The organism is Lentilactobacillus kosonis (assembly GCF_003864335.1).
Classification (GTDB): domain Bacteria; phylum Bacillota; class Bacilli; order Lactobacillales; family Lactobacillaceae; genus Lentilactobacillus; species Lentilactobacillus kosonis.
Genome location: NZ_BEXA01000001.1, coordinates 55,314 through 516,686 on the forward strand (window position 1 = coordinate 55,314; position 461,373 = coordinate 516,686).

General features: G+C 38.1%; 391 protein-coding genes, 1 tRNA gene, 103 pseudogenes, 2 riboswitches and 3 other annotated features (2 of these 500 running past the window's edge). Of the genes and pseudogenes, 169 read left to right on the top strand and 326 right to left on the bottom strand.

The window, feature by feature from the left end; translation table 11 throughout:
* The 10 genes and pseudogenes from NBRC111893_RS00325 to NBRC111893_RS00365 all read right to left on the bottom strand — a co-directional run.
* A pseudogene (locus NBRC111893_RS00325) lies at positions 1-602 on the bottom strand (NAD-dependent succinate-semialdehyde dehydrogenase); it reaches 822 nt to the left of the window's first position.
* Positions 583-1,545: an SDR family oxidoreductase gene (locus NBRC111893_RS00330; RefSeq protein ID WP_125007555.1), complete on the bottom strand. Its 963-nt coding sequence runs from the start codon at positions 1,543-1,545 to the stop codon at positions 583-585. Before NBRC111893_RS00330 ends, NBRC111893_RS00325 begins: the two are co-directional and overlap by 20 nt.
* Before the next feature lie 193 nt (positions 1,546-1,738).
* Positions 1,739-1,870: pseudogene (gene gpmA, locus NBRC111893_RS00335) on the bottom strand (2,3-diphosphoglycerate-dependent phosphoglycerate mutase); the annotation flags it as partial.
* A 12-nt stretch (positions 1,871-1,882) separates the two neighbouring features.
* Positions 1,883-2,056, bottom strand: a complete 174-nt coding sequence (locus NBRC111893_RS10610) for a hypothetical protein (protein ID WP_160114415.1) — start codon at positions 2,054-2,056, stop codon at positions 1,883-1,885.
* A gap of 443 nt (positions 2,057-2,499) precedes the next feature.
* Positions 2,500-2,727, bottom strand: coding sequence for a hypothetical protein (locus NBRC111893_RS00340; RefSeq protein WP_125007556.1), 228 nt, complete (start codon positions 2,725-2,727; stop codon positions 2,500-2,502).
* A 117-nt stretch (positions 2,728-2,844) separates the two neighbouring features.
* Positions 2,845-3,429 carry a zinc-binding dehydrogenase gene (locus tag NBRC111893_RS00345; RefSeq protein WP_125007557.1) on the bottom strand — a complete coding sequence of 195 codons (585 nt, stop codon included), beginning with the start codon at positions 3,427-3,429 and terminating at the stop codon, positions 2,845-2,847.
* Positions 3,408-3,752: an MDR/zinc-dependent alcohol dehydrogenase-like family protein gene (locus NBRC111893_RS00350; protein WP_125007558.1), complete on the bottom strand. Its 345-nt coding sequence runs from the start codon at positions 3,750-3,752 to the stop codon at positions 3,408-3,410. Before NBRC111893_RS00350 ends, NBRC111893_RS00345 begins: the two co-directional genes overlap by 22 nt.
* A 371-nt stretch (positions 3,753-4,123) precedes the next feature.
* Positions 4,124-4,516, bottom strand: coding sequence for a hypothetical protein (locus NBRC111893_RS00355; RefSeq protein WP_125007559.1), 393 nt, complete (start codon positions 4,514-4,516; stop codon positions 4,124-4,126).
* A gap of 4 nt (positions 4,517-4,520) precedes the next feature.
* The gene (locus tag NBRC111893_RS00360; RefSeq protein WP_125007560.1) at positions 4,521-4,997 is read right to left on the bottom strand and encodes a helix-turn-helix transcriptional regulator; all 477 of its coding nucleotides are present in this window, start codon (positions 4,995-4,997) and stop codon (positions 4,521-4,523) included.
* A gap of 530 nt (positions 4,998-5,527) precedes the next feature.
* The gene (locus NBRC111893_RS00365; RefSeq protein WP_125007561.1) at positions 5,528-5,887 is read right to left on the bottom strand and encodes a MerR family transcriptional regulator; all 360 of its coding nucleotides are present in this window, start codon (positions 5,885-5,887) and stop codon (positions 5,528-5,530) included.
* 204 nt (positions 5,888-6,091) lie between these two features.
* Here NBRC111893_RS00365 and NBRC111893_RS00370 point away from each other — a divergent pair, with 204 nt between their 5' ends.
* Positions 6,092-6,436 carry a carboxymuconolactone decarboxylase family protein gene (locus tag NBRC111893_RS00370; RefSeq protein WP_225417444.1) on the top strand — a complete coding sequence of 115 codons (345 nt, stop codon included), beginning with the start codon at positions 6,092-6,094 and terminating at the stop codon, positions 6,434-6,436.
* A 214-nt stretch (positions 6,437-6,650) separates the two neighbouring features.
* On the opposite strand, the gene NBRC111893_RS00375 is transcribed toward NBRC111893_RS00370, so the two are convergent.
* Positions 6,651-7,211, bottom strand: coding sequence for a TetR/AcrR family transcriptional regulator (locus NBRC111893_RS00375; RefSeq protein ID WP_125007563.1), 561 nt, complete (start codon positions 7,209-7,211; stop codon positions 6,651-6,653).
* Positions 7,212-7,325: 114 nt separating this feature from the next.
* Between NBRC111893_RS00375 and NBRC111893_RS00380 the strand changes: the two genes are divergently transcribed.
* Entirely contained in the window at positions 7,326-8,363 is a 1,038-nt protein-coding gene (locus NBRC111893_RS00380; RefSeq protein WP_125007564.1) for an SDR family oxidoreductase, read from the top strand.
* A 243-nt stretch (positions 8,364-8,606) separates the two neighbouring features.
* Here the strand turns inward: NBRC111893_RS00380 and gpmA (NBRC111893_RS00385) are convergent.
* Positions 8,607-8,807, bottom strand: a pseudogene (gpmA, locus tag NBRC111893_RS00385) (2,3-diphosphoglycerate-dependent phosphoglycerate mutase); the annotation flags it as partial.
* 140 nt (positions 8,808-8,947) lie between these two features.
* On the opposite strand from gpmA (NBRC111893_RS00385), the gene NBRC111893_RS00390 reads away from it, so the two are divergent.
* Positions 8,948-9,427, top strand: coding sequence for a TetR/AcrR family transcriptional regulator (locus NBRC111893_RS00390; RefSeq protein WP_125007565.1), 480 nt, complete (start codon positions 8,948-8,950; stop codon positions 9,425-9,427).
* Between the two features lie 136 nt (positions 9,428-9,563).
* Here the strand turns inward: NBRC111893_RS00390 and NBRC111893_RS00395 are convergent, their stop codons facing one another.
* The 13 genes and pseudogenes from NBRC111893_RS00395 to NBRC111893_RS00455 form a co-directional block, all read right to left on the bottom strand.
* On the bottom strand, positions 9,564-9,854 hold the full coding sequence (locus NBRC111893_RS00395) for a hypothetical protein (RefSeq protein ID WP_125007566.1): 291 nt from the start codon (positions 9,852-9,854) through the stop codon (positions 9,564-9,566).
* Positions 9,855-9,905: 51 nt separating this feature from the next.
* Positions 9,906-10,208, bottom strand: coding sequence for a hypothetical protein (locus tag NBRC111893_RS00400; RefSeq protein ID WP_125007567.1), 303 nt, complete (start codon positions 10,206-10,208; stop codon positions 9,906-9,908).
* A 567-nt stretch (positions 10,209-10,775) separates the two neighbouring features.
* Positions 10,776-10,985: pseudogene (locus tag NBRC111893_RS00405) on the bottom strand (2,3-bisphosphoglycerate-dependent phosphoglycerate mutase); the annotation flags it as partial.
* 236 nt (positions 10,986-11,221) lie between these two features.
* Positions 11,222-12,067: a DUF2971 domain-containing protein gene (locus tag NBRC111893_RS00410; protein WP_125007568.1), complete on the bottom strand. Its 846-nt coding sequence runs from the start codon at positions 12,065-12,067 to the stop codon at positions 11,222-11,224.
* A gap of 194 nt (positions 12,068-12,261) precedes the next feature.
* Entirely contained in the window at positions 12,262-13,158 is an 897-nt protein-coding gene (locus tag NBRC111893_RS00415) for a hypothetical protein (RefSeq protein WP_125007569.1), read from the bottom strand.
* A gap of 613 nt (positions 13,159-13,771) precedes the next feature.
* A complete protein-coding gene (locus NBRC111893_RS00420; protein ID WP_125007570.1) occupies positions 13,772-14,038 on the bottom strand; it encodes a hypothetical protein in 267 nt (88 codons plus the stop codon).
* A 333-nt stretch (positions 14,039-14,371) separates the two neighbouring features.
* Complete coding sequence (locus tag NBRC111893_RS00425) at positions 14,372-15,922, bottom strand: AAA family ATPase (protein WP_125007571.1); 1,551 nt, start codon at positions 15,920-15,922, stop codon at positions 14,372-14,374.
* Positions 15,923-16,530: 608 nt separating this feature from the next.
* Positions 16,531-17,481, bottom strand: a complete 951-nt coding sequence (locus tag NBRC111893_RS00430; RefSeq protein ID WP_125007572.1) for a hypothetical protein — start codon at positions 17,479-17,481, stop codon at positions 16,531-16,533.
* A gap of 26 nt (positions 17,482-17,507) precedes the next feature.
* On the bottom strand, positions 17,508-18,002 hold the full coding sequence (locus NBRC111893_RS00435; protein WP_125007573.1) for a hypothetical protein: 495 nt from the start codon (positions 18,000-18,002) through the stop codon (positions 17,508-17,510).
* A 116-nt stretch (positions 18,003-18,118) separates the two neighbouring features.
* Positions 18,119-18,436 (bottom strand): hypothetical protein, encoded by a 318-nt coding sequence (locus tag NBRC111893_RS00440; protein ID WP_125007574.1) that lies wholly within the window; start codon positions 18,434-18,436, stop codon positions 18,119-18,121.
* Between the two features lie 389 nt (positions 18,437-18,825).
* Positions 18,826-19,956, bottom strand: coding sequence for a site-specific integrase (locus NBRC111893_RS00445; protein WP_225417445.1), 1,131 nt, complete (start codon positions 19,954-19,956; stop codon positions 18,826-18,828).
* Position 19,957: 1 nt separating this feature from the next.
* Positions 19,958-20,206, bottom strand: a complete 249-nt coding sequence (locus NBRC111893_RS00450; RefSeq protein ID WP_125007575.1) for a hypothetical protein — start codon at positions 20,204-20,206, stop codon at positions 19,958-19,960.
* Between the two features lie 275 nt (positions 20,207-20,481).
* Positions 20,482-21,066: an HXXEE domain-containing protein gene (locus NBRC111893_RS00455; protein WP_125007576.1), complete on the bottom strand. Its 585-nt coding sequence runs from the start codon at positions 21,064-21,066 to the stop codon at positions 20,482-20,484.
* Between the two features lie 160 nt (positions 21,067-21,226).
* Here NBRC111893_RS00455 and NBRC111893_RS00460 point away from each other — a divergent pair, with 160 nt between their 5' ends.
* Genes NBRC111893_RS00460 through NBRC111893_RS12010 form a run of 3 tightly spaced genes read left to right on the top strand, consistent with a single transcriptional unit; the run spans position 21,227 to position 21,802 of the window.
* Positions 21,227-21,451 carry a TetR/AcrR family transcriptional regulator gene (locus NBRC111893_RS00460; protein WP_125007577.1) on the top strand — a complete coding sequence of 75 codons (225 nt, stop codon included), beginning with the start codon at positions 21,227-21,229 and terminating at the stop codon, positions 21,449-21,451.
* A complete protein-coding gene (locus NBRC111893_RS00465; protein WP_125007578.1) occupies positions 21,448-21,627 on the top strand; it encodes a hypothetical protein in 180 nt (59 codons plus the stop codon). The genes NBRC111893_RS00460 and NBRC111893_RS00465 overlap by 4 nt, the downstream gene beginning before the upstream one ends.
* Positions 21,596-21,802 (top strand): TetR-like C-terminal domain-containing protein, encoded by a 207-nt coding sequence (locus tag NBRC111893_RS12010; protein WP_160114416.1) that lies wholly within the window; start codon positions 21,596-21,598, stop codon positions 21,800-21,802. Before NBRC111893_RS00465 ends, NBRC111893_RS12010 begins: the two co-directional genes overlap by 32 nt.
* A gap of 321 nt (positions 21,803-22,123) precedes the next feature.
* Here the strand turns inward: NBRC111893_RS12010 and NBRC111893_RS00470 are convergent, their stop codons facing one another.
* A complete protein-coding gene (locus tag NBRC111893_RS00470) occupies positions 22,124-22,597 on the bottom strand; it encodes a TetR/AcrR family transcriptional regulator (protein WP_225417447.1) in 474 nt (157 codons plus the stop codon).
* Between the two features lie 231 nt (positions 22,598-22,828).
* Between NBRC111893_RS00470 and NBRC111893_RS00475 the strand changes: the two genes are divergently transcribed.
* Both NBRC111893_RS00475 and NBRC111893_RS00480 read left to right on the top strand, forming a co-directional pair.
* Positions 22,829-23,770, top strand: coding sequence for an ABC transporter ATP-binding protein (locus NBRC111893_RS00475; protein ID WP_125007579.1), 942 nt, complete (start codon positions 22,829-22,831; stop codon positions 23,768-23,770).
* The gene (locus tag NBRC111893_RS00480) at positions 23,751-24,461 is read left to right on the top strand and encodes an ABC transporter permease (protein ID WP_125007580.1); all 711 of its coding nucleotides are present in this window, start codon (positions 23,751-23,753) and stop codon (positions 24,459-24,461) included. Before NBRC111893_RS00475 ends, NBRC111893_RS00480 begins: the two co-directional genes overlap by 20 nt.
* Before the next feature lie 420 nt (positions 24,462-24,881).
* On the opposite strand, the gene NBRC111893_RS00485 is transcribed toward NBRC111893_RS00480, so the two are convergent.
* The 3 genes from NBRC111893_RS00485 to NBRC111893_RS00495 all read right to left on the bottom strand — a co-directional run bounded on the left by NBRC111893_RS00485 (position 24,882) and on the right by NBRC111893_RS00495 (position 27,655).
* Positions 24,882-25,571 carry a 2,3-diphosphoglycerate-dependent phosphoglycerate mutase gene (locus NBRC111893_RS00485; protein WP_125007581.1) on the bottom strand — a complete coding sequence of 230 codons (690 nt, stop codon included), beginning with the start codon at positions 25,569-25,571 and terminating at the stop codon, positions 24,882-24,884.
* A gap of 81 nt (positions 25,572-25,652) precedes the next feature.
* Entirely contained in the window at positions 25,653-26,693 is a 1,041-nt protein-coding gene (locus NBRC111893_RS00490) for an AI-2E family transporter (protein WP_225417512.1), read from the bottom strand.
* Between the two features lie 11 nt (positions 26,694-26,704).
* Positions 26,705-27,655, bottom strand: coding sequence for a hypothetical protein (locus NBRC111893_RS00495; protein WP_125007583.1), 951 nt, complete (start codon positions 27,653-27,655; stop codon positions 26,705-26,707).
* Between the two features lie 110 nt (positions 27,656-27,765).
* Here NBRC111893_RS00495 and NBRC111893_RS00500 point away from each other — a divergent pair, with 110 nt between their 5' ends.
* Positions 27,766-28,938 carry an SAM-dependent methyltransferase gene (locus NBRC111893_RS00500; RefSeq protein WP_125007584.1) on the top strand — a complete coding sequence of 391 codons (1,173 nt, stop codon included), beginning with the start codon at positions 27,766-27,768 and terminating at the stop codon, positions 28,936-28,938.
* Positions 28,939-29,047: 109 nt separating this feature from the next.
* Here NBRC111893_RS00500 and NBRC111893_RS00505 read toward each other — a convergent pair.
* From NBRC111893_RS00505 to NBRC111893_RS00625, 25 genes and pseudogenes are all read right to left on the bottom strand, one after another.
* A pseudogene (locus NBRC111893_RS00505) lies at positions 29,048-29,820 on the bottom strand ((S)-acetoin forming diacetyl reductase).
* A 193-nt stretch (positions 29,821-30,013) separates the two neighbouring features.
* Positions 30,014-30,346, bottom strand: a complete 333-nt coding sequence (locus NBRC111893_RS00510; protein ID WP_125007585.1) for an AzlD domain-containing protein — start codon at positions 30,344-30,346, stop codon at positions 30,014-30,016.
* Between the two features lie 11 nt (positions 30,347-30,357).
* Positions 30,358-31,125: an AzlC family ABC transporter permease gene (locus NBRC111893_RS00515; RefSeq protein ID WP_125007906.1), complete on the bottom strand. Its 768-nt coding sequence runs from the start codon at positions 31,123-31,125 to the stop codon at positions 30,358-30,360.
* Between the two features lie 125 nt (positions 31,126-31,250).
* The gene (locus tag NBRC111893_RS11550) at positions 31,251-31,610 is read right to left on the bottom strand and encodes a hypothetical protein (RefSeq protein WP_369689687.1); all 360 of its coding nucleotides are present in this window, start codon (positions 31,608-31,610) and stop codon (positions 31,251-31,253) included.
* 117 nt (positions 31,611-31,727) lie between these two features.
* Positions 31,728-32,449 (bottom strand): annotated as a pseudogene (locus tag NBRC111893_RS00525) (D-alanyl-D-alanine carboxypeptidase family protein); the annotation flags it as partial.
* 80 nt (positions 32,450-32,529) lie between these two features.
* A pseudogene (locus tag NBRC111893_RS00530) lies at positions 32,530-33,691 on the bottom strand (sensor histidine kinase).
* An 18-nt stretch (positions 33,692-33,709) separates the two neighbouring features.
* Positions 33,710-34,399: a response regulator transcription factor CroR gene (croR, locus tag NBRC111893_RS00535; protein WP_125007588.1), complete on the bottom strand. Its 690-nt coding sequence runs from the start codon at positions 34,397-34,399 to the stop codon at positions 33,710-33,712.
* 129 nt (positions 34,400-34,528) lie between these two features.
* On the bottom strand, positions 34,529-35,689 hold the full coding sequence (locus NBRC111893_RS00540; RefSeq protein ID WP_125007589.1) for a glycerate kinase: 1,161 nt from the start codon (positions 35,687-35,689) through the stop codon (positions 34,529-34,531).
* Positions 35,690-35,822: 133 nt separating this feature from the next.
* Positions 35,823-36,963, bottom strand: a pseudogene (guaB, locus tag NBRC111893_RS00545) (IMP dehydrogenase).
* Between the two features lie 155 nt (positions 36,964-37,118).
* Positions 37,119-37,826 (bottom strand): DUF1129 domain-containing protein, encoded by a 708-nt coding sequence (locus NBRC111893_RS00550; protein WP_125007590.1) that lies wholly within the window; start codon positions 37,824-37,826, stop codon positions 37,119-37,121.
* Between the two features lie 26 nt (positions 37,827-37,852).
* The gene (gene ychF / locus NBRC111893_RS00555; RefSeq protein WP_125007591.1) at positions 37,853-38,953 is read right to left on the bottom strand and encodes a redox-regulated ATPase YchF; all 1,101 of its coding nucleotides are present in this window, start codon (positions 38,951-38,953) and stop codon (positions 37,853-37,855) included.
* 25 nt (positions 38,954-38,978) lie between these two features.
* The gene (locus NBRC111893_RS00560) at positions 38,979-39,164 is read right to left on the bottom strand and encodes a DUF951 domain-containing protein (protein WP_125007592.1); all 186 of its coding nucleotides are present in this window, start codon (positions 39,162-39,164) and stop codon (positions 38,979-38,981) included.
* Positions 39,165-39,185: 21 nt separating this feature from the next.
* On the bottom strand, positions 39,186-40,070 hold the full coding sequence (locus tag NBRC111893_RS00565) for a ParB/RepB/Spo0J family partition protein (protein ID WP_125007593.1): 885 nt from the start codon (positions 40,068-40,070) through the stop codon (positions 39,186-39,188).
* Positions 40,060-40,825 (bottom strand): annotated as a pseudogene (locus NBRC111893_RS00570) (ParA family protein). Before NBRC111893_RS00570 ends, NBRC111893_RS00565 begins: the two are co-directional and overlap by 11 nt.
* Before the next feature lie 12 nt (positions 40,826-40,837).
* Positions 40,838-41,575 (bottom strand): 16S rRNA (guanine(527)-N(7))-methyltransferase RsmG, encoded by a 738-nt coding sequence (gene rsmG, locus NBRC111893_RS00575; RefSeq protein WP_125007594.1) that lies wholly within the window; start codon positions 41,573-41,575, stop codon positions 40,838-40,840.
* Positions 41,576-41,776: 201 nt separating this feature from the next.
* On the bottom strand, positions 41,777-43,048 hold the full coding sequence (gene pepT / locus NBRC111893_RS00580; protein WP_125007595.1) for a peptidase T: 1,272 nt from the start codon (positions 43,046-43,048) through the stop codon (positions 41,777-41,779).
* Positions 43,049-43,061: 13 nt separating this feature from the next.
* Positions 43,062-44,692 (bottom strand): annotated as a pseudogene (locus NBRC111893_RS00585) (peptide ABC transporter substrate-binding protein).
* A 54-nt stretch (positions 44,693-44,746) separates the two neighbouring features.
* Positions 44,747-44,969: a binding site (T-box leader), on the bottom strand.
* Between the two features lie 153 nt (positions 44,970-45,122).
* Complete coding sequence (rihC, locus tag NBRC111893_RS00590) at positions 45,123-46,037, bottom strand: ribonucleoside hydrolase RihC (protein ID WP_125007596.1); 915 nt, start codon at positions 46,035-46,037, stop codon at positions 45,123-45,125.
* A 46-nt stretch (positions 46,038-46,083) separates the two neighbouring features.
* A complete protein-coding gene (locus NBRC111893_RS00595) occupies positions 46,084-47,394 on the bottom strand; it encodes an NCS2 family permease (RefSeq protein WP_125007597.1) in 1,311 nt (436 codons plus the stop codon).
* Positions 47,395-47,425: 31 nt separating this feature from the next.
* Positions 47,426-48,670: a NupC/NupG family nucleoside CNT transporter gene (locus NBRC111893_RS00600; protein WP_125007598.1), complete on the bottom strand. Its 1,245-nt coding sequence runs from the start codon at positions 48,668-48,670 to the stop codon at positions 47,426-47,428.
* A 116-nt stretch (positions 48,671-48,786) separates the two neighbouring features.
* On the bottom strand, positions 48,787-49,623 hold the full coding sequence (locus tag NBRC111893_RS00605; protein WP_160114418.1) for an alkaline phosphatase family protein: 837 nt from the start codon (positions 49,621-49,623) through the stop codon (positions 48,787-48,789).
* 249 nt (positions 49,624-49,872) lie between these two features.
* Positions 49,873-50,225: pseudogene (locus NBRC111893_RS00610) on the bottom strand (hypothetical protein).
* A complete protein-coding gene (locus tag NBRC111893_RS00615; protein ID WP_125007600.1) occupies positions 50,225-50,857 on the bottom strand; it encodes a hydrolase in 633 nt (210 codons plus the stop codon). The pseudogene NBRC111893_RS00610 and the gene NBRC111893_RS00615 overlap by 1 nt, the downstream one beginning before the upstream one ends.
* Positions 50,858-51,536: 679 nt before the next feature.
* On the bottom strand, positions 51,537-51,731 hold the full coding sequence (locus tag NBRC111893_RS00620; protein ID WP_125007601.1) for a DUF3955 domain-containing protein: 195 nt from the start codon (positions 51,729-51,731) through the stop codon (positions 51,537-51,539).
* Between the two features lie 74 nt (positions 51,732-51,805).
* Positions 51,806-52,852 carry a hypothetical protein gene (locus tag NBRC111893_RS00625; RefSeq protein ID WP_125007602.1) on the bottom strand — a complete coding sequence of 349 codons (1,047 nt, stop codon included), beginning with the start codon at positions 52,850-52,852 and terminating at the stop codon, positions 51,806-51,808.
* A 163-nt stretch (positions 52,853-53,015) separates the two neighbouring features.
* Here NBRC111893_RS00625 and NBRC111893_RS00630 point away from each other — a divergent pair, with 163 nt between their 5' ends.
* Positions 53,016-54,239, top strand: coding sequence for an SGNH/GDSL hydrolase family protein (locus NBRC111893_RS00630; RefSeq protein ID WP_125007603.1), 1,224 nt, complete (start codon positions 53,016-53,018; stop codon positions 54,237-54,239).
* A gap of 101 nt (positions 54,240-54,340) precedes the next feature.
* Here NBRC111893_RS00630 and NBRC111893_RS00635 read toward each other — a convergent pair whose 3' ends face one another.
* The 8 genes from NBRC111893_RS00635 to NBRC111893_RS00670 form a co-directional block, all read right to left on the bottom strand.
* On the bottom strand, positions 54,341-54,676 hold the full coding sequence (locus NBRC111893_RS00635; protein WP_125007604.1) for a hypothetical protein: 336 nt from the start codon (positions 54,674-54,676) through the stop codon (positions 54,341-54,343).
* A 40-nt stretch (positions 54,677-54,716) separates the two neighbouring features.
* Positions 54,717-56,132 (bottom strand): hypothetical protein, encoded by a 1,416-nt coding sequence (locus NBRC111893_RS00640; RefSeq protein ID WP_125007605.1) that lies wholly within the window; start codon positions 56,130-56,132, stop codon positions 54,717-54,719.
* Between the two features lie 309 nt (positions 56,133-56,441).
* The gene (locus NBRC111893_RS00645; RefSeq protein WP_125007606.1) at positions 56,442-57,707 is read right to left on the bottom strand and encodes an S-layer protein; all 1,266 of its coding nucleotides are present in this window, start codon (positions 57,705-57,707) and stop codon (positions 56,442-56,444) included.
* Between the two features lie 504 nt (positions 57,708-58,211).
* A complete protein-coding gene (locus NBRC111893_RS00650; protein ID WP_125007607.1) occupies positions 58,212-59,237 on the bottom strand; it encodes a hypothetical protein in 1,026 nt (341 codons plus the stop codon).
* A gap of 155 nt (positions 59,238-59,392) precedes the next feature.
* The gene (locus tag NBRC111893_RS00655) at positions 59,393-60,304 is read right to left on the bottom strand and encodes a DMT family transporter (RefSeq protein WP_125007608.1); all 912 of its coding nucleotides are present in this window, start codon (positions 60,302-60,304) and stop codon (positions 59,393-59,395) included.
* A gap of 163 nt (positions 60,305-60,467) precedes the next feature.
* A complete protein-coding gene (locus tag NBRC111893_RS00660; RefSeq protein ID WP_191984806.1) occupies positions 60,468-61,838 on the bottom strand; it encodes an S-layer protein in 1,371 nt (456 codons plus the stop codon).
* 353 nt (positions 61,839-62,191) lie between these two features.
* On the bottom strand, positions 62,192-63,256 hold the full coding sequence (locus NBRC111893_RS00665) for a hypothetical protein (protein WP_125007609.1): 1,065 nt from the start codon (positions 63,254-63,256) through the stop codon (positions 62,192-62,194).
* Complete coding sequence (locus NBRC111893_RS00670) at positions 63,253-63,681, bottom strand: hypothetical protein (RefSeq protein ID WP_125007610.1); 429 nt, start codon at positions 63,679-63,681, stop codon at positions 63,253-63,255. The genes NBRC111893_RS00665 and NBRC111893_RS00670 overlap by 4 nt, the downstream gene beginning before the upstream one ends.
* A gap of 267 nt (positions 63,682-63,948) precedes the next feature.
* On the opposite strand from NBRC111893_RS00670, the pseudogene NBRC111893_RS00675 reads away from it, so the two are divergent.
* Together NBRC111893_RS00675 and NBRC111893_RS00680 are read left to right on the top strand one after the other, a co-directional pair.
* Positions 63,949-65,274 (top strand): annotated as a pseudogene (locus NBRC111893_RS00675) (dihydrolipoyl dehydrogenase family protein).
* Between the two features lie 242 nt (positions 65,275-65,516).
* Positions 65,517-65,951: a DUF2325 domain-containing protein gene (locus NBRC111893_RS00680; RefSeq protein ID WP_125007611.1), complete on the top strand. Its 435-nt coding sequence runs from the start codon at positions 65,517-65,519 to the stop codon at positions 65,949-65,951.
* A gap of 61 nt (positions 65,952-66,012) precedes the next feature.
* Here the strand turns inward: NBRC111893_RS00680 and NBRC111893_RS00685 are convergent, their stop codons facing one another.
* The 8 genes from NBRC111893_RS00685 to NBRC111893_RS00715 form a co-directional block, all read right to left on the bottom strand.
* A complete protein-coding gene (locus NBRC111893_RS00685) occupies positions 66,013-67,842 on the bottom strand; it encodes a lectin-like domain-containing protein (protein ID WP_125007612.1) in 1,830 nt (609 codons plus the stop codon).
* Positions 67,843-68,303: 461 nt separating this feature from the next.
* A complete protein-coding gene (locus NBRC111893_RS00690; protein ID WP_125007613.1) occupies positions 68,304-68,945 on the bottom strand; it encodes a DUF5776 domain-containing protein in 642 nt (213 codons plus the stop codon).
* The gene (locus tag NBRC111893_RS00695) at positions 68,923-69,246 is read right to left on the bottom strand and encodes a hypothetical protein (RefSeq protein WP_125007614.1); all 324 of its coding nucleotides are present in this window, start codon (positions 69,244-69,246) and stop codon (positions 68,923-68,925) included. The genes NBRC111893_RS00690 and NBRC111893_RS00695 overlap by 23 nt, the downstream gene beginning before the upstream one ends.
* Before the next feature lie 47 nt (positions 69,247-69,293).
* Positions 69,294-69,773, bottom strand: coding sequence for a glycosyltransferase (locus tag NBRC111893_RS00700; protein WP_160114419.1), 480 nt, complete (start codon positions 69,771-69,773; stop codon positions 69,294-69,296).
* The gene (locus NBRC111893_RS10620) at positions 69,733-69,942 is read right to left on the bottom strand and encodes a hypothetical protein (RefSeq protein WP_160114420.1); all 210 of its coding nucleotides are present in this window, start codon (positions 69,940-69,942) and stop codon (positions 69,733-69,735) included. The genes NBRC111893_RS00700 and NBRC111893_RS10620 overlap by 41 nt, the downstream gene beginning before the upstream one ends.
* A 144-nt stretch (positions 69,943-70,086) precedes the next feature.
* Positions 70,087-71,223, bottom strand: coding sequence for an RNA-guided endonuclease TnpB family protein (locus tag NBRC111893_RS00705; RefSeq protein ID WP_125007616.1), 1,137 nt, complete (start codon positions 71,221-71,223; stop codon positions 70,087-70,089).
* Positions 71,204-71,656, bottom strand: a complete 453-nt coding sequence (gene tnpA, locus NBRC111893_RS00710) for an IS200/IS605 family transposase (protein ID WP_125007617.1) — start codon at positions 71,654-71,656, stop codon at positions 71,204-71,206. Before tnpA ends, NBRC111893_RS00705 begins: the two co-directional genes overlap by 20 nt.
* A 260-nt stretch (positions 71,657-71,916) precedes the next feature.
* Positions 71,917-72,366 carry a zinc-ribbon domain-containing protein gene (locus NBRC111893_RS00715; RefSeq protein ID WP_125007618.1) on the bottom strand — a complete coding sequence of 150 codons (450 nt, stop codon included), beginning with the start codon at positions 72,364-72,366 and terminating at the stop codon, positions 71,917-71,919.
* A gap of 232 nt (positions 72,367-72,598) precedes the next feature.
* On the opposite strand from NBRC111893_RS00715, the gene NBRC111893_RS00720 reads away from it, so the two are divergent.
* The 4 genes from NBRC111893_RS00720 (at position 72,599) to NBRC111893_RS00730 (ending at position 75,443) form a co-directional block, all read left to right on the top strand.
* Positions 72,599-73,348 (top strand): competence protein ComK, encoded by a 750-nt coding sequence (locus NBRC111893_RS00720; protein WP_160114421.1) that lies wholly within the window; start codon positions 72,599-72,601, stop codon positions 73,346-73,348.
* A 554-nt stretch (positions 73,349-73,902) separates the two neighbouring features.
* Positions 73,903-74,727 carry a hypothetical protein gene (locus NBRC111893_RS00725; RefSeq protein WP_125007620.1) on the top strand — a complete coding sequence of 275 codons (825 nt, stop codon included), beginning with the start codon at positions 73,903-73,905 and terminating at the stop codon, positions 74,725-74,727.
* Complete coding sequence (locus NBRC111893_RS10625) at positions 74,711-74,857, top strand: hypothetical protein (protein WP_160114422.1); 147 nt, start codon at positions 74,711-74,713, stop codon at positions 74,855-74,857. The genes NBRC111893_RS00725 and NBRC111893_RS10625 overlap by 17 nt, the downstream gene beginning before the upstream one ends.
* Before the next feature lie 94 nt (positions 74,858-74,951).
* Complete coding sequence (locus NBRC111893_RS00730; protein WP_125007621.1) at positions 74,952-75,443, top strand: DUF5776 domain-containing protein; 492 nt, start codon at positions 74,952-74,954, stop codon at positions 75,441-75,443.
* A gap of 172 nt (positions 75,444-75,615) precedes the next feature.
* Here NBRC111893_RS00730 and NBRC111893_RS00735 read toward each other — a convergent pair whose 3' ends face one another.
* From NBRC111893_RS00735 to NBRC111893_RS00770, 8 genes are all read right to left on the bottom strand, one after another.
* Complete coding sequence (locus NBRC111893_RS00735; RefSeq protein WP_125007622.1) at positions 75,616-77,055, bottom strand: DUF5776 domain-containing protein; 1,440 nt, start codon at positions 77,053-77,055, stop codon at positions 75,616-75,618.
* Positions 77,007-77,768 (bottom strand): hypothetical protein, encoded by a 762-nt coding sequence (locus tag NBRC111893_RS00740; protein ID WP_125007623.1) that lies wholly within the window; start codon positions 77,766-77,768, stop codon positions 77,007-77,009. Before NBRC111893_RS00740 ends, NBRC111893_RS00735 begins: the two co-directional genes overlap by 49 nt.
* Before the next feature lie 277 nt (positions 77,769-78,045).
* Positions 78,046-79,674, bottom strand: coding sequence for a hypothetical protein (locus NBRC111893_RS10870; RefSeq protein WP_125007624.1), 1,629 nt, complete (start codon positions 79,672-79,674; stop codon positions 78,046-78,048).
* Between the two features lie 400 nt (positions 79,675-80,074).
* On the bottom strand, positions 80,075-81,511 hold the full coding sequence (locus tag NBRC111893_RS00750) for a hypothetical protein (RefSeq protein ID WP_125007625.1): 1,437 nt from the start codon (positions 81,509-81,511) through the stop codon (positions 80,075-80,077).
* A 638-nt stretch (positions 81,512-82,149) separates the two neighbouring features.
* Positions 82,150-83,676: an S-layer protein gene (locus NBRC111893_RS00755; RefSeq protein WP_125007626.1), complete on the bottom strand. Its 1,527-nt coding sequence runs from the start codon at positions 83,674-83,676 to the stop codon at positions 82,150-82,152.
* A 473-nt stretch (positions 83,677-84,149) separates the two neighbouring features.
* The gene (locus NBRC111893_RS00760) at positions 84,150-84,374 is read right to left on the bottom strand and encodes a DUF2922 domain-containing protein (protein ID WP_125007627.1); all 225 of its coding nucleotides are present in this window, start codon (positions 84,372-84,374) and stop codon (positions 84,150-84,152) included.
* Positions 84,375-84,394: 20 nt separating this feature from the next.
* On the bottom strand, positions 84,395-84,604 hold the full coding sequence (locus NBRC111893_RS00765) for a DUF1659 domain-containing protein (protein ID WP_225417449.1): 210 nt from the start codon (positions 84,602-84,604) through the stop codon (positions 84,395-84,397).
* 87 nt (positions 84,605-84,691) lie between these two features.
* Complete coding sequence (locus tag NBRC111893_RS00770) at positions 84,692-85,237, bottom strand: sigma-70 family RNA polymerase sigma factor (RefSeq protein ID WP_125007628.1); 546 nt, start codon at positions 85,235-85,237, stop codon at positions 84,692-84,694.
* Positions 85,238-85,500: 263 nt separating this feature from the next.
* Between NBRC111893_RS00770 and NBRC111893_RS00775 the strand changes: the two genes are divergently transcribed.
* Entirely contained in the window at positions 85,501-86,916 is a 1,416-nt protein-coding gene (locus NBRC111893_RS00775) for an MFS transporter (protein WP_125007629.1), read from the top strand.
* 146 nt (positions 86,917-87,062) lie between these two features.
* Here NBRC111893_RS00775 and NBRC111893_RS00780 read toward each other — a convergent pair whose 3' ends face one another.
* From NBRC111893_RS00780 to NBRC111893_RS00790, 3 genes are all read right to left on the bottom strand, one after another.
* A complete protein-coding gene (locus tag NBRC111893_RS00780) occupies positions 87,063-87,290 on the bottom strand; it encodes a hypothetical protein (protein ID WP_125007630.1) in 228 nt (75 codons plus the stop codon).
* A gap of 33 nt (positions 87,291-87,323) precedes the next feature.
* Positions 87,324-87,578 (bottom strand): GlsB/YeaQ/YmgE family stress response membrane protein, encoded by a 255-nt coding sequence (locus tag NBRC111893_RS00785; protein ID WP_125007631.1) that lies wholly within the window; start codon positions 87,576-87,578, stop codon positions 87,324-87,326.
* A 106-nt stretch (positions 87,579-87,684) separates the two neighbouring features.
* The gene (locus NBRC111893_RS00790) at positions 87,685-88,365 is read right to left on the bottom strand and encodes a beta/alpha barrel domain-containing protein (protein WP_125007632.1); all 681 of its coding nucleotides are present in this window, start codon (positions 88,363-88,365) and stop codon (positions 87,685-87,687) included.
* A 171-nt stretch (positions 88,366-88,536) separates the two neighbouring features.
* Here NBRC111893_RS00790 and NBRC111893_RS00795 point away from each other — a divergent pair, with 171 nt between their 5' ends.
* The 6 genes from NBRC111893_RS00795 to NBRC111893_RS00820 all read left to right on the top strand — a co-directional run bounded on the left by NBRC111893_RS00795 (position 88,537) and on the right by NBRC111893_RS00820 (position 91,146).
* Positions 88,537-88,992, top strand: a complete 456-nt coding sequence (locus tag NBRC111893_RS00795; protein ID WP_125007633.1) for a CinA family protein — start codon at positions 88,537-88,539, stop codon at positions 88,990-88,992.
* An 81-nt stretch (positions 88,993-89,073) separates the two neighbouring features.
* Complete coding sequence (locus NBRC111893_RS00800) at positions 89,074-89,457, top strand: hypothetical protein (RefSeq protein ID WP_125007634.1); 384 nt, start codon at positions 89,074-89,076, stop codon at positions 89,455-89,457.
* 24 nt (positions 89,458-89,481) lie between these two features.
* Complete coding sequence (locus tag NBRC111893_RS00805) at positions 89,482-89,886, top strand: hypothetical protein (protein WP_125007635.1); 405 nt, start codon at positions 89,482-89,484, stop codon at positions 89,884-89,886.
* 18 nt (positions 89,887-89,904) lie between these two features.
* Positions 89,905-90,123, top strand: a complete 219-nt coding sequence (locus NBRC111893_RS00810; protein ID WP_125007636.1) for a hypothetical protein — start codon at positions 89,905-89,907, stop codon at positions 90,121-90,123.
* Positions 90,124-90,325: 202 nt separating this feature from the next.
* Positions 90,326-90,730 carry a hypothetical protein gene (locus tag NBRC111893_RS00815; protein WP_125007637.1) on the top strand — a complete coding sequence of 135 codons (405 nt, stop codon included), beginning with the start codon at positions 90,326-90,328 and terminating at the stop codon, positions 90,728-90,730.
* Between the two features lie 20 nt (positions 90,731-90,750).
* Positions 90,751-91,146 carry a hypothetical protein gene (locus NBRC111893_RS00820; RefSeq protein WP_125007638.1) on the top strand — a complete coding sequence of 132 codons (396 nt, stop codon included), beginning with the start codon at positions 90,751-90,753 and terminating at the stop codon, positions 91,144-91,146.
* A 120-nt stretch (positions 91,147-91,266) separates the two neighbouring features.
* Here the strand turns inward: NBRC111893_RS00820 and NBRC111893_RS00825 are convergent, their stop codons facing one another.
* The 11 genes and pseudogenes from NBRC111893_RS00825 to NBRC111893_RS00865 all read right to left on the bottom strand — a co-directional run bounded on the left by NBRC111893_RS00825 (position 91,267) and on the right by NBRC111893_RS00865 (position 101,470).
* On the bottom strand, positions 91,267-93,267 hold the full coding sequence (locus NBRC111893_RS00825) for a cation:proton antiporter (RefSeq protein ID WP_125007639.1): 2,001 nt from the start codon (positions 93,265-93,267) through the stop codon (positions 91,267-91,269).
* 121 nt (positions 93,268-93,388) lie between these two features.
* Positions 93,389-93,574, bottom strand: coding sequence for a hypothetical protein (locus NBRC111893_RS00830; RefSeq protein WP_125007640.1), 186 nt, complete (start codon positions 93,572-93,574; stop codon positions 93,389-93,391).
* A gap of 96 nt (positions 93,575-93,670) precedes the next feature.
* Positions 93,671-94,681, bottom strand: coding sequence for a type I glyceraldehyde-3-phosphate dehydrogenase (gap, locus tag NBRC111893_RS00835; RefSeq protein WP_125007641.1), 1,011 nt, complete (start codon positions 94,679-94,681; stop codon positions 93,671-93,673).
* A 150-nt stretch (positions 94,682-94,831) separates the two neighbouring features.
* Positions 94,832-96,268, bottom strand: coding sequence for an MFS transporter (locus NBRC111893_RS00840; RefSeq protein WP_125007642.1), 1,437 nt, complete (start codon positions 96,266-96,268; stop codon positions 94,832-94,834).
* 132 nt (positions 96,269-96,400) lie between these two features.
* Positions 96,401-98,164: a pyruvate oxidase gene (gene spxB, locus NBRC111893_RS00845; RefSeq protein ID WP_125007643.1), complete on the bottom strand. Its 1,764-nt coding sequence runs from the start codon at positions 98,162-98,164 to the stop codon at positions 96,401-96,403.
* A 130-nt stretch (positions 98,165-98,294) separates the two neighbouring features.
* Positions 98,295-98,486 carry a hypothetical protein gene (locus NBRC111893_RS10875; RefSeq protein ID WP_225417450.1) on the bottom strand — a complete coding sequence of 64 codons (192 nt, stop codon included), beginning with the start codon at positions 98,484-98,486 and terminating at the stop codon, positions 98,295-98,297.
* Positions 98,477-99,025, bottom strand: a complete 549-nt coding sequence (locus tag NBRC111893_RS00850; RefSeq protein ID WP_225417451.1) for a glycosyltransferase family 2 protein — start codon at positions 99,023-99,025, stop codon at positions 98,477-98,479. Before NBRC111893_RS00850 ends, NBRC111893_RS10875 begins: the two co-directional genes overlap by 10 nt.
* A 65-nt stretch (positions 99,026-99,090) precedes the next feature.
* Positions 99,091-99,486, bottom strand: a complete 396-nt coding sequence (locus NBRC111893_RS00855) for a hypothetical protein (RefSeq protein ID WP_225417452.1) — start codon at positions 99,484-99,486, stop codon at positions 99,091-99,093.
* A gap of 12 nt (positions 99,487-99,498) precedes the next feature.
* Positions 99,499-99,594, bottom strand: a pseudogene (locus tag NBRC111893_RS12015) (TetR/AcrR family transcriptional regulator); the annotation flags it as partial.
* A 522-nt stretch (positions 99,595-100,116) separates the two neighbouring features.
* Entirely contained in the window at positions 100,117-100,710 is a 594-nt protein-coding gene (locus NBRC111893_RS00860) for a stage II sporulation protein M (protein ID WP_125007644.1), read from the bottom strand.
* A 52-nt stretch (positions 100,711-100,762) separates the two neighbouring features.
* Positions 100,763-101,470 carry a GTP pyrophosphokinase gene (locus NBRC111893_RS00865; RefSeq protein ID WP_125007645.1) on the bottom strand — a complete coding sequence of 236 codons (708 nt, stop codon included), beginning with the start codon at positions 101,468-101,470 and terminating at the stop codon, positions 100,763-100,765.
* Positions 101,471-101,567: 97 nt separating this feature from the next.
* On the opposite strand from NBRC111893_RS00865, the gene NBRC111893_RS00870 reads away from it, so the two are divergent.
* On the top strand, positions 101,568-102,734 hold the full coding sequence (locus NBRC111893_RS00870; RefSeq protein WP_125007646.1) for an MFS transporter: 1,167 nt from the start codon (positions 101,568-101,570) through the stop codon (positions 102,732-102,734).
* 44 nt (positions 102,735-102,778) lie between these two features.
* Here the strand turns inward: NBRC111893_RS00870 and NBRC111893_RS10885 are convergent, their stop codons facing one another.
* From NBRC111893_RS10885 to NBRC111893_RS00925, 11 genes and pseudogenes are all read right to left on the bottom strand, one after another.
* Positions 102,779-103,030: an Asp23/Gls24 family envelope stress response protein gene (locus NBRC111893_RS10885; protein ID WP_230402919.1), complete on the bottom strand. Its 252-nt coding sequence runs from the start codon at positions 103,028-103,030 to the stop codon at positions 102,779-102,781.
* 221 nt (positions 103,031-103,251) lie between these two features.
* On the bottom strand, positions 103,252-103,689 hold the full coding sequence (locus NBRC111893_RS00880) for an Asp23/Gls24 family envelope stress response protein (protein ID WP_125007647.1): 438 nt from the start codon (positions 103,687-103,689) through the stop codon (positions 103,252-103,254).
* A 22-nt stretch (positions 103,690-103,711) separates the two neighbouring features.
* Complete coding sequence (locus NBRC111893_RS00885; RefSeq protein WP_125007648.1) at positions 103,712-103,903, bottom strand: hypothetical protein; 192 nt, start codon at positions 103,901-103,903, stop codon at positions 103,712-103,714.
* Positions 103,904-103,915: 12 nt separating this feature from the next.
* Entirely contained in the window at positions 103,916-104,464 is a 549-nt protein-coding gene (gene amaP, locus NBRC111893_RS00890) for an alkaline shock response membrane anchor protein AmaP (RefSeq protein WP_125007649.1), read from the bottom strand.
* Between the two features lie 160 nt (positions 104,465-104,624).
* A pseudogene (locus NBRC111893_RS00895) lies at positions 104,625-105,528 on the bottom strand (EamA family transporter).
* Between the two features lie 173 nt (positions 105,529-105,701).
* Complete coding sequence (locus tag NBRC111893_RS00900; RefSeq protein ID WP_125007650.1) at positions 105,702-105,908, bottom strand: hypothetical protein; 207 nt, start codon at positions 105,906-105,908, stop codon at positions 105,702-105,704.
* A 288-nt stretch (positions 105,909-106,196) separates the two neighbouring features.
* Positions 106,197-107,768: a hypothetical protein gene (locus NBRC111893_RS00905; RefSeq protein ID WP_125007651.1), complete on the bottom strand. Its 1,572-nt coding sequence runs from the start codon at positions 107,766-107,768 to the stop codon at positions 106,197-106,199.
* A gap of 140 nt (positions 107,769-107,908) precedes the next feature.
* Positions 107,909-108,562 carry a thiamine phosphate synthase gene (thiE, locus tag NBRC111893_RS00910; RefSeq protein WP_125007652.1) on the bottom strand — a complete coding sequence of 218 codons (654 nt, stop codon included), beginning with the start codon at positions 108,560-108,562 and terminating at the stop codon, positions 107,909-107,911.
* Positions 108,546-109,373, bottom strand: coding sequence for a bifunctional hydroxymethylpyrimidine kinase/phosphomethylpyrimidine kinase (gene thiD, locus NBRC111893_RS00915; protein ID WP_125007653.1), 828 nt, complete (start codon positions 109,371-109,373; stop codon positions 108,546-108,548). Before thiD ends, thiE begins: the two co-directional genes overlap by 17 nt.
* A gap of 13 nt (positions 109,374-109,386) precedes the next feature.
* Positions 109,387-110,174: pseudogene (gene thiM / locus NBRC111893_RS00920) on the bottom strand (hydroxyethylthiazole kinase).
* 59 nt (positions 110,175-110,233) lie between these two features.
* Positions 110,234-110,340, bottom strand: a riboswitch (TPP riboswitch).
* A gap of 26 nt (positions 110,341-110,366) precedes the next feature.
* The gene (locus tag NBRC111893_RS00925; RefSeq protein WP_125007654.1) at positions 110,367-111,251 is read right to left on the bottom strand and encodes an oxidoreductase; all 885 of its coding nucleotides are present in this window, start codon (positions 111,249-111,251) and stop codon (positions 110,367-110,369) included.
* A gap of 145 nt (positions 111,252-111,396) precedes the next feature.
* On the opposite strand from NBRC111893_RS00925, the pseudogene NBRC111893_RS00930 reads away from it, so the two are divergent.
* From NBRC111893_RS00930 to NBRC111893_RS00940, 3 genes and pseudogenes are all read left to right on the top strand, one after another.
* Positions 111,397-112,244 (top strand): annotated as a pseudogene (locus NBRC111893_RS00930) (aldo/keto reductase).
* Positions 112,245-112,386: 142 nt separating this feature from the next.
* A complete protein-coding gene (gene rlmD / locus NBRC111893_RS00935; RefSeq protein ID WP_125007655.1) occupies positions 112,387-113,787 on the top strand; it encodes a 23S rRNA (uracil(1939)-C(5))-methyltransferase RlmD in 1,401 nt (466 codons plus the stop codon).
* Between the two features lie 12 nt (positions 113,788-113,799).
* Positions 113,800-114,213 (top strand): hypothetical protein, encoded by a 414-nt coding sequence (locus NBRC111893_RS00940; RefSeq protein ID WP_125007656.1) that lies wholly within the window; start codon positions 113,800-113,802, stop codon positions 114,211-114,213.
* Positions 114,214-114,273: 60 nt separating this feature from the next.
* Here the strand turns inward: NBRC111893_RS00940 and NBRC111893_RS00945 are convergent, their stop codons facing one another.
* The 5 genes from NBRC111893_RS00945 to sfsA form a co-directional block, all read right to left on the bottom strand.
* Positions 114,274-114,543 carry a peptidase S53 propeptide gene (locus tag NBRC111893_RS00945; RefSeq protein WP_225417456.1) on the bottom strand — a complete coding sequence of 90 codons (270 nt, stop codon included), beginning with the start codon at positions 114,541-114,543 and terminating at the stop codon, positions 114,274-114,276.
* The gene (locus tag NBRC111893_RS00950) at positions 114,536-115,027 is read right to left on the bottom strand and encodes a S8/S53 family peptidase (protein ID WP_125007658.1); all 492 of its coding nucleotides are present in this window, start codon (positions 115,025-115,027) and stop codon (positions 114,536-114,538) included. The genes NBRC111893_RS00945 and NBRC111893_RS00950 overlap by 8 nt, the downstream gene beginning before the upstream one ends.
* Positions 114,934-116,115 (bottom strand): protease pro-enzyme activation domain-containing protein, encoded by a 1,182-nt coding sequence (locus NBRC111893_RS00955; RefSeq protein ID WP_125007659.1) that lies wholly within the window; start codon positions 116,113-116,115, stop codon positions 114,934-114,936. Before NBRC111893_RS00955 ends, NBRC111893_RS00950 begins: the two co-directional genes overlap by 94 nt.
* A 53-nt stretch (positions 116,116-116,168) precedes the next feature.
* On the bottom strand, positions 116,169-116,663 hold the full coding sequence (locus tag NBRC111893_RS00960) for a flavodoxin (RefSeq protein ID WP_125007660.1): 495 nt from the start codon (positions 116,661-116,663) through the stop codon (positions 116,169-116,171).
* Positions 116,664-116,761: 98 nt separating this feature from the next.
* Positions 116,762-117,451 (bottom strand): DNA/RNA nuclease SfsA, encoded by a 690-nt coding sequence (sfsA, locus tag NBRC111893_RS00965; RefSeq protein ID WP_125007661.1) that lies wholly within the window; start codon positions 117,449-117,451, stop codon positions 116,762-116,764.
* A gap of 202 nt (positions 117,452-117,653) precedes the next feature.
* Between sfsA and NBRC111893_RS00970 the strand changes: the two genes are divergently transcribed.
* The 4 genes and pseudogenes from NBRC111893_RS00970 to NBRC111893_RS10900 all read left to right on the top strand — a co-directional run bounded on the left by NBRC111893_RS00970 (position 117,654) and on the right by NBRC111893_RS10900 (position 119,394).
* The gene (locus NBRC111893_RS00970) at positions 117,654-118,934 is read left to right on the top strand and encodes a PTS transporter subunit EIIC (protein WP_125007662.1); all 1,281 of its coding nucleotides are present in this window, start codon (positions 117,654-117,656) and stop codon (positions 118,932-118,934) included.
* Complete coding sequence (locus NBRC111893_RS10895; RefSeq protein WP_225417457.1) at positions 118,919-119,086, top strand: hypothetical protein; 168 nt, start codon at positions 118,919-118,921, stop codon at positions 119,084-119,086. Before NBRC111893_RS00970 ends, NBRC111893_RS10895 begins: the two co-directional genes overlap by 16 nt.
* Positions 119,087-119,097: 11 nt before the next feature.
* Positions 119,098-119,157 (top strand): annotated as a pseudogene (locus NBRC111893_RS11555) (MarR family winged helix-turn-helix transcriptional regulator); the annotation flags it as partial.
* A 30-nt stretch (positions 119,158-119,187) separates the two neighbouring features.
* The gene (locus NBRC111893_RS10900) at positions 119,188-119,394 is read left to right on the top strand and encodes a hypothetical protein (RefSeq protein WP_230402921.1); all 207 of its coding nucleotides are present in this window, start codon (positions 119,188-119,190) and stop codon (positions 119,392-119,394) included.
* 175 nt (positions 119,395-119,569) lie between these two features.
* Here NBRC111893_RS10900 and NBRC111893_RS00980 read toward each other — a convergent pair whose 3' ends face one another.
* The 9 genes and pseudogenes from NBRC111893_RS00980 to NBRC111893_RS01020 form a co-directional block, all read right to left on the bottom strand.
* On the bottom strand, positions 119,570-120,580 hold the full coding sequence (locus NBRC111893_RS00980; RefSeq protein WP_225417458.1) for an alpha/beta hydrolase family protein: 1,011 nt from the start codon (positions 120,578-120,580) through the stop codon (positions 119,570-119,572).
* A gap of 197 nt (positions 120,581-120,777) precedes the next feature.
* Positions 120,778-122,713: pseudogene (locus NBRC111893_RS00985) on the bottom strand (GTP-binding protein).
* A gap of 150 nt (positions 122,714-122,863) precedes the next feature.
* Complete coding sequence (locus NBRC111893_RS00990; RefSeq protein WP_125007663.1) at positions 122,864-123,637, bottom strand: ABC transporter permease; 774 nt, start codon at positions 123,635-123,637, stop codon at positions 122,864-122,866.
* Positions 123,637-124,512: pseudogene (locus tag NBRC111893_RS00995) on the bottom strand (ATP-binding cassette domain-containing protein). The gene NBRC111893_RS00990 and the pseudogene NBRC111893_RS00995 overlap by 1 nt, the downstream one beginning before the upstream one ends.
* Positions 124,509-124,878, bottom strand: a pseudogene (locus tag NBRC111893_RS01000) (GntR family transcriptional regulator). Before NBRC111893_RS01000 ends, NBRC111893_RS00995 begins: the two co-directional pseudogenes overlap by 4 nt.
* 13 nt (positions 124,879-124,891) lie before the next feature.
* Positions 124,892-126,721 carry an FtsX-like permease family protein gene (locus NBRC111893_RS01005; RefSeq protein ID WP_125007664.1) on the bottom strand — a complete coding sequence of 610 codons (1,830 nt, stop codon included), beginning with the start codon at positions 126,719-126,721 and terminating at the stop codon, positions 124,892-124,894.
* An 18-nt stretch (positions 126,722-126,739) separates the two neighbouring features.
* Positions 126,740-127,492, bottom strand: a complete 753-nt coding sequence (locus tag NBRC111893_RS01010; protein ID WP_125007665.1) for an ABC transporter ATP-binding protein — start codon at positions 127,490-127,492, stop codon at positions 126,740-126,742.
* A gap of 157 nt (positions 127,493-127,649) precedes the next feature.
* Positions 127,650-129,164 (bottom strand): glycerol kinase GlpK, encoded by a 1,515-nt coding sequence (gene glpK, locus NBRC111893_RS01015; RefSeq protein ID WP_125007666.1) that lies wholly within the window; start codon positions 129,162-129,164, stop codon positions 127,650-127,652.
* Positions 129,165-129,333: 169 nt separating this feature from the next.
* Positions 129,334-129,576: a hypothetical protein gene (locus NBRC111893_RS01020; protein ID WP_125007667.1), complete on the bottom strand. Its 243-nt coding sequence runs from the start codon at positions 129,574-129,576 to the stop codon at positions 129,334-129,336.
* A 156-nt stretch (positions 129,577-129,732) separates the two neighbouring features.
* Here NBRC111893_RS01020 and NBRC111893_RS01025 point away from each other — a divergent pair, with 156 nt between their 5' ends.
* Both NBRC111893_RS01025 and NBRC111893_RS01030 read left to right on the top strand, forming a co-directional pair.
* Complete coding sequence (locus NBRC111893_RS01025; RefSeq protein WP_125007668.1) at positions 129,733-129,924, top strand: hypothetical protein; 192 nt, start codon at positions 129,733-129,735, stop codon at positions 129,922-129,924.
* 49 nt (positions 129,925-129,973) lie between these two features.
* Positions 129,974-130,630: a DUF6198 family protein gene (locus NBRC111893_RS01030; protein WP_125007669.1), complete on the top strand. Its 657-nt coding sequence runs from the start codon at positions 129,974-129,976 to the stop codon at positions 130,628-130,630.
* 50 nt (positions 130,631-130,680) lie between these two features.
* Here the strand turns inward: NBRC111893_RS01030 and NBRC111893_RS01035 are convergent, their stop codons facing one another.
* Positions 130,681-131,526 (bottom strand): alpha/beta hydrolase, encoded by an 846-nt coding sequence (locus NBRC111893_RS01035; protein ID WP_125007670.1) that lies wholly within the window; start codon positions 131,524-131,526, stop codon positions 130,681-130,683.
* Positions 131,527-132,099: 573 nt separating this feature from the next.
* Positions 132,100-133,391, bottom strand: a pseudogene (purB, locus tag NBRC111893_RS01040) (adenylosuccinate lyase).
* Between the two features lie 232 nt (positions 133,392-133,623).
* Between purB and NBRC111893_RS01045 the strand changes: the two are divergent.
* The gene (locus tag NBRC111893_RS01045) at positions 133,624-134,907 is read left to right on the top strand and encodes an adenylosuccinate synthase (RefSeq protein WP_125007671.1); all 1,284 of its coding nucleotides are present in this window, start codon (positions 133,624-133,626) and stop codon (positions 134,905-134,907) included.
* A 24-nt stretch (positions 134,908-134,931) separates the two neighbouring features.
* Positions 134,932-135,903: a GMP reductase gene (locus tag NBRC111893_RS01050; RefSeq protein ID WP_125007672.1), complete on the top strand. Its 972-nt coding sequence runs from the start codon at positions 134,932-134,934 to the stop codon at positions 135,901-135,903.
* Positions 135,904-135,966: 63 nt separating this feature from the next.
* On the opposite strand, the gene NBRC111893_RS01055 is transcribed toward NBRC111893_RS01050, so the two are convergent.
* From NBRC111893_RS01055 to NBRC111893_RS01065, 3 genes are read right to left on the bottom strand one after another with little or no spacing between them, the layout of a single operon-like run.
* Positions 135,967-137,229 (bottom strand): YhgE/Pip domain-containing protein, encoded by a 1,263-nt coding sequence (locus tag NBRC111893_RS01055; protein ID WP_160114423.1) that lies wholly within the window; start codon positions 137,227-137,229, stop codon positions 135,967-135,969.
* Positions 137,226-138,119: a YhgE/Pip domain-containing protein gene (locus NBRC111893_RS01060; protein WP_125007674.1), complete on the bottom strand. Its 894-nt coding sequence runs from the start codon at positions 138,117-138,119 to the stop codon at positions 137,226-137,228. Before NBRC111893_RS01060 ends, NBRC111893_RS01055 begins: the two co-directional genes overlap by 4 nt.
* Positions 138,120-138,135: 16 nt before the next feature.
* On the bottom strand, positions 138,136-138,831 hold the full coding sequence (locus NBRC111893_RS01065) for a D-alanyl-D-alanine carboxypeptidase (protein ID WP_125007675.1): 696 nt from the start codon (positions 138,829-138,831) through the stop codon (positions 138,136-138,138).
* 141 nt (positions 138,832-138,972) lie between these two features.
* On the opposite strand from NBRC111893_RS01065, the gene NBRC111893_RS01070 reads away from it, so the two are divergent.
* Positions 138,973-139,449: a YhgE/Pip domain-containing protein gene (locus tag NBRC111893_RS01070; protein WP_125007676.1), complete on the top strand. Its 477-nt coding sequence runs from the start codon at positions 138,973-138,975 to the stop codon at positions 139,447-139,449.
* Entirely contained in the window at positions 139,410-141,131 is a 1,722-nt protein-coding gene (locus NBRC111893_RS01075; RefSeq protein ID WP_125007677.1) for a YhgE/Pip family protein, read from the top strand. The genes NBRC111893_RS01070 and NBRC111893_RS01075 overlap by 40 nt, the downstream gene beginning before the upstream one ends.
* A 104-nt stretch (positions 141,132-141,235) precedes the next feature.
* On the opposite strand, the gene apf is transcribed toward NBRC111893_RS01075, so the two are convergent.
* The 3 genes and pseudogenes from apf to NBRC111893_RS01090 form a co-directional block, all read right to left on the bottom strand.
* The gene (gene apf / locus NBRC111893_RS01080; protein WP_160114424.1) at positions 141,236-141,841 is read right to left on the bottom strand and encodes an aggregation-promoting factor; all 606 of its coding nucleotides are present in this window, start codon (positions 141,839-141,841) and stop codon (positions 141,236-141,238) included.
* Positions 141,842-142,033: 192 nt separating this feature from the next.
* Positions 142,034-143,427: pseudogene (gene nhaC, locus NBRC111893_RS01085) on the bottom strand (Na+/H+ antiporter NhaC).
* Positions 143,428-143,734: 307 nt separating this feature from the next.
* Complete coding sequence (locus NBRC111893_RS01090) at positions 143,735-144,295, bottom strand: GNAT family N-acetyltransferase (protein WP_225417459.1); 561 nt, start codon at positions 144,293-144,295, stop codon at positions 143,735-143,737.
* Between the two features lie 74 nt (positions 144,296-144,369).
* Between NBRC111893_RS01090 and NBRC111893_RS01095 the strand changes: the two genes are divergently transcribed.
* Positions 144,370-144,699 (top strand): hypothetical protein, encoded by a 330-nt coding sequence (locus tag NBRC111893_RS01095; protein ID WP_225417460.1) that lies wholly within the window; start codon positions 144,370-144,372, stop codon positions 144,697-144,699.
* A 102-nt stretch (positions 144,700-144,801) separates the two neighbouring features.
* Here the strand turns inward: NBRC111893_RS01095 and trxA are convergent, their stop codons facing one another.
* From trxA to NBRC111893_RS01110, 3 genes and pseudogenes are all read right to left on the bottom strand, one after another.
* On the bottom strand, positions 144,802-145,134 hold the full coding sequence (gene trxA / locus NBRC111893_RS01100) for a thioredoxin (RefSeq protein ID WP_125007679.1): 333 nt from the start codon (positions 145,132-145,134) through the stop codon (positions 144,802-144,804).
* Positions 145,109-145,862 (bottom strand): annotated as a pseudogene (locus NBRC111893_RS01105) (TerC family protein). Before NBRC111893_RS01105 ends, trxA begins: the two are co-directional and overlap by 26 nt.
* Positions 145,863-145,906: 44 nt before the next feature.
* A complete protein-coding gene (locus tag NBRC111893_RS01110; RefSeq protein ID WP_125007680.1) occupies positions 145,907-146,887 on the bottom strand; it encodes a choloylglycine hydrolase family protein in 981 nt (326 codons plus the stop codon).
* 142 nt (positions 146,888-147,029) lie between these two features.
* Between NBRC111893_RS01110 and NBRC111893_RS10905 the strand changes: the two genes are divergently transcribed.
* The 3 genes from NBRC111893_RS10905 to NBRC111893_RS01120 all read left to right on the top strand — a co-directional run bounded on the left by NBRC111893_RS10905 (position 147,030) and on the right by NBRC111893_RS01120 (position 150,460).
* Positions 147,030-148,505: an MMPL family transporter gene (locus NBRC111893_RS10905; protein WP_225417461.1), complete on the top strand. Its 1,476-nt coding sequence runs from the start codon at positions 147,030-147,032 to the stop codon at positions 148,503-148,505.
* 74 nt (positions 148,506-148,579) lie between these two features.
* Positions 148,580-149,740, top strand: a complete 1,161-nt coding sequence (locus NBRC111893_RS10910) for an MMPL family transporter (protein WP_225417462.1) — start codon at positions 148,580-148,582, stop codon at positions 149,738-149,740.
* Between the two features lie 228 nt (positions 149,741-149,968).
* The gene (locus NBRC111893_RS01120) at positions 149,969-150,460 is read left to right on the top strand and encodes a C40 family peptidase (protein ID WP_125007681.1); all 492 of its coding nucleotides are present in this window, start codon (positions 149,969-149,971) and stop codon (positions 150,458-150,460) included.
* A gap of 79 nt (positions 150,461-150,539) precedes the next feature.
* Here NBRC111893_RS01120 and NBRC111893_RS01125 read toward each other — a convergent pair whose 3' ends face one another.
* Together NBRC111893_RS01125 and NBRC111893_RS01130 are read right to left on the bottom strand one after the other, a co-directional pair.
* Positions 150,540-150,968 carry a GNAT family N-acetyltransferase gene (locus NBRC111893_RS01125; RefSeq protein ID WP_125007682.1) on the bottom strand — a complete coding sequence of 143 codons (429 nt, stop codon included), beginning with the start codon at positions 150,966-150,968 and terminating at the stop codon, positions 150,540-150,542.
* Between the two features lie 9 nt (positions 150,969-150,977).
* Positions 150,978-151,639 (bottom strand): annotated as a pseudogene (locus tag NBRC111893_RS01130) (histidine phosphatase family protein).
* A 160-nt stretch (positions 151,640-151,799) separates the two neighbouring features.
* On the opposite strand from NBRC111893_RS01130, the pseudogene NBRC111893_RS01135 reads away from it, so the two are divergent.
* A pseudogene (locus NBRC111893_RS01135) lies at positions 151,800-153,940 on the top strand (LTA synthase family protein).
* Positions 153,941-153,955: 15 nt separating this feature from the next.
* Entirely contained in the window at positions 153,956-154,732 is a 777-nt protein-coding gene (locus tag NBRC111893_RS01140) for a potassium channel family protein (RefSeq protein WP_125007683.1), read from the top strand.
* 73 nt (positions 154,733-154,805) lie between these two features.
* On the opposite strand, the gene NBRC111893_RS01145 is transcribed toward NBRC111893_RS01140, so the two are convergent.
* Genes NBRC111893_RS01145 through NBRC111893_RS10920 form a run of 3 tightly spaced genes read right to left on the bottom strand, consistent with a single transcriptional unit; the run spans position 154,806 to position 156,891 of the window.
* Positions 154,806-155,795 (bottom strand): NAD(P)/FAD-dependent oxidoreductase, encoded by a 990-nt coding sequence (locus NBRC111893_RS01145; protein WP_125007684.1) that lies wholly within the window; start codon positions 155,793-155,795, stop codon positions 154,806-154,808.
* Positions 155,796-155,809: 14 nt separating this feature from the next.
* Positions 155,810-156,214 (bottom strand): PrsW family intramembrane metalloprotease, encoded by a 405-nt coding sequence (locus NBRC111893_RS10915; protein WP_225417463.1) that lies wholly within the window; start codon positions 156,212-156,214, stop codon positions 155,810-155,812.
* Positions 156,190-156,891, bottom strand: coding sequence for a PrsW family glutamic-type intramembrane protease (locus NBRC111893_RS10920; protein WP_225417464.1), 702 nt, complete (start codon positions 156,889-156,891; stop codon positions 156,190-156,192). Before NBRC111893_RS10920 ends, NBRC111893_RS10915 begins: the two co-directional genes overlap by 25 nt.
* A 143-nt stretch (positions 156,892-157,034) precedes the next feature.
* Here NBRC111893_RS10920 and NBRC111893_RS01155 point away from each other — a divergent pair, with 143 nt between their 5' ends.
* Positions 157,035-157,994: a nucleoside hydrolase gene (locus NBRC111893_RS01155; protein ID WP_125007685.1), complete on the top strand. Its 960-nt coding sequence runs from the start codon at positions 157,035-157,037 to the stop codon at positions 157,992-157,994.
* A gap of 53 nt (positions 157,995-158,047) precedes the next feature.
* On the opposite strand, the pseudogene NBRC111893_RS01160 reads toward NBRC111893_RS01155, so the two are convergent.
* Both NBRC111893_RS01160 and spx read right to left on the bottom strand, forming a co-directional pair.
* Positions 158,048-158,859 (bottom strand): annotated as a pseudogene (locus tag NBRC111893_RS01160) (Cof-type HAD-IIB family hydrolase).
* Between the two features lie 151 nt (positions 158,860-159,010).
* Complete coding sequence (gene spx, locus NBRC111893_RS01165; protein ID WP_125007686.1) at positions 159,011-159,409, bottom strand: transcriptional regulator Spx; 399 nt, start codon at positions 159,407-159,409, stop codon at positions 159,011-159,013.
* A gap of 284 nt (positions 159,410-159,693) precedes the next feature.
* Here spx and NBRC111893_RS01170 point away from each other — a divergent pair, with 284 nt between their 5' ends.
* From NBRC111893_RS01170 to NBRC111893_RS12030, 4 genes are all read left to right on the top strand, one after another.
* Positions 159,694-161,664, top strand: coding sequence for a cation:proton antiporter (locus NBRC111893_RS01170; RefSeq protein ID WP_369689688.1), 1,971 nt, complete (start codon positions 159,694-159,696; stop codon positions 161,662-161,664).
* Between the two features lie 77 nt (positions 161,665-161,741).
* Positions 161,742-162,014: a hypothetical protein gene (locus NBRC111893_RS12020; RefSeq protein WP_369689679.1), complete on the top strand. Its 273-nt coding sequence runs from the start codon at positions 161,742-161,744 to the stop codon at positions 162,012-162,014.
* Between the two features lie 53 nt (positions 162,015-162,067).
* The gene (locus NBRC111893_RS12025) at positions 162,068-162,901 is read left to right on the top strand and encodes a bifunctional metallophosphatase/5'-nucleotidase (protein WP_369689680.1); all 834 of its coding nucleotides are present in this window, start codon (positions 162,068-162,070) and stop codon (positions 162,899-162,901) included.
* Between the two features lie 13 nt (positions 162,902-162,914).
* A complete protein-coding gene (locus NBRC111893_RS12030) occupies positions 162,915-163,295 on the top strand; it encodes a 5'-nucleotidase C-terminal domain-containing protein (protein ID WP_369689681.1) in 381 nt (126 codons plus the stop codon).
* 31 nt (positions 163,296-163,326) lie between these two features.
* Here NBRC111893_RS12030 and rny read toward each other — a convergent pair whose 3' ends face one another.
* Together rny and NBRC111893_RS01185 are read right to left on the bottom strand one after the other, a co-directional pair.
* On the bottom strand, positions 163,327-164,937 hold the full coding sequence (gene rny, locus NBRC111893_RS01180; RefSeq protein ID WP_125007687.1) for a ribonuclease Y: 1,611 nt from the start codon (positions 164,935-164,937) through the stop codon (positions 163,327-163,329).
* A 63-nt stretch (positions 164,938-165,000) separates the two neighbouring features.
* Positions 165,001-165,951 (bottom strand): annotated as a pseudogene (locus tag NBRC111893_RS01185) (alpha/beta hydrolase).
* Positions 165,952-166,078: 127 nt separating this feature from the next.
* Here NBRC111893_RS01185 and NBRC111893_RS01190 point away from each other — a divergent pair.
* Positions 166,079-166,503: pseudogene (locus NBRC111893_RS01190) on the top strand (helix-turn-helix domain-containing protein).
* 10 nt (positions 166,504-166,513) lie between these two features.
* Positions 166,514-167,369 (top strand): annotated as a pseudogene (locus NBRC111893_RS01195) (SAM-dependent methyltransferase).
* On the opposite strand, the gene NBRC111893_RS01200 reads toward NBRC111893_RS01195, so the two are convergent.
* The 10 genes and pseudogenes from NBRC111893_RS01200 to rpsN all read right to left on the bottom strand — a co-directional run bounded on the left by NBRC111893_RS01200 (position 167,341) and on the right by rpsN (position 177,352).
* Entirely contained in the window at positions 167,341-167,916 is a 576-nt protein-coding gene (locus NBRC111893_RS01200) for a methylated-DNA--[protein]-cysteine S-methyltransferase (RefSeq protein WP_125007688.1), read from the bottom strand. The pseudogene NBRC111893_RS01195 and the gene NBRC111893_RS01200 sit on opposite strands and share 29 nt — an antisense overlap.
* Positions 167,917-168,052: 136 nt before the next feature.
* Positions 168,053-169,483 carry an arginine-ornithine antiporter gene (arcD, locus tag NBRC111893_RS01205; RefSeq protein ID WP_125007689.1) on the bottom strand — a complete coding sequence of 477 codons (1,431 nt, stop codon included), beginning with the start codon at positions 169,481-169,483 and terminating at the stop codon, positions 168,053-168,055.
* 29 nt (positions 169,484-169,512) lie between these two features.
* Entirely contained in the window at positions 169,513-169,644 is a 132-nt protein-coding gene (locus NBRC111893_RS10925) for a hypothetical protein (protein ID WP_230402922.1), read from the bottom strand.
* An 11-nt stretch (positions 169,645-169,655) separates the two neighbouring features.
* A complete protein-coding gene (locus tag NBRC111893_RS01210; protein ID WP_225417466.1) occupies positions 169,656-170,195 on the bottom strand; it encodes a Crp/Fnr family transcriptional regulator in 540 nt (179 codons plus the stop codon).
* A 74-nt stretch (positions 170,196-170,269) separates the two neighbouring features.
* Positions 170,270-171,210: pseudogene (gene arcC / locus NBRC111893_RS01215) on the bottom strand (carbamate kinase).
* Positions 171,211-171,311: 101 nt separating this feature from the next.
* Positions 171,312-172,343 carry an ornithine carbamoyltransferase gene (argF, locus tag NBRC111893_RS01220; protein ID WP_125007910.1) on the bottom strand — a complete coding sequence of 344 codons (1,032 nt, stop codon included), beginning with the start codon at positions 172,341-172,343 and terminating at the stop codon, positions 171,312-171,314.
* A gap of 29 nt (positions 172,344-172,372) precedes the next feature.
* Positions 172,373-173,613: pseudogene (gene arcA / locus NBRC111893_RS01225) on the bottom strand (arginine deiminase).
* 414 nt (positions 173,614-174,027) lie between these two features.
* Positions 174,028-174,506: pseudogene (gene argR, locus NBRC111893_RS01230) on the bottom strand (arginine repressor).
* Between the two features lie 140 nt (positions 174,507-174,646).
* Complete coding sequence (locus NBRC111893_RS01235) at positions 174,647-176,944, bottom strand: glycoside hydrolase family 65 protein (RefSeq protein WP_125007690.1); 2,298 nt, start codon at positions 176,942-176,944, stop codon at positions 174,647-174,649.
* A gap of 138 nt (positions 176,945-177,082) precedes the next feature.
* Positions 177,083-177,352 carry a 30S ribosomal protein S14 gene (rpsN, locus tag NBRC111893_RS01240; RefSeq protein ID WP_125007911.1) on the bottom strand — a complete coding sequence of 90 codons (270 nt, stop codon included), beginning with the start codon at positions 177,350-177,352 and terminating at the stop codon, positions 177,083-177,085.
* A 265-nt stretch (positions 177,353-177,617) separates the two neighbouring features.
* Here rpsN and NBRC111893_RS01245 point away from each other — a divergent pair, with 265 nt between their 5' ends.
* Positions 177,618-178,541, top strand: coding sequence for a LysR family transcriptional regulator (locus NBRC111893_RS01245; RefSeq protein ID WP_125007691.1), 924 nt, complete (start codon positions 177,618-177,620; stop codon positions 178,539-178,541).
* Positions 178,542-178,608: 67 nt separating this feature from the next.
* Here the strand turns inward: NBRC111893_RS01245 and NBRC111893_RS01250 are convergent, their stop codons facing one another.
* Together NBRC111893_RS01250 and NBRC111893_RS01255 are read right to left on the bottom strand one after the other, a co-directional pair.
* A complete protein-coding gene (locus NBRC111893_RS01250) occupies positions 178,609-179,916 on the bottom strand; it encodes a nucleobase:cation symporter-2 family protein (RefSeq protein ID WP_125007692.1) in 1,308 nt (435 codons plus the stop codon).
* A gap of 233 nt (positions 179,917-180,149) precedes the next feature.
* Positions 180,150-180,500: an aggregation-promoting factor C-terminal-like domain-containing protein gene (locus tag NBRC111893_RS01255; RefSeq protein WP_125007693.1), complete on the bottom strand. Its 351-nt coding sequence runs from the start codon at positions 180,498-180,500 to the stop codon at positions 180,150-180,152.
* A 209-nt stretch (positions 180,501-180,709) separates the two neighbouring features.
* Between NBRC111893_RS01255 and greA the strand changes: the two genes are divergently transcribed.
* From greA to NBRC111893_RS10935, 3 genes are all read left to right on the top strand, one after another.
* Positions 180,710-181,177 (top strand): transcription elongation factor GreA, encoded by a 468-nt coding sequence (greA, locus tag NBRC111893_RS01260; protein WP_125007694.1) that lies wholly within the window; start codon positions 180,710-180,712, stop codon positions 181,175-181,177.
* Between the two features lie 12 nt (positions 181,178-181,189).
* Positions 181,190-181,807, top strand: a complete 618-nt coding sequence (locus tag NBRC111893_RS10930) for a VanZ family protein (RefSeq protein ID WP_225417467.1) — start codon at positions 181,190-181,192, stop codon at positions 181,805-181,807.
* A gap of 76 nt (positions 181,808-181,883) precedes the next feature.
* The gene (locus NBRC111893_RS10935; RefSeq protein WP_230402923.1) at positions 181,884-182,297 is read left to right on the top strand and encodes an RDD family protein; all 414 of its coding nucleotides are present in this window, start codon (positions 181,884-181,886) and stop codon (positions 182,295-182,297) included.
* A 59-nt stretch (positions 182,298-182,356) separates the two neighbouring features.
* On the opposite strand, the gene NBRC111893_RS01270 is transcribed toward NBRC111893_RS10935, so the two are convergent.
* Together NBRC111893_RS01270 and NBRC111893_RS01275 are read right to left on the bottom strand one after the other, a co-directional pair.
* Complete coding sequence (locus tag NBRC111893_RS01270; protein ID WP_125007695.1) at positions 182,357-185,137, bottom strand: cation-translocating P-type ATPase; 2,781 nt, start codon at positions 185,135-185,137, stop codon at positions 182,357-182,359.
* A 424-nt stretch (positions 185,138-185,561) separates the two neighbouring features.
* Complete coding sequence (locus NBRC111893_RS01275) at positions 185,562-186,179, bottom strand: DedA family protein (RefSeq protein ID WP_125007696.1); 618 nt, start codon at positions 186,177-186,179, stop codon at positions 185,562-185,564.
* A 118-nt stretch (positions 186,180-186,297) separates the two neighbouring features.
* Between NBRC111893_RS01275 and NBRC111893_RS01280 the strand changes: the two genes are divergently transcribed.
* Positions 186,298-187,251: an aldo/keto reductase gene (locus NBRC111893_RS01280; RefSeq protein WP_125007697.1), complete on the top strand. Its 954-nt coding sequence runs from the start codon at positions 186,298-186,300 to the stop codon at positions 187,249-187,251.
* A gap of 121 nt (positions 187,252-187,372) precedes the next feature.
* Complete coding sequence (locus tag NBRC111893_RS01285) at positions 187,373-188,176, top strand: DNA/RNA non-specific endonuclease (RefSeq protein ID WP_125007698.1); 804 nt, start codon at positions 187,373-187,375, stop codon at positions 188,174-188,176.
* A 61-nt stretch (positions 188,177-188,237) separates the two neighbouring features.
* Here the strand turns inward: NBRC111893_RS01285 and NBRC111893_RS01290 are convergent, their stop codons facing one another.
* Positions 188,238-188,984, bottom strand: a complete 747-nt coding sequence (locus tag NBRC111893_RS01290) for a glucose 1-dehydrogenase (RefSeq protein ID WP_125007699.1) — start codon at positions 188,982-188,984, stop codon at positions 188,238-188,240.
* Between the two features lie 147 nt (positions 188,985-189,131).
* On the opposite strand from NBRC111893_RS01290, the gene tenA reads away from it, so the two are divergent.
* Positions 189,132-189,800: a thiaminase II gene (gene tenA / locus NBRC111893_RS01295; protein ID WP_501184171.1), complete on the top strand. Its 669-nt coding sequence runs from the start codon at positions 189,132-189,134 to the stop codon at positions 189,798-189,800.
* Between the two features lie 41 nt (positions 189,801-189,841).
* On the opposite strand, the gene NBRC111893_RS01300 is transcribed toward tenA, so the two are convergent.
* Positions 189,842-190,261 carry an OsmC family protein gene (locus NBRC111893_RS01300; RefSeq protein WP_125007700.1) on the bottom strand — a complete coding sequence of 140 codons (420 nt, stop codon included), beginning with the start codon at positions 190,259-190,261 and terminating at the stop codon, positions 189,842-189,844.
* A 61-nt stretch (positions 190,262-190,322) separates the two neighbouring features.
* Entirely contained in the window at positions 190,323-191,834 is a 1,512-nt protein-coding gene (abc-f, locus tag NBRC111893_RS01305) for a ribosomal protection-like ABC-F family protein (protein ID WP_125007701.1), read from the bottom strand.
* Between the two features lie 380 nt (positions 191,835-192,214).
* Here abc-f and NBRC111893_RS01310 point away from each other — a divergent pair, with 380 nt between their 5' ends.
* Positions 192,215-192,397 carry a hypothetical protein gene (locus NBRC111893_RS01310; RefSeq protein ID WP_125007702.1) on the top strand — a complete coding sequence of 61 codons (183 nt, stop codon included), beginning with the start codon at positions 192,215-192,217 and terminating at the stop codon, positions 192,395-192,397.
* 127 nt (positions 192,398-192,524) lie between these two features.
* Positions 192,525-192,989: a GNAT family N-acetyltransferase gene (locus NBRC111893_RS01315; protein ID WP_225417469.1), complete on the top strand. Its 465-nt coding sequence runs from the start codon at positions 192,525-192,527 to the stop codon at positions 192,987-192,989.
* Positions 192,990-193,093: 104 nt separating this feature from the next.
* Here NBRC111893_RS01315 and NBRC111893_RS01320 read toward each other — a convergent pair whose 3' ends face one another.
* Entirely contained in the window at positions 193,094-193,606 is a 513-nt protein-coding gene (locus tag NBRC111893_RS01320; RefSeq protein ID WP_230402924.1) for a YoaK family protein, read from the bottom strand.
* Positions 193,607-193,611: 5 nt separating this feature from the next.
* Entirely contained in the window at positions 193,612-193,743 is a 132-nt protein-coding gene (locus NBRC111893_RS11750; protein ID WP_261341415.1) for a hypothetical protein, read from the bottom strand.
* A gap of 182 nt (positions 193,744-193,925) precedes the next feature.
* Here NBRC111893_RS11750 and NBRC111893_RS01325 point away from each other — a divergent pair, with 182 nt between their 5' ends.
* On the top strand, positions 193,926-194,612 hold the full coding sequence (locus NBRC111893_RS01325) for a response regulator transcription factor (protein ID WP_125007703.1): 687 nt from the start codon (positions 193,926-193,928) through the stop codon (positions 194,610-194,612).
* A gap of 123 nt (positions 194,613-194,735) precedes the next feature.
* Positions 194,736-195,947 (top strand): sensor histidine kinase, encoded by a 1,212-nt coding sequence (locus NBRC111893_RS01330; protein ID WP_225417471.1) that lies wholly within the window; start codon positions 194,736-194,738, stop codon positions 195,945-195,947.
* Positions 195,948-195,998: 51 nt separating this feature from the next.
* Here NBRC111893_RS01330 and NBRC111893_RS01335 read toward each other — a convergent pair whose 3' ends face one another.
* Complete coding sequence (locus tag NBRC111893_RS01335; RefSeq protein ID WP_125007704.1) at positions 195,999-196,679, bottom strand: hypothetical protein; 681 nt, start codon at positions 196,677-196,679, stop codon at positions 195,999-196,001.
* Positions 196,680-196,870: 191 nt separating this feature from the next.
* On the opposite strand from NBRC111893_RS01335, the gene NBRC111893_RS01340 reads away from it, so the two are divergent.
* Complete coding sequence (locus tag NBRC111893_RS01340; RefSeq protein WP_125007705.1) at positions 196,871-197,095, top strand: hypothetical protein; 225 nt, start codon at positions 196,871-196,873, stop codon at positions 197,093-197,095.
* A gap of 52 nt (positions 197,096-197,147) precedes the next feature.
* Here the strand turns inward: NBRC111893_RS01340 and NBRC111893_RS01345 are convergent, their stop codons facing one another.
* Positions 197,148-198,359 (bottom strand): MFS transporter, encoded by a 1,212-nt coding sequence (locus NBRC111893_RS01345; RefSeq protein ID WP_125007706.1) that lies wholly within the window; start codon positions 198,357-198,359, stop codon positions 197,148-197,150.
* Between the two features lie 156 nt (positions 198,360-198,515).
* Positions 198,516-198,764, bottom strand: a complete 249-nt coding sequence (locus tag NBRC111893_RS01350) for a GlsB/YeaQ/YmgE family stress response membrane protein (protein WP_125007707.1) — start codon at positions 198,762-198,764, stop codon at positions 198,516-198,518.
* Positions 198,765-198,948: 184 nt separating this feature from the next.
* On the opposite strand from NBRC111893_RS01350, the gene NBRC111893_RS01355 reads away from it, so the two are divergent.
* From NBRC111893_RS01355 to NBRC111893_RS01405, 11 genes and pseudogenes are all read left to right on the top strand, one after another.
* The gene (locus tag NBRC111893_RS01355; protein ID WP_125007708.1) at positions 198,949-199,428 is read left to right on the top strand and encodes a PH domain-containing protein; all 480 of its coding nucleotides are present in this window, start codon (positions 198,949-198,951) and stop codon (positions 199,426-199,428) included.
* The gene (locus NBRC111893_RS01360; RefSeq protein WP_125007709.1) at positions 199,418-199,735 is read left to right on the top strand and encodes a PH domain-containing protein; all 318 of its coding nucleotides are present in this window, start codon (positions 199,418-199,420) and stop codon (positions 199,733-199,735) included. Before NBRC111893_RS01355 ends, NBRC111893_RS01360 begins: the two co-directional genes overlap by 11 nt.
* Positions 199,736-199,809: 74 nt before the next feature.
* Positions 199,810-200,199: a hypothetical protein gene (locus tag NBRC111893_RS01365; RefSeq protein WP_125007710.1), complete on the top strand. Its 390-nt coding sequence runs from the start codon at positions 199,810-199,812 to the stop codon at positions 200,197-200,199.
* Positions 200,199-200,837: a PH domain-containing protein gene (locus NBRC111893_RS01370; protein WP_230402931.1), complete on the top strand. Its 639-nt coding sequence runs from the start codon at positions 200,199-200,201 to the stop codon at positions 200,835-200,837. The genes NBRC111893_RS01365 and NBRC111893_RS01370 overlap by 1 nt, the downstream gene beginning before the upstream one ends.
* Before the next feature lie 26 nt (positions 200,838-200,863).
* Positions 200,864-201,713, top strand: a pseudogene (locus NBRC111893_RS01375) (aldo/keto reductase).
* A gap of 561 nt (positions 201,714-202,274) precedes the next feature.
* Complete coding sequence (locus tag NBRC111893_RS01380) at positions 202,275-202,418, top strand: matrixin family metalloprotease (protein ID WP_230402932.1); 144 nt, start codon at positions 202,275-202,277, stop codon at positions 202,416-202,418.
* 165 nt (positions 202,419-202,583) lie between these two features.
* Positions 202,584-203,252 (top strand): YhgE/Pip domain-containing protein, encoded by a 669-nt coding sequence (locus NBRC111893_RS01385; RefSeq protein WP_125007713.1) that lies wholly within the window; start codon positions 202,584-202,586, stop codon positions 203,250-203,252.
* Complete coding sequence (locus NBRC111893_RS01390; protein ID WP_125007714.1) at positions 203,222-203,599, top strand: hypothetical protein; 378 nt, start codon at positions 203,222-203,224, stop codon at positions 203,597-203,599. The genes NBRC111893_RS01385 and NBRC111893_RS01390 overlap by 31 nt, the downstream gene beginning before the upstream one ends.
* An 8-nt stretch (positions 203,600-203,607) precedes the next feature.
* Complete coding sequence (locus NBRC111893_RS01395) at positions 203,608-203,913, top strand: ABC-2 transporter permease (protein ID WP_125007715.1); 306 nt, start codon at positions 203,608-203,610, stop codon at positions 203,911-203,913.
* Between the two features lie 43 nt (positions 203,914-203,956).
* Complete coding sequence (locus NBRC111893_RS01400; protein WP_125007716.1) at positions 203,957-204,265, top strand: TetR/AcrR family transcriptional regulator; 309 nt, start codon at positions 203,957-203,959, stop codon at positions 204,263-204,265.
* Positions 204,265-204,528: a hypothetical protein gene (locus tag NBRC111893_RS01405; protein WP_125007717.1), complete on the top strand. Its 264-nt coding sequence runs from the start codon at positions 204,265-204,267 to the stop codon at positions 204,526-204,528. The genes NBRC111893_RS01400 and NBRC111893_RS01405 overlap by 1 nt, the downstream gene beginning before the upstream one ends.
* 47 nt (positions 204,529-204,575) lie before the next feature.
* On the opposite strand, the gene NBRC111893_RS01410 is transcribed toward NBRC111893_RS01405, so the two are convergent.
* Positions 204,576-205,541, bottom strand: coding sequence for a beta-galactosidase small subunit (locus tag NBRC111893_RS01410; protein WP_125007718.1), 966 nt, complete (start codon positions 205,539-205,541; stop codon positions 204,576-204,578).
* Positions 205,522-207,415, bottom strand: a pseudogene (locus NBRC111893_RS01415) (glycoside hydrolase family 2 TIM barrel-domain containing protein). The gene NBRC111893_RS01410 and the pseudogene NBRC111893_RS01415 overlap by 20 nt, the downstream one beginning before the upstream one ends.
* A gap of 234 nt (positions 207,416-207,649) precedes the next feature.
* Here NBRC111893_RS01415 and NBRC111893_RS01420 point away from each other — a divergent pair.
* Positions 207,650-208,456 (top strand): AraC family transcriptional regulator, encoded by an 807-nt coding sequence (locus tag NBRC111893_RS01420; RefSeq protein ID WP_125007719.1) that lies wholly within the window; start codon positions 207,650-207,652, stop codon positions 208,454-208,456.
* A gap of 308 nt (positions 208,457-208,764) precedes the next feature.
* Here the strand turns inward: NBRC111893_RS01420 and NBRC111893_RS11755 are convergent, their stop codons facing one another.
* The 6 genes from NBRC111893_RS11755 to NBRC111893_RS01445 form a co-directional block, all read right to left on the bottom strand.
* The gene (locus NBRC111893_RS11755) at positions 208,765-209,082 is read right to left on the bottom strand and encodes a Rossmann-fold NAD(P)-binding domain-containing protein (RefSeq protein ID WP_261341422.1); all 318 of its coding nucleotides are present in this window, start codon (positions 209,080-209,082) and stop codon (positions 208,765-208,767) included.
* Positions 209,004-209,486 (bottom strand): SDR family NAD(P)-dependent oxidoreductase, encoded by a 483-nt coding sequence (locus NBRC111893_RS01425; protein ID WP_261341416.1) that lies wholly within the window; start codon positions 209,484-209,486, stop codon positions 209,004-209,006. The genes NBRC111893_RS11755 and NBRC111893_RS01425 overlap by 79 nt, the downstream gene beginning before the upstream one ends.
* A 1-nt stretch (position 209,487) precedes the next feature.
* Positions 209,488-209,799, bottom strand: a complete 312-nt coding sequence (locus tag NBRC111893_RS01430; RefSeq protein WP_125007720.1) for a DUF2316 family protein — start codon at positions 209,797-209,799, stop codon at positions 209,488-209,490.
* A 142-nt stretch (positions 209,800-209,941) separates the two neighbouring features.
* Complete coding sequence (locus NBRC111893_RS01435) at positions 209,942-210,220, bottom strand: MarR family winged helix-turn-helix transcriptional regulator (protein ID WP_125007721.1); 279 nt, start codon at positions 210,218-210,220, stop codon at positions 209,942-209,944.
* 721 nt (positions 210,221-210,941) lie between these two features.
* The gene (locus tag NBRC111893_RS01440; protein WP_125007722.1) at positions 210,942-211,574 is read right to left on the bottom strand and encodes a uracil-DNA glycosylase; all 633 of its coding nucleotides are present in this window, start codon (positions 211,572-211,574) and stop codon (positions 210,942-210,944) included.
* Positions 211,575-211,588: 14 nt separating this feature from the next.
* Positions 211,589-212,032: a MerR family transcriptional regulator gene (locus tag NBRC111893_RS01445; RefSeq protein ID WP_125007723.1), complete on the bottom strand. Its 444-nt coding sequence runs from the start codon at positions 212,030-212,032 to the stop codon at positions 211,589-211,591.
* Between the two features lie 116 nt (positions 212,033-212,148).
* Here NBRC111893_RS01445 and NBRC111893_RS01450 point away from each other — a divergent pair, with 116 nt between their 5' ends.
* Positions 212,149-213,177: an NAD-dependent epimerase/dehydratase family protein gene (locus NBRC111893_RS01450; protein ID WP_125007724.1), complete on the top strand. Its 1,029-nt coding sequence runs from the start codon at positions 212,149-212,151 to the stop codon at positions 213,175-213,177.
* A 170-nt stretch (positions 213,178-213,347) separates the two neighbouring features.
* Here NBRC111893_RS01450 and NBRC111893_RS01455 read toward each other — a convergent pair whose 3' ends face one another.
* The 9 genes and pseudogenes from NBRC111893_RS01455 to NBRC111893_RS01495 all read right to left on the bottom strand — a co-directional run bounded on the left by NBRC111893_RS01455 (position 213,348) and on the right by NBRC111893_RS01495 (position 220,615).
* Entirely contained in the window at positions 213,348-214,241 is an 894-nt protein-coding gene (locus NBRC111893_RS01455; RefSeq protein WP_225417472.1) for a LacI family DNA-binding transcriptional regulator, read from the bottom strand.
* 100 nt (positions 214,242-214,341) lie between these two features.
* Positions 214,342-214,884: a 6-phospho-3-hexuloisomerase gene (gene hxlB / locus NBRC111893_RS01460; protein WP_125007725.1), complete on the bottom strand. Its 543-nt coding sequence runs from the start codon at positions 214,882-214,884 to the stop codon at positions 214,342-214,344.
* Positions 214,884-215,507: pseudogene (locus tag NBRC111893_RS01465) on the bottom strand (orotidine 5'-phosphate decarboxylase / HUMPS family protein). Before NBRC111893_RS01465 ends, hxlB begins: the two are co-directional and overlap by 1 nt.
* A pseudogene (locus tag NBRC111893_RS01470) lies at positions 215,507-216,470 on the bottom strand (sugar kinase). Before NBRC111893_RS01470 ends, NBRC111893_RS01465 begins: the two co-directional pseudogenes overlap by 1 nt.
* 17 nt (positions 216,471-216,487) lie before the next feature.
* A pseudogene (locus tag NBRC111893_RS01475) lies at positions 216,488-217,783 on the bottom strand (gluconate:proton symporter).
* Positions 217,784-218,533 (bottom strand): sugar phosphate isomerase/epimerase family protein, encoded by a 750-nt coding sequence (locus tag NBRC111893_RS01480; RefSeq protein WP_125007726.1) that lies wholly within the window; start codon positions 218,531-218,533, stop codon positions 217,784-217,786.
* A gap of 350 nt (positions 218,534-218,883) precedes the next feature.
* Complete coding sequence (locus tag NBRC111893_RS01485) at positions 218,884-219,165, bottom strand: helix-turn-helix domain-containing protein (RefSeq protein ID WP_225417473.1); 282 nt, start codon at positions 219,163-219,165, stop codon at positions 218,884-218,886.
* 92 nt (positions 219,166-219,257) lie between these two features.
* Complete coding sequence (lepB, locus tag NBRC111893_RS01490) at positions 219,258-219,857, bottom strand: signal peptidase I (RefSeq protein ID WP_225417474.1); 600 nt, start codon at positions 219,855-219,857, stop codon at positions 219,258-219,260.
* Between the two features lie 164 nt (positions 219,858-220,021).
* Positions 220,022-220,615: a TMEM175 family protein gene (locus NBRC111893_RS01495; protein WP_125007727.1), complete on the bottom strand. Its 594-nt coding sequence runs from the start codon at positions 220,613-220,615 to the stop codon at positions 220,022-220,024.
* Between the two features lie 219 nt (positions 220,616-220,834).
* On the opposite strand from NBRC111893_RS01495, the pseudogene NBRC111893_RS01500 reads away from it, so the two are divergent.
* Positions 220,835-221,595, top strand: a pseudogene (locus NBRC111893_RS01500) (acetoin reductase).
* Positions 221,596-221,736: 141 nt separating this feature from the next.
* Here the strand turns inward: NBRC111893_RS01500 and NBRC111893_RS01505 are convergent.
* From NBRC111893_RS01505 to ptcA, 13 genes and pseudogenes are all read right to left on the bottom strand, one after another.
* The gene (locus NBRC111893_RS01505) at positions 221,737-223,203 is read right to left on the bottom strand and encodes an NADPH-dependent oxidoreductase (RefSeq protein WP_125007914.1); all 1,467 of its coding nucleotides are present in this window, start codon (positions 223,201-223,203) and stop codon (positions 221,737-221,739) included.
* A 14-nt stretch (positions 223,204-223,217) separates the two neighbouring features.
* Positions 223,218-223,844, bottom strand: a complete 627-nt coding sequence (locus tag NBRC111893_RS01510; protein ID WP_125007728.1) for an NADPH-dependent FMN reductase — start codon at positions 223,842-223,844, stop codon at positions 223,218-223,220.
* 42 nt (positions 223,845-223,886) lie between these two features.
* Positions 223,887-225,305, bottom strand: coding sequence for an anion permease (locus NBRC111893_RS01515; protein ID WP_125007729.1), 1,419 nt, complete (start codon positions 225,303-225,305; stop codon positions 223,887-223,889).
* A 28-nt stretch (positions 225,306-225,333) separates the two neighbouring features.
* On the bottom strand, positions 225,334-226,725 hold the full coding sequence (locus tag NBRC111893_RS01520; RefSeq protein WP_125007730.1) for a flavocytochrome c: 1,392 nt from the start codon (positions 226,723-226,725) through the stop codon (positions 225,334-225,336).
* A 33-nt stretch (positions 226,726-226,758) separates the two neighbouring features.
* Positions 226,759-228,141: a class II fumarate hydratase gene (locus tag NBRC111893_RS01525; protein ID WP_125007731.1), complete on the bottom strand. Its 1,383-nt coding sequence runs from the start codon at positions 228,139-228,141 to the stop codon at positions 226,759-226,761.
* 334 nt (positions 228,142-228,475) lie between these two features.
* Positions 228,476-229,720, bottom strand: a complete 1,245-nt coding sequence (locus NBRC111893_RS01530) for a chloride channel protein (RefSeq protein WP_125007732.1) — start codon at positions 229,718-229,720, stop codon at positions 228,476-228,478.
* A 195-nt stretch (positions 229,721-229,915) separates the two neighbouring features.
* Complete coding sequence (gene aroD, locus NBRC111893_RS01535; protein WP_125007733.1) at positions 229,916-230,677, bottom strand: type I 3-dehydroquinate dehydratase; 762 nt, start codon at positions 230,675-230,677, stop codon at positions 229,916-229,918.
* Between the two features lie 135 nt (positions 230,678-230,812).
* Positions 230,813-231,597, bottom strand: a pseudogene (locus NBRC111893_RS01540) (MurR/RpiR family transcriptional regulator).
* A gap of 10 nt (positions 231,598-231,607) precedes the next feature.
* Positions 231,608-232,695, bottom strand: a pseudogene (gene aguA / locus NBRC111893_RS01545) (agmatine deiminase).
* A gap of 127 nt (positions 232,696-232,822) precedes the next feature.
* Positions 232,823-233,760: pseudogene (gene arcC, locus NBRC111893_RS01550) on the bottom strand (carbamate kinase).
* Positions 233,761-233,773: 13 nt separating this feature from the next.
* Positions 233,774-234,869: pseudogene (aguA, locus tag NBRC111893_RS01555) on the bottom strand (agmatine deiminase).
* Between the two features lie 27 nt (positions 234,870-234,896).
* Complete coding sequence (locus NBRC111893_RS01560; RefSeq protein ID WP_125007734.1) at positions 234,897-236,285, bottom strand: APC family permease; 1,389 nt, start codon at positions 236,283-236,285, stop codon at positions 234,897-234,899.
* A 39-nt stretch (positions 236,286-236,324) separates the two neighbouring features.
* Positions 236,325-237,359: a putrescine carbamoyltransferase gene (gene ptcA / locus NBRC111893_RS01565; protein ID WP_125007735.1), complete on the bottom strand. Its 1,035-nt coding sequence runs from the start codon at positions 237,357-237,359 to the stop codon at positions 236,325-236,327.
* Positions 237,360-237,732: 373 nt separating this feature from the next.
* Between ptcA and NBRC111893_RS01570 the strand changes: the two genes are divergently transcribed.
* Positions 237,733-238,665, top strand: a complete 933-nt coding sequence (locus tag NBRC111893_RS01570; RefSeq protein WP_125007736.1) for a nucleoside hydrolase — start codon at positions 237,733-237,735, stop codon at positions 238,663-238,665.
* A 57-nt stretch (positions 238,666-238,722) separates the two neighbouring features.
* Here NBRC111893_RS01570 and NBRC111893_RS01575 read toward each other — a convergent pair whose 3' ends face one another.
* From NBRC111893_RS01575 to NBRC111893_RS01585, 4 genes are all read right to left on the bottom strand, one after another.
* Positions 238,723-240,318, bottom strand: a complete 1,596-nt coding sequence (locus NBRC111893_RS01575; RefSeq protein WP_369689689.1) for a DNA/RNA helicase domain-containing protein — start codon at positions 240,316-240,318, stop codon at positions 238,723-238,725.
* Positions 240,207-240,461 (bottom strand): hypothetical protein, encoded by a 255-nt coding sequence (locus tag NBRC111893_RS10940; RefSeq protein ID WP_225417476.1) that lies wholly within the window; start codon positions 240,459-240,461, stop codon positions 240,207-240,209. Before NBRC111893_RS10940 ends, NBRC111893_RS01575 begins: the two co-directional genes overlap by 112 nt.
* A gap of 34 nt (positions 240,462-240,495) precedes the next feature.
* Positions 240,496-240,747 carry a hypothetical protein gene (locus tag NBRC111893_RS01580; RefSeq protein ID WP_125007737.1) on the bottom strand — a complete coding sequence of 84 codons (252 nt, stop codon included), beginning with the start codon at positions 240,745-240,747 and terminating at the stop codon, positions 240,496-240,498.
* Positions 240,748-240,985: 238 nt separating this feature from the next.
* Positions 240,986-241,507, bottom strand: a complete 522-nt coding sequence (locus NBRC111893_RS01585) for a flavodoxin domain-containing protein (protein WP_160114425.1) — start codon at positions 241,505-241,507, stop codon at positions 240,986-240,988.
* Between the two features lie 178 nt (positions 241,508-241,685).
* Here NBRC111893_RS01585 and NBRC111893_RS01590 point away from each other — a divergent pair.
* Positions 241,686-243,054: pseudogene (locus NBRC111893_RS01590) on the top strand (MFS transporter).
* Positions 243,055-243,171: 117 nt separating this feature from the next.
* Here NBRC111893_RS01590 and NBRC111893_RS01595 read toward each other — a convergent pair.
* The 3 genes and pseudogenes from NBRC111893_RS01595 to NBRC111893_RS01605 all read right to left on the bottom strand — a co-directional run bounded on the left by NBRC111893_RS01595 (position 243,172) and on the right by NBRC111893_RS01605 (position 248,042).
* Positions 243,172-244,748, bottom strand: a pseudogene (locus NBRC111893_RS01595) (Nramp family divalent metal transporter).
* A 223-nt stretch (positions 244,749-244,971) separates the two neighbouring features.
* Positions 244,972-246,642: a glycoside hydrolase family 13 protein gene (locus NBRC111893_RS01600; RefSeq protein ID WP_125007739.1), complete on the bottom strand. Its 1,671-nt coding sequence runs from the start codon at positions 246,640-246,642 to the stop codon at positions 244,972-244,974.
* Position 246,643: 1 nt separating this feature from the next.
* Positions 246,644-248,042 (bottom strand): annotated as a pseudogene (locus tag NBRC111893_RS01605) (SLC45 family MFS transporter).
* Positions 248,043-248,209: 167 nt separating this feature from the next.
* On the opposite strand from NBRC111893_RS01605, the gene NBRC111893_RS01610 reads away from it, so the two are divergent.
* Complete coding sequence (locus NBRC111893_RS01610; RefSeq protein WP_125007740.1) at positions 248,210-249,205, top strand: LacI family DNA-binding transcriptional regulator; 996 nt, start codon at positions 248,210-248,212, stop codon at positions 249,203-249,205.
* 46 nt (positions 249,206-249,251) lie between these two features.
* On the opposite strand, the gene NBRC111893_RS01615 is transcribed toward NBRC111893_RS01610, so the two are convergent.
* Positions 249,252-249,893, bottom strand: coding sequence for an SDR family oxidoreductase (locus tag NBRC111893_RS01615; protein WP_125007741.1), 642 nt, complete (start codon positions 249,891-249,893; stop codon positions 249,252-249,254).
* 172 nt (positions 249,894-250,065) lie between these two features.
* Here NBRC111893_RS01615 and dhaS point away from each other — a divergent pair, with 172 nt between their 5' ends.
* Positions 250,066-250,629 (top strand): dihydroxyacetone kinase transcriptional activator DhaS, encoded by a 564-nt coding sequence (gene dhaS / locus NBRC111893_RS01620; protein WP_230402925.1) that lies wholly within the window; start codon positions 250,066-250,068, stop codon positions 250,627-250,629.
* 32 nt (positions 250,630-250,661) lie between these two features.
* On the opposite strand, the pseudogene NBRC111893_RS01625 reads toward dhaS, so the two are convergent.
* Together NBRC111893_RS01625 and NBRC111893_RS01630 are read right to left on the bottom strand one after the other, a co-directional pair.
* Positions 250,662-251,869: pseudogene (locus NBRC111893_RS01625) on the bottom strand (MFS transporter).
* 114 nt (positions 251,870-251,983) lie between these two features.
* Positions 251,984-253,066, bottom strand: a complete 1,083-nt coding sequence (locus NBRC111893_RS01630; RefSeq protein WP_125007742.1) for an SGNH/GDSL hydrolase family protein — start codon at positions 253,064-253,066, stop codon at positions 251,984-251,986.
* Positions 253,067-253,310: 244 nt separating this feature from the next.
* On the opposite strand from NBRC111893_RS01630, the gene NBRC111893_RS01635 reads away from it, so the two are divergent.
* A complete protein-coding gene (locus NBRC111893_RS01635) occupies positions 253,311-254,150 on the top strand; it encodes a transporter substrate-binding domain-containing protein (RefSeq protein WP_125007743.1) in 840 nt (279 codons plus the stop codon).
* A gap of 14 nt (positions 254,151-254,164) precedes the next feature.
* Positions 254,165-254,820: pseudogene (locus tag NBRC111893_RS01640) on the top strand (amino acid ABC transporter permease).
* A gap of 40 nt (positions 254,821-254,860) precedes the next feature.
* Here NBRC111893_RS01640 and NBRC111893_RS12035 read toward each other — a convergent pair.
* Both NBRC111893_RS12035 and NBRC111893_RS12040 read right to left on the bottom strand, forming a co-directional pair.
* Complete coding sequence (locus tag NBRC111893_RS12035; protein ID WP_369689682.1) at positions 254,861-255,514, bottom strand: FGGY-family carbohydrate kinase; 654 nt, start codon at positions 255,512-255,514, stop codon at positions 254,861-254,863.
* Positions 255,444-256,369 (bottom strand): annotated as a pseudogene (locus NBRC111893_RS12040) (FGGY family carbohydrate kinase). Before NBRC111893_RS12040 ends, NBRC111893_RS12035 begins: the two are co-directional and overlap by 71 nt.
* A 180-nt stretch (positions 256,370-256,549) precedes the next feature.
* Between NBRC111893_RS12040 and NBRC111893_RS01650 the strand changes: the two are divergent.
* The 4 genes and pseudogenes from NBRC111893_RS01650 (at position 256,550) to NBRC111893_RS01665 (ending at position 259,311) form a co-directional block, all read left to right on the top strand.
* Positions 256,550-257,730, top strand: a pseudogene (locus tag NBRC111893_RS01650) (MFS transporter).
* A 96-nt stretch (positions 257,731-257,826) separates the two neighbouring features.
* Complete coding sequence (locus NBRC111893_RS11760) at positions 257,827-258,150, top strand: FAD:protein FMN transferase (RefSeq protein WP_439957162.1); 324 nt, start codon at positions 257,827-257,829, stop codon at positions 258,148-258,150.
* Positions 258,151-258,161: 11 nt separating this feature from the next.
* Positions 258,162-258,701, top strand: coding sequence for an FAD:protein FMN transferase (locus NBRC111893_RS11765; protein WP_125007745.1), 540 nt, complete (start codon positions 258,162-258,164; stop codon positions 258,699-258,701).
* A gap of 13 nt (positions 258,702-258,714) precedes the next feature.
* Positions 258,715-259,311 carry a PAS domain-containing protein gene (locus NBRC111893_RS01665; RefSeq protein WP_160114426.1) on the top strand — a complete coding sequence of 199 codons (597 nt, stop codon included), beginning with the start codon at positions 258,715-258,717 and terminating at the stop codon, positions 259,309-259,311.
* A gap of 990 nt (positions 259,312-260,301) precedes the next feature.
* On the opposite strand, the gene NBRC111893_RS01670 is transcribed toward NBRC111893_RS01665, so the two are convergent.
* Positions 260,302-260,649: a hypothetical protein gene (locus tag NBRC111893_RS01670; protein WP_125007747.1), complete on the bottom strand. Its 348-nt coding sequence runs from the start codon at positions 260,647-260,649 to the stop codon at positions 260,302-260,304.
* Between the two features lie 222 nt (positions 260,650-260,871).
* On the opposite strand from NBRC111893_RS01670, the gene NBRC111893_RS01675 reads away from it, so the two are divergent.
* On the top strand, positions 260,872-261,090 hold the full coding sequence (locus tag NBRC111893_RS01675) for a hypothetical protein (RefSeq protein ID WP_125007748.1): 219 nt from the start codon (positions 260,872-260,874) through the stop codon (positions 261,088-261,090).
* A gap of 105 nt (positions 261,091-261,195) precedes the next feature.
* Here the strand turns inward: NBRC111893_RS01675 and NBRC111893_RS01680 are convergent, their stop codons facing one another.
* Positions 261,196-263,712, bottom strand: coding sequence for an excinuclease ABC subunit UvrA (locus NBRC111893_RS01680; protein WP_125007749.1), 2,517 nt, complete (start codon positions 263,710-263,712; stop codon positions 261,196-261,198).
* Positions 263,713-263,847: 135 nt separating this feature from the next.
* Between NBRC111893_RS01680 and NBRC111893_RS10950 the strand changes: the two genes are divergently transcribed.
* Entirely contained in the window at positions 263,848-264,147 is a 300-nt protein-coding gene (locus NBRC111893_RS10950) for a hypothetical protein (protein ID WP_225417478.1), read from the top strand.
* The gene (locus tag NBRC111893_RS01685; protein WP_225417479.1) at positions 264,132-264,737 is read left to right on the top strand and encodes an EamA family transporter; all 606 of its coding nucleotides are present in this window, start codon (positions 264,132-264,134) and stop codon (positions 264,735-264,737) included. The genes NBRC111893_RS10950 and NBRC111893_RS01685 overlap by 16 nt, the downstream gene beginning before the upstream one ends.
* 63 nt (positions 264,738-264,800) lie before the next feature.
* Here the strand turns inward: NBRC111893_RS01685 and NBRC111893_RS01690 are convergent.
* The 3 genes and pseudogenes from NBRC111893_RS01690 to pyrF all read right to left on the bottom strand — a co-directional run bounded on the left by NBRC111893_RS01690 (position 264,801) and on the right by pyrF (position 267,096).
* Positions 264,801-265,744 (bottom strand): annotated as a pseudogene (locus tag NBRC111893_RS01690) (dihydroorotate oxidase).
* On the bottom strand, positions 265,734-266,381 hold the full coding sequence (gene pyrE, locus NBRC111893_RS01695) for an orotate phosphoribosyltransferase (protein ID WP_125007750.1): 648 nt from the start codon (positions 266,379-266,381) through the stop codon (positions 265,734-265,736). Before pyrE ends, NBRC111893_RS01690 begins: the two are co-directional and overlap by 11 nt.
* A complete protein-coding gene (gene pyrF / locus NBRC111893_RS01700) occupies positions 266,368-267,096 on the bottom strand; it encodes an orotidine-5'-phosphate decarboxylase (RefSeq protein WP_125007751.1) in 729 nt (242 codons plus the stop codon). The genes pyrE and pyrF overlap by 14 nt, the downstream gene beginning before the upstream one ends.
* Positions 267,097-267,389: 293 nt before the next feature.
* Here pyrF and NBRC111893_RS01705 point away from each other — a divergent pair, with 293 nt between their 5' ends.
* From NBRC111893_RS01705 to NBRC111893_RS01720, 4 genes and pseudogenes are all read left to right on the top strand, one after another.
* Positions 267,390-268,628 (top strand): MFS transporter, encoded by a 1,239-nt coding sequence (locus NBRC111893_RS01705; RefSeq protein WP_125007752.1) that lies wholly within the window; start codon positions 267,390-267,392, stop codon positions 268,626-268,628.
* A 169-nt stretch (positions 268,629-268,797) separates the two neighbouring features.
* On the top strand, positions 268,798-269,307 hold the full coding sequence (locus NBRC111893_RS01710) for a helix-turn-helix domain-containing protein (protein WP_125007753.1): 510 nt from the start codon (positions 268,798-268,800) through the stop codon (positions 269,305-269,307).
* 184 nt (positions 269,308-269,491) lie between these two features.
* Positions 269,492-270,543, top strand: a pseudogene (locus NBRC111893_RS01715) (2,3-butanediol dehydrogenase).
* A gap of 167 nt (positions 270,544-270,710) precedes the next feature.
* Positions 270,711-271,552: pseudogene (locus NBRC111893_RS01720) on the top strand (aldo/keto reductase).
* Between the two features lie 89 nt (positions 271,553-271,641).
* Here the strand turns inward: NBRC111893_RS01720 and NBRC111893_RS10955 are convergent.
* The gene (locus NBRC111893_RS10955; RefSeq protein ID WP_225417480.1) at positions 271,642-271,887 is read right to left on the bottom strand and encodes a hypothetical protein; all 246 of its coding nucleotides are present in this window, start codon (positions 271,885-271,887) and stop codon (positions 271,642-271,644) included.
* A 20-nt stretch (positions 271,888-271,907) separates the two neighbouring features.
* Positions 271,908-272,372 carry a helix-turn-helix domain-containing protein gene (locus NBRC111893_RS10960; protein ID WP_225417481.1) on the bottom strand — a complete coding sequence of 155 codons (465 nt, stop codon included), beginning with the start codon at positions 272,370-272,372 and terminating at the stop codon, positions 271,908-271,910.
* Between the two features lie 263 nt (positions 272,373-272,635).
* On the opposite strand from NBRC111893_RS10960, the gene NBRC111893_RS10635 reads away from it, so the two are divergent.
* Positions 272,636-272,968 carry a hypothetical protein gene (locus tag NBRC111893_RS10635; protein ID WP_125007754.1) on the top strand — a complete coding sequence of 111 codons (333 nt, stop codon included), beginning with the start codon at positions 272,636-272,638 and terminating at the stop codon, positions 272,966-272,968.
* A gap of 60 nt (positions 272,969-273,028) precedes the next feature.
* Here the strand turns inward: NBRC111893_RS10635 and NBRC111893_RS01735 are convergent, their stop codons facing one another.
* Both NBRC111893_RS01735 and NBRC111893_RS01740 read right to left on the bottom strand, forming a co-directional pair.
* Complete coding sequence (locus tag NBRC111893_RS01735) at positions 273,029-273,367, bottom strand: hypothetical protein (protein ID WP_125007755.1); 339 nt, start codon at positions 273,365-273,367, stop codon at positions 273,029-273,031.
* Positions 273,368-273,844: 477 nt separating this feature from the next.
* Positions 273,845-274,417 (bottom strand): annotated as a pseudogene (locus NBRC111893_RS01740) (helix-turn-helix domain-containing protein); the annotation flags it as partial.
* A 151-nt stretch (positions 274,418-274,568) separates the two neighbouring features.
* Here NBRC111893_RS01740 and NBRC111893_RS01745 point away from each other — a divergent pair.
* On the top strand, positions 274,569-274,796 hold the full coding sequence (locus NBRC111893_RS01745; protein WP_125007756.1) for a hypothetical protein: 228 nt from the start codon (positions 274,569-274,571) through the stop codon (positions 274,794-274,796).
* An 87-nt stretch (positions 274,797-274,883) separates the two neighbouring features.
* A complete protein-coding gene (locus NBRC111893_RS01750; protein WP_125007757.1) occupies positions 274,884-275,486 on the top strand; it encodes a hypothetical protein in 603 nt (200 codons plus the stop codon).
* 56 nt (positions 275,487-275,542) lie between these two features.
* On the opposite strand, the gene NBRC111893_RS01755 is transcribed toward NBRC111893_RS01750, so the two are convergent.
* Positions 275,543-277,108 (bottom strand): FGGY-family carbohydrate kinase, encoded by a 1,566-nt coding sequence (locus NBRC111893_RS01755; protein ID WP_125007758.1) that lies wholly within the window; start codon positions 277,106-277,108, stop codon positions 275,543-275,545.
* Between the two features lie 86 nt (positions 277,109-277,194).
* Positions 277,195-277,971 carry an SDR family oxidoreductase gene (locus NBRC111893_RS01760; RefSeq protein WP_125007759.1) on the bottom strand — a complete coding sequence of 259 codons (777 nt, stop codon included), beginning with the start codon at positions 277,969-277,971 and terminating at the stop codon, positions 277,195-277,197.
* Positions 277,972-278,196: 225 nt separating this feature from the next.
* Between NBRC111893_RS01760 and NBRC111893_RS01765 the strand changes: the two genes are divergently transcribed.
* The 3 genes from NBRC111893_RS01765 (at position 278,197) to NBRC111893_RS01775 (ending at position 281,072) form a co-directional block, all read left to right on the top strand.
* The gene (locus NBRC111893_RS01765) at positions 278,197-279,081 is read left to right on the top strand and encodes an ROK family transcriptional regulator (protein ID WP_160114427.1); all 885 of its coding nucleotides are present in this window, start codon (positions 278,197-278,199) and stop codon (positions 279,079-279,081) included.
* A gap of 32 nt (positions 279,082-279,113) precedes the next feature.
* Positions 279,114-279,308 carry a hypothetical protein gene (locus NBRC111893_RS10640; protein WP_125007761.1) on the top strand — a complete coding sequence of 65 codons (195 nt, stop codon included), beginning with the start codon at positions 279,114-279,116 and terminating at the stop codon, positions 279,306-279,308.
* 273 nt (positions 279,309-279,581) lie between these two features.
* Entirely contained in the window at positions 279,582-281,072 is a 1,491-nt protein-coding gene (locus NBRC111893_RS01775; RefSeq protein WP_125007762.1) for a glycoside-pentoside-hexuronide (GPH):cation symporter, read from the top strand.
* 64 nt (positions 281,073-281,136) lie between these two features.
* On the opposite strand, the gene NBRC111893_RS01780 is transcribed toward NBRC111893_RS01775, so the two are convergent.
* Together NBRC111893_RS01780 and NBRC111893_RS01785 are read right to left on the bottom strand one after the other, a co-directional pair.
* Positions 281,137-281,880: a sulfite exporter TauE/SafE family protein gene (locus NBRC111893_RS01780; RefSeq protein WP_225417483.1), complete on the bottom strand. Its 744-nt coding sequence runs from the start codon at positions 281,878-281,880 to the stop codon at positions 281,137-281,139.
* Between the two features lie 139 nt (positions 281,881-282,019).
* The gene (locus NBRC111893_RS01785) at positions 282,020-283,396 is read right to left on the bottom strand and encodes an Nramp family divalent metal transporter (RefSeq protein WP_125007763.1); all 1,377 of its coding nucleotides are present in this window, start codon (positions 283,394-283,396) and stop codon (positions 282,020-282,022) included.
* A gap of 181 nt (positions 283,397-283,577) precedes the next feature.
* Between NBRC111893_RS01785 and NBRC111893_RS01790 the strand changes: the two genes are divergently transcribed.
* Positions 283,578-284,219 carry a TetR/AcrR family transcriptional regulator gene (locus NBRC111893_RS01790; protein WP_160114428.1) on the top strand — a complete coding sequence of 214 codons (642 nt, stop codon included), beginning with the start codon at positions 283,578-283,580 and terminating at the stop codon, positions 284,217-284,219.
* 74 nt (positions 284,220-284,293) lie between these two features.
* On the opposite strand, the gene ribB is transcribed toward NBRC111893_RS01790, so the two are convergent.
* From ribB to ribD, 5 genes are read right to left on the bottom strand one after another with little or no spacing between them, the layout of a single operon-like run.
* Positions 284,294-284,890 (bottom strand): 3,4-dihydroxy-2-butanone-4-phosphate synthase, encoded by a 597-nt coding sequence (gene ribB, locus NBRC111893_RS01795; protein ID WP_125007765.1) that lies wholly within the window; start codon positions 284,888-284,890, stop codon positions 284,294-284,296.
* A 39-nt stretch (positions 284,891-284,929) separates the two neighbouring features.
* Positions 284,930-285,379, bottom strand: a complete 450-nt coding sequence (ribH, locus tag NBRC111893_RS01800) for a 6,7-dimethyl-8-ribityllumazine synthase (RefSeq protein ID WP_125007766.1) — start codon at positions 285,377-285,379, stop codon at positions 284,930-284,932.
* Positions 285,380-285,982: a GTP cyclohydrolase II gene (ribA, locus tag NBRC111893_RS01805; RefSeq protein WP_125007767.1), complete on the bottom strand. Its 603-nt coding sequence runs from the start codon at positions 285,980-285,982 to the stop codon at positions 285,380-285,382. It lies immediately after the preceding gene.
* Complete coding sequence (locus tag NBRC111893_RS01810) at positions 285,979-286,572, bottom strand: riboflavin synthase (protein WP_125007768.1); 594 nt, start codon at positions 286,570-286,572, stop codon at positions 285,979-285,981. The genes ribA and NBRC111893_RS01810 overlap by 4 nt, the downstream gene beginning before the upstream one ends.
* Before the next feature lie 2 nt (positions 286,573-286,574).
* On the bottom strand, positions 286,575-287,615 hold the full coding sequence (ribD, locus tag NBRC111893_RS01815) for a bifunctional diaminohydroxyphosphoribosylaminopyrimidine deaminase/5-amino-6-(5-phosphoribosylamino)uracil reductase RibD (protein ID WP_225417517.1): 1,041 nt from the start codon (positions 287,613-287,615) through the stop codon (positions 286,575-286,577).
* 135 nt (positions 287,616-287,750) lie between these two features.
* Positions 287,751-287,887: riboswitch (FMN riboswitch) on the bottom strand.
* Between the two features lie 293 nt (positions 287,888-288,180).
* On the opposite strand from ribD, the pseudogene NBRC111893_RS01820 reads away from it, so the two are divergent.
* From NBRC111893_RS01820 to NBRC111893_RS01830, 3 genes and pseudogenes are all read left to right on the top strand, one after another.
* Positions 288,181-289,154: pseudogene (locus tag NBRC111893_RS01820) on the top strand (aldo/keto reductase).
* 104 nt (positions 289,155-289,258) lie between these two features.
* The gene (locus tag NBRC111893_RS01825; protein ID WP_125007770.1) at positions 289,259-289,897 is read left to right on the top strand and encodes an NAD(P)H-binding protein; all 639 of its coding nucleotides are present in this window, start codon (positions 289,259-289,261) and stop codon (positions 289,895-289,897) included.
* A 202-nt stretch (positions 289,898-290,099) separates the two neighbouring features.
* Entirely contained in the window at positions 290,100-291,428 is a 1,329-nt protein-coding gene (locus NBRC111893_RS01830) for an ammonium transporter (RefSeq protein ID WP_125007771.1), read from the top strand.
* Positions 291,429-291,482: 54 nt separating this feature from the next.
* On the opposite strand, the gene NBRC111893_RS01835 is transcribed toward NBRC111893_RS01830, so the two are convergent.
* From NBRC111893_RS01835 to NBRC111893_RS01850, 4 genes are all read right to left on the bottom strand, one after another.
* Positions 291,483-292,346 carry a metal ABC transporter solute-binding protein, Zn/Mn family gene (locus NBRC111893_RS01835; protein WP_125007772.1) on the bottom strand — a complete coding sequence of 288 codons (864 nt, stop codon included), beginning with the start codon at positions 292,344-292,346 and terminating at the stop codon, positions 291,483-291,485.
* Between the two features lie 187 nt (positions 292,347-292,533).
* Positions 292,534-293,961 (bottom strand): NAD-dependent succinate-semialdehyde dehydrogenase, encoded by a 1,428-nt coding sequence (locus NBRC111893_RS01840; protein WP_125007773.1) that lies wholly within the window; start codon positions 293,959-293,961, stop codon positions 292,534-292,536.
* Positions 293,962-294,166: 205 nt separating this feature from the next.
* On the bottom strand, positions 294,167-295,513 hold the full coding sequence (locus NBRC111893_RS01845) for an MFS transporter (RefSeq protein WP_125007774.1): 1,347 nt from the start codon (positions 295,511-295,513) through the stop codon (positions 294,167-294,169).
* Positions 295,514-295,614: 101 nt separating this feature from the next.
* On the bottom strand, positions 295,615-296,064 hold the full coding sequence (locus tag NBRC111893_RS01850; protein WP_125007775.1) for a universal stress protein: 450 nt from the start codon (positions 296,062-296,064) through the stop codon (positions 295,615-295,617).
* Between the two features lie 591 nt (positions 296,065-296,655).
* Here NBRC111893_RS01850 and NBRC111893_RS12250 point away from each other — a divergent pair.
* A pseudogene (locus NBRC111893_RS12250) lies at positions 296,656-298,638 on the top strand (ABC transporter ATP-binding protein/permease).
* 74 nt (positions 298,639-298,712) lie between these two features.
* Here NBRC111893_RS12250 and NBRC111893_RS01860 read toward each other — a convergent pair.
* Positions 298,713-300,069: pseudogene (locus NBRC111893_RS01860) on the bottom strand (cytosine permease).
* A 174-nt stretch (positions 300,070-300,243) separates the two neighbouring features.
* Positions 300,244-301,003 (bottom strand): annotated as a pseudogene (locus tag NBRC111893_RS01865) (NADP-dependent (R)-specific alcohol dehydrogenase).
* Between the two features lie 151 nt (positions 301,004-301,154).
* Here NBRC111893_RS01865 and NBRC111893_RS01870 point away from each other — a divergent pair.
* From NBRC111893_RS01870 to metF, 5 genes and pseudogenes are all read left to right on the top strand, one after another.
* Complete coding sequence (locus tag NBRC111893_RS01870; RefSeq protein WP_125007776.1) at positions 301,155-301,898, top strand: ABC transporter ATP-binding protein; 744 nt, start codon at positions 301,155-301,157, stop codon at positions 301,896-301,898.
* Positions 301,876-303,053, top strand: a pseudogene (locus NBRC111893_RS01875) (ABC transporter permease). Before NBRC111893_RS01870 ends, NBRC111893_RS01875 begins: the two are co-directional and overlap by 23 nt.
* Positions 303,054-303,483: 430 nt before the next feature.
* Positions 303,484-303,975: an S-ribosylhomocysteine lyase gene (locus NBRC111893_RS01880; RefSeq protein WP_125007917.1), complete on the top strand. Its 492-nt coding sequence runs from the start codon at positions 303,484-303,486 to the stop codon at positions 303,973-303,975.
* A 31-nt stretch (positions 303,976-304,006) separates the two neighbouring features.
* Positions 304,007-306,290, top strand: a pseudogene (gene metE / locus NBRC111893_RS01885) (5-methyltetrahydropteroyltriglutamate--homocysteine S-methyltransferase).
* Positions 306,268-307,146 (top strand): methylenetetrahydrofolate reductase [NAD(P)H], encoded by an 879-nt coding sequence (gene metF, locus NBRC111893_RS01890; RefSeq protein WP_125007777.1) that lies wholly within the window; start codon positions 306,268-306,270, stop codon positions 307,144-307,146. The pseudogene metE and the gene metF overlap by 23 nt, the downstream one beginning before the upstream one ends.
* Before the next feature lie 33 nt (positions 307,147-307,179).
* Here the strand turns inward: metF and NBRC111893_RS01895 are convergent, their stop codons facing one another.
* Together NBRC111893_RS01895 and NBRC111893_RS01900 are read right to left on the bottom strand one after the other, a co-directional pair.
* Positions 307,180-307,500, bottom strand: coding sequence for an AzlD domain-containing protein (locus tag NBRC111893_RS01895; protein WP_125007778.1), 321 nt, complete (start codon positions 307,498-307,500; stop codon positions 307,180-307,182).
* Entirely contained in the window at positions 307,497-308,198 is a 702-nt protein-coding gene (locus NBRC111893_RS01900; protein ID WP_125007779.1) for an AzlC family ABC transporter permease, read from the bottom strand. The genes NBRC111893_RS01895 and NBRC111893_RS01900 overlap by 4 nt, the downstream gene beginning before the upstream one ends.
* A 188-nt stretch (positions 308,199-308,386) precedes the next feature.
* On the opposite strand from NBRC111893_RS01900, the gene NBRC111893_RS01905 reads away from it, so the two are divergent.
* Both NBRC111893_RS01905 and NBRC111893_RS01910 read left to right on the top strand, forming a co-directional pair.
* A complete protein-coding gene (locus tag NBRC111893_RS01905) occupies positions 308,387-308,788 on the top strand; it encodes a Spx/MgsR family RNA polymerase-binding regulatory protein (RefSeq protein ID WP_125007780.1) in 402 nt (133 codons plus the stop codon).
* Positions 308,789-308,900: 112 nt separating this feature from the next.
* A pseudogene (locus tag NBRC111893_RS01910) lies at positions 308,901-310,675 on the top strand (heavy metal translocating P-type ATPase).
* Positions 310,676-310,719: 44 nt separating this feature from the next.
* On the opposite strand, the gene NBRC111893_RS12045 reads toward NBRC111893_RS01910, so the two are convergent.
* The 8 genes and pseudogenes from NBRC111893_RS12045 to NBRC111893_RS01955 form a co-directional block, all read right to left on the bottom strand.
* Positions 310,720-310,938 carry a VOC family protein gene (locus NBRC111893_RS12045; RefSeq protein ID WP_125007918.1) on the bottom strand — a complete coding sequence of 73 codons (219 nt, stop codon included), beginning with the start codon at positions 310,936-310,938 and terminating at the stop codon, positions 310,720-310,722.
* Positions 310,939-311,158: 220 nt separating this feature from the next.
* The gene (locus NBRC111893_RS01925; RefSeq protein WP_125007782.1) at positions 311,159-312,259 is read right to left on the bottom strand and encodes a M57 family metalloprotease; all 1,101 of its coding nucleotides are present in this window, start codon (positions 312,257-312,259) and stop codon (positions 311,159-311,161) included.
* Positions 312,260-312,341: 82 nt separating this feature from the next.
* Positions 312,342-313,328, bottom strand: coding sequence for a D-2-hydroxyacid dehydrogenase (locus tag NBRC111893_RS01930; RefSeq protein WP_125007783.1), 987 nt, complete (start codon positions 313,326-313,328; stop codon positions 312,342-312,344).
* 13 nt (positions 313,329-313,341) lie between these two features.
* Positions 313,342-314,513: pseudogene (locus tag NBRC111893_RS01935) on the bottom strand (aminotransferase class I/II-fold pyridoxal phosphate-dependent enzyme).
* Positions 314,514-314,751: 238 nt separating this feature from the next.
* Positions 314,752-315,675: an L-lactate dehydrogenase gene (locus tag NBRC111893_RS01940; protein ID WP_125007784.1), complete on the bottom strand. Its 924-nt coding sequence runs from the start codon at positions 315,673-315,675 to the stop codon at positions 314,752-314,754.
* Positions 315,676-315,776: 101 nt separating this feature from the next.
* Complete coding sequence (locus NBRC111893_RS01945; RefSeq protein ID WP_125007785.1) at positions 315,777-317,426, bottom strand: peptide ABC transporter substrate-binding protein; 1,650 nt, start codon at positions 317,424-317,426, stop codon at positions 315,777-315,779.
* 366 nt (positions 317,427-317,792) lie between these two features.
* Entirely contained in the window at positions 317,793-318,425 is a 633-nt protein-coding gene (locus NBRC111893_RS01950; protein ID WP_125007786.1) for a histidine phosphatase family protein, read from the bottom strand.
* Positions 318,426-318,497: 72 nt separating this feature from the next.
* Positions 318,498-319,885 (bottom strand): annotated as a pseudogene (locus NBRC111893_RS01955) (MFS transporter).
* A 341-nt stretch (positions 319,886-320,226) separates the two neighbouring features.
* Between NBRC111893_RS01955 and serC the strand changes: the two are divergent.
* A pseudogene (gene serC / locus NBRC111893_RS01960) lies at positions 320,227-321,314 on the top strand (3-phosphoserine/phosphohydroxythreonine transaminase).
* Between the two features lie 2 nt (positions 321,315-321,316).
* On the top strand, positions 321,317-322,483 hold the full coding sequence (locus tag NBRC111893_RS01965) for a phosphoglycerate dehydrogenase (RefSeq protein WP_125007787.1): 1,167 nt from the start codon (positions 321,317-321,319) through the stop codon (positions 322,481-322,483).
* Between the two features lie 38 nt (positions 322,484-322,521).
* Here the strand turns inward: NBRC111893_RS01965 and pyrC are convergent, their stop codons facing one another.
* Positions 322,522-323,790, bottom strand: coding sequence for a dihydroorotase (gene pyrC, locus NBRC111893_RS01970; protein ID WP_125007788.1), 1,269 nt, complete (start codon positions 323,788-323,790; stop codon positions 322,522-322,524).
* 5 nt (positions 323,791-323,795) lie between these two features.
* Positions 323,796-324,733: pseudogene (locus NBRC111893_RS01975) on the bottom strand (aspartate carbamoyltransferase catalytic subunit).
* A gap of 561 nt (positions 324,734-325,294) precedes the next feature.
* On the opposite strand from NBRC111893_RS01975, the gene NBRC111893_RS01980 reads away from it, so the two are divergent.
* The 5 genes and pseudogenes from NBRC111893_RS01980 (at position 325,295) to NBRC111893_RS02000 (ending at position 333,983) form a co-directional block, all read left to right on the top strand.
* Positions 325,295-326,347 carry a carbamoyl phosphate synthase small subunit gene (locus NBRC111893_RS01980; RefSeq protein ID WP_125007789.1) on the top strand — a complete coding sequence of 351 codons (1,053 nt, stop codon included), beginning with the start codon at positions 325,295-325,297 and terminating at the stop codon, positions 326,345-326,347.
* A pseudogene (gene carB, locus NBRC111893_RS01985) lies at positions 326,340-329,412 on the top strand (carbamoyl-phosphate synthase large subunit). Before NBRC111893_RS01980 ends, carB begins: the two are co-directional and overlap by 8 nt.
* Positions 329,413-329,663: 251 nt before the next feature.
* Complete coding sequence (locus NBRC111893_RS01990) at positions 329,664-330,713, top strand: SufD family Fe-S cluster assembly protein (protein WP_125007790.1); 1,050 nt, start codon at positions 329,664-329,666, stop codon at positions 330,711-330,713.
* Positions 330,714-331,070: 357 nt separating this feature from the next.
* Positions 331,071-331,930: pseudogene (locus NBRC111893_RS01995) on the top strand (DegV family protein).
* Between the two features lie 212 nt (positions 331,931-332,142).
* Positions 332,143-333,983 (top strand): annotated as a pseudogene (locus NBRC111893_RS02000) (hypothetical protein).
* A gap of 45 nt (positions 333,984-334,028) precedes the next feature.
* Here NBRC111893_RS02000 and NBRC111893_RS02005 read toward each other — a convergent pair.
* Together NBRC111893_RS02005 and NBRC111893_RS10980 are read right to left on the bottom strand one after the other, a co-directional pair.
* Entirely contained in the window at positions 334,029-335,534 is a 1,506-nt protein-coding gene (locus NBRC111893_RS02005) for an MFS transporter (protein WP_125007791.1), read from the bottom strand.
* Between the two features lie 129 nt (positions 335,535-335,663).
* Positions 335,664-337,051 (bottom strand): annotated as a pseudogene (locus tag NBRC111893_RS10980) (C69 family dipeptidase).
* Between the two features lie 242 nt (positions 337,052-337,293).
* On the opposite strand from NBRC111893_RS10980, the gene NBRC111893_RS02025 reads away from it, so the two are divergent.
* A complete protein-coding gene (locus tag NBRC111893_RS02025; RefSeq protein WP_125007795.1) occupies positions 337,294-338,319 on the top strand; it encodes a polysaccharide deacetylase family protein in 1,026 nt (341 codons plus the stop codon).
* A gap of 71 nt (positions 338,320-338,390) precedes the next feature.
* On the opposite strand, the gene NBRC111893_RS11565 is transcribed toward NBRC111893_RS02025, so the two are convergent.
* The 9 genes and pseudogenes from NBRC111893_RS11565 to NBRC111893_RS02065 form a co-directional block, all read right to left on the bottom strand.
* Complete coding sequence (locus NBRC111893_RS11565) at positions 338,391-338,804, bottom strand: GRP family sugar transporter (protein ID WP_230402926.1); 414 nt, start codon at positions 338,802-338,804, stop codon at positions 338,391-338,393.
* Positions 338,805-338,838: 34 nt separating this feature from the next.
* Positions 338,839-339,300: a GRP family sugar transporter gene (locus tag NBRC111893_RS11570; protein WP_230402927.1), complete on the bottom strand. Its 462-nt coding sequence runs from the start codon at positions 339,298-339,300 to the stop codon at positions 338,839-338,841.
* Between the two features lie 13 nt (positions 339,301-339,313).
* Positions 339,314-339,736, bottom strand: coding sequence for a D-ribose pyranase (gene rbsD, locus NBRC111893_RS02035; RefSeq protein WP_125007796.1), 423 nt, complete (start codon positions 339,734-339,736; stop codon positions 339,314-339,316).
* Positions 339,737-339,763: 27 nt separating this feature from the next.
* Positions 339,764-340,699 (bottom strand): ribokinase, encoded by a 936-nt coding sequence (rbsK, locus tag NBRC111893_RS02040; RefSeq protein WP_125007797.1) that lies wholly within the window; start codon positions 340,697-340,699, stop codon positions 339,764-339,766.
* A gap of 418 nt (positions 340,700-341,117) precedes the next feature.
* A pseudogene (locus NBRC111893_RS02045) lies at positions 341,118-341,974 on the bottom strand (transporter substrate-binding domain-containing protein).
* Positions 341,975-341,995: 21 nt separating this feature from the next.
* A pseudogene (locus tag NBRC111893_RS02050) lies at positions 341,996-342,665 on the bottom strand (amino acid ABC transporter ATP-binding protein).
* Positions 342,666-342,726: 61 nt separating this feature from the next.
* Positions 342,727-343,416 (bottom strand): amino acid ABC transporter permease, encoded by a 690-nt coding sequence (locus NBRC111893_RS02055; protein ID WP_125007798.1) that lies wholly within the window; start codon positions 343,414-343,416, stop codon positions 342,727-342,729.
* Positions 343,397-344,054 (bottom strand): annotated as a pseudogene (locus tag NBRC111893_RS02060) (amino acid ABC transporter permease). Before NBRC111893_RS02060 ends, NBRC111893_RS02055 begins: the two are co-directional and overlap by 20 nt.
* A gap of 321 nt (positions 344,055-344,375) precedes the next feature.
* Complete coding sequence (locus NBRC111893_RS02065; protein WP_125007799.1) at positions 344,376-345,140, bottom strand: nitroreductase family protein; 765 nt, start codon at positions 345,138-345,140, stop codon at positions 344,376-344,378.
* 164 nt (positions 345,141-345,304) lie between these two features.
* Here NBRC111893_RS02065 and NBRC111893_RS02070 point away from each other — a divergent pair, with 164 nt between their 5' ends.
* The 6 genes and pseudogenes from NBRC111893_RS02070 to NBRC111893_RS02095 all read left to right on the top strand — a co-directional run bounded on the left by NBRC111893_RS02070 (position 345,305) and on the right by NBRC111893_RS02095 (position 349,770).
* Positions 345,305-345,949, top strand: coding sequence for a VIT1/CCC1 transporter family protein (locus NBRC111893_RS02070; protein ID WP_225417489.1), 645 nt, complete (start codon positions 345,305-345,307; stop codon positions 345,947-345,949).
* 9 nt (positions 345,950-345,958) lie between these two features.
* Positions 345,959-346,658, top strand: a pseudogene (locus tag NBRC111893_RS02075) (VIT1/CCC1 transporter family protein).
* Positions 346,659-346,800: 142 nt separating this feature from the next.
* Positions 346,801-347,223 (top strand): helix-turn-helix transcriptional regulator, encoded by a 423-nt coding sequence (locus NBRC111893_RS02080; RefSeq protein ID WP_125007800.1) that lies wholly within the window; start codon positions 346,801-346,803, stop codon positions 347,221-347,223.
* A gap of 116 nt (positions 347,224-347,339) precedes the next feature.
* A pseudogene (locus tag NBRC111893_RS02085) lies at positions 347,340-348,073 on the top strand (gamma-glutamyl-gamma-aminobutyrate hydrolase family protein).
* Positions 348,074-348,154: 81 nt separating this feature from the next.
* Positions 348,155-348,508: a DUF1801 domain-containing protein gene (locus NBRC111893_RS02090; RefSeq protein WP_125007801.1), complete on the top strand. Its 354-nt coding sequence runs from the start codon at positions 348,155-348,157 to the stop codon at positions 348,506-348,508.
* 116 nt (positions 348,509-348,624) lie between these two features.
* Positions 348,625-349,770, top strand: a complete 1,146-nt coding sequence (locus tag NBRC111893_RS02095) for a GH25 family lysozyme (protein WP_125007920.1) — start codon at positions 348,625-348,627, stop codon at positions 349,768-349,770.
* Positions 349,771-349,833: 63 nt separating this feature from the next.
* On the opposite strand, the pseudogene brnQ (NBRC111893_RS02100) reads toward NBRC111893_RS02095, so the two are convergent.
* A pseudogene (brnQ, locus tag NBRC111893_RS02100) lies at positions 349,834-351,232 on the bottom strand (branched-chain amino acid transport system II carrier protein).
* A 532-nt stretch (positions 351,233-351,764) separates the two neighbouring features.
* On the opposite strand from brnQ (NBRC111893_RS02100), the gene NBRC111893_RS02105 reads away from it, so the two are divergent.
* Positions 351,765-352,721 (top strand): 2-hydroxyacid dehydrogenase family protein, encoded by a 957-nt coding sequence (locus tag NBRC111893_RS02105; RefSeq protein ID WP_125007802.1) that lies wholly within the window; start codon positions 351,765-351,767, stop codon positions 352,719-352,721.
* 46 nt (positions 352,722-352,767) lie between these two features.
* Here the strand turns inward: NBRC111893_RS02105 and NBRC111893_RS02110 are convergent, their stop codons facing one another.
* The 7 genes and pseudogenes from NBRC111893_RS02110 to NBRC111893_RS02140 all read right to left on the bottom strand — a co-directional run bounded on the left by NBRC111893_RS02110 (position 352,768) and on the right by NBRC111893_RS02140 (position 358,328).
* The gene (locus NBRC111893_RS02110) at positions 352,768-353,769 is read right to left on the bottom strand and encodes a M48 family metalloprotease (RefSeq protein ID WP_125007803.1); all 1,002 of its coding nucleotides are present in this window, start codon (positions 353,767-353,769) and stop codon (positions 352,768-352,770) included.
* A gap of 20 nt (positions 353,770-353,789) precedes the next feature.
* Positions 353,790-354,338, bottom strand: coding sequence for a LemA family protein (locus NBRC111893_RS02115; RefSeq protein ID WP_191984807.1), 549 nt, complete (start codon positions 354,336-354,338; stop codon positions 353,790-353,792).
* A gap of 119 nt (positions 354,339-354,457) precedes the next feature.
* Positions 354,458-355,090 carry a DUF421 domain-containing protein gene (locus NBRC111893_RS02120; RefSeq protein ID WP_125007804.1) on the bottom strand — a complete coding sequence of 211 codons (633 nt, stop codon included), beginning with the start codon at positions 355,088-355,090 and terminating at the stop codon, positions 354,458-354,460.
* A 5-nt stretch (positions 355,091-355,095) separates the two neighbouring features.
* A complete protein-coding gene (locus NBRC111893_RS02125; RefSeq protein WP_125007805.1) occupies positions 355,096-355,542 on the bottom strand; it encodes a DUF3290 domain-containing protein in 447 nt (148 codons plus the stop codon).
* Positions 355,543-355,606: 64 nt separating this feature from the next.
* Positions 355,607-356,450 (bottom strand): annotated as a pseudogene (locus NBRC111893_RS02130) (aldo/keto reductase).
* Between the two features lie 109 nt (positions 356,451-356,559).
* Positions 356,560-357,669, bottom strand: coding sequence for a lactate oxidase (locus tag NBRC111893_RS02135; RefSeq protein WP_125007806.1), 1,110 nt, complete (start codon positions 357,667-357,669; stop codon positions 356,560-356,562).
* A 221-nt stretch (positions 357,670-357,890) separates the two neighbouring features.
* Positions 357,891-358,328, bottom strand: a complete 438-nt coding sequence (locus NBRC111893_RS02140) for an Rrf2 family transcriptional regulator (RefSeq protein ID WP_125007807.1) — start codon at positions 358,326-358,328, stop codon at positions 357,891-357,893.
* A gap of 178 nt (positions 358,329-358,506) precedes the next feature.
* Here NBRC111893_RS02140 and NBRC111893_RS02145 point away from each other — a divergent pair, with 178 nt between their 5' ends.
* The gene (locus tag NBRC111893_RS02145) at positions 358,507-358,986 is read left to right on the top strand and encodes a Dps family protein (protein WP_125007808.1); all 480 of its coding nucleotides are present in this window, start codon (positions 358,507-358,509) and stop codon (positions 358,984-358,986) included.
* A gap of 53 nt (positions 358,987-359,039) precedes the next feature.
* On the opposite strand, the pseudogene NBRC111893_RS02150 reads toward NBRC111893_RS02145, so the two are convergent.
* The 3 genes and pseudogenes from NBRC111893_RS02150 to NBRC111893_RS02160 all read right to left on the bottom strand — a co-directional run bounded on the left by NBRC111893_RS02150 (position 359,040) and on the right by NBRC111893_RS02160 (position 363,286).
* A pseudogene (locus NBRC111893_RS02150) lies at positions 359,040-360,952 on the bottom strand (sugar MFS transporter).
* Between the two features lie 143 nt (positions 360,953-361,095).
* A complete protein-coding gene (locus NBRC111893_RS02155; protein ID WP_125007809.1) occupies positions 361,096-361,668 on the bottom strand; it encodes a TetR/AcrR family transcriptional regulator in 573 nt (190 codons plus the stop codon).
* A 43-nt stretch (positions 361,669-361,711) separates the two neighbouring features.
* Positions 361,712-363,286, bottom strand: coding sequence for a metallophosphoesterase family protein (locus NBRC111893_RS02160; protein ID WP_125007810.1), 1,575 nt, complete (start codon positions 363,284-363,286; stop codon positions 361,712-361,714).
* Between the two features lie 155 nt (positions 363,287-363,441).
* Between NBRC111893_RS02160 and NBRC111893_RS02165 the strand changes: the two are divergent.
* The 3 genes and pseudogenes from NBRC111893_RS02165 to NBRC111893_RS02175 all read left to right on the top strand — a co-directional run bounded on the left by NBRC111893_RS02165 (position 363,442) and on the right by NBRC111893_RS02175 (position 365,817).
* Positions 363,442-363,868: pseudogene (locus tag NBRC111893_RS02165) on the top strand (MarR family winged helix-turn-helix transcriptional regulator).
* A 20-nt stretch (positions 363,869-363,888) separates the two neighbouring features.
* A complete protein-coding gene (locus NBRC111893_RS02170; protein ID WP_125007811.1) occupies positions 363,889-364,608 on the top strand; it encodes a B3/B4 domain-containing protein in 720 nt (239 codons plus the stop codon).
* 93 nt (positions 364,609-364,701) lie between these two features.
* A pseudogene (locus NBRC111893_RS02175) lies at positions 364,702-365,817 on the top strand (aminotransferase).
* Positions 365,818-365,858: 41 nt separating this feature from the next.
* On the opposite strand, the gene NBRC111893_RS02180 reads toward NBRC111893_RS02175, so the two are convergent.
* Entirely contained in the window at positions 365,859-367,703 is a 1,845-nt protein-coding gene (locus tag NBRC111893_RS02180) for a bifunctional metallophosphatase/5'-nucleotidase (RefSeq protein WP_125007812.1), read from the bottom strand.
* Positions 367,704-367,875: 172 nt separating this feature from the next.
* On the opposite strand from NBRC111893_RS02180, the gene NBRC111893_RS02185 reads away from it, so the two are divergent.
* Positions 367,876-368,088, top strand: coding sequence for a hypothetical protein (locus NBRC111893_RS02185; protein ID WP_225417491.1), 213 nt, complete (start codon positions 367,876-367,878; stop codon positions 368,086-368,088).
* Between the two features lie 222 nt (positions 368,089-368,310).
* The gene (locus NBRC111893_RS10645) at positions 368,311-368,475 is read left to right on the top strand and encodes a hypothetical protein (protein ID WP_160114429.1); all 165 of its coding nucleotides are present in this window, start codon (positions 368,311-368,313) and stop codon (positions 368,473-368,475) included.
* A 6-nt stretch (positions 368,476-368,481) separates the two neighbouring features.
* Here the strand turns inward: NBRC111893_RS10645 and NBRC111893_RS02190 are convergent, their stop codons facing one another.
* The 3 genes from NBRC111893_RS02190 to NBRC111893_RS02200 form a co-directional block, all read right to left on the bottom strand.
* A complete protein-coding gene (locus NBRC111893_RS02190; protein WP_125007814.1) occupies positions 368,482-369,750 on the bottom strand; it encodes an ABC transporter permease in 1,269 nt (422 codons plus the stop codon).
* A 790-nt stretch (positions 369,751-370,540) separates the two neighbouring features.
* Entirely contained in the window at positions 370,541-371,161 is a 621-nt protein-coding gene (locus NBRC111893_RS02195; protein WP_125007815.1) for a helix-turn-helix transcriptional regulator, read from the bottom strand.
* Between the two features lie 148 nt (positions 371,162-371,309).
* A complete protein-coding gene (locus NBRC111893_RS02200; protein WP_125007816.1) occupies positions 371,310-371,900 on the bottom strand; it encodes a TetR/AcrR family transcriptional regulator in 591 nt (196 codons plus the stop codon).
* Positions 371,901-372,095: 195 nt separating this feature from the next.
* Between NBRC111893_RS02200 and NBRC111893_RS02205 the strand changes: the two genes are divergently transcribed.
* The 3 genes and pseudogenes from NBRC111893_RS02205 to NBRC111893_RS12255 all read left to right on the top strand — a co-directional run bounded on the left by NBRC111893_RS02205 (position 372,096) and on the right by NBRC111893_RS12255 (position 373,535).
* Positions 372,096-372,641: an alcohol dehydrogenase catalytic domain-containing protein gene (locus NBRC111893_RS02205; protein ID WP_125007817.1), complete on the top strand. Its 546-nt coding sequence runs from the start codon at positions 372,096-372,098 to the stop codon at positions 372,639-372,641.
* Between the two features lie 108 nt (positions 372,642-372,749).
* A complete protein-coding gene (locus tag NBRC111893_RS02210) occupies positions 372,750-372,998 on the top strand; it encodes a zinc-binding dehydrogenase (protein ID WP_160114430.1) in 249 nt (82 codons plus the stop codon).
* Positions 372,999-373,012: 14 nt separating this feature from the next.
* A pseudogene (locus NBRC111893_RS12255) lies at positions 373,013-373,535 on the top strand (serine O-acetyltransferase).
* Between the two features lie 44 nt (positions 373,536-373,579).
* On the opposite strand, the gene NBRC111893_RS02220 reads toward NBRC111893_RS12255, so the two are convergent.
* Entirely contained in the window at positions 373,580-374,416 is an 837-nt protein-coding gene (locus NBRC111893_RS02220; RefSeq protein ID WP_125007819.1) for an SDR family oxidoreductase, read from the bottom strand.
* A gap of 140 nt (positions 374,417-374,556) precedes the next feature.
* Here NBRC111893_RS02220 and NBRC111893_RS02225 point away from each other — a divergent pair, with 140 nt between their 5' ends.
* Positions 374,557-375,138, top strand: coding sequence for a TetR/AcrR family transcriptional regulator (locus NBRC111893_RS02225; RefSeq protein WP_125007820.1), 582 nt, complete (start codon positions 374,557-374,559; stop codon positions 375,136-375,138).
* A 55-nt stretch (positions 375,139-375,193) separates the two neighbouring features.
* On the opposite strand, the gene NBRC111893_RS02230 is transcribed toward NBRC111893_RS02225, so the two are convergent.
* Positions 375,194-375,616, bottom strand: coding sequence for a hypothetical protein (locus NBRC111893_RS02230; protein WP_125007821.1), 423 nt, complete (start codon positions 375,614-375,616; stop codon positions 375,194-375,196).
* 200 nt (positions 375,617-375,816) lie between these two features.
* Positions 375,817-377,244, bottom strand: a complete 1,428-nt coding sequence (locus NBRC111893_RS02235; protein ID WP_125007822.1) for an MDR family MFS transporter — start codon at positions 377,242-377,244, stop codon at positions 375,817-375,819.
* A 180-nt stretch (positions 377,245-377,424) separates the two neighbouring features.
* Between NBRC111893_RS02235 and NBRC111893_RS02240 the strand changes: the two genes are divergently transcribed.
* Positions 377,425-377,862 (top strand): MarR family winged helix-turn-helix transcriptional regulator, encoded by a 438-nt coding sequence (locus tag NBRC111893_RS02240; protein WP_125007823.1) that lies wholly within the window; start codon positions 377,425-377,427, stop codon positions 377,860-377,862.
* Positions 377,863-377,960: 98 nt separating this feature from the next.
* Positions 377,961-379,125 (top strand): annotated as a pseudogene (locus NBRC111893_RS02245) (DUF2075 domain-containing protein).
* A 77-nt stretch (positions 379,126-379,202) separates the two neighbouring features.
* Here NBRC111893_RS02245 and NBRC111893_RS02250 read toward each other — a convergent pair.
* The 8 genes and pseudogenes from NBRC111893_RS02250 to NBRC111893_RS11015 all read right to left on the bottom strand — a co-directional run bounded on the left by NBRC111893_RS02250 (position 379,203) and on the right by NBRC111893_RS11015 (position 383,184).
* Positions 379,203-379,532, bottom strand: coding sequence for a nuclear transport factor 2 family protein (locus tag NBRC111893_RS02250; protein ID WP_125007824.1), 330 nt, complete (start codon positions 379,530-379,532; stop codon positions 379,203-379,205).
* A gap of 84 nt (positions 379,533-379,616) precedes the next feature.
* Complete coding sequence (locus NBRC111893_RS02255) at positions 379,617-379,985, bottom strand: ArsR/SmtB family transcription factor (RefSeq protein ID WP_439957165.1); 369 nt, start codon at positions 379,983-379,985, stop codon at positions 379,617-379,619.
* 12 nt (positions 379,986-379,997) lie between these two features.
* Positions 379,998-380,605: pseudogene (locus NBRC111893_RS02260) on the bottom strand (cadmium resistance transporter).
* Between the two features lie 129 nt (positions 380,606-380,734).
* On the bottom strand, positions 380,735-381,148 hold the full coding sequence (gene arsC / locus NBRC111893_RS02265) for an arsenate reductase (thioredoxin) (RefSeq protein ID WP_125007826.1): 414 nt from the start codon (positions 381,146-381,148) through the stop codon (positions 380,735-380,737).
* Between the two features lie 232 nt (positions 381,149-381,380).
* Positions 381,381-381,530, bottom strand: coding sequence for a hypothetical protein (locus NBRC111893_RS11000; protein ID WP_225417494.1), 150 nt, complete (start codon positions 381,528-381,530; stop codon positions 381,381-381,383).
* Entirely contained in the window at positions 381,499-382,128 is a 630-nt protein-coding gene (locus NBRC111893_RS11005) for a glycerophosphodiester phosphodiesterase (protein WP_225417495.1), read from the bottom strand. Before NBRC111893_RS11005 ends, NBRC111893_RS11000 begins: the two co-directional genes overlap by 32 nt.
* Positions 382,082-382,411, bottom strand: coding sequence for a hypothetical protein (locus NBRC111893_RS11010; protein ID WP_225417496.1), 330 nt, complete (start codon positions 382,409-382,411; stop codon positions 382,082-382,084). The genes NBRC111893_RS11005 and NBRC111893_RS11010 overlap by 47 nt, the downstream gene beginning before the upstream one ends.
* Positions 382,412-382,440: 29 nt before the next feature.
* Entirely contained in the window at positions 382,441-383,184 is a 744-nt protein-coding gene (locus NBRC111893_RS11015; RefSeq protein WP_225417497.1) for a glycerophosphoryl diester phosphodiesterase membrane domain-containing protein, read from the bottom strand.
* A gap of 300 nt (positions 383,185-383,484) precedes the next feature.
* Between NBRC111893_RS11015 and NBRC111893_RS10650 the strand changes: the two genes are divergently transcribed.
* Positions 383,485-383,658, top strand: coding sequence for a hypothetical protein (locus NBRC111893_RS10650; RefSeq protein ID WP_160114432.1), 174 nt, complete (start codon positions 383,485-383,487; stop codon positions 383,656-383,658).
* Positions 383,659-383,753: 95 nt separating this feature from the next.
* Here NBRC111893_RS10650 and rlmH read toward each other — a convergent pair whose 3' ends face one another.
* From rlmH to yycF, 7 genes and pseudogenes are all read right to left on the bottom strand, one after another.
* Positions 383,754-384,233 (bottom strand): 23S rRNA (pseudouridine(1915)-N(3))-methyltransferase RlmH, encoded by a 480-nt coding sequence (rlmH, locus tag NBRC111893_RS02275; RefSeq protein ID WP_125007827.1) that lies wholly within the window; start codon positions 384,231-384,233, stop codon positions 383,754-383,756.
* A gap of 525 nt (positions 384,234-384,758) precedes the next feature.
* A pseudogene (locus NBRC111893_RS02280) lies at positions 384,759-385,996 on the bottom strand (S1C family serine protease).
* A gap of 78 nt (positions 385,997-386,074) precedes the next feature.
* A pseudogene (locus tag NBRC111893_RS02285) lies at positions 386,075-386,855 on the bottom strand (MBL fold metallo-hydrolase).
* A gap of 32 nt (positions 386,856-386,887) precedes the next feature.
* Positions 386,888-387,727: a two-component system regulatory protein YycI gene (locus NBRC111893_RS02290; protein ID WP_225417498.1), complete on the bottom strand. Its 840-nt coding sequence runs from the start codon at positions 387,725-387,727 to the stop codon at positions 386,888-386,890.
* 17 nt (positions 387,728-387,744) lie between these two features.
* Positions 387,745-389,040: a YycH family regulatory protein gene (locus NBRC111893_RS02295; protein ID WP_125007828.1), complete on the bottom strand. Its 1,296-nt coding sequence runs from the start codon at positions 389,038-389,040 to the stop codon at positions 387,745-387,747.
* A complete protein-coding gene (gene walK, locus NBRC111893_RS02300; RefSeq protein WP_125007829.1) occupies positions 389,030-390,883 on the bottom strand; it encodes a cell wall metabolism sensor histidine kinase WalK in 1,854 nt (617 codons plus the stop codon). The genes NBRC111893_RS02295 and walK overlap by 11 nt, the downstream gene beginning before the upstream one ends.
* A gap of 33 nt (positions 390,884-390,916) precedes the next feature.
* On the bottom strand, positions 390,917-391,630 hold the full coding sequence (gene yycF / locus NBRC111893_RS02305; RefSeq protein ID WP_125007830.1) for a response regulator YycF: 714 nt from the start codon (positions 391,628-391,630) through the stop codon (positions 390,917-390,919).
* 205 nt (positions 391,631-391,835) lie between these two features.
* On the opposite strand from yycF, the gene NBRC111893_RS02310 reads away from it, so the two are divergent.
* A tRNA-Lys gene (locus NBRC111893_RS02310) sits at positions 391,836-391,908 on the top strand.
* Positions 391,909-392,956: 1,048 nt separating this feature from the next.
* Here NBRC111893_RS02310 and NBRC111893_RS02320 read toward each other — a convergent pair.
* The 15 genes from NBRC111893_RS02320 to NBRC111893_RS02390 all read right to left on the bottom strand — a co-directional run bounded on the left by NBRC111893_RS02320 (position 392,957) and on the right by NBRC111893_RS02390 (position 401,862).
* Positions 392,957-393,298: an ArpU family phage packaging/lysis transcriptional regulator gene (locus NBRC111893_RS02320; RefSeq protein ID WP_125007831.1), complete on the bottom strand. Its 342-nt coding sequence runs from the start codon at positions 393,296-393,298 to the stop codon at positions 392,957-392,959.
* Entirely contained in the window at positions 393,295-393,495 is a 201-nt protein-coding gene (gene relB, locus NBRC111893_RS02325) for a type II toxin-antitoxin system RelB family antitoxin (RefSeq protein ID WP_125007832.1), read from the bottom strand. Before relB ends, NBRC111893_RS02320 begins: the two co-directional genes overlap by 4 nt.
* A gap of 951 nt (positions 393,496-394,446) precedes the next feature.
* Entirely contained in the window at positions 394,447-395,430 is a 984-nt protein-coding gene (locus NBRC111893_RS02330; protein WP_225417500.1) for a type II TA system antitoxin MqsA family protein, read from the bottom strand.
* 18 nt (positions 395,431-395,448) lie between these two features.
* Positions 395,449-395,772, bottom strand: coding sequence for a type II toxin-antitoxin system MqsR family toxin (locus tag NBRC111893_RS02335; RefSeq protein WP_160114433.1), 324 nt, complete (start codon positions 395,770-395,772; stop codon positions 395,449-395,451).
* A gap of 448 nt (positions 395,773-396,220) precedes the next feature.
* On the bottom strand, positions 396,221-396,688 hold the full coding sequence (locus NBRC111893_RS02340; protein ID WP_125007835.1) for a hypothetical protein: 468 nt from the start codon (positions 396,686-396,688) through the stop codon (positions 396,221-396,223).
* A gap of 244 nt (positions 396,689-396,932) precedes the next feature.
* Positions 396,933-398,063 carry a virulence-associated E family protein gene (locus NBRC111893_RS02345; protein ID WP_125007836.1) on the bottom strand — a complete coding sequence of 377 codons (1,131 nt, stop codon included), beginning with the start codon at positions 398,061-398,063 and terminating at the stop codon, positions 396,933-396,935.
* 41 nt (positions 398,064-398,104) lie between these two features.
* Complete coding sequence (locus NBRC111893_RS02350) at positions 398,105-398,350, bottom strand: hypothetical protein (protein ID WP_125007837.1); 246 nt, start codon at positions 398,348-398,350, stop codon at positions 398,105-398,107.
* On the bottom strand, positions 398,343-399,128 hold the full coding sequence (locus NBRC111893_RS02355; protein WP_125007838.1) for a bifunctional DNA primase/polymerase: 786 nt from the start codon (positions 399,126-399,128) through the stop codon (positions 398,343-398,345). The genes NBRC111893_RS02350 and NBRC111893_RS02355 overlap by 8 nt, the downstream gene beginning before the upstream one ends.
* Entirely contained in the window at positions 399,112-399,360 is a 249-nt protein-coding gene (locus tag NBRC111893_RS02360; protein WP_125007839.1) for a hypothetical protein, read from the bottom strand. Before NBRC111893_RS02360 ends, NBRC111893_RS02355 begins: the two co-directional genes overlap by 17 nt.
* A 6-nt stretch (positions 399,361-399,366) precedes the next feature.
* Positions 399,367-399,651, bottom strand: a complete 285-nt coding sequence (locus tag NBRC111893_RS02365) for a hypothetical protein (protein ID WP_125007840.1) — start codon at positions 399,649-399,651, stop codon at positions 399,367-399,369.
* A gap of 264 nt (positions 399,652-399,915) precedes the next feature.
* On the bottom strand, positions 399,916-400,254 hold the full coding sequence (locus tag NBRC111893_RS02370) for a hypothetical protein (protein ID WP_125007841.1): 339 nt from the start codon (positions 400,252-400,254) through the stop codon (positions 399,916-399,918).
* A 13-nt stretch (positions 400,255-400,267) separates the two neighbouring features.
* Positions 400,268-400,459, bottom strand: coding sequence for a hypothetical protein (locus NBRC111893_RS02375; RefSeq protein ID WP_125007842.1), 192 nt, complete (start codon positions 400,457-400,459; stop codon positions 400,268-400,270).
* Positions 400,460-400,475: 16 nt separating this feature from the next.
* Positions 400,476-401,159 carry a Rha family transcriptional regulator gene (locus tag NBRC111893_RS02380; RefSeq protein WP_125007843.1) on the bottom strand — a complete coding sequence of 228 codons (684 nt, stop codon included), beginning with the start codon at positions 401,157-401,159 and terminating at the stop codon, positions 400,476-400,478.
* Positions 401,160-401,321: 162 nt separating this feature from the next.
* Positions 401,322-401,666 carry a hypothetical protein gene (locus tag NBRC111893_RS02385; protein WP_125007844.1) on the bottom strand — a complete coding sequence of 115 codons (345 nt, stop codon included), beginning with the start codon at positions 401,664-401,666 and terminating at the stop codon, positions 401,322-401,324.
* A 4-nt stretch (positions 401,667-401,670) separates the two neighbouring features.
* A complete protein-coding gene (locus NBRC111893_RS02390) occupies positions 401,671-401,862 on the bottom strand; it encodes a helix-turn-helix domain-containing protein (RefSeq protein ID WP_369689691.1) in 192 nt (63 codons plus the stop codon).
* 270 nt (positions 401,863-402,132) lie between these two features.
* Between NBRC111893_RS02390 and NBRC111893_RS12050 the strand changes: the two genes are divergently transcribed.
* Genes NBRC111893_RS12050 through NBRC111893_RS02410 form a run of 4 tightly spaced genes read left to right on the top strand, consistent with a single transcriptional unit; the run spans position 402,133 to position 404,078 of the window.
* The gene (locus tag NBRC111893_RS12050; protein ID WP_369689692.1) at positions 402,133-402,273 is read left to right on the top strand and encodes a helix-turn-helix domain-containing protein; all 141 of its coding nucleotides are present in this window, start codon (positions 402,133-402,135) and stop codon (positions 402,271-402,273) included.
* The gene (locus NBRC111893_RS02400) at positions 402,216-402,425 is read left to right on the top strand and encodes a hypothetical protein (protein WP_125007846.1); all 210 of its coding nucleotides are present in this window, start codon (positions 402,216-402,218) and stop codon (positions 402,423-402,425) included. Before NBRC111893_RS12050 ends, NBRC111893_RS02400 begins: the two co-directional genes overlap by 58 nt.
* A complete protein-coding gene (locus NBRC111893_RS02405) occupies positions 402,425-402,877 on the top strand; it encodes a hypothetical protein (protein ID WP_125007847.1) in 453 nt (150 codons plus the stop codon). The genes NBRC111893_RS02400 and NBRC111893_RS02405 overlap by 1 nt, the downstream gene beginning before the upstream one ends.
* Positions 402,878-402,926: 49 nt before the next feature.
* On the top strand, positions 402,927-404,078 hold the full coding sequence (locus NBRC111893_RS02410) for a site-specific integrase (RefSeq protein ID WP_125007848.1): 1,152 nt from the start codon (positions 402,927-402,929) through the stop codon (positions 404,076-404,078).
* A 234-nt stretch (positions 404,079-404,312) separates the two neighbouring features.
* Here NBRC111893_RS02410 and dnaB read toward each other — a convergent pair.
* The 12 genes and pseudogenes from dnaB to dnaA form a co-directional block, all read right to left on the bottom strand.
* A pseudogene (dnaB, locus tag NBRC111893_RS02415) lies at positions 404,313-405,696 on the bottom strand (replicative DNA helicase).
* A gap of 153 nt (positions 405,697-405,849) precedes the next feature.
* Positions 405,850-406,303 (bottom strand): annotated as a pseudogene (rplI, locus tag NBRC111893_RS02420) (50S ribosomal protein L9).
* Between the two features lie 31 nt (positions 406,304-406,334).
* On the bottom strand, positions 406,335-408,347 hold the full coding sequence (locus NBRC111893_RS02425; protein ID WP_191984808.1) for a DHH family phosphoesterase: 2,013 nt from the start codon (positions 408,345-408,347) through the stop codon (positions 406,335-406,337).
* A 134-nt stretch (positions 408,348-408,481) separates the two neighbouring features.
* Positions 408,482-408,717 (bottom strand): annotated as a pseudogene (gene rpsR / locus NBRC111893_RS02430) (30S ribosomal protein S18).
* A gap of 35 nt (positions 408,718-408,752) precedes the next feature.
* Positions 408,753-409,243: pseudogene (gene ssb / locus NBRC111893_RS02435) on the bottom strand (single-stranded DNA-binding protein).
* Between the two features lie 35 nt (positions 409,244-409,278).
* A complete protein-coding gene (rpsF, locus tag NBRC111893_RS02440; protein ID WP_125007849.1) occupies positions 409,279-409,575 on the bottom strand; it encodes a 30S ribosomal protein S6 in 297 nt (98 codons plus the stop codon).
* 189 nt (positions 409,576-409,764) lie between these two features.
* Entirely contained in the window at positions 409,765-412,275 is a 2,511-nt protein-coding gene (gene gyrA / locus NBRC111893_RS02445) for a DNA gyrase subunit A (protein WP_125007850.1), read from the bottom strand.
* 50 nt (positions 412,276-412,325) lie between these two features.
* Positions 412,326-414,267, bottom strand: a pseudogene (gene gyrB, locus NBRC111893_RS02450) (DNA topoisomerase (ATP-hydrolyzing) subunit B).
* 16 nt (positions 414,268-414,283) lie between these two features.
* A pseudogene (recF, locus tag NBRC111893_RS02455) lies at positions 414,284-415,400 on the bottom strand (DNA replication/repair protein RecF).
* Positions 415,397-415,627 (bottom strand): S4 domain-containing protein YaaA, encoded by a 231-nt coding sequence (yaaA, locus tag NBRC111893_RS02460; protein WP_191984809.1) that lies wholly within the window; start codon positions 415,625-415,627, stop codon positions 415,397-415,399. Before yaaA ends, recF begins: the two are co-directional and overlap by 4 nt.
* A gap of 240 nt (positions 415,628-415,867) precedes the next feature.
* A pseudogene (gene dnaN / locus NBRC111893_RS02465) lies at positions 415,868-417,006 on the bottom strand (DNA polymerase III subunit beta).
* 194 nt (positions 417,007-417,200) lie between these two features.
* A pseudogene (gene dnaA, locus NBRC111893_RS02470) lies at positions 417,201-418,540 on the bottom strand (chromosomal replication initiator protein DnaA).
* Positions 418,541-419,046: 506 nt separating this feature from the next.
* Here dnaA and rpmH point away from each other — a divergent pair.
* The 6 genes and pseudogenes from rpmH (at position 419,047) to mnmG (ending at position 424,916) form a co-directional block, all read left to right on the top strand.
* Positions 419,047-419,181, top strand: a complete 135-nt coding sequence (gene rpmH / locus NBRC111893_RS02475; protein ID WP_035166548.1) for a 50S ribosomal protein L34 — start codon at positions 419,047-419,049, stop codon at positions 419,179-419,181.
* 52 nt (positions 419,182-419,233) lie between these two features.
* Positions 419,234-419,592, top strand: a pseudogene (gene rnpA, locus NBRC111893_RS02480) (ribonuclease P protein component).
* 2 nt (positions 419,593-419,594) lie between these two features.
* Entirely contained in the window at positions 419,595-420,431 is an 837-nt protein-coding gene (gene yidC / locus NBRC111893_RS02485) for a membrane protein insertase YidC (RefSeq protein ID WP_125007852.1), read from the top strand.
* A gap of 198 nt (positions 420,432-420,629) precedes the next feature.
* On the top strand, positions 420,630-421,382 hold the full coding sequence (jag, locus tag NBRC111893_RS02490; protein WP_125007853.1) for an RNA-binding cell elongation regulator Jag/EloR: 753 nt from the start codon (positions 420,630-420,632) through the stop codon (positions 421,380-421,382).
* A gap of 168 nt (positions 421,383-421,550) precedes the next feature.
* A pseudogene (mnmE, locus tag NBRC111893_RS02495) lies at positions 421,551-422,943 on the top strand (tRNA uridine-5-carboxymethylaminomethyl(34) synthesis GTPase MnmE).
* Between the two features lie 33 nt (positions 422,944-422,976).
* Positions 422,977-424,916: pseudogene (gene mnmG, locus NBRC111893_RS02500) on the top strand (tRNA uridine-5-carboxymethylaminomethyl(34) synthesis enzyme MnmG).
* Between the two features lie 63 nt (positions 424,917-424,979).
* Here mnmG and NBRC111893_RS02505 read toward each other — a convergent pair.
* A pseudogene (locus tag NBRC111893_RS02505) lies at positions 424,980-426,100 on the bottom strand (multidrug effflux MFS transporter).
* Positions 426,101-426,397: 297 nt separating this feature from the next.
* Here NBRC111893_RS02505 and lepB (NBRC111893_RS02510) point away from each other — a divergent pair.
* The 3 genes and pseudogenes from lepB (NBRC111893_RS02510) (at position 426,398) to NBRC111893_RS02515 (ending at position 427,664) form a co-directional block, all read left to right on the top strand.
* Positions 426,398-426,963, top strand: a pseudogene (gene lepB, locus NBRC111893_RS02510) (signal peptidase I).
* A gap of 72 nt (positions 426,964-427,035) precedes the next feature.
* Positions 427,036-427,173, top strand: coding sequence for a hypothetical protein (locus NBRC111893_RS12055; protein WP_369689683.1), 138 nt, complete (start codon positions 427,036-427,038; stop codon positions 427,171-427,173).
* Between the two features lie 2 nt (positions 427,174-427,175).
* Positions 427,176-427,664 (top strand): deoxyribonuclease I, encoded by a 489-nt coding sequence (locus NBRC111893_RS02515; protein WP_369689684.1) that lies wholly within the window; start codon positions 427,176-427,178, stop codon positions 427,662-427,664.
* Positions 427,665-427,797: 133 nt separating this feature from the next.
* Here NBRC111893_RS02515 and NBRC111893_RS02520 read toward each other — a convergent pair whose 3' ends face one another.
* The 5 genes and pseudogenes from NBRC111893_RS02520 to NBRC111893_RS12330 form a co-directional block, all read right to left on the bottom strand.
* The gene (locus NBRC111893_RS02520) at positions 427,798-428,376 is read right to left on the bottom strand and encodes a hypothetical protein (RefSeq protein ID WP_125007854.1); all 579 of its coding nucleotides are present in this window, start codon (positions 428,374-428,376) and stop codon (positions 427,798-427,800) included.
* A 44-nt stretch (positions 428,377-428,420) separates the two neighbouring features.
* Positions 428,421-428,738: a hypothetical protein gene (locus NBRC111893_RS02525; protein WP_125007855.1), complete on the bottom strand. Its 318-nt coding sequence runs from the start codon at positions 428,736-428,738 to the stop codon at positions 428,421-428,423.
* A gap of 180 nt (positions 428,739-428,918) precedes the next feature.
* On the bottom strand, positions 428,919-429,563 hold the full coding sequence (locus tag NBRC111893_RS02530) for a histidine phosphatase family protein (RefSeq protein WP_125007856.1): 645 nt from the start codon (positions 429,561-429,563) through the stop codon (positions 428,919-428,921).
* 59 nt (positions 429,564-429,622) lie between these two features.
* On the bottom strand, positions 429,623-430,219 hold the full coding sequence (locus tag NBRC111893_RS02535; protein WP_125007857.1) for an anthranilate synthase component II: 597 nt from the start codon (positions 430,217-430,219) through the stop codon (positions 429,623-429,625).
* Positions 430,203-431,677, bottom strand: a pseudogene (locus tag NBRC111893_RS12330) (anthranilate synthase component I family protein). The gene NBRC111893_RS02535 and the pseudogene NBRC111893_RS12330 overlap by 17 nt, the downstream one beginning before the upstream one ends.
* A 115-nt stretch (positions 431,678-431,792) precedes the next feature.
* Positions 431,793-432,042: a binding site (T-box leader), on the bottom strand.
* A gap of 397 nt (positions 432,043-432,439) precedes the next feature.
* On the opposite strand from NBRC111893_RS12330, the gene aroF reads away from it, so the two are divergent.
* From aroF to brnQ (NBRC111893_RS02555), 3 genes are all read left to right on the top strand, one after another.
* Positions 432,440-433,447 carry a 3-deoxy-7-phosphoheptulonate synthase gene (aroF, locus tag NBRC111893_RS02545; protein WP_125007858.1) on the top strand — a complete coding sequence of 336 codons (1,008 nt, stop codon included), beginning with the start codon at positions 432,440-432,442 and terminating at the stop codon, positions 433,445-433,447.
* A complete protein-coding gene (gene aroB / locus NBRC111893_RS02550; protein ID WP_125007859.1) occupies positions 433,447-434,517 on the top strand; it encodes a 3-dehydroquinate synthase in 1,071 nt (356 codons plus the stop codon). The genes aroF and aroB overlap by 1 nt, the downstream gene beginning before the upstream one ends.
* Positions 434,518-434,597: 80 nt before the next feature.
* Positions 434,598-434,851: a binding site (T-box leader), on the top strand.
* Between the two features lie 141 nt (positions 434,852-434,992).
* Positions 434,993-436,384: a branched-chain amino acid transport system II carrier protein gene (gene brnQ / locus NBRC111893_RS02555; protein ID WP_125007860.1), complete on the top strand. Its 1,392-nt coding sequence runs from the start codon at positions 434,993-434,995 to the stop codon at positions 436,382-436,384.
* A 206-nt stretch (positions 436,385-436,590) separates the two neighbouring features.
* On the opposite strand, the gene NBRC111893_RS02560 is transcribed toward brnQ (NBRC111893_RS02555), so the two are convergent.
* The 4 genes and pseudogenes from NBRC111893_RS02560 to NBRC111893_RS02575 form a co-directional block, all read right to left on the bottom strand.
* On the bottom strand, positions 436,591-437,064 hold the full coding sequence (locus NBRC111893_RS02560) for a nucleoside 2-deoxyribosyltransferase (protein ID WP_125007861.1): 474 nt from the start codon (positions 437,062-437,064) through the stop codon (positions 436,591-436,593).
* 79 nt (positions 437,065-437,143) lie between these two features.
* Positions 437,144-438,160: a zinc-binding alcohol dehydrogenase family protein gene (locus NBRC111893_RS02565; protein ID WP_125007862.1), complete on the bottom strand. Its 1,017-nt coding sequence runs from the start codon at positions 438,158-438,160 to the stop codon at positions 437,144-437,146.
* Between the two features lie 108 nt (positions 438,161-438,268).
* Positions 438,269-439,619, bottom strand: a pseudogene (locus NBRC111893_RS02570) (aspartate aminotransferase family protein).
* A 37-nt stretch (positions 439,620-439,656) separates the two neighbouring features.
* Positions 439,657-441,093: an APC family permease gene (locus tag NBRC111893_RS02575; protein WP_125007863.1), complete on the bottom strand. Its 1,437-nt coding sequence runs from the start codon at positions 441,091-441,093 to the stop codon at positions 439,657-439,659.
* A 266-nt stretch (positions 441,094-441,359) separates the two neighbouring features.
* Here NBRC111893_RS02575 and NBRC111893_RS02580 point away from each other — a divergent pair, with 266 nt between their 5' ends.
* Entirely contained in the window at positions 441,360-441,935 is a 576-nt protein-coding gene (locus NBRC111893_RS02580) for a DUF536 domain-containing protein (RefSeq protein WP_125007864.1), read from the top strand.
* A gap of 59 nt (positions 441,936-441,994) precedes the next feature.
* Here NBRC111893_RS02580 and NBRC111893_RS02585 read toward each other — a convergent pair whose 3' ends face one another.
* The 3 genes and pseudogenes from NBRC111893_RS02585 to thrC all read right to left on the bottom strand — a co-directional run bounded on the left by NBRC111893_RS02585 (position 441,995) and on the right by thrC (position 444,798).
* A complete protein-coding gene (locus tag NBRC111893_RS02585; protein WP_125007865.1) occupies positions 441,995-442,429 on the bottom strand; it encodes an ACT domain-containing protein in 435 nt (144 codons plus the stop codon).
* Positions 442,407-443,321: a homoserine kinase gene (thrB, locus tag NBRC111893_RS02590; protein ID WP_125007866.1), complete on the bottom strand. Its 915-nt coding sequence runs from the start codon at positions 443,319-443,321 to the stop codon at positions 442,407-442,409. Before thrB ends, NBRC111893_RS02585 begins: the two co-directional genes overlap by 23 nt.
* A pseudogene (gene thrC / locus NBRC111893_RS02595) lies at positions 443,318-444,798 on the bottom strand (threonine synthase). The gene thrB and the pseudogene thrC overlap by 4 nt, the downstream one beginning before the upstream one ends.
* Before the next feature lie 101 nt (positions 444,799-444,899).
* Here thrC and NBRC111893_RS02600 point away from each other — a divergent pair.
* From NBRC111893_RS02600 to NBRC111893_RS02620, 5 genes and pseudogenes are all read left to right on the top strand, one after another.
* Entirely contained in the window at positions 444,900-446,081 is a 1,182-nt protein-coding gene (locus NBRC111893_RS02600; RefSeq protein WP_125007867.1) for a homoserine dehydrogenase, read from the top strand.
* A gap of 469 nt (positions 446,082-446,550) precedes the next feature.
* Complete coding sequence (locus tag NBRC111893_RS02605; protein WP_125007868.1) at positions 446,551-447,558, top strand: ketopantoate reductase family protein; 1,008 nt, start codon at positions 446,551-446,553, stop codon at positions 447,556-447,558.
* A gap of 295 nt (positions 447,559-447,853) precedes the next feature.
* On the top strand, positions 447,854-448,552 hold the full coding sequence (locus NBRC111893_RS02610; RefSeq protein ID WP_125007869.1) for an amino acid ABC transporter permease: 699 nt from the start codon (positions 447,854-447,856) through the stop codon (positions 448,550-448,552).
* Positions 448,553-448,561: 9 nt separating this feature from the next.
* The gene (locus NBRC111893_RS02615; protein ID WP_125007870.1) at positions 448,562-449,305 is read left to right on the top strand and encodes an amino acid ABC transporter ATP-binding protein; all 744 of its coding nucleotides are present in this window, start codon (positions 448,562-448,564) and stop codon (positions 449,303-449,305) included.
* Between the two features lie 20 nt (positions 449,306-449,325).
* Positions 449,326-450,146: pseudogene (locus NBRC111893_RS02620) on the top strand (transporter substrate-binding domain-containing protein).
* A gap of 43 nt (positions 450,147-450,189) precedes the next feature.
* Here the strand turns inward: NBRC111893_RS02620 and NBRC111893_RS02625 are convergent.
* The 3 genes from NBRC111893_RS02625 to NBRC111893_RS02630 form a co-directional block, all read right to left on the bottom strand.
* Positions 450,190-450,516, bottom strand: a complete 327-nt coding sequence (locus NBRC111893_RS02625) for a MerR family transcriptional regulator (protein WP_225417502.1) — start codon at positions 450,514-450,516, stop codon at positions 450,190-450,192.
* The gene (locus tag NBRC111893_RS11030; RefSeq protein WP_225417503.1) at positions 450,498-450,614 is read right to left on the bottom strand and encodes a MerR family transcriptional regulator; all 117 of its coding nucleotides are present in this window, start codon (positions 450,612-450,614) and stop codon (positions 450,498-450,500) included. The genes NBRC111893_RS02625 and NBRC111893_RS11030 overlap by 19 nt, the downstream gene beginning before the upstream one ends.
* Before the next feature lie 87 nt (positions 450,615-450,701).
* Positions 450,702-451,607: a LysR family transcriptional regulator gene (locus NBRC111893_RS02630; RefSeq protein WP_125007871.1), complete on the bottom strand. Its 906-nt coding sequence runs from the start codon at positions 451,605-451,607 to the stop codon at positions 450,702-450,704.
* A gap of 112 nt (positions 451,608-451,719) precedes the next feature.
* Here NBRC111893_RS02630 and NBRC111893_RS02635 point away from each other — a divergent pair.
* Positions 451,720-452,931: pseudogene (locus NBRC111893_RS02635) on the top strand (aminotransferase-like domain-containing protein).
* Between the two features lie 64 nt (positions 452,932-452,995).
* Here the strand turns inward: NBRC111893_RS02635 and NBRC111893_RS02640 are convergent.
* Positions 452,996-454,173 (bottom strand): annotated as a pseudogene (locus tag NBRC111893_RS02640) (vitamin B12 independent methionine synthase).
* 1,077 nt (positions 454,174-455,250) lie between these two features.
* Here NBRC111893_RS02640 and NBRC111893_RS02645 point away from each other — a divergent pair.
* The 4 genes from NBRC111893_RS02645 to NBRC111893_RS02660 are packed head-to-tail and all read left to right on the top strand — an operon-like array spanning position 455,251 to position 458,442.
* Positions 455,251-456,021, top strand: coding sequence for a PfkB family carbohydrate kinase (locus NBRC111893_RS02645; protein WP_125007872.1), 771 nt, complete (start codon positions 455,251-455,253; stop codon positions 456,019-456,021).
* Complete coding sequence (locus NBRC111893_RS02650) at positions 456,011-456,577, top strand: TIGR01440 family protein (protein WP_125007873.1); 567 nt, start codon at positions 456,011-456,013, stop codon at positions 456,575-456,577. The genes NBRC111893_RS02645 and NBRC111893_RS02650 overlap by 11 nt, the downstream gene beginning before the upstream one ends.
* Positions 456,578-456,587: 10 nt before the next feature.
* Entirely contained in the window at positions 456,588-457,094 is a 507-nt protein-coding gene (locus NBRC111893_RS02655; RefSeq protein WP_125007874.1) for an ECF transporter S component, read from the top strand.
* Positions 457,095-457,116: 22 nt separating this feature from the next.
* Complete coding sequence (locus tag NBRC111893_RS02660) at positions 457,117-458,442, top strand: C1 family peptidase (RefSeq protein ID WP_125007875.1); 1,326 nt, start codon at positions 457,117-457,119, stop codon at positions 458,440-458,442.
* Positions 458,443-458,514: 72 nt separating this feature from the next.
* Here the strand turns inward: NBRC111893_RS02660 and NBRC111893_RS02665 are convergent, their stop codons facing one another.
* Positions 458,515-459,066, bottom strand: a complete 552-nt coding sequence (locus tag NBRC111893_RS02665) for a hypothetical protein (protein ID WP_191984810.1) — start codon at positions 459,064-459,066, stop codon at positions 458,515-458,517.
* A 128-nt stretch (positions 459,067-459,194) separates the two neighbouring features.
* On the opposite strand from NBRC111893_RS02665, the gene NBRC111893_RS02670 reads away from it, so the two are divergent.
* Together NBRC111893_RS02670 and NBRC111893_RS02675 are read left to right on the top strand one after the other, a co-directional pair.
* Positions 459,195-460,166, top strand: coding sequence for a LacI family DNA-binding transcriptional regulator (locus NBRC111893_RS02670; RefSeq protein WP_125007876.1), 972 nt, complete (start codon positions 459,195-459,197; stop codon positions 460,164-460,166).
* Between the two features lie 187 nt (positions 460,167-460,353).
* Positions 460,354-461,373, top strand: a pseudogene (locus NBRC111893_RS02675) (SLC45 family MFS transporter) (it continues 338 nt past the right edge of the window).

A 461,373-nucleotide genomic window follows, 5' to 3' on the forward strand; every position in this document is an offset into this window, starting at 1 on the left:
TTGAATTCGAGGATCGGCAATCACATCAGCGACTTGATCATAACTCATAAATAAGTTCGTTAAAGCACCTTTAGGGGCTCCCGCTTCTTGGACTGCATCAGCAAATGCTTGGGCAGACCAAGGAATATTGGCAGCATCTCTAAGAATCATTGGATTTCCTACCATAAAGTTAGGCGCGAAAACCCGCATAATTTGATAGTAAGGAAAGTTCCAAGGCTCAACGGCAAGAATAACGCCGGTTGAATGCTTATAAACTTTGGCTTTCCCATTTACTTGACTGTCTATCGGTGTGGGTTGCAAAGCTTTTCGCCTTGATCTGCGAAGTAATCAGCGATCATCGCACAAAGTTCAACTTCACCTTTTGATTCATTAATTAACTTACCCATTTCTTTGGTGGCAATTTCAGCCAACTCTTGGGCATTATCCCGCATCTTTTGGGCAATTTTATGCAACATTTCAGAACGTTCTTGAACTGGTTGATGCTTCATCTCTTGATAAAGCTTATCTGCATCGAAAATTGCATTATCAATATCTGTTTTGGTCGCATCGTCAAATGTTTTTAATACTTCATTAGTGAATGGATTAACTGTTTGTCTTGGCATACTCATTCTCCTTATATAGAAATTTCGTTATTTTTTTAAAATTTTCGACATTTTTTTCATCAGACAAGAAACTTGTCATGTCTGTAAGTAAGTCAGGATGGGTTGGCACCCAACCCAACTCATTTTGAGTTTTCTCGCTTGAGGTTGGATTATTAATTTGTAGTGTTGGTCCAAAGTACAAGCCGGCATAATCAACTGCTTTATCTGCAGACAACTCTTCTAACGGAATATTTAATTTAGTACTAATTGTTTCAGCGATTTCTTTGAACGGAATTGCTTCTTCTGCAGCAGCATTATAAACCGCTCCTGATTTTCCTTTTTCTAGGGTATCAACAAACAAATTTGCGGCGTCTAACCGATGAACGGATGGCCATGCATTAGTTCCACCGCTAAAGTAAGCTGACTTACCATTTTGAATCGCAATTTGAGCCGCGATTGTTCCGAATCCTTGCCGCGTTTCATCATGGACGGTTGGTGATAAACGGACCACCATTGCTCGAACTCCTTTATCAGCGTATCCCAGTGAGAACTTTTCTGATCTGGTCCGTAACTGTTTATCGTCACTAATATCATCCTCCGTCGCCTTACGGCCTTGATCTGCGACCATTAAGGTTCCCGATGTATTAACAAACGGCTTATTAGTTCCAGCAAGCTCATCAGCCATTGCCTTGATTGCGTTAACGTCAATCTCGACTGCCCCAGCCATGTCATCAAAATTATTGGTAAATCCCAGATGCAGGACTCCATCACTTTGCTTAGCGCCTGCTGCTAAAATATCGGTATCTTCCAAAGATCCGCGAAGTACTTCAACACCTCTAGCCGTTAATTTTTGTGCCGATTGCTCTGAACGAGCTAATCCAACCACATCATAATTTCGACGTAGTAATTCATCAACAACCGCCGACCCAATAAATCCAGTTGCGCCAGTAACAAAAATTTTCATAATTTGTATCTTCCTTAGTTAATTTTGATTTTAATTATTAAAGATACGGTTATCTTTAATGGAGATGATTATAAAAGATAGCACTATCTTTTGTCAACCGAATTGAGTAAATTATTTTAAATTATTTTTTCAAAAAATCCCTGACCTCAATTAAATGAGATCAGGGATTTTCTATCAGTTAAATCAGTTAAGATTAACCTAATTTGTTCTTGCTTTGTACTTCAAGCTTGTCATTGAAGTCATAGACAACTGGTTGACCAGTGGCCATTTCAAGGTTGATGATATCTTCAATGTACTTGCTCAATGCACGTAATGAGTTACCGTGGAAGTAAGTCATTTATTCCTTCATTGATTTTACGCCAAAGTATGCGGCTATCATCGCAACTACAAGAGTTACAATGTCCAAAATGATTGTGAACGAACTCGATAAATCAAGCAAAGACCAACTCCAAGCCAAAATTGCTACGATTACTACTAACGCGACAATAAGTAAAATCTTGTTTTTACTCATATCTATAACTCCCCCTATTTTATCGACAATGAATAATTAACCAGTTTACTACCAGACAAAAATTATAAATTCGGGGTAAGCATACGACTTGGCTAACGCACTGTCAACAATTCTATATACAGTGAAACTTATATAAAAATTGCTTAGCTATTGATGTAAATTGTAATTTTATGAAGAACTATGCCGATTTATAGCAAAAAAAGAACATACGACAAAGAAAATGTTTGAAGCCAAATAAGGATTGCTTATCAAGCTTCTTCTGTAATTAATGATAAGAAACATTCACATTATTAATTATTTGTAGCCTCACGTGTCGATTAAGCAATCCAAATTATCCAGATTATTATCCACAGCCAAAAACAACGCTTGTGATGATAGGTTATCCACAGGTGGATAACCTTCATGGTGTTTACTGGTATGGGAATTAGTTAATCAAAAATTATTTATTCGGGATTCTTTGTCAGCGGTACCCGATGACCATCCTTATCAAACAAAATAGTTTCTCCAGATAACCGGTTTGAATCACTTGAAGCCTCTGTCTTCTGGTTATTCCTCGCGCCATTCTTTGAGGAAACTGGCTTTTCATTAGATGTGTCATTGGGAATAACGAAAAATACCCCGGCACTCAAGAACAGCGTAATTAAAACTACGATAAGGCCTTTATTTTCCATACCTAACCTCCATACCCAACGTTGACTTTACAGGCTTACCATAAAGCGTTTCATCATGAAGTCAATGGCACTATTCTGCTTATTCAATAGCTGAAAATTCGAAGATATCAATTACCCTTAGTCATTAATCTTTAAAACAATTCTCCCTCGGGATGCTGTCTCATCTTCATAATGTTGAGCTAGCTTTACATCATTCATTTCAAACACCTTATTTATTTGTGCTTTGAGAGTTCCTTTTGATAGCATTTCTATAATCTTTTTATATTGTTTAGGGCTAATCGGTAGGTTATTAAATACACTATGGATATCCAAACGAAGTTTATGATATGTGGGTAAAGCGGAAGTAAACAAGGTTCCACCATCTAATAATTTACTTTCGGATTGATTAAGTAACGACTCATTGCCAGCCGTGTCTAGAACAAATTTTATGGACTTATTATCTACATCCTTAATTTTGGTAACGACTTTCGCATCAGGAAAAATCATTTGAGTATAATTCCGGCTTCGTTCTGAAGAAAGAATGATAACATTTGCCTCAAGAGATATTAACATCTGATACAAATAACTTCCGATGCCACCCGATGCTCCAATTAGTAATACATCATCATTTTTTTGTACTCCCACGCTTTTAACCATCATCATTGCTGTATCGGCCCCACCAAAAATTGTTGCACCAGCTTCTAGTGAAACATTGTCGGGCAAAGAAAAAATGTATGGGGGAATGGCGGCATTAACAACTTCCGCATACGTTCCATTGGGCGCAGCACCACAACCCGCGTTCCCTTTGACGGCCAAATAAGATTTTGATCATGAATAGTTCCAGAAAATCCATATCCCAGAATTCTTGGCAAAGGATCATTATGCATTTGAGTTAAAAGCCCTGCTTCATTTTTTATATCCCATGGTAAAACTGGAACGTATTTTACATCCACAAGTCTGCCAATAATATTGCCCTTGGGTTCTGGTAGATTAACGATTTGAATTGAATCAATACCATTGAAGTCTTTTTGAATTACTGCTCGCATAAATTCATCCTCCACTTTCTTAGTTATCGTAAGCTTACGGCGTACAAATATACTTATAAAATCAGAATACTAATTTTATAAATTCAATTTAATGATCGATACTAGGCGTATGGAGGCGATAATGATGCCAATAATCATCTTATTAATAGTCGTACTTGGAATTACAAAAGTATTCAGTCTGAGCTATGTTTTAACGCTTACCTGGACTGGCGGGATTCTTGTCTTACTAATAATCATAAAATTGATTCTTGTTCTATTACTACGTAAACGTATTATTAACAGGTAGTAATTTATAAATGGTTATTTAATATTAAAACTAAAAGAACCGTGTGAATATCAACTGTTTTAAAGTAAATATTCACACGATTCTTTTAGTTAATAGATCGATTAACATTTTGATTGAAGACTTTCGAAATCACTCGATAATTATTATCAGCCTCTTTAGCATGGACCTCATCGTTTATTGCGACATATTCATGAGCTAACATGAAGAAAAAATCTGCCAACATAAAATTAGAGTCATGGTCTGTTGCCCATTTCACCCCATTTTGTAAGACATTAATTGATTCATTAAGTTTCTTTTGATGTAATAATGCCATCCCATACTGATAAAATACAACGTTTAGATTCTTATCTGGCTGTATGATCCTATTCATCAAAACGGCATCCATGACCGTTTCAAAATTTTCTAAAAGCTTAGCTCTATTTGATTCAATCTCAATAAAATTAATAACTGATAAAATTAATGCTTCTATCCCAGTCAAACTTTCATTTTCGCCTTGAATAGGTGAATTTTAAGGCTGTGTTTAAGTATCTCAAAGCTGATATTGCATCTTTGGTGAGTTGATAAGTGCCACATCCGTAATAGTAGTAAAAGATTTGTAAATCTTCGTTTTGAGATAAATTAGCAATAACATTAGAAGAATCCATATAATCAATTAATTCTGCGTACTGATGATTATTGCACATCTGTTCCACATTCCGACTAAATTCTTTATCATCAGCAATTCCGTAATACGTACTTAATAACGATCTATCAACTGAAATTCCCAATCTTTGACAAATTTCAGATAATAAAATGGCATTAGGAACATAGTTTCCTTTTTCAATATTACTAATCATCGACTGCGAACAAATTCCAGAAGCTAACTGCTTTTGCGTTAGCTTAAGCTTTTTCCGTTCTGACGCAATATTTTTTCCTAATGATTGTGACATGACTTCAAATTTACTTAAACCAGCCTCCATTATGTTCACTCCTATCAGATAAAAAATACCTAAGTTGAGTTGATTGTATCATGGTAATGTAAAAAGGATACACAAGTTACACTCTAAAGAAGCTGACATGAGATGCAATACATATAAACCTCTTTATTAATTGGCAATTCAGAGCAAATTATTAATAATGGCTTAACAACGGACTTTGGAGCACTATAAATAAAAAATGAATTTTATAAAGAGTTTAATTGCCAATAAAGCCTTGAATTGTTCCGATCATAAAAGGAATTAATACAGCGATTCATGTCAATATAATACTTATTTTTTGAGTTATATTAAGAGTTTTGAAGTCTTTTCTAAAACTCAAAATAAGAAATATTACGCTAAATGTCGATAAAAAACTAAAAACAACGTATATCATAAGAATCCTCCTCCTTTTTTGAGTATTATTATACAATACCAATTTTTTAGTTGACATAATACATATTTATCAAAGCATATCACCTATTATAAGCGTAAGCTTTTATGATTAGAATTGAGCGAAGATAACTATATAATCTTTATTTATCATTCAATCCTAGATATGTTTTTATTTTTTGTTCCAAAAACTCAATATGGTCTTCAACTTGTTTTTGATTCTCATGCAAAACATCCAACTGATCAAATAGCAACACTAACCGGTCAGGGATTGTGGAATCACCTTCATAACGTAACTTGGCGTACTTCTGCATTTTTTTAATGCTCATACCAGTTTTCTTCAAACGAATAACAAATTCTATCCAAGCTGTATCTTTGTCTGTATAATATCTCTGATTATTCTCACTTCTGTTTGAAAAAACAATTCCTTGCTTTTCATAAAATCTTAGAGTATCGATTGTAAGCCCAGAAATTTTTGAAAATTCTCCGATAGAGTACTGCATAATTAATACCTCCATTATATTCTTTTGAAGACTACGCTTGCCACATCAGACTGTCAATAATTTAAAGTGAACTATTTACTTAATTTTATTGACATGGACCGTACTCCAGCATTTACTCTGATATCAATCACAGACATCATGTGAATAATTTAGGAGGAAAAATATTATGACAAATAATGTTAGATTTGATAACGGATTAAAAATTTGGATAAAGTTGATAGTCAGGCTGGAAAAAATGTAATTGATTCGCTTGGAGGATTATCCGAAGATATTGGTAAGTATATTATTGAATTTGCATTCGGTGATATCTATGAACGTGACATTTTAGATTTTAAACAACGAGAAATGATTACTATAACTAGTCTCCTGACACAAGGTGATACAGCACCTCAGCTACGAGTTCATATTAACGGCTCATTGAACGTTGGATTAAGTCGAGAACAAATCATCGAAACTTTCATTCAAGCAATCCCATATGTTGGATTTCCTAAGGTATTGAATGCTGTTACCATTGCAAAAGAAGTATTCAAAGCTCGCGACGACAAATAAATAAACTAAAGTTAAATTTCATCATTTAGTAATAGTGCCGTGCCAATAGTGCCGCAAGTGCCACAACTTCAGCTCAAAAACAATTCACGTTCTATCGCCCAATTAGTGACCACTAGTGACCGATTAATCATCAAAAATCGCCATATAGACAAAAAATCCCTGACATCATTTTCTTGGGGTCAGGGATTTTTCTAGTAACTTTCTTATGGTTGTTCTATCTTTCCAACATCGCATTAAAAGTCGTCGTTTGCAAAGTACCTAATAATTTATGAACATCATCCAGTGAATCACGCTTATCATTCAGAAACCATTCACGCCAAATGTTGTAGACTCCAGCACTCATAAACCCAATCCAATAACGACGATTGCTTTCAGGGATTTGATTAATATCATCTAAGCTCTGATAAAATCGTTGCATATTATTAAAGAATATTTGCCGAATAATATATTCAAAGTGTCGATCAATTGATAGCTTCATCGTGGAATCAAATTCAGTAAAGAAGTTACTAATCGCAAACATCTTTTGGTTCACCGGTGTTTTAAAAATGACATCATCGAATAACCGATTAATCTTAGGTTCGAAATAATCCTTTAAGACGTCACCCACAGTTTCAAAGTTTCGATAAAACGCCATCCGGCTGACGCCTGCACGCTCAACTAATTTTGAAATCTTGATATCCTCTAAATTAGTATTTTGTAACAACTCTAATAGTGCAGTTGCTAAAAACAGTCTTGAATCATTTTTAATCGATTGTGAGTATTTGGTTGCTGCCATTACAATTTCTCTCTTTCGTCACAGATGCCCTGTTACGGCTTGTTTTCTTACAGTTATAATTGTACGATGCTCTTGCATACGTTATAAGTGTAACACACAAGGAGGAAATATAATATGTCAAAAGAATTAGTAGTAGTTACCGGCGCAACAGGATTCATCGCAAGTCACACAATTGCCCAACTCTTACAACAAGGTTATCAAGTTCGGGCCACCGTTAGATCATTAAGCAAAGTAGATCTTGTTGAATCGATGTTGTCACAAGCGGGCGTTAAAGATTTTGATCAACTATCATTTGTAGAGGCTGATTTAACCAGCGATAAGAATTGGGATAAAGTGATGCAAAATGCGGATTACGTTATGAGCGTGGCTTCATCTACCCCAACGAACGAATTTACTGATCCTGATACAATGACAACTACGGCTATTAATGGAAATATTCGAGTATTAACTCATGCTCGTGATGCTGGTGTTAAACGTGTTGTCGTAACATCCGCTTATGGAGCCATTGGAATGGGTCATACAAATCGCACTACTCCATTTACCGAAAAAGATTGGACTAATTTAGACAATCCAAATCTTGATCCATATCAACGTTCTAAAACACTCGCCGAGAAAGCATCATGGAATTTTATCGAAACCGAAGGTAATGGAATGGAGATGGCTGCCATTAATCCTGTAGGAGTAATGGGTCCTATTCTATCCAGTGATTTCTCACACTCTAATCAACAAATCGTTCAACTATTAAGTGGTCAGGTTCCAGCAGTACCAAATATCAATTCTGGTTACATTGATGTCCGGGACGTTGCGAGTCTTCATATTCTAGCCATGACTAGTCAAAAAGCAAACGGTGGACGGTTCCTAGCAACTACTGGTGAAACACTATCAATGCTTGATGTTGCAAATATTCTCCGTGATGAATTCCCCGATTTTGCGGACAAATTACCAACTACAGTTATTCCTGATGATGTTTTAAAAGAACAAGCAAAGGAAAATCCAATGCTTAAAATGATGGCCACTCTCGTCGGTAATTTTGCTGATACCAGTAATGAAAAAGCCAAGACATTATTAGGATGGAATCCTAGGTCAGCTAAGGAAGCCATTATTGCCACGGCTCAATCTATGATTGATTTAGGTATCGTGAATTATAAATAGTGTAGAAAATGATGGCCAATCTAATGTATCTAGTCTTAACTAACCAGACTGTTAACTTATCATAAAAAATATCAGTACCAATAGTGCCGCAAGTGCCACAACTTCATCTCAAAAAATTCACGTTCTAGCGCCCAATTAGTGACCACTAGTGACCGTTTAATCATCATAAATCGCCACATAGACGAAAAATCCCTGACCTCAATTACTTGAGATCAGGTTTTCTATCAGTTATATCGATTAAGATTAACCTAATTTGTTTTTGCTTTGTACTTCAAGCTTATCATTGAAATCGTACACTACAGGTTGTCCAGTAGCCATTTCAAGGTTGATGATATCTTCATCAGAGATACCTTCAATGTACTTGCTCAATGCACGTAATGAGTTACCGTGGGCAGCAATGATAACATTCTTGCCATCTAGTAATTTAGGTGCGATTTCGTCTTCCTATGCTAAAATGTCACTAAAGAGGTGAGAACTACGCAAACTCCTAGTATTAAATTTGCTCGCTACCAACAACCTGACAAGCGCCTCCAAGCCACGCAAGACAAACTCTTCAACGCGCTGACACATTTTTTATTACCGAAGTGCGCTTTGATTCAATCACGGTAACCCAGTTATGTAAAGAAGCTGGAATTGTTCGCCAAACTTTTTATCGCCATTATAATAATCAGCTCGAGATCCTTGAAAATCATCTTGCTGGCATTGCAAATGATTTTTTGACGCTCATCGACAAGATGCCAGTCAGTGTCGTCAATCTACCACAGACAGTGGTTCAAGAGTTAAAGAATAATCAGACACTTTTTGAGATGATTTATTGGGCCCACGCTGAAGAAGCCGCTATTACCGTCCTGGCCAGCGATATGATGCGCGTCACATTCATTGATGACCGGCAGAACGATTTTCAAGGATTCGTTAATGAAATCGTCGCGCGCAATGTGTTTAACTTTAGTCGCGTGATGCTTAAATATCCCACGATAGACACCAAAATGTTAGTCAAACTCTACAGTTTAATGGTGCCAAATCCCCAGGATATCTTTCAACACTTATTTAGTAGCGAACATTAACTTACTGTAACAACACACTATGCTGGCCATCCTTCTCAATATTCTTAACTCACCCTATGTTATTCCTACTGCAATTAAAAAGCGAGCGTCCCGGGATCTTATGTTTCTGGGACGCTCGCTTTATTCTGTTTTGAATTTAAAAACTAATCATGTTGTTCATAAAACCAGTCGCTAGCATTTCGATAAACTTTTTCCACGGTTTCAGGCTGATCATCACCAGGTAAATCTTGTCGACTTTCAAGCCAGTACGACTGAGCACATAACACAGCCCTTGGTAGCTCTCCCGATAGGATGTGAGTTCTTTCAAATCAATATTAATGATGACACTTGGAATAACCGGGATAATCTCATCGCGTTCATAGATACAATCCGCATCGACAATCTTCCAGATCCCGCTCTTTTTTCTAACCTTGTAAAGATACGGCATACGAGTGGACCTCAACGGTCTGATTATCCAATTTTATCCGTGGTGACAGCATCATAACTGGCATCTCAGCAATCGCTTTATCGCCATTGATCCATACCTCCGTGTAAAAATCTTATGCTTAGCCCCACCACCATGGGCAGCAGCAACTTTTTCAAAGTAACCAGTGGCTGGACCGTCATACCAAGAAACGTGTATTAGTGCGTCATCACTGTAGCAATTAGCTTCTTGTTCATATAATCCACTATCACGTGTATAGCGTTCATATTCTAATAGCTCACGAATCTCCGCGCGATTTTGAAATGCCTGCTTATCTGTTTGATCCAATTGTTCATCGTAAAAATATGCTTGTGTCATTACTGTTCGACCTCCATCAAATTAACCAACAGCTAGTGCATTATCCATGATAGTAAATGGGCACTTAGCTCTGCGCTTCATAGCTCAATGTACTTCAAGCGTAATAAGTTTCATCGCTTGATGCATTCGTTAATCACCATTTCGTGATTACTTCTTAAGCTTACAATGTGTCTCAGGGTGAATCAATCGCGTTTGTGGACAAATTCGGTAATAGTGTCACATATGAGTTTGCCCAAAAAGGATAACTATCCCATGACGAATGGACCACAGAAACAGATGTAACTTTGCCATAAATCAAATCATCTAATTACTCAAAATATTTTACGACTAACAACTCAGCCAAGTAAATCAATTAGTAGAATCTAGTTGAGTAGTCTCTTATCTATACATAAAGTGACAATAGTGCCGCAAGTGCCACAACTTCAGCTTAAAAACAATTCACGTTCCAGGGTCCAATTAGTGACCGCTAGTGACCGATTAATCATCATAAATCGCCACATAGACGAAAAAATCCCTGATCTCGATTACTCGAGATCAGGGATTTTCTATCAGTTAAATCAGTTAAGATTAACCTAATTTGTTTTTGCTTTGTACTTCAAGCTTATCGTTGAAATCGTACACTACAGGTTGTCCTGTGGCCATTTCAAGGTTGATGATATCTTCATCAGAGATACCTTCAATGTACTTGCTCAATGCACGTAGTGAGTTACCATGGGCAGCAATGATAACATTCTTGCCGTCAAGTAATTTAGGTGCAATTTCGTCTTCCCAGAAAGGATTCAATATTAAACGAATAAAGTCGATAGTATCAATGCTTCAAGCGTTTTTATGAGCAAGTACTAGTGACGAGTAGTGACCGATTAGATTGCCTAAATATCAGAGTAGTTCTCAATAATCACCCAGCGAAGCTAGATTAAAATATTTTGAAAGTCTAACTTGATCAAGCCTCATCAATTCATCCACATTAATTTCGGTTTCCGCCTTATATTGAAAGTTACTTTCTTGGGGCTCCGCTATACATAAGGTAATCTCATTCTTTTTACCCATTTGCAAAATGGCATAAATATCTTATCTATTTCTTCCTGATCCAGCATTGTCGAACCTGTCCCACGCTTTTTTTTAAGCCAATGACCGATAAAATTTGGTCCTAAAATAATTCTTTTAATCTTCGGTGATACAAGTTTTATCCGTGGATGATCTTTGTAATAATTAGAAATGTTTCCAGGCCATACCACGCGCCATTCCTTTTCATAATCCCAAATTTTCGCCTTTGATAATGAACAGGTTATGCTTACCTTTGGCGCCAAGTCAGGCTTATACTTAGCAGGATCACCATATTTAGACCAATTAATGGTTTGCCTTGAATAAATTACTGGAAAAATTAAATTTTTTAATTTCGAAGAATTAAGGTCATATTCTACACATATCCCTGTGTTTGAATTTGCATAATGCCCCCATAAAGCATTATTGTCAAATTTTTCAGAAAAGGATACCACACGTAAAATTTGTCGGTTAACACCTTGATACGTAACAGAATTTTTTCTGTCACTTTTCTTAGTATCATCATTCAATCTTTCAATTTCCCTTTGACTAAGAAATTCTCCTGAAGCTTCCCATGTACCATTATTAATGTTTGTATATAAAATTGAATCATACACATCATTAAATAAAGCCGGCTTCGTTGCAGTGAGATTTCCATGAACCAAATCATCTAATGCATATTTATTAAGTGGAGAATATTTGTATAATTCATCTGGTACTTCTTCTTTTATTTTGTTGGCCGAAATTCCAAAATCTTGAAACAATTCAAGACTATCTTCTCGCGCCATTTGAGAGCTAAAATAAACAATATCATTCAAGTTAATTTCTCCTTATAGCCAGCACAATTTTATTAGCAATACCATCGCTTAACTCACACGTTCTTCTATCACAACTTATAAATGAACGTTTTTCATTAGCGATCCATATAAATTTAAAAAGAACATATTCTTCATTGAGAAACATATTTTGGATGGTCTTTTATTAATTTTTCCATGCATGTTTTTCAATATTTTCAAATCGAATAATCATCCCAAAAATGATGTTCAAGGTTTTGAAACAATTCATCTGAAGATATTTCACGAGTACCACTTAATTGCTTAACTTCCACCTCACTAAGATCACTAACTTGCGTAACCTTGCCTTGCAATGAATCAACTATTAAATTATTTTTACTATTCAACAAAGAACTATCTTCCAAAAAGAAACGGTACTCCGATTGGTCTTTATAGGCCAAACCTTTTACAAAAGGCACAACATTCATAGGAGAAACTTTATTCGAAAATATATCCATTTGTATACGAATTCCTATATTCTGATCACTACAGTAACAGATTGGTGCCCTAGCACATCCAATTCCAATCTTTCTTGCACGCAAAGAAATCATATTCCAAAGAAAATTTGGATCTAATATAACAAAAGGCACTTTTTCAGCAGGGGGAAATTGATTCTCCAACTTCTTGATAAATTCTGGCCTAATATGATATCCCCCATTGCCGTCATTGATCAGTTCGCACCTGTGCACTGCGGTAAAGCAAAAAGCTGAAGCATCAGGATGAACTACCGCCCTGAAGTTAAAAAACTCACCTTTTTTTAAGAAACTAACAGCTTCTTCAACTCCGCCACGATAAAAATGGATTTTACTATTCTCACCTCCAGACACAAGATGAACATCTTCATTAAGATCCCCGATAGAAGTATTTGCCGGACCAATTACACCCGGAAGAGCAGTATCTCTATATTCTTGCATTTTTCCAAAATGTAATTCTCCATTAAGAAAATTATAAGCGTACTTCTTGTCTACAAACTTAATATACAATGGCACCTCACATATTAATTCTTGGTTCACAAACATATCTCGATCTTCTTTCCTTTTTATTTTTGATAATGTTCGTTCACTTTTAGGATTCATACCTTTCCTACCATTCGATTAGATTTGACAGTTTCATTTTAATTATACATCGATAACAGGAAAGTTAACACATCGGAACACACTATATTGTGGAATTGTAAGGTGCACAATACATTATGTAGTATATAATTGACACTATTCGCAAAAAAAAGAAGGCTCTCAAACATCAAGCCTCCTTAATTAGCTAACTGCCAAGCACTCTAACAGCTTTTGCTTCTTCAATTTCTAGCTGCTCCGGTAGCAAGCCTATATAATACTTCTGAGTAATAGCCACACTAGCATATTCAGATACTTAAACATGAAGTCCTTAAAACATTTGAGTTACTATTAACATATCTAAACTTAAATTGCATTCCAAATTTCGTCGAAATTCTCTAAAAATCCTTTTCTAATAGCAATTTCGAAGTACTTAGTCTGGATAAGCAATTCTTTATTAGAACTATTGTTGATATACTCAATCTCATTTTTCACATCGTCCCTATTAAAATTATTCATTTTCTTATATTTAATATTTGAAATTAAGGGCGTTAATGTTGTTTGCCCAACAATAATGTAATCATTAAAAACCTTGCGGGCCTTAAATTGTCTCTCTAAATCATTTAATATTTTCTCTTCAAATTTTATTTTTTGCAGCATCTTTACTTATATAGAAAGCAAAAGTTCCATCAGGTCTTACATTACACTTAAGCCAATTTGCACTTCTCAGTACTTCAAAATATGGATAGACAAAGTTACCTCTTTTGGCAGAATTACAATTAGTACATACCGGTATCAAATTATCAGGAAATATAGCTAATTCCGGAAAAGAATTCTTATCAAAAAAATGATCTAAAGCATTAGAAGACTTAACATGACAGTACTGGCAATATGGTTCAGACAACATTAATTCTCCATATTTATTATAAGATTTGGATCTAAAATCATTATTAAACAAAGATATGCAAAACTTCTTAAAACTGTCAAAATCGCTTAATTCATTTGCATTATCATTATATATTTTATTTAGGTTAAGTCTCGAATTATACGGTAACCTATTATTTAAAGCTTTTAAACAACGTATCAGACATTTTTTGAATTTCGTTACCTGTGTATATACAGTTCAATCTAGTAACCGTCTTTGATTTTTTCCTGTGCTTTAATTTTTTTAATTTTACCAACAACGCTTGTAGCATTTTGTAAAATATCTGTCTGACTAACACATATATTCATATTTTTAGTCATTATCTACTTCCCGCTGATATAAGATGCTTGCAATCCTCATTCTTGATTCGTCCCCTAATTTATTATGGAACTTATCTAAAACCTCTTCTACAGTATTACTATTCTCAATAACTTGATTAATAACGTTCATATATCCTGACTTATCTACTTCCAGATCAAAAACATCATGCGTTATCGCTCCAACATTGGCACCAAAAGTCTTAATTGTAGGACGGTTAATGCTTATTGCATGTCCACTTCGATTAAGAATCCAAGTACTGTCTTCACTGCATTCCTGCACTACAACAGGTGAATGAGTTGCAACAATAGCCATTGCATTTCTTTTTTTTAGTACATTTAAAATTGCTTGAATAAATGAAGAAATCAATGGAGGATGCAAATTTTGCTCGGGCTCATCAACTAGAACAATTGAATTAGGTTCAACATTTATAATAATTTGAAATAAACTTAACAAAACTATTTTATGTCCTGAACTCAGCCTAGAATATGTCTTTCTAATATTCTCATTCTCAGTTGATGACAACCACGAATTCACATTCAATGCTTGAAATATTGGATCACTATCCAAGGTTTTAATACAACTATTCGCCAAATCCGAAAGAAATTTTTGACTACGTATATAAATCATGCTTTCCATGAATTCATCAACAATAAATTTGGATAGTTTATATTGTAGGTTTTGTTCCCCTACCATTCTTTTTTCTGAAAGTTCTATTTCACTAGATATATTGCTTTCCTGATTAAACCCAATAAATCTATATGGTATATCGCTAAAAATATTTTTATCTGGTAAGGTAGTATCAAAGACTGAATACGATAACGCTAGGACAGAAGATATATTTTCCTTACCTATAAACTCATCAACAATATTTGAACCAGATACATTCGAACCGGTTAATGTAGAAATTATACTAGTGAAGAAATTGGTTTTTCCAACTCCATTCCGCCCTATCAGGGCATGTATATTGCTTTGGGGTAATTCGTCCGGAGATACCTTAAAGGTCATTCTTTTGTCATTAATCTCATTCTTTAATTTCAATGTGAAATCATACGATGTCAAGTGTTCATCTCCAGTATTTAAGACCCTCGAATACACATCCTTAATCGTCTTTATGGAAGAGCTACGCATCAAAGAATTCTTCATGACATCTTCTTCTTTGTTATCAAAATAAAAATTTGTATCGTACACTATGTCATGAAGTGAATCTAATATATTCTCTTGCGCTTTTGTGTTTGTTAAGCTTAGGTTATAAAAATTCTTATAATACTCTGAGCTACCTCCAACTGAAAAATACTTATCATCAAGTTCTTCAAAGTCGCTTTCTAAAGGGGTTCTAATTGTATTGAGATAATCAAATGGCTTATCCATACCTTTTTTTCCTATTTTTACACTTCCAAGCTGATAAATATTACCTTCCTTTTCTGCACGATACTGTAAAGAAAATGTAGTAAGAAATCCCCAGTCATTCCAATTTTTTTTAGTAAGTATGCAATAAGGATATGAAACATTTTCATCCCTTGGTATGCTTGTATAAAATTTCACTTAATTCTCCTTGTACATCATGATTTAGTAATGCATTATCTGCACATAACTTTAAAATATGACTGATATTTTATAAATTTATTTCAAATATTTCTATAGGCCATAAGTATTCTCCATTCATTGTACATAAGTAGAAGACTTATTTTCAACACGACAAAATAAATTTTTATTGAATTATAAAATTGATAAATATATTAGAATTTATTAAGATTTTTAACATTACACCTTTAATGAATCCATCAAGCTTCACTTAATACGCTTTTTATGAACAAACACAATTTATAACGAACCAACAAAAAGCTCGGAACTTGATTGAATCAAGTTCCGAGCTTTTTGTTGCTAAATTAAGAAACAACTTGTATTATCCTATACCATAATTTTATCTTTAGTTAACTAAATGAACTAAAATTATTTATGCATATATCTTTTATACAACTTCACACCAAAATATATAATAAAATACACAATTAAGGCCAATAGTAAAAAGCTAATCACAGTAAATATAAAATCACCAACGTAAAATGCTAATAAGAAATTAAAAAAAATATCCATACTAATTGTCCCCCTAAGAAGTCTTCAAGAATCTAACCCTTCAAATATAACACATTTTAAATTTTAAATGACATACGAAGTGTAGTTGGTCTCGTATACTTAAGATCTGTACCAGCGACTGTAAGATAGTATATACGATTTCCTCTAAAATATGCCTCTCCTGACTTTCTATTTTTGTTTATCTTTGCCCATGCTTTATTTTGTTGCCATTCAATTGGCCAACTCATCCCTGTAGATTCCGACCAAACGCTTTTAACTTTTTGTATTTTATTACCCTTTGTCTTGAGTTTGACATTACCTTTGACTGACAAAACACCATTAAAATATATATTTTTAGAAATTTTCTTTGTACCGGTATTTCTCGTATGATCTAAAACTTGAACCTTTGCTTTACCAGATATTTTACCGTCGTACTTTCCAGATAAAACATCGTTTAGTTGTGATTTATCATTTATTGAAAGAGCTGTTACTTTTTTAGCGGCCTTCGAAGAAAGTTTTTGAACCTTAAGCCCTTTTTGTTTGGCCATGCTAATAGCGTCTTTGGAGGAAATTGTTTTAGAATTCGACTGCAATTTACTACCTGCTTTGCTTGTCTCATTACCTGGCATAGCAGTTATTACGTCTCCATTATTTTTTGATACATTGCTATTTTTTAAACTATTATCTATATTGCCATTAATATTTCTATTAATTGTACTGTTGTTGGAAGCAACTATATTATTAGTAGCTTGAACATTATTACCAGTGGATGCGGATCCAGAACCCAATGTAGTAGCACCATTTAACGAGCTTCCAGAATCAGATGGAGGAACAACTGTGCCACCCCCCGATATAGGTATACCTCCACCGTCTCCACCGTCATTTCCATCTTTATTATTTGAATTATTATTGTCCGAATAAGTACCATAGCGATCGTAATCAGCGTTTACATTCACGCCGCTACAAACTAAAAACAATAATGCACCTAATGATACTAAGATAAATTTATAACTTCTAATTAATTTCATAAATGCTATCCCCCATAACTTTAAAATTAGATAAGACTCTTAAGAGCCGAAGCAACACCAGTTATACTATTAACAATAGAAGTTGCTTGACCAACAACATTAGACACAGAAGCAGTTGTGTAATAAACCACTTGACCAACGTTAGCAGCAGTTGCGGTCCCTGTATACCACGGTTGCAATCTGATATTAGCATTCTGAGCTTCTTGATTTAGTTTTTGATCTTCGGCAGCCTTCTTTTCTGCATCTGTCATGGCTGAAACAACACCCGAATTATTAGTGTTACTTGAATTAGTGTTACTTGAATTAGTGTTACCATCATTACTAATACTTGTTGCTCCATTTTGTTCTGTCTTTGTCGTACTATCATCCTTTGCAGGTAGAGAATTAGTCGTCTCATTTTTAACAATCCTAGTCCTCTTTTTACTGTTCTTAATTTTACGTCCTATTTTTATTATTATTTTTAATAGCTTTTTTGGAAAAACTATCGAAAGAAATAACTTTTTTTCTTTTCTGTGATGCACTATTCATCTTCTTCGTCTTTGCAACTGGCTTTACCTTATTTGCTTTCGAAACCGGCTTTGCTTTATTTGCTTTCGAAACCGGCTTTGCTTTATTTGCTTTCGAAACCGGCTTTGCTTTATTTGCTTTTCGAAACCAGCTTTGCTTTATTTGCTTTCGAAGCCGGCTTTGCTTTATTCTCCTTGATGATTTTTACATTGCTATTTCCCGAGTAAACTGTGTAATTGTCCTCGGATGTTTGTGATTTTATTATCTTTAAATCACTACCTTCTTTACTATAATTTACTTTTTTATCATATAATTTCTTTGCAGATCCAGTGTTACTATGACTAATTGAATCAGTGCTTGCTGATACAGTCAAAACATCCCCCCCTGAAAGACCTGCTAACAATGAAACGAAAAGTGCTAAAGTCCAAACCAACTTGTTCTTTATCAAAATAACCCCTCCAGAATATAAATTTTATACTATATATATATAATTATACTATTATCATTTTTAGTCAATGAAATTTGTGCATTAATTAACAATATGTTGAATTATTTTTAAATAATACAAATATCAAACACCACAAATATCATAGTTACAGATTATTAAGGACATCTTGTGACCTTTATTTATGCAATATTTTTAAATTATAGAAATACTTTTTGTAAATATAAAATCGAGTTTGGCAATGGCATATAATCAGTAATATACAGCATCAAGTCGAAATACAGTATATTTTATTCCCCAAAAACAAGTTATACCTCACATAGTACTATTCAAATGAGAAAATAAGAGACAAAAAAAAGAGGCTCACACATATCAAGCCCCTCCTTAGTTATCTAACTGCCAAGCACTCTAACAGCTTTTGCTTCTTCAATTTCTCGTTGTTCTGGTAGCAAGCCAATATAATACTTTTGGGTAATAGCCACACTAGCATGACCTAAATATTTAGATACATAGTTAATTGAAACCTTTGAGTCACCTAACATCAGACTAGCAATAGTATGTCTAAATGTGTGAGTGCTGAACTTGGGTTTATAACCTAGTTTCTTCTGTAATTGATGATAAGAAGAGTTAATATTTCTACTTATTGGTAGCTTACCGTATTGATTCAACAAGAGAAATTGATCCGGATTAGTTATCCCCAACCTAAACAACACTTGGCGATGATAAGCTATCCACCTGTGGATAACGCTCATGGCTTTCGCGGGTACTGGAATAGTTCGTTTAGAATATTTTGTCTTAGGTTCTTTGATTTCGTTTTCGACTGAATCCCAAGATTCATCAATGCGAACTGTATTATGCTCAAAGTCAAAATCATCATATTTTAAAGCAATGCATTCACCAACTCTTAAAGCAGTTTGTGAGATAATCATGAGCGTCATCCAATTGATGTGTTGTAGGCTGTGAGGAAAGTTCAATAGGAAGTCACGAATGTGTTTATACTCATCAATTGTCATAAACTTCTTATCATCACTCTTCGTTAATTTAGGATCCGCAACAATGTGCAATCGCCCCTCGGCCGGGTTACGCGCAATTGTGCCATCTAACATTGCGTCTTTCATACAACTTCGCAAATGCATTAGATCTTTACGAGCAGTTTCATGGCTCAATCCCAACTCATTTAAGAATCGTTGAATTCTTGCTCGAGTCAATCTGCCGATACGCACTTCTCCAAGATGTTGTTGAAAATGACGATAACTAGTCACATAGCTTAACAACGTTGCTGATGAAACCACTGGTTGCTTATACGTTTCGACCCAGTGCCAATAATAGTCAACGAATAACCAATCGGAACGTTCAAAGTTAGTACCTTGATCAGCTTCCATAGATAACTGGTTTATCCACTTTTTAGCTGTTTCTTTATCGTCAAACGTATGAGTCTTACGTTTCCGTTGTTTACCCGAGCCAATACTAAACTCGGCTTTGTATCTTTTTCCTTTCATGGGATTCAAATAAATACGGCTCATCCTACTTCACCACCTTGTTAGTAATCCATGGTTGTAACTTCCAAGGACTATTTCGCAGTGATAATGGATGAGCCGCATTATTTTCTTCATTAACTAGTACGTGATACTTTTCTAAGTTGTCATCATCAGACTTGATTAGTTGTTTCAATTTGTCTAAACGTTCTTCTGCAACCTGTGACTTAGTCGTTAAACTCCCCGTTGCAATGATCACTTCATGAGCCTCATGGGCTACCGCAAATAGTTGTTCCAAGCCATCCTTAGGATATGCTTTGGATGTAATAATTCATCAACAAAGGTTGCTGTAAGTGACACAATTTCAGTTCAAACATAATTCACGTTTCAGAGTCCAATTAGTGACCACTAGCTACCGATTAATCATCACAAATCTTCAAATAGACGCAAAACAACCTGACCTCGATTTCTTAAGATCAGGTTGTTTTAGTTAGTTTAATACTTACGCTCTATTAAATTTTAGATTCAAGCAACCATTTTTCAAATACACATTGTATGTCTTCCAGAAATTATTTATTTTCTTCTACTAACTTTTGGTTTTAATATAACAAATCCATAGGCTGTCATTACTACTTGTACTAAAATCCCAAAGATCACTGAGATGACCCAGGTTTGGGTTGAAACTAACTGATTCTGAATGAAGTACCAGATTGCATAGCATCCTACAGGAATATTCAATAGAATACTAACCACCAATCCTGGGTTATATTTAAATTTGAACATCCAAACTACGTGGGCTGCAGCGTTAAGGACTGAAAATGCTGCTGTCCAAATTCCCCAACCTAGTCCATAATAATTTGCTAAAATTGCTGATAATGGCATTGCGATAAAAATCACAGGAACATTGATCCAAAATGAAACCTTATCATCTAATGGAAATGAAGGGTCCACGGAACCCATTATCTTGGTATTGAAGAATTTCTTGAAACCTCCCGGTAATATATATTCTTCAAATTCATGCATAAAGTAAACAGGTGTCTGTAACCAGATTAAAAATAGTGCAAAGTTCTGCTTTGAAACATACATAAATAACAAAATCGTCGTATAAATTGCTAAAAAGATCGTGGCGTTGTACCAATGTTTAAGTAACCAATTCATAATTATTTTCCTCTTTCATTCAACAGTTTTTTCGCTATAATAGACATTGTGTTCAACATCTATTTACGACTTGAAGTATAAAACAGTAATTTAACAAATACAATCTACAATCTTAGTTAATAGACAGATTACATAAATTGATTAGTTAGTGAGGCTTATTATGGTTAAAAACAAACAAGATCTCAGATTTATCAAGTCACAGCAACGACTCTATGCTGCTTTTGAAGAACTACTACACAAAAAAAGTTTTGATGCCATTTCCGTTCGCGATATCTGTAATCAGTCTAATACTAGCAGAAGTGGATTTTATCTTCATTTTGAAGACAAATATGATTTAGTGCAAAGTATCAGCGTGACTTCATTAATCATGGGATGGAAATCATGAACGAAAATGGGGCTTTGGGGCTTCAAGCAATTTTCGAAAATTTGTTGAACTATTTAAACACTGACGGTGAAGTATTATCAATTCTGTTATCCAATCGTGGATCACTTGAAATCCAATTTCAAATTAAAGATTATTTTCGAAATAATGCTAAGAAAAAATGTTTTTCCAAAATATAATCTCAAATCTGAATCTAGTATCGAAAAACAATATTTGACAGCAATGTTAAGTGGAGCTTTTTTTGGAATCCTAGGAGAATGGATTAATCAAGGAAAAAAAGAAAGCCCTGCGCAGTTAATTCAATTAATGTCGGAAAAAGTCATTCCGTCACTAAAAAATAGTCAATTACTATAAAAAATCCTAATCTCTATAAAGTTCCATAAGTGACCTAACTTCAGACAACCAGAATTTCTCAGCGCCCAATTAATGACCACTAGTGAATAATATTAATCGTCACAAAGCTTCAAACAGACGCAAAAGCATCTGACCTCGATTACTCGAGATCAGATGCTTTTTATCGGTTATAGCCGTTGACATTTATCTGAGGGATTACCGCTAGTTAGGCTCTCCATCAATGAAAATTGGAATTAATATTCCATCAATTAAAGTTTCGAATTTTTTCGATTGTAATTTCACCATTATAGATTAGCTGATTAATTAACAATAGTGCTGGCATCATAAGTTGATCATCATTAAGATTTCTTCTAACAGATTCACTTCGATCTCTTGCTTGTTGCAAATTTTTTTCACGACTTCAGTGATTCTGTTGTCTCCATTGATCGCTTCAATAATAGTCTCAGTCTGACCAGATTCACTTAAAATTGCCTCGGGTAACAATTTCTGCCAGGTTCCTTTTGGTGGAATATTAAATATGGGAACAAATTGACCAAGCAACTTCTCCAAATCAGTTCTCAATGACCCAGTATTAGGAATTTCATTATTTGGCTGAATTGAATTATGTTTTTGAATTGTGGCAAAAATAAGCTCCGGTTTATTAGCCCACCGGCGGTAAATTGTGTTCTTGTTTGTTTTGGCTCTTTTAGCTATGCCCCCAATCGTTAAATCTTGATACCCGCGTGTTTCTAGTTCATACCAGGCAGAATCTAAAATTGCGAGCTCTAGCTCTTTTCCCCATCTTCGCTCGGACATATTACCCTTCCTATTTTTATACTTACTATCAATAATCTATGCATCAATTACTGCATTATACACATAATATAACCTAATTTAGTTAGTACCTGCAAATTATAATCAAAGTCATATTTGTAATCATCTTAGCAATTAAGCCAGTATGGGAGCTTGACAAAGTAATAGATTGGCATTAAGGTACCATAGTACCTTGATGGTATCACATCTCTTTATGTTAAGTGAGGTCTTTTTATGTATGCAATCGAAACGAAACATCTGAACAAACAGTATGATAAATTTCAAGCTTTGAACGATGTAAATCTCCAAGTACCTAAAGGAAGTATTTACGGGTTCATTGGACTAAATGGTGCGGGTAAAACTACCACTATGAGAACACTGCTCAATATGATACGTCCTAGTAGTGGAACAGCAATGCTTCTTGGAGAAGACGTTAGAAAAGTTAGTTCAAACTTTTGGAATAAAGTCGGGTACTTAATTGAAACCCCTCAATCTTACTCAAGCTTAACCACTTATGAAAATCTTGAAATTTATGCCCAATTACGAGAGATTCCTAGACATGAACTAAAGCCCAGAATTGATCAGTTTTTGGAAGAACTTCAATTAACACCTTACAGAGACAAGCCAGTAAAAGAATTGTCTTTGGGTAATCGACAAAAAATTGGAATAGTAAAGGCGTTGATTCATCGTCCTGAAATATTATTACTGGACGAACCAACTAATGGACTGGATCCTCAAGGACTAAATCAGGTTCGTTTACTGTTACAAAGACTTGCCCACGATGAAGGCGCCACAATTCTTATTTCCAGTCATATTCTTGCTGAAATGGAGCAGATGCTAACGCATATTGGCGTACTAAGTCATGGCAAACTAATTGAGCAAGAAAGCTATTCAGATTTCACAAACCATATTGAACAACAAGTAGTTGCATCATTTCAAAATAATGAAGAACTGATTGCCGCACACGGCCTTCTAGATAATAATGGAATTATCAATTCGATTAATAATAATAACCTGGTTATTCCTGATATTAAAAACATTAGATCAACAATTTCCTTACTAACTAACCATTCAATAATACCAACCAGTTGGCATCCAAATTCCAATGGACTAGAAGAATATTTTCTAAATCTACTCGACGAGGAGGAGTCATCACATGAGTTTAAACTTAATTAACCAGGTTATAACAATAGTTAGAATTGAACTAAAAAAGATTTATCGGGCTAGGATAATTCCAATGGTTATTATGTCGTTCACATTGCTACTATTAATTAAGCGCGGGCCAGATTGGCAGCAGTACACAAGCAATGGATTAATGTTTTTAGTTGCATTAATTGGTCTTGTTGGTTTTGGGACCTTAAGTAGCTGGGTTTTCGCTAATGAATTTACTTCTCAAACATTTAAAGATTTGCTGGCGTTACCAATATCTAGAAAGACAATTGTTGGGGGTAAACTATTAGCAATTGAAATTGCCGAGTTAATAATCACAGCATGTGAACTACTGATAATGATATTATTTGGATTGATATACCTGCATTCACCGATTCCTCATCATACATTGGATAGCGTGATTAAAATTACATTAACAACATTCTCGTACAATGTATTGCTATCTTTTTTATGGCCATTAGTATCATCTATGACCAAGAGCTCATTAATACCAACTGCTTTATCGTTTGGCACACTAATTATTGCAGTTATGTTCTCGGGTCAACAAATTGGTCAGTACATTCCCTGGTCAATACCAGGTTACTTCATGGCTCACACCCAGCATCCTGGTGTCATTAGTAACGCGATCGTGACAATAGTCGGGATAATCGGAATTTACGGCACTATCTACTTATGGACTAAAAAAGATCAGCAGTAGGATGTCAATACTATAAATCATTCCTTATGGTCACTAATTAGTGACCCCTAATCATAATAATTTTAAAATAGAAACAACAATGCCTGTGACACCTAACCATGTTTGGTGGTAATTGAACAGCAGCTCCAACTTTAAAAGTTTGCATATTAACGTCCCCTTTTTTCAGTAAGTATAATTAATCAGTAATCATGTGTTAATTGTGATAACCAGTACGAAGTTAAGATCATTCTAAATAATTCAATAACAGTGCCAATAGTGCCGCAAGTGCCACAACTTCAGTTCAAACATAATTCCCCTTCCAGAGTCCAATTAGTGACCACTAGTGACCGTTTAATCATCACAAATCGCCACATAGACACAAAAACCCCTGATCTCGAGTAATCGAGATCAGGGATTTTCTATCAGTTAAATCAGTTAAGATTAACCTAATTTGTTTTTGCTTTGTACTTCAAGCTTATCGTTGAAATCGTACACTACAGGTTGTCCTGTGGCCATTTCAAGGTTGATGATATCTTCATCAGAGATACCTTCAATGTACTTGCTCAATGCACGTAATGAGTTACCGTGGGCAGCAATGATAACATTCTTGCCGTCAAGTAATTTAGGTGCGATTTCGTCTTCCCAGAAAGGCATAACTCTTTCAAGAGTTACCTTAAGGTTTTCACCACCAGGGATGATGTTAGGGTCAAGGTTAGCGTAACGACGATCGTTAGCAGCTGAACCTTCGTCGCTTGCATCCAAAAGTGGAGGCAAAACATCGTATGAACGACGCCAAATATGAACTTGGTCTTCACCAAATTTTTCAGCGGCTTCAGCTTTGTTTTGTCCTTGCAAAGCGCCATAATGACGTTCGTTTAAACGCCAAGTCTTAGTTTCTGGAATCCAGAGTTGGTCTGAATATTCCAATGCATAATGTAAAGTTTTGATGGCACGAGTCAATACTGAAGTGAAGGCATAGTCAAATTCGATACCTGCTTCTTTGATTAACTTACCAGCGTTTTGAGCTTGCTTAACACCTTCATCACTTAAATCAACGTCAACCCAACCAGTAAATTGGTTAGATAAGTTCCATTCACTTTGACCGTGACGGATCAATACAAGTTTAGCCAAAATAATTACCTCTTTCTTTATCTCTATCTCTGTAATTTTACACCAAATGCCCGCATTTATCGACCTTGAATTGTAATTATCCTACTGGAGTAATTTACCGTTCGGCTTAAATCCATGATGGTACTGAACCCCTAAGATATCCAAGAAGAACGTAAATACTGGCACCCCACAAATCAGGCCCCACACACCAAAGAAATGTTCACCAATCAATAACACCACAAAGGTATAAAAGATTGGTAAATTCGTGCGTGACGACATAAATTTAGGATTCAATACATAAGCTTCCAATGCGTGCACCACAATAATCGTTACAATCAGATAGGCCACATCGGTAATTCCCCCTACTGAATATCCAACTAAAGAAAGTGGAATCAGTGAGATAATCACCCCGGCAACTGGAATCAAACTCAATACAAACACCATCAATGACAACACCGCTAACTGTGGTAATCCCATCACAATCATGACAATCGTAGTCAATCCAGTGTTGACTAAAGCGATAAAGAATTGCGCCTCAATCACTACCCCAAAGGTAGCAATGAATTTTCTACCAAAGTATTCCAAATCTTCAAACAACCAGTTAACATAACTCTTTTTAAAAGACTGTGAAAACTGCAACATTTGTTTTTCTTCAATGGTAAAGAAGAAACTCAAGATAAGGGACATGAACAAGGTGACACCCATCGTAGTAACGGTTGTGATTGAATGCCAGATTAATCCCACTCCGTTCTTAACCGAACTCAAAATATGACTTTGTTGAATCATTTCATTAATCCAATGAAGTGTCTCGTCGTCAGGTAAGTTCTTCGGATTAGAATAAAAATTAATCATATCAGAAGTTGACCTAATGGTCTGATTTGCTAACTGTGGAACATACTTCGTAATGGCTGAAAACAAGCCTGCCACAACAATCAAATACACCACCGTTACAATTAATCCCGTTGGTAGCTTAACGTATTTTTGAATAAACTTAGTTAACTTAATAATCAACAAACTGAAAATAAACGTTAACAAGATAATATTCATCATGCTACTAAGAGCTATTAGAATAGCAATAACTGCTATCAGTACAACGACGCGCCTTAACGCGATATTCTCTACAAAACGTTTATACATATACAGTCAAGTTCTCCTTATTTAAGGGTTTGTTTAGCATAATCCGTTACTGATTGATTCTTTTCACTGGCACCCTTAATTAAATTCTTAACATCTTGATCGCTCATTGCGCCAGTATCAAAGCCACTTTGCTGTAAGTCTCTCCGAGCTGTATTTACTTGAGCGTTGGTAATTTCTTGGCCGTCAATTTCATTTTGACCAGGTTTAACCGTATATTCATTTGAACCTTTATAATTGTCAGCTTGTTTTTGCTCTTCTGGAGTCAAACTGGCGCTTGATGAATCCGGGTTAGTATTGGTATTACTTTGACTATTACTTGAGCTACTATCCGGATCAAGATTAGGACTAACCGCGGTACTACTAGAATCGTCATCGTTATCCACGGTACTTTGATCGTTTGGTTGACCATTAATAGCCTTGTTATTATCATCCCGCAACTTCTCAGCTTTTTTCAAGACATCCTTGTAATAAGTCTGGTGAATTGCTTTGTCATTGAAAATCTTATCCAAACTGGCGTTAGATTCCATATACTGGCCTTCACCAGCTTGATCTAATGCTTGGTTGTAAACTTTATTGTAGTTCTTAATATTAGCTTGAACTGTCTTAAGAGTGGCTAAGTTAGTCTTAGCACGGTCAATCAACTGTTCATTTCCTTGGTCAGTATTCTTAACATCGGTGAATTGTTGTTTAGATTCACTAAACTTACGGTCATTAAGTGCCTTTTGAGCTGACACAAAGGTCTGTGTTTGCTTAAGGAACGTTGTCGCCTTTTTATCATCTTGTTTCCGCTTCAAGGCATTCGTAAATGCGGTTTCTGCAGAAGAATACTTTTTACTAGCGATATAGGCATTCCCACGGGTCATTTGTTGATCATATAACCGATTATTCTGTGAATGACGGGCATACGCATACCCACCAATTGAACCAGCTACAATGATTGCTACTAAAATCCAAATCCATCTTTTCAAATCGATACCCTCCCATGTAAACCAATTTAGTTCATTATAACATTTTTACTTAAATCATTTGCCGAGAAGCGTATAATGTCTTTTGTATCAAAAAAGAAAGGAATAAGATCATGCTTGAAAAGAAATTTTACGAATCACTATTGAAGAACTCCTTCAATATCCCAGTTAAGATTACCTACTGGGACGGCTCTACAGAAACTTACGGAAACGGTGAACCGCAAGTAGCGATCAAATTTAATGAACCTATTCCAATAAGACAGGTCCTTAAAAATGCTTCAATCGCTCTTGGAGAAGGATATATGGATGGTAAGATCGAAATCGATGGTAGTATCGAAGATCTTATTACTTCCGCATATCAAAGCGCTGATAGCTTCTTAAAAAACAAGAAGTTCATTCGCTACTTACCTAAAGCATCCCATAATGAAGAAGCAAGTAAAAAAGATGTCCAAGACCATTACGACATTGGTAACAACTTCTATAAATTATGGCTTGATGACACGATGACTTATTCATGTGCCTACTTTGAGACTCCTGAGGACGACTTAAAGACCGCTCAAATGAATAAAGTTCACCATATTTTGAAGAAGCTTGATCCTAAACCTCGCCGGACCCTTCTTGATATCGGTTGTGGTTGGGGAACTTTAATGTTAACTGCCGCTCAAGAATACGACTTGCGGGTCGTTGGGGTAACTTTAAGTCAAGAACAATACGACTATGTTAACTCCGAAATCAAACGGTTAGGCCTTGAAGACGTTGCTGAAGTTAAGTTAACTGATTATCGTGAATTAGGCGATGCTAAGTTCGACTACATTACTTCAGTTGGAATGTTCGAACACGTTGGTAAGGAAAACCTTGGCGAATACTTCAAATGTGTTAACCACTACCTAACCGATGATGGTGTTGCCTTAATTCACGGCATTACCCGTCAACAAGGTGGCGCTTATAACGGTTGGATCAACAAATGGATTTTCCCTGGTGGCTACGTTCCTGGTTTGACTGAAAACATGGATCACATCATCGAAAATGGTCTTCAAATTTACGACATGGAATCACTTCGTCGTCACTACCAAAAGACGACTGAAATTTGGGACGAAAACTTCTTAGCAGTTAGACCTCAAGTTGCCGAAATGTTTGATGACAAATTTATTAGAATGTGGGATCTTTATCTCCAAGCATGTGCCGCTTCATTCAAATCTGGTAACATTGATGTTATCCAGTACTTGATTACTAAGGGTGCTTCTGGTCATGACTTACCAATGACTAGAGAATACATGTACAAGTAATATTTCACTATTTATATACGAAAGGGCGCTAGCTTAACTGCTAACGCCCTTTTTATTTTACCCAAAATAAAAACAACCTTGATATTAATCAAGGTTGCTTCAGTCAATCTTATTGGAATTGCATTCCACCATCAACGATTAATGTTTGACCAGTTACGTAGTTTGAATCTGGTCCAGCTAAGAAAGCAACTGCATTGGCAACATCTTCTGGTTCAGATAATTTACCAAGAGCAATACCATCTGAGAATGTTGACATTCCCCATTCGTCACTCTTACCAGCGTTTTGACCAACTTCATGAGCAATATCATACATCATTGGTGTCTTAACGATACCTGGTGCAATGCGTTAACTGTAATACCTTCTGCAGCTAAGTCTTGTGCAGTTGTCTGCGTAATTCCCCGAATCGCAAACTTAGTTCCAACGTAAAGGGCTAAGTTAGGGTTACCAACTACCCCAGCTTGGGAAGTAGCGTTAATGATCTTACCACCATGCCCCAATTCCTTAAAGGCCTTGTGAGCTGCTTGAGTTCCCCAAAGCACACCACCAACATTGACTTTGTAAACCCAATCAAATTGGTCAGGAGTGATGGTATCAATTGGTGTAGTTGGTCCTAAACCAGCGTTATTAACGATAACGTTAAAGTCACCAAATTCTTTAACTGTTGCATCAACTGCAGCAAAAACTTCGTCTCGTTCAGCAACATCGGCTTTGATGGCAATTGCCTTACCGCCATTACCATTAATTTCGTCAGCGATCTTTTGAACCTTGTCCAAATGACGACCAACTAATGAAACTGCAAAACCATCGTTAGCTAATCTTTCAGCAATTGCTTGACCGATTCCTTGGCCTGCACCAGTTACCATTGCGACTTTTTGTGCCATGAGAAAATCCTCCGTAAATCTTATATATGTGAATTTATTAACATAACTATCTTAGCCTGTCTGCGCATGAAAAACAATCCACCAAAATTTCGAGGTCATTTTCATTTTGGTTAAGCAGCCTCATCATATCAAAAAAGCAAGTTGCCAATTAAACCCGCAACTTGCTTCAACTATTATTATTTTATTCGATTAATTACACAAACATTGCGAGGATAAACACTGCAGCCAATCCCAAAACTACCGAAATCGTCATCGATCTAGTCCAATAAGCAATTCCAATTACCAATACTGCGGCAATCAACTCAGGGGCTTTATCAACAATCGATACTTGGTAACTAGCGTCAATAAACAGATCCTTGACCACTAAAGCGGTAAACAAGGATACTGGAACGTACGTCATCCACTCATTAAACCATAACGGAATTTCTCGTTTTCTAAAGAATAATAATGGTAATAATCGTGGTAAAAAAGCCACCCCAAAACACGCTAGTATTAACCAAAAATGTTGTGTTGTACTCCATTCCATAACTCTGACTCCTACTCATTAACGTCCTCAGGTGATCCAGCGGGATTCTTCATTGAGCGAAGGATCCGACTCTTAGGAAATTTACTTCTGATGGTTGCTTCTAACGCAAATCCAACAAACGATGCAATCAGTGTTGAAATTACTAACCCAAGGGTCGACTTAGTGATTACCATACATACTGCAGCTAAAAATCCAGAAACAATACAGATAAAAATGATTAGACCATTCTTTAACTGCATTACAATCATGTACAAGAATAGTGCCGTTAAGGCAAAGTGAACAACCGTTAAGTTGATTGACACGGCACTACCGATAATACTACCAATAATGTTACTTACAGTCCAAAATGCCAAGGTGTAATGCTCAACATTTAAAGCATCACGCGGTGTAAAATTCTTATCCGTTGAGAACTTTAAGTAGTTGATCGCATAGTTTTCATCATTCATCGAGGCCGCAAACAGCGTAGTAAAGCCTAGCGACTTACCATGCAGGTACTTCGACAAACTTGAGCCCAACAATGCATATCGCAACTCAAGAAAAAACATCATTAACACAACCGAATACATTGGAGCATTCGTTGCTAATAATGACGCAATCAAAAATTGCGCTCCCCCAGAAAACACTAACAGGGATACAAGGGCAGTCATGTAAATATTAAATCCGGAAGCGTGGAGTAAAATCCCACACGCAAGCCCGATTGGTATGTAACTTAAATCAACTGGTAATGAAGCATTTAGAATGCGTCGCCAATATGGCAACTCTGCATCCGATCTAGCCATATTTTTAGCCAAAAGGATTCCTCCAATAAAAAACCGAAAATAGAGTCAACGTCTAAAAATGAATCCAACGTACATTATATTGGAAAATTAAGAATTAATAAACCTCTTATCAAGAATTTGTGAAATCAAAACAAGTCTGCAATCGCTCTAAACGCTAGTACGAACACATTTGCCCGTTCAACTTTTTTCGTTGGAGTTAAGGCAATTTCATCACTTTTAGCTCGTAAATAACTAATTTGCTGACCGTTTACTAATAGGTTTGCCTTCGCGACTACTTGCTTGGTCGTCATTGGCGCCCGTAGTTTTTGATTTTTGGTCACAAACTTTCCCGTCACCCTGACTGACCGATTAGGCAACCATACCCAACGGGAATGGCTAGTTCCAACATTTACAGTTTGCTGTTTGGCATTTCTTACAAACACCGTTTTGGCATGTTTCACTGTCGTTTGCGACTTCAAATGTACTGGGTGATTATTGCTAACCACTTCCCGTAATAACTTAGCAGTTTGAATATATCTAGCTGGATCCGTGGCAGAAGTATTGCTAGCATGCAAAACAACTGTGACAATCCGCCGATGCCGGTTAGTGGCTGAACTAACAAATGATCCGCCGGCTTTATCAGACGTTCCCGTCTTCAACCCCGTTACCCTAATAGATGGGGCCACCGTATTAGTCCCCAATAACTGATTATGACCTTCATATTGCGTTCCTGCAAAGGAAAGTTGGTTTGCGACGTAATTTGAGTTACTTTAGGAAAACTCTTTAACAAGTTGGCGGCAATAATGCCCACACTTCGGGCTGACATCATGTTTTCAGCATTTGGTGAGACATTTGCTAGTTCCAAGTTACCCATCAACTTATTAGGTAATCCCGCCGCATTATAAAATTGTGCATCCCTAATTCCCATCGACTTGGCAGTTTGTTGCATCACTTGGTTAAATTGTTCAGGTGAACCGGCAACAGCATTCCCTAAGGCCACTGCAGCAGCATTAGCTGATGAGATCAACGCAGCCTGAACAAGCGCTTTAACCGTATATGTCCGACCTGCCACCAACGGTACATTGGTCAATTCAGCCGCGGTACTTAACTTAGCCACGTTCTGACCAATTTTAACTGGCGTATTCCAACTCAACTTGTGAGCAGCAATTTGTTGATGCACGATGTAAACCGTCATCAATTTAGAAATGGAAGCAATTGCTAGTGGTCGCTTGGCATTTTGTGAATACAAGATTTGACCCGTATCGGCATCCACTGCTAGGGCAGCCCTAGCTTGAATTCGTGAGTCATTAGTAGTTTGCGCATCTGCCCGAACACCGGCTGGCACTTGGGCAATAAAAAGATGGTTGCCATCACTGTCACCATCGATTTTAAGGTTAATTTTCTAATCATCTTTCGCTCCTTAATTTAAGAAAGCATCTGTGGTTTTGCTTGTTTTAATTTTTCACCTGGCTTAATTGGTAAGTGAATGGAGAATACCGTGAATTCATCATCTGAAGTCACATCGATATAACCACCATGCAAAGCTACGATACTTTGGGCAATCGCTAACCCCAATCCTGAACCACCAGTATCCTTATTCCGTGATTCTTCCACTCGGTAAAACCGCTCAAAGATTTGATTCAGCGCCTTGGCCGGAATTCTAGGCCCATCATTTAACACATCAATCTTGGCTTCATCGTCTGAAACAAACTTGGCGCGTAGATAAATATTTTGACCGCCAACTCCGTATTTAATTGCGTTAGAAATCAAGTTATTAAATACTCGCCCAAGCTTTTCAGCATCAGCTTCAATAAACATGGACTCAGCAGGTTCATCGGTAGAGATCTTCAAGCCATGCTTACCGGCATCTAACTCAAAGGCCGCCACAAGTTGTTCCATCATCTGGGTTAAATCAATTCGGTTGTACGATAACTTAGTATCTGCTTGGCGGACTTTGGTGTATTCAAACAAATTATCAACTAATGACTTCATTTGTTTGGCTTTTAAATAGGCAATTTCAGTGTATTTAAGCACATCATCCGTACTGCGGTACTGTTTGTCCTGAATCAGTCCCAAGTACCCCAGAATTGATGTTAACGGGGTTCGCAGGTCATGACTAACATTAGTGATCAAGTCATCCTTTGATTTTTCAATCGCTCGTTCTTCATCTAATGAAGCAATAACACTATCCACCAAGGCGTAACACTATCCACCACTGATTGAGTACTCCCGGATGAGTTAAAGTTAATGCGATGATCCAAATGACCATTAGCAATATAGTGCAATTCCGAAATAATATGCCGCAGTTCCATTTGGTGATAACGACGAATTAGGCGCCAATAAACTACCGCAGCATCAAAGATCAGCATCAGGATAATAAAGATATTTCCCAACTCCAAATACGGTAATGGGCTGGGCCAATTAGGATGGAACGCTTAATGATAAAGATTCCATCCCGCAATCCAGGATTCGCTTCAATGGACTGATTAATTAAGATAATAATTGATAGGTTCAGCAACATTAACAAAATGACCGTAATGATTCCTTCTACGATCAGTTCCGTCTTTTCGCGGGCCGTTAACTTCACAATTGTTCCTCCCAACTACTAGTGGGCTTCAACTTTGTATCCCACACCCCAAACAGTTTGAATAACCTTCTCACCATTTGTAGCTTCTTCGATTTTATCCCGCAAATGACTAACGTGAACCATCACTGTCTTAGCTGAAACGATACTTTCTTGACGCCAAACGCGTTCAAAAATTTCGTCAGCGGAAAAGACCCGATTAGGATGACTGGCTAATAAATACAAAATTCCAAATTCTAAAGCCGTTAGTTGGATTGGTTCGCCAGTAATTGTCTTAACTTCATGTGAGTCCTTATTGATCGTCAATGGGCCAATGTCTAAGATATCTGGCGTGTCATCAGTCACATGTTCTTCGGCCCGGCGAAGCAATGATTTTACTCGGGCCATGACTTCTAGTGGATTGAATGGTTTAGTAACATAGTCATCTGCACCGCTGATCAAGCCTTGAATCTTATCCATATCTTCAGTCTTAGCTGACAAGATAATGATTGGAATTTGGGAATCTTTTCTAACTTCTTTAACAACTTCGATTCCACTCATCCCTGGCATCATTACATCCAAAATCATCATGCCAATATCAGATTCGGTTCTAAGGCGTGTGAGTGCTTCTTCCCCACTATTAGCTGATACTGGTTCATATCCCTCATTTCGGATATAGATTTCAAGTAATTGAGCGATTTCTTTGTCATCATCAACAACTAAAATTTTCATGTTTTTACCTCTCATTTGAGTTTAAATTCATATTTGTGACACTTTTAATCATAGTTTACACTAATTAGCTTAGCGGACAACGCCTATTCTAACAAGTAAAGACAAATTTAAACAGGTATCAATCTCCCCCTACAAGATACGGCTGACTAATTGGCTAGTTGTCTGGGTTAAGTTAGCCTGGGCATTTTCTTTGGGATCGCCTAGTTTAGGATCAACTTGAATGGCTGTAATACGGTTAAATCCTTGATCATATAAGGGCTGAAGCTGGTCACCAACTTGACCGCCGATCCCTAGAATGTAACTGTCAGGTGCTTGGATCCGAGCTTGCTGCGCAACAATACTTGGTGCTTTACCATATTGAGTCTGATCATCAATTGACCCTTCACCAGTGATTACTAAGTTAGCTCCTTGAACCGCATTAGCAAAGGCTATTTCCTTCAATGCCAAGTTAATCCCTGAAGTTAAGGTGGCTTTTAAGCCTGCAATCAAACCAGCTCCTAAACCACCAGCAGCCCCCGATCCGGGTTGACTGACAACATCAATGCCCAAATCATGCTTGATCACTTCACCATAATTAGCCAACGCTGCATCTAATCGCTCAATCATCACAGGATCAGCCCCTTTTTGTGGTCCAAATACTGCCGTCGCTCCCCGTTTACCCGTTAAGGGATTAGTAACATCAGTGGCGCCCACCACCGTAACGTGCTTAAGCCGTTGATCTAAATTATGAACATCAATTCGTGCCAGCTTAGTTAAGCCCAAACCTCCCCGAGGAATGAGTTTACCAGCTGCATCTAACAAGCTTGCACCGAGGGCCGTTAATAATCCTGCTCCCCCATCGTTGGTCGCACTGCCACCTAACCCAACGATAATCTTAGTAACTCCGTGGTCTAAGGCCGATTTTATAAGTTGCCCAGTTCCAAATGTATCAGCTAAACCTATCTGCGGTTGTTGAAAATCGATAAATTGAAAACCACTTGCGGCCGCCGTTTCAATCACGGCCGTCCGACCGTCATCAACTAAACCATAGTCCGCCAAAATTAAATTGCCCCACGGATCTTCCACTTGTTCGGTAACCAATCGACCACCTTTTGCATTAACTAATGTAATAGTCGTCCCTTCACCACCGTCAGCCAATGGGAGCAATTCATAATCAGCGTTATCAATGACTTGCTCACAGCCCACTTTGATTGCTTGCGCAGCTTCTAAAGCCGTCAAATAACCTTTATATGAATCCGGTGCGATCACAATTTTAAATGTTTGCTGTTGATCAGCTGGGGTTTGTGCCATTATTTTCTCCTAAGAAATTTGATTAAGTAATAAATTTTTCACTATTAAGTATAATCGCTCTGTGTCTAAAAGAAAATGGGACTCGTAAGCAGTTAATTGTGCTTACAAGTCCCATGATTTATTAATGGTTAGTTTATTTCTTGTAGTTAGGAGCCGCTTTGATTGCAGCCAAGTCATGCGGATGTGACTCGATCAAACCAGCATTGGAAATTTCAACAAATTGCGCATGGTCATTTAGGTACTGAATATCTTTAGCACCCGTGTAACCCCATGCCTGAACGCAAGCCACCAATCATTTGGAAGGTAATATCCTTAACGCTACCACGATATTCAATCTCACCTTCAATTCCTTCGGGAACCAACTTATTGGCTTCATTAACGCCACCTTGGAAGTAACGATCGGAAGAACCATGTGATTGACTCATAGCAGCTACTGAACCCATGCCCCGGTAGGCCTTGAACTTCTTACCGTTTTCTTCAAATACTTCACCAGGAGCTTCATCAGTTCCGGCCAGCATACTCCCTAGCATTACAGCGTTACCACCAGCAGCTAAGGCTTTCACGATGTCACCAGAGTACTTAATGCCACCGTCAGCAATGATTGGTTTGTGCCACTTTCTAGCAACTTCAGCTGAGTCGTAGATGGCGGTTAATTGAGGTACCCCAACTCCAGCAACTACTCGAGTAGTACAAATTGAACCAGGACCAATACCGACTTTAACAACATCAACGCCGGCTTGGAATAAGGCTTCCGTACCTTCAGCAGTAGCCACGTTACCAGCAATCAAGGTAGTATCTGGATAGTGTTCGCGAATTTCCGCAATCTTTCTTAATACTCCAGCTGAATGACCGTGAGCAGTATCAATAACGATTGCATCAACGCCAGCAGCCAAAATGGCTTCGGCCCGGTCAAACGTATCAGAAGTTACGCCAACTGCGGCTGCAACTAAAAGTCTGCCTTGATCATCAACAGCTGCGTTATCATCAATCTCTGTCACTCGCTTAACCTTAGCAACCTCTTCAGCCTGAGCCTCGATGCTCAAGTTCTTGTGGATTACTCCCAATCCACCAAGGTTGGCCATGGTAGTGGCCATTGCAGATTCAGTTACAGTGTCCATTCCTGCACTAATGAATGGGATGTTCAACTTAATGTTGTCTGCCAATTGCGTTGAAAGATCAACTTCGTTGGGTAGTACATCACTTGCTGCGGGGACCAATAAAACGTCGTCAAATGTATAACCCTTTTTACCAAACTTATCATTCCAGCTAACCATTAAATTCGCTCCTTTAAAATATAATTGTTTAAAAATATACCACCCTCATTGTTTCACAGCAAGGTGAATTTGCTAATTCTAATTGTTATCTAATTAAAAAGTCATCCTTACAGTGCTTAACCGCTAGGATGACCTTATTAATCATATTAAATTTACTAGAATAAACCACCGGTAATGTTGTAACGGCGTTTGAACCAAATACTACCACCAATTGAAATAATCCCTAAGGCAATGTATACATATGAATTAAGAATTGGGTTAATGGCATGTGGAATCAAGCCAGCCACGAAGAAGACTGCCATCCACAAGACGAAGAATGCCGCAATGAAGATAATTCTAATTGGCAATGAATACTTGTGCTTAACTCCTGGTGCAATTAGCAATGTCATCAACGGAATGCCTAATCCGGCAATAATTGAGCTCAAGATAATTCCCGTAATCCCCATAGTTGTGCTTTGAGCGCTCTTTGAGAATAAGGCCGTAATTCCATATAGCAATGTAAAAATCGTGAAGAATAGTAATGTGTTATATCCAGCATTTGGCCAGTAATCTTGAGCTGGTGCTCCGGCCTTCTTTGGAGGATTAACCACGTTATCAATCTTTTGATCAACCGTTCCCCAAAGGTTACGCGCTGTTTTACCACTCTTTTGTCCTGCGATTAATTCGTTAACCATTTGGTCAATTACTTCGGTCTTTTGTTCATCTTTTAACTTGGTTTGGCTAAGTGCCTGACTAAACTTAAACATATATTCTGCATTTCGCTTAGTCAATCCGATATTGTCAAACTGTGAGTGCACGCGTTCAGCAGTCCGGTTCCGGTCCTGTTGAACATGAGCATTCCGTTTTTCATTAGTTTCGCTCAATTAAATTCGCCCCTTCAAATCAATTATTAAACGTTAAATCTAAATTCAACGATGTCGCCATCTTGCATAACGTATTCTTTACCTTCAAGACGAAGTCTTCCAGCTTCCTTAACGGCAGCTTGGGTCTCATACTTATCAAGGTCATCAAAAGCCATTACTTCAGCTCGGATGAAGCCTCGTTCAAAGTCAGAATGAATAATTCCGGCAGCTTGTGGTGCCTTGGTTCCCGTCTTAAATGTCCAAGCCTTAGTTTCTTTACCACCAGCAGTGAAGAACGTTTCCAAGCCAAGTAGTTTGTATGAAGCTCGGATCAACCGGTTCAAACCAGGTTCTTCCACTCCTTCAGCAGCTAGGAAATCAGCTTTATCTGCATCATCTAATTCAGCAATTTCTTCTTCAGCTTCAGCAGCCACGGCAATTGCTTCTGCTCCTTCTGAAGCAGCGAAGTCTTTAATTTGCTTGAAGTATTTTGAATTTTCAGGATCAGCCATGTCATCCTCAGCAATGTTAGCAACGTAAAGAATTGGTTTTGAAGTTAATAAGAATAAGCCTTTAACGATCTTTTCTTCTTCTTCATCAAATTCAATGGTCCGAACTGACTTACCGGCTTCAAGCACTGGCTTGATCTTTTCTAGCACGGCCAATTCAGCCTTAGCTTCTTTGTCAGAACCCTTAGCAGCCCGTTGGACCTTAGCTAATCGCTTATCAACAGCATCTAAGTCAGACATTCCTAATTCAAGGTTAATGGTATCAATATCATCTAATGGATCAATTTTACCTGAAACATGAGTGATGTTGTCATCATCAAAAGCCCGCACAACATGCACGATGGCGTCTACTTGACGAATGTTTTCCAAGAACTTATTACCAAGTCCTTCACCCTTACTAGCACCCTTAACAATTCCGGCGATATCAGTAAATTCAAACGTAGTTGGTACTACTTTATCAGCTGGAATCAACTCTTGAATTCGATCTAATCGCGCATCAGGAACTTCAACCATTCCAACGTTAGGATCAATTGTCGCAAATGGGTAATTAGCCATTTCGGCCCCAGCTTTTGTAATCGCGTTGAATAAGGTTGACTTACCAACGTTTGGTAATCCGACGATTCCTGCAGTTAATGACATATCAGTAAACTCTTCTTTCTAAGTATTATTTTTCAGCTTTTTCTAAAATCTTTTTAAGCTTCTTATCAAATTCTCGGCGGGGTAGCATTACAATATGCTGACAACCGGTACATTGAATCTTGATGTCAGCCCCCATCCGGATAATCTCCCACCGATTAGTTCCACATGGATGAGGCTTCTTCATTTCAACAATATCATGTAAATCATACATAAGGATCATCCTTTCATATCACTAATCTAAATTAACATCCATCATTTCAAGAATTCGATTCAAATCTTCTTCTGACGTGTAGGCAATCTCAATCTTACCAGCACCTTTTTTCCGAGGTGCAGCATTGATTGCGACGTTGGTGCCGAAGCGATCTTGGAGTTGATGTTCAGATGCTTTGACAAACGGCGACTTACGCACCGCCTTTTTCTTCTTAGCACCTTTTTTTCCATTTATCTTATCAGCAGCTTGTTCTAATTGGCGCACCGTTAGTGATTCCGCAACTGCTCGTTTGGCAAGTTCGATCATATCCGGCTTGCTTTTAACTGATAATAAAGTTCGGGCTTGACCCATTGATAACTTCTCGTCATCCAAGAACTCTTTGATTGGTTGTGGTAATCCCAAAATCCGTAAGTAATTGGCGATATATGGCCGACTCTTACCAAGCCGCTTAGCCACTTGGGCTTGAGTCAAATCTAATTGAGTCATCAACGTTTCATAGGCCTGAGCTTCTTCAAGTGTAGTTAAGTCCTCACGTTGCAAGTTTTCTAAAACCGCAATCTCCATCATTTCTTCTTCGTTTACGTCGCGCACGATGGCTGGGATGGTCTTTTGTTGAGCGATTTTAGAAGCCCGCAACCGGCGTTCACCAGTTAATAGCTCATACTTTTCTTTATCAGGATTAGGCTGGCGCACAATAATTGGTTGAAAAACGCCAGAATTTTTAATTGATACTGCAAGATCTTCCAATGCTTTCGCGTCAAATCGATGGCGAGGTTGATAAGGATTGGGCTTAACATCGTTAAGATTAATATCAATTACCGTTTCTTTACTCATATCAACGGTATTATCTTCAAATAAAGCTTCAATTCCTTTACCTAAACCGCCGGTTAACTTCTTACTTGGCATGACGATCAAGCACCTCCTCTACTAACTGCATGTACGTTTGTGCACCTTTAGACTTTGCATCATAGTCAATGATTGGCAATCCATAACTTGGGGCCTCGGATAGCCGAATATTTCTTGGAATAACCGTGTCATAAACTTCGTCTTTAAAGTACTTTGCACTTCATTTTTACTTGAACCCCTAAATTAGTTCTGGAATCATACATGGTTAGTAGCACTCCTTCAATCTTCAAATTCTTGTTGAAGTGTTTCTTAACCAATTCGACGGTATTTAATAACTGACTTAATCCCTCTAAAGCATAATACTCACTTTGAACTGGAATTAAAATTGAGTCACTGGCAGTAAAGGCATTAATTGTAATCAGCCCTAATGATGGTGGACAATCAATCAACACATAATCGTAGTTTGCCTTCACCTGATTAAGCGATTCTCGTAATCGAGTTTCTCGGGCCATTTGGGGAGTCAATTCAATCTCAGCTCCCGACAATTGAATAGTCGCTGGCACAATGTCTAAGCCATCGCGCTGAGTAGCCATAATGGTCTCTTTCATAGGAACCTCATTGATTAACACATCATAGATATCCTCTTTGATATCGGCCTTAGAAATCCCCACGCCACTAGTGGCGTTGCCTTGAGCATCAGCGTCAACAATTAAGACCTTTTTCCCTGCGGCTGCTAATCCAGCGCCCAAGTTAACAGCAGTCGTCGTTTTACCGACCCCGCCCTTTTGATTTGCAAGCGCAATTACAATCGTCATTCCAAATTCCTCTTACTTTTTTCCTTGACCCAAAGGATCCTTAGCAGGTGTCCCCGCCTTTCGTGGATATTGCTTTGGGGTCGGCTTTACTTTGTTAATTACAATAATGTGACGTGATTCATCAGTGTTAGCCAAATCAAATGAATGATCTGAGGCCACTTGCCCACCTAGTAACTGAATCGCTTGGTTAGCGTCAGTCAACTCATCTTCAGCCTTAGCCGCCTTCATGGCAATCATTTGGCCGCCGACCTTAGCAAGCGGTAAACAGAATTCACTAAGCACTGATAATCGTGCCACTGCTCTAGCAGTCACGATATCATATTGTTCCCGATGAGGTGACTTCTTGCCACCAAATTCTTCTGCCCGCGCATGGTATAACTCAACGCCACTTAATCCTAACTTTTCAACTAGTTCAGTTAAAAAGTTAATTCGTTTATTCAATGAGTCAACGATGGTTACCTTTAATTGGGGGAATAAGATTTTCAATGGAATACTTGGAAATCCAGCTCCAGCTCCAACATCGCAAATCGATAAGGCATCAGTTCGAATTTGTGAAACAAAAAAGGCTGGCGTGATCGAATCATAGAAATGTTTGAGATAAACGTCAGGCTCTTCAGTAATTGTCGTTAAATTCACATTTTCATTAATTGCCACCAATAGCTTGAAATAAGCTTCAAACTGGGCTAACTGATCATCAGTTATCTCAATATTTTGGGCTAGCAATGCTTCTTTAAATTGTTCAATATTCATAAATTATTTCTCCTGAAATTGTGAAACACGTTTGTTTCACGACCTACTAATACTTTACCGTAAATTACGCTTTCATACAAGGTGTAGCAGTAAATTGAATTAGTAAACAGCAAATAATTAGTATACATGATTTTCGCCCAAAATAAAAAGACAACTTCAATAATTACCATATTTTGTAATCGATTTGAAGTTGTCTTCTCATTATTTTACTAATTGATTATTCCGATGACCAGTCTGTTTCACATGTTCATCATTTAGTTGAATTAAAAATTTGGTGATCGCAATCATTGATTCTGTAGTTACGTACTCATATTGACCGTGAAAATTATCCCCACCGTTAAATAAATTCGGTGTTGGAATTCCTTTTTCAGTAATGAAATTACCATCAGTTCCGCCCCTAAAAGGAATGATACTTGAATCGATATGTGCACGCTTCATAGTATCCAAAACAACGTTGATAATGTATGGGTTATGCTTAATGCTTTCCCAAATATTTTTATATTGCTCAGTAATAGCTAACTTTATTCTTGGATGATCTAACTCACGGTTTAAATCTTTCACAATCTGTTTAAGTAGTTCTTCTTTTGCAACAAATTTATCAATATCAAAATCCCTAATAATAATTTCAAAATGGGCCTTATCAATTGTGGCTTCTAGGTTAGTTACTAGGAAGAATCCTGCATGGCCTTTACTCTTCTCGGGGACCTCATCCTTAGGCAGTTGGCTAATAACTTCGTTGGCAATGGTAATTGCATTAGTCATTAATCCATAAGCATCCCCAGGATGAACTGCGGTACCTTCAATATCAATCAATGCTTGGGAGGCGTTAAACGTCTCTGGTCTAATCTCTCCTAAATCACCATTATCTAATGTATAAGCGAATTCGACTGGGAATTTATCAATAGGAAACTGCTTAGCTCCTTTACCGATTTCTTCGTCTGGACCAAAGCCCATAAATATCGGTCCATGTTTAACCTGTGGATTGTCCTGATAATATTTCAGCATTCCGATAATTTCAGCAATTCCCGCCTTGTCATCGACTCCCAATAAAGTCGTCCCATCTGTAGTAATCAGAGTCTCACCGAGATGTTTTTGTAGTTTTGGAAACTGCTCAGCTGATAAAACTATGTTCCGCTGCTCATTTAGCACGATTGGCTGACCATCATAATTTTCATGCACTTGGGGATGAATATTTTCAGCATTAAAATCAGCAGTGTCTAAATGGGCAATGTATCCAATTGCTGAAACCTCTGTGTCAACATTACTAGGGATGCTTGCGATCACATAGCCACTATCTTCATCAAAGTTAACTTTAGCTAATCCCAGTTTGTTTAAATCAGCAACAATTATTTTGGCAAGTTCAACTTGACCAACTGTCGTCGGTGTATCCGTCACATGAGGATTTGATCGGGTATTAACCTTCGCGTACTTGATAAATAATTTTTGAATATACTGCTTATCAATGTCTGTCATTAAAACTCATTCCTTAGTTTTTAATATAAGTCGTCTTCCAATCGAATGGAACACCAGCTGGATTATAAACAATCCCTTTAACATTTGATCTGATTAATTGTGATTGAGTGGATTGATAAAGTGGTACCGTTCCCTGATCATTCATTAAAACCTTTTCAGCTGCTACAAGATTTTGCCAACGCTTTTCAGGTTGGTTAGCATTTTGATCTTCTGATTCAGATAATAATTTATCAAATTTGGCACTCTCATAACCAGAAGTGTTGTAACTAGCACCCTTCTCGTATACGTCCAAATAATTAATTGGGTCAGCGAACACTGATTGCCAACTTTGAACTGTCATTTGATAGTTCTTAGCAGCCTGGCGTGAAATCAATTGCACAAATGGAATTGATGAGATGGTAACTTTAACGCCTGGCAATTTCTCTAAGCTTGATTGTAAGAACTCAGCGGTATCTTTACTACTATCAGTATCTGAAACTAACAAAGTTAAATTAAGCTTCTTCACTCCGGTTTGGGTATAGCCTTTCTTTAACAAGCTCTTGGCTTGATCAAGGTTATATGCAACGGCACTTGGAACCGATGCTTCATCATTAAATGCTTGGCCGGTCTTTGGATTATTGCCCATGTTTGCTGGCACAAATCCTTTAGCCGGTTCAGAACCATCTTGAAGCACGTTCTTGGTTAATTGTTGCCGATCAATTGCTAATGAGAATGCCTTACGAATATCAAGGTTCTTAAATGCTTTCACTTTAGTTTGATTCAATTCCAATCTTGATGTGGCAGTTGGTAGGCGTTTAACAAAATCTGGATTATTTTGGTTATTTTTAACTTGTTGGCCGCTAAGCAAAGTTTCATCAACTTTCTTAGAACTGTATAAGTTATAACTGGTAGTCGTGCTTTCTGCGACTAACTCATTAATTTTATCTAGCTTAACGGCTTGCTTATCCCAATAATGATTGTTCTTAACTAATGACCAAGACTTATTGGTCCCATTCCACTTCTTTAAAACAAAGGGCCCATTGGATACTGTGTATTTAGCAGCTGTCCCGTACTTTTTACCGTACTTGTCAATTGCCTTTTGATTGACCGGGTAAAATAGGGGCCAAGCTAATAGCTTTTGAAGTATGTCACTGGCTTGTTCAAGTTAACCTGCAATTTATAATCGGATAATGCTTTGATTCCTAAACTAGATACTGGCTTCTTACCTGCGTTGATTGCTTCAGCATTTTTAACTTGGAATAAATAGAAAGCATCCTGAGATACCGTCTTAGGATTTACCGTTCTCCGCCAAGAATTAACAAAATCCTTTGCGGTAACTGTTGAACCATCTGACCACTTAACCCCTTTTCTCAAGTTAAATGTGTAAGTCTTCCCACCATTAGTAACCTGGGTCTTAGTTGCCAAAGCGTTTTGAGGAATTCCTGATTTATCCAATCGATAAAGACCTTCTTGGGTGTTCATCAAAACATTGAACGACAACGTATCAGTTGCCTGAGACAGATCAGCGGTAGCTAACTCCCGGTTCTCAGTCCAGTTCAAAACTTGAGCTTTATTCTTATCCTGTGATGCTCCCTGACTACCACAACCAGCTAACACTAATCCTAGTGTGGCAAACGTAATCCCCAGTATATGCTTGTTATTCATAACTTAATTCCTCCCAATTTTTAGAAACAAAAAATCCCTTAGTCCAATGCCGGACTAAGGGACGTTAGTAACGTGGTACCACCCAAATTCGTGTAAACAAAATACACCTCTAAGAAACCTGTTGATTTCCGGCGATGTAACGGTCGCACCCGAATTGTTAGCGATAACTAGCAACTAACTCCAAGCTCATTTTCATTAATAACGAATTCAAGACTTTCACCAAACGTCTCTCTCTAGGCAATTCATTATTAATTACTATACTCTTCACAGTCGTTTCTAATCTGTATCTAATGTTATAATCTAATTCACATACAATGTCAATAACAATTTTAACCCATATATAGAAATTCTTTTGCATCATATTCCATATAAAAACCTCCAAGTTGGCTTTAACCAACTTGAGTTTCAAACAACATCGTTTATTTATGATTTAATCTGAAATCGCAGCTACTTCTTCCAAGAACCACTTGTTAAAAGCAGCTGAGTCGATAACTACACATACATCAGCATTTGTTCGGCCTTCGTGGTAAGCACCACGAATATCACCAACAGTTTCACCAATAGCTGGACCGTCAGTAATCACGTCAATCCACATTGATTCAGTCGTAATTGATTCAGGATGAAGTAAATAGAAAATTGTATTTACATCATGCATGGCAATTCCGGCTTCACTATTGTCACCGTCATTACTAATAATATCGTGTAACATCTTACCAGTCTTATTCATATGTTCCAACTTAGCAAGTGATTCAGGAGTTAATAATGCCTGCATAGTAATATCTAAGCCAACCATCACGATTGGAATTCCTGATTGGTAAACAATCTTAGCAGCATCTGGGTCTGTAAAGACATTGAACTCAGCAGCTGAAGTCATGTTACCCATTCCAAGTGAACCACCCATTGCAACAATACGTTCAATGTGATCTTTCACTTCAGGATATTCATTAAATAGTAAGGCAATGTTGGTATATGAACCGGTTGGAACCAATGTAATTGGCTCATCACTACTCATGATTTCATCATGGAGTGCTTCAACTGCGGTTTTATCTAAAGGCTTGGGTAAGTCTTCGGGAAAATCGTAACCGGGCATTCCTGATTCCCCGTGAATCCGAGCAGCGTCCTCAAATTCTTTGATCAAAGGTTGTTTAGCACCAGCGGCAACTGGCACATCTTTGTTAAAGAATCGCAAAATCTTTTGCGCGTTTTTAGTTGTCTTATCAACCGTAACGTTTCCGGCAACTGTGGTAACTAGCTTTAAATCGATCGCTGGATCGTTTAATGCCATTGTCAAAGCAGCAGCATCGTCAATCCCAGGATCAGTATCCATAATAATCTTAATTGTCATTAGACAAATTCCCCTTTATCGATTACTTATTTAACATTCAACGCTATTAAAGCAGCGTACTTAATACTAAATCACATAGGAACAATACCCCTAAGAGATATGTTGCCCCCGTTAGTTCATTAGCCCGTTTAGCCGCAATCTTCAATAGTGGATAAGCAACAAAACCAAATGCCAATCCAGTTGAAATGCTGGTAGTGAATGGAATCAATACCACGATTAGGAAAGCTGGGAACCAGTCAGTAAAGTCATACATATTGATAACACTTAACTGATTCATCATCAACGCTCCGGTAATAATAATTACTGGGGCAATAGCTGCTTGGGGAACATATGACAGCAATGGAATGAAAAACATTGATATTGCAAACATCGTTCCCGCAACGATTGATGTGATTCCCGTTCGACCACCACTTTCGGTGGCAGACGCACTTTCAGCCGCCGCAACGGTTGGACTAGTTCCTAAGATACCCGAGATAAAGGCCGTAATTGAACTAGCCTCAAAGGCTCGCTTAAACTTCCTGTGATCAGGAATAATTCCTTCCAGCAATCCCATTGATTCAAACACTAAAATCATGGTCATCGAAAATACCGCTAAGATAAATGGCACCGTCAACGCATGACTAAAGTTTCCCTTAGCAAGAATTTGACTATATTTATCAAAATCCGCAATGGAAACGCTCGGTGTTGCTTGATCTTTAACATTGAACACTATTCCAATAATCGTCGTCACAGCAATTCCAATAAAGAAACCACCAGTCACTTTTCTAACGAATAAGAACAACGTCAAGACCAAACCGAACAATGCCAGTAGTGCAACTGGCTTACTTAAGTCACCAACCGCTAAAATCGAATTGGAACCCGCCTTAATCAACCCAGCTTTTTCTAAGCCGATTTCAACCAGGAACAACCCAATTCCAGCGGTAATCCCTGCCTTTAATGTCTCTGGAATCCCCTTAGCCAGGATCTCACTAACTTTAGTAAAGGCAATTAATACATATATAATCGATGACACCATCGAGATTGCCACAGCTTCTTGCCATGATAATCCCATGTTAACGACGATAGTGTAAGTAAAAAACGCGTTCACTCCCATCCCAGGAGTTAAAATTACTGGGGCGTTGGCCCAAAATCCCATAATCCAACAACCAATGAAGGATGACAGAATTGTGGCAAACACACTTAGGTTAGCAGGAATCCCCGCATCTTTTAAAATCATCGGGTTAACGATGATGATATAAGAAATGGCGAAGAATCCAGTAATTCCAGCAATAATTTCTCGTCTTAATACTTGCTTATCGGCGAATGCTTCCCGTAGAGAAAGCTTATTTGCTTTCTCCAACTGTTGTTTGTTATCCAAAAATAAAACCTAGCTTTCTAAAAATTAGCTATTACCAAACAAACAATCCAACAATTCCGGCAGACATCAATGAAACTAAGATCCCTGAAAGTAACATGGTACCAACGTTCTTACTGATCAAGTTATTCTTTTCACGGTCAACGATTCCTTTGAAGGCTCCGATGATCATACCAGTAGTTGAGAAGTTAGCAAATGATGTTAAGAATACGGTTAATTGTGCTTGGTAATGCGGTGCGAATACTTTTGTATCGTTAATTGTTGAAGCAATCTTACCCATAACAACGAATTCGTTGGTAACTAACTTAGTTCCCATTAATTGTGCGAAGTCAAAGGCGTGAGTAACATCGAGACCCATTAACCATGCAAATGGGAACATGATGATACCTAAGATGTGTTCCAAAGTTAACCATGGGTTGAATAGTTGCAAGACTTTATCAATCAAAGCAGCCAAAGCAACGAAGGCAATAACATTGGCGGTGATGATCAAGATCAAACGACCAGCACCAAGGATTGAATCACCCAAGAATGAGAAGAATGGTTCTTTGTGACCATCAGCAGTAATGTCACCCGCTTCTTCAGCAGCGGCGTTAGAAGAACTCATGTTAGCAATGGTATCTTCTTCAGGAGTAACTTTAACTGGATTAAGCATATTAGTAATAATAATTGCATTTAAAACGTTCAATGGAATAGCAGTTAAAACATATTGACCTGGTACCATTTGAGTATAAGCACCAATGATTGAAGCAGTAACACATGACATTGACATTAAGGCAATGGTCAAGTTACGACGAGCACTCATTTGCTTTAATTGAAGGGTTGAAACAGCGATGGCTTCAGTGTTACCTAAGAACATCATTTCAACAGCAAAGAATGATTCGAATTTTGGTTGGCCGGTAATAAATGAAAGCCCACGACCTACCCACTTGATGATCCATGGCAAGATTCCGATATAAGTTAAAATATCGAACAATGGCACAATCATCAAGATTGGAAGTAACGCACTGGTAACAAAGTCCATTTGTTTAACGTTAACCCAACTTGGAAGTGCAAAGGCAATTCCGGTATATGAAACTTGAACTAACCAGTTAAAGCCATCGGCAGCGGCTTTAACGGCGTCACGTCCCCATGAGAAACTAGTAAGAACCCAAGCAAAGACCAGGTTAATTACTAAAACCACAATAATTGAACGCCAGTTAATATCTTTCTTGTTTTGTGAGAATAGGTAAGCAATACCTAAATACACACAAACACCAAGAATATTGACTAATAAGTACATTTCATTATCCTCTTTTCGTTAATAATTCCAAAAACAATAAGTGCAAACCCAGTTATAGCTATCCCCCTCTATATTTGAATTGGTTTTTTATTATTAAACCCAATTATTAACGTGAGTTATAAAAACTCACGAAGAAAACTATGACCGATGTTATTATCAGCCACTTCGACATTGAATAATTCGGCGAGAGTCGCCCCAATGTCGCCAAGACTCCTTCTGATGCCAAGCGATTTACCAACTCGTCCAGAAGGCAGATACCCGATTAAGGGTAGGTACTCACGCGTTACGGGAAGCGGTGACCGCATATCATTGGCAAATGATGAAGTAATGATTAGCATATCGGTGCTAAACATTTCGTTCATTAATCGCTGAATATTGCCGTCAATCTTCGATAATTCGCCCAGATAGCTTTCTTTTTTACCATCATGGGCCAAGTGGTCCAGCCCCGACATTCTGGCGTATACGACCCCAGACTGCTGTCTGATGGCTTCCCGATGCAGTGACCACCATACGGAAGTATCATCGTTGACGTGAATGTTTTGTGATTGAAGCTGATTAGAGAAGTAACTTTGGTAATTTGAAAGGATAATTACTTTGTTATCCAGCGGATCAACTTCCGCAACCGAATCTAGGACACTCGTGGTTCTAGCTTCAGCCTGATAATCTAGCATTTCCCGCAAACCAGTTGTAACTTGGTTATTAGGCGCTGCAATCTGAATCTTACCGTAACTACCTAATGGATTATCTACTTCTGGAATCTGAGCAATGGGATTTTGGTAGCGGATGTTACCCAATCCTAATTCAGTCAATGTAGGCAAGTTGATGTCTAAGGAGGCATCTTCAAATACGTGTCCCAGAGTATCAGCACCAACCGAGTCAAAACGGTTCGCGTCAGCACTCTCACCAATTCCCAGTGAAGCCAAGTCTAAAATAAATACTCGCTTGATCTTCATAAAATCATCTTCCCCAATCATCTTCATATTATGTATCAAGATACTTCGTACTTAAATATTAGAATACCCATAATTCGTTGCTCTGTAAACAAAACAATTCCGAGTAACCGATTAAAGCATCACTGCAACGCTCATGTTTGCGCTTTCAATAATACCAAAAAATAAAAGGGTTTACAACCTACTACCGTAGATTTAAACCCTTCATTTTTTAGCCCCTGCCAAGGAACTAAAGTATATCACAATCTTATTTTAATTTTTTTGGAGGTCCTTAATTTTATCAAGAACTTCATTAAAATGATCGACTTTTTGTTTGTAGTCGTCAATACTGTTTGGAAATTCTGAGTTAAATTCATCTAGGCCTCTCATGGCAAAGACAGATTCGTAAGCATACACATCCTCATAGGCCTTAGCAAGTCAGCTAGCAAGCTATGGTATTCTTCACCAGCTAATTGTAACGCCATTTGAATAGCCCGAAAATCGGTGTAAGCTAATTCAAATTGTACGGCCACTGCTCGAATAAAGTCATGTTGTGCTTGAATGTGCAAGAAGTGATGATTTACTGACCAAGATAGCTTATCAATTGAATCTTTAACGTCTAACATTATTTGGCCCCCTCACCTAAATCAAGGAAGATTCCGCCTTCAAGTAGCTCGTTAACGAACTTAGGTACTGTTTCAGTACGGTTCCAGTCACGTTGTAATTCGCAAGCTAATTGAGCGATTGAGGTTGGTTGAGCACCTGCTTGAGTAACCCGTTGAATGGCGGTTTCATGAGAAATCTTTGAAGTTCCACCAACTGCATCAACAACTGGGAAGACTTCATAGCCTTCTTTTAATGCATCCAAAGTTGGGAACGTTAAGCAAGCTTCAGTCCATAAGGCAGCAATAATAATCTTGTGACGACCAGTTGCTTTAACCGCATCGTTAAATTCTTGATCTTCCCAAGCATTAATCGATGTCCGATCGTAACTAGTTACCCCTTGTAATTGTTCCTTAAGTTCAGGAACCGTTTCCTTATTACGACCTGTCTTAACGTTTACCGTTGAGAGAATCGTTGGGATGTTAAAGGCGTTGATTAATTTTTGAGTAACTACAATATTACGAATCAAGGTTGCTCGATCAATTGAGTTAATTGATTCAATCTGAGTTGGTTGATAATCAATTACCAAAAATACTGAGTCATCTGGATTAATTAAAATATCACTTTTACCATCACGTTTTGCCATACTTGTCATAATAAATCACCCCTATAAATTAATTATTACATTTGGTACAACATAAAGATAATTTATATCCTGTCGTAATGCAATTGAAAACGTTTTTTTGATTTTTTGGACAAAAAAATAGACTTAAGTTCTACTGGTTTCAAACTTAAGTCTAGTTATGCTGTGGAAGGGTTATCTTTTGGGGTTACTACCCGCTTACATTTAAATGAAATGTTCTATCGCCTCAATTACTTCATATTGATTGGCCACTGATGCAAACTTCAAACGTAACTGATTTTGATATATTTGCCGTCAAGTCAACCTTATTAAAATCTAGTCGTAAAATTCTATGCTACAAAACACTCTTTTCGAAAACATGAACCACTTTAACAACCTACTACAAGCGACTTCTGTTAGTATATACTCTAATATTACTTCTTGTAAGTTTTCAATAGTAGATTTCCTAACCCAGCTAAGTGCAAGCGACCTCGGTAAATTATATATTTGTTGTTATTCCTAACCAGGTATTAACGCTTAGCTTTGAAAATAGTTCTATTTCAAGCTTTAAAATCTCAATCTAATATCTTAAATTTTCAATTTACAATTTTGTGAAAACAGTCAAAGCTGGTTGTGAACCCCTATACTTTGAATCTATTTCCCTTCCTTGACTATATAATATCACATCTGTAAGCGTTTGCAAGTCTGAAGCTTACTTTTTAAACAAGTTAATAATTAAAATTATCGATCCGAGTAAAACCCCTGCTATCAAAGAGATCCAGCCGATAATAAACAATCCTGGTACCTGATGCAGAATCCCTACGCGATCTGCATATCGACTAACCTCGCTAATAACTAAAGCGGCTACCCCGATAACAATCAAAATTGTTGGCATATACTTTGGCAAATCATCATCTCCATTCAATAATTCTGACTATAAAAAAAGTTCCAAGAAGCTAAACGCCTCTTGGAACCAATTCATTAATGGAAAATAAATCTTAGCGGATCAAATACAATAAATCCAATGACAATAAATCCAAGAATGATTGTTGATAAAATGAGTGGCATCGATTCTGAAACAGTGGTGGCACCCTGGCCAGTTACACTGTAGTTAACCTTCTTCGTTGGCGTGGTGATAACTGCTTTCTTACCAGAAGCTGTTACAATCTTGCCATTATCTTGTTGGTTATCTTGAGCCTTTTTATAAAATTCATTATAAAAGGTGTTCGCGCTAACTAGTCTAATTTTATTCTTAGCAGCCGTCCGATCGTTACTAACCCCAAATGCGGCATTTAACGGACTTTTAATGCTCTTTTTAGAATTATCAGCAACATTTCCCAATCCCCTTTGAGATAGATACTGATTGGCAGCAACTTGGTCAGCATTACTTGAATCTTGGGTGTATGCTTGGCCTTGATATTGGTTTTGAGCGGCAGCTGAATAGCCATTTTCAGAACTAGTTTGACTTCCAGTCGTTATTTGACTAACTGATGGCTTGGTATTGGCTAATTTGCCACTTGGAACTAGTGAATCAATCACTGGCTTAACACTCTGCTCCACACTAGAACCAGTGGCAGCTGAACCACTTTTACCAGCACCAATCATCGCATAAACATCACCAGATCCTTCTGAGGACTGATTAGTTGTTCCACTATTAGAATCGGAACTGGCATTATCACTACGATTAGTGCCACCTACAGTAGTGGAACTATTACTACCATTGTTCGGTTCGAGCTGATTATTGGTAGCCGGCTTATCATAAGTTGTGGTTGTGTTCGAATCGTTCTCAGTGATAGTAGTACTACTATCATTAGTCTTAGGAACCACTTGATTATTAACATTATTAGAATTTGAACTAGTACTATTGGTATTAGTTTGTGTATGTTGATCTTTTTGTACTTCAGTACTTGTGGTACTGTCAACCGTTGCAAATGCTCGACCCATCATTCCCCCCGAAATAACTGGGCAAAGTAATAACGCAGCAGAAGTTGATCCTATCAAAATAATTTTTTTGATATAGTTCTCCATAACAATCCCCCCCTCGGAACGTTACACCTATCCAGTTGAATGTTACATTAAAATCGCCGTAAATTCAAGTAGTTACCTAAGTTTTAACAGCATGTAACCCGAATGTTACATTCCAGTGATATTCTTTTATTCGTAAAAAGAATTTTGAGGGAGACTTTATAATATGAGGAAATCAGTTATGTTGATAGCATCACTCGCTATCACATTAGTGGCTGCGGGAGCTACCACTACGAGTGCCAAAGCAAAAGTTACCACAAAGACTACTACACAAACAAGTTCAAAGAAGAGCCCTACCACTGACAAAACTAAGGCTAAACCTGAAGTAAAGCCAGCACAAATTGTCCAAACATACGATGTTGACCAACCGTTACCCTATCATTTAAAAGCTGGTTATGTTTATACAAGTTCTACGTTGCAAAAGCAACTTGGTAATGTCAAAACTTTAGGGACCACTACTTGGTATGTTACTGGAGCAGCCAAAATCGATCGGACTGCTCAAGGCAGCGGTTACTCAAAATTTTACCAAGTTAAGAGCGGTAATGGGGCACAAACCGGCTGGGTCTGGAATGGTAACCTACAGCCTATTTCGGAAGGAACATTCAACATTGCTATGAAAAACAGTGACTACTTTAACAAACAAAATGTTATTAGTATGGGGGATTCAATTACACGCGGTTACGATGGTTATGAAACCTTGGACGGTCTGGGTTATCCTACCTGGTTATCACGCTACTTAAACACCAACGTTAATAATGCCGGTTATAACGGTGCTTATCTTGTGTCGACTGAAGATGCTTTTACGACTGGTGATTTAACCGCCACGGTCAACGCCACCAACTTCAAAAATTACGGGGTTGCAACTATTGCATACGGAACTAACGATTACGGTCATACCGATTCCACGTTAGAGGCCATTCAGGATACCCTAGCTCAAAACATCCAAAAGATGCAAAGTCAAAACAAGAACTTAATTATCTATGGTATCTTACCATTAACTCGTTATGACAAATACGGTGCAAATTCTGATGAAGTTATTGCTCAAGGCGGTTATTCAATTAACCAACTACGAGACGCCGAAGCAGAGGTATATAAGCGCTACAACATTCCTTATCTTGACTGGCGCTCAGTTGACCCTAATTTGATTACTGACAGTAACTACAAGAGTCGCTTATGGGATGAACGCCTTCATCCATCTGCTAAAACTTACCAGTTAATGGGTCGCGACGTTGCGAAGTTCATGATTGATAACTTCCCTAAAGATCGAATTCCAAAGAAAACAACAACTAAGTCTAAAACAAGCACGACTAAAAAGACAACTACTAAGAAAACAGCCGCTAAAAGTAATACTAAAACGGCTGCTACTGTCACCAAAAGTTCTAAGAAATAGTATTATCTAACAAAAGGCCTCCATCAAATGATGGAGCCTTTTTATTATCAAAAATCACCAGTCAGATGACTGATGATTTTAGTTAAGTTGTTAATTTAAGCTTATTGAGTGATTTGGTTCAATAAACTGTCAATTGAAGTAGTTGATGAAGTGAAGGCTGAATCAGGGAATGCAGCAGCTGAATCAGCAGGTGTTGAGTTGTAACTATTTGCAACTGAGTATAAGTTACTTAAATCATTTGGTTGGTATTTAGTATTATTACCATCACCATTACCCTTGTTTAAGAAAACCTTAGCAGCAGCCTTGTCAGCTGAACTGTTCGAGTTAGCATCAAATCTAAATGCTCTAGTTGACTCTACCTTATAAGGAATGGTTACCGTGCTACCTAACTTAACGTTATCAGCTAACTTACTACCATCAACAGTAGCTTCAACCACACGGTATGAAATAATCCCACCAAGTACGCTATCAGCAAGACTACCTAAAGCTCCACCAACTCCTGATAAAATACCAACTTAAACCAGATCCGCCTAAAACGTCAGAACCAGCACTACCAAGAAGTGAAGTTAAGTCACTTGAACCACCAAGTGAGTTTGTTCCACCCAATAATCCTGATAAGTTTGGTTGACCAGTTGCTGAGGCTGTTGATACTGGTTGGTTAGTATCAAAGCCAGTATATTCTAGAATGTAGAATTTATCCAAACCAGCATCACTTAAAGCCTTTTGAATGTCCGCAGTACGGAATACTTGTGTCTGGCTAGTAGCATTAGTTGTTGTAGCAGCAGCTAATTTGGCTAATTTAGCACTCATTTTTTCAGTAACACCATCATTGCCAGTAACCACAGCATCTTGGCCAACTGGATCTCCTGGTAATGAGCTATAGCTCTTAGTGTTTACAGTCACTGAATATTTAGGTGACACACTAAATAAGTTGGCTTGGTTCTTAGTAACAGTGAAGTTAACTTCACCACCATATTGAGCAGCAGCGATAGCAGCATTGTTTGCTGAAGCATCGGCTGGTGCACTGTAACCAGATGGAATCGAGTTAACTACTGTCCCAGAAATACTAGTACCAAGGTAGTTAGCGGCTGATTGAGTTTGGTAGTTAGGGTTAGTAAATGTTTGTGATGAAACGATGTTACCGTCACCATCAACATAGTTAACCTTAACTTGGTTAGCGTTAACTACTGATTGACCAGCTTTAACTACATCAGCAGCTTTAATCCAACCATTAGCAGCTGGCGTGTTGGCATCTTCAACATAGTAGTAAGTGGCATTATTGTCACGACCATTAGTCTTAGTACCAACGGCAGTTACTTTTAATGAATCAGTAGTAGAAGCTGATGTTGACTTAGTATTTCTACCAACTTTATATTGAGTCCAGTCTGGTTGAGTGTAAGTAAGTGGTGTTGATTTAAAATTGTAAGTAGCACTTGCTATATCACTATCAACTGAACTACGTTTGAAAGTTTCAGTATAAGTCAAACCACCGCTAACTGATTGGGTATTAGCAGCAGCATTACTCTTACCAACGTAGATCCATCCACGATAACTTTTATCGAAAGAAACGACCTTCATATAGTATGAACCATTGCTTAATCTAGCAACCCGATAACCACGGAAGTAACTTTGACCAGCATCCCCTTTGGTCCTAAGTCCTGCTAAAGTAGACTTGCCTGCAACAACTCTGGCCCCTTCTAATACCCCAGCCTTGTTGTACAATGCGTTACTACCATTTGCTAGGTAGTTACGAGAGTTGACGTTGTTGCTAAGTGCGCGGTTAGATGTCACCTTAACACTAGCAGCATGAACTGGAGTGTTAGTGGCAACAAATGCACTTACTCCAAATACAGCGGCGCTAAATAAAATAGCTTTCCCTAATCTGGTTCTCATATAAATAAGCCTCCAATTTTTTATGTACTTGTAACACCCCGTATTATATAATACTTGTCCGTTTGTGAATGTTACGATTGAATATCATTTTAATAATATAAAAATGATATAGACCAATTAAGTAAAATTTAAAGGAATATATAATTCAAAAAATGAGTATATAATAGCTAATTTAAGGATATAATTAATATTTTTTGTCTTTAAAATGAGCACTTCAAATACTTCATTTATGATTTTAAAACAAAAAAAGAAGTTACCCTAATTGGGGTAACTTCTTTAGTTAACATCAAACAAAATTAAATAAACGTATTAAAGAACTTTGTTAGTTGCAAACCAGTTAAGCACTTGCTTGAAGATATCATTACGAACAGTAATTGAGTAATAGCCATCTTCATTAGCAGTCTTATCATCGATAATTGATTGTTTCATTGACTTGATGTAGAACGTATTAGGTTCGATAGTGTAAGTCAACTTGATTTGATCACCGTAGTGAATTGTTTGTGGAAGAGCATCTTGATCAACATTGAACTTCATGAATACACCAGTTGGGTCAAAGTTGTCTAAAACACCACCGGCAACACGAGGTAAAATAGTAGGAGTGATCTTCATATAAACAGTTGAAAGGCCATCTTTCTTAAGCGCAGCCATCAATGTGTCCTTTGAAAGTACGTCCTTCTTGTCACCCTTAACAGATGCATCCCGGTTAAACTTATTCACACCGTTGGTGTAGTTAGTATTACCATTGAATAATGGAATTAAACCAGTACCATTGTCAAGAATCTTGTTAACCTTTTGGCCAGCTTCGTTGTAAACAGTGTAAGTCCAGATTGAGCTTACAGAGGTTTGATCAACACCAGTTGAAGTGTTAGTATCTGATGCTTCCTTAAGTGATGATTCTAATACCCAGCCATTAACTGAAGGGTTCTTAGCATCGTTAACGTATACCCAAGTGTCGCCTTCACGAGTACGCTTAGTAGCTTTGCTCAAAGTGAAAGTGTCGTCGGCGTATGCTGAAGTATCAGTAGTGTTACGGCCCACTTTGTATTGAGTGTATGCAGGAGCCTTGAATGTTTGTGATTCAAAGGCAGTACCAGCATTAGCTAATTTGTAAGTCTTAGTTTGTTGATCAGCTGATAAAGCAGTATCAGTAGTTGTGTTAACTGACTTCAATCCACCGGCTACGTTTGAGTAGTTTGAACGTGGGTCAGTCTTACCAACGTAGATCCATCCACGGTAAGTCTTATCGAAAGAAACAACCTTCATGTAGTATGAACCGTTGCTTAATTTAGCAACACGGTATCCACGGAAGTAGTCGTTACCCTTCTTAGAGTTTGAAAGTGAGCTCATAGTTGCAGTAGAAGCAACTTGGCGAGCACCCTTCAATGCACCTGCTTTAGTGTATAAAGCATTTGAACCAGTTGGTGCATAGTTACGAGTTGTAGCAGTTGAAGCTGATGAAGCTTGGTTGAAGTCAACTTTGACGCTGGCAGCTGATGCGTTAGTAGCACCGGCAGCAGCAACAAAACCTAATGCAGCCAAACCTACGAATAATGAACGTTTAACAGTGTTTTTCATAATTCGGTTTTCCCCTCTCAATATATAAAGATTAAATTAGACGCGATATGTAATCATTCGCCACTTCAAATAGTATATTAACATTGCTAATTATAAATGTAAACAAAAAGCATAATTTTTTTGACCCCCCAACTATTCTTGAAGGAATGCAATACTACGGTAACAATCCCATTAAATCCTATTATTATTCCAACACGTAAGCATTATGACTCACATATTGGTCGCAATAATATGTCCTTTTGGCTTAATTTAGTCACAAAGCAGTAAAATTTTAACAAAGCTGTAACAAAAATACACAATGAATATTCACACAAAGTTAGCCAAAAGTTCAAAACATATCATTCCTGTTATAACGGCTATCATACATAGCTGCCACCAGATTTAATAAAGAAAAAACGTAGTATGATTCTGTGATCTAGATAATCACATTCACGTCCTACGTATAATATACACACACGTCATAAAATTATCAACTTTTAGTCACAAAAAATTCACATTTATATTCTATTTAGTGTCGTGTAGTTGCAATGCTGGAGCTGCAGTTGTTCTTCTAGCTAATACTGTGACCGTTGAACCGTATTTTGAGTTAGCAATGGCACTGTAATTAGTACTCTGTTGACTAGCAGTTAGTGTTTTGTAAGTATATCCAGGAGCATATGCGCCCAACTTGGCTTCATCACTTGAACCATTACCTAGTTCCGTAGTGACAAAGTCAGCTGGACTAGATAAGTTGGTCTTAGTATCAGTTAAGACAACGTTAGCTGCTTCGTAACCAGAATCAGCGTCAACTACCTTAGCATATACAATGTTATTAGCATTCTGATCTGTAGTTGCAACTTCTTCAATTACTGCACCTGCGTAAATCCATCCCTGAATTTTGCTATTAGAATTATTAACGATGTAGTAGTAAGAAGTGCCCTCTCGCTTCATCTCTAAAGCCTTAGTGACTGTAAAGTCTTGGCCACCGTAAGGTTCAGTATCGCTAACTACCTTTTCAGCCCGATACTGCGAACGGTATGGTGAATTCCAAATCGCATTTTGAATTCCAGGATTAGTCAATTGGACGGTCTTAGTATCTGGCAAACTAATTTCACTAGTAGTTTCCGTTTGAGCTAAGCCACCGCTAACTTTTGACCAGTCAGAATCTGGATTGCTCTTACCAACGTAAATCCAACCACGATATTTGTAATCAAATGATACCACTTTGGCGTACCATGAGCCACGATTAGTCTTGGCAACTTGGTATGCTCGGAAGTAATCCTTAGAACTGTTTGAGTTCTTTAGTTTATTTAGAGTGGTAGTTGAAGCAACTACCTTAGCTCCTTTAAGTGTTCCTGCCTTAGTATAAAGGGCATTGCTGCCAGTTGGTACAACATTTCGATCAGTTGCTACCGCCTTAGCGGCTTGATTAATAGTTACCTTAACTGCTGACTTAGCACCTGCTGTTTGTGTAGTCACAACACTTGCAGTAGTCCCCATTGAGAATGCAGTTAGACTAAGTAGTAGCGTTTTGCGTAGCTTAGTATTCATATTGTTTCCTCCCATTATTTAATACAAATTAATTATAACGCTATAAATAGGAATTAGAAAATCTAAGATAATAATTTCACAATTATTTCACGGTAACCGCACGTGTTCTTCAAATAAAAAACGCCTACTAAATTGTATTAGTAAACGTTGAATAATCATTCATTTGTTCTGAATCGCTGAAGAATTGTGATGGCAACAACGACCAGCACCGAGCCCAGCAATTCAACAACATTAAATTCTAGATGCAAGAATAGTAAACTCAAAATAAAAGTTACTACCGGCTGGACCGCATCCAAGATGCTGACCACGGCTGAAGGTGCAAACTCCAAACTATTTAATAGTAATAAGAATGGTAAGATAGTTCCCACTACAATGACGGTACTCATTGCTAAAACCGTACTGATATGAATTGGCGGCACATTCGTCCAGAATGGGTGGCGAATGTTAAAGAATAAACTACCAATAATCAATGCCCAACCTAAAACAATAATCGGTGAATGATCTTTAGTCACTGGCTTAGGTAATACGACATAAAACGCTGCGGTTAATCCAGAGAAGATTCCCCAAATTAACGCATTGGTTGGAATTGATAGTTCATGGATATTTCCATGAGTAATGGCTAAGAAGACCCCAACCATTGCGATGATAAATGCAATTACATCACTTCGCAACGGAATCTGCTTTTTAAATATCAAGCTGCCCAATACAATAAACAGTGGGCTAAGATACTGTAAGATGGTCGCGGCAGCGGCATTCCCAGTCTGCACCGCGAAGTAGAAAGTATACAAGTTGGCCATCAAGCCAAAAATTGCATAAGCTAGCAACCAACCTACTGTTTTCCAAGATTTAAATACATCAAAGATTTTCATACGATACTTAGCAAAACTAATTACCAATAGAATTAGTCCTGCAAAGAACGTTCTAGTTGATAAGTACCAATCTGCGGGGATATTTTCTCCCTGAGAAATAACTTGTAATACCGTACCAGAAATCCCCCAAAAAGTTGAAGCTAATAAAGCCAAGGTAATTCCCTTACCGACATGATTCTCTACTATTTTATTTTCCATATTCATCACCATAAGATATGTAATTTTTCAAAGTATAAACTGCAACTAGTTTAGCATACCAAATAAAGATTAGAATTATGGACTAAGTTTTCTTACAATTTTTTAATATATAAAATAAAAAAACTTTCTACTATTGATATAGTAGAGTTTTTAAGGTTATAAATTAGCCAACGTAGTTGGTGTTTCCTTGTACTGGTGCTTCAGGTGCTTTAGGCGCATTAACTTCAGTACGATCAAATACAACTACTAATTGGTCGCCAAACTTCTTACCTTCATTAGCCGTCTTAGTTGCAGTCTGATTGTAAGTGTATTGGTAAATCTTCTTATCATTACCTGAAATAGCTTTTCCATCGTATGAATTTCCTACGAATTTGCCATCTTTAGTAGCGCCAAACAAAGCATCTAGTTTAGTAGAATCAAACGCTGTATCCACTTTACCTGTAAATACTTTTTGTTGGTCTGCTGTTAACGTAGGAAAACCATTAGCAAAGTCTGAATTTTGTAAATCACCATAAGTAGTAGTCTTAAATGAAACCTTTGAGGTTGCTGCTTTAGCGACCTTAAAGTACTTAGTTCCACCAAATACGGCATTGTCAGATGATAGAACTCCGTCATAAACATATCCTGAAGGAACATTATTTTGAGCAAATGTTGTTAGATCTTGTTTATCAGCATTTACATGTGATCCGACAGCAGTACCTTGTTTTGTACCTGCATCTGTAGTAATAAAAGTCTTGTTAGTACCACTAATTGGGTTACCGTTTCCGTCAGTATAAACAACATTTACACTGTTATCAGCAGTAGCCGTTACAGTATTGTCTTTTACTTGAGCAACGTTAGCCTTGCTTACCCATGCACCATTGATGTCATTATTTGATGATGAAATTTGATACCAAGTATCGCCTTCACGTGAACGTGTTGCAGCAGCATTGATAGTAAATTCTACATCTTTATATTGGTCAGAGTTAGTAATCACTGAACCACTAGCATTCTTAGCACGACCAACTTTGTATTGAGTACCTGCTGGCGCAGCATATAATACTGTATTAGCTGAAGCGCTAGTGTTAGCTAGAGTAAACTTGGTACCTGCTTCTGGTGACGTTGCGGTCTTAGTAGTAGCATATTGAGCAAGTCCGCCAGCAAGAGTGTTAGTACTCTTACCACCGTAGATCCAACCGCGATATTGACCATCAAATGATACTACCTTGTAGTAAACTGATCCACGATTAGTAGTAGCCACTTGATATGCTCGGAAGTTATCGTTAACAGAACTAGTTCCGCTAGCCAAACCTGCCAAAGTAGTCTTTGATGCAACAACGCGGGCACCTTTTAGAGTACCAGCTTTAGTGTATAAAGCATTCGTACCATTAACGGCAACATTACGTAAGTTAACGTCGCCAGTCAACTTCTTGTTACTTGTGACTTTAGCGTATGTCTTTGCTGAAGCATTAGTAGCATTCATAGTGCCAGCAACAGCCACAAAACCAAGCGCAGCCATGCCAACGAATAATGATTTTTTAATTGAGTTTTTCAAAATAAATTCCCCGACTTTATAAATTAGGTATGTTAAACCTCAAAGTTCGCTAATAATCATAGCACTTAATTATTCAATTTAGATTACTACTTAAATACAATCACGTTCTTTAATTACTCAAACATTACAAACCGGAAACAATTTTTTTAAATCCCAAATTTTTTCTAAAGGAACTTAATATTTAATTATTACTAATACATATACTAGACAAAATAAAAAGAAGATGGCGGTTCAAGCCATCTTCTTTTTATTTTGTCTAATTTTATCTTTATATTGAGTATCAAAATGGTGGTTCAAGCCATCTTGATTAAAATTTTATATCATTCTGTATGATGTATCATACTTTGAATTGGCTAAATAGTTCCAAAAACATTCTTCCAACTGTTACTTCCAGAAGTTGGTTGAATCCACTTTCCAAACGGAACCTTCTTCTTTAGGACTTCATAATTAACATTTACATTTGTACTGCCTACATTTAAATCACCAGAAACGCCTTTATACGTGTAATGCCAAATTTCATATTGACCACCACTAAGTTTCAATCCGTTATCTGTTACAAATCCTTTAGTTGCTAATCCATTCTGATAAACTACATAGAAATCAATTAGTCCTTGGTCAGCCAAAGAGCTTTTAATTGCTGCTTCAGAAACATTTTGGCCACTATCGCCTTTAATATTACTTAGAGCATTAGATTTCAATACTGGTAAATTATTAGCAACTACTTTATTTCCATCTTCTGAGTATCCAAACGCATTACTGTTAATTGGTGCTTCACCATTTTCTGTGTTAACAGTTTCTCCAGGGCTCGCTGTTGAGCTTGTATTCAATGTAATATTACTAAATGCTTGATTTGTAGATTCTTTAGTAACCTTAACATTAATCGTTCCACCCGTCACAGCCTTAGAAAGATCAATTTGTTGAGCTTGAGTTAATTTGCCGTCATTATTTAGTTGGTATCCCGTACCAGCTAACGAAGTAGCAGCTAAGCTCTCAATCCCATTGATGTGTTGCTGTGGTAATGTTGTGCCATTTCCCAACTGGGTGTTCTTGGCCGCTCCTGGTACTTGATAATTGGCCACTTTGATTTCAGTTCCTGTGTTAGTAACAAATCTAATTTGCACACTATCGTTAGGAATTGGTGCTTCAGCATCAGTTAATCCTGATGCTAAAATCCAACCATCAGCCGCACTATTCTTGGAATCAGTAGCGGTAATATGAACCCAGGTGTCATTTTCCCGTGTCCTAGTACCAACTTGGTCAATCTTGAAGGTTGCATCTTTATATGGAGTCGAATCCGTAACTTGCCGACCAACTTTATATTGGGTCCATGATGGTTGTTTGTAAGTAACGGTCTTATCGTTATTAGCCGTGCCTACATTCGCAATCTTGTAGGTGCCATTTCTTTGAACATCAGTCAAAGTACCATTTTGAAAGTATCAAATTGATTAATACCACCACCAAAGTTACCAACTGTCTTACCACCATAGATCCAGCCGCGGTATGATTTATCAAAGGCTACAACCTTGTAGTATACCGATCCACGGTTAGTAGTTGCGACTCGATATGCTCTAAAATTCTTCTTAGAACTACTTGAATTAGCTAAGTTGTTCAAAGTTGTTGTTGTAGCAACTTTTCTGGCACCTTTCAAGGTCCCCGCTTTGTTATATAAAGCATTCGATCCATTAAAAGTAACATTTCTAGTAGTTGCATCAGTAGTTAACGTTTTATTTGAAGTTACTTTAGCATAGGTTTTAGCACTCGCATTATCCGAGTTAATTGCTGCAACTCCAGCCAGCATTCCAATTGATGCTGCAGAAATTAAAATTGTCTTTTTAATGTTCATGTTATATAGCCTCCTAAAAGTGTTTTAGTTTCTGTCTACGATTATCAATTTATCATCATAACCAATTAGTATCAATTAAAATGCATACAATAACAAAAACTTACTATTTTGTTCATGACTTATTCATATTTAGACACCTGTCTAAAACCCATAATTATAAAATTCTACTATTATATATAATTGAAAAACTGATTCTTTGTTTTCTGATAAATGCTCTTGTATGCTAATAGTGTGACGTTATTAAGAATTGAAATTGGAGGAATCTATATGGCAACTTATGATTATGATGTTTTATATCTAGGTAGTGGACACGGAACTTTGATGGGGCCATTCCATTGGCTCAACTGGTAAAAGGTCGGTATCATCGAGAGTCGTTTAATCGGTGGAACCTGTCCTAACCGTGGCTGCAATGCCAAAATCATTCTTGATGCCCCCGTTGTATTACAACGTGCATCTGAACGGCTACGTGGAATCGTTGATCCCGTTCCAACAATTAATTGGAAAAAAGACGTTGAACACAAACAAGAAGTTATTGATAAACTCCCAGTGATGATTACCGGCGCAATTGAATCAGCTGGAATTGATATCATTAATGGATATGGAACCTTAGTTGATGCTCACACTATCGAAGTCGACGGCAAGTCACACACGGCTGAAAAACTAGTTATTTCAACTGGACTAAGACCAAATAAACTTGATATTCCTGGAACTGAGCTCTCACACGATAGTGAAGACTTTATGAATTTAAAAAAATTACCTGAACGAATCGCAATTATTGGTTCCGGATATATCAGTCTAGAATTTGCGACTATCGCTAGTGCGGCTGGCTCAAAGGTTACTGTCCTTATGCATGGTGATCGAGCATTGCGCCAATTCAACGAAAATTATGTTACCGCTGTTGTAGATGATCTAGAACGCCGAGGAGTAAAATTCGTTAAATTTGCTGGGGTTTCTGCGTTTGAAAAACAAGGCAACGAATTCGTAGTCAAATACGCCGATGGACAACTTAAAGTTGATTGGATCTTAGATGCAACGGGTCGAATTCCAAATGTTGAAAATATTGGTTTAGATAAAGTTGGTGTAAAGTACAACAAACACGGAATTGAAGTTAATGATTATCTTCAAACAACCGTTGATAACATTTACGCTTCCGGTGATGTAATTGACAAGACTCAACCAAAACTTACTCCAACTGCAATTTTTGAATCAATGTACCTAACTAAATTATTATCCGGTCAAAGTGACAAGCCAATTGACTATCCAGTTATCCCTTCTGTAGTCTTCACTTCACCTCGAATTGCTAAAGCAGGTGTTTCAGTAGAAGAAGCTAAACAAAAAGGCTACAAGATTGTTGAAAATCACCTTACAGATGAATGGTATCGTCAAATTGATAAACAGGATTTAGTCGAAAATACCTTTATCTACGATGATGAGGGCAAAATGGTTGGCGTAACTGAAGTAAGTGAACGAGCTGATGATGTAATTAACGCAGTGCTACCAATTATTGAATTTGGCTTAAGTGATGATCAAATTGGCCGTCTAGTTCACTTGTTCCCATCATTAACTGCATCTACCTTGTCGCATCGTAAATAGTACACCATCTAGTAGTGGGCAACTTGTTACAATACTACATCTAGTGTAAAATGATTTAAGAGTCGTTCCCCCGATGACTCATCATAATTTCCCACATAATTATGGATTACCGCCAAACTCCCTTTTGTTTGGCGGTTTTTTTATGTGATAACATCAGCCATTATAATTAATTACGTAAAACATTTGATTTGACTTGTCCAACTATGAAATAATAAATGTAAACGGTTTAGGGGGCAAATCAAATGACCGAACAACGAATTAAACAACTTAGCAGTGGTCGCAAAACTGATGGAAATTTAAAAAAATTCAAACCAACCACTGATTATGATTTAAATGGCAAACGCGTATTAATGGCTGGGTATGGCGATCACAAGCCAGTCGCTGAAGAAGTCGTTCTCGCCCATAATGGTAATGAGCTTTGTTTATACGATGAAAAAACTCGTGGTAAGGGAATTCAAACCAACTTAAACAAAGCCATCACGCATGCTGATATCGTCTTAATCATGCTGAATTCAGTTAGTCACAACACTGCCAACCATGCAATTTCAATTGCCCGGGAGCAGCATAAACTAGTTGCGGCAACTAATATGAACAGTCCTCTGGCAATTGAACAAGCAATCAGCCGGGCCATTAATCATCAACCAATCTACGTTCCTTCACATCATATTGTGGAATAATAAAGAATACAAAACAGCCACCATAAAATTATGGTGGCTGTTTTAATTTACATTCAATTCATTATTTCCAAATAACAAACTTCTTGTTACCTGTTACATACTGACCATTAGTCAATTGATAACGCGTTGTTAATTTGTAGCTCTTAACTGACTTAACCTTTAAGATACTACCTTTCTTGTAAAATTTAGCTTTACCAGATAACTTCACATTCTTATATGCTTTAACTCCATTTTTATTGATAATCTTGATTTGTTTATTCTTAGGAACTGATTGGTAATATGCCTTAACTACATATTTTTGATTAGCTGTAATATAGCCACTAGTTCCCTTTACATATTTACCTGTAGCCGGATTATATTGTTGAACATAGTATCTCAAGTTTCCTTTAGCATCCCGCTTGTAATTCTTAACTACAAACTGTGGCCGGTTTACTCTAATAGCCTTCTTATAAGTTTTAATTCTTTGATTCTTATTAAAATTAGCATTCTTGTAGAGATAGAATCCCTTGATGCCGTAAACTGATTGTCCCTTTACTGCAGCCCAGTTAGGAATATCACCAGTCTGACTAGGAGTATCTCCGGTTTGGTTTGGGGTAGTGTCGTTTCCACCATTACCTGTATCGCCTGAGTTACCTGGGTTGGTACTACCTACACCGTTACCAGGGTTACTTGGATCTGTTGGGTCTGTTGGATTACCCGTTTCTACTTTCTTATAATAAAAAGTAATATTTTTCAGTAAGTCACCATTTAACGTGGCACCGCCATCAATCGTCAAAACATGACTGTCAGTATCATATTCAGCTGGGCCATCCACATGATTCAATTCATAGCCATCAATATCCTTTGGTGCAATAGTTTCAGTGGTGGCCCCATTTGGATTGATCGGTGTATTAACAGTATCCGTTGGGGCAACCTGATTGCCATCAGTATCAACGTAATGCACATTGGTTACCGCAACTGGATTCAGAGTAAGTTTATCAAATCTAATGTTAGCTGAAGCCTGTGATGCATATGAGTCACCAGATGAAATTGACAAGTTCATATAATCGCCATACAACTTAATCCGATCAGAGAAGTCATAGGTATCAGTGGCGATGACCTTGCTACCACCGTTATTCTTTAATGTATAAGTTAACTGGTGCGTGTCACCGTTATATGAAATATCCAACGGTAACCAAGCAGAATCTCCCAAATCACTTTTGCTAACTGATTGAGCACCCTTACCACCGGTGCCCGTGTTATCAATCCATTGCTTAGCATAACCATATTCTGGTCCGGTAAGAGTATCTCCACCACCGGAATTGACATTATTGAAGTTGTTGGGGTTACCATCGTAATTATTTTGGAAGAACGAAATATACGGATCAGCGCTTGGATCCTTATAGCTCCGAGCATACTGGTTATCATTGTTATGATAAGTATCCAACGTCACTCCAAAAGCACCTCGAATACCACCAATTCCCATTCCAGATCCAGGGTTACCAACTACTGTTGGATCACCAGGACGGAAAGCAAAGACGCTGCCATCACTTTTAGTATTTAAAAGTTGTCTCTTAGTTGCAAAATTAACATAAAGAGACAAATCGAAGCTTTTCGACATATCAATGTTGCCATTCATATATACTGATCCGGCCTCTGCGCTACTAAAAAAACCAGCATTTCCAGGAACCAAGCTAACCTGCCCATTCTTGTTATCAATACTAGCCTTGCCGGTAGTCGTAAATAAATTCTGTAATTGGTTCCCAGTTATTGTAACTGAGCCAGTATTGCCATCACTTGGAACAGCCGTGGTGTCCGCATAAACATGCTGAGTTGAAACGATACTTGATCCAGTAACTCCTGCCAATAAAATAGCTGATGTCATCAAAGTTAATTTTAATTTTTTGTTCATTATGATACCCCCATAATATATGTCAGTGACTAGCTCCTATATAATCACCCGTGCAAATAATATTTCAGCGATTCAATCGCTGATTGCTCAATATTGTGGCATATTCAGCAAAGTCCCTTAAAATTAAACAATCGTAACATCGCGCAGTGCATTTTCGCCTGTCTTGAAAACTTATCGTTTGAAGTCAAGATATAATCCTCCACTAATTGATTAATAAACAAGTAAATGCTATCAACCATTATTTACAATACGTTATTCTACCAGATTGAAAAATTTGCACCAGCGATTTGAACGTTTTGCAATTTAATTTCACGCAACCAAAAACAAAACCAGGCATAAACGCTGTTTATTAAACGTTTGTGCCTGGTTTGTTAATATCATTTCAATTTAATCTTCTCATAGTAAATGTGCTAATTCGATGGCGGTATTAGCTAAAACAAAGCAATTAGATATGCCGTTAATCAAATCCACTTAATTACTTCAATGTACTTATCATTTCCAGTAATATAACCGCCAGCCACTTTGTATCTTAACGTACCTCGCTTCGTAACATTCTGACTATTTGAGTATTCATAATCTTCAACCTTAAATACTTGGTTGCGTTTAAAGTTTCGATTGCGTCCAGTTAAATTAACTTTGTTATAGCGATTAACACTGGTTTTAGCTTTAACTAACAGTGGCTGTTTGTGGCGACCCATATTAACTAACTTTCGATTATCAGTAATATATTGCCCATTACTTAATACATAGCGATTGGTCAAATTATGGTGCACAATATTCTTAACCTTTAACACTGTTCCTTGTTTGTAGTTACGAATTTTACCAGTCAAATTCTTGTGCTTGTAGGCATCGACTCCATTGACCCCAATAACGGTGATTGTTGAATGTTTTCCTTGATAATAAGCGGGACGCACATAATTCCACTTAGTAGTGATGTAACCTTGCTTACCTTCAGTCTTGCTGAAATGATTGATGTCTTTAACATGGTAGCGCAAATGACCGGCTTTTGATCTAGCGTAACCCGTTACCATAAACATTGGTCGATCAATTCGATCTTTTTTAGCATAATGAATCGTTCGATCAACGGGTTCTAAAGTTAGCATCCTTGTAAAGGTAAATACTTCTTAGTGAGCAGACTACGGTATTCTTAGGAACAACCAGACCATCTCCAGTATCATTTACATCACCAGAACCATTAGGGATATTAGGATCAATAGGTTCGCTTGGATTAGTTGGGTTACTTGGGTTCCCGGGCTGTGAAGGATTCCCTGGCATTCCAGGATTACTTAGATTGCCCGGGTTGCTTGGATTTGAAGGATTCCCAGGGTTGCCTGGATTAGTAGCCTTAGCTTTAATATGCAAGGTAACTTCCTTCTCCTGACCATCAGCAGCCTTCAAAATCAACTTGTAATCTCCCGGAGTATTAAAATCAACTTTGCTATAATCCGGCGTTACTTCAAGTGACTTACCATCTTCATCGTCGCGACGGCCTTAAAATCACCAGCGGTTGATTGCTTATCACCAACCGTCATCGTAAAGTCTTCACCACTAATGCTCTTCTTGTTATCAAGGACGGTTAACGTAATCGTCTTATCTTGCCCATCGGCAGTGGTCAAATGGACCTCATACTGACCCGACTTACCAACGCCAATTCTTGGGTGAGCACCCAGCGAAGTATCAATTACCTTCACCCCTTCGGCATTTGCTATAGCCGTGGTTGCGTCGGTGGACTGATCGGAAACAACTACAATTTGATAGAGATCCTTAGGGTAATCAATCTGCTGTAAATTTTCAATCGTGACCCCAATCACATTTTCTTCATTATGTGATGGAATTAAAATTAAAAATTTTAACTTTGGTTTATGGATCTTATAATTTCGCTTGGCTTTTTTATATCCAAAAATTGATAAGAACATATAGTAAAAAATCAAAAGCATACGTCCATAATGCTACTAATCCTGCCAACCACCTGATTACTAATAACATCACGGCTCCCCATAGGCCTGGCTGAACTAGCGAATAGTTGGCGCCAATTATGATTAACACGATGATTCCTAATGTAAGGGTTACATAAGTCCCCCGACTACTATGAATTTTCATACTCTCGCCCCGAGTCATAGTGAACTACTCGTCACTAAAGTAACGAGCTTCTAGGAACACCGCTGACTTACACGTATATTCTAGGAATATCAGTGCAGAGGTTACGGCTATTTACTAAGGGTCGTTCCGACCCAGTTTAGTCATTTAAGCATTTAGAATATTTACAGCAGCGTTAACATCTCTGTCGTGATTAACACCACACTTAGGGCACGTCCACTGTCTAATACCTAAGGTATGTTTACCGTCATCATACCCACAGTTTGAGCAGATTTGACTGGTTTTACGAGGATTAACAGTGACTAACTGTTTTCCATACCAGGCACACTTATATTCTAGTTGAGAACGCAGTTCTCGCCACGATTGGTTAGCTATCGCTCTAGCAAGCTTATGATTTTTAAGAAGATTTTTGGCTTTCAAATCTTCGATTTTAATTGCATCGTAAGTTTCAACCAGAGACTTAGTTAAATTGTGGAGGTAGTTATTACGTTGGTTAGCTATCTTCTCGTTATACTTAGCTACCATTCGTTTAGCTTTTAAGTAATTTTTAAAGTCCGAAATCTCTCTTGGTACCAATACCTTATTGTGTTTATCCCAAGCTATTTCTTTCTGAACTTGAAGTCTACGTCTAGCTAGGCGTTTTTCCCAGTAATGCTTTTTCTTAGCTAGGATTTTATCAAACCTAATCGTTGGGTATTTAACACCATCGCTAGTAATCATCAAATCAGCTACTCCCATATCAATTCCTACGGAATTTTCAGTTTTAGGTAGTTCTTTAACTTCAGTATCTACTAGGATAATAGCGTAAAACTTGCCAGTAGCTGAAAGACGGATAGTAACGTTTTTCATCTTACCTTCAATTTTTCTGCCACATCTAAATTTCATTAGTCCTAACTTAGGTAATCTAAGTTGGTTACCCACATGTTGGATATTCTTATTCACAGAATTAGATTGATAGCTTTGTTTAGGAAATTTACGGGATTTAAACTTAGGAAATCCTTTATGCTCTTTAAATAGTTTTTGATAAGCATGGTTTAAGTCACGGCTAACATGTAGTAGCGAGGTTGATTCCGCTTGTTTAAGAAAGGGATATTCTTGTTTCAATTGCTTGATTAAGTAGTTCATACCAAACTCGTTAAGATAAGAACCTCCGTTTTCTCGGCGTTTAATCTGCATATCTAATAACTGGTTCCAGACAAATCGACAATAACCGAAGTTAGCAATGATTTTATCTTGTTGGTCTAAATTAGGGTAAATCCTAGTTTTAATCGCTCTTAAAGTCATTTAAATCCACCTCCTTTTTTCTTTGATCATCAATATATTTAGCTACTGCATCTTCATTAGTAGTGCCAATACTCTCCACATAATAACTTGGTGACCAAAGATGTCGGTCTACTTTCTTCCAGTAGCTTTTAATTAGCTCTGGACACTCTCTAAATAATCTCCAAGCACTAATTCCCTTTAGCCACCGGACGATGTTAGTAACTGATAGCTTAGGTGGAGCACTCACTAGTAAGTGAACGTGGTCATCTTTACCTATTTCCATATGTTCAATACTAAACCCGTATTTTGAAGCAATTTCTAACAGAACTTGCTTCAAGACAACCTCTACATTTCCTTTCAGAACCCGGTTGCGGTATTTAGTACCCCAAATAATGTGGTAATTTAAATTATAAGCAGATGTTCTACCATATGTAAGTCTATTAGTATCTTTCATAACAATATCTTACCATATATATTTATCATACCACATGTTCCAAATATAAAAGAAAAGGGCAATTCATCACGTCCTTAAAAGAACGTGTTTCCTTGCTCCTAAACAAAAATTATCTTAATAGTTCCCCTACATCTAATTATAGTCGGTTCTTTTCGGCTTGGTTATATAAAACCTTTCCGCGATCAACTCGGAACAATACTTTTTTGCTCTTATCATTTCGAATCTTGATGTCGGAATATTTCCTGTTACCGTAAATCCCATTAAATTCTTTTGACTTTTTTAATTGATTTCTTGGTCAATCGTCGCCAATCCGGGTTGCTTTGAATATTTTTCAAAGCGGTACTCTTGTACGAAATCTTAATGATTGTTCCTTTATGCTTATTAACCGTCACCTTGGGATGCTTCCCGTATGCAGTTTGTCCTTCAAACATATCCAGATGTAATTCCTCTTCAATCTTGTGGTGACTTGGACCATCTTTAAACGTGGTGAATTTCGCAATAGCGAGTATCACGGCCAACACTCCAATGATCAACCCTAATTTATGCATTGGTGACATGCCCTGACTAGTTCGCTGAGCTGAACGTTTATTATTGCTAACTTTATTGTTAGTACTTATTGCTGGTTGTGCCGCCCCACAGTACGGACAAAATCGCGAATATCCTGGAATTGTGCGACCGCACTTTACACACACTTTATCTTCTACACTCATGGTTTCCCTCCAAAATTATCATCACTAATCATTATACAAAAACTTTAAGCCTTTGCGGATGATATTTATGTGTCAAATTTGCAAGTTGGCTAATTCTACTATTAAAAATCTTAGATAAACGGTTTTACATTACATCAAAATGTGATATTATTTTTCTTCGTAATCGATAATTACTAATAATAATCATTAGCAATGACATATCTAAGCATAAAAATTTGGAGGAATTTTAAGTATGTATTTCACTGATTACCTGACTCCCAAAAGTAAGTCAGCCCATGAAGGCCGTATATTAGACATTCGTACGCTTAAGCTTAACCACCTCAAGACGACCTCGCACATTGCCAATATCGACTGGCGGAATGTCTGTCTTATCTGGTACATCGGCAATAAACGGTTTCCTACCCTGATTTTAGATCGCCAGCAGGGCTTATATGCAATTCCGGCCAAGCCGAGTTCTTTGATGAAGCAATTAATGAACATGCGCCCCCTTGGGTGTAAGCGCACAATGATGGCGGCCGCCAAGCATGTCGGCGTTAATAATTACGTGCCCACGGTTCAAGGAGAGTTCTGCATGTCACCATTGAAATCGGTTGATGGTAAGGAACAGTCTTGGCTGGCCTTACACCACATTGACGATTATACAATTGGTAATCGCTCTGATAATTCGCTGGTGCAATTCAGAGGTTGTCATGAAAAGGTGCTAATTCCAACTACTCACCGTTTTATTTTCAATCGAGAAAAAGATTGGACGGCCATTATGAAATTCCAGCAAACCATTCTTAATACTATTAAAGCAACCTTTGCGGGAGTCAAAACCAGTGCTACTGAAATTTCTCAATACCAAGCATTTGCTTCAGAAGTTCGTGAATTTGAATTAGAAGCCGTTGAAGAGTGGACAGAAAAAGTCCTGCGATACGTAGGCTTCGATGAGCAGACACTAGCACCAACGTTGAAAGAATTGATGAAAGAGTTTGATTCATAAGTTGATGTCAGTTTATATAAAATAATTATTCGCACACAAAAAGCCATCCCAATTAAGGAATGGCTTTAATTTTATCTATTTGTAAATTGAAAAAAATTTCTTGTTAGCTGAGATAAAAGCGAGAGTTATCATCCATACTTTAATTGAACAATCCCACTATTTACTATAGGTCCCTATCTGATGATTAAACAGTCTTTATTTCTGTAATTTTTGGCAATTGTGATAAAATCGTCTATGGCATAAATATATTAGTGCCTATTACATTTTGGATGGAACATTTTGATAAAAGTAAATTTAAAAAAGGTTCTTTTGGCAGTTGGTTTAACTCTTTCTATGATGTCAGTTAGCGGAATCCATTCTCAAGCCGCAGATGATACATCTTTAGATAGCCTATCCTATTCGCCAGATCAATCTATTATATATAATAATAAAAAGTCATCTAGTGGCGATTTTTATGAATGTTATAATACGACCACGAACTTTAATGGTATACAGATCGCTACAAAATTAACGCCACTGATAATGGTGATAATAGCAACATTATCGATAATAATGTGTCGCCCAACTTTTACAAAGATAAGGGCGAAATTAATGGTTCGCAAGCTGTTTCGTCATTGTTCTTAATCAATAAAAACAAATTTGATTCTGGCGAAGCACACATTGTAAGCCAACTTTCGATCCCTGAAAAAATGAATGCTGGTGCTAAATTGTATACACTTCAATTCTCATCTCAGACATCAGGTGTTAATTTAACATTCAATAATGCTTCTTTTAATTATTTAAAAAATTTAAATAAAAATTATCCTGATTTGAAGATTGGTCTAGAGTCCGCTAGTCACACAAATGATAAGGCTATTTCTGACCTACCTGAAGGTACGGATATTAGTAATATGAACTATACAGGTCTCACCTTCATGACGGATGACGGTAAATTACCGTCTGAATTAAAACTCGATATTCCGGTAAGCATCGATTTAAAAGGTGCCAACTTGCAACTCGAATCCGCTCAATTAGGTGATTTTAACAACTTGTTGCAAAATAGTACCACTAATCAAGATTTCTTTAGAAGTATGACTAACGCTTCCTTAATTACAACTGGTGTATATCATTTTCAAGCTAATAATGATGATCAAGACAATGGATGGGCATACAACAAGTCGTTCTTTATGTTATACAATCCTTCTGATTTAACCGTTAACAAATCGTTAACTATTAAAGAGGGACAGAATATTGATCCCATAAAAGACTTTAATGTTAATCCATCAGATGGCATTACTTATGTAATTAAATACTCAAACGGAAATGTAGTATTTGATAGTGCAAAAGACTCACCAGATAAACTCAAAGACTTAAAAGCTGCTGATGATTACTTTCAGTAAATTTGGCTATAACGATGCAACAGCTGAACTAACAGTTACTAAACCGGAAACAAGCAATCATGGTAATAGTGGGAATAATAATTCTGGTAGCGGATCAGTAACCAATCCAACGCAACCAAGCACCCCCTAACCAACCTTCAAAGCCAAGCATTCCTAGTCAACCACAACAACCATCACAGCCTGCATTACCAACTCCAAGTGTGCCAGGAAATAATTCTACCGGTTTGCCAAACTGGGCAGCGGTAAAAGGTCAATCAATTTATGGTATTAAAGGGTTCTATTTGTACAAGCACGCCAACTTTAATAAGAACCAACGTGTTAAGTATTACGCTAAAACCAGTCGTGTAAACCGACCACAATTTATTGTTAAAGGCTACAAGACAGATGATAATGGTAATTTACGATACAAAGTCCAACAATATAATCCATCTAATGGTAAATATGTCGCCGGAACTAAAGGTTACATTACTGCGAATGAAAAATATGTTGTGAGAGCATATTACACAACAACCCCAAAGAATAAAAAGATTAAGGTTCTTAGCAAGAATGGTGTTAAATCATATAAAAATATTGAATTAACTGGTAAAGCTAAGCTCTATAAGAAAGGTAGCACTTTAAAAGTTAAATCAATTAAGAAGTACAAATTAGCCACTCGTTACCAACTAACCAATGGTAATTATGTGACTGGAAGTAAAAAATTCATTATTTGGAAATAAATATGATTAAGAGGCATCCGTCTTAGACTAAGATGGACGCCTCTTTTAATATTATTTTATAAATTTAAGCATTAATTGGCCTGTGATTTCTATCAGATTTATTAACTACATTAATAGCACAAACTTTTATAAATTAAAAAGCCATTCCTAATTGAGGAATGGCTTTAATTAGTTATTTGTAAATTGCGACAAGCTTCTTGTTAGCTGAGATGTAATTACCATTACTCAACTTATAACGCATAGTTAAATTGTGAGCCTTCTGACTAACAACGCGAACCTTAGTACCATACTTGTAATGCTTAGCTTTGCTAGTTAAACTTACATTCTTGTATCCATTAATTCCCTTCTTATTAATCACTTTGAAGTATTTAACCTTCTTGGTTGAGTAGTAAGCGGGAACAACGTTCTTAGTAGCTTTGATATAACCAACTTTTCCATTGGTCTTCTTGTTTGAGTTACCAAACTTTGCATTGGCATCACGAACTTGATACAAGAGTCCGTTCTTTGAGTTAACAATCTTAGTTACCACAAACATTGGGCGTTGTTGGCGAGTGCCAGCCTTGTAGTAAATCCGGCCACTCCTACTCCTACCAAGACTGGTAGTCTTGTACAAGTAACCACCTTTGTTCATAATAACCGCCATCTTCTTTTGAATAGTTCCTAGTGATGGCCCAGTTGTGTTTGAGTTACCAGAATTGTTTGATCCAGAACCTGGATTAGATGGTGTCACATTACCATTTCCAGAATTATTGTTGTTTGAACCATTCCCCGGATTGGATGGGGTTACACTACCATTTCCAGAGTTATTGTTATTTGAACCATTTCCTGGGTTAGATGGATTTACATTACCGTTCCCACTATCCTTGTTTGGAACAGTAACTGCAATCGTCTTAGTAATGTTGTATCCGTCTTGGACATAATGATAAGTTACATTGTAAGTTATGCCTGACTTAGTATTAACTAAGTTACCATCTTTATCGATTGTTGCGCCACCATCAACCGTGACGGTTAAGTTGCCCTTAGTATCATTTTCCGAATTGAAAATGGCATTAACATCTAATTTAGTATTTTGACTTGCTTGGTTGGGTGCATATACTACCAAGTTATCCTTAGCATTCCATTTACCATCGGCATCCGCATTGGTTTTAACATTATCAGTATCAATAACTTTTATAGCTTGGAAATTAATGCCGCCAATACCATTATGGTTGAGCATATCAGGAAACGTAGTTTGGTTACCTTGATTATCAATCAGATTTGAATTAACAGGAGTTGCATCACTTTTGGTAAGTTCATCTGCAGCAAATACCTTACTTTGACTAAGTAATTTAATGGGTGCATTTGAGCTGCTTGTGCTTGGGTAGTCAAATTGGAAGTAATCTGTTTTTTTCTGCCCATCAAATGAAGGCGTCGTATAACCATTATGCTCAAGCCAACTTGTAATTGATTCTTTACCATCGGCTGACTTTATCTTGCTAATGTCAACATACATATTTCCACCGGGGTATAACGCTGAATCACCCAAATCAGCATTTTGATTCTTAAAAGTAATTTCGTCAGGACTTACCGCTGGCATTTGCGATTGTAAAGCTGCAGCCTGCTGTGTATACAAGTTATCACCGTTATCATAAGTGGTAAGTAAATACTTCCAGTAGCTAAATCAGACTTACTACTAAAGATTGGAGTGGCCGGAGTCTTAGGTGTATCAGTAGTAATCATAAAAGTAGATGTGGCAGAACCGTAAACACCAAATGTCCATTGATCATTCAAACCATCAGTAATATTTTTACCATTTGAAGCTGGGCCTAAAGGAATATAAATAGACTTAGACTGTTTAGAATCAATATTAGCCATGAAAAAAACTGAAGTAGCAGACACACTCGAAAGAGTCACACCTGAATCTGCGGTAACATCACCCAGAATTGCAGAATAGCCATTATAAAGAGCTGGTGTTTCTACATGAAAGAAAACATTGTTCCATGGTTGATCTGATGTATTTGTGAGCGTAATCTTTGCTTCATATTTCTGTGAATTTGACTGAAATTGTTCCTTAATTTGGTTAGTATCAACTGTCGCATTTGTGGAGCGGTTTTGATTTTCATCATAGTTCATGGACGTCGAACTATTTCCAAGTTGAACCGTCAATGTCGCATTGTGCCCACTAGCATTGGAGATAGGTGTTGAATCTCCACCGGTAAAAGCTCCCCCAGTTGAATCAGCTCGACTAGTTAGGCCTACTAAAGCAGATCCTCCAATAATTAATAATAATGTGAAAACAAAAGTTACTAATCGTTGAAGCACATAGTCCTTACTGGTTACTTTCATTTGTTGTTTCCCCCTCTTAAAAATATAAAACATGTGGTTTATCAATTTCGCTCTGCAATTATAACACCCCATGACATTTTTTTGTTGGGAATTGAATGTTCGGTTATCCCCCAGTAATTAGCGCAAAAATCAACGCCGTTAATCATATACATATGATCATAACCAAATTATTATTTTTAATTATTCATCTAACAAGCAATCACCCTCATTAAACCACAAAAATAATCCCGAACCGTCATAACTCACGCCGACCATTCGAGATTATTTTCATCATTAATTATTTAAATTGTTCATACAACTGCTTAACATTCATCTTATCCGCACCATCAGTACCATTAATGGTAAATGACTTGCTTGGAGTACCAGCATAATATAACATCAAGAAATTATTCTCACCGAATTTACCTTGAATAGCTGGTGCGGGTGTTTGATTAACAGTTCCGGCATAAGCTCCAGGATTGTAGCCATTTCCATTGCTGCCATCTCCAGTAGTATTAGCAATTTGAGACTTCGTTAATTCAGCGCGATATACAATTAATGGAACATTAAAAAGTGCTTCATTAATCGTTCCATTATTATTTAAATCGCCACTAGATAAGATTTTACCAGTACTAGTATTCTCGACATAATAAAATTCACTAGCATTGGCCTGTTGCAATACATTTGAAAGCTGATCAGCAGACAAGGTCGTTCCAGCTTCCCCACGTAACCCATTCACAATATCATTAAGAATAGTATTATATTCAACCACTTGGTTGCCTGTGTAAACTGCTGAAATCATATCTCCAGCAGTTTCACCATTTTGAACTGGGCCAGCCAATAGAGTCTGTGAAGTATTCGTAAACAGTACTAGTTCTGGTTGCGGATTTGGTGCAACCGTAATTTCAGCTGTTTGACCATAATCAGCCATCCTTAAAGCTAAACTATTTGCTAATATCTGTTGATCAGACAATCCAGAAATGCCATAATTACCACTAATATTAGCATCGTTTAACAGCTTTTGATATGCTGCCGATAATCCAGCAGTGTTGACAGTGTGACTATCAGTAATTACCTGACCATACTCATTAGCAATTGTCTGCGATCCAGTCGATTCACTATCCTGCTTAGGCAGAGTTAGCACCCCTAGCAATTGTCCTTCGGTACTCTTGATCCGAATTCTTACCACTTCTTCAGGAATTGGTAATACAGTCACATCACTTTTCTTAATCCAAGCACCATTAAGATCATGATTAGTTGGGTTACTAATCTGATACCAGGTTTCACCTTCACGAGTTGTCTTAACTGCCTGAGATAATGTAAATGTCACATTATTATACTTAGAAGCATCAGTAATGATTGGTCCATCACCGTTCTCCCGAGCTCGGCCAATCTTATATTGGGACCAAGCTGGTTGTGAATAAAAAGTCGTGTTACTGCCACTAGCAGCATTACTCTTCAGTTGATAAGCTGTCTTATTGTCAGCCTGACTATCATTAATCGCATTAGTAGTGGTATAAGCCTTCACCCCAGCATTAAACTGGTTGCTTACCTTACCACCATAGATCCAGCCACGGTATGACTTATCAAATGAAACGATTTTATAGTACACAGACCCTCGATTGGTCGTAGCCACGCGATATGCCCGCCAATTTTTTTGGCCTTGTTGACTATTTTTCAAAATATTTAACGTCGTCTTCGTTGCGACAAGTCGAGCACCTTTTAAAGTTCCCGCCTTAGTATATATGGCATTAGTTCCAGTCACATTAACATTCCGAGTAGGAGCTGACGTGCTCATTACATTATTCGAAGTAACTTTCGCGTATGTCTTAGCAGATGCTGATTGTCCATTGATCACACCTGAAACAGCAGCTAATCCAAGCGTTGCAAAGCCGATCAGTAATATGTTTTTTAAATTAGTCTTCATTGTCTTCCCCCGTTTCCTAATAGGTTCTTACTTATGACTTCAGTGTACAAAACGGCCTAAAAATAATCAATGGATTGTAATGATATATCCCCTTAATTATTTTTAGGTTACAATTATTTAACTAAACGATAACGATACTTTACAAGTTTATAAAATTGATTGCCAAATAAAAAAACATCTCACAAGTATATGCGAGATGTTTTTTCTATTTATTTAAAGTTCAGAATTATGATAAATCCTATTTGAATAGGCCTGCTAATCCTCCAGCAAGTGCTCCTGCAGCAGAAACTACGTCAGTGATACCTTCAGCAATACCGCTGATTATTTTGTTGGTTGAAGGATCTGTTGATGTACCCGGTTTGCTTGGAGTTCCTGTTGATGTACCCGGTTTGCTTGGAGTTCATGTCGATGTACCAGGGTTACTTGGAGTTCCCGTTGATGTACCTGGGTTACTTGGAGTTCCCGTTGATGTACCTGGGTTACTTGGAGTTCCCGTTGATGTACCTGGGTTACTTGGAGTTCCTGTCGATGTACCTGGGTTACTTGAAGTTCCTGTTGATGTACCTGGTTTATCATTCTTAGCAGCAGATTGTAAGTAAGTAAAGATTTGTTTCCAAGTAGCTCCTTGACTCATACTACTTGGATCACCTTCATACTTGGTAATGTTGTAATGAATCTCAACATTGATATTGTCAGCAGAAGTTCCAGTGATTGTCACACCAGAATATTCATAATGCCACATTTGAATACTCTTAGCAGGCAGAGCTTGGTCTTTAGTTAAGAATGAATAATGATTGACTGCATAAAAATCAGTTAACCCTTCATTAGCAAGGGCCGTCTTAACATTATCATTGGTAACTGGAGTTCCCTTTGCTAATTTGAAGTCACTGACAAATTTATTTTGAGCATCAACATAAGAATGGCGCGCACCATTCCCACTAGCGATATCTGCATTATCTGACTTCAAAACATCACCAGTACTACTTGGTACCGTCTGTCCATTACCACCATTACTTGATGTATCAAAGGTTGCAGTCTTAACTGCTTGAACTGATGGAGCAGGTGTAGGATTGCTTGGCGTTGTTGGATTTGGCGTTGGCGTTGGTGTCGTTACTTTAGTTGCCACTAAATTAGAAGCTTGAACCCACGCACCATTGATGTCAGCATTTGATGAATTACTAATTTGATACCAAACTTCACGGCTTCTGGAATTATCAACTGAACTGCCTAATGTAAAGGTAGCGTTCTTATAAGCAGTTGCATCACCAATAACGCTGCCATTACCGTTAATTTTGGCCCGTCCAACTTTGTATTGAGTCCATGCTGGAGCTTTGTATAATACGTTGTTTTCGCCTACAACTAAGCCAGTTAATTTATAAACTGTCTTATTATCAGCCCTACCATCATTATAAGTACCAGTAGTTGCAAAAGAAGTTAGTCCACCGTTGAATCGGTATGTGCTGGTTCCCCCATAGACCCAGCCACGGTATGCGCCATCAAATGAAACGATCTTGTAGTAAACAGATCCCCGGTTGGTAGTGGCAACTCTGTAAGCCCGCCAATTATCTTGATCAAGGTTACTAGACTTCAAATCAGCAAGTCTTGAAGCTGAAGCAACCAATTTTGCTCCCTTAGTAGTGCCAATCTTGCTATATAATCCATTATTTCCAGTCACATTAACATTCCGAGCACTAGCAGGAGTTACCATTGATCTACCAAAAGTAACCTTTGCGTATGACTTTGCCGATACTGATTGAGCTTTCATGATACTTGGTAATGTAAGTGAACCAAGAGTCATGGAACTAATTAATAATGCTTTTTTAAAACTAATCTTCATATTGCTTCCCCATACTTAAATACTTCCTTTAAATAACCTAAGTTTACAAAAATATTACAAATTAATCAACATATTATTATAAAATTAGTCCTTTTTAATTATAGTTAACGCTATAAATTATTCATATAAGTCAGTAACACCGCTCGTGACTCCAGCAAACAGTTATTTCCTCAAAAATCAAACTTTACAAATTCATTACAAATTAATCGACAGGTCGTTATTCACTTTGTTATTTTTAATTATAATTGACGGCATAAAGCATTCCTGTTAGCCAGAATGACATCTTCTTTACGATATTATCAAAGAATATCTTTAAAACTGTTTATTCAAGGGCATTAGGTGCTGTAATAAGTTACTGATCAATTTACTTTTTTCAGTTTCTTGATTATTTGGAAATACACACTTTATTAGTAGAATTTTTAAAGATATAGTCATATACGACTGAGCACATTGTTTTTAAATCTACGACATTTAAATTAGAAAAACATTTAATGTTAATTTAATTGTTAACTTACAATAGTACTAATCTACTAAAAAATCAGAATCAAAATTATTTATGTATAAAAATAAGGTATTACCACAATTAATTGCGGTAATACCTTAAAATTAAAAATGTTATTTAATACAATTCAATCGTACTAGTTATTAAATAAGTCGGCTAAATTAGCATTAGCTTGTCCTTGTTTAACTAAAACATTCTTCTTTTGAACTTTGTATGATAATTGTGTGGTGTTTGTAGCATTCACTTCAGTCTTACCGGCAACCTTGTTTCCAGTAACACCAGTATTAGTGTAATGCCAGATTTGATAAGTGTTTCCTTCAGTTAATGGGTTATTGTTTGAGACAAATTGTGCAGCAGCACCATCACCTGATGTATAAACAACGTAGAAATCATCGAGGTTTTGTGCTTTTAATGCAGTTAAGATAGTGTCATCGTTAACGGTTGCCCCATTTTGAGCTCTGATAGATGTTGCGAATGCATTCTTTGCAGTAGTGAATGGCACTTTTGATTTACCGCTTGCTTGAATATAAGCATTAGAATTTGATAATACATCCGCGTTACCTGCAGGTTGAACACCATCAGTAGTTGCAATTGATGAAACAGTACCAAATACTAAGTTATCAGCAGTAAATGCTTGAACAGTTGCGGCGGGAGCAACATTAATAGTGATTTCATTGCCAAATGTTGCGTTGTTAGCAACTGCCGTGTTGTTTGCTTGTTGTCCAGGAGTCAAACCAGCGTATGAATATGATGTCAATGCAGGTAGAGAACTAGTCCAGTATGAAGCAATTTGTGCATTTTGTGCAAACAAATTAGCATCGGCACGTCTAATAGTAGCTTGAGCGGTTGCATCATTGTTTTGGTTAGTTAAAGTAACTTTACCTAATGATTTGTTAGTTGAAGCATCAACGAAGTTTACTCGAACTTGATTTTGTGCAACTGGAGTTTCTGCTGGAGTAGCAGTAACTACGTCGCTAGCCTTAACGTAAGCACCGTTTAAGTCAGCGTTAGTTGAGCCGATTTGGTACCAAGTTTCGCCTTCACGTGAAGTAGTAACGGCTTTGTTAAGGGTGAATGTAGCATCCTTGTAAGCATCAGTAGAAGTGATTACTTTACCGTTAGCTGCTTTGGCGCGGCCAACACTGTATTGTGACCAAGCTGGTTGGGCAAATACAGTAGTGTTAGCAGTTGCGCTAGTTGAAGCAAGCTTGTATGCAGTCTTGCCATCAGCCTTAGCATCAGTAGCATCTTGAGTAGTAGCGTATGAAGCGATACCACCAGCAAATGCTGAAGTACTCTTACCACCATAGATCCATCCACGGTATTGCTTGTCGAATGAAACTACCTTGTAGTAAACTGAGCCACGGTTAGTAGTAGCAACACGGTAAGCACGCCAGTTCTTTTGGCCTTGCTTGCTGTCTTTAACGTTTGAAAGAGTAGTAGTTGATGCAACTACCTTAGCACCCTTCAAAGTACCAGCCTTAGTATATAGTGCGTTTGTGCCGTTAACATTAACGTTACGTGAGTAAGCGTTAGTAGTTAGGGCTTGGTTTGAAGTAACTTTAGCGTATGATTTTGCTGAAGCATTAACTGAACCAGCTGCTGCAACGAAACCTAAAGCTGCCAAACTGACGAATAATGATTTCTTTAAACTTGACTTCATTATTGTGTATCCTCCAATATAATTTTATTTACCGCTTTGTGTGAACGGTACAGTCAATTCAATTAGTTAGAAGACAATCCTCTTACTTGAATTGAATCAACTTTACTCTTTGAAGTATATAGCTATATAGCCGCCAGCGCAATAAATACAGGTCGAATTCACGGATTTGTTAAAGTGGTAATCTTTATGTAATATTTCATAAATCACTATAATCCCTTATATCATATAGGATTAATGACTATCAACACTCTAATTATGTTCGAATGTTAATAGTTAACAGGCACCATTAATTGCATACAACCTTTCCAAATCATTGCCCAAAGCGCTGTAAGGTAGCCACTTGCTTACATTTAATTCGTATGTTTAATTTATAAATATCTAATAAAAAAGTACCCGCTGGAAATCATTCCAAGCGGGTACTTTTTATTAGATATTGTTAAAACGAATTACAAATTTGAGACGGTTATTGACGCTTAAATCCGGTTATCAAAGATCGTATTGCGCAAAGTTTCTGAATAACGGGCCGCCACGGGCTTAACATATGGGTTAACACCGTCTTTATCAAACATTTTTAAGGCCGCAATCTTATCCATTTGAGCTTTAGCCACACTAGCTGTCAAGCCATCCTTGGCGTAGTTCAGCTGCAAAGTCTTGATTTTCTTGTCACTTGCTTCAAAGATTAATTCTAATTTACTCATTGATTATTCCTCCAGAATTCTTATTCAACACCAACGTGATCAGTAGTTGCGATAGTTGCATCAATAACACGGTCACCAGTCAATTCTTTTAAAACACCAGCGAAGCCGACAACTTGGTCTGCAGATACGTCGCGAACTAGGCTAGTAAATGAGTGCTTAACACCCTTTTCATGACCTTCTCCAACGAAAGTGTAGGTTACGTTTGACTTCATCCAATCTCGATTCAGCATTGTTTGACTCTCCTTTATTAGTTGATGTAAGTGATTGGCCAACCCTTACATCTATTAGTAACGAAATAAAGCGGTCAATGTGTAAACTTAGATTTGAATATGCTTGGCTTTTTGTAAGACACTGCGTTTCCATTTATAGACGGTTGGACGACTAACCCCACGTTGATCAGCAATCTCAGTAACGTTCAACCCATATTTATAAGCTGCCAACAAGTAGTGTCGTTCATCTTTAGTGCAGATATCCATTAATTCTGCGAACGTCGCCTGCGTCTCACAGTCCCCTACATAACTATGTTCGGTGGGGATCTCAAATAGCTCATCTTGATTGGCCGTCGGTTCATCTGGCACATATTTGTGGTCATTGACCGTCGATTGTTTACGTAAGTAATCTAACATTGACCAGTACACTTTTTGATAGATATAAACTAGTTGCCGCTTCTCATTAGTCTTGGGTGCCTTAAGGTAAGCGTTGACGAAAGTTAATCTACCTTCTTGCACCATGTCATCATAGTATTCATGGTTAGGACTAATATGCAGCCGGCGCAATACACCGAAGATGACGACCTCATGGTCACCAGTAGTTAAGAATTCAAATGCTTCATTATATTGTTCGTTAGTTAGCTCGTGATTCATTTTGGAATCTCCTCATTGACTGAATTGATCCAAGGCCCTTGTCACGATATATAAGTATGCCCACAAGTTAACGGGAGAACTACTGGATAGTTTTGCACAATTAAACGCTGATATAACAGCGTTTAATTGCTTTTTATGTGCATAAAAGTGGCGAGTTTCTTCTATTAATATTTTGAGATAATTAAGCGGGCTAACTAGTTCACTTATCAAAATCATCGGGGTATTATTAAAGCGTCAATATAATGTTTGAGGGGGGATTATTAATGGATAACTTAAGAAAAAATCCGTGGCTAGGGTTAACCGCCATCGGATTACTAACGGTCATGGAGAATATCGATGCATCCATTGTTAATATTGCGATGCCGATTATCTCGAAGTCATTACATGTACCATTGAGCCAAACTGCGTATATTTCAATTATTTATATGGTGGTCTTATCCGGGCTGCTAATTTCATTTGGTCGATTAGGCGATATTATCGGTAAGACTAAGGTCTTCAAGTCTGGAACCTACATCTTTATTTTAGGATCGTTAATGGCCAGCATTAACTTAGGCTTCGAATTCCTATTGTTCGCCCGGGTTGTCCAATCAATTGGGGCTGCCGCTACCTTATCTAACAGTTATGGGATTATTTCTCAAATCTTCAGTCCCACGCAACGGGGCCGAGCCATGGGAATTAACACCATCTTCATCTCCGCTGGATATGTGGCCGGGCCAGCATTAGGAGGATTACTACTACAATACTTCCCATGGAATTCGATCTTCATCATTAATATTCCAATTGGGATTGTGGCTATTATTATGAGCTGGTTGTTCTTGAACTTGGACGACGATGCTACTAAATCTGGTAATTTCAAGTATGATTACGCCGGATCCGTTCTACTATTCGTCAGCATCGCGCTCTTCTTTACCGCGCTTGAGATGGCCCAGAGTATTGGCTTTGGCAATCCAATGGTAATTGGCCTCTTTGTCGGCTTTGCCATTGCCGCAATTGCGTTTGTCTTTGTCGAACGAGACGTGCCAGCGCCAACGCTAGATTTTTCATTATTTAAGAATCATATTTATAGTTCAGCACTATTTGTGGGGGCCTTATCCCCAATTGTTAATTCAATATTTAGTTTTATTTTTCCAATCTACTTACAAAGTTTTAGAGGTATCAGCGTTGGTATTACTGGGGCGTTAGTCTTGATTTCTCCAGTTACTACTGCGATTGCCGCACCCATTGGTGGCTTAATCGGTGATAAGACTTCTAAGGAAGCAATGATTATTGCTGGTTTAGCCTTAATGTTCTTCGCACAAGTTGACTTTTACTTCTTTGATGCGAAGACCTCGATTGCCTATATTGTAGTGGCCATTATTCTGAGTGGAATTGGTACGGGGATTTTCATCGGCCCTAACACTGCCACGATTATGGCCCCGATTTCTAGAGATAAATTGGGCGTGGCTGGGGCTTCCCAGACATTGGCGGTTAACTTAGGTAACATCATCGGGATATCACTAGCATCCCTAGCCATCTTCACCACCATGACGCATCTTGCCGGTTACAAAGTTAGCGGCTATCTACCAAGCCATCCAGAATGGTTTATCTATGGAACGCGCTTAACCTTTTTAATTGCGGCTGGTTTAATGCTTCTCGGAATTTTCATTACCGGATGGCGCGTGGTGCGAAAAATGAAATAATTTATAACTCATAAAAACAAGACAGCAAATCTAAAACGATTTGCTGTCTTGTTTTATGTATAACTAAATAATGCTAATAAAAAAATCAACCTAGCCAAGTTAACTTAGCTAGGTTGATTGGTAGTTAATATTATTCGTCTTGATGACTATTTACCTTCTTTGTTAGGATCATTGAACTCTGTGTCTGGTGACATATCGTTCCAAGTTGGTGCATTTTTGGGATCTTTTGAATCGTCTTTGTCGTCTACTTTTTGATCTTCATTCCGTGGATCGTCTCGCATATCCTTAACGTTTAGATCTTCTTTCTTCTTATCTTCTTCATGCTTGTCACCAGAAGGTATTACATCACTTAATTTTTCAATAATCTCTGTCAATTTATTTTCTTTTGCCATATACTACCTCCAATACTAAGCTTTAGCCATTGACCTAGTGATAAAGGAAACCACAATTACGACAATCACTGCTCCAACGATGGCAGGGAAGATTGCCATCCCAGCTAAATGTGGTCCCCAGCTTCCAAGAACTGATTCACCTAGCCAAGCTCCAACTAATCCACCAATGATGTTACCAATCCAACCCATTGGCATTCCACGACTTACAATTGCACCAGCAATTGCTCCAATAATTCCACCGATAATTAATTGCCAAATTAAACTTAACATGTCGTTCACCTCTTCTTTCTTTTAGTATATCTGTAGTCTAACATACGTTTTAAATTATTGTTTGAATAAACTACTGATTATGCATGATTTTTTTGTGACCATGAATTTAGCGATAATCAGCCATCTTTTTCTTAAACGTGGCTTCCGTAATTCCGTTAGCCGCGAAAGTGATTGCGTGCGCTCCCGCGTCAATCGTTTCCTGAATTTGTTCATCAGTTTTACCGCCCGAAGCAATAATTGGAAAATTAGGATACTTATCTGCTAACTCACTTATTACCCAACGAACCAGTTGTGCCGTATTTTTACCACCGGCAACGTTAAATGCTGACGTCCCTGCATCAATCTTTTTTAACAGATCAACTTGATCATTAGTTACCGTGTAGATAATTGGCACATCAATGGCCTGGCGCACACTCTCAATCGTTTCATCGGTTGCGGGACCATTCAAAACGACGCCTTGGGCACCGCCCTCTTCAGCGAAGAACCCATTAGTTGCTGACCGCAACCCTTTGGTTAAGCCTCCACCAATACCGGCTAGCACTGGCACCTTAGATGCCGTCGACACTGCTTCCAATATCTTAGTATTTGGAGTCCATGGATATACTGCAAATACCGCATCAGCATTACAATTTGCGATAACCGCTACATCCATCGTATAGATAATACTTTTGATGACTTTACCATATATTCGGATGCCCGGTGCTTCATTAATTACTTTAGGGGCTTCCACAATATCTGCTCTTAATTCTGAAGATAAATCTGGTATTTCACGTTGTTTCTTTGCCATTGGCCTCCCTCCTTTCTGTATTAATCTTATCTTTATTATAAGTTATATGCATTTTATTCTAAATAAATAACTCTGAAACCTCTTTATCAGAATTCTGGCTTCAGTCACTTTTTAGGCGCTTTTTAGTCATAATTATTTTCTATAATTAACTTAAAAACTGGAGGAATTCTGATGGACTATCAAAAGTTGATTACTAAGCTTAACAAACAGCATCTCACTATCACCGCAGTTGAAAGTCTCACTGGCGGAACATTTCAGAGCGAGTTAGTTAAAGTTCCCGAGGCTGGGAATACTTATCTGGGTGGCTTTATTACTTATGCTACGGAGTCAAAGTCAAAAATATTAGGGATTAGTGAAGAGTTCGTTGACCAGTATGGTGTAGTTGGCAAACTTCCCGCAACTGAAATGGCCATTCATGCCCGCCAAATCTTAGATACCGATATCAGCATAAGTTTTACTGGTGCCGCCGGCCCTGACAAACTTGAAGGTTACCCTGTTGGCACCGTTTTTATTGGCATTGCCGATAGACGTCAATCATCGGCCCATGAATATCATTTCAATGGAGATAGTAGCGAGATTGTAACCCAAGCCTGTCAGCAAGGAATCGACTTATTATTAAACTATTAAGGATTATTAATAATGACTGAACAATCTTATTCCCTTGTGATATGCTTAACTTGTACGTAATACAAGTATAGGGGGATTATTATGAAGAAAGTAATTTTATGGGGCACCATTGTATTTGGAATGTTTGGTATTTTGGTAACTAGCACCACAACCGTAAATGCGGCTACTTGGCACAAGGGAGTTCCAACCATTCTCAAGCATAGCTATTGGCAAGGTAAAGACACCAGCGAATTTTGGAGTTTTAACAATGAGGGTGTGCATTATTACAGGGGATACACAGAGTACATCTCTGGCCACCCAATGTATAAGGTCTCTAAAAAGTCATATACAATCAGAACTGTAGGCAAGAAGAATGCCTATTATTATGTCACCGCAACTAAAATCAATCACAACAAGTTCAGATTCTTTTATCCCTATTCATCAACTGATCAGATGATAGATTACACTTATTTGTATCGTATGTAATTAACATGAGTCCGGGGGATTATCATGAAGAAAATAATTTTATGGGGCACTGTTGTATTGGGAATGTTTGGCATTATGCTGACTAGTCCCACTACCGCAAATGCGGCTACTTGGCATCATGGGGTACCAACATTTCTTAAATCAGGGTTTTGGAAGTTGAATAAACCGAAAAAGATTTACTTTAAGTTCAGTAACCAGGCAATTTATTACCTTTACCAAGATGAAGAGGAATTGGATGCAGGAGTCACCAAAAATCCCATCTTTAAGAAGAATGGCAAGGTATATGTCATCGATAACAAAATTACAAAAGACCGACAAATCACGTTAACCATTCACAAAACTTCTCAAAACAAAGCCATATTTGATATGAGAGAAAACGGTGGTTACCATCACAAAACTCATATGACAAGAATCAATAAATTAACTTAAAAACACATAGAGGGCATTATGAAGAAACTAATTTTATGGGGCACTGTTGTATTGGGAATGTTTGGAATCTTAATGACAAGCACCACAACCGTAAATGCGGCTACTTGGCATCATGGAGTGCCGAAATTTCTTAAATCAGGGTTTTGGACGTTGAATAAACAAAAAAAAATTACATTAAGTTCAGTAACCAGGCAATTTATTACCTTTACCAAAATGAGGGAGAATTGGATGGAGTAGTCACAAAAAATCCTATCTTTAAGAAGAATGGCAAGATATATGTCATTTATAACGAATTTTCTAAGCACCAACACTTCATGGTAAAAATTCGCAAAATTTCAAAAAATAAAGCCACATTCCATTGGAATCAAAAATATGAAGAACATATCAACACTCATATGACAAGAATCAATAAATTACCTTAACATACAGGGGGAGCATTATGAAGAAAGTAATTTTATGGGGCACTGTTGTATTGGGAATGTTTGGAATTTTAATGACTAGTACCACAACCGCGAATGCGGCTACTTGGCACAAGGGAGTACCGACATTTCTCAAGTCAGGATTTTGGACGTTGAATAAACCAAAGCATACTTATATTAAGTTCAGTAACCAGGCTATTTATGATCTAGTTCCAGATGAAGGGGTATTCGATGGAGCAGCCGCAAAAGATCCGGAGTATAAAAAAAGTGGCAAGACATATGTCATTGCCATTAAAATTTCTAAACACCTACACTTCACATACACAATTCGAAAATTTTCTAAAGATAAGGCTTCATTTCATATGAGTGCACCAGATGGAGAACATTTCAGCACTCATATGACAAGAATCAATAAATTACCTTAAAACACACACGGGGGATTATCATGAAGAAAGTATTTTTATGGGGCACCGTTATTTTGGGAATGTTTGGGATTCTGATGACTAGTACCACTAACGCAAATGCGGCTACTTGGCACAAGGGAGTTCCTACATTTCTTAAGTCAGGATTCTGGAATACGCATGCGGACGATAGCTATATACAGTTTACTGACCAAGCCGTCTACTACATTACACCCGCAAATAATTACTATATGGCCGTAATCGGGACTCATCCGAGTTACAAAAAGTCTAATAAGACCTATACCATCAGACATGTAATTTACGATAATAAAGATCTTTCGTTAAAGGCCACACCGATTTCTCACAACAAAGTAAAGTTTTCGCCTTTGGTACCTGGTAAGCACATTATGACTAGAATATCTAAGTTACCTGCTCTCTAAACATTAATTCAAACTTCGTAAAATCGTTTGCGCGTTCGCTGACAATTATGCGGGGTTTTTTCTATGTAAAAAATCACCCGATCATAGTTAGTAACTACCATCAGGTGATTAAATATTATCTTACATCTGTTCTCTAAACATTTCTGAGTTTTGAATGTAGGTAATTTCATCAAATGAGATTCTTTGTTGTAATCGTTCGGCCAATCCTGAATCAATCTCGTTAGAAGTTAACGCTTCTTGAATCAATTCGTATTCAGCGTGGAAGGCCTGTAAGAATAATTGGTAAACCACGTCTGGATCAACGTTTCGGGTATTAACGCGTCGGTGTCTCGTCCGATAAATTCGACGCACAAAGTTAGCTTCCATCCCATGTTCCGTATCATGAGTCTTCAAGAACTCCATGACGGCTTTAAAACCAACGTCTTCAATGGCTAATAGATCTTCACCATGCTTCTCGAATTGGTTCCGCCAGTAAATTCCTTCAAGCTCAATTGGGGCTTTCAAGAAGGCCTCACGAGCTGTCACTAAATCCTTTGATAACCGACCAGTATGCAAGCCGAACCGAATTCGAAGCATTAGGTTCTTCCAGACACTATCATTGGCAGTAAAGTTACTTAATTCAATAAATTCAAAATAGTACGTTAATTCATCATCAGTAATCTTACCGTCATCATGCATTTGTTGGATGGCAGCTTTTTCAGCGTTTTGGGCTTCCTTCATGATCTGTCGTTGAATCCGGCGATTAGGGGTACCGTCCAAGACCAATTGCTGCTGCAATGAATCAATGACAATCTGGGCTTCCCCAAGATGTTCTTTTTCCTTAGCAACTTCACTAATTGCGGCTTGAATCATCCGCTTAACCCACTTGTATCGTGGTTGATCGACAGACTTGGTTGGCACAATCAATGGAATCAACACCGTTGGGGCGACCAAACTGACAATAATAATGACCGCAGCCACGAAGATCATGGGACTTCTGAAGACGAACGGTTCATTATTACCAATCACCAAGGGCATTGAGAATGCCAATGATAAAGTGATGGTTCCGTGGGCTCCACTAAGGGCCATGATCAAACTATCTCGCCATGACCGTTCTTGATTATCATTGCTTTTAACTAAGAAATGGCTCCACAACATCCGCACAACTAATTGAGCAGCATACAAAGCAATTCCTAGTAACGATAACCGCCAGATAGCGAACGCTGAGTCAGGACCATAATGCATTGCCAGAATGACGCTTGGTAGTGATAGTCCTAACAAAACAAATACGATGCCGGATAACATCCCCGATAACACTTCCCACACGTTGCTAGTAACAATTTGCATCCGTGATGAAGTCAACCGGAGTTTTTCTCGTTCAGAACCCTGAGCTAACCCAGCCGCCACAACGGCTAAAATTCCGGACATATTCAGCTTATCTGCTAATAGGTAAACCAAGAATGGCGTCAGGATTTGAATTGGCACCATGATAACTGACGTATCATCGTGATGCCGGATCAAGAATAACCGTATGCTGACAATGGCAATTCCCAAGACCGCCCCAAAGATAATCCCCCCTAAGAATTCCCAGAGAAAGACTTCAATGGTTCGGGTTATATGAAATGATCCGGAAACATAGGCCTCCAAAGCCACTTCAAACAAAACGATGCCGGCTGCATCATTAAACAATGACTCATTCTGCAGAATCCCCATCTGTTCTTTGGCAATCGGGCTCGTTTCAAAGATCGAATTAACTGCAGCTGCATCAGTTGGCGTAACGACGGCCATTAACGCAAAGCTCAAGCTAAGAGGTAACACTGGATCAATCCAATGCAACCCGGCCCCGACGACTAAGACGGTAACTAACACCAATCCCACCGCTAACGACAGGATATTAGTGATTGATCGACCAATCCATAATCGGGAACTATTTTGCGCTTCGTTGTACAGCAATGGCGAAATAATAGCTAATGAAAATGTCAGTGGATTTAGCACAAAATCCCGATAAACTGGCAATATTGTCAGTAAAATTCCGATTCCAATCAAGAAGAATGGCAAGGGAACAATCTTAATGTGGTTAGCTAGGATATTTCCAGCCACCACTCCAGCCAGGAGAATAATAATCAATAAGACTTGATTCATGTTTGACCCCCCAAAATAATTAATGTGGGCCGGCTTGTCCCAATCATTAATTGTATTTATTAACTCAATTATACTAGCTTTACTAAGATCTGTAGAAATTAACTAGTTTTTGATTAGTCACCTAGTACTTTGAATTCCTAGTAACCAGCCAAAATCCAAGTCCCACCGCAATAATGGCGGTAATCAGGGCCAATGCGTTCAGTAGACCACTCATAAATGCTAAGAATTGTAGGCCACTAATTACTTTTAGCACGATGGAACTTAGGATCAACACAATAGCCATCAGCTGTAGTTTTTGTTTACTCATCCCAACCGTCCTTTCTATCTGTAATATAGCTTAGCTTAATTTAGCTAATAAAAAAAGCCATCCCCAGGGATGACTTTTGAAATTAATTATTTAAGCTTATTTTTCACCGTAAACTTTAGCAGTTCTAACCATGTTAGCAACAAATCCGTATTCGTTGTCGAACCATGTAGCGGTCTTAACAACTTGGAAGTCACCGTTTGAAGTTACTTCAGTCAAAGTTGGGTCAAAGACAGCACCGTGAGTGTTGCCAATGATATCTGAAGATACGATTTCATCTTCATTCCAACCAAATGCGGCATTGCCTTCAGTGTATGGCTTGATTGCTTCGTTAACTTGGTCTGCAGTAACGCCTTTTGTACTAAAGACAGATACTAATTCACAGACAGAACCATCAACTACGGCAACACGTTGTGCGTGTCCTTGTAGATGACCATCCAATTCTGGAATAACCAAACCAATAGCCTTAGCAGCACCAGTTGAATGAGGAATCGTGTTAGATGAAGCCGTTCTGTTAGGTCTGAACTTCTTGCTCTTAGGACCATCCAAAATCATTTGTGAACTAGTGAAGGCATGGATAACTGTCATGGTACCAACTTCAATTCCAAATTCTTTGTTCAAGTAGTATGCCATAGGTGCTAAGGCATTAGTCGTACATGAACCAGCTGAGATGATTTGGTCATTTGAGTCGATGGTGTCATGGTTAACGTTGTAAACAACGGTCTTCATTTGACCAGCAGGAGCTGAAATCAAGACTTTCTTAACGCCGGCATCCAAGTGAGCTTGTGATTTTTCCTTTGAAGTGTAGAAACCAGTACATTCAATAACCATTTCCACACCGTTTTTATCTACCCAAGGAATTTGTGCAGCATCTTTTTCAGCGTACACTGGAATTTCCTTACCATCGATGACGATAGCATTGTCAGTTGAGCTAACTTCATGATTTGAAATTCCATGAGTTGAATCATATTTAAATAAGTAAGCAAGCATTGATGGGGTTGTTAAATCATTGATTGCAACAACTTCAAGCTCTGGATCATTAACTTCAAGAATTCTCTTTAATGTTAGGCGACCGATACGACCGAAACCATTAATACCAATTTTTACCATTGATAATCCCTCCAAAAAAACTTTTTTAGTAATTACTACAAAAAACATGAACCACATGACAACCAGGAAGATTCACTAATCATCTTATTGTCACGATTAGTATACAAAACTTTTATCAAATATGGTTAAATAAACACTTTCGATTTGTAATTAGCTCTTAGCAGTCTTTCTCATTTGCATTAACCGATATAGTTCCACGAAAATGGCAATGACGGCTAAACCAACCGTAATCCAAAAAACATTAGCATAAGCATGCATAAAGCTTGCCCCTAATTGAGGTGTTACTCGTCTAGTTCCTGGCAATTGCATGAACAAAGCTGATGACGCGAAACTAATCCCGATAGTCATCCCTAAAGTTCTAGCAAATGAATTAAATGAACCGGCAACTCCGTACAATGACTTATCAACTGAACTCATGGTCATGGCATTGTTTGGTGATAGGAATAATCCCATCCCAATCCCGTTAATTACAACTGGGATAATGATTAACACAAGATTCAAGTTGGCAGGATATAAAGCGTAACCGATTTGGGAAATTGCTAAAATAACTAAGCCTAAAGCCGTTAGCATTCCTCGGTTCCAATGATCAGCTAAGTACCCCGAAATTGGGGTAACAAATAACATCGTCAATGATTGTAACATCATAATTAAACCACTATAGAATGGTGATAAGCCTGAGAAACTTTGCAGATAAAATGGCAATAAAATATTTGAAACGGCGTTAATCAACATTGCAGCTAACATAACTACAATGGAAATCATGTACGTTGAGTTTCTAAGTAGTTCTCGGGCAATCCAGGGTGATTTTGAACGATCGTCTTGGTAGAAGGAATAAACTGTTAAAGCAGCACCAACTACTAATAGTAACCCACCCCAAGCGATATTCTTAGCTCCGGTTTGGAGTAATGAACCACTCATAAAGAAGATAATCATTCCGATAGTGAAAATGTTTTGACCAGTCCAGTTAGCGCCCTTCATCTTAGGCCGAATCTCACTGAACCCACCTTTAGGAAGTGGCAAAATCTTAAATCCAATAAATAATACAATAATTCCAAGTGGCACATTGATAAGATAAATCCACCGCCATGAGGCAAAGGAAATAATAAATCCACCTAAAGCTGGTCCAGAAATTGTCCCCACTGAGGTGAACATGGAAATAGCGGATAACGCCTCCGCCCGCTTAGAATTAGGAATATTTTCCGTCACGATTCCCATTGAGTTAGCCATAATCATAGCCGAACCGACAGATTGAACAAACCGGCCGATTAAAATAATTGGGTAATTAGGCGCAATCCCAGTCACAGCAGAACCAACTAAGAAAGCGACCCCTCCCCAAATAAACACGAAGTCTTTTGACACCAAATCACCTAAATGACCAAATAGCACTAGCAAAATGGCAGTAGTAATCAACCCGATTTGAACGATCCACGTTGATGCCCCACTACTTACTCCCAGATCCATCCCGATTTTAGGAATTGCTAAGTTCGTACTAGAACCTGATAATCCACTCAAAATTGAAAATAGTCCTAATACAAAAATAATTTGTCTGCTACTGGTTTTTTTAGGCTCAGTTGTTTGTGTTTGCATACCTTACTCCCCCCTTACTAGCTTCGATTATACCATTATCATTAAAAAAGCTGATTTATAAGCACCACATAAAAAGCAGAGCGATAAGTTAATATCACTCTGGCTTTGGAAATTATCATTAATAGCTAGGCTTTATTTTACACCATATTCAGTCAAGAAAGCACTAAAAGGTTTCAAATCTTCTGCGTAATAACGTTTCTTGAAGCGATCAATTGCTTCGGGAGTGTTATCAGCTGGATCTAATTCTAGACTTTCAACTGGAATTGGACGTTCACCAGTGATTTGGACATCAATCAAAACTGGTTCATTTTGATGTTCAGTCATTTCTAAGGCTTCATCAAAGGCCTTAGGTAATTCTTCAACCTTAGTAACCGTAATTCCGTGAACTCCTTGAGCTTCGGCGATTTGGGCAAAGTCTACCCCACCAAGTGACACTCCAAAGCGTTCTTGTTTTTCGTCTTCTTGTTCATCAACAATGAAGCCTAATTCAAAGTTCTTAAAGACCACGTTAATGATTGGTAGATCATAAAGCTTTTCAGTGATTAAATCTTGCATAACCATTGATTCAGCACCATCACCAGCAAAACTAAAGACTTGCTTCTCAGGATGGCTCAACTTAGCAGCCAAGGCTCCTGGCAGGCCAGCTCCCATGGTAGCAAATAATCCTGAAGTGAACCAACGGTCTTTACCAGTGTTCTTAATTAGTCGAACCGCGTTTTGAGTAACGTCACCTACATCAATTGAGAAGAGGGCGTCATCTTTAGCGATTCGGTTAATTTCTTTAAAGACTGGTTCGAATCTTAAATCACCGTCAGTCTTGTTCATCATCTTTTCGTTGTATTCACGCCAGTTATCAGCGTTAGCGATGTTAGCCTTGTACCAAGCAGTCTCAGGTTCTTTTTCAGACATTTCCAAGAACTTCTTGATAGATTTCTTAGCATCAGCGTACATTGAAACATCAGTCTTGTGACGTTTACCAAGCATAGCTGGGTTACTGTCAATTTGGATAAATTTAGCTTTAGGATTAAAGAGCACTTCTGAGAATGGGAAGTTTGAACCAATAAAGAGCATCAAATCAGTTTCTTTTAATGCTTCGTTAGCTGGTTTAGAAGCAACTCGCATTCCTGAACCCAATAAAGCTGGGAACTCATATGGGATAACATCCTTAGCTAAAGCAGCATAGATGATTGGCATTTGTAACTTACGAGAAAGCTCCATCATGTCATCAGCCGCACCACGAACTCCTTGGCCCATGTAAATCACTGGGCGCTTAGCTTCCTTGATCAACTTCAAAGCTTCTTCAACCTTTTCGCCCTTAGGCTCTGGAGCTTCAGCTTTTTCAAAGTTAGCAGCAGATGAGTAGTAACCATCTGCTGGAATTGGTTCATGAGCCAAGTCATTTGGAATCACAACAAAGGCTGGACCATGTTTAGCATAGGCCTGACGAATGGCTTCATCAACCACTTTTGGTAAGCTTTCAGCAGTTGTAACTGTCCGGTTATAAACCGCAGCATCACCAAACAATTGTGATTCATCTTGTTCTTGGAAGAAATCTTGGTTCATCAAAGCATGAGGGACTTGACCAACTAAGAACAATGTAGGAACGCGGTCCATCATTGCATCATATGCACCTTGGAATAAGTGGGTAGCACCAGGTCCAGCTGAACCAAATGCCACTCCGATCTTACCGGTTACACGACTGTCATCAACCGCAGCCAAACCACCAACTTCTTCATGACGAACATGAATGTACTTGATGTTGCCCTTTGATTGTTCTTCACGCAATGCATACATCACATTGTTGATACTACCACCGGGTAATCCATAGATATGATCTACGCCCCAGCTTTCCAGTGTCTTTACCATTGCAATACCTGAATCAATTGTATCTGCCATAATAAACTTCCCCCTTTGGAAACGTTATCTATTAATACTTACAACTGAATAATACCGTTATCAATTTTAACTATCAACTAAATAGCACTCTGAAATAGTAAGTCGAATTTAATAATCCACTCGCATGAACTTAAATTTTGGCTCCCATTTCATCAATGTGCCGCCGCACTTCATGTTCACGTTCTCGTTGTTTAAATGACGCACTATGAATAGTGCTCCCCGGACGAGAAACTTTTTCATAAAGTGGTTGAGCGTCTAGTAAAAATTTGTTTGTGGCAAAGACATAGTCTGCCGTAAATAATAGATCTTCCGCTAAATCCAAGGTTTCATCGAACCGAATGTTTTATCGCGCAGAATACTTACTCGAAACGCCTTATTCCATACATAACCGCCAATCAAGTTGCCCCGGGTGTTGATTGCGTCATAGACTTGTCGCTTAGGCACTTCAACCAAGCCTTCATGTTCAAGTTGACCAGCCCCACGGAATCCCCACCGATAGCCAACGGTCACCATATCAATTTGTGGATCGGCCATACCGACAGCCATCACTTGAAGAAACTCTGGTTCGACTAAGTCATCGCCATCAACAAAGGTCAATACATTCCCCTTGGCAGCATCAATCCCAGTATTGCGGGCTTTTGATACCCCAACGTGTTTCTTCAAGGCAATCACTCTAAATCGTGAATCCAATTTCACGTACCGTTCCGCGACGGCAACTGTTTCATCCGTTGAAGCGTCATCTACGACAATCACTTCAAATTGACGGTACTTTTGATTGGCTAACGCATCCAACGTCTTACCAATATAATCAGCTAAGTTATGGGTTGGTACAACCACTGTAATCAATACATCATCAGTCATCATTATTCCCCCTTAATTTCAACCAAAATTGTACCCCTTGAAAGGTCAAAATCAACTAAAATGTCCTACTGCAAATACCTGATGACGATATCTGATAACACCCCAGCGATTTTATCTGGGTCAGTTTCAAAATCATTAGCCTCAAAGTCAAAATAAAAGTTAATCATTACGCCTACTAAGGCCGCATAACTATGTTCGGGCGCGATTCCGCGAATCTGAATGACGATTGGTCGCCAGTGATTGTAGAATTCTGGGTTAAGTTTAGTCATATCCCGTAGAACTGTAATTCTATTGCTATTAATGAGGAGTAACTTAACCTCCTCATGATTGGCTTTAACATATTTAAATAACGCAGAAAAATAGTTTTTGGTCAGTTGCCGAGTTTCTTCAAGCGTTTTTCCACCACCAACCGGATTATCTTCTTTAATTCTGATAATTTGTTTGATGACATCCTCTTGCAATTTCTCTAATAGGTCGTACTTATCATTATAATAAGAGTAAAATGTCGTTCGGTTAAGCCCGGCCGTCTCTAAAATTGACTTTACCGTAATTTTATCAACGCCTTGGGTATCAAGTAATTGAAAAAAGCTTCTTTGATCTTGCGTTTTGTTCGCATAACGCGCTTATCATTATCATTCATAAAAAATTATTCCTCTTTTTTACCAGATATCCAACATTATACTACATTGTGTTGTTGAAATGTTTTACTAACCTATCTAAAATGGGTTAATGAAAACGACGCTTGTTGTTTCCTAATTCCCACTTAATGGCTATCGTTTTAATTGTATCCTTGTGAAGACCATAATCGGTCAGTGACATTATTTAATAACGTCACTATTTCAATTAGCGATAATATATTAATTCTTTAATTTTGTTAGTTTCCGGTCTCCCCACCGGATGTTTCGCGTATCTCATATAATAATCTTGGCAAAGCCATCTCTTACCTACACCAAGACTCCCCCAATATATTTGATATTCTTTATAGTAATTGCTATAAACACATATAGGCACTCGCTGAAACAACTAACAAAGATTAATATATAAAAGCACTAGAATGGACTCCCCTCCATTACTAGTGCTTTTTTGTATGCTTATTTCTTAATAAACGTATCAATTAAAATTGGTGTGATATTTTGTTCAATGATAGCGGCGATAAGTAGCAGTGGAACCACAAAGACTAAAGTATCGATTGCGGTGGTCTTAATCATCTCACCCAAGGTCGCTGATGGCTTACGGTGTCGCAAATACTTATCAATCATGAACCAAGCTAATCTAGCGCTAATGGCTGCCGAAATGATTTGGGCTGGAATTTCAAATAGCCCATGAGGCAAAATGCCGGCTAGAAATAACAAAATTGGTTGTGGTCCGATTGTGAGCACGGCCCCAACAGAAGCGGCATTATAGACCACAAACAAATAATACAGCGGAATTGGGATTAGTCCCAACACAATAATTGTTAATGAACTAGCGAAATTATGGAAGAACAATGGGAAGAAGTTCCAAGTATTAGAACCCTTACTTGCTCCCCCAATCGTTGACGTTAAGAACGATTTGGCTGCTTCAGTGGATGTCGTTAATTTAATAATTGCATATACAATAATCCACGTTGCCACCATAATCGCCAAAAACTGCCAAAAACGCTTGCGATAATCTTGGTTGAATCGATCTAAACTACTTCTAATCATATTACTGTACCCCCTTTACGTATTTGTATTATAAAACATTTACTGAGAGTTGTTATGATTCATGCTCATTCTTTTCAGATTGTAACCCTGTAAAGATCCGCTGCATGTTTTCTTCGATAGTAAATAACTGTTCAGAATATTGGGCTAGTTCGGCCGCATATTGATCAGCCTTATCCTGATCAGCGAAACTTTTATATCGCAAGTCATGTTCCAAGCTTGCCCAAGTATCCATCCCCACAGTTCTAATTTGTACTTCCACGGGAACATTTTGTACACCTGCGTCCTGAAAAACTGGTACTGAAACTATCAAATGGTAACTACGATAGCCATTGGGTTTGGGATGATTAATATAGTCTTTTTCTTTAATTACGGTCACGTCACTTTGCTTGACCAGCGCATTTCTAACTTTAATAATATCATCGAGGTAGTTAGTAATTACTCTGATACCCGCGATGTCGTAAATATTGCCAAATAAATCATCAGTATCCAAAGGGATCTGCTTGCGCGAAACTTTTTCAAGCAAGCTAGCCGGCTCCTTCATACGTTCTTCCATATGATGAATTGGATTATGATCGAAGTTAGCAGAATACTCATCGTCAAGATTTTCTAATTTCGTACCAATCTCATTTAATGCTGAATGCCGAAGCAAGTAAAGTTGACTGATTTTTCTGAGACTTGCATATCCTTGAGCTAGACCAGCATCACGGAACTGTTTTTCGTATTTTTTAATGTTAAAGAGATTTGAGCGCTTAATAATCATACCGTTGCCTCCAGTTTTTTAACAATCCTTCTAGTAATTATTATCTAACATATTGTATACTGTAAATCTCGGCTTTTTTGTGTGTAAGGAGGAATTTATGCAAAGTTTTAAAACCAGAAGTTTTATCTTAGTCGCGATTGGTTTCATCCTTGGGATGAGCGAATTTATTATGGTCGGGATCTTAAATGATCTCGCTAGTAGCTTTCATGTTGGAATTGCCAGTGTGGGCCTGCTAGTTACGCTATTTGCAATTGTTTATGCTATTGCCACCCCAATTTTAACTATTATGGTCGGATCACACCGCCTATATCGCGTGATGATTTTATTATTGATTATTTTCATAGCCGGCAACGTGCTAACTGCGATTGCCCCCAATTATGCGATTTTAACCATCTCCCGCATTCTAACCGCTATCGTTTCCGGAATTACGGTTTCGATCGCTATTACTTTTTCGGCCGTCATTGCTCCCAGGGAAAAACGTGCCTGGCTAGTCTCATGGGTGTTCTCCGGTTTTAGTATCGCCTCAGTTTTTGGGGTGCCACTAGGAACTTGGATGAGTGGTACGTTCGGTTGGCGGTCAGTCTTTTGGCTAATCGTAATCATCTCAATTGTGTTCACCATCCTATTTGTGCTATCCCTTCCACGGGATGTGCGACAGGGAAAGATGGATCACTTTACTCAACAACTGTCGATTTTTAAAGACAAACGTATCCTGCTGGGAATTTTATTGCCAACCTTAAACCTGGCTGGGGTGTATGTAGTTTATACCTACTTACGACCAATCATTGTTTCTGGCATTAATTTTCCAGAAAGTTTTGTGACCCCTATCTTATTCGTGTATGGGTTTGCATCTCTGGCTAGTAATCAAGTTAGTGGTCGCATTGCCAATTATGATGGGTTAAAGACCATCGAAAAGGTATATATCCTGCAAATCGTTGCCCTGATTGCCTTACCATTATTATTTAGATTATCATGGTTGGCACTGGCCGCCTTGGTTATCCTGGGGTTCACCATGTACCTCCAGAATTCACCAATGCAATTATTTTACTTAGAAGTAGCCGAAACTGACTATCCACAATCAATGGTTATGGCTTCATCGCTCAATTCAATTTTTAGTAACTTGGGAATTGCGATTGGTTCTGCCACTGGTGGGGTTATGGTCAGTAGCTTAGGCCTGTCATCACTCGGATTCGGCGGTGCAGTTTACACCGTCCTAGCCTTAGTAATCTTAATTACGTTAAATCATGTTAGAAAAATTAAATAAAAGCTGCTAACTTTCAAATTACTGAAAGCTAGCAGCTTTTTAATTTATTTCGAATCGCGGTCATGATCATGTTTATCTCGTTTCTTTTCTGATTTAGGCTCATTTTTTTCGGCCCATTCTTCTCGAGTCAACATGTCTTGAACCGTTAAATCGATTTTATCAACCTTCATGTTAGTCATTTCTTCAACTGAGTTAGTGATTTTTTGGGTCATTTTATTGAAAACTTGTTCGGCGTTTTTACCATATTCTAAAATCGCATTAATTTTCAGTTCAACCCGGTTTTCGTCTTCATTCATGTTCACGTCAACACCTTGAGTTGGGTCATCGCCACTAGAAGTCTATCTGTCATTTTTTCGAACACGTTACCTTCTAAGGCTAATACTCCATCAACATCACAAGCGGTCTTACCAGTGATTTTGCAATTACATTGTCGTCGAATACCATGTTAGTTTCGGGTGTCTTAGTAGTAGTAGTTGTTGTTGAGTTTGTCATAGGTCATTCTCCTTTTCTAATAACGTTATTCAGCATTTTCTTCCGTACTTAATGATGAATTAGGTTTGCCAGAGTTGTTATCTTTCCACTCTTTCTTACTCATCACTTCGTTAATATGCAAGTTAAGTTCAATAACTTTAAGGCCGGTAAGTTTTTCGATTTCTGAGCTAACCACGTCACAAATTTGGTTGAACATTTGGCGGATATCGTGGCCATATTCAACTGTGGCTGTCATTTCCAACGCAACTTGTTTGTCGCCGACATCTGCCGAGATTCCTTGAGTTGGATCACTCTTGCTGCGGAAACGATCCGTTAAGCTACCAATCACTCCACCATCAAATGATAAAATCCCCTCAACATTTCGAGCAGCTAATCCAGCAATTTTTTCGATTACTGAATCTTCAAATGTTAAATTAGTTTGTTCAATACTTGTGTTTGTTTGTTCTACAGTTGGATTTTGCATTACGATTCCTCCTCCTCATGATTTACTTTCTTTCAATATTCAAGGCTGCCATCGTTGAATCGAGAGCTTGTCTGAAAATCACCTTTGAATACTTAGCAACTAAATAGCCTACTATTCCAATCAGACCAACCAGCAGCGCACTTCCAAATCCAAACGCTACCCAGACGGTCCCAAATATCATGGCAATTAAGGCGCCACTTAATTCGGTATTCATCGCAATCCCTCCTTACATAACCTTAAGCCGTTGCGTCGATTTGCTAAGGGGAACTAACCGCACCTTAGTTTTGCTGGGGATGCCCAGGTGGGCAGTGAGACAATCATTGACAACTTGCTGAATTTTCTTCGCAACTGCCTGATAATTTTCTTCACTTAAATTAATTGCCTTCACGTTAGCTTTAACTCGTTGGCCATTACGATTGATACTAACCTTAGTTTCAACATTGCTAACTAGGTTACTATCAACAACGGTTTTGTTAACCATTTGTTCCAACGAGTTTTTCGAGACAACTAAGTTCCCCTGATTACTGCTAAACCGCAGATCTCTTTGAGTAGTCCGACTAGTTCCTAACATAATGAGAATGATCAATACTAGCAAAATAGTGATTCCTGCTAGTACCAAAGCGGTTATCTCGGTTGCAACTTGATCATTGACCCAAGCTGTTTCAAACCAGTCAGATAGGTACGGAATGTGTACGATGATTGAAATAAACCACACGGCCTGGACTAGACTTACTAATGAAATTATGCCAATAATCCATTTAATATACCGATTCATATTTCGATCATCCCTTCCTAAATCATTTGATCAAGAACTATAATTTCTTGATTACACAAAAGATAACATGACCGTTATATTTTCCTCAACAAATATGCCTACATAAAAAATGCCTTACTATCTTCAACAAAATCAAAGATCAGTAAAGCATCTACGTAAATTAATGTTTAGTTCCTAACGCCTGAATAAACGTCGTCAGTAAGATTAAAATTCCGCCGGTTAATTCGGCCGGCGTTAATGGCGTCCCCAACACCGTAACCGCTAAAATGGTTGCAGTTAAGGGTTCAAAAGCTCCTAACATTCCCGTTGTAGTCGCTGAAATATACTTTAGACTACTTAAATAAAAGAAGTAGGTAAACACCGTACCGACGACCACGATAATGGCAATCCAAAATAGAAAGTCTACTGTTAACGCTACGCCACTGTTCGTGAACGTATTAAACAAAAATGGCACGCCACCGATTAACATGGCCCAGCCAATGACAAATCGCGCATCGTATTTTCGTAATAAGTGACGAGGCATTAAGGTATAAACTGCAGTGGCGACTCCCGCCATCACCCCCCCAAAACATTCCCCGTGGGGTGAGCGCTAACTGATTGAAATGGCCATTGGTCGCCAGCATAAACGTTCCCAATAGAGCAATCACAATGGAAATCGTATCAATTCGGCGTGGTAATTTTCGACTCGCAAATGCCACGTAGATAATAATAAATAGTGGTCCCAGGTTTTGTAGCACGGTGGCTGTTGGCGCGTTACTATAGTTAACCGCACTAAAGTAACACAGTTGTGATGGCATCATCCCTAATAATCCAAATAAGATTAACATGATAGCATCGTGGCGGTTTTTAAAAATCTGGATGACTTCTGCCCCATTTGTCACTAATGACCAAATGATTAAAATTGAACCGGCAAAGAATAGGCGCACGCCCACAACCCAGACTGGTGAGACATGATAGGTAGTAAAGACATATTGAGCAATTGTGCCAGAAATTCCCCAGAGTATTGCTCCTAAGATGACGTAAAAGATACCTTTAGCAGCATGGCTATTGGTGGTGGCTTGCATAGTTTTAGCTCCAATCAGACAAAGTTATATATCCAGCCTATCGGAAAACTACTAGCTCTGCAAGGTGTGGTGAGGATATTTCAACTGCCATGCCATGAATAGAACAGTAACCTGGGCAACTAATGGAAGCTTACTTATCATTTTTATTCTTAGCATCCTTTGATTTTTGATCATCATAATCCCAATATGCCAACCAAGCACAGATAATAAATAAAACTGAAAAATATCACCGGCACAATAAATAAACTGGTAGCAAAGTAATTAAGTGGGCTATCATACACATCAATTGCAGGATCAATGCTTTGGGCAATCTGTAAGGCAAATGTTGTAACTAGACCTAGGCAAAGAAACCTGATCGCATAATCAAGATATTTAATCATTATATCTCCCCCAAATATACTTTATTCAATACGTATTAGATCCAGCATAAAAGTAAATTATGCCAAGAATGAATAGCAGAACGTTAATAGCCACAAATGCAATCCCACAATACAACAATATTTTGAGTAATTTGTTAATTTGAGGCTGCTTCATTTTATCATCACCTAATCATTATTTTGAATGGTAATACTATTCACTTTTAGTTATATCACTGTTAATTTTTGAATCAATAATATGCTCAGGTAACAAAAAAGACCGACAAGAAATTGTCGGTCTCATTTACGTATTTAGTTAAGTGGCTTGCTTGAAACCATTAACTCAGGTGGCCAAAGTGCCAGTAAGTAACCATAGCCTTCTTGGTCAAATGCTAAACTTTCAAACTCACGTTTAGAGTTGAATGCTTGGTAATGAATGTCACTAGCATCAAACTTACCTGAACGAACTAGGTTAGCTGGAACTGATGTTAAGATATCATCTGAAACAAAGTATAGACGACCATTAGCAGGGTTTACGGAAACTCCTTGGTTAGAATCTCCACCACGATTACCTACATATGATGAGCCAGCAGCAAATTTAACTGAGTTTTCATCAAGGCGACCGTAGAAGAACATGTAACCATTACCCATCTTACGTCCCCAGTAAGCATTACCATCATTATCAAATGCTAAAGTGTGAAGTTGTAAGTTAGAAGTCTTGGAACCATTATCATGAAGCATCTTGAACTTGTACTGACGAATTGGTTTCAATGTATTTGGATCCATTTCCATAACCACATTGTCTTCAGTTGTCTTTAAGTCTGATAAGGTATTATCTTCAGCAAGATAAAGATGTTGATTTTGTGGATTAAATGTCAAAGTTTGGCCATGTCCAATGTTAACTTGTGGTGAAAGTTGAGCGGTTTGGGCAATGTCAACGTACTTAAACATATCTGGATTTTCATTTTTAACTGCATCAACCTTCGTCTGGTGACCGTCAATTTGGCTTTGAATTGAGCTAAGTTTCTTGTCATAAGCCTTAACTTTGGCCTTGTGACCTTGGTATGACTTCATCCATTGAGCCATCTTAGCCTTAGATTGTTTTACAATCTTTTTGGCATTTTGACGAGTCTTGTAAGAATACTTAGTTGATGTCTTCTTTTGATACTTATCCCGCTTGTCTTTCCAAGAGTAGTACCATTTTTGGGCATTCTTTTGCCAATTTTCTTGGTTATCTTGGTAAGACTTGTTCTTATTCAATGTGTTAGTCAATGTCTTAATGGCATCAAAATCAGATTGCATCTTGCTGTAAGCAGCATCGTAATCTTGATTATGTTGTAATCCTTCAGCAGTATATGGATTAAAGTAATCAAATGAACGCCATAAAGCATTGATATCTGTATTAACTCCTAATTTTGCCAACTTAGTTAAGTCGAACTTAACGATTGCTCCGTAGTTGGTGTTAGTTCCGTTAGACTCAACAAAATAAATGTTATTGTCATTATCTAATGCCACAGATTGGAAGTTTCCATGTTGGTAATTAGAAACGTTAAAGCCATCGGGCAAGAAGAACTTAGTGGTTAACATGTTGGTTTGAGAACTTCCAGAAATTGTCTGGTAGCTGTTACTTTCATTAATTCCCGTTGGATCTAGCTTGTACTTAGTATACTTACGATCTTTATTTCCTTGCGGAGTACTGTTATTAACGGTGTTAAGTGATTCCTCACTGTAATCCGTTAGTACATTCCCAGCATTAACGGTCTTAATACTCCCAGCACTACCTGGTGCATCAATAACATCGGCTCGAACTGCTGATGCCCCCGCTAGTCCTAATGATGTAAATAAAATAGTCATTAAGACTGTTTTCTTCAACTGTATCTTCATTCAAACCCCACCTCATTTTTAAACTTACACATTCAGTGTAACCGTTAACTAACCGAAAGTAAAAGTTTAGTCTCCCTTTTAAACGAAAACGAAAAAAAGTAATCCCAATGTAATATGAGTTACTTTTCAGAGACAATCTATTAATAATTAACCTGTTTCAGTTTAGAAACGGTTCGTTCAATATTATCACTTTGAGCAATCACCGAAATCACTGAACTACCAGCTGCTCCAGTGTGGGCCAACTCGGTCACATTTGCTTCAGTGATGCCGCCAATCGCTACAATCGGATAATTACTATGTGCAACTAATTCGGTTAATCCCCGAGGGCCAATTACTGGATCGGCATCAGCTTTGGATTGAGTTGGAAAGACTGGTCCACTACCAATATAAGCTAGACCAGTTAATCGATTAGCTGCTTCGACTTGATCAAGATTACTACATGAGAGTCCAACAAACATCTCACCGGCCACCGCTGCGATTACCTGGTTGATTTTTTGATCTTTTTGGCCAACATGAATGCCATCCGCACCAACTTGTTGTGCCAAATCGACATCATCATCGATGATAAAGGGTACCTGATATTCAGCACATAGTTGTTTTAAGCGATTGGCCATGGCTAGTTTAGCTTCACCAGTCAAGGCAGTTGGCCCTTTTTCTCGAAACTGAAAAGCAGTAATCCCAGCCTTCAGAGCTTCGGTTAATACTATCGGTAAGGTCTTATCAGGGTTTTTAATATCTTGCGTACCACTAATAAAATATGCCGTTAACATTGACCGCTTAAATTTTATTGTCATTGTTTTCTCCTTCAACTCGCGCCCAGTGATTTAGCGGTCCATGACCATGACCTACTTGAATTCCTTGAGAAATAGTTGCCGAGACATACTGCTTACCAATTCGAATTGCTTCTTCAACAGATTGTCCTTTAGCCAGCTCAGCAGTAATACATGACGATAAGGTATCACCTGTTCCATGGGTCCGATTAGTTTCAACCCGGGGACTAGTTAACCAAAAACTATTACCATCTTCCAACAACACAAAATCGGCAGATTCATTATTTGATGAACCATGGCCACCTTTAACCAAAACATTTTTCGCGCCTAATACTTGGAGTTGCTTGGAAGCAACTAGCATGTCATCGGCCGATTGAATTGTCATCCCTGTTAATTCAGCAGCTTCCGGTAAGTTAGGTGTTAACACCGTCGCTAACGGCAGGAGTTCCTGCTTAACCGTTTGAATGGCATCTTCGGAAAGCAACCGCGCTCCACCTTTGGCAATCATAACTGGATCAACTGTTAGCGGTCCTAAGTCATACTGCTTAATATTTTCAACAACCGCTTTTACTGTTGGCACATCTGCCAACATTCCAGTTTTGGCTGCGCGAATCTTCAAGTCATCAGCAACCGCTTTAAATTGTTCATCAATTAGTTGTTTGGGCATCGCCATAAAGTCGGCCACCCCAATAGTATTTTGAGCAGTAACTGCGACAACTACCGCCGCAGAGAACACATACCGCGCCTGCATTGTCTTAATATCAGCCATGACCCCAGCGCCGCCCCCGCTATCGGTTCCAGCAATCGTTAAGGCTTGGATGGTTTCATTTATCATGTTAAATCTCTCCTTAGTCAAATTGAGCATTTTTTTCAACATCAGCCACGCTAATCAAATGAAGTTCATCAATCAATTGCGGGCCAAACGAGCCGGCCAGTGGCACATCCATTCGACTAGCAACAATCTCGCCAGCTGTTGCAAAGACCGCGGCTGCAACTTGAGCTGCTTCAAAATAATCATCTTCAATGGCAACAAACGTGCCAATAATACTTGATAGCATATCTCCTGAGCCCACGTGTAGTTTAAATAGGTCAGTGTTGTTGTAAACTCGAACGACAGCTTGGCCATCAGTAATAATATCGGTCTTACCACTCAACACCACAACACAATGGCGCTTGTTAGCTAACGCTTTGGCAATTGCTTCAAGATCCGCATTTCCTTCACCAGCATCAATTCCCTTAGCTTGCCAGGCAACGTCAGCCAAAGCCGCAATTTCACCAGCGTGCCGCGAATTACCGCCACATCCATGTTATCCAATAGTTCATTACACCGATCAAGCCGGTACTTAACCGCGCCAACCGCCACAGGATCTAACACAATCGGCTTATGATACTGGTTGGCAAACTTAGTAACTGCCGCAATCTGATCTAGTTGCGATTCTGTGAAAGCTCCCAAGTTGACCGTTAACGAATTAGAAATTTTCACCATGGCTTCTGCTTCGTTCTTTTCCTCGGACATGATTGGTGAGGCCCCAATTGCATTGATTCCGTTAGCCACATCTTGAACTGTAACAAAGTTTGAAATATTAAAAGCAATGGGATTTTGGTTCCTTAATTCATCTAGCAAGTTAATTTTCATAGTCGCTCTCCTTAATAAAAATGCCGTCACCCACACATTGCGTATGGACGACGGCTTTAAAAGTCGAGTGGACACATTCCCTACGCAAGTGTTGGCTTACAGGTTCAAAGGGATCAAGTTGTACAAACTCATCTCAGCTGCTTTGGCAGCACCCCTAGTGTTTAACTGGTTATTCTGTTTATACTATATAGATTACTTGGTTTCGAGGTTCCGGTCAACCTGATTGCGTTGAGACTTTTCCTGATTAACCATTCTTTGGGCCATAATTCGGACTTGTTCCATCAAAGCATCGAACGCTTTGTCTGGGAGGTAACGCTTTAAGAAAAGCGAGGCTTTGGCACCATAGCCACCTGTGTATCTAGTCTTGGGGTTAGCAGAGAAAGCTGCTTGGTCAACCATTCTAGCAATAACCATTGGCTTTGATGCATAGCGATAAGATAATTCAAAGAAATCAGCTAATCGACGACTTGCACCAGCATAAGGGCCGTCGCTTGAGATAGCCTTTAATTTATTCATAGCAATGGAACTCCAATTGGATTCAATTGCCCCTGGTTCAATTACCACCACATCAATGCCAAATTCTTTGAGTTCTTGACGAATTGAATCACTCATTCCTTCAATCGCATACTTGGAACCAACATACCAGCTACCAAGTGGCATCCCCGTCTTGCCAGCCATTGATGACATGTTGATAATCCGACCACTTCCTTGCTTACGCATGATTGGAAGCACCGATTGAATCATCTTCATTACTCCAAAAACATTGACCTTAAATTGATATTCACCATCTTTAAGATCGACTTCTTCTAGGGAGCCAAAGGAACCAAAACCAGCATTATTAACCAACACATCGATTCGGCCAGCATCCGCATAGATATTTTGAATCGCTTGATCAACACTATCATAATCCGCAACGTCAACATACCCAGTTGTAATGCCAAGATCATCCAAATCATTCATTTTATCAACGCGGCGAGACAAGGCATAGACCGTCATCCCGTTTCGTTTTAAATGTTTAGCAATCTCCTTACCAATTCCTGAAGAACCACCTGTAACAACTGCAACTCTCTTTGTCATTAAGTACGCCCCCTACATTATTTTCATACGTTAATAATAACATTATTTATGGTAGCGTTAACTATTTAGAATTTAAAACTATTTTGTTGAATTTCAAAACTGATAAGAATAAAATTCTTAGTATCAAATTGAAGGAGGAACTAACATGTCATTAACTGATACTTACACTTTATACAACGGAGTGAAGATTCCTCAAGTTGGTTTTGGAACTTGGCAATCTGCTGATGGCGACGAAGCCTATCAAGCTGTTAAATGGGCTCTCGAAGCAGGTTATCGACACATCGATACCGCTGCTGCCTATGGTAATGAAGAAAGCGTGGGTAAAGCCATTAAAGATAGTGGAATTCCCCGTGAAGAATTGTTCATCACTACTAAGCTATGGAACGATGACCATGGTTATGAAGAGACTAAGGAAGCCTTTGGTAAGTCACTAGAAAAGCTAGGCTTGGACTACGTTGATTTGTACTTAATCCACTGGCCAAATCCTGCTAAATTCCGTGATAACTGGAAGGAAGCAAATGCTGGTAGTTGGAAAGCATTTGAAGAATTCTACGAAAACGGTACAGCTAAAGCTATTGGGGTTTCTAACTTCAGACCTAAACACTTGGATGCATTATTAGAAACTGCAAAGATCAAGCCAATGGTTAACCAAATGTTTATTAACCCTTCAGATACCCAACCTGGTGTCGTTGACTATGACAACGACCATGATATTTTGACAGAAGCTTACAGTCCTCTTGGCACTGGTGCTATCTTCAAGATTCCTGAACTTAAGGAAATTGCTGACAAGTATAGTAAGTCACCTGCTCAAGTTGTCTTACGTTGGTCACTTCAAATGGCTTCTTGCCACTACCAAAATCCGTACACGAAGAGTACATTAAGGCTAACACTGATATTTTTGACTTTGAACTTAGTGAAGCCGATATTAAAACTATCGATGGTTTCCATGGTCAAGCTGGCTTAGCTACTGACCCAGACACCACTAACTTCTAAATTAATCCACTTATGTTAAACCTATAAAAGTTCACTGAGAATCCCTTCTCAGTGAACTTTTTCGTGTCTCTCAGAAACCTAAATGTTAAAATGTGTTATTATACTTTCATACTGCTTACGATTTTATATTAAGGAAGATTTAATGGAAAACTATAACTCATCATTTTACGATTCAGACGATGTTCGGGTAGATCCCGGCCAACAATTCAATCTCAAAATCAAACGTTTAGGAATTAACGGTGAGGGAATCGGCTACTACCAACACAAGTTAGTCTTTGTTCCCGGCGCCCTCCCAACGGAAACGGTCACCGTAGAAGTTCAAAAAGAACTTAAAAACTTCATTCGAGCTAATTTAATTAAGGTCCTTGAAACCAGTGCCGACCGGGTTACCCCCGTTGACGATTACGCCAATAACGTTGGTGGATTTGAGCTTGAAAACCTTTCTTATGAAGCCCAATTAAAATTCAAACGAGACATTATTGCTGAGACTCTCGAAAAGTTCCAACCTGAAGGTTACAAACGCTATAAATTACTCCCAACGATTGGGATGGATAACCCCGTTGGGTATCGAAACAAGGCAAGCTTTCAAATTAGGGAGCAAGATGGCCAAATTGTAGCTGGACTTTACAAGTCTCGCAGCCATGAAGTCGTTGATCTTAAAGAATCAGCTTTGCAGCATCCCCTAACTATGAAGGTTATGCGAGCAATTGTTACGATGATTCAAGATTTGGGTATTCCCGTTTATAACGAAGAACAAAATTCTGGCATCATCAAGACGGTAGTTGTCCGAGTGGCCGCCGCAACTAATGAAGTCCAAGTAACTTTCATTACTCAAAGTAAGAAATTATTGAAGAAGCACCAATTAATTGAACGTATTCACGAAGAACTCCCAGAAGTTGTTAGCATCGCTCAAAATGTTAATCCCGGGGAAACTTCACTTGTGTGGGGTGACGAAACTACCGTTATCGATGGTAAAAACACCATCACTGAAAAAATCGGTGACGTCCGCTTTGACTTATCAGTGCGGGCCTTTATGCAGGCTAATCCTTACATGATTCCTACTCTATATGATGAAGCATTTAAAGCTTTGAACTTACGCTCAAAGGATCGCGTTGTAGATGCTTACTCAGGAGTGGGAACTATTGGTTTAACCATTGCCAAAGACGTCCGCGAAGTGCGGGGAATGGACACCATTGCTGAAGCGGTTGAAGATGCTAACGTTAACTCAATCAAAAATGGCATTATGAATGCTAGTTACGAAGTCGGTAAAGCTGAAGAATTATTGCCAGCCTGGATTGAAGAGGGCTTCAAACCGGACGCTATTATTGTCGATCCACCACGTACTGGTTTAGATGATGCTCTAATTGACACCATTTTGGCCACTGAACCTAAAAAGTTTGTGTATATTTCATGTAACCCATCAACATTAGCTCGTGACCTAGTTAAATTAACTAAGAAGTATCGAGTTGAATACATTCAATCAGTTGATTTGTTACCACAGACTGCCCGAATTGAATGTGTTGTGAAATTCATTAAAAAGTAAGGAGTCGTTTAAATGAAAAATCCATTTGGTAACGGCGATGACGATGATAATCAAAATATGATTCCCATCCCACCTAACTATGCCACGATTACAAATCCCGAAACTGGCGAAATTAGAATTGCTAAAGTCGGCTTTTCGTTTACCAGCTTACTCTTCAATATTTGGCCATCTGCCTTTAGAGGTGATTGGTACAACTTACTATGTATGTTTGGGGTTCAAATAATCGTTTTAATGGCCTTCCTAATGTGGTCATCAATTCCACTCGCTAGCATTGAAGCAATTGCTGACCTGATATTTAGAATTGTCTGGGGATTTCTATATAATCTGATGTACTTCCGACATAAGTTCAACCAAGGTTATGTGCCAGCTGATGACCGATCACGACAATTATTAACTGAAGCTAACTATTTAAAATCCAGTAACTAAAGTAAATTAAACTAATAAAAAGCTCGCTACTTCGAAGTAGCGAGCTTTTTTATGGTGACTTTAGTTCTTATCAAAATGTTGATATAGCTTATCAAAGTCAATGGTTCCTAAACCTGTAGCCTGGTTATACAACTTACCAGGTTGGCCAGTGTAATAAAGATTATTATTATTTGTATCACTATCTAACACGTGGAAAGGCGTGTCTGGCTGTAATGCAAACCGGTAGATTTGAGGATTCCAAAAACCAACTGGTTGGGCTAATTTACTGTTCATATCAGCATTAGCTGCCGCAATTTGTGGTGAGGCAAAACTGGTTCCACCATCAACCATCCAGACGGTTTTTATTTTTACCTTTTTTATTAGTAAATGTTGCCACAGTGGCATATCCCGTTCGAATATCTGAATTAGCTGACACGTCAGGTAAGTTTCGACCCGCCTTTTTACCAGTAATTACTTGGGGATGTGCATTTAAAACAAATCTCCCCTTCTTATAATTAAGCAGTTGTAGTGCCCGGAAAGTTCCCACTCCAGGGAAACCAGCTTGATATGCTGGCACAGGATTTAATTTAGAAAAGCCACCGCCACCACCAGGGAAGATGCCCGCTTTTAATTGGGCACCAGCAGCCGTGTAAGTATCACCCCATGCACGTTCTTGCTCAACATTAATTAACTTCCCACTAACAATTCTTTGATATGGCAATGTCGTTCCACCAACATCAGTTAAATATGGTGAACCAGTTGGAAAATCATGTTCTTCTTTGCCACCCGGTGTATTAATATCGTATGGGCCATAGTCACCGGCCGCATTAAACACCGAGATACCTTGAAGAGCCGCCTGTTTAAGCAGTTGATTAAACGCTTGGTTATATTGTTTAGATGTACCACTTTCGCCTGCAGTATATTTATATCCTTCAGATCCTGAACCGAAACTGGTTGAAATTTGCTTATCAATATTATCATTGATAGCCTTAGCAAAGTAGTATATAAAGCTGCATTTCCCGTAATATTATCAGCGGCTGAATCACCAATATAAACATCTATATTTGCCTTAGGAGCAATCGAACTAGCTTGTTCAGTGTCTAAAGAAACTTCAAGCTGACCGATGTATCGATCAGTTGAGACCGGTCGACTATAAATGCGGTTCATCTCGGCTGCAGATGAGTAAATATAATGATTTCTAATTCGACTGGTATCACTTGGTAAGCCGTTAGTTTTTAAATAACGACTGACATCAGCTTTTCGATATCCGCTCAAGGCAATCAAACCGATTGATTGACCGGAACCATCAGCACCATTACTAATTAGATTGCTAAGATTATAGTGATCAGTAAATTTCTTAGCACCGTATTTTTTAGAGAAGGAACTAGCCCTCTGATTTAAATCAGGTATTTGATTAGTTGGTTCAACATTGCCCTTAGACTTTCCATAAGTCTTGGTCTTAGGTCCGAGCAGTCCAATAACCGTCAAAGTTTTGCTACTAAGCGACTTTGGTAACTTCGTCTTAGTGTAGTGATATGACTTTTTGTACGCAATATTTTGGGCATTGAATGCTTTGATCAAATTTTTTCGAGTACCCTTAACAGTCAACACCAAGTTACCATTAATTGCGGTTGAGCTTAAATGATACTTTTTAAAGTACCTTTTGAATTTATTAACGGTTGCTTCGCTTTGACCATATTTTTGGGTAAATTGACTGGTTGATAAATACTGACGATACGCAGATGAGTTCGGATCAGTGACGTCAGTCACCCGATTCGTCAAATCATCCGTGTTTCGCGCTTTCAAAACCACCGTTGTCGTAGTTGGCTTTGATTTGGCCGCATAGGCAGCGTGGTTAACCGATAGCATCCCCGCTAATATCGGTAACACCAATAGTGGCACTTTGAACATATTCTTACTCATTATGATTTCCCCCACAAGGATTTTTAATACCCTAATTCTACCACCGCAGCTAATTAATAGGTTAAATGAACCGCTGCCAATTGATTCTTGATATTCTCAGAATCACCATCACAACGAAAGCCGGCTATCATTAGCGCTTGATCATCTTCAATTAACTGTTTAATATGGGGCTGGGTCGCCTCAAATGGCGTGCCGGAACTAGTCGAGAAGACAATTATTTTTTTACCTGCAAATTCAAATTTATCAAATACTGAATCAATAATCCGTGGCGGCTCTGACCACCAAGTTGGGTAACCAATAAAGATTACATCGTACTTTTGCAAATCTGGAATAGTAGTGGCAACCGGTGGAAATAATTGCAATTCCATTTCATGCTTAGCCACTCTCATATAATCGTTAAAATCATCTGGATATGGATTAATTGGCACAATTCGTTGCATATCCCCACCAACGATTTCTTGAATTTGTTCGGCAGCATGCTCAGTATTGCCAGTTAATGAAAAATATAATACCAACGATTTAACATCTTGCCATTCATTTTCAGCCATCAATATCCCCCCTATGTAAGTAATCGCTTACTAAATCACTTATCACCTAAATCTTAAATTAACTGGCCCAATTTATCAACACACGATTTAGCTAATACTTATAGGAAATTAATTATGTGGTTCAAGGTTATTTCCTCTGGGGTTACATTACAGTTGCAAGCAATTACTTTGATCCCTGCTGCACGTGCCTCTTTAATTGCCGTTGCTAATAACGGTGCCATCAGTTCGTTAATCTGCATATGTTTAACGTAATCCATCTGGACCACAAAGTATACATAAGCCTCACCACCAGCTTTAACCGCTTGCGTCAATGCATGCACATGTTTGACGGCCCGAGTCGTTGGCGCATCGGGGAACTGGGCTAATCCATCATCTTCTAAGGTCACACCCTTAGTTTCGAGCCAACAATCTCGACCATCCTGGGTTTGGCCCCAAAAATCAATCCGTGAATCAGCTAGCTTAGTTTCTGGTCTAAATTGATTTAGTGGCCGAATTCCTGGCACTACTAATTCAGCAGCCAAGGTCTCTTTAACCATCGCATTTGGTGCTTGACTATCAACATTAACCCAATGGCCCAGCTTGTTAACAGCCACTAAATCATAATTTGTTTGGCGCTTAGGATTAGCAACGTATACCAAACTAACTTCATATCCTGGTACTAATAATTCATGATTACGACCTGTATTCTTCAAATGGGCTTGGACCTCAGTTCCATCCAGATCACAAATTACTGTAAACCGATTAATTTTCCTAAGAAATTTAGCTAAATGATAATTCGCGTATTTCATGGTTTGCCTCCGCGTATGATTATTGATTTTCATTATACGCTTGATACTAATTTAATAGCTTTCACAGCGTTTCATAACGGCTGAAAAGCTTAACCTCCAGGCACTTTATGTAACAAAAACAATACAATTCAAGCAAAAGGATTGCATATTTTCTGAAAATAGGTAAACTAGCGAAAGTGATTTTTTTAGGAGGAAATTAAATTTGTCAATTACTAAAATTTTGCGCAGCGGTAAAGATAACTTTTTAAAGTTCATTAATACGCTCGCCGATATTTTTGTCCCAATCATTCCCGCAATCGTGGCGGCCGGGTTATTAATGGCCCTTCACAACGTGTTGACTGCCCCCCATTTATTCTCAGCGAATTCGCTAATCCAGATGTACCCGAATTTAAAGGGTATTGCTAACTTTATTAATACCATTTCAAACGCGCCATTCACATTCTTACCAGTCTTGATTGGTTTCTCAGCTACCAAACGATTTGGTGGCAATCCATACCTAGGCGCCGCAATGGGAATGATGATGGTTTCCCCCGCTCTAGTCAGTGGCTATGATGTCAGTGCAGCTGTTGCTAACCATACCTTAGGGTATTGGAATTTCATGGGCCTGCCAGTGGCTCAAGCCGGCTATCAAGGATCAGTAATTCCAATGCTGGCGGTTGCCTGGATCTTAGCCAAAATTGAAAAATGGCTTCATAAGAAGATGCCAGAAGCGCTTGATTACACATTTACCCCACTCATCGCTGTGTTAGTAACTGCCATTTTGACATTTATCATCGTCGGTCCGGTTATGCGAACGGTTAGTGATGGTATCACCAATGGACTACTATGGTTGTACAACACGACTGGCCCAGTGGGGACTGGTGTACTTGGTCTACTCTATGCCCCACTAGTAATTACTGGACTCCATCAAAGCTTCCCAGCGATTGAAACTCAGCTAATCGCTAACATCAAACAAACTGGTGGTAGCTTTATCTTCCCAATCGCTTCAATTTCCAATATTGCTCAAGGCGCATCAGCCCTGGCGATCTTTTTCTTAGCGAAGGATAAAAAGCAAAAAGGTCTTGCCTCTTCAGCAAGTTTTTCTGCCTTACTAGGAATTACTGAACCGGCAATGTTTGGGGTTAACTTAAAGCTTAAGTTTCCATTTGTGTCAGCCATCATCGGCTCCGGTATCGCTTCGATTTATCTCGGTCTAACCCATGTACTTGCAGTGTCAATGGGTTCTAACAGCGTTCTAGGATTCATTAGTATTTCTACAAATGCGATTCCTTCATTCTTAATTGCGGCTGTAATCAGTTTTGTCGTTAGCTTTACGCTAACTTACGTGCATGGTCTCCGGCAGACTGAAGATATTTTGCCGCCATGCTTGCTGCTGAAAAGGCTCCTGAAGCCGAAGCCGCATAGCGGGATCAAATTAACATTGAACCATGATTTTGATTTCTTTATACTTGGTGGTGGAGGTACACTATGCGCGATCATTTGACCCAACACCAACTAACTGAAAAATTCTATGAACTAACCATGCTATTTGAGTTGGAAGCCCGCCAAGCAAATCAGCCGGCTCTCGCTCGTCAAGGCCAAGGCAATATCTTACTAGCCTTAGGACAAGAAGATCATCTTCCCCAAAAGAATTAGTCAACCGGCTACAAATTAGCGCCCCATCAACAACTGAATTCGTTAATAAATTAATCAGTAAGGGATTAGTAACTAAAAGCAAGTCTGCTGAAGACAAACGTATGACTGTGATTAGCTTGACTAAAGCCGGCCGTGCAACGGCCAATAAGATGCAACAAACCGAACTGGCTGGCTGGCAATACTTAACTGAAGACCAGCAGAAACAATTTGCTGACTTATTAGATATCATGATTACTGGTCTTAATCACGGTCACTCTGATAAGAATCAGCAAGCCGAAATCACCAAATTAAAACGAAAATTAAATTAGTAACTAAAAAAGTGCCGTCTTTCAAATCAGAAAGGCGGCACTTCTTAGTTATTAGAGTTAATTATTTGATCTAACCATGTAAATACCTGTTGATTAAAAAAGCCTAAGGCCCCCATTTGGCAGTGTTCCTCAGCTCCATCAGCCTTAGTAAATTTGTGTAAGACCTTCTCAGACCTCAATGCATCATACAGCATCTGCGGTTGGCCTTTGAAGAACCCATCATTTCAGCTTCGGCAACGAAGACTGGGCATTCGATTTTATCTGCAACATTAGCTAACGTGTATGGTTCAGTCGCTGCAAATAGGTCCATCACGGTGTTGGCCTTAAAAGTATACATCCCATTGTCAATCACCCATCTAACTTGGGTGCTGTTAGTCATTAACTTTTTGATTTCATTTTCAATTACATCATCGCTGGGTAATCCTTCACTGTGACCGCGAAAAGCTGCAGAGAATTGGAACGAGAACAACCCATCATCAGCGACTACCGCTGCTAAGCGGTGGTCAAAAGCAGCTGCTCGAGGTGCAAGCAGGCCACCGAAACTGATTCCCATCAAGGCAATTTGATCAGCCACAACATCATCTCGGGTTAATAAGTAGTCAATCACTGGACTAACCACATTTTCCCAATCATTGCGGAATCCAATATTCTGCTCACGAATCATCGCACCTTGACCAGGGCCATCAAAGGTTAAGCAGTTATATCCATGAACTAAGGCATCCTGAACTACTTGGAAGTATAGTTCTTCACCAGTTGAATCAAATCCCCCATGAATGATCAGGGTTGGTCGGCTCAGATTATCGACCCTATAGAAATATCCAGGCATCGTGGTCTTCTCATAGGGGATGGCCACAATTTCAGCGTTCACACGGCGGAGCTTTAACGCCTGTCGAAAGGTATCGCGACTCTTTTGCCAAGTGGTCGTAATTCTGGGATCATCAGGATTACCATGTAAGAAAAATTCAGCTGTCCGGTAATAATTTGATGCTTTAAATAAGTTCGTACCGGCTGAATAGTCGTCATCATTTGCAATTGCCACTTGAGCCCGCTCAGTAACGCGGTCAGCTAAGTCAAGCCATTCAGCATACCAGCTTTCAAAATTACCCACTTGGATTTTGTAACCCGTTGATAGGACTTCTCCTAAATCAGCGCCACCATAAGTTGCATAATTTGCAGTTCTTAACATCTCGTAAGAAAAAGTTGGATCTTCAAAATCATCTTCATTTTAAACGCCTCGTTTTTATTTAGGTACCCTAATTAATTCAACTTAGATATATTAAGGCCCCCTAAATAAAAAGTCAAGCCAATGTTTGCATTAATTTAATCAATTAAAAAGCACCCTGCCAAAGCTATTTTGGCAGGGTGCTGCTTTGGTCATATTTTTCATTTTGTAACGTAAGGAACATGGGCCATTGATGGCACTTCATCCCAAGCAACCGGATAGCCAGCTCCATGGGCACAGAATACTGAATCTGGAGTGTTAGCTAAGTCACTAACTGGCTGATAACCTTGTTCCTCAATCACTTCTTCAGCATTATGAGTGGGACGGTATCCCGCAACCACACAGTCGAGTTGGCCTTTTCCATGCGTGTATGCTTGCACAGCTCTTGGATAGTCCTGCATTTCAGAAACTGGTGCTTCACCAGTTAAGACCGCCATCTCACCCAAGGTAGTTGGCGCTTCAAACCGACCACTCATAGCTTGAATATCAGTCATTGCTCTACCAACTTGGTCTTGCGGCACCATCAATCGAAATTGATACCATGGCTCAAGTAATTCGGCGTTGCCCGCCTGTCTGGCCATCATTAACCCTTGGCGCACCGCGCGCCAGGTCGCTTCTTTAAAATCACCGCCAACGGAATGCACGATGCTGGCTTTTCCAGTCACCAATGTCAACTTAACATCGGTCAGCGGCGCTCCAACTAAGACCCCAAGTTGGGTTTCGCTCCCAGGTTACTGAGAACTTGATGCTGCCAATTATTTCCAAGCACATCAACCTGACAATCAGTTGCAAATGTTAATCCGGTGCCTGGAGCCGTTGGTTCCATCAATAAATGCACTTCAGCGTAATGTCTGAGGGGTTCAAAGTGACCAACCCCTTCGACTGAGTGCGTAATGGTTTCCTGATACAGAATGCCACCTTCATCAAAGTCGACGGCTAAACCGAATCGGTCTTTAAGCTGTTGACGCAAGACTTCTAATTGAATCGTTCCCATCAGCTGCACCCGAATTTCCTGTAATTGTTCGGACCACGATACCTTGAGTAGCGGATCTTCATCTTCTAATTCGCGCATCGCAGCCAAGACGGCATGAACTTCTTCATCCTGTAAATTAACCGCATAAGTCAATACTGGCTGTATTGTTGGTATCTGAGCATTTTCAGCGGCCCCCAATCCTTGCCCCGGAAAGGTATCCGTTAAACCAGGAACGACCACGATTTCACCTGCCACCGCTCTAGGAGTAACCTCATATTTGGTGCCATTGTATAACCGTAGTTGGTTAACCTTTTGTTCTGGCAGAATAACTTCTTTAGTCGCCAATGCGCCACCAGTCATGCGCATCCAAGTCAGGCGTTCACCATTAGCATGCGAAATCTTAAAGACTTGAGCAGCAAATTCAGCTTCGTACGTTGGTTCTTTGGTCCACTTTTCAAGACCATTTAACAGTTCATCAATTCCGGTCATTTTTAACCCGGAACCAAAGTAAACGGGGAAGACTTGGCGATTGGCAATCATCGTCTTAATCACATCGTCAGCTAAATTAGCGTTATCCAGATAATCAGCTAAAACATTTTCATCTTGCAATGCGATTTCTTCAGCCACATCATCGGGAACATCATCAGTTGCTTTCCAATCAAAAGGGATTGCGCCGGCTGATAACGTCTCTTGAAGTTGAGCGATAATCTGATTACGATCCGTTCCAGGAGCATCTAGTTTATTAACAAAAATAAACGTGGGAATATTATATTGTTTTAATAAGCGCCATAGAGTTTGTGTATACCCTTGCACCCCATCGGTTGCTGAAACTACCAAAATGGCATAGTCTAACACGCTTAAAATCTGCTCAGTCTGCGCTGCAAAATCCACATGTCCTGGGGTGTCTAGCAGAGCAAGCGATAAATCGTGATATTCCAAATTAGCTTGATGCGAAAAATCGTAATTCCGCGGGCTTTTTCCAATGCATCAGGGTCCAAAAAGGCATCCCCATTGTCGACTCGACCCAATGTTTTTAGCGCCCCGGTTTTATATAAAAGGGCTTCTGATAGTGTAGTCTTCCCCGCATCAACGTGGGCCACAATTCCAGCCACAATTTTCTTCATAATGATGGTTCCTCTTTTCGTCTCGCGATAATCGATTACTCGACCATTTTCTTCCGTTCATTGTATCACGCCACCAGCTTATCCCCTAGATAGACGCAAAGAATCCCCTTGAAATCATTGAGACTTCAAGAGGATCATTATTTAACGGAATCATTCCCGCTTTAATTGTTTTCGTGCAAACATCTCTTTACTAAACCAAGTCATGATTCCTGACCAAATAATCATTGACACCATTAACCGCCAGGGAACCAACACCGTGCCTTCAGAATCAGTATAGCCTAGAATGTACTTCACAAAATCTTCAACCCATGATGCGGTTTGCTCGCTTGGTTTAAAAGTATTAATTGAGAAAATCAAAATTACAAACAGCACCACTGGAACAGCGATGAAGATCAAACGCTGAACTCGCTTAGAAAATAGTGACATCAAGCTTCCAATTGCTAAACCAGTTAAGGAAATGGCCAGTAATAACAACCAACTAAAGACGAAGTTAATAGCGCCAGAAACGATTTGATTGCTAAAGGTATGCTGATACATTGCTGAAAAAATATTGAAGTTGTCAGAATCACTGATTGGTAATGTTAACCAACCAAATAGCATATTAATAGTGTTAGCAATCAATGTAACTAATGCTAATGAAATAACTTGTCCCTTAAAGAAGGTCATCCGTGAAATTCCATTTTGAATCAGTAACTTAAAATTAGTGTAAGTTAACATTGAAATCACAAAGACAAACCCAGATACCAGTAAGCCAATTGGTGTACCAGTGAGTTGATCAGAGAATGAAAAATCTTGAATCGTTCCCGTTACCAATGCCAAGAATGCTGGCAATGCTAACACAACAATTGCCGTCCATAAGTACATCTGCCAAACAAGAGATATTTGACGATCAAATAAGAATTTTCCGACCTGTTTCACCTTCATCAGTAGCTCCCCCCATTTCCTTGGATGTTAGTTAGAAAGATAAATAGTTTTTGTAAATCAAAACTAGAGATTTGCACTGTATCGGAAATTGGTCGATCATTGTCCAAATCACCAAATACATAATTCGTTTTTAGATTGCCCATTTGATCATTACCAATAACATTTAGGCCATTAGTGTACTGATCAACTTCTTCAGCTGGACCAACGACTGCGTGCGTCTTAGCCAGAATCGTTTCTACCGGTTGGTCGAGCAAGACGTGTCCCATATCAATCATAACTACATCACTAACAATGTTAGCCACTTCTTCAATTAAATGAGTTGAAATGATAAACGTACGTGGTCGATCTGAAAATGTTTGAATCAGTTCCCTATAAAACAATTCTCGGTGATTGGCATCGAGTCCCAAAACCGGTTCATCTAAGAAAATAAACTTAGCTGGGACTGATAATGCCAAAATCAACTTAAAGATTGAATTATATCCAGTTGATAACTTTCCAAATTTTTTGGTTTAAATCTAATCCAAACTTTTTGCCAAATCATCAGCTAATTCATGGTCAAAACCACCATACAACAAATCAGTATCTTTAATGATCTTAGTTAACTTATCCCCATCGTTATACAGATCAACTTCGCTCATTAAATACATCATTCCGAGCTTACTATCGTTATCTGCGACGCTTTCGGAATCCATATTAATTTCACCATTATCAGCAAAGATGCGGTCAGTAATAACGTTAAGTAGCGTGGATTTACCGGCTCCATTACGGCCAAGCAAACCATAAATCTTGCCCTCTTCAAACGTTAAACTAATATCGTTTAAGACATTATGCGATCCGAACGCTTTAGATACGTGATCAATCGATAATAAACTCATTCGGTAAAACCTCTCTTTATTTGACTTATTAGATCCTCTTCAGAAATATTTAGGTTCTTAGCCTCAGTAACTAGGCTCTTAACGAAGTTAGTGTAAAACTTCCCCCTACGCTCTGCAAGAATCTTTTCTCTAGCACCTGGGGTAACAAACATCCCCCACCCCCCGGCGTTTTTCAATTAACCCCTTATCAACAACCATATTCATTCCCTTTAATACCGTTGCCGGATTAATATGAAATTCTTTTGAAATTTCAGTTGTTGATGGAATCTGCTGGCCTTCAGCAAAACCACTATTAACGATGGTTTCTTCAATTTGTTCAGCCACTTGCCGATAAATCGGCTCCGAACCATCGAACGAAAACTGCATGTGCTCACCTCAGTTACTTCTTAATTTTAGTCTTCGGAACTACAAATCCCTGATAGATTTTAATCGTGACAATATAGTATACGCAATATAAAACTAAAAATGCAATAAGTGACCAGCCAAAAACCGGGTAAGGTTGATCAAGGAGACCGCCCTTAATAAATAGTTGCAAGCCAAACGCTACATCAATAATCCCTAAAACTGCGGGTAACACAAACAATCCTAAGATTTGAAGATTAATTGAACGTTTAGCAACCGAACGTCTAACGCCAATTTTGTTAAGCATTTCATAACGTCTAGCATCAGCCGTGGTACCACTGAGAATCTTAAACATTAAACAACTAGCTAGCATGGCTAAGAACGCAATTCCTAAAAAGATCCCGATAAATTCAAAGCTTCCAAGTAGTGATTTCAAAATAGTGTAATTTGAGAAAATCCCTCCAAATGGAATACCACTCTTATCAGCAACTTGTTTAGCTTGCTCATTTGTAATCTTGTTTAAGGTATCGTAGTTCGCATCCATGCTCTTAACTCGAACTAATCGAAGCTTATTGCTTGGAGTGGCTAACGTTGCAAATTGAGTTTCGCTAACTAACTTAAATGATTTAGCAAATTGGTCTTTTGGTGGCAGCATTCGAGCCAAACTACTCTTAACTTCGTCGTTATGACTAACCTGACTAGCCGTTAGTGTCACGATTTTAGTCTTGGCAAAATCCATTTCACCATCACTATTAGATTTAACATCTACATATTTATATGGCGTTTGGTTGAATCCATTCGCATCAAAGTAAATCGTATTGCCGACTCTTTTATATTGGTAATTAGTAACTTGCTTATCATCTAATTGGGTAATCCATTGATTGATCTTGTGACTTGGATTCTTAACTGCAATTGCATAAGCCCCCTGAGCTTGAGCAATTTCAGGAATACGTTGAGCGAATCCTACTCCAACCGTAATGGCACCTAACGCTAATGCAAATAGTAATGATACAACCGAAAGAATCTTAGTAAAGTCATTAATTCGGAATTTAAGTTGTGAGATTGTAAAAGTATTTAATCCCTTAGCTGCCAGCTTAGATTTTTGTAAACCATTTAGGATAGCTACAAAAAATGAATTAAAGATGAAATAAGTTCCCAACACAATTGTGACTAATGCAAGCGGAATCGCAATAAGCTTCAAAGTCTGAATCTCATACATTGATAGATAACCAACCGCTAAAAGTATCACTCCGAGGACTGCTTCAACCCAGAGAACCACTTTCTTGGGGCGTTTCCAGTTAGTACTTGATTCTGATTTTAATAAGTCTAAAGCCGATGACTTAACAAATGTGCGGTGATTAAATAACCCAGAAATAAAGAATAGAATCATAAAGAAAACAAGCGTGTAAATAATAGCTTTAGGATAGATTGCTTGAAAACCACTTGTGGGCAAGGCTAACTTATCAAACAAATAGCCACTCAACAATTTGGTAATCGCGGTTCCAAATAAAATACCAATGACTGTACTGATCAAACCAATCATGACCGTTTCTAAAGTAATCAACAGTCCGATTTTTCTTGGGCGAGCCCCAAGCATCATAAAAACGCCATAATCGTGTTTACGCATCGTTAATAAGAATGTATTCGCATACGAAACGTAAACTAATGTAATCAAAGCAAGTAGCACCGCTCCGAAAATAAATACGAACTTAGCACTTTGTACCGAAGTGCTTTCCACAAATGAATCATTAGTTGAAATAGCCTCAAACATGTAGAAAATCGCTGACGCCATTACTAATCCAGAAAACAGCACTAAGTAATCTTTAAACCGCGAACGAATTCCGGCTAGTGAAAGTTTAAATAACATTTCGATATCTCCTTATGTTTATTGTTCAAACGTTCCCAATTTATCAAGAATTTCGCGGTAAAACTCTTGGCGATCGCGACCATCAGCCTTTAATTCTTCGCCAATCTTACCATCTTTAATAAATAGAATCCGTTGACAGAAGCTTGCTGAAAATGGATCATGCGTCACCATTAGAATCGAAACCCCTTGTTGGTTAATATTCTGTAAGGTTTCCATCAATTCTCGAGCATTATTTGAATCAAGAGCTCCAGTTGGTTCGTCGCCAAACACGATTTTAGGATCCGCTACCAAGGCTCTGGCAGCAGCTACCCGTTGTTTTTGGCCTCCTGATAATTGGTTAGGAAATTTATCTAGTAAGTCGCCAATGTTTAATTTATTAGCTGATAACTCAACCGCCAATTTAATTTGCTTAGTCTTAGCTCCCTGTAATGATAATGGCAAGCCAATATTTTCGCGAACCGTGAGAGTTTCAATCAAATTGAAATCTTGGAAAATAAATCCAAGTTGCTGTGATCTAAAATCGGCCATTTGGTTGGCGGTTAACTTAGTTACATCCTGACCACCAATCTCAACTTGGCCACTGGTTGGTTGGTCCAAAGTTGCTAAAATGTTTAACAAAGTTGTCTTTCCAGAACCAGATGCCCCCATGATACCAACGAATTCTCCTTCATTGGCTTCAAAGGTAATGCCTTTCAAGGCCTCGTATGGCTTTTCAGTTTTCTCACCATAAACTTTATGAACGTTGCTGGTAGTTAGAATTTTGTTTGTCATTAATTTATCCTCCGTGTTGGTTCGTTACTTATGTAATTAACCATACATGTACAACAGTGATAAGTCAACCACCTTTTAGTTTGAAATAATGTTGCTGGGCGACGGCACACAAAAGCCACCATTAATTTCAACTAAGAATTAATGATGACTTATTTAATTAGTCGATTTTAAACGACCGAGCAGCATTAACTGCCTGCTGCCAACCACTATATAATTTAATTCGACGTTTATCATCCATATTAGGATCAAACCGTCGACCAGTTTCCATTTGTTCTTTGATTTCATCCACGCTATTCCAATAGCCAACCGCTAATCCTGCAAGCACCGCAGCACCAAACGCTGTTGTATCTTCATCTTGAGCCCGTTGAATTGGGATGTTTAAGATATCCGCTTGGAATTGCATTAGGTAACTATTTCTTGAAGAACCACCATCCGCCATTAAACTAGGAATCTTCATGCCGGTATCTTTTTCCATCGTATCAATGATGTCCTTAGTTCCGTAAGCAATAGATTGCAATGTTGCCTTAACAAAATCATTCTTCGTTGTACCACGGGTCAAGCCAAAGACCGATCCACGAACGTTTTGATCCCAGAAAGGCGCTCCTAACCCGTTAAATGCAGGAACCACATAGACTTCATCATCATCGCTTGAGTTCATGGCTGCCTGACGGGATTCAGGCACGTTATCGATTAAACCCATGCTATCAGATAGCCAACTCATAGCAGTCCCCGCTGCGAAAATTGAACCTTCGAGCGCATAGTTTAGATGACCATTAATATCATAGGCAATGGTGGTTAACAAATTATCATCTGACAATTCTGGCTTTTCACCAGTATTCATCATGATAAACGCCCCATCACCATAGGTATTCTTAACCATTCCCGGTTCAAATGCTAACTGACCAATCAAAGCGGCCTGTTGGTCACCGGCGATTCCAGCAATTGGCACTTCAATGCCATAGAACTGGAAGTTTTCTGTGACTCCATAAACCTCACTAGAAGTTTTAACCTCTGGCAACATTACCTTTGGAATATTAAGTAACTTCAAAATATCATCATCCCACCGCAAAGCATGAATGTTAAACATCATGGTTCGGCTCGCATTTGAGATATCAGTCACGTGAAGCTTGCCACCGGTTAGTTTCCAAACTAGCCAAGTATCAACCGTTCCGAATAACAACTCACCCTTTTCAGCTCGCTCTTGAGCGCCAGGAACCTGATCAAGAATCCAGCGCACTTTGGTTGCTGAAAAGTATGAATCAATAATTAATCCAGTTTTTTTATGGAATAAATTGCTATAACCATCATCTTTTAGCTTTTGAGCTAACTTCGCAGTTTGCTTTGATTGCCAACCAATCGCATTATAAATTGGCTCACCAGTTTCTTTATCCCAAATAATTGTGGTTTCCCGTTGATTAACAATGCCAATTCCAGCTAAATCCTCGGGATGAATTCCTGCATCAATGAACGCTGATGAAATCACGTTTAACACTGACGTCCAGATTTCATTAGGGTCAGTTTCAACCCAACCGCTTTGAGGAATGATTTGCTCAACCGGTTTGTAAGCTTCAATTACCTTTCGACCACTTTGATCAAAGATCATCGCTCTCGTACTAGTAGTACCTTGGTCAATTGATAGTACATATTTATCCTTATCAGTTAAAGCTGACATCCGCTTTCCCCTCCAAACATTAGTTACCTGTTTCAGTTGAATAATACCATATTATCCCTTGATAACAGAAAAATAAGCGTTTACACGCAAAGAACATACTATGAACTATACCACAGTACATTCTAACGTTCAAACGCCTATTCAAACAGTATTTAGTTGACTATACCAATTATCGCTTGATCGTAATTGAAATATCCGTATCATCACTAGGATTCAAGGTCTCATTGTAACTATAATCGGCCTCTTGGAAGTATTTTTTAATTTCAGTATTAATATCAGCAAGTGGTCGCTTATCACCATCTTGGCGATGAACTAGAATTGTGTATTCTTTATTATCATCATCGGTGTTTTCAAATTCGTACAACACATCAACCGTATTTAATATTTCCTGAATCATTTGACGCTCAGTCATAGTATAACCTCCCACAATATATATTCTTCTTTACTTTAGTCTTATTTAACGAAAATGTTAACGCTTTATATCTTTTATTTATCAAATTGGTGCGAACATTTACATTGTTCCTAAAAGGACTATACTTAATAGTTATTAACTATCGAGGTGATAATAATGAACACAACATCTTCTCAACTGACAAGTCAGCTTATGGATGCCTATCTAAATCAGCAAATGGTATCTATTGAACTAACTAATCGCCACATTTCCGGACTTGTAGTGGGAATTCAAAATGCCGAACTATTCATTAAGGGACCTGCTAATCAAATCACGAAAATTTCCTTTGATAAAAATCAAATCCGCTAGTGTCCTATAATCACTAATGTAAAAACTTATAAAACTGGAGAATCGCTCAATGGCAAAAACCAAAGACCTTAATCAACGGCTTTATTACCTTGGACTATCCCTAATTATTAATTCAGCTGGAAATGCCCTAGCAATTTCAACAAACTTGGGAAGCGCGGTATGGACCGCCTCAGCAGTAAATTTGTCAAAACTAATTTCGGTATCGCTTGGAACTACCCTATTTGCATATGGAGTTGTCATCACCATCCTTAACCAACTCCTCCTCGGATCATTTGATCGTCGACGATTTATTTCAAACTTACTATTTACGGTCCCCTTTTCATATCTCATTGCACTATTCGAAATGTTATATGAAGCAATCGGCATTCCACAACTTGATTTTGGAGTCCGCATTCTATTAGATATTTTAGGATTGTTCATGGTCGCAGTTGCTGTTTCGATGTACTCGCGGGCTAATTTAATCATGCATCCTAATGATGATTTAGCTTATATTGTCAGATTTAAATTCATCCACGGAAATCCAGTGTTATCACAGTGGGCTAGCTATGTGCCACCATTACTCGTAATCTTAGTTTGCTACTTTTTAGCTGGTAAAACGTATGCCGTTGGATTTGGAACAATCTTCGCGCTCTTATTTCAAGGCGCTATGATGGGATGGGCTGATACGCATGCCTTCACAAAATTAACCCATCATGTGGATCTTTAATGGCACCAAACATAAAAAACGGTTAAGCAGATAATCTGCTTAACGTTTTTTTAGTTTACCAAAAATTTAGTAATTTGTTTGTTAGTCTGCTTAGTTTCTCTTAGCTTATGCCATAATATATAATCATGAAATGCATCCGGTAGCTCAACGACCATGACATCAGTTTCAGCCGCTTGTTTTAAGGCATTAATGAAACGTTCATTATCCGGGACCAACATTTCATTATCCCCATAAAACAAAATTAAGTTTAGACCAGATAGATTGTTAGCGTTAAACAGGTCAACCACATCACCATTATCCAAGCCATCGATAAACTGTTGACCAATCGTTTGTAAAACATCTAATTCCAAAAACACATCATCATCTTCACGTTTTTGGACAGCAAGATTCGCTAGTGTTAAATCAAGCCATGGCGAGATTGCGATTACTTTATTGATTTGAAGTGCCCTTCGACTAGCCACTTGCAGCATTAAGTAGGCACCGGCAGAATCACCAATCAAGTTGATAGGCAAATCAATCAAATCACATTCATCAAATGCCTTTAAAGAAAAATCAATCAGCTCAGTTGCCTTGTGGGATAACAGCAACGGAAAATCAATAATTTGTAGTTGAGAGTTCGTCTTTTGAGCTAAGTTAATAATAAATCCGAGTTGATCATCATTCATTGGCACCGTAAAGGCACCACCGTGAAAATATACTAGCTGATTATCTGGGTTCTCAACCACATTAAAAGTCACAATCCGTCCGTTATCAATTTCCTGTATATCGACATTTTCCGCTAAGTTGTTGGTTAACCAATCACGCTTCTGGTTAGGCATTAAAAACAGATGTGAAATATCAGCTTTATATTGGTTAATTTTCATTTTATGTATCAATCTTTTCGAACGAAAGCTCATAGCTTACACCTCCTAGGGTATACCGCTTACATAAATATACCACGAAACACTAATTTTGTCTGATATCCACAAGTTCACAAAATCTTCACAATTAGTTCATATTTTAACAACATTTAGTCTTTATTATCCTTTAAAGAAACAGAGGCACATGTGCATCTGTGTGGTATATAAATTAAATCCCCCTTTAATTTATTACTTTTATATTCATATTCTTCCCCTAGAATATAGGTATCTTGAAGATAAGACATCCCCGTGTCTTATCTTTTTTTGTGCCAGGAAACTTGCCCAAGCCAATCTTCACAAAAAAACACATTTTCGTCGTTTTTTGTTAACACCTATTGTGTATATTTAAAACCATAGAGAAGATGATTATACGTAATCTATCTTTCTCCCCCCATATCGCAACAAGCTAATCCCCCATTAACTTGTTGCATCGATATATATTCCCCTCAGAATATAGACATATTTAATCAAAGCGATAAGACACCCCCATGTCTTATCTTTTTTTATCCTTATTTATACAGAAATAGCGATTCCTGGTAATGACATTTCTTACCAAGAATCGCTATTTTTTTATCCAAAAACTCGTTCTAAAATTTGATCTACGTTTCGAATATGGTAGTGGTAGTCAAACGCGTCTGCAATATCTTCTGGTGACAGCTGCGCCGTAATCTTATCATTAGCCGTCACTAGTTCAATAAACTGGATTTGTTCGTCCCAAGCCTTAGCGGTTAGTGGTTGAACTAAATCATAAGCTTCTTCTCTAGTCATCCCACTATCAATTAGTTTTAGCATTACCCGTTGACTATAAATCAAGCCATAGGTGCGGTTCATATTTTTCTTCATCGTTTCTGGAAAAACATCCAAATTAGCTACGATCTTCGTAAATCGGTGCAGCATATAGTCCACTAACATCAACGTATCAGGAATAATGACCCGTTCCGCTGATGAATGAGAAATATCTCGTTCGTGCCATAGAGCAACATCTTCATAAGCTGTGACTACGTGGCCCCTAACAACCCGAGCTAATCCACAAATGTTTTCAGATCCGATTGGATTTCGCTTATGCGGCATCGCAGATGAACCTTTTGTCCAGGATTAAAATGTTCTTCAACTTCATGAATTTCTGACCGCTGAAGCCCACGAATCTCAGTTGCAAATTCCTCAAGACCAGTAGCAATTAAGGCCAAGGTTGAAATGTAGTTAGCATGTAAGTCTCTGGGCAATATTTGAGAGGTAATTTCTTGATTTCTAATTCCTAGCGATTGACAAACATATTCTTCAACAAATGGTGGAACGTTCGCAAATGTTCCGACTGCACCAGAAATTTGCCCGACTTCTAATTCCTTAGCTGCAGCTTCAAAACGGTCTTGATTTCGTTTCATCTCAGAATACCAACGGGCCAATTTTAAACCAAACGTGGTCGGTTCGGCTTGTACCCCGTGAGTTCGACCGATCATGACCGTGTCCTTGTATTGATAGACTTTTTCCTTGATAACTTCCATAAAGTCAGCAATATCTTGACGAATAATTTCATCTGCCTGCTTAATTCGTACACCATATGCAGTATCAACAACATCAGTACTAGTGACGCCGTAGTGAATCCATTTTCGTTCCTCACCTAGTGACTCTGACACATTCCGCGTAAATGAAACGATATCATGGTGCGTGACCGCTTCGATTTCGGCAATCCGATCAACATCGAACTTAGCGTTCTGCTTAATCTTTACAACATCCGCTTCTGGGATATGACCTAATTTAGACCAAGCTTCATCAATGGCGATTTCGACTTTTAACCAAGCGGCATATTGGTTCTCAAGTGACCAAATGTGGTTCATTTCTGGACGTGCATATCTATCAATCATAGTTAAACCCTTTCTCTTGCGATATTAATATCTCAATATTAACATATAGTTCTTGTTTTATCTATATTAAGGCGATAAATACACTGATCAATCGTTTTATCAGCTAAAAAGCGAACGCTTTTATCGAATAACATAATAATCGTAAACATTTACGGTTGATTATTAAGATTACTCCTGCTAACATATAAATTGCTGGGTCAGTTACTCAGCAATAAAATTTAGAGGTGTTTAGATGTCATCTATTGTAATCGTTGGAAGCCAATGGGGCGACGAAGGAAAAGGTAAAATCACCGACTTCTTTAGCCAAAATGCAGATATTACCGCTCGTTATCAAGGCGGAGATAATGCCGGCCACACCATTGCATTCAACCACGAAAAATTCCATCTTCAACTTATTCCATCAGGAATCTTCGACAAGGACAAAACTTCAATTATCGGTAACGGTGTCGTTGTTAATCCAAAATCATTAGTTACCGAAATGGACTACCTCATTGACCACGGCGTTTCTGTTGATAATTTATTAATTTCAAACCGGGCGCATGTCATAATGCCATACCACACCCTCCTCGATGAACTTCAAGAAGAACACCGGGGCAACAAGATTGGAACCACTAAAAAGGGAATTGGCCCAGCATATATGGATAAATACGAACGAATCGGGATCAGAATTGCCGATTTGATCGATAAAGATGAATTTTACAAACGTTTAAAAGCGACCTTAACAATTAAAAATGAATTACTAACTAAATTATATGGTGTTGAACCACTCGATTTCGATACCATTTACAAAGAATACAGTGACTATGCTGATCGCATAAAGCGCCACGTGATCGATTCTTCATATGTCATCAACAATGCATTAGACGATCACCAACATGTCCTCTTCGAGGGGGCCCAAGGATCGATGTTAGACATTGATCAAGGAACTTACCCCTTTGTGACATCATCAAATGCAAGTGCTGCCGGCGTCTCGGCTGGGGCCGGCATTGGTCCTAGTCGAGTCGATAACGTCATCGGAGTTTGCAAAGCTTACACTTCTCGCGTTGGCGAAGGTCCCTTCCCAACTGAACTTCATGACGAAATTGGTGACCACATTCGCGAAGTCGGCCATGAATATGGGGTTGTAACTCATCGTCCGCGAAGAATTGGCTGGTTCGACACAGTCGTTTTGCGGCATTCAGCCAGGATTAGTGGTTTTACCCACCTGGCATTGAATTCCCTCGACTTACTTTCAGGGATTGGCACTGTAAAGATTTGTACTGCTTACAAACTTAATGGTGAGATCATTGAACATTATCCAGCCAGTCTCAGTGAGTTAGATAAATGTGAACCAGTATATGAAGAACTTCCTGGTTGGGATGAAGATATCACTGAGTGTCACACATTCGACGAATTACCAGTTAACGCCAAGAATTACTTAAACCGTATTTCTGAATTGGTCAACGTCCCATATGCTACATTTTCTGTTGGCCCTGATCGAAATCAAACTAACATTGTTAACAACGTTTGGGATTAACCCCACCACGGAGGAGAACATATTATGGAAGCATTTGACTACGAAGATATTCAATTAGTACCCGCAAAGTGTATTATTAAAAGCCGAAATGACGCTGATACTTCCGTTAAGTTCGGCCCTAAAACCTTTAAAATCCCAGTGGTTCCCGCCAATATGGAAACTGTAATGAACGAAGAACTAGCGATTTGGATGGCCAAAAACGACTACTTTTATATCATGCACCGGTTTCAACCTGAAAACCGAACAGATTTCGTCAAAAAGCTACATTCATTAGGCCTCTACGCTTCAATTAGTGTTGGTATCAAAGATGCCGAATATGAATTTATTGACGAACTAGTGGCTGAAAACGCTAAACCTGAATACATCACGATTGATGTGGCTCATGGCCACTCAGATTTTGTTATTGACATGATCCATTACATTAAGAAACAGTTACCGGAAACTTTCTTAATTGCTGGTAATTTAGGCACTCCTGAAGCCGTTCGCGAAATCGAAAACGCTGGTGCTGATGCCACAAAGATTGGCATTGGACCTGGGAAAGCATGTATCACCAAACTCAAAACTGGTTTTGGTACTGGGGGTTGGCAATTAGCAGCCCTTCGTCTTTGCTCAAAGGCCGCTAAAAAGCCAATGATTGCTGATGGTGGTATTCGCTTTAATGGTGATATTGCCAAATCAATTCGCTTTGGAGCTTCCATGGTAATGATTGGCTCAATGCTGGCTGGTCATGAAGAGACTCCTGGTAACTTAATCAGTATTGATGGTAAGAAGTACAAGCAATACTGGGGTTCAGCTTCCGAACGTCAAAAAGGCGCATACCGGAACGTTGAAGGTCGCCAAATGTTAGTCCCTTATCGTGGTCACTTAGAAGACACATTAACTGAAATGCAAGAAGATTTACAATCATCTATCTCATACGCTGGTGGTCAGCAACTTGCAGATATTACCAAGGTTGATTACGTCATCGTCAAGAATTCAATTATGAATGGTGATTAATACCAATTGAATAAATTAAAAAGCCGTTCCCACATCGTGGGAACGGCTTTTTATTACTTGTAATTAAATTTCTGACTTTTCAACGCCAGTTTCAAGATCATGAATTGGTTTTCTAAATAGTCGGCGCGTAATCGGCGTAAGAATAATTAGTCCCAGACCAAAGGCCAGCATAACTAATAAATCATGGAAGTAAATTCCCCAATCTGGCCCGGCAATCGCCTCACGAAATGCATCAATTGCATACGTAAAGGGTAGAAACTTAGCAAAGTTAGTTAAACCACTTGGAATAACTTCCAATGGATATAATCCACCAGTTCCAAAGATTTGCAGAACCATCAGAATAACACTGATAACCTTTCCGACATTTCCGAATGAAAATACCAGACTAAAGATAATCATGGTAAAGACTAATGCCGTAACGAAATCAATGCCGATAAAGGCTAACAGACTTCTTGGTCGAATTCCCAATAATAGAATTTCTCCCGTCAAAGTAATCAGCGTTTGTGTGAAGGCAATTGATAAGTACAGCAGGAACTTACCACCATAGATTTGGTAATAATAAATCTTATTTTCCCGCATCGTTTTTCCAGGTGGATACTTCCAAGCAATAAATGTTGTTAACAGTAAGATTCCAATCCAAATTGATAGGACCGTATAGAATGGCGTTGCACCATATCCAAACAAACCCATGTTATATAACTCTTTAGTTTGGAGCTTAATTGGTGTGGCCAAAATATTCGCAATATCTGGATCACTACCTAACAACTTAATTAATCGATCCAAGTTCTTATTATTAATGAAACTTAATTGCTTGTCCAAACCATTAAGTTGCGCTTGAATGCCGTCGAGTCGGTTTCGAACATCATTGACCCGACTGATTGAAAGACTACTAATAGAACTTCCAGCGCTCTGCAGGGCTTTTAACTCAGGTATTACATCTTTCAATGAACTAATCAGTTGCGCATTCCGTGAAGAACTACTATCAGCTGCATCCCCAACCGCATCCAAACTAGCTGTGGCAGAGTTTGCTTCCTCTGCCGCTAAAGTTAAATTATCCTGTATCTGATTATTTATTCGATTAATTCGCTTAATCAGACCAGAGACGGAGGATTGATTACTACTATTTAAATTAGTTGTGAGTTGGTCCAAATATCGTTGTTCTTGCTTAATGCTCTTCTTAGCATTTGTAAAGTCAACGATTAACTGATTAATCTTATTACTAGGGATAATCGAACCGACAACGTCAAACACCCGAATCCCATTATTCAAACCAGCAACCAATGCATTACCAGCATTTTGGGTTGCTGTGACTTGGCTTTTAATCACACTAGGTGAACTTCGGCATTCAGTGAGCCAACTGCAGATTGTAACGTATCTGCTTGATTTTGAATTGAATTCAAAGCGCTATTAACACTATTTTTAGTAGTATCCGCGTTAGTCTTCGCCGCACTCATTAAATTTTGCTGCTGAGTTAAAACATTACTTAAATCATCAATTTGCTGAGAAACTCGCGGAATTCCCTTTTTAACTGTCGACAAGTACGCTTTAACGTCTTGAGAATTCTTATTAACCCGTTTTAACTGGTTATCAGCCTTTTTAATGGTCGAAATTGAATCATTAAGCGTGTCGCGAATTCCCAAGATTTCAGATTTATGAGTACTTAAGTCAACTCCTGTTTTGTTCAACTGTTTCAAAATTAGGCGACCACTCAATTGAGTAAAACTACTCCTAATCTGTTCAGTTAATGAATCCTTAGCCTGACTAGTGATTTTAGTCGCAGCCGGGTTTAACTTCTCATTAGATTTATAAACCACCGTTGGCTTTTGCGGATTATTACTGGCTAATGATGCCAGTCGGTCAGAGAAGTCACTAGGAATCTCGATCATGGCATAATACTTTCCTTGATCAAGACCATTATTACCTGCCCAATCGTTAGTGATTACCCACTTTACATCGTGGTTCTTCTTTAGCTGTTCCACGATTTGCTTACCAATATTTAAACTTTTACCGTTAACGGCTCCCCCTTCGTCATCATTAACTACGGCAATTGGTAACCGCCGAATATTTTGCGTGGAGTAAGGATCCCAGGAAGATTTAATATTTAATAAAGCATAAGAAGCGGGCACTAAACAAAATGCCATAATCGTAATTAAGACGGGTTTACTATGAAAAATTTTTGAAATGTCGTTTTTAAATAGTTTAAAAATAGTTGTCATAGTTCCTCAAACTTCTTTATGGTAACAGGTTCAAAATGAAATTCACAAAATTAACAACCTGTTGAGTGACTTGGTGAATGCTTTGAATTGTTGTATATGATTTATTGATTAATGATTGTGTTAATTGAATGATCTGTTTACCGTCTTCTAGCAAGATCTTGTTAATTTCTTGAATCTTTTTAACATCGCTTGAATTGTTAAATGTTTTTGATAAAGTATTCAGCTTACTAATTACTGAAGCGATCGAATCGTGACTATTGATAGTTTCAAGTAACTTAATCACATTTTGACGATTCTTAGTTGAAATTGAATTGATTAGTGAAATAATTCTTCGCAATTCCGCACGTTGTTTGGTAAAATTCAACAGTTGCACTAAATTACCACGCCAAATCCAACCCTTAACCTTACCATTGCCATTTTTAACGTAGTAATAAACAGCTTTATTTCCATTAGCTTTTCTTACAGTTGCTGAACGATAAGTGTAAAATGTAGTTCGAGGATAGTTATCAGCATTATGAGCTTTTTTAGTTAATTTGGCAGACGTATAGATATACCCACTCACTGCCCGGTTGCTGGTCTTTGAAATTTTGGTGTTCCGTAAGACTGTTGCACCCTTTGACTTAGCATTAGCTGAAACAGTGAGCAAGCCACCGACTCCAACCAATACACTAAAGAACAATACTATGTTTCTGATAATTCGTTTCTTATCCAAAAAGTTCACCTCATTTTTAGTTAATCGCCTAAATTAGATGGCGCTTGTTAATAGTTAACGTATGCATTACTATATAATATAACCCAATTGTCGAATGAACAATACCTTATTTAATAGTTTAGAATCCCGAGGTTTTAATTAATGATCAAAAACATCCGTTCAATCTACTTACGAGACTTAAGAGCAATCTTAAAGAACAAGGCGGCGTTATTAACAATTTTAGCGCTTTGTGTCCTCCCAAGTTTATACACATTAATCAATGTGGGGGCAATCTGGAACCCATATAGCGCCCAAGAAACCGGCCGTATTCCAGTGGCAGTGGTCAATGAAGACCAAGGAGCCAACTTGAACAATCAACAGATAAACTTCGGCACCCAAGTAATCAAAACTTTGCATTCAAACAATAAAATTGGTTGGCGATTTGTAGATAAAGATACCGCTGAACACCGATTAAAGCAAGGGAAGTACTATGCTGAAATCATCATTCCGAAAAACTTCTCGGCTAAATTAACTAGCATTGCCTCAGCCAATCCCCAACGGGCGACCGTAGTGTTTAAAACTAACACCAAAATAGTCCAATGGGAATTAAAATTACTGAAACTGCTGCGCAAACTTTAGTTACGCAAATTAAAAATAAATTCGTCTATCAAATAAACGAAACAGTTTTCTCGTATTTAAACAAAGTCGGTAACAAGCTTGGCAATAACCAAGCCAATATTCTTCAACTTAAAGACCTGATTATTGCGTTAGATGATGGTATGGACTTAGCAACCAATTCCCTTACCTCTATTAATGGCACCGCCAGTGGAATGGCCACTGCCCTTGAGGAATTAAAAACTTTTAACTCAGCCACCCAGGGAAATAATACCTTACAAAGCATTTCAGAACTCAACAGTTCAGGATTGCAATCAGCAAGAAGTTCACTAAACTCCGCTGCTGATAATATTAAGGATAACATAAATCAAGTAACCGCCCGACAGACCAGATTGAATCAACTATATGGTCAACTAAATCGAGCAGTGAACCAGAATAATCGGGCTCGCGTCAATTCGTTAGCTCAAGAAGCAAAGTCAGAAATTGATGTACTGCAATCACAGACTAAAATTCTTTCCGCATTCTTAAGTGCATTTGATAATAGTAACCCGCAAATCAATAGTCTTAGTAACCAATTAACGACTGCTAACAATCGGTTAAGTTCAGAATCGTCAGCAATTCGTTCATTACAATCATCAACTAATGGTTCCACTGCCGCACTTCAATCAGCTACTTCCCGTGCGATTCAAACTAATCAGCGGGTTAATCAGAATCTCGGATCCAGCTTAAACACTTCTATTAATAACGCATCAGCTGCAATCGATAGCGCCGTTGCTAGTATGATTAATAGTTCGCGCCAAACTAGTGCGATTTTAGGTAGTTTTAACCGGGTTAAACAACTTAATAACCAAGCACTAGACAACGCCATTTCTGGTAACAAGCTAATCGCCAACTCGGCTAATAAGTTAGCTAAACAGCTAACCGATTATAAAGATGACATTGCTAAAATCAGTAGCCAGCTGAAGCTAACCAGTGATGGCGACATTGCCAAAATTTTAAGTATTCTCCAAAGTGATCCAAAACTAATGGCTAGCGACCTAACCACCTTATTCAATGTTAAAAGCGAATCAATCTATCGGGTGGCGACATTCGGTGAGGCGTTTGCGCCAAGTTATATGGCCGTTTCCGTTTGGGTTGGTTGTACCATGCTAATTTCTGTATTAAAAACCACAGTTCCTCGCAAGAAACGCTTTAAATCAATTACTCACCATGAAGAATATTTTGGTAAAATGCTCTTGTTCTGGACGTTGTCTTTAATCCAAACGTTCATCATTATTACATCAGCTATCTTCGTATTGCATGTCCAAGTTACCAATATGTTTATGATCTTTATTGTAGGAGCGTTCGTTTCAATAACCTTCTCCACTATGATCTACACTGCGGCCTCACTTCTAGGTAACTTAGGAACGGCACTAATGGTGATTTTAGTTGCATTGCAACTAGCCGGTAGTGGGGCCATGTATCCGGTCCAATTAAATCCATTATTCTTTAGAATTATTCAACCATTGTTCCCCTTTACCTATGGAGTGGGAGCATTCAGAGAAGTGATTGGTGGAATTAACATATCAAGTCTAACCGTTGACTTTTTCTTCTTGACGGTTATGTCCGCAATTGCCATTTTGATTGGATCCATTCTTAAAATTCGCATCGTTAAGATTTCTGATAAATTGGTCCGGGCATTCAGGGAAACCGGCATTGGAGAATAATATATTGTTATAAAACAAAAAAGTTACGCTCACTAAATGTGAACGTAACTTTTTTGCACTAAATAGCGCGCGATTAAATTTTTTGCTTCTATATTAATACTAGATTAATACCAGCCGTGGGCTTCCCAAAATGACTTAGCATTACTCCAAGAACCATAGCGACCTTGAACATAATTATTAGCCACCTTTTCCTGGTTAGCTGGTGAAAAATCACCATTTAAATACGCAGCATCTAATTGATATCTACCAATATATTTACCATTAGTAACCCCATATGAACCTCTTGACTCATGATAAGCAATCCAAGCTTTTGGTGAGCCTTCATGGGCTTGTTCAGCCAGCTGTTCCGCAACTTTGACTGAAACGGCGGCAGTTTGGTTATAAGTGTTAACCTTTGGTGCTACTGCTGGCTGCGTATTCTTTGAATCTTGTTCATTTATGGCTTGAACTTTTTTGGCAGGTTGAGCCTTTGTAGCATTACTTTGCTTATTCCCAGCTAAAACATTCAACTTTTGTCCAACCTTAATTAAATTTCCTTCAAGGTTGTTGGCTTCTTTAATCGAATCAACGGAAACATCGAATCTCTTTGAAATCCCATCAAGGGTATCGCCTGACTGAACCGTAACGGTCGTTGCCTCTCCGGCGGTGAAGCCTCCGAGGAAGAGTACTGCAACAAGCGCTGCGAAAATAATAGAAAATAATTTCTTCAAAACATACACTCCTATAGCTAGATGTTAGTTGCCTTTTTAAGAACAACGGACAACATACTACAGGGTAATTATTACTATAAAATTTCGCTAATGTTAAAAAAAACGCCTATTTTGTCATGTGTGTAACCAGTTTGCAACAATAATCTTATCTTTTTAGGTTCCTGATACCACTTTCAATCCATACGTGGCCCATTATTTCGCTTGGTCCCCACTTCGCTTAATTCCAATTCCAGTGTAACCACTTAAAATTGAAAAAATTGGTGATGCTAAACTGAAGATTACAAAAGGCAAATAACTTAATGTGGAAACTTTTAATGCATTAGCTGCGAAAACTCCAGCCACGCCCCAGGGAATTAAGTAGTTAATGACCGTTCCACCATCTTCTAGCGCCCGACTTAAAGTAACTGCGGCAAGCCCCTGCTTTTCAAACGTTGATTTGAAAGCATTCCCTGGCAAAATTACTGATAAGTATTGTTCACCAACAAAGATATTTACCCCAATTCCACTTAAAATAACTGCTAAAATTAGTGACCCAGTTGATTTTAGGCGTTTTGATAATGGCACCATCACTGAATCGATAATGCCAAACTTCATTAATAAACCACCCAATGCTAATGCACAGATAATCAAACTAACGGTTGCCATCATTGAGGCCACTCCCCCACGACTTAGCAGAGCATCAACGGCTTGGTTGCCTGTATGGGAAACAAATCCATTACTCATAATGTTAACTACTTCAGCAATCTTGGTGCTTGGAGCTGAAATAAAGAGCATTCCTGTTGCGACAACTATGTTAATAAACAACGTAAAGATAGCCGGAATTTTGATCCACGCACAGATAAACATCAATGCAATTGGTAAGAATGCCCAGCCGGAAACGCTAAAGTGACTCGTTAACGAATTTACAGTCGAGTTAATTGTCTGACTTGAAAGTTCCTTACCACTTTGGCCGATAAACATAAACACAACAAATGAAGTTAACCAGGCCGGAATCGTTGACCACATCAAGTTTTTTATATGATCAAATAAATCAGCGTCGACCACTGCAGAAGCCAAGTTAGTTGAGTCCGATAATGGTGATGTCTTATCCCCGAAAATTGCTCCTGAGATAATTGCCCCCAGCAACCATTGCCGGGTTCATTCCCATTGTGATTCCCATCCCCATAAAGGCAATTCCAACCGTTGAGATAACGGTAAAGGCACTTCCAATGGCCGTCCCGACAATTGTACAAACAATGAAGACAGATGGCAAAAACCATTTGGCAGAAATCAAATGAAAACCAAAGACCATTAATGATGGAATTACTCCTGAGGCAATCCAAGTACTAATTAGGATTCCAATTAAAAATAAAAATAAAGATTGGAATAATCCCGGTTTGGATACCATTAACAATTCCATCATTTACTGAACTCCAAGAAATCTTCCGGGCCTTGGCCCAACAAATTAATAAAAAAATAACTAACAAAATTGGAATCTCAGGGGCTAAAGCGAGCTTAATCACACTAACTCCCATAATTAGTAACATCACAATTAAAATAATTGCACCTTCGGCGAGACTAACTCGCGGACTACTTTGTTCTTCCATATCTATTCCCTCCAAAATGTGGTTAACTAGTTTTTTAGATAAAAAAAGTCCCTACTGCAACAAACGTTACAGTAGGGACGAATTGATATCCGTGGTACCACCCAAATTAAGCCAAATAAACCGACTCACTCACTAGATGGTAACGGTTCTAGTTATTTTCCGAATGACCCCCACGGTATTTGATTTAATCGCCCTGACCGGTTCGCATCACCCACCGGCTTTCTTACACCCAGACAATTAAACTACTTAAATGTGGAGTCGTCATTAATATGATTAGAATAATACCATTAAAAATTTTGAACGTCAACTATACTTCTAATTGCCGTTCTTTAAAGAATTCAAGTGGATAATAAACCTTGCCACCCTTATTATATAAGGCCCCATCATACAGTAATTTAATTAGATTAGCATTTAAATTGATTGGCAACGTTGAATGAATATTAAAATTGTCAGCAAAAATGTAACCATTTTGGGTAAAGAATTCACTAAAATCAACGGCGCTCATTGCTCGATAACCAGCTAAGCGAGCCCGGGCTTCGATTTCCATCAAAATTTGTTGGCCAATGCCATGTCCTTGATATTCTGGAACCACGCTTAACTCAACGATCGAGGCGATTGAAAATGGCTTGGCATTATCCCCAACCATTACTTCAATCATCATTGCATGACCTAAAATATCGCCACCGGTCGTTTTAACAACAACTTCAAAATCATCGCGATACTTTGAAAATCCTCGAAGGCGATTAACCATCGCGACTTCATCACCATCGTGATTTTCACTACCATTACCGTAACTTTTAGCAATTACCTCATCAATTCTATGATGATCACCCGGAACTGCCGTTTCAATCGTATATTGCAAATCCATTCATCTCTCTATCTGTATAAATACTATTGATATATAATTATCATTAAACATTAACTGAAAGCAGGTATCCCACCATGAAAGCTAAAACCAGATGGACACTTATAGGTATTTTAACATACTGTATTTTTGCTGTTATCACATTCGGATTTAATTTACTATCGCCAGCCAGAGTAGGTATTACCTGGACTGTATTTTGGTATATTGCTGCTGCCTTGATTATCTATTATATCTGCTTTAAAAACTTAGTCTTTCGCCGCATGCTGTATAACGCACGTCAGTTACATATGACCAAAACTGATCTAGCAACATTATTGCCAAATATGAAACAAAGCCAAGATATTCCAAATCCTGACAAGCACCAACCTTTTAGTCCATTATTTACCTTTTTCCCTTCAAAATCTTGATAAGCTTGATCAAGAGCTACAAAAAAAGGCTACAGAGCAAGGCATAAAGCCTTATGAATAATTAAAAACAGGTCCAACGCAATACGTTGGACCTGTTTTTAATTATTTTTCTGAATTTGTCTCTGCTAGTTTTTTATCTAAATAAGCAGCTAACTTTTCTTTGGGATAAACTCCGGTAACCTTTTCAGTAGCCTTACCATTTTTAAAAATTACTAAACTAGGAATACTCATAACTTTATACTGTTCAGCAATATCTTGATTACTATCAACATTCATCTTGCCAAAATGAATTTTACCCTCGTATTGAGTTTCCAATGTTTCTAAAACTGGATCCATGATTTTACAAGGACCACACCAAGGGGCCCAAAAATCAATCACTGTAAGCTCATTATCAGTTTCCTGATTAAGGTTATCCCGCGTTATCGTTACGCTCATGTTTATTCTGACTCCTTCTAATGTAATGAATTATCATTGTAATTACGATAGCCAACACAACCACCAATCCAAACCATGTGGCGGGAATTTCAATATCAATGGCAGGGATGGATAACATCAACTTAATTGCAATTAACGCGATTAAAATGTACGCCATTGGCTGTAATTCCGGTATTTTTGCCATCAGTTTCATAATCACTTCAGCAACACCCCGCATCGCTAATATTCCAATCATCCCACCAATTAAAACAATTACTGGATTATCTGAAATTGCTAATGATGATAAGACGGAATCAATTGAAAAGACAATATCCATAAATTCAATTTGAATAACCACTGACCAAAACAGTGAAAGTTTGCCTTTTTGCTTTAGCTTGCGAGTATGAACCACCTTGGTCTTACGGAAATACGACCAAACCAAGTATAGCAAGTACAAACCACCGATGATTTTTATTTCCCAAAAGTTAATTAGGAAAGTCCCCACCCCGATGATTAGAAACCTAAATACATAAGCGCCCCACAAACCGTAAAATAATGATTTTTCCCGCTGGCTTTTTAGTTGGTAATACCTGAGTTTGGGCAGCTAATACCACCGCATTATCTACTGACAACAAACACTCAATTATCACTAGCGAAAATATAATCAACCAATCTGATGAAGACGTAATAACCATTTCCCAATTGTGTAAGTCAAAAAATGGCCCATATAATTCCTCAAGTATGCCCAATGAAAAAATTCCTCCTCAATAATTGAAGATTATCGTAATTTAGACTATTTAATTTCTGTAAAGTTTATTCTATCATCGATTTCAAAAAAACGGGGACTTTCTGCTGTAATCATTTCATCCGTTAATTTTATCTTGATAATTTGTTTTTCAGAATACGTTTGATAGTATAAAGTTCGACTTTCACAGCAAACTGCGGCCCGATAAACCGAATATGTCGGTTGGTGTTCACTACTCTTAGGCACATTAACTGAATCTAATAAGTGCCAGCAATTATCCACTGCTCCAGCCTCATCATCGGGTAAATCAATTCTTTCCTTTAAATAGGCCGCCCGAATGAAACGTGATCCCGGAGTATATGAACCAGGTGGTGTCATCTTCCCAGAAGCATTTCCTGTCGTCACCCGCGCAGTGTTCAGTGGAACTGTATGATTATTAAAATCATCTGTAAACTCAACATAGTCACCCAATCGATCTAACTGGCGCTGGAAATGATTAGAGTTAGTCACCACACCTAAGGGGTTATCGATCACTTCAATTGGATGAGTAACTGGTTCAATAACCACAATCCGACCAGTTGGATCGCTTGCTGCGAAATGAAGTTCGGAATGGCCATACTTCTTTAAACTATACTTATCAGCCATCAACTCAATTTGCTCTATGTGATCAATAATTTCAGCAACTGATTTAAATGTTGACAATAAATAGTAGGATAATTCAAATGGGGCCAAGTGAACCTTATCATCAGTTGGTTCAACAGTTAACTCTGAACCATTTGTAAAAGTCAACTTTTGCACTGCCAAACCATATTCATTCACGCCATCAGAAATATCAATTTCATGGTCATGTTGACCGCCAGATCCTAAAACCGCGTATCTGCTGATAAACTCATGATTATCAAATACTGATTGCCAATGAAAATGCCTAGGAACTGCAACGGGTTTAGCTCCTAACCTTGGCCAATCCATCGTCCTGGCAAGCACGTGGGTACCATCTTTTTGACCAATTTGAAATATGCTCGTACACAAATTACTCTCCCCCAACTCTTAATATTTAATTAATTCGTTATAATTTTTTCATGATTATCAAAATTTACTTAAGTGCTCTAGTTTTAAATGGTATTCTTATATAGTAGTTATTTTTATAAACATTCTAGGAGACCGATTAAATATGAAGCAAATTATAAAAAACTTACATAACAATCGCATATTTACGCTAATAGTATGGTTGATAGTCGTCTTGATTGCAATCATTTCTGCTCCCAATATTACCAACACAATCCAGCAGTATAATGAGCCATCATTAGCCACAAGCTCGCAACCAGTTAAAGCCGAAAAACTTCAGGGTAAATGGGGATATAACCTGAAGGGGACGATTACCATGAATTTGGTGTATCAAAATCCCAACCAAAAAATAACTGACAAACAACAACAAAAAATTAACAATCAGTTAGCTTCACTAATTAAGCACCAATCATATTACAATATCAAAAAGATAACTACTATTGATACTAATTTACAAGGAAAACCAGCTATGGTTTCCAAAGATGGTTCTACAGAAATGGCCACTATCCAAATTAATGCTAATGGAAATAGCCTTCGCGTATTAACCGACCAATTGACCGATCAAGCCAGAATAGCTGGTCTAAAATCTTATGTAACTAGTCCTCAAATTGTTAGAGACGTTAACAACGCTAAGATAGCTCAAGTTACTAAGATTAGTTTGATTGCTTTATTTATTGCCTCAACGTTAATCATTGGTATTTATTTACGTTCAATCTTTGCTGCCTTAATTTCATTTGTAGTATTATTTTCATCATTCGTTACTACCTATAGTTTAAGTTTGCACTTGGCTGAACACTTTAATTGGCCATTCTCAGAGTATTCTGTTCTAGAACTTGGTATCGCCACTTTAGTTATTGGGACCATTTGGAACATCTATATTCTGAGACGCTTTGGTGAACTACTGAAAAGCCAGCCTGAATCTCACTATTCCACCAAACAAACAATTGCGGACATCCGCTTTCCAGTCACCATTGTCGGTTTAGTTTTAACCATTATTTTTGCTTGCACTAGCTTCATTAAATTCAGTGAGATTCAGTCACTATCCTTGCTTGCAATTGCCTATATTGTCCTAATCTTAGCGACCCTAACCTTATTACCAGTCTTCATGGCTGCATTAGGTGAAAGCATCTTCTGGCCAAGTCCATCATCTGGCAAAATTGGTAATTCCAAGTACTTCGAAAAAGCAGCTGCCTTTTCAATGTGGCAACCATTTGCAAGTTTATTGCTAGTACTCTACTTAACGCTACCATTCATTTACTTCTTTAATAATCGGTTGAATTATTCACCAATGACTAACTTAACTCAGCAGAATCAAGCAATTAAAGGAGCTCAAACCCTTAATGCGCACTTTACGCCTGGTAAATCGACCCCCGTCACCGTGTACATTCAAAGTACCTCACCTATTAATACCGAGAAAAATCTAGGTGCCTTGGATACCTTAACAACCAAATTAAAAGCAACCAACCATGTTGATTCAGTTTACTCATTAACTCAACCAGGTGGAATGCCAATTGAGAAATATTACGTTGCTAACCAATTACAAGCCATCGCCTTGATACCAAACAAGCGACGGGCCAACTAGCCAAAGCCTCGGTTGGTATCAAAACTAATCAACAAAATTTAGATTTATCGGGCTTACAACAACAAGTTAAGGATATGCAATCGATGATTAATCGGAGCAATAGCATTGTCAGTCGAAGCAGTACCTTATCGAACCAAGTAAGCCAAGCAACTAGTTCGGTTAGCACCACTGAACGTCAAAGCGCCTCTCGAAGAATACGTCAATATCAATCCAAAATTAGTAGTTTGAATCAAGAATTACAATCTGTTCAGTCTGGATTATCACAATTGGTGACCACTGGTCAAGCTTTACAGAGTTTCAGCCAAACCAACTACACTTACTTACGCAATTATCGCGAACAAATTAAGCTTGTTAATCAACAACTTAAAGTTGTTAATCGTAGTGTGATTGCCTCTAATTCACAACTTAACGGAATCTACGCCTACCTCGATAGTTTGCAAAACTCTCAAGCAGCTAACATTTACTTTATTACTAAAAAACAATTAAATGGAGCTGATTTCAAACAGACCTTAGCTAACTTTGCCAGTCAAGATCAAAAGACAACCATGTTACAGGTTGTCTTTGATAAAACACCCGATACCGGTAATAATTTCAAACGAATTAACCAACTACAATCACAAATCAAACTTCAACTCAAAGGTACCCCACTTGCTAGCGCTTCAGTTGCAATTGATGGTGAACCAGTTATTGAATCAACGGTTGAAAGTAAAATGAATGATAACTTTGTTATTTTAATTTCCGTATTGGTAATTGGATTACTATTAGGTGTTTTCATTCTTAGTCGAGCAATTTTACAACCCCTATACTGGACAGCAGCATTTGTGGCATCTGCATTTACTGGCTTCCAATTAGCCTATCTAACCATGCGGTTTATTGTCCACGTGGAAGCATTTGATTGGCAAGTACCGATAATTGCTTTATCAATTCTGACAGCCATGGGATCCTGGCAAATCATTAGTTTAGGATTATCGCTCCGCTACACTGAGCTTCCATTAATTGATTGGTTAATTCCAACCGTTAAAAGTTACGGTACGATTGTTCGCTACATTTTGTTAGTTGTAATTGTCATTGCTATTTCACTAACATTTGGGGCTTCCAATGCTCTAATTGAAGTCGCCTTAATCGTCATTTATACGACCCTTGCCTTTTACTTAGTGTTACCAATGATTATCGTTTCACTTGGAAAATTAGCAGTTACCCTACCTAATAAAGACAATATCATCAAAAATAAATAGTTTTTTATCAAAAACCACCCTGTTTTGTTACAAAAAGCAGGGTGGTTTTGTTACACAGAGAAAAGCCGTTATACCAGCGTTTTAAGCAATAATTTTTCGAGTGTTGTGAACTATGTTGCAATCTATAAAATTCATTTAACTGCATTGATATTATTTTGTTACAGTTATGAAATATTCTATTGGTATTCTATTCATTGTTAAATACGAATAGGAGTTGTTGAAAAAATTATGAAATTACATAAAAGTATTTTATTAAGTTTGGTAGCATTATTCACATTATTAACCGCAGGTTTCTTCTCAATCGAGGCAAGTGCCAAAGCCAAAGCTGATATCGACACTAGCTCAACAGACAACATTACATACTCACAAATTTACACTACTGCTAAATCAAAGCTTGGTTCACCATACATCTGGGGTGCTACTGGTCCTACTGGATTTGATTGTTCAGGTTTCACTAGTTACGTTTACAAGCAATCAGGTGTTACAATTGCCAGAACTGCTCAAGCTCAATACAATACTAATAAGCACGTTGCTTACAAAAACATCCAAAAGGGTGATTTAGTATTCTTTGGGGGCAACGCTGCCTCAATCTCACACGTTGGTATGTACATCGGTGGCGGTAAGATGATTGATGCTCAAAACCGCGGTGTTATTACCGAAAATGTTAAGGCTCCATGGTGGCATTATGTTGGTTCAGCACACGTAACAGACCTCGACTAATATTTAACATAATCTAACAACAACTAATAGATAATAAAAAAGTACGTATGACGGAAGGTCATACGTACTTTTTTATTATCTATATTTTTAATGCCATCATCCGATGCCGAATTCCTGCTTCCATAAAAGGTTCCGAAATCACTTTAAACCCCAGCTTTTCATAGAACCCAATAGCGGTTTCTTGGGCGCCTAAATAAAACTCTGTGGCCCTAGTGAATTGGGGATCAGCAATTAAAGCTTGAATTACCGCTTTAGCTACTCCCTGACCCCGATAAGGTTTCAAGGTGGCCACCCGTTGAATATGCACGCGGTCATCCTCTAAAGTCCCTCTAGCGGTGGCTGCTGGCTTATCATCCACGTAAGCCACAAAGTGAACGGCATTGTCATCACTGCCATCAAATTCATGGGCTGGAACAACACCTTGCTCTTCAATAAATACCGTTCTCCTAATCATTCTAGCATCTGTGTAAATCTGACTGGTTAAGTCAGTAGTTGTTCTTACTTCCATGAATCATCCCTACTTTTCGTTATATGCAATGACTTTGGCATCATCACCATTAATCTCTAATTTGGTTAAACTGCCATTGGCTGGCCGCTCTGAAATATTAAATTTACCATTACCGTACCGTTCAACAACACTTAATAAAGTATTACCATGACTAACTAATAACACGTTATCGCCATCAGAAATTTCTGATTTTGTTTAATTAAATCAAATCCCGCATCGACTCGTTGCCAATATTCAGCGTTATCTTCAGCCTGGTGAAATGGATCGGCTGCTTTTAATAAGTCCTTAGCCTTCCCAATTGAATACTTAGCAACAATATCTTTAAAGGTTGGCAACCCATGTGGTGCTCCGGCTAAGTACCATGCCTGATCCATGTCAGTTCCCTCGTAGTACCCATAAAATTCTTCACGAAAATGCATTGAGGTAATTGGCTTATCAATATTTGATACTTGATTCTTATCTAAAATCATTTGAATTGTGTCCATTGCTCGCGTTGTATCGCTACAGTAGGCAGCAGCAAACTTAACGTTAGCAAGTTTGTCGCCAGTATCAACCGCATTTTGAATACCTTTTTCTGTTAGCGGAGAATTACTCCATCCTTGCAACTTATTATAGATGTTAAAATACGTTTGGCCGTGCCGGACCATATACAATGTAAATTTTTTAGCCATTTAAATCACACCCCTTACTTTTTACTAATTCAAGTATACCAACTATCATTAATTGCGGCGATAATCAGTTAAGATTTTGGCAAGGTTCTAAATATAACTTAACTTTCATAGTTACTCTGGTAAGATGTAACAAGTAAACAACATTGAAGGAGCCCCTGTTTTGAAATATATAACAAAAATCCTGGAAAAAAGTAGTAGCCGGCGTGGCTTTTTAATTTTACTAGCCACTCTATTTTGGATTAAAACTATGATTGCATACTTTGCCGATTTTAAATTAGGTATTCAAAATCCATTTCAATTTTTGATTGTCATTATTAATCCAATTGCGACAACTACATTACTATTAAGCATTCCCCTCTATTTTAAAAAGAGCCGCGTCTTCTATCCCAGTGCCTTTTTAATCACTATTTTACAAACCGTATTACTGTATCTTAACGTCATTTACTTTAGAGAATTTACCGACTTTATGACTGTCAGTACCATGACTGGTTATTCTAAAGTTAATCAAGGACTAAGTGGTAGTTCGCTAGCGTTAACCAACTTCCATGATATTCTTTACTGGCTAGATATCGTTGTCGTCGTCCTCTTGCTAGCCTTTAAAAAAATTAAAATCGATCACCGACCATTAAATAAACGAATTGGCTTAGCCACCAGTTCACTAGCGGTCCTTTTATTTACAGTCAATCTATCTTTAGGTGAGATGGATCGTCCCCAGCTGTTAACAAGAACCTTTGACCGGACGTACATCGTTAAGTACCTTGGTCTGGATGCGTTTACGACTTATGATGGTTTAAAATCCCAACGTAGCAACGATTTACGAGCAACCGCTACTAAATCAGAATTAAACGACGTGCTTAAATTCACTCGAAAACACTATGCCAAACCCAATCCTAAGTACTACGGGATGGCTAAAGGCAAAAACGTCATTGTCATTCATCTAGAAAGTTTCCAACAATTTCTAATTGGCCAAAAAATTAATGGCCGTGAAGTTACCCCATTCTTAAATAAGTTATATAAGAGCAAATCAACTTTTGCCTATCGCAACTACTTCCATCAAGTTGGTCAGGGGAAAACGTCTGATGCTGAAAATATGATGGAAACCAGTACTTACGGACTACCTCAAGGCTCTTTGTTTGCCCAATTAGGTAGTGACAATGTGTTCCAAGCCGCACCAGCTATTCTTAACCAACGTGCTGGATACACTAGTGCCGTTTTTCACGGCAATATTGCTAGTTTCTGGAATCGTAACAATGTTTATAAAAATATGGGCTATCAAAATTTCTTTGATGCAAGTTACTTTGATACCACTGGTGACCGCTCATTAGGATATGGATTAAAAGATAAATTATTATTCAATGATTCCATCAAGTATTTACAACACCTTCAACAACCGTTTTATGTCAAATACTTAACGGTTACTAACCATTTCCCATTTGATCTTGATAAGGAAGATACTAACTTTAAAACAACTAATACTAGTGACCAAGCTGTCAATAATTACTTTTTAACAGCCCATTATCTTGATCAATCCGTTCGAGAATTTTACAAATATCTCAAAAATCCGGATTGCTAAAGAATTCGATGATCGTCCTTTATGGTGATCATTACGGAATCTCTGACTCTGAAAATAAGAGTCTCGCAAAAGCCATCGGTAAAAATCCTGACACGTGGGATGATTTTGATGACGCTCAAATGCAACGAGTACCTTATATGATCAATATTCCTGGAATGAACAAAGGATTTATTTCTAATAAATACGCTGGCGAAATTGATGCCCTACCAACTGAAATGCATCTGTTGGGTATTAGTACTAAACGCTATATTCAATTCGGGACGGACTTACTTTCTAAGCAACATGACCAAGTGGTCGCCTTCAGAAATCAAGATTGGGTCAGCCCGGCATATACTTCAATTGGTGATACAATTTATAGTAATAAAACTGGTAAAGAAATTACCCCTTCTAAAGCTCAACAAAAAGTCATCGATAATAACAAAAATCAAGTGCGTACTGAATTATCACTTTCCGATTCACTTAATTCAAAGAACTTGCTTCGGTTCTATCATCCTAAAGGATTTGAAACTGTTGATCCTCGGAAGTATAACTACGCAGATAGCTTAAATAAAGAGATCAAGATTGAGAAAAAATTGGGCAAGAAATCTAAGAGTTTGTACTCAGAAAATGGTAATAAGTCGACTCAAAGTCTATACAAGACAGATGCTCCAGAGATTCACCACAAGTCAACAAACTCCAGCCGAATCAAGATTACTAACCCAGACGCTACTCACGAAAGTTCTCGGTAATCGAGGTCAGATAACATGAAAGTAAATGTAAAATCAGGCACCATCTTAATTTATAATATTTGCTTAACTGGACTAGCTATTTTCTCGATGGTCCTAACGGCACTATCATTAATTGGCACAGTCTCGCTTCGCCATGGAACCTTTGGTGTGGTTTTCTTTCTCATCTGGATTGTTTTCTTTATCGATTACGTCGCTAGATTCTGGTTTGCTAAGTCCAAGAAGGATTTCTTAATTCAAAACATGTTTGATTTAATTGCCCTAATTCCTTCACACCCAGTCTTTGCCTTCTTCCGGATTTCCCGGATAATTCAAATCATCAGGTATCATCACCTGTTTTGGAAATTAGGTTGGTCTGGCAAGTTCACAAAAAGTGTTCATCGTTTCCTCTATGACACTGGTTTTATCTACCTATTATCGATCAGTTTAGTGATCGTAATCTTTAGTTCCTTAATCTTTGCGGCATTTGAGCATGATTCCCTAGAAAAATCACTTTGGTGGGCTATCACCACTGCTACCACTGTTGGTTATGGCGATGTGACCCCGACTACCGGGGGCGGCAGAATTATCTCGGCCGTCTTAATGCTTGGTGGTATTGGATTTATCGGTTTGTTAACCTCAACTATCACGGACTTCTTTACAGATCAAGATCAAGAGGACGAACAAACCAAGAGTATTCAACAGTTAACTAACCAGGTTGAACACTTGTCTAAGCAAGTGGCTAAGATGCAGAAAACCTTAAATGCGAATCAAGGCAAACCTGCCACTAGTAAGAAACATAAAGCTAAAAAATAATTAACAACCAATGTAAAAAGCACGATCCTGATTCCAATCAGATCGTGCTTTTGCTTATCACGCGTTTCAACGATTAACGCTTAATCGAGGTACTGTGAACGGGACCGCGTCTATCAGGATAAATGCTTCTCATCGCCTCATTGACGGCTAATGGCGCCTCGCCAAAGCCAGTGGCAATTAAGGCCTGTTTAGTCTCATAATCCGCAACATCCCCAATGGTAAAGACGTTTTTGATATTAGTAATCCCACTGACACCACTATGAATCTTGCCACGACTACCTTCTGGATGAACTTCCCAACCAGATAAAGCATCGTCTTGAGCAATAAAGCCATAGTTGACTACGATATCATCTACCACCATACTCATTTCTTCGTCGCTCTTCATTTTTTTAGCGGTAATTTTTACTTGATCACCTTCACTAGCTAGTTCACTGATTAAGTATGGGGTCACTGTTTCAACTGTGGATTCAGTTAATAAATCAACACTATGTTCCATCGCTCTGAATTTATCTCGGCGATGTAATAAATAAACCTGTTTAGCAACCGACTCTATTAATAGTGCTTCATCAATCGCAGCATCGCCACCGCCTGCAACCAGCACCGTTCGATTCTTAAAATGATCCAAATCTTTCACACTGTAGAACAAATTTGTTCCTTCAAATTCATCGCTGTTATCAACTGCCAGTTTACGAGGATTAAATGCGCCAACTCCGGTAGCGATAATAATTGATTTTGAGACTGTCATTCCGTTATTGGTAATCACTTCAAACGCATCACCAACTTGTTTGATGTTCTGCACAGTTGTATTTAATTTTACTTCAGTGGCCACGGTTTGTAATTGTTGCTCTAGTTGGGCAATTAGTTCCCGGCCCTTGATTTGCGGATAGCCCGCCACGTCAAGAATAGTTTTTTCCGGATACAAAGTCGCCACCTGGCCACCTAATTCAGCTAAACTTTCAATAATCTGAGTCTTGGCATTTCTCAAACCAGCATAAAAGCCCGCAAACATCCCTGCTGGTCCACCACCAATGATCGTAATATCATAAACTTCATCGTTATTCATAGTATCTTCCCATCCTAATTACTTTTTAGTCGCTTAATAATTCGTCGACTCTCTCGCTTATTAGTGATAATTTGTCCCTGTAAGGTCTTTACTTCGCGCAGTCCGGCATCAATCAATACTGTAATTGTAAACCAACCAATTACCACATCAATGACTTCTTGAGCTAATGACATCCAAATTGTAGTATTAGGAATATCCCAATCCCAAAAAGTATGCAAACCAATTACTAATATCAAAAAGATACTAAAACGGGGATTAAAAAAATCGGTTGCTGTAAAAGGTTGTTTACGCGTTTTACCTAAAATAATGGCCCCACCAACAATTGCCGCCCAGATTGTATGCGTCCCAAATGCTTGGAAACTTCTAGTGAAAATTGTAAACAATCCATATTCACTCACATATCCCGAACTTTCAAACACCGAAAACCGGCCCCAATCGCGGCCCCAATCAAAATTCCATTAAAAATGTAATTTACTCGGTAGCGATTGATAAACAAGATGATTACCAACGCCTTCGCAACTTCTTCCACAAATCCGACCAACAGGGCATTTTCAATACTAACCGTGGTTCTAATTGGTAATGCTAAATACAAAGTCATCGTTACCAGCAATGACATAATTCCTCCCACTAAAAAGGTGGTTAATAATTGCAGGACCGAAATATTTTGATAAACATTGATCTCAAAAAACATCATCAACAGTGAAAACGGCACTGCTAACGAACCAATAAAAATCATCCCAGGAATGGCTTTATCACTTTTAAATAAGTATAAAAGTAGCATCAGCATCGAAAAACTAACGGCTAAAACCAAAAATACTCTGGTGAAAAACCATGGCTTAACTGGTCGACTGGAAACCTTTTTAAGACTTGGGGTCGTTGTCTTAGTTCCGACAATAAATAACTTATCCGCTTCATCTTGTGAATGTCGCTTAAATACCTCAGAAAACATTTTTGATAAGTGGATTTCCACCGTCTCATCATTATTTTCACCAAGATGTTTAGCAATACTATCATCTAAATTATCATAATTTCTTTTAACACCCGTCCATAAGAACGAGCCTAACTTTCTACATGCATCAACAAATGTATTTTCCATAAATGCCCCCCTTGATCCTATTAAGATTAAACTAGAAATTAATTTGATTCAAGTCGATGATGAATTGAGTTTTTTTTAAATATCGAGTATGATTGAGTAAAGGGTTTTCATTCTTGATATTATTATAGTTGGAGGTAGTTTTAATGGCCCAAAAGAAAATGATTCTTGATCTTGATACTGGTATTGATGACGCAATGGCAATTGCATATGCAGTTGCTTCACCCGAAGTTGATTTAATCGGTATCATCGGTTCATACGGTAATGTTTACGTTGAAGATGGTGCAATTAACTCACTTAAGATTTTGGAATTACTCGGTGTAACTGATGTACCAGTCTACGTTGGTCTATCACATTCTTCAGAATCAGATCACTTTGACCGAATGCCAATTTCAGCCCAGATTCATGGAGAAAACGGAATTGGTGAAGTTGAGTTACCAGAACCTACCCGTCCAGTTGAAACTGGTGATGCCATTGATTTCTTAATCGACTCTGTCAAACAATATGGTAAAGATTTGATTCTCGTTCCTACTGGTCCATTAACTAACTTGGACGCTGCAATTAAAAAAGATCCTTCAATCACTAAAGAAATTGGCAACGTAACTATCATGGGTGGTGCCCTAACCGTTCCTGGTAACGTTACTAATGTGACCGAAGCAAACATTCAACAGGATGCAGCAGCTGCTAACCGAGTATTTATTAGTCCACTTCACTTAACGATGGTTGGTTTAGATGTTACATTGAGAACCTTATTAACTAAGAAAGAAACTCAACAATGGCGTGATTTAGGCACTAAATCTGGTGAAGCTTTTGCCGATATTGTTGACTACTACATCAAAGCCTACGAGGTAACTAGCCCTGATCTACACGGTTGTGCCCTTCATGATCCATTTGCCGTTGGCGTTGCCATTAATCCTGACTTTGTCCAATGTTTGGATCTAAACATGTACGTAACTACTGATGACAAGTACTACGGTCGTACAATTGGTGACCCAGCTCGCTTATCAGAACCAGAAACTAACGTTAAGGTAGCGGTTAATGCGAACGTTGACGCTTACCTTAAAGAATTTATGAGCCGCTTGGGCGGTCTATTCAAACAAAATTAATAACTACTAATTAAAATGAACCTGGTGCAATGAATTCGCACTAGGTTCATTTTTTATTGTTCAAATAGCTTTTGAGTACTTTCTTGGCTCAAAAAGGCCGCCACGCCATCATCATCATTTGATAACGTAATTGCATCACTAACGGCTTTAACATCCTCGGATGCATTGGCCATCGCAACTCCCATCCCTGCTTTGGCAATCATGCCTAAATCATTAGCAGCATCACCAAATGTCATTAATTGAGAAAAGTCCCATCCAAAATGATCAAGTAAATGTTCAAGTCCCACTACCTTATCCATCTTAGGGGCCAGAAACTCCATAATATGTGGCTGTGAACGAACGATATGATAAGCTGCCTTCATATCTGGAGTTAATTCAGCTTCATATTTGTCCAAAGCTCAGGCTTGTCGCAGATAACCGCCTTGGAGTATTGTTGCTGTGCATCAAGTTCACCAAATGGCATATGATCAAACTTTAATTGGCCATGAAACTGAGCTTCATATAAAGAAGGTTTCAGATCAGTGATCCCATATACTTGGTCAAAGTTCAAAATATCTAGTGGAGCTCCAACAGTCGCGGCAAAGTCATGTAATGGTTGCCATTGAGTCTTTGCTACCCCACTTTTAGCTAATTCACCTTTATCCTGATTATGAACAACTAAGGCACCGTTAAACGTGATTGTGTAATCATCTGGCTGTAATAGATTCAACTGCTCAATTAAATGCCAAATTGCATTAATAGGGCGGCCAGTACACAGAACTACTTTGATACCGTTATTGTGTAATTTCTTTAATACTGCTTCATTTACTTTCGAAATTGTTTTCTCACTAGTCAACAATGTGTTGTCCAGATCGAGGGCAATCATCTTAATCAAATTCGCGTCCTCCTTGTATTACTATCATAATTGTACAACTTGAGTTAAGTTAATGAACCATAATTTAAATTTAACCAACAAAAAAACGCCAACAAATTAATGTTGGCGTCAATCAATCGATAACCATTAAGTAATGTATCGACTATCCAATCATTTGTGATTCTAGCTGACGTAATTCAGCTTCTCGAACACTACGAGGAAGAAATCTTCTAATCTCTTCTTCGTTAAAACCAACTTCGATTCGGTGCTCATCAAAGATAATTGGTCGTTTGATTAGATCAGGGTATTTAACAACAAGATTTACTAATTGAGATACCGACAACTCATCTAAATTCAAGTTCAACTTCTTATAGATGTTAGAACGAGTAGAGATGATATCCTCACTACCATTTTCAGTTAAGCGTAATAATTTTTTAACTTCATCAGCACTTAACGGATTTGAATTAATATTTCTTTCTTTAAATTCAATGTTGTGCCCCTTTAACCATGCCCGTGCTTTTCTACTTGATGCACTGCTTTGTGCTACATATAAATTTAACATTTATATCCCCCCTATAGGCTTCTATAAACAACATATCCTCTTGGCTATAATATTATCACAACGGTAATAATTGTCAATACCATTACTTACTTTTTATAATCGTTTTTTTCACAAATAGGCGACTGTTTTTATACGTTAAATTGACTTATAATATTGATAACAATCGCTTTAGGAGGCGTTTTTAGTGGAAGCGTTTTATTCTGTAACATTATTGATTATTGCCGCATTAATTTCAAATATTATTTCTTCGGTTTTTTGATAAGATTCCCCTGACTTTTTTTGAAATTGCTAGCGGTTTTGCATTATCGTTCCTACCAATATTTCACAATTACTCGTTAGAGCCAGAAATGTTTATGTTATGTATTATTGCCCCCCTATTATATATGGATGGCTCACGGACAAATCTAAGACGATTTCGAAATTCACTTGGCCAATTATTCTCAATGGCGGTTTTTTTAGCTATCGTAACAGCGGTCATTATGGGCATCGTCTTCCATTCGCTATTACCAATCATCCCAGTATCATTATCAATCGTATTGGCAGCGATTATCACACCAACTGATTCGCTGGCCTTCTCATCTGTTACACAGGGAATCAACATTCCTAAAGATGTATCCGGGGCCTTAGAAACTGAATCATTGTTTAATGATGCTTCTGGCATTGTTATCTTTAACTTAGCGATTGTTGCATACTCAACTGGTAAATTCTCATTTGCGAGCGGCCTAACTAATTTCGCTATCAGCTTTTTTGGTGGAATTATCATCGGCTTAATTGCCGGAAGAATTTTTTCCGCTATCCAAGATTTTTTAGTGTCTAAGTCAATGGATACTTCAACCGTATTATTACCATTAAGCTTGATGTCGCCCATTGCCATTTACCAAATCGCTGAATGGTGCCACGCTTCTGGAATTTTAGCCGTTGTTGCTGCCGGTATCTTACAAGGAATCTTCTCAACTCGGCTTCGATTAACCGCCACTGATGTTCAATTAGTAATTAATTCATCATGGCAAGTCATTAGTAGTTTATTATCAGGAATTGTGTTCGTTCTTTTGGGAGTCACCATTCCAACCGTTATTTCAAAGATGACTTCAGTTTCTAACCACTTATTGGTTGAACTATTAATTCTGTCAGTAGTTTTATATTCAGGTATGTTATTAATTAGGTTCTTATGGACCCGTTTTAATTTAGTCAGGTTACAAGCCGAAAAGCGCGTGTTCAATTCTACTAAAGATTCGTTCATCGTCGCCATTGGTGGCATTCATGGAACCATTACTCTTTCCATGGCGCTTTCCATTCCATTTACTGCTAATGGGCAAAACTTCCCCTTCCGAAATGAAATTATCTTCGTTGCCACTATTGTCATCCTTCTTAGTTTAATAGTTCCCACAATTGTTCTACCTTTAATGTTAGAAAGAAAAGAGAAACCCGATGAAGCAACATTTAATAATTTCCGTAACCAGATGGTTGATTATAGTTCAACACGGATAAAGCAGGCTCCCAATATTGATATTTCTGATCGCAATTATGTTCTTGAAATGTTAGCTAGCCAAAAGAAATCTGGTCACACCGATTCAAAGAAAATAAATGACATTATGAGGGAAATTAACAATATCCAATACCAGTCCATGATGGATTTATTAGGATCTAGCGAAACCGATAAGCGAATTGCTAATATGCTTAGTCGAAGATTTGTTACTAATCCTGATACCCAAGGTAGCTTTATCAAAAAGCTTAGACTGACCTTCCGGTTATTATTTTCAAGACGTCGAACAAAGAAAATTAGGCGCAGAGTTAATGAATACGAAAAATCATTAACTAACTCTAATCAAAACAAGCTCCCAGAACGAACTCGATTAGAAAAATCAGCATCTAATCAAATTGTTTCAGCAAATCAAAGTAACCAGGATTCATCCAAGTCAATTCAAAATGAATTTCGAAATCGCATGAGCGAACTCCGAGATCAAATTGATACTTTGTCTTTTCAACGGATTAATGAATATTTAGATAGTATCGAAGATAACGATAATGTTAGCGAGGTTGCCTTTGCTCGTTCAGCCATCACCTTCCGTCACAGACGAGGTTCAAAAAATAGTGCTTACCAAAAAGACCTCCTGATTACAGCGCTGCAATACGAATACCAATTCATTTCTACCCAATTTAAGCAAGGAAATATTGATAAAGACCTATCAGACCGCCTTAACCAGAGTGTCGCAACCGATCAAATGGTTTACTTACAATCGATCGATGATAATTAGGAATAATTTCATGGGAATTTTACAATATTCACAATGTTATATATACTAGAATCCATAGATAATCTGCGGGTGAAATTATGAAAATAACAATTCTTTGTACCAGTGATACACATGGGTTTATCGAACCAACCAATTATGTAGATAAAGGCTTTACCAAACCATTCGGAATTGGTAAAGCTGCCAGCACTATTCAAGCCTATAAAATGGCTCATCCAGATGAAAAAATCATCGTCATTGATAATGGCGATTTTTTAGAAGGTTCGCCATTATCATATTTGTCGCTAAAAAAGCTAATTCACACGACCGCCACATCTATAACCAATGTTATAACGATGTTGGCTATCAACTAGGAACCATTGGCAATCACGAATTTGATTATGGCCTTAATTATCTTAAGGACGTTATGGCACAGTCCAACCGGCAATTTATTTGTGCAAATATCGTCGATCATAACAACCAACCTTTCTTGGGGAAGCCTTATGAAATTGTAGATTTTGGACCGTGTAAAGTCGGGTTCTTAGGTTTAAGTACGACCAGTACTAAAAAATGGAAAAACGTAAACGAGTTAGATGATTTTAATTTAATTTCTGAAATCGATACGGCTGCTAAGTATATTCCCGAAATTAAAAAACAAGCCGATTTCGTTGTCGCCGTGTATCATGGTGGCTTCGAACGTGACCATACTGGCACCTGGACCGATATTAACCCAGGTGAAAATAAGGGTTACGATTTACTAGAAACCTTCCCTGAAATTGACGCAATGATTTCCGGTCATCAACACCGTAAAATCGCCGGCCATCTATTCAAGAAGCCAATTATTCAACCTGGCTTTCGTGGTGAATTCGTTGGCCGGATCACCTTAACTATTTCGGCGACTGAAAAACGAATTACTAAGAGCGAATCAGAGCTACTTAGCGTTGCTGACTCACCAGTTGATGATCGCATAAAAGCCACTTTATCGCCTTTATCAAAGAATGTTGCTCATTGGTTAGATCATCCTTTAGCCAGAATTCAAGGTGACCTATCATTTAATGATCCATTTACCGCCAGAACTCAAGATTCTGCCTTTATGGAATTTATCCATAAAGTGCAAATGGACAAAATGGGCGTCGATATTTCAGCAACTGCGCTTTATAATAATGAGGCTCACGGCTTTTCTAATCCAATCACGATGCGCAACATTATCACTAACTATGTATATCCAAATACGTTAGTGGTTTCGAAATTTCGGAGCTGACTTAAAAGACGCCTTGGAAGTTTCAGCTGAATACTTTACGCTTAAGGCCGGTAAAGTTGTTATTGATGAAAAATTCATTTTTCCAAAACACCGCTATTATAATTATGATATGTACGAAGGCATCGACTACACGTTAGATATCTCTGAACCCTTAGGTAAACGAGTAACACAGTTATCCTATCACGGTGAACCAGTCGAACCTGATCAAAAGTTAAAAGTGGTTCTCAATCGTTACCGAGCAACTGGTGGCGGCCACTATCCAATGTTCAGTAAAGATAAAATTATTAAGGCCGATGACACCATTATTTCCCAAATATTCCTTGAATATTTGCAACAACATCCTGTTATTAAGGCAACTAACAACCATAATTTCCAAGTAATTCCGGGTAAATAATTAAAAAATCCCTTAGAAACTAGCAAAATGCTTAGCTTCTAAGGGATTTTTTTAAGCGCGTTTCTTTTTCTTCTTTCTTTTCAGCACCAACATACGATACTGCTTTAAAACTACGAATTAACGTTACCTTGATTTTACCCGGATAAGTTAATTCATTTTCAATTTGATCACTGATTTGCTCGGCTAATTCTTGATTCTTATCATCATTAATTTGATTAGGATCAACCATTACTCGAATTTCTCGGCCGGCTTGAATAGCAAAACTATCCTTTACACCAGGCTTTTGTCCAGCAATCTTTTCCAGTGTCCGCAAGCGGTTAATATACTCTTCAGCTGACTCACTCCGAGCACCTTGACGACCACCAGAAATTGAATCTCCAGCAGCCACCAAATGAGCAATTGGTGTCGTAATGTCGACGTCTCCATGGTGAGAGGCGATTGAGTTAATCACTCGTTCATCTTCATCATACTGTTCAGCAATTTGCACTCCTAATTCAACGTGAGTGCCATCAACATCATGATCGATTGCTTTACCAATATCATGAAACAAACCAGCTCGCTTAGCAATTTGGACATCTAAGCCAAATTCTGCTGCAAGAATACCGGCAATTTTAGCGACTTCCACTGAATGCGTAAGGACATTCTGACCATAGCTGGTACGATATTTCAATCGACCAATCAACTTCATTTCATCCGGATGAACAAAGCCAATATGAAGTCCCATTGCAATATCCTCACCCGTTTTCCTAATTTCACTCATTAGGTTACTAGAAACTGTGTCGACTTGTTGTTCGATCGTTTGAGAATTAATCTGTCTTGTAACCATTAGATTACCAATTACCGTGCGGGCAATTTCACGTCGAAGTGGATCAGAAGTTACCACGTGTAACATTAATGGTTCATTTCGATCGAATACGATATCAACCCCTGTCAAGGTTTCAATATATCTTAAATTAATGCTTTCTTTACCTATCAGCTTTTGTTTAGTGCCTTGATCTGGCAAAATAACTGAGTGTTCAACGTGCTCACGTGGATAATCAACCGGACCTCGTTGAATTGCATCATCGGCCAATTGTTTAGCCATTTTAGGTGCAACTACCTTAGCTTCATCCGCCTGATAGCGAAGTTCGACTTCTCGTTCGCGGTCCAAATCAATTGATAATTGATCTGTAATCTGTTTAGCAGCTTCTTCATAACTTAAATGCGCATTATCTTGAAGAACCTGTTTACGTTTATTAGTTAGTTGCTGCTCCTGATCAGTTAATTTATCAATTTCAGCCTTAACCTCATCTAATTCAATTTGGCGTTCAGCTAAACTATTATGCATCTTATCCAATCGTTGCTTAACCTGCTCAACCCCGTTAGTTCTTTGATCAACTCGTGATTGACGCATCCGGTTATCTGCTTCGTAGCTATCAAGTTCCTCATTCATTGAAGCTTGATAAGTTTGCGTTTCTTGCTTACCGCTACTAACAATTGTCATTGATGCCTGCTTAGCCTCAGCTTCAGCAGCTTTAATCAATTGATCAGCTTGCTGTTTCGCTTTTTGAATTGCTTGATCGTACTTTTTTTGCTCGGATTTTTTCCCAACAATTGTGGCAACCACAGCAATAATAACAGCCAATATAATTGTTATTACCAACTAGGCACCTCCCTTCTAAAACTTCACTCCTTAATTATAACAATTTCGCAGACTTTTTTCTGCTTATTTCACGTACTTCGCAAGAAACTCGCGAACTTTTTCAGTATATAATTGTGGATTCTTTTCATATGACTGAGCATGAGCAGCTCCTTTGACAATCAGTAGCTCCTTAGGACCCTTAGTAGCATGATATAGCGGATAAACCATTTTAGTTGGCACAAACTTATCCTCTGAACCATGAATAAACATCATTGGTCGATGATTTTCTTAACTTGATTCAGTGAACTAGCCTCTTTAAAGTTGTAACCATCTTTAAATTGCGTGATTGAACTAACAATATCAACCAGTGGGAATCGCGGAACGGCCGGTAAATGATAAAGTTGCTTCGCCTGATATACGATTTCGTCATTTGCGCTTGTATAACCACAATCTTCAACAAACGCTTTTACCTGACTAGGCAACTTAGTACCGCTAACCATCATCGTTGTCGCACCGCCCATGCTGACCCCGAAAACTACGATTTGTGAATCACTGCCTTGTCGGTGAATCACTTGGGCGATCCACTTGTCATAATCCAAGCGTTCTGGCCAACCAAAACCAATGTAGTTTCCCTGACTATCCCCATGACCACGAGCATCCGGTAACAACACGTTATAACCCAATTGGTGAAACATGTGAGCGTACTCAAACATTTTTATTTTTATTACTCATAAATCCATGAGCTACTAAAACCGTCTTATTCGTCTTTTTAGCAGCGGGAATATAATTAGCATCTAATCGTAAATTTTGACCGGCAGATGTTTCTGTCCACCGTTCTTTTGCAACGGATTGGTACCATTTATGCGCCGGATATAGCGGATTAGTTTGCTTAATCGGCTTATCCTTAGCTAAAAATGTTTTGGGTGCCGGAACAACCGCCACCTGGTAAAAATACATACCTGCACCAAATAATCCGGCGGCAACTAACGCTAACGTTGAAGCCCCAATTACCATTAGTCGTGTTTTTTTCTTCATCTCACACTCACCCTTTATAAAAATTATACCGTCGATAATAATAACACATCATCCCATTAATCAAATGGAAAGTTTTTGTGAATTCCCAATTTGCAGTATAATAGATACTGATAAGGATGGTGATTATATGTTTTCTGAACGACTACGAGCATTGCGTACCGGCCAACATTTAACATTAGAAGGTTTGGCCAAAGAACTAAACACAATGTTTCCAACTGATGAACAGCACGAAAATACCCCAGCTCAAATTGGTAATTGGGAACGTGGTGTCCGCACCCCCTCTTACCTTGAGGTGCAAAGTTAGCTAAGTTTTTTGATGTCACCATGGATTACATTACTGGACTATCCGAAAACACAGCCTATGACTTAGGTCGCTTATTTATTTCCGATAAAGATTTAACTTTTAACGGCCAGTTAATTACCTCCGCTGATCGCTACGAAGTATACCAGCTAATCGCTGGTTACCTCCACGGTAGAGAAAATCGCCTTGTTGCTCCAGACCCACAACAAGGATATCAAGAACAACTTAACTTAAATATCAACGACAAATAAGGATACTGCGATGCTGTCAAACAAACAACGAAAACAACTACTCAAGAAACATTCACAACCTAAACGCATATCAAAAGGCACTGATTATATCTCTCAACTAAACTACTACCGTGAGCTTTACTCAGCTGTTCCCGAAGTAGTTTTTTAATCAACAATGTCTTACAAAGTGACCGGTTGATTAAATCTGGAATGTTGCCCCAAGATTTACCGGAATTAATATTGCCTGACGATATCCAAGACCAAATATTTACCATCATCAACGCCAAATATCCCCAAGGCGATCCCCAAGGCGACCAACTCTGGAATCAATTAACCGCGGAATTGCCTAAAGTAGATAAGTTACTTCGGTCATATCGAGATTACCTAGAAGATACATATGGCATGTGGGCCTACATCTCTGCGCCATTTGTTAAAGCTATTGCTGATTATGTCGGCACGCTGCGGTCTTAGAGGTAATGGCCGGCAATGGCTATATCTCTCAGGGATTACAGAATTTAGGCCGGACTGTTTATCCGACCGATAGTTTGGCATGGGAAACCGAAAACCAAACTGGAAACCATCAGGTTATCGACGTTGAGCAGCTTGATGCCATCAGCGCTATCAAAAAATATAGTGATCGCGTAAACTACGTAATTATGAGTTGGTCTCCTGATAAGGATCCAATTGACGTTAACATCTTAAATGAAATAAGAAACGCCAATAACCGTGAGCTTAAGCTCATTGTTATTGGCGAAAAAGATGGGGCCACTAATTCAGCTGAATTCTGGCAGCAAGCTAATTTTATCGACCAAGCTGCTACTGATAAGTTGAATGAACACCACCAACCATTTGATTTAATTAAAGATCAGGCCTACCTAGTTGACTAAGCTTGGGTAAGGGCAATTTATTAATAAAACTCTTTTTAGGGGCTCTGCTTTCAAGTTCAAGCAGGGTCGCTTTTTGTTCCTCACCGCCACGATATTGTCCTAAAGCACCATCCGCTTTAATAATTCGATGGCAAGGAATCATGATCAACACTGGATTTAGCGCAACCGCATGGGCAACCGCTCGGGCAGCATCGCGGTTCCCAACTTTAGCGGCCAAATCGCTATAACTAATTGTTTCGCCATATGGAATCTCTGCGATTGTATTCCAAACTAACTGTTGAAATTCCGTTCCAGCTTCCGTTAAATCAATCGGCAAATCAAAGTGGCGCTCCTTACCGGCAAAATAATCTTCAAATTGCTCGCGGTAAGCCGCTGTTTTTTCTTCATCATAAGTAAATTCTACCTGATATCTAATATCCGGATAGAAGTTAAACATTTCTGACAATCTTTTTCCCGGACTTGAAACAAAGTTGATTCCCGCCTCTGTCACGGTGAAAAAGAACTTAGTGTGATCAATTTCAACACTATCCCAGTAGATTTTCTTCATATCATTACTTCTCCATCTAATATCTCTGTACTCATTCTAGCATGAAACGAACTTTTTAGTGTGCTTCAATTGACTCTAAATAATAAAGGGTGTGGAATCAATATCCACGCCCTTTATTTATCATACATATTAAACTTTAGAATGTTATCTTGCCAACAATTAATCCATAGATGGCATATATTGCTCCAATTAAAATTAAGATAGCAATTACTCGTTCAACTGGACCAAAGACCTTTTCTGCATGATTGTCCTTTTTTTGCAAGATCCAGTAAACTGGAATTCCTGCAGCAAACAAGATACAAGTTAATAGTAAGAAGTCTGCCCCAGCGGCAATTAATAGCCATAAAGCATACACACTAGAGACAATTCCGATAACGATGTTACCAGTTCTACCAGCGGTTCCATTAGTTTCATTCATTGAGAATTTCAATTGATAGAAAGCTGAGAATGCATATGGAATTAAGATTGCGGCACTAGCAATTGAATAGAAGAATTGATATGCCTGAGCAGTGATCAAGTATGAGAACATGAATAATTCAACTAACACGTTTGTGAATAATAATGAATTAATTGGTGCCCCATTCTTGTTTTCTTTAGCAAATACCTTAGGAAAAGTTCCTTGCTTAGCAGCTTCATAAGGTAATTGGCCAGCAAACATAGTCCATGATAACCAAGCCCCCACTACAGAAATAATTAGGCCTAAGTTAACAACCACTGCGCCCCACTTACCAACTAGACTTTCTAGTAATTGGGCCATGGCTGGTTGTGATAAGTGTGATAATCCGCTTCTAGTCATTACACCAAATGAAAGTAATGTAACTAGCATATAGATTAAAATAACAGTAATAATCCCTAAAACAGTTGCTTTACCAACATCAGAACGTTTTCTGGCTCTTCCTGAGAAGACCACCGCTCCTTCAATCCCGATAAATACCCACACAGTAACTAACATGGTGCTCTTAGCTTGGGACATAACACTACCCCATTCAAAATTACCACTTGCTGTGTTCCAGAAATCCATCGTAAACATATTGAGCTTAAATGCGAATAAAACAATAATTAAGAATAAGAAAATTGGAATTAACTTAGCGATTGTGATTACTGTGTTAACAAATGATGCTGATTCTACTCCCCGTAAAATCATAAAGTGACAAGCCCATAAAATAAATGATGCCGCCACGATTGACCAAATGTTTTGACCATCTTTGAAGATTGGCAAGAAGTACGCCACGGCACTCATTAGCAACGTTGCATATCCAACGTTTCCTAGCCATGCTGATAGCCAATATCCCCAAGCGGAGTTAAATCCCATGTACTTTCCAAATCCCGCTTCCGCGTAACTATAAACTCCGGCATCAAGATCTGACCGTTTCATTGTTAAGTTTTGGAAGGTTAACGCTAACATTACCATTCCAATCGCGGTGATTACCCAACCAATGATGATTGCCCCGGCACCTGCGTCGGTTGACATATCATGCATCAAATTGAAAACTCCACCACCAATAATTGACCCAACAACTAAACCAATCAACTCTATTAAGCCTAATTTACCATCGTGTTCTTTCATTTCTTCACTCCCTAACTGGGTATCCCCGATTATTCGTTCGTTAAGATCCGAAAATATTTTTTACCATACAGAATTCTTTGGTCATTAACTAATTCTGAAACCATCTGACTAGTCGTTTCCCTAGTTGTCCCACTAATTTTTGATAATTCAATCAATGTCATTGGGTAAGGAATTAAGGTGGTTCCATCTTGTTGTTTTTCACCAATTTGTTGACCCAAAACTCAATTGCACTCTCAACTCGCTTTTTAGCGCTAGTCGTTACCATTTTTCGAAGTTGAATTTCGGTTGAATTAATGATTTGACCCATTTCCTGAATCACACAAACCATCATTTCTGAATTCTTCTTTAACAGCTTCTCAAATAGCTTCATTGGCATAATCGCGATTTTAACTTCCGACATGGTTTCAGCACTATATCCATAATTATCTCCAGTAAATAAACCAATAAATGGAAAGGTTTTATTTTCTTTGATATAAAAATATAGTTTTTCGTCACCGTTTTCGTCGTAGTGCAATGATCTTACGATTCCAGAGATAATCAAATAAAAATTATTGCGGGGATCACCCTGGTCAAATAAAACTTGGCCACGGTGATATTCCTTAATCGTAGTTTGGTCAACGAGTTCATCCCGATCACGCTCGCTCATACCGGCAAATTCGGGATGATTTTTAACTTTGAGTAAGCATTCTGCATAATCACTTTTAGATATCATTTTCGGATTCTCCAGAACAATTTTATTGTGTTGCTAACAAGCGCTCACGCAAGTTATCTGCTTATAGACAGCAATTAATCTGCGCTGATGATGGTTCCAGAACCGTTACTGATGAAACCATCAATATTATCAAGAGCTGTAACTACGGCTTCGTGTTTAGTTGACTTAACAAAGTCAATTGCAGCTTGAACTTTTGGTAACATGCTTCCCTTAGCAAATTGATCTTCACCGATATACTTTTCTAATTCAGATACGGTTACATGCTCTAACTTCTTTTGATCTGGCTTATTGAAGTTAACGTAAATGTTTTCAACAGCTGTCAAAATAATTAAGGCATCGGCACCAACAAGTTCGGCTAATTTTCACTAGCGAAATCCTTATCAATAACGGCTTCACGACCGGCCAAATTACCATTTTCAGTGACTACTGGTATGCCACCACCACCAACTGAAATTGGCACAATTCCTGCATCAACTAAAGTATTCACAGCTTTAGTTTCAACCACATTAATTGGCTTAGGTGAAGGAACTACTCGGCGGTATCCACGACCAGCGTCTTCAACGAAGGTGAACTCTGGGTTAGCAGCTTTGGCTTCATCAGCCTCTTCTTTTGACATGAATGGGCCAATTGGCTTAGTTGGGTTAGTAAAGGCCGGGTCATCTGGGCTTACTTCAACTTGAGTAACCACTGTAGCGACAGTCTTATCTAATCCTTTTTCTTTAAGAACCCGATTCATAGCATTTTGCATCCAGTAACCTATGCTGCCTTGAGTCATTGCCACAGCAGTATCAAGTGGCATTTCAGGGTTGTCTGGAGTGCTACCACCAGCTTGTTGAAGTAATAAGTTTCCAACTTGGGGACCATTTCCGTGAGAAATAATTAGTTGGTCACCATTTTCAATAAACTTAACTAAGTGTTCAGCTGTTTCTAAAAGTGCTTGCTGTTGAGCCTTTGCTGAGGCATCCTTTGATAAAATTGCATTTCCACCAAGTGCAACGACGATTTTTCTTCCCATTCTGTTCTTCCTCCAAAATCAATAATTTACTCAAAAAGGGACGGGATTTAATATCCCATCCCTTCTTTGAAGTGGTCCTCTTATGAGGTGCGCTCTAGTTATTAAACCTTAGGAATGAACATGTTTCCTAAAGTTGCGGCCATCATAGCCTTGATTGAGTGCATTCTGTTTTCTGCTTCTTCGAATTGACGAGCATACTTGCTTGTGAACACTTCATCAGTAACTTCCATTTCAGTGATACCATACTTCTTCTCAACATCTTGTCCATATTGAGTATCAGTATTATGGAAGGCTGGCAAACAGTGCATGAAGATCAATTGATCATCAGGAGTACCAGTTGCTTTAAGAGCTTCCATGTTTACTTGGTAAGGCTTCAAGAGGTTAACTCTTTCTTCCCAGTTATCTTCACCCATTGATACCCAAACATCGGTATAAACAATGTTTGAACCTAGCATACCTTCTTTAACATCATCAGTGATGAGAATCTTAGCGCCAGATTTTTCAGCGAAGCCCTTAGCGATACTTTGAGTTTCTTCGGTTGGGAATAAACTCTTAGGAGCAACGATATGAATGTTAACTCCAAGAATGGCACCAGTAACTAATAATGAGTTAGCAACGTTATTACGTCCGTCACCCATAAAGGTTAATGTTAAGCCCTTCAAAGTACCAAAGTTTTCTTTAACTGTCATAAAGTCAGCCAACATCTGAGTTGGGTGCCATTCGTCAGTCAAGCCATTCCAAACTGGAACCCCACTATCACGGGCAAGAATTTCAGCATCGCTTTGTTTGAATCCTCTAAATTCGATTCCATCAAACATGCCACCAAGAACCTTAGCAGTATCAGAAGTACTTTCCTTCTTACCTAATTGAATATCATTTTGGCCCAAATATTCTGGATGGGCACCAAGATCGATTGCAGCTGTGGTAAATGCTGACCGGGTTCTAGTTGATGATTTTTCAAAAAGTAATGCAATGTTTTTACCTTCGAGGTAATGGTGTGGAATACCAGCTTTTTTCAAGGCTTTTAAGTGTAGCCCCAAATCAATTAAATATTCCAATTCTGCGGCAGTAAAATCTTTTTCTGCTAAGACACTACGGCCTTGAAATACGCTTTGTTTAAAATCCTTATCCATCATGTGCGGAATCTCCCTTAATTATCAGTTTATTTAGTTAAATCTTCACGAACGATTGGGCAACTCATGCAACGTGGACCCCCACGACCCCGAGATAATTCACTTGAAATTACTTCAAGCACTTTAAGGCCATGTTGTCTTAATAAGTCATTAGAAACATAGTTACGGTTGTAAGTTACTACCACACCTGGAGCAATTGCCAAGGTGTTTGAACCATCGTTCCATTGTTCACGTCCAGCGATGATTGGGTCACCATTACCAGTTGGAATCAAGTCAAGATCATCCAAATGTAATGCATCCATCAAAGTTTGTTTAAGATCAGTACGGTGTTGGATGTGAATCCCGTTGTCACCTTCACCTGGAGTTAATGTGTAGGTATCAATATGACCACCTTCACCAAGAATTCCTGGATGAACCGTGAATTGATCGTAGTTAATCATTGTAAATACAGTATCCAAATGCATCATTGCATGGTTATGAGGAATGCTAATTGCGATAACTGTGTCGTAGTTGCTTTCTTTAAACAAGTTACGAGCAATATCTTCAATTGCATCGGCAGAAGTTCTTTGTGAAACTCCAATTGCCATAACGTGATCATTTAGAACTAATTCATCTCCACCTTCGATACGAGTAGTATGGTTACGATCACGCCATACATGTACACCTTGGTTAGCAAAACGTGGATGATGTTCAATAATAATTTGGTTGAATAATGATTCTCGTTGACGAGCAGCGAAGTCATGTGGTTGATGCTCAATCCTTCACCAATTGCGGCTGATGGATCACGAGTAAAGTAGAGGTTAGGCATTGGATCCATATAGAATTCATAGTCACCATCTTCGGCCATACTTTGTAAATCAGTAGGCACAAAGTCTATTTCATTCTTACGAATACCTTCCATAATCTTGTTAACCATGTCCTGGTTATTCATACTTGCAAGATATTCTTTCAATGCATCATGGGTTGAACCAGCTGCATATCCAGATTCAGTTAGCATTTGTTCTAAAAACTTGTCTTTTAATTCAGCACCACCAGCATCAAGTGCTTCTGCGGCTAATTTTTCAAGATAAAGAACTTCTACCCCGTTATCACGAAGGGTGTTAGCAAAGTAGTCATGTTCCTCTTGAGCTTTAGGTAAATATGGTATGTCATCAAACAAAAGTCTAGGCATCATGTCAGGGGTGAAATTTTCAATTTCGCGACCCGGGCGTTTAAGCAAAACTGTCTTTAACTTACCGATTTCCGAAAAGTTGTGAATTGGACTTGTCATATTACTGCCTCCTGTTCCTTTTTTGCTACAAACACATCATAGTTCATTTTGAAACCGCTATCAAGAAATAACTATCAAACAAAATGCGAAAATTTTAACAAAATTAGTCGTTTTCGCATATTTGCCAATTAATTTGATAAATAATTCACATTATGGCAACCTTTTTGATATTTATGCACTTAAAAAATCTAAAATTAAAAAAATAAGTTTTTGGTTAGAATTGCAAACGCTTGTCTAAAAGCACATGAAGCGGTTACATAAATATCGTTAAAATTATCCCTCAGATTATTTATACCGTTAATTTAATATTATTCAATTAATAATCACAAAAAAAGTGCCATTTCCTTACGGAAACGGCACTTTTCACTAACTGTAATTTTAGTTATTCATTATAAAATGTATGTTTTTCGACTTTTAATCAGTAGTAGAAATCATCAATTCTGGATTAACGTGCTTCATAAAAAAGTCATGTACGCTAGTGGCGGCTTGCTTTCCAGGGCAAAAATAACGATGGTATCATAACCAGCTAACGTTCCTGTAACATTGTCTAGCTTAAGGTCATCCATTACCGCTGATAATGGGTTAGCATAACTCGGTTGTGTGTGGATAACATTGATAAATTCAATCTGCTTAACATCAGTCACTGAACTATTAATCATGCGGTTCAACCGTTCTAGCTCATTTTGATTGCCTGATTTAAAGATCATGTATCGAGCATTGCCAGAACTATCAGGTTGTTTAACAATCTGCATTTCACGAATATCTCGAGATAAAGTTGCTTGAGTAACGCTAATGCCAGTATCCTTTAATTTACTCATCAATTCCTCTTGAGTGGTAATGGTGTCTTGATTAATAATTTGTTCGATTTTAGCTTGGCGCGATTCTTTTTTCATTAATAATGGCCTCCGCGGGTTGGTAACTAAATTTTTTAGTTTAAAAATACAATTTATTTAGTTTATTTGCATATTCTTACTTATAAATAATAAAACAAACCCTCGTCGATTGCCATATCCCAATTTATTTTATTACTCAATCAGTATTTAATAACTTGATCTGGACTCTCACTATCTAATTCACATTTCGCCCCAGCAATTTTAATCGTACTTCCCTTACCGCTCAATAGACTGACGTGAACTTCGTGTTCATAAATCGCAAAAATATATTCACTACCATATAAGAAAATTCTGAATTTAACACTATTCCACTGAGCAGGCAACTTAGGATCCATCGAGAATATCTCAGCATTATTCACCACTCCAGCAAACCCGTAGAATACACCTTCCCAAGCTGCCCCTAAACTACCAGCATGAATACCATTAGCCGTATTATGGTGTGAATTTTGAATATCCGTTTCAATTGCTTGCGTAAAGAAACTATAAGATTGCGCATTTTTACCAACTCGTGCCGCCGCAATAGCAAACACTGCTTGCGAAAGACTGGAATCATGCGTCGTAATTGGTTCGTAAAAATCAAAATCACGTTTTAATTCGTCATCGCTATATCCTTGTGGGAACAATACGTCGGCCAAGATAGTATCCGCCTGCTTGTTAACCTGACTTCGATACAACATTAGTGGGTGATAATGGAGCAACAAAGGGAAATCATTATTATCAATTTTTGCCAAATCAATTTTATTCATCTGATCAAAATTTTGATATTGTAATTTAATCTTATTATCTTCATCAAATGGTAAGTACATTGAGTCAGCCGCCTCTTGAATTCGTTCGAGTTCCTCTGGCGATAATCCTAACCGATTAGAAAGATCGGTATGTTCAAACCGCTTAGCGTATTTTTGTACCATTCGAAAATTAAATTTAACCATCTTATTAGTAAAGTAATTATTATCCACTACCGCACTATATTCATCTGGGCCGGTAACCCGATTAATGACAAATCTGCGCTTACCATCGATTTCAGCAAAGTTTCCCCATTCCATATAAAAACGGGCGGTTTCAACGATAATCTCATAACCGTAGTCATTCAGAAAGTCGTCATCTTTAGTAACCTCGTAGTATTGCTCAATAGCATATGCGATATCGGCATTAATATGAATTTGCGCTGTTCCCGCTGGCCAATAAGCACTGGCCTCGTATCCGTTAATCGTTCGCCATGCGTACATTGCGCCACCCTTAAAGCCAAATTGAGTGGCTTGTTGCTGAGAATTTTTCAACGTTTCATAACGATACATCAAAATCTTTTTTGCTAATTCAGGGTTGGTGTAAATGAAAAATGGCAACATAAAAATCTCTGTATCCCAAAAATAATGACCACCATAACCACTACCTGATAATCCCTTAGCTGGAATACTCGTATGGGAATCTTTGCCAGCTGATTGATATAATTCAAAAAAATTAAATCGCAAACTAAGTTGAACTTGAGGATCACCATCAATCTCCACATCACTATGGAGCCAAAATGTTTGCCATACTTGGGCTGAGGCCATTAGTTCAGACTTAAAACTAGTATTTTTAATATCCTCATTAAGTTTAACTAGATACTGATCCGCGTACATCCGTGCGTTGACTAGTGGATAAACATCACCAATGGAGAATAAAAATTCGAATTCTTTTTGGGTCCCCTTTTTCGCCTGATACTTAGCATGGTATCCCCAATGATTGCTTTCATCCTTAAAATAGCTAAGCTTTGGCCCATCTCCATTAAAGGTTACTAATGATCCTTGTTGACTCTTATATGTTGTGACTAGGTAACTTGGCTGCTCATAACCATCTAAAAAATCAAGCTGTAAGTGGCCTTGAGCTTCGTTAACCCGTACGTCAGAGACAGTAGCACTAGTTGCTTGGTTAATGTAACTATGCACTTTGATAATTTCCACTTCATCATCAAAATTAATTGGCACGACGCCATACTTAATCCCATAAACATTAACCGACTCCACACTCGCAAAGCTCTCAACAATTAAGTTAAAAATCTTGCCTTGAGGGGTTGTCACACTATAAATCTCGTGCAGCAAACCCGTTTGCATGTCTAAGTTCTTATCAACCGTTTCAACCTTAAAGTAATCAACCGCTGAATCTTCTTCACCGATTTTAATTTGTATATATCGCGGGTCGCACAATCGATTAATCACCTGATCATTAACGGGATATCCAGTATATTTTTCGCCATACTGAATTTGGTAATAATCATAAAAGCCATTGATAAATAGGCCAGGCGTTCCCATATAGTTAGGGTTATTTCCCTGTAATGGATTGGAATCTCTAACTCCAATGTGACCATTAGCCACACTAAAAATAGTTTCTAAGTATAGTTGTTCCTTTGATTTGAGATTTTGCAAATGGATTTGAAATTCTGGTCGCTGTTCAATTCGCATTTCAACTCTCCTATTTTACTTATTTACTTATAAAACTAGTTAAATCAGGATTAAAATGCAATTAATTACGCTTGAATTCAAAGAAAAAAACCGTTCTTATTCATTCGAATAAGAACGGCATACTTTTGATTTAACAGATTACCAACTTGCTTTCTTAACTCCAGGAAGTTGGCCTTCATGGGCTAACTTTCTAAAGTTAAGTCGTGACATATGAAACTTACGCATGTATGCATGAGGACGGCCATCAATCTCATCTCGACGATGAATTCTGGTTGGTGAAGCATTCCTAGGTAATTTACTTAGTGCAGCGTAGTCACCATTAGCCTTTAGTTCGCGACGTAAGTCAGCATATTTAGCAACAGTTTTTTCAATTTTTAATTCTTTTTGAATCTTAGATGTCTTAGCGATGAGTAGTACCTTCCCTCTTAAATAGTATTAATTACCATTTAAATATAACATTAACTTACTTTTTGTCAATAGATAATCAAAAATTAATTTGCGTTAACTTTACTCCACAATTCTAACTCGTTATAATTGAGAATACTATTTAAACATGTAAATCGTAACATTAAGGCATCTAAAATGAATTACCAATTTGAATCCTATATAATATAGTTAATGAATATTATAAGTTTTTTGATTGATTATTTGTTTCTAAAGGAGAAATTAAAGTATGAATAATAAACTACTTTCATTTCTGGAAGAAATCAAAGCTCAAGGAAATATGTCAAAGGCTGCTCAAGCACTCTTTGTAACTCAGCCGTATATTAGTCGAGTAATTAAAAACGCTGAAGATAATTTCGGAGTTAAATTAATTAATCGCTCATCGCACCCCCTTCAACTAACCTATGCTGGTGAACGATTATTAGATTTCTTACAGGAAGAATCCCAACTGCAAGCAAACTTAGACCGCGAAATGACTCATTTATCCCAATTTAAATATGGTCATTTAACGATTGCCTCAAATGAAGCCGTCTCTAACGATGTTTATGAACCGGTCTTACTTAAATTTTATGAAAAATATCCAGAAGTTCACGCCCAGATAATCTCAATTTCTAGTAGTGAAGCTGAACAACGGCTTACAGCTGGTTCCCTTGATTTCTTCTTGGGCGATCCTATCAGAAATCATAAAGTTCAGTATGTCCCAGTTACTCACATCCCCTTAGCATTAATCATCCCTAGTTCTTCAGTCTTATATCAACCTGATCAAACATTCGTTGATTTCTCAAAACTAGACTTATCAAAGTTAGTGGATGAATCATTTATTAGCATCCCCCGGAATAACGCCTACCACCGTTTAGTTGCCAGTTTTCTTCACAATCAAGGTGCATCGGTAGAATATAGTATTGAAGTTCCTGATATTAGTCTAGTTGCTAGTCTTGCACTTAACAACCTTGGCGTAGCCGTTATCCCCGAATCCTATATTTCAAAAAAGAATCCTTATGAATTAAAGAGCTTAAATATCGCTCGAATTCCTGTAAATATGTTAACCGCTGAATTTGGAATATCCTACATCAAATCCAAATTAACAGCGGAGCCCGTTGATGATTTAGTTAATATCATATCGGATATTTTTAAAGAAGCCAACCCTTCATAAATAAGACGGCAACATAAAAAGCTTGGTTATTATCAATCGATTGATAATAACCAAGCTTTTTATGTTATTAGTCTTCAGAAACAACATTTTTCAAATTAGTATGATTCAACAAAATATTAAGTAATACTGCTGTAAAACAACCAATTACCATGCCGTTACTCATAATCACTTGAACAGATGATGGTAAATACTGGAATAGATTTGGTTGAGTAGTAACACCAATTCCCATTCCAACGGAGATTGCAATAATTAGCAGATTACGCATATTCAAGTCGACTGCAGATAACATCTTGATTCCTTGGGCACCAACCATCCCAAACATGATCAACATGGCGCCACCTAAAACCGAATTAGGAATCAACGTCGCTACTGCCCCAAACTTAGGAATTAATCCCAAAATCATTAGCATTACTGCGGAATAATAAATCGGAGCTAATTTTTTAATTCCTGATAGCTGGACAATACCAACATTTTGAGAAAAGGTTGAGTATGGAAAGGTGTTAAATAGTCCCCCTAGGATCGCAGCAATTCCTTCTGAACGATAACCCCGGGCCAAGTCATCATCAGATAATTCACGCTTAGTGATATCAGCCAAGGCAAAGTAGACTCCGGTTGATTCAATCATACATGTCAAAGCAGCCAAAATTAGTGTGGCAATCGATGACCATTCAAACTTAGGAGCAGAAAAATAAAATAATTGGGGGAGTTGCACCCAGTGAGCTTGTCCAACTGAGCCAAAATCAACAACCCCCATCATGATTGCTAATAATGTTCCTAGAATAATTCCAATCAAAATTGCAATTTGTTTAATGAATCCGCGAGCCCAAATATTCAATACAATAATAACTAATGCAGTAAAAGAACCAATTAATAAATGTTGCGGATCGCCAAACGCTTTAGCAGTTGGGTCACCACCACCCATATTTTGAAAAGCAACTGGCATCAATGTAAATCCAATTAATGTGATTAATGAGCCCGTAACTACTGGTGGAAAGTATTTCCGTAACTTTGCAAACTGCTTTGAAATTAATAGAATAAACAAACCGGCAGCAATAATTCCGCCATACATATAGCCTAACCCGAAATTTTTACCAATTGATTGTAATGGTGCCACATACTCAATTGCACATCCCAAAACGACTGGTAATCCGATCCCAGTAATTGGAGTCCGTCTAACTTGTAGCAGTGTGGCAACCCCACACATAAAAATATCTGTTGAAACTAGGTAAGTCATCTGGATTGCATTAAATCCTAACACCGTTCCAATTAATAACGGGACTAAAATATCACCTGAATACATGGCCAGTAAATGTTGTAATCCAAGAATAGCATTTCTAAATTGAGAATCTTGTTTGGGCGTCGATACCTTATCCATTAGCTTCCACCTTTTCTTAATCGTTTAGATTATGTTAATCTTAACATCTCAATTTTACTTTCGCAATCAAATTCTTAATATTAACCGTTTACAAAATGTATTCGTTCGGATTTAAGCGACTAATATGTCACTAGGATCTTAAAACAGGTGTAAGCTTCGGATTTAACTTTTTAATAAAAAAATCACGCGACTATTAAAATAATCGCGTGATTCAACATAAATATTAATTTAGATTAGTACCAACCGTGTGATAACCAATGACGCTTAGCATTTACCCAACTACCATACCGGTTACTTACGTAACGATCAGCAGTCTTTTCTTGGTTAGCCTTTGAGTAATCACCATGTAAGTATGATGCAGATAATTGGTAACGGCCAATGTATTGGCCATTTCTGGCGCGGTATGAACCACGTGATTCACGATAAGCAATCCATTCTTTAGCTTGCTTGTTAGCTTTTAATAATTTTGATGTGTAAACCTTACTAGTCTTTGCGCTGGCTACTTCTGGAGTCACAACGCTTTCGAATGTGCCGAACAATGTTAAAGCACTCATTAAAACAACAACTAATTTCTTGAAATTCATAAAAATAATTTTCTCCCTTAAGTTATTCAACGAGTACTAATTTACAATATTGGAATTACAGTGAAGTATCTAGAAAGTTACATCTATATTAATCATTCTCAAAATTTCGTAATCTTACCGTCACATACACGTTAAATCTTCAGCAAATTAGCATTTACCGGGAGTTTTTCTTATAATTAAGCATGAATTCATTAAGCTGGAGGGATATTATGAGTGATCAATTTAACGATATTACCAAAGAAGGATATCAAATTATCGAGCAGGAACTCGCTGATTTACAGGCCTCTCGACCAGAAAAAATCAGAATCTTGGCTGAAGCTCGTGCCTTAGGCGACCTATCAGAAAATGCTGAATACAGTTCTGCTAAACGTGATCTTCGACATCTTGAAAGTCGCATTCGATTTCTAACTAAACAACTACAATATGCTCGAATTTACGAACCAAGCGATAATGATATTGTCGAAATTGGCAAAACTGTCACCTTTGAATTCACCGACACTCATGAAATCGACAAATATCAGATTGTTGGAACTCCTGAGGTTGATATCACGCGGGGAAAAATTTCGATTGCTTCGCCAATTGGTAAAGCTCTTTTAGGGCATAAAACTGGCGATACCGTCACGGTATCTGCGCCCAATGATGAATTTAAAATTACCATAAATAAAATTACACTATAACGGAGGATTCGAATGTCTCAGTACATCCAAGTCGTAATGACCGCCGCAACCTCATTCCCATTTATTGCAATTCTAATTACATTTCCATTCTTAGTTGTAAATTACCACCGCTATGGTTCGATTTCTAAATGGAATATTTTTATGACTTACACATTTATCTTTTACTTAATGTGTGCTTATTTTCTAATTATTCTTCCATTACCACCATTAAGTTACGTTGAGCGCTTAACGACGCCTAAATACAATCTTCATCCATTTGTATTTATTCTAGAATTCATTAAATACAATCCATTTTCAATCATGCATCCAGAAACTTGGCTGGCAGCTATCAAGGCTCCTACTGTGATTCAGCCAATATTTAATATTGCCCTCACTATTCCTTTCGGAGTTTACTTACGAAGTTATTTTCAACGTAGTCTTAAGCAGACCTTAATTCTATCGTTTTGCTTGTCACTATTTTTTGAATTAACTCAGTTAAGCGGTCTGTATGGCCTGTACCCCCGGCCTTATCGACTATTTGATGTAGATGATTTGATGCTAAACACCTTAGGTGGACTAACCGGATTCCTAATAGCTAAGCCCCTAATTAAATGGTTTCCTTCAAAAAGAAAAAATGCAGCAAAAAGCTAATATTAAGTCGCAAACTGTCTCAATATTTCGTCGCTCGGTGGCCTTTACTTGCGACCTAGTTTGCCTATTTGTGGTTATGTTTTTAATTGACTTAATTCCCGCAATCAGCTCATACACTAGTGTAATTTCATTGATTTTAGTAATCGTAATTCCCCAAATCATTTGGCAAAATACTTTGGGAATGCGCATCGTGCGCACTAAAATTATTGATGTCTATGGTAATCAACCGAAATGGTGGCAGGTAATCGTCAGAAATTCACTTGCTTATGGTGTTACAGGCGGGCTAATCTTGTCTGAGCTAAGGTTGCTAAGTTCAAATATGGCAATGACAACCACTCACTTCAGCTGGATTCATATCTTAATCATTGCCTTAACCATTCCGATTAGCTTAATTATCATTGATCTGCTTGTTGAACTGTTTTCCAAAAATCATCGTCTCTACTTCGAAGTCATAAGTGGAACTGATATTAGTAGTACCTATCAAAAATAATAAAAAAGTCAGTGATCAAGTTTAATAAGAACTTGATCATTGACTTTTTTTATTTTAAATTACTTAGTTATCATTTTCTTAATTCCAGAAATTATGAAAGTTGGAATCGCTGAAATAATGATAATTCCAAGATATAACGATACTGTTAGTGGCGCAGTTCCCATTACTTCGTTAAAGAATGGAATTAAAGTGACTAAAACAGAAGATGTAGCCGCAAATCCAACTGCAAATGTTAAGCGTGAGTTAGAGAATGGGTTACGATCAAATAATGTCTTAGCACTTCGAGCATCATATACATGCCACAATTGCCCAAATACTAAGGTTAAGAACGCGATGGTTTGTGATTCAGCAATTGAATAACCGTTTGCTGCTGCCCAAAGGAAAGCAACGAACACTAAGCCACCCATAACTGATCCTCTAAACAGGACCCTTCTTAGCATTCCGTTGGCCAGAATTGACTGTTTAGTATCTCTTGGGGCACTAGTCATCATATCAGCTTCGGCTTCATCGTATCCAAGCGCGAACGATGGCATCGAATCACTAACCATGTTAACCCACAAGACCATTAAGGCAGTTAATGTTGGCGTAACGGCTGAAACTTCACCAACGGTAGTATTGATTAATACCACTCCTAGTAGCAGTGATAACACTTCAGCAACATTTGTTGTCAGTTCATGGCGCATAAAATTCAAAATATTACTAAAGATAGTTCTACCAGACTCAACTGAAGCTTCGATGGTTGTGAATTTATCATCTAATAGAATCAAGTCAGCAGCATCCTTAGTCACTTCGGTACCATTAATTCCCATGGCGATTCCGATATCAGCAGCTTTCAGTGCTGGTGCATCATTGATTCCATCCCCAGTCATTCCAACTACTTGATGTTCACGCTGCAATTGTTTTACTATCCGTTGCTTATGCTCCGGTGATACCCGAGCATAGACCCGAGTATCCAAAACTTTACTCTTTAGTTCATCATCGCTCATTGCCTCAATCTCGTTACCAACGACCACTTCTGCATGGTCATCTTTGATGATACCTAAACGCTTGGCAATAGCTTTGGCCGTAGCTGCATGGTCACCGGTGATCATAACCACTTTGACAGCAGCCCCATCCAATTTACTAATGGCCGCTTTAACCTCTTCACGTGGCGGATCGATAATTCCGGCAATTCCTAAGAAGCAAAGGTCTTGTTCCAATTCTTCGGCCGAACCATGAAGAGCTTCATCTTCAGTAATTGGCCGCTGAGTCAATGCAATGGTTCTTAAAGCATCATCCGCAAAATCTAAAATCGTCTGATCAACTTCAGCAGTGACTTCTGAATAGTCCACTTGCTTACCGTCAACTAGCGCACTGGTAGTTTTAGTAGCCACTACGTCGGGAGCGCCCTTAGTTAAACTATAGAATTGATCGTCCTCTTTAATAACTACAGTCATCATTTTTCTAGTACTATCAAAAGGAATAACTCTTAACACGTCGATGTCTCGATCAGTTTCCTTTTCCATTAAGCGGTCTCTAGTAATACCAGCTTTTTGAGCCATCACGACCAGCGAAACGTCAGTTGGGTTACCAAATGGACGCCAGTTCTGATTTTCATCTGGTTTGATTTCAGCTTCATTATTCAGCGCCGCAATTTCAAAGAAACGCCTGTAGTCACTGTCACCTTCAACTACTTTGCAATCCTCATCTAAAATGTCACCAACAGGAGTGTAGCCGTTTCCCTCAACATAGAATCTTTTCCGATTGGCATAGAATCTAGTAACCGTCATTTCGTTCTTAGTTAAAGTACCAGTCTTGTCAGAAGCAATATAAGTAGTTGCTCCCAAAGTTTCAACACTACTTAACGACTTGACTAGCCCTTTAGATTTAGCAAGTAATTTCGCACCAACGGTTAAAACAATTGATAACACAACGGGCATAGCATCAGGTATCGAAGCCACCGCAATTGCAATGGCGGTCGACGATATTCCAGCGATATCTGAAATCGTGATCCGCCCCATATTCATAAATTGTTTGGTTAATTCAAAACCAACTGTAAAGACGATGATTCCTCCAGCAATCAGCATCAATTTTTTGCTTAAATCAGAAACCGACTTTTCAATTGGCGTTTTTTGATCATCTGAAGATGCCATTAAATCAGCAATCTTTCCAAGCTCAGTCTCCATACCAGTAGCCACAATGACACCAATTCCGTTACCATTAACTACCATGGATCCAGAAAATCCCATATTAGTCCGGTCGGCTAATTCTGTGTCGTCAGCAAGTGCATCAATAGTTTTATCAACCGCTTCCGATTCACCAGTTAGTTGCGATTCGTCAACCTGCAACTCAGCGGTTTTAAAAAACCGCATGTCCCCTTCAATAAAATCACCAGACTTCACGCTGACGATATCCCCAGGAACTAATTCATCAGTAGGAATTGAAGACCAACTACCATCCCGCAAGACATTTAAGTGCGGTTGGCGCATATCTCTCAGCGCGTCTAAGGATTTCTGGGCGCTTCTGGTTTGATGAAATGTTAACCCACCATTAATAAAAATAATGATTAAGATTGCCACGGCTTCATATAACGAAGCCACTGCATGTTCAGAATTTCCTGAATTAAATTCATAAATCGAGCTAAGAAACGCAATGGTAACTGCCACCATCAAGATAATAATCAGTGGCTCTTTAAAACTCTCCAGAAACATTGCTATCGCAGATTTACTTTTATTTTGGGCAATTTCATTTGGACCGTAAGAATCTATTCGTTGGCTTGCTTCAGTATTCGTTAGCCCAGTAGATCTATTTGTACCAAGCTCTGAGATAACTGAATCCGTACTTTTGGAATACCAGTTCATATAAACCCCTCCATTTCGATAATCAATCTGTTATTAAAATGATAACAAATGAGATGAATTGTGTCATGGATTATCACCTGAGGTTTCTTTAATAATCATTAGCTAAGTTTCACTTTACGTAACCAAAGCAGCTTAATAACAAGTTTTTTGGAGTTCGCTCACCACTTGGACAAATAAAAACCACTTACGATAAAATCTCATCGTAAGTGTTTTTTAATCAGCATTTTTTATTTTTTCTTGATGTTTCAAATTTAATTACTATCAGAAACTATAAATTATCAAATTTTTCATTTACAACATCTAAAAATGAAGAATATGAATGAATTAAAATTAAAACTGTACGTGTAATACAAAGAAATATTGATATACAGCTTAAGTATTTTCTATTTATCGCAAACAATAGTTGCGCTATTCTCCAAGCATCTTAATCTTTAATTTTATTTCGACGATACCGGTAGTATATGATTGCTCCAACTGCCACGATGGCGCCAATAAGAATAATCACTAACCAATCATCGACAACTTCTAAAATCTGTTGCCAAGCTTGACCAGCATAATGACCAATCAAAATTAAGATAGTATTCCAAACTAACGTCCCTATAATTGTAAAACACGTGAACTTCATAAAGGCATAGTTAACCATGCCGGCTGGTATGGAAATTAAGCTGCGGACCACTGGTACACAACGACCAAATAGGATGGCCTTGCCACCATACTTAGAGAAAAAATCGCCGGCTTTGGAAATGTCTCCATGCTTAAGGCGCAGAACTTTTCCAATTTTCCCAGAGAGAATCTTCTCTAGTTGTTGAACGCTCAATAGCCTGCCAACTCCGTACAATGCCAATGCACCGACATATGCGCCCACCGTGGCCGCAACAACCGTGCCGATAATACTTAAATTGCTGGTCAATGTTAGGTAGCCAGCAAATACTAAGACTAATTCAGACGGAATTGGTGGAAAAATATTTTCTAAGGCGATGAGGAAAATAATTCCCCAATACCCATATTGGTTAATTAATTCGATAATTTGAGTTTGGCTCACTAAGCAGTCTCCCTCTTGTCATTTTAATCAGTAATTATAGCATACCCATTTAACAAATTTCCTCAACGACAACTGGAATTATTACGACTATAATAAAATATAGAAAGGACTGATATATTTGAAAACAATCAAACTTGGTAACACTGATTTTGAAGTTTCTCAAATCGCTTTAGGAATCATGCGCATGGCGGGTATGGAAACTAACAAGGCCGCTGATGCCATTAATGCTGCCGTTGATGCAGGAATTAACTACATCGATTCAGCTGATATTTATGGTGACGGTCAATCAGAAACCAAATTCAAAGAGGCACTTAAACAATCTAAGGTTAATCGTGACGACTTATTCATTCAATCTAAGGGTGGCATCATCTTAGATCCTGAACGAAGTCATGATGGACTAGTATTTGGGGCTCGTTATGATTTTTCTAAACAACATATCATCGATTCAGTTGACGGGATTTTAAGCCGCTTAGGAATTGATTATCTAGATTCATTCTTGCTTCACCGGCCAGATCCATTAATGGAAGAAGCTGACGTAGCTGGCGCTTTCGATACCTTACAACGAGAAGGAAAAGTTCGCCACTTTGGGGTTTCTAACTTCAATCCCCAACAAGTTGAACTTGTTCAATCTTGGGTTAGCCAACGATTAACGATTAACCAACTACAATTTAACGTGGTTCATTCTGGAATGGTTACTTCAGGGATGCACACCAACATGATTGATGACGGTAGTATTGATCACGACGGTGGAATACTCGAATATTCTCGCCGCAAACACATGACGATTCAGGCATGGTCACCATTCAATTATGGATTATTTGATGGCATGTACATTAATGATCCAAAGTATCCTGAACTTAACGACAAGCTACAAGAATTAGCTGAAAAATACGGTGTCTCCAAGAACGCCATTGCCACTGCTTGGATTGTGCGTCACCCTGCTCACATTCAAGTGCTACTTGGAACTATGAATCCTGAACACATTACTGACAGTGCTAAGGGAGCCGATATTGAATTAACTAATCAAGAATGGTACGACCTATACTTTGCAGCCGGAAATTACTTACCATAAAATATTAACCCACTTATTATGACTGAAAGCTGATTTTAAAGGCTTACAGTCTTTTTTGTTCTTGCCGGTCACTTAGTTTGCTGGTATCGTTGATTAAGTAAATTTAGTAAGGGGAATCATCATGGCAAAGAAACGAAATTCATATCGTAAACGGACTACCCAAGGCTCAATCGGAGCTGTTGTTCTCCTAGCAATTATCTGGCTAGTTAACGGCATCTCTGGCGGTAATATTTTCAACCACAATTCAACTAACCAGGCTAGTCAATCGTCAGTCTCTCAAACAAGTCAGTTAGCAGATCTTACCTTTAAATCGGGTGACAATAGTGTGGTATACATCAACCATAACCATGCTACGCTTAACCCGAAAGATTGGCGTAGCAATCGGGTTAATTACCAAAATTTAGACCGCTATAATCGGACCAGTAATGCTAACGTAGCTTACTTAGAAAATCGAAATCTAGCTTCAGATAGCAGTCGCGAACGGCAATATGTTCAGCCAACGGCATGGCATCAAAAATTCGTTGATGGTAATCCCATCATTAATCGGGGCCATTTAATTGCCTACTCGTTGTCTGGAGGAATTAATGCCAGTGGTCAATATACAAATTCTCAAGTTGGTGATCAAAACAATCCCAAGAACCTCTTTACTCAAACCGCTTTCTCTAACCAACGGATACAAACCATTTATGAACAAAAAGTTCGCCAAGCGCTATACGACCATAAAAAAGTGATTTTTTATGCTCGGCCAATTTTTAGAGGATCTGAATTAATGGCGCGTGGAATTCACCTCCAAGCTATCAGCACTGATAAAAGTCTAGATTTTAACGTCTATCTATTTAACGTTCAGCCCAAAGTTCAGTTTGATTACCAAACTGGTCGTTCACAAATCGATCGGAATTTTAGAGTTGCTGAACCCACAAATTGATCAAAATAAAAATGCCAAAACATCCTTAAAAGGATGTTTTGGCATTTTTTCGAAAATTTAATTAAGCTCTTTGAGCACCATCAACAACAAATTCAGCACCATTAGCAAACTTAGATTCATCACTACCTAAGTAAACGCAAATTTCACCGATATCTTTTGGCTCACCCATATGACCAACTGGAATGGTGCTAACGATTTGTTCTCTATAAGCATCCGGAATAATACTAGTATCAATCCAGCCTGGGTGAACTGAGTTGACTCGAATATTCACTTTTTGTTGAGCCAGCTGTAAAGCAGTTGCATGACTCAATAATCTAGTCCCGCCTTTGGTTGCAGAATAAGCCGGATTCAATGGCAGACCAATCAATCCCGCAACGGAAGAAACGTTAATAATTGAGCCATTACCATCGTTGTACTTCTTCATTGCTTTAATGGCATACTTTTCACCTAAGAAATTACCGGTTAGGTTAATATCAATAATTTTTTGCCAATCTTCTAGAGATTGATCCTCAATTGCAGAATTAGTTCCCCCGATGCCGGCATTATTAACTAAGATATCAATTTTGCCAAACTTATCGATTGTTTGATCAATTACGCTTTGCCATGACTCTTCATTAGCAACATCCTGTTGAACAAAGAGCGCTTTATCTTCACCAAATTTTTCAACAGCTTGCTTACCACCATCGACATTATGGTTAGCAGTTAGGACCACTTTTGCGCCTTCGCGCACGTAACATTCAGCTACTCCTAATCCAATACCAGCAACGCCACCAGTAATAATCGCAACTTTATCTTTTAATCTATCCATATTAATCCGTCCCTTCAATTCAGCGTAAAAACGTTTACATTTAGAGTATAGCCATTGTTTTTTGAAACAACAATTAATTCATCCTTTAACTCCCATAGCTTAATTTGATGATAGAATTAATTATCTGATTTATTAAGGAGTAACAATATGATGCCAACAATTACTACTAAAATGCGTGCCGCAGCCGATAATTTATGGAATCAAAGTTTCAACCATCCGTTTATCAAACATCTCGCAGACGGAACGTTACCAATGGATACCTTCCGATACTATCTAAAGCAAGATAACTACTACCTAAATAATTTTAGTATCCTCCATCAAAAAATTGCTAACCACGTGAATGATCCTAGTACCAAGCAATTTTTAATTGCTGGAGCTAAAGGACTAAATGATGGTGAGGCTGAAATTCGAGACGACTTTTTTAGCAAACTAGCAATCACTGCTAATGAAATGCAAACTACCCCCATTGCTCCCAATGCTTACAGCTACGTAGCTCATATGTATCATGAACTTAATGAAGGGACGGTTGCCAGTGCCTGTACTGCGCTGTTGCCCTGTTATTGGCTATATAACGAAATTGGTAAACAGTTAATCGCCAATGGTTCTCCAGTTGAACTGTACCAACAATTCATTGAAACCTATGATAGTCCTGAATTCACTGACGCAACTAACCAAATGATTAATATTGTCGATGCATTAGGTGAACAAGCCGAAGCGGACGAACGTCGTCAAATGATTACTGCTTTCGTTCGCAGTAGTTATTACGAACTTAATTTTTGGGAAATGGCTTATGTGCACGAAGAATGGAACAACTAAAAAAAACGCTTGGAAAAGAAAACCATTCTTTCCAAGTTTTTTTAAAATTTTTCAACAGTGGTTACAGTATAATTTTCACTGCCTGATAATAACTGTGAAACCGGGCAACGTCCCTCAGCTTCAGCAACCATTTGCTTAGCAGCATCCATATTAACCCCAGGAATCCTAATTTTGGCATTAACTAAGAATTCATAATGAGCTCGTTCGCCAATAAAGGCTACTTCTACATGAACTTGAGCCGAATGGGACAACTTATTTTCACTCTCAATTGCTTCCAAAGTTGATTTCAAACAGGTAGCCAGCGACATTCCCAATAATTGTTCAGGATTAGAACCCGGCTGATTGTTCAAAGGACTACTAGTCTTAACTACAATTCCTTCTGCAACGTAAGCATATCCCTCTAGACCTGTATCATTTCTGGCTTCAGTTACATAAAGTGCGTCTTTCCATCTTGAATCCATAAGCTCTGCCTCCATATAAATATTGTTATCTCAAGTATAAGCTGTAAATTCAACTACGCAATTAATCGACAGGCTGAAGTTGAATAACTTCTTTATTGATTACATGATCAATGAATTCTTGATCATGGTCAATCATCAGCATCGGTGGATTATGCATAATGATTAATGATTCAATCTGTTGGCGTGTAATAATATCTAAATAATTTAACGGCTCATCCCAGATATACAAATTAGCTTCTTCAACTAAGGACTTAGCCAGAGCCACCTTCCGTTTTTGCCCCAAGCTCATTTCGGCCAAATTATGATTAAAAACTTCACGGTCAAAGCCTAACTTTCTTAGGGCATTCAAGAAATTCGAGATTTCGATTCCTGAACTAGCAGCGTATTCGCTGATGCTACCAGTAATTGCTTCAAAATCTTGACTAACATAAGAAACCTTAATTCCCGTTGCCAATGTTCTTTGTCCCGAAACTTTGACCTCACTATCACCTAAAATTCCCTTAACGATAGTTGACTTGCCAAATCCATTCGGAGCAGTTAGAGCAATGCGGTCACTATCCTGCAAGGTAACTGTAATTGGGTGATTTAAGTAGTGACCATTTCGAGCAACTTGAAAATCATCCAGTTGCAACAATGGTTTCTTAGATAGTGGCTTATAGTTTAGTGATAGTTCAACAGACTCATCTAAGTTTTTAAGTAATGTTTGTTTCTCAGCAATTTGCCGTTCAGTTCTTTCGGTAATTCCCTTAGATCGTTTCATCATTTTAGCAGCTTTATGCCCCAAAAATCCTTTATCTAAGTTAACATGACCTTGATGTTTATAAGCTGACTGTGATTTTTGATTTTCAGTTGCTTCAGACCATCGCCGACTCTTATCTGCAGCCTGCTTTAATCGTTTAATATCTCCCTGAAGCACCCGCTTTTTTTGCATTTCACTTTGATTTTGGCGATCAAACACTTGCTGCCAGGTATCATAATTTCCATTGAACAATTGAATCTTCGACCGATCGATTGAAATTACATGATCAATAACTTTATTGATAAACGATCGATCATGACTAATCACAATAAATCCCTGCTTAGATTTCAAATATTCAGCAACCACTTGCCGGCCATCACTATCTAAGTGATTAGTTGGTTCATCAATTAACTGAAAACTATCGTGATCACTAAATAATGCTGCTAACAACACCTTAGTCCGTTCACCCGGACTAAGAGTTACAAATGGCCGTTCCAAAACTTCCGGTGCCACTTTTAACTTATCTAATTCGATTTCCACCTGCCAAAAATCACTAAATGTCAACCCAGAAATGTGCATTAGCACATCCCTAGTAATCCACCTGTCGTCGGTAACTGGTTGTGGAAAATAATTAAATTTTAAGTTAGTTGTGATTTCTCCTTTGGCTTGCAATTCGCCTAATAAAATCCTGAAAAATGTCGTCTTTCCTCGCCCATTTCGACCAATTAATCCCAATCGCCAGCTTTCATCGATTGATAGATTCAAATTCTTAAAAATTGGTTTGGGCATTTTATCGTATCTAAAATATAAGTCATTAATAATAATATTTCCCATTCGTCTACCTCATTTCATTGTGGTAAACAGAGAGCTATCCCATAGTACACAAAAGGACGCACCACTTGCGTGCGCCCCTTCTTTTACGCAGAATTGACATGCAAATCGTTACAGAATAACCCCTGCTTAAATACAGAGATTCCTATTCTTAAATTAACGATTAACAATTTTCAATCCCACACACGTCCCTTCTATTTGAAGGTAGTATAACTGATAAGTTGACTTAATTGCAACATATTTAATAACTAAAGGGTAGTAATAATTCTTTAATTCGGTATAATAAAGGTGGACATGAAAGCGCAACCATAACTATAAAAACTGCGATTGCCAATAGTCGAGTTGCGTTGGTCTGCCAATATCTTTTGAGAGGAAGCATAATTATGGACAAAAACTTATTTATTTCATTAATTGGCTTATTCACATTGATTTTTGGTACGATTCTAGCATCGATAGTTGCAACCTGGGGGATTGGCCAAATGTTACCAGAACTAGGAGCTTTCTTAGTTTCAGCTCTAATTGCAGTTGGAATAGCCAAGATATCTCACTTAAACTTTAGAAACTAATTTGCTAAAGTAAACAACCCCACATGATTTCTAAAATCACGTGGGGTTGTTTTTGTTTTAGTTATCTAAATTCAAAAAGTATATACTAGAATTATTAATAATTGACCATTGTTTGGGGGAATGAAATTTGTTTATTCATCAAGTTAACGCTACCATCGCACTTAAATTACCAAGCGTTAATGATGCAGCCGCACTTTATGATCTAGTTGATACAGATCGGCGCGAATTCGCTCGTTGGCTTCCTTGGACTGAACAAATGATGTCCGTCCAAGATGAAGCTGCCTTTTTGGACTATGGAATTAAGCAGATGGCCGAAGGTAAATTTTGGTTTAGTATTATCCTTGTTGAAGGTGAAGTTGCTGGCATGATTGATATTCATTCAATCGATACAGAGTACCATCGCGGCGAAGTTGGGTATTGGCTAAGCACTCGCTATCAGGGAAACGGCGCCGTAACGACCGCGCTAGCCGCAATTGAAGATATTGCCTTTAATGAGTTAGGTATTCATCGACTAGAGTTGCTAGCCGTCACTACGAACACCAAAAGTCGAGCAGTGGCTGAGCGCCGTTTTTCCATCAAGATGCTGTTCTAAACGATTACTTAATTAATAAAGGACAGTATGTAGATGCAGTTCTTTATTCTAAAATTGCAACCGTCTAATTAATTCCGGTCAGAATTAGCTTTCTGGCCGGTTTTTTAACGACCAAATATTAACGTAATCAATAAAACTCCCGCTGAAATCAAAATTGTTTTCGCACCCAAATATGGCAAGAAAAATCCACTGAGAAAAGCTCCAATTACAAATGATAAAAGAATAATCCCCATCTTACCGGCGGTTGACCGAGCCTTTTGATCTCCCGTAGTTAAGAAATCAAAACCTGACTCAGCAAACGTTCTGATATTTCCCGTCATCATTAATGAAGTAAATGGTTTCCCCTTCAACACCCGAAACTCTTGTAACTGAGCAGCGGCAGCAATTGATAGTAATCCGGATGTTAATAATTTAGGTGTTACCGGTGCTAAAAATGCCACAGTTACAAAAACAACAATTTCATAAATCAAGGTTAATTCCTGGCGTTTCAACGCGATCTCATTCGGATAATGCTGCTGGATGACTCGCATAATAAAGACCCCAATCATAAACATTAAAGCCGAAAATAATTCTAACCCCGCTTGACCAAATTCACGACTACCAATATGTATTCCCATTAAAATCAAGTTACCTGTTTGCAAGCCTGCAAAATCCCGCCGTCATAAAGATATGAATATGCATCAAGCGATCCTGCGGTTACCGCTAGCATCATTCCGGCAAACATTTTTTGATAAAACTCTTCATCTTTTTCCATTGTTTTAATTCCCCCATTCTTTAATGCGCCACTATTATACCGATATTTGTTGCGTGCGCCAATTAATATCCATTCTCATTTATATGTTAAGCTTCATTTATTATTTGAATGATATAATTAATGCTAAATATTACTTACAACTAACTAAAACAAACTAATTCAACGACCGCGGAGGTTTTACCTTGAACGATTTAAAAATTCTTGTAATTGAAGATGATGAGGATCTTGCCCAAAGCCTAAAACTATTCTTAGAAGATTTAGGCAACATAACTATTAGTAATGATGGCTTTGAAGGCCAAATGCTTGGAGAAGATGGTATCTATGATTTGGTTGTTTTGGATTTAATGCTTCCAGAAATCAGTGGCTTTGAGATCTTAAAGAAATGGCGAACAAGTGACAAATTAGACATGCCTGTACTAATTTTAACGGCTAAAGATACGCTTAACGACAAAGTACACGGTTTTCAGTTAGGTGCCGATGACTACTTAACTAAGCCATTTCACCGAGAAGAGTTACTATTACGGGTAAAAGCCTTACTACGCCGCTCTGGTCGGATTGGTGACGAAAACCAACTTTCAGTTGGCAATTTCACTGCTAACCTTAAAAATCGAACGGTAATGTTAGGCGATACTGAGCTTGATTTAAATGGTAAGGAGTATGACTTATTGATTTACTTTTTACAAAATCCCGAAACCATCATTACCAAAGAGCAAATTTTCGATCGCCTATGGGGATTTGACTCAGATACCGCCCTATCAGTAATTGAAGTATATATGAGCAACTTACGAAAAAAAATTAAGCAAGTATCAGATATTCAACCGATTAAAACCATTAGAAACGTCGGCTACATTTTGGAAACGGAGGCCTAAATTTGGCAAACAAGGATCCGCAAACTAAGCAGCAACGCTCCTTCTTCATCAAGGAGCTTTTTTGCTTTCGCCTTACTATTCATCCTGTTAGGATTCACGGTCTACAGTATTTTTCAAAATTCAGTGTTCCAAAATATTAATCAGGGACTAGTAAATCAGCGAACTCAAATTCTAAATAATGAATCTCAGCCTACTATTAAAATTAATCCTAATAAGGGAACCGCTAATATTTCACCATCTATCGGTGGTCCATTCAGATCAACAACGATCGTCTTCAATGCTAAAGGAACCATTATCAACAAACCTATGCTAGGGAACCATTTTTACTCGCTGATTAAAAACATTCAATTAGATAAGACCCAAACTGATCGCGTATATGACATGACTATTGGTTCCCAAAATTTTACCAGCCATTTCCGAACGCTATTAGTTAAAGTGCCTAAATCTAATTCAAATCCATTATATGCCGGAAATTATGCAATGATTGTTGAAAATATTGACGCAGACTTATTAGCTCTCAAGAGTTTTGAGCGAGCCATTCTAATTACTATTATTTTCTTCTGGATTCTCGCTATTTCAATTGCGTACTTCTTGTCAAAATCAAGTATGAAACCTATCTTGTCATCATGGAAAAAACAACGTGAATTTAGCGCAAATGCGGCTCATGAATTACGAACTCCTTTAACGGTCATCCAAAATCAACTAGAATTCATGCTTACTAAGCCTAATGACAAGATTCTTGATCAGGCAGAAAAAATTTCAACATCTTTAAATAGTGTTAATCAATTACAAAACTTAACTGGTCATTTGCTAACTCTATCGCGAGCTGACGCTGACGTAAGTCAAGTTAGCATCCAATCACAACCCCTTAAACCATTCTTCACTGAAGTAATCTCACCTTATCAAGATGTTGCTGACAGTCAAAGTAAGTCTCTAACCGTTACCATTGATACACCTGGAGCAGGAGCTTTTGACAGTGGCTTAATCAGACAGTTATTAGTCATTTTAATTGATAATGGTCTAAAATACAGTCCCACTGGCGGTAACGTTGGGGTTGCCATCACACGTATCAAAGACACTTTAAACATTAAAGTTAGTGATAATGGACCAGGAATTCCAGACACGGACAAGAAACGGATATTTGATCGTTTCTATCGAACGGACAAATCTCGAAACAGTAAGACCGGAGGCAATGGATTAGGACTAGCTATTGCTTCCACCATCGTTAGCCAGCATCATGGTAAGATTTCCGTTCATGATAACCAACCGGTTGGATCAATTTTCGAAGTTAATATCCCGTTAAAAAGTCACAGTAATCACCTATCTAAAAAATAAAAAACGCTCCTCCACTTTAATCGCGGAGGAGCGTTTTTTGGTTTTAATCATCTATTTTTCAGACATTAATTGAAGCCACTTCTTAGTTGGTATATCGAGATTAGCTGGAATTTCAAACCCCATCGGCTCAAAAATATCGCTAACCTTATCCCAATTAATTGCCTCATCTTGACTAAAACTTGCCAACACATCTTCAAGCTGGTCTTGCGTAACCTTTTGCAATAGTTCTTGGTTACCCCCCATAGTGGCAATAAACGTATTGGCAGCTAATTGGCCAGCAATAATTTCATTAACATCGCTATCAGATAGCTCATCAACTAAACTTTTGCGGTTCTTTAAAGGGACCGCTTTTAATTCACGCTGTAAAAATGCTTGAAATTCAGAAAAGTTATCAGCAATTTGGCGATAAAATTGCCAAGGCAATGTCACATTAAGTTGTTTAATTACTTGTGGTAGCATTGATTCCACTGACCAAACCTGTTGATCTTGGCCCACTAAAATCCACTGTTGTAAGAAGCGTTGAACTGATTCTCTAACTTCCAAACTTAACTTTTTCTTCAACGTCAATCCATAGCGCACCAATAAAAATTTTTCAAAGTCAGAATCATTAATAATTCGACCTTGTGGCTTACGTTTAGCCTTTAAAATTTGTTTGATTTGTTTTTGTTTTGCTAGATTTTGCGAATTTTCCTTGTTTTGCCAATGTGATTCTCCTTTATCTTGTACAATCATTTTATCATGGAATTCAACCAAATCTCATGAAATTTAGACGCCGTTTTTTTGCTAATTCGTAAATAAATTTAATAATTGAATTCTTGCACTAAACTTTTTTTCTGGTAGATACAACATTAAAAATCAAAAATCAAGATTGAATATCCAAACCTCTGTTCGTATAATTAAAGAATCGAACGGAGGTTGATTACATGGAACAAATTTTACCAATCAGCGCCCTCGCAGAGGATGCTATGCGCAACGGAGCAATCGTAGAAATCAAGCTTTTCAACAGCACCAAAAAGATCCATCGCCAAGATTTAATTGGCAACATCACAGGTGTTAAGGATCACTTAATTACTGTAACAAGCCTCTTTAACCGCTCCCATAAAATTGAAGAAAGTAATGTAGACGATATTGTGTATATTACCAAATAATAATTGCCATTAAGGTGACAAAAAGGATCTGAATTTAATTCAGATCCTTTTTTTAATTAATTTCAACATGCGTGAAATTATCTTTAATTCGGTAAGTTAATAGGTATGAAGCAAACAAGAATACGATTACTACCAAATATGGATAGTGATAATTTAAGTCTAGCAGAGATCCTGACACAAGGGGACCGATAATATTACCCACACTTGTTAAAGACATATTGACCCCGTTAACAAACCCTTGATTAGTCGTGCTAGCCTTCGTTAGCAAGGTGGTAATCGCAGGTCGTAATAAATCATACATTGTAAATACAATTAGTGTGGCAATGATAACTTCAATTTTTGAATGAGCTAAAATAATCCAAATCGTTCCCGCAAACGCAAGAAAAAAACAATATCTAATTAATCGTTTTTCAGTTAACCACGTAACCATCCGGTTAAACAACACAACTTGGAAAAACAATGAAATAACCCCATTTAAAGTCAATACCAAAGCGATATTTTCGAGAGTAAAGTGATGAACCTCATTAACATACAAACTATAGATACTCTCAAAGCCAACTAACCCAAATGAAGATATCAGAATCATTAAGAATAGTAGTCCCATTGGCCCGAATAAGAGGGCCTTGGTTTGAGCCCAGCTAGCTTTACCAGTAGTGGCCCGCGGATCGGCAATCGCGCCACCAGTTTTCGCAGCCATAGATTTAATTTCTTCATCGTTAGGTAGCATAATTATAAATGATAACATTGAAAGCAGTCCCAATGCCGCAGCACACCAGAACGGTGTCTTATAGTCAATCTTAGCTAGAATCCCACCAAGGCCTGGTCCTAAAATCAGGCCACCACTAAATGCTGCTGATAGCAAACCAATGACACGAGCCCGTTGTTTAGGAGTCGTAATATCGGCTGCTAACGCATTAGTTGTTGGTACAACCATTGCTGCTGACAAACCACCAATTATCCGAGAAATATCGAACATCCAAAGATAATTAGTAGCCGCAAACATTACCTCAGATACAGCGTACAATGCTAATCCGGCAACTAAAATCTTTTTTCGTCCCATCCGGTCGGAAATCTGACCAACAATTGGAGAAGCGATTAACTGTGCCAACGCAAACAATGAATTCATAATTCCCATATCCGTGGCGGATAAGTGTAATTCATTTTTAATAAATGGCATTACCGGAAAAATTAAGCTCATCCCTATACAGACTAGGAAGTTACCAAAAATAAGAGCAATAATCGCATTTCTAACCTTTTTTGACATAGTCAACCCCACTTTCGAATTAAGTCCAATGCGATTGATTATACGTTAGTTTTTGTGACCTAGTCAACTAAACAGAGCACTAACTTTTAGTCATATGTTTACAATCAAAAACGGCCATGAGAATAATTTCCCACAGCCGTCGGTTACATAAACTTATTATGATTCTTTACTTCGCATTCCGAAAAAGGCACTAACAATCAATACCAAGACACAGGCACCAATAATTGAAGGAATCAAAGCCATTCCTGCTAAATGAGGTCCCCAAGAACCGAGCAAACTTTCACCCAGCCAAGAACCAATCAATCCGGCGATGATGTTAGCAATCCAACCGGCAGGCCGTTTAGTAATTCCACCAGCAATTGCACCAATAACTGCACCAATAATTAACGTCCAAATTAATGACATAATTAATACCTCCTATTAGATTGTGTTATCAAATTATTCTACCTTACAACCATAATTATAAATAATTGCTAACAATTATTCACTTTTAAACTCTTCAAGTTAAACAAAGATTGCCACTCACCCCTTATAATATTCACATAATTTGGTATTATTAATTCAAATACAGTATTAAGAGGAGTCTCATATGGATCAAGCATCGCATTTACCCAATAAAATTAAAACCGTTTGGAAAGTATCTGCCTTCCTTACTTTTATCGTAACTGCTGGAATATTTATTGCAGCATTTTTCATCGGTTCATATAGCAATTGGAATTGGCTGATTTACGCTTCCTATGCTGTCCTAGCCTTAGGGGTTGTCATGTTAATTGTAAGACTAGCCCTAATTCCTTATCGGTACACCTTTTTCAAATATTTGTTAACCGATGATGCCGTGCAAATTCAAAGTGGCTTTATCTTTCGAAAATTAATTTCCGTCCCTATCGCTAGGGTCCAAGACGTTAAAATTTCTCAAGGCCCTGTCTTGAGATCCCAAAAATTACAATCTGTTAACATTACCACTGCCTCTACCGATCATGATATTGACGGATTGGAGCCAGATACAGCTGAACAACTACGAATCCAAATCATGCAACGTGCCATGAAGGAGGTTGAAAATGACCTCTAAGAAGCACCTAAATCCAGTTGCCCTAATTTATTTTATCTATAAGATCTTGGCAGAATGGCTTTGGATAATCTTTATTGTATTCGCCTCAGCATTTAGTGTTTTCAAAAATCTTCATCTCAGTCTGCCAATGGTCGTGACCATCTTCGTAATTTTAATTGTTATTGTTTCAATTATTCGCTACACAGTGTTCACCTATGAGATTGGCCCCGAAATGATTACAATTAATAGTGGGATATTAGTTAAAAAGCACCTTCATATTCCCTATCAGCGTATTCAAACCATCACTCAAGACCAAATGTTTTTCTAATTCCATTTCATTTAGAGACGCTCAACATCGAAACTGCCGGCCAAGAAAGCGATAAGGCTGAGGCCATTCTTCCCATGGTCCCCGAATCTGTTAGGATCGCAATTGAGGAGCGAAGACACCCCAGTAAGCCAGCTGATGATCTCATTAATGATGACGAGTTGACCAACCACATTTATCACATTGATCGCCATAATCTAAATTTATTTGCACTGACTTCCCTTGGAATCTTGCCAATTTTAGCTGTATTGGGAGCAGTATATGGTCGAGTTCAAGAAGCAATCCCCGATCGATATCTTAATAAATTTTTGGCAGCAATCTCTCATGAATCAGCACTGATCATCGCTGTCGCTGTAGTTATCCTATTAATATTAGGGATGGTCATATCATACTTCATGACGATTTTAAATACTATCACTTCACATTATCTGAAGATAATGGCCAGTTACAAACCACTCAAGGATTAATTACCAAACGCTCATTCAGTGTTAAACAACAACGGGTTCAAGCAGTGGTATTTAAGCAAAGTATCATTCGACAATTATTTAAGTTAACGACTGTACAAACTATCGTGGCTTCTAACGCTGGCAAGCAAGAAGATGAGGACGATATTACCCTAGTACCAGTAATCAAAAATGACCAGGCGAATTTAATGACCCATCGATTTATTGATTGGATTCCAAAGGATATCCCCTTATTAACTCGGTTACCACATTCTCATTACTGGTACTATATACGCAATGCCAGCATCATTAGTTTAATCATCATCGCTGGCTGTACGGGTTTATTTAAACTATGGGGATTAATAAGTTTAATACTTTTGCCCCTAGCAATCTGGCTTGGTTGGTACGCTGCTAAAAATAATGGTTATTATATTGGTGACCAACAGTTAATTATCTCAAACGGTCATTTACTAACCAGATCAGTCTCAATCATCGAAACTAAAAATATTCAATCATTTGAAATTAACCAATCCATTTGGATGACTAGATCTGGACTAGCCCACTTTGTAATTCACATTCGGTCTAAAAATGGTGATAAAGAACTTAGCTTGAGATACCTCACCAAAACTGAAGCCGATAATCTCTTTAATTGGCTATCATAATTTAATTATCTCGGGAGGAACTTATAATGAAAACAATCATGGTTGGTAATCAAACTGTACCAGCAATTGGCATTGGCACTTGGCACATGGGTGATAAGACTGCGAATCAGCGCAATGAAATTGCGGCCATCCAAACAAAGTATAAAAGCTGGTGCTCGAGTCATCGATACCGCTGAAATGTATGGTAATGGCAATAGCGAACAATTAGTGGGGCAAGCCATCCAAAATCTTGACCGTAAAGAACTATTTATTATTGATAAAGTCCTCCCCAATAATGCATCCAGCGATCAATTACCTAAAAGTTTAGATGCCAGCTTAGCCAGAGTTGGCACTGATTATTTTGATTTATATCTTTACCATTGGCGAGGCGGAATACCACTACCTGAAACCGTTAAGGCCCTCCAAGATGCTCAAAATGCCGGCAAAATCAGGCACTGGGGTGTTTCTAATTTCGATTTAGCTGACATGAAAGAACTATTATCATTACCTGGTGGTTCAGAAGTTGCGGCCAACGAAGACCTATATAATCTCGGTAGTCGGGGCACGGAATTCGACTTACAATCGTGGCAGGTTAACCAAAAGATTCCTTTTATCGCCTACACTCCAATTGCTCAAGGCGATCGTTTTGGCCAGCAATTAACTACCAATCGCACCATCCAAGCCATCGCGGAAGAGCATCAAGCCACTCCTTATCAAATATTGCTTGCTTGGACCATCCGTAGTGGCAATGTGCTAGCAATTCCCCAAACTAGTGACCCTATTCATGCCGCCGAAAACGTTAAGGCTGGTGACATCGAGTTCACTGAAGAAGAACTTGAATTGATCGATAATAGCTTCCCAAAACCAACTAATAAGCAGCCATTAGATATCTTATAATTCATATGCAGGTTAAAATGTCAACTAAAAAGTCTTTTTATCTTTTGAATGTCATGCTATAATCCATTAGTTGCCCTAACTCAGAGCTTAAATCATTCAAGATTGAAAGGCTTTTATTATGCTTAAAGATAATCGTGTCACTAAAACCATCCTATTAGGATTCATAGCTTTGCTAACCAGCATCAGCTTTGGAGAAACCGTTCGCGCTGCCTCAACTAATATCCACTGGAGCTCTCCAGTAATTTATGTACAATCGCTAACTAAATCAAAAGAATATAATCAATTACTAAACACCGCCATTCAACAATATAATGCCACTGAGATCATCACCCTAGTCAGAGTAAAAAGTGGTGGTCAAATTACTTTTAAATTAAAACGTAATTTACCAAGTAGCCCTAGCCCAAGTGACAACAATAAAATGATTGGTAATATTATCTTAGGTAACACACACTGGACGAGTGATGGCAACTATTTGACCAATTGCCAGGTTCAAATTGACAATCAGATTTGCAACAATGTGGCTACACCAAACGAGCCAAACTTCACGTCATCGAACACGAATTGGGACATGCACTTGGATTATCCCATAACGGTAAAGACAAAAATTCGATTATGTATCCCACGACTAGTTGGAATTGCAAAGCTAAGGTTGATAAAAACGATATTAATTTGTTACGACAACTATACTTAAAACCTTGTAATTAATATATTTATTTAAACTACACACCACAATTGCCTAATCACTTGCAATCATGGTGTGTTTTTTATTAGTTTGAGTGATTTAATTTGTTAATAAATGCAAGTAAGTACTTGCACAGTTTTTTAAACGGTGATATTATCCAGACATCAACTTTTTAAGGAGCATTCGACATGAAACAACTCAAGAAATTTTTAACTAGTAAGGAAGTTTTAGTTACTCTGTTTCTCTTAATTATCTATGGCTGCCTAATCTTTACAATTTACTTTAACGGTTATAGTGGCGTGCCTAAGAAGGTTGAGGACATGCCAGTCACCATTGTTAATCAGGACAGTAATAGTAAACATTTGGCTAACCAACTGAATGACAGCCTACCATTTAATCATATTCATCATTCAAATAATTTAAATTCTACTAAACAAAAACTAAACGATCGTAAAACATTTTTGATTATCGCGATTCCTAAAAACTTTTCGAAAGATATTAACCAAAATAAATCCGTTAATCTTAACTTTTACATCAATCAATCTAATCAATCAGCCGTAACAAGTGGCATGAATACCGTTGCTAGTAGCGTTGGCAGTACCATTAATCAACAAGTAATTTTGAAAAAAGGTCAAGCTATGCTCGCTGAAGGTCAAATGAGTGTCCTCAAAAAGACATTAGCCACTCAACAAAAGAAGATGGCCGCTCAAGTGAATACACAAAACAAGCCATTGCAGTTGCACCAACTGCTGCCCAACCTGAACTTGAAGCCCGACTTAAGCAACAGACTGCCGCAGGTAGTAAAAAACTTAATCAAACTGCCAAAATGCAGGAAGCTAAAATCAAGCAAGGAGTAGCAAAAGCTTACGCTCCAGTTGGTCACTCAGTCACCACCAAGATTCATAAAGTTAATCCTGTTCGCACTGGGTTAAATTATAGCCTCGCTCCATTTATCGTTAACTTAGCTATCTATATTGGTTCAATGATTGGGACAGTTGTCTTATTTACTGCATATTCAAAAGCTACAATGAACGTTGGTCGTCTAAAGGCCTTTGGAATGCTTGAGATTGCTATGATCTTGATTGCCATCATTTCAAGTGGTGTTACCATTGCCATCATTTCACCATCGATGCATCTAGGGAGTAACGTCTTTACTCAGCTTTGGTTTAACCACGCCCTTGAGACTTTGCATCCTTCAATTTAAACAGTATTATGTTGATGCTGTTTGGAATTCTTGGTACTTCAGTCAACGTCTTTATTACCATGCTCCAAGTCGTTGCTTCGGGCGGAATGATTCCCGTAATTGCCATGAATGGTTTCTATCGGGCCATTCACAGTATCGCTCCTATGTACTACAGCGTGACTGCCGACTTTAACATAATGTATGGTGGTTCTGGGACTACAACCCTCTGGACTAAATTAATCTTAATTATTATCGCTTTGATCGTTATTAATCTAGTTATTGTGAGCCTTAAACGAAACAAACCATTTGCAACTAACTTTCAAGCAGCCAAATAATCTAGTATAGTTATAGATAAATACATTACATGAGGATAGCTGCATGCCAACCAAACGAGATACTGACACATTAATATTAAATGCTTTCGCCGATTTAGTTACCAAGTATGGTTATAAAGCCACGACCACCAAAAAAATCGCAACGGCCGCCGGAGTGAACGAGATTACCATTTTTCGGCACTTTAAAGACAAAGCCCACTTATTAGATTCCCTTATTTCTCAATATATGGAAACTGTTGATGAGCTAGAAGGCCAATTCAAAATTTCTGGTGATATCGCAACCGATCTTACATGGATTGCTAAAACCTACGAGGAATTCGTGGCTAATCATCGCGCCCTCTTTACGATTTAATGGAACGAAATGTCGGGGTTTCAGATGATATTAATAATCCCGTAAAAAAGTTGCCCATCAAGTATCAAGGGGCCTTAATTAGAGCTTTAACCAAGATGAAAGAGATCGGAGAAATTAATTCCTCCGTTAACGTGGAAGTTGAAGCGACGAATTTTATGTTGATTAACTTTGGTCGCATATCAGTTAGACTTTCTAAGTCCTTAGCCTTAGATGATGAACAGTTCAATCAAAACGTAATCGTCTTTGCTAACCATCTCAAATAAAAAACGCCTTAATCCTCCTAACCGAGATTAAAGCGTTTTTTTATTGACTAATTAATTTGCGGATCAATTACAAAGGAAAATGTATGATCAGCTTCAGCAGAAATATGATATGGAGCTTCAATATCGGCTTCCCAGCTATCAATGCCACCGACGCCACGAACTGCTCCCATAATGGTTAAAACCGTTCTACGTACCAGTGGTAATTCTTCAATGTGCGTCGCGCTCTCCAACTCTTCAGCCGTATATGGCAAGCAACTAAATGCAAAATTGTCATCAACTTTAGTAAATGTTAATTGAAATGGCTCTTCATCTGGATCAGCGTTATTTTGAGTGGTTTCTCTCATCACCTGAACTTCTGAAGTATCCATATGAACGCCACAATCTTGGGGAACCATATATGGCGTTACCGGCATCCCCTTAACGGTATATGTTCCAGTAAGACCCCCAGTCATGCGATCAGGATAGGTTTCACCAGACAATCCCGTATATGTGAATTGGGTTGCTGCTGTTGGCATAATCATTCTAAATCCAAATACTGGCAATTCCGGTAATCCTGATCTTCCTTTAAATGATGTCTGAATGCTAATCCTACCATCAACGTTCACCGTATACCGCACTGTAACGGTCGTTGCCGGCACCGTTGGGGTAGGATAAGTGAACGTAACTGTCAATGTCTGAACTTGCTCATCAGAACTATATCGGTTATTTGCTGGAGCAATTGGCAATTCAATCGGCTGACCATTGACGGCAACGTCAAATTGGGGGTGCTTTAAAAACAGGTCAGCCCCTAACCACATCGCCGACGTTTCACTAAACTGATTGCTGCGATCATTATCAGTCGTTGCCCGCCAGAAAGTTGGCTTCGGTACCCGATACAGCCATTCTTTATTTTTAATTACTAGAGATTCTAGGCCACCTTTTTCATAGCTAAAGATGTAGTGGAAATCAGTTCCAGCAACTCCCAGGGTACCATCACCGAAAATTAATTTAATGCTATTCTCTGTATTTTCCATAGTAGTACTTAACCTCCTGCATTGCTGGTTTTCGGTGCGGTCTGCAAACATAATCCCGTCACCAGAGAATTCATAGTCTGAATGACGCTCATCAAAGTCACCACCATATCGAAGGATTCGTTGATCAGTTACGGTATCAGTAACAAATAATGCTTGATCAATAAAGTCCCAGATAAATCCACCTGAATATCCTTGGTGCTTGTCGTATAGTTTCATATATGAGTCTAAACCACCTAAGGAATTGCCCATATCATGCATAAATTCACAGCTTAAGAATGGCTTTTTAGGATTATTTGATAGGTATTCGTCAACATCTGTTGGTGGGAAATACATCATGCTTTCCACATCCGAGATGCGGTCTTCATATTGGCGATTTCGACAAACTCCTTCGTAGTGAACTAATCGATTTGGATCCTGATCTTTATAATATTGATTCATTGCTGCGATGTCATCGCCAGCATACGATTCATTCCAAGGGACCAAAATAAAATACTAGTATGATTTTTGAAGGTTTCATAGTTATTTTGGGCCCGATTAAGCACGGCGTGCAACCAATGAGGTGAAGAACCTGGAACATTATACGATGGCTCCACTGCCCCCATTTTCTGCCATGATCCGTGGGATTCTAGGTTGTTTTCAGCCATCATATAAATCCCATTTTGATCACACATGTAGTACCAAGGAATCTGATCCATATAGTGACAGGTCCGCACAGCATTAATATTATTCTGCTTGATGGTTGTCATATCGGCTTGCATTTCTGCCATTGAAATCACACGACCAGACTCGGCACTCCATTCGTGTCGGTTGACGCCATTAAGCTTAAGCCGCTCACCGTTCAACAAGATTACTTTATCCTTAATTTCAATTTTTCGAAACCCAAAATCGTATGGAACAACTTCAACCAAATTGCCAGCGTGATCGCGAATTTCAATCGTCAACGAATACAGATAAGGATCAAGGTTATCCCACAAATGCACATTGGCTAAAGCTGGCGAATCAAACTCAATCTGCTCACTAGCGGGTTGTTGATGTTCAAAGATGGTGTTACCATCACCATCCACCGCTACCAGTTTAACGATTGCCCCCGCAATCTCGCTACCAGTTAATTTAGTAACTACTTCGAGTTGACCAGTTTTGAAATCATCGGCTAATGTTGGCCTGATTGTTAGATCTTCCACGTGAATTTTAGGCCGCGCTACTAAATTAACATCGCGGAATATGCCAGAAAATCTAAACATATCTTGGTCTTCAATAAATGAAGCCGTACTGTGTTTAAATACCTCAACCGCAATTGTGTTTATCCCCGCTTCATCAAGATAGGGGGTCAGATCATACTCCGATGGTGCAAAACTATCTTCACAGTAACCCAAGAAATGGCCATTGATCCAAAGATACATGGCTCGCTCAACACCACCAAATTCAACACTAATTCGGTGGTCTTTAAAGTTATCAGGTATCTTAAACTCTTTAACGTAAGCACCAACTGTATTATCCAAGCCCTCACTAAACATCCCCATTTGCGGATCACTTTCATCCGGTACATATGCTGGTCGCCTAAAGAACTTGCCTTCCCAAGGATAAAGTGTGTTGATATATTGAATTTGACCGTATCCATTCAGTTCAATGTGCGATGGCACCTTAATGTCATCAAAATCAGTCGTATCATACCCAACCTGGTAAAATTCTTGGGGTCGCTCCATTGGCGTGTCAGCAAAGCTAAATTTCCAAGTGCCATTCAAACTACTTATTAGGCTGGAATCACCCCGCTTCATTTCAGAGTAATTAGGATAAAATTGATGATCACTATGAACTGGAATTTGCCCTAGCCGAAAAACCTCTGGATCATCCAACCACGTTATTTCTGCTTTCATGAACTGCCTCCCTAATAAACCTATCATTTAAAAGTCACTATCATCATAAATATCAGATTCAGGTCCTAACTAACCCCACTGGTAACATCTAGCTAACTAAAGTAAAATCAAATCAAATTAGTAATTTATTTACCTATTTTCTCTTATTCTACATTGTAAGGGTTTACATTTATATCTAATTTTAATGCTAAAGTATCATATTTTGAACTTATTTTATTTTTAGGAGGAACTAAGATGCGTATTGTCTTCAATAAACCGGTTAACAATCCGCCACTTTACTGCGAGAGCATTGGCTATAACTGGAAAGAAAGATCAGTTAATCGGCCTACGGGTTATGCAACTTACCATTGGTTACAAACTGAATCCGGTAGTGGAACCGTCGTTATTAACAACCAATCAATGGTCCTTCAGCCGAACCAAGGTATTTTACTGAAGGATCACTTACCCCACCAGTACCATCCTAATCCTGGCGATTCTTGGACGACTTCCTTCTTAACCTTTGATGGTCCTTTAATGGATATCATGACAAACCTATTTGAAGTTAAAAATTATGTCATAATCAAACAGCTTGCACCAGCGTTGACCACATTTATCTCTAAATACTTTGATACTTTCGTTGGTAAAGATTTAGTATCATTAAACGAGCAATCTATAAACCTCTATCGCTTTTTAACATTAGTCCATGATAATGAACTCTATGCACATCAAGCCAACTTACACAATCAAAAAATTGGCACGCAAATTATTCAATTTATTAACCGACATTATTCAGAGCCGATTACTAATAAGTCAATTTCCAACGCAACGCGATATTCGGTTGCTTATCAGAATCGTGTATTTACTAAAATCTATAATCAAACACCCCTTGAATACCTAGATAATTATCGAATGCAAAAAGCTAAAGAGTTTTTATTAACCCAAGCAAATTGGGATGTTAATAAGGTTGCTGAAGAAACTGGTTTTGGTAGCTCATCGCAATTCATTTTTCATTTTCGTAAATATTTTGGAGTCACGCCAAACCAATTTCGTCATAACTCATAAAAAAGCCCCAGGAATTTAATCCTGGGGAGCTTTTCCGTCATTTAGCTTTTATTCATTGCATTGCTGGGTATTTGGTTTTTATTACATTGGGGGAATGAATAAGGTCGGTTTAGCAATCCGAATTAGGCTTAATGACTAAATTATTAATCTAACATCCATAAATAGTTAAGAATGGGGTATTTATTCTGAACACACCTGAGGGGGTCTTAACTATCTAAAGCTGACATAAGTTATTGATTTATCCTTCCTTCTTTTAGGATGACTACATCATAAAAGATAGACCTTAAAATAACTTTAAATGAACTAAATTAATTAAAATTAACTTTGCTAATTATCTTTTTATCCGGTCCAACGATATCACCATTGTGTCTTTGACCATCATTCATAATATCAACAATCAATTTGCCAGCCTCTGAAGTAGTCTTCATGTATGAACCCTGGCAAAAGCCATTAATATCCGTTGAGACACCCCCAGGAAAGATACCAAAAATTTCTACGGCTCGTTTTTCATTAAAAAATTGGATAGCGATTGATTGCATCAGTGCATTTAAGGCGACTTTTGAAACTCGATAGGCTGTTGGGTTATACCAAACAGCCGGTTCGTTTCCGGAACCAAGGTTAGCAATTTTACCATTGTTTTTTCAATTACTGGCAACATTGCCTTAATTACTTGAAACGTACCATAAACGTTAACTTCAATCGTTGCTTTTAGCTCTTCAACTGAAGTATCTAATGGGGCTTTTTCCATGTCACCAGCTATACCGGCGTTATTGATCAAATTAGTAAGATCCGCATGATTTTTAGCAATATATTTGCCAGCATCTTCAATTGAGATGCTGTCGTTTAAATTAATCACAACGCCGTCGAGTTTGCTTGCATCGGCACCGTCATTTTTTAATGAATCCAACGCATCGGCTAATGAATTTTCTGTTCTAGCAGAAATAATTACTTCATTTCCTGCAAGGGATAGTTGCAATGCGGTTTGATAACCAATTCCACGATTGGCTCCAGTAACTAACGTTTTAACCATATTAATAGTTCTCCTTAACCAATTTGTTTTGCTTAATAAATCCTTGATCCAAGAACCAATATTCTGCTGGTGAACCTTTTAACTTAGAGTAGGCTAATGGTTTATCACCATTTTGTTCAATTACGTCATCCAAATAGCGCGAGAGGACCCATGGTTCTTCAATCCGATCTGGATCCAAATCCAACACTTGTTGAACGTGTTCTGGAGTGGTATCTAGGTCTTTAGCAATTCGATTTAACGAAACATTAGCTAATCGAAAATTAGCTGCCAATTCATTTCTGGTTTCAACTTCTTCATCTGGTGTAAGTGACAATATTATTCTCCCTTTAATCCGTTAATAATTTTATTCAACTGATTAAACAATGCCGTTGGTTGTTCAATTTGCTGATCAATTAGCCGGTTAAGTTCTGCAAAAGCTAACTGAATTTTATCTACGACGTCGGTTCCAGCAGCAGTTAGTTGCAGTCGCTTTCACGATCACTATCCTGGCTGATTCGCCGTTCAATTAATTCTTTTTTCTCTAATCCTTTAAGTAAATTTGAGGTACTAGCCGCACTACGTCCAAGATATTTAGCAACTTCAGTTTGATTAATAGATGGCGTATTATTAATCAAGTTGAGCGTTCGCCCTTGATCTTGACTAACACCGATTTGTTTTAATTTAGTCCCAAGAATCGTATGCTGTAATACCGAAATTCTGTATAACAATGTCGAAATTGAATTATCCTTTTCCACTACTTCACCTCCATATGAATGTTAGTATATACCGAACACTTAAAATTACAACTGTTTTATTTTTAATGTATTCATATAAAAAGCCGGCCCTCACCAAAGGCCGGCTTTTTATTTTTATTGGAGGAAATGAAGACTTTAAAAATTTGAGGAATTACGCTCTTAACTAATTTCCTCTAGGCCCTAGAGGAATTAAAATAAACTGGTAAATCGAACTTACAGGCATTACTTTTTTTATTTTCATATCAAGCTTCCCTTCATCGATTGAATTCAGTTAATTCTGAGTTTATCTATGAACTAAGTCGATTCACCCCTTTCGTTTATTGAATGTTTGTAGAATAACAAGCTTACCTTAAAGTAAAGTTTAAAACTGAAAATTAAAATGATAACTTTTGCAAAAAAATAGTGGTGATAGAATATAAATTCTATCACCACTATTTTTGTCACTTTTATTAAATGACATCAACTAGGTCAATTTTCAGTAATTTTTATACACTCTGGGGAGATGAACAATCATGAAAATCAATTGACTAGTCGGTTATTAAGTAATCATATACTTGATATTAAATACTAATCAAAGTCCCCAATCTAATATCACTTACGCTTAACACACTTGGGAGAAATGAAGCCAGAAATACTTTAGGTAACTGAAAGAACTTTGACTAATATTTAACTGTGATTAATATACGATAACTAGCTTAAATTAACCTTAAAAGAAGCCGGTTTATTTTAAAGTTGCCAAATATTCTCTTAGCTTAGTTGAATCTTCATCAACCACTGACTTCATGGCCTTAAATCGCTTGGAATATGATGGATGATAAAGTGGAAAAATATCGTATTTCGTCTCAGTCCACTCAAACCTGTCAGTAACTTCGTTATATTTCTGAACTGATTCATGCATAATCCGTCCATGTAAATCGCCTACCTTAGCGGTTTTACCAAGCAATCTCTGCAGACTGGCGTTGCCCATCGTAACCAATAATTTATTCTTAAATTGAGACAATTCATAATCAAACATTGGTGCAAATGCCTTGACTTCAGCATTATTGGGCCGACGATCGCTTTTTAAACCAGATTTGCCAACTCGAAATGGTCGAGCACTAACCACCCCAAATATATACACATCTTCTCGAGTTAAAGAAAGCGAATCCAACCAACGATCAAGTTCTTTACCAGAAGGTCCTTGAAATGGATGGCCTAACTCAATTTCTTTAGCCCCAGGAGCCTCTCCTAAAAGCAGAATTTTGGGATTGCTACCACCCTCACCAGCCACAAATCCTTCAAGATTAGTGAACTTTTCAGTCTGTTGTTTCGCCCATTCAATCCATTCAGAAGTTAATATCGTTTGAGTTGCCAAATTAACCACCTCGCTTAATTCAATACCGGATATGGATTATCTAAACGATTAACTTGTTTTTCATTTATTGCAAATGCCAGCTCTTTAGCCACCTTATCCGCCGCATCGGGGGCTTCATAGAGATCTAGCTTATAGTCAATCTCTGCTAAATTTTGCTTAACTCGTTCTAACTCATTCAATACTTTTCGCTTATGTTCGATAAGTAATTCTACCCGATGATCAATTGAGTTGGTGCCTTGCATAACATCATCAATGTATTCACGTATCTTATCAATTGTCATACCAGTATCTTTTAAGCAACAAATTGTATGAATCAAATTTAGGTCACCCTCGGTAAATTCTCGGTATCCCGACTCATTACGCGAAACAAATGGTAGTAACCCCTTCTTGTCATAAAATCTCAGAGTATAAATAGATAGACCTGTAATTTCAGAAACTTCCTTAATAGTATATGTCAAAATTTACCTCACCTTTTTTGGCCAATTAATTTGCCCTAGAGTTATATCTAGGGTTTAGAGTAACCTCATAAATAAAATAACTCAAGCAATTAAAAGTATGTTAGGAGCAACACCTTATGACTGAAAACATTCTCGTAACTGGTGCCAATGGCTTTTTAAGCAGCCATGTCATCGCTGAATTACTAGCTAAGGGATACAATGTGCGAGCAACACTTAGAAACTTAGCTAAATCAAATGAAGTAATTACTACTATGGAAAATAATCAAGTGCCCCACATTGACCGACTAAACTTCGTTAAAGCCGATCTATCTGCGGATATTGGCTGGGCGGAAGCAATGACTGGAATTGACCGAGTAATTAGTATTGCATCCCCAGTATTTATGACCATCCCGGATAATCCTGACGAAATGGGCAGAGCAGCAACTGATGGGATTATAAAAATTCTTAAAGCTGCTATCGCTGCCAATGTGAAGCAAGTTGTAATGACAGCCAACTTCGGTGCCATTGGCTTTAGTAATCTGGATAAAAATTCCGTCACCACTGAAGCAGATTGGACTAATCCTGATCAGCCCGGCCTATCACTTTATGAAAAATCAAAGTTGATTGCTGAACGGGCCGCTTGGGACTTCATTAATAGTCAAAATACCGCCATGCAATTTACAACAATTAATCCAGTTGCTATTTTAGGACCTTCCATGAATAACCATACTTCAGGTAGCTTTGGCATTATCAAAACCATCATGGATGGATCATCTAAATTTATTCCAAAGATCAATTTGAATGTAATTGATGTTCGGGATGTAGCATCAATTCATGTGGCTACGCTAGGTAACAAAAAAGCATATGGCCAACGTTTCATTGCCTCATCGACCGGCTCAATCTCAATGCCAGAAATTGCAACTTTAACTAGGAGAAAACGCCCTGAACTAGCTCCTCAAATCGCTAACAAGACTATCCCCAATTGGATTATTAAGTCCCTTGCACCATTTAGTTCATATGCTAAAGAAGGCAAGTTAATGCTTGGTATGAATAGAAACATTAGCGTTGAAAAAGCCAAAAAGTTATTAAATTGGCAAGCCAAATATTCAAAAGAAGCAGCCGTGTTAGCTGCGGTAGACACATTAGTTAAGACCAAGCAAATTTAGCAACTCATATTTAAATCTAAAAATCCCTTGAAGATCAATTAATCTCCAAGGGATTTTTACTTTGATAACTTCTGCTTATTCAAATCTTGCTGGAACTATCAACTTCATATTAACATTCTGATTATCGCCGGAAATCAAGTTGATCATCATTTCAGCCGAATCGGCACCCATTAAGAATGGTTTTGAGAAATCAATTTAAATTTTGGTTCTAACATCTGGGTGATATCTGTATCCGCAAAACCTGTTGCGGTAACTTTTTTATTATCGATAATTCCCTTAAATATTAAGTTGGGAATAAATTCGAGCATCCATCTTTCCTTTAAGCAAAATATCAAAGTATTAGTAGGGCTAGTTTGCAAAGATGCTTCTAATTTTTCGCTGATAGCTGCATGATTCAACGATTTCTCTGGAACACTGATCAGTTCAATTGATTCAGTAGCTGATTCAATTCCACGGTATCTTTCCATTCTCGTTTTAGCATTGTTGACGTCTGATGTTAGAACGATAACCCGTTCAAACCCCTGATTCATAAAATATTTTGTTGCTCGTTGCGAAACTTCATAATTATCAGTGACAACTTGAGGCCAAGGACTACCATCAAGTTCCCTATCAACGATGATGATTGGCATCGTTCTGACGAGCGATTTTTGGATATCGCTTGGATTGTTTATCGGCTGAATTATCAATCCATCAAACATTTGACTACCAATTGACCTTAAGACCGATTTTTCTCGTTCAGGATCAGAATCGGAATCAAATAAAACTCCGATGTAACCCTTACTTTCAAGCATCGAACTGATTCCTTTAAATAATTCCGTTGAAAAGAAATCATCAATGTTAGAAACAATCACTGCTATCATTTTACTAGTTTTGGTCTTCATCTGTCTGGCAGTTGAGTTAGGAATGTAATGAAGTTTCTCAATTGCTTCTTTAATTGTGTCCGCAGTACTTGCGGACATCCTACCAAAATTGCCATTTAAATATCTAGATACCGTGGCAACGGAAACTTTTGCAAGGGCTGCAACATCTTTAATATTTGCTGATTTTGATTTTTTAGCTGCCATTCCACTACTCCATCCTAATCTGATTAAAAAACGATACTACATCAATGATATCAAATGTAGTATCGTTTTTATATTCTTATTCTCAATTCATAATTAGGAATTATTCCATGTTACTGTGAGTGTTAGCGGCTGACTCATTAGAAACATTATCTCTACGACTAAGTTTTAATGCCAAAATATCTAAAGTAATGTGAACACTCTGGTCAAACAAGGTACTTAACAGTTGAATTGATTTGACGCCATCACCAGTCTTGGTTGCTCCTGGGACAATCAATGTTTGGTCAGCAAGCTGTGCAAGTGGCGAATTATTAGAACTTGTTACCCCGATAACAGTCACACCGTTGTTCTTTGCCTTTTCAGATAATTCAACAATACTGGAAGTTTTCCCTGATCCTGAAACAGAGATCAAAACATCACCAGATTGCACTGATGGCGTGATTGTCTCACCAATAACAAAAACGGTATATCCAATGTGCATTAATCGCATTGCAAACCCTTTAGCCATCAACCCCGATCTTCCAGAGCCTAACACAAAAATTCGCTTATCCTTTTGGACCAACTTCTCAACATCATCGATTTGCGATTCATCGACTAGCCTCATTACTTCATTGATTTCTGATAATACCTCATCAACTAATGCCATTATTTAATTTCCTCCATAAATTGTTTAGCAGATGCTATTGGATCGTCTGCACCCGATATTTTGCCACCAACAATGATAATATCAGCAATTCCTTGGTCAGCAAGTTTCTTAGCCTGGTCCAAGTCAATTCCGCCTGCAACAGCAATGTTCGATATTTCAGGGAACTGTTTGTAAAATTCAGCAACTGATTCAACTGCATCAAAAGCATTCTCGTTATCCTTCGAATGATGCAAACCATAAATCGCATTTTCAAAATTAGCAATTTGCTTGATTTTACTATCTTCAACTTCCAATAAATCAATAAACATTTTTTTATTTTCGCTTAGTTGCTACTTCATAAGTTTTATTAAGAGTATCTACTGATGAGCCGGCCATAACAGTCAATATGTCAGCATTAGCATCGAATCCCTTTTCAAATTCATAAGCACCTTCATCAATAGTTTGCCATCAAGAAGCAAGGTAGAATGTTGTAAACCAACAAAATCTGTCTTCAACTTCTCAAATCCATAGTCCTTAACTAAAGACGTTCCCAATTCGACAATATCAACGATACCATCCAAACCTTTAGCGATTTCATTTGCTCGGTCAAGACTAACTCGGTCAATAGCTGCTTGTAATTTCATTATTTTTCTGTAACTCCTTCCGCAAGATAAAAATCAGTTAGTTTAGCCTGATCAGGATAACCATCGTTATCGCCAGGCGTTTGCACTTGCATAGCACCAACGGCATTGCCACGCATAACTGCTGATTTCATCGATTTTCCATCAAGTAGTGCAGTGATTACTCCAAGAGCAAAACCATCACCAGCGCCAACTGTATCAACCACATTATTAACTTTAAATCCATTAACTTCATATTTATCGCCATCTGCGGTTTTAACAAATGCACCTTTAGACCCAATTTTAACAATAACTGTATGAGTTTTTTCACCCTGAAGGTAAAAATCTGCAATTTCTTCTGGATTTGAGGAACCCATGAGGATTTTACCTTCCTCAACTCCGGGTAGCACAATGTCAGCATTTCTAGCTAGTTCATTAATTGTGCTAATCATTTTTTTATCGTCACCCCACAAAGATGGTCTTAGATTTGGATCAAAAGTGGTTGGAATTCCGGCAGCATTTATCCTGGCATATAATTTTCTAAACGTCTCCCTTGCAGTATCTGAAAATTGCTGGAAAAATGCCAGACATATGTGCAAACTTGACTCCAGTTAAATCAACCTTATCAATTGTGTCACTAGTCAAATGCGCGGCTGCAGACCCTGTTCGATAGTTAAACGTCTTCGGATCGCCTTTAGTAACTAACTCTTTAAGCTGATGTCCCGTCCAATTCTTTGAATCTTCTGAAATATATTGTGTTCCCACGTTGTGTGATTTAATTGTATTTATTGCATACTCGCCAAATGGATCAGTACCAACTTGAGAAATATAATCAACTGAATGACCTAATCGACTGATTCCGATGGCAACATTTAATTCGGCTCCACCTAGAATTTTTTTCCAGTTAAGTGAATCGGCCATGCTAACATCTGGCTCAGTTGATGCAAATGTAACTACTGGTTCACCAATTGTAATAACTTCACTCATATCATTCACTCTCCAATTTATCTACCAAAGAAATAGTATACTAACACTTCATTAACTATCGAAACTACCCACATTATTGGAACACCTAATTTTAAGAATTCCTTAGATTCAATTTTCATATAATCCAAGCCCCAAACGTTCCATGATTGAGTAATGTCAGTTGAAACAGCTAAAATACTTGGAACATATAGTAGTGGTAATAAAAATGCATCATTGAACAATCCAGTCCCCGAAAGCACCGCAGCCGTTGCTGCTCCAGCACCCCAAACGTGAAGAGGACCTCTAAATAATGCCAATGGTGCTAAAATTCCTAAAGCAACTGCCAAAATCAAATTATTGTGTGGCAAAATCATTTCAAACAACGGTTTAAACCGAACTGCATCCAATTGAGCCGCACCACTAAACATAATTAAGGCCATCAAAAACATTATTAAACCTGCAATATCACTAATCGCGGTTGAAATTGTACTGTTTAGGAATTTAACAAAGTCCTTGTAGTGATTAGCCTTTCCAGTTATCACAATTGCGATTAATGTCGCTAACGTCAAGGCAGGAATGGCATCCCACTTAAATATCATGTTCATCAAAACTGGGATAATTGGGACAATAAACGCAATCTTAGGAACTGAACTAACTTCAGCTAAATTGCTATTCTCAGCACCGATTATTCTCAGATTTTCATCTGCTTTAGAAGGATCAATTTTTTACGATTCATAATTAGGAAGAGCAACACTGCAATTAATTGAACGGCCATTGCTAATGCTCCAAACACTAAATACTTACCACCATAAATAGAGTGAGGAAAGAAAGCCTTAATTTGATTATAAAGAACGACGTTCAGGTACATTGGCGCACCAATTGCTAAAGAGAATGCAGATAATGCAATTTCTCTAGGAACCCCAACGGATAACATAATTGGCAGTAAGATAACCCCAATTGCAATAACAGAACCAACGCCATATGCACTAATAAAAATAAGCGCTGTAACTAATACAACTAAAATTGCCGCCAATAGCGGACGTTTTTTACCAACTCGATTAGTTGCTAAAGAAATTGCTGGGGCAATCCCACTATCAACTAAGACGCGACCAAACCAAGAACCAAAGACAATATATATGATTGTAGGGCCATAGTTAAGAGCTGGTTCCGCAAACACTTTTTGAATAACCTGATCAACGGGAACCATTCCAATAATTGACCATAAAATAGCCATTACGAAGAATCCAATCATCAAGTTCCCACCCTTGATGATGTAATAAATAAAAACCAATAAAGGTAACTAATAGCAGAATTGAACTAATTGTGGATAGCATCTAATCACCGGCTTTCATTTTAAATAACTTTATCTGTTGAGCAATTTGTTCGTCACTTTCCATAGGGTACTCTAAGGCATATTGCACATTTTTAGGTAATCGATTAACTATATCTAACCAATTAAATACTCCTTCTTCCAAATCATCGGATGTTACTAGTTCACCGTTATTATCTATGGTGTTTTTTAAATGGATGTAGTGAGTGTATTTAGATAATCTAGTTGCTGCTTCATTTACATCACCGTGAGTAAATGCCCAGTTACCTAAATCATATACATAGCCCAATTGTTTAAGTCCAAGCTTGTAAGCAGCCCCTAAGAACTTATCAATAGCATCAATGGTTCCAGAAACTTTTGTTTGATCGTTTTCAACATTCATCTCAATTTCATTTATTGGAAGACTACTGAGTTCGCTTACTAAGTCCCCACTAAATTTATCAAAGTTGCCGGTATTAAACTTGATCTTACTAATGCCCATAGCTTTGCCTTCTTCAAAATACTGGTTCAACTTGGGATTCAGACTACCATCTCCAAGAAACACAACATCAGGAACACTATAATTAACAACCAAATTATGCCCCCTTGCCTTTTTACCAATGGTTAACGCTTCGGAATCAATATCTTTGAAATACTCTCTTCGCACCTCAATTCCATCCGCACCAAGATCAGCAACCCGATCAAGTAAATCTGACTGTAATACACCATCTTTAACATCTTTTTCAAAGATCCAAGTATTTAAAATTAATGTCATAACTATTCCCCTATTCTCATTAAATCGGTCAAATGCTAGCGCTTACAAAAAAGTTAAATTTAAATTCACTAATATTCTTTTTAAGTGCTGATAAGTAAGGAGTTTTCGGAAAGGTGTTTTGTGGGTAATGCATTACCCGAAATAGCAAAACGACCTTCTTTAAAAATCGAGAACCATTCAAAAAAATAAACGGAAACCTATTGGTAGGTTTCGTTTTATTTTCTCTAGTATTGCTACTAAAACACAAAAACACCATCCAAAAAACGGATAGTGCTTTCTTCAGTATATTATCATCTCTTAAAATATTTCAATTAACATTCTCGTAATTAAGTAGATAACCACTATTGTCATTATCCAGCCAGTGGATCGCATAACCCCCAGGCATTAGTGGTCTTAGATTGATGTTTGCCAATAGCGATTTTGCTTTTTAAATCGCTATCGTCCTTAATCAAAGTATCTAAACTAAGTTCAAACAAGTTACTTATTTGGATCAGCTGATCAATATTGGGATATCCATTACTAGCTTCCCATTTACTAAGCTCTTGGGTCGAAATATTCAGCGTTTCGGCAAGGCGTTCTTGAGTCCATGATTTTTGATTACGATCTTCTTGCAATCTCTGACCTAATTTCATTATTAATCCCCCTTTATCGTTCACAACTATCATAAAATTCGTTCCTTTATGAAGCGAATTATAAATATGAACGTTCAAGGAATGATTATGAATTATCCGGCATTGTTAACTTCTGCGCGGTGACTTCCCCATGGTAAGTACACAACTCCGGCCATCTTACTCTTAGGGACAAATCCCCAGTAACGACTATCATAAGAAATTGCGCGGTTATCTCCCATAACAAAATAGTCGCCTTTGGGAACAGTAACAATCTGTTGGTTGCGATATCTTGGCCATCGTTTAGCAATTGAATTTAAAGTAAAACCCTTATTGCTGAGATTAGTTAATGTACCTGCGTCTTGCTGATTTTTGCTAATAAATGATTGGTTAACGTATTTACCATTAATGTATAGTTTACCAGTCTTGGTGTACACTAGCTTATCCCCTGGTACCGCAATCACTCGTTTGACATAATAAGTTTTTGGCTTAGCCCCTGGTGCGACATTGTGAGCATCAAAAACCACTACTGATAATCGTTTGATTGATTTATGTTTCAACAATATTAATCGTTCTTTGTCTTGCAAATTAGGATACATTGATGAGCCATCAACCTTCGCAAACGATAAAACGTAGGTTTTTAAGAACAATGCAATCACAACTCCAATCACAATTGGAATCACCCAGCCTAAAACTACCTTTATAATTCGTAACACTTACACGTCCTCCAATGTTCATCATTCAATAATTACTATGATACATGGCTTATCCTAGTAATTCAAAATAACTTTAATCAAAGTTATCATTCGATAACCAAAAATTGACCAGGATAGTAAATATATCCTGGTCAATTAAATCAATCCTTACCTCAATGGCCACATCATGCTACTTGATCGCTATCATCAGTGGTGTAATATGCCATAAATAACAATTCAATGAGCGTGATAATAATTCCCATCGGCGGGTAAAAATAAATCGCAATGGCAACTACTACATATATTAAATATCCCCAAATGCTGCGTAAGAAACGATAAATCGGCATCGCTGAAATACGGTTAGAAACTTCATTTTCACCCATTTCACTAGCAGTTTTAATAATACCGCTAGTTAGCCACATATAAGTAATGCTCCAAATGAAGAAAATAATAAGATAAAAATACTCTGGAGCTCTTTCAGAAATAAATTCACCAACCCACGCTGTTGATACTGGAACTAGCGACATCGAAAACAACCATGAGTTATTAATCCAAAAAATCCGTTTTGTAATTCTTGGGGCCAACGCAAACATGTAATGATGGTTATACCAAGCCACGGAAATGTATATAAAACTAACTGCATAAGCAAATAAGTAAGGCCCTTCTTCCAAAATCCCCTCCCAGTTAAACGTCTCTGGGGTCTTAAACTCTAAGACCATGATTGTCAATATGATTGCTACTACCGCATCAGTAAATGCAGCTACTCTTGATTTATCCATATAAATTCCCCCAAACAATTAACTTTGATATTCACATTATACCTCTTAAATTTACAGTCTTTACTAATCAATATCACCAACTGAATGGGTCAACCATTAGCATTCTGTTATCAGTTTGAAAACGCTTAATCTAAAAGGGCATTTAGTTTACATTGTGAAATTCTCACTTTATACTAAAAGTGTTTTAAGGATTCAATATTAACTAAGGGGGCTAATTTAATGGCAAAAGTTGCAATTGTTACCGGTGGTGGCCAAGGGATTGGTGAAGGAATTGTTCGCCAATTAGCAAAGGATGGTTTCACTGTCGGAGTTGCTGATTTAAATGAAGATAACGCTAAGAAAGTTGCTGAAAGTGTTGGTAACGGTTCAAAAGGTTACTTCGTTGATGTCTCAAAGAAGCAAAATTTAATCGATCTCGTATCTCAAGTTACAAGTGATCTAGGTGACTTAGACGTTATGATTAATAACGCTGGAATCGCCAAAATCGGTCAAATCACTGAAACCAGCGAAGCTGATTTATCCCAAATCTTAGATGTTAATATCAAAGGTGCTTTCTTCGGAATCCAAGCTGCTGCTGACCAAATGAAGAAGCAAGGTCATGGTGGTAAGATTGTTAATGCTTGTTCAATCGCTGGTCATGAAGGCTTTGAACTACTTGGCGCCTACTCTGCCACAAAATTTGCTGTTCGTGGATTAACCCAAGTTGCTGCCAAAGAACTTGCTAAAGACAAGATTACGGTTAACGCTTATTGTCCAGGGATCGTGTTAACTCCAATGTGGGATCAAATCGATGCCGAAATGGCCAAGATTTACGATGTTCCTGTTGGAGCTAGCCTGCAAAGAACATTGATTCAATTGCTCTAGGTCGTGGTGAAACACCTGCCGATGTAGCCAACCTAGTTTCATTTCTAGCTGATGAAAAGTCTAGCTATATTACTGGACAATCAATCATTGTTGACGGTGGTATTAGCTACTCATAATTAATTTTTACAATTTAAACTTTGTGTGCTGACTAACAACATTTATATACCTCTCTTATCCTCAAACCGCTGACTTAGTGGTTTGAGGATTTTTTAGACGCAAAAAACGACTAAGAAATTACGCTTAGTCGTTTTTGTAAATTAACTTTGTGAGGCACCCGTTGAAGCATCAGGAAGCGGCGTATTCTTTTTTAATGGCTCCGAAACTGGTTGAGCTTCTTGCTTAGGAGTGGCCGTTACTTCTTTTGGTTGAACTCCTTCAGTGGCAACATTACTACCAGAATTTAATAAAGCACCAATTTCAATTCCGCCTTCGTCATCAACTGAGGTGTTAGTAGTTGCTGGTTGGGATGCAGATGATTCAGCATCCTCCGAAGCACCGGTTGAGGCATCAGCTTTTGGTGCAGATTTTGTATCAGCATTTCCGTGTGCTGAAGCTCCGGTTGAAGCATCCAAATCTAAACCAAAGATTGGAGGAACTGGCTTTTTTCCCTCATCAGCAACTAATTTTTGCCCAGTTGTTTCAAGATAGTACTTGATGATTGGCATGATATCTAGAACCCATTCGTTAATTCCGCGATATCTGCCATTTTCATCATGCATTGCTTTGTAGTAATGCATGATATGTTTGTCTGGGCCATTACCAGGAACTGGCATCCCAACTAAGTCGGATTCTCCAGTTCTTAAAGCATGAATTACTTGTTTAACATGCTCAACCGCCCGGGCTGGGTGAACAGATGATAGTGGATCACCAACTTGTTCAGGCCGACGTGGAGCCAACATTTTGCTAGTTGGTAAGCTCTGGTTGTAATAGATAAATTGATTATTATCATCGGCAAAGGTCAGCTCAGCTGGCATGGTTTTTAAGAAATAGTTTAATTGATCAACTGTTAGGATTCCACGGTCCAATTTTACGTAGGTACTGCCATCAACTGCATGGACCTTAGCAGCAGCCTTTTCAACCCATTCATCATCATTCATATCAACACCATCAATTGTAGTGTTAACTTTACCGGTAGAATCAAGGTCTTCGTCCTCAACAGTCATTGGATCAGGAGCATCAAACAAATCAATCACCTTAACGTATTTTAAGAATTTATGAACTAATTTATCTAAGAAACCAATTGTTCGGGCATCTTTTAAATTACCCTCGTCATCGAATGCTTCTTTAGCATTTGACAACAAGAATTCATCACCTGGCATTACTAATGCATCCACCCCTGGTGATTCCAAAATTTGCTTCAAGTGTAGTTGAGCTCTTGAAGAACCTTGGTTATGATACGAAGCTCCCACAATCCAAATTGGCTTACCTTCGAATGGGTGTAAATTAAATGACATCCATTCAACTAAGTTCTTTAAAGCTGCTGGAACTGTATGGTTGTGTTCAGGAGTAGCCAAAATAATTCCTTGGGCACCTTTAAGTTTTTGATAGACCCGTTGAACCTCTTCACTATCACTAAGGTCGTGATCAGGATTAAAAACAGGTAAGTCATCGATACTAACTAACTCAATATCTACCAAATTACTGTAATGTTTTGATATGAATTCCAATAAGTCACGGTTATATGATTGTTCACCAATTGAACCGGCAATCGCTGCTAATTTAATCATAATTTATCCACCTACTTTCCACTATCATTAGTGCCATAGTCAACGCTAATCTCATTCCGGTGTCGTAAGTCATCGGCATAAGTATGATTAAGTTTACCTTCAGCATCAATAAAGATTAGGAAATCATTGAAGATTGCATCAAGCCGTTGGCTTTGGCTTTCATCCAATAGTTTACCATCTTCATTGAATGCATTCAGTGAATGATCCAATAAGAATTCTGAACTAGGCATAATCCGGGCTTGAAGCTCTGGTGAATCCAAAAGTTGACGAAGTTGTGCCTGGGCTCTTGAAGTCCCCAGGGTTCCAAACGATGCGCCGGTAATCATCACTGGCTTATCCATTAATGGATGAATTCCATATGATAACCAAGCTAATGCACTTGAAAGAATCGCTGGAATACTATGATCCCATTCAGGAGTTGCAACAATCACGCCATCAGCTTCTTCAATTTGCTTAGCCATGTCCTTAGCTTGATCTGGAATTTCCATATTCCGAGTCTTTTCAAAGATTGGAAGGCCTTTAACTTCCATCAACTCGATTTGGGCTTGGTCAGCATAACGATCTTTAATATATTTTAAAAGTTGACGATTTGTTGACCGGTCAGCATTAGATCCAACAATTGCAACAATTTTTTTCATTAACATTTTCCTCTTTCTAACTTGACTCGTTTAAGTAATCGATTACCACATACCGATTAATTTCATCCAAAGTGAACCTACTCCAAGCCAAACTACTAAGTAGAATATTCCCATAATTGCGTTCATTGACCACCACTTGCTTTGACTAACGTATCCTGATCCAAATAGGATGGGAGCTGGTCCACTACCATAATGAGTAGTAGAAGCAAATAAGTTACCAAAGAAACCAAGCATCAATGCAGCAAGCATTGGTGGTACCCCGGCTGATAACGCAACTGCAAGTAAGGCACTATACATTGCACTAACATGCGCCGTGGCACTGGCAAATAAATAATGACTGTAGAAGTAAGCCACAATAATAACAATCAAAGCGATAATCCAGTTAACGCCTTTCATATCATCAGCAATTGTCTTACTCAACCAAGGAATAAAGCCAAGCGTATTTAATTGGGTTGCCATCATAACTAGTACTGAGAACCAAGTTAAGGTATTCCAAGCACCAGTTTCATGAGTGACATCGCTCCATGAAAGAACACCGAGTAATAGTAACAATGACAAGGCAATAAATGCAGTAACTGTGGCATCAACATGAATAAAACTACCCAAAACCCATAAGAGCAATGCGACAACAAACACTGCAGTCATTGACTTTTCAGGTTTGCTCATTGGTCCCATTTCGCTCAGCTGGCTTTCAGCCCATTGACGAGCATTAGGTGTTTCCTTAATTTCAGGTGGATAAATCTTGTAGATAATAAATGGAACTAAAATCAATGAAATTATTCCTGGAACTAAGGCTGCTAAGAACCAGCCCATCCAAGTAATGTGGACACCCAATGATTTAGCTAATGATTGAGCTAATGGGTTTCCGGCCATCGCGGTCATAAACATTGCTGCAGTGATAATATCCCCCTGGAACTCAGCGTATAACAGGAAAGAACCAATTTTACGTTGCGTACCGTCCTTAGGACTTGAACCAAATGATTCCGACAATGAATTAATAATTGGGTACATAATTCCACCGGCTCTAGCGGTGTTACTTGGAGTTGCGGGAGCTAAAATCAAATCAACCCCAATAAGTGAGTAAGCTAATCCCAAAGTCTTACGACCAAACATCTTAACGAAATGAAAGGCGATTCTTCTTCCTAAACCAGTTTTAATAAATCCGCGAGAAATAAAGAATGCCATAACAATTAACCAGATGCTTGCATTACCAAATCCAGTAATGGCGGTATCAATTGGTACGACACCTGTTAATACGGTAATTGTGAAGCCAATAATTGCTACCCCACCAATTGGGAGGGGTTGAGTGATACATCCAATAATAGTTGCAACGAAAATGGCAAACATATGCCAACCGGCCATAGAAACACTTGCTGGCTTAATTGGTGAAGCAAACCAAATGATTAGCCCTACCAAAAGTGGTGCAATAAATTTTTTATAATCGATCTTTTCTAAGCTCATCAGCTATCCTCTTTTAAATTAATCTCTATTACTTCAAGTAGTTGAATACTTGTTGCCCTGCTTGACGTCCGAAGATAACCGTCTCAGCAATTGAGTTACCACCAATTCGGTTATTACCATGTAGACCACCAACGATTTCACCACAGGCATATAAACCTGGGATGACCTGGTTATCATCAGTCAATACTTCAGTTTCTTTGTTAATACCAACACCACCCATTGTGTAATGAACCGCGGGTGCAATATGAATGGTTGAGAATGGTCCTTCTTCCATTTGACGGTCCATCCCAGTCGTCCGACCAAACTCATTATCATTTTGATCAGCAACCGCTTGGTTCCAAGTAGCAACGGTTTCAACTAATTGATCCGCATTTAAGCCAGTGGTTTCAGCAACTGCTTTGACGGTATCGGCACTCTTCACTAAGCCAATTGAATCGTAAAAATCAATGGCCTTAGCCCGGTCACGAACTTCTTGACCAAATACCAAGTAAGCTCCGCCTTCATTAAGGTCATCAATGGCGTTAGAAACTACCTTTCGTGTACTCAACTCATTAACAAATCGCTTACCAGCTTTGTTAACGAGAATGGCCCCTTCACCACGAACGGCCTCCCCAATTAGGTAAGTATGATCGAAATCTTGTTGAACGGTTGGATGAACTTGAATTTGATCCATATCAACCACTTTAGCGCCAAGGGCTTCGGCCAATCGGATTCCATCCCCCGTTGCACCGTCTTGGTTAGTGGTCTTGTAACCTTTAAGGTCAGGACGATACTTAGCCAACATTTCTTGGTTAGCGCCAAAACCGCCGGCAGCCAATACAATTGCTTTAGTAGCAATATGTTTTGGTCCACCATTAGCCATAACTTTCATGCCAGAAATTTTGCCATCGGCATCTTTTTCTAGCTCAGTCACTTTAGTCCCCGCAAACAATGGAATGCCTAACTTTTGCACTTGCTTCAATAATTCTGTCACCAAGAAGGCCCCGATTGGAGCTAATGATGCAGGACGATGGGTTCTCATCTTGCTCATCCCCCCGGTGATAGTAATATCATCCAAATGAATATCGTGATCAGCTAGCCAATCAATTGATAGTGCTGCGTGATCAGCAAAGTATCTTAGCAACTCGGTGTTGTTCATCTTGCCGCCACCGACATATGTTTCATCATAAAATTCTTGGAAGCTATCAACCACATGGTGTTTAAGTTGAACCAGAGTTTCAGCAGCGTTCATTCCTGAAGATGCTCGAGTAGAGTTACCACCCAACTTGTCCATCTTTTCTAAGATAATTGGGTTTAGTCCCAATTCCTTTGCTTGAATAGCAGTAGTCATTCCAGCAGCACCAGAACCAATCACTACTAAGTCGTAGTTTGCTTGTAATTCGCTAACATCGGTTAGCTTAAATCTAAATTTTTCTGCCATTTTCGTTATCTCCTAATCGATAAACCTAAAGGATTACTTGTCGTAATTGGTCATGTTGATTGGCACAACCCATTCGTCGAATTGTTCTTCAGTAAGCTTACCTGACTTCAACGCAGCTTCTTTCAACGTAGTACCATCTTTTTGAGCTTGTTGAGCAATCACGGCACTTTCGTGGTAACCAATATGTGGTGACAATGCAGTAACTGTCATCAATGAGTTATCAACTAATTCAGCCATTCGATCAGCGTTAACCGTCATTCCAGCAATCATGCGGTCAGCAAAGCCCATTTCAGTACCAGCTAACAATTCAGCTGATTCTAAGAAAGCACTGATTAACACTGGTTTGTAAACATTCATCTCAAAGTTACCTTGGCTTGATGCAATATCAACTGTCACATCGTTACCCATTACTCGAGCAGCAGCCATCGTAATAGCTTCAGCTTGAGTCGGGTTAACCTTACCTGGCATGATTGATGAACCTGGTTCATTAGCAGGTAAGTTCAATTCACCATATCCAGCACGAGGACCACTACCCAAGAAACGAACATCGTTAGCAATCTTCATCAAATCACTAGCCAATGTTTTGAAAGCCCCGTGAACTACGTTTAATCCTGAATGATGTGACAGACCGTAAAACTTGTTTGAATCTGAAGTGAATTCAATGCCATAAATGGCACTCATCTTTTCAGCAATAATCTTTGAGAAGTGAGGAGCAGCATTTAGGCCGGTACCAACAGCAGTTCCACCCATCGCAAGTTCACGAAGAGTTGGTGCTAATTGATTTAAGTATTCTAAGTCATGTTCCAACGCACTCTTCCAGCCACTTACTTCTTGACCAAATGTCAATGGCACAGCGTCTTGAAGGTGGGTTCGGCCGATTTTAACAACGTCCCAGTATGCTTTTTGTTTTTTATCTAATTCATCGATTAAATGTTGAGTTGCTGATTTCAAGTTTTCAACTGCCACAGCAGCAGTAATGTTCATGGCTGTTGGGAAGATATCGTTAGAGCTTTGACCATGGTTAACATCATCGTTAGGCAAGATTTCAATATCAGGATTGATTTTAGCAGCCATGTGAGCAACCACTTCGTTAGTGTTCATATTAGTTTGAGTTCCTGAACCAGTTTGGTAAATTACCAATGGAAAATCTTTACGAATATCTTCGTCATCAAGAGCAAGTAACTCATCGATAGCTTGAATAATTAAGTCAGCTTTTTCAGGAGCAATTGCATTTTCTTCCTTGTTAGCTTGCGCAGCAGCTTTCTTAATTTGGAGTAATGCTTTGATCATTTCAAGCGGCATCTTTGAGCCCGCTTGGAAGTTGTTCCGACTACGTTCAGTTTGAGCACCCCAAAGTGCATCAACGGGGATTTGTACGGGACCTAATGTGTCTTCTTCAGTACGATATTCTGTCATAATGATTCCTCCTAAATTTAGGAAAATTAGTCTAGTTTTATTTACTTGCCAAATGATATATTTCACAAGCCGGTATAGTCAAATTTATGTCATTTAATAAATTTTATTTATACCGCTTTTAATGCTTTGGCAGCAATATATTGGCACGATTTTATTATCAAGCATCATTTATTTAAAAATATTTATGGTTAATTTTTATTCGCTTAATTGATCACGTTTTCACAGCTTTTATACATATCAAACTAAAAAGTTATTAGTTAATCGCACACGTCACCACAAAAATAACTCTAAATCATTTATTGATTTAGAGTTATTAATTCATTTACATAATAGATTATTTTTTCAAAACTAATTTTGAAGAATATACGGCCAAACATGCCCCTAATGCTAACGGTAGTATGGCAGAGTAATTCAAATGGCACACTTCAAAAATCATAAATGTGGCCATTAATGGTGCTTGCTGAGAAGCAGCTAGCAATGACGCTGCCCCTAACAAACCGATTTCCCAGATTGGCACTCCAGGAGCTAAATAATTAATTAATAGTCCAAATGTCACCCCAACAACCGCTCCAATTGCGATCGATGGCGTTAGCGTTCCGCCAGATGCGCCTGCCCGTAATGATAGAACTGTCATTACGGCCTTGATAACCGCACCAATCAACAAAACTTGGATGATAAACTTAGGATCAGTAGCTGAAAATGCGGTTTGGGCTAATGGTCGTCCGTTTCCCATGACTTCAGGGAACGCAATGGCGACGAGTCCCGTCAGCAATCCTACTAATGGTAATTGCCACAGAATTCGATTGTCACGAGCTTGATGAGCATTAGCATATTGAAATAGCTTTCTGAATAACGCACCAAGAATTCCACAAATTGGTCCAATTACCAGTACTGCCAAGGTACTAATAAGTGAAAAGTTACTATGACCAACGCCATAGTACGGATGGAATCCTTTAATGGTCGATCCCACCAGCATGGCTTCGATTGACATCGTCAAACTCACGATAATTGCTCGCTGATCAATTCTTTTTAGTAATAACTCTAAGCTAAACATCATTCCCGTAATCGGAGCAATATACACCCCAGCAAATCCAGCCCCTGCAGCTGCCGCAATCAGCAATCGTCGGTCATCATTAGACAATTCAATTTTACTAATTCTGCCAAATAATCTCTGCCAGATTTGCGAAACCACCGCTCCCAATTCTCTAGGGGCTAATTCACGGCCAACTGATCCACCAGTTGCCACAAAGAAAATTTGAGTAAAGACATGCACAACCGTTGTTGCTAATGGCATCTGTTCACCATCAATTACTTTGCCGATTGAAACTGTCGGCTTCATTTTAGTTCTAATAATCCACCAGACAATCGCCGCTATAATCCCGCCAACGATTAGGGAAGTCGCTCTGGTGACTGGACCTGCCGGCCATGCAACGGGGTGCCATGTTGATTCATGAAAGTGTAAAAACACGCCTTCAATCAATTCATAAAATAGGCCTAACAGTACTGATCCTAAACCAACTAGCCCGCCCAACACGACTGTCGAGATTGCCAGCGCTATATTTTCCTTACTCTTAATCATATTTAATATTCCTCAATATTTATTGCTCATGCTAGCCAATAATCCTTTTTATTGATTACCAACTATTTTTTAACTGACCTTCCATTTTAGTCCATTCCCATAATACATAACGATTAACTATTCCGCAATTCATGTTTAAAAGGCCAAAAGAAAACCCGGTTATCTTTAAGCAGATAACCGAGCGATTTTTACTAACTAGTCTAATCGTAAATCATTCAAAGATTTTCTTACCTCATCAATCGACATTTGTCCCGGAGCAGAAGCTTCTCCAACCGTTGTAAAACTTAAGGCTGAACCAAACAATTCACCACTAATTCTAGAAATCTTGCCCAAGTCCCCCATTGCCATCGTGACAATTGGTTGATTAAGGGCAGCCTGAGCGTGATCAGTTGCTGCAAGCAATGTCAGCACGTCGTCAACATTGGTGGGCATGACAGCGATTTTCAAAACATCTGCGCCTAGCTTTTGCATTGTGGCTAACCGAGAAATAATTTCTGCTTCGACTGGAGTTTGTTCAAAATCATGATTGCTCATCACAACAATTTTATCATGCTGATGGATTTCAGTGACTACAGCCATCACGGCTTGCGGATCATGAAACATTTCGACATCAACAGCGTCAGCGAACTTGCTCTTAGCCAATTCGAGGCAAATATCAAAATACCGTTCATCGGTGAGCGGTAACTCACCACCTTCAGTTCGCGTTCTGAAGGTCACTAATAATGCGATACCATTTAAAATGCGTACTAGCTTCTCCCCAACTGATTGCAGGCGTTTTACGTCGGTAACCTCCTTAAAGAAATCAATTCGCCACTCAACTATATCTGGATGTTTAGCCACAATGGTTTGCGATTGTTCAAGAATGTCAGTTTCTGTTTTACCCGTAATTGGCACAGCTACTTTGGGTCGTCCTTCACCTAGTGTGATGTTTTTAATTTTAATTGGGTTGGTTGTCATGTTAGGCTCCATTCAAGGTTTTAAGTTTTTTATCTTAAAGATTTCAACACTAATATTACCATGCTAATAAATATAAAATTAGAGTTAATTAAAAACTACACTTATTGTATTATAAGTGTACGCCATTAGTGAACTTTATCTTTGATTCTTTCGATAATCCCTAAATTGATATAGCAACAATTCCATAATCACAATCATCGATACGTGGGAGGTGATCTCAACATTTCGATCACTGATTTCATCAGAAAATACGTATAAATTATAATCGCTGAGATTCTGGATGCTATTATTATTAGCTCCTGTGACAGACACCAGTGAAGCATATTCGCATTGACTTTTAATTACCTGAATAAGACTAATTAATTCTTGATCATTTCCTGAGTAGTTAAATACAAATACAATATCATCCTTAGCAATGTTTCGGTAAGCAAGTTTTCGTTGCTCAAAATTCTTGGGAAAACCACTAAAAATCCCTCTAACGTATACAAATATTCTACATATTCAGCTGCATACTTGCTAAATCCCTTCGCATATATAAATATTTTAGGTTTATTTAGCATTAATTCACACAGTGAATCCAACTTATGATCATCTAGTACCCTAACTGTTTCGTCAATGTTCTTAAGATATTCTGAACGGTAATCCGATTGTTGCATATCAAAAGTTGCTGTCGCAGCTGGCTTTGATTGATCATTAAGGACGGTATATTTTATGACCGTGGTAAATTCACTGTAACCTGAAAAACCAACTTTACGGACAAAACGTAAAAATGTCGTCGTCGAAACAAAACAAGCCGCGGCAACTTCACGAATATTTTGATTATGAATTTCATTCATATGCTTGATAACATAATCTAAGATTTCATACTCATTTTTGGTTAATTTTTCAATATTTGGATTAATAATTTCGAAAAAGTTCATACTACTCCCCTTATTTTGGAATGCTGGCTACAATCGAATGAATATTACCTCCACCAAGCAATAATTCACGACAATAAATCGGAATAATTTTACGATCTGGAAATAGTTTACTAAATTTATGAATCGCCACATCATCTTGATCATCATGAAAGATTGGTAAGATAACTGCCCCGTTAACCAAATAAAAATTAACGTACGATGCAACTAAGCGGTCCCCAGCATATCTAGGTAACAACCCATTAACTGGATCAACGCCATTGCTTTCTTCATCCGTTGCAAACATTGGGGCTGGAATTTGAATTTTATGAATTATAAATCTTTTACCATTAGCATCCGTCTCTCGTTCTAGAATCTCTAAAGCTTGATGAGATATTCGATATTGAGGATCATTCTGGTCATCCGTCCAGGTTAGTACAACTTCCCCAGGTTTAATAAATCTAACCATATTATCAATATCACCATTAGTTTCATCCATGTAGTAACCTTGTTCAATCCAAATGATTTTTCTTACACTCAAATAATCCATTAACAATGCTTCAACCGCTGTCTTATCAACAATGCCATTTCTTCCTTCGGATAATGCAGATTCTTCAGTTAGAATTAATGTTCCTTGACCATCAGTAATGTAACCACAGCCTTCCAGTACAAAGTCAGTATGGTAATAATCGATACGGTTAAGTTCGCACACCTTGCGAGAAACTAAGTTATCTTGGTCCCATGGAAAATATAGACCATCAAATAGACCGCCCCAAGCATTAAATTCCCAATCAACAGCCCTGACATCATCACCATTCTTTAAAAAAGTCGGGCTAATATCTCTAAAAAAAGCATCATTATAACTCATTTCTAATACTCTAACGCTAGTATCTGCAAAGACACTTGCGGTATGTAAATACTGCTCTTGGTTAACCAACATGGTAACTGGTTCAAACTGACTAATTTTTTAGCGATTTCTGCATAAGTCTTTTGAGCCGGCTTACCACCTTCACGCCAATTGTCAGGTCTCGTGGGCCACAACATATATGACTCTTCATGTTTGGACCATTCTGGCAATAATTTGTAGTCATCTTGCTTTGGTACTACCCCTTCAATCTTCATCTGAATCACCCCGTTGTTATATTTATAATACCATCAACAATGCAAAATAAACGTATAATTATGCAAAAAGAAGAATCAGATTTAAAGAAATCCGATTTCTTCTTATAATACTCTTGCTTGAGTTTTATTAATTTGCTCGAATTACCGTGCCTTCAGTTCCCTTAATAATATTTTTAACATCTTTAAGGTCACCGATTACCGCTGGATTTCCAGTTGCATTTACAAAATTAACCGCGGCCTGAACCTTTGGTAGCATACTCCCCTTTGCAAATTCATCATCAGCAATATGCTTTTCGAGTTCACCAGCTGTAACATCATGAAGTTCAACTTCATCTGGCTTGCCAAAGTTATAAAAGATACCTCCGCCTGATGTTAGAATGATCAACTTGTCAGCATCAACCAGCTGAGCAATTTTGCGGCACTGAAATCTTTATCAATTACGGCTTCCTGACCAACTAACTTACCATCTTGGCGTACAACTGGGATACCACCGCCACCCGAAACAATAGGGACGATTCCCGCATCAACGACTGTTTTGATTGCGGAGTATTCATTGATTTCAACTGGTTTGGGTGAAGGAACAACTCGGCGATAACCACGACCAGCATCCTCCATCAAGTTCCAATCTGGATGTTCAGCTTTAATATCGGCAACTTGAACTTCATCATAGAATGGACCAATTGGTTTAGAAGGATTAGCAAATGCTGGATCATCGGCATCAACGATGGTTTGGGTAATAACGGTCATTACATCCTTATTAATACCTCGTTTAGTTAATTCTTCCTTCATGGCGTTTTGGAACCAGTATCCAATACTTCCTTGAGTCATTGCACCGCATGTATCCAAAGGCATTGCCGGATTAGCAGGCGTATCGACGGCAATTTGTTGCAACAACAGGTTACCAACTTGAGGACCATTACCGTGGGTAATAATCAGTTGATCGCCATTTTCAATAAAGTTAACTAACTGTTCAACGGTTGATCCGACCGCTTTTCTTTGGGCTTCGGCAGAGGCATCCTTTGAAAGGATTGCATTTCCGCCTAAAGCAACAACGACTTTTGCCATATCTAATACACTCCTATTTACCTAGTGGAACTTGTTGGGTAATGCAGTGAATATTTCCACCACCGAGTAAGATTTCTCTGGCATAAACTCCAACAATTTCACGGTCTGGGTATAATCTTTGCAATGTTTCCTTAGCTTTTTCATCCATTGGATCATTAAACATTGGGAAAATAATTGCGCCATTAGCGGTGTAATAGTTAACGTAACTTGCAGCTAGCCGATCGCCTTCTTGACGTGGCAAAGTACCATCGACAGCGTCACGCCTTCGCTTTCTTCTTTAGTGATTAGAACAGGCTTTGGAACATAGATTTTTCAACTTGAATCTTACGACCCTTAGCATCAGTTGCATTTGATAAGATGTCATAATTTTCTTTTGAAATAGCATATTGAGGATCGTTCTCATCGTCTGTCCATGCAAGGGCAACAACACCTGGGCGAACGAAGTTAGCAATGTTATCAACGTGCCCGTTGGTTTCATCATGGTAAATTCCATTCTTCAGCCAGATAACCTTATCAAGGTTCAAGTATTCTTTAAGAACACTTTCGATTTGGTCTTTAGAAAGTTGTGAGTTACGGCCTTCTGATAAGAGACATTCTTCAGTGGTGATCAAAGTTCCTTCACCATCAACGTGAATCGAACCACCTTCAAGGATGAAGTCATCCAAGCGATAACGATCAGCATGTTCTAATTCAGTAACCTTTTGAGCAACGCGGTCATCCTTATCCCATGGGAAGTATAGTCCATCAACTAATCCACCCCAGGCGTTGAATGTCCAGTCAACCCCACGAATATCGCCAGCATCGTTAACAACAAACGATGGACCACAGTCACGAATCCATGAATCATCATTTGAAATTTCAACGACTTCAACTTCATCAGGTAATAAGTGACGAGCATTTTCATACTGGTCATCCGAAACCCCAACCGTAACATGTTCAAATTTTGAAATAGCCTTAGCAACATTTACAAAGGTATGTTGAGCAGGTTTGCCGCCGTTACGCCAGTTATCTGGTCGTTCTGGCCAAAGGATGTAAACACCCTTATGTGGTTCGAACTCGCCAGGCATTCTAAAGCCATCTTTTTTAGGAGATGATTGTAATGATTTCATATTCAGACACTCCTTTAATTTTTAAAATTAGTATTTAGTATTCTTTTTTTCTTCATCCGTTCTAGTATCATGCCGTTCTGCATAATGAATACAAATCTCGCCAATGATCATAGTAACCACCGTTCCAATCAGAATTGGCATCTTACCATTAACTTCTGAGGCTGAGCCATTCAATGGAATTGCGGTAAAGATCAAGGCAATTACCAATAGAGCAACTGGAATCCAAGTCATACAATTGATCAAGAACTTGTTACCAGGAACTTTAAATGGTCGTTCAGTCTTAGCATCATCTTTTCTAAGCTTCCAAAATGCTGGGAACATTAGAATATAAGAACACAGAAGTGCAACCACGTTCAATGAGAAGAATGCCCAGAATAAATCTTGGTTAGGAAGTAATGGTGCAACTACAACCAATACTGCTGCAATAATTCCGTTAATAACCGTTGCCCCGGTAGGCATGCCAGTCTTCTTATTTTCTCTACCAAACACTGCTGGTAGATCATGGTTCTTAGCAGCGTATGAAGCAACATAGTTAACTCCGGCTGACCAAGAAATTAGGTTGGCAGCTAAAGTATACATGAACAATATTGCAATCACGATGACGAACCAGTTATGTTGACCAATAAGAAGTAAGATTGAATCCATTAATCCAGCTGATGCTGATAACTTGTCTGCTGGAATGGCAACTCCCATACCAAACGCTCCAAAGATATAGAAGAAGGCAATCAGAATTCCACCAAAGATAATGGCTTGGGGAATTTGTTTCTTAGGGTTAGGCATATCACTAGCCATCGTGGTAACCACTTCAAATCCGAGGAAGTTAAACAAGATAACTGAGATATAGCTTAAACTCTTTAAATTGAAACTAGGTAGCATTGTTTTAACTGTAAATTCACTTGCGACCCCTTTAGTAACAGCCACGTAAATTCCTAGAATCCCTAAACTCATGATAATGATGATCTTAGCAATCGCTGCTAAGTTCAAAATCCACTTACTATCAGCGACTGGGTAACAACAAATCACTGAAATTACCCCAATGAATATTAATTGAATGATGACGCTAGTCCAGGTTCCCAGATGAACTTGGAACGCTTGATCAATCACTCCTGTGAACAATACAGCCAAACTGGCCATCCAGATTGGGAAGTTAACCCAGTAAAGCCAGGCAGCACGGCCGCCCCACTTTTTACCAAAAGCTTTTCTTACCCAATCATATATTCCGCCATCACCATCATACGTGGTACCTAACTCCGCAGAGATAAGTCCGTATGGCAAGAAGAATAGCAACAATAGTAATATCCACCAGAAGAATTGCGATGGCCCAATCGCTGCTGCAGGGGCGACCGATTCAACAACCAGTACGACTACGACAGCCATTAAGACCGCGTCAAACAGTCTAAATTTTTTCTTTTCCATTATTTTCCACCCCTAGTTGAGAAATCGAATCGCCTCACATTAGAATGTGGAGTTATCTACTCTATCCAAAATCATTTGTTTCAATGTTGGATCGTTGAAGCCGTCTAATTGAGCTTCAGTGTAATTCATGCTAGGAATCATCAAGTAAACTAAGAGAGCTCTGATTGAAGTCAAACGGTTTTCAGCTTGGTCCCAAGCAATTGAAGCTGGTGAATCAATAACACTATCGGTAACTTCTTCACCACGGTTAGCTGGTAGACAGTGCATGAACATTGCGTGAGGAGCAGCCTTAGCCATTAATTCATCGTTAACTTGGTATTTAGGGAAGAAGATCTTCATCCGTTCGTCGTATGAAAGTGGTGATTCGTATAGTCCGTACCATACGTCGGTGTAAACAAAATCAGCACCCTTCATAGCTTCGTCAGCGTCTTCAGTGATAAGAATCTTTGAACCTGATTTTTCAGCGTTCTTCTTAGCGATAGCTAATTGAGCTTCTGGCACTTGGTAACCCTTAGGTCCAAATTGAACGAAGTCCATTCCCATCTTAGTAGCCATGAACATCATTGATACACAAACCTGAGTTGCGTCACCAACGAAGACAACTTTACAATCACTTAGACGTTTACCTGAAGGTAAGTGTTCTGCCATTGTGGTAATATCACCCATTTCTTGAGTTGGGTGATTGTAGTCACTCATACCATTAAGAACTGGAACCGTTGATGTTTGAGCAAGCTTTTCAACAGTTGAATGTTTAGCAACTCGAGCCATTAAAATATCAGTTAAGCGTGAAAGAACGATTGCTGTGTCACCTAATGATTCACTTTCAGCACTACCTAAGTGAATTTGGCCTGGGGCTAAGTATTGAGCATGGCCACCTAATTGAGTCATTGCAGTCTCGAATGATACCCGAGTTCTAGTTGATGATTCTTCGAAGATCATTCCCAAAGTTCTGTGTGAAAGCAAGTCTGGGTAGTTACCATCTTTGATATCTTTTTTGATTTGGATACCTAATTTGATGATGTATTGGATTTCTTCTTTAGTATATTCGTTAGTATCAATGTAATCGCGTTTCATAATTGCACTCTCCTGTGATTTTTATTTTGTCTCATCAGAAATTCTCGAGTATTTCTTTATGGCTTAAATATAAATCATGTAAGCGCTAAACACCAGTTATATCAACGCTTTTGACGCTTTATTGAGGCACTCGTACTTTGTTCCATTTGCCGGAACATGTTCCACTTTCCTACTACACTACCGGATAAACTACCAGATAATGAAAAAAGCCCGACCATTTTGAGATGGGCTTGGAGTGAGGCTTGTGAGTTTTGTTACATGGAAAATGTCGTGGCAAACGATGCGTACGTTAAGATAATTTCCACCATTATTGTTCGCGTTTATTATAAAAATACGATATAATTACGTTAATAAAAGAACTGGAGGTATCATTTTGCAAACTATCTACTTTAATCACGACGGTAACGTTGACGACCTAGTTTCATTACTACTCCTACTTCAATTCCCAGACACTAACATCATTGGGGTCAGTGCAGTTGGCGCAGACTCCTATGTTGAGCCTTCCGTGTCAGCATCTCGTAAGATCATTGATTTGTTCGGTCACCAGAGCAATCTCGAAGTGGCAATGTCTAACTCCCGACCTGTTAATCAATTTCCAAAAGAGTGGCGGTTAAGCACCTTTTCCTTCGATGATTTTCCAATCCTTAATGAATCTGGCAAAGTCACTACTCCACAAGCTGATAAGCCAGCGCATTTAGATATGCTGGAGAAGATTAAAGCCAGTGATGAAAAGGTCACAGTCGTGATGACCGGTCCCCTAACTGACTTAGCCCGGGCAATCGAGGTTGACCCAACCATTACTGATAACATTGCCGAACTTTACTGGATGGGTGGCTCAATGACCACGGATGGGAACGTTGCTGAACCTGGGCATGATGGTTCAGCTGAATGGAACGCCTTTTGGGATCCAGAAGCTGTCAAAACTGTCTGGGATTCTGATATCAAAATTACCGTGGTTAGTCTAGATAGCACCAATCAGGTACCACTAACTCCAGAACTACGAAGCCGATGGGCTAAACAACGCCAATATCCCGCCATTGATTTGATTGGCATGGGGTATTCACTGGTTCATTCATTTGAGGCGAACTCAACTTACTATCTATGGGATGTCTTAACCACCCTAGTTAGCAAATACCCAGAATTAGTTGAATCTAAGCAAATCATTACTGACGTCATTGTCGATGGCCCTTCCGCCGGGAAAACTTACATCACCGAAAATGGTCGCGAAGTGACCTTTGTCACAAGCGTTCATGCGGATGAATTCTTTGATAAAATTGATGAATTGGCGAAGAGGGCGACGGAATAAAATCACATATAAAAATGGCCTCAACTTAAATGTTGAGGTCATTTTATATGTGCATAGTCATTTAGCAGCATTTTCCAATGCTTCTCTCAACTGATTATCCACAGCATAAATATAAAGCCCGTTAACTCCACGAGTCATTAGAACGTTTAGTTCGTTAGGTAATAACTTATCGTAAACCGTTATCTTCTTGCCATCATCCATAGTTCTATTACGAGTCGCATGCTCATTATAACTTTCACCCGGATCAAAGATTATTTGACCATTTCGATACTTAACTGAAGGACCGATAATTAAACCACAGTAATTTAAATCAAAACCTTGAATAGTATAAGTGGAACCAATTTCATTAATAGTTTGAGGCTGCTCTGCCCATGGCAGCTCTGTAACCTTTCTACCAGGCAGCTTCACCACTGGGAGTTGCAAATTCCATGGTAATGAAATATCACCAGCATCAACCATCCAATAACTACCTTCCTCAGGAGATCTATTTCCTTTAAATTCCCAATCAAAGGTAGCAACCATTCTAGACAATCCGTCACTACCATCTCTTGATTTAATTTTAATTTGATCATACATTTCCTTAGCATCGTCAAATATCTTTAAATCATATTTCGCATCCTCAGGAACCTTATTAATCATTCGATTATCAACTATATTTCTAATCCATTGAATTGTATCCTCATTGGCATTCATTCTCATTTGATTGGTTAATTGAATTAGATTCCCTTGATTTTTGGCTTTTCTTCTCAATCGCTGAATCGATTTTGAATCCATATATCCTTCAGTTTTAAGAATTTGCTTAGGATCAAAAACCGCAATCACAATTTTGGCTCTATCCATTACATCTTCAAGTTGGTTTTTACCTCGATACGCTTGTTTTCCTTGTGTCCACAAAAGATGGGCCTCATCAATCAATACCACGTCAGCTTTGTTATCGACACTATGTTTATTGATGAAGCGCGTTGGTTTTAAAACAGTTTGCTTATTGTTCTTCATCATACCAAGCTTCTTGGCAATATCTTCGTAGACCTTAAGCTGTTCATCGTGATTAACGATTAGATAGTTGTTTAAATTATCTATTTCAGGGCTAACAACATTAGATTTCAATTGGCTTAATTGATAAAAGAGTGTACTAAGCAACACGGTCTTTCCGGAACCCGCTTCACCCTCTACCAAAATCAATTGTCCAACCTTATTTTCATTTAAGGCATCAATAACATGATCTATTATATCTTCTCGGGCCGACTCTTGCTGACTGGTTAACTGATGAAACGGTGATGCTTTGAATATCGCTGAATCTTCAATAATCGATTGTACTGGAAATAAATCTTCATCATACTTTTGCAGGTTAAGCCATGCCTTAGAGAAAATACCATCCATTTCATCAGCAGTATAATATTCATCCTGTTGATTTTCCCGACGATTATTTATTTTTTTAACTTGTGGCACACTTGTCATGTAAAGCATCATCTTATTTTCAATATCAAGAGTTAATGACTTATTAAAGTGATCATGACCTATAACAAACATCTCAGCGTTATTTACATTTGACAACTCCTGCCAATCATCCCTAGACTCATGAAGATGTTGGAGTGTTCGACGTTCAATATTATTGGTTTCCCCAACATATACTTCATAACCACCCGAGTTAATTTTGAGAATACGATATAAACCGTAGGAAATTTGACTAGTAGCTTAAACTCTCTCTCATCGCCAGCTATGCTTTCAGTGAGTTCTTTGAATGCCTTGCTAGTATAATCAACTTTTTTAATTACCGGAGATATATTATTCTTCAAAAATAAAACCCCTTATTAGAATTTCAGCTTACAATTATTTTTCAAATCCACAAAGTCTATAATGATGAGCTCTTGCCCAATGGATTGTTACATGTCTTTCATATCCTGCATTATTTAATCCACGGCAATTTCTGCTAAAATGATACTTTTTTCCATAATGTGGAGCAATCCAGACATATGTTGTTCTAGCATGACTATCTACTGGTGGCACTAAAATTGCACTACCTGCTGTCTGTATTGTAAAGACCATCCCTATTAATATTACTGCCCTCTTCAATTTATTCATTTCAATTTCCTCCCAAAATTATATATTCATTAGAAATGAGTAATTTATGTATCAACTCATTATACATGAATTGGTAAACAGAAAAAGATATTCTTAATAATTTGCGTACATTCTTTAATAAAATCAGTTTGTATAAAATTAGTAAATTTCAGGCTCTATCATTAAAAAATACGCCAGGAAATCTGCGCCTTAACGCATCCTTCACTAGCATATTTTTGTTATCACTAATCGAATATATTCAGTTACTTGTCACATACTTCACCAACGGCTCTATCGATTCCTGATCCGTATAATCAATATTATTACCACTAATATCTTTAATGACCTTTTCAACTGCATTTAACTCACTGGTTGATTTCTTAGCCACACTCTTCCGTAGTATCTTAAGCAGATTTCGATGAATGAAACCAAGTTCATCCGCTTTCAATCCACCTCTGAAATGAAAAACTGCTTGGGGGCGACTAGGCGAGTTAGCAAAGGCTCTATCAATGATTGGCGAATCGTCCATCGTGGTTGAATCAGTTAGACCAACGGTGAAAACCACTAGTCGTTTACAAGGATTCTTAGCAACCAAATCAATTCCATTAATCATGCTTGCATAGATACTTCCGCCGTAAATGATTGTTTCATACTGATTCAACGTCGCTGCTTTGGCAGTTTTTTGCTCAATCAAATCTGCACGAAGCTTCGCAGCAATCCACTCTGCGTATTGTTTTGTATGACCATACGTTGATTTATAAATAACCGCAATCTTATTCATCGTTCGTCCTCCTATTCTCATCAGAATACCAAAACCGAATAATTTTAGCCAAAATAAAAACCAATGACATCCATAAGAACTCACTTTGAAAAGTAAACAGCTAAAAATTATTTTTCATTTTATATGAAAACGTTTACAATAAAACCGTGCCAAATATATTTCTGGGGAGGAATGAGCCATGTTTAATTTTTTAAAGGCGTCACCAGACGCTAAAGAACGGGTACCAGCAGATCAAGTTCCAAAAGTATATAAACGAAAGCAACTCGGCGTAATCTTTGCCACCAGTCTGACTTACATTAGCTATTATATTATTCGTTTGATCTTCACGACTGAACAGGCACCGATTATGAAGGAATATGGCTTCACCATTGGACAAATTGGGTTGATTTTATCAACATTTGGGATTGGTTACGGAATTTCTAAGCTATTTATGGGGGCATTATCCGATAAATCCAACACCAAGATTTTCTTGGCAACTGGTTTATATCTTTCAAGTATTTTAAATGCGATTCTTGGATTCACCCGCGACTTTGGGTAATTCTTGGATTGATGCTATTGATTTCAGTCACCCAAGCTGCTGGAGCTCCTGCCTGTCAGCGGGAAATCAACTTATGGTTCTCTAAGAAACACCGTGGAACAATGTACGCCATTTGGTCATCAGCCCATAATGCCGGCGCTTTTGTCTGTGTGGCTTGCGTCCAACTCGCAACCTTCTTATTCTCAGGTTCGCTAACCGCAGTCTTCTTAACTGCTTCAGTTATTTCAGCAATTATTGCGACATTAATGTTATTGATCAATTCAGAACGACCTGAAACTGAAGGCTTGCCAAACATGGCGGAATACTCTGGTGAAGTTGAACTAACTGAATCAGGGAAATCAACCGCCAAGGATGTCACCACTGAATCGACTTGGAACATTTTTGTTCATGATATCTTGATGAACAAGTCGTCTGGGCGGTTACATTAACTTCAATGTCACTTTACCTAGTTCGATATGGGGTTATGAGCTGGATTCCTGGCTACTTGCCTACCAAAGGATTTTCTGAGGATTGGGCAAAATGGTTAGTCGGAATCTTTGAACTAGCTGCTGTTCCTGGCGTAATTATCATGGGTGCCATTTCTGATGCATTGAAAGGTCGCCGAGCATTAGTTTGTTTCATCTGTTTATTAGGAATGATTGCTTGTCTGGTCACTTACTTCACCAGTACTAGTCAAGCAGTAATTGTAACTGTCCTATTCATCTTAGGATCATTAATCTACGCACCATTAACCTTAGTTGGTCTAATGGTTAACGAAGCGGTCCCTAACTACGCGGTTGGCTTTTCAACCGGATTTATGGGCTTCTTCCAATACGTATTTGGTGAAACTGCTGCTACTGCTTTAATCGGTAACTTAGTTGCCAAGTACGGCTGGGTCGCATCATCATCAACGATTTATGTTGCGGCGGGAATTGCCTTTGTTCTCTTAGTTTACTTACTATTCAAGGAACGTAAAATTATCGCAATGGAAGAAAAGGCAACTGCAGAAAAATCAGGAACAACTGATTAAGCTAATGCCAAAAAGAGGTCCAAATCATAAATGATTTGGGACCTCTTTTTTATGTCAGGCGGACATATATTTTTAAAACATGGTTCACAGTTCCATAAAATAAATATTCAATTCTGATTAGTCCCCAGCATTTTGAGCTGCAACTTCAAGATCGAATTTTTTATTGCTCTTGTGCAAATCGTAAACAGTCCATGCCAACAAAGCAAGAATCAAAGCGATTAACACATAGGCAATTACATTAGCCAAATCAATTTCTGCAGCGGTTGGATTAGCGCCAAAGAACGCTTGAATGGCATCTGGCAAGCCCTTCATGTTCAACGCAGTTAATGCAATCACCGAGACCCACCCCAAACATTGATGATTCTTGAGTTCTTAAAGCGTTCTCCCATCTCCTGAGCCGAGTTGGTCATCATTAACAATGGCAACATTGAGAATGGTAACGCAAACGCTAAGAAGACCTGCGAATTATTCATCAGATTATTGATGGCTTCGTGTTGTTGAATCGGTGATCGACCACCGGTCATCATTACACAAATCAACACTGGAATCACTGAAATTAACCGGGTAATTAGTCTTCGTAACCATAGTGGCATCTTCATATGAATAAAACCTTCCATGATAACTTGTCCAGTTAAGGTTCCAGTAATGGTTGAATTTTGTCCTGACGCCAACAAAGCCACTGCAAATAATACTGATAAAATTCCCGATTTAGCAACTTGAATTAAAATTCCGTTGCTTAAAACTGAAGTATCTGATAAAGCTTCAAACAAGCCAAAGAATGAGGGGTCTTTAACCGCCCCACTCTTAAAGACAGCCACTCCCATAATTAGAAGTAGTGAATTAACAACAAACGCAAATGATAACTGAATGTTAGAATCCCAAGTTGTAAAACGAACGGTTCTAGCAACGTCCTCTTCATCAGAATGGTCAACTTTTCTAGTTTGCGAAATCGCCGAGTGTAAATAGAGATTATGAGGCATCACCGTGGCCCCGATAATTCCTAGGGCCCCGCTTAGCGGATTCATTCCACCGATTTCAGGACTACCAGCAAATGTTTTGCCAGTAGGAGCCAAACCGGTGAACACTCCTAACCAATCAGGATTTGAAAGGGCTACTTGGTATACAAACACAAACAAAATCACTAAAATCAAGCAAACAACAATTGCTTCAATCTTTCTAAATCCAATCTTAGTCAATAATAGCAATAATAATACATCAAGGACGGTAATAAAAACCGCATATACTAATGGGATATGGAATAAAAGATATAACGCAATCGCTGCCCCGATAACTTCAGCGATATCGGTTGCCATGATTGCTAATTCGGTCAAGATCCATAAAACAATTCCCAAGGCCTTACTTGTTCTAGCACGAATTGCTTGTGCTAAATCCATTTGAGTCACAATGCCCAGTTTAGCCGCCATGTATTGTAACAGCATTGCAATTAAACTCGACATTAAGATCACAGACATTAGTAAGTATTGGAAATTTTGTCCCCCTGTAATTGATGTTGACCAATTACCTGGATCCATATATCCAACAGCGACTAATGCACCCGGCCCAGAATACATAAATAATGTTTTCCAGAATCCTTTTCCCTTTGGTACCTCAACTGTACCGTTAATTTCTTCCAAAGAGCGACCATTTGCGTATTCAATTAAATGATGTTTCTTCGGAGTTTTTTGGTTATCCATAAATGGAGTCCTCCTTCGTTGGACGAGATGGTCCGCCTGAACATCCTTAACAAGGATATCATCATTCAAGTCGAATTATAACCCCCCAAATGCCCACAAACGGGCATTTTAAGATTGTTATGTGGCTATATTTATCTATGTATAAGCAATGGAAACGATTGCCCGTTTCCAATAAAAAAACAATCGCACTCTGAACTTTCGTTTCATGCGATTGCAAAATTAATTATTTAAATAAATATGCTCTAGTTTCATATGGTCGGAAATTATCAGCCTGATCTGCATAATTACTAATAAGCAACTCATCAGCATTCGCTTGACCATAGTCCCGACTAACTTCCTTAGCGGTAAAGTTACTAATGACCAACAGTGTTTGACCGTTATAATGACGTTTATAAGCAAAGACTTCAATGTCATCAGAGTCCAGCAATTCATAAGTTCCATACCGAATCAATTCACTATTATGGCGAAGTTTAATTAGTTTTTGATAATAATAGTAAACCGAGTCTTTATCTTCAAGTGCCCTTTTAACATTAATTTCAGGATAGTTTGGATTCAATTGATACCATGGGGTGGCATCCGTAAAGCCGGCATTTTTGCCGTCATCCCATTGCATTGGGGTTCTAGCATTATCCCGTGAGCGATCTGCTATCCATTTCATAAATTGATCAGGATCAACAATATGTTGAGTATCCACAACATCATGATACATATTTAGAACTTCCAAGTCTTCATATTCTGACACCTTAGCAAAGTGATTGTTTGTCATTCCAATCTCTTCGCCTTCATAAACAAATGGAGTCCCTTGCATGAAATGCAAAGTAGTTCCAATCATCTTGGCAGCTCTGACTCGATACTCTGGATCATCAGTAGCAAATCTTGACACTGCTCTCGGTTGATCATGATTGTTCCAGTAAAGACTATTCCAGCCCTTACCATCTAGTTTTTCCTGCCAAACTGACAAGGCTTGCTTTAATTCAGGCAACTTAATCTTCTCATCACTAAATTTTCCAAAACGGGGATCTTTGTTAGGTGACAAATTAACATGCTGGAATTGGAAAACCATGTTCAATTCAGTACCTTCCAAATTCGTGTATTGCATAGCGTCCTCTGGCGTAGAACCAGGCATTTCACCGACCGTCATCATGTCGTATTTTGATAGTACCTCTTGATTCATCTCTTGCAGAAATTCATTAAGTCGTGGTCCATCAGCAACTATTGGTTCAACATTCCCATATCTACCACCTTCAGGAACTTTTGCATCAGGTAAACCGATTGGTTTAGAAATTAAGTTAATAACATCCATTCTGAAGCCATTGACCCCTTTATCAAGCCAGAACTTCATGAGTTTATAAATTTGTTGGCGGACCTCAGGATTTTCCCAATTCAAATCTGGTTGTTCCTTAGCAAATAAGTGTAAGTAGTACTGTCCGCGTTCTGGAACGAATGTCCAAGCTGAACCGCTGAAGTATGAACCCCAGTTATTTGGTGCATGGCCATCGACCGGATCACGCCAAATATAATAATCAGAATATGGATTATCCTTAGATTTCTTACTTTCTTGGAACCATTTATGTTGATCAGAAGTATGGTTGACCACCAGATCCATCAATAATTTCATTCCATGAGCATGAATATCAGCTAATAGATTATTGAAATCTTCCATCGTCCCATAATCAGGATTAATACTTTCATAGTCAGCAATATCATACCCATTATCAATATTTGGTGATTTATAAATTGGATTTAACCATAAAACGTCCACGCCCAAATCTTTTAGATATGGTAGTCGTTGGCGAATTCCATTTAAATCACCAATTCCATCATGATTACTATCCTGAAAACTCATTGGATAAATTTGATAAATTACCGAATCTTTAAACCAAGTTGATGTCATGTTATTTTGCCTCCATAGATTTTTTATCGAATGATGAATGAATTAGGTTAACTGATAGTGACGCAAATACTAGTGATATCCCAGCAACTAACAACATTGCAGGCATTGAATGGCCCACTAATGGGAAAATCGCAAAACTCGCAAGTGATGCCACAATTTGTGGCAAACAGATACTACAGTTAAACAATCCCAAGTAAGTTCCTTCATTCTTACCATCGAGTGACTCAGTTAATAGTGAGAACGGTTGGGTATTCATAGTTAAATTATTAACCCCAATCAAGATAAACGAAAGGATTAATAACCATTGGCTGTGAATAAAGAAGATTGAGATAAACCCAACGGCACCAACAAGTGCGCCCACTTTATACCAAAGTTTTCGTTGTTCAGGACGCGATCTAGCTAACAAAACACCAAAGAATACAGATGCGACAGACTGAATACAAAATAGTACTCCATACCAATTTCCAGCAGCTTGATAACCAGCTGATGAAGCATCTGAAGTGTTCCAGACATTCTGAGCAATGGCCCCGGTTGAGTACGTCCAAAGATACATCACCGCAAACCATTCGAAAAATTGGACCACTGCGATTTCCCAGAACGATTTAGGCGCCGTTTTTAATAATTCAATAAATCCAGGCGCTTTTGCTTGGTCTTCTGGATCAAGGCCGTGATATTCAGCGTATTTAATTGGGTCATATTCGTGAACTGAAAATACTGTATATAGTGATGATAATAATAGAATAATTGCAGCAGCATAGTAAGAAATCTTAACTGTCAGAGGCACTTCACCTTTTGGTGCGGTATTAGCAACACCGAACATCGTTAGTAAGAATGGTGCAATTGTCGCAACCACACCACCAAGGTTGGAAAACGATTGTTGCCATGACCAAGCCATATCCTTTTGATCTTCGTTAACCATATCTCCAATAATCATCTTGTATGGCTGCATACATGCATTCGAAGTTAAATCCATGAATAACGTGGCGATTGCCCCAAACATTAAGGCCGCAATTGAACCATAGCCAAATCCAAATGACCCAGCATTAGGCAGTAAAATTAAGACAATTGCCCCAATCGGTCCAGAAATTAATAGGTACGGCATTCGTCGGCCGTACTTGGTCCAAGTCTTATCCGAATATTTACCGATCAATGGTTGGATAATCATCCCTGCTAATGGTGGCATAATAAAAAACCAACCTAAGTTATTAGGATTAGCTCCGAGTGTTTGAAAATCCGTCCCATTTGCGATGATTGAAGTGAAAAGGCCATGTTAACTCCAAAAAATCCAAACGTTAATGCAAAATCGTCGATAAGTGCAGCTGAGGTAATTTATGCGTAATTGGTTCGCTTTGAACAACTTCGCTATCAATTGCTTCACCCGACACATTTTTGTTAATCATATTTGTCCCCCCCCTAAAATAATTACATTGGTTTCATTACCATCAATTTATCATCTTTTGTAAACGTTTACAATAGTTAATATTCAGCAACACAAAACGTTTACAATTTATCAAAGCGTTTTAAGTGTGATAAACTAAGGCTATCCAGAAATTACGAGGTCGTTATCATGAAAGCAACAATTAAAGATATTGCCAAGCGAACAAACTTGTCCGTTGCCACTGTCTCTCGAATCCTTAATAACAAAACTGGCTTTTACTCAGAAAAATCAGCCGTCAAAGTCCATCAGGCCGCTAAGGACCTTGGATACCAAAAGAATACTAACGCTGTTGAGCTCGTTACTCAATCCAGCAAAGTTGTAGCAGTAATTATTTCTTCTGCCAAAACTAATTTTGCTGATCAAATTATTGATGGTATTCAAGAAGTAGCCCTTTCAAAGGGTTTAAATGTCATCTTCTTATACGCTGGTGAAGACGATGCAGACATCCAATATAAAGCTTTAGTCACCGCAATTGAACGTTCAGTCATGGGAATTGTCATGGTGGCCGTTGAGCTAAACGGACATAATTTAGACTACTTACAACAGTCACAAATTCCTTATATCATGCTATCAACGCCCCACAGCCCTAAAGGATCAGTTTATATCACTACCGATAACTACCAATTAGGATACCGCGCAACTGAATTTTTAATTGAAAAGGGTCATGAGAAAATTGCCTTGGTTGGCAACGATTTATCCGACATTGGAACTGATCGATTACGAGGATACAAAGATGCCTTAGAGCAGCATAATCTGTCGTTTAATCCAGATTTTATCGTAACTGGTAATTTTACTTACGAAGATGGAGTCCTTGCAGTAAACCAGCTATGCCAAGCCAAACCACAAGTCACTGCCTTAATCGGTGGTAGTGATATGACGGCCATTGGAATGATCAATCAAGCAAGAGATTTGGGTTTAGCCGTTCCTGACAATCTATCGGTAATGAGTTTAGACGGCACTAAGCTCACTAAAATCTACCGGCCTAGTATTACCTCAACGGTTCAACCATTTAATGAAATTGGCAAACGGGGAATGCAACAACTAATTAGCGAGAAATCTGGTCCCCACCAATCTCAACTAATGACATTTAATATCTACGAAGGTGAAAGTACCCGTAAAATATAAAAAAGCTGGCCACTAAGGGTGGTCAGCTTTTTTATAGATCTATTTATTAATAAAAACTTGGTTTGTCACCATCAGTATTAGGCTGGTTAACACCAATTGAATGACGAACTTCCTGACTAGGATCTTGAATTAACTTCACAACGACGTCAGCAATACTCTTACGAGATACTTCGGTACCTTTGAATGGTTCACCTTTTTCAGTAAATTCATAACTGACAATGTCCTTATTTGATAACCATGCTGGTCGAATAATTGTGTAATCCAAATCTGAACCTTCAATTACCTTAGCTGCTGCAGCATAGGTCTCCAAGTAGCCACCATCAAGCATTTGATGGTTCCACTTACCATAATTACCAGGAACTTCGTCATAGATTCCAAGAGTTGAAATCCAAACTAAACGTTTAACACTACTTGCGTCCATTGCGGCAACAACTGTCTTAGCTTGATCCTCAATATTAGAACCAGATAGATTAGCGTAAACCACGTCTACCCCATTCATTGCGGCTTTGAGGGCTTCCTTATCGGTTGAATCCCCATCAATAATGTTTTGGCGGCTGCTATCAGTGGCAGTCATCCGACTAGCATTTCTTAGAAATAAGTTCATTGAGAAGTCGGTGTTAGCTAATAATTCTTCTTCAGCTAACCGAGCAATTTTACCATTGGCACCTAAAATTAATACTTTAGTCATAGATAATCATTCCCCTTTCTAATTTACAAGATAAGTATAGTGCTAATAAATTAAAAAAATAACGGACAATCACCGACATCTGTCCTAAATAATTTAACGTCGGAATCATCGACATTCCACCAGAATTTATTTAAAATGGTAGTAGACTAACTAAAGGGAAGTGACGTTAATTTTGACAAAGCAACGGATTGCCAATGCAACTAAGCAATTGGTGCTAACTAAACCTTTCAATCAAATATCGGTAACTAACATAATGCAAACCGCACACCTGCGCCGTCAAACATTCTATGACTTCTTCCACGACAAGTACGACGTTCTTCAATGGGTATACCAAACCGAAGTTCAAGAGGCCGTTTCTAAGTGTACCGAATTTAAGACTTGGCCTGAAACGGTAGTTAAGATGCTAACATACTTCAATGATAATCGAGAATTTTATCAACGAGTAATTCAAATCGATGAACAAAATGCTCCTGAACAAATCATTCAAGCTCACATTGAAGATATGATTAACGAAATTTTAGCTGATATGGCCAACCAAAAGCACATCGCCGTCAATACTGACTATTGTCAGTTTGTCCAAGAGATGTTGAGTGCATCCCTAGTCGTTCGGTTAAAAAGCTTCTTAAATAACAATCACCATGACCTCGTTAATGAAGCCAATCAAATTCAATATTATCTTGAAGATGAAATCAATGGCTTATTATTACGACTAGGTCAACCAGTTAAAGTAAACTAAAAACGCTAGGAAATTTATTCCTAGCGTTTTTTCTATGCTTTGCGATAATCTTTTTTATATGCCGAACTAACCATCATCAAATTAATGATAACTAAGAGTGTAGTCATTAAAAATACGTGACGGTAATCGAATACTCCGGCAACTCCCGCAGCCAACATGGGCCAACCACACATCCAAACGCTTGGGCTGACTGGTAGTAGCTAAAGATGCGACTAACCGAATCAGTCGGCGACTCTAACGTAAGAACTGTTTGGACAACTGGCAACAACGCTGCATCGGCAATCCCAATCAAGAATCTCAGAACCCCGAGCCAACCAACAGATGACACGAAGAACATCGGAAAGAATACGACCCCCGAGAACACTAATCCCCAAAGTAAGACTCGCTGAGGCCCGACTCGATCTCCCAGTGAACCCAATTTAGGGGCCGCAAATAGCGTAGCAATCCCTGGTAACGCCGCAATAATTCCACTAATCAAGGCTACATTGCCTTGATTATGCATTAATTGCTTTACAAACAAACTAATAATCGGATTAATTGAATTTGTCGCAGCCTGAATCAGCAATGATGAAGCAAACATGGCCCACACTACTCGCTTATGAGCGATTCCCTTGAAAGCATCTTTAATCCCACTTTTAACCTTCTTAGCAACTGGCTTAAAGTCTTCTTTAACGAAAAATAATGTGATCATTGAGGCGCAAAACATCATAAATCCGAAGATAAAGAATGGAATCCGATAACCAAATACTCCGGCTAAGTATCCACCAATAATCGGACCGATTAATTGGCCCCCAACTGTCCCAGTGGTCATTTTACCCATGGCAACACCACTCTGTTGAGTTGGCACTTCACTCGCAACTAATGCATAGGCATTATTAATGTATCCAGAGAACGTTCCTTGAATCCCTCGAATCAAAATTAAAACCCAGACATTCGGCGAAAATCCAGTTAGGGTAGCACTAATTGTCATTCCAATTGATGCTCTTAGCAACATTGGTTTCCGACCAGTCCGATCGGCCAAGTTGCCCCAAAGTGGTGACACAATCGCCTGAGTTAAGAAGGTCACTGCAAAAGCTGCTCCAGCATACAAGGTCAATTCCCATTTTGGAAAATTCCCCATTTGAGAAATAAATAACGGCAAAAATGGTAACGACATACTGGCACCGGCTCCAGTCGCAAAATTACCAAACCACAAAGCCCGCATGTTCTTCTGCCACTGTGGTGTACTAGCATTACTCATAAGAAGTTAAACCTTTCTATATAATTAAACAAAATTAAAAATACCAATTATTAAGTATACACACAATTTATATTGTAAATAAAGGGGCCCTATTAACTAATAGGGGCCCCTGGTTTATCTTTTATTAAATTGTTGCTGTAACCACCGACTAATGTAGTATCCCAATTGTTGATAAGTCTGACTGGTTGGATGAACTCGATGATCATAATACTTTGTATAGAAGTTATTATCATTGACAAATTCTGGATGAACCTTAGCCACATTGTAAGTTGAAATTCCCAAACTATGATAAGTGCTTGCAAGCCCCCATTGAAGTTCAGGAAAGGTGTAGCCTCCCATCCCTTGGGCAGTTACCATGTTAGTAAAATCAAATCTTGGCAACGGGATAATGCCATAGATTTTAATATTGGGATTTTCTTTTCGAATAATTTTAATGGCTTGCGTTAGTTTCGCCTCCACTTGAGGTAATGAAGCCGTACTATGCCGATAATCATTCGTTCCATACTCGATTACCAATTCATTAGCCGACTTAAAGTTAACGGTTGGCAAAATCGTAAATAGATCATTAAATGAATGACCTGTAATAGACGAACGAATATGACCTTCTTTATGAACCTTAGTTTGAAGATACTTGTGGACCCATAGCGGGAAACTGGCATTTTTATAAGTATAGCTGCCGTTATATCCTTTAGTAATCGAGTCTCCTAAGAACATAATGGTTTGATGCCGAAATTTACTTGTATTTGGCAAAGCAACATTATAATGACTGTTTGCAATACTACTAATTGCTTTTTGGGGAACAACCATACTTTTTTGTTGGTTAGCAGTTTGGATTTGGCTTAAAGTACCATCGTCAATTGATTCTCCAACTTTGTACCAGACAGCATTTGGGTATGATTTAGCAATCGCCTTATCTTTAACATATACCGGAATGGCATTGACTGGCCGAAATACCACCCCGTCTATCTTACGATTAATTTGGGTATGCTTATTTGTTAATTGTTGATTTTTTAAGTTACGGGGCTGGGATATTTGAACTTTACTACTACGTTTCTGATTGATTGATTTATTACTTTGGGCTTCGGCATTATGAATTTGATTATTATATCCTTGGGAATTGCCGACAATTGGATAAGTAACACACATTAGTAAGGCGCCTAAAAACAACCAGCCTTGACTAACCATCTTGCTTTTCATAATTAATTACGTCTCCTAAATACTTTTTACTCACAAGAATATATATTAGCAAAATCAATCGCTAAAGTGAATAAATTCTGACAAATGAACGTTTAATTAATCAAACTGTAACCTTTAAAAATTTCACAAACTATCATCTGCGATAAAGCCTATTAAAACGGCGTTTTTAAAAATTAACGTCTCCCCTTGTTAAAGCGCTTGCAACAGCATATACTGAAACCAACTAATAAAGGGGGTTTCATTGATGAAACGCAAACATACATTAGCATTTATAAGTTTATTCGGCGCATTAGCAATCTTACTAGTCCTGATAACTGGTTGTGGTAAATCTGCTTCCAATCAAGGACCAATTACAGTTGCCACATCCGGAACTTTATATCCCACTTCATTTCACGATGAAAAGAGCAATAAGCTAACTGGTTTTGATGTTGAAATTGTCAGAGCAGTTGCCAAAAAGCTCAATCGTAAAGTTGAATTTAAAGAAATGAGTGTTGCCGGTCAATTAACAGCAGTTAAAACCGGTAAAGTTGATATGGCTGCCAACGATTTCTCAGTATCTCCTGCTAGAAAGAAACAATTTATCCTGTCCACCCCATATAAACATTCATGGAACAGTATGGTCGTCCGTAAGAGCGACAATTCTGGAATCCATTCTTGGGCAGACATCAAAGGTAAACGAGCCGCTGGCGAAGCTGGAACTGGTTATCAAAAATTAGCCAAACAGCTTGGCGCTAAAACTGTTAACTATAACAACGTGGCCAATTCAGTTTACTTAAAAGATGTTAAAAATGGGCGTACTGATCTTATTATGAATGACTATTATCTCCAAAAATTAGCACTTTCAGCGGTTCCTAATAATGGCCTTAAAATCCTTACTAACATGTTCTTCACCACTAGTGATGATGGTGCCGGAACTGGAATTCTAATGAAGAAGAGTGATACGAAATTAGCCAAACAGGTTGATAAAGCTCTTGCTGAATTAAAGAAAGACGGTACCCTTAAAAAAATCGCTATGAAGTACTACAACGCTGACGTCACAAAGAAGCCAACTGCTAAAATTTCCAAGCATTTTGTAATTAAATAGCTAGGTGATGCAGAATGTTAAAATATTTCTCAATTCCGAATTTTTTTGACGCACCGCTTGCTTTTAACTCAATTCCAAAAATATTAGCTGGATTTCCAGTTTCCTTGGTCTTAACCATCATTAGCTTTGCCTTAGCTTTAATATTAGGATTAATGCTAACTTTGGCCCAGCTAAGTAAGCATAAACTTTGCATCAACTCGCCCGAGGATTCATTTCCTTTATGCGAGGTGTCCCTATGATCGTTGTCTTATTTGTAATTTACTTTGGTTTCAATACAGCGGCTCTGCCAGCAGCAATTATTTCATTTAGTATCGTTAGTAGTGCCTTTGTGTCTGAAGTCTTTCGTTCATCATTTATTGCCATTGATCCAGGTCAGTGGGAAGCCGCTTATTCACTTGGCCTTCCCTATCGAGTGGTAATCGCTAAAATCATCTTTCCTCAAGCATTTAGAATTGCAATTCCTGCTTTGGGAAATATTTTACTCGATCTTTTTAAAGGTACTTCACTGGCAGCAATGATTACCGTTACTGAAATGTTTATGAACGCGCAAATCGTCGCCGGTGCGCATCAAGATTACATGACTATCTATCTCACAATTGCCGTCATCTACTGGTTCTTCTGTTGGCTATTAACTATCGGCCAGACTGCTTTAGAACGGCGGTTAGCGTAAATAAAAACCGCAAACTGTTATAGTTTGCGGTTTTTTCGTTTTATAATTCTTCTTCACGATATTTAATTAGGTCACTCGTAATTTGCTTAGTACTTGGATACATTTGTTTATAAATGTCATGCAATCTGCGATACTTTTTAACATTGTCAGGTTTTGGTAGGAAGACATCCTTGAATGACACAAATACCTTAGTACATTCTTGAATACTATCGAACCACCCCAATCCAACGGCAGCTAGCATAGCAGCACCTAGTCCCGGTCCTTGTTCATTTTTCAACGACACCACTTTGACATTAAAGATATCAGCTTGAATTTGTTGCCAAAGGGCACTCTTGGCGCCACCCCCAATGGAAACGACCGTGTCAAACTTAGCACCATTCTCCTCATAAATATCAAGAATATCTCTAAATGAGAAGCTGATCCCTTCAAGAACCGCGCGGACAAAGTCATGGCGTTGATGGATTCCATCAATACCAATAAAGCTTCCTCGAATATCGGCATCAGCATATGGCGCTCGTTCACCAACAATATACGGCGCAAACAATAATCCATTAGCGCCGACAGTCGAGTCATTGGCACTATCAACCACGTCCTTAAAATCTTCGGCTTTAGCAAATGTTTTTTTAAACCAACTCAGTGAAAAGCCAGCTGCTAAAGTCACACCCATTGAATAAAACGCATCTGGAAATCGCATGATCTTCGTACTGAAGCACTCCACGATAATTAGTTTCTTTTTGTGGTTCGTATTTTAAGATTACTCCTGAAGTTCCAATACTAGAAAGAACTTTGGTTGGTGAATCGATGCCTGCTCCAACAGCCCCACAGGCATTATCGGCTCCACCGCCAAAAGTCTTAGTGGCCATTGATAATCCAGAATATTCAGCATATGCAGGCATAATGTTACCAGTCTCGTCAATTGAGCGAACTAGTGGCGGACAAAGGGATGCCGGAATTTCAAATGCATCAAGAATATCTTGGCTCCATTCCTGTGTATTGATATCCAACATCACCGTTCCAGTCGCATCAGAATAATCCATGGCTAAATTGCCAGTCATTCTGAACCGCAAGTAGTCTTTCGGCAGAAGCATTGTCTTAGCCTTAGCAAAATCTCTGGCTGGTTTTCTTTTACCCACAATAATTTAGGCAGAGTGAAACCCTCAAGTGGCTTATTATGAGTAATATCGATGAATCGTTCACCCATTTTAGACATAATCTCTTCACATTGCTTAGTTGATCGCGTGTCATTCCACAACATTGCTGGTCGGAGGACCTTGTTATTTTCATCAAGCAATACTAAACCATGCATTTGTCCTGAATAGCTAATTCCCGCAATATCTGATGCTTTAATCTGATCATTCAAAATTAATTTAACAATCGAAACCGTTGTGGAACTTACCCAATCTTCTGGATCTTGCTCAGCATAACCTGGCTTAGGTTGGTTTAGCGGGAAGTCCATCCCTTCTTGAGCAATAATCGTCCCGTCTGCCGTTACAGCAGAAACCTTAACGGAACTGGTACCTAAATCAATTCCAAGCACGCACTTTGTCATTTAACTTGCCTCCTAAATCATAGGTGTTTCTTAATTTTATGTATTTAACTAATATTATTTTAACCCTCATGCCATCGTAAATTTGACAAATATTCCTCATTTAACTAATTACATTAAAGCATTTTATAAAAAAATACGTTAATCTTAAGTTAGCAATTATTTTGAAAGAAGGAATCCATCTTGAATAAATTCAGACTACAGTCAATCGTTTTCGTCTTGGTTGCTTTCATGCTGGGATGTAACGAATTTATGGTGGTCGGAGTGTTGTCCGATTTAGCTAAAAGCTTCAACGTTTCAATTTCGCTAGTCGGGTACCTGGTCACGATTTTCGCCACTGTTTACGCAGTCAGTACCCCATTTGTCACCATCTTAACCAGCAAATACCGTCGTTATAACACTCTGATGACATTAATGGTCATCTTCTTAGTTGGTAATTCACTAAGCGCATTAGCTTCAAGCTTCTGGTTTATGTTAATTTCTCGAGTTTTAACTGCGATTACTGCCGGTTCAATTATTTCGCTCATTATGGCATTTGCCAGTCAAATTGCCCCCCAAGATAAACGAGCAGCACTAGTTTCATGGATTTTCGCTGGCTTCAGTATCGCTTCTGTCTTTGGTGTTCCCATCGGGGTAGCAATTAGTACTAGTATTGGCTGGCGCTATGCCTTTTGGATGATTTCCATCGTCAGCATTTTAACCATTATTCCACTAGGCGTCTTACTACCAAAGAATGTAAGCCAAACTACCAGCTCAATTAAGAGTCAACTCACTTTGCTATTAGACCCGCGAATTTACTATGGCATTATCTTGGTTCTTTTCACTGCTGCCACGATGTATTCTTACTATACATATATCAGACCGCTACTAACGACGAGTATGCACTTTAGTCTGGGGAGTCTTAACTGGTTGCTATTTATCATCGGAATTTTTAGCATTATCAGTAATCGGTTATCCGGTCGCCTTGCAGAGCTACCGAATAGTTTGAGTCGCATGCCCATCTTTTACGTTGGCGATATTATTCTACTAATTGCACTACCGCTACTACTTCAATATAAATATTTAGCCTTGCTTGTAATTCTTGCTTTAACACTAATTGTGACCATCTTAAACGCGCCAATTCAACTGCACTTTTGAACCTAGCCGAGCGCGAATACCCACAATCATTAGTTCTGGCATCATCCCTTAACTCTATTTTCTTTAACTTTGGAATTTCTCTTGGCTCAGCGACTGCTTCGATTATGGTCGCCAAAGTTGGTGTCAACAACATCAGCCTTAGCGGTGCCGTTTACGCAATCATAAGTTTAGGAATTGTATTATTACTAATAAAAGCTATCAAATCAAAATCAGTCACCGCTCAATAATCAACTAAGGAGGCGAGCGCTATCATTCAAGAAGTCTACTCTGGATTAGGAACTAAAATCACCCTATCAATTGATGATCAAGCTAATCCCAATATTTTGCCCCAAACTAACGATTTAGTCCAAAAATATGAAGCTATTTTAACGGTCAATCGCAATCAATCAGAAATTATGGATATTAACCATAATGCTGGAATCAAGCCAGTCACAATTTCTGCTGAGGCATATGAAATTGTCAAACAAGCTGTTGATGTCAGCAACTGGCACGCTGGCTTCAACGTCGCCATTGGCCCATTAGTTAAACTATGGAAAATCGGTTTTGACGGGGCTAATGTGCCCGCCAAAAGAAGTATTGATAATGCCTTACACCAAACCAACTCTGATAACGTTGTTTTAGATGATGATCTAAGAACTGTTTTTTAACTACTCCGGGAATGGAACTCGATTTAGGGGGCATTGCCAAGGGATATATTGCCGATAAGATTAAAGATTTTTGGCTTGCTAATGATGTCACTAGCGGCATCATTAACCTAGGCGGTAACATCCTGTTAGTCGGACAAAGTAGCCACGAGCATGGCTTATGGAACATTGGCATTCAAAATCCAGAATTGTCTCGTGGTAATGATTTAGCCGTCGTCACAATTCCTGAAGCATCAATTGTCACCTCTGGGGTGTATGAAAGATTCTTAAAAACTGGAAAACACATGTACCATCATATTATTGATCCACTGACTGGATATCCTTTTGAAACCAAAATCACTGGCATTACTGCCATCACACCAACTTCTACCGAAGCTGAGATTTGGACTAGTTTAGGATTTTTTAACGGTGTAGTTAATGCTAGCAAGATGGCTGCTAATCGCGGTTATCAAGTTAGCTTTATTGCAATTTATCAAGACCATACTGTTGAAATTTCTGAAGACCTTAAGTCTAAATTTACGTTAACTGATCCTAAATATCGACTGTTAAACTAAGGAGATGTTACCCATGGATGGGATTAATCCATATATCAAAGACGCCATTATTCAATTTAAAACTGGTAAGTTGGCCCTCAAACAAATCGAGGCCATCTTAAGCATCTTGCCGTTTGAAATTGATTTTATTGATAAAAACGACAAGTTTATCTATTTTTCTAATCAACCACAACGAATTCACCCACGAACTGCCGATCAACTAGACAGTGAACTGAACTTGCTTCATCCAGATAACGTATTGCCAAGAGTGCACCAAATGGTAACAGCTTTGAAAAATGGCACTAACGATAAATTTGAAATCATTTCTGGAAAACATCATACCTACAACGGTTACTTTGCAGTTCGGGATGATGACGATAATTATTTGGGGATTCTTGTCTTTACCGGACAGCTCGATTACTTTATTAATTTGATTGATCAAAAGCCATCCTTTGATCAAGTGTTAGGAACTGACGCTACAACTAGCGCCTCACAAGCGACATATGACCCAAGCAAATTTGTGGCACCAAAGTATGATAAGGGCCTCAAAAAAGTTAATAAACCAAAAGATTCAAACCGAAAACTTGCCAAAGATGCATCAACAGGGGCGTCGGATTCTTGGTTGTCGTAAAAGTTTGATAAAAAGGTTGCGTAAGATCGTGGCTTAAATAATTTTCTGTACAGATAACAGTTATTTAAAGATGCCGGATCCTAATAATCCATTTGACAAGTAAGATGCTACCAAATTAGATATTATAAAAAATATCAAAAATATTCCCCATAATTTATTTACTTTATTTGAATATTTTATTTTTTCGGAGTACCACATATAAAATAAAAATTAAAAAGCAAAAATATTATTAGTTTTACACTTATTGAAAATATTACTATATTCCAATTAGGGTACCTTCTAACTAATTTCTCAAAATAATCATAAATAGGAAATAAGAAAATACCATATACACATCCCGTTAACGTAGCTATTATTCCTCTATATCGTTCAAAGCCGTTCCTAAAAAAGCCTCCATCCTCACAAATATTAATTAACATTTTTAATTGTTAATCTTAAATTAGTATCTCAATTGCTTTTGGTATAGTGCGCTTAAAAAAGTTAAATTAATTATTAAGGCGGATAAAATGGAAAAGCATAATAAATCTTTATTAAGAATAATATCGTTAAATTTCCAAAACGAATCTAATTCATATACTACAAAATATGCGGATGATCGTAGACTACACTTTTTTATCTCTAGTTTTAGGACGACGTTAGATATAGTAAGCATGCTTGGAAATATTGGCGTCAAGTACTCTTTATCATACAGCGTAGATCCCTCAAAAAACGAAATTATTATATCCAAGGATGAACCCGTTGAGATTGAAATCGAAAAAATTCCGGATAGTGTTTTAGCATTCTAATGAGGCATGACAAAAATAAAATTCATGCAGTATTACCTGCAACTGCTTGTAAGCAAATATTGATATTAATTTCCAGAAATGATTATGAAATACAACAATCAATATCAATGGGCACACAACCAATCAAAGAATGATTATGAATATTTTATATTCATAATTGGTTCTATTAATGGTATAAAAATATATCGCATTTATGTATTTATAGCTATGGAGTACGCAAATTATTCCATTTTTTAATCAAATATTGAATACCATATCCAACGATTAAGAAAAATAGGATAACAGACAATATTTTACTTGAATCCTTGAAAAGCAACAAAACTGGCGTCCACATTAGTATCAAACAGGCAATATTGACAGATAAACTATATTTATCTTTTTTAAGAATCTTGTCTTGATTTGCGACATACTCAGCAATGTATTGTAGCGTAGCACTAAGCAAGACTGCTAACATAAAAAGTTTTCCAGTAATCAACGAAAGAATTATGACAATTATTCCGATTATTTGGCTGTACATTGGCAATCTCTGCTTATCCTTAACAATATCTATCATAATGTATCCTCTCTGCATTATCTTATAAAACGATAACTTAATTTCATGCTAACATACTCATATGTATGAAACAAACCCACTAATTAATGCTACTAATTACGTATTAGGTAAATAATTTTGATATTTTTAATTTGGATTAAAACTCACTATTTTAAATCAGCCTTTCGTTTAGTTGTCTTTTAGGTTTAAGGTGTTACGCTTAAACTAGGAGGCGAGTTAAGTATGGTTAAAATTCACGTTAATCCGCATAAAACTAACCAAACGGTCCAACTGTCTGATGGTAGCAAAGGATATGTTAGTAAAGTCCACAATCAGATTAGGTTTGAATTTCCCAACCATCTCCATCCAGAATTTCGAACGGATTCCTTGTTGACTAATCATGAAGTGTTTAATGTTCATTCCGTCGACGGGCCTCAACAGTTTGAAATCATCTTCAATTAATGGGTTTATATAGGTTATTTACAAATTGGTAAGCAGCACATATAAGCTTGGTAATTTGCCAAATAAAAACCGACATTCATCAATTCTGAATGTCGTTTTTATTGTTTAGTTAGTTTGATTCTTAGAAAACTGTTCGCTTAAATACTTAACCGTTAAACTATCACTAGTTTGTATCAAGTCCTGTGGTTTACCAGCAGCGACAATTTTGCCACCTAGGCTACCGCCCTTTGGTCCCATATCAATCATGTAGTCAGCATTAGCCATCAGATCCAAATCATGTGTAATCATGATGACGGTCGCCCCCTGTTTGATCAAACCATCAAACACTTTCAACAGCACATGGACATCAATTGGGTGCAACCCCACTGAAGGTTCGTCAAAAATAAATAGCGTATTACTTTGAGACCGTTTCATATGCGAGGTCAATTTCAAGCGTTGCGCTTCACCACCTGAAAGACTAGGCGTACTTTCACCTAAGTGCAAGTATTCAAGCCCCATTTCTTTCAAGGTAGTCAATGTTTGAGTGACTGTTTCGTTACCCTGAAATACTGCTAACGCTTCTGTGACATCTAAATCTAACACATCAGCGATCGACATTCCCTGCCACTTAACCTCTAACACCTCTGGTTTAAATCGTTTCCCATGGCAGGTTGGACAAACTTCAACCATATCTGGCAAATATTGAATGTCCAACGAAATTTCGCCGGTACCACCACATGTTGGGCAAGCTCCTTGCTTGTTATTATAGGAAAAATGACTAGCTGTGAAGTGAGCTTCCTTTGCTTGCGGTTGACTCGCGAATAGTTTCCGTAAATTATCCATGATATTCGTATAGGTTGCGACCGTTGACCGGGCGTTTTTACCAACTGGCGCAGCGTCAACACTCACTAAATGCTTAATCTGGCCGGGTGCAAAATTAGTAATATAGTCAGGTAATTGTTGCTTTTGGCGCCTAGAGTCAAATGCTTTAAGTAATCCATCTAAAATTAATGTCGTCTTACCAGCCCCAGAAAATCCGGTCACTGCCGTCAGCCGATTAATTGGCAATTCAGCCGTGACATCATTTAAATTAAATCGATGACCAATTGTCAGGTCAATTGAACCCTTCTCAAAAGGATCGCGCGCAATGTCTCTAGTGACCAATTGTTCCTTACCAGTTAAAAATGGCCCGATTAGTGACTGCGGATTCTGTTTAATTTCATCTGGGGTTCCTTGAGTGATAACTTGACCACCTTGTTCACCAGAACCCGGACCAATTTCAATAATCCAATCAGCGGCGTCAATAATCGAGGTTTCGTGATCAACGACAACTAGTGAATTACCCTGAGCCACAATTTGTTTGAAGATATTAATCATTCCCGCAACGTTATCCGGGTGGAGGCCAACTGATGGCTCATCCAATACATAGAGTACGCCAGTGGTTTGGGTTCTTAAGGTTCTCCCTAACTGGATTCGTTGTAATTCACCGGTTGAAAGGGTTGCCCCAGCCCGAGCCATCGTTAAGTAATCAAGTCCTAAATCCAATAAGGGTTGGAGCTGATTAAGTAGCTCACTTGATAAGTTGTTGGCCAGTTTTTGCATATCTGCTGGTAACCATTGCTTTAGGTCATCAATAAATGCAGGTAAATCTCCCAATGCCAATTCACTAGTCTCAGCGATATTTTTGCCATCGATCAATTGGGTCAATCGATCAGGATTGATTCGACTACCATGACAAACTGGACAAGTAGTAAATTTATAAAATTTATTCAGGCGTTTTAACGCAATTTCACTCTTAGTGGTCTGCATACTATCTTCAATGGCATTAAATGCATTTTCATATAGCGCGTTATCCATATGAAATACCCGACCATTCTTTGACGGAATGTTAATACTGAATTTTCTTTGCGAACCATGGAGCACCGTCTCGACTTCTTCATCTGTTAATTCATTGAAAGGTACGTCAATTCTAACTCCAGCCGCCTCGGCCACAATTGGCATAAAATTTCGACCAGGAATATGCCAAGCATTAACTGCCCCTTCACGAATTGTTTTGGTTCGGTCACCAATCAAGGTATCAGGATCAATTTGCTTTGTGACCCCTAACCCCTCACATTGTTGACAAGCTCCAGCTGAATTAAAAGCAAAGTCTTCAGCACTAAAAGCGTTAAATTTCACACCACAAGTAGGACAGGTAATGACCCCCATATCATCGCCAACTTTATCCATTGCTTCTGCGATTTTAATGGTCGGTGGGACTTGATGGCCATTTGGACATTTGGGTGAGCCTAAGCGTGAATAAATCAAGCGAATCACATTAAAAATTTCCGTCATGGTACCAACCGTTGAACGAGCACCCGGTACGGTTGGTCGTTGACGCAATGCTAATGCAGAGGGAATATGCTTAACCGATCTAACATCGCTTCGACCGACCTGGCTAATCCGCCTCCTAGTGTAAGTAGCTAACGCATCTAAATAGCGCCGAGCTCCTTCAGAATAGAGGATTCCCATAGCCAGCGATGATTTACCAGAACCTGACAGTCCCGAAATCGCCACAAATTTATGTAACGGAATATTGACGTCAATATTCTTTAAGTTATTAACATTTCCACCAATGACTTCAATTTGTTCGTTTGATTTCATAAGTTCACCTTCCTGCTTACCATTGTACACAAATAATCCCTAAACTGAATTAATCGGTTTAAGGATTATTAATCAACTCCCACACATTTATGATGATACAATTAACACTTAATAATAATTTACGGAGATGATCATTTGAAACGTATCGCCCCGCTTCTAGTTGCCATTGGAGCAATCAGTTACGGAATTCCAGGATCACTATTTCAGCTAGCCCATCGTAACCGCGTAACTGATAGTGCCCTGCTAATTACAACGTTTACCATTGCCTTTGTTGTCTTTAGTCTAGTTCGCAGATGCATGCCAAAAAAACACCGCAAAATTAACAGTCGGAAGCTAGCGCTGTTAGTTATTATTTCTGGAAGTTCAATGGGATTTACCAACACCTTTTACATACTTCGCTTAAATATATCCCTGTTGCGTTGGCAGCGGTTATGATGATGCAATCGGTTTGGTTATCTATCGTGATTTCTTGTATCGCAAACCGGAAACTGCCAACCGTTACCCAAGTGATCAGTGTGATAACAATTTTGATTGGTACCGTGCTGGCCACCGGCCTGTTACCATTTGAACATACCGTTTCAATCAAGGGGTTATTGCTCAGCTTTCTGTCAGCACTGGCATATGCACTAACTATCCAGTTCACCGGTAACGTTGGCCAAACCATTCATCCATTAACTAAGGCACACCTAATGAGTGGTGGTGCGCTCGTCGTGATTCTATGTATTTGGCTACCATCCCTATTTCCCCTCCACCATATTGGCCTGGCAATTCAGTGGGGAAGTCTAACTTCGTTCTTTTCGATGCTCCTACCCCTGACCTGCTTTTCGTTCTTCATGCCAAAGTTATCAATGGGAATTGGGCCAATCATCTCATCACTAGAATTACCTTCATCAGTTATCTTTGCGTTTATTTTGGTTAACGAACGTGTGACCATCTATCAACTAATCGGTATCGGCTTAATCATTTTAGCGGTCATTATTGCCAATTTGTTACCACTTAGATTTAAGCACGCGTACCAGCTTTAAATTAATATTTATTACTAGCAAAAAAACAGGCGAGTTGCCAATCATTATGGCAGCCACCTGTTTTTATAATGTCTTTAACTTTCCCCTAAAATCAGTGAGCTCGTTATAGCCCTTCTCATGCATGATATCTGCTAATTCCTGAGCAATTCTGTCAAAAATTGGGGTCCCCTCTGCCCCAAATGCAGTCCCAATTTGAACTAAGTCCGCTCCACAAAGCACATGCTCAAAAACATCCATCCCCGATTTAATGCCACCAGTTCCAATCAATTGAATTTCTGGGTTAAGTCTTTGTCTAAAACCACGGACATTCGCCAATGCAGTTGGTTTGGCATAATCTCCACCAATTCCGCCAAAGCCACCCTTCGGTTTAATTACGGCAGTTTCAGTCATCGGATCGATTACTAGGCCATTTCCAATTGAATTAATTGAATTAACATACGCGACTGGATAACGATTGATAATTTCAGCCATTTGATCAAATTGAGTTAAATCGAAGTAAGGTGGTAATTTCAAACCCAGACGCTTATCAAAGAACTTAAAGATTGCTGCTAAAAGTTCCTCGACAGCCTCAAATCATAGCCGACCTGGGGCTTGCCCTTCACATTTGGGCAAGAGAGATTCAATTCAACTAAACCATTAAAATTACTTTGTTGAATCTCCTTTAACATCTGTAAATCATCGGCTGGTGATAACCCCGCGACCGATAAAATCACATTTTGATAACCTTCTGACTGGGCCTTCAATACATATGCCATGTAGTAGTCAAAGCCGTGATTAGGTAATCCCATAGAGTTAATACTACCAAGGGGTAATGCTCGCATCCGCGGGCTTTCGTTTCCCTGACGCTCTTCCAAAGTGGCACTCTTAGTTACTACACCACCAGCCTGAGAGCCTAAAATTTCATTTAAATCTTGGACCGTTGAGCAGCGAATCCCCGCCGCATTTAAAAGTAAATTATCAAACTTAATTCCAGCGATTTCTGATTGTAGTGACATTTTAGTCTGCATGGATTTCCTCCTGTTTGGTCCATTCCCATGGTGCTTGGTGCCAGGTCGATAGGAATTTGAACTGATCTTCGGTGAAGCGGCCTTCATCAAACCCTTGCTTGATTACGTCAGAATAAGTCAGCAATGGCGGCAATTGAGTATCCGCGTCCGCGAAGTTCGCGTTGGCATCCGGAAATTGATAAGTATAGATAGAAGCAACTCCTGCAACCTTGTAGCCTGCATCTCGGACAGCTTGAACCGCTTTTAACACACTGCCGCCTGTTGAAATTAAATCATCAATCAATACGACTTTATCGTCAGCAGAAATTCGTCCTTCGATTTGTTTGTTGGCGCCATGATCCTTAGGTTTCGAACGTACATAAATTAATGGTAGACCTAATTTTTGAGCAACCCATGCCGCATGTGGAATGCCAGCCGTCGCAACTCCACCAATGACAGTGGCTTCAGGATATTGCGTTTTAATAATCTCTGCCAACCCATCAGCAATCATTTCTCGAAGATCTGGAATCGCAATCGTTAACCGGAAATCCGTGTAGATTGGGGCTAGCATGCCACTTGCATATCTAAATGGCTTATCTAGTGAGATACTAATAATTTCGTTATCAATTAGTGACTGAATAATTTTATCGGTTTGCATTTTGCCATTCCTCCAACATTTTATGATATGTCGCTACTGAATCATTCGCGTTAATGATTGGTCGGCCCACTACCAATGTACTACTGCCAACTGTTGCTGCCTCGGCTGGAGTAGCTGTCCGAGACTGATCATCCTTTGGAAAATCCTTGGGTCGAATTCCTGGCGTGACGTACCAAAAGTCATCGCCAACTGCTGCTCTTAGCGCTTCAACTTCAAGTGGTGAAGTAATGACCCCATCTGCACCTGATTGTTTGGCAAGATTAGCCAATGACACGACTTGGTCGACCATTGACAACTTACTGTTTTGTTCATTCGCTAAGCCCTCGGGAGTAATGGAAGTCAGTTCAGTTACTGCCAATAATTTCGGTGGTTGAACCCCCGCTTCTTCTGCTCCTTCAATCAATCCCTGCTTGGCTTGGTTGATCATTGCTGAGCCGCCTAAAGCATGAACTGTAGTAAATGCAACGCCCAACTTGCCAATTTGTTTCATGCCATTCTTAACCGTGTTAGGAATATCATGAAGCTTCAAGTCTAAGAACACATCGTATCCCCGATTTAGCAAATCCCGAACAATCCGGGGACCTTCGCCGTAGAATAATTCCATGCCAATCTTGATGGTTAACTTTTCATCTGGACTAAACTGTTCAATGAATGAAAACAGTGCTGCTCTAGTAGAAACATCCAAGGAAATGATTAATGGACCATGATTTTGCATTGTCTACCTCCTAATTTTGGCACAAAAAAGCCCGAGAAAGTTGCGGCAGATAGACTTCACCAGAATTCTATCCATTTGTCCCGCAAGTTCACGGACATTATATATTCGTCCGCTTTTGGCTTCTCTGAACCAAATTAAAGCTTGTTATTGCTAATAACTTTATCATGCAGTTAAAATATGTCAAGGCAAAATTTTAGCGATTAATCTACCCTTGCATTATTTTTTTGTTCGTGAAATAATCAATACAACAAAAATAACGAATGCCTGTGAGCATTCATTTGGAGGAACGACACATGGAAAATACTACTGTAAACTTGCACACTCATGGCTTAACGACTAAGCAGAAATGGACGATTGCTTCAACTAGTTCAGGATTTGCTTTAGAAAACATGGATGTGCTTTTTCTTTCGTTTGCAATGAGCTCCATGATTAGTGACCTCCACCTAAGTGGTGGGGCTGCTGGTCTAATTGGATCGATTACCAACCTGGGAATGCTTTTTGGTGGCATCTTATTCGGTTTAGTTGGTGATAAATTGGGCCGCGTCAAAACATTCACTTACACAATATTCATCTTTGCCTTTGCAACGGCCATGATGGCGGTCGCCAACAACATCACCTTAATTTATATTCTAAGATTTTTAGCTGGAATCGGTGCCGGCGGTGAATATGGAGTTGGCATTGCCATTATCGCTGAATCATTTTCAAAAAACCAAATTGGTAAAATGACTTCAATTGCAGCCATCGGCGGTCAAATTGGAGCCATCTTAGCGGCAATCGCTGCCGCAGTCATCATTCCCTCTCTGGGTTGGCACGGACTATTTCTTCTTGGTATCGTCCCAGTCATCCTAACCTACTTTGTTCGCCGTCACTTAACGGAAACTAACGAATTTGTTGCTGCCAAGCAAAGCAGCCATGTCTCAACCGGGAAAGCCGTCTTTAAATACATGTTCAGCTCACCAAAGTTAGCTTATCAAAGTGGCGCCCTTATGATTATGACTACGGTCCAAATCGCCGGTTACTTTGGGTTGATGAACTGGTTACCAATCATTGTCCAAAAACAACTTGGACTAAACGTCTCGGGCTCTTCACTATGGATGATTTCAACGATTGTAGGAATGAGTCTAGGCATGATGACTTTTGGCTCAATTATGGATTTCTTTGGACCGCGACGAGCATTTGGAATCTTCCTAATTGCATCAGCTATGATGGTCTACACGATTACCCTTGCCCACAATACTGTAACCTTACTAATCATCGGCGCCATCGTTGGTTTCTTCTCAAACGGTATGTTTGGCGGATACGGAGCTGTGATTTCTAGACTATATCCAACAGAAATTCGCTCAACTGCCAATAACATTATCGTGAACGTTGGTCGCGCTGTTGGTGGTTTCTCATCAGTCGTTATCGGATTATTAATGGATCACTACTCAATCACAGTCGTCATGACATTTCTATCTGTCCTCTACATCATTAGCTTTATCACAATGATGACACTGCCAGGAATTAAAAGCTTAAGTGTGAAGGCAAACTAATTTAATAACATTTCAAACGCAAACTACTCTCTAGTAGTTTGCGTTTTTTGATTTCTTAAGTATGTAAATACATCATAATGTTTAATTAAACTGGCGCTTGCAACTAATAGGTGCTTCATAAATATCCCTCAATTGCCCATAATAGAATTTGTAAAGGAGTCCTGAGATTATGACTATTGGAGAATGCATTAGAGAATTAAGAACTAGTAACAATATGACTCAACAAGAATTAGCTGACAACATACATATTTCCCGACAATCAATCTCAAAGTGGGAAAAAGATCTTGCTTGGCCAAGCTTTGCTAACGTTGTTGCAATAAGCGATACGTTCGATGTTTCGCTAGATGCAATTATTCGAGGAGATGAACAATTTATGAAAAGTTTAGAGAAAAAAACAAATTCAAATATTAGTAAGATTGTCGGACTTGGATTGATTATCGCAACTACTGTCGTCATCCTGTCCAAAATTATTGGTTTTAAACAGGAACGACTTGCTAATATCACAAGTGTAATTCAATTAATTACTTTTATTTTTATGGCTTTGAATATTAACTGGCGCAAAATTAACGCTAGTTTATCAACAACCGGTTTAATTTGGGGGATTATTTGGTTTTCATCATTAGCAATTCCTCAAATCATTGATTTTATTGCTGGATTTACGAATGGGATGAACCATTAAACCTGACATTAACGTAAAACAATTATTTCATAATTCCAAAGTCCCGAATTCTCCCTTACTTCAATCTATTTTCAAAAATAGATAGCCTAAATGCCCAAACAAGCGTAAAATCTTAGGTAGATGAAAACGGTTACATTATATTCATCGCTCATTTTCAAAACTACCTTTAAGGAGACGATTAATTATGAAAGCAGCTGTATGGCACGGTGTCAAAGATATTCGCGTTGAAGATGTTGAATTAAAGCCTCACAAAGACAATGAGGTTGTGATTAAAGTCGCTTGGGCAGGAATTTGTGGTAGTGACCTTCACGAATACCTAGAAGGTCCGGTGTTTATTCCAGTTGATCACACTGATGAATTAACTGGCGGACACGCACCACTGACTATGGGCCATGAATTTTCTGGAGTCATCCAAGAAGTCGGCTCCAATGTAACCAAATTTAAAACTGGTGATCACGTATCTGTTAATCCGACCATTACACATCATGACACTCCTGATGATATCGACGTTTACGATGGCTACAGTTTTATTGGCTTGAGTAATGATGGTGGTTTCACCGCTCTCGTCAATGTTCCCGAAGAAAACTTGTATCAATTGCCCAAGGACTTCCCATTAGAACTTGCGGCTACCATTGAACCAACCGCGGTTGCTGTTCAAGCAGTTAAAGAAGGTAATTTAAAATTCGGAGAAACCGTTGCGATCTTTGGTGCTGGTCCCATTGGCGTGCTGGTTGCTGCCGCTGCAAAAGCAGCCGGTGCTACGAAATCATTTCGATTGATCTATCAGAAGTTCGATTAAATAAAGCAAAAGAAATGGGGGCCACCGACGTTATCAACCCCGCTAATGAGGATGCCATTAAAAAAATTCACGAAATCGTTCCCAATGGTGTAGATGTTTCCTTTGAAGTTGCTGGCGTTCAACCAACATTTGAACAAGCAATTGATGCAACCAAGGCCCGAGGAAAAATGGTAATTGTTTCAATTTTTGCTCATTCTATCCAATTTGATCCTATGCAGCTCATGAATTCTGGGGTTCAAATTACTACCACCATTGCTTATTCAATGAAGACCTTCCAACAAACTGTTGATCTAGTGACCAGCGGTCAAATTAATGTCAAACCAGTTATTACTAAACATATTGATTTAGATGATATTGTTGAAGATGGGTTTGAAGCATTAACTTCAGATAAATCCCAAGCTAAGATTTTAATTGATTTGGAGAAAGAGCAAGCTTAATATCTAATAGCAAAAACGATGACTATAACTAAATAAGTCATCGCTTTTTTATTCCTAATAATTTTTCAAAGGTTACTTTTTAGTACTTATAGCACCTAAAAGTGCGTACTATACACCGAATTAACTTGCAGATATGATAAATAAAAACCCCCAAGGAGAGATATGCAATGATTAATTCATTATCAGACACAGTTGAATTGAACAACGGAACCAAGATTCCTGGATTAGGGTTGGGCGTATTTCAAATTTCAGAAAAAGATACTCCTAGCGTAGTAAAAAACGCCATCGTAAATGGATATCGCCTAATTGATACCGCCGCAATTTACGGAAACGAAATCGGTACTGGAAAGGGAATTAAAGGAGGTCTAAAAGCGGCCAATCTTTCTCGCGAAGACCTATTTATAACCTCAAAGTATGGAATAACCACCTCACTCACGACGAAACAATCGCTGAATTCAATGCCAGTCTTGACCGGCTTGATTTAGATTATTTAGATTTGTTTTTAATCCATTGGCCAGGATCTGATGCCTTTGAGGATTCATGGAAAGCACTGGAAGAACTGTATGCTGTTGGTAAAATAAAAGCAATTGGGGTTAGCAATTTTCAGATTCAGCATTTAGAAAAATTGTTTACGTTCGCTAAAGTCATCCCAGCCATTAATCAAATTGAATTACATCCAAAATTATCTCAACTTGAATTGCGCAAGTACAGTGAATCAAAGGACATCAAAATTCAAGCATGGTCACCACTTATGCAAGGAAAATTATTAAGCAATCCCATTATTGAATCAATTGCTACCCATCATAATAAATCCACTGCCCAGATAATCTTACGTTGGGATGTTCAACAAGATATTTTACTAAACGTCAAATCAACTCATATCGAGCGAATGCATAATAACGCCGATATCTTCGACTTTGAACTAACTGATAACGAAATGAATCAGCTAAATGAACTGAATGAAGATTTACGCGTCGGACCAGATCCTGATTCATTTGACTTCGAGTAATTTATCATTTTATTTCGAATCTCTTAATTAATTATCTAAATTCCTAAAAAGGCCGGCATAACGATATTAATTCTGCTATGCCGGCTTTTTTATTTGAAAGGATTAGCCGTAGTTTTAGGGCCAAATGTTTTGTAATTGTATGTGAAATATTCAGTCCCAACAACCGGACGCATGTTTTTTGGGATGGCTTGGCGATGAATTAACGTTGCATTTTTGACAAATGAACCTTTGTGCTGGACATACACATAATTTTGTCCCGCTTCTGGAATCATGCCTACTTGAAATGTTAGCCATTCTCCTCCGCCAAATGGATTATCCCGCACATATGCCGTCACTGGCTGTGGGACTTTAGTTGCTAGTTGATGATGTTTCCCTGCGTATCAGTTGATACTTCTTGTTGGATTTTAGTTGGCGTACGTTTAGGTAAAACTGCGTAGCCATATTTATATGGTAAAAATGGATTAAACCGATCAATGGTGCCATCTTGACGCGATCTGCCCCAACTAAGTAATCCTAATAAGCCACTAATTAGTAATAGCAGCAATCCACTTATAATCAGCCATCGTTGATAACGTTGCTTTAATCGAATATCTGTACTCATTTTATTTACCACTACTTGCTCATCCTCCCTTAGTAATCTGTCTAACGAAAGGTTAAGTAAATCACTAAGGATAACCAACGTATCAAGATTAGGCACAGTCTGATTATTTTCCCATCGCGAAATTGTCTGTCTGGTAATATATAATTTATCCGCTAATTGTTGCTGAGTAATAGACAATTCCTCACGGCGGTTTTTTATTTGTTCACCTAATGATGTCATTATCTTGGATAACCTCTCTTTCGTCTCCTTAACATTACCGTTAATGGATTACTTGTACGAGCAACTAACCTGTTACATTCTGTTTTATTTAGGCTATTGATTATTAAGTTAGGCGCTTACCTAATATAAATAGCCTATTAATAAACTTGCCTTGTCCATTTATCATAATAGTGTTGTAATGATAATATAATCGAGAAAAGCAAACTAAAATCATATAATTATCTGGGGGAATTAAAATTATTCAAAAGAATTTTGGTCCTATCTTGTTAGTATCAATCTATATTTTTATGCTACTTTGTATTATCTTGTCAGTCTACGCCATCTATCCAGAATATTGGTTTTCGCTTATAATTGTCTTAATTTTAAGTATAAGCTCACTAAAAATTGTTAAAAGACAATCTGCTCAAGTTTTCGTTGGTCCAGCCCTCGGGTTAAGTCTCTATGGCCAAAGATTATGGAACAGTGCCCATAGTGATAACTATGGAATGATTATTTTATATATTTCGTTAATCTTCTTAGTAGCTATTTTGGTATCATGGGCTACATACGAACTCAAAGAGAACCATGCTAGCCGAAAACATAAAAAACAATTCTGATAAAATAAAATTATCTATAATAAAAAACGGCAACCATCAGTAGGTGGTTGCCGTTTTTCTCTAGTTGTCTTCGGCTTTTTTGGTCAGCGCCGATTCAATCACAACTGCAGAATTTTGGTGATTGATATCAATTTTGGTAAACATTTCACTACCTGATCCCGTAAGCATCTCATAGGTATCACCATTGTCCAATGTAAGTCTCACTGAATAACTAGATTGTAATTGATCAGCGAACTCACTCAATTTTTCTTTGGAAGCTAGCTTTATTACCGCTGTCCATTTAATTGGATAGACATCTTCACCAGCTTCAAGTGTACTAATTTCTGAATCACTTAATCCAGTAAATGCGATTTTGCTATCGCTAGTCATAAAATCAATATTCTTAACATTAAAAGCCATCTAATTATCCTCGCTAATCTATAAGTACTAATGAGAAATTGTAATATACCGATATCACTTATGGTTTTTTAGATTCAACCAATGCCACCCATGCTAACGCTGGTAAATAAATTTATTATATTTACCAGCACCTAACATGAATATATCTGTGCTTAACATCAAATATTAAGTACATCCACACCCTAATTATAAATTATGGTCACCGGTAAATCATACATCTCATCTTAGTCAGTAATATATACGATAACATACAGCACAAAATAACTATTAGTAATATCTCTTTAGATTCGTCTGATTGCTTTACATCATCATAACGCTTATACAAAAACGCAAACTAAAGTCTGATGGTTTGCGCTTTTATATAAGCTTATTCGTATGTCTACCAAACATAGCTTGAGCGAAATGTTTGTCCATTCTAATATGTAGCTAAAGGAAGTGATGCATTATAAATATACATCGACTAATAAACTGTCGGCTTTAATTGTGCCTTGGCCTTAAAAATATTATTAATGTCATACTTATTGATAGGATAATTGTCAGTACTACGTTGCCAGTAAATCTGCCAATAGTTCGAGCTGTATTTGTCACAGCGAATGTTTTTTGCAGGTTAGGACTAAGTCCAATTATAATTCCATTCGTTAAAAGACTCATACAAAGCACGCCTAGCATTATTAATATTCTTGAAATATTAAATCGATGCCATTCTGAGTAATTAAAGGCCAAAATCACTGCGTTAGCTACTAAGATCATTGGAATAATCTCCAAATGAAATCCGCCTACTCTAAAGAGATTAACATAACTCAAGGCTAGCATCATGGCACCAAAGTAATATGAGTAGCGATCAAGCTTATGACTTTTAGTTAACTGCCTTTCTTGTGCTGCATAGTGATTTAGCATTCGATCATCACGCAACAAATCATCCATTGAAACATCAAAAATTTTACTCATTTTAATCAGACTATTAATGTCTGGATAATTACGACCTGTTTCCCAGCTCGATATTGTTTTTCTTGAAACATATAACTGATTCGCGAGTTGTTCTTGGGTTAGATTTTTACTTTTTTCGGCAAAGCTTTAATTTTTCAGCAACGTTCATATATTCAGCCACCCTTATAGTTCAGTTAATCAGGATAATAATACCATAGACAATTTATTTCAAAATCTAATTTTTATAACTAAAAACCAATCGGAGGTATGCAAAATGTTAGAATCACTTAAAAATTTGGCTTATTTTATATTATACATTAGTTCTATTGGACTACTTTTCAGTCTTAAAAACCAACCGTTAACAAAGCGACAAACCATGTGGTTCAATATAACCCGTATTATGATAATCGTTGTTGCTATTGTGCTGCTTGCCAATTTAATTCCTGACGCTATTCACAGTAGCATCGATGGTTTTCGAGATGGCACAAATTCAATCAAATAATTATTTAACCCCTGTTTCTCAGTCTGGTTTTCCTAATTAAGCTATAATAAAAGTGTAAATAAGCTTATTGAAAAGATAGTGATTATAATGAATATTAGTAAAACCAAGTCTTGGATCACTCAGTTGTGGCATGAAAATTTATTAATTATTCCATGGATGTTAATTTCACTAGCCATACTTATAGTAGTTTTAATTTATGCACCAACTATCTTACCCACACCTATTAAATCAAAAGCTGGCAGTGTAACTATTGGTAGCGAAGGTATTATTCAGGCAATATTTAACCAAGGAAATGTTTTGATAAATTTATTAGTTCCCGCATTTATCTTAACTATGATTCCAACATATTTGTTTTCTTCACTATGGATAATTTTTGAAAGTGCACTGTTCACATCCGGAGACATCTATTTATCCGTTTCTTTACTGAAAAGTAGCTCCGGTTATTGGGAACTAGCTATCTTTTCTTTAGTTGTACTAGCTGAGTATCTAACAGAATTGTACTTGATCTTTTTACTTTTAAAAATTTCAGCAGCTATTGCTCGTGACTATCGGGATAAACTCAAATATCAATATAAGCGTTTTTTCTTAGTAAACTGGTTTAAAGCGGTTATTAGCATTGGTAATGAATATAAATTTAATTTAGGAATCCCTTTAATTCTAACGATACTAATAGCAATGATATATTACTAATATCTAAAACAAACCACCTCCACTAGGTATAGTGAGGGTGGTTTGTTTTATTAAAATTAATTATTAACTAATTCGTCTTTCTTAGCACTAACTGACCGTTGGATTTGGGTTAATTTACTCATATCCTTGCTAAGATCTTCGTATAAGTCACGGTACAAAGCATAGTACTTGTTGTATGCTTCATGACGTTCTGGATTTGGCTTTACAGGTTCGCCCAATACTTGCCATTTTTGTACTTGATCGACATCTAAGACACCAGTACTTAAACCGGATAACATAACATCACCCAAGTTAGCTTCAGCATCTTCGATTGGTGTTCGAACAGCGTAACCAGTAACATCAGCAAACATTTGAACCCATTCAGGTGAGTTAGTAACCCCACCAGCGATGATAATGTAATCACCCATGTCTTTACCAGTCATATCAATACTGTGTCTCAATGCGTAGCAGACAGCTTCTTGGAATGCGTGGTAGATGTGAGCCTTAGTGTGAGCTAATGAAAGACCAAAGATCGTTCCTTTAGCATCAGAGTTCCAGATTGGTGCTCGTTCACCCATGAAGTATGGTAATACAACTAATCCTTCACTACCTGGTTCAATCTTGTCAGATTCCTTGTTCAAGGCAACGTAAGCATTGTCGCCGCCTTCTTTTTGGCGTTCCTTTTCAAGTTCAGCAAAGTTATCACGGAACCATTTAGTAATGGCACCAGCAGTAGCTGAACCAGAGAAGTTGTAGCATAATTCTTCTGATTTGTATGGGTATGGCCAAACGATTAAACCTTGACCCTTAATTGGTTTTTCACTAACTAAGGCGGCGTTCATTGATTGACCAATAGCAGCAACATACTTACCAGGTTTGAAAATACCCATTCCAACGTTAGCAGCACCAACATCGACCCCACCAGAAACGATTGGAGTACCTTCAACTAGACCTAATTCGGCAGCTACATCTTTAGTTAAGCCACCAACTTCAGTAGTTGAGTCAACGATTGGCGTTGGCATCATGCTTTCAGGAATGCCCATTGCATCAAGCATTTCTTTTGACCAAGTATGAGTGTTGATGTCATATAATCCACCTAAGTTACCAGCAGCAGTATGGTCAATTGAAACCTTACCAGTTAACTTGTAGATAGCATAGTTGCTAGGTGGCAAGAACATTCTGGTCTTCTTCCAGTTTTCAGGTTCGTTGTTCTTGATCCAAAGAATCTTAGTGTATCCATAGTATGGATCAACCACATCGTTACCGGTAATCTCTGTTAACCGTTTGCTATCGATGTGTTCTTTAACCCATGCAGTTTCTTTTTCAGCCCGACGGTCCATCCAAATCAAACATGGACGAACTGGTTCGATGTTTTCATCAACTGGAACCCCTGAACCACCGTATAAACCACTAAGACCGATACCTTTGATGTCTTTAGGATCAACGCCTGATTTAGCAACCGTTTGCTTGATTGATTCCTTAGTTGCATCTACCCAAACATCTGGCCATTGTTCTGCCCATAATGGCTTTGGAGTTAAAACATCGTATTCTTCCAAATCTTGAGCAATCAACTTACCGTTAGTATCCATTAAAATACTTTTAGTTCCAGAAGTTCCAATGTCAGTTCCGATTAAATACTTCATTTTAATTTCCCTCTTTCAATAAAAGAAACCCAAAAACACTTTCAGTCACTGATTGCATTTTTGGGTTTCAACATATTTTTTACTTTTTACCAAGCAGTAAATGCACCATCAACTAAGTAATCGTCTCCAGTTGTAAATGAACTAGTATCACCAGCTAAGTAAACAGCGATTCCTTGTAATTCATCAGGACGGCCCATACGACCAAGTGGAGCCCAGTCGTTCCAAGTCTTGATTAATGGCTTGAGGTCTTCAGAATTAAGAGTCAAATCTGTACCCATGTAACCGGGACTGATTGTGTTAACACGCACACCTTTTTTAGCCCATTCAATTGCAAGTGATTTCGAGAGTTGAATAACTCCGTTCTTAGTTGCGTTGTATGAACATTGAGGTTGTGGACGGTTAACAATATGTGCTGACATTGAAGCAGTATTGATAATTGAACCATGTCCTTGCTTGATCATGTAGCGACCAGCAGCTTGTGAGCATAGGAATACTGCGTTTAGGTTTAAATTAACAACCTTAAGCCATTTATCATATGGCATGTCTTCAGCAGGAATGTTAATACAAATTCCCGCATTATTAAATGCAGCATCTAAGCCACCGAGTTCAGAAACTACTGTATCAACCATGTTTTGAACTTGTTCAGGATCCGTAACATCAGTCTTAACAGCAATGACTTTTTGTCCAGTTGCATCAGCGATTTTCTTTGCTGTTGCTTGTGCTTCTTCACCATTGATATCGACAATGGCAATATCCGCACCTGCTTCAGCTAAACCAGTGGCCATTGATTTTCCTAGCCCCTGGGCACCGCCAGTTACGTAAATTTTCTTGCCCTTTAATGACATTCTTTCAAGAATACCCATAATTGGTGCCTCCTAAGTAGTTTTGCGTATTTCATAAATCAGTTTTTATAAAATGCGTTTCTTTATTACGAGTTTCATACTAAAACGCTTACAAAATAATGTCAAGCGTTTTGAGGTATATTTTTAAAAACGCTTACAAACGCTGCCGTTGCTTTTTATTTACCTATAATGATATTTTAGAATTGAAATACAAGATAAATATTAATGGGAGGCGAACAATTCATTATGCAAAGTAGTGAATCGGAATTTTCGAAAAGTTCAAACTATTCAAGAATTTTGAAATTAATTTACTCTAATCAAAAAATATCCAAGCAAGAGATCGCAACATCTTTAAATCTTAGCCTACCAACCGTAACTACTAATCTTCAGTTATTAGAGGAAGATGATTTAATATACATAAACGGTAAATTTAAATCATCCGTTGGCAGACGGGCAATTGCCTATTCAATCAATGCTAAGAAACATCTATCCTTAGGACTTGAATTGAACAAAGAACATATTAATTTAGTGGCATTAGATCTAAACGGTGGTGAAGTAGCTAATAGTAGTTTGTCACTAAAATTCGAAAATACTGATACTTATTTTGATAACGTTTGTCAGTGGATATCCTTATTTATTAAGATGAATTCATTTAATCCCGATCAAATTATTCAAATTGGCATTAGTATTCCAGGTCTAATTTCTCATGATGGCCAAACGGTTCTGTATGGAAAAATCATGGATTGTACCGGATTAACAACTAAGGTATTCACGGATAGACTGCCTTATGCTATTATGTTCTTCCATGATGCTGACTGTGTAGCCGTTGCTGAACAGTTCTTAAGTCACTCCCATGATGATGCCATTTACTTATCAATAAATGATCATATCGGAACAGCAATTATTATCAATGATCATATCTATACTGGTCAAAACGGACGTAGCGGTACTTTAGAACACGTCAAACTAAATGCTGATAGCAAACGTCATTGTTATTGCGGTCGCTATGGATGTGTTGAAACATACTGTTCAATTAATTCATTACTAACTCAAAACGAAACTCTGGATCAATTTATGGACAAATTGAATAGTGAGGATCCAGATGCCCAAAAAGATGGGATACTTTCTTAAACTATTTAGCAGAAGCCATAAATAACTTCCATATGTTTCTTGATAACCGCTTAATAATCGCCGGAGAATTATCACAATATCTAAATCAAGACACCCTTACTGACTTAGTAGGTCGAATTAAACAAATTACTGCATTTCCTGATGAAGATCCATACTTAAGCGTTGGGATCGCTGTTTCAAACCAGTCGCAACTGGAGCTGCTCTTCCAGCGGTTAATAATTATCTGAGTCAATTATTTTAGTTTTTCACCATTAAAGCCCACCAATTATATAAATTGGCGGGCTTTTTACTTACCATTGTGCTAGTAATCACAAAATCGACTTATAATAAATTATTTAAAATCGCTCTCATACATAGATCAACGATTCTTTAATTGTGAATAAATTAATTATTTTGAAAGCGCTTGCAGGTAAGCGTTTTCTTTTCTATAATACGTTCTGTAAGTTATTTAGTAAAATCGTTTTGCAAAACTATGAAATAAAATTAATGAGGTGATCAGTTTGAAACAATATCTATCTTATGCATTCGGTGCTTTCGGTCACGATGCATTTTATAATACGTTAAGTATCTACTTCATGATGTTCATCACTAGTCAGTTGTTTACCAACAGCGGCGATGAAAAAATGGTCGGTATGGTAACGTTACTCATTGTGGTAATTAGAGTTGGTGAAATCATGTTTGATCCCTTAATCGGCGGGGTTGTTGATAACACGGAAACTCGCTGGGGTAAATTCAGACCATGGATTCTATCCGGATCAATTATCGCAGCCATTGGTTTACTGTTCTTGTTCTCAGATTATTTCGGATTATCAACTAGTAACCCTATCTTCTACTTAGTACTTTTGGGAATCACATTTGTAATTATTGACGTTTTCTACTCATTCAGTGACATTGCTCTTTGGTCCATGCTTCCTGCAATGAGCCTTGATTCTAAAGCTCGTTCACGATTTGGTACCGCATCACGGATTGGTTCAACTTTAGGTGCTCAAATTGTAATTGTAATTATTACACCTGCAATTTTACTATTCTCTCATATCTTCTCTAAAGTTCCATTTGGTACTCAAACCAAAGCCGGCTGGACTTCATATGTTGTAATCGTTGCTTTACTATGTGTGGTTGGTGCGGCAATTATTTGTTGGAATCTTAAAGAAGAACACAATGCAATTCGTAGCGATACTCATCATACAACTGTCAAAGATGTCTTCAAAGCCATCGGTAATAACAGCCAATTACTTTGGATCGCCGCATCTTACTTCTTATTCGCATTTAGCTATGTTATTACGAATTCATTATTAATGTACTACTTCAGATATCGTTTAGGTAACGCTGCTGCTTATACTTGGGTTGGAGTTATCACCTGTATCTTAGGAGTTATCTCAGTTGCAATTTACCCAATGCTTGAGTCGTTAATTCACCGTAAAGCTATCTACGTTGGCGGAATTGGCTTAATGCTCCTCGGTTACATAATTTTCTTGTTTGCTGGTCAAAACCTACCATTAGTACTTGTCGCTGTATCATTCTACTTCTTCCCATACCCACTAATCTTCCTCTCAACATTAATGTTTATCACCGATTCTGTTGAATTTGGTCAGCTTAAGAACGGTACTCGTAACGAATCAGTAACTTTATCAGTAAGACCATTAATTGATAAGCTTGCTGGTGCTGTATCAAACGGAGTCGTTGGTTTTGTTGCCGTTGCTGTTGGAATGACTGGAAATGCTAAACCAAGTGATATTTCGGCTTCTGGGGTTCAAGAATTCAATGCGTTTATGTTCTACATTCCTATTATTCTACTTATTGTAGCGGCATTTATTTTCTTTAGAAAGGTTACTTTGACTGAAGAAAAACACGCTGAGATTGTTAAGACTCTTCAAGCAAAACTGGGAGGAAGTTCAAATAATTCCGTTGATACTGACACATCAACAATATCTGATATTGATAATTCAAATTTTAACCAAGTTCCAGTTCGTCCAAATCCAAAAGATTATTAATCTTACTATATTAAATTAGCAAAAAGCTCAGTTAGTAAATTACTAGCTGAGCTTTTTGTCTACATTATACTAACCCATATGCATCTACAAATAACCAAATTGATAATCCAATGGCTCCAATCACAACAATGCCCTTCATTATTCTTTCGGGAATGTGACGAACGATTTGTGGGCCGATGAAACCACCAATAAAAAAGCCGATGGCTAATGGAATAACCAATAACCAATACACTCGTGATCGTAGTGAATAAATAATAGCGGCCAATAAATTTGACGCTCCTAACGAAACATTTTTCAGTGCATTATAGGTAGTAAACTCATACTTACCACTTCGTGATAGCAACGCTAATAGCATGACCCCGCCTGCGGCGCCAAAATAACCAGTATATGCACCCACAACAATAATCATGGCATCAAAACCAATCGACCTAATTTTACTAACCCGCCTGAGTTCTAATGATGACGCCGATGGCGGAAACGCTAATAATAACCCTGCAGCCAATACAAAAAATGGTACTACTTTTTCAAATGTATCAGCTGGTTGCTCAAGTAGTAAGATTGCTCCAATCACACTTCCAATTAGCGTCAGAGGTAAAACTTTTAACAGATCCTTAGCATGGTGTCTTAACTCCCTACGAGAAGATACAGTAGCACCTGCGCCTGCTAATACTAATGAAACCGTGTTGGTCATATTGGCAAATACCGGTGGCACCCCGACCGCAAGTAATGCTGGGTAGGAAACTAATGAAGCCATCCCCGTTGTGGAACTCATAATGCCTGCCACAATTCCAGCAGGAAATAAAATCATTATCGCGTTAACCATATCAATATGAATAATAATCATCTCATTTCGTTTAACTATAACAATAGTAAACCATATTTTCAGGCCAAATAAAAAGCAGAATCTTAAACTTAAGACCCTGCTAGTTTGATTATTAATTAATTTATTACTTAACCACACCGAGTGTTTGAAGAATCAAATAAATATTCAAAGCAATTAAAACGGCGCTTGCTGTCCAAGCCGACCACTTTACCCAAGCATGATTAGCGAACTTACCCATCAACTTCTTATCACTAGTGAAGATCACCAGTGGAACAACCGCGAACGGTAAAGCAACACTTAAGAATACTTGTGAAAAGGTTAAGAGGTCTTCAATCTTCGCTTCGTTACCGTGATAATAAATGGCGAAGGCTAACACTGGTGTTACAGAAATCAATCTGGTTAATAATCTTTGAGCCCACATTGGCATATGCAGATTAATAAAACCTTCCATAATGATTTGACCAGCTAAAGTTCCCGTAATGGTTGAGCTTTGACCTGATGAAAGCAATGCAACTGCGAATAACATACTTAACATTGGACTAGCAATGGCCCCAACAATTTGAGGATTGTTCAATGAATTAAATAAATCAACAAATCGGCCAAGGGTGCTGTCAGTGCCAAAGAACAAAGCGGCACCTAGTACTAATAGTAAACTATTAACAACAAATGCAATTGTCAATTGAATATTTGAATCAATGGTCGTAAATTTAATGGCCTTTGCAAGGGCCTTTTCGTTCTGGCGATCAACTGCCCGAGTTTGAGAAATTGATGATCCAAGGAACAAATCATGAGGCATTACAGTTGCCCCAACGATTCCAAGGGTCAAATAAAGCATTGACTTGTTAGTAATAATCTCTTTAGTTGGAACATATCCCTCAAACATCTGCTTAATGTTTGGTTGAGCCAAAGCAACTTCATAAAGGAAAACTGCTAGGATAACTACAACTAACGTTGCCACAATGGCTTCAATTTTTCTAAAACCTAATCGCATCAATAATAATAAAATCAAAACATCGGCTGCGGTAATAATAATTCCGACGATTAATGGAATATTGAACAATAATTTAATTGCAATCGCTGAACCGATAATTTCCGCAATATCCGTTGCCATAATTGCAAGTTCCGTAATAACCCAAAGTACAATTCCACCCCATTTTGAAGTGTGTTCTCGTGTTAACTGGGCTAAATCTTTTCCGGTTACAATACCTAGTTTAGCTGCCATGGATTGTAGTAACATGGCGATCAAACTAGAAATCATTACCACTGATAGTAACTTGTATTTAAACTGAGCTCCACCAGCAATTGACGTAATCCAGTTACCTGGGTCCATATAACCAACTGCGATTAATACTCCAGGACCGGTATATGCTGCTAATGTCCGCCAAAATCCTGCATTATCAGGAACCTGAATACTACCATTTACTTCATCTAAACTCTTTGAACCTTCTGTAATTTGTGATTCTTTATTATTTTCTTTCATAAAAGAATGCCCTCTTTCCATTGGCTTGAAATTTGGGTAACTATATTGAGTGAACACTCAACTAATTTCCAAAGCTTATTATAGCCTCTAGTAATAAACTGTCAACCATTAATGAAAATATCTTTAAAAATTTGACATTCTTAATTTGACCGATATAATCTAACCGTACAATTATCGACTAATACAATTGAGGAGTCCGACCGTGCATAAACCTGAGTTAGAACTATATTATCAAGCTGGTGTACTAGATCACTTTACCGAAAAACAGTTAAAAATCTTAACGACTGCTATTCAAATATTTTCTGAAAAAGGTTATGAGAACACTAGCACTAAAGAAATTGCTGAAGTGGCTGGCGTAGCCGAGGGTAACATTTTCGCTAAATTTAAAAATAAACGCGGTTTACTAAACGCGATTATCGAACCTGTCCTCAATCGAGTATTCCCATCAACTATTGACGCTTTCATTCAAGAACAACTTGATAAAGAATATTTAAGCACTGCTGAATTTGTTGACTCCTTGTTATTTAATCGCATGGACATGGTTAAAGAAAACAGCGCAGTTTTCAAAATCTTCTTTACTGAAATTTTTTACGATCACGATGTGCGCCAAGAATTGATTGATTTATTTCCAAATGTTTACTGGCAGAAGCTAAATAATTTAATCGATGAATTAAAACAAAAACACATTTTAAACGGCTTGCCCAATAACGACATTATTCGGACTCTTTGGTCAATCATGGGTGGCCTAGTAGTAGGCTATTTGTTCTTTAATCAACCTCTGGACCAAAGAACAATCAATTCCGGAATGACCGCTTTGGTGGAAGCAATTGAACCAAAACCATGACCAGCTATCATTTTAATTAACTAATCGAAATAAAAAGCGATAGCCCCTCCAGGTTATCGCTTTTTATTTATTAATTACAAGTTACTGTAATCACTAATCTCGGCAACTGAAATCATTGAGAAATTATGTTGGTTAGCAAAATCAACTAACTCTTTTCCTTTAGCCATATGGCCATCAGAATTAACGATTTCACAAATATAAGCTACTGGACTTTGGCTTGTTAACTTGGCTAAAGTTACTCCAGCTTCAGTATGACCACTACGTTTACGCAGCCCCCCGGATACAGCTTTTAACGGGAATACATGTCCTGGGTGATAGAAGTCAGCAAATGTTGACTGATGATCGGCCATTTTTTTAATTGTTTGAGCTCGGTCAAACGCTGAAATACCAGTGCTAGTGGTTCTAGCATCAGCGCTAACTAAAAAGGCGGTGTTAAAAGCATCGTTACTGGTATTGGTCATTAAACTGAGCCCCAGTTGATTCGCCCACTGCGGTGTCATGGGAACACATAACAATCCCCGCGCTAACGTAATCATTGAGTTTACTGTTTCTGGAGTCACATACTCAGCAACCCCAATCAAATCACCTTCCCCCTCCCGGCCAGGATCATCTGTGACAACGACTAATTCCCCCGCACGTAAATCTGCCAATACTTGTTCAATGTTACTCATTATTCAATCTCCTTCCTATCAAAGTTGGCAGCGCCTAAATTAGACAAGTTGTTGTTCTAATTCGAATAATTGAAGCAACGCATTTGCGCACTCGCTTCCTTTATTACCAGCTTTTCCGCCGGCTCGATTTAATGCTTGTTCGATGTTATTGGTTGTTAATAAGCCAAAAACAAGCGGAATTGGTGCGTTGACTGAAAGCGTAGCTAACTGTTGCGTAACTGCTTCACTAATAAACTGATAATGATCAGTCTCGCCTTTAATAACCGCACCTAAAGTAATAACTCCTGAAATTGCTGGTATTTGCGAGACTAATCTAGCAATCCTGGGTATCTCAAATGCTCCTGGAACTTGATAAACAATCACATTATCATCCATAATTCCCGCCTGTATTAGCGTTTGTCTTGCTCCAATCACCAATCGATCAGTAATAATGTTATTAAATTGTGAAACGACAAGTGCGATTTTAGTTTGCTCATTGAATTTAGTCATTTAATCTACCTCCGATAATAAGTGGTTCAGCTTATGCTTTTTCGTTTCCAAATACTGACGATCATGTTGATTGGCAGCGACTTCTAACGGTATCCGCTGATCGACATGAATTCCAAGATGATTAAGTTGCTGGATTTTATCAGGGTTATTAGTTAATAAGTTAATATTACTAACCCCTTGATTCCTTAAAATGCTAGCTGCAATCTCATAACTCCGACTATCAACCGGCAAGTGTAATTTCAGGTTAGCCTCAACTGTATCCCAACCTTGTTCTTGTAGACTGTAGGCCTTTAATTTGTTCACCAGCCCAATTCCACGACCTTCTTGCCGCAAATAAATAACTGCACCACAGCCTGCAGAATTGATTAATTTAAGGGCATTTCGTAATTGCAAACCGCAATCGCAACGTAATGAACCCAATACATCACCTGTGAAACACTCTGAATGTACCCGAATAATTGGTGACTGAGCAGATTTGAGGTCACCTTTATAAATTAATAATGTTGGCTGGTCTTGATTAGTTTCATAGGCCATAATTTGAAAATCGCCATATGCTGTAGGCAGCTGAGCGTGGGCTCCTACAACTAAAGTATTGTTTGTCATACGCTTGCCTCCAATTGTGATTGCAACAGATATCGAGCCAACACATCCACTTCTAAATTATATTGATGTGCTTTATGTGCCACTAACAAACCAGTATTAGCAGCAGTATAAGGGATTAAATTAACCGTAAATGCTTTCTTGTGAACCTCGGTAATTGTCAAACTAGTCCCATCTATGGCCACTGATCCTTTATATGCGATAAAAGAAGCTAATGGTGCTGGTAATTCGAATATCAGTTTTATCGAATTACCATCTGCAATTTTTTCCAGTAAAGGTATTGTTTGGTCAACATGACCGAGAACAAAATGACCATCAATTGGTTCCTTTAGCGTTAAAGCAGGTTCAATGTTAACCACATCATTAACCTTTATATATTTTAATGTTGTTTTTCGATAAGTTTCTGGCATAACCGTAACTTGCAAACCTAATTCTGATAAGTTTGTGACCGTCAAGCAAACACCATTAATTGCCAAACTACTGCCCACCTGGCATACGATTTTTTTCGGTTTTGCTATCGTTAACGTTAAGGATTCATTTATATTAACAACTTGCAGCACTCTACTTCGGGCTTGAATAATACCAGTAAACATAGTCAGTTACTCCTTTCAAAGACCAGCTTGACATCATTACCTAATTTGTTAACGGAAACCATAGTTAGCGATGTTGGTGAACCTAATTCTTTTCCAGTTAACACCGGTAAAGCATGCTCTCCAAATAATTGTGGTGCAACATAGGTTATTATCTGTTCAAACTGATTTTCTGCAACAAATTGGTTAAAGATTTGGCTACCACCTTCAACTAACAAAGACTGAATTCCCACTGATGATAAATATTCACAGATTTTAGTGGCAGTCCAAACCGGTTTAATAATAACTTTAACGTTATCTGGAACCATTCCCACCTTATTTTTATTAGCTAGGATCCAAGCAGGCGTTTTATTAGTAACTTCTTTGAACAATTGCGCGTCAAAATCGATCTGATTAGCATCATGAATTACCACAAGTCGAATAAACGGAAATCCCGAACTACTTTTTCTAATAGTTAATTGGGGATTGTCGATGGCCACAGTATTAGCACCAACTAAAATTGCTTGGTTATTTTGGCGCCGTCGTTGATTATCAAGGAATGCTTGATTGCCGGTTAATATTGATCGCTTTGTGGTTGAAAAGTTCAGTCGACCATCAACCGTCATTGCATACTTAAGGGTGACAAACGGACGATGATGTTTAAAATAAAACCGGTAAGCATTATTGGCATCCAAAAGAGTATTCAATACAACCACCTTAATTCCGTGAGATTTCAAATATGCCACTCCCTTGCCAGCAACAAGTGGATTAGGGTCAATTTCGCCAACCACTACCCTTTTGATACCAGCCTTCACAATCATCTGTACACATGGCGGTGTTTTCCCGGTATGAGCACAAGGTTCTAGTGTGACGTACATCGTTGCTCCCTCAACGTTGACATTATCTGGAAGATGATTGATGGCATTTACCTCGGCGTGGGGTCCACCGAACACTTCATGATGACCTTTTGACAAAATATGATTGTCTTTGACAATCACTGCTCCAACCATTGGATTCCTCCAAGTTTCAGGCTGGTCTCTCACCGCCTCTGTCAAAGCCTGATCCATGTAAAAAATATGATTCAAGTCAATTCACCTCGTAAAAAAGGCCCCGCAAATGAATGCGGGGCCAGGATTTTATCAAGCTAAAAAAGACTTCATCCGAGTACAGCTATACTAACTGCTGACGGTACGAAATATTAGCATTTTCTTCTCCCATCCAGACTATACTGTCGGTCCCAGAATCACACTGAGTCAACCGCAAATAAATGCGGGTCACGGACTTCAATTCATAAATTGTCACCGTCGGTCGGGAATTTCACCCTGCCCCGAAGAAATCTATTCAGTTTTCGCTGACAAGCGTACTACAAAATAAAAATACTGACAACTACCAAGATGATCAATCACCATCTACATTTCAGAATCCATTTCACTTTGTATCAGTTTGCAATTTTTTGTTATAGCTTTATTGCAGGGCTTTAACTAGTATAAATTAGCGGAAACCTACATCAAAAATCGCAAACCAAATTATATAATTTCAATAAATAAATTTGCGTTATCTTCATCGTACTTACTACTAATCAACAAATAAGTGTAAAATTTAAATTAATGAATATAAAAGGAGCTACTCATAATGAACTATCGTACATTAGGTAAACCGGTTTTAAAGTCAGCGAAGTATCTCTTGGAACTTGGCAGCTTGGTGGTCAATGGGGTACCCAATTTAATGAACTCGATGCCACTGAAACTTTGGCTGAAGCTTACGCCAATGGGGTAAATTTTTTCGACACGGCAGATATCTACCAAAATGGTGCTAGTGAACACACTGTTGGCCAATTTCTAAAGCAGCATCCGGATGTACACTACACGACTAAAATCGGTCGTAAAGATCCGCTATCAGTTACTAGTTTCAATAAAGAACATCTTGAAAGTTACGTTGAAGAATCGTTGGCAAATTTAGGAGTTGATTCTTTGGATATGGTCCTGCTTCACTGTCCGCCAATGAGTGTTTATTACATGCCAGAAACTTTCTTTGCCTTAGATGAATTGAAAAAATCTGGGAAGATTCAAAACTATGGCGTCAGTGTTGAACGGGTTGAAGAGGCATTGAAGGCTTTAAGCTATGATGTTTCTGCTGTTGAAATTATCTTTAACATGTTCCGTCTCCGTCCCCGTGACCTATTCTTCGATCAAGCTAAGAAAAACAACGTTGGTATTCTCGCTAGAGTACCTTTGGCCAGCGGATTATTAACTGGTAAATATAGTTTAGATACCCAGTTTCCTGCTGATGATCATCGAACGACTAACCGAAATGGTGAGCTATTTGATAAGGGCGAAACTTTCTCTGGCGTCGATTATAAAACTGGAATTTCGGCAGCAAATGAGTTGAAAAAGCGCTTAGGAACTGATAATCTAGCATCTACAGCTTTAAAATTCATTTTAATGCACGACGCAGTTTCCACCGTAATTCCTGGTGCTAGTAAACCTAGTCAAATTGGCCGTAACACCATTGCTTCTGATCTTCCTGAATTAACTCCTGATCAAATGAATATTGTTCAAGATGTGTACAATAAATTTATCAAGGATCCCGTGGATTATCTCTGGTAATTATTATTACTAATTAAATAATAATTTTTGAGAGTAATTTTATTTTTCATTTTATATATATCAACGTATACTTAGTAATGATACGTAATGAGGAGGGGTAAGTCATGAAAGTTACTATTATTGGGGCCACTGGCAGAGTTGGCTCATCAGTTGTTAGAAAGTTAGCTAACGTACCTGACATTGAAGTCTTTGCCGGTGCTAGACAAGTAGAAAAAGTTCCCCGTGGAGTTAATATCACTCCATTTAAAATTGATCTTCACATTTCACCGGAACTACTAAATGAAGAGTTACCTGATAGCGATGCTATCATTTTCGCCGCTGGTTCAGGTGGCAAAGATTTATTACAAGTTGATTTAAATGGTGCAGTAAAAGTTATGCGTGGTGCTGAACACAAAGGCATTAAACGTTTCATTATGTTAAGCGCTCGTAACTCATTAAATTTAGAATCATTTAGTGAACCAAATATATCGCCAATTGCTAACTACCTAATTGCTAAGCACTATGCTGACAAATGGTTAATGAACAATACCGATTTAGATTTCACCATCTTACAGCCAACTACCCTAACAGAAGAACCTGCAACTGGTAAAATCACCATTGGTCAATACGCTTCTAATTCAAATACGATTGATGATGTTGCTGAAACATTAATCGCAATCCTAAAGAACGATCGGACCATCAGGAAGGTAATCGCTATGAGTAACGGTGACACCCCGATTGAAGACGCAGTTTTTAATTTATAATATTGCTCGCTAAAATATATGTTATGTTTTATAACATGACAACGACGCTACTAATTTTATTTTTAGTAACGTCGGTTTTTTTATTAACAAGCATTCGCATAACTTAAGAATCTAAAAGGTAAGTGACATCCCCAAAATATTTCTTTACTTACCAAATTTTAATGTTAGAATTCTTAACATTAATGAAAAGGGGAGCGATTATATGAACTTAGCCAACACATCTTTTGTCATTCTGGCCAGTATCTTAGTTTTATTCATGACACCTGGTCTGGCCTTCTTTTACGGTGGCCTAGTTTCCAAACGGAACGTTGTTAACACAATGCTTTCAGTTTTCATCATGACTGGTGTCGCAATCTTACTCTGGATAATCTTAGGATATTCACTATCATTTAGTGGCGATAATTGGGGATTTATCGGCAATTTACATAATTTTTTCATGCATCAATTTAATGCTACTTCGCTAACTACAACTAAAATTCCAGAAAGTATTTATTCGTTATTTCAAATGATGTTTGCAATTATTACGCCTGCTTTATTCGTTGGGGCGGTAGTTGGCCGAATTAGATTTAATTTCCTGCTAGCTTTTATTGTGGCTTGGTCAATTTTAGTATATTACCCAATGGTTCACATGGTTTGGAGTTCGAATGGAATCCTTGCCAGACTTGGCACTTTAGACTTTGCCGGCGGAACTGTGGTTCATATAAATGCCGGAATTACCGCATTTGTTCTTTCTGCTTTCTTAGGCAAAAGAATCCACTATGGTGATATTCCCCACACCCACTATAACCTGCCTTGGGTGCTCCTAGGAACTTCGATTCTTTGGATTGGTTGGTATGGATTTAACGCTGGTTCAGCTTTAGCCGTTAATGGGGTGGCAGTTTCATCAGTTATCACCACCACGGTTGCCACGGGAGCGTCAATGATCACTTGGATGACCCTCGATATGTTTATCGCAGGCAAACCAACTTTGGTTGGCGTTTGTACAGGGACCCTCTGCGGATTGGTTGGTATCACTCCCGCTGCAGGTTATGTAACCATTTTGGGGGCTTTCTGTATCGGTATCTTGGCGTCATTAGCTAGTTACTTTTTTGTTTCCCAACTAAAAGATCGAATTGGCATCGATGATGCTTTAGACGCTTTCGGCTGTCACGGAATTAGTGGCATCGTTGGTAGTATTTCAACTGGCTTGTTTGCTACTAAAGCTATCAATCCAGCGGTCACCTCTAACGGTATCTTCTACGGCGGTGGCTGGCGTTTACTCGGGATTCAGCTGACTGCCACTGCCACCACGATTATTTTTGTGGTCATTGCGTGTTCTATCATCATTAAGGGGCTTTCACTTCTTATGCCAATGCGAGTTAACCGCCAAGAAGAAGAGCTCGGTCTTGATCAAGGCGAACATGGTGAAGAAGTTGACTACACAATTGAAATGGCTCAAGATATTGACAGTTATAAGAGTGATCTTAATATTTATAGCAAGGAATTTCGTGGTCAGTTGGAGAAGTTGAATAATTCTTCACTACCTCATTAGAAATTAATAAAAAAACGTGCTAATCTACCTTAATTGATATCTAGCACGCTTTTTTTATTTAGCTTGATGTTTCAAAATATTTTCTAATTGATTATATTGACTAATCATCCATGTACGGTAATTTTTGCCGGCGGGTAATGTTTCCGTGATTGGTAACACTGGAACTCCACTCTTCTTAGCTAAATCAACCATGTTATTCACAGTCTTAGAATCAGCCTGTTTATTAAATACAAAGAAGGCTATTTGGCGCTTCTTAATGCCACTTTGCATATTTTTAATAGTAGTTGGGGATTGATCTACCCCATTCTCAGTGTCATCTTCGAACTTCTGATTGCCAACTTTAAAACCAGCTGCTTCAAGAGCGTAATCAAAGACTGGCTCACTAACATAGACTTCTTTTGACTTCGACTTTTTAGCCAACGCTTTTAAATTAGATACTTTTTGATCAATTGGTTGCAGCGACTTAATATAATTTTGGGCATTTTTTTGGAAATACTTTTTATTTTTCGGTTGAAGCTTTCCAAAACGGACAGCTAAAGCATTCGCCAACTTAGGCATTGTTGCAGGTTTATACCATAGATGAGGATTATCCCCATTCTTTACATTCATCAATGATTCACCGACCTGAATGTACTTAACATTTGAATTATTTTTAACTAAATTATCCATCCAACCATCATAACCAATTCCATTGGCTACTACAACATTAGCAGCCGCAACTGCCTTACCATCATTAGTGGTGGGGGTGTAGTCATGAGGATCGACGTCTGGTTTATTAATAATCTCCGTCACCTTGCCCTTATTACCGACAACTGCTTTGGCAACTTCACCATAGAAATCAGTGGTGGTAACAATGTTAATCTGGCCCGATTTAGGATTATTACCACCAGTTGATGAACAGCCAGCGATTAAAAGCATTAACGAAAACAGTGCTGTAACTAGTGTAATTACCCGTGTTTTTTACCCAAAATATTAATCTCCTCACCTAAATAGTAATCAGTACTCTTTAATAGTATGAGGAATATGGGCTTACTTGTCAATTCATTTTTAAAAATTAGTTATCAAAAAAGCTTCGCAAGTCAGCATAACTTACGAAGCTTTTTCATTATTTACTATCTTTATCAACTGCTACTAAACCACCAGCTAAGTTATTCAAATCTGGCTTGTCGGCCTTAACAATTAGCTGTTCATTAACGAACGCCATCTGGCCAATTTGACTCATTTCTCTACCATAACCAGAATTCTTTACCCCACCGAATGGTAATTCAGGTAATGAAACCATAAAGTTATTTACAAAGACCATCCCAGTCTCAACCTTGGCTGCTACTTCAGCAGCATGGTTGCTATCGCCGCCAAATACAATGCCGCCCAAACCAAACATTGAATCGTTAGCTAACTCAATTGCTTCTTCTTCACTATGAACTTTGTATACGTGAGCAACTGGGCCAAACATTTCCTCACCGTATGCAGGATTATCTTTAGTGATATTAGTGAGGATCGTTGGTTTGAAGAATTGACCTGGTAAATCAATTGGTTCATTTCCATATTCTACGGTTGCGCCTGCAGCAACTGCTCGGTCGACCTGTTGTTGTAGTTTCTTTCTAGCTTTTTCTGAGTTCATTGGTGCCAAGGTTGTCTCATCATCCATTGGATCACCTGGTTTAACCTTAGCGAAGTTCTCCTTTAACTTAGCCACAAATTCATCATATAGGTTATCCATAACGATGAATCGTTTTGATGAAGTACATACCTGACCAGCATTATATAATCTTGCCCGCCAAGCAATGTCATTAACATCATCAATGTTGGCATCTGATAACACGATAAAGGCGTCCATGCCACCCAATTCCATCGTGTTCTTTTTCAAATTCTTACCAGCCGCTTCAGCAACTGAACGACCGCCTCGTTCAGAACCAGTAAGCGCTACTCCTTGAATCCGAGGATCAGCAATTGCTTCAGTAACTTGATCATAACTCAAAAATAAATTAGTTAATGAGCCTTTAGGAGCCCCAGCAGATTCCACAATATCTGCAAACATTTTAGCTGAAGTTGGTGTATTAGAAGCATGCTTTAACAACATGGTATTTCCAACCATAAAGTTAGGAGCAAACACCCGCATAATTTGATAGTAAGGGAAATTCCATGGTTCAACCATCATAATTACTCCAGTAGCATGCTTTTGAATTTCAGCCTCACCGTTAGCGATAGTATCAATTTTGTCAGGCTTTAATAGATCCTCTGCGTGATCAGCAAACCAGTCAGCAATAATTGCACAAAGTTCAACCTCGCCACGTGATTCTCTTAATAATTTTCCCATATCAACCGTTGCGGCTTCAGCTAATTCATCAGCATGATTGCGCATGTTTTTAGCAATTTGATGCAATATCTTTGCCCGGTCAGAAATTGGCTGATTTTTAAATTGCTTGAACAATTGATAACTTGTGTCAATCGCACTCATCAATTCAGCATCAGTGGCTTCGGGGTACTCCTTAACAACTTCATTCGTGTACGGATTAATTGTCTTATATGCCATATTATTAAATTCCTCCTAGTTTGTGAAAAGTTAATTAGTATTATAAAAATAGAAAAGCGGCCAACAAGTGGTCGCAAGATTGGATTAATGGGTTTTAAAGCGTTTTCATTCGCCTTAATTAGACTATAGCACTTTTTGAAAATTGTATCAATATAAAAAGACTCCCTTTTCAAAACTTCTAAAAAGGGGTCCTGTTACTTATATTTTATGAAACTTGTTTTTTAGTTGAATCCTTAATAACGAATACTAATAGCATTGCAATAATTTCTAAAATAAGAAAGGTTAGAAACACGCCCTTAAAGTTGCCATTACCTAAAATAACTGTCGCCACTACAATGGCTGTTGAACCCATAATTTGCCTGATTGTAGCGATAATCGATGAACCATGGGGAATTAGGTCATCCGTTAATGAATTAGCTCCTAACGTGGTTGCTGGCATCATCGCAAAAGCATTTCCAGCTTCCACGACCATCGAACCAATAATTGCTAACCAAACATTATGCAAACCACTAATTGCAAATAATAATAACCAACCTATGATAAATAACCCAAAACCAATCATGATAGTTGGTTTAAAGCCAACCCGATCAGCCATTTTGCCGCTTTGACGGTTAAGCCATGATAGCAATGCGGCTGCTGGAACAAGTGAAAGGCCTGACCATAGTGGTGACATCCCTAAGATCTGTTGATAATATAGGGGCATCACAATTGTGACGGTAATCAAAGACATATATGATAGCGATGTTAAGGCCACTCCTAAATCAAAGTTAGCAATTTTTAAAATATCCAATCTAAGTAATGGTGTCTTTGAAGTCAACTGCCGACGAACAAATAGCCATAATAAAATGATGGAGATAACTAAAATCATCCAACTAAGATAATTACTCATAGTCATTTGTTTAATTTCATTAATGAAATAAAGTAAACCTATGATACCTAATGAATAAAATACTGAAATAAAATCAAATTTACTGGCTTTGATTTCACGAGGACTGATAATAGTTCTCAAAGCTAAAAGAAATACTACTAGCAACACCACTAAAAACAAACCAAAAATTGCTTGCCAGTTCAAAACCTGAAGTAGCACTCCCGAAATAATTGGGCCAACTGCTAAAGCTGAACCCATTACTAAACCAACAGTTCCCATAATGGTGCCCCGTTTTTCCTGAGGTGTAATCTCCAAGATAATTGATTGATATGACGGAAAGAGAATTCCCACACTAATAGCTTCCATCAACCGACCAACCATCATGATTGGAAAGTTAGGAGCAATAATGATGACAATGGTCCCAACTGCAAAAATTCCTAACAATGTTAAATATAATGGCTTAAATTTAAAATTATTCATTAACCAAGGTGACAGCGGCATAACCACCGACATCACCAACATAAACCCAGTAGTTAACCAAGCAATCGTACTAGCTGGTAAATTAAAGTAGCGCATAAACGTTGGGTACGCTGTTGATAACGAAGACTGACTAATTGACATCGTAAAAGTTCCCACAAGTAGCGTCGCCACAAACCATTTTCTTGCATTATCTGTAAGTTCCAAATCAAATTCCTCCAAAATTTAATTTACAAAAAAGCGGAAACCAGAAACCAAGATCGCTTCTGTCTTCCGCGTGTAATCCATAACTTAATATAGATGAAAAACTACTCTCTGACAACCATTACTGAGATAGGTGAATATTTTGCCATGTAAGAAGCTTGAGAACCAAAATATTTTCTGATTCCGGTCTTAGAAAGCGAACCAATAATTAATAAATCCGCATTGACTGCCGGGATAACATTTTTAACAATAGTTTCTCCAGCTTCACCTTCGTCAATTACCATTTCTACGTTCTTAACTCCTGCTCTTAAAGCTAGGTCACGATACTTTGCTATATGTTTAGTTAATTCATCACGTTTACCATGAATATAGTTTTTATCCAAAGCTTCGTAAACATTCATATCTTCATGTTCTAAAATTGAAGTGATAATTAAAGTTGCGTCTGAACTTCGTGCCTCACGAATTGCATATCTAAATGCCAATTGAGCATCTTCAGAATCGTCAACTCCGACCAAAATTCTTTTGAAATTCTTGTTATATTCTTCCTTAGCCATTAAAAAGCCCCCCATAATCAACCTAAAATTTACCATTGTTAAATCTGGCATTTAATTTCCTAAGACAAATATCTCTTACTGATATTATAACTAAACCAGCCAAGTAATAACCAATTTTGCTTATAATAACAATTTAATTTTCATCATTAAGAAAGAGTCTGTGACCGAATCACTCAAACTAAATCAGTCAACTTCACGGTGCCCAGTTTAACTGCCATGTACTAAAGCATTGCAACTAAACTCGACATATAAGATAACAGATACTAATAAATTCTAAAATTATCACAACAAATTAATTCATTTATTCACCTGAGGAATCATCTGCATATTCGCTAACCTGCCCTCCCTTTCGATGAGCTTAACCTCAACAACAATATATCATAACTCAAAAAAATGTACAGAAAATATTTACCAACTTTATGTTAGAAAACCATATAAAAATATGCAAAAATAAGATATAGTTAACCCTATATTAGTTAGCTTCTTTTTAATCCACCTAACTTTTTTTGAGAATTACTCACTTTTACATTGACTTTGATCATCATAGTGGTTATATTTTACGGCGTGCTAATTATACAAGGAGGTTCACTTATGGCATTTTTAGAGTTACATGATATTCACAAATCCTATTATTTAGGAAAAGAAGAGTTCCCGGTGCTAAAGGGTATCGATTTAAACCTAGAACGCGGTGAATTTATTTCAATTTTAGGTGAATCTGGTGGCGGAAAATCTACCCTGATGAATATTATCGGTGGATTAGATCGTAATTTTTCTGGTTCGGTTGTTATTAATGGAAAAAAACTAGATCATAGTAAAGAAAAACAACTTGATAATTACCGACGGAGTACTGTTGGTTACATTTATCAATCTTATAACCTAATCAGTCACTTAGATATCGTTGACAACATTTTGGTCTCATTGAACATGACTAAGTTATCAAGTTCTGAAAAACGTCAACGTGCCATTGACCTCCTTTCTCAAGTTGGCCTAGGTGATCAAATTAAAAAGTATCCTAACCAACTATCTGGGGGGCAAAAGCAACGGGTTGCGATTGCCAGAGCCCTTGCCAGTGATCCTGATATCATCATTGCCGATGAGCCAACTGGAGCACTTGATTCTCAAAATACCAAAGAAGTTTTGGAAATTTTAGACAAAATTGCTGCTGACGGCCGCCTAGTTATCACCGTTACTCATTCACAAGCAGTGGCCGATTATGGAACTAGAATCGTGCATTTAGCCGATGGCCAACTTGATGGCGATACTCGCTTAAAATCAGCTTATCCAATACCAGATAATGAAGAGAAGCTGGAATCAAAACCCCTTTCTGCCGGTGCCAGTTATAACGATGCCTTTAAGCATTTAAAATATAATTTCTGGCGAAATTCACTAATCATGATTGGAACTGCCATCGGACTATTCGCGGTGCTCTTGTTTAGTGGTCTAGGAAATGGGGTTAATGCCTTTATTCAAGACCAAATCAACTCAATGGTTAATCCTAACTCAATTACTGTCATGAAGAATCCATCCGGCAAGAAGTTAAGTTCAGCTGCCTTCCAAGCATCCCTAGGAAAGTCTGCTGGTCAACCTCAAAAGCTAATGTTAAAAGATTCTGAAATTAATAAACTAAACGACATTAAAAATGTTGATAAAGTTGAACCTGGTTATCAGTTATCTAACTTTACTTTATCTCGAGGGCGAAAGAGTGCTAACGGGTCTAATATGAACACTTGGACTAAAGCGATTACTGATAATACCGTAGCTACTGGTCATAAACCTGGCAAAATGAAATTGTTATTGGTAAGACACAAGCTGTTTCACTAAGTAACAGTAAAGATTACAAGAAATTAATTGGTAAAAATATCGTTATCTCCTTCCCTTGGATTAATAGCAATAACCGGCCTGTTCAAGTAAAAGGAACTGTCAAAGTGGTTGGTCTTACCAAAGGTAGCGGTCAAACTGCCGTAGCTGCTGCGACCAATTACTCAACCATGAAGACAATGTTGAAAAATTCAAACGCTGAAACCAAGGCTAACTATGTCTCTGTTAATATCAAAAGAGTACTCAAGTTAAGCAAGCAGCCTCTGATGTCAAAACATTAAAATCAATGGTAAGTACACATTTGGGTCCATTACCGTCGGTGATATCCTTGATACAGTAAATCAATACGTTCAAATTGCGACAATTATTCTTTCAGCAATTGCCGGAATTTCATTAATCGTTTCCGCATTAATGATTATTGTAACAATGTACATGTCAGTATCCGAACGAACCAAAGAAATTGGTATTCTTAGAGCATTAGGTGCTAGAAGAAAAGATATTCGTCGGCTATTTACAGCCGAATCCGTCTTAATTGGACTATTCTCAGCTGCCATTGCGCTAGTGATTGCTTGGGCTGCACAATCTGGATTGAATAGCATGCTATATGGAATCGTTAAGTTCAACATGGTACAAATCACGCCAACCAATGTTATTACAACTATCATTATCGCAATTGTGATTTCATTTATTGCGGCCTTGTTACCTGCTAGAAGAGCTTCAAGATTAAACCCAATTGACGCCCTATCAGCAGATTAGCTAAACTAAATTTAAATTAATAAAAAAAGTCATAACGCCTTAAGCGTTATGACTTTTTTGTAGTTTTTATTTGTTTAACGTTTGCGTAATTTGGCTAGTCCAACATATAAAATTGCCGCTAAAGTCATCGCAACAAAGGTCGCCCCAACCGTATTAGCGATTACTGAAATATTTTTAAAAATACTATAACTAATCACTGAAATTCCCCATACCACAATTGCTAACCAATTAATGCCAAATCGATACCAGTATTTACCATCAACCTTAGTAAATTCCTCAGCGACATAATTTTGATTTGCAATTAAATAATAATCTGCAAGGAAGATTGCAATTTCAGGCCCTAAAAACATCCCGATACCATCAAGAAATGCAGTAAATACCCCCAGAAATGTCGAATAAAAAGGCTGGAATAAAAGTAACAAAAGTGGCAATTATCGTTACTAAAATAATACTGGGCGTTAATCTTAACCGTTTTATCATATTGGTTAGCGCTGATCCAGCTGCCATTAAATTCACGGCGTTAGCGGTGGTACTAGTAATAATAATTACCAGCATCGCCAAGATTCCCAACCCTAATTTACTAGCAATTGTGGATGGATCAGAATTATTAGCATCAAAATGACCTAACGTAATTGCTGTGGCGATTGTTGAAATTGTTCCCACCGTAGTAAACCAGAAGAACCCTAAATTTGCACCTAGGAATGGGGCCCACGTAGCGCTGGTTTTCTTTTTAGAAAACCTGGTAAAATCACTTCCTGCGGTTACCCAAGCTAAGTTAAACGCTGCCAACACATCAATTGCTTGTCCTGAGGTCATTCTGACACTTGCGGCTGGTCGATAAGCCATAATTTCACTAATCGAAACATGCTTAAAAACCACGTAACTTTCCCAAACGACTAACACAAATACTAACACGATTCCCACTCGTTCAATGATTCTGACAGAAAACTCACCCATCGAAGTACTTAAAATATGTAGTACACTCATGATAATAATTCCGAAGAATAGCCCTTTAATTCCTCCAGGTTGACCGTAAACTGGCCAGCCTAATAGGTCATGCAGAATATAACTAATGGAAGTTGCGGCAATAAACGTATTTACCGCTGCCCAACCGATAAATTGCACCAAATTAATTATTGACGGTAAAAAACTACCCCGTAATCCGAAGGAAGCGCGCGTTAAGGCCATTGAAGATACTCCCGTATCATAGCCCATTTTAGCCGCCAAAGCCAAGAGAATATATGATATGACACCCACCGCAATCATTGTTACAGAAGCCGTTGCAAATCCACATGCAGCAATAACTCCGCCGACATACCAAGTCCCATTATTAGCATTTGCACCCACCCAAGTCGCAAACATATCCCAAAATGACTGGTGGCGATGTTCCTTACCAATAATTTCTAACTGCCCAAATTGATTATTTTCCATAATTAGCTCCTTACTAAGAAGTCCCCTTATACCCGAAGGCGTAAGGGGACTTCTTAGTAGTATGGAAAAATCCACACAACGATGCATTACTTAGTCGTTCCTTATAGCCTCACGGGACTAATTAAAGGGTATTTTATAATAGTATACGGGCAATTAAGCAACAACGCAACTACATTATTGGGCTAAGTAACCACCATCGACCGTGAACTCAGAACCAGTTGCAAACTTAGATTCATCTGAAGCTAAGTAAACACAGATATATGCAATATCATTTGGTTCACCAATGTGACCCATTGGTGTTTGAGTTCTTTGTGATTGAGCTTCTTCAGCTCCGGGAATGTCGTCAACTAAAGGTGTTTTAATGTAACCTGGGTGAACAGTATTAACCCGAACATCGTAATCGTTTAATGAACAATGTAGAGCGGCTGACTTAGTCAATAATCTCACGCCACCCTTGGAAGCATTATAAGCAGCTAAATTAGGATCGCCAACAAAGCCTTCAATCGAAGACATGTTAATAATCGATGCGCCTAAATGCTTTATTTTTCATTTTGATAATTCCTAGTTTGGTCCCATAGAAGACCCCATCTAGATTAACTGACATTAGCTTACGCCAATCTTCTGCAGTGGTTTCTTCAATATTTTTAGCAATGGCAATCCCTGCATTGTTTACCAATGTTGTCACTTGACCAAATGCTTGCTCAGTTTGATCAAACAAGTCATTCCATCCTTGTTCATCAGCAGCATCGTGTTTAAAGAATCTAATTTGGTCTGGCGTCCCAATTTCCTGAGCAGCCTTTTCACCGATTTCTTCACGACGACCGGTAATTACCACCTTAGCTCCTTCTTCAACGAACTTCTGGGCAATTGCATAACCAATTCCTAAAGTTCCTCCAGTGACAATCGCAACTTTGTTTTTTAATCTATCAGTCATATCTGTGCCTCCCCGATAAGTATCTTACATGTTAAATATATCACAATGAAATAATATGTGAAAGCCTTTTCAACATAAATTGAAAAAATTTTTCATCGTACGTTATACTTAAGTAAAATCATAATCTAATCTCAAAAAAGGAATGAATAATATGAATGAAGGCATCGTTGTCACTGATATTGACAAATCATTTAATGATAAGCTCGTCCTGGAATCAATTAATTTAACTGCCAAACATCACCAAATATTAGGATTACTCGGTCCCTCGGGATCCGGTAAAACCACTCTTGTTAAGATGATTATGGGAATGACTAACCCCGATAATGGCACTATCACCGTTCTTGGTAACCAAATGCCAAATCGAAAAGTTCTCCAATCTATTGGTTTTATGGCTCAAGAAGATGCATTATATGACAGCCTTTCAGCTCGTGAAAACTTGCGCTTTTTTGCAGAATTATTCCAAATTAACTCACAGAAAGTTGAAAACCGGATTAATTATGTTGCTAGTATCGTTAATCTGGTTCCTGATTTAAATAAGCTTGTCAGTAACTTTTCGGGTGGCATGAAGCGGCGATTATCACTAGCAATCAGTCTAATTGCTGACCCTGAAATCTTGATTCTTGATGAACCTACTGTTGGCATTGATCCAGAGCTGCGCCAACAAATTTGGAAAGAACTTCATAAATACCGCGACGAAGGTAAAGCCATTGTTATCACTACCCATGTAATGGAAGATGCTGCACAGTGTGATCAACTAGTAATGATTCGTGATGGTCGAATTATTAGTTCTGGAACCCCAATAGAGATGGAAAGAACATACCACGTTAATAATTTAGAAGAAGTATTTTTAGCAGCGGGGAGGAACAATTCTAATGAGAATTCTATCAATCACTAAGCGCATCATTAAGGAAATGCGGCGAGACAAACGAACCCTGGCTTTAATGTTTATTGCCCCACTATTCTTATTAACCTTAATGTTTTTCTTGTTTCAACAAAATTCCGACGTAATCGCAACTATTGGCACCCATAATGTTCCAACTGCCATCACTAAACAAATTAAAAATAAACATATTAAAATTTAAAAAAATAAATAATGATCGATCTGCAAAAGCTAATATCCGTAAGCAAAATCTTGATGGTTATATTTATAAAAATGGCCAGCAACTAAAAGTTATCTATCAAAATGCAGGTCAAACCCAAGCTGGTATCATTAAACAATCAGTTAATACAGCTTTAATCAAACTAAAAATCAAGGCCCTAGTAACGGGTAACCACCAGGCAAAAATTGCTATTAAACAGTTACAAGTCCAACTTCGGCAAATTGCCAGTCAGCTACCCGCCAAACTAAAAACCAATACGTTAAAATCACAAACCGCAAACCAATCCCAACCGTTGGATGCGCAACAGTTAACGCTGAAAGAAGGCTATCTATACGGTAATGGCCAAACTAATTTCTTCTCCACGATGTTCCCAATTTTCGTTGGTTTTGTAGTATTCTTCTTTGTCTTTTTAATCTCTGGGATTTCACTACTTCGAGAACGCAGCACCCACACCTTGGACCGCTTATTGGCCACCCCCATTAAACGAAGTGAAGTCATCGGCGGTTATATTGCCGGTTATGGATTATTTGCAATTGTTCAAACTCTAATTGTAGTCCTATTTTGCGTTTATATATTACGAGTTCAAATCTTGGGTAGCATATGGCTAGTTCTATTAACCTGCTTCTTATTAGCGCTGGTTGCCTTATCAATTGGGCTATTCGTCTCGACCTTCGCTGCTTCAGAATTTCAAATGATGCAGTTCATCCCGATTCTAGTAATTCCCCAAATCTTCTTCTCAGGAATCATTCCAGTTGCTAATATGGCCGGATGGCTTCAAACGATTGCTCACATCATGCCACTCTATTATGGAGCTAATGCATTAACTGATATTATTCAAAAATCTGCATCCCTTGAAACTATCTTACCATCCCTAATAATTCTAATCGTTTTCTTTTGTTTTGTTTACTTTCTTAAATATTCTAGGCATGCATCGCTATCGTAAGGTCTGATAATTAAATGCAGCGGCTATTGATATAACAAGATTTAAACTAATAAAAATTTTCTTGCAAAAATTCCTTGACAATAGATTGGAAGATGATTAGTATTATCATTAAATTTTAATGATTCTTTATTTAAGGCTCTGACGAGAAGAGTAACCACTATGTGACTTGCAAAGAGAACCCGGCTGATGTGAAAGGGTGAGGTTAACGGTGGTGAACATGAACTCGAAATAGCCATTTCACAGTTAACGCTGTGGAATCGGGAGCAACCGTTACATTGCCGGAGTATCAACAGGTACTTTTTGAGGTAGTGACTGTGAAGTCATTACAATCAAGGGTGGTAACGCGAAAGCACTCGCCCCTTCATCAGAAATGGTGTGGGGGTGAGTGCTTTTTTATTTATCAATCATTAAAACTAAACTCGCTAATCACATTAACAATCAAAGGAGATTTTTATTATGGCAAAGTTGAAAGTTTTACATTGGATCACACAAAGGTTAAAGCTCCATACGTTCGGTTAATCACTGAGGAACACGGGGAACAGGGCGACGTTATTTCAAATTATGATTTGAGATTAGTTCAACCAAATGAGAACGCCATTCCAACTGCTGGCTTACATACAATTGAACATTTACTTGCCGGTTTACTTCGTGATCGGATGACTGGGGTTATCGACTGTTCACCATTTGGTTGTCGAACTGGATTCCATTTAATCACTTGGGGTGAACATTCAACTACTGAAGTTGCTAAGGCCCTAAAGAGCTCGCTTGAAGAAATTGCTAACGTTACTAAGTGGGAAGATGTGCCAGGAACTGATATTACCAGCTGCGGTAACTACCGTGATCATTCCCTATTTTCAGCCAAAGAATGGAGCAAGAAAATCCTCAATGAAGGCATTTCTGATGAACCATTCGAACGTAATGAAATTTAATTAATTTACCCACTTATAGGAGGAACTATTTATGACAACTACCATCATTGGATTTCCTAGAATTGGTCACCATCGTGAATTAAAATTTGCGACTGAACACTACTGGAAAAATAAAATTTCTCAAGCAGAATTATTCGAGGCTGCTAAAAATATCCGCCAAGCTCACTGGCAAGCTCAAATCGATGCCGGAGTTGACTTAATTCCCGTTGGTGACTTCTCGTTTTTTGATAGTTTACTTGATACTGCCAACTTATTAAATATCGTGCCTGAAAGATATAAAAAGTTAAACCTGTCACCACTTGATGAATATTTCGCTCAAACTCGAGGCCGTCAAGATGAATCAGGTTCAGTTAAGGCTTTATCAATGAAGAAATGGTTCAACACAAATTATCATTACATTGTGCCAGAATTATCTAAGACTACTCAAATCAAACTAGTTGGAACCCAATTATTTGATCAGGTTACTGAGGCCCAAGCGCTAAACGTCCCTGTCAAAGCAGTCATTACTGGTCCCTATACCCTCTTAGCACTAAGTCGCTTTATCGATGGTGCAACTCCTAAAGAATTTATCACTGACTTAATCAGCGCATATCAAGATATATTAACTAAGTTAGCTGATCAACACGTCACATGGGTACAAATCGATGAACCAGCACTTTGTTTAGACGTTAATGCTAGCGACAAACGAATCTTTGATGAATTATACGATGGTATTTTAACTGACAAGCCAGCCATTAAAGTGCTCCTCCAGACTTACTTTGGGGATATCCGAGATATTTACAACGACGTGATCAGCAAAGCATTCGATGGCATCGGTCTTGATTTAATTGAAGGCTCATACAACCGCAAGTTACTATCAGAATCAGGTTTCCCAGCCGACAAGACTTTATTCGCGGGCATCTTAAATGGGAAAAATATCTGGCGCAATAATTATGCCCACACCATCAAAGAGCTAGAACAATTAGATATCGATTCAAACATCGTCTTAAGTACTTCTTGCTCATTACTTCATGTTCCGTATTCCGCTGAAGATGAAACTAACCTTCCAAGTGATGTTCAACAACACTTAGCCTTTGCGATTCAAAAATTAGATGAAATCACTGATCTTGATAAGATTTATACGCACCAAGCTGAAGGCGATACCATCTTAAATAAGAACACTGAATTGTTCGGCTCAGTTAAACACCCCATTAACGAAGCGGTCCGTAACCAAGTAACATCATTGAACCATGATGACTACGTTAGACTACCCATTCGAAGTGAACGGGAACAGATTCAAAGGATGAATTCAGATTACCAATTTTACCAACTACGACCATTGGTTCATTCCCACAAACCAAGGATGTGCGCCAAAATCGGTCTAAGTTCCGAAAGGGCGAAATCAGCCGTGAAGAATACAATCAATTCAATAACGATAAAATTAAACGCATTATTGAATTCCAAGAAAAATCGGCTTAGATGTCTTAGTTCATGGTGAATACGAACGTAACGACATGGTAGAATACTTTGGTGAAAAACTTGATGGCTTTGTCTTCACCCAAAACGGTTGGGTTCAATCATATGGTTCTCGGGGAGTTAAGCCACCCATCATCTGGGGGGATATTTCTCGAACTGCTCCAATTACCGTAAAGGACACTGTCTTCGCGAATAATTTAACTGATAAGTTAGTCAAAGGAATGCTCACTGGCCCTGTAACTATTTTCAACTGGTCATTCCCCCGTGAAGATATCTCGCCTAAAGAATCGGTCACTCAGATTGCTTTAGCTCTTCAAGAAGAAGTTCTCGACCTTGAGAAAAATGACATTAAGATCATTCAAATTGATGAACCAGCCTTACGAGAAAACTTACCATTGAGAAAATCAAACTGGTTCTCAGATTATCTTGATTGGGCAGTCCCTGCATTCCGATTAGTTCACAGTAAGGTTGCCGCAACCACTCAAATTCATACTCATATGTGCTACAGCGAATTTGGTGACATTATTGAAGCCATCGACGCCTTAGACGCTGATGTGATTTCATTTGAAGCATCTCGTGCCGACTTCACATTAATCGATGAATTAGTTGACGCCAATTTCCAAACTGAAGTTGGTCCTGGAGTATACGATATCCACTCTCCTAGAATTCCATCAGTGCAAGAAATTACTGACCTAATTAACCAGTTGATCACCAAGTTACCGCTCGATAAAATTTGGATTAACCCTGACTGTGGTTTAAAGACCCGCTCAGAAACCGAATCTTTTGAAAGTCTTGAAAACATTGTTGACGCAACCAAAAAGGTTAGGAGCGAAATTCATGAACCTAACGGAGTTATCTAAACAAAAAACGGTATTTTCTCTGGAAGTTTTTCCACCCAAAAAATCGACTCCTGATTCAGCAATTTTGGATACTATCTCAAAATTTAAAACCGTTGATCCTGATTTCATATCCGTAACTTTAGGGGCCGGAGGGACTAATCCCCTTGATGGCAACATTGAAGTCGCAGATATTATTCAAAATCAGTTGGGCATCGATGCAGTGGCTCATGTTCCCGGACTTTACCAATCAAAGTCTGATGTGTTGAATCTTCTAGATAAATTAAATGAAATTAACGTTCATAACATTTTGGCCTTACGAGGGGATCGAATCACCGACCGCGAACCAGTTGGCGATTTCAATCACGCAAATGAGCTGGTTGAATTTATTAAGGCTAACCGCCCAGAATTCAATATTCTTGGGGCCTGCTATCCAAATTGTCATAGTGACGCAACCAGTTTTATTGATGATATCGCTAACCTTAAGTTAAAGGTCGACAGTGGCGCTGATCACCTAATTACTCAGTTATTCTTTGACGATGATGCGTTCTATGATTTTTATGAAAAGGCCCGGATTGCTGGAATCAACGTGCCAATCGAGGCAGGCATCATGCCTTGTACAAACAAACGACAAATTGAACGGATCACTTCTATTACTGGAGTCCCTGTTCCTAAAAAATTCCAAGCAATTCTTGATCGCTACGCTGACAACAAAGAAGCCATGCGCGACGCCGGAATCGCCTTTGCGGTTGATCAAATTATCGATTTAGTGTCTCGCGGAGTTGACGGGATTCATTTATACACAATGAACCAAGCCGATACTGCGGCCAGAATCTACAACGAAACCAAATCAGTTTTTAAAGCAACGGAAGTCCATTAAAAAAGCTCGTGGAATTTATGCCCACGAGTTTTTTTACATCAGTAATCTAACACACGCCATCGAAATTACCCCAACGATCACCACAACCATTAAACTTTTTGAGATTACCCCACTAATAATGGTGGGAACTGAAGCAATCAAGTTTTCCACATTAACTCCTGGCCAGCCGCCTTGATGATAAACAAGTAGACTTTCCATAAAAATTGCTGATAAAATTGCAACTGGCACAAAGCTTAAGAAACTCATGACTCCTTTAGATATTTTCACGTTTTTAACAATTCCGAATGGAACCACTCGAAGTAACCAAGTTACAATTCCACTAACAATAATCGTTCCGTATACATAACCATTCATTTCCTTTCCACCACCATTCCAAAGAAACATCCCAGAATCGTGGCCACTAGAATCGCACTATTCCCAGGCATAAATCGCATCAAAATAAAGAGACAAATCATCACAAACCCCGCCACTTCTAAGTGCACAACTATCGGTTTACTATGATCAGAAATCATCTGTAAGTATAGTAACCCAATAAACATTGCCACAACTGCAAAATCTAACCCTAAAACTTTCGGATCAGATACTGCACTACCTAATAATGCACCAATCGCGGTTGCGAAAGCCCATACCAAGTAAGCGATAATATTAGCTGTATTTAGCCAAGAACTATTCAATTTTCGGTCTGTATAGTTTAACTTATTCATTGAGAGCGCAAATGTTTCATCGGTCAAGAGACTTCCAAGGCCAATGCATTTCAGCATACTTTCACTGCGGAGATACGGAGCAACCGTCATACTCATCAAGCTCATGCGGGCATTGATTAGCAATACAGAAATGGCAACGGTGATAATCGGGGCCTCTGCAGTCATCATTGAAACGATTAAGAATTGAGCCGATCCGGCATAGACAACCAATGACATTATGAAAACTGTCAAAATTGATAGGTTAGCCGCTTTTGCGACTACTCCAAACGCTAATCCAACTCCTATGTAGCCCACTAAAGTTGGCCCAACATCTTTAAAGCCTGCTTTAGCAGTAAGTTCTTGATTCACTTATTATCACTCCCATTAAATTAAAAAAGTTTTAATAGTTATTATACTATGATAATCGTATGGCTCAAATAACCACTTATCTAATTCCAGTTTGCAAACTTGATAATCAGGGCCCAGATGTTAAGCTTAATAGTATAGAGGGGTAGCTGTTTAGACCGCATGTCAATCACAGGACGGAGGTTTTTATCATGATTACCCTATATGTATCTTCCAGTAATGCATCTAGTCGCAAAGCTAGAGAATGGTTAGAAGATCACAATATTGAATTTCAGATCAGGAATATGATTAAAGAACCACTCACGCAGAACGAAATTAAACAGCTTTTCTCTCTATCCGAAAATGGTAGCGAAGATCTTGTGTCAACTCGCGCTAAAAAATACAGTGAAATTAAGTCAACAATTAATGACTTTACCCTTTCGCAGTTAATTGATATCTTGGTCAAACACCAAGAATTGATCAAAAGGCCAATCATCACTAATGGTTACATGATGCAGGTTGGTTTTAGCGAAGAAGACATTCGAGCATTCCTGCCCCGCAGTGTACGAAAACAGAATTTAGAATTGTTAACCAAGAAAATGCTAAGCAGTTAAAAAAGACCCTTTAAAGGGTCTTTTTTATATTTAGAATTAGCTTCTCTACTTTATAATTGTTACAATCTAGGTAAGAAGTCGCCTATTAAAATTAGGAGGGTTATCAATGAAAATTAAAAATTATACTAGCCTAATTTGCGTTATAATCGTTGCCATTATTGCATCTACTTTAGAGTTTTTATTTGGTCAGCCCATAATTTCCCAAATCATTATTACCATTGCTGGCTCAATTATTGCTTTGATCATGTTTATTGACATGGTTAAAACCCTACATTCTGGAAAATTTGGGATTGATTTATTAGCAATTACCGCAGTGATTGCAACGCTGGCTGTTTCAGAGTACTGGGCCGCATTAATCGTTCTATTAATGTTAACCGGTGGTGATGCATTGGAGGACTATGCCGCAAATAAGGCTAACTCAGAACTACAAACCCTACTCGATAACTCTCCACAAACCGCACATTTAATCAATGAAAATGCAATTACCGAAATTAAGATTGACCAGGTTAAGATTAACAATCGCCTCCTAGTCAAACCCGGCGAGGTAGTTCCCGTTGACGGCATAATCACTGGCGAAGCAACTGTCGACGAATCGTCGCTGACCGGTGAATCATTACCAATAAATAAACACTCCGGTGATCCAATTATGTCCGGTACTTTAAATCAAGATTCATCTTTTAAAATGGTTGCCGGCAAAACCGCCAAAGATAGTCAATATCAAAACATCATCAAACTTGTTCGGCAAGCTGAGGAACACCCAGCTCACTTCGTCAGAATGGCCGACAGGTATGCCGTTCCCTTTACTATAATCGCTTATATTATTGCCGGAATTGCATGGTACCTCTCCAAAGACCCCGTTAGATTCGCAGAAGTGCTAGTTGTCGCCTCACCTTGTCCGCTAATCTTGGCTGCCCCGATTGCTTTAGTATCTGGTATGAGTCTTTCATCAAGAAATGGCATTATTGTCAAGAGTGGAACAACCTTAGAGCAATTATCATCCGCAAAATCGGTTGCATTTGATAAAACCGGAACCATTACTAACGGCCAGTTAATGGTCGCGGAAACCTATGCCATTCCTGAGTATACTAAAGAACAGGTTCTAAATTTGGCTGCTAGTGCTGAACAACAATCCAGCCATATACTAGCTCGTTCATTAGTCCAGACAGCCACAAGCATCTCTCCCGCCGAAAATGTAACTGAAGTCACCGCTCAGGGAATCCAAGCTACCATCAATGGTGACCTAATCAAAGCGGGTAAATCATCTTTTATTAGTAACCATACTTTCCAACCATCGATCGGACCGCCGTATACGTCTCGATCAATGATAAGTATATTGGCTACGTGGCTTTCGAAGATAATCTTAGACCAGAAGCGAAATCTGTCATGAATGGCCTTCACAAACTTGGAATTCATAACTTATTAATGATTTCTGGAGATAAGCTTGCCATTGCTAATCAAATCGCTAGTAAAGTCGGGATTGATCAAGTTTATGCTGAAAAATTACCCGAGGAAAAGATTCAAGTTCTCCAACAATTGAGCCTTGATGAACGCCCTGTTGTCATGGTCGGAGATGGTGTCAATGATGCACCTTCCTTAGCTACCGCTGATGTTGGCATTGCCATGGGAGTTCACGGAGCAACCGCCGCGTCTGAATCAGCAGACGCGGTCATTTTAAAGGATGATCTATCACTAGTGGAAACCGCTAGAAAAATCGCTGAGCATACGATGCAGGTTGCTAAGCATGCGGTTTTAATTGGTATCGCCATCTGTACCATCCTAATGCTAATTGCCAGTACGGGTGCTATTCCGGCTATTATTGGCGCTCTTTTCCAAGAAGTTATCGATACTGTTACAATTCTATGGGCTTTGCGCGCAAGAAACTATTAAATAAAAAAATGGTCACTCCAGTAATGAAGCGGCCATTTTTTGCATTATTTTTCTAATCTTAATTGCCAACTAATGCCAAATTTATCCGTTAAATTAGCAAATAGTGATGTAAAAAAAGAATCCTGCAATGGTAGGTGAACCTTACCACCTATAGACAGTCGGTCATAAACACTTCTAAGTTCAGCCTCGTCTTTAGTATCAAATAATAACGCAAAATTATTGCCTTGACGAAGGTTACTACCTTTGCAACATCCGCCATCAATATTTTCATATCACCAACCTTGATTGATGAACGAATAACCCGATCAGCATCCTCAGGATTACCACCAAAGTCTGATGCATCCTTATAAGTTGTGACTTGTTTGTCCTCATCAGCAACACCGAACACATCAGCATAGAAATCAATTGCTTCTTTACAGTCACCATCAAAATACAAATATACACTTAAAGACATTTTAACGACTTCTCCATTCAAATAAATTATTACCAGTAACCGAGGTTCTTAGCTAACTTGGCCCGATCGATATCCCGACTTGTAAAACTTCCGCCGCTTTCAGCACCATCAAGGCCATTACTTGAAGCTTCAACTGGTGTCCGCCAATCATATTTGGCAATTGCACTCCCCTCACTACTACTTGCAAACATTAAATCACTTTGATATCCTGTGTGATCTAATCCTAGGGTATGGCCTAATTCATGGGTAATTACCCCAGCCCAATAACTGGTGGGGTTAACTAACGTTGATAATTGGGAATCCATGTATGCATTGGGGTAACGAGAATTTAAGAAACGAGTAGCTTCAATATAAACCGCCTCACCATTATACATACCATCCCAATCCGCATCATCATTAGCCGCCAAATTAACAGTTAGCGTATGGTTATTTTTGGTTCCCATTGTGAACACCGTTTCGTTCAACTCACTGTTCCATTTGCTAATTGCTTGTTGCACATATGGCTTCAGCCGACTATCAGTAACGTATATCCTAGCAATATCGTTTTTAAACATTGATGATGGTGATGTGCGAATAACATTATAAGCCTTATTTAGAGTATTCTGATAAGCACTATATTCTTGAGAACTTAAATTCAAAATTGCACTAGAAGGATCCAAATCAGGTGCATTATTAATTAATTGATTAAGCGTACCTCCTGAAATAATTGGTGTTGTTTCAGGAGTTGGCTTATTATTAGCCGGTGTCTTATCAGAAGTTACCTTTTTGATTTGGACTAAATAGCCACGCCAAATGTATCCTTTGACCTTTTTGGACTTATTTTGAACGAAGTAATAAACTGCTCGCTTACCATTGTTCTTTTTAACAACTACTTGGCGACTAGTATAAAATACTGTCTTTGGATAATTTTTAGCGTTATGTACTTTTTTAGTTAATGCTGACGTCAAATAAATATAACCCTTAGTAGCCCGATATTTTCTGGTACTAAATTTCTGGGTCTTTACCACTTTAGCAGCCGTAGTTTTTGCTTCTGCAGATTGAGATTGGTTGTCAAAATCCGTAGTGAACGCTGCACCGAAAACAAAAATAATAGTGGCTATTCCGAGCAACTGCTGCTTAAATTTGACCATAAAAACCACCCCTTAAATATTGTTATTTAATCCAATATAACATATTTAGAGGTGGCTATATGAGTTATGAGCACGATTAAAATTAACTAACGATGTGTGTGCTACCATCACCATTTAAAATACTAATCGTATCGTTCAACGCGATTTCAACCATGTTTTTTACTGCAACATCAGTATAAAAGCCAATGTGTGGGCTAACGTTCACGTTAGGCATATCCAATAATTTTTGCAGGTTTGCGTTTGAAATTTTACCATCTAAGTCTTTGCCCACTGTGGCACTTTCGCCTTCATAGGTATCGATCGCTGCGCCAGCAATCTCATGCTTTTCTAAAGCAGCAACTAAGTCTTCAGTTTTTACAACTGGTCCCCTTGATGCATTGATAAAGAAGGCACTAGGCTTCATTTGTTTAAAGACTGATTCATCAATCATATGATGAGTTTCAGCCGTCAGTGGTGTATGCATGGTAACAATATCTGCGGTTTTGAACACTGTATCATGGTCAACATATGTGAGCGTATCATTTAACTCAGGTCGCTTAATTGGATCAGCAGCAATTACGGTTGCACCAAGAGCTCTGAAAATTCTAGCCACAGCACTACCAATTTTACCAGCCCCAATAATTCCAACCGTCATATCATGAATCTCACCTGATTCGATGCCATCCCAACTAAAGTTACTATCATATTCTCGCGCAGTCACAATTCCCATATGACGAACTAACCACATTGTGTGCGCTAAGACCAACTCACTAACTGAACGGGGCGAATATGCCGGTACATTGGTAACGACCAGATTATTTTTCCGAGCAGCATCTAAATCGGCAATTTCGTAGCCGGTAATTCGCAAACCGACTTGCTTAATCCCAAATGAATGCAGTTGTTCATAAACCTTTTCTGATCCGAGTGACCCATGCTGCTGAGTAATAATTCCATCATACCCATTCGCAAGGGAAACCGTCTCATCGTTAAGCGGAACGTGATTCATTGCGATTTCAACATTATGATTTGCTTGGTAATTTTTAATATCCTGTTCTTCATCTGACCTAACGTTGTACATCAAAATTTTCATTTTGGATATCTCCTTACTTAACTAACGCATATGCTTTAATTCGGTTAACTGCTTCACGCAAATCAGCCTCACTAGCTGCGTAACTGATTCGGACGTATCCCTCACCACCAGGTCCAAATGTTGCTCCCGGAATGACAGCAACCTTAGCATTTTCTGCTAATTCATAACAAAAATCGACACTATTTTGATTCATACTAGCTGGAATCTTAGCGAAGATATAGAAAGCTCCCTTTGGGTTAGGACAGTCGAATCCCGCTTCAGTCAGTCCTTTAACCAGAATTTGTTGTCGTTTAGCATATTCTTCTTTCATCGGAAGCGCATCATCCATTCCATTGGTGAAAGCTTCAGTTGCGGCTCTTTGGGCGTTAGTCGTTTCAGAAGTTACAGTAAATTCACTTACTTTACCAACTTCAGCAATGATGTCTGCAGGGCCACAAATGACCCCAATCCGCCAACCAGTCATTGCGTGAGATTTAGATACCCCATTAATAACCAACGTCTGTTCAGGCAAAACGGTTCCCATGGAAACGTGCTTCTTTTCGTAAGTTAATTCACTATAAATTTCATCACTAATCACGAAAATATCATGGCGTTTAAGAACCTCAGCGATTTTTCCAAGTCTTCTCGCTCATATGTAACCCCAGTTGGATTAGTTGGGTAGTTTAAAATCACTGCTTTAACTGTATCCTGATTTTCTTCGATGGTTTTAGCTAATTTTTCTGGTGAGAGGATAAAGCCATTATCAGAAGTATCTATGAAAATCGGTTTAGCGCCGTTTAACTGAGTAATCGGAATATAAAATGGGAAAATCGGAGTTGGAATGATTACTGAATCACCTGGATTTAGCATGGCAGTTAACGCTGAGTAAATTGAACCGGTGGCCCCGGCGGTGATCAAAACTTCAGCTTCCGCATTGTAATTCAAATCGTACTTTTGGTGCATGTAGTTTGCCGCAGCCTCCCGAAGTTCAATGATTCCGTGGGAATTGGTGTAGTGACTATCGTTGTCATTAATGGCGTCAATCGCTGCCTGTTTAATGTGATTTGGCGTATTGAAGTCTGGTTCTCCAAGAGTTAACTTAATGATGCCTTCGATTCCTGAAATTTGCTTATTGAATTCCAAAATTGACGATGGCTTCAGTTGTGTTACCTTTTTATTCATTCTTGCTACTAATTCTTTACTCATCTTAATTTCTCCCTTCAAAAAAGCCCTAGCAATCTTAATCGACTGCTAGGGCTTGTGATAAATTTCTACCAATCCCACGCAGTCATCCTGTGATCTGCGTGGCCGTTAAATTCCATCACGAAATTCTTTTGGCTAACAGATCATTTCTGAAAAACCAAAAGTATAAATAACTATTCAACTGAGTTTGATTGTGTTTGTTCATAGTTCAAAACTCCTTAGAATAAATTAATTACCATTCCTACTGCATTGATTCGGCAAACTTAGTTTTAATGAAATCAGCCGAAGTTTGTAACTTCGCCAATTCTTCATCAGTTAACTTAAGTTGTAATTGCTCCACAATCCCGTTGCGGCCAACAATTGCCGGATATGATAAATACGTATCCAGTTCCTTACGATAATTAGAAACTGGTAATTCTTCATGGGCATCATTCAAAACAACGTTAGCTAATCGAACCGCGGCAGTTGCCACGCCATAATTAGTATATCCTTTGCCTCGGAAAACTACATAGCCACCGATACGAGCATCGTGATCAATCTCATCTAGATTTAAACCACGTTCAGTAGCAATCTCGGTTACTGGTCGACCCAAAGCTCGAACCGTGGACCAAGCTGTAAATTGTGAATTCCCATGTTCCCCTAAGTTATAACCAGTAACTGAACGCGGATCAATATCTAATCCCTTAGCCACTGCTCGCTTCATTCTCGCTGAATCGAGTAAAGTTCCAGTACCAATTACTTGGTTTTTAGGTAATCCCGTCACTTCTTGGTAAATTGATGTAATGACATCCACCGGATTAGTAATCGCAACAATCACCCCATGGAATCCAGATTCTTTAATCTTTTGAGCAACATCCTTTACTTGAACACTCGTAAAAGGTAGTTCTGCGAATCGGTCATCACCAGCGTTATCCTGAAGCTTGATTTGACCGACTGCAGAAATAATAATATCTGCATCAGCTAACGCTGAATAATCGTTAACCGTAATATTGGTATGAGTAGGTAGATTAGCCATAGCATCTTCAAAATCAATCGCATCGGCTTGAACCTTTTTCTCATTTGTATCAATTAGGACTAAATCATCTGCTGATCCTGATGAAACTATGTAATGGGCAACCGTTGAACCGACGTTACCCATTCCAATTACTCCAATTTTCCTTGTCATTAAATCACCTCAAAGTCGTAAACTACTAACAGTTTATTACTTGAGCAAAGTGTTTTCAACAGTAAATTTTAATTTTTCTAATTTTATTTTTAATTATCAACTTATTTTAAATATGCATATTTATAATTCCACTGTGTTCCAGCGGTATTATGAATGATTCCGTGAATCGTTGGCTTTTGCAAATAAGCGGTAACTTGTTGATAAAGTGGGGTTAACCCTTGATCTTTATTTAGTGCCCGACTGGCATTAACTAAGTCTTGCCAGCGCTTCTCTGACGAATTTGCATCTTGATTATTGGCTTTGGCAATTAATTTATTGTAAGTAGGATTGTTATACTTTCCATAGTTATAAGAAGTTCCAGCAACCGGAATTTGAAGATGGGAAATTGGGTCATTAAAATCAGCTCCCCATCCTGATAAACTAATGTCGAAGTCACCTTTCTGGGTTTGTGAAGTGGCAGAATTTCCAGGAATGGCGCGAATATTTAGTGTTAATCCTGGTAATTCTTTTTGTAGTTGCGCCTTTAAGTATTGCGTTACAATACTTGATTCTGGATCATCGTTGGAAGCCAGTAGTTCAAAATTAACTTTTTTCATTTCTAGTTGTTTCAAGGCTTTTTGCCAATACTGTTTAGCCAATGCCGGTTTATAATCCACCGTATTCTTAACCACCTGCTCCTTAGCAAAATCTGTCCCAGTCTTAGGATCAGTAGCAACTTTTTCAGGAACTAAGCCAGTTGGTGTTGAGGAACCATCACCCAGAACCTTCTTAGTCAACTGATCACGATTAATGGCTAAAGAAATAGCTAACCGAGCGTTTCGATTGTTGATAACCTTACGTTTGGTTGTATTCTCATCAGCAAAGTTATACTTCAAAAATGTATTGTATGAATATGGATATTGTCGATATTCCTTATTATTCTTAAAGTTTTTAACCTGTTCAGTTGAAAGTGGGGTTAAATCAAGCTTGCCTTGTTGATAAAGATCAATTCCCGTTGATGGATTTTGGACCACCGTATAGTTGATTCGGTGCAATTTGACCTGCTTTTTATCCCAATATTGGTTGTTCTTTACAAAGGACCATTTATTACCAGTTCCAGTCCAATCAACCATTTTAAAAGGTCCTGAATATAACATGTATTGGGACTTAGTGGCGTATTTGTTGCCAACTTTATTAATGAAATTTTCGTTTTGAGGGGCGAATAGTGGATACGCCATTAACACTTTAAAGTATGAAACTGGTTTTTCTAGTTCAACCACGACCGTATGTTTACCGTTTGCGTGAATTCCTAACGTGTCAGCGCTGGCTTTGCCATTGCTGATTGAGGTTGCATTTTTAATACTATCAAATAAGTATGCATATTCCGATTTAGTTTTAGGATTGATTGTTCTGCGCCATGAATAAACAAAGTCTTGAGCAGTAATTGGATCTCCGTTGCTCCATTTAGCAGCTCTAAGATGGAAGGTCCATGTCTTGCCATCCCTTGATACTGAATATTTATCAGCTAATCCGGGAGTTGCTTTACCATTTTTACCTAATCTGAAGAAACTTTCAAACACATTTCCTGTTTGCCCATAACCAGTTGATTTAGAGATATCAATCGTATCTAAGGGTGCAGCGGCACTTAAGTTTAACGTTTGGTCAGCCACATTCTTGGTATCTGACGTTGGTTTGCGATTTGCGATGGCATAAACACCAATTCCCACGACCACAACTGCAATTACTGTACCCAATAATCCTTTTTTATTCATCAATAATTCCTCCGATTTATATTATTTAACGCTTATTTCTATGCATCGGACTACACATATAATCAACCATCCCTTCAAATTTAAAATTAAGCAGAAAAAAAGTGCCTAGTATCAGATACACTGATACTAGGCACTTCTAATTATAATTAGTTAGACTAGCCCATAAAAAAGCCAGTCAAAAAAATCCTAATTAAAACTTCAGAAAAACCACAATCAGCGCGCACTAATACTAAACACATTGAACAACACATAACGTTAGTAACAGTTTTGCACATTTGCAGTTTCCCCTTTCGTCTACTTATTTGAATTAAGAATAACCAAAACTATTTTAAATGTCAATTTTATTTTATAAACTGATGGCCATATTTATTTATACTCATCCCGAGAAATCCGATTAAAGTATCTAACATAATAATTTTCATTAGTTTCATCATACGTGATTTTAGTCACGCTGCAATTCGCTGGTTCTTCAATTGACATCAAATCGTCATCATTATTGGTGGCTGCAAGGACAGCAGCTTTTACTGTAAATCCATGAGTAACAACAATTAGGTTACCAGTCGGAAACTGCTTTGCATAATCCATCATAAATTGTTTAACCCGATAGATAACTTGCTGGAAAGTTTCCCCATTTGCAATCGCTGCGTATGCTGGTAAGACATCATTCAATACCGGATCAAATAAATCTGGAAAGTTTGATTGTAATGATGCATTAGTTTGACCGTCCCAGTCACCATAAGAAATTTCCAGTAATCGATCATCAGTCACCACTTCCAAGTTTGCGGCTTGGTTTAATATATTTGCAGTATCTATTGTTCGTTGAAGCGGACTAGCGATTACCAAATCAGCAAAACTTATCTCAAAGTGGTCATGCAATTGATTTGCCTGTTGCCGACCAACATCGTTTAAATTAGTAATTTCAGTATTAACAATCCCCTGTTTTAACCCTGCTTTGTTAGCAGCGGTTTGACCATGACGAACAAAATAAAAATTAGTCATTGGACACCTCCAGATATCTTCTAGCCTAATTCTGCTGGATATTCTGATATTGGTCAAGTAATGTTTACGAATTTAAACTTCACTCGGAACTTTGAATAATTTAAAATACACAACAAAGTTAATCATTGTTAACCCCAGGACCAATCCAAATGCCAATTGACTACCTAAACCGATATTTTGTACGGAGGTATTGCCAGTAATATGAACTCCAGTCATTAATGCAGCCATAATCGTCGTCCCGACCGATCCAGCTAATTGCTGGCCAGTATTATAAATTGCATTAGCATCATTTCTGAGCTGTTGGTTCATTACCTTTAGTCCATAAGTCATCGTGTTTCCATAAGCCATTGACCGGCCAATACTAAAAATCAGATATAGCATCACAATTATTGGAATGGTCATCTGCACACCTAAAATCAGCATGGCCAACATCGAAATCGCAACTAATGAATTACCAAGATATAGCGGTAGTTTACCGCCGAAATGATCAAGTAGATATCCATAAAATGGCTGACCAAAACCATTAAAAATACTCCCTGGTAGCAAAATTAAGCCACCAATTAATGAACTTGAGTGATTTACCAATTGAGCATAGTTGGGCAATAAAAAGTTAATTCCAATGTTACTCATCTGCAAAAAGATGTATGGAAAGAAACTCAACGTAAAAATCGTGTCTTTAAAAATTCCGAGGTTAAATAAAGCTTTCATGCTGTGCTTCGATTGCTTATAAAAAATCCCAAACATCACAATTGCGATTACCCACAAAACCGCAAACTTAATTATCCCATTTGCGCTCATGGCAAGATTCAATCCTAAAATCACCGCAATAATTCCAATTGACAAGACTCCGAATCTGGCCCAGTCAAATTCAATTTTAGTAGTTGGAGAATACTGCTCAATTACTCTTCTACCTATAAACAAAGCAATCAATGCAATGGGCAACGTTGACCAAAAAATTAATCGCCAATCTGAAATATAAACCATCAGTCCACCAAACGATGGTCCAACTGCTGGGGCAATCAATACAATCATACTAGCAATTCCTAAATACACCCCAAGTTTTTTCGAGGGACAATTTCCAACATCACATTAGTCATTAATGGCCCAGAGATTCCCACACACCCGGCTTGAACAATCCGGCCAAGTAACAATAGCCAAAAATTGGGAGCAAAGATACACATTAAATCACCAATAATATATAGACCAGAAGCTGCTGTAAATAGCGTCACGTTTTTAAATCGCCGCTTTAAGAATGCCGAGGTAATCATAATCAATGCTACCGTCAGTAAATAACCGGTCGTTACCCATTGAACAGTATTCATATCAACATCATATGTTTTCATCAATGCCGGAAATGTCACATTCATCGACGTCTCGGTCAACACCCCAATAAATGTGACTGTCGCAATCACAGCAATGGCTAAGAAAGACTTTCTGGTAAGCCTGGGTTCACTGTTCATCAATTTTAAAGCCTCCTAAATTTATGATTATTCGTTTGCTCTGTATTTTTATTCAAATTCCAAAATCATGAATTTCTTAGTTGCAATTTAAATTAAAGTTTGGTAAGTTTTATGTATACTAAATGAGGAGGACGTCACATGTTAATTAATCCATTACAAAACTTAATCTCATCCTCCTGGTCCACTCAATAATCTATGTGGGCTTAATTTTGGTTGCAAAACACAAAATCAACGGTCTCGCGTAGGTTATTAAATTAACTTCTGCGGGACCACTAACATGACAAGTGGGTCTCACAGAAAATCTGTGAGGCCCTTTTTATTTTACCTAAGGAGTGGAAATGATGAAGATTTACAATTATGCTGCAGGACCAGCCAAGTTACCTGACCAAGTTATTAACCAAATCCAGGAGGAACTCCCTTCTGTGCATGGATCTGGAATGAGTATCCTTGAGATTTCTCATCGTTCCGCTCTGTTTGAAAATATTCTCGCTGACGCCCAACAAGACCTTCGAGAATTGATGGGCATCCCCGATAACTACCACGTGCTCTTTTTCCAAGGTGGTGGAACCGGTCAATTTGCGGCCGCACCCCTAAACCTAGCAACTAACCACCGCAAAATTGCTCTCTTAGATAGTGGCCACTGGGCTACTCGAGCTGGTGATGAAGCCACTAAGCTTGGATTTTCAGTCGATACATTGGCCTCAACCAAGGATAACCACTATCAATCACTTCCCCATCTGGACGATAAACAAGATTTAAGTGGTTATGACTATCTTCACTTAACCATGAATAACACGATTGAAGGTACAGCATACCATCAGCCGGAACTGCCAAGTAACACAGAGTTAGTTGCTGATATGTCATCTAACTTCTTAGCAGAAACCTATAATGTAGCCGACTTTGGCTTAATTTTTGCAGGTGCGCAAAAAATCTCGGTCCGGCTGGGGTGACGGTAGTAATAGTCCGCGATGACTTAGTTCATGAAGTTAAAAATGTGCCTAGCATCTTAGATTACAATCTATTTGTAAAGAAAAATTCACTATACAATACCCCACCAGTTTTTCCAATCTACGCTGCCGGTTTAGTCCTTAAGTGGCTTAAGGACCTCGGTGGCATTTCAGAAATGCAGAAAATCAATGAACAAAAATCAAAATTACTATATGATTTTCTCGATCAATCAAACCTGTTCACTAACCATATTACTCCTAGTGACCGGTCACTAACCAATATTCCATTCACAACTGGCGATGACCAGCTAGACGCACAAGTCATCAGCTCAGCGACCGAACATGGCTTAATGAGCCTAAAAGGACATCGAAGTGTTGGCGGTCTTAGGGCCAGTCTATATAATGCAATGCCACTTGAAGGGGCAAATGCCCTAGTTGAATTTTTAGCAGACTTTGAACAGCACCACAAAGGGGGACATTAATTATGTATCAAATCAAAACTTTTAACGCAATTGCTCCAGAAGGCCTTGCGATTTTCAATAATCACTATGAAATCAATAAAACTGAAGACGCAGATGCTTACCTAATTCGATCAGTCGATTTACACGACCATGAATTCCCTAAGAATTTAAAAGTCATTGCCCGGGCAGGAGCTGGCTTTAATAACATCCCATTGGACAGAGCTACGAACCATGGAATTGCAGTCTTCACGACCCCTGGAAGTAACGCCAATGCGGTTAAAGAAGTTGTCATTGCAATGTTGATTGCTGCATCTCGAAATCTTTTCGCAGCTGCCGCTTACTCGGCCAAAAATAGTGGGGCTGATATTTCGCTTAGAGCTGAAAAAGACAAAACTAAATTTAACGGTGAAGAATTAACTGGTAAAACACTAGCTGTTATTGGAGTTGGCCACGTTGGGTCACTAGTAGCCAATGCTGCAAATGCCCTTGGCATGAAGGTTATCGGTTATGATCCATACCTATCAGCCGATGCCGCATGGCAAATATCAATGGCAATCAATCGAGCAAACACTTTCAATGATGCCATCAAGGATGCCGATTTTGTCACTATCCACGTACCAAAAAATTCAGAGACCACTGGCATGATAAACACCCAAACAATCGCGGCAATGAAGCCAGGAGCCACATTACTAAACTTTGCTCGTGGTGGCATTGTTGACAACGAAGCCGCCATTGATGCTTTAAATACCGGCCAATTGACTTCATACATGACTGACTTTGGCGACGATGTTCTATTAGATCGAGATGACGTCGTAATTACTCCCCATATTGGTGGATCAACTGCTGAAGCTGAGGTGAACGGTGCCACCAAAGGAGCCACTACGATTATTGACTATTTAGAAACTGGTAACGTTCACGATTCTGTTAACTTACCAAGCCTAGCAGTCCCTTTTAACACAGAATACCGAATCACTATTATCCATGAAAACATCCCTAACATGGTTGGTCAAATTACAACCGCATTAGCCAACGAAAATATTAATATCGAGAGCATGTCAAATGCGGCAAGAGATAAAGTTGCTTACACCATTATCGATACCAATCATCTTCAAACTAAACAAGTTGATGAGCTGGTAACTGAGTTAGATAAAATCAGCTCAGTTTATCGAACCCGAGTAATTGAAAAATAAATAAAAAACGAGAACTGCGATTACTGCAGTTCTCGTTTTTATTGATATACCACCTGGCCATCAACCATTGTTAATACAGTTTGGCCGAATACTTTCTCACCGATAAAGGGTGAATTTTTACCTTTAGAAGCAAATTCGGTTACCTTAATTTCGCCTTCATGATTTAAATCAAATACTGCAATATCTGCAGGCAATCCAACTGCCAGCTTGCCTGCCGTCGCTAATTTAAATACTTGGGCTGGTCTAAGCGCCATCCAATTAATTAACTGTCCGAGAGTAAAAATACCAGTTCTAACAAAGTACGTGTACAACATTGAAAATGCCGTTTCACTGCCAGTGATTCCAAATGGTGCATCACTAATTGGCTGCTTCTTCTGCTCATAAGTATGAGGCGCATGATCCGTCGCAATCATATCAATGGTGCCGTCAAGCAATCCACCAATTAAAGCTTGGCGGTCGCTTTGACTTCTTAACGGTGGATTCATCTTAAATAATGAATTATCTTCTATAATGTTATCTTCCGTTAGTAGCAAATGATGCGGCGTTACTTCGCAAGTTACGTTAACGCCCCGCCGCTTGGCTTCTCTGATAATTTCAACTGTGTGTTTGGAAGAAACATGGCACACATGATAGTGAACCCCAGTAGCTTCAGCTAGCGTTAAATCTCGCGCAACTTGGGCGGTCTCACTAACCCAAGGAATTGGTTTTACCCCGATCCTTTGAGCGGCTTCTTCAGCCAAGGCGCCATTAGCTGACAATGAACTATCCTCAACGTGGGCCACTAAACTCATGCCTAGCTTGGCGATTTCCTGCATTGCTTGATACATAGTTTCACTAGTCTGAATTCCGCTACCATCATTGGAAAAGGCAAAGGCGCCTGCTTGTTTCAAACCTGTAAAGTCAACCAGTTGATTCCCACGACGATTTTCGGTAATTGTTGCATATTGTAGGACCTTAATTAGCCCTTTATCTTTATTCAATTTAATTTGGTCAGTTAAGTGTTCCACCGTATCTGGAGTTGGGTCTAAATTAGGCATTGCCCCAACCGTGGTATAGCCGCCATGAGCTGCCGCCATCGTTCCAGTTCTAATGGTTTCTTTATCATTAAAACCAGGTTCCCGATAATGGACATGGACATCTACTAGCCCTGGAGAAACAAATTTGCCTTCAACATCAATCGCTTGATCAGCGTCAACCACTTGATCCGGCATGGTAATTGCAGTAACCAACCCATTTTCGATTAACACATTTTGAGAAATCAACTGGTCATCAACTAATAATTTTCCATGAGCAATCAGAGTTTTCATTTGGCCTACTCCTCAATCAATCCACGGTATCTAAGCATACTTGCTAGAATCGCCATTCGGATAAATACGCCATTTGTCATTTGGGCAAAGATTCGAGAACGGTCACATTCAACTAACTCATCAGCAATTTCCACATCCCGATTAACTGGTGCCGGGTGCATAATAATTGCCGAATCTTTCATTCGGCTTTCTCTTTGGTGAGTTAATCCATACATTTCATGATATTTTTCATCGGAAAACGTGCCATTTTCGTTGTCAGCTAGCCGTTCATGCTGAACTCTTAGAAACATCATAACGTCCATCTCAGCAACTAGTTCATCAATTTCATGCCATTCGCCATATTCCGCGAAGTCTTGATTAAACCACTTTTGAGGACCACCAAAATATACCTTGGCTCCTAATTTATTGAGAACTTCCATGTTTGACCGAGCGACCCGCGAGTGAGCCAAGTCACCAACAATGGCGACTTTCAATCCTTTGAAATAACCAAATTCTTCATAAATGGTCATCATATCTAGCAATGATTGCGATGGATGTTGGCCAGAACCATCACCACCATTGGCAATCCCAACGTGAACGTTCGCATCTTCAATCAAGTCTTTGTAGTATTCATTCTTACGGTCCCGAATGGCAACTAAATCCACGCCAATTGCCTGCATGGTTTTACCGTATCAGCCATCGATTCACCTTTACTGAGTGAGCTGCTTGCTGGATCAAAGTTGACCACATTAAGGCCTAACTTTCTTTCAGCCATCTCAAAACTCGTATGAGTTCGGGTACTATTTTCAAAAAACATGTTGGTTGCATAAACTGGTCTAGTTAATGATACCTGTTTGCCTGCTTTGAATTCAGAAGCTTCTCTAATAAATTCCAAAACATCGGCAGCACTTAAATCTTCCATGCTTAACACATTCTCAAAACTAAGGGTGTTGGTCATTTCCATCATGGTAAATTCCTCCTAAAAGTGGCTAGCCGTGCTTGCAAAGCGCCTAATCTAGGTTTCACCCGTAGTATTAATTGCGTTTGCTCTCACGGGAGCAAATTAACTTATATTTAATTCCAAAAGAAAACAGCCTCTTTACCGACCGTGGGTAAAAAGGCTGTTTTTTACACGGAACATAACGGTCCCGTTGCAATAAAACTTTAGCTGCGATCCTTTTTAACCTCACGGGGTTATTTTTAAAGGCAATTAACTTTACAAGAATATTATTATACTTCAGCTAATAACACAACCCCTAAAAATATTTTTTGACCTGTTTATTTATCCAAAATTAATTTGTGATAACTTTCCTCAAAAATAATATAAGAATATCCCTTGCAAATAATCACTTTTGACGGAAATCGACATTATAATAATTATGCACATATATTTATAAATAACGTATATTTTTCCATTTTTAACATAATTTTCGTATATTTAATCTTGACAAAGTCTAAGCATCAATTTATCTTTGATAATCAAATACTCAAACTAGATACGGACGATACTTCAGGAGGTTAGAAAATGAAAAAATATTTAACTTTGGCTGATGGGCAAACCTTTATTGGTGAAGCCCATGGAGATAAAACAGCAGAGATTGAAGGTGAACTAGTATTTACCACCAGCATGACTGGTTATCAAGAGACCATTACTGACCCATCCTATGATGGACAGATCATCCTATTTACTTCACCTTTGATTGGTAATTACGGAGTTTCCGAAGGAATTAATCAATCAAGTTCCATTACTGCCCGGGCAGTCATCGTCCGAGAAATGACTGCCGAGGTATATCACTATCAAAGTAAAACAACTATGAATGATTTTCTTAAAGCTGCCGGGGTTCCCGCAATCAGTGGCATTGATACTCGCCATCTGACCAAAATCATTCGTCATTTTGGTACGATGAATGCTAGTTTAACTAATCAACCTGTTAGTTATGAACAAATCGCAAACCTCTCAGAAACCAGTGGTTTCCGAACAAATATCACTCCAAGTTCATCGAATCGTCCCGTTGTGGTAATAGATTTCGGGGTTAAAAATAATATCGTAAAATTACTTCAGGCGCAAAACGTTCCAACTACAGTCGTCTCGCCTAATTCAACATTAGCAGATATCAAGGCATTAGAACCATCCGGAATTCTATTATCTAATGGACCTGGCGATCCAACTGACTACACCGAATTGTTGCCAACTATTCAGGCCCTGCAGGAAAAGTACCCGATCTTTGGAATCTGTCTCGGCCACCAATTGTTGGCGCTCGCTAATGGTGCAACTACTTACAAGTTGCCATTTGGTCATCGCGGAATTAACCACCCAGTCAAAGATTTAACAACCGGCAACATTTTTATTACTTCTCAAAATCATGGTTATGCCGTCGATGTGGATTCACTAGCCAATACGCCACTTGAATTAACCGCAGAGGACGTTAACGACAAAACGTGTGAAGGTCTCCAATATCCTGGAAAACCAGTCTTTTCAGTTCAATTTCACCCCGAAGCCGCACCAGGACCTCACGAAGCTACAAAATTATTCAATAAATTTGTAAATTACGTCCATGGAGGAACTACTAATGCCTAAAAGAACAGATATTCACAAAATTATTATTATTGGTTCTGGTCCTATCGTAATCGGTCAGGCAGCAGAATTTGATTATTCTGGTAGTCAAGCCTGTCTTAGCTTACGTGAAGAAGGTTATGAAGTGATCCTAGTTAATTCTAATCCGGCCACAATTATGACTGACGATGAGATTGCCGATAAGGTTTATCTTGAACCCCTCACCGTTGATAGCTTAAAAGGCATCATTACCAAAGAAAATCCTGATGCAATCCTACCAACTTTAGGCGGGCAAACTGGCCTTAACTTAGCAGTTGAGCTTAGCAATGACGGGATTCTCAATAAATATCACGTTGAATTACTAGGGACTAGTATTGAAACAATTAATCAGGCTGAAGATCGCGAAGCATTTAAAAATTTAATGAACGAATTAAATCAACCAGTTCCAGCATCTTTAACCGTCTATGATGTCCAATCAGGATTGGACTTTGCATCCGAAATTGGCTATCCAGTTATTGTAAGACCAGCTTACACGCTCGGTGGATCTGGTGGTGGAATTGCAAATAACGCAAACCAAATGGAAACTATCTTAAATCGTGGCTTAAGCCTTTCGCCAACAACAGAGTGTCTGATTGAACAAAGTATTGCAGGCTATAAAGAAATTGAATTTGAAGTCATGCGTGACAATCATGGAAGTTCCATTATTGTCACCGGAATGGAAAATTTCGATCCAGTTGGCATTCACACTGGTGATTCCATCGTCTTCGCACCAAGTCAAACACTAACCGATCAAGAATATCAGCGCCTTCGTGACGCAGCATTAACCATCGTTAATGCTCTAAAAATCGCCGGTGGCTGTAACGTTCAATTGGCTCAAGATCCTAACAGCGAGGCTTATTATGTAATCGAAGTTAATCCAAGAGTAAGTAGGTCTTCCGCATTGGCTGCTAAGGCAACTGGATATCCAATTGCTAAGATTGCTGCCAAAATTGCCGTTGGCTTATGCTTAGATGAAATTACTAATCCAATCACCCAAACGACCTTTGCAATGTTTGAACCGTCCCTTGATTATGTTGTTGCAAAAATTCCTCGTTTTGCCTTTGATAAATTTCCTGATGCTGACAATACTTTAGGCACCCAGATGAAAGCCACCGGGGGAAGTTATGGCTATTGGAACATCGATTGAAGAGGCCTTAATTAAAGCAGTTAGCTCATTAGAGCTAGGTAGTGAATTGCAAGTCAACTTAATCTCACCATCAGACACTCATAATCCAATGGACCAATTACTCAACGAAATCAGTAGGCCGACCGACGACCGATTATTCAAGATTTTAACTGCTTTAGGCAGAGGAGCATCTATTGACTCTATCCACAATGCGACTAAAGTTGATAAATTTTTCTTAGCTAAACTTGCTCATGTCATTGTCTTACAGAAAGAATTAAGCAGTGGCTTACTAACATCCCAGTTAGTTGAACGAGCTAGAAAAGCTGGCTTTACAAACTCCATGATTCAAACTCAACATCAGGCAACGGATAAGGAAATTGCCAAACTAGATAGCATGGCTAATCAGCATAAAGTCTATAAAATGGTTGATACCTGCGCAGCTGAATTCGACAGCGCCACTCCATATTTTTATAGTACGGTCGGCACTGAAAATGAAAGTCAACCTCTAGGAAACAGTATTTTGGTTATTGGTTCTGGTCCAATCAGAATTGGCCAAGGTGTCGAATTCGACTACGCTACCGTTCACTGTATCAAAGCAATCCAAGCAGCCGGATATAAAGCAATTATCATAAATAATAACCCCGAGACGGTTTCCACTGATTTCTCAATTTCAGACAAATTGTACTTCGAGCCTTTGACCATTGACCATGTGATGGACGTCATTAATCTCGAAAAACCACTTGGCGTAATTGTGGAATTTGGAGGACAAACTGCCATTAACTTAACTGAAAAATTAACCCAACGTGGGGTTAAAATTCTTGGCACTTCAATCTATGGAATTAATCAGACTGAGAATCGTCATGGATTTGAGGAACTATTACTTAATCAAGATATCGCTCATCCAGATGGGATGACTGCAATGTCACTTGTTGAAGCTCATAAAATTGCTGATCAAATCGGTTATCCCGTATTAGTAAGACCCAGTTTTGTACTAGGTGGCCGAGGAATGGCAATCGTCAATGATGAAAGTGAATTAAATGATTATCTCAAACCAGCGATTAAAGCCAGTCACGGCAACCCAATCTTGATTGATAAATACATTCATGGAATTGAGTGTGAAGTGGATATTTTAAGTGATGGTAAATCTGTGCTAGTGCCAGGAATTATGGAACATCTCGAAGGCTCTGGTGTCCACTCAGGAGATTCAATTGCCGTGTATCCACCACAACACTTAACCGATGATCAGAAGCAACAAATTGTCGAAATTGCTACTAAAATCGGCCTATCCGTACATGCAATTGGAATGATGAATATTCAGTTCATTGTCGCCGATCAAGTCTATGTCATTGAGGTAAATCCCCGCGCCTCAAGAACCGTGCCGTTTATGAGTAAAGTTACTAAAATGCACTTAGCTCAATTTGCTACTCAGCTAATTTTGGGAAAAACGCTTGCTGAGCTAGATTTAACCCCCGGATTATATCCTGAATCAAACCGGATCTTTGTTAAGGCTCCTGTATTCTCATTTGCTAAATTAACCGGTGCTCCAACAACCTTGAATCCAGAAATGAAATCAACTGGTGAAAATATCGGTTCTGGTGACAACTTTTTAGAGGCTTATCACAAAGCATTGCTAGACAGCTATCACTATAACTATCATAACCAGTCACAATACGTCGTTATTTCAGAAACTGACTATAACAACTCCGAAACGGTTGCCGAATTGAAAAATAATGGCTTCACCGTCATCAAATACTCATCTGAATTTGATTGGTCAATTGCACCCGCATTTTCATTAGTAACTGCTGATAATCTTAATGGTAAAATTCTTGCTAATGCCGCTTTAAGTCACCAAATTCCGCTATTTACATCATTTGACACTATCAAACCTTTAGTTAATCAAAGCGTGTCAGTTAATATTTATTAATCTCAAAAGAGCAGTGAATAGGACTAATATCCCATTCACTGCTCTTTTTATATATACAATATATTGTATATAATCATTTATCATCTACAATATATTGTTGAATTATTTAAAATAAACCGCTAAAATAGTCTGTAATACACTTATTAAAATGCATATAGATTTTAGTCAGGAAGGACATGGGTGATTAATAATGCAAGAACTTTCATCACTGGCAAACCAAGCTGGAAAGAAATAATAAAGCGCATAAAGAAATGGAAATTGATTACACTACCTCCCTATTCGATTGGCAAGATATTAATAATTCTGAATGGCAATGGAATGCTGGCCAAACGGCCTTGGCTGAATTAACTGCTAAGGGTGGGAATATTCAATCATTTTCAAGTAAATCCATCACCCCATCTGAACTAAAATCGTTAACATCCCAAATGGAAACTAATAATGATAACGACTTACTGTTAAATCATTTTAAACACAATATCGACGGGATTATCATCTCAATTCCTGATGACACCATTATTGAAGAACCACTTAACTTAACAATTGACGCTGCTGCTAACCGAGCAGTGGCCCTGACATTAATTCTAAATGTTGGTACTAATAGCCAAATTGCTATCAATGAACGAATTAACATCTCTGGTAAAGTCCAACAAGCCAGCATTGATCTTACTGGAACACTCGCTCGTAGTAGTAACGTTAATGTTTCAACCATTCTAACTTCATTATCAGAAAGTAAATTATTTGTCTTTAGTGACCAACATGTTCAGCAAGACGCTAATTTGAAGTGGACCTACTTCTCTTCTTGCCGAGGTAATGTCATTGGAGATTTAACAACTCATTTGGACGAACCTCGAGCTACATCTAAGTTCTATGGATTACAAATCGCCCACGCTAGCGACAAAATCAATCTTAAGATTACTGGGCATCATCGAGCTCGTAACACTAATTCCACCATTAATATGCGTGGCGTGCTCCTTAATCAAGCTAACTTTGATTTCACTGGAATTAATCAAATTGATAAACACGCCACTAATTCTGATGTTCAATTAGATAGCCGACTATTAACCGTTAGCAATGATGCCTTAGGTTCAGTTAGTCCAATATTAAGAAAATCTGAAACTAATGTTACCACTAGTCAAACATCCTCAGTTGCTTCACTAGATGATGAACAGATTGCTGACTTACTAGAAAATGGTATCTCACGTGATAAAGCTAAACAAACATTAATCAATGGTTTTATTGCTCCAATAGTTCATCAATTACCTATTGAAGCCGTTGGCATTGTTCACCATTATTTTGAATAATAAAAAGAACGCGTTGGTTTACACAATATAAACTAATGCGTTCTTTTCAATTCATGCTTAAATAATACACCAACTACATGGAGCATTTTCATCGTGGTTTTTATTATCCGGTTTTGGCGCCTATTATTTATCTAATGGAATTCGCGGCTCATCTTTTTAAAATTGAATTTAAGTAGTTTTCAGCCGGGAATGAAAAAGATTTCAATAAAAACCATTTAATTAACAAGTTTTCATATATAAATAGCATATTTTTCATCAGTTTTCATAAAAATGGATATTCAATCGTAAATGACCTTTAGTATGTCTATGCTATACTATTGATAACGCCTAACATTAATATTAAAGAGGAATTATCCAATGGGAAAAATTGCAATTGTTACTGATAGTACATCCGCTATCAGTCAAGCAGAAGCTGCTGATTTAGGAGATGTTTTCGTCGTGCCAATTACCGTTAACATTAACGGCCAAAGCTACCGCGAAGGAATCGATATTACTAATAAACAGTTCTACGACACCCTTGCTACATTAAAAAACTACCAACAACCGCACCACCGACTCCGCAAGAAATGCTTAACGAGTATGATAAGCTGGTTGAGGATGGCTATGATGAAATTTTCAGTATTCATCTGACTAGTGGAATTACTGGATTCGTTAACAACCTGAAAATGATTACCAAGGATTACAGCAAAGCGACCATCCATGTTTATGATTCGCATGTGACGGTGCAAGCACTAGGTTACATGGTGAAATACGCTGCCAAACTAGCTAATGAAAGCCTTCCGGGTTCTGAAATTATTGATAAACTAAATGAAATGCGAGACTCGCTTGATGAATATTTTGTCGTAAATGATCTCAAAAATTTAGTCGTCGGTGGTCGGTTAACTAATGCTGCTGCATTTGCTGGAAGTTTATTAAAAATAAAACCAGTTTTAACTCTTAATGAAAAATACAGTATTGTTGCAATTGATAAAATTCGTACATTAAAAAAGGCTCGTGCCTATATTGAAGATAAATTCAAAGCAGCCTACGAAAAATCTGACTTTCCATTACACGTTCTACTTACAGGAACCAATAACCAAGAATCAATCGATGAGTGGAAAGCCGAGATGGTTACTAAGTATCCAAATGCAACATTTGAAAGTGGTCAAATTGGACCAGTTGTGGGCACTCACATTGGTTCTGATGCCTTTGTTATTCTTTGGTTAAAGCAATTCTAAATTTCAGCTGATTCACTTGATTTTTATCTAAAAAGAACTCTAAGTTTACAATTATTTGTAGCTATGGGGTTCTTTTTATTTTGCTATTATCCGTGATTATTTATAGGCATCAAGGGACGTAACAAACTATGAGTTCGCTTGCATACTTATTAATTCTTTTTAAGTTATAATTAGTGTAGGTATCGAATATTTTTTCAATGAGGGAGATTTAAATGCTTAGTTACTTTGCACTTATTACACTGGTTAAATTATCAGGATTATTAATCCCATTAATTTGGTTTTTAATCATTGCTGATAGACGTGGTCGCACGATTGGTTTAACGTTGGTACTTCTACTATTTATCGTTAGTCTTATTAACACTTATTTTAACTTACCAGACTTAGCTTATCCTGCTCTGATTGACGGTTGGTTAAGCTGGTTAATTGGCGGGCTAATCTTAGTCATGGTCCTTCAAAGAATGTTTTATTCTAATAAACCAAGTCGATCCGGCAATGATGATGGCTTTTTGCCCAAATCATTAACCGCACAACTGATGCTTTCGGTTGGGCCGGACGAATTGTACTGGCAATTGCCTCTGCACTATTAATCTTTATTGTGCTTACTGGAATATCAAGCGTGGTTACGCAAATGAACCCCGCTCCTTCAGTAAATTCAATCAAAACTGATTTAAATAATGACGCTAGTAATGCGCCAATGCCAGTCATTAAGGGTGGTGATGACACGCCAGTTGTTAACGCTCCGCAAACGATTTCCACTGATATGAATAACTCATTAAACAGTTTTAAAAATTCTAACGTGTATGATTTAAATCACATGCGAGTACAAATGTATCAAAACAAGATGGTCTACGTTGCTCCAGTTGAATTCTCAGGTGGTTTCTGGCGCTACATCCACTATCAACAAGTTCCCGGTTACTTTATGACTAATGCGACTGACAAGAATGCCGATCCTAAATTTGTTAAAAAACCGATGAAATACACTCCAAGTGCCTACTTCAATAATGATGCTGATCGGAGAATCAGTGCCCACTCGTTAGGTTATTCAATGGTGGGTAGCACTTCTCAACTAGAAGTTGACGATAAGGGAACGCCATACTACGTTCGCACATTGGCAAAGCCAATCTCATATATTAATCGGAACTATGATTACAAACACTTCAAAGTTGCCGTATTAAACACAATCACCGGAAAAGTTAATGTCTATTCACCAAATAAAATCCCTAAGTTTATTGATATTTCAGTATCCCCAGATTGGGTTGCTAAAGAAGTTTCAATGTTTGGTAAATATCGTAAAGGTTTCTGGAACGCTACCAGCTTTGGTGGTCATAACGACGTTATGAAACCAACCAAAGCCGGAACTGAAGGCGGTAATACTTTAACGCCTTATGCATATAAGGGCCGCGTCTACTACTTTACTGGAATGACTAGTATTAATTCACATCAAAGTTCAATTCTTGGTTATACCTTCGTAGATGCTAGTACCAACACCCTTCATTATTACAAAGAACATGGTAATGTAATGACACCTGAACGAGCAATTTCATACGCTGAACAGGACATTAATCCACAAAATTATAAAGGAACATTACCATTACTATATCGGATTGGCGGTAAGCCAACATGGGTAGTGTCAATGCTCGATCGCGAAAACAACTCGTTTATGAAATTCGTTTACTTGCTTGCGGATGGTAATAATCAATCAGGAACTTACGCAGTAGGGGATGATGCACAAAGTACCTTAGACTTGTTCAATCAACGGGTAGGAGCTAAAGTTACCCCTACTAAAGACAGCCAGGAACTAGCCAAAACCGTTAGTGGCAGTATCTACCGAATTATTAGAACCAATGATAACCAAACATTATTCATCTTACGAGGTGATCCTCAAGTATATAAAATTGATCCTAAAGACAACGACTTTAACCCACAGTTTTCATTTATTTCTGCGGGAGATAAGGTCAGCTTTAAGGCAACCTCGATCAGTGGCAGTAATGAATTAGCTACAGCTAAGGTAACTTTAAATACTTTCAAGGATTCATCGCTTAGCCAAAAATAATTACTATTACTAAAAAAACAAACCAGATAACTGGTTTCCGTTTTTTTATTTAGGCTGAGGCTTCACATATAGTGATCCCTTTAGTCTTATTTTTTCTCGTTCAAGTCCCTGGGCCCAAATATTAAGGACTCCAGCACACAACATGATAATCAAGGCAACCACCATAATATTATGCAGTCCAATGTGCAAGATGGTTTGCATTTGAGGTAACAAACTCTTAGGTAGTGTTTTGGCCGTTGATACATTTGATAATTGGTTCATCATCTTCATCGTAATTGTTCCACCAGAGTTCTTAACTCCAGTCCGTAAAGCATTATTTAAGATGATTCCAAAGATTGATGCTGTAAATGATTGGCTCAACATTCTAACTAGGAAGCTGAAAGACGTAGCCGCTGGAACATCCTTACTAATAGCATCCTGCTGAACTTTAACTTGTAATTCGTTGAAACAAGCTCCATTACCGAATCCTTCAAACGCTCCCGCGATTAACAAGAGCCAATATGGTGCGTGAATGCCACCAAATACCATCAGCATAAAACAAATTATTAGTGTAATTAATCCAAGGCCAACAACTTGTTGTGGCGTAATGTATTTTCTCAATGGTGCTACTGCACCCGATCCAATAAAGTCAGTAACTGAACCCGGAATTTGAGTCATCCCTCCAATCAAAGCAGAAGTTCCCAATAAACCTTGAGCCCACATGGGACTGTAGATTAAAAAGCCGATAAACGATCCCCAAACCAGTGCAAACGTAATAAAGTCAATTACTAATGATCTATTCTTAAATAATCGATTGGGAATAATTGGATCTTCAACCCGATTCTCAACTCTGAGCATAATTACCAATAACCCAATTGCAATGATAATCAGAACCCCAATCATCAAGTAGCTAGCATCACCTATCAATTCAATTGCTAATAGCAAACAGAAAAGACCAGCCGTCATTAACATTGCTCCAAGGTAATCTACCTTACTATTCTTTTCTACCAACTGGCTTGCATGATAGTAATACTGGATAACTATAATTGAGATGATCGCAATTGGGACATTGATATAAAATATCCAATGCCAATTAAAGGTATCAACAATATAACCGCCAACTAACGGTCCTAAGATGGTGGCCATACTATAACTTGCTGAAACAAATCCTAATACTTGCATTCGCTTACGGGGATTTTCATAGAGTTTTGAATAAATAATATATGGAACAGAAACCATCCCTCCATTCCCAATTCCCATCAGTGTTCTAGAGATAATTAACATCCACATGTTGCTAGAAAAACCTGATAAAAATGATCCTAATGCAAAAATTGCTACTGAAAGCTGATAACAACGCTTATTACCTATGTATTCCCCCAATTTACTCCACAACGGTGTACTAATTGCTGTTCCTAACAAAAATACTGATACTACCCAACCAATCAATTCAATTCCGTGTAAATCTGAAACAATTGCTGGCAAAGCAGTATTAATTATCGTATTATCCAATCCACTCATTGCATTTGACAGCAATAATGCACAAGTCACGATAATAACTTGTCGCTTTGTCATAACGCCACTTCTTTCCTAAAATAATCGTATTATTATAATGGTACATCAAAACGGGGTACATAAAAAAGAGCTAATTCATAAATTAGCTCTTTCCTAACAATTAAATGTATTAAACACATCCCATTTATATCATAAATCAGTATTTTGAACGATTGGTGTTTTAGTGGTAGAAACTTCTATAAGTAAATCATTTAATTTTTGGAACTCATTTTGAGCAATATTTGCATTCTCTTGATTTGCCCTTGTCAACATCTGTTGCAACTGCTCGGAATCATTAGTGCTTCGTGCTAGCTGATCATCAGCTTTAAGCCTAATACTAAGTTGATGATTGGTGCTTCTTTGTACAGGTCTAATATATTTTTTCACATATTCATTATAATATGGGTCTGCCAATGTTTTGGTTTCTTTATATGTCCAATAGGCAGAATTAGTATCATATTTATTAGTTCCTATCTTATATTGTTCAGGAGTATTATTTATATCTGTATAGAAAGGAACGAACACGCTTGTATCTGGAGATGCCATTGATAACCATTGAATTCCTGAAATCTCACTGGGAACATTTGGTCTGAATTGAATAATATGTGATTCCATATTCGTAGGCACATTAATTGGTCGATAATTGCCTGTCCATTTTCCAGTAGAATCATATTTAGTTCCATTGAAATGCAGCCCTAATACATGGCTAACTTTAGCAACACTAATTTTTTATCAGGTTTTAAAAACATCGAAAAACGTTTTTGCGTTTGGACTTTGTTTTTTACTTGGGGTTAAATATCTTTGACCATCCCAAACTCTTGGTCGATTATATTTGGCATCCATGCTATCGTTAGTTCCAAAGATATCAGCAAAATTTATGTTATTTCCTACTGATTTAACCAACTTATTCCGTTTAACAAAAGATTTCAAAGTATTAGAAACAAGATAATTGTTGCTATCATTAAAATTAATCTTACCTATCATCAATTGATTAGGAATAACGGCATACTTATTATCTGGAACTTTCACGGCTGCCCATTGATGCCCAGAACCAATTTCGAAATACCATATTTCATTTTTATCTGAAAAAATAATACCATCAGATTCGGCAGCACCTTTATCGGTGATAATTTCCCCTAAACGTTTACTCCTTCCTTGGCTGAATGAATAAAAGGTAATACAACATCAAGCATTGAGTCTTCGCTGATTCCATTCTTTATAAACGGATCCGCTCTTAAAACTTTTTTATTGGCCGTTGCAGATTCAGTTGCACTCATAGAAACATTACTTTGATTAATACCATCTTCTCCAAAAGTACCATCATTGTCAGTCCAATCTGGAGTTGATGTATATCTTTGTTGCTCTTCTGGCAAAGTTATTGAGAATTTATTCCCTTTAGAAACATATGAAGTAACTCCATTACTGGTACTTGGAGTCACCACAAATCTTTTGGTCCATGCCGTACGGGCATCTTCATTTCTAGCAATAATTGTTGATCCATCTGTACTAGCATTTTCCCAACTAACACTGTCGTGCATGCCTGAACTGATGCTATTGAAATAATCCCCAAACCAAAGGCAATGAATCCTATAAATAATTGCTTTATTATTTTTGACATAATCGACCCTCCATTAAGTTTTTATTAAGAAAGCGCTTTCTATTAAATCATAACATAAGTTTAAAATAAAAATTTATATAGATTTTCTAAAGACCCGTAGACTATTAGAAAGCAGATAGTATAATGGACCTACTATTTAATACACTTGGGAGATGTACTACAATGAAATTTTCTAAATTAATCACCACGGTAGCAGTGGCATTTTCAGTTGGAACATTAGCCACTCAAGCACATGCTGCCAAGTCTAAAGTCACAACACCAAATTCACAGCACTTAACGTTCAAACAACTTACTGGTAATAATTCCCATCGCTTAGGAACGATTAGACAACTCACTAGAAGTCAAATTGCTACTGATCATAAGCTATCAGGCAAACAAGTCCAATATCTAATGGCGTTACCTTTACCTCACCGGTTAACTGCTAGAAATTTCACGCTTGATTCACAAACACTTACAATGCATTTAACGAAAAACAAGCTCAATGTTAAAATTGCAAAAATTCCACTATCTAAGCTAAGTGGCATTATCTTAAACCGTTATTTACCCAAGACACTTTGGTACCACAAACCAGCTACAACCAATCAAAAAGTGGTTGCTCTAACTTTTGATGATGGCCCTGATCCAGTATTAACTCCTAAACTATTGAAGACGCTCAAGAAGGCTAACGTTCCAGCTACTTTCTTTGAAGTCGGTAGTAGTGTTATCAAGTACCCGCAAATCTCACGTATGGTACTTAAATATGGAAACCAAATCGGAAACCACTCTTGGAATCATCCACAACTAACCAAAATTGGGAAAGCAAAAGCCATTCACCAAATCGCTGCAACTGATGCCGCTGTCTACAAAGCAACCGGAACCTTGCCATCATTCGTTCGTCCGCCATATGGCGCAATCAATGAAACTATTGGTGCAGCATTTGATCGACCAACTATTCAATGGGATGTTGATTCCCTTGATTGGTCTTACCTAAACACTCCTAAAACCGTTAATCATGTATTATCAACCACTCACAACGGTTCTATAATCTTAATGCATGATATTCATCCGACTTCTGTAGCCGCTGTTCCATCAATCATTAATGGCTTGAAAAAGCGTGGATATAAGTTTGTAACTCTTGAGCAGTTAATACAAAAACCATTGCTTTCAAATTATCAATATTTTGGTAGAAATGATTTTCGTAATCTATAATTTCATGAATTATCAAAAAAGTGGTACCTAGCATTTAAAATGCCAGGTACACTTTTTATGGATCATTAAAATTAAATAAATGCGGTAACTGCTGCAGCTGCAACAATTGCTACTAAACCGATAGAAATGACAAACCATTCCTTACCAGTCTTATGAGTTTTCATAACAATAATTCCAGAAACCGTTGCACCCACAATTGATACTTGTGAAAGGACGAAACCAGTTGCTAAACCAAGCATAGCTGGTTGAGCTGATACTAGGTAACCCAATGCAGCCATTGCAAAGAAGAAACCTGAGAAGATTTGTTTATAAGTAACACTTTGAGCAAAAATATTATTGTGATTTTTAATTACTTCGTAGATACCAAGGAGTAATCCAAATGTTGCCATACCCATTGCTTGTGGTAAGAACATGTGTAATCCGTCAGTATTAGTTGTATATTGTGGAAAAATTCCATAAAGTGAGTAACCGATTTGGGCAATCAATAAAACCCCAACGGCTTTAATTAGTAATTCTTTATTACCAGCAGTTTTCTTTTTCTTGATAAGTAGTTAAGTAAGCACCAATCAAAATGATGATAACTGCCGCAAAACCAATAACTTTAGATCTAGTTGATCCCCAGTTACCCAACATTACTACACCCCAAACAACATTAGATGTGATTTGAAATGCGGTTGAGATAGGCATAGCCTTAGCTGAACCTAATGCATTACCGTCGGCATCTTTCATACCAAAGGCAACAATCGTCAAAACATTACCAAATGCCCAAGCTGCACCTGAGAAAAATGCCAACCAGAAGTTAGAACCAGTCAATAATTCATAATGCTTAACTAATGCAAGTACAATGGCGACAATTAAAGTACCCCAAGTGGCACCAAAAATTCCTTGAACAGGTTTTCCACCAAATTTAGAAACAAGTGTTGGATAGGCACTCCAGCCAATCATAGCCAAGAATGCGAAAAGTAGTCCTACAATATTCATTTATTAATCCCTCTTATTTAATTGCTTCGCCAATAAAATCAACGTTTGATTCAAGTACGATATTTGAAAATGGTGTAATTTCACCAGTACGAACGGTTGCAATGTTATTGTCGTCGCGACTCATTGCTTTCAATTCGTCATGTGAAGTCCAAACAATTTCAACATCATCATCTAATAAGCCCTTGATAGCAGCCAATTGATCTGGGTTTTCTGTTTGAATTTCTTTAGCTAAATATACTTTTTGCACTTTCATTTCTGACAATGTTGCCTTTAGCACATCAATAAATAATGGCAATCCGCGAACAACTGATAAATCAATTTTACGTCCATCATCTTTAATTGGTAATCCAGAATCACCAATGGTTAGCCATTGAGTATGGCCAATTTCAGAAATTGCATTTGATAATTTTGTATTTAATAGATTAGTTTTACGCATAACAATCTGTCCTCTTTTTCGATGTTTTTATTTGTTATCTTCTAAAACTTTCAATACTTCTTCTTCCATAGGAATACTTGGTTGCGCACCTGCACGTTGTACAGTAAGTGATGATGCAGCAGCACCATATCTCATTGCTTCTGGTAGGTTATCTAAATTAGGATTTAAACGAGTTGACATGGCACCAATAAATGTATCCCCTGCAGCTGTGGTATCAACAGCTTTAACTTTAAATGATGGGACAATTCCTTCTGCACCATCTTTTCGCATGTAGAAGGCACCTTCTGAACCAACAGTAATAATAACAGTGTCAATTCCACGTTCGAAATAGTAAGCCGCATTATCGATCATTGAATGTTCATCAGTTACTTCAATGCCTGTAAGTAAGAATGTTTCATGCTCATTAGGAGCAATTACATCAGTTAAATTCAATAATTCAGCTGGTAGGCCACCATCTTCTGGCATTGGCGCAGGATTCAAAATAGTTTTAACGCCATTTTCGTGGGCAATTTTAAATCCTTCGATAACTGTTTCCATTGATGTTTCTAATTGAGCAATTACAAAATCAGATTCTTTAATTGCATCTGTATGTGCACGAACATCTTCGGTAGTCATGTCAGCGTTAGCTCCACCATAAATGTAAATGATGTTATCGCCAGTTTCTTCTGAAACTGTGATGTATGCTTGACCTGTTTCTTCGGTTTCTGAATACATAACATGTTCAGTATTTAAATTAGCAACGTTCATATTTTTGGCAGTATCAAATTCTTTACCGACTTTAGTAATCATATTAGTTTTAACAGCTGAACGGGCAACGGCAACACCTTGGTTTAAACCTTTACCACCCATTGCTTCAACTTGATGATTAGGAGTATGAAGGGTTTCTCCACTAACTCCAAAACGGGGTACAGATACTACTTTATCAATATTGGTTGATCCTAAAACTGTAATTACCTTAGCCATAATTATCTCTTCCTTTTCATTAAGTGTAAGTAAATGTAAGTAAAAATTATAATTGAATTTATTAGTAGTATACCTTGTATTTTTTCGTGTGTAAACGTTTTATTAAAAAGATTTACTAAAAATGTTTTAACATACCCTTTGCAATCGCTTTCATACGTAGGTTTTAACCCCATTTTTATTTTTTTTGAAAAAATTTTTCGTTTTTGACTAATCCGCTAACCTATCAACATTCTAAAAACTTGCCTTGATTACCTTTATTACCGGATTCTTTCTCTTTTTGATCTTACTTTATTCTTCTACTGGAAAAGTAGACAAACGTAAACCATATAACGAAACAAATTTGTATTAATTATTCTAATCCACAAAAAACTGACTTAACCCTGTTTTAGTTACAAGGTCAGGTCAGTTTTTTATTTTATTACTTATTGTATGGCAAAATTACATCTGAAGGTTTAACTTCCTTGCCAAAGTAAGGTTTTAATTGTGAATTATAATCCTTCAAGAAAAATTTCTGATTATTAAGCTTTGTGATTTCCTTGTTAGCCCAGTCTAATAAGGATTTATTGCCTTTTTTAACTGCTGGAGCAATGTATGATTTAGGGCCAATACTCTTGATACCAACCGTGTATTTAGGATTATTCTTTGACCAAGCATACAAATATGAATTGTCATCAGCTAAAGCAGCTGCCCGACCATTCTTTAATGCATTAATTGTTGGGTCTTAGAATCAAACTTCATTAACTGAACGTCTTTTTGATTTTGAGTGAAGTAGTTTTCAGCAGTAGTTCCCTTAGTAACGATTAAGTTCTTACCCTTAAGTTGGCTAACGTTAGTAATGGCCTTACTCTTTGGTGAAACCACTCCAACGGAAACCTTCATGTATGGCTTAGCGAAATCAATAACTTGCTTTCTTTCAGGGGTAACTGTGAAGTTAGCAAGCACTAGGTCAACCTTGTTAGCATTTAACGCATCTACTCGGTTATTAGCATTAACTTGCACAAATTTAACTTTAACACCTAAATCCTTAGCCACTTTACGAGCTAAAATAACATCATATCCAACTCTCTGACCAGATTTATTAACCCAGCCATAAGGAGGCAAATCGCCAAATACGGCAATCCGAATCGTACCCCGCTTTTTAATCTGTTGAACAGAACTAGGATTATTACTATTACTACTTGAATTTTTACTTGAACCACATCCAGCTAACACCAAACCTAACAATGCCAATGAACCGACTAATAATGCAATGCGCTTAAATAATTTATTCTTCATTATAATATCCTCCTTAAATATTTAAAAATCCATACTTTCAAGAAATTCTCTTGCTCGATCAGTTGCGGGGTCTGAGAAAAATTGGTTTGCTGGCGTCTGTTCAAGGATTTTACCATCCTCTAAGAAGACAACCCGATCAGCAATCTGCTTAGCAAAGTTCATCTCGTGAGTAACCACAATCATGGTCATATGATCGTGGTTAGCTAGGTTAACGATGATATCTAAAACCCCTCTCACCATTTCCGGATCAAGGGAAGCCGTGACTTCATCAAACAACATAAATTCAGGATGCAATGCCAGAGCTCGGACAATTGCGACCCGTTGCTTTTGACCACCTGATAATTGTCTAGGATACACATCAGCATACTCATCTAACCCAACACTCTTTAAAAGTTGGTGAGCTTCTGACTTAACTTCATTAAGTTCTCGCTTCTGAACCTTAACTGGCCCCAACGTAATATTGTCTAACACCGTTAAATTAGGAAACAAATCGTAACTTTGAAATACCATCCCGATTTTTGGCGCAATTTTTGGAGATTTTTCTCATTTGGAATGATCTTGTCACCTTGGAAGTAGATACTTCCAGATTGATAATCTTCCAATCCATTAATGGTTCTGATCAATGTACTTTTCCCGAACCTGAAGGCCCCAGCAGGGTAACAACTTCACCCTTATCTACAGTGAAACTAATGTCATGGAGGACTTGTTGGTTACCATACGACTTATTTAAATTTTCAACTTTTAAAATTGTCTCAGCCATTATTTCTCTCCATTCTTTGTTTTTCTAATCTTTTAGACCACCACGATAATGGATAATCAATTAAGAAATATAGTAAGAAAATCAATCCATATACCCAAAATACTCCGGTAGGGTAATTTTGATTATTAGCTTCAATCACTTGCTGACCAACATTGATCACATCCATAACTGAAATCAGCATCAGTAGTGAGGTAGTCTTAATAACCCGTGTTGCTAAATTGATTGTTGCCGGAATTTCTAACGATATCGCTTGAGGAATCAACACATATCGATATAGTTGATAACGACTTAAACCAATTGCTTTACCCGATTCCTGTTGGTGTTTAGGAACCGAAATCAAGGCGCCCCGAACAATATCACTCATTTCAGCCGCAACCCATAATCCAAACACTAAGGTAGCCAATTCATTGGCAGGCATGTTGAGATTAAGTTGTCTAGGGATGATGTAATAAAATAAAAATAGTAATACTACTGTGGGAATAATTCTGAAAAACTCTAAATACGTTCTTAATACAAACCGTAATATCTTACTATTCGTAGTTCTTAGAACCCCTAAAATCGTTCCGAAAATCACTCCACCGATTAATGCACCTGCCGCAATTTTAATCGTGATCCACAAACCACCAAGTAATCGAATGAAGTTATCACCTTCAAACAACACATTAATTCCCGAATGAGCCATAACGTACCCTCTTTTCAAGATAAGTTAATCCCAGTGACAAAGGAATTAGAATAATTGCATATGCCACAACCAATACGAATAAGTACTCATTTGAACGATAATACATTCCAATCAAATCTAAGGCCGTATTAGTTAATTCCGGAATCGCAATAACCGTAAAAATTGAAGTTTCCTTAATCAAAAAATAATATTCGCAGCCATTGCTGGCACACTAAGTGAGAATCCTTGTGGAAACACAATGTATCTAGCGAGTTGCCACCGATTTAAACCAATCGCTTTACCCGATTCAATTTGATTTTAGGTACGCCAACAAATCCTCCGGTAAATCCCTCGGCCATATAACTACCACCAAGAAAAATCAATCCGATGATTCCAGATACCTCTGCCCCTAACTTAATGCCAACAACTGGAAATGCGTAGTACAAAAAGAATAATTGAATTAGTAGGGGCGTGTTTCGTGATATCTCAACGTAGATACTACCAATTTGGTGAAGTACCGGAATTTTGAAATATTGAATTAAACTAACAAATACACCAACAATAATAGAGCCCACGACCCCAACGAGAGAAAGCCACAGAGTCAATTCGAATCCTTTAGCAAACATTGGCAAGCTCTGTTGAATAACTGTCCAGCTCATAAAACACTCATCTCCTTTAAGAAAACCATTTGGCAGCTGGCAATAAAAAAAGCCCCTGCAAAGAATTGCAGGGACGAAATTATCGCGGTTCCACCCATTTTCGCACAAAATGTGCCTCATAAAATACTAAATTTAATTTTAACGAACTCCAAGCGCACTTTCGGCGAATTTCTGGCCGCATTCTCACCAACAGCGGTCTCTGATATCCAAAAATTCGCTTACTCTTCTCTTCATCGTTCACACAAAAATTTTAATTGTTAGCTAACAATTTGTCTCTTAATTTACTGGTAACTGAGGAAAATGTCAAACATTTTTATTAAATTATTTTAATAATTCATCCACATTAAATCCTTGATGCACGATGTTTTTCAATAAATCAGATCTTAGTTTCCGATTTCGTGAAAGTTCAGAAACGATATGATTACTAAAGGTTTCTTCGCGTTGATTACTGCTTCTAGCGGCATAGTATTCTAGCATCTGTTGATCATATTCTGGCAACTGATTTTCAATACGATCGCTCAGATGATATCCATTTTCAAAGTGTTGTAAAGTTTGCGGCAATCTTGGTTTATTTTCCGGTAAAGTTTCCGGATATCCGACTGCGACTCCTAACAATGGAAAAGTTAATTTTGGCAAATTAAGTAGTTCAATTACTCTATGAGAATCATTTAAAATACTGCCCATAATTGTGGCCCCCATCCCCATACTTTCAGCTGCTAATACTAAATTCTCAGTGGCAATGCTAGCGTCAAATACACTTGCTAAAAACTTATCGGTCGTTCTTAAAATGTATGGATCTACTCCCGCCTTCTGAGCAATTTGAAAATTTCGTTGTTGATCAGCAACCATTACAAAGTAATGTCCACTAGACATCATCCAATGTCGACTACCAGTTAACTCATCAAAGGCTTGTAATTTTTCTGGGTCGGTTACGCTAATAATTGAATATTGTTGTGAAAACGTCGAGTTGGAAGCCTTCGATGCCGCCATAATTAAAGTCTGAACTTCTTCACTACTCAATGCTTGCTTCTTAAAATTCCTAATACTTCTATGGTTATAAATTAAATCAAGAACTGAATTTTCCATGCATATCCCTCGTGTTATAATTATTTGCTATATTTTTATTTAACTAAAAAACGGTTTAAATTATTTGCAGAAACGTATATAATAAAAAATACTATATAATAATTATTATAAACTGGGTGGTAATCTATGAAACAGAAAAAACATTAGCACAAAAAATAAATGTTATGCGAGCAGCCGTAATGGGCGCCAATGACGGAATCTTGTCAGTTGCCGGAATCGTTATTGGCGTCGCAGGAGCCACAACCAATAACTTTGCCATCTTCATCTCCGGTATTTCTGGAATGTTAGCCGGAACCGTATCAATGGCTATGGGGGAATGGGTATCCGTTAATACCCAAAAGGATTCACAAAAAAATGCCATTAATCATCAGAAAGTTGCAATTAAAGAAACTTATAATGAAGAATTCAATTTTGTTTCTAACAAATTACAATCTTCTGGAATTGCTCCTGAACTTGCTAATCAAGCCACTAAGGAAATGATGGAGAAAGATCCCCTTCAAACAACTGTTAGACAACGGTATGGATTTAATGTAAATGAATTTACTAATCCATTCTCTGCCGCATTAGCCTCCATGATTTCTTTTCCACTAGGTTCAATTTTACCACTAGTTGCAATTACTCAATTCGCGCCTGATATCAGAATCATTGCCACCGCGATTTCTGTCATAATCGCCTTATCAATTACCGGTTTCTCAGCTGCCAAACTCGGTAACTCTAATAAGTCTCGTGGAGTTATTAGAAATGTGGTATCTGGAATTTTGACCATGATTGTTACGTTTGCAATCGGTAGATTAATTGGTCGCATGTAGGAGGAAAAAATGGAATTCTCAGAAAAAAAAGTACAAAAGCATGAGCAAACCCTTGAAGAAAAATTAAATACTTTAAGAGCCGGGGTTTTAGGTTCAAATGACGGAATTCTAACCGTAGTCGGGGTACTATTCAGTGTGGCGGTTGCCACCACTAACCAATTCACTATCTTTATCGCTGGTTTATCAGACTTGTTAGCGTGTGCCTTTTCCATGGCCTCTGGTGAATACGCTTCTGTTAGTACCCAAAAAGATACTGAAAAATCAGTAGTGGCAATGGAAACTGAACTATTAAAAACTGATTTTGAGGGTGAACTAAAATTGGTTGCTGACTACTATGTTTTGCAAGGTGTTTCACAGGAAACATCTGAAAAAATTGCTAAAGACTTAATGTCTAAAAAGCCCCTTGAAACCATTGTGGATATCAAGCATGGGATTCAACTTGGTCATTACATGAATCCTTGGGATGCAGCATTCTCATCCCTATTTTCAGCCGCAGCCGGCGGATTATTTCCTTTACTTGCCATGACTTTAGTCCCTGGTGTAATGCAGTGGCCAGCAACTATTCTAGCTGTCTGTGTTTCCGTTGCTATCACCGGTTTTCTAAGTGCCAAATTAGGGAACGGACTAGTTAAAAACAGCTATGATTCGAAATGTAATTGTTGGAATTATTACAATGATTATTCACTATTCAATTGGATTACTATTATAGTTTACGACCGCTCACCTAACAATTGTTTGGTGAGCGGTTTTATTGTGGAATCAATTCTCGAAGTCATATTGAAGAGATATCGGTTCCTAACTAAAATATTGTATAATATATAGATGGATTTATTTAAAAGGTGGTGACTATTTTGAACTCAAATCAGCAAGAATATTGGACTATGAAACAAATCGCTGACAATCTAGGCGTAAATAAAATGAAAGTATATCGAACCGTTACGAATAATAGCATCCCTTATGCTTATAAAAAGGGGCAGACCCTTTACTTTAACGCTACCTCAAAAGCCACCATCGAAGACTTAATCACCCCCAACCAAAGTAAGGTAACTAAATTAAGCTTAGCCGTGCTTAAATCCTTAAACGAGGAAATTGCTAGTCAACAAGAACAGATCGCCAGACTAACTAAACTCTTAGATCAATCGCAAAAGCTTCAATTACTTGCCCAGCAACAACGTGTTGCCGCTGAAAAAGAAGCTTCAAAAATGAAAACTGAACTTAAGCAAGTTGATGCTCAAGAATTTGACACTCGACCAAATGAGCACAGTGAATCATAACCGCCATATCAATTGAAACTTTGATCCCTCGGTGTTAATATTATTTGGAATTATTCATCTTTTTTTAACCATATATTAATTTTAGTTACTGAAATATTTTTACCGGAGGTTAACCAATGCGCCCAAGAATTGCATTACCAGCAGATACTCTTGCTGAAGCAACTAATATCATTAACGAGCGAAACGCCGCTTTTGCTCCACGGCCAGCAATTGAAGCAATCGTCAAGGCCGGTGGGGTGCCCGTAATCTTTCCTAGTGTTGATCCAGAAGATGTACGAGACTATTTAACAATGTTCGATGGCGTTTGTTTTTTAGGTGGTTCCGACGTCGATCCAACATTCTATGGTGAAGAACCATTTTATAAACTAGGAATGACCTATCGCAAACGAGATTTATTCGAAATTGAATTATTAAAGCAATCGGTTACTGCCGGCAAAGCAATTTTCGGCATTTGTCGCGGTATGCAGCTAATTAATGTTGGACTTGGAGGCACACTTTATCAAGACCTGTCACAAGATCTTCATTCCACTCTTAAGCATAGTCAGGCAGCTCCCGGTAATATGCCATCTCACCATATTACGTGGATCATCAGTCACGATTACATGACATTATTGGTGACCGTCCATACGTTAATTCAAGACATCATCAAGCCATTAAGGATCTTGCACCTTACTTAAAGATTACCGCCAAAGCAGATGATCAGGTAATTGAGGGAATTGAGTCAGTTAATAATGACCAAATCATGGGTGTTCAGTGGCATCCTGAAAATATCTATAAGCATTTTGAAGATTCCAAACGATTATTTGAAGACTTTGTACAACGAGCTCAAGTCGTTGCTGAAAAACGCTAAATCATTAACCAACGCTAGTTATTTAATCAACTAGCGTTTTTTTTAGCTATAATTGTCTATATAGAAAGAAGCTGATATATTATGCCTAAAAAACCAATAGTTCATAGCTTTGAGGAATACCTAAATATTTCCCAAGTAGGTGCCAGGCCCCTACTAACGGCCTTAAAAGACCAAATTCTTAGTGAGACTAGCGCTCCTGAAGAAAAGATTTCATGGGGCCAACCTTTTTTCATCTTACCAGACAAAAAGCTAAGTACATCTGCCTATAAAGATCATGTTAGTCTCCAAACCTCTGTTAATTTACCTGATGATCTAATTACCACTGCTAACCAAGCGGGTTACTCTACGGGCCAAAAACGATTGAACATCAAATTTGATCAAGCCATTCCTCGTGAAGTAGTTAGCAAAATTATCAAGCAATCTGAAAATCCTTAAACAAATCTTGATAACAATCACGAGACTGTTACAGTTTTTAAAATTTCATTATCTCTAATTTACTTAACCGCAACATTTCGTTATTACACCGCGGTTTGTGTTACGCTTTGCGTGAAATGAACTTATTTTTCATAGGGAGATGTAGAATTTTGAGCCATAAATCATTAATTAAAGTCGGGGTATCCTTTGCAGCATTTGCTGGATTCGCCCTATTTTCAAATCAAACCAAAGCTTCAATGTATCCATCAAGTTCGCAACCAAGTAGTGACATGGTTGATCTTTCCAGTTACCAAGGAAATTTAACTGCTAGTGATTACCAAAACTTAGCTAGTAACGGTGTTAAGGCTGTAACCATCAAAGCTACAGAAGGAACCGGTTATACCAATCCATACTTAGCACAGCAAGTGAAATATGCTCAGCAGGCTGGCTTAAGTATTAACTTCTATCATTTTGTTCACTTTACTTCACAATCTACTGCCATTGCTGAAGCCCAAAACTTCATTAATGCTGTGCAACAAGTAACAACGAGTAAGAACGTTGTTATGGTTGCAGACTTTGAATCATCAGAGCTAGGATCGCTATCAAAATCAACTAATAATGCTAATTTAGCAGCCTTTGATCAAACTTTGAACTCAGCAGGTTATAGCAAAACTGATCTTTATACAATGTCGAGTTGGTTAGGAGTTAAAATTGATACCAATGCGCAAAACAAGGGTTGGATTGCCAACTGGCCTTACAGTCCTACTGGAAACAAATACCCTAATGCCAACGCTTGGCAATGGGCAAGTGATTATCGTTTTCCAGGATCAAGTGTTGATCTTGATGTTAGTAAGCTAACCAACGACTATTATCTTGGTTCGGTTGGAGATTCAAGCAACTCTTCAAATGACACTTCAAATAATACAGATAGCGGAAGTGGCAATGATGGCACCGCCGTGATCGTCCCTGGTCCATCCGAACCAACCAACCAATACTCAGCTTCAAGATCTCAATCCGTTAAACTAATTTGGCGGACATCAATGAAAAGCCACGCATTCTACACTACCAAAGGTGCTCGCTATTCTAAACATTTAGGAACCCGTTATGATTACAACAAAAATTTACCAAATGTAACTTGGTATACTGATGCTCATGAAAAGTTGTACAAGAAAAATACTGGTAAATACGCCATTTATTATCACGTAAGAAGTAATGACAATGCGCATGGTGGGTGGATCTGGCGAGGATACCTAACTAGCGGTGTTAACCCTAACCAAAAATAAATAATCCGATCCAAATTAAAAAACAGGAACGCAGTTGGCGTTTCTGTTTTTTAATATCAATTATTAATTTTGTTCTGGGGTGGTTACTCGCCGCTTACCTAATACTGGCCTTAACCAGTGGTAACTTAATCCTAAGACTGCTCCAATCACTGCTGGGACTACCCAGTCCATTCCGAGACTAGCAAACGGAAGAACATGCTGTTGAAAACCAGTTAAGGTTTGACCAAATGCACTTTGGCTAACAACTGGTGGAAAGGCCCCCACCATATCAAATAATGCTGGAACGGTTGTAAAACCAACCACTAAAGCATATACAACTGGATCCCGATCAAATAGTGGTGATGTTACCGATAGTAAAATCAAAACCATGGCGAATGGGTATAAGAACATCAACATCGGCGTTGACCATGAGATAATCGTATCCAATCCAAAGTTAGCGGTCAAGAATGAGGTGGCACACATCATACCTAGCCATGCCCGATAACTAACCTTTGGAAAATGTTTATGAAAGTCTTGTGCAAAAGCAGCTACCAATCCAACTGCTGTCGTCAAACAAGTAACCGTTAATAATGTTGCTAATAGTGCATGGCCGAAACCACCAAGGTAATAGGAAACCATTTGATTAAAGGCCACTCCACCATCAGCAGAAGCCCTAAAATGAGCTAGGGTGGTTGATCCTAACCAGATCAGGACAACATAAATAGAACCGATAGCTGCAGTAGCAAAGACGCCTGCTTTAGCAGTCACCTTCGCATTTTCACTTGGCTTAGTCTTTCCTAACTGTTTTACCGCAGTTACGACGGTTACCCCGAATGCTAACCCAGCTAAAGCATCCATCGTATTATACCCTTGTAGAAAACCATTGAAGAAAGATTGATGTTGGTACGCTGCCGTGACTGTTTGTTGAGCAGCCTTACCCATGGGACTTAAAAATCCTAACGAGAAAACACTGAATAATAGCACTAAAAATACTGGGTTTAAAATTTTACCAACACTACCCATCACGTTTGATTCTTTGTAGGATACCCAAAAAGCTGCACCAAAGAATAACGCCGAGAATACTAATAGCCCAACGTGAGCAAATGATTGTGGTAATAGCGGCTGAACCCCGACACTAAATGGCACGGTAGCAGTTCTGGGAGTTCCAAATAGTGGCCCGATAGTTGCATGAATTAAGATCATAAATGTTAGAGCGAAAACCGGTCCTAGTGGTCTACCAACGTCATAAACCCCTTCAGATCTGGTAACACTAATTGCTAATACTGATAATAATGGCAACACCACTGCGGTAACCAAAAATCCAGCGGTCGCACTTAGCCAATTAGCGCCGGCTAGTTGACCTAAATGAAATTGGAAAAATTAAATTCCCAGCCCCAAAGAATAATCCGAACAACATAGAACTAACGACAAAATACTGCTTCCTAGTTAATGGTTTGCTATTTAAGTCCTGTAATTTTTCCATTTTAATACCCCTTTATTAAAACTGATTTTTTTCGACAACTGCTAATCTGACTAATGTCAATCTGGGATTTCATTACACCATCTCCAATTTCGTCTGTATTTGAAACAAAAAATGCACCCCTAATCCACTTGGACTAAGGGTGCATTTACCGGCACGGTACCACCTTATCTTTATGACACTATCACTAATGACAACTCTCGCGTACGGCCATTAAAGGCGATACGCCAGCACTATAATGGGTGCCACCAATGCACGTTACTTTTGTTTCGGTGCATCGCTCAAAAGAGATATTCCAACGAATCAACTGCGCTTCCTCTCACCTATCGAAGCTCGCTTTTCAGTTATCCCATCGCTGTACTAAACTTTCTCGTTGCGTTTGCTTAATAATTGTTCCTAATATTAATTAGTTTTATGTGAGTTGTCAACATCAAAATCACATATTATTTTAATGTTTCTGTTTGAGCGTTATAGGGACTATAATTAAAGCGGATACAAAATAAAATAAGGAAGTGCTTTTTATGTCAAAGTATTAATTGCCGGTCGAATTCCTGAACATGCTTTAAGCATTTTAAAGGATGCTAATTTAACAGTTACAGTCTTTGATGATAGCGAAAGTCTAATCAGTAAACCAGAATTAATTGACCTAATCGCCGATAAAGACTTCTTGATCACCCCACTATCAACGCCAGTTGATGCCGAAGTAATCGATGCCGCGCCGAATCTTAAATTAATTGCTAACTATGGTGCTGGCTTTAATAATATTGATACTGAATATGCACGTAAAAAAGGCATTCCAGTTACTAACACTCCAAAGGTCTCAACCGTTTCGACCGCCGAAGTAACCTGCGGCTTAATTATCAGCTTGGCACACCGAATTGTTGAAGGCGATCAGCTAATGAGAAGTACTGGTTTCAATGGCTGGGCACCACTATTCTTCTTAGGAACTGAACTTAAAGATAAAACTCTTGGCATCATTGGGATGGGCCAAATTGGACAAGCGGTTGCGAAGCGGATGCATGCATTTGATATGAACATCATCTATACCCAACGCCATCAATTAGACCCCGAAACTGAAAACAAACTGGGTGCTAAGTTTGTTTCTCAAGAGGAATTACTTAAAAATGCCGATGTGATTTCACTCCATCGTCCAGCTACCCCTGATTCAGTGCATATGATTGATACTGAACAATTCAAAAAAATGAAATCTTCAGCAATGTTCATTAACGCTGCTCGAGGACCGTTAATCAATGAAGCGGCTTTATTACAAGCTTTAAAGGGCCAAGAAATCGCTGGCGCTGCTCTTGATGTGTATGAACATGAACCAGAGGTTGATAACGGCTTTAAAGAACTTAAAAATGTAGTTTTAACTCCGCACATTGGCAATGCCACCACTGAAGCTCGGAACGCAATGGCCGAAATAGTTGCCACCAACACGGTTAAAGTTTCCGAAAATCAGGAACCGAATTACATTGTAAACGCTGATAAATAAGTATTTATCCAATAAAAGAAACCATAACTATTTGTTATGGTTTCTTTTATTGTTGTTGTTCACCAAGCAATCGCTTCAATCGATTAATTCGGTCATCCAACGGCGGATGAGTATCGAACATTTTAGTGATAAATGGGGTCTTCCCATTCTTATTCCTTGGTTCATTAATATATAAGGCCGCAGTTGATGCATCTGCGCTCTTCATTGGCGTTGAATCATTTTTCAACACCTCTAATGCATTAATTAACCCCTGAGGATCCCGGGTTAGATTAACTCCGGAAACGTCAGCAAGTGATTCACGTTCCCGAGAAACAGCTAGTTGCAGGATTTGCGCAATTGGCACTCCGATGACCCGGACAACCCAGCCACCAAGCCAAATAATTGCTCCAAAAGCAATCATTCCCATGGCAATTGCTAAACCACTTTTGTTGTCATCATCATCGCGTTCCCCTAGACTCAGCCAACTGGCATTTCGCATTAATCCAGCTCCAGCAATGACTAAGACAGTTCCGGCCCCAGCAATAAACGTCGTTAAGGCCACCGTAATAGAAGATACTCGGATATCATAATTTTTAATATGCGAGATTTCGTGTGCGATCACACCTTCCAATTCTTCCCGGTTCATCATTGTTCGTAATCCCTTAGTTACAGCTACCGCAGCATGTTTTGGATCTCTACCAGTAGCAAAGGCATTCGGAGCTTCTTCGTTACTTAAATAGATATCTGGCACGGGAATATTAGCCGCCATTGATAAATCAGTAACGATGTTAAATAACTGCGGATCGTCTGATTCCTGCAACTTAACCGCATTACTGCCACGCATTAAAATATTCGTAACACTCATATAAGTAAAAAAAGCATAAATTAATGCAGCAATTAAAAATCCAACCATCGTATAAACCGCAATTTGCCAGTCAAACACTTCTTCTCGAGACGCAAATATGCACCCTATTAGGAATCCGATAACGGCCACTATCACAAGAAAGGCAGCTAGAACAAACCATGTTCTTCTGCGATTCTGCGTAACTTGCTTGCTAATCGTTTCCATTTATCTGCTAATCTCCTTAATTAAAATTTCATTTGAGGAACTTCTTTAGCAGCTTCTGGAACTTGTAGAAATTCTTTTTGCTTAAAGTTCCCCATCTTCGCAACTAAATTGCTTGGGAATGATTGTAACTTATTGTTTAATTCCATAACGTTAGCATTGTAATTTTGACGAGAAAATGAAATTTTATTTTCAGTATTAGCCAATTCTTCTTGAAGACTCATGAAGTTTTGATTAGCTTTCAAGTCAGGATAATTTTCAGTTACCGCAAACAAGTGATTCAAAGTTTCCGTTAGTTGATTATCAGCTTTAACTTTATCCCCTAAACTAGCGTTAGGATCAGAGATTTGCGTTCTCATCGCAGTTACGTTAGCGAGCGTTTCCTTTTCATGAGCGGCATAGCCCTTAACTGTTTCAAGTAAGTTAGGTAATAAGTCAGCTCGTCGTTGTAATTGGACGTCAATTTGGCTTTCAGCTTCATCAACTAAATTTCTTTGGCGAACCAATCCGTTGTACATCATAATTACTGCTAATACTAGTAGCACTACGATTACAATTATTGCAATTAACATAGCAATTCCTCCTATTAAATGTTGGTTTAAATCTACCATAACCGTATTGAAAGTAAAGATTATTAGTAGAATATTTAGATAATAATAACTAATCAATAATTAATTTCAAATTATGATGATCATTCGTACTTAACCACCATCATCTTTCCATGCCGATAAGTTGCCATAAAAATCGTCTTCAACTCTTCAGCGCCACTGATTCCCAGTTTGTCGAATAACCATTCCTCATCCTCTTCCATTAAATCGAGAACGTCATAATCCAATTGGCCATCAACCACAACCGGGTAGCGGATGCTTCCGTCTCCTTTTCTCAGAACGGTTAAGCTACCATTTTGTTCCAGAATCGCCCGTTTAACATCATTAAGATCATAAACGCCAGCCGTTCTCAATTTAAAATCAACTTCTTTGGCTGATAAATTAGCTTTCAGACAATTCTCTACTAATATTTGACCATTTTTAACGATCGTAATTGGCTCACCTTCAAGGAACTTTCCAATTACATGAATATGGGTTTTCAAGTAGCGGGTGCCCAAGATCAACAAAGACCAAATTAATAGCACTGTAATGAATTGGGCTAAGGTGATTGCCGGATTGTACAACACTCCACCAACAATTCCACCAAGCACATAGTTTTGTAATTGATCCATTGCCGACGTTGGAGCTAAATTACCCTTTCCAGTTAAGTTAATCAACACTGAAATAAATATAAAGCCAACAATTAATTTAATGGCAATATCAGAATATGTAAACATTAAAGCTATCTCCTAACTACATTAATTTTGGGGTTATGCAATTCAATTTTTTCTAACAAAAAACTTGAACCATCAGTATTAAAATCAATTCTAAAGAATCCTTTGGGCGTATTAACTAAGAGCCCATCTGTCTGAGTAGTCGAATTAACGGAAACCTGCTTTGGCTTAACCCCTAACTGCTTTGCGGTTTCTTTGATCGTTCCCGTTATTTGTCCCGTTTGTTTCTGAGTCGTCAATAAATTACTGTAGTCATTATATTGGATTGCAATCACTAGCAATAAGGTTGTGGCAAAAATAATCCCCAAGTCCTTATATTTAATCTCGAAGCGGTTTCTCATATACAGAAAGAAAAACACCCCAATAATAACGACCAGCAAGCCAACAACAATCAATTTAATTAAGCGTGAATTATCCTGATTAGATATTAGATATTCATAAGAATAAAAGTCCATTTATACTCCTCCAAATTAAAAATCCCCCTTCAGTATAAAACAGAAGGGGGATTTTCACTATTAATCATTCGAATTCTTCGTATTCATTTGGATCTTGATTATCGATTCGACCATCAGATTTTGTCAAACTATCAATAGCATCCATTTCATCATTAGTTAAATTAAAGTCAAACGTCTCTAAGTTTAATCTTTGATGATTTAGGTTCACTGATTTAGGAATTGGGATAATTTCCTTTTGCTCATGCCATCTCAAAATTACTTGGCCAACATTTTTATCATACTTATCAGCAATTTTTTTAATAACGGGTTCTTTTAATGCTGAACTTCCACGTCCTAGTGGGCTCCAAGCCTCAGTGACGATTCCGCGTTCATTGTCCGCATCAATTATCCGTTGGTTATTCCAGTATGGATGAATTTCAACCTGATTAACCGAAGGAATAATCCCTGTTTCAGCTTTTAGTCGGTCAAGATGTTCAGGTTCAAATTAGAAACGCCAATTGAGCGAATTAAACCACGCTCTTTAGCATCAATCATCGCTTGAAAAGCTTCTACATAATGATCTCGCTTAGGCAATGGCCAATGAATTACAAACAAATCCAAATATTCCAATCCTAACCGATAAATTGATTCTTGAATTGCTTTAGTTGCATCATCATAACGATGATATTTACCAGGGAGTTTGAAGTAATAAATAAATCCGCACGGTTGACTCCAGAACGTTGTATTGCTCGGCCAACTACACCTTCATTGTCATAATTAGTCGCAGTATCGATTCCCGTATAACCATCTTTAATGGCCGCAAGAATATGGTTAACACCACTTCCGCCACGGATTTGATAAGTTCCTAATCCAATTGCTGGCATTTTAACGCCATCATTTAAAGTAATAAAAGGAACATTGTTCTTCATTAAATCACATCCTTTCATCAATAACATAACGCGATAGAGGAAAAATGTGAAATTTTAACTATTAAACTAAAAAAGAATGATCCGCAGACCATCCTTTTTACAAATATGTTTAATAATTAATCTTAATCAATTTAGCATGCTTAACAGCTTCAATATCTTTAGTACCGGCTAACTGCATATCAATTTCTAATTCATGATTTAATTCTTCAATAACTGATTGAACCCCTTGGGCCCCACCTAAAGCTAAACCATAAATAATTGGACGAGCTAGAGCAACGATATCAGCGCCACTGGCCAGTGCCTTAAAGACATGTGAACCACGACGAACACCACTATCAAAGATAATTGGCACTCTGTGGTTAACAGCCTTAGCAATATCAGCTAATACATCAAATGATGCTGGGCCACCATTCAACTGACGACCGCCATGATTAGAAACATAAATTCCTTGGGCACCTGCTCCAATTGCTAATAATGCATCCTCTGGTGATTGGATTCCCTTAACGATTACTGGCAAATCTGTGTAATCAGCAATTCGCTTAACATCTTCAGCACTTATTTTTTGAGCAGCTGATGCATAAATTTCTTCAATCCCTTTACCTTGGCCATCGCCTTCAGAAAACTTAGTTAAGTTAGCCATCGGAATTGGAAATTGGAATTTATTGATAATATCGGCTTCACGATAACCATCAACTGTGGCATCAACTGTTAAAATAATAGCCTTAACCCCTGATCGTTTGGCTTCATCCAATAAACTTTCATTGAAACTCCAATCCTTACTCATGTATAACTGGAAGAATTGAGGTGCCCCATGACCGGCGATAGCAGTATCAGCAATTGATGTTGATGAATAAGTACTTTGGCCCATCAAGGCCCCAGCAGCAGATACTCCTTCGGCGGTAGCAACTTCCCCACGTGAATGCGCCAATCCCTGTGCAGCAGCCGGAGCCATCATGATTGGCGTCTTTAAATCCAAACCAAAGATACTAGTTGCAGTAGAAGGGTTTTCCATATTAGTCAGTGCACGGGGCACAATTTGAACGTGGTTAAAGGCCTCAGAGTTATGGTTCAATGTCCACTCATCTTCGGAACCGCCTGAAATATAACCAAATCCACCGGTTGGAATAATTTTCTTAGCTTCTGCTTCCAATGATGGTAAGTTTAAAACGTTTAATTTTTCTTCACGATCACTTTGTTCGTAGCCATTAATTACAGTCATTTTGATTATCTCCCTTATCCCACAATTATTGCCAATCTATTTAATGTTAATTAATCACTGACTGGCTGTTAGGTTATGTAACTTTTCGTGTGCCATGTTACTTTTTTAAGCACATCTATAAATTAAAACTATTGGACCCAAATGTCAATAATATGCACAAAAAAGTGTAAAGTTAACCTAACATTAACTCTACACCTTATTTGCTGAAAACGCTTCATTTTCTAAATCAACTGACTTTTTTTCTGAATCACTTGAACATCATCTAATAATTCTTGCAAGTTAATCTTTGCCATCCTTGCTTCAGCACTACTTTGAACCTCTTGATAATAGTGATCTAAAACGTCAGGAATTACCGACCCCACTGGACAAGTAGCATTCGTTTTCTCATCCACATTCAACAGTTTATTATCAGGCGAAATTGCTAAATAAATGTCTAATAATGAAATTTTGTCGGGGTCTTTGGTTAATGACGGCCTAGCAGCCCCCTTAGTGGCATTTAAGAGCCCGGCTTGTTTTAACTTACTCATCATTCGGCGAATTAAACTAGGAGACGTATTGATACTTTCCGCAATTGACGAACTCTTAATTTCTGACTTATCTTGGTTCAAAGCGATATAGGCAAGAATGTGCGTTGCATCACTCAATTGAGTATTAGCCATATCCATCACCATCCTTCATTGACTACCAATGGTTATATCATAACTTGTTATAAAATATATCACAAGTCATTAAAATTATTCTCATTAATTGCCGGTCAAATTCCTAGAATTAACCACTAATAACCGGTAGACTTAGTTTGTATCAGAGAACTTGTTTTTTATTAGGAGGTTTTATTTTATGGCAGAAAATTACGATTTTCCAAAGACTAGAAACCAATTAAATCAGCTGATTGCAGATATTAGTCAACTAATGACTAATGTTCAACAAACTCATTGGTATATGCGTGGCGAAAATTTCTTCCGTCTTCACCCACTGATGGATGACTATAAAGATCAATTAGGCGATCAGTTGGATGAAGTGGCAGAACGGTTAATTGCTTTAAATGGTTCACCAATCTCCACCACCCATGAATTCATCGAAAACACAGGCCTACCTGATGAAAAAGTTAAGTTCAATCAATTGACCATGCATGATTACGTTCAACGATTATCTGATCAATTCAAATATTTACGAGATCAGTATCAAAAGGGAATTGAAATCACTGACGACGAAAAGGACTTTCCAACCCAAGATATGCTTAATGGATTTAAATCAGATATTGATAAAAATATTTGGATGTTAAATGCCTACCTTGGCAAAGCCCCATTTGATGAATAATAAAAAATCTCCTCAGATTAATCTGAGAGATTTTTATTATTCATTATTCTAAATTACTTAGTAACATCCATGATTTCATCTCCGTGATGAACTTCACCATCATGACGTTTAATATCAATCGTGTGAACATCTTCAAAGTTACTAATTACTGCTAGAACTGTGTCATCCAAGCCCGCCTTTTCAATCGTTGGGGCCCAGAATTCAAGAATTTCATCACCTTGCTCAACCCGTTGACCTTGGGTTACATAGGAAATAAATCCGGTTCCTCGCAGTTTAACGGTATCAATTCCGATATGAATCAAAGTTAAAACCCCATTATCAGATTTCAATCCAATCGCATGTCGAGTTGGAAAGACAACCTCTACCGTCCCACTAAATGGTGCATAAATCTTACCATCGGTTGGTTTGATTGCAATTCCTTTACCCATTGCACCAGAGGCAAATCGATCATCGCTGACCTTGGACATATCAACAATTTCACCATCAACAGGTGCTTGATAGCTAATTACTTCAGGTTCAACGACTGCAACTGATTTTTCATCATCTCCAGCAAGATGTTGACCCCAAGTTTTTTCCAATTCGTCAACAATTTTCGCATGCATCTTCTCATCAAGTTTAACTTTTCTAGAAAACAGCACTGTTGCTATCAAGAACATAATTGCTGGGATTCCAAACATCATGAATTTGAAAGCTAAGCGACCACCAGAAGTAATGTCAGATGCCGATGCACCTGAAGTCATTCCAGCAATAATTGCAGTAATAACCACAACTCCGTTAGAAACCGCACCACCTAATTTATCAAGTAATGGTCTAACCGATAAGGTTAACGATTCATCACGATGACCAAGTTTTAACTGGCCATATTCAACTGAATCGGTAAGAATCATTAGTACAACTAAGAAAATTAGTGGTTGTGGAATATAGAATAATACGGCTGATAAAAGAACCATAAACAATGAATTTCCTGAGAACGCGAACAGAATTAATGCCAGTAGCATAATAGTAATTGCGATGAAGAAAACATTTTTCCGTTTGAATTTCTGAGCCAATGGTGGGAATGCCAAAACGGCGAACACCCCAATGACTGCATTAATCGATGCCAATAAACTAAACTCAGTTGGTTTACCCAAAATGTAAGTAAAGTAATACAGTTCAAGTGAGTTTGTGATTGCCATTCCAGTGGTATAAATTCCATAAGTCAAAGCTAACCACATTAATTGATCATTGTGCACTAATACACCAAGAACTCCTCTAAAGGTAGTTTTTCAGTATTTTTACGTAAGTCAGAATCGATTTCTTTAGTTCCGGCAGCAACAACCATTGCTGAAACCCAAGCAATCAGGGCAATTACGGCCGCAAACATAAACCAACCACGCTTGTCACCTTGCCCATTGTTAGCATTGACTGAGAAGAACAATACCAACGGCATAACAATAACCCCAACGATATTTTGACCAATGTTTGAACCAACCCGGGCATAAGTAGCAATGCTTTCCCGTTCTTTAGAATCAAAAGATATGGCCGGAATCATCGACCAAAAACCAATATCTTTAAATGAATAAAAGATATCCATCGTAATATATAAAATTGCAAATAAAATTAGGTACAACCAAGGATTTGACACGTTCAAACCACCTAAATCTGTAAATAATGCAGCTAGGATAATTGAACCTAATGTCCCACCAAATACGATCCAAGGCTTAAAGTGTCCCCATCTAGTCTCAGTATTATCGATGGTATTTCCAATGAATGGATCAATAACCAACTCAACAATTCTAAGAGTTGTCATGATGATCGATATATAAAAGATCATCTTAGCGCCAGTACCACCACTGCTCTTATCAAATAAATGCGACGTAATGAACATTACAAAATATGTTGATAAGGTAGCATAAAACATGTCATGCCCGAACGCTCCAAAGGTATATGAGAGGCGCGAGACTAGCTTATGGCTCTTTTGTTGCATACTGTACATCTCCTTAAATAATCTCAATATAATTGCTTAAGTATAATGTAACCGGTTTCAACAAAAAACACAAGAATTTTAGTAATTTGTTTAGTAAATTTTTACTAAAGAGCAATTATCCTTACTAATTAACCTGGTCTGTCTCACCTTTTTATACTTAGTAATTCATTTAGATACCGATAAGCTGTCTGTCGATTAACTTGGTTATCATAAAAGAAGCACCACTCTAAAACTAATAAGATCGTGCTGCAGTAATGGTCAGCGACTAGTTGCGATGGTACATCAGTTGTTCGCTTGTTATCAAAGCGACTCGCAATTTTGCGAACCTCTCCCTTAAAGTAATTTGAAAAACTGGTTAGTAGTAGCCCATCGGCTGAATTATGTTGCTTAATTCCCGTTAACAACTCACCGTTAGCATTCAATAACTCAAACAATCGTTCAAAATATACCGTGATTAATTCAGCGGGCTTAAACTTCTCATATTCATCTAAATTAATCTCTTGGCTCATTGCGTACCAACAATAGTTAGCTAAATCATATTTATCATCAAAATAGTTATAAAAAGTTGCTCTTGGCAGCTTACTATTCTTAGCAATTTCATTAACACTAATCTTTTCGAAGGGTTTCGTCACCAATAGTTGCTGCATCGTTTCAGCAAAGGTATTTAATGTTCTGGTGGCTCCACGAGTTGGTTTTCGCGTTAAATCATATTTCATCGGTTTCCTCCAAAATATCAACATTGATAATCTCTAGTTAATATTAGTAATGCCACTTATCTAAAAATGATGCATTATTACGCCAGCCAAATCTAAATTGGTTTACGGTCTTAGTTTCCGAACTCAATCTAATCACTGACCAAGCATTAGCATTAATTCCCGTTAGGCTCCGAACATCTCGTTGCGGATTACGATATTTTTCAGCTCCGTCGCCTCGATCAGCGATTCCTGAAGTTTGCGTCACAAACCAAATACCATTTTTATACGCAAAATTATCTTGGTGCGTATGCCCCGCTATATATCCGATAACGTTTCCTGTGGACTGTTGATAATCACTAATTAAGTCAAATACTTGGCGGCTTTCCCGAACGCCAGGTACATTAGTTACCTCATTATTTTCGAATAACGTTTTAAGATAACTTGGCTGACTACGTCGTTTACCACCCATATCAAAAGTGTTGACCCAAGTATCTACTCCGTTAACAGCAATATGATTAATAAATAATAATTGTTGATTTTCGCCAGAGTTAGCTAGCACATCCTTTAACCAATCAATTTGAGCTGCACTGTAATGCGTATAACCATGTCGGAAACTATTAAAATGAATTTGACCATCCTGACTAGGCACAGCATCTGCTTGATCAAAACCATCCAAAATTACTATTTTAAATGGTGATTCTGGAATATCAAACGTTCCATAAACTGCATGATTGCCATTATCATGCAAATTAAAATCAGGGCTTTGGCGAATTTCCCATGCCTGCTGGTTCGTAATTATTTGATCTAACAAATATCCAGCATTATCACGTGCATAACCAGAATTATCGTCGTGATTCCCATTCAAAATAATATATGGTCGATTAGCTTCTTTAATTGCTTTAACTCCCTTGATAACGTCACGTAGGCTAATCTCGATTGGTTTATTACCATCGTTTAAATCACCGCCATGTACTACCAGATCCACACCATAGTGATCAGCATAATAACTCATCAACCGCAAACTTCTGAAAACGGCGGCCGAGGCAGGAGTTTGATATGTATCAATATGCGTATCTGTGACATAAGCAATTAGCTTATCTGTCGTTTTCATTTCCTTACGGACCTGAATATCAAATTTCTGCAGTGCGGCTAATTCTTCATTGGTTGGCTTAAATGACTCATTAAAATCTTCTAATTGAAAATCTGCGCTTTTCTCCCACGCAGTAACGTTTGATAAAACCATACCAGTTTTCTTTCCATCAATGTTAATCTTCTTGCCCCGCTTCTTTGCTGAATATGGCCAAATATTTTCCCAAGGTTGTTCTGCATTTTGATCTAAAATATTACCAATTCTTTCATAACGACCCGGTCGCGGAAGTTTTACAATTCTTCTCAAATCGCGAGGAGCATACATCGGTAAAAAAGAGCCATCCAGTAATTCTGCCCAAAAAGTATCGTTATCAGTTCCCTTAACTTTAGCCTGATAATTTACTTTTTGACCACTCTTAATTAACTGATCCGTTTGATATTCCTTTTTAAATGATGGCTGTGTATATACTGAAACAGATTTTTTTACCTGTAGCCAACTATTTTTATTCATTGGAAATCGATAATCTGCAATCGTGGCTGTCTTTTCCATAATATCCCTCCACTGATTAATTTACTTTAGTTTAATTGAGCAATTAGTTCGGTGCAAATATACGACTTTTGTTGCATTTGCAATAAAAATGCGATAAATTATTATTGTTAAGGAGGTAAGAAAATATTAAACCAGATATTTTAAGAGACTTAGGCATGGTATCCCGGGCCTTAGATTCAATTGCCAATATTGAATTTAAGCAGTATTCCCTTAATAAAGGCCAGTACCTCTACCTTGTTCGAGTATACGAAAATCCTGGAATTATTCAGGAGCACTTAGCTGAAATGATTAAAGTTGATCGAACTACGGCAGCTCGCTCAATTAAAAAGTTAGTTGATAATGGCATATTAACTAGAAAAAAAGATTCGATGAATAAAAAAAATTGGCATTTATACGTCACTGATAAGGGAAAAGAGATTGCCCCAATTATAATTAGAGGAAATATTTACTCTAACGAGCAAGCTCTCACTGAAATTAAATGATGCCGATGCCAAAAAGCTTTCTCATCTGTTGCATCAAGTTGCTGCCAATATTGACAGCGATTGGCATGCTGTAAAAAAAGGTAATTCACGAAAATATTAACTTAACAGGAGTAAATAATCATGAAAAAATTAATTGTTGATAGTGGTGTAATTGAATTATTTCCCGAACTTCAAATTAATGTATTAACATTAACTGGTATTAAGAATCATTATGAAGGTGGTCAAGAAGCATACTTCACCAAATTACTGGCCGATGCCACCACTGCATCAGCTAAATTTACTAGCCAGTCCGATACTTTTAGTAAGAATCCAGTAATTGACGAATGGCGTGAAGCATATCGAAAATTCAAAACCAAAAAGGGTGCTCGTTCATCTATTGAAGCCTTATTAAAACGAGCTCACCAAGGACATGTATTTAGTCCTATTGATCCCCTAGTTGATATCTATAATAGTATCTCCTTAACCTATGGCACCCCGGTTGGTGGTGAAGATATTGATCACATCGATGGTGATATGCATTTAGCAATTGCTGTTGGTGGTGAACCATTCTTCCCATTAGGGGCTGAAGAAGACTCTCCCGCCCTTCCAGGTGAGGTTATTTATAAAGATAATACTGCTGCCATCTGTCGTTGCTTTAATTGGCGTGAAGCAGAAAGAACTATGTTAACCAATGATACTAAAAATGCCGTCTTAGTCATTGAATCAATTAATACTGACCAAGCACACCGAGCAGATGAAGCAATTGTTGAACTACAAAATTTATGCAAATCAACTTTCAATGTTGACTCAAACACTCAAATAATTAATAAAGATAGGTTAAGTGCAATTATTGCTGATTAATTTAGTTAGTTTTTAATATTTTTACCTTTTTTATGCTTTATTTATGTATAATTATTACTAAATTTGATAAAAAATATAGAGGGGTCTTAATTTATGCAAATTGCCGGATTTGGTGTTGAAGAATGGTTAAACGTTTGGGAAAGAGCAGCAACTTACGATATTGCTCAAAGTACCATCTCATCCATGACGATGAAAGAAATCTTAAATATTGATGGTAGTAATGGTCAAAGTTTTTATGAACTACTAGATAAACAAAAAATGAGTTATGGCTGGATTGAAGGTTCCCCAGAATTTAAACAGGAAGTTGCTAACCTTTATCAACACGTTGAACCCGAAAACGTTCTTCAAACCAATGGAGCGACTGGAGCTAATCACTTAGCTTTATACTCGCTAATTGAACCCGGAGATCAGGTAATCGCTGAGTATCCTTCATACCAACAGCTTTATGATATTCCAAAATCATTAGGCGCTAAGGTTGATTACTGGACCATCCATGAATCCGACAATTGGTACCCCGATATTAATGAATTGAAGCACCTTGTTTTCACGTGAAACAAAGATGATTTGTTTGAATAATGCCAACAATCCAACCGGTACAGTTCTGGATACTACTTTCCTAAAGCAAGTCGTTGAAATCGCAAAATCAGTTGATGCCTACGTACTAGTTGATGAGGTTTACCTACCACTAGATAATCCTGACAGCTTTACATCAATCGTTGATTTATACGATAAAGGGATAGCGACAAATTCTCTCTCCAAACCTATTCGGTTCCCGGAATTAGAATCGGTTGGACTGATTCTAACGCAGAAGTCGCTGACATATTCAGAAAGTATCGTGACTACACTATGATTTGTGCTGGTGTGTTTAATGACATGTTGGCCGTTCATGTGTTAAGAAACAAAGATAAGATTCTTGCCAGAAATAAACAAATCGTCATGAATAACCTAAAAATTTATCAAGACTGGTTAGCTAATGAACCTAAAGTTAGTTTAATTATGCCTCAAGCTGTCTCAACCTCATTTCCGAAGATTGATATCGATGGTGATATCGAAGAATTCTGTATCAAATTACTTAAAGAAAAAGGTGTACTCTTAGTTCCCGGTAATCGGTTCGATATGCCTGGTCACGTCCGTCTTGGCTACTGTGCCCCAGAAGAAACGCTTCAGAATGGATTAGCAAAATTGTCTGAATTTTTAAAAGAATATTAGTAATAAAAAAAGCCGTAGAATAATTATCTACGCTTTTTTATTTAATTACCTTGGTATACTTTTCGATCTAATTGGGGTGCTTGGACTGGCGTTCCTGCAGCTGTCATGTCCTTAATGTAGTTCACAAAAGTATCTGTATCAGTTCCAATTGAGCCTTGGATTGCGGTATCTTTAAATGCTGTGAAGTCATCTCCACCACCATGAAGGAAATCATTAATCACCACATTATAAGTTCCATCTGGGGTAATTGGGGTGCCATCATCCTTAGTCATGGAAACAACCTTAAATGGTTGATTAGCATCCCCTGAATCAGTGTAAGTGTACTTCAACCCAGCAATTTGAAGATAATATTGTTGATTTTGATCGTATTGCTGATTCAAAGCATCCTCAATTTGCTTACCGGTCATCTTAACTACTTGTAAGATATTACCAAATGGTTGAACGGCAGTCGCCGCACCCCAGGTAATATCGGCATTTTCGTTAACTTCAAGGTCTGCTCTAACCCCACCAGTATTGGTCATTGCAAAATCTGCTTGAACACCATGCTTGTTGGCTTCATATAGTTGTCCATCGACAACCACTTCACCAGCAGCGTTCTCCATTGTACTATTGTTATGCAATCGACCTGTGATGGTTTCTGGAGTAGCTGCTTTTCCAATTACTTGATTAACTTGTGGATCAACCCGGTTATCAGCGTCCTTTACAACAGCTGCCACATTTGGATTACCCGAAACAGTTGGATCGTCAGCTTGTGATAATACTGGATAAACATGTGGTGCAACACTCACAAACTTACCAGATTTAGGACTAACATAGGTCCAAACATCATCGTATGCTTTCCCGGTATAAACAGCCTGAACTACATGCGTCTTACCAATCTTAGCATTAGCATATTGGTGTGAATGTCCTGCTACATAAAGACCGACATGATTACTAGGATCAATCGAATTTAATTTATTTAAAATATCAACTACTGGCCCAGTGGTTTGGCCTTGTGGGCTAGTTGCCACTCCGGTATGAGCCATAACAACAACCGCCTTAACCCCTTTGTTATTCAAAATCTTATCATATTTAGCGATAGTCTCTGCTTCATCAAGCACTTTATAGTCTTTGTAGTTATCATATAAAGTCAAACTTGGTAATGTTGACGTATCAATTCCAATAAAGCCAACCTTAGCCTTTTCGTTACCAGCTTTAACTGTCTTGATTGTATATGGTTTATAGCCAAATGGAATTTGTCCATTACTTTGGTTAACCACGTTGGCAACAATTAATTGCATATTAGTTGAATAATGAGGGTAGTCCTTCACCAATTGGCTAGCATTTGTACTAGCAGTTGGCGCATTTCCATTCAAAATTCGATTAAATTCAGGCAGGCCACGATCAAATTCGTGATTACCCAGCGTTCCGATTTGAAATCGCATTTCTTTTAAAGCGTGCATGGTTGATTCATGAGCTAACAGTGAAGAATTTGCTGGTGCTGCTCCGACCATATCCCCTGCTTCAACTCTGAATGTGTTATTAGAATTAGCAACCGCTTTAAACTGATTCTGTGCTTGGTCAAGATATGATGCCAAACGAGCAGCGGTTCCTGCCCCCTTATAAGTCTTTTGACCAATGCCCACATCCCCGGTAGTACTTAAACCGCCATGCAGATCATTAATCCCCAGAATTTGAACTGGAATATCATTACGATACTTCTTAGGCACCGTTTGAAACTCAGGCTGAAGCCCCGGCTTGGCATAGTCGTCGCTTCCCGCCACATTTGTCAATGTTTGTGGTGTATCAGCGGCTTCGGTAGCTGCTGGAACCACACTCATAAGCCCCAGTAGAATTGCCGGAACTGATAATAACGATAGAACCTTTCCCTTTACATGATTAACCATAATTATTCCTCCCCTAGAATAACTTATACATCAATCAAAGAATACAATGTAAGCGATTTATTTGTCAATGGAATATTACACTTAATTATTATTGATTTACCAATTCCTTATTCTATCTTTATCAAAATAAACTCGGTATACTTGAGGCAATCAATCACAGGAGGTCGGCATAATGAAAAAACATTATAAAAAGAATTTAACCAAACACCAGAAACAATTAATTGCCCCATTCGCAGCATTTGAAGCTACTGCCTTATTTATTGCTTGGACTGATATTATCAAGGCCCCTTCATTCCGCCATGGCAATCGAATCACTTGGTTAATTGTAAGTTTGTTACAGCCGTTCGGACCATGGTTATATCAATTTATTGGTAAAGAAAAATGATTATTATTCTAAAGTCCAAGGTGTTAAGCTAATAATTTTTAATAGATAGTAAACCTTGTAACCACCTTCATCAAGTAACCATTAACAAGGTAAAACGTGGGATAATATTCTCTAAGACAAATTAATCCGCAATTCAGAACAATATCTGAATTGCGGATTTTTATAACTATTTTTCTAAACTACTATAATTTAAGATATACTTTGTTAAGGGAGATGATTCTATTGACGATGACCAATAAGTGGTTAGCTTGGATAATGTTGGTTCTTAATATCATCTTATTTTGGCTAATCTTTTCTATGCATAATATGGCCGCAATGTATTTAATGGCTGGAATTATGACGTTAGATGCAATTGTAAATTTAATTTGTATCTACTCAAAACATTAAAATAGATTAATTTACCTGCATGATGCTTGCAAAGACCCCGATATGTTTTTGCCGGTAACCAATCCAAGCAAATAACATTGAGCATATAATTCCAACCACAGCAATCCATCCGAGTGATTGGATATATGGATCAATACTTCCACCATATAACACATTAAATGAGTTTGTAATTCCTTGATACATTGGTGTGACCTTACTAATATTTTGATAGAAATTATTTAACACTACCCGAGGTAAAATTCCCCCACCGGCAACCACCTGCATGGCCATTAATGGTAACAGAATGATCATTGATGGAATACTTCCACATAAGAAGGTAAAAATACTACTGAATTCAAAGGCGGCGAATACAAATAGCATTTGGGTGCCAACAAGGGCCCAGAATGTGGTGCCAGAGAAGTTGATTAAAGCTCTTAATAATCCGATGGTAAAGAATGGCACAATAATTGATGCTAGGATTCCAGTAACTTGGTAAGCAAAGTATGCTTTAACCTTTCCCATACTAAACCGAGCGCTCATAAACATCATTGTCAAAATAATGGTCATGATCATTACTCCAAGATAGGTTCCTAAGTTAAGAAACATTGGGGCCATTTGATATTTATAACTACTTGGCATTTTATTGATGTGAACGGTCTTAGCGATTAAGCCACCGCCTAGTCTTTGAGCCATTTTACTAGCTTGTTTTTGGACTTGTAACTGGATTTGTTTTGGCATCAGTTTTCTCATTCCTGCTAATTGAGCAGGGTTAGTGATATTTCTAGCTTGTTTTTGAGCTCGAACCTGGACCTGTTTAGCAACATTGGGTGCAATTAAACTAGCAATCATTCCAGTTGTCTTTTGTGATGTTAGGTTATCCTTAATCTTCGTTTCAATTTGCGAAATAATACTACGATTTAACGAATTTTGTAACATCCCATTTGAATCATTTACATAGAACTTAATGTGCGGCGTCTTCTGTTGCTTAACATCTTTGATAAAATTCTTAGGAAGCACAACCGCCAAAGCAGCTGATCGATTAGTTAACTGTGACTTAATTGATGCCAATTTACTATCAGTACGCTTAACCTTAAATGGTAAATTATCCTTCAAGCCCTTTGTCATCGTTTTGCTACCAGTTGATTGGTCATAATCTACTACTACAATTTGCATATTTTTTGTGCCATTAGGCATATTGCCAAAGCCTGGCAATGCGGCCCCAAGAAATGCCAATCCACAAATTATTGCGACCCCAATTGCAAAATATGCAATTGGATGCTTAAACCATTTATTCATTATTATTACCCCTCTTTTTTATGTTCACAGTAATCATAAATTTCAGATAATCTCAACACAACTAGCAAAAAAGTCTTCAAGTGTAGGATATCCTACACTTGAAGACTTAAATGTTCAGTATCTAGTAATTATTCACGATGATTTGGTAAATGTCATCCACATCCATCATCTATATGCACATATTTCAATATATAACTCTTTCTAAAACTCTTTTACTATTTTCGATATATTAATTAGATACATAAAAAAGCCAAAAATTAGGCAAAGTACACTAGCTGCTATTAAATCACTAAAATCTATCTTTTCATTAAGCAGGTATGAAATACCAATTGTATATATTAAAATTAAAAACCAAAAACGCGTAGAAAGTTTGTAAAACAGATATTAATCGCAGCCGTTTACGCAGATTAGCTAATTCTGCTTTACTATAAACTTCATATTGTGAAACATCTTTTCCGGATACCTTAGTTGCTATGTATCCAGAAATGATTATAAGCATTATGTATATCAGGACCGTCTGAAATGTTAGTTGCTGATTGATGAGATCAATAACGATTGAAATAATTAGAGCAATGAAGTTTAAAATAAAACTCAAAACAAGTCCGTTTTCACTTAGCTTAAATAAGTGCATTTGTTGTTCTTTATCTATCGGACCAATCAACCTCAATAACCAAGAATTAAAAAAATGCATGACAAAATCCCCCTAGCATAAATTTATAAATGCTTAATAATACATATTTATCTATTTTTCAAGTAACCATAAAAATCAAGCTACGTATCAAAGACTTCTTTATTTATGGGGACTTCGAAAGAAAATAATTACGGTGATGCTAACCGATAACAAAAAAGCGGAAACCAGCCGTGCCGTCATCATTCCACTAATAAAGTATGCATCATGATGTGGTAATGCTTGGATAACATCGTGATTCATAATGCTGATCGGTGTAAATATTATAAATAAAACAATAAATGTCAGAATGAGTTTAACGATTGAAAAGGGCTCTTTAAATTTATACCATTTATCAAAATAGCTTATTAGCAGCGCAAGATTAATCATTAACACTAGCGGTATTAAAGCTAAATGAAATCCATTTGGACGTAAATTATCAATAATTTCTAATATCGCACAAACCACATTTATCCAGTATGTAGCCCGTAATATTTTTTCAGCTCGCAAACTATTTTTTCTTTGTTCTTCAAAATGATCTAGCATTCGATCATCTCGAACTAAATCCTCTAACGGAACATGATATATCTCACTGAGCCTAACTATACTACCTAAATCCGGATAATTTCGACCTGTCTCCCAACCTGAGATAGTTTTTCGAGAGACATGCATTTCTTTAGCTATATCTGCTTGAGTAAACTTATTCTCCGTTCGACATACTTTCAATTTTTCCCCAATTGTCATTCAAGACTCCCCCAAAAATTGAATCTATCATTAAAAATACGTATTCACTTGTTGCTTAAAACTTCCTTCAAATCAACGCCTCTCCCTTGCCTTGATTGATGAAGATATTTTAAGTTGTTTCATGTGAAACATTTTGAACGCTAAGTTGTTAATCCTGTTGATTCATAATTGCAGGCAACACTACTGTATCAACTAAATTTTCAATCCAATCCTTAGTAACTGGACTTTGGTCAACCATTGCTTGATATAACATTAAGTTAAATGGTAACAACTTTACGTTATCTGTAACGGTATGCTTAATTTCATTATTTAACTGAGCTGCACTTAACATTCGTTCCATAATGTATAGTTGCTGTTGATGTAAACCATCAAAATATTTATGAACCACTGGATTATCATTACCAAGTTCAATCAATATCGCCCGTAAAAATGGCTGAGAACCATCAAAATGAGCCAGACTAACAACTAAATTTTCCCTTAGAGAGCGATTCGAAAAATCCAAATTCTCAAACGTATCAGCTTCTTCATCGTCAAAATATTCTTCGGCATCAAGCAACAATTCAAACGCTGAACCCCAGTGACGATATAGTACTGGTCGACTGGTCCCCGCTTGTTTAGCGATATTGTTAAACGTAACTTGTTCATAGCCTTCAGTGTTTAAGATATTAATGGCCGCAGAAAAAATCTGATCATTTAATTCTTTATTAGTTTTCCGTGGTGCCCGCTTTGAATCCGTCATTTAATCCATCCTCCATTGAAACCATTACGTTCATTCTACCATATAGTACGATTCCTTTATTATATAAATACACTTTGTATATAAAATATATACAAGTGTTGACATGCTAAAAATACCGAGTATAGTACTCCTATGTTAAATGTTTCAGACAGATATCAATCTCTGCCAATATTCATATGCATAAGGAGAACCATAATGCTGACAATTAAACAAACTACCTTTAATGGGATTGATGAACTTAAATTAACTCAAACTACTAAACCTGACCTTAACGATAACGGGGTCCTAATCAAAATGGACATGATGCCAATCACCCCAACCGATATTAAACGGGAAACCAATCCTAATGCGACCGAAGAATCACTTGCGGAATTACCAAGAACCATTGGTTACAGCGGAACTGGAACCGTTGTGGAGACTGGCGCTAATCGCGATTCAGACCTAATCAATCAACGAGTATTCGTTATGCACCCAACCGGTTCATATAGTGAATACATCGTCTCTGACAATCCAGACTGGATTTTTACCTTACCAAATACCGTGGATAACGCCAGTGCAACTACTTTAACTGCTACACCATTAGTATTAATGAACGCCATTACTAAGTATCAAAGCGCAGGAATCAATGATTTTGTGATCACTGGCGCTAACTCAGTAATTGGTCAATACCTACTACAACTAATCAATCAAGATGATAACCTTCATCTATGGCCAATCGTGTCACCTTCAAGCCTTAATTAATTTAATCAGCAATTTCCAGAAATTACCGCTTATACTGCCGATACATTACCAGCGCTAAATAGCGCCGCCATCTTAGATATCGCTGGCAGCATCAACCTAGTTGATCAATTGGCTGCAAAAATTACTGTTCCTGAACTTACATCAATCGCTTTGATGAACTACGAAGGAAGTATTCCCTTCCAATTCGTTCACGAAGAATTCAGCCATGAAATTTACCAACAGCTAATTCAAAAATTAACTAATCAGCAATTAATTGCTCCCATCGACCGAATCTTCCCTGTCACTCAAATCAAAGAAGCCCAGCACTATACCCAAGATAACCATAGTCGCGGTCGTGTGTTAGTTTCATTCAATTAACGGAGGTATTTTTTTTGACAGATTTTAAAACTTTATTCAATATAAACTGTTTCTCAACTGATTCTGAAGCTCAAAAAGTTGCTGCTGAACAATTACAGAGCAACTACAACTTTGAGATTACTTGTCTCCACTTAGATAAGAGCATCCAATTGCTCACCACGGCAAAGGCTGCACAATTGCCGCAGCCAAGATTTGCGAAGACGTTGTAATTTTTCAAAACGTCACTATCGGCGCAAACCAAACTTATAACCACACTACTCACCAGTGGGAGAACCTTGGTAATCCTGTGATTGGTAAAGGCGTCGTGATTGCCGATGGCGCCAAAGTCGTTGGCCCAATCATCATTGGTGATAATAGTGTTATCGGCACCGGTGCATCATCACTAAAGATGTCCCTGCCAATAGCATCGCTTACGGTGTTAATAAATTTAAACCCCGTGATCCAAACTATTCACCTGTCTTTTATAAAGACATGCCCCACGCCCCAGAAATTATCGCTGCATGCGAGGATGTTATCAATCGTTATAATCAACAATAGATTAAAAGGAGTAGCCCAGACAAATCCGTCAAGGTTACTCCTTTTTAACTTCTGTTTAACATTAAATCCATCAGTTTGGTTGGCATTAAATGATTAAGTGGAATGGTTAAATGTGCATCTATCCCCAATGAATAACGGGCTCTAGGGCGACTTTTAGTGGCGATTTTGGCAATCCTGTCCCCCGCTTTTTTGGCCGACATTGCATACTTTAAAAAGGCCGATTGTGAATTAACCGCACTTTGAACCATATTTTGATATAGCTGCTTATCTGACTGATTCATTTGATCAGCAAAATTTAGTGATAATTCACCACTGTATGCCGCCATATCAGTTTTAATGCCGCCTGGTTCTACGATAATCACTTTAATTCCCTGTGACTTAACTTCTCGTCTTAATGCATCACTGGCCGCTTCAAACGCAAACTTGGTTGCTGCATATGCTGAATAATTCGGCAAAGCGACTCTGCCACCAACCGATGTGATGTTAACAATTGTGCCCCGGCTTTTTCTTAGCTGGGGCAGTAACGCTTGAGTAATGGCGACTTGACCAAATAAATTAACGTCGAATTGTTTGTGCCATTCGGTTAGTGATAGCAACTCAAGTGGTGCGTTAAACTCAATTCCTGCATTATTAATTAATGCTCTTAAGGGCCGACTATTAGAATCACTTTCAATTCGGTCAACTAACGTTTTAATATCTTCCGATTGTGTAATATCTAATTTAAACGGTTCAATGTTTTGACCACTAATTTTATTAGCTTCGGCCATCGTTTTGACACCCGCTATTACGCAATAGCCTTTCTTAGCAAATGAAATGGCGGTAGCCTTCCCAATCCCACTCGCTGCCCCTGTTACCACAACTAATTGATTTAACTCTGTCATTGCTTAGTACCTCCATAAATTATTGTCTTCATTATTAAAAAATAATTTACTTTGGACAACGACCAATACTAAAATATGGTTTTAAATTAAGACAAATATTTATTTTTGTCTTATAATTCGACCATACGGAGGTCTTAATTATGCAACAAGCTGAAAAGCGCATGCGCTACATCCTAACTCATAGTATGGTTGAATTATTGAATTCAATGGCATTTGAAAAAATCACCATCAATTTAATTTGTGAACAAGCTAACATCAACCGGAGTAGTTTCTATCGCTATTATGAAAATAAATACGATTTATTGACTGACTCACTCCCGGTAATCACTAATAATTTATTTAATCTGAATGATATTAATCAAAATAATGATCTTGATTATATAAAGCAAAGTTTTCATTGGGCCATTTCCCATAAAAAACTAGTCAAAAATATCATCATTTCAAACGAGCAATACAATACCTATCTTGATTTAATTAAATCCGCTTCTAAAAGCGTGCATCAAACAATCTCCAGTCTTAGCAAGGACGAACTCAATAATAATCAGATTTTTAAGACCTTTTTGAATTCTCCAGATCCCGATACTTCAATCGAGATGTTTTGTGGCATGGTGACTGGGATTATTCAAATCTTAGTTGAAAAAAATAATATTGATGATGTAAAAATTGATTCATTGATCGATTACTATGCGGTCAAAATCAATCAACTACATTTTTCTAATTAACAAAAAAAGGTTGGCCCTCAACAGAGAGCCAACCTTTAACTATTTACTGAACTTATCATCGACGGCGAATCGCTTGGCGCACCCGTTCATCACGTTTGATAATCAAGGTCGTGTAACTAATGACATTCGCTCCTGAAAGCAACCAAATGTACCAAGCATTTTGATTACTAAAGAACTTCCAAGCAAACAAATCTTTTTGGATTTCTTCGCCTAATTCAGCCACAATTTCTTGAATACTTAGTTCGTGACTTCCGAGAATCTGAATGATTATCCCGAAAGCAAACACCAGAAACCAGCCGATCACATATGACCAATTCCGTTTGATTTTAATAATTGGTCGGTCATGTTTGTCGACATCATCAGTAACTTGTAACTCAGTCTGTAACTGCTGAAAGTACGCAATCAACCAACCAATCACAATGATTAATCCTGCTTCAATTAAGTTATACTTATTCCAACTCATATTAACAGCAAACATAATCACACAATATGCAGGAATTACTACCCAACTAAACCGGGTAATTTTTCAAACTTGAACGACTTAGAGCACATGTAAATTACGCCAACGATAAGTAGTCCATACGAAATCAAATGATCCAATTTTTTAACTCCAGTTTCTACAATCTTTTATGGAGATTGTAGCATAGAATTAATTTTAATCGACATTCGATTTTTTAATTAGTCCTTATCCTTTTTTAAGGTAAGTGAAATTAAAATACCAACAGCACCAATTACAGTAGCAACAATAAGTGAAACATGGGCTCCTGATACTAATGCTAAATGCATTCCATGTCCGAATGCGGCTGGGTTAGTTTTGAGTAAGCTAGCACTTGGGGCAGCGTTATTTGCTTGAGTTTGCATAACAGATACTAGAATTGCAGTACCAATTGAAGCACCAACTTGTCTAACAACGTTATTCCCTGCACTACCATGACTGATTAGGTCTGGAGTTAAGTGTTGCATACCAATTGTTCCAGCAGGCATCATTGCAAATGCCAATCCAACGTTACGTAATGCGTAAAGCGCAATGATTTCCCAAATTGGGGTTGTCAGGGTCAAGAATGATAGTAAAGCTGTACTGATCGTCATCATTGTAATTCCAAAGACAATAATTTGCTTACCAAAATTCTTTGAAACTAACCGGCCAGAAACTGGGGCAAGTAAGAACATTACCACTGCTCCTGGAAGCACAGCTAAACCTGATTGAGTAGCTGTTAAGTTCCGGGCGTTTTGTAAGTAAACTGGCAAGATAAATTCAACGGCCACCATGCTGATTTGTGCAATTGCACTGATAATGGCAGCAGTGGAGAAGTTTTCTTTAGTAAACACTTTAAGGTTGAGCATTGGGTTGCTAATTACTAATTGACGCCAGATAAATAATAGTACTAAGACAATACCAGCAATAAATGCAGTTAATGTTCTTGCATCAGTCCAGCCATAACTAGAAACGATTGAACCACCGTATAAGATGTCACCGAAACCAGCAGATGATAGTAAGACTGATAACCAATCCAACTTAGTGTATTTATGAGGAACAACATCAGCCATGTAAAATAGTGATAGCAAGAATGTTACAGCAACGATGGGGGCAACTAACCCGAAGATATAATGCCAGCCCATGTTATCAACAATAAATCCCCCAAGCGTAGGTCCAATTGCAGGGGCAATTCCGAATACCAATCCTAACAAGGTAGTTGGGGTTCCCCGATCTTCTCTAGGATAAACTGAGAATAGAATCGTCATTGTCAATCCTGATAGAACCCCAGCACCGATTGCTTGAAGTAATCTACCAGCTAATAGAATTGGAAAACTACCAGCAACGAATGCTGTAATTGAACCAATTAAAAATACTCCTAATGAGTAAGTAACTAATTTCTTTGTATTAAATGTGTCAGCCATCCAGGCAGAAACTGGAATTAAAATTCCACCGATTAATGAATATCCAGTTGATAACCATTGAACGGTTGATAAACTAACACCGAATGATTTCATGATACTTGGTTGAGCCACTGATAAAACCGTCTGGTTGATCATAGCCACAAACGCACTTAATATCACAACCGAAACTAAAAGCTTCCGATTGTACTTTATATTTTGTATTGTCATTTTTCATTTTTTGAGCCATCCTTATATTTTTCATACAAGTTAGGTACTAATTTGTTAACGTTGAGTATTATATCCGGATTAAATTAATTGTCAACATATTAGGAAACTAATTTGCTTGAGTACAACGGCTTTTTACGAGTACAATAGTGCTATAAATCAATTCCTAGGAGGGATTAGCGAATGTCTAAAGCAAGCGAAATAAATTATTTAATGCGTACAATTAGTGTAAGTGGCCAGCGACATTTTGAAGAAAAAACTAAAGATTTAAATATTTCTCGTTCGCAATCAAGAACATTAGGCTACATTCAAGAACATCCGGGATTAAATCAAACGCAACTTGCTGAGGCATTTGGCATGCGACCAGCAAGTATTTCGGGATCTCTGAAGAGCTTAGAAAAACTTAAATATATCGAAAAGCACGCGCTTAAAGGAACCCAGGACCGATCAAAAAAAATCTATATTACTGAAGCTGGCAAACAAGCTAGTAACAAGATCATCGATGTTTTCAATGACACTGATAATCAATCTGTTAGTGGCTTAACTGATGAAGAAGTCGATCAATTGATCGCCCTATTATCAAAGTCGCGCATAGTATCGAGACTTCAGAAGATTAGTTAAACTCAATCCAAGTTTCAGTAATTAAAAAAATATTTTTCCATTACCTGATATAATTAGCAATGGTATTTTTACGATAATAAACAATTAGGAGTTAACTAATGAATGAAATTTTAAAAGCCCAATTTTTTGTCGATGATTTATCTGATGATCAAAACGGGTTATTACTGATATTAATAATTACATTACCAAGGGGCTAAAGCGCCCTGAACATTCAGTTGCCATTATTGAAGGTGCAGCCGGTACTGGAAAGTCCGTTGTCCTCATGGAATTAGTTCGTCAATACATGACTGACAAGCGCTACAAGACCTCTTTGGTTGTTAACCACCCAGAACTATACAAAGCTTACCAAGACATCGCAGAGTCGATTCCTGGGATGAAGGTTAACGATATTCGCCGCCCAACATCATTGATTAACTACGCACAAAAGAACAATAAGAAATACGACATCATTTTGTCGATGAAGCCCACTTACTTTACTCAAAATCAGAACCATATGCTCATTACCGAGGCCAAAACCAATTAACTGACTTAATGGACTTAGCCAAGGTCGTTGTAGTTGTCTATGACTTTGACCAGGTCTTCCAATCAAAGATGTACTGGGACAAGGATTTACTCTACAAGACCATTGGTGATCACCCATACAAAAACTTTGATATGAACTTCCAATATCGAATGGTAGCTAGTGATGAACAAGTTGCTTGGATGGATGATTTGACCGCCCAAAAACCAATGAAACCATTCCCTGACAACAGTGACTTTGAATTCAAAGTTTACGATACTGCCGGCGGAATGTTTGAAGACATCAAGAAACGCAATAAAGAAGTTGGAATGAGTCGAATGGTCGCAACTTCTGGTTTTCCGCGAATTGACGGTCGCCATAACGTTGAAATGGACACATTTAGTTTGCCATGGGATGAATGGGATCCCCAAAGAACCCACTGGGCAAAGCGTGAAGGTTCCATTACCCAAGTTGGAACCATTTATACCCTCCAAGGATTTGATTTGAACTATGTCGGCATGGTCATTGGCCCTTCATTTGGCTATGATAAGGAAACTGACACCATGACGATCATCCCTGAAAAATACTCTCATAAGGAAATTTTCAAGAAACGAAAAGATATCAAATTCACCCAAGATGAATATAAAGAATTTATCGCAAATGTATTAAATGTTTTGATGAAGCGTGGTAAATACGGGCTTTACCTAACGGCCTACGACGATGCATTGAGAAAACGATTGTTGGAATTAGCTGAAAGAAAATAAATAAAATTTATAGAAAAACAGGTCATTAAATCAAAAATCGATTAATGGACTGTTTTTTGCATACTTATTTTTCAAATCTAATCTGGCACGATTGTCATTGAGCTAATCTTGCCATCGTTACCCAATTCAAATCTAAACGGGCTAGTTCCGTTGAAGCCATTCCCAGCGACTTTAATGTGTAATAACCACTGTCTTTCTGCTTCTTGAGTCGCATCAACTAAGGTAAATTGCGACTTTTTCCCAATATTATCGGTTTGATTCCAACTAGCAATTCGGTCAGTCCCAACATATTGATTGCCCCAATCATCAATCAAGCCATTTTCAGCAAATAAACTAACAAAGCCATCTGAATCACCGGCATTAGTAGTGCTAATCACATCTTGTAATCCTTGTGGTATGTTATTCATTATTATCACCCCTATATGCATATTCTATCGTAATAAAAGACCAACTAAAATCATTTAGCTAGTCTCATTAATAAATATCTTCAATTATTCTTCTGCATCATTCAGCTGAACTTCTTGATCCACCGGTTTGCCATCATGACGGCGGCCGGCTAATACATGTTCAGTATGCGCTAAGATTGAATCCATTGTATTGAGAATATGTGGATCGGTTAACTGATAATATATTGACTTGCCGACCCGTTTTTGGCTAATTAGCTGGTAATCCCGCAATTCTTTTAGTTGATGAGAAATCGCTGACTGTTCAACTTGGAGAATTTCCTGTAATTCAGAAACATTAAATTGTCGTTGCTCCAGCAAATACAAGATTTGAATCCGCGTTTTATTACCAAGCAATCGCGCAATTTTAACCGCTTCGTCCAACTTTGCTGGATGAATTAAATTAATTGAATCCATTAGCAGCCTCCATTAAATTAATGAAATTAAATGTGAAATTGTCCCTGCATCGATTAATACATACAATCCTAATGCAATATAAATAATGGATGTAGCAATATCACCAAATTTCTCAAAAAATACGTGAACTGGTGGCAATAATGTTAAGTAATAAGCCGCGAAAATGATAATGGATAAGACAACTAAAAATAACACTAAGATTGCTGGTACATATGCGGAGTTGGTGTTGGCAAAGAATGGAATGTACATTGCCATATTATCTGCACCACAAGCCGCAAAGGTAATCAAAACAACATTTGAGAATACTTTCTTAGAATTAGACTTAGATAACTTATCTGCTGCTTCGCCACCCTCATCTTCGTCACTGAAAATCCTTTAATTCCCATGTATATTGGAATTAACCCTAATAATCCTAACACCCACTCTTGAGGAATTAACTTCAACACATCGGCGACTAATAACGACACAGCCACCAAGATAAAGTTCCCAACATAGGCGCCATAGAAAACTGGTCGAGCCAACTTGCCTCGATACAGTCCAAAAACTAGTAATAAAATTACAAAATAATCTGATGTGGTCCCAATATATGATAATAGCGCGGTTCCAAGAGCCTCTAACATATTATCCTCCCTTTACATGAAATAAAATTCATATGATATTTATTTCATATTAACACAGTTGGGAGAAGAAATAAAATTTGTTCGTCAAATAAAAAAAGCAGAAATCATCTGATTTCTGCTTTTTAGAGATTATTTTTCCTGCACTGTGAGGTCTATAATTCTATTTTTAATTTCATCACGCACCTGCCTAAACACTGCCAACACATCATTTTCAGGTACTTCAGCACTTGCTGGATCAATAAGTGGCCAGTGAACTTTCCGAACCGTATTAGGGGTCATAGGACACTTATCGCGAGCATCCCCACAAAGGGTTACTACTAAATCACAGTTGTTTAAATAATCCCTATCAATTAACTTAGATTGGTTTTGGGAAATATCAATACCAATTTCATGCATTACTTTTACAGCATTATCATTCAGTCCATGACGTTCAATTCCTGCACTAGCAATTTTCCACTGATCGCCCATAATATTTTTAGCAAATCCTTCAGCCATCTGGCTACGGCAAGAATTACCGGTACATAAAAAATAGATTTGTTTCATGCTTTTATTTATCCTTATTAAATTATCTTCATTAATTTTAAAATTAGTACAAATAAATTGAATAGCAACATTAATAACATTATGGGTACGATTACTAATATCAAAAAGTTACCATCTTCTAATAATTGATGATTAGTTACTTCAATAATGATTCTAACAATAATTAAAATCAATATTGATAGACTAAACAATTTCAATTCAAATATTTTCACTTAATTGCTTCCCTGCATTTCTAAACCGCATTACTATCCTCAGAAGAATTTAGTTCACTTATCTGCGCCAGAATTAGATTAGCATAACTTGGGTGATCAGTATTCTGTTTAATTTCAGTTTTTAACTCACCAAGTTGATCAGTAATGATGGCATTGACGCCCATAAACATTCATTTGATCCATCTGATCGGTATCATCAACCGTCCATGCATATACTTCTTGTTTATGTTTATCAGCATTAGCAATAAAACTAGAGTCTAATGTTGTAGCTTCCATCGTATATGCATTAGCTTTAGTTTCTGGGAAAGTTAAATTATAAGGCAGAATGAAGCTAACAAACAATTTAGGTGCTAATTGTTTAAGTTGAGTTACCACTGGATATGATAATGTATGAATCCGATCATGATGTTTCAATAATGTCTTTTCGTATCGATCAACAAATAGCTTGGTCATATTTTTACTATCATGTGGGGTAACCTTAATTTCAACTAATAATTTTTGATGCAACTTATTAGCAGTTTTTAAGTAATTATCAAAACTGGCAATTTTAGCATGATGACCATTTTCACGAACAGTAATCTTAGTCAATTGCTTCAAGGTTAATTGATAAGGTGCCTTGTTAATCCCAGCCAATTCCTCAAGATTTTCATCGTGCATCACCACAAATTGGTGATCTTTAGTTTCATGAATATCCATTTCAACATAATTTGGTTTTTCTTTACTAGTTAATTTTAAGGCTGGAATGGTATTCTGCACCCCCATTGCCATTATCAACCCCTCGGTGTGAAATTGCCATTGGTCTACTGATAGCTAGACCATTTAGTAGTAAAACATTGTAAAGCACAACTAAAATAGCCGTTACTACCAATCCCGTTCCAGTCAACCACCGAAAAAGTCTACGCTTCTGACGTTGAACACCAAATTGTAGCAAATTGATTCCCGTTGGTAACACAAAATCTTCACTACCACTAATCATCAATCCGGCAACTAATGCCGATACATAACAAACCATAAATTGCGCAACCACTTCAATTATAAATAAGTTAACCATGGCACCTGCAAAAGCATAGTTGGTACTATCTAAGTATTTTGTAATCCATATACGAATGAATAAATAATCAAAGTAATTACAGAACTAACTGCCACAATTAAAAATAAGTTACCGACATAAAACCATAACCTGCCATGTGTCTTCTGTAAACTAAGATGAACAGCTTCCTTAGCATTTTTGTGTTGCAAAATCATCAATGGTAATACTAAAAATAATCGAATTCCAATATAGGCTATTATTAGATATAAAACTGCAATCCCGGCCGTGTACCATGGATTTTGAAATAGAAAAGTCATAATAAATCCTGGTATTTTAACCTTATTTAATAACGGAGTACTCAAGAACACGGTACTAAATGGAAGTATAACAATAAAATATCCCAAGAAAAATAGGAACGTTGATGGTGATGCAATCCGAAGACTAGTAAAGGTTCTTTGTAAAATATCCCACAACGATGCTGGTCGATTGCGCCTAATATTTTGGATACTCAATAAAATAAATGCAAACTGCCAATAAATCACAATTAGGATCACGAACAATTCAACCAGCAACAGTAGCGCAACAAGTAGATGCCCTGTGACTATTTCTCCTAAATTATTGTAAGAAATATAAGGAATCCCACTAATTTTTAAAACCCAACTGGTAAACCAATTAAAAGCTGATACTCCTAACAAGTAAACAATTAATGTTGTACAAAAAATAACCGCAATGTAACTCGCCCAATGTTGAAAGAAGAGTTTATTGCCGGAACGAAAATTTTTCCAAGCACTCATTCAATTTCCCCCCTAAAACAATGTTTACATTAACAATAGCATAATCATTCACAGATGTTGATTATCATATGCTTTCAATAGATAAGATAACAAACCAGTATAAAATTGAAATATGGTCATGCAATTATTATCAATGATTTTTCGTTGTCCAACGTTAAATAGCGTAAACTTTACTTAGGGTATGAGCTTAGTGAACACAAAAACGGTCCATTTTTTTGAGATTTTGGGGTACTTTACTTAATATTTAAATTAATCGTTTGGTTTTGGGCTTGGATTATCGCTGTTATCATTATAGGAATATTGCTAGTACTCGCTTTCGGTGCTGGTGGTGGCAGTAATTCTTCAGGAGTCTACGACAGTAATCATAATTGTTCAGACGATTTGAACGAACCTTACCGTGACGTATATCCTGATGAAGGAATTTATTGGGATGAATATAAAAATGATTTCAAAGATAATTATTATGATGATTAATGAAAAAATATTATTATTAATTATTTTATAATCAGAAATCTAAACTATAAAAAGATCCGTTACTCAATGTAACGGATCTTTTTACAAGGCTCATGTTATTTATGATATGGGCTACCTTCATTAATCATGAACGCCCGATATATCTGCTCAGTTAACACTAGGCGCATCAATTGATGTGGCAAGGTAAACTTACCGAAGGATATCTGCGTGTCGGCACGCTTTAAAACTTCTGGCGCTAATCCCAAAGATCCTCCAATCACAAACGTAATATCCGAATGACCATAAGTGGTTAAGTTTGCGATTTCCTTGGCGAATTCTTCTGAAGAACGCTCTTTGCCAAGAATAGCAAGTGCATAGACGTATTCACGATCTTTAATCTTACCTAGAATTCGCTCACCTTCCTTCCCCATCACATCCTTCATTTCGGCATCACTAAGTGATTCTGGAGCTTTTTCATCAGGAACCTCTACTATTTCAAATTTACAAAAACGCGATAACCGCTTTGCATATTCGGCAATTCCTTGTTTGAAATATTTTTCCTTCAGTTTACCCACCACAACAAATTTAATGTTCATCTAATTTTCCTCCTCTGACTTAAAGTTGTGCAAAAAACAAGAGGTATTAACAGCTTATCCACAGAGTTATCCACAGGTTGATAAAATGATGCCGCTTTTATACCTAAATGCATTTTTCAAAAAATTGTCAATAGTCATTTTTTATCCACAGGTTTATTAACAACATGTGTTCGAAATCTAAAAACGGGAACCCTTATATGACAACGGTTTTAACCCTATTTTAATCCGAACAAAACAACTCGCAAAAGTATCCACAAATTTGTGGATAACTTTTGGTTTTCAATTAATTTCTATATTTACCTTTATACTGCGATTTTTAATTAAAAAAATAAAGTTATGAACAAAGTTATCCACAGAAATTTTTGAAATTTATTTTAACAACTTTTTTTTTGGTAACATTTTTTGCTTAAACTAAAATTAAGTTTGTCTTTTTAGTATACCGCATAGAAAATCAATTCTAAACGTTAGTCAAAAGAAAAGGTAGCGAACATTCCATGTTCACTACCTTTTTAATATTCTTAACTTCTATTCAACTGTTGATTTTTGAGTTAGCTTAACCTGACTGGTCTTTTGAGAACCATTGTGATAATAAGTGATTGAAATTGTATCACCGATTTTGTGTTTGTAAAGAACATCATGAATCGCTGTTTGTTCAGTAATATTTTTGCCGTCCAACTTAGTAATAACATCATATTTCTTAAGTCCTGCTCTAGCAGCTGGTGAACCCGCAGTAACTTTTAATACTGCCACACCATTCGAAACGCTACTTGGTAACTTAAGAACCGACTTCTGTTGACTTTCAGAGATATTCGATAAGTCAACATATTGAATTCCCAATGCTGGTCTAGTCACTTTACCACTTGTGATCAATTGGTTAATAATACTTACTACTTCGTTAGATGGGATAGCAAATCCCATTCCTTCAACACTAGTTCCTTCTTGATCTTGAGCCAATTTCATTGAGTTAATACCAATAACTTGACCCTCCATGTTGATTAACGGTCCACCTGAGTTACCTGGATTAATTGCAGCATCAGTTTGAATAACCGTTGCATTTCCAGTCTCTTGACCATTTGAATTAGTCTGTGCAACTTCCCGCTTTTAGCAGAAATAATTCCCTGGGTTACTGAAGTAGCATATTGCGATCCAAGTGGTGATCCAATTGCTAATACTGGTTCAGCAACCTTAATGTTATCTGAATTACCGAAAGCTGCAACGGTCTTAATCTTGCTTGAGTTAACTTTTAAAACTGCTAAATCAGTAACTGAATCCTTACCAACGACCTCAGCGTTAACCCGTGAACCATCACTTAAAATGATCTCAAGTGAATTAGAACCGCTAATCACATGATTATTAGTAACAATATATGCAGTGTTACCATTCTTTCGATAAACGACCCCGGAACCTTCACTGGCGGCTTCTAGCTTACCAGAGCTGCTAGAATTGCTATTACTGTCGCTACCCCCAATTCCAAAGAGACCGGCTAATCCAGAAGATGAAGAACTGCTACTTTCCTTTTGTAAATTAATGACAGAGACAACGGCATTCTTTGTTGCATTAAATGCCCGCTCAGACTGAGTATTTAAATTTACCTTTACGTTACTTACTTTCGCAGTACCAGCACTGTTAGTCGTTAACTCAGAAGTTGTACCACTATTTTGATTGTTAAAATGGGCAACCCCACCATAGGTTACTGCTCCTCCCAGTGCTCCGGCAACCAATGCTGTTAATACGATTTTACCAAATCCACTATTTGTCGCCATTCATACTCCTCCTTACTATCCAAAATATCTTTTTGTATATTCTATAACATTTAACTTAAAATAACCTAAAATAATCCCTTAAATAACCACTAGTGGTGACGCGCTTTCAGCTTCAGTATCCAAAAGTTGAAAATCGTTATCAACTCCTAAATCGTGATCGGTTAAAATCGATGATACGGTTAGGTGCGCTAATGATTTCATATTGTTATGTTGACTTCGGTGACCTAAGAAATTTCTTAGTCCGATGGCCAATAATATCAAGCATCGTGTTAGCCCCATCAACATTTGATAAATGGCCACGATCAGACATAATTCGCTGCTTTAATGGCCAAGAATAATCGCCATTTTGAAGCATTTCAATGTCATGGTTACATTCTAGCAGATACCCCTCTGAATCTTTGATAATGCCTTCCATCCGATCAGAGACATATCCAGTATCAGTTAAGACAACAAATGACTTATTATTGTGATGAAAAACATAAAATTGTGGCTCAGCAGCATCGTGGGACACTGAAAAACTTTCGATATCTAAATCACCGAAAGTCTTTACCGTATCAGCTGGAAATAGGTTCATTTTTTCGGCCGGCATTTTACCGATTTTACCGTCCATCGCGTCCCAAGTTCCAGCATTAGCATAAACGTTTAAATCGTATTTTCTAGCTAACACCCCAACACTTTGGCGATGATCAGAATGTTCATGAGTTACCAATAATGAATCAACATCGTTAATATCACGACCAATTGATTTCATTAAATTAGCAATTTTCTTCCCACTCAAACCAGCATCAAGTAGCACTTTATGTTGTGGAGTCTCAATATACGTAACGTTACCCGTGCTCCCACTAGCCAGCACACTAATTTCATGTCATCATTTCCACAATAATTACTCCTTCAGTTAACTAATTCCGCCATTTGATTGGCCATTTTGTAGTTCAGCATTGGTTTCTCGAATAATTCCACCCGTAAAGGCGTTAATCTTCTTAAGCTGAACTTGTGATGAATTCTGAGTTTTACGGCTACAATCCAAGTTGGAATAAATACGATGTCTGGTGCCACCGTTATAAGCTTAGTATATCCCAGTTTAGTCCAGACGATTTGCGTATTGTTAGGAATTTCATTGTATTGATATAACCAAATCAAAGCACGCTGTTCAGAAATGGTTTCCGCTTTTTCACGTAAAATTGTAACATCATTTAGATGCGTTTGCGTATAGTTTACGATTTGATGATCAGTATTCAAGAAAAACTTAATTTGCGCTTCACTTGAGTAAATATTATGGTTAATCGCTTTTTGCACATACACAACAGTTTGATCAGTTGATAAATCTTTACTGTATTCATAATCTGTACCTGAAGCAACAAACGATGGATCCTTAATTAGCTTATCAATTGTCTTATTAGGATTATCAGCATCTACATCAACTGGTTGTTTAAATTCACTTTGAATCTCATTATCCACATAGTGAGGAGTCTGATTGCCTAACTGGCTAGTAATTGATCTTAAATCATCCGTTTGCGCACCAGAAATATAGTAAGCATTACCTTGCTTAGTAGACAAATTACCAAACTTTATCTGATCATTTCGCATCTCTTTGATAATAGTCGAGTTAGTATTATCTTGAGATACATTTTCAGCTTGCATATTCATATTCTGACGGAACATGCCAAATAAAAATATGTCGATTGCGATAAACGTAACTAAAAATATTAGCTCAATTCGTTTAAAATTCAATAGACTCCCCTCCTTCACTAATTATTTAGCATATCTGAATAACTGTGCCACTTGTTATCATATAAAACAAACCAATCCGGCACTAAATTAATTAACGTTGACCGTTTAGATTGTTGTTGCCACCGATAACCTAATCTGATCTTTTGAATCTTGCTTTCTTTATAACCATAGTTTTCAAGTCGATTTAATGCCGTTTTAGTTGTAGGTAATGTTACATATCCGCTCTTACTTGGAATCGGTACTTGCGGTGTGTCCAGTAAAAATCTAGCTCTTTGTAAACTAGTATTTACTGTATTAATAGAAATTTCACCGGAACCATCTTCTCTAAAAATCGGAAACCCTTCGACGAATGAACGGAAAGTAACCTGAGGATTCTTGTCATCATAACCATAGAATCTTAAGTTATCCATTGGTAAACCAATTTTTAATAATTGCCGATATGAATCGTCAATCATGGCCTTTAAGTTATTAGCTACGTCGTTAACCGAATAATCAGAATAAGTTGCCTTTCTAGTTTGCGTATTAAAAATCAACCGCTTAGTTCCTTGATTAGAATAAACTAACTCTGATTTTCTCCTCTTCAAAGTAACATTTGCTGAATTACTATCATTCAACAAGCGACCAACGAAGTAGTCAGGTGATTGTCGTTCTAACAAGTAACGATAAGGTTGCATTTTTACTGGTTGATTAACGTACATCGTTGGCGCACCGTTCATATTTTTAATGGAAACCGGAAACTTATTTGATTTAATCTTTAATACATTGTTTAACCCGGTTAAGTTATGCTTTTTCACGTTAATTTGGTATACCGTAAAATTACTATCGCTAAGCAAGTATAGTTTGGAATCATCATCAAGTGGTAAGAGAATTCTATTTACTTTATGGTCATTCAATTTAGAAAAATGATCATTAACAATTGAATTAACGGTTGAGATCATAACCGGACTCGCATAACTAAGCAAAATCGAGTTTGACCTAGTAATTACTTGATAATATTTTTTCTGATCATTCGAAACAACGGTTCTCATCCTAGCATTACGATAATTCTTCATCTGCTGATTAATTTCTGAAATCATGTTAACGGATTTATTAATCAAAATGTTATGAGTACCGTCTTTTTCATTCAAAATTGCTTGGGTTGGCGCAAAAATAGTTCGTTTTGGCTTAACCAAAATTTCGCTCTGTGAATTTTGAGTGGTGCTTTCTTTACTTCGATAATTGGCTGGATTAGTCCATAGAACAACCGATAATCCAAGGCTAATTGCAATTGCAATTACCAATCCAGTTGGTAGCAGAAACTTACTAAACTTCATCCCACAAGTCCTCCTCTGCTAACGGTTCATAAGGAAGGGCAATATAAAATGTTGAACCTTTCCCTTCGATACTCTCAGCCCATAATTGGCCGCCTAAAGCTTCAACAACTTCCTTAGAAATTGCTAACCCTAAACCTGTTCCTCCCTGCTTTCGAGACCGGGCCTTATCAACTCGGTAGAACCGATCAAAAATATGGGGAAGATCTTTACGTGGAATTCCCAAACCTTGGTCATTGATGCTCATAATCACTTTATTTCTAGTTTCATACAAGCGACAAGTGATGGTTCCCCCATCGGGAGAATACTTGATAGCGTTATTCATAATATTATCTAAAACTTGAGTAAATCGGTCGGTATCCAATTCAACCCACAAATCACGCTTAGTAAAATAACGCTTAATTGAATAGGTCTTTTCTGGATGATCATCCTTTTCAATGATCATATCGAATCGATTTAAAACATAGTTAAATAACTCATTGATGTTAACCAGTTCGTTTTCCATCTTTTGAGTTCCTGATTCCATCCGGGATAGCGTTAATAGATCGTTAATCATTCGAATCATTCGATCAGTCTCATCTTGGGTAACCTTAAGGAACTTAGGGGCTAATTCCGAATCTTGCCATGCCCCATCAGTTAAAGCTTCAATATAAGACCGCATACTAGTTAGCGGCGTTCTTAATTCATGAGAAACATTGGAAACAAATTGTTTCCGGTCCTGATCAATTCTTTGTTGTTCCGTAATATCTCGAAGAACACAGACTAAACCACTGATAAAGCCTGACTCCCGCTGAATTAGTGAAAAGTGAGCATGCAAAATCAAGTCTTGATCTTCATTAGATAAATCAATGATGACATCATCTGGTTGTTCTAATAGGTCTCTAAGACTGTAATTATCTTTAATATCGAGCACATCAAGAATTGAACGTCCCATGACGTCTTCTTCTTTAATATCCAAGAAACTATCAGCCATTTCATTAATAATCGTCACGTTACCACGTCGATCAGTCGCTAACACACCATCAGTCATGTTAGCTAGTACTGAATCTAGTCTTCGTCTTTCTGATTCTGTTGACTCATGGGATTCCTCAACCCTGACAGAAAGGTTGTTAACTGCACTTGCTAGTTGGCCTAACTCATCGTTTCCATAAATATGGACTTGACCAGAATAGTCCCCACGTGCAATTCGTAACGTTTGTTTCTTCATTTCTTCAATTGGATTAGTGATTGCTCGCGAAATTACGATTGAAATTAATAATCCTAAAATAATCGCGATTGATGCCGCAAACAGATAAATCGCAGTAATACTATTGATTTGCTGATACACCGTATCCAGATTAACCTTGACAAACACAGCCCCCACTACCTGCCGATTGTTACCCGAACTTTTCATTAGTGGGGTAATTCGCGTATAGTAACGGTCATTATTAGCAGAATTAAACGTATCCTTTTCGATTGGCTTACCAGAATACAAGGCACCTTTAACAGAATTATCCGTCGTCTTTTGGCCAACAATCGATTGGTTGTTAACTTGATTGGTTCCCCGAATTGTTCCGTTACTATCAACCACTTGAATTTGAGCCGAATTAACCGACTCAGCATCATTTAAAATTGTCCGGATCTGCCGATTAGCTAGCCGAACGTTAGAACGTGATAACTGCGTTGTTAGTGATTTACTGACATATGTTTGCAGTTGAACTTGATTCTTAAACGTCGACAAGTTTTGATGTTCTAGTTGTTTAACAAAAACGGCCCCCACAATTTCGAGGGTCAATAATAGAACTAGGGCGAAAACTAGCGCAATTTTAAATTTTATAGATTGATAAAATTTGATTTTTTCGTTCAAAACCAGTTTTACCCCTTTTACTTTTTACTAAACCTATTCGTTTTCTGGGTTTCTTAGATAGTAGCCAACTCCACGTCTAGTAACTAACCAGGCTGGGTGACTAGGATTATCTTCCACTTTTTCACGAAGCCGTCGAACAGTAACGTCCACTGTCCGAACATCACCAAAGTAGTCATATCCCCAAACTGTTTGTAATAAATGCTCACGGGTCATGACTTGGCCGATATGTTGAGCAAGGTAATGAAGCAATTCAAACTCACGGTGAGTTAATTCAATACTCTCACCACGTTTTGAAACTGAGTAAGCATCAGGATGAATAACTAAGTCCCCAATTTCAATGTCTTTGGTAACTTCATTTTGATCATCAGAGCTGCTTGGAGCTGCTTGCCGACGCAAGTTAGCCTTAACCCGCGCAACTAATTCTCGGTTAGAGAATGGTTTAGTAACGTAATCATCTGCTCCTAGTTCAAGCCCTAAAACTTTATCTAGTTCTGAATCCTTAGCCGTTACCATGATAATTGGAGTATCTTTAGTCTTTCTAACCTCACGTGCAACTTCAAGTCCATCCATCTTTGGCAGCATTAAATCGAGAATGATTAAGTCTGGATCAACTTCTTTAACTTGTTCCAAAGCTTCTTCACCATCATAAGCTACATACACATCGTAGCCTTCTTTATTTAAATTGAATTTTTCAATATCGACGATTGGCTTTTCGTCATCGACAACTAATATTTTTTTGCCATTAATAATTCTCCTAACGTTGAATTCTAATGTTTATTTGTATTTTTACCTAGACTTACATAGTGATATTATACCACAGAGGCCATTTTTCCTTTAAATTCGCCTAAATCACCTTCTAAATAAGCTTTAAAGCAGATTTCTTGAATTTTTTTCAATTTTGGTGTTGCAAATATTTTTTTGCATGATATTATATTTAAGTCGGTTAGGTGATGGGCAGTTAGCTCAGTTGGTAGAGCAACGGACTCTTAATCCGTGGGTCCAGGGTTCGAGCCCCTGACTGCCCACTAACATAATTCAAACAGCAACCATGCAGCCATAAAAGGCCGTGGTTGCTGTTTTTTTGTTTTTTAACACTTCGATTCAATTCGATTTAGACGTAATCAATGGTAAGCATTTTGGTAAGCACGAAACATATTCTAATATATCTAATGCGCCCAGCCGTAAATTGGACTACATCCCCTTTATCGGGGGTGTTTTTTATACCACTCTATTTACTAAAAACCTGCCAGCTATTGGTTAATTATTTAATGGCTATCCCTGTTAATAAACATACCGCGATATGCAAAAGTATGGATTTACTGAAAATGTTGACTTTATTAGTTTTACTGTAAAAAGAGTAAAACCCAAAGGTGGCGTCTTTTGGTGCTGGTCGTTCATGCTATAATCAGTCTGTGAGGGAATTGTCTCTCAAAACAATACTTGTGAATGATATAATTGTGCTATTAGGTTTAATTACGATGACGGGCTATCGGTAACGGTGGCCTTTTTTCGTGTCTAAATAACTGCTAGGAAATCTTAGTTTGCTGTTGCATTGTAATTTCTAAGAAATATCAACAATTCTCTCACGATAAATGTTGCATTAAACCCGTTTAACCGGTTTTTCTGTAAGAATTTACGCCACTTAACCATGCAACCTAAAAACGTTGCATTATTCTGTGTGCACTAAATAAGAGTTTAACGCTCCTTTTAATATGTTGCACTAGCAATTATCGGTATCTAAATTAGGGCATTATCCAAAAAGTGTCAGGTTTTGAATTCCAATATTTTTGTGTAATTAAAATGTGCTGTACCCCTTGGTATTATGCATATTACAAGTATCTAACATAGCCACAAGATTTCACTGGTTCGCTTATCAACCAAGTCGATATTTTCGACCTCGTCCTTGAAAGCCTTGAGGTCGTTAATTACACATTTTTATACTTAATTTATGGTGACTTAACAGAAGTTCAACAAGGATTACAACACATTTGGCGGTTGAATTTTCGACTGTGAGTTATTGCTTAATCTTGATTATTAACATCTAAAGGTACGCTTATTTAAGTACTGAACCCGTTAATCAACCAGATCTGGGGATGCTTCTCTTAGCAGTTTCAAAAGTTCAATGGCTGCCCGCTGATGAGTAGCATAATACTTAGAATGGCGCATATTCAGCCGTTTCATGGCCTTACTGGACGTTCTCTGATCAAGATAAACTAATTGGATTAGTTGCCGTTCTATCGCTGGTAATTGGAATATAGCTGTATTCACTACCCTAACAATTTGGCAAGCGGGTTCATAAAGTGAGTTCGTATATGAATAACCAGCTTTTAGAAAATCGTCTCCCGCTGACTGAATCATTTTAGCCCGCTGGTAAGTTTGCATAGTATTTCTAAGTTTTCTTACATATTGATTCATCGCATTAACATCCTCTTAACTTCCTCAGGACTATACGTGGTCGGATCCTGCTTAAATTCAGCCATTGCTTCATCATAAGTCTTACGGTCTAACTCATCTTCAGCCTTTTCAAGGGCGGCGCTGCGGAACAATTCCGATAGTGAAATCCCCTTTAAAGCGGCGTAAGCTCGCAAGAACTTTTCATCATCCGATTCAATCTAAGCAGAATGCACTTCTCAAACAGTAACAATCGATTCAACGAAAATAATCGGCTTACTTTTTTAAGGCGGCAGAAAATGCAGGAAATCATATTGATTCATTCCGCGATTATAAAGTTAGGTTCCATTCAATCCTTTTTAAGAGGGGACCTTTGGAACCATTCCCTTTTTAGGGGTCCGAAATGTCGGGATAGCGGTTGTTGAAAAATATTAACATTACCCCCCAAAAAATGGGGATATCTACTCAAAATTGAGGAAATCTCTAATGATCCAACTAATTGAATTTAAAGCTTAATATTAAGCACTAAGGCTCACAGTCGAAAGTTCGGCAGTGACATATATAGAGCCTAGTTTTCGGCTGTATTTCATGGCTGTTTAATTACTTTAGTGACGAGTAGTTCGCTTAGGTGGAAATTATAACCACTTCTTAAGCAAGTAAAGTTCCTTTAAATGCTGATTTAACTATGTTTTGCCATTATATATATATTTAGAGAAAAGTCTCAAAATCTCCAGTTTTCTCCAGTTTTGTTATTTTGCTTAGTAAAGATTTATAAGTTAAATGATCATCTTTAATATAAGTTTTAGAATCGGGTGCAACCTTTTAACTTTTTGGTTGCAACTTTTTTCTGTGTTTAAACTGGTTATATGAATCTTTAAACACTGTTGTATAGGCATTTAAAAGCCTATAAATAAGTATTTATCAGCATTCATATTATGAAGTTTATCCTAGCATTTACGAACATTGAGGTTGCAAATTTCGTGTTTTATATCACCATCCAATTTTGTTTAAAGATGCCTACATTTGTCTATGCTCTCAAATTAATTGAATAGAATAACGAATGCTTTTTAGGGACTCCGAAATCTCCGGATAGATCCTTTTTAGGGGTCCGAAATGTCGGAATAACAAATATTAAAAAAGCCCCCATACGAATAAGGGGGCGTCACTAACTCTTAGTTTTTTAAACCAGTCAGTGAATTAGCATAGTCATACGAAATCAGTTTGTGATTATCATTGTCAATCCAAGCATCCTCTTTGTGAGATAAAGCAGAGATCGATGTTGCATTCATATCTTTAAAGCGTTCTAATGTGTCATGCATAACTGCTAATTCATCTTTCGAGAACAATGCAGCATTAAATTCCGCATTTGGAGCATAATAGCTCCAATCATACTTACTTGTACTATTTTCTTTCTCAACGATAAGATTAGCGCTCTCCATAGATCCATATAACAAGCTATAATTATTCGGAACCGGACCGTGAGGTAGTCGCGCATAAGCAGCGCCACTTATTGAGACCGTGTTAAGTGAAAAATAAGCAAAGTCTGTATAAAACAGTAGCTTATTGAGTTTAGTTTTAGTCAATTCTGACACATTACTAGCGAAGTATAAAACCATATTAGAAAACTTCTTTAAATCGAAAGCATTGTATCCCGAAAATTCAGAGTAATTAGTATCCGCAAATGACGTATTAATTCCTTTTTCAATGAAATTCTTAGACTTCTCTACTTCCGAAATTCCAGTGTTTTCTTTAAAGGCCGCCTTGCCCCGTTCAGTCATTGATTCTTTAGAGGCATCATAAAACGGTTGTGCCAAGTCATGGTCATTTTCTAAAGCCAACAGTATCTTATTATTCGCTTTTGAAGGTAATGATCCCGTTTCATAAGTTGCAATGGTAGTTGCGCTCCATCCTAAGAGGGTAGCAAAATCTCTTTGACTTAAACCAAACGAATGACGCAACTCTTTAATTCGTTCAGGAGAAATGATTCCATGATCATTCCGGTATTTATCAAACGCACTTAGAATTGCTTTATTATCAAGCTTTTCATCGAATACTTGTTCACCACTGTCTACGTCAAACCGAGCATTAGCAACAACGTCAACTTTTTCTCCACGGATAGTGTACGTTTCATCTATCAACTTTACTTCTGTTTTCATCATTACCGCCCTCCTCCATTAATCGTAAATAGTTTCATGAAATGAAATAACTTTGGCATGTCCATTCGTGAGTTTTAACTTTATGTATAAGCGCTTTTCAGTTTCACCATCTTTATAGAAAACCCACAAGTACTCACCAGGTCTATCTCTATCTAATTCAGGCCCCTTTACGTAGTCATCAGGAGTGAGCTTCATGAGTATGATTTTAATTGATTCGAGCGTCATTTCAGTTACCTGGGCGTATTCCACTCTGCGCTGAACAATTTCCCAGTCTCCATGACTGAGGGCTTTTTTAAAGTCTTGCAAGAATCGGCGAATTGTAGTGTTATTTGCTGAACCCATGGTCATCCTCCACACTCGTTTCTCCACTTATCATATCACTGCTACAAATTGTAGCAAGAACTACAAATCAATAAAGTACTTTTGAAGTGAACCCCTAATAATGGACGCAATCTTATGTTGTTTTCTGGGTGCATGACCGTCAAAAAAGATGGTGTTTTATAAAGCTTTTGCCCACCACAAGCCTACCCATTTCACCAAATTAAAAACTTTCATTTTTTTACTACTAACTATTCAAGCTGAAATGTCGATAACCATTGTTATATCAGGAACCATAGTCGTTAACTATCCTCTAATAAAAACACTAAAAGTTGCTATTTTATTGCATGGTCAAAACCAAAGTTCCTTTTAGGGGGTCCGAAAAGGCCGATTTTGGATATTATAGCAACCCAACAAAAAAGGAATGCTCAAAGACATTCCTAGATACAGATTATTAATATCGCTCCTCATTTTATAATACTTTTTTGACACTAATCTTGGCACCATCGGCAGTTGGCTGAACATCAAATAAGTCCGATCCTAATGCACCCCAAACGCTACGGTCGTTACTGATGTTTTGTAACCAATGATTGACACTGCTCTTTTCTAGTAGCTGTAGATTGTGTTGCTGGGTCTGAATCTGCTGCCGGTATTGTGACACACCGTGGGATAACATCTCTGGAGTAGTCGCAATGTAATAACCACTATTGCCAACCGTTCGACTAGCCATAATTGGCACACCTAATTGTCTCAGCGATTCAATACTGGTATACAGATCACGATCGCTCAGGCCAGAAATCTTTAACAAGTCTTTGCGGGCAACTTTGTTAGGCTTAACCGCGGCCAACTTCCATAAAACAGCCGCATCTTTTTTGTCATTTGATTCATTTTTATCAATCCTCTCTAATGATTTCAGTTTCCGTTTAATAAGTTCATGCAATCAGTCTAATTATTTATAAGTGTTGAATTTACTACCCGTGCACCCGCGCACCCGTGCAAACGTTGATATAACAGCTTTTTGAATTTGCTCTTTGCGTGCCACCCGTGCCACAAATTTATTTATCCGCACACGTTTCGAATAATTGGCACACGTTTGGCACGCATTATGATTTGGGATAGTTACTGTTATAACGGCATTGGCACACCTTGCACGGGTAGCACAGGTTAAAACAAACATTTATATTCTATATTCGTTTATAACCCCGTGATCGTTGACCATTAATAACAATGTGCTCACTTTTTTCCCATCCATCTAAATTGTCCATGAATAATTTGATTTTCTTGGCATCCGAGTTAGTTGAACCGGCTAAATACTTATCGGGAGTTTTATGAAAGACAACGGCTAAAATTTCTTTGGTTGTTGTCTTTTGCAGTTGCTTGTAAGGTTCCTGATATGGATTATCGGCGTACTTTTTAGCTGCTTGCTTAATTTGTGGATATCCCTGAACATAAGTCTGCTTAGATTCAATTGAAAGAGTCTCCCAATTGCTCGGGACCTCCATGCTGATGTAATCTTCAATGGCCTCATCAACCGGATTAACTACCGCAGCTTCTTTCTGATGCTCTTTGGCTACTTGCATCGTTGTCGACTGTAAAATTAATGGATGATGCTGTTCATATAATACTTTAGCTTCGGCCAATACTTGCGCAATGTAATGTTGTTCAGGGTGCCACGGATCACGGGTTGGGGTTTTCTCCCCACATTTGATTGGAAAGAAACGCCGTTCCCCTGTCTCATCTTTCAAATAGTCTTGCTGGTTAGTGGTACCAATGAAGACACATCGGCGGGGATGATTGACTGCATGCCGGCCATAGCTGGGGCGGTAACGGTCATTTTGACCGCTAATAAATGATTTAATGCGCTCAATATCGGTTTTCGCCATGGCACTCAATTCACCAATTTCAATAATCCAAGAACCGACTAATTGTTGAAAATCATCTTTATCTTTTCCTAACCCGCTCAAATTATCGTTAAACTTATCTGGAAACAGATTACGGGTAACAGTTGACTTGCCTAAACCTTGCGCCCCGGTTAGAATCGGGACAATCTCAAACTTAACCCCCGGCTGATAAACTCGGGCAATCATACCGGTAAACCATGTTTCAGTTACATCACGCACATAGGCATTATCTTCGGCACCTAAGTTATCGATAAAGTAAGTGGCCACCCGCGTTTTTTTGTCCCATGTTTCAGCTTCAATGTGATCTTTTACTGGATCGAATTTGTGTTGGTGCGCGGCATAAATCACCCCATCAGTAATATTTCCCTTATTGAAAACAATATGATAATGCTGTTCTAAGTAGATTCGTAGCATTGAATCTGTTTCATCAGACCAATCGCCGATGGTTTCCTCAGCTAGCGCTTCATTGGGGTTTTAACTAGCACAACATTACTAAACGAATCAAAGGCCACAGCACCCTTTAATTTGGGATCATGCTCAAGAAACAGTGCCACATTCATCGGTGAGTTGGCTTTAATTGCCCCTTGCGTTTGTTCACCTTTAGGATCATTACGATTAAACGGTGTTTTATCCAACCACGCTTCTGAATGCTTAAGTTGTTGGTCATGCATATCAATTAGCTGCTTAGCTTCACTATCCAAACTTATCACCTCTCTTCTGGGTTTCCCGCCTCATTAACGACTTAAAAATGATATTAACTTCTTGATCTGGTAATGGTGGGGTTAGGTGTTCATTAGCAAAGAACAGTAAGCTGTACGCAGTATCACCGTCACAACCGGTTCGCAGTAATTTACCCAACAGCGATGTTAAATAAATGTTGCGCTGTCCTTGTTGGGTACCAGTAACTAACTGATCCAATAATTTACCTGCCCACGATTTATATAAGTGGTTCTGTAAGGTCGTACGAACGCCTTTTTGACTCGTTATCAGATTTAACAGCCACTCCGGTAATAAGGTTAACTGATCTAAGTCATCCCCCTTAATCGGCTGATATGCCTTACCATCAAGCTCACTAGGCGCAATCATAATTTGTTTGGTCTTTAATTCCACGCTAGGCACAATGACTTTGTCTGATAGCTTTTGGTTAGTTTTAAAGAAGTAATGCAAGCCCTTATGTGGCGTTTGCTCCGCGTAAGCGGGGATAAGTTTCATCCCTCTACGTTGCCAATTCTTTAACACTTCAATGCCGTTACCGTGGCCATGCTGATCAATATCAATCACCACCATGTTAGTATCAGCCAACTGCAAGCCGATGTTATAATGCCGGTCATTGTCGAACCACTCACCAATCTGTACCACGTTGTCAGTGGCATCTAAATAACCGTGATCCGTGACTGGTCGCTTACTGTTGGCTTGTAATGGAAACACTTTAAAGCCTTGCTGAGCCAACTCAAACGCGTAACTAGTCAATTGATTCATGTTGATCACCCGCCAATAGCTTACGTGGATTATGAGTCTGAACAATGGTAGTCAATATGTTAAGATAATCGACAATTTTCGTCTGACTAACTCCTCGCCGTGTCAGCTCGTTAATTAATGCTGCTGATAAATCGGCTAAACCATCACTGGTTAATCCATAGCCATCGAAAGTCACTGAGGAATCACCATTGGGCTTAGTTTGGATCGTGATTGATTTTGTTTTATTTTCCATAATTGCTTATCTCTCATTCTTTCTTAGCAGGGGCTTACCGGCATCCACATCCTCAATTAACGTTAGCAAATCGGTTTGAGTAGCTTCATCTTCGCGCGATAATTCAAGGATCAGCGTTAGCAATGTTGAAACATTCCACAAGGTTTCCCACGCAGTTTCATTATTATCAAGCTGCTGCATCAGTTGCCCAATGCTCGGCTGCGATAGCTTAATTATCGTCATGATGTCGTTAGCGTGATCGATCATTTTGTTAATCTGGTGCTTTCTAAAGTCAGTATCAATATAATCCATGTTCACCACTCCTTTTATTTGTTAGAATAAAAGGGCATAAAACATTTAGACAAATGCTTGATAAGTCGTAACTCGCCAAAGTTATACGGCTTATTTTTTATACCCTTTTTCATACTATTAACCTCGTATAGTTTACTTAAACCATTCTTTGGGATCGCCAATGATTGATTTAGCTAACATCCCTAAACTAAATGCGATTATGAATTTAATCGTAAAAAAGAATAGGCAACCAAGTTCTACCTTTAACATATTTTCATCTCCCCTTTAATCAACTGTACCAAGTACAGGGATGTAACTATTTTCGGTAACTCTAGCCACATTCTTAAGATTACCCTTGGCAAGGGTTACGCTGGTTTGAATGCTATTGATAAGTGACGGTAAGTCTCTCTTGTCTGATACCCTTAATTTATCTTGCTGAATAATTCCATTTGCCATTCTGGACAAGGTTTCAAGCTGTAAGCCGATAGTATTTAAATCATGTTGGCTTTGGTTAATCTGCTTTAATTGTCCGTACATAGTTGCGCTATTAAGATGTGATTCATTGCCAATTTGTAGACTCTCTAACCCCTTTGGCATATTGCTATCAATAATAATCTTTTGCATGATATTAGCTCCTTTACATTCGTTCAATTATGGTTAAGATATTTGCAGCTCTGATCATCTTCTTAGCCATATCATTAGCAATTTGGCTGTCGGGGATGTATTCGCCATTAATGGTTATTGTGGCACCTTCTTGTAGTGTAGTTACATTTGAATGCACCTCGCTTAAAATGCCATCTAATTCGGCTGTTAATTCATCTATATTCATGGTAGAAAATTCCTTTCTATGCTGTTTCTAATATTGGTAAAGTAATTTGATACACGATTCCTTGAATCTGCAAAACGGCTTTAATTTGCTGATAATCTAAATGCATTCCTAATAATGTTCTAACTTGTTCCTTGACCCGTTTAACAGCGCCGGCTTCATCGCCATCAAGGTAATGGGTAATTGGTTCATCTTTAGGGATGCACCGTTGTTGTCTTAACGCCTTCGTTGAAACACCGAGTGCCTGTTTATAGATAAGCTTATTAACATTGCCATACAAGTGATGGTGTTCGTCTAGATGGGGACTTTCAGCAACTGCTTGATGTAAGTCTTTAGAGAACTGTTTTCCTAATTCAAATTGAACTTGCTTTTCATATAGTGATCGTTTCATCAAACTAAATTGATGGACTAGTGCCTTTTTAAATTGCCTAACTGGTTCGGTATTATCCATGTAAGTTAGTAACAGCATCGTTTGTTCTTCGTTAAGATGCCATACTTTATGTGGACGACCGCCAATACTTCCCCGCTTAGGTTTACGGATTTCAAATCCTAAAACCCCAAACTCTTTTAAGTCTTTTTGATAGTTCCTAATTAGTCGATTAACCGTATCAATCGAACTATCACCATACTTTGCTATTAAATTACTAGTTGTAAACATGTCTGCATACACATTCTCACTGCTCAAAAATACCAAGTCATTCATGCTCTTTACCTCCACTCATCACCGTTCTAGTCCATCATGCGATATAATATAAGTGTCCGATAAGTTACCAATCAGTGGTAACCGAATCTACTTAATATCACCTCTTTCAATACAAATACTTAGCAAAGCTCATTAACTCCAGTTAGTGGGCTTTTTATGTGGTTAACATCCCCGAATGATCGTTTGTTCACGGCTGGGCGGCTCGTTATTTTTACTCAGATAACCATCATTCAAGATAAATTCATCAACTTCAGACTTCTTATATAAATTGATGTTTGGTGCGGCGCCAATGTGGTGCTCTGGAAGTCCTAAAGCCACCATCTTGCTAACAGTATCGGTGCCAATGGACAAATACCCCGCTACAGCTTGACGACCTTTAAACCATTCACCGGCTTGCGTGGCGTTGTGTTTGGCTTGCCGAACGGCCTCACTGATAATCGCAAATACTTCATTTTTCAGGCGCTCACTGTCCTCATCAGATAGAGTTACCTTCAATGGTTGCTGCATGTTGTCACTCCTTTACTTTTGGTTTGTACTCAATCAGCTCGGATAACGGAATTTGCAGATAGTCACATAGCTTACGCAATGTATCTAATTTGACGTTTTTAGAACGCCTGTAATACAGGCTGATAAGTGTTGAACGCGCAATACCAGTATCTTCATGTACCTTTGAAATTGATAAAAGTTTAGCTCCCATTATCATGGATAAATTATTTATCAAGAAAATCACCTCATTCCTTTAAAATTACGTTTTTGACAAGTAGTCTTGTCAAATGCCGTTTCATTTATTCTACAATTATAAATTTAACTTTACAATGATTTTGACAAATAAACTTGTCATTATTCTATTTGCCTATTGTGTATGCTGGATTGTACATTTATAATGATTGAGAGGTGAAGATTTTGATAAGAAATAGACTTGCAGAACTTTTAGCAGAAAGAAAACTTAAAAATATCTAGAGTCGCTAACGATATTCCTAATTTATCTAGGAATACAATTACTTCAACTTCTCAAAATGACACTAAAATGATTCAGATTGAAACAGTAAATGCTCTTTGCCAATATTTGGAGATTGCTCCAAAGGATTTTTTGAATATCTTCCTTTTGATGTAAAGTTTTCAGCAGTTTTAAATGAAGTCAAACCAATAATCAAAAATGACGTTGACGAATTTCAACTACTAGTTAAAAATTTAGAGTTAGATGTATATGCTGAACAAACCTTTTTGAGATCTTCTGGTGCTCAAAAAAACAAACATTTGACTTAATGACCATACAAACAAAAGAACAAGTTTTACCGATAACAATCGGCGGGACAGATTTAACCGATGATGCTACAACTGAGCTTGAATTGTCAATATTGTTAGGACACACCACTGACGATGAATCTTATATTAATCAGGAAGAACCCTTTAAAAAATTTTGGGATTCAATTACACCAGGATTCAAACCAATTGTAACTAACGACTTAATGACAACTTGCAGCAACGCATTAACAGAGGGATTGGATAAAATTTTAGATTCCACGGATATGAACGTTGGCGATAATTTCTACAAGCCTGACATAGACTGGAAACACATTCAGCATCTTTACAACATTAGTTTTAGTAATGCCTATTCTTTTAAAGACTATAAACCGGCAACCATCGAGTTCGTGGATAAAACCAATAACAGTAACGATGACAAAATTGATATTTCAGACGATGATTTGCCATTTTAGTTTCATTTACATACCGTTCACGGCTGGGCGCTGAAAGGAACGGTACACTATGGCAAGTATCAAGGGTTACACGTTAAAGAATGGCAACAAACGTTATCTATTTCAGGTTTACGCTGGTCTAGATCCTCAAACGGGTAAACCCAAGCGAATCATGAAAAGAGGATTTAAAACAAAAAAAGAAGCCACCTTAGCAGCTAATCAATTGGAATTATCAATTAGTCAAGGCGACTTCCATCAAGAAAGTAATATTCTGTTTAAACAAGTTTATGAACAATGGTATCAAGGATACATTAACACTGTCCGAGTTAGCACATATTGTCGAACAGCAGGGATGTTTGAGAATCACATTTTACCAGAACTGGGAAATAAGAGGATTCGTACAATTACCATTGCTCAAGTTCAACGCGCAGTTAATAAGTGGTTCAAGCAAGCAACATATAACTATAAGCGGTGGTATGAATACACAATGGCTATTTTTGATTATGCCCTAAAACATGGCTATATGCATGGTGATAATCCGGCTAAGATGATTACCATCCCCAAACGTAAAGAAACTTGGGGTGAAAAGCCGGAAAACTTCTGGGATAAACAGCAACTTGCTCAATTCTTTAGTTACATTGATCCTAAAGAGGAATTAGAGAAGTACACACTGTTTCGCGTTCTAGCCTTTGCGGGTGTTCGTCGTGGTGAATGTTTAGCCCTAACTTGGAACGATGTAAATTTCAGTAAATCAACACTAAGTATCAATAAAACATTAACTCAAGGGATGCGTGGCAAGCAGATCATTCAACCGCCAAAGACTAAGAAAGGTCAGCGGATCATTGCTTTAGACAAAGTTACAATTAATTACCTAAAACAATGGCGTGTATGCCAGAAACGCGAATATTTAACGCTGGGCTTCAATACGCTACAACGTGGTCAATTGATCTTTGCTAATACCAATAACGGGTTCAAATCATTAAACACACCCGCTAAATGGTTGAATAAGATCATTAAAGCCCACAATCTGAAAAAGATAACCGTCCATGGCTTCCGTCACACTTCTGCAAGTATGCTATTCGCAGCCGGGGCAACCATAAAAGAAGTTCAAACTCGATTAGGGCATGAGGATGCTCAAACCACTTTAAATATTTACACCCACGTCACCAAAAAACAAGATAATCAAGCAGCCGAAAAGTTAGCAAATTACCTCGATTTTTAGTCAATGGTAAGCAAATCGGTAAGCATTTTAAGAATTATTTTGGCTAAAAGTTGCATGAACGCTGTAAGCTAGCGGGTTTCTAAAAAGTTGGGTTCAATACCCTGACTGCCCACTAACATCATTATTAAATAACAGTAACGCTGCCTTGAGGCCGTTACTGTTATTTTTTTATCTAAATTTAAATTCCCGGTAACTATAAATAGTTACCGGGAATTTTTTGTTTCTAGTTAATTATTAATTAGCCTCAGGTACATAAGCAATTGATGAGAATTTATTATACGACTTCACAAATAGCAATTTAATCGTTCCTCGAGGGCCGGAACGGTTTTTCTCGATAATTACCTCAACCTCACCTACATCGCCCATATCGTCATCATTTTGGCCACCTGAGTCATCATCTTCGCCATCTTCACGCTCATAATAATCATCACGATACAGAAAGGCAACAATATCAGCATCTTGCTCAATTGAACCAGATTCACGGATATCAGATAAAACCGGTCGTTTGTCCTGTCGTTGCTCCACACCACGAGAAAGTTGTGATAACGAGATTACTGGCACATGCAACTCCTTGGCAAGCTTCTTTAACTGACGAGAAATATCAGAAACCTCTTGCTGACGGTTTTCGCGATTCCCACCTTCAATTAATTGAAGATAATCAATCACGATCAACCCCATATTACCGGTTTCTTTTTCCAATCGTCGACACTTAGCACGTATTTCTGACATCTTAATACCGGGAGTATCATCAATATAAATGTTAGCTCTTGATAAACTACCCATTGCCACGACAAGATTTTGCCATTCTTCTTCAGTTAACTGCCCAGTTCTTAAGTGATTAGCATTAATACTACCTTCGGCACAAAGCATCCGGTTAACTAACGATTCAGCACTCATTTCCAAACTAAAGATGGCAACAGCTTTATCCGTTTTTGTTCCAACGTTTTGGGCCACATTTAACGCAAACGCAGTTTTCCGACGGCTGGTCGAGCAGCTAGAATAACTAATTCGTCATCATGAAGACCTGTAGTGATTTTATCTAATTCAGGATATCCAGTTGATAGGCCTGTAATTTCATCACCATCTTGAGATAAGCGATCAATTTCGCTAAAGGCTGAATTTAACACGTCTTTAATTGGCTTAAATCCTGACTGGTTACGATTCTCGGCAACATTCATGATATCGCGTTCAGCATTATCTAGAACTGTTTCAACATCATCCTCTGTGCCGTAACTATTCGTCACAATATTAGTTGCCGTTTGGATTAATCGTCTTAAAACAGACTTGTCCTTAACAATTTTAGCGTAGTACACAATATTAGCCGCTGTTGGCACAGAACCAGCTAATTCAGCAATATAAGCGATGCCACCGGCATCCTCAAGATTATTTTGATCAGTCAACATATCTGACACGGTAACGACATCAATTGCTTGATCCTTATCATTTAAATTAACCATCACCTGAAAGATAATCTGGTGAGAGCGTTTATAAAAATCGCTAGGATCCAAATATTCCATTGCCTCAATTAATGCATCAGTACTTAAAAAATTGCTCCTAAGACCGCTTTTTCAGCATCGGTATTTTGAGGTGGTAATTCATTCATAGGTTCATTGTTCATCTTGGTTCCTCAAATTTCTACATAATTAGACTTATCTTAGCACACTAAATTATAAATTAAAAAACGTTAGTTCATTGAGATTTAAAATCTAACAGAAAAAGAAACACCTCACAATTACCAGGAATGGCAACGTGAGGTCGTCTCTTATAACGCTTATTGTTCAGTTACATGAACGCGAATTTTAGCGGTTACTTGTGGGTGAAGCTTTACAGGCACATTAGTATACCCAGCAACCCTAATTGGCTCGTTAAGCTCGATTTTTCGCTTATCAAGCTTAATTCCATACTGCTTATCAAGTGCTGACGCGATTTGCTTACTTGGAATTGATCCAAATAGTCGACCATCAGAGCCAGCTTTAGCAGTTAACTCAACCACTGTATCATCATTTTCAAGAACTGCCTTAACTTTTTGGGCGTCCTCTAAAACTTCTTCAGCTTTTTTCTCTTCAGCTTTTTGTTGACCTTTTAAGTTGGCTCATTGCTGTTGGTGTAGCTGCTTTAGCCTTACCTTGCTTAATTAAAAAGTTTTGGGCATAACCATCAGGAACTTCCTTGATGTCACCGCGTTTACCTTTTCCACGAACATCTTGTAAAAAAATTACTTTCATAATTAATCACTCCTACTTAACAGTATTCCTGTTATTCATTATCATCGATATTCTTAATGGTTTCAAGCAACATTTCTTTAACATCACTAACTGACTTGTCATCAATCTGGGTTGCCCCACTTGAAAGGTGACCGCCGCCGCCCATTTGTTCCATAATAATTTGGACATTAATATTTCCAGTGCTCCGAGCAGAAATTCCTACCCGGCCATCTAGTCGTTTAGTAATGATGAATGCCGCATCAACCCCCGCCATAGTTAATAGTGAATCGCAAGCCTGCGCAGCTGTTACTGAATCATATGCTTTATCATCTTCACCAGTAATCAGCGCCATATTATCATTGAAAAATTCAACCAATGAAATTAAATGATTTCGTTCAAGATAATTATCAACATTTTCCTTCATTAACTGTTGCATATCATTAGAATCAGCACCAGTAGATCTTAGATAACTGGCAGCATCAAAGGTTCGCGTACCGGTTCTCATAGAGAACCGTTGGGTATCCACAAAGATTCCTGTAAGCATCGCTGTCGCTTCAACCTTATTAATGGGTTCCTCTTCATGTGATTGATATTCAAACATCTCGGTAATTAATTCACACGTTGATGATGCATATGGTTCAATATAGACTAACATTGGGTTTTCTGGAAATTCTTCTCCACGACGATGATGATCAATAATAACCACTTTTTTAGCCATTGTCTGATAGACATCTTCTGAAATACTAATTGAAGGCTTAGAATGATCCACCATAATTAATAAACTGTTAGCAGTGGCCTTGGCCATTGCTTCAGCTGGCGTAATGATTGCATCACTAATTTCTGGATAACTCTTAGTTTCCTGAAGTAAACGTTGGATATCAGAGTGCACCTGTTCCTTATCTAAAACAATCCAACATTTTTTCCCATTCATCTGAGCAATTCTTCTAATTCCCAAACAGGCTCCCAAAGAATCCATATCAGGTCTAGTGTGACCTTGAACAAACACTTGATCAGAATCATTCATCAGCTCATTCAATGCTTGGGAAATCATTCTGGCACGTACTCTAGTCCGTTTCTCCATTGGATTGGTCTTACCGCCGTAGAATCGAGCAGTTCCATCAAGTTCCCGAACAACGACTTGGTCACCACCACGACCAAGCGCCAAATCAAGGTTACTTTGAGCTTGATCTGCTAAACTATTCAAATCTTCATCTCCATAAGAGATTCCGATACTTAAGGTTAACGGGAAGTTTTGCTTAGACGTACTTTCCCGCACCACATCTAAAATGTTGAATTTATCGGCTTCAACATCATTAAGCGACTTTACATATGCTAATAAGAAGAAATGATCATCATCAATTTGCTTTAAATACATCCCATATTTTTGCGACCATGACGCCAATTCGTTAGTCACATAATTACTAAGGTTAGAAATTTCTTGATCGGTCATTGATTGCGTAATTTCATCATAATTATCTAAGAAAATCTGGCCAACAGTAATTTGTTCATTATCATATCGTTCTTCTAGCTTGGCATACTTAGTAATATCTAAGAAATAGATTGTATTGTATTCCCGTTGCACAAGCATTGAAAATTTGTTATCCCGCCAAGTAATGGTGTGAAACTCATTTGAATCCTCATATTTTAAAATTGTTTCCTCTAAATTATGATCTAAATCACCAAGCGTCTTTTGGAGTACGTTCTCATCTTTAAAATAATTTAGTAAGAATGGATTGGCCCATTCTATCCGTTTATTATCCCCTAAGACTAAGACACCGATTGGCATCTCTAAAAGCGCTTCTTGCTCTCCACGATGAATCCGATATGATAAATCAGCAATGTACTTGTTTGTATCAGAACTAATTTCATTCATCATCACGATCGTATAAATCAATCCAACAATACTAATTGCCACCAGGACAACTGCTGACACCATGCTGTAAAGAAAAGATACAACTACGCCGTAAATCACAGTGATTGCGATAAAAATCATAATTCGTCTTAATCTGGTATTGTGTAGAAATGGCGGTAATTGGCCACCACTCTTTGAATTATTATTATCCATATTAATCCTCTTAACTTAACGATATACTGCTCTTATTTTACCACAAGTGGGATTTATCTACTCATTATCAAATTAATCTGGAAATTTAGTTAAAAAAAACCGAGATATAATTATCTCAGTTTCCTAATATACTATTAGTCTTCAGCAACGAAAGGCATTAATCCCATGATGCGTGAACGTTTGATAGCAATTGTTAATTTACGTTGGTTTTGGCGCTAGTTCCAGTCACACGACGTGGAAGAATCTTTCCACGTTCTGAGACGAAACGAGCTAACAAATCAACATCTTTGTAATCAATGTACTCGATGTGGTTTGCTGCGATAAAATCAACTTTACGACGGCGACGGCCGCCACGTCTTTGTTGAGCCATAACTATTTCCTCCTCAAGTTATTTCGATTGTTTACCTAGAATGGTAAATCGTCATCGGAAATATCAATTGAGTCTCCAGAATTAGCGAATGGATCTGCTGGCGCAGAGTTATTGCTATTATTTGAAGAATTCCCAAATGGATTTCCATTACTTTGTTGAGGAGCATTGCCACCTTGTGGTGCGCTTTGATTATTGTTATCACGATTTGAACGTGGTTCCAATAATGCAAAGTTTTCAACCACAACTTCGGTTACATAAACTCGTTGACCTTGTTGATTTTCATAATTTCTAGTCTGAATACGACCATCAATTCCAACCAAAGATCCTTTATGAACGAAGTTGGCAAATTTTCAGCCGATTTACGCCAGATAACGCAGTTAATGAAATCTGCCTCACGTTCACCTTGTTGATTTGTAAACTGGCGATCAACTGCAAGTGTAAATGTACCTACAGCTGTTCCACTTTGAGTGTATCGTAAATCAACATCGCGGGTTAGGCGACCCGTTAACATTGCTCTGTTTAGCATGCTGAATTTGCCCCTCTCAATTTAAAATTTAAATATTAGCCTTCGCGAACGACAGTCATTTGACGTAAAATGTCGTCATTGATCTTTGAAAGACGATCAAATTCGTTTAAAGCAGCATCTGAATCAGCAGTTAAGTTAACAATGTGGTAAGTACCTTCATTGTAACCACCGATTTCGTAAGCAAACTTACGTTTTGACCAGTCTTTAGAATCGATAATCTTAGCACCGTTATCAGTCAAGATCTTGTCGAATCTTTCTACTAAAGCAGTTTTAGCAGCGTCTTCAATATCAGGACGAATGATGTAAGTAATTTCGTATTTCTTTTCTTCCATGATTTGCACCTCCTCTTGGACAAATGGCTCTTCTTAAAAAAAGAGCAAGGAGAGTTTCTGTATTATCAGATACTCACAATTTAAAACTATAACATGCATCCATAAAAATATCAATATGCCTAATTTGTTGTTTTACGATACGTTAATTATATACGAAAAAGATGACGATAACCGTCATCTTTTAAAAATTTATTCTTCTGAGTGGTTATCAACACTTTCGTCAATAACTTCACTATTTTCTTCATCATCTTCAGGAGCTTCCTTTTCAACCTTAGCCATTGTTGCAACCTTGGCATCATCGTCCATTCTAATCAAATGAACTCCAAGCGTTGCTCGACCGGTTTCAGAAACGCCATTAACGTCGAATCGAATCATGACACCTTTGTCAGTAATCAACATGATGTCTTCCTTGCCATCAACGGTAGTTAAACCTGCTAATGGTCCATTCTTTTCGGTGATATTTGCAGTCTTGATTCCCTTACCACCTCGACCCTTAATTGGGTACTGGTTAGCATGTGTTCGTTTTCCATATCCCTTTTCAGAAATAATGAATACTTCACTATCAGGAGATAAGATATCAGAGCCAACTACGTAATCTTCTTCACGTAATCTAATTCCCCGAACCCCGGTCGCGGAACGACCCATTGACCGAACATCAGAGGCTTTAAAACTAACTGCATATCCCCGGTGAGTTCCGATAATAATGTTTTGATCAGCTTCAACGATCAATACGTTATTAACTTCATCCCCATCCTTTAGATGAATTGCCTTTAGTCCATTACTTCTAATATTAGTAAATTCAGCAACTGGCGTCCGCTTAACTGTTCCATTGCGAGTGACGAAGAATAATTCTTTTTCAGAATCATTATTTCGATCAGAAATATTAATAACTGCTTGAATCTTTTCGCCATTCTCAATGCTTAACAAGTTAATTATTGGAATTCCCTTAGCTGATCTACCATATTCGGGGATTTCGTACCCTTTCATTCGGTAAATCTTACCAGCGTCAGTAAAGAATAGTAAAACATCATGAGTTGATGTTGAAACTAAATGTTCAACGAAATCGTCGTCATGAACTCCCATTCCTTGAACTCCACGACCACCACGGTTTTGGGATTTGAATTCATCAGTTGGAATTCGTTTGATGTAACCATTATGAGTTAGTGAGATGATAACATCTTCTTCCTCAATCAAGTCCTCATCTTCAAGGCTAAGAACTTCCCCGACCAATAATTCAGTCCGGCGAGCATCTCCAAATTTACTTTGAATTTCAAGTAATTCTTGGTAAATAATTTGATTGATACGTTCACGACTGCTAAGAATTTCTTTGAATTCCTCAATGCTTTTCATCAATTCAGCGTATTCTTTATCAATCTTTTCACGTTCTAGACCAGTCAATCTAACCAATCGCATATCCAAGATTGCTTGCGCTTGTTTATCACTAAGGCCAAAGTCATCAATTAATTGGTTCTTAGCAATTTCACCAGTTTGTGAACCTCTGATGATTTTGATAATAGCATCAATATGATCAAGGGCAATTCTTAAACCTTCAAGAATGTGTGCTCTCGCTTGGGCTTTGTTTAAATCATACTTAGTTCTTCGAGTAATAACTTCAACTTGGTGTTCCAAGTAGTACGTCAAAATCTCTTTCAGACTAAGAATTCTTGGTGTGTCATCGACAATAGCTAACATGTTAAAGCTAAATGAAGTTTGCATCAAAGTTAATTTATAAAGGTTATTCAAAATAACTTCAGCACTTGCTTCACGTTTAACATCGATAACTACTCGCAAGCCTTCACGGTCAGATTCATCGTTAATATCAGAGATTCCTTCAATTCGCTTATCACGAACTAGCTCGGCAACTCTTTCAATTAACTTAGCTTTATTAACCATGTATGGAAGTTCAGTAGCAACAATTTTTTGCTTGCTGCTAGCGTCCCCTTCAATTTCAACCTTAGCCCGTAAGGTAATTGTTCCCTTACCAGTTTCGTAAGCCTTACGAATTCCAGACTTACCCATAACGACTCCCCCAGTTGGGAAGTCAGGCCCAGGTAGAGCCTCCATTAAATCAGCAGTAGTTGCGTCAGGATTATCCATCAAAATATGAATAGCACTAATTACTTCAGCCAAATTATGAGGTGGAATATTGGTTGCCATCCCAACGGCAATTCCGGAAGCACCATTAACTAATAAGTTAGGGAACCGGGCTGGTAAGATACTTGGCTCACGTTCTGTTCCATCGTAGTTATCAACGAAATCAATCGTATCTTTATTGATATCCCGAAGCATTTCCAAAGCAATCTTACTAAGACGAGCTTCGGTATAACGCATGGCAGCTGCGCCATCACCATCGACAGAACCAAAGTTACCGTGACCATCAACTAACATATAACGATAACTGAAGTCCTGAGCCATCCGAACCATTGATTCATAAACAGCTGAATCACCATGGGGGTGATACTTACCTAAAACATCCCCAACGATTCTGGCAGACTTTTTATATGGCTTATCAGGGGTAACCCCTAATTCATGCATATCGTATAAAATCCGTCGATGAACAGGTTTTAAACCATCACGAACGTCTGGTAATGCCCGAGCGACAATAACACTCATTGCATAATCCAAGAACGATGTTCGCATTTTTTTAACTAAGTCAACGTTGGTTACGCGACCATCATAGTTGCTATTTTCATTAGCCAATCCTCAAACCTCCATTTCGGACAACCAAATTGTTTCACATGAAACAATGACTAAATATCTAAGTTTTCAACGAAGACTGCGTTATCTTCAATAAATTCACGACGTGGTTCAACCTTGTCACCCATTAACATCGAGAAGACATCGTTAGCTTCAGCAGCATCTTGAGATTCAACTCGGAGTAATCTCCGGTTTTCAGGATTCATGGTTGTTTCCCATAATTGTTCCGCATCCATTTCACCAAGACCTTTGTATCGTTGAATAACTGGCTTAGGTGATGGTTGTAGTTGACCAAGAAAAGCGGTTAGTTCTTCGTCGCTATCAATATATTTCTGCATCTTACCCTGACGAACCTGATACAAAGGTGGTTGGGCAATGTAGACAAATCCAGCATCAACTAGCGGTCTCATATATCTATAAATCAACGTTAACAACAGCGTTTGAATATGCGCACCATCAACATCGGCATCTGTCATAATAATTAATTTATGATAATGAATTTTTTCCAAATCAAAGTCGTCACCGAATCCCGTTCCCATTGCGGTAAATAGCGAACGAATTTCTTCGTTGGCTAAGATTTTATCCATAGTTGCCTTTTCAACATTCAAAATCTTTCCCCGAATTGGCAAGATGGCCTGTGTGATTCGCGAACGGCCTTGTTTAGCAGAACCGCCGGCAGAATCACCCTCGACGATAAACAATTCTGAAATTTCTGGGTCCTTACTAGTGTTATCAGCTAATTTACCTGGTAAATTACTAATTTCTAGGCCACTCTTTTTACGAGTAACTTCACGAGCACGTTTGGCAGCACTTCTAGCTTTTGAGGCTAAAATACCACGATCAACAATTTTCTTAGCAGTACTTGGATTTTCCATCAAAACCTTTGAGAAATGTTCACTAAAGATTCGATCAGTTGCCGTTCTGGCGTCAGAATTACCCAATTTAGTTTTAGTCTGACCTTCAAATTGAGGATCCGGATGTTTAATACTTACAACGGCTGTCGTACCTTCACGAACATCTTCACCTGAAAGGTTATCATCATTATCTTTAAGCAGATTGTTCTTACGCGCATAATCGTTAATTACCCGCGTTAAAGCTCGCTTAAATCCTTCTTCATGAGTTCCACCTTCATAGGTATGAATGTTGTTAGTGAACGTCATCAAGTTGCTGTGATAATCATCAGTATATTGAATAGCTACTTCAACGGTAATACCATTCTCAATTCCCTCAACATAGATAGGTTCATCAAATAAAACGTCCTTGTTTTTATCAAGATATTCAACGTAATGTTTGATTCCACCTTCGTAGAGAAATCTTCTTCAATTGGCGTCTCGGGACGAAGATCTGTAACGATGATCCTTAAGCCCTTATTTAAGAATGCCAATTCCCGAAGTCTAGTTAGTAAGATTTTAATGTCATAAATTGTGGTTTCTCTAAAAATATCTGGATCTGGAATAAAGTGAACTTTAGTTCCGTGGAGATCTTCAGAAACATTATCAACGACCTTCATTGGTGTTTTAACTCGACCACGTTCAAATTCCATCCGGTAAACTTTACCATCTCGAGTAACTTCAACATCCAACTCTTTGGAAAGTGCGTTAACAACAGAGGCCCCCACACCATGAAGTCCACCGGAAACCTTATATCCGCCACCGCCGAATTTACCACCGGCATGCAAAATAGTAAAAACTGTTTCCAAAGCAGGCTTACCAGTCTTTTGCTGAATATCAACCGGAATTCCCCGACCATCATCAGTGACTGTAATACTGTTATCTTTTTCAACCGTAACAGTGATTTCTGATGCAAACCCTGCCAGAGCTTCATCAATCCCATTATCAACAATTTCCCAAACTAGATGGTGAAGTCCTTGAGACGTCGTAGTACCAATGTACATCCCTGGACGTTTACGAACAGCTTCAAGCCCCTCAAGTACTTGAATTTGGCTGGCATCATATTCATGGGCTAACTCTTTTTTGTTTCTTTTTCGTCTGCCATTACGATCCTCCTGATCTTAATCCCTACTTACTTTGCCATCAGCTATATGAAATACCTGCGGATTGGTAAGTAATTCCTGTTGAACCCCGCTTAAACTGGTTGTTGTCAAAAATGTTTGCACCCGATCTTGAATTGCTGTCAATAAATGTGTTTGACGGTAATCATCAAGTTCTGACAAAACATCATCAAGTAACAAGACCGGATATTCACCTGTCTGTTGCTTCATTAGATCGATTTCAGCGAGCTTTAATGATAATGCAGTTGTTCTTTGTTGCCCCTGTGAACCAAATGATTGAACTTCTTTTCCATTTACGACGAACACAATGTCATCACGATGGGGACCAATGATTGTAGAAGCCTGCATTATCTCTTTTTCTTTGATGGTTGAAAATTGTGCTAAAAGATCTTTGTAGATGGAATCAACACTTGTTAATTCGGTTTTAGAAGCAGCAGTTTTATATCTAAATACTAACTTTTCTTTACCTTGAGAAATTTCACTATGAATTCGCTGAGCAAAAGTCTGCAATTGATTTAATAACGAAATCCGTTCAAAAATAATCTCAGCCCCGTATGCAGCAAGTTGGTCAGATAAGACATCCAGATAAACTTTGTCGTTACGACGCTGAAATTTTAAATCTTTGAGATATCGATTTCGCTGTTTTAAAATTTTCCGATACTGAGTCGAATTATATAGATAATGACTACTCATCTGACCGAATTCCATGTCCATAAACTTTCGTCGTCCCTGAGGCGAACCCTTAACAATGGATAAGTCTTCAGGAGCAAACAAGATTACATTTAGTTGACCGATATAGGTAGATAGCTTAGCTTGCTCTAAATGATTAAGCTTAGCTTTTTTACCCTTAGGTCCTAAATCAAGTTCAATCGGAACGGTTGAATACTGCTTTTCAATTGTCCCTTTGATTTGGGCATTTTGACTATCCCAGTTAATAAGCTCCTTGTCATTTGATGTTCGATGACTCCGAGCTAAAGCTAAAACATAGATTGCCTCTAACAGATTTGTTTTACCCTGAGCATTTTCGCCTAGTAAAAACGTTAATTCCATCAGAAAAAGTTATCTCTTGGTCTTCATAATTACGAAAATTATGAAGACTAATTTTCGTTAACCTCATTCACTATCCTGCTTTGAGCGAATAAAAAATAAGCCAACATCAGGAACTGAAACATTATCCCCATCACGAAGCTTTTTGCCGCGACGGTTTTCTGGTTCACCATTAACATCGACCGCTGTTTCTCTTAAATACCACTTTGCTTGGCCACCAGTTGAAATAACTGATTCTTCTTTTAATAACTGGCCTAATGTGATGTATTCACCATCAATTAAAACTTCTTTTTTCACAATTTCACCCACCTTTAACAGGTAATATTATACGCTAAAATTAATAAAAAAGTACATCACACGAATGCATATAAGCCATTTTGAGCCGTTTTTCTAATTTTTGATATTTTGACCAAAAATAAATAAAATTCCTAAATGAGCCGTACACCGAACATAAAGGAAATTTAGCCATTAATTTTATTTAGGGACAAAAAAGATCACCATTTGATCAATGGTGATCTAAAACCGATTCTTTGTGAACTAAAAAGTTCTAATTGGCGTAATCAACTGAACAAAGCTTTCGCCATCTTCGGTTGGCATTAAGGTAAATGGTCTTAAAGCTGATGTGAAGTCAACGTTAATTGCAGTTTGGCTCAATGAGCGTAAGGCATCCTTCATATAATCGGGATTAAATGAAATTTCTAATTGATTTCCTTCAAGTGAAAGTGGATCAATATTTTCTTGAACCACTCCAACATCAGGAGAGTTTCCATAAATTGTTACCGATTTTTCATCTGGATCAATAATCATTTTAATTACGTTATTCCGAGATTCATGAGAAAGCAGTGAAGCTCGTTCAACAGTTGCTAGTAATGAAGATGCTTCAAATGAAACTCGCGTATCAAATGAATCAGGGATTAATCGCGACGTATCAGGATAATTTCCTTCCAATAATCTTGAGTAAAACAAGGTTTCCCCGATTACAAATAAAGCTTGGTTCTCTGTTACAGATAGTAAAATATCATCTTTGAATCATCAATCATCTTAGAAAGTTCAGACAGACTCTTGCCAGGTAACACAAAGTCATAGGTGTGTTCGAATGGCTGTTTCATTGCAACTTTCCGTTGGCTTAATCGGTGACTATCAGTAGCAACTGCCAAAATGTTTTCATTATCCATAGTGAAGTGAACTCCAGTAAGGATTGGCCGGCTTTCTTGGTTTGAAACAGCGACAATGGTTTCACTAATAATTTGCTTTAAAACATCTCCAGCAATTGGCAAAGAATTACTTGAATCAATTTCTGGTAAATGAGGATAGTTGTTAGCATCTAAGCCATTAATAGTAAAGGATGCTGATCCAGAAGTAATAACGGTTTGGAAGTTATCAGTAATTTCAATAGTTAGAGTATCTTCAGGAAGTTTTTTAACGATTTCAGTGAAGAAACGTGCAGGAAGAACTATTGCCCCCTCTGATTCAACTGCCAATAAATTATCAGGATTAGATGCCTTAATGGTGGTTTCAATTGAGATATCAGCATCACTACCTGTTAGAATCAAACTTTGATTTGTAGCAATAATTTTAAGTCCAGTTAAGATTGGAATTGTAGTTTTAGTTGAGATAGCTCTTGAGACAATATTAAGTCCCCTAATAAATGCAGATTTGCTAATTGTGAATTTCATTCGGATCGAAACCTCCTGGAGTTGTGTTGTATATATATATATTTAATTAATAAAAAAATAGAAGAAACAGTAGGGCCTGTGAATATGTGGATAACTATATAAAAATCTAAGGTATTACCCAAACAAGCCTGTGGATAATTATGTGGATAAACTTACCTGATCTTTGGAACTTATCCACAGACGATTATACCATTTTATCTAAGGCCTTTTTTTAATTCAGTAATTTCTTTACGTAAATCAGTATCTAGCTTAATCTTTTCATTAATCTTTTCATAAGCATGAATTACGGTCGTATGATCCTTGCCACCAAACTCCTTACCAATCTTAGGTAGAGAGTTATTTGTCATTTCTCTAGCTAAATACATAGCAATTTGTCTGGGCATAACAATTGAAGCTAAGCGTTTCTTGCCCTTTAAATCATTAACAGAAACGTGATAATACTCTGCAACAGTAGTCTGAATATCAACGATGCTTAGTTGATGACTTTGAGTCTCAAGTTTCAATCCCTTTAAAGCTTCATAAGCTAAATCAGTAGTAATTGGCTCGCCCTTTAACTTTGAGTAAGCTTGAACTCTAGAAAGAACTCCTTCTAACTCCCGAACGTTGGAATCAACTTGATTAGCAATATAGTTGATAGTTTCACTTGGAATTTCTAAGTTATCGATTTCGGCCTTATTTTGCAGAATGGCAATCCGGGTTTCCAAATCTGGTGGAGTAATGTCAACTGGTAATCCCCAGGCAAAGCGGGAAACAAGGCGATCTTGCAACTTAGGAATTTCTTGAGGTACCCGGTCTGACGTCAATACGATTTGTTTATCATCGTTATATAAATCATTAAACGTATGGAAGAATTCTTCTGGGTAGCCTCTTTATCAGCGAAAAATTGGATATCATCGACCATTAGAATGTCTACGTTTCGGTACTCTTGCCGAAATTCTTCGGTTTGATTAGTTTGGATAGCATTAATGAAATCATTAGTGAAAGCTTCACTGGTAACGTATTTAACTTTTGCATCTGGATGGTCTGCAACTAGCTTATTACCAATTGCTTGCATCAAATGAGTTTTACCTAAGCCGACGCCACCATAGAAAAATAACGGATTATAAAGTTTTCCTGGTTCTTCTGAAACAATTAAGGCTGCCGCATGAGCCATTTGGTTACCTTTACCAATAATAAAAGTATCGAAAGTGTAATGCGGATTAAGATGACCTTCTTTGCTTAAGGTGTAACCCGTTGAAGTCTTCGAGGAATTAGTGGAATTTGAATTGTCCGTGCTGGCGTTGACATCTGAATCGAGAATAAACTTTGGGATGATGTTGTCCTTGGTTAGAACAAATGCATATTCAATTAAGCTGGGAGCTAATTGTTTTTCCCAGTAATCACGGTGTAGTTCAGATGGCAAAGACAGCGTTAATGTAGAACCGTCAAAGCTGATTGGTTTAACTGGTTCGATCCAAGTTTCAAAAGATAGCTTGGGAGTATTAGCTTTGAACTTATCGCTGAGTTCGGCCCATAAAACTTCTTTGTCTAGCACGGCTGCTCCTCCTTAGTATGATTTTTTAAGTACTCGATTTTTGAAAACAAATTTATTTTAGCATTCTGAAAAAAAAGTTTTCCACAGGGTAAAAGTACCTGTGCATAATTGTTTCACATGAGTGAATGAATAAAAAATTCCCCCTGTGGATAAGTGTGCATAACTTTTGAATTTATTTTTAATCCACAAGTGTCTGTGGATAACTAATGCTTTAGGCAAAAGAAAATAAAGCGCTATTTTTTAGTTATCCACAGGGTGGTGAAAAGACAAATCACACTGTGTTTATTTGTGGATAACTTTGTAGAAAACCTGGGAATTAGTTTTTCGGATGCATCTAGTTATCCACAGGTTTATGCGCATGAAACATTTTTTTTATTTTTTTTTGGAGTTTAAATTACCTATTTCAATAATTTTGGAACTGTGGTATCATATTCGGGAAATGCATTTGACAAACAGATATTAAATGCTTAATTGCAACTTTCTATAGTAAAGGAGGATTCCTTCTTATGAAGAGAACATACCAACCAAAGAAGCGTCACCGCGCTCGCGTTCATGGCTTCCGTAAACGCATGAGCACCAGCAATGGTCGTAAAGTGTTAGCACGCCGACGTCAAAAAGGTAGAAAATCATTGACTGCATAGACCACTGACCTCAGTGGTCTTTTTTCATTTTTAAGTAAATTGGAGATGCACTATGCGAAAATCATATCGGGTCAAAAAAGAGGCCGATTTCAGGATGTCTTTGAGACTCATAACTCTGTCGCTAACCGTCAATTTATCGTATATACATTAGATAAACCAGGGCAACTACATTTCCGAGTGGGGATTTCCGTTGGAAAGAAAATCGGTAATGCAGTTCACCGTAACTGGGTAAAGAGACGTATTCGACAATCAATTTCAGAGCTAAAGCCGGATTTAAGACAAGATGTTGACTTCATTGTTATTGCGCGTCCGTCGACTGATCAAATGGCAATGAAAGATGTTAAATCAGGATTAGTTCACGTTTTGAAGTTAGCAAATCTTTTAGATCAAGATTACGATAGCGAGGAATAACGTTGAAAAAGAAAGTTAAACGAATAGTAACGCTACTTGCTTTACTAAGTATTACTTTAATTCTAACGGCCTGTAGTAATGCACCCATTACTAATAACAGTACGGGATTATGGGATGGATTAGTCGTCCTTAACTTCTCTAGGGCAATTATTTGGTTATCTAAGTTCTTTAATGATAGTTATGGAATGGGAATTATTATTTTCACTATCATTGTAAGAATTGTGATTTTACCATTAATGATTTACCAAACTAGAAGTATGCGTAAGACGCAGGAAATCCAGCCTCAGTTAAAGGAACTGCAAAAGAAATATTCTTCTAAAGATTCTGAAACGATGCAAAAATTGCAAGCAGAACAAAAGAAGCTTTATTTTGAAGCTGGTGTAAATCCAGTGGCTGGATGTTTACCACTTATTGTGCAAATGCCAATTATCTTTGCTTTATATCAAGCAATTTGGCGGACCCAGGTCTTGCGGAGTGGTTCATTTATGTGGCTTCAATTAGGTCATAAAGATCCATACTTCATATTGCCAATTCTTGCGGCAATTTTTACCTTTTTGAGTTCATGGCTTTCAATGAAGAGTCAACCAGAATCAAATTCAATGACTACCATGATGACAGTTGGGATGCCAGTGGTAATTTTGATTACTGCGATTAACTTACCTTCAGCGTTATCACTTTACTGGGTAATTACCAACGCATTCCAAGTTGGCCAAACCTTAGTTATTCAGAATCCCTGGAAAATTCAGCGGGAACGTGAACAAAAGGAACGCGCTGAAAAAGAGCGTCAGCAAGCAATTCAACGAGCCGTTAAGAAAGCTAAAAAGAGTAAGCGTAAATAATAAACAGACCGGAATTCACTTAATTAGTGCATTCCGGCCTTTTTAATAGCATAATGGTTATTAGCAACTATTATGTCAGCGATTAGTAAAATATTCTTACGAACATGATAAGAATCGCGTCATATCCGTAAAAGTCGTTTATTTGAGTGTTAAAATGTGCTATCATATTTCAGTTAAATTCGTTAGAAGAGGTTTGTAATGACTACTTATTCAGGAAAAACAATTGAAGAAGCAATCACGAAAGGTCTAAGTGACTTATCACTAAACCGGGACCAAGTTGAAGTAACCGTTAAAGTTCAACCTAGAAGCGGCTTTTTTGGAATTGGTAGAAAACTTGCTCAAGTTGAAATTACTAAGATTGAGTTATCCGATAATAGTTCAGATGATCAATCTAAAAACGTTGCTGTTAACCACTCAGAAAAGCAAGCGACTAAAGTCACTGTTTCACCAAGCCGATTAATCGAAGACGACGATGTGCAATTGGAAGCCTCTTTGACTGATATTGTTAGCGAATTAGAGGGCTACCTTAACGATGTCATTGATGCTATGGGCTTTGAACACCAATTATCAGTCGATCTAAAGAATCATCATTCTTTGTATGTTGATATTGATGCAGATGAATCTAAACAAAGTTTATTGATTGGTCATCATGGTCGAACAATCAATGCTCTACAGGGATTGGCTCAAATCTACGTTAATCGTTTAGGTGCTAATAACTTAAATGTTGTGTTGGATATTGCTAATTACCGTGACCGCCGGAGTGAGGCACTTGCTCAATTAGCAGAAAAAACGGCTAGAAATGCCATTGCAAATGGTAAGCCAGTTTATCTTAATCCAATGCCGGCTTTTGAACGGAAAGAAATCCACAATGTTTTAGCTGACAACGATCATGTCATTACTTATTCAACAGGAAGAGAGCCTCATAGAGTAATTGTGGTGGCTCCTAAATAAAAACAAATATCGTTTGACAAATGATAACCGATAAAATATTATAGTGGTAATCATTCTTATCTTAACTAGGTAAAGTAGTGAAAGTGCTTTATCCACGCCTATTTGGGCGTGGTGTAGGCACTTTTTTTGTTCTTAAAATGCTTTTGAGCATTTGGAGGTAATTAAAAAATGGTCTTAACAACAACAGAATTAGACACAATTGCAGCAATTTCAACTCCACCTGGAGAAGGTGAATTTCAATCATCAGAATTAGTGGTGAAGAAGCGTTAGACGTCGCTGAAAAATTGTATCGTGGTAAAAATCTTGCTAGTGTAGCTAGTAATACCATTAATTATGGCCACATTATTGATCCTGAAACTGGTGAAGAAGTTGACGAAGTGATGTTATCAGTGATGAAGGCACCACGGACTTATACGATGGAGGACATCATTGAAATCAATTGTCATGGTGGAATCGTCGCTACTAACCGGATTCTTCAATTGGTTTTAAGCAATGGGGCGCGGATGGCTGACCCAGGCGAATTTACTAAGCGGGCTTTCTTAAACGGCCGAATTGATTTATCTCAATCTGAAGCTGTAATGGACCTGATTGAAGCTAAAACTGATCAATCCATGAAGGCTGCGATTAGTCAGCTTGATGGGAATCTTTCCCGATTAATTAAGAACTTGCGTCAAGATATTCTTGATGTTTTAGCTCAAGTTGAAGTTAATATTGACTATCCAGAATATGATGATGTCGAAACAATGACTAGCCGACTACTTCGAGATAAGGCAGTTGATGTTCATGCTAGAATTGAACAGTTATTAAAAACTGCTAAGCAAGGTAAGATTCTTCGCGATGGTTTGGCAACATCTATCATTGGTCGACCTAACGTGGGTAAGTCAAGTTTGTTAAACCATCTCCTACATGAAGATAAGGCAATCGTGACGGACATTCCCGGAACTACTAGGGATGTTCTTGAAGAATATGTTAATGTTCGCGGAGTCCCGCTTAAATTGATTGATACAGCCGGAATACGGGATACCGAAGATAAGGTTGAAAAATCGGGGTTGATCGCTCACGGAAGGCGATTGAAAGCGCAGATTTAGTATTACTAGTAATTAATGCTAGCGAACCGTTGACGAGTGAGGATCGCGAATTAATCGAGCTCACTGATAATGGTCAGCGAATCGTTGTTCTTAACAAAACTGATCTACCAATTAAACTAGATCTTGCTGAGTTAAAACAACTTACTGGTAATCAGAATATGATTTCTACTTCAGCAATTGAGGCTGACGGACTTCAAGAACTTGAAGAATTAATTGCTAAAATGTTCTTTGAAGAAGGAATTAGTAGCAGTCAAAATAATGTGATGATAACTAATGCCCGGCATATTGGACTTTTAAATCAAGCTAACCAATCATTGGATAGTGTAATTCAAGGACTTGATCAAGGAATGCCAGTTGATTTAGTTCAAATTGATATGACTCACTGTTGGGATCTGCTTGGTGAAGTGACCGGTGACAGTTATCAAGATGAGTTAATTGATCAATTATTCAGTCAGTTCTGTTTAGGTAAATAGTGGTTTCATGTGAAACATTTGGAGGAAAAAACATTGGAAAGTTTACGTGTTAGCGATGTGAAAAAGTCATATCATGGTGAAGACTATGATGTCATCGTAGTTGGCGCTGGTCATGCTGGTTGTGAGGCCGCTTTAGCTGCTGCTCGAATGGGAAACAAGACGCTATTGATGACCATTAATTTGGACATGGTTGCTTTTATGCCATGTAATCCATCAATTGGGGGACCCGCTAAAGGAATTGTTGTTCGTGAAGTTGATGCCCTTGGTGGCGAAATGGGTCGCAATATTGACAAGACTTACGTACAAATGCGGATGCTCAATACGGGAAAAGGTCCCGCTGTGCAAGCCCTAAGAGCACAAGCCGATAAGCATGCTTACCATGCTGAAATGAAGGATACGATTGAAAACGAACCAAACTTGACCTTACGTCAAGGAATCGTTGACGATTTGATCGTTGAAGATGGCGAATGTAAGGGAGTTATTACTAATACTGGTGCTAAATATAGTGCCAAGGCTGTGGTAATTGCTGCTGGAACTGCTGCTCGAGGTAAAATTATTATTGGTGAGTTGATGTACGCTTCAGGTCCAAACAACTCACAACCGGCTGAAAAATTGACTGCAAACCTTGCTAATTTAGGATTTGATATGGAACGTTTCAAGACTGGGACACCGCCACGAATGGATGGAACGACCATTGATTATGCTAAAACAGAGGAGCAACCTGGGGATGAACAACCTAACCATTTCAGTTATGAAACCTCAGATAGTGACTATATTGATGTTAAAAACCAATTATCATGTTGGTTAACTTATACTAATGAAAAGACTCATGAAATCATTCGTGAAAACCTTGATCGCGCACCGATGTTTACTGGTGTAATCGAAGGGGTAGGTCCTCGTTATTGTCCATCAATTGAAGATAAAATTGTGCGATTTGCTGATAAGAGTCGTCACCAATTGTTCCTAGAACCTGAAGGTCGGAAGACTGAAGAATGGTATGTTCAGGGACTATCAACTTCAATGCCTGAAGAAGTACAACAAGATATTGTTCATTCAATTGCTGGATTGGAAAATGCTCAATGATGCGACCAGGATACGCAATTGAATACGATGTTGTGGCACCATACCAATTAAAACCAACTTTAGAGACTAAGTTAATTAAGAATCTCTATACCGCTGGTCAAACTAATGGTACTTCAGGATATGAAGAAGCTGCTGGTCAAGGAATTGTTGCCGGCATTAACGCTGGTCGTAGAGCCTTAGGTCAAGAGCCATTTGTATTGAAGCGCAATGAAGCTTACATTGGCGTAATGATCGATGACTTAGTAACTAAAGGAACTAAGGAGCCATATCGACTATTAACTAGTCGAGCTGAATATCGGTTATTACTTAGAAACGATAATGCTGACATGCGGTTAACTGAAAAAGGTCATGATTTAGGATTAATTTCTGAAGACCGTTATCAAAGTTTCCTAGCTAAAAAAGATGCTGTTGAAAGTGAATTAGATCGATTAAACAGAATTCGGATCAAGCCTTCTGATAAGGTTAATGAATTTATTCAGGCCCATGGGGACAAGCCTCTTCAAGATGGGGTTATTGCAGCTGTTTTCTTAAGACGACCATATGTCGATTATCAAACACTAATGGAATTTATTGAGGCTCCTGCCGAACCATTAAATCATCGAGTAATCGAGCAGGTTGAAATCAGAACTAAGTACGCTGGCTACATTGCTAAGGCTGAAGCTAACGTTGAGAAGATGAAGAAAATGGAAGAGAAACAGATTCCTGACCGGATTGATTACGCTGTAATTGACGGAATTGCCACTGAGGCTCGTCAAAAACTGGCTAAGATTCAACCACAAACAATTGCTCAAGCATCAAGAATCAGTGGGGTTAACCCATCTGATATCGCTATTTTAAGCGTTTATATCCAACAAGGACGAATTGCTAAAATTGATGTTCAAGGCGCTTAATAAATAAGAAAAAAGCACTATGATTAAATCCTCAATCAAGAGGAGCTATCATAGTGCTTTTTATTAAATATTTTGATTTTCAGAAATTTTTAGTGAACTGAATAAAATTAAGCTTAGTAAGATACAAGCGGTAATCGCGGCTGCCATTGGTAAATAAGTGGCAATTCCAAAGAGGCCAACAATTGGCGACATTAAGCTACCAATTCCATTTTGGGCTAAGCCAAACAACGCTGAGATGCTGCCGCTATTATGTGATCCCATGTTCATTACAATTGAAGTTGTTAGGGTGAAGAGAATTCCAAATTGCGTAACAATTAAAAATACTAAGACAATCACGACTGATAAGGAGCGAAACGAATACCAACTACCAATTAAGATGAATGCTGTAATTAATGTGGTAATCAAAACGGTTTTAGTTTGTTTAGCTTCTGAAATGCGACTAGCAAAAAATCCGGGAATGACTGATCCAATAGCGATGCCGATTCCATTTAGAGCATAGAGAAAACTGAAACTTTGCACGGACATGTGAAAATAATTTTGAAATACAAATGATGATGCTGAAATGTAGCTAAATAATCCACCGGTAACTAGCCCGGCAGAAATAATTAAGCGCAAAAAGCGACCATTTTTGATTAGATCACCAATTGAATTGATAGTTGATAACACGTCACCAGTTGATCTTTCAGTCGGCGGTAGGGTTTCCTTAATGCCACCAAATAGGGCAATGACCACAATTAGCCCAATAATTGCTAAAACCACAAAAATTCCCTGCCAGTTGGTAAACTGAATAATAATGCCACCGAGAACAGGTGATAATACGGGGAAAATCCCGTTCACCGCGGAAAGCATTGAATAAAATTTGGTTAATAGCGGGCCGCTGAATAGGTCTCTAGCGATTGCCCGAGATAGTACTTGGCCAGAGGAACCAGCGAGCCCTTGGATAAAGCGGAGGCTAATTAGTAAGTAAATTGAATTGGTCAGAGAAATTAAGAGTGAGACGATACCGAAAAGAGCAAAACCGATAATTAATGGTTTTTTCGACCGTATCGGTCACTTAGCGGTCCAACAACTAACTGTCCTAAGGCGAGGCCAATTAAACAGGCACTCAGGCTAAGCTGTAAGACTGATGTTTGGGTACTTAAGCTCTTAGCCATTTCCGGGAGGGCAGGTAAATACATGTCCATTGATAGCGGTCCGGTAGCACTGACTGTCCCCAAGATGATGGCCAACCAGACTTGTTTTTTACTGAAATATTTGTTTTCATATGCATTCTCCTAACACGACTTACTATAATACAGGGTTGCAATATCAATCGCAAATTAGTAAGAAGTGGTAAAGAGATGAACCAATTAATGATAGTGTGATAAAATATACACTAGTTGTGGCCTACCTAGGTAGGTTACTTTATTTAAAGGAGTTTAATAATGGCAAAGAAGTCAAGAGACAATCAAAAAACATCAAATTCAGCATTTAGAGAAGTTATGAGCTGGGTGATTCCGGTCGCTGTCGGAATCATAATCGCACTCTTGTTAAGACAATTCGTGGTTACTTTCGCAAGGGTTGATGGACCTTCAATGGAACCCAATTTAGTAAATAATGAACGAATGGTAGTGTGGCGACAAGCTAAGATCAAGCATTTAAGTGTCATCGTATTTGATGCTCATGGAGTTGATCCAGAGGCTACTAAGCCAAATACCGATTACGTTAAGCGAGTAATTGGGATGCCAGGTGATACGGTTTCAAGTCGAAATGGTAACATCTATGTTAATGGTAAGAAGATTAAGCAAAACTTTATTAGTAAATATCAACGAACTACGGGAACTGGTGATTGGAACTTGAAGTCATTATCTAAGAGTGGCCAAAAATACTAGTTCAGTTAAGGTCCCTAAGGGAGAATATTTTGCTTTGGGTGATCACCGCAGTGTTTCGAATGACGGACGTTATTGGGGATTTGTTCCCAAGAATAAGGTGCTTGGTGTTGCCAAGACTTTCTTCTGGGAAACAAATAAAAACAAAACGAAATAACGTTAATAATTTAGCTTACTAAGGTAATAGAGGTCCGGATTTATTCCAAAGGAATAAATCGGACTTTTTGTAAGCTTCGGGGGGAAATGATTTAATGATTGATCTAAACGAGCTTTATAAAGAACTAAGTCGGAACTTAGGACCATCGGGTTGGTGGCCAGCAGATTCCAAAGAGGAAATCATTCTGGGGGCCATTTTGGTGCAAATACTAATTGGAACAACGCTGATTTAGCTTTGACTGAACTTAAACGGTTAACGGAATTAAACCCACAAAAAATAATTAACCTAACTCAGGATGAGTTGATGCAGATCATTAAATCTAGTGGCTTCTATAAGAATAAGTCCCGGGCCATTTTGGCAACTTTTGAATGGTTAGATAAAGAAGGATGGGACTATGATCAAATTAGTGAACGCTATGGTTCTAAGCTACGAACTGAGTTATTAAAAATTCCGGGAATTGGGAATGAAACGGCGGATGTGTTTCAAGTTTATATTTTTGATCGACCAGTGTTTATTGCAGATAGCTATACTAGGCGATTATTTGCAAAGTTAGGATATCAAAAAACGAAAAATTATACAGAGTTATGGAAGCAAGTCACGTTGCCAGATAACTTTACGTATCAGGATGCCCAAGAGTTTCATGGCCTAATTGATAATTTTGGTAAAGAGTATTTAAGGTATGATGGGTTGTTTGAGAAAAGCTTCTTGGCAGGTATGAAATAAAAAGAGTTGTGAAACAATGCAATTGTTTCATAACTCTTTTTAACTATCAGTAATAGTGGGTATTTTTGGCATAATAACTAAACCTTGTATGTCGACAAAACACTCATATATTTTTTATAAGCGAATAGTTTTATTAATTAGTACCAATGAATGTTATCTTTTTAGCAATAATTCCAGGTAACTTTGTTTTGGTATTATTAGTGCTATCAGTTGATGTAAAGCCATTGTAGCCGACACCAGAAACGTTGATGATGTCGTCTTCTTGAGGATCGTAATTCATTTTATCTTCCAAATTTGAAGGGATTGCAATAACGATATCGTGGTCGTAATTCGCGTCGGTTAACGTAACTAATGTAGCATTAGTATCGTCATCGATTTGAACATTAGCAACCGACCCCTGTACAGCAACGTTTCTAGCAAGATATTGTTTTGAGTATCGAGAATAGTTTGCAATATCAACAGATGTATACGATGAGCTTTTTGATGCATTGGATAATATATTGTCATAGTAGCTTTCATCGGGATCGTTATCATCGTCAGATTGACTATCATCATCTTCAAAACTACTACGAATTGTTTTAGCTTGTGATTCAGATAATGTAAATGTATGGCTCTTACCATGATCTTGAATTGCATCAGACATAGATGAACTAACTTCATCGATTCCATCTTCAACTGATGCTGCTTTGAATAATTTTGGAGATACAGCCACGATCTGAACCGTTGCTGTGTCTCCCTTTTTTACAGTATCAATGCCTAAAGTTGCATCGGTTCCCGAAACCCCAGCATAAAAATGCCCTTTATGAACTTTGACGTAGACGTATCACTGGTACCAGTAATTACTTGTGAATTTAAATCTGTACCTTCGTTGGAAATTCCGACGATATAGTATCCATTAGGAGCCTTAGTATCTCCTTGGATTCTCCAGCCATCATTATTGCTATTTCCTGAAACATTTTTGATGTTTACCGTAAAATAATTTGGTTGTGATTTAGCCTTACTGGCACCACATCCAGAAAGTAAGCTTAAAAATGAAATCGTAACCAGTAAAATAATTGCGTTGTATTTCTTCATAACCGTTCTCCCAAGCGGTATTTTGCCGACAAAAGCCAGAATACTATACTTGATGGCATGATGTAAATTTATTTTTTTAAAAACTAATCTGTGTATTAAGAAATCTAAACTACGATTGTCTTTATGGAAGTTTGTGGAGGCATAAAAAAATCGTGAAACATAATTTGTGCTTCACGATTTTTAGATCTCGGTTTGGTTATATTTCTTGATAATTGGTTGATCAGTCACATCTAGGATAGCGAAGCTACCGTTCTCCGGTTGGTCGATGAATGAACCTGGTTTTGAGTAGATACCAGCAACATTTCTGATGAATGTTCCATGTGAAACAACTAGGGCAGTTTCACCATCTTGAAGTTGATTTTGGAGCTCACTAAACGCGGTTTTAATTCTTGTCTTTAATTGTTCACCAGTTTCAGCTTCCTTGAACGGATCCGCATCGTTCATGAAATCGCGAACGGCAAGTAGGCCATACTTTTCAATTAATACGTTTTGGTCAAAGCTCCCATGGGGGCCACCAATCTGGTTCCAAGTGAGGACACTGTCAATGCCTTCAAATGATCCAAAGTAGACTTCACGGAAGTTTTTATTAACTGAGGGAGTTACTTTAGAAACTTGGTTCTCAGCAAGAATTAAGTCACGAGTAGCGATTGTTCTACCTAAGTCAGAACTGATGGCGATATCAAAATGAACCTGGCTGAGCATCTTACCTGTTTTAATTGCCTGCTGTTCACCAGTTTCGGTTAGGGGGGAGTCAACCCAGCCCTGCATTCTTCTGAAGTGATTAAGAATCGTTTGACCATGACGAACTAGATAAACTGTTTTCATAATTTTTCCCTTCGAATATGATTTACCATTATTTTAGTATATTCTACAGGTTTTAGCTATCAAGCTTGAATTGAATGGGCATCGATTGCTATAAAATTAGTGATAATTTGCTTAGCAACTTCCTCGTCAGTCATGATGGATTCGGGATGAAATTGCACGCCGTAAACGGCGCGTTGTTCATCTGAAATAGCCATGATTTCTTGGTCATCTGTGACAGCATCAATTTCTAAATCAGGAGACAATGGTCCGTGTGCGACAGCTAATGAGTGATAACGGGCTGCTGGGAACACGTTAGGACAATTTGCGAATAGTTTGGTGCGGTGGATCAATGTAACGTCAGATGGCTTCCCATGCATTAAATTTTTCGCATGGATCACTTTACCACCATATGCTTCGGCAATTGCTTGATGACCCAAACAGACGCCTAGTATTGGTACTTTACCAATGAATTGGTCGAGGACGTCCATGAGCTTACCTGCATTTTCAGGCCTTCCGGGTCCGGGTGACAGAATGATATGTTCAGGATTGAGTTCACTAAGGCGATCAATCTTAGAATTATCATTTTTTAATACCTTGATGTTGCCATTGGTTAAGGTACCAATCAGTTGGCTGAGGTTATATGAAAAACTATCATAGTTATCAATTAGAAAATTCATGGGCAGGTTCCTCCTGTGAAATTGAGTAAAGTGAATTTACTACGCCGCGGGCCTTATTATTAAACTCTTGGTATTCATATTTAGCGATACTATCGGCAACAATCCCAGCTCCAGAGTGGATAACTAGTTGGTTACCTTTTCGATAGACTAATCGAATACCAATACATAAATCTAAATCACCATCAAATCCAAGGTAACCAATTCCACCACCATAGATTCCTCGCTTATTATTTTCAAGCTGAGCAATGAGTTGCATCGCTGATACTTTTGGTGCTCCTGATAAAGTCCCGGCGGGTAGAACTGCGTCAACGATGTCCATAGATGTAGCTTTCTCAGAAACGATACTTTCAATGACTGAACCTAAGTGCATGACATTGGCAAACTTTAACAAATTCCGAGCCGAAACAACTTTAACTGAGCCGAATTTACTAACGCGACCAAGGTCGTTTCTCCCTAAATCAATTAGCATATTATGTTCAGATAATTCCTTTTCGCTGGCCTGTAGTTCGTTAGCGAATTTTTCATCCTCAAAGACGGTTTTACCACGTCGGCGGGTGCCAGCAAGTGGGTATGAAAAGAGACTTTGATTCCGTTTCGTAATCAGAGTTTCGGGCGAAGCGCCCATTGATTCGAAATCATTATGATGAAAATAAAATTGATAGGGTGATGGATTTTGTTTGAAAATTGGTTGGTAATTCCAAGCAATGAGCCAGAAATGGTTGCTGTTTGAGGGTTGGAAAGAATCAATTGGAAAATATCACCATCAATAATGTGTTGTTTGGCGTTACTGACGCGTTCTGAAAATTCCGGCAACGAGAATTGATATTTTAATGGGGTTAATTGTGGTTTGGCAATCGATTCATGGGTAACCAAGTTGAGTATTCGGTGTTTAATATTCGTTAACTCAGTGATGGTTTGCTTAAAAAGCGCTTCAACTTCAGTTGCTTTAACTAGCTTGCTAAGCGTGACTTGATTAGTGGCATGATTGTAACTGATTACGGTTTTAACTAGCATTAAGTCAGCATCAGCCAATTGGTGAGGATCGGCGACTGATTTAATCTTCGCAGTGGTTGCATATCTTGAGTAATCATAACTAAAGTAACCAACAAGGCCACCGGTAAATGGGGGTAATTCTGCGATGCTAGGGGCGCGATTCTGGTCAACTAAGTCATCGATAAATTGATGAAGATCATCGGTTCTAATTTGGGGGCAACCATCGAAATTATCAATGGTTAATTGGCCGTTTTGATAGGTATAGCTGGCTTCTGGATTTAGACAAACAAAGGTGTAGCCATCTTCATTTTCCTTAGGCTTGCCAGTCATCACAAAAGACGGCTTACCTGGAGTTTCGAATGATCGCATGATATTCAAGGGGTCGAATTCGGTTAGTTTAAAACTGATAGTAATTGGTAATAGGGCAAAGTTATTTTTTAATGGTAATAGTTGATCAATATTCATAATGATTTCCTCCGTTAAATGTTGTCATTCGCTAATTTAACGGGAATTGCCATCGCTTAGTTTTCATATTAAGTGCCTCCTGACTAAAAAAATCCGCCCTAACAAAAAAATGATTGTTAAGGACGGAATTTCCGCGGTGCCACCTTAATTCAGCGTCGTTAACTTTGTTTTCAAGCCAAAAAGCGCTGCCCTTGATGAGATATCAACATACCTCTGACAGCTGACGTGTGTCGTTACGTTTTCTCGTACTATTGTTCAGAGAAACCCTCGGTGGTCCATTTAGTTAGTTGCGTTCGGCTACTTCTCAGCGACTGTAACTCTCTGTGCGAGCATACTAACCTTGATCTCCACGTCAACGGTTTAACGGGCGGGTAAATTTATATTGGAATTACGATAAGATTATTATGAGAGAAAGTCAACCCACGATTAGAAAAAATAATTTAGGGGTTGACAAGTCAGATAAGTAATATTAGACTTCATAACAATTAAATTAAAACTTAAACAGGAGATTCTAATTATGCAAACTAATTCACTAACAATTGCACAGTCTTATTATTTTTGGCCACGCTAGTGTCTACGACGTACAAGTTGCAGGCACACCGTCTACAACTTGTGCGGCCAAGGTTTGTTGAGCATAATTTTTGGTCACACAGTATTTAAAACCACTGTGGGGCCACTTCTTTCCCAAAATTTCGCCACAGTGAATTTAATCACTGCGGGGTTTTTTATTTAACAAAATTTAGAGATGAGGGAGATCATATTATGATTATTATTATGAAACCAGGACAAGAAGTAACCATTCAGGAAATTAACGAACGCCTTTCGGGAAAGGTATCAGTATTTACTCATGGCAATCGGGTTGCCATTCAAGGAATCGACCGAGACGGCCTAAATGAACAGGAACTCCGAGCCGCCGAACGCATTATTGAGAATCATCCTGCTGCCATCCAAGGAAGCCGGGAATTTCATCCCGAAGATACGATTATTAAGACTCCTAATAGTTTAATTGGTGGTGATAATTTCACTATGATGGCTGGACCATGCTCAGTTGAATCATCAGCCCATGTCCGAAAAATGGCAGCCGTTGCTAAGGCTGGCGGAGCAACGGTGCTTCGTGGTGGTGCGTTCAAACCGCGAACCTCGCCCTACTCATTCCAAGGATTAGGCGAAGATGGATTGAAATTTTTACGTCAAGCTGCTGATGAATTTGATATGGATGTCCTGACTGAAGTAATGGATGAAGACCATGTTGAAATGGTTGGCCGATACACTGATATTTTCCAAATTGGTGCGCGAAATATGCAGAATTTTTCATTGCTAAAGGCAGTTGGAAAAACTAATATTCCCGTTATGCTAAAGCGGGGGATGTCAGCTACCGTTGATGATATTTTAAATGCTGCGGAGTACATTGCTGCCGGTGGTAATACTCAAATTATGATTGCTGAACGAGGAATTCGGACATTCGATAATAAGTACACCCGAAATACGTTAGATGTTGGTTCGGTTCCGGTATTACAAAAGTTATCTCACTACCCAGTAATTGTGGATCCCAGTCACGCTGCGGGTCACACTGAATTCGTGACTAAAGAAGCATTAGCTGGAGTAGCGATTGGAGCTAGTGGATTAGTTGTTGAAATCCACGATGACCCGGCCCACGCATTTTCAGATGGTGCTCAAGCATTAAAGCCGGAAGAATACCAAGCAATGGCAGATAAAGCCTTTGCAATCCGTGATCTAGTGAGTCCAGCAGTGGAAGTGGTGGATGCGTAATGGAAATTTTAGATGTTAATATTATTAATCATCCCTACCAAGTCAAAATTGGGGAAGGATTATTAAAAAATACTGGTGAGTTGGTAGCAGCCGTTTGGCCAACTAGAAAAGTTGCGTTAGTCAGCGATGACAATGTTGCTCCTCTATACCAAGAACAGGTGGCGGCTTCGCTTAGTCAATCTGGTTTTCAAGTATTTACTTATCAATTCAAAGCTGGCGAAGAGTCAAAGTCACTGATAGTATTAGGTGAATTGGCTACTCAAATGACGGCTGATGGCTTCAACCGAGATGATGGAGTAATTGCTCTAGGTGGTGGTGTTACCGGAGATTTAGCCGGATTTTTAGCGGCCACTTACATGCGGGGATTAGCACTGATTCAAATTCCAACGTCATTATTAGCTCAAGTTGATAGTTCAGTTGGTGGTAAGACCGCAGTCGACTTAGGAACTACGAAAAATATCTTAGGATCATTTCTTCAACCAGATTTAGTCATCATCGACCCCAATACTCTGCAGACTTTGGAGCAACGGGATTTAGTCGAGGGATATGGTGAAGTGGTTAAGGTGGCGGGACTAACCGATCATGATTTGTGGCAATTAGTTGAAACAATTAATTCACCTGCAGATATTCTTGAGCATGCCGAAAAAATCAGCGAGCTGGCGATTAAGTACAAGGCCGAAGTCGTTGAAGCAGATGAAAAAGAAGGCGGCCTGCGTCAACTTCTTAACTTTGGTCATACAATTGGTCATGCAGTTGAAGCCTTAAGTGACGGTGGTTTACGTCATGGTGAAGCTGTTGCGATTGGAATGGTTGCCATTAGTGAGGTATTTACAAATCATGGATTAACTCCGCAATCAGTAACTGATCAACTAACAGATCGATTGGTGGCAGTTGGATTGCCAGTAGCATTACCTAAATTAGATACGAATAAAATCTTATTAAAAGTTAAAAATGACAAGAAAAGTCATGCTGGGCATTTAAATTTGATTTATTTAAAAGCAATTGGTAGTCCTGAAATCAAGTCGGTTGAGTTAACTGAAGTTGCCAATTTTCTTAACCTAGTCAGTTAACAAATTGGAAACTAGTGAATAAAAATCGTTTGACAAACGAATTGGTTATGAAATATTATTTAAGGATATCAAACGATGATTAAACGGCTACGAAGGAAAGAGTAGCGTTCAATATCAGATTAGAGAGACTCATTACAGGTGAAATTGAGTTACTGAAATTGGATGGTGAAAGTAGTTTCTGAGCTGCAAATGCGAGAGGAATTTAGTGTTTGCTGGGTGCGCCCATTACAGCGCCAGTGTATCGCGATACGTTGCCGTACACAGAAAGATAATAACCGTGAAGTTATTATAAATTTGGGTGGTACCACGAAGACTAGATTAATTCGTCCCTTGGAATAAATATTCCAAGGGACTTTTTTTATATCTTTAACTGAAAGGGGTAAATTGATATGAGATTTGCATCTGCTGGCGGCATTAGTCGAGTCATTAACAATAAACTTGATGATATCTTATGGCTTAAAAAGGAGCAATTAACTTGAATAATCAACCGAAAAAATTAGGTTTTAAAAATTATATTATTATTGGTTCACTGCTGTTTGGGATGTTTTTTGGCGCTGGAAACTTGATTTTCCCAATTCATTTGGGGCAACTTGCCGGGTCAAATTGGTTAGCAGCGGGATTTGGTTTTTTACTTACTGGAACGATATTACCGTTACTCGCAATTATTGCAATCAGTGTTACCCAAAGTTCTGGAATTTATGAATTGGCTAAACCAATTGGTAAACGTTACGCAACAGCATTCATGCTATTGATTTGTGCCACATTAGGACCACTGTTTGCAATGCCAAGAACAGCAACTGTACCATTTCAAGTGGGGTTCGCTAGTCATGTAAATGAATCGAGCCAATCACTATGGCTATGGGGATACACATTAATTTTCTTTGGTATTACTTATTGGGCTTCAAGGAAACCAACCAACATTATGAATACCGTCGGTAAGTTATTGAATCCGGTATTCTTAATTTTATTAGCAATTATTTTTGGCTTTGCATTATCCAGACCGATTCAAGGAAATAATCAAGTTGTTCCAGCAGTTGGCTATGACCACGGAGCCTTATTAAATGGATTTATTCAGGGTTACAACACGATGGACTGTATTGCAGGACTCCTCTTTGGCATCACAGTCGTGGCAGCAGTAAAGGGGTTAGGGATTAAGAGCCCCAAGGAAATTTCAATGGCAACTTTGAAGTCTGGATTATTGGGAATTGGTCTTGAAGCAGTTATATATGTTGGTTTAATTTGGTTAGGTTCAACCAGTTTAACGATGTATAAACCGAGTGTGGATGGTGGAATTGCATTTAATCAAATAGCTAACCACTATCTAGGATTTGGTGGTCAAATTATGTTAGCGATTATGGTTACGTTAACTTGTTTAACAACTGCGGTTGGTTTAGCAGTCTCTTTTTCCGATGCATTGCATAAAAAGTTTCCTAGCATTTCTTATCGGACATTCAATATGATAGCAATTGGCTTTTCATTTGCGTTTGCTAACGTTGGGTTAGATACAATTATTGCTTGGTCAATGCCGATGCTGATGTTTTTATATCCATTAGCGATTACCCTAATTATCCTATCGATAGCATCACCATTATTTAAACAAGATCATAAAGTATATAGTTGGACAACTGGATTTACGTTGGTACCGGCATTATTAAGTGCAATCGCATCAGCGCCAGCAATTATTTCAGAATCTCCATTTGCTAAAGTTGTGTCGCAGTTGAATAATTTTTTACCTGGGGCTGATATGGGGATGGGCTGGTTAATTCCATCAGTGATCGGATTATCTATTGGACTAGCTCATTTTGGGTTAGGGTTAGTAAAACAAAGAAAAAAATTGGCGATGACTACTGATTCAGAACGCCATTAAAACTGTGGATAACTTAAAAATCTGCAACATCGGAAGTTATCCACATGTGAATTTGTTGGCGGAATAATATCTATAATTGATTATGAAAATTAAATGTTATGTTTTCATTTATTCGTGAAAGCGTAGATTGTTCATTTTCATAATTAAGTGAATACTAAATAAAAAACCGATCTCACATTAATTGTGAGACCGGTTTTTGTTAGCTCTTAAAATACATCCATTGTGGTGTATTTTTGTTGTAAGTCATTGAAGTCATATTGTTTTAGATTTTGAATATCTTCGCGACCGTTAAAGAAAGCGGTATAGCTACGAGATAACATTAAGTTAAGTTTATGAGCTGTTTCAAATTGAACCATAATAACAGGAGTGTTGTTTTCGAAGGCAGCACCAATTTCGAAGATGGTCCCAGAATCTGGTTCAGGGTTTCCTTCTTCATTTTGATAGTCTAAGATAGCGACAACTACGTCCGCTTTATGAACTTGGCGCATATCTGAAGCAAATACAGCATCTTGCCATTTAAAAGATCCAAATGGTTCAGATTCGAATTGATGGTCTTCGGGAATGAAGATACCGTCGTTATCGATAGTTGGGTTCTGTTTTAGAAGCTCAACAACCTCTTTAATACGATTTTTTTGACCTTCTGAAAAGAATGGTGATGCTAGGTAAACTTTGTTTTTGATATTCTGCCATAATTTGACCCCTTTACTTAATTAATATTCTTTTATTGTACCAACCTCCAATGACTTTCCCAACAGTTTTTTAATTATTCGTGACCACAACTTTGCCAATCATCTGGTTAGACTCAACTAAAGTGTGGGCCTTGCGCAAGTTTTCAGCGTTGATTGGTGAGAGGGTTTCAGTAAGGGTACTTTTGATCATTCCGTTATCCAATAACTGCGAAATCTTAGTTAAAATTTCGTGTTGGCTAATCATATCGTCAGTTTGATATTTTGACTTGGTATACATCCATTCAAAAGCAAACGTGGCCCGTTTTTCCTTTAAAATATTTAAATCTAAGGGTTGTTTACTGCCAGTGATTGAAACAATCTTGCCGTTGGGAGCAATTAATTCTGCAAACTCTGACCAATGTTGGTCTAATCCCTTCAAATCGAGAATGTAGTCGATATATTCATAGCCTAGATCTCTAACTTCGGTCACAAAGTTTTTATGATGATCAACGGTTTGATCGGCTCCGTGTTGGATTACCCAATCGATGGTTGCCGGTCTAGAAGCGGAAGCAATGACTGTGAGACCGGCTAAGTGAGCTAATTGAGTGGCTATTGAACCGACGCCACCAGCTCCGTTATTGATTAATAGGACCTTTCCTTTATTGGCTTCAGGATGGTTGAAATCAATGCCTAACTGTTCAAAGAGTGCTTCCCAGGCAGTTAATGCAGTCAGTGGCATAGCTGCCGCATGAGCATCATCGAGTTTTTTAGGCGCTAAGCCCACAATCCGTTCATCAACTAATTGATATTCGCTGTTACTTCCAGGGCGAATAAATGAACCAGCATAAAATACTCGATCACCTTGCTTGAATAAAGTAACCTGATTGCCAACTTCAGTGACGATTCCGACTGCGTCCCAGCCAATTACTTTTGGTGAAGTTAGTGATTCTGAGTTTGTTCTGACCGCGATATCTACTGGATTAACAGAAACGGCATCTATTTTGACTAACAAATCGTGGCCACTAGCAGTGGGAGTTGGTAATTCAAAATCGAATAAACTTTGTGGATCGTCAATTGGCAGGTGACGATCATAACCAATAGCTTTCATAAAATGACCTCCAAATGTGGGTTTGAGAATATGGTAATTTAATAACTAAATCATAGTTTATAAAAAAGAGGTCATCAAGTTTATACGCTCGATGACCTCTTTTGTTTATTACCAGCCAATTTTACCAGCGTTAGCTGGGAGACTAACCTCACCATTTTCGACGGCGGTAAACGCGTCATCAAGAACTGAGAGAGCGGTGTCCAGTTGGTCTCTAGTAATTACCAATGGTGGTTGGAATCTTAGAATATTACCACACAGTGTAATTAATACAACACCATGTTGGAAGGCGTAGTAGATGACCTTAGTTGCAAAGTCAGGATCAGCTGCCTGACTTTCACGATCCTTAACTAATTCGATGCCACCATTAAGGCCCCACATGCGAACATCACCGATGTTGGGATGGTTTTGCTGCATTTCCAGAAATTTTGCTTTTGCATATTCGCCATCGACCTTGGATTTATTTGCTAGTTCATCATCTTCCAAGATATCTAAGGTGGCTAGAGCAGCGGCACAACAAACTGGATTTGCCGCTGTGGTAAAGGTATTAGCAGGTGCTTCAAGGCTTGCCATTATCTCTTGCTTACCAATCACAGCACTGAGCGGCATACCAGCAGCGAGTGATTTCCGACGGACATTAAGTCTGGCTCAATTCCAGGGAATTGCTCAATGCCCCACATCTGACCAGTTCGGCCAAGTCCTTGGTTAACTTCATCAACCGCAAACAAAATGCCGTGTTCGTGACAAAAGTCATAAATTAGGTGCATAAATTCTGCTGGTGGTTTGATTAAACCACCGTCGCCCTGGATAGGTTCAATTAACACGCATGCAACTTCGTCAGAAGGTAAGAATGATTCAAATGGTTTTTTAAATGAATCGAAATATCTTAGCGCGACATCATGTTCGCTTTCATTAGGAAGTCGCCGATAAAGGTCAGGATAAGGGACGTGAACGATCCCAGGTAGCATTGGTCCCATTTTTCTGGTCATGTTCAAACTAGTTCCAGACAAGCTCATAGAGCCATAAGTAGAGCCATGGTATGAACCCATAAACGAGACGACATATTGGCGACCAGTGTAACCACGAGAAAATTTGATAATAGCATCATTTGCATCGGAGCCACTTAAACCGAAACTAACTAGTTTTTTTGAAGTACCCGGGGCTAATTCGGCTAACCGTTTTGCTAATTTCATCTGTGGTGTGTGATGAAAATAAGCGGGAGTGTAATGAATGAGTTTTTGGGCCTGATTAGTGATGGCGTCAACGACCTTTGAGGAGTATGGCCAACGTTAATGGCGGAAGCACTGGCTAATAAGTCAATGTACTCGTTTCCATCCACGTCTACTAGTGTTGCATCATGAGCATGATCGATCACCAAATCATAGTAATCAATCCTAGAACAGTCAGCGTTATACTTACGCTCATCGTTGATTAAAGCAGTTGCTTTTTCCAAATGATTCATAAATCAGCCCCCAATTACTATTTAAAATTAGATTTAATTATTTATCTTCACGACCAGCATTTGAATGTCTGATTCCGTATGCGAAGTAAATGATGGCTCCAAGCACAAACCAACCAAAAGCATATGTTTTAGCTTGAATATCTAATCCCCAGAACACTGCAAGAGCACCTAAGAATCCTAAAGCGGGCAGGATTGGATAAAGAGGCATTTTAAAGCTAGGCATTGGAATATCTTTACCTTCTCGGGGCCGTAAAGCATATACCCCGAGGGAAACGAACATGAAGGCAATTAAGGTTCCAGCTGAAATTAATTGAGCTAGAAAAGCAAATGGGAAAACTGACCCAAGAATAACTCCAATAATTGTCAGGACGATCAATGCTCGGTTTGGCAAATTATTAGTTAGCTTACCCAACCATTTAGGAAGTAATCCGTCACGACCGAATGAGTAAATCAAACGAGAACCAGCTAGCATCATTCCAATTAAAGCAGTGAACATTCCAACGACAGCGATTGCTTGAACAATCGCAGCCACAGTGCCATGACCACTTTCACGTAAAGCCCAGCCAACAGGTTCAGCGTTGTTAGCGTATTTAGTGTAACTAAACATTCCGACCAGAACTAAGGAAACTGTCACGAACAGAACAACGGCGATCAATAGTGATCCTAAAATTCCGCGAGGCATTGTTTTTTGGGGATTCTTAGCTTCAGCAGAGTTTGCGGCAATTGAATCAAAACCGATATATGCTAGGAATATTTCGGAAACCCCAGCGTAAATGCCTTGCCAACCACCAAAGGCAGAACCATCAGGATTCACGCGGTAGTGAGGGATAAATGGAACATAATTTTGGACATGAATTGCGGTTAAACCAACAATAATAAATACAATAATAGCTAAAACTTTCAGGACAACTAAGGTGTTTTCTACCCTGGCAGTTGAAGATGCACCGCGAGATAATAAGGCTGCAACAATCAAAACAGCTATGACTGCGGTGATGTCAATTAATCCACCATTAGATCCAGTGGAAGCTGCAGATAGGGAGGCTGGAAGTTTTAAGCCAATCGTTCCTATCAATCCCTGGAAGTTTGCGGAAAGTCCAGACGCAACAAAGGCAACTGCAATGAAGTACTCGGCTAATAGTGCCCAACCAGCAATCCACCCCCAGAATTCACCAAAAACAACGTGAATCCAAGAATACGCTGACCCAGCAAAAGGCATTGCCGCAGACATTTCAGCGTAAGCAAACGCAACTAACGCAGCAACGATACCAGCAGCAACAAAGGAAAGTGCAACAGCTGGACCGGAATGTTCCGCCGCCACGACCCCAGGTAATGTGAAGATAGATGTAGAAACGATGGTTCCCACTCCTAAGGCCAAGAAGTCCTTAGTGGTAAGACTTCGAATTAGATGAGAGTCTTTATCCTGGTATACTGTTGGGTCTTCCTTACGAAACATTCGTTCAGTAATTTTGCTCATGTAAACACTCCATTTCAAAAATTATTAGAAATTTGTGGTAATTATAATTTTCCATGTTTGCAGTAATAAAATTCTTGATTACCGTTAAAAATAGGGAATTATTAAAGAATCCACACATAAATATTATCGCACTATTTTAACGTAATTCGAATTAGACTGTCAATGATTTTCTAATCGTTTTCTAATCTAAAATGATTTGCTCAATCAAGCAGAAACCAATATAATGGAAACTGCAAACTTAAAACAGATGTTGTGAGGCGAAATTAATGAGTTTAACCATAAAAGAAATTGCGGACCAATTAAACGTTTCGAAGACAGCGGTTCGTAAACACATGGATGATAGTTTTAGAGATACATATACTGAGAAAGATGGGAATAAGATTCTCATTACTGACGAAGGGGTCGACGAACTAAAGCAACAGTTCGCAAACTCCAAAGCAACAGAGAACGAAACCAAGAATATCTCGGATGAAAATGATAAAGCTGACCATCAGGTAACAGCTGATCATGCGCAATCAGATAGTAATTTTCCGGTTGCTAATCCTGAAGAATACCAACTATTGTCTGAACAACTTGATGAACAAGTTAAGCAATTAAAGGCTAAGGATAAACAAATTGCTGAGCTTCACCAATTGTTGGATCAATCTCAACGTCTTCAATTAGATGTCCAAAAGAAGCTGAAGCAATTGGAGTCTAAGGCTGAAGAACAAACTAAGGCAATTGAAACTACTAGTGCTAATGATGAAACAACAGTTCAGGCAGCGCCACAAACTAATGACAGTAATTCTGACTTGACCGATGATGATAAGCGTCACTGGTGGCAAGTTTGGAAGAAGGACTAATTGAAAAAGTCTGGTTAAATAAAAATTGTCTGCAAGTTAATTAACTTGCAGACAATTTTTTATTCTACTGAAACTAATGATAAGTTACTGATCCCATCAATAAATTTTACGTGATTTAGCATATCGTTAATCGTACTGCTTAAATTAGTGATGTCTAACGAAAGCACTAGATTTGCTACGCCGTGAATTGGAATATTTTGGTTAATAGTTAAGATGTTTACTTGATAATTAGAAATCGTCGTTAAGACGTTTGATAAATTCCCAGGTTGATCTTCTAATAATAGTGAAATTACAGCCTTACTAGAAGATAGAACTTCTCCCGGTAGAAAAATTAAATCTTTGTATTTGTAGTAGGTTCCTCGACTAATACCGACTGCTTTGACCGCTTCACTGATTTGATTAACCTTACCAGTCTCTAAAAGTTTTCTAGCTTTAACCACTTTCTCAAATGAAGTCGGTAAAATTGAACTATCAACGATATAATACTTTTCCAAGTTTTGAATCCTCACTTTGCACACCAGTTGCATCAATCTCAACTGGCCGAATTTGCCAACTACTAAAGGTGTCACTGGCGATGTTTGAAAATGCTTTAGAATGAATATGGCTGTCAAATATAGCCATTAATGTGGGGCCACTACCACTGATATATAAAGCCCCATTGTGGCTGTTAACGATTTGTTTCGCCTGGTTAAATTCAGGAATAAGAGTTGATCGATAAGGTTCATGCATTCGGTCCTCCATTCCGAGCTTGATTTCAGCGAGATTCCCACTTTCGAGTCCATGAATTAGTATTCCAAAGTGACTTACTTGATGGATTGCATCAGCATAATTTAAACTAGTTGGCAAAATTTTTCGAGCCTCGTCCGTATTTACTTTATAGTTAGGAATCATTGCTATTAATCTTAAGTTATCAGCGACGTGATATGAAACAACTTGGGGCTGATTATTATCATCGATAAATGATAATTGTAAGCCTCCAAGAATGGCGGGAACTACATTGTCAGGATGGCCCTCCATTTCGGTTGCCAGTTTGATCAATTCTTGGTTATTGAAGGCTTGTTTATACCATTTACCGGCGGCAACTAATCCAGCTACAATACAAGTTGCGGAACTTCCTATCCCTCGAGAAATTGGCAAGGTTTTATCCATATCGATTTTGATATTAGGGACTGGCTGCTCTAAATATTCACATCCTTTTGCGAATGCACGGTAAGCTAAATTATTCGAAGTTTGATACTTAGCTTCAGTTCCTGAAATTTCTAAATGCTGAGAACTTTGTGAAAATATAAAGGTCGCCCGGTAATTTAGAGCTAGGCCCAACGTATCAAAACCCACTGCAACGTTTGCACTAGTTGCTGGTACAGCAATAGTAATCGAGAAAGTCATTGGAAATCCTCCTTTACTTTGTTTAATACATAATCTTGCATATCATTTTTTTGAATGATATCAGTAAATCGAACGGGTAAATTCCAGACATTAATTAGATTGTTAGGAATTTTTATTCCGGTTACACGATTGATGTCAGTCATAATTGTCTGTTGATCAGAGGCAGACGATAGATTAAGAGCTTGATTGACAACATCAATGAACTTATATGGACTGGCAGTACTTAACAAAATCATTGGTGTTTGATCATCAATTTGTTGATAATCTCGCATCACTTTATATCCGGCTGCGGTATGTGGATCCATCAAGTAGTGGTAGTCGTGGTATGTATCATGAATTGATGACCTAATATCATCATCGCTGCTGTAGCCAAAATAAAAATCTTGTTTGATGGCTGCCAAAAGTTCGGGAGTCACTTGGTATTTTCCAGAAGTTTCTAATTGGTTCATTAAGTGGCTAACGTATTTTGTATTCCCATTAGTCTTATAATAAAGTAACCGCTCAAAGTTACTTGAAATTTGAATATCCATACTAGGAGCAACAGTTTTAAAGAATGGTCGATTGCGGTCATAAATTCCACTTTCAAAGAAATCAGCAAGGACATTGTTTTGATTGGCGGCTACAATAAATTTATTAACCGGCAGCCCCATTAGTTTAGCGTAGTATCCTGCAAGGACATCTCCAAAATTACCAGTAGGGACAGTGAAGTTAACATGATCACCCAATTTAATTGTATGTTGATTTACCAATTGCTTATAGGTATCAAAGTAATAAACAACCTGGGGAATTAGGCGACCAATGTTAATTGAATTAGCACTGGATAAATTAATAGTTTCGCTGAGTTGTTCCTTTAAATTGCGGTTATTAAAAAGTCGTTTAACGTTTGTTTGAGCATCATCGAAATTACCCTGAATAGCAACGACATTAGTATTGTTACCACCCGTAGTGGCCATTTGGAGTTGCTGAATTTGACTGACCCCTTGTGAGGATAGAAAACAGTGATGCCAATTTGAGGTTGATCTTTAAATCCTTCAAGGGCTGCCTTACCAGTGTCACCACTAGTAGCGGTCAGAATCATTACTTGATTGTTAGGGCTCAATGAGTGCTGCATTAGTTGTGGCAATAATTGTAATCCAATGTCTTTAAAAGCAGCTGTCGGTCCGTGAAATAGTTCCAGGACATGGAAGTTGTCTACGTTGTTGACTGGTGTGATTTCAGAATCTGTAAAATTATTTCCATAAGCCAGCTGGACACTGTCTGCGATTTCAGTATGATCAAAGTCTGGTAATAGTTGTTCAAGGACTAAATTAGCAATTTCTTGGTAACTTAGATCAGGTAGCTTGGCTATATCAATATGGTTTTCTTGAAGGTCGGGGAGAACGAATAGCCCCTTATCATCAGCAAAACCTTTCTTGATAGCCGCTTTAGCCGAAATTTTAAATGAATGATTACGGGTGCTGGTATAAAAACGTTCCATTCGGATAGCCTCCTTGATTTTATGTGATGTTTATGATAATTTGTTTTCAATAAAAAAACAAGTGTTTATTATTTGTGAACACAAAATTGGAGGTTGGGATTGTGAATATTGCTATTTTAGGATTTGGAACGGTTGGGACAGGGGTATATAAGATAATTAACAATACTGACCGACAAGCAACTAACCTGAATGTAAAAAAAATATTAATTAGAGAAAATCACAAGATTAATCTACCCGAAATGACTAATGACATTGATGAAATTTTAGATGACATTGAAATTGATGTGGTGGTTGAAGTGATTGGTGGGATTGAGCCTGCTCATCGATACATTTTGGCAGCATTAAGACATAAAAAACACGTTATTACAGCAAATAAGGCTGTCATTGCCCGGTATATGGATGAATTTTCTCGGGTGGCGACAGAAAATAATGTTAAATTCTATTTTGAATCTAGTGTGGGTGGTGGCATTCCGTGGATTCAAGGATTGGAACGGGCATTGAGAATTGATAGTATTGACACAATTACTGGGATTTTTAATGGTACTAGTAATTATATTTTGGATCAGATGGACAAAACTGGTCGGGAGTTTAACGATGTCTTACATAATGCTCAAGAACTAGGTTATGCGGAGGCAGATCCGAGCGATGACATAGATGGCATAGACGTGGCTAACAAATTATGCATAAGTGCTGATATCGCGTATGATCGATTGGTATTGCCTGATGATCATCGCTTGCCGATTTTTGGTATTCGAAATATTAATCGAACTGATATTGAATATTTTAACCAACAAAATTTGACGGTTAAGTTACTAGGAAAAAGCTTTTGTGATGGTAAACAATTTGACTACGCGGTTGAGCCAAGTCTTTGTAAAGCATCCGCGATTGAGGCCAGCGTTCCTGATAACTACAATGTGATTTCACTTCATGGTGGCACAATTGGAATGTTGAAATTTATGGGGCAAGGTGCTGGTCAGTTACCAACGGCTAACGCAGTCATCCAAGATATTCTGGATATTTATCAAGGTAAGGAACATTTGCAGCGTGCCTTCAAAAGCAGCCTAAAGTTTAATCCTAATTTAAATCGTCGGCACTACTTAATTCGGACCCGCGTCGATGTCGTGGACATCTTTGAGGGATATCAGTTAACAGTTCACGACAATTATGTACTGGTAAGGGATATTCCTGTTGGAATAATGCATGATTTGATGAAAGAGATTTTAATTATTGATGAATTAGCCTTTATGACATGTGTGCCTGAAGATTTGGAAACCACAAACTAGAAACTGATTTCAATTCGTTACGGTTAGTTTCTGATGTTAAATTAGAAAATTTACTTATCGATAAATGCTTAATAATCGGCAGTTAGCTAATTTATGCTAATCTGATTATATTTAAGTTAAATTACAGTGTTGACATTTCTCATTTATTCGTTTTATACTGCATCCAACAATTTAATTCGAAAAGTTATTTGTGAAATGGATTAATTAAACAGCCTTACTAAGAGAGTGTCCGGTTGGTGTAAGGACAATAAGACTGTTTAACGAAAGATTGACCAAATTATTGTTCACTTTACGAGGTGAAACTGGTAGCACCCAATAACGTGCAGCGTATTGCAAACTCGAGTGCATTACGTGGTGAGTAACTGTTAGTGATAACAGTTAAAAATGGTGGTAACACGGCAAAACGTCCCTTGGTTTTTAAACCAAGAGTTTTTGAATTAAATTTAAATACTTAAGGAGTGAATTGGTTATGAAATATGGAATTATTGGTGCAGGTGCAATGGGATATCGTTACGGAGTTATGCTACAGGAGAATACTGGAGTTGAAGTTGATTTTATCGATACTTGGGAACCAAATGTTGAGAAGGTTCGTGAACAAGGGGGCGTGTCGGTGGCTAGAGATCATCAAAATCGGCGAATAATTCCAATCAATATTTATTATCCGGAAGAATATACTGGTCATCCAGATGTATGGATTATTTTTAAGAAGCAAATGCAATTAGCCGATGAATTGATTAGAGATAATAATGCCGGACTTTTTCATGATGACCAGTACGTTTTTTCAGCGATGAATGGCATGGGTCACTTCGAAAAAATTGCTGAATATTTCCCAACTGATCATATTATCTGTGGAACTGCGATGATTGCGACCCGGCTAGATGGTCCTGCAAATGTTGATTTCATGGGTGCGGAGGGCACTGAGGAAATGCACGTTGCACGCTATATTAATGAACAACCAGATGAGATTACACAAGCCATGATGACCGATTTTACTAAGGCTAATCTTAATCCAATTTTCGTTGATGATTATATGGGAATGTGTATGTCAAAGGTGGTGTTCAATGCAGTTACTAACACTTTATGTACGATGTTTGAAATGCAAATGGGACAATTTATTGAGTATGATGGAGTTAGAGAAATGTCCAAGCAGTTATTTGATGAAGCATATGATGCCTGTGAACGAGCCGGAATCTATCTAATTGCCACACGCCAAGAACAAATTGATTCAGTGATAACTGTTAGTCAGGAATATAAGTATCATTATCCATCGATGTACCAAGATTTCTCTAAAGGTCGACCGACAGAAGTTGATTATATTAATGGTTACATTGCCAAAATTGGTCGTGAGCATGACTATGTCTGCCGCACTCATGAATTTGTAGTTCATGAAGTTCATATGGCCGAGATGATGCGTAAATATCATCCAAACGTGACGGATGTCACTAATCAACGATCTGAATCTGTGAAGGTAATTTAGCTTGTATAATATAGGAAAAGACCGCGAAAATTCGATCTTATCTAATACTTAACTTGGTGATTATAACTGGGTAATTCTATTTAGATTGTGCACGGTTGACACTTTTAACCATATGATGTACGCTTTTCTCATTAACTTGACGACTAAAAAAGTTGCGTCAGCTCGATGGATTAAGGGGTTTGACAACTTATAACTAAGATCTAATCTAGCTGGTAATATGGGTTAGTCCGTTCCAGCGCACCAACTGCGCAGAACGGACTTTTTGGTTTTGTACATGATAGGGGAGCGAAAACAAATGTGGAAAATAGTTATTGATTCAACTCCGCAGATATTAAGTGCGGGTTTTAAATATACCATCCCAATTGCGGTTATTTCTTTTGTAATCGGACTTGCTTTAGCACTATTAACGGCATTGGTGCGCTTGTCGACTAATAAAGGATTATTCATGATCGTTAAAGGAATCTTCAGATTCTATGTATGGCTATTTAGAAGTACGCCATTGTTGGTGCAATTATTTATTGTTTACTTTGGTTTACCATATCTAAAAATTAAAGGAATCTTCCCCGAAGGAATTAAGCTTAGTCCATGGACGGCTGGAATTATTACTTTCTCATTGAACACGGGTGCTTACTGTTCCGAGACCATTAGAGCGGCAATTTTATCAATTCCCAATGGCCAGTGGGAAGCTGCCTATTCAATTGGGATGACTAGAACTCAAATTCTTAAACGAATAATTTTACCACAAGCATTGAGAGTCTCATTACCGCCATTAGCTAATAGTTTTATTGGTTTGGTAAAAGATACTTCTCTTGCTGCGTCAATCACAATTGTGGAAATGTTTGAAGTTAGCCAACAGATTACGGCAGAGAACTACCAACCATTGTTGATGTATAGTTTAGTTGCATTATTTTACGCACTATTTTGTACAGTGCTTACAAGTATTCAAGGATACTTGGAAAAGTCGACCTCAAAATATATCACACCTGCAAGATAGGAGGGCACTATGTTAAAAATAACTAATTTAAATAAAACATTTGATGGCACTCATGTGTTAAAGAATATCAGTACTGAGTTTCCTGAAAATAAAACGACGGTTATTGTGGGCCCCTCAGGTTCAGGCAAATCAACGTTATTACGTTCGCTAAACTTTTTGGAGCGACCAGAATCAGGAATTTATGATTTTGAAGGTGAGCAAATTGATTTTAGCAAGCCTTTAACTAATAAGACGATCTTAGATATTCGTAAGCGGACAGAAATGGTTTTCCAGGGATACAATCTATTTCCCCATTTAACTGTTGTTAAAAACATCATGGAGGGTCCAACTCAAGTTCTTAAAGTATCTAAAAATGATGCCAAAATTGAAGCCTTAGATCTTCTTGATAAGGTTGGTTTAAAGGATAAAGCTGACGCATATCCTGCTCAGCTATCTGGGGGACAAGCTCAACGAGTGGCGATTGCTAGGTCGTTGGCAATGCATCCGGAATATATTTTCTTAGATGAGCCAACTAGTGCTTTGGACCCTGAGTTAGAATTGGAAGTTTTAAAGGCATTAATGCAAATTGCTGCGATGAATCAATCAATGATTATCGTTACTCACAATCTTGCCTTTGCTAGGAAGGTTGCAGATAAGATTATCTTTGTTGAAAATGGTACAATTTTATATGACGGGAATGTTGAGGGTTTCTTTAATTCTGATAGTGATCGGATTCAGAATTTTGTAAACGCAATGACATTTACTAATATTTAATAATTCTTGGAGGAGAAATCATGAAGCAAAAGGGAATCATCACCAAATTATTACTAGTTGCTGCTACGCTAATCGTTGCAGGGACATTAACTGCATGTGGATCAAACAATAGTAGTAATAGCGGTTCTTCTTATAAATCTGAACTAAGTCAAAGTGGTAAATTGACAATTGGTTTAGAAGGAACTTATGCTCCATACTCATATAGAAAAGATGGCAAGTTAACTGGCTTCGAAGTTGACTTAGGTAAAGCTATTGCCAAAAAATTAGACGTAAAGGCAAACTTTGTTCCTACTAAATGGGATAGTTTAATTGCAGGCCTTGGTAGTAGTAAATTTGATGTTGTTTTGAACAACGTGACAGTTACTAATGAACGAAAAAAGAGCTACGCATTTGCTAGCCCATATATTTTTACTCAATACGTATTAATAACTAAATCAGGTAATAACAGCATTAAGAGCCTTAATGACATTAAGGGTAAGAAGTTCGCTGAAGGTACTGGGACTAACAATGAAGATGTTGCTAAAAACATGGTGCAGTCACCGTGCCATCAGAACAATTCGTTAATAGTTTATCAATGATTCGCCAAGGTCGAGTACAAGGTACAGTTAATGCATTGGATGCATGGAATTCATATGCTAAGGAACAATCAACCAAGGGCTTAAAAGCTCGAGCAATTCCAGCATCTGAAGAACCATTTGCCGAGGTTTCACCAATGCTAAACAAAGATGATACTAAGCTGAAAGCTAAAATTAGTAACGCTATTAAAGAGTTACGAAAAGATGGCGAGTTAGCAAAGATTTCTAAGAGGTACTTTGGTAAGGACGTTACAAACGAAAAATAACTAAATTAAAAAAATCAAACCTTAAACTTAAGGTTTGCATTTTTTAGTTATATTCTTCAACGGATAATTTGACGTCTTGCTTTAAAACAGTAGCAAATAACTTCTTATTAGGTAGATTATCAATTGGACCAAAATCAAAAACAGTAGCATCACCATCAGCTGAAATCGATTGTAGTCGCGTGCTGACAAGGAGTTCTAAGGCATCGGAATTTTTAAGATACTGCTGAACTTCTTCGGCAGCTTTGGCTAATGTATATCCTTCATCTAATTGGGTTTTAATAAAGATGATCGCAATAATACTTTTTAGCGTATATCGCTTATTGGTGCCATCTCCGCGTTGGACCGAGTTGATTAGCCCCTTTTTTCCCAATAGCGAATTTGAGTGGTTGTGGCACCGGTAATTCTGCTAGTTTCACCAATGCCAATTGAAACATGCAAACTTTTAAGTCGTTCAATGAAATTATTCATATTAGCCTCCAGAGGTACAAATACGGGCATAATTATAACTAAATATTCCGCTTAGTACAAAATGAATGTGGTATGAAGCATGGAAAATTATTGCGATTCCTCTTTTAATAAACCATCTGGGTAATTCATAGTGATAAAGTTATTAATCGTTTTAAGCATTCTTTGGGTTGAAGGTGCTTTGGCTTGGGTGGTGGTAGTTACCATCCCGATTGAACGATAAAAACTTTTATCAAACGGATAGACGGCAACATCGCCACTAATTTTTTGAAGGGCTAGTTCTGGTAGAATCCCCCATCCAAGACCAGCTTCAACCATCGCGATAATGGATTGATCATCAATTGAAAATTGAATTGAATTGGGCTGAATATTGTAGTGGTCTAGGGTAGCCTTAGTATCAAGATCGTAATCTCCCGGCTGCAAAATAAATGTTCGATCTTGCATGTCGCTTTTAGTAACCGTTTTATGATTGTGAGGAATAAATCCATGGGGAGCAATACAATAAATTTCATCTTTGATTAAATTAGCGACAATTAAATTTTCTGAGATTGGCAAGGCAGTGAACCCAATATCTAAGGTGCCATTTTTGACTTCTTGAACAATTTGTTCAAACCCACTTTGGTAAACTGAAATATCAATTTGGGGATAATCACGTTTGAATTCTTGAATAATCGGTGGCAACCAATTGATACAAACCGACGAAAAAGCCCCAATTCGAATGGAGCCAGAATTTAAACCATTGATATTATCAGCCTCTTGATCAAGCCGTTTTTGACTGTTTAAGATATCTTGAATAATTGGCAAGATAGTCCTACCGTTTTCGGTAAGTTCCACGCCGGTGCGGGAACGATTAAATACCGGAAACCCTAATTCAGTTTCTAATTGATTAATTGAGTGACTAATTGCCGACGGAGTAACATTTAATTTTAATGATGCTTTATAAAACGTTCCTTCAGTAATTACAGTACTAAAAACTATGTAAGCGAATGGTAGCATGCGAAATCCCTCTAACGTGAATTGTTTTCAACTAAAAATGAATATTTTGAATTTTACTAATCTTACCGTTAAGTATAACATAGTTTAAAATATCACAAACGGGGTGTAAGTTATGCGAAAAGAGTTATTTGCTAATCGAGTTCAACCAGCTATTCCATCTAGATTAGAAGGATTATTTCCCCAGATGGATTTCGATGATTCCATTATGTTTACTGCTGGTTCACCTGCTGAAGAATTATTTCCTAAAGAGGCGATGCGCCAAGCATACCTGGATGCAATTAACCTAGAAGGCGCTCATACGTTCCAGTACCATACAGTATCTGGTCCAGTTGAACTGCGGGAAAAATTGGCATTACGGGCCCAACGAAAAATGCAAATTGAAGAGGCTAAGGCTGAAAATGTTATGTTGACAGCAGGAGGCCAACAAGGGATCGATTTAGTCGCTAAGTTGATGCTTAACAAAGGCGATGGCTTAGTTGTCGAAGCACCAACGTATGTGGGCGCATTATCATCATTTGATATGTATGAACCCACTTACCATGAAGTGGATCTTGAATTAGATGGAATGAATCTTGATCAACTCGAAGCAATCTTAAAAGAAAATAATAATATTAAAATGGTGTATACAGTTCCTGATTTCCATAATCCGGGTGGCGTCACAATGTCAGTTGAAAGCGGCAACGGTTAGTCGAACTAGCAAATCAATATGATTTTTGATTTTAGAAGATACGCCCTACCGGGATTTACGATATGTGGGTGAATCGTTACCCACCATCAAGCACTTTGACACTGAAGATCGGGTCATCTTTTTATCAAGTTTTTCAAAAATATTGATGCCAACGTTGCGATTAGGCTGGTTGGTTGCTTCAGAATCAATCATTCATCAGCTATATAAACTAAAAGAGGCAGTTGATCTAGAAGTTCCCAACCTTACGGCTTCAGCTGTTAATCAGTATTTAGAGCACAATGATCTCGATGCTCACATTGATCAGTTAATTGGAGCCTATGCAGTTAAACGCCAAGTAATGTTTGATGCTCTTAATAAGGAGATGCCTGCAGGAGTCCAAGCAACCTGTCCAGATGGTGGTTTCTTTACCTGGTTAACCGTTCCGGATAATATTAATACGACAGAGTTGCTATATCAATGGCAACTCCAGATGCTCATATCGCATATGTGCCATCAAAGAACTTTTATGCCTTTAAAAATCATACTAATGGAATGCGCTTGAACTTTACAGGTTTAACTCCAGATGAGATTAGAGACGGAATGCATCGTCTTGGCATAATTCTAAGCAAAGCAATTGAGAATGTATCAGTGAAATAATTTAGTTAATTAAAAAAGCAAGCGGTGCACTTTATGTGCCCACTTGCTTTTAATTTATGAATGATTACTTGCCCCAAACTTCTTCAGCAATATCTTTTACCAGTTGTAATTTAGCCCATTGTTGATCCTCATTGAGTTTATTGCCTTCTTCAGTTGAGGCAAACCCACACTGGGTCGACAGTGCCAAGTTTTGTAATGGTACATAATTGGTTGCCTCTTTGATACGGTTAATAATGACTGCCTTGTCTTCTAATTCAGGGTACTTAGAAGTGATTAATCCTAACACGATACGTTTGTTTTGATTGCCATTCCAGATAGTTGACAGTGGTGAAAAATCACCATCGCGGTCACTATCATATTCTAAGAATAAACCATCGTAGTTTAGCTGGCCAAGGTAGCTGGCCACGTCATCGTAGCCACCTGAGAATAGGTAGGTTGATTTGAAGTTTCCCCGACAGATGTGCGTAGTTACTGTTAGATCTTCAGGGAGCCCAGTTAGTAACTGATTAATAACTCTGACTGAATCTTCAGCAATCTTGATGTATTCATCGTGCTCAGCTGCATCGTTTTTGGTTTCGTTTAACTTGCTAATTAAGAAGGCCCAAGTGGTGTCATCAAGTTGGATGTAGCGACAGCCAAGGTCATAAAAATGTTGGATAGTTTGATGGTAGGCAGTTGCTAAGTCATCAAGATAGGTATCCCAACTATCATAAAATTCATTCCAGTTATCACTTCGATTATCTCGGAAATCATTGTTGGTGATGGGATGGTTTGTTTTGGAGTAACGGCGAGATCCACATCTTGGAATTGGGAATCGGTGTTGTGGTCAGCAGTTTCTTCAGCCACGACTTCTTGGACGAACTGGAAGTCGTCGAAGAATGGGTGATGGGGGTTGAAGCCGATTTTGCCAACGAGTTCTGCGTTGTCAGTTCTGGTTTTTGATCCGTGGAATTTGTAGCTTTTGTGATAATCATAATGACCAACCCCCTGTAATCCCCAAAGAAAATCTAAGTGCCACCAACTACGGTTATATTCACCGTCGGTAACGTCTTTGAATCCAAGTTCAATTTGTTTTTTGATAATTCGCCGCGTTTCTTCGTGTTTAATATCGGTAAATTCTGATTCAGTAATTTCTTGATTTCTAAATTGTTCGGTTGCCTGTTTTAAAGTAGCTGACCTAAGTAAACTACCAACAATGTCGTAACGATTTGGAAACTTAATTTGAGTACTGATCTCTGTCATAATATATTCCTCCATTTTTAAATAATTTACTAACAAAAAAGCACTCGCTCCTTAAACGTGCTTTGACGTTTAAGGGACGAATGCTTCGTGTTACCACCCTAATTCACAAAACTCTCACAAGTCTTGCCTCATCGGTACCAGTTGATACCCGGGAAAGTAACGGTTCCTACCGATTAGCTTGCGTGAACAGGTTAATTACTTTAAGAGTTCATCTTCGCCGTGGTCGCAATGTCCTTTCTCAACAAGGGGACTTTCTGTAAATGCTCGTGACGGCTACTCTTCTCTTTAGTCGTTAGTAAATTAAATTTTAATTAAAGATAATCTCATTTAAGTAAATTGTCAACCTTAATTAAAAAAATAATTTAAGAAGTTTAGTTATGATAAGTAGGTGGCTTACATATTTCGGCCCCCGACAAGGAATTTATTAACTATACCTAATATGGTTAAGATGATAAAACCGCTGACCCAAATATCAAAGTCAGCTTGCATTGTAAAGTTGTAGGTAATTAAATTTAGAATCGCAATTAATCCTAATGCTACTGTACTCCAGCGGGCACCGTTAAGTAATAACGTACAGCCCATTAAAATTCTGCAACTCCAGAAACTAACCATGAATACAATGAGTAACCGCTAGATACCAAGTTTTGGGGGCTATGTAGGTTTGCGAAGCCAACCACTAAAACAATAAGTCCTAAAGCAATTAGAATAGTGCAGGTGCAATATTTGATAATCATTTTTGTCTTCTTGATAACCCTCACCCCCGCTCGTCCGTTAAACGCTTTTCTAACCCATATTTTCCCATTAATAGAAAATAAATCAATGGAAAAGGTGAGACAATGGCTATTGGGGCAATGTCTATTTTAATTTTTAATTGATTGCTTTAACATAATAATAAAGAAATCACGAAGGATCCATTGCCTTATCAGTGATAGCTGTTATAATTTTGTCAGGAAACATTAAAAAATGATGTGAAAATTTACAAATTGAGGTCGATCTCTTGGAAATCTGCAACCAATTTTTATCTCTGAAGATTATTCTGCCGTTGGGCGGATATCATTACCAATTGCGCAAACAATCATGGCTGCGTTTGACTTACCAATTGCCGCGATGCCAACTCAGTTATTTTCCACACAAACTGAAGGATTTGGACCAGTTGCGGCATTAAAACTTGGTAATTGGCAACAACAAGCTTTTAATCATTGGGATTCGGCTGGATTAACTAAATTCTCAGCCGGATTAGTTGGTTATGTTGGGGATCAAGCGACGATCAATGGAGTAATTAAGTTTATTGTTCAACATCAAATTGATCAGTTAATTGTAGATCCAGTCATGGGGGATCAAGGGCAATATTATCCTGGCATAGGTAACGAATACTTAACATCAATGAATCATTTGCTTGCCCAAGCCGACGTGATGACCCCAAACGTATTCGAGTTATCAGTACTCTTAGGCGAACCAATCATTGATATTAAGCAATCAATTAAGCAGATTAAGCAACGATTTAATCATAATATGCAAGTTGTGGTCACTGGGATAAATAAAGGACAGCAGGTCGGCGTAGCTTATTTAGATAATAATGAACTTAAATGGACTGGTAATGATCGAATAATTGGTCATTTCTATGGCACCGGTGATTTATTTGCGGCACTGCTAACTGGGTATCTCCAATCAGGAGCAACATTTACTGAAGCGGTTCAGCTTAGTCAAAGTGGGACTTACCATGCGGTAATGGATACTGCTCAGCAACCAAGTAGTCATCGTAAGTTTGGGATGAGTTTACCAAGAGTGATGCAAGAAGTGATTGAATTTACGAAAAATAGAAAAGAAGTGGACCAATATGAATCTTGAAAGTATTAAAACTGATTTAGAGGATGTACTATCAGAATATTTTGCCGAAGTAATATATCCTAAGAATGGTTTATTCGTTATTGGCTGTAGCACTAGTGAAATTCGGGGTGCTTGGAAAGGGACTAGTTCAAGCTTAGACGTCGGCCGGGTAGTATACGATACAGTGATGGAATTTTTAGCACCACGAAACATTGAAGTAGCCGTTCAGGGATGTGAACACATTAATCGCTCATTATTGATGGAACGTTTAACTGCAGATCGTTTTGGCTACGAAGAAGTTGCAGTAGTGCCAGCGATGCATGCGGGTGGAGGAACTCAAGTGGCTGCTTATCAAGCTATGAATGATCCGGTGGAGGTTGAGCATATCCAAGCTTTTGGTGGAATTGATATTGGTGGTACTGAAATTGGAATGCATGTAAAGTTTGTTCAGATTCCAATGCGAACGACTCAACGACGAATAGGTGAGGCAACCGTTACCTGCCTTAAGTCCCGGCCTAAATTGGTTGGAGGCACTCGCGCCCAATATGAATTTACAGATAAGAACTTACTTGAGTAGGAGCTAATTAATGGAAAATAATCAGACGCTAGGAACTAAGCGAATTAAAGAACTCTCACTATCATCAGTATTAGTTGCGGTCACGGTGGTAATTAGTCGCGTGTTTATTATTCCCGTGCCGTTAACTCATGGATATATTAATCTTTGTGATGCTGGCATTTTTGTGGCGGCTTTATTATTGGGTCCTAAATTAGGGGGATTAGTTGGCGGAACCACAGGCTTCCTATTAGATTTATTAGCAGGCTATGGTCAATATATGATCTTTTCACTGATTGTACACGGTTTAGAAGGATTTTTAGTTGGGTTAGTTGCTAAGCAAAATTCAAATCATACAGTTGTTAAAATTGGAGCAATGTCAGTTGGGATCTTAGTGATGGTTGGCGGCTATTTTATTGCCGATACGATTTTGTATACCGCTGCCACTGGTTTTATCGGTATCCCAATGAATATTGTTCAAGGAATTGTAGGTATGGTTGTAAGTATGATGATTTATCCGTTGTTAAAACGACGAATTTAATTTGAGGTGAAGGGGATAAGTAATGACAATTAATAATAAGTTAACTGAAGAACAAATTGAGTCGCTGAGACAGGATTATGCTAGTCAACCAAATGGCGACGTGTTTACCAGAATTATTACTGAAAATGGAATTAACCAAGCGGCCAAAGATCCAGAAGCGGCTATTCGCCTAGATCCGGTTTTTTCAATTGATTTGCCCACTGGTAAGGTTACTAATCAAAGGCAAAGTGGGCGTTGTTGGCTATTTTCGTTGCTGAACACCTTGCGTCATCAATTTGCTGGTCAATATAAGGTTAAAGACTTTGAATTATCTGAGAAATACCTATTTTTCTGGGATAAAATTGAACGGGCTAATATTTTTTATGACCGGATGATTGCACTGGCTAGCAAACCGGCTAATAGTCGCGAAGTGGCGGATTATTTAAATGGTCCCGGAAATGATGGTGGTCAGTGGGCAATGGCTGCCGCGTTAATTGAAAAGTATGGGGTTGTCCCGGCGTCACAGTATCCAGAAACCCAGAACGTTGAAAATACTAGCGCATTGAATACAGTTTTAAACCAAAAACTACGTAAGGATGGGATGATCCTTCGACGCATGGTCAATGATGGTAATAGTGATTCTGAGCTAGCTGAGGCCCGAGCTAAGATGCTGTCAGAAGTTTATAAGATTGTTACATACGCTTTAGGCGTTCCACCAACTGAAATAAACTTTGCATATCGAGATGATGATAAGCAATATCAAAAGATCACAGGATTGACACCACAGCAGTTCTACCAACAATATTTTCAAATGAATTTAGATAATTATGTAGTATTAACTAATTCACCAGATAAGGCATTTAACCGATTATATTCACTGCCATCACAGCAAAATGTAGTGGGTGGTCGCCAGATTGAATTTTTAAATGTTGAGATGGATTATCTAAAGCAAGCGGCAATAGGTCAATTAAAAGCTGGCGAAACGGTTTGGTTCGGAAATGATGTTCTTGAGCAAATGGATCGAAAACAAGGATTCTTAGACAGTGAACTATATCGTTATTCGGATTTGTTTAATGTTGACTTTAAGATGTCGAAGGCCGAACGCTTGGAGTATCGCCAAGCAGAAGTTTCTCACGCGATGACCCTAACGGGGGTCGATTTAGACAGTAATGATGTGCCAGTTAAATGGAAGGTAGAGAATTCTTGGGGTGATAAGAATGGTAACCAAGGGTACTTTACAATGAATGATAACTGGATGGAAGACTACGTATACGAAGTAGTTGTCCGCAAGGATTTTTTAACTGGTGAACAACAACAAATCTTAGGGACGGCGCCAATTGAATTGCCAGCTTGGGATTCCTTAAAATAATAAAAAAACCGGGTCGAAATATTCATGTTAATTAGAATATTTTGGCTCGGTTTTATTTTTAATAATATCAGATTATTTAGGGGTAACTAGAACTTGAGAAGTTTTATCTTCATCCAGATCACGGACGACTTTATAACCAGCAACTTTAACGTTGGTCTTGTGGTACTTACCTGAAACTTTTGAACGAACTGAGACAGTTTGTTCCATTGGGATACCAGCAAGTTTTCCCTTCATATGAATGACAGGATTATCATTTGAGTTATTAGTAAATGTGTATTTGAGAGTTCCTTGTTTATTTAAATCGTTAGCTTTTTTGGCTTGATCAATAGTTTTGTAAATTTTAGAGACACTGTAAATAGTTACAGTATTGTTTTTAGCATTAAAATGATAAGCATCGATTCCTGACTTGCTATTGTAATTGATCTTACCATTCATGTACCAAAGATTTTCTACCGAATTAAAAGCTTGCTTAGCAGTTTGCGTTTTGGTCGGATTTTGCATACTTGCTTTGCTATCATTATCGTTTGTGGAAGAACTATTATTAGCTTTCTGACATCCGGCTAGAATTAAGACAAATGCAGTAAATACTGATAATAACAACCCTAATGATTTTCTTGTTTTCATAATTATTATCACCTCATGAGTTGAAATTATCACATAAACAGCGCAAAATCTAGTAGAATGGCTATTTATTAACTAAAGATAATAATATTTAATCTTTTTGAAAAATAATTAATTGGGAGGAAATAAATTTGGTAACGATTCGAGATATCGCTAACAAACTGGGACTATCAGTCTCAACCGTTTCCCGAGCACTAAACAATAATCCAAGAATTAGTATTAAGACCAGAAGAATTGTTCGTGAGTACGCTGATAAGGTCGGTTATGAACCAAATTATAATGCTCGAAGTTTGACCCTCCAAGAGTCTAATGCAATTGGAGTTGTCTTTCCGGTAAACGAACGAGTGATTGATAATATCTTCTATGTTGAGTTACTGCGGGGAATTAGTAAGCGACTAAATGAAAATAATTTTGTACTTTCTGTTGCGGTTGGCGATACAGCTGAAGCAGTTATGGAAAGCGTTAAATCAATGATTAGTCGTGGAAAAATTAAACGATTTATCATCTTCTATTCACATGCTGGTGACCCAGTTATTGATTTAATCGATAGTTCACCGGTTGATTATGTAACTATTGGTAAACCAACTCATGGTAATGACTGGTTATATGTCGATAACGATAATAAGCAGGCAGGGATGGATGCAACTAGGTATTTAATTGATGAATTAAAAATCAACCACCCGGCATTTATTGAATCAACTTTTGGCTGGCCATACGAAGAAGATCGACGAACTGGTTATTTAGAATTATTAGATGAATTAGGAATTAAACCATTAGTTGTGTCAATTTCTGAAGAAGATCCGGATGCGATTAATGAATTTATTAGTGATCATCCTGAAATTGATGGGGTCGTGGCGACGGATGACTATATTGGACTTAAATTCTACAAACAATTCAACCTAGTTCATCCAGATGTTGATAAGCATGTTGAAATCGTTGGATTTAACGCATCATTACCAAGGGAATTGGTCAATGTTCATTTCCATTCGGTTAACTTATTTCCAGAAGAAATGGGTGGCGCTGCAGTTGACTTACTAGTTAGAAATGATAATGAACCACTGTTTGGTGATCAGCGTTATCAAATAATTCCGCATAAAATTTAGTTTAAGAGGTTTCCAAATTATATTTGGAAACTTTTTTTTTTATTTTTTGAAACCGCTATCAACGTGATGACGTGGGTTACGAAGACTGGTTTAGACCAAAAATGTTATGCAAGCGTTTGCAAAAAAATCTAGTGCATGCCATAATAACCTCGTAATAAAAAAACAAACTAAATTGGAGGGAAATTTTATGGATGAGAATGGCGCTGCAACAACTGCTAAGACACATGGATTGCCAAAGTTACCTGCTAGTACAATTTGGATGATCAATTTTGGATTTTTAGGGGTTCAAATGGCTTTCACGTTGCAAAGCTCACAGATGAGCCGAATATTTCAAACAATTGGAGCAGATCCTAACAACTTGGGATGGTTCTTTATTTTGCCACCTTTGGCTGGATTGATTGTCCAACCAATCATTGGTTATTATTCAGATCGAACCTGGGCACCTAAGCTAGGTGGCCGGAGATTACCATACCTTGCATTAGGTACATTAATTGCAATTATTGTTATGTGTTTACTTCCTAATTCGGGTAGTTTTGGTTTCGGATACGCTTCTATTACCGCCTTAGTCTTTGGAGCAGTCACAGTTGCCCTTTTGGATGTTTCGTCAAATATCGCTATGCAACCATTTAAGATGATGGTTGGTGATATGGTAAATGACGATCAAAAGAGTTATGCCTATGGAATCCAAAGTTTCCTATCAAATGGTGGTGCCGTCTTAGCTGCCATCTTCCCATTCCTATTTACTGCCATGGGAATTGCTAATACTGCTAAAAAGGGTGTTGTTCCCCAATCGGTTGTTGTGTCATTTTACGTCGGGGCAGCATTGTTATTAATTACCAGTCTATTCACAATTTTCCGAGTTCACGAATATGATCCACAAACATATGCTAAGTATCATGGAATCTCTGAAGATGCTAATTCAACTGGTGGTAACTGGTTTACACTATTGAAAAAGCACCTAAAGTATTTTGGACGGTTTCATTAGTTCAATTCTTCTGCTGGATTGCATTTCAATACCTTTGGACATACTCGGCTGGAGCAATTGCCCATAATGTTTGGAATACTACTAATGCTGCTTCAGCAGGATATCAAGCTGCTGGTAACTGGTATGGGGTGTTAGCTGCTGTTCAATCAATTGCAGCCGTCGTTTGGTCATATGTATTAGCTAAGTTACCCAATAATCATCATAAATTAGGTTATTCACTTA

What these genes read in the sequence shown, in the direction of transcription:
- NBRC111893_RS00330 (WP_125007555.1), bottom strand. Translation starts at nt 1,545, where the DNA reads ATGAAAATTTTTGTTACTGGCGCAACTGGATTTATTGGGTCGGCGGTT.
- NBRC111893_RS10610 (WP_160114415.1), bottom strand. Translation starts at nt 2,056, where the DNA reads ATGAGTAAAAACAAGATTTTACTTATTGTCGCGTTAGTAGTAATCGTA.
- NBRC111893_RS00340 (WP_125007556.1), bottom strand. Translation starts at nt 2,727, where the DNA reads ATGGAAAATAAAGGCCTTATCGTAGTTTTAATTACGCTGTTCTTGAGT.
- NBRC111893_RS00350 (WP_125007558.1), bottom strand. Translation starts at nt 3,752, where the DNA reads ATGCGAGCAGTAATTCAAAAAGACTTCAATGGTATTGATTCAATTCAA.
- NBRC111893_RS00360 (WP_125007560.1), bottom strand. Translation starts at nt 4,997, where the DNA reads ATGGAGGCTGGTTTAAGTAAATTTGAAGTCATGTCACAATCATTAGGA.
- NBRC111893_RS00365 (WP_125007561.1), bottom strand. Translation starts at nt 5,887, where the DNA reads ATGCAGTACTCTATCGGAGAATTTTCAAAAATTTCTGGGCTTACAATC.
- NBRC111893_RS00375 (WP_125007563.1), bottom strand. Translation starts at nt 7,211, where the DNA reads ATGGCAGCAACCAAATACTCACAATCGATTAAAAATGATTCAAGACTG.
- NBRC111893_RS00380 (WP_125007564.1), top strand. Translation starts at nt 7,326, where the DNA reads ATGTCAAAAGAATTAGTAGTAGTTACCGGCGCAACAGGATTCATCGCA.
- NBRC111893_RS00395 (WP_125007566.1), bottom strand. Translation starts at nt 9,854, where the DNA reads ATGCCGTATCTTTACAAGGTTAGAAAAAAGAGCGGGATCTGGAAGATT.
- NBRC111893_RS00400 (WP_125007567.1), bottom strand. Translation starts at nt 10,208, where the DNA reads ATGACACAAGCATATTTTTACGATGAACAATTGGATCAAACAGATAAG.
- NBRC111893_RS00415 (WP_125007569.1), bottom strand. Translation starts at nt 13,158, where the DNA reads ATGAATCCTAAAAGTGAACGAACATTATCAAAAATAAAAAGGAAAGAA.
- NBRC111893_RS00430 (WP_125007572.1), bottom strand. Translation starts at nt 17,481, where the DNA reads ATGAAATTAATTAGAAGTTATAAATTTATCTTAGTATCATTAGGTGCA.
- NBRC111893_RS00445 (WP_225417445.1), bottom strand. Translation starts at nt 19,956, where the DNA reads ATGAGCCGTATTTATTTGAATCCCATGAAAGGAAAAAGATACAAAGCC.
- NBRC111893_RS00455 (WP_125007576.1), bottom strand. Translation starts at nt 21,066, where the DNA reads ATGAATTGGTTACTTAAACATTGGTACAACGCCACGATCTTTTTAGCA.
- NBRC111893_RS00460 (WP_125007577.1), top strand. Translation starts at nt 21,227, where the DNA reads ATGGTTAAAAACAAACAAGATCTCAGATTTATCAAGTCACAGCAACGA.
- NBRC111893_RS00465 (WP_125007578.1), top strand. Translation starts at nt 21,448, where the DNA reads ATGAACGAAAATGGGGCTTTGGGGCTTCAAGCAATTTTCGAAAATTTG.
- NBRC111893_RS12010 (WP_160114416.1), top strand. Translation starts at nt 21,596, where the DNA reads ATGCTAAGAAAAAATGTTTTTCCAAAATATAATCTCAAATCTGAATCT.
- NBRC111893_RS00470 (WP_225417447.1), bottom strand. Translation starts at nt 22,597, where the DNA reads ATGTCCGAGCGAAGATGGGGAAAAGAGCTAGAGCTCGCAATTTTAGAT.
- NBRC111893_RS00475 (WP_125007579.1), top strand. Translation starts at nt 22,829, where the DNA reads ATGTATGCAATCGAAACGAAACATCTGAACAAACAGTATGATAAATTT.
- NBRC111893_RS00480 (WP_125007580.1), top strand. Translation starts at nt 23,751, where the DNA reads ATGAGTTTAAACTTAATTAACCAGGTTATAACAATAGTTAGAATTGAA.
- NBRC111893_RS00500 (WP_125007584.1), top strand. Translation starts at nt 27,766, where the DNA reads ATGCTTGAAAAGAAATTTTACGAATCACTATTGAAGAACTCCTTCAAT.
- NBRC111893_RS00510 (WP_125007585.1), bottom strand. Translation starts at nt 30,346, where the DNA reads ATGGAATGGAGTACAACACAACATTTTTGGTTAATACTAGCGTGTTTT.
- NBRC111893_RS00515 (WP_125007906.1), bottom strand. Translation starts at nt 31,125, where the DNA reads ATGGCTAGATCGGATGCAGAGTTGCCATATTGGCGACGCATTCTAAAT.
- croR (WP_125007588.1), bottom strand. Translation starts at nt 34,399, where the DNA reads ATGAAAATTTTAGTTGTTGATGATGACAAAGAAATCGCTCAATTACTT.
- NBRC111893_RS00540 (WP_125007589.1), bottom strand. Translation starts at nt 35,689, where the DNA reads ATGGCACAAACCCCAGCTGATCAACAGCAAACATTTAAAATTGTGATC.
- ychF (WP_125007591.1), bottom strand. Translation starts at nt 38,953, where the DNA reads ATGTCATTAACTGCAGGAATCGTCGGATTACCAAACGTTGGTAAGTCA.
- NBRC111893_RS00560 (WP_125007592.1), bottom strand. Translation starts at nt 39,164, where the DNA reads ATGTATGATTTACATGATATTGTTGAAATGAAGAAGCCTCATCCATGT.
- NBRC111893_RS00565 (WP_125007593.1), bottom strand. Translation starts at nt 40,070, where the DNA reads ATGCCAAGTAAGAAGTTAACCGGCGGTTTAGGTAAAGGAATTGAAGCT.
- rsmG (WP_125007594.1), bottom strand. Translation starts at nt 41,575, where the DNA reads ATGAATATTGAACAATTTAAAGAAGCATTGCTAGCCCAAAATATTGAG.
- pepT (WP_125007595.1), bottom strand. Translation starts at nt 43,048, where the DNA reads ATGACAGACATTGATAAGCAGTATATTCAAAAATTATTTATCAAGTAC.
- rihC (WP_125007596.1), bottom strand. Translation starts at nt 46,037, where the DNA reads ATGACAATTAAGATTATTATGGATACTGATCCTGGGATTGACGATGCT.
- NBRC111893_RS00600 (WP_125007598.1), bottom strand. Translation starts at nt 48,670, where the DNA reads ATGTACTTATTAGTCAATATTCTTGGTGTTTGTGTGTATTTAGGTATT.
- NBRC111893_RS00605 (WP_160114418.1), bottom strand. Translation starts at nt 49,623, where the DNA reads ATGAAGATCAAGCGAGTATTTATTTTAGACTTGGCTTCACTGGGAATT.
- NBRC111893_RS00615 (WP_125007600.1), bottom strand. Translation starts at nt 50,857, where the DNA reads ATGACAAGTATGGCAAAACGTGATGGTAAAAGTGATATTTTAATTAAT.
- NBRC111893_RS00625 (WP_125007602.1), bottom strand. Translation starts at nt 52,852, where the DNA reads ATGGAGAACTATATCAAAAAAATTATTTTGATAGGATCAACTTCTGCT.
- NBRC111893_RS00630 (WP_125007603.1), top strand. Translation starts at nt 53,016, where the DNA reads ATGAGGAAATCAGTTATGTTGATAGCATCACTCGCTATCACATTAGTG.
- NBRC111893_RS00640 (WP_125007605.1), bottom strand. Translation starts at nt 56,132, where the DNA reads ATGAGAACCAGATTAGGGAAAGCTATTTTATTTAGCGCCGCTGTATTT.
- NBRC111893_RS00645 (WP_125007606.1), bottom strand. Translation starts at nt 57,707, where the DNA reads ATGAAAAACACTGTTAAACGTTCATTATTCGTAGGTTTGGCTGCATTA.
- NBRC111893_RS00650 (WP_125007607.1), bottom strand. Translation starts at nt 59,237, where the DNA reads ATGAATACTAAGCTACGCAAAACGCTACTACTTAGTCTAACTGCATTC.
- NBRC111893_RS00655 (WP_125007608.1), bottom strand. Translation starts at nt 60,304, where the DNA reads ATGGAAAATAAAATAGTAGAGAATCATGTCGGTAAGGGAATTACCTTG.
- NBRC111893_RS00670 (WP_125007610.1), bottom strand. Translation starts at nt 63,681, where the DNA reads ATGAACATTAAAAAGACAATTTTAATTTCTGCAGCATCAATTGGAATG.
- NBRC111893_RS00680 (WP_125007611.1), top strand. Translation starts at nt 65,517, where the DNA reads ATGACCGAACAACGAATTAAACAACTTAGCAGTGGTCGCAAAACTGAT.
- NBRC111893_RS00685 (WP_125007612.1), bottom strand. Translation starts at nt 67,842, where the DNA reads ATGAACAAAAAATTAAAATTAACTTTGATGACATCAGCTATTTTATTG.
- NBRC111893_RS00690 (WP_125007613.1), bottom strand. Translation starts at nt 68,945, where the DNA reads ATGCTAACTTTAGAACCCGTTGATCGAACGATTCATTATGCTAAAAAA.
- NBRC111893_RS10620 (WP_160114420.1), bottom strand. Translation starts at nt 69,942, where the DNA reads ATGAAAATTCATAGTAGTCGGGGGACTTATGTAACCCTTACATTAGGA.
- NBRC111893_RS00705 (WP_125007616.1), bottom strand. Translation starts at nt 71,223, where the DNA reads ATGACTTTAAGAGCGATTAAAACTAGGATTTACCCTAATTTAGACCAA.
- tnpA (WP_125007617.1), bottom strand. Translation starts at nt 71,656, where the DNA reads ATGAAAGATACTAATAGACTTACATATGGTAGAACATCTGCTTATAAT.
- NBRC111893_RS00715 (WP_125007618.1), bottom strand. Translation starts at nt 72,366, where the DNA reads ATGAGTGTAGAAGATAAAGTGTGTGTAAAGTGCGGTCGCACAATTCCA.
- NBRC111893_RS00720 (WP_160114421.1), top strand. Translation starts at nt 72,599, where the DNA reads ATGTATTTCACTGATTACCTGACTCCCAAAAGTAAGTCAGCCCATGAA.
- NBRC111893_RS10625 (WP_160114422.1), top strand. Translation starts at nt 74,711, where the DNA reads ATGATTACTTTCAGTAAATTTGGCTATAACGATGCAACAGCTGAACTA.
- NBRC111893_RS00740 (WP_125007623.1), bottom strand. Translation starts at nt 77,768, where the DNA reads ATGAAAGTAACCAGTAAGGACTATGTGCTTCAACGATTAGTAACTTTT.
- NBRC111893_RS10870 (WP_125007624.1), bottom strand. Translation starts at nt 79,674, where the DNA reads ATGAAGACTAATTTAAAAAACATATTACTGATCGGCTTTGCAACGCTT.
- NBRC111893_RS00750 (WP_125007625.1), bottom strand. Translation starts at nt 81,511, where the DNA reads ATGAAGATTAGTTTTAAAAAAGCATTATTAATTAGTTCCATGACTCTT.
- NBRC111893_RS00755 (WP_125007626.1), bottom strand. Translation starts at nt 83,676, where the DNA reads ATGAAGTCAAGTTTAAAGAAATCATTATTCGTCAGTTTGGCAGCTTTA.
- NBRC111893_RS00760 (WP_125007627.1), bottom strand. Translation starts at nt 84,374, where the DNA reads ATGAGTAAATTAGAATTAATCTTTGAAGCAAGTGACAAGAAAATCAAG.
- NBRC111893_RS00765 (WP_225417449.1), bottom strand. Translation starts at nt 84,604, where the DNA reads ATGCTGAATCGAGATTGGATGAAGTCAAACGTAACCTACACTTTCGTT.
- NBRC111893_RS00770 (WP_125007628.1), bottom strand. Translation starts at nt 85,237, where the DNA reads ATGAATCACGAGCTAACTAACGAACAATATAATGAAGCATTTGAATTC.
- NBRC111893_RS00775 (WP_125007629.1), top strand. Translation starts at nt 85,501, where the DNA reads ATGGATAACTTAAGAAAAAATCCGTGGCTAGGGTTAACCGCCATCGGA.
- NBRC111893_RS00785 (WP_125007631.1), bottom strand. Translation starts at nt 87,578, where the DNA reads ATGTTAAGTTTAATTTGGCAATTAATTATCGGTGGAATTATTGGAGCA.
- NBRC111893_RS00790 (WP_125007632.1), bottom strand. Translation starts at nt 88,365, where the DNA reads ATGGCAAAGAAACAACGTGAAATACCAGATTTATCTTCAGAATTAAGA.
- NBRC111893_RS00795 (WP_125007633.1), top strand. Translation starts at nt 88,537, where the DNA reads ATGGACTATCAAAAGTTGATTACTAAGCTTAACAAACAGCATCTCACT.
- NBRC111893_RS00800 (WP_125007634.1), top strand. Translation starts at nt 89,074, where the DNA reads ATGAAGAAAGTAATTTTATGGGGCACCATTGTATTTGGAATGTTTGGT.
- NBRC111893_RS00805 (WP_125007635.1), top strand. Translation starts at nt 89,482, where the DNA reads ATGAAGAAAATAATTTTATGGGGCACTGTTGTATTGGGAATGTTTGGC.
- NBRC111893_RS00810 (WP_125007636.1), top strand. Translation starts at nt 89,905, where the DNA reads ATGAAGAAACTAATTTTATGGGGCACTGTTGTATTGGGAATGTTTGGA.
- NBRC111893_RS00815 (WP_125007637.1), top strand. Translation starts at nt 90,326, where the DNA reads ATGAAGAAAGTAATTTTATGGGGCACTGTTGTATTGGGAATGTTTGGA.
- NBRC111893_RS00820 (WP_125007638.1), top strand. Translation starts at nt 90,751, where the DNA reads ATGAAGAAAGTATTTTTATGGGGCACCGTTATTTTGGGAATGTTTGGG.
- NBRC111893_RS00825 (WP_125007639.1), bottom strand. Translation starts at nt 93,267, where the DNA reads ATGAATCAAGTCTTATTGATTATTATTCTCCTGGCTGGAGTGGTGGCT.
- NBRC111893_RS00830 (WP_125007640.1), bottom strand. Translation starts at nt 93,574, where the DNA reads ATGAGTAAACAAAAACTACAGCTGATGGCTATTGTGTTGATCCTAAGT.
- gap (WP_125007641.1), bottom strand. Translation starts at nt 94,681, where the DNA reads ATGGTAAAAATTGGTATTAATGGTTTCGGTCGTATCGGTCGCCTAACA.
- NBRC111893_RS00840 (WP_125007642.1), bottom strand. Translation starts at nt 96,268, where the DNA reads ATGCAAACACAAACAACTGAGCCTAAAAAAACCAGTAGCAGACAAATT.
- spxB (WP_125007643.1), bottom strand. Translation starts at nt 98,164, where the DNA reads ATGGCAGATACAATTGATTCAGGTATTGCAATGGTAAAGACACTGGAA.
- NBRC111893_RS00850 (WP_225417451.1), bottom strand. Translation starts at nt 99,025, where the DNA reads ATGACTGATGATGTATTGATTACAGTGGTTGTACCAACCCATAACTTA.
- NBRC111893_RS00860 (WP_125007644.1), bottom strand. Translation starts at nt 100,710, where the DNA reads ATGATTAGAAGTAGTTTAGATCGATTCAACCAAGATTATCGCAAGCGT.
- NBRC111893_RS00865 (WP_125007645.1), bottom strand. Translation starts at nt 101,470, where the DNA reads ATGATTATTAAGCGCTCAAATCTCTTTAACATTAAAAAATACGAAAAA.
- NBRC111893_RS00870 (WP_125007646.1), top strand. Translation starts at nt 101,568, where the DNA reads ATGCAAAGTTTTAAAACCAGAAGTTTTATCTTAGTCGCGATTGGTTTC.
- NBRC111893_RS10885 (WP_230402919.1), bottom strand. Translation starts at nt 103,030, where the DNA reads ATGAATGAAGACGAAAACCGGGTTGAACTGAAAATTAATGCGATTTTA.
- NBRC111893_RS00880 (WP_125007647.1), bottom strand. Translation starts at nt 103,689, where the DNA reads ATGCAAAATCCAACTGTAGAACAAACAAACACAAGTATTGAACAAACT.
- NBRC111893_RS00885 (WP_125007648.1), bottom strand. Translation starts at nt 103,903, where the DNA reads ATGAATACCGAATTAAGTGGCGCCTTAATTGCCATGATATTTGGGACC.
- amaP (WP_125007649.1), bottom strand. Translation starts at nt 104,464, where the DNA reads ATGAATCGGTATATTAAATGGATTATTGGCATAATTTCATTAGTAAGT.
- NBRC111893_RS00900 (WP_125007650.1), bottom strand. Translation starts at nt 105,908, where the DNA reads ATGATTAAATATCTTGATTATGCGATCAGGTTTCTTTGCCTAGGTCTA.
- NBRC111893_RS00905 (WP_125007651.1), bottom strand. Translation starts at nt 107,768, where the DNA reads ATGAAGATACAGTTGAAGAAAACAGTCTTAATGACTATTTTATTTACA.
- thiE (WP_125007652.1), bottom strand. Translation starts at nt 108,562, where the DNA reads ATGACAATAAAATTTAAGCGGTCAATGTTAACGGCATATTTTATTAGT.
- thiD (WP_125007653.1), bottom strand. Translation starts at nt 109,373, where the DNA reads ATGATAAATGAAACCATCCAAGCCTTAACGATTGCTGGAACCGATAGC.
- NBRC111893_RS00925 (WP_125007654.1), bottom strand. Translation starts at nt 111,251, where the DNA reads ATGACAAAGAGAGTTGCAGTTGTTACAGGTGGTTCTTCAGGAATTGGT.
- rlmD (WP_125007655.1), top strand. Translation starts at nt 112,387, where the DNA reads ATGGAAAACTATAACTCATCATTTTACGATTCAGACGATGTTCGGGTA.
- NBRC111893_RS00940 (WP_125007656.1), top strand. Translation starts at nt 113,800, where the DNA reads ATGAAAAATCCATTTGGTAACGGCGATGACGATGATAATCAAAATATG.
- NBRC111893_RS00945 (WP_225417456.1), bottom strand. Translation starts at nt 114,543, where the DNA reads ATGGTTGATGGTGGAACCAGTTTTGCCTCACCACAAATTGCGGCAGCT.
- NBRC111893_RS00955 (WP_125007659.1), bottom strand. Translation starts at nt 116,115, where the DNA reads ATGAGTAAGAATATGTTCAAAGTGCCACTATTGGTGTTACCGATATTA.
- NBRC111893_RS00960 (WP_125007660.1), bottom strand. Translation starts at nt 116,663, where the DNA reads ATGGCTGAAAATGAATGGCAAGATGTTAAATCGTTGGTATTATATTTT.
- sfsA (WP_125007661.1), bottom strand. Translation starts at nt 117,451, where the DNA reads ATGAAATACGCGAATTATCATTTAGCTAAATTTCTTAGGAAAATTAAT.
- NBRC111893_RS10895 (WP_225417457.1), top strand. Translation starts at nt 118,919, where the DNA reads ATGCGCGATCATTTGACCCAACACCAACTAACTGAAAAATTCTATGAA.
- NBRC111893_RS10900 (WP_230402921.1), top strand. Translation starts at nt 119,188, where the DNA reads ATGACTGTGATTAGCTTGACTAAAGCCGGCCGTGCAACGGCCAATAAG.
- NBRC111893_RS00980 (WP_225417458.1), bottom strand. Translation starts at nt 120,580, where the DNA reads ATGTTAAGAACTGCAAATTATGCAACTTATGGTGGCGCTGATTTAGGA.
- NBRC111893_RS00990 (WP_125007663.1), bottom strand. Translation starts at nt 123,637, where the DNA reads ATGAAGGTGAAACAGGTCGGAAAATTCTTATTTGATCGTCAAATATCT.
- NBRC111893_RS01005 (WP_125007664.1), bottom strand. Translation starts at nt 126,721, where the DNA reads ATGTTATTTAAACTTTCACTAGCCGGAATTCGTTCGCGGTTTAAAGAT.
- NBRC111893_RS01010 (WP_125007665.1), bottom strand. Translation starts at nt 127,492, where the DNA reads ATGACAAACAAAATTCTAACTACCAGCAACGTTCATAAAGTTTATGGT.
- glpK (WP_125007666.1), bottom strand. Translation starts at nt 129,164, where the DNA reads ATGTCAGCTTTAACTGATAAGGATAAATATGTACTATCAATTGACCAA.
- NBRC111893_RS01020 (WP_125007667.1), bottom strand. Translation starts at nt 129,576, where the DNA reads ATGACTGAGCGTCAAATGATTCAGGAAATATTAAATACGGTTGATGTG.
- NBRC111893_RS01025 (WP_125007668.1), top strand. Translation starts at nt 129,733, where the DNA reads ATGAACACAACATCTTCTCAACTGACAAGTCAGCTTATGGATGCCTAT.
- NBRC111893_RS01030 (WP_125007669.1), top strand. Translation starts at nt 129,974, where the DNA reads ATGGCAAAAACCAAAGACCTTAATCAACGGCTTTATTACCTTGGACTA.
- NBRC111893_RS01035 (WP_125007670.1), bottom strand. Translation starts at nt 131,526, where the DNA reads ATGAGCTTTCGTTCGAAAAGATTGATACATAAAATGAAAATTAACCAA.
- NBRC111893_RS01045 (WP_125007671.1), top strand. Translation starts at nt 133,624, where the DNA reads ATGTCATCTATTGTAATCGTTGGAAGCCAATGGGGCGACGAAGGAAAA.
- NBRC111893_RS01050 (WP_125007672.1), top strand. Translation starts at nt 134,932, where the DNA reads ATGGAAGCATTTGACTACGAAGATATTCAATTAGTACCCGCAAAGTGT.
- NBRC111893_RS01060 (WP_125007674.1), bottom strand. Translation starts at nt 138,119, where the DNA reads ATGACAACTATTTTTAAACTATTTAAAAACGACATTTCAAAAATTTTT.
- NBRC111893_RS01070 (WP_125007676.1), top strand. Translation starts at nt 138,973, where the DNA reads ATGATCAAAAACATCCGTTCAATCTACTTACGAGACTTAAGAGCAATC.
- NBRC111893_RS01075 (WP_125007677.1), top strand. Translation starts at nt 139,410, where the DNA reads ATGGGAATTAAAATTACTGAAACTGCTGCGCAAACTTTAGTTACGCAA.
- NBRC111893_RS01090 (WP_225417459.1), bottom strand. Translation starts at nt 144,295, where the DNA reads ATGGATTTGCAATATACGATTGAAACGGCAGTTCCGGGTGATCATCAT.
- NBRC111893_RS01095 (WP_225417460.1), top strand. Translation starts at nt 144,370, where the DNA reads ATGAAAGCTAAAACCAGATGGACACTTATAGGTATTTTAACATACTGT.
- trxA (WP_125007679.1), bottom strand. Translation starts at nt 145,134, where the DNA reads ATGAGCGTAACGATAACGCGGGATAACCTTAATCAGGAAACTGATAAT.
- NBRC111893_RS10905 (WP_225417461.1), top strand. Translation starts at nt 147,030, where the DNA reads ATGAAGCAAATTATAAAAAACTTACATAACAATCGCATATTTACGCTA.
- NBRC111893_RS10910 (WP_225417462.1), top strand. Translation starts at nt 148,580, where the DNA reads ATGCAATCGATGATTAATCGGAGCAATAGCATTGTCAGTCGAAGCAGT.
- NBRC111893_RS01120 (WP_125007681.1), top strand. Translation starts at nt 149,969, where the DNA reads ATGAAATTACATAAAAGTATTTTATTAAGTTTGGTAGCATTATTCACA.
- NBRC111893_RS01125 (WP_125007682.1), bottom strand. Translation starts at nt 150,968, where the DNA reads ATGGAAGTAAGAACAACTACTGACTTAACCAGTCAGATTTACACAGAT.
- NBRC111893_RS01140 (WP_125007683.1), top strand. Translation starts at nt 153,956, where the DNA reads ATGAAAGTAAATGTAAAATCAGGCACCATCTTAATTTATAATATTTGC.
- NBRC111893_RS01145 (WP_125007684.1), bottom strand. Translation starts at nt 155,795, where the DNA reads ATGAATAACGATGAAGTTTATGATATTACGATCATTGGTGGTGGACCA.
- NBRC111893_RS10920 (WP_225417464.1), bottom strand. Translation starts at nt 156,891, where the DNA reads ATGGAAAATACATTTGTTGATGCATGTAGAAAGTTAGGCTCGTTCTTA.
- NBRC111893_RS01155 (WP_125007685.1), top strand. Translation starts at nt 157,035, where the DNA reads ATGGCCCAAAAGAAAATGATTCTTGATCTTGATACTGGTATTGATGAC.
- spx (WP_125007686.1), bottom strand. Translation starts at nt 159,409, where the DNA reads ATGTTAAATTTATATGTAGCACAAAGCAGTGCATCAAGTAGAAAAGCA.
- NBRC111893_RS12020 (WP_369689679.1), top strand. Translation starts at nt 161,742, where the DNA reads ATGAAAATAACAATTCTTTGTACCAGTGATACACATGGGTTTATCGAA.
- NBRC111893_RS12025 (WP_369689680.1), top strand. Translation starts at nt 162,068, where the DNA reads ATGGCACAGTCCAACCGGCAATTTATTTGTGCAAATATCGTCGATCAT.
- NBRC111893_RS01200 (WP_125007688.1), bottom strand. Translation starts at nt 167,916, where the DNA reads ATGAAGAAAATCTACTGGGATAGTGTTGAAATTGATCACACTAAGTTC.
- arcD (WP_125007689.1), bottom strand. Translation starts at nt 169,483, where the DNA reads ATGAAAGAACACGATGGTAAATTAGGCTTAATAGAGTTGATTGGTTTA.
- NBRC111893_RS10925 (WP_230402922.1), bottom strand. Translation starts at nt 169,644, where the DNA reads ATGACATTGATTGAATTATCAAAAATTAGTGGGACAACTAGGGAAACG.
- NBRC111893_RS01210 (WP_225417466.1), bottom strand. Translation starts at nt 170,195, where the DNA reads ATGATATCTAAAAGTGATTATGCAGAATGCTTACTCAAAGTTAAAAAT.
- argF (WP_125007910.1), bottom strand. Translation starts at nt 172,343, where the DNA reads ATGGATAAGGATTTTAAACAAAGCGTATTTCAAGGCCGTAGTGTCTTA.
- NBRC111893_RS01235 (WP_125007690.1), bottom strand. Translation starts at nt 176,944, where the DNA reads ATGCGAATTGAACAGCGACCAGAATTTCAAATCCATTTGCAAAATCTC.
- NBRC111893_RS01245 (WP_125007691.1), top strand. Translation starts at nt 177,618, where the DNA reads ATGAATAATAAACTACTTTCATTTCTGGAAGAAATCAAAGCTCAAGGA.
- NBRC111893_RS01250 (WP_125007692.1), bottom strand. Translation starts at nt 179,916, where the DNA reads ATGGATAAGGTATCGACGCCCAAACAAGATTCTCAATTTAGAAATGCT.
- NBRC111893_RS01255 (WP_125007693.1), bottom strand. Translation starts at nt 180,500, where the DNA reads ATGAATTTCAAGAAATTAGTTGTTGTTTTAATGAGTGCTTTAACATTG.
- greA (WP_125007694.1), top strand. Translation starts at nt 180,710, where the DNA reads ATGAGTGATCAATTTAACGATATTACCAAAGAAGGATATCAAATTATC.
- NBRC111893_RS10930 (WP_225417467.1), top strand. Translation starts at nt 181,190, where the DNA reads ATGTCTCAGTACATCCAAGTCGTAATGACCGCCGCAACCTCATTCCCA.
- NBRC111893_RS10935 (WP_230402923.1), top strand. Translation starts at nt 181,884, where the DNA reads ATGTTTTTAATTGACTTAATTCCCGCAATCAGCTCATACACTAGTGTA.
- NBRC111893_RS01270 (WP_125007695.1), bottom strand. Translation starts at nt 185,137, where the DNA reads ATGAACTGGTATTCCAAAAGTACGGATTCAGTTATCTCAGAGCTTGGT.
- NBRC111893_RS01285 (WP_125007698.1), top strand. Translation starts at nt 187,373, where the DNA reads ATGGCAAAGAAACGAAATTCATATCGTAAACGGACTACCCAAGGCTCA.
- NBRC111893_RS01290 (WP_125007699.1), bottom strand. Translation starts at nt 188,984, where the DNA reads ATGGATAGATTAAAAGATAAAGTTGCGATTATTACTGGTGGCGTTGCT.
- tenA (WP_501184171.1), top strand. Translation starts at nt 189,132, where the DNA reads ATGATGCCAACAATTACTACTAAAATGCGTGCCGCAGCCGATAATTTA.
- NBRC111893_RS01300 (WP_125007700.1), bottom strand. Translation starts at nt 190,261, where the DNA reads ATGGATTCAAGATGGAAAGACGCACTTTATGTAACTGAAGCCAGAAAT.
- abc-f (WP_125007701.1), bottom strand. Translation starts at nt 191,834, where the DNA reads ATGGGAAATATTATTATTAATGACTTATATTTTAGATACGATAAAATG.
- NBRC111893_RS01310 (WP_125007702.1), top strand. Translation starts at nt 192,215, where the DNA reads ATGGACAAAAACTTATTTATTTCATTAATTGGCTTATTCACATTGATT.
- NBRC111893_RS01320 (WP_230402924.1), bottom strand. Translation starts at nt 193,606, where the DNA reads ATGGGAATACATATTGGTAGTCGTGAATTTGGTCAAGCGGGGTTAGAA.
- NBRC111893_RS11750 (WP_261341415.1), bottom strand. Translation starts at nt 193,743, where the DNA reads ATGGAAAAAGATGAAGAGTTTTATCAAAAAATGTTTGCCGGAATGATG.
- NBRC111893_RS01335 (WP_125007704.1), bottom strand. Translation starts at nt 196,679, where the DNA reads ATGATTGTACAAGATAAAGGAGAATCACATTGGCAAAACAAGGAAAAT.
- NBRC111893_RS01340 (WP_125007705.1), top strand. Translation starts at nt 196,871, where the DNA reads ATGGAACAAATTTTACCAATCAGCGCCCTCGCAGAGGATGCTATGCGC.
- NBRC111893_RS01345 (WP_125007706.1), bottom strand. Translation starts at nt 198,359, where the DNA reads ATGTCAAAAAAGGTTAGAAATGCGATTATTGCTCTTATTTTTGGTAAC.
- NBRC111893_RS01350 (WP_125007707.1), bottom strand. Translation starts at nt 198,764, where the DNA reads ATGTCATTAATTTGGACGTTAATTATTGGTGCAGTTATTGGTGCAATT.
- NBRC111893_RS01355 (WP_125007708.1), top strand. Translation starts at nt 198,949, where the DNA reads ATGGATCAAGCATCGCATTTACCCAATAAAATTAAAACCGTTTGGAAA.
- NBRC111893_RS01360 (WP_125007709.1), top strand. Translation starts at nt 199,418, where the DNA reads ATGACCTCTAAGAAGCACCTAAATCCAGTTGCCCTAATTTATTTTATC.
- NBRC111893_RS01365 (WP_125007710.1), top strand. Translation starts at nt 199,810, where the DNA reads ATGGTCCCCGAATCTGTTAGGATCGCAATTGAGGAGCGAAGACACCCC.
- NBRC111893_RS01385 (WP_125007713.1), top strand. Translation starts at nt 202,584, where the DNA reads ATGAAACAACTCAAGAAATTTTTAACTAGTAAGGAAGTTTTAGTTACT.
- NBRC111893_RS01390 (WP_125007714.1), top strand. Translation starts at nt 203,222, where the DNA reads ATGCAGGAAGCTAAAATCAAGCAAGGAGTAGCAAAAGCTTACGCTCCA.
- NBRC111893_RS01395 (WP_125007715.1), top strand. Translation starts at nt 203,608, where the DNA reads ATGTTGATGCTGTTTGGAATTCTTGGTACTTCAGTCAACGTCTTTATT.
- NBRC111893_RS01400 (WP_125007716.1), top strand. Translation starts at nt 203,957, where the DNA reads ATGCCAACCAAACGAGATACTGACACATTAATATTAAATGCTTTCGCC.
- NBRC111893_RS01405 (WP_125007717.1), top strand. Translation starts at nt 204,265, where the DNA reads ATGGAACGAAATGTCGGGGTTTCAGATGATATTAATAATCCCGTAAAA.
- NBRC111893_RS01410 (WP_125007718.1), bottom strand. Translation starts at nt 205,541, where the DNA reads ATGGAAAATACAGAGAATAGCATTAAATTAATTTTCGGTGATGGTACC.
- NBRC111893_RS01420 (WP_125007719.1), top strand. Translation starts at nt 207,650, where the DNA reads ATGCGTATTGTCTTCAATAAACCGGTTAACAATCCGCCACTTTACTGC.
- NBRC111893_RS01425 (WP_261341416.1), bottom strand. Translation starts at nt 209,486, where the DNA reads ATGGTTAAAACGTTAGTTACTGGAGCCAATCGTGGAATTGGTTATCAA.
- NBRC111893_RS01450 (WP_125007724.1), top strand. Translation starts at nt 212,149, where the DNA reads ATGACTGAAAACATTCTCGTAACTGGTGCCAATGGCTTTTTAAGCAGC.
- NBRC111893_RS01455 (WP_225417472.1), bottom strand. Translation starts at nt 214,241, where the DNA reads ATGGCAGCTAAAAAATCAAAATCAGCAAATATTAAAGATGTTGCAGCC.
- hxlB (WP_125007725.1), bottom strand. Translation starts at nt 214,884, where the DNA reads ATGGCATTAGTTGATGAGGTATTATCAGAAATCAATGAAGTAATGAGG.
- NBRC111893_RS01480 (WP_125007726.1), bottom strand. Translation starts at nt 218,533, where the DNA reads ATGACATTAATTTTAAATACTTGGATCTTTGAAAAAGATGTTAAAGAT.
- NBRC111893_RS01485 (WP_225417473.1), bottom strand. Translation starts at nt 219,165, where the DNA reads ATGAAATTAGGTCAGAGATTGCAAGAAGATCGTAATCAAAAATCATGG.
- NBRC111893_RS01495 (WP_125007727.1), bottom strand. Translation starts at nt 220,615, where the DNA reads ATGGATAAATCAAGAGTAGCTGCATTTACTGATGCGGTAGTAGCAATC.
- NBRC111893_RS01510 (WP_125007728.1), bottom strand. Translation starts at nt 223,844, where the DNA reads ATGAAAAAAATTGTTGCAATTGTTGGATCTAATGCTGACCGGTCAACA.
- NBRC111893_RS01515 (WP_125007729.1), bottom strand. Translation starts at nt 225,305, where the DNA reads ATGAGCTTAGAAAAGATCGATTATAAAAAATTTATTGCACCACTTTTG.
- NBRC111893_RS01520 (WP_125007730.1), bottom strand. Translation starts at nt 226,725, where the DNA reads ATGGCAGAAAAATTTAGATTTAAGCTAACCGATGTTAGCGAATTACAA.
- NBRC111893_RS01525 (WP_125007731.1), bottom strand. Translation starts at nt 228,141, where the DNA reads ATGACAGAATATCGTACTGAAGAAGACACATTAGGTCCCGTACAAATC.
- NBRC111893_RS01530 (WP_125007732.1), bottom strand. Translation starts at nt 229,720, where the DNA reads ATGATTAAGAGTAAGGAAAATATAGCGCTGGCAATCTCGACAGTCGTG.
- aroD (WP_125007733.1), bottom strand. Translation starts at nt 230,677, where the DNA reads ATGACAACCAACCCAATTAAAATTAAAAACATCACACTAGGTGAAGGA.
- NBRC111893_RS01560 (WP_125007734.1), bottom strand. Translation starts at nt 236,285, where the DNA reads ATGGAAAAGAAAAAATTTAGACTGTTTGACGCGGTCTTAATGGCTGTC.
- ptcA (WP_125007735.1), bottom strand. Translation starts at nt 237,359, where the DNA reads ATGAAACGCGATTACATTGATACTAACGAATATACTAAAGAAGAAATC.
- NBRC111893_RS01580 (WP_125007737.1), bottom strand. Translation starts at nt 240,747, where the DNA reads ATGAATAAATTGAAGAGGGCAGTAATATTAATAGGGATGGTCTTTACA.
- NBRC111893_RS01585 (WP_160114425.1), bottom strand. Translation starts at nt 241,507, where the DNA reads ATGAATAAGATTGCGGTTATTTATAAATCAACGTATGGTCATACAAAA.
- NBRC111893_RS01600 (WP_125007739.1), bottom strand. Translation starts at nt 246,642, where the DNA reads ATGACATCAACTTGGTTTAAAGATTCGGTAATTTATCAAATTTATCCA.
- NBRC111893_RS01610 (WP_125007740.1), top strand. Translation starts at nt 248,210, where the DNA reads ATGAAAGCAACAATTAAAGATATTGCCAAGCGAACAAACTTGTCCGTT.
- NBRC111893_RS01615 (WP_125007741.1), bottom strand. Translation starts at nt 249,893, where the DNA reads ATGACTAAAGTATTAATTTTAGGTGCCAATGGTAAAATTGCTCGGTTA.
- NBRC111893_RS01630 (WP_125007742.1), bottom strand. Translation starts at nt 253,066, where the DNA reads ATGAAAAGCAAGATGGTTAGTCAAGGCTGGTTGTTTTTAGGCGCCTTA.
- NBRC111893_RS01635 (WP_125007743.1), top strand. Translation starts at nt 253,311, where the DNA reads ATGAAACGCAAACATACATTAGCATTTATAAGTTTATTCGGCGCATTA.
- NBRC111893_RS12035 (WP_369689682.1), bottom strand. Translation starts at nt 255,514, where the DNA reads ATGCGATTTCCAGATGCGTTTTATTCAATGGGTGTGACTTTAGCAGCT.
- NBRC111893_RS11765 (WP_125007745.1), top strand. Translation starts at nt 258,162, where the DNA reads ATGGAACTCGATTTAGGGGGCATTGCCAAGGGATATATTGCCGATAAG.
- NBRC111893_RS01665 (WP_160114426.1), top strand. Translation starts at nt 258,715, where the DNA reads ATGGATGGGATTAATCCATATATCAAAGACGCCATTATTCAATTTAAA.
- NBRC111893_RS01670 (WP_125007747.1), bottom strand. Translation starts at nt 260,649, where the DNA reads ATGATAGATATTGTTAAGGATAAGCAGAGATTGCCAATGTACAGCCAA.
- NBRC111893_RS01675 (WP_125007748.1), top strand. Translation starts at nt 260,872, where the DNA reads ATGGTTAAAATTCACGTTAATCCGCATAAAACTAACCAAACGGTCCAA.
- NBRC111893_RS01680 (WP_125007749.1), bottom strand. Translation starts at nt 263,712, where the DNA reads ATGAAATCAAACGAACAAATTGAAGTCATTGGTGGAAATGTTAATAAC.
- pyrE (WP_125007750.1), bottom strand. Translation starts at nt 266,381, where the DNA reads ATGCAAACCGATAAAATTATTCAGTCACTAATTGATAACGAAATTATT.
- pyrF (WP_125007751.1), bottom strand. Translation starts at nt 267,096, where the DNA reads ATGCAAAATCATGGTCCATTAATCATTTCCTTGGATGTTTCTACTAGA.
- NBRC111893_RS01705 (WP_125007752.1), top strand. Translation starts at nt 267,390, where the DNA reads ATGGAAAATACTACTGTAAACTTGCACACTCATGGCTTAACGACTAAG.
- NBRC111893_RS01710 (WP_125007753.1), top strand. Translation starts at nt 268,798, where the DNA reads ATGACTATTGGAGAATGCATTAGAGAATTAAGAACTAGTAACAATATG.
- NBRC111893_RS10960 (WP_225417481.1), bottom strand. Translation starts at nt 272,372, where the DNA reads ATGACATCATTAGGTGAACAAATAAAAAACCGCCGTGAGGAATTGTCT.
- NBRC111893_RS01735 (WP_125007755.1), bottom strand. Translation starts at nt 273,367, where the DNA reads ATGGCTTTTAATGTTAAGAATATTGATTTTATGACTAGCGATAGCAAA.
- NBRC111893_RS01745 (WP_125007756.1), top strand. Translation starts at nt 274,569, where the DNA reads ATGTTAGAATCACTTAAAAATTTGGCTTATTTTATATTATACATTAGT.
- NBRC111893_RS01750 (WP_125007757.1), top strand. Translation starts at nt 274,884, where the DNA reads ATGAATATTAGTAAAACCAAGTCTTGGATCACTCAGTTGTGGCATGAA.
- NBRC111893_RS01755 (WP_125007758.1), bottom strand. Translation starts at nt 277,108, where the DNA reads ATGAAGTATTTAATCGGAACTGACATTGGAACTTCTGGAACTAAAAGT.
- NBRC111893_RS01760 (WP_125007759.1), bottom strand. Translation starts at nt 277,971, where the DNA reads ATGGGTATTCTTGAAAGAATGTCATTAAAGGGCAAGAAAATTTACGTA.
- NBRC111893_RS01765 (WP_160114427.1), top strand. Translation starts at nt 278,197, where the DNA reads ATGCAAAGTAGTGAATCGGAATTTTCGAAAAGTTCAAACTATTCAAGA.
- NBRC111893_RS10640 (WP_125007761.1), top strand. Translation starts at nt 279,114, where the DNA reads ATGTTTCTTGATAACCGCTTAATAATCGCCGGAGAATTATCACAATAT.
- NBRC111893_RS01780 (WP_225417483.1), bottom strand. Translation starts at nt 281,880, where the DNA reads ATGATTTTATTTCCTGCTGGAATTGTGGCAGGCATTATGAGTTCCACA.
- NBRC111893_RS01785 (WP_125007763.1), bottom strand. Translation starts at nt 283,396, where the DNA reads ATGGAAAGAGGGCATTCTTTTATGAAAGAAAATAATAAAGAATCACAA.
- ribB (WP_125007765.1), bottom strand. Translation starts at nt 284,890, where the DNA reads ATGAGTAACATTGAACAAGTATTGGCAGATTTACGTGCGGGGGAATTA.
- ribH (WP_125007766.1), bottom strand. Translation starts at nt 285,379, where the DNA reads ATGACTAAATTCAATGAGCAAACTAAAATCGCACTTGTCGTTTCACAA.
- ribA (WP_125007767.1), bottom strand. Translation starts at nt 285,982, where the DNA reads ATGACAAACAATACTTTAGTTGTAGGAGCCCACGCTCAGCTGCCTACA.
- NBRC111893_RS01810 (WP_125007768.1), bottom strand. Translation starts at nt 286,572, where the DNA reads ATGTTTACTGGTATTATTCAAGCCCGAAGTAGAGTGCTGCAAGTTGTT.
- ribD (WP_225417517.1), bottom strand. Translation starts at nt 287,615, where the DNA reads ATGGATCAGGCTTTGACAGAGGCGGTGAGAGACCAGCCTGAAACTTGG.
- NBRC111893_RS01825 (WP_125007770.1), top strand. Translation starts at nt 289,259, where the DNA reads ATGAAAGTTACTATTATTGGGGCCACTGGCAGAGTTGGCTCATCAGTT.
- NBRC111893_RS01830 (WP_125007771.1), top strand. Translation starts at nt 290,100, where the DNA reads ATGAACTTAGCCAACACATCTTTTGTCATTCTGGCCAGTATCTTAGTT.
- NBRC111893_RS01835 (WP_125007772.1), bottom strand. Translation starts at nt 292,346, where the DNA reads ATGCTTTTAATCGCTGGCTGTTCATCAACTGGTGGTAATAATCCTAAA.
- NBRC111893_RS01840 (WP_125007773.1), bottom strand. Translation starts at nt 293,961, where the DNA reads ATGGCATATAAGACAATTAATCCGTACACGAATGAAGTTGTTAAGGAG.
- NBRC111893_RS01850 (WP_125007775.1), bottom strand. Translation starts at nt 296,064, where the DNA reads ATGGCTAAGGAAGAATATAACAAGAATTTCAAAAGAATTTTGGTCGGA.
- NBRC111893_RS01870 (WP_125007776.1), top strand. Translation starts at nt 301,155, where the DNA reads ATGAATGAAGGCATCGTTGTCACTGATATTGACAAATCATTTAATGAT.
- metF (WP_125007777.1), top strand. Translation starts at nt 306,268, where the DNA reads ATGAACCTAACGGAGTTATCTAAACAAAAAACGGTATTTTCTCTGGAA.
- NBRC111893_RS01895 (WP_125007778.1), bottom strand. Translation starts at nt 307,500, where the DNA reads ATGAATGGTTATGTATACGGAACGATTATTGTTAGTGGAATTGTAACT.
- NBRC111893_RS01905 (WP_125007780.1), top strand. Translation starts at nt 308,387, where the DNA reads ATGATTACCCTATATGTATCTTCCAGTAATGCATCTAGTCGCAAAGCT.
- NBRC111893_RS01925 (WP_125007782.1), bottom strand. Translation starts at nt 312,259, where the DNA reads ATGGTCAAATTTAAGCAGCAGTTGCTCGGAATAGCCACTATTATTTTT.
- NBRC111893_RS01930 (WP_125007783.1), bottom strand. Translation starts at nt 313,328, where the DNA reads ATGAAAATTTTGATGTACAACGTTAGGTCAGATGAAGAACAGGATATT.
- NBRC111893_RS01940 (WP_125007784.1), bottom strand. Translation starts at nt 315,675, where the DNA reads ATGACAAGGAAAATTGGAGTAATTGGAATGGGTAACGTCGGTTCAACG.
- NBRC111893_RS01945 (WP_125007785.1), bottom strand. Translation starts at nt 317,426, where the DNA reads ATGAATAAAAAAGGATTATTGGGTACAGTAATTGCAGTTGTGGTCGTG.
- NBRC111893_RS01950 (WP_125007786.1), bottom strand. Translation starts at nt 318,425, where the DNA reads ATGACTAATTTTTATTTTGTTCGTCATGGTCAAACCGCTGCTAACAAA.
- NBRC111893_RS01965 (WP_125007787.1), top strand. Translation starts at nt 321,317, where the DNA reads ATGTATCAAATCAAAACTTTTAACGCAATTGCTCCAGAAGGCCTTGCG.
- pyrC (WP_125007788.1), bottom strand. Translation starts at nt 323,790, where the DNA reads ATGAAAACTCTGATTGCTCATGGAAAATTATTAGTTGATGACCAGTTG.
- NBRC111893_RS01980 (WP_125007789.1), top strand. Translation starts at nt 325,295, where the DNA reads ATGAAAAAATATTTAACTTTGGCTGATGGGCAAACCTTTATTGGTGAA.
- NBRC111893_RS01990 (WP_125007790.1), top strand. Translation starts at nt 329,664, where the DNA reads ATGGAAATTGATTACACTACCTCCCTATTCGATTGGCAAGATATTAAT.
- NBRC111893_RS02005 (WP_125007791.1), bottom strand. Translation starts at nt 335,534, where the DNA reads ATGACAAAGCGACAAGTTATTATCGTGACTTGTGCATTATTGCTGTCA.
- NBRC111893_RS02025 (WP_125007795.1), top strand. Translation starts at nt 337,294, where the DNA reads ATGAAATTTTCTAAATTAATCACCACGGTAGCAGTGGCATTTTCAGTT.
- NBRC111893_RS11570 (WP_230402927.1), bottom strand. Translation starts at nt 339,300, where the DNA reads ATGAATATTGTAGGACTACTTTTCGCATTCTTGGCTATGATTGGCTGG.
- rbsD (WP_125007796.1), bottom strand. Translation starts at nt 339,736, where the DNA reads ATGCGTAAAACTAATCTATTAAATACAAAATTATCAAATGCAATTTCT.
- rbsK (WP_125007797.1), bottom strand. Translation starts at nt 340,699, where the DNA reads ATGGCTAAGGTAATTACAGTTTTAGGATCAACCAATATTGATAAAGTA.
- NBRC111893_RS02055 (WP_125007798.1), bottom strand. Translation starts at nt 343,416, where the DNA reads ATGGCTCATTCGGGAATTAATGTGTTGTTTGAAGGTGATAACTTCATT.
- NBRC111893_RS02065 (WP_125007799.1), bottom strand. Translation starts at nt 345,140, where the DNA reads ATGGAAAATTCAGTTCTTGATTTAATTTATAACCATAGAAGTATTAGG.
- NBRC111893_RS02070 (WP_225417489.1), top strand. Translation starts at nt 345,305, where the DNA reads ATGCGAGCAGCCGTAATGGGCGCCAATGACGGAATCTTGTCAGTTGCC.
- NBRC111893_RS02090 (WP_125007801.1), top strand. Translation starts at nt 348,155, where the DNA reads ATGCCTAAAAAACCAATAGTTCATAGCTTTGAGGAATACCTAAATATT.
- NBRC111893_RS02095 (WP_125007920.1), top strand. Translation starts at nt 348,625, where the DNA reads ATGAACTTATTTTTCATAGGGAGATGTAGAATTTTGAGCCATAAATCA.
- NBRC111893_RS02110 (WP_125007803.1), bottom strand. Translation starts at nt 353,769, where the DNA reads ATGGAAACGATTAGCAAGCAAGTTACGCAGAATCGCAGAAGAACATGG.
- NBRC111893_RS02115 (WP_191984807.1), bottom strand. Translation starts at nt 354,338, where the DNA reads ATGTTAATTGCAATAATTGTAATCGTAGTGCTACTAGTATTAGCAGTA.
- NBRC111893_RS02120 (WP_125007804.1), bottom strand. Translation starts at nt 355,090, where the DNA reads ATGTTTACATATTCTGATATTGCCATTAAATTAATTGTTGGCTTTATA.
- NBRC111893_RS02125 (WP_125007805.1), bottom strand. Translation starts at nt 355,542, where the DNA reads ATGGACTTTTATTCTTATGAATATCTAATATCTAATCAGGATAATTCA.
- NBRC111893_RS02135 (WP_125007806.1), bottom strand. Translation starts at nt 357,669, where the DNA reads ATGACTGTAATTAATGGCTACGAACAAAGTGATCGTGAAGAAAAATTA.
- NBRC111893_RS02140 (WP_125007807.1), bottom strand. Translation starts at nt 358,328, where the DNA reads ATGGCTAATACTCAATTGAGTGATGCAACGCACATTCTTGCCTATATC.
- NBRC111893_RS02145 (WP_125007808.1), top strand. Translation starts at nt 358,507, where the DNA reads ATGGCAGAAAATTACGATTTTCCAAAGACTAGAAACCAATTAAATCAG.
- NBRC111893_RS02155 (WP_125007809.1), bottom strand. Translation starts at nt 361,668, where the DNA reads ATGAAATATGATTTAACGCGAAAACCAACTCGTGGAGCCACCAGAACA.
- NBRC111893_RS02160 (WP_125007810.1), bottom strand. Translation starts at nt 363,286, where the DNA reads ATGGAAAAGACAGCCACGATTGCAGATTATCGATTTCCAATGAATAAA.
- NBRC111893_RS02170 (WP_125007811.1), top strand. Translation starts at nt 363,889, where the DNA reads ATGAAAAAATTAATTGTTGATAGTGGTGTAATTGAATTATTTCCCGAA.
- NBRC111893_RS02180 (WP_125007812.1), bottom strand. Translation starts at nt 367,703, where the DNA reads ATGGTTAATCATGTAAAGGGAAAGGTTCTATCGTTATTATCAGTTCCG.
- NBRC111893_RS02185 (WP_225417491.1), top strand. Translation starts at nt 367,876, where the DNA reads ATGAAAAAACATTATAAAAAGAATTTAACCAAACACCAGAAACAATTA.
- NBRC111893_RS02190 (WP_125007814.1), bottom strand. Translation starts at nt 369,750, where the DNA reads ATGAATAAATGGTTTAAGCATCCAATTGCATATTTTGCAATTGGGGTC.
- NBRC111893_RS02195 (WP_125007815.1), bottom strand. Translation starts at nt 371,161, where the DNA reads ATGACAATTGGGGAAAAATTGAAAGTATGTCGAACGGAGAATAAGTTT.
- NBRC111893_RS02200 (WP_125007816.1), bottom strand. Translation starts at nt 371,900, where the DNA reads ATGACGGATTCAAAGCGGGCACCACGGAAAACTAATAAAGAATTAAAT.
- NBRC111893_RS02205 (WP_125007817.1), top strand. Translation starts at nt 372,096, where the DNA reads ATGCTGACAATTAAACAAACTACCTTTAATGGGATTGATGAACTTAAA.
- NBRC111893_RS02220 (WP_125007819.1), bottom strand. Translation starts at nt 374,416, where the DNA reads ATGACAGAGTTAAATCAATTAGTTGTGGTAACAGGGGCAGCGAGTGGG.
- NBRC111893_RS02225 (WP_125007820.1), top strand. Translation starts at nt 374,557, where the DNA reads ATGCAACAAGCTGAAAAGCGCATGCGCTACATCCTAACTCATAGTATG.
- NBRC111893_RS02230 (WP_125007821.1), bottom strand. Translation starts at nt 375,616, where the DNA reads ATGTTTGCTGTTAATATGAGTTGGAATAAGTATAACTTAATTGAAGCA.
- NBRC111893_RS02235 (WP_125007822.1), bottom strand. Translation starts at nt 377,244, where the DNA reads ATGACAATACAAAATATAAAGTACAATCGGAAGCTTTTAGTTTCGGTT.
- NBRC111893_RS02240 (WP_125007823.1), top strand. Translation starts at nt 377,425, where the DNA reads ATGTCTAAAGCAAGCGAAATAAATTATTTAATGCGTACAATTAGTGTA.
- NBRC111893_RS02250 (WP_125007824.1), bottom strand. Translation starts at nt 379,532, where the DNA reads ATGAATAACATACCACAAGGATTACAAGATGTGATTAGCACTACTAAT.
- NBRC111893_RS02255 (WP_439957165.1), bottom strand. Translation starts at nt 379,985, where the DNA reads ATGGATTCAATTAATTTAATTCATCCAGCAAAGTTGGACGAAGCGGTT.
- arsC (WP_125007826.1), bottom strand. Translation starts at nt 381,148, where the DNA reads ATGAAACAAATCTATTTTTTATGTACCGGTAATTCTTGCCGTAGCCAG.
- NBRC111893_RS11000 (WP_225417494.1), bottom strand. Translation starts at nt 381,530, where the DNA reads ATGTTTATGGGCGTCAATGCCATCATTACTGATCAACTTGGTGAGTTA.
- NBRC111893_RS11005 (WP_225417495.1), bottom strand. Translation starts at nt 382,128, where the DNA reads ATGGCAATGGGGGTGCAGAATACCATTCCAGCCTTAAAATTAACTAGT.
- NBRC111893_RS11010 (WP_225417496.1), bottom strand. Translation starts at nt 382,411, where the DNA reads ATGGTTAACTTATTTATAATTGAAGTGGTTGCGCAATTTATGGTTTGT.
- NBRC111893_RS11015 (WP_225417497.1), bottom strand. Translation starts at nt 383,184, where the DNA reads ATGAGTGCTTGGAAAAATTTTCGTTCCGGCAATAAACTCTTCTTTCAA.
- rlmH (WP_125007827.1), bottom strand. Translation starts at nt 384,233, where the DNA reads ATGAACATTAAATTTGTTGTGGTGGGTAAACTGAAGGAAAAATATTTC.
- NBRC111893_RS02295 (WP_125007828.1), bottom strand. Translation starts at nt 389,040, where the DNA reads ATGAAGTTTAGTAAGTTTCTGCTACCAACTGGATTGGTAATTGCAATT.
- NBRC111893_RS02320 (WP_125007831.1), bottom strand. Translation starts at nt 393,298, where the DNA reads ATGAATCAATATGTAAGAAAACTTAGAAATACTATGCAAACTTACCAG.
- NBRC111893_RS02330 (WP_225417500.1), bottom strand. Translation starts at nt 395,430, where the DNA reads ATGAAAACAGAAGTAAAGTTGATAGATGAAACGTACACTATCCGTGGA.
- NBRC111893_RS02335 (WP_160114433.1), bottom strand. Translation starts at nt 395,772, where the DNA reads ATGGGTTCAGCAAATAACACTACAATTCGCCGATTCTTGCAAGACTTT.
- NBRC111893_RS02345 (WP_125007836.1), bottom strand. Translation starts at nt 398,063, where the DNA reads ATGCTACGAATCTACTTAGAACAGCATTATCATATTGTTTTCAATAAG.
- NBRC111893_RS02355 (WP_125007838.1), bottom strand. Translation starts at nt 399,128, where the DNA reads ATGAATCAATTGACTAGTTACGCGTTTGAGTTGGCTCAGCAAGGCTTT.
- NBRC111893_RS02360 (WP_125007839.1), bottom strand. Translation starts at nt 399,360, where the DNA reads ATGGAAAATAAAACAAAATCAATCACGATCCAAACTAAGCCCAATGGT.
- NBRC111893_RS02365 (WP_125007840.1), bottom strand. Translation starts at nt 399,651, where the DNA reads ATGGATTATATTGATACTGACTTTAGAAAGCACCAGATTAACAAAATG.
- NBRC111893_RS02370 (WP_125007841.1), bottom strand. Translation starts at nt 400,254, where the DNA reads ATGCAAAAGATTATTATTGATAGCAATATGCCAAAGGGGTTAGAGAGT.
- NBRC111893_RS02375 (WP_125007842.1), bottom strand. Translation starts at nt 400,459, where the DNA reads ATGAATATAGATGAATTAACAGCCGAATTAGATGGCATTTTAAGCGAG.
- NBRC111893_RS02380 (WP_125007843.1), bottom strand. Translation starts at nt 401,159, where the DNA reads ATGAATGACTTGGTATTTTTGAGCAGTGAGAATGTGTATGCAGACATG.
- NBRC111893_RS02385 (WP_125007844.1), bottom strand. Translation starts at nt 401,666, where the DNA reads ATGCAGCAACCATTGAAGGTAACTCTATCTGATGAGGACAGTGAGCGC.
- NBRC111893_RS02390 (WP_369689691.1), bottom strand. Translation starts at nt 401,862, where the DNA reads ATGATAATGGGAGCTAAACTTTTATCAATTTCAAAGGTACATGAAGAT.
- NBRC111893_RS02405 (WP_125007847.1), top strand. Translation starts at nt 402,425, where the DNA reads ATGACCATACAAACAAAAGAACAAGTTTTACCGATAACAATCGGCGGG.
- NBRC111893_RS02410 (WP_125007848.1), top strand. Translation starts at nt 402,927, where the DNA reads ATGGCAAGTATCAAGGGTTACACGTTAAAGAATGGCAACAAACGTTAT.
- NBRC111893_RS02425 (WP_191984808.1), bottom strand. Translation starts at nt 408,347, where the DNA reads ATGGATAATAATAATTCAAAGAGTGGTGGCCAATTACCGCCATTTCTA.
- rpsF (WP_125007849.1), bottom strand. Translation starts at nt 409,575, where the DNA reads ATGGAAGAAAAGAAATACGAAATTACTTACATCATTCGTCCTGATATT.
- rpmH (WP_035166548.1), top strand. Translation starts at nt 419,047, where the DNA reads ATGAAGAGAACATACCAACCAAAGAAGCGTCACCGCGCTCGCGTTCAT.
- jag (WP_125007853.1), top strand. Translation starts at nt 420,630, where the DNA reads ATGACTACTTATTCAGGAAAAACAATTGAAGAAGCAATCACGAAAGGT.
- NBRC111893_RS12055 (WP_369689683.1), top strand. Translation starts at nt 427,036, where the DNA reads ATGATTGATCTAAACGAGCTTTATAAAGAACTAAGTCGGAACTTAGGA.
- NBRC111893_RS02525 (WP_125007855.1), bottom strand. Translation starts at nt 428,738, where the DNA reads ATGAAGAAATACAACGCAATTATTTTACTGGTTACGATTTCATTTTTA.
- NBRC111893_RS02530 (WP_125007856.1), bottom strand. Translation starts at nt 429,563, where the DNA reads ATGAAAACAGTTTATCTAGTTCGTCATGGTCAAACGATTCTTAATCAC.
- NBRC111893_RS02535 (WP_125007857.1), bottom strand. Translation starts at nt 430,219, where the DNA reads ATGAATTTTCTAATTGATAACTATGATAGTTTTTCATATAACCTCAGC.
- aroF (WP_125007858.1), top strand. Translation starts at nt 432,440, where the DNA reads ATGATTATTATTATGAAACCAGGACAAGAAGTAACCATTCAGGAAATT.
- aroB (WP_125007859.1), top strand. Translation starts at nt 433,447, where the DNA reads ATGGAAATTTTAGATGTTAATATTATTAATCATCCCTACCAAGTCAAA.
- NBRC111893_RS02565 (WP_125007862.1), bottom strand. Translation starts at nt 438,160, where the DNA reads ATGAAAGCTATTGGTTATGATCGTCACCTGCCAATTGACGATCCACAA.
- NBRC111893_RS02575 (WP_125007863.1), bottom strand. Translation starts at nt 441,093, where the DNA reads ATGAGCAAAATTACTGAACGAATGTTTCGTAAGGAAGACCCAACAGTA.
- NBRC111893_RS02580 (WP_125007864.1), top strand. Translation starts at nt 441,360, where the DNA reads ATGAGTTTAACCATAAAAGAAATTGCGGACCAATTAAACGTTTCGAAG.
- thrB (WP_125007866.1), bottom strand. Translation starts at nt 443,321, where the DNA reads ATGACTTTCTCGATTACTATTGCTGTACCAGCAACTAGTGCAAACGTT.
- NBRC111893_RS02605 (WP_125007868.1), top strand. Translation starts at nt 446,551, where the DNA reads ATGAAATATGGAATTATTGGTGCAGGTGCAATGGGATATCGTTACGGA.
- NBRC111893_RS02610 (WP_125007869.1), top strand. Translation starts at nt 447,854, where the DNA reads ATGTGGAAAATAGTTATTGATTCAACTCCGCAGATATTAAGTGCGGGT.
- NBRC111893_RS02615 (WP_125007870.1), top strand. Translation starts at nt 448,562, where the DNA reads ATGTTAAAAATAACTAATTTAAATAAAACATTTGATGGCACTCATGTG.
- NBRC111893_RS11030 (WP_225417503.1), bottom strand. Translation starts at nt 450,614, where the DNA reads ATGAATAATTTCATTGAACGACTTAAAAGTTTGCATGTTTCAATTGGC.
- NBRC111893_RS02630 (WP_125007871.1), bottom strand. Translation starts at nt 451,607, where the DNA reads ATGCTACCATTCGCTTACATAGTTTTTAGTACTGTAATTACTGAAGGA.
- NBRC111893_RS02645 (WP_125007872.1), top strand. Translation starts at nt 455,251, where the DNA reads ATGGCTGCGTTTGACTTACCAATTGCCGCGATGCCAACTCAGTTATTT.
- NBRC111893_RS02650 (WP_125007873.1), top strand. Translation starts at nt 456,011, where the DNA reads ATGAATCTTGAAAGTATTAAAACTGATTTAGAGGATGTACTATCAGAA.
- NBRC111893_RS02655 (WP_125007874.1), top strand. Translation starts at nt 456,588, where the DNA reads ATGGAAAATAATCAGACGCTAGGAACTAAGCGAATTAAAGAACTCTCA.
- NBRC111893_RS02660 (WP_125007875.1), top strand. Translation starts at nt 457,117, where the DNA reads ATGACAATTAATAATAAGTTAACTGAAGAACAAATTGAGTCGCTGAGA.
- NBRC111893_RS02665 (WP_191984810.1), bottom strand. Translation starts at nt 459,066, where the DNA reads ATGAAAACAAGAAAATCATTAGGGTTGTTATTATCAGTATTTACTGCA.